Source organism: Streptomyces noursei ATCC 11455 (assembly GCF_001704275.1).
Lineage (GTDB): Bacteria > Actinomycetota > Actinomycetes > Streptomycetales > Streptomycetaceae > Streptomyces > Streptomyces noursei.
This window is the reverse complement of sequence record NZ_CP011533.1, coordinates 1,872,328-2,333,700: the sequence shown is the minus strand read 5'-3', so window position 1 is coordinate 2,333,700 and position 461,373 is coordinate 1,872,328. Positions and strand designations below refer to the sequence as shown.

The window sequence follows — 461,373 nt, the reverse complement described above, 5'->3', positions numbered from 1 at the left end:
ACTCGTCGTATCCCACCGGCAGGTACGTGATATCCCCGACGTGCGTGGTGTTCGGTGCGTTCGCGGTGAAGTCACGCCGGAGCAAGTCCGGCCCCGGCGTGGCGGACGGCTCGGGCACCGTGGTGACCTGCCGCTCGCGCAGCCGCAGTCCTGCGATGCCGAACCGGCGCATCGCGTGCCATTCGCGCTTGTGGTGGGCCTGTATCCCCGCCTCGCGAAACCCGGCGGTGATGCGCGGACGCCCGTAGGTGCCGTCTCATTCAGGGTGCACCGCCTTGATCCGCTCGGCCAGTACCGCATCGGCTCGCTCACGGGCGGCGTGGCTCCGCGGCTGGCCCGCCGTTTGTAGAAGCTGGAGCGGGCGACCTCCAGTACGTGACACAACCGCTTCACGCCGCAGACATGGTGGTGGTCCTCGATGAAGCGGAAGCGGTTCACCAGTTCATCCCGGCGGCGAAAAGCTCGTCGCCTTGCGCAGGAGGTCCTGTTCGGTGGCGAGCTTCTGGTTCTCCTTGTGCATGGTCTTCAGCTCTGCGCGCAGGGCCGCTATCTCGGCCTCCAGCTCTTCCCTCGTGGCCTTGGTCACCGGGGTTTCCTTCACGTTCCCGCTCGTTGTGCCGCCCTCACCGCGGCGGGCCCGCTCAGCCCGCACCCAGTTGCGCAGCGTCTCCCGACCGCCCTCCCCGGATTCCTGCCGGTGCCGTCAAAGGTATGGCTCGGGTCCGACAGGTACAGCGCGACCGCGTCCGCTTGAACTCGGGCGAGTAGACCTTCATCACCGTAAGAGATCCCTCCTACCCGGCCCCTACCGGGGCGGAGTAGAGGTTTCCACCACTCAGGGGCAGATTCCCTCCTCTCTGCCCCTGATGGGCTGACTGGCCCGCGCAGTTGGAGTGCCCGGCTACGGCCATCAGTGCGTGTGCCCCGCTCGCTATGCCCCCGCTGGTCCCGGACCGCACGACGGTCCGGGACCAGCTCTGGGGCCGGGAAGTCCCGTGATTTGTGGGCAGGTTCACAGGAAGATCAGCACGAGCGCGAGGAGCAGGACGATCACTCCGGCGCCGGTCCCCACCACGCAACCCGGGCTGTTGGTCAGCTCGGAGAGTCGGGACGGGGAGGGGCGTGGTCCCGGGGCGAGGGCGGTGGGCTCGGGGGATGAGGCGTACGCCGGGGCGGCGAGGGGGACGTGGGGAGCGGTGGACTGCGCGGAGATCTGGCCGATCACGTCCCGCAGGATCTGCTGCCACAGGATCGGCGGCAGTTCGGGGGGCCGCCCGTTCCCGGGCGTGATGATGGCCTCCCGGAGCCAGTTGCCCGCGGCGGGGTGACGGTCCCGGCACATGCGGTGCAGGAGTTCCTGCAGATCGCGCAGATAGCGTTCGTCGCCGGCGAGGGGGGCGACGGCCCAGGTGAAGAGGTCGGCCGCCCGGCTGGCCAGGGCCGTCCGCGAAGCGGGTTCCGTAACCGGCCCGTTCGGCGTGAGGTAGAGGCCGTTGCGGAGCACCTCCGCGCACAGCGCGTGTCGCATCGCCGTCCCGCGCTGCCGGACGCGGTCGGCGTCCCCGAGCGCGTTCAGCAGCAGTGTCACGGACTCCGGCGGCAGCATGCCAGAGCGCAGCTCACGCAGGAGCAGATCGTCGGGCAGGGTGCGCAGGCGGTCGGCCAATCCGCCACGCTGCGCGGCGTTCCCGGGACGGAGCACATGCAAGTCCTCCAAGACCTCGTGGTGGGGGGGCGGTTCGGTGTCGGATACAGGACGGCCGGGGGTGGGTGCCGTGGGACGGGGGGCGGGTGGGCGGCCGGGGCGTGGAGGTGCCGTCGGGGGTGAGGAGGACGACGGTGAGGGTGTGGAGACGGACGAGGGGGTTGAGACAAACGGCGGGGTGCGAAGGGCGGGAGCCGGCTGGAGGGCCGAGGGCGGGGTGGTCGGAGCGAGGTCCGGTTCCCGGTCGGGGAGGTCGGGCGGGGTGGTCAGGCGGTCGGCGTTCAGGATGTCGTTGAGCAGGACGCGCCGTCGAGGCCAGTCCATCGCCGCGCCGTCGACGAGCCTGTCGACCAGCTGCGGCACCCCGGGGCGGTCCGCCGGGTGCTCCAGGAGGAACTCCACGAGCTGGGAGGCCGCCCTGTACTCGAACCGGGGATGGGCGGGTGGGCGGTCCATGATCCGGGCCAGTGGGCCGGAACCGCCCGTGTCCGGCTCCCAGCGCGGGACGCTCATCAGCCGCAGCGGGTGGGTGTCGACCGTGTCGTAGGTGGCGAACGTCCACTCCTGGCCCAGCCAGGTACCGAAGAGCATGAACAGCCCCAGATACAGCAGCGGCGCGGTGTCCTGGGCGCGCCAGCCGGGCAGCTCTTCCTCGCCCGTAAGCAAGGACACCCGCTGCGTCGGATCGCGCAGCCATTCCGCGGTGACCAGGATCAGCGCATGCTTGACCGTCGGCAACAACTCCCGCATTCCCGGGAGCCGTTCGCGCGCCAATGCGTCGAGCTCCGCGCACTCCACCACGCGCTGCGGCCCGGTGGCTTGCTCGGCGGACTCCCGTTTTCCCCAACCGCCGTACGCGAGCCCGATGCACTGACGGGTCTTCAGGGTCTGCGGCTCACCGATGAGGACATGGCTGACCGTGCTGGGCCGGCCACCCCGGTCGGTGGTGGGCCAGCGCTGGACGAGCATGACCTCACCGTCGCGGGACAGGGTGCGTACGACGCTCCGTCGCGGGGCCGGCGCGCCGGACACCCACAGCAACGCGCCCAGTTCCCTGCCCAGTTCCTCGGCGCGCTCGGCCGAGCAGGAGTGGGCGACGGCCTTCATGCCGGTGCCCTGGCGTCCCTGGTTGCCGTCCCACCGGAATACCACCTGGTGCACCGAGCCCGCGGTACCGCTGCTGCCCTGCCCGGCCGTGCCGGACGGTGCCCGGTGAGTCGGTCTCCGGTCCTGGAAGTCGTTCACCGTTCTTCCTCTCCCACAGTCTCTCTGGCTTCCGGCGATGGCACCGCTTGCGTCGCGTGCGGGCCTCCCACGGCGAACGCCTCGGCACCGCCCGGCACTTCGATCAACCCGTGCATCGCCAGTAGTGACAGCAGTGGCTCCAGCACTCGCCGGGGCTCCGCCCCGGCCGGGTAGCGGCCGTTGTCCTCCTGACCGCCGGTGGCCGACGCCACGTGCAGGGTGCACCGGCGGATCGCGTCGAACGGGCGCAGCCACGCCTGGCCGGCATGCTGGCGCAGCAGCCCGTAGACGTCCCGGCTCTCCTCGCGCATCAGCGCGGGGTCGAGCGAGGTGGGCGCCGCCTCGCCCAGCCACCGGTCGACGGGTGGCTGGAACCGCAGGAGGTCCGCCTTGCCGAGCACCATCGCGGCCGCCACGTCCAGGTACGGGCCGTTCTTGGGCAGCCGGTCCAGGACGGTGCTGAAGGCGAGGTCGCCGTCCCGGTTCACCTCAAGACCCCAGCGTTCCCTGGCATGGTCTAGATTCGGCAGCGGGAGAGCCAGCGCCGGGTCCACGACGAAGAGCATGGCGTCGACCCCGAGCAGAAAGCGGAGCGCGGCGTCGGTCCGTACGAGGTCCTCGCCGCCGAGGTCGAAGAAGGCGACCGGGCGTACCCGCCCGCGGGCGTCGGTGACCAGGAGGGACTCCACGAATCGGGCGAAGCCGTCCAGGCCGAGGGCGCCGGTGTGGTCGAGGACCTTGCCGTTGCGCAGCGGCTGCACCCGTTCCCGTACGAACCGCGCATGCTGCTCCGGGTTGACGGACTGCCACTTCAGTCCGAACGGCTCCAGGCCTCCGTCGGTGATCTCGGCGATCATCTGGGTCAGCAGATGGCTCTTGCCGGTGGAGGACTGGCCGACCATCGCGACGGTCAGCGGCCGGCCGTGGGTGAGGTAGGGCACCGGGATGAAGTGCTCGGGGAAGTCCGGGTCCGCTGTGCACTTCTGGACGGCGCCGCGCATGATGTCCTCGCGCCGCAGGGGGTTGCCGACGCCGGAGACGTCCAGCGGCTGGTACTGCATCCTGCTGTCGGTGACGAACAGCGACCTGAGGTCGAGCTGGATGGTTTCCAGGCAGTAAGGGCAGAGGACCTCTCCGTTGCTCCGCCCGGGCGACGCCCCGGACCCGTCGTGCGGTTCGGGCGCGGGTGTCAGCCGCTTGAGGTGCAGCGCGTGGTCGAACGCCGTGCGGTGCGGGTGCGTCTCGTCGGCGGGAGCGCTGAGCGCGATGCGCCGGGCGGCGCCCGGGGCAAGGAGGTCGAGCAGCCGCCCGGGCGCCGGCCGGTCGGCTGCCAGTGGAGCGAAGGCGCCGCGCAGCGTCTCGGCGAGCACCCGGTGCTCGGCGAGATCGGCGGGCGCCCGATCGGACGGACCGAGCCGGCCGGTCACCAGCTGATAGAGCACCTGGGCCGCGCTCCACACCGCGTCCCGGGGGTCGACGCGTCCCTCGCCCCGGCGCTGTTCGGGCGAGCAGTAGGGCGCCCTGCCCCATGGGGTCCTCGGCCGGCCGGCGCGGGCCGCGCTCTCCAACCCCCAGAGCTGGACCGAGGTGCCGTCCCAGAGCACCGTGGCCGGCGAGATCCCGCGCAACACCAGGTCCTGGCCGTTGAGCAGGCACAGGGCCAGCAACAGGTCACGGGCGAGGGCCCGCTGGTCGGTTGCGGACATCACATGGGTGCGCGCGGCGGCGATGCCGCGCGGCGCGGCGTACAGCAGGAACGGCTCGGCGGCATCCAGTTCGTAGCCGATGATCCGCGGGAAGAGCGCTGCGTACTCCGTGTCGTCGAGCACCCGGTGCAGACGCAGGGCGGTGCTCGCCTCCACGTCCAGCAGGGCGCGCGCTGCCGGGTTCGCCGCGTCGGCGGCGGTCAGCCGCACCTGGACGCACTGCTGTCCCTCGTCGTCGAGGAGGCCGTTGCGGATCCGCTGAGGCAGCAGCGGATCGCGGCGGGAGGTGCGGCCGAAGCTGACCGGGGCGGTGCGGCGCCGCCCCGAGGCGAGGGTGAAGGCGAGGGTGGTCCGCTGCGAACTGCCCGGCTCCACAAGGTCGGAGTGAGAGGTGCTGGTCACCAGTGGTCGCCGTCCCTTCGTTCGTACGCATCCACCGGGTCGGCCCCGAGGCTCTGGCGGGGCCGGACGGTGTCCACGACCCCCATCCGCAGCGGGGTGAGCCGAATCAGGCCTGCGTACCGTCCCGACGAGGTCCACAGCGCCTCGTGCGGCTGCGTCGAGCCGCTCGTCCGCCAGGTCTTCTCGACCTCGGCGCGCACCGCCTCCGGGGCAAACCTGATCCACACCGCCGCGGCCGGGTCGCGGCTGAGCAGCGTGCCCTGCTCCGGTGAGGACAGCTGTACCACGGCGCGCCGGTCGGCGTCCGCGCCGACCAGTTCGGCCACCCGGTGCGGGTCGGTTCCCAGCAGGTTCGCCGAGGTGGCGCGGGTGCGGTGTTCGACAACGAACGGAGGTGGGGCCAGCACCCCGTTGCGCCGGAGGTGGCGGCGGGCCGTCGACAGCAGGTCGCGGACCAGCTTCTCGGTGCGCCGGACGGCGAGGGCGCCGGCCTGGCCGCGTTCGACGGCACCCCAATAGGACTTCATGGCAACCAGGGCGGCGTCCGTCAGATCGCCGGCCAGGGTGGCGACCAGTTCCGGTCCGCCTTCGCCGCTCTCGCGGTCCAGCCAGCGAGGCACCCCGGCGGTGTGGTCCTCCCACGGGTCGGCGGCCGGGGCGGAGGTTTTCTGCTCGGCGGGTTCGGCGGGCTCGTTCCCGGAGGGCGCGTCGTCCCAGGCGTACAGGCTCGCCCAGTTGCTGTCCGCGTCGTCGGCCGCGGCGAAGACGTCCGTCCCCAGGACCGAGGCGCTGGACAGCCAGTCGTCCCCGACAGGCGGCTCGGTGCCGGACACACCGGCGGCCGCGGGCCGATCCGGCTCGGACATCGCCTCGGCGTCCGCGGCGTCCGCCGTCGCCCGCAGCATGCCGGCGACGGACCGGGCCGCATCGGCGCAGTACATGCGCTCCTCGGTGGCCCAGTGCTCGCGGAGCGCCTCGGCCAGCAGTGCATCGAGGCCCTCCAGGGCCCGGCGCAGCGCGGCGATCCCGTGGCCCGCGGCCCAGGAGTCGGCTGCCGCACGCCAGAGCCGGCGGGCCGTCTCCACCGCGGCGCCGAGGCCCGCCAGCAGACCGGCGGCGCTCAGCCAGAGCGGGGGCTCGGTCGCGTACGCCACCACCACCCCGGCTACCGCGCCGCCGGCGGCTGCGATCCGGGGGCCCATAGCCCAGCGGACCGGGCGCTGGGCACCCCGCAGACGGGATGCACCGACCAACGCCACGCCGACGAACACCAGCGGGACGGCGATCGCCAGTGCCATGAAGGGCCCCTGCCACAGCGCACCGAGCAGCCCCGCCGTGGCCGCCGCCGGTAGACCCATCGCGGGACTCGGCAGTGGGCCACCCCGCGTCCCGGACGGCTGGGCCGCCGCGTCGGAGACGGGGGTGCCCCCACGCGGGCCGGTTCGTGCGTCGGAGAGGCCGGCGAGCTTTGGCAGCAGCGCGGAACCGGGCACTGGCTCCACCCGCCCGGCCAGCCCGGTGAAGCGTTGGGCCACCGCGCGCAGGGCCAGCCCTCTTCCCAGCAGCTTCCCGGCGAACTCCCGCAGTCCCTCGCCGATCCGCTCTCCCACGCCCTCGGCCGAGGGCACCCGCAGGCCGAGGGCCGCGAGCCGAGTCGCCGCCTCGGCGGCGGATGGTGTTGTGCTGGAGCCGCCGCTGTGCAGGGCCGTTCCGACGAGGTCCCGGTAGTCGCCGAGCGCCTGGCGCGCCTGGTCCAGGTCGGCCTCGAATGCGTCCCGGCGCGAGCCGCTCAGCAGCCCGGGGAAGGCCCGCAGTCCGGTCAGCGCGTCCTCGGCGTCGTCCAGGGCGTCCGCGCATGCCCGGTAGGCACTGTCTGCCACCCCGCCCGGCTCCCGGTGCCGCTGGTCGTGGCCACCACGGCCCGCCACCAACCCCCGCAACGGTTCCGGCAGTTCGGCCGTGGACCAGGCGGTCACCGGGAGACCAGGGGCAGGTTCGGTGTCCTCGCCCGCGAACCGGGTGAGCGCGTCGCGCCAGGCACGGTCGCGAACCTCCGGCGGCAGGTCCTGCTCCAGCAGCCGCACCCCGGGCGCGGCGACCGCGTCCGGCAGCGATCCGACGTCGTCGAGCACCCTCAGGAAGAGGTCCGGGACCGACAGCACATCCACCAGGACCGCGAGCGCCTCCGGGTCGTCCGGCGCGGGCTGCTCCAGCGCCGTGCGGGCGGAGCGCAGATCGCCCGCCCACAGCAGGCCGGTGCCCGAGGCCCGCAGCACCGCGGGCCGCACCAGCTGCCGGTCCGGCGGGAACGCCTCGTCCTCATCGGCGGACGAACCGGGCGCGCTGCCGACCAGCAGGACCAGGATCCTGATCTCGCCCAGGGCCCGGTAGGCGGTGAGCAGTTCGTACTGCCGCTGATGGCCGGTCAGCCCGGCCGGGGTGTCGACGACCAGGAAGAGCGGATGGTCGGGTTCAGGCAGCCCGGCCTGGCCGAGCTGCCCGGCGACCGCGGCCCGCAGAGCGCGGGCGGTGCCGAGTTCCGCCGCTCCGGTGCGCAGGTCGAGGTGGACGACCGCGCCGACGTCCTCGGGTGTGATCACTCCGCGTCTCCGTCCCAGGGGTTGCGGCGCGCGCGGTCCCGGCCGCCGTCGTCGACGGCCCCGTACGGACGGGAATCGCCGGGCTCGTCCCACGGCACCGAAGTCCGGTCGGTTCCGCCGGAGTGCCCGTTGACGCGGTCCCCGGAGGAACGCGGGAGCAGGTCGTCGTATGCGTCGTCGTAGTCGTCCGCCGGGGCGCGGAGCGCACGCTCGTCTGTGCCGCCGGCCGGGTAGGCGCCGGTGGAGGCCCGCGGGGCGGTGCCCCAGTCGTCGTCATCGGCCGCGGAGCGCCGGGGTTCCGTGAGCTCCTTGCGCGGACGTGGCTTCGGTGTGCCGCCGCGGACGTGCACCAGCAGCGTGCGCAGCGTCGGCTGGACGGCGCGCTGGTCCCCGAACTCGGCGTCCAGCGCGGCTGGCAGTGTCTCCGCCCAGAACTCCCACAGCGGCCGCACCCATCCCTCGACCTGCTCGCCGCCGCGCTCCCGGCGCTCCCTCAGCAGTTCCAACTGACGTGGGGCGGTCTTCTCGACCAGCTCGACGAAGAGCGGATGCGGTTCGCTGCCGTTCCTGGCGAGCCCGAGAGGTTGGGCCGCCATCAGTTTCTCGCAGTAGTCCTCGACGGTCCGCTCGTCGTCAAGGACGATCCAGCGTTCGTACGAGCGCAGCAGCTCCGCCCAGCTCGACACGTCGCCCGGGAAGTCCCCCAACCGCAGTCGGACGCCGGGTACATGGTCGCCCGTCTCGTGGAACAGCCGCAGCCGTACCCGGCCCGGCGACGCGGAGTCGCCGTCCAGCACGTCCACCTGGCCGTTCCACATGCAGCACAGCAGCCGGTGAAGGATGGCGCGGCGGTCCTCCGCGCTGCTGACCATCCAGCTGTCGCGGAAGCCGAGCCGCTGACGCCACCTCAGCACGTCCTGGGCCTGCTCGGAGTCCTTGGCCCTGGCCCACTGGCGCAGCACCTTGCGGGCCTCGGGCACCTGGGTGAGGCTCATCTCGCTGCGGAAGAGGACCACGGTGATCGAGTCGCTCTCCACTCCCCGGTACTCCACGGCATTCTTCGCGTCGGAGGGCAGCCGCAGAGCCTTGCCGAGGAACTCCTGCACCTCCTCCACGGCCTGTACGCGCGGGTGCGTGACGAGCACCTGCAGTGGTCCGGTGCCCTCTGGGGTGAAGCCCACCGGCAGCAGGCCGGTCAGTTTGCGGCCGAACAGGTCGAGTGCCTCCTTGCTGACCTGGTCAGCGGCGTCCGCGTCGCCCGCCGCGGCGGCCAGCAGGGTGCTCATGGGCGGCAGCAGCGGGCGCTCCTCGACATGTTCGCCGCTCTCCGCGAACAGTCGGGTGATGCGGCCCTCCAACTGAGCCTTGACGGCCGCCACTGCGCTGTCGGGGTTGCGGCGGCTGAGCGAGTGGGCCCTGCGCCAGATGTCGCCGTTCACCATCTTGAGCAGGAGCGCGGCCTCGTCATCATGCTCGCGCAGCCCCTCCCGGCGGATCAGCCGGGTCACCAGGTCCTCGTAGAAGTGGTTGAGGGTGCGCTGCGGCGGAAGCAGATACGAGATCCCGGTGCGGTCCTCGTACAGGTCCAGGCCCTTCTGTGCCGAGACCTTGCGTTCCCGCTCGGAGTGCGTGAGAAAGGCGTTGACCAGGCGTCCGAGGTCGGTTCCGGCCGCATCCGCTTGGGACTGCCAGCGCTGCTGCTGCTCGCGCCACGCCTCGTGCCACACGACGCGGCAGCGCCACTGGTACCAGGTGTTCTGCGCCTGGAGCGCCGCCTGCACGTCGTCATCGCCCCAGCGGGCCGGCGACATACCAGCCAGCCGTCCCCTGATCCGCGGGATCTTGGGCGGCTGCTCGGTCACGCCCGGCGGGCGCTGGGGGGCGACGGCGCGGCTGTTGAGCATGCCCAGGAAGCCGAGCCGGGCGATCGGTTCATCGCTGTCCGGGACGCCCCGCACGACGCGTTCGGCGAGGAAGGGGTCAACGGTCTGGAGGAGCTTGTCGATGGCGGGGCGCGGGGCGAACCGGTCAGCCATCGAGGCGGCCTGGCGGTCCGCGATGGACCGGAGGTCGGACAGCAACCGCTGCATGTCCGCGAGCCGTTCGCCCAGCGCCAGCTCGATGGCCCTGCTGCCGCGCGGCAGCGGTTCGGGCTCCGGTACAGGCAACTGCTCGCGCTCCCAGAGCTCTTCGAGCTGGGAGTCGGCGAACAGCTGCCGGATCCACGGCACCGCAGTGTCCCGCAACGAGGTACGCGGTCGCTCCACGAGGTCCGTGACGGCCTCCCGCAGCAGCCGGCCGGCAACCAGGTCGGCCAGCTGGTCCATCGGGGCGGTCATGGAGGCCACCAGGCTGGTGGAGACTCCCTGCCGGCCGATGCCGGTGGGGGACAGGGCACTGCGGTGCACGCCCCGGTTGATGAAGCTCGCGGCAAACGTCTGGTAGTCGTCGTCGGCCGCCATTCGGCCCCGGGTGCGGCCGTCGCCCAGCTCGGTGCCGACCAGCGACATCACCAGGGAGGCGATGGAGCGGCGCAGGTCGTCCTGGCGGATGCCCGCGGTCGGGCTGAACAGGAACGCCGTGGGCAGAATGCCAGTCCGCAGCCGGGTCGGTGTCGTGCCCGGGTAGCGGATGCCGATCCCCGCGTCGTGGTCCAGGTCACCGATCTCCGCGCCCTCCGTCGGTGCGTTCTGCCCGTCCACCAACCGGAACAGGTCGACCAGGGCGCGGGCCGCGTTGAGATCAGCCTCCCGCCCGCCGCCGGCGGCAGACGGGAACGAGGAGGGCATCACGACCAGTGGGTACATCTTCACCCCGTCGAAGCGGCGCATCCGGAATGCGTGGTCGATCAGGTGCAGATAGTCCAGGAAGATTCCGGCACCGGTTCCTCCGGCCACTGAGAAGGCGACGAACACGTCACAGCCGTTGACCTTGCCGCCGCCCAACTCGCTGAGCTCGCCTGCCGACTTGGCGATCGCGTCGATCGCCTGGAGCAGCGGCTCCAGGACCGGGGCGAGACTGTGCCGGAGGGGGGCGAACAGGGCGGCGCGCCCGACGGTGGGCAGCTGGCCGGCGCCGTTGTGGAGCGGGGTGACCTTCGGCTCGTCGATGCGCGGCGGCAGCCAGTCGGCGACCTCGTCGCGCAGGCTCGCCCGGAGCATCTTGGTCACTTCCGGTGAACTGTCGAAGTTCGGCAGGAGATTGTGGGTGGCCCGGGAGGTGCGGGCGTACGCGGCCCGCAGCGAAGCGTCCACGTTGAACTGCGGCAGCCGCTGGAGATCTGACTCGCTGTAGTCCGCGTACACGAACTGGAGGCAGTCGGGGAGCTGGTATGGGGCGTGGCCGCCGAGGCGTCCGGTGAGCGCGACGCCGTCCGGGCCGCACAGCTCGGCGCGCAGCCTGCGTTCCAGTTCGGCACCGACCAAGCCGCCGGTGCCGCCCAGACCGACGAAGAGCATCGGCTGGAAGATCTTCATGGGGTTCCTCCCGTTACGGCCGTATCACGGATGGTTCGTCCTCGATACGTCTGTGGACTGCCCGCGGCACGGCGGCCGCGGTGCGGTGTGCGGGGGCGGGTCGGCGACGCACCGTTCCTGCCCTGTGCCTCACCGGTACGACTCGTAGGCGCTCGCGCTCTCGCTCTCACCGGTCGTGGGGGTGGTGGTCGTGGTGATCCGGGACCGGGAAGGCCGTGTTCTGCGGGCCTTCGGGGTGCGGGTCTCCTCGCCGAGGGACAGGCTGAGCGTGTCGGTCAGCGGGACGCTGCCGTGCGCGGGTAGCCGGGTCCGTCCGCCACCGCGTGTGCGCAGCACCGCGCCGCCCTCGGGGCTGCGCTGGATGGCGTACGGGCCGTGGCTGCGCCGCTCGATGCGCGGGCTGCGGTGGGGTTCGACGACGGCGAACTCGTACCACTGCTTGTGCCCGTGCCCCGCCAGGTGGTCGTTGAGGACGTCGCCTTCCTCGGAGACCAGTTGCAGCACCAGGCCGAACGGGTCCCTGCGCATGCGGCGCTGCCGCAGCAGGGCGCTGGCCGCCACGATGGCCAGCGCGATCAGGACGGCTGCGGAGAGGAACGCCCACCAGTACGTGTCCCATACGCCGGGTTCCGGCGTCAGCCGCACCGAGAGCGGGGACCGCACCAGCGCCCGGTTGCCGTCGGTGGCGTCGGTGACCGTGACGGTGCCGCCGAGGCGCAGTCCGTCGCCGTGTAGGCGGCCCCCGAAGGCGCCATCAGGACCGATCTCGACGGTCACCTTCCGAGTCCCGGACTCGCCGGGCTTCACCTCGATCTCGGCCGGGGCGACCGAGAGCATCCCGGGCTGGAGGTCGGTGACGGACAGCCGCAGGGTGTGCCGGGTGCTGCTGGTGTTGTGGACGGCCAGGGTGCCGGTGACCGTGGAGCCGGGGTGGGTGTCCGCGGCGGGGAGGGTGAGCGCGGTGGTGACGGGCAGCTCGCCGGGCGCGATCTGGCCGCTCTCGCTGCGGGTGTCGGCGGTCAGCCCCGAGGCCGTCAGTGTGCCGCTCACCTTCAGTGCCCCGTTGGCACTCCTGGGGATCTGCACAGTTCCGGTGAAGGAGCCGTCGGCCGCGTCGCGGTCGGACCCCTTTCCGTCGTCGGCGAGGTGCACAGGCAGCGGGGCGAAACCATCGCCGGTCAGTTCGCCGCGGACCTGCAACCCGGCGTAGTCGCGCGGGTCCTTGATCTCATAGCCCTCGCGGGTCTGCAACCGCATGGTCACCGTCGCCTTCTGCCCGGCCTGTGGTGACGGCGGGTCCATGGTGATGGCGCCGCGCAACTCGCCGTGCCACAGGACGCTGACACTGACCGGCAGGGAGCGGTGTCCTTCGGGGGCTTCGACCTTCACCTTCCAGACACCGGGCACCGGGTCGGTGATCTTCAGCGCCTCGACGGCGTGCCCGGCACCCGCCAGCTCGAACCGCGACTTCTGATATGTCCCCGAGGTGGGGACCTGATGGCCGCTCGGGTCGAGGTAGGTGACCGTCACCTCGGGGTCGCTCTTGTCGACCACGATGCTGCCCACGGTCGCCAGCGGCGAGATGCCGATCTCCAGGGTTGCGGGCGGCCGTTCGCTGGTGCCCTGCGCGTACCGCAGGCAGTGCGCGGCGGCGAAGATCTGCTCCAGCATCGGGCCGACGTCCTTCGCCCCTGAGACCTTGCCGGCCCTGGGCAGCGCGGAGGGTAGTTCGACGCAGCCCTTCTGGTATCCGCCGGCGGCCATCCGGTCGAGCTGCGTCTTGTCCGGTTCGGGGCCGAAGCCCAGCGGCCAGATCTGGACGTGCTGGTCGGCGGCCTCCTTGAGCGCCAGCTCCAACTGCCGTTCGCCCTCGGCCCGGCGATGGGCGGGGTCGCCGTACTGGGGGCTGTCGCTGACGTCCAGCTTTCCGTCGGTGAGCAGGAACAGTACCCGGGGCACCGACGGGCCGGAGCCCGCGCCGAGCTCGTGCACTCCTTGGCGTATCGCGCTCGGGAAGTCGGTGCCGGTGCCCTCGCTCTTCTTGCGGCTGCGCAGTTTGCCGACACACCCGCCGACCGACTGGCGCCCCGCCGCGTCCAGCACGGTCCGCGGGCACACCGGGTCCACCGCGCGCTGGTCACTGGACTCGGCGTCGGCGAATCCGAATACCGTGACATGGGAGGACGGGGAGACGTCGCCCAGCGCGATCCGCTCGGCGGCGGCCTTCTCGGCCGCCATGTCCTCGGGCGCGAGACTCGCGGACTCGTCCACGGCGATCGCGTAGTCGACCGACCCGAAGGCCGGCTGGGCGTCCGCCGCCGGCACCGGATCACGGCCAGGGGGTGTCAGCAGGGACACCAGTACCGCGGCGCCGCACAGCATACGGGCCGCGCCGCGCCGTGCCCGGCCCTTTCTCGTCCGCCGGCTTTCCCTGACTGTTCTCACGGCCGTCCCCTTGCTTCGTCTCTGCTTCGTGTGCGTGATGGACCCCGCGCCGCCCGGCGGCGCGGGTCGGCCGCGGTCAGCGCGCGGTCAGACTCCAGGTCAATGCCAGCGCCGCGGCGGGGCTCAGCGCGCCCACTCCCCAGCGGATGGCCCGGTATTTGGCGGCCAGGATCGCGCTGACGTCCACGGCCTGTATGAGCAGCCACCCGGCCGGATCCTGCCCCGCCTCGGCGATCTCGGCGGAGAGCTGTCCGATGTCGCGGCGGGTCAGCAGGTCACCGAAGTACGTCACTCCTTCCTGGGTGCGGAGTGTGTCGGTGCGCGGCATGAGCGCCCGGACCAGCGCAGCCACCGCGGCTGCCCAGAGGACGCCCGCGGCGACCAGCGTGAGGTCGGCGGGCCCGTGCCAGTCCGGTACGCCGTGCCCCCCGATCAGGAACGCGGGCAGCGCCAGCGCCGCGGAGAGCAGCACGGCCGCCTTTGAGTCGGCCCGGCCGAGGTCTTCCCGAACCGAGGTCAGCAGCCTTTCGGCGATGCGTTCTGCGGCCCGGTCGCGACCGTGCTGCCCCCCGTCCGGCACCGGCACGACCGGGTCAGGGGAGGTTCGCACCTCGCCGTCGGCGGTCATCGGTCCTCCTCCGCCCAGGACCATCCGTCGTCCCGGTTGCGGCTCCGGCGGTGCGGCGGCTCCGGTGCCGTGTCCTGGTCCTTCCGCAGGGAGGGCCGGTGCCCGGCCCGGGAGGGCGGTTCGTCCGCCACCCAGTCCGGGGTGAAGGGCTCGGCCGCGGGCGGCGCCAGCTCCGGGGTGTTCCGGCGGGCGGGCAGCGAGCCGATGGGCCCCTGGACGCGGTGGCGGCCGCGGTTGAGGAGTTCCAGCGCCTGGGCCTCCACGTCGGTGGAGTGGATCTGGCCACTGGCGACCATGCCGAAGAGACGCTCGACGCGTTCCTTCTCGTCCTGCCTGCCCTCCTGGCGGATCTTCTCCAGGAAGGCTTTGGCCGCTTCGGGCTCGGCCGCCAGCATGTAGCTGAGCTGGTCCAGCTCCCCGCCCTGGAGCATGGCCCGGAACTTGTTCTGATGGACCCGGGTCAGCTCGGCCGAGGCATGGGCGTCCCGGATGCCGTCCATGTGCTGGATCGTCCGGTCGTCCACCCGCAGCCGGACGTACAGCCGCACCCGCAGGCCGAGTTCGGACCCCAGGTCGTCCCAGCGCCCGCTGGCGCAGTGCCGGGTGATGGCGCGGTCGGCCTGCTCGGCCTCGGCCACCGGGTACTCCGAGGAGACCTCGCGCAGCCGCTCCAGCACCGGAGCGGTGAGCCGCTGGGCGACATCGGTCACGACCTCGGTCGCGGCCAGATACGGATCGCTCACGTTCCAGTGGATGTCCACCTCGGCCTTGAAGAACGTGGTGCCGCCCGCGGCCGGCAACTCCATCTGGAGCGTCGTCTCGAAGGTGCCGAGCGCGATCTCGCAGACGGTGTACGGCCGGGCCAGCGCTCGCTTGTCGTGGTGCTCGACGCCGGAGACGGTGACCACGCTGTGGCCGCCGTTCCGGTAGAAGAGCACCGAGGCTGTCCGGGCGCTCGCCTGCCGGAACGCACCGGTCGGCGTGTACTCCCGCAGGAATGGACCTGCGGGCATCGGGCCCGCGGCAGCGCCCCCGTTCGCCACGTCCTCAGCCATGCCTCTCCTCCCTGCCCGTCCGATCCCGCGGCGCGACGGCGAGCCACCACAAGGAGCGCGCCTGAGCGTCGGGGAGCGGATTCTCTGGATCGTTCATCAAGCGGCGCAGCAGCCAGTCCAGCCGCCGCCGGTCGTGCTCCTCGGCCGTCAGGGCGGGCAGTAGCGCCGCCAGGCCCGGCCGGGTCCACTCTGTGCCGTCCGCGCGTTCGGCGGAGCGCAACAGGGTGTCCAGCGCGTCCATGGCCACCTCCTGCGACCGTGGGGTGTTGAGCGCGGTCCACAGCAAATCGGCCATCAGGCCCACGAGTTCGGGATGCGTGGCGGCCAGGGCGAGCGCCAGCGGCCAGTCCCCGCGGTCCCCCAACGGCGAGCCGGGTTCGTCGTCCAGCACCTCGGCCACCCGAGTCACGGCGAACCGGACGGTGGTCACCAGACCGAGGTCCTGGTACGCCTCGCGCGGGTGGTGGGTCCAGTCGGCCAGCCTCCGCAGCACCGTCGCGCTGTCCCGGAGCGCCAGTAGCCGTACGACGTTGAGCGAGGCGACCGCCAGCTGCTCCCCGTCGTCGCGGCCGCCGATCCGGGCCAGGGCGTTCAGGCTGGCCTCCGTCGTGGCCGCCGCGTTCCCGTAGCCCAGCGCCATCGCCGCGGTCCAGCGGAGGGGTTTGGTCCCCTGCCGGCTCCACTCGTCGACCAGGTGCTGCACCGCCTTCCGGTGCGAGGCATGACCGGCCGCCTGGTCGATCATGGTGGCCGCGAAGATCCTCCGGCGTGCGATGGCCGCCTCGGCGAGGGGCCGGATCAGGTCCGCGTAACCGTGGTCGAAGTCCCGTACGCACAGTTCACCGGCGGCCACCGCGGCCCGCATCCACACCTGGGGGCGGGAATCGTCCGCCAGCAGCCGCAGCCAGCGGACGACGGGTGCCCGTACCGGGAAGTGCCGGTCCCAGATCTCGGACAGCACCGCGGCGGGCAGGGCGGACCCCCGGTACCAGATCAGCTGGGCTTCCACCTCGGTGCCGGCCACCTCGATCCGGCCATCGACGAGCTCGCCGCGCGAGAGCGCCAGGTCGGATTCCGGGTCGTCGCAGAACAGCGGGCGGGCGGGGGTGCTGTCCGGATCGCTCTGTACGGACAGTTCCCAGGTCAGCAGATGGGCGGCGGCGGCCACGGCACTGTGCGAGGCCCCGCCCAGGACGGCGAGCGCGATACGGAATGCCACCGGGTGGAACAGGGCCGCCGTGCCCGGTCGTGCGACCGCGCTCCCCTCGGCCGAGGGCGTGGCCGGCACCCGGTCCACGCCGACGAACCACTCCTGGGCCTGGGCCGCGGCGAGGCTGCGGCAACCGGTCAGCAACTCCTCGTAGGAGACGTCCTCCAGCAGATGCCCGGCCAGCAGCGACGCGAGCAGTTCCGCCTCGGCAGGGCGCAGGTCCTTCAGGCCGACCGCGTCCCTGACGTCCTCCCGGCCGGCCAACTCCTCCGCCTGGCTCAGCAGGTCCGCCACCCGGTGTACGTCGTCCGGCGCGTCGCCCCCGGCCTCGGCGACATGCTCCTCCAGCCGCTCCCGCAGCCGGGTGGTGAGCAACTCCTTTGTGGGCACGGGGAGGCACAGCATTCCGTAGCGCCCGGCAAGCAGCGGGTTCGCAGCCGATCCGACCGGGACGACGATCACCGCGAATCCCTGGCACTTGTCGAGGGCAGCGGCCAGCGCGTCCAGGTCCATCGCATCCGGTGGCGGCGAACCGGGCTGGGTGAGGGCGAGTTCGAGCAGATATCCGGTGGCGGGCCGCTCCTCGGTGGCCTCGCCGCCCGGTGCGTCGCCGAGCGATGCGGCCAGCCCGCGTACGCCGCCGTTGGGATCGACGCGCAGCACCCTCGGCCGAGCCGGCGACTCCGCGCCTGCGCAGCTCGCCGCGAGGGCGGTGACCTCGTCGAGGAGTGCGAGCGCGGTGCTGGTGCGTCCGGTGCCGGGCGCGGCACCGAGGACCAGCAGACGGCGGGCACGAAGTGCGTTGCGCAGCGCCAGGTATCCCTCCGGCTCCACATGGACCCGGCGGAGCCTGCGCAGTTCCTCTTCGGGCACCGGCCCGCTGCGCATACCCTCGGCGGACTGGCGGGCATCCATCCGCAGATGGATGTCGCCGATATGGGCGCTCCGGATGTACGAACGGTCGAAGCTGTTCAGGTCCCGGCCGGTGTCGAACAGCATCCGGGTGGAGCGACGGGCCCGCGACGCGGCGGCGAGATCTGTGGGCCCATCCTCGCTCTGCTCCTCAGCGAGCGGATCGCGGGTGTACTCCCTGAACCGTTCCGCGGCACGCTCCCGCTCGTGTTCCTTCTCCGCGGCCTCGTCGCGGGCGGCGTCCCTGTCACCATCTGCCGCGCCGTCTTCCCGGGGCGCCCTGTCGTCCCTCTCCTTGCCCCTGGCCTGGTTGCCGGCGTTGTTGGCCGCGGGAGACCGGCCGTCGGCCGCCCTTCCGGGTGCGGGTTCGGGGGAACCGTCCGCCTGATGTTCGTCGGGCATGTCGGTCAGCCCTTCCGTCGCTCGGCGTCGGTGATCCGCCCGATGTGCACGGGCTGCTGGTAGATGTTGTCGCTGTGCTGGGACAGATCGCCGTGAACGGTGTATCGAGCGCTGGAGGCTCCGAACCGGTCGCCGTCGTCTGCGTCGGAGGCCCCGACGTCGGCCTTATCGGGCCTCTCGGGCCTCTCGGGCCTCTCGGGCATCTGCGCATCGTCGGCCGGTGGCGGATCGCCCACGCCCGGGCCCGTGCCGTCGGGAATCGCTGGAGCAGGCCGACCGGGGAGGTGGAACCAGGCGGTGACCTCGCCCTCCTTGAGTGCCAGGCGGGCCGCGGAGTAGCGCGCGGGCTCGATGAACTTGCCGCCGCTGCTGACCACGTCCTCGTACAGCGAATCGGAGGCCACCAACACGAGGTCGGCCCGCTCGGCGTCCAGCAGCCGCCGGGCGATGGGAGAGTCCGCCAGCCGGCAGGCCAGGTCGACCGCGCGTCCGCTGATACCCCGGTCGTCGTGCCGGACCGGGCCGACATGCATGCCCACTCGCAGTCCCAGAGGTATGAGCAGGGCACGGTTCTCATCCCGCAGGTTCTCGTGCACCTCGACCAGCCACAGGCCGAGCAGTCGGGTTACAGCGATCTGGCCGGCCACCGACAGCAGCACACCGTCGCCGCGGTCCTCCATGTGGACCGCGTCCCGCGCCACCTTGGCGTGGGTGAACGCCGCTTCCAGGACCCGGTAGATCCGGGCCCGCATCCGCGGCTTGTCCACGTCGTCGTACGCCCCGGAACTCCGGGCGTCGACGCTGATCACCAACTCGTAGCGCGCTTCGCCGACATCCATCGCGTCGTCCACCCCGTGCCCCTGTCCTGTTCGGTTGCCGTCACCCCGAGCTTCGGGCCCGGAGCCAAGGCCGTCTGTAGCCGTTTACACACGACTGGGCGTGGATTTACTCGTGATGACCGTCCGCCAAGAGGGCGAGCAGTGCGGGATCGAGGATCTCCACCATCCGGTTGCCCGTGCGCACGAACTTCTGGGTACGCAGCAGCCGCAGTGCCTTGGCGACGGCTTCGCGGGTGGCTCCGACCGTGGCGGCCAGCTCGTCCTGGGCCATGTGGACGACGATGCCTTCATGCGAACGGCCCGAAGCGGAAGGGGCGTAGGGGCCAGAGGGTTCGGCGCGGGACAGTTCCGTGAGCCGGGCGGCCAGGCGTTGCAGCACGGTGAGCGAGGCGAGTGCGGACCGCTCCTGGTCGGCGCTGCGGAGCCGGAAGGTGAGCTGGCGCATCACCAGGCTGCTGACTCGTGGGTGCAGCGCGAGGAATCGACGGAACGCGTCTCCTGAAATGACCTGCGCCTCGATCGGCCCCAGGGCGCGCACCGTTGCGCTGCGGGGGTGGCTGTCCAGCGCCGCCATCTCACCGAGCAGTTCACCGGGACCGCGCAGGCCGAGGATCAGCCTGGTTGCACCACGGTCCGTGGCCACGGAGACGGTGACCCACCCCTGAAGGATGATCACGACGTGACTGGACCGGTCGCCCTCCACCAGGAGTTGGGCATCGGCCGCATAGCGCTTCCGGCGTCCGAGGGCCAGCACGCCCTCGCTTTCCTGGGCTGTCAGAGCCCGCGCAAACGCCAGCTCGTCGCCGAGCAGCCCCATGGCCACTCCCCCCACGGTAATCCGTATGGCCTGAATTTCGTTGGCGCCGATGGTCGCAGAGTGAAGCTTCGGGTAATGCTTCGGATGGACTGAATCGCGCCACTCTGCTTGTACCGCACGGTAATTGGCGAATCACCAGGTAAATCCGGCTCGGGACCTTCCTTGAATCCGGACACGTGTTCCCTTTCTGGGTGATTGCCCGTACTTCCCGACCGGCCGTCGCGGCCCTCGCGTCTCCCGACATCCGAGGTGGGGAACCGTCCCCGGGGTCAATCGGGCGCATCGATCACGGCAGTGAGGCCCGGACGGTGAGCTTGGCGAAAACTCGGGTTTCGACCACGTGGCGATTCGGCCCCCATCAAGGGGATTTGACTATTCCGTAACGAATCCGCAGGGCATCGCAAGAAGGCCACCGCTGCCGCAGAAGGATGTCGAAATGCCCCTGATCGGGTAGAAGTGGTACCAGCGGCGTTGCGCCGCAAAGGCCCAGACCTGAGCGTTCGGTCTCGACGGCGGAATGTCAGCCGGCGACGGCCAAGCCCGCACGGCCAATTTGCGGAAATTTACGCTGACTTCTCGCACGGCAAGGCGAGTGAGGTCTGCATCTCAGCCCGCCAGCCTGCCGGATATCCGGATTCACCGTACTGGTGAGTATCGCCCGTCATATGGAGGGGGAACCCCGGAGTCGTCGCCGCGCCAAGGATCGATACGACGCCCTTCAGGAACCGACTTCGGCATCGACAAGGCATGGACGGCGGCGCCCTATCGCATCGCCACCCACGTCTGGAACTCCTACGTAGCCAACCCCCAGGTCGCCCGTCTCATCCACCACCTCCGGCTGATGGTCGGCGGCGAGTTGGTGCACAGGACGAGTCTCGTCGCTCAGGGCGCCATCGTCGCCACCACCGACCCGCAGCGCTTCGCCGGGTTGCCCCACGCCACGAAGGACCAGATCGTGGCGGAGGAAGCTGCCGAGAGAGCAGCCGCGGAGGCTGCCACAGGCGGTCGAGATCTGAAAGCAACGGGCCGCCAACGGTGTCCCGCAGCCCCGCTCCGCAAACGGCCCCTGCGCGAGCAGGTGGCACGCCGGCACTGGATCCAAAGGGGCTGCCCGCGTTGTCACGCGGGCAAGAGCGAGCCCTGCACTGTCGAAGACCCGGCGGGCACGAGCAAGGCTCCCAGCGAAATCCCACATGATGAACGGCTGCAGCCGTTCATCGACGAACGCAAAGCCATGCAGCGGAAGCGTCGCCCATGGCACGTGTACGAGGTGACGTGTCTCGACTGTGGCCAAGGGCCCGATGCTCGCTGTGAGAGCTCCGGAGGCCCACATACTTCACGAGTCGCAAGGGCCAAGGAGTTCACTCGCCTTCACAAACTGCGGCCTCCTGTAGCTGAGGGGCAAGGAGCCGACGATCGAGACTCCTGGTCTCGACCCGACGCAGGGCGTCGAGAGGCGGCCTCGCGCTGCATGTCGCCCGCGAGTGGCTGGAGTTCCGGCGTCACCGCTGGCCTGACACCGCCAACCCGCACCTGCTGATCAACAAGATCACAGCCCTGGGCACCGGCCCGATCAGCGGTGTCAGCCTCTCCGAACCCCTTCGCGGCCAGGCCGCCACCCTGGAGAGACTCCGCATCGACCGGCAGCTCGAAGAAGCCCTCGTCTACGGCCCCGACCTGCCCCACCTCGCCGAGGTCTTCGGCCTGGACGAGAAGACCGCGATCCGCTAAGCGAGCTCCGCACGAGTTCTGCTGGAGCAGGCCGCCGAGACTGATCCAGCGACTCCACCAAAAGTTGGGCAAACCTCTGATATCTGGGCACCTCGCCTGCGGATTCCCCTCGAATCACGCATGACTGTCAAGGGCTTGAGACAATGCGCCGTGCGGGGAAGACAGGCTCTGAGAGAGGCTGATATGCCTGAGGATCCAAGCGCATCAATGCCACAGCCTGACCGCGACGCAAGGCAGGAACTAGAACCGCAGCCCGAGACGGGCCCACTGATACGGCCATGGGCACCGCTACGGGACCGGACGCATTGGGCGACGCTGGTGGTTCTGCCGCTGCTAGGGGCCATTGCTTTCTGGGCAGTTCAAGGTATGTGGGGATGGATCTGGGACAAGATCTCCGGGCCGCCCGGGCTAACGGCGTACACATCGGGTCTCACTCCCTGTGCACCAGCCACGCTGCCCCTCGTACTGCAAGCGAAGACCGACAAGGCCATCGTGGTCACCGGCGTCAAGGTCAACGTCTTGCCTGACGACTCGAAGGAGGGGTTTGCGTACCGGGAAGATCCTTCTGTGGGTAAGTGTGCAGGTACCGCACATGACCCCATGTTTGACGTAAATCTTACGCAAACGCCCGCCTCTGTTGTGTCAGTGGCCGAAAATGCCGAACCCGACCGCACGGACTTCCCGTTCACTGTTTCCTCTGACCATCCGAAACAGCTGAGACTCAGGATCAATCCGGGAAAGCGCGATGTCCGATTCTCTCTGAAGGTCGAGTGGGTCGCCGACGGCGAGTACGGCAGTGCAACTCTGCCCGACGACGACAGAAGAATGCATTGACCGCGAACCCGCGGGTTTATCCCCCAGAATCGGGGCATCGAACCCGTGGGTTCGAGGGGATGGTCTTCGATCTGGACGTGCCGGTCGAGGTGGTCGGCGTCGAGACCGTGCGTGAGCCGGATGGCCTTGCGCCGTCCAGCTGCAACGTCCGCCTCTCGCCGGCCGAGCGCATCGCGGCTCTGGCCCCGCGCCCTGGCCGCCGGCGTCAAGGCGAGTGCCATCGGCGCGAGCGCGCCCGAGGTCATGGCCGCCGCACGCGAAGTCCTCGACGAGGCCGCCGCGGCGAGCTCCCCCTGCACACCCTCTACCTGGAACTGGCCGGGCCCGGCCTGGAACCAGCACCCGCGACAGGACCGGCCTGGCTACTGGGCGCGGTCCGGGTGACCGCCACTCGGCTGATCGACGGCATGCCGCTGCACCTGGACCAACACCAGCGGGCGCACCCCTGGCCCACGGCACCGCCACCGAGCGAAGGGAAAGGAGCAGATGAGGATCGTCATCACCGGCGCCAGCGGGTTCCTGGGACACCTGCTCGCCGATGCCCCGCTCGCCACGCGCACCTTCCTCGCCGCACTGATCGGGCGCCTGGTGCTTGCCGACCTGCCGGTCGCCCTCTCCTCACCCCGGCGCTGCGTCCAGGCGCTGCTCACCCTCGCGCTGGCTGAACGCGGCACGGGCCCGGGCCGGCTTCCCTGGACGAGCCGGCTCACGACGCCCGTCGTGTTCGCACTCGCCCATCTCCTCCTGGCCGCAGGGCTGACCGGCTACGCCCCTGCTCGCACCCTGCCGGGGCTACTTGCCTCAGCCGCCGTGTGGAGTCTCGGCGACTTACTGGTCATGGGGCGCGCCTACGGGCTCGTCACCGACCTCGCGCCGCCCGGTGGAAGAGGCCGTCACCTGGCCGTCTTCGGTACCAGCTGGGGCGTCGCCGCGACGCTCGCCCCCCTCCTCGGCACCCAGCTGCTGGCCTGCGCAGGAACGACCACGCTGTGGTCCGCTGTGGCTGCGCTCTGCCTGCTGCTCGCCGTGTTCCACCTCCGAGTGACGCCGAAGTCGCCCAGTCTCTGCAATGCCGCGGAGGCGGTGCGCCGCCGGGTGTCGGGCGCTGCATAGGGGCGGTCCGCTCGGCTCGGTGCTGTCGCTTCTCAGGTTCTGGCTCAACAACTGTGGAGCCATCACTGTCCGTCACGACAGGAGGACTCGTTTCCGGAGGAGTTGGAATCCGGCTCGGCCGAACATTTGGCGCTTGAGCATCTTGATCCGGTTGACGTGGCCTTCGACGACGCCCGAGTTCCAGGGAAGCGTGAGGCCGGCGATGACGGCTTGACGATCGCGGTCGATGCCTGCGGCGAGGGTGTGGAGAGTGGGAAGGTCGTCTTGCCGGACGGCGTCGAGCCACTGCGGGAGCCGTTCGCCCTGGCGCTCGGTGAGCATGGTCGCGAAGGATCGGACGTGCCCGGTGAGAGCCTCCAGTTCGGGGCACTGAGCAAGGACCATCTTGAGCCGCAACTGCTCGGTTTCGGTGAGGGTTTCGGGGCGGCTGAGGATCCACCTCGAGACCGTTCGGGACGACGGTGGCTTTGCTGTCACTGGTTGCGGTGACGTGTGCTTTTTCCTGATGTAGGCGCTGACGATCCCGTAGGTGCCCTTGTAGCCGAGCGGCGCAATCTCTTCCCAGAGCTTCCAGGCGTTGGTGCAGCCCTCGTTCCACCGGTCGTCCAAGTAGGGCTTGTACTCGTCGAGGACGGAGGTTCGGTTGTTCTGCCACTGCCCGCGGAAGAGATCTTCCGGCTTGGCGGCATCGGCGAGACTCTTGACCGTGCGGTGCGTCATGTGCAGTTGGCGGCCGATGGATCGGCGGCTGCGGCCGGCTTCAAGCAGCGCGTGAACGGTGGCGCGCCTGGCTCGGATACGGTCGGCGAACCGGTGACCGGTTGGCCACGGCGAGCCGGAAGCCTCCTCGACCGGTGTGGGTTCGGGGCCGGTCTGGGAAGAGGGTTCAGGCACCAGGACTTGCAGGCACCCGCGGTGCTGGGCGACGCTCCGCTCGGCGGCTTCGCCCAGGTTGTGCCACAAATGCCATCTGTCTGCGACTTGGATCGCTTGGGGTGCTCCGGTGGCGGCGCCTTCCGCGAAGAACGGCGCACGGTCGCGGCATACAACCTTGATCCCCGGCCGCTCGGCCAGCCATGCGGCCAGGCTCGAAGCCTCACGGTCGGGCAGCAGGTCCACCGGTCGGCGTGTCTCAACATCGACCAACACGGTTCCGTAGACCCGGCCCTTGCGCGTCGCATATTCGTCGACGCCGACCACCCGCGGGGCCGGTGGTTCTGGTTCGGGAACCCGGCGTTTCAGGCGCCCTACCGCGCGCTCGCTGTGGCGGCGGCGAACGATGCGGAGGTCGCGGCGGAGTTCACCGGCAGGCTGCTGGAGCCGGGGATCAAGGTCTATGCCGAACGGCTGCGGCGTGCCCAGCAGGCCAGCCGACGTCGATGCCAGGTATCGCCGCCGACTTGGTCCTCGGCCCCTTCTCGCGGCGCTGGCTGATGCGGACCGGCGAGCTGACCTACGCGGCGTCGAAGCCCGCGGCGTTCTCCAGAGCGCCGAGCCGGCTGCCGCCGGGCTGCTGCGCGACGGCGCTGCGGCCCGAGGTCAGCAGCCCCCAGAATTCATCGACGCCAGGCGCTCCCGGGAGGCGGCAGGACATGCCAACAATGGCGATGTCACCGGTCTGCTGCGCACCATTATTGGGGGCCATGAATTCTCCAGGGCGACACGAACGCGACGGACATGCTGAAGGCACAGCGGGGGGATGTTTTCTCGGGAAACCTCCGGAACTCGGACGGGCGGTGGGCGGCGCTGCCTTCGGAATTCAGAGTCCGGCTGACAGCGGTAAGCGCGGAGGTTCGAGGTGTCCCTTTCCGCGGCATTCCCGAGGGGGCTGCCCCGGCACGCCCCGCGATAGGCTTGAACCACGTAATCCCAGTCGACCACGTATGAACGGTGCCTCATGCTGAACAGAGTTGTGCACGCACTCGCCTGCCCCCACTGCGGTGCCGCGCTCACCCAACGCGACCGTGCCCTGCTCTGCAGCGCCGGTCACACCTTCGACATCGCGAAGCAGGGCTATGTGAACCTGCTGTCGGGAGCGACGAAGCACAGTGCGGACACCAGGGAAATGGTGGAGGCGCGTGCCGAATTCCTGGCAGCCGGCCGCTACGCCCCCATTTCCGAGGCGCTGGTCGAGCTGGCACGCCGTACGGTCGATCCGGCGGCGTCCGGTTGTGTCGTCGATATCGGCGGTGGTACCGGTTATTACCACGCGCAGGTAATGGACGCCTTTCCGGACGCCGTGGGAGTCCTGCTCGACATTTCGAAGTTCGCCGCCCGGCGCGCGGCCAAGGCGCATCCGAGGATCAGTGCCGCGGTGGCCGATGCCTGGCAGGAACTGCCCCTCCAGGACGGCGCCGCTTCCCTAGTGCTGAACACCTTCGCACCGCGCAACGGGCCGGAGCTGCAGCGGATTCTGGCGCCCGGCGGCGTTCTGCTGGTCGTCACCGCCCGCCCCGGCCATCTCCAGGAGCTGATCGACGCACTCGGCCTGCTGCGCGTGGATGACCGCAAGGAGTTGAGGCTGACCGAACAGCTCGCCCCGTACTTCACGGTCGCCGAGACCGAGCAGTTGACGCGGACGATGACGCTCGATCACCAGGCGCTGGCCCAGCTCGTCGCCATGGGCCCCAACGCCTGGCACCACGACGCCCAGGACGTCCAGGAGCGGGTCCGGAAGCTGCCGGAACCGTGCCCCGTCACGCTGTCCGTCACGCTGACCGCCTACCGGCCGCTGACGTAGCCGCGCACTGCGCCGACGGCCCGCCGACGTCACCTGCCAACGGCGGAGGCGGCGGCCGGCCTTCCGGGGCCCCGGCCAACACGGTGCTCAACCGACCAGCAGCGCGTTGACGATGAAGTCGGCGCCCTGGGCCGCTTCGTGGGCCGCGTCGACGACGACCTGGTCATATCGCTTCGGGCGCCTTGGGCAGGTTCTTCAGCAGCGGACTGCGCCGCAGCGAGTCCCTCACCTGGGGCATGCTGAAAAACACGGCGGGTTCGCCCGGGGTGACCCTGTACTCAGCTTGATTCTGTCGGTGATCTTGGAGTTGCCGCGGTCAGGTGCCCAGGGTTCGCCAGGACTTCGGCCGGGGGATCTCGTGTTGGTCGAGGTAGGTCTGGAAGTGGGTCGGCCGGCGGGGAGGGGGTGGTTCCTCGGTCGGTGGGAGACCGCTGAGACGCTCGATGTTGATGGCGATGGCCGTCAGGACGTGCTGGACGTGGACCTTGTCCTGGCCTCGGTAACGGCAGCGGCGCATGCCGTGGCCGTGGGCGAATTCGTTGACTGTTCCCTCGACTCCGGAGCGGACTGCGTAGCGGGTCTTCCACTCAGGTGTCTGTTGCTCGGCACGGATGCGGAGTTGCAGGTCGCGTAGTTCGCGTGGGGGAAAGCCCACGGTGCGGTGGCTTGCGCGGGAGGCGGTGCACTGAGCACGGGCCGGGCATGGCTGACACTGGCTCTTGGTGAACCGGGCCACGATCAGCGGGGCCGCGGTGGGCGAGGAGGTCGGGTAAGGGCCGTGCCAGCCCTGGCTGACCTGACCCTGGGGGCAGGTGACCTGCTGTCGCTCGTAGTCGACGTGGAAGTCGTCGCGGGCGAAGCCTTCACCCCGGCGGTGCTGCCGGGTGGGGTTGGCCTTGAGCGGCCCGGAGACGGTGACCTGGTGATCGCGTGCGGCTTGCGCAAGGTGGGGCAGGGAGGTGTAGCCGGCGTCGACCAGGTGCTCGGCGGGCAGCAGGCCGCGACGGTGCAGGCGAGTGTGGATGCTGGGCAGGACCTTGCTGTCGTGGGTAGTGGCCGCGGTGGTCGCCACGTCCGTGATCACGTTGGGGCCCTCGGGAGCGCACGTCTCCGTGAGATGGGCGGAGAACCCCTTCCAGCTGATGATGTGCCCGTGCCGTGTGTAGCGGGCTGAGGTGTCGTAGGGAGAGACGATCGCCCGGGAGGAGGGCGGCAGGCCGGGGCCGTCTTCCGTCTCGGCGGTGCGCCAGCGCAGGTGTCCTGCGGCGTCACGGTGGTAGTTCTGCACCATGATCTGGCGCAGGGCCTGGACTCGAGGGCCGAACGCCCGGTTTCCACCATGCTGGTGGAGGTGTTCCAGGAGCCGAACGGCGTCGTTGCCGGTGGCGAGGATCCTGGTCTTGGGCTTGGTGGGATTCTTGCCCAGGCGAACCGGGCGGCCGTAGCGGCGCCCCCAGTCCTCGTCGACCAGGTCGTCCAGCAGGTGCGGGGCGGTGCCGGCGACTTCCTCCAGCGCGGCACGGACCGCCTCGGTGATCAGTTCCAGCCGGGTCAGGTCACGCACGGCGGCCAGGACGTGGGTGGAGTCGGTGCGCTGCGTGGTGCGCTCGCGCACCAGCCGGCTTCCTTCAGGCGGGCCAGCGCGAGGTCGAGGAGGCGATCGGCGCGGTCGCCCTCGGTGAGACGGTCGCGGAAATCGGCCAGCACACTGTGATGGAAGCCGGGGTCGTCCAGCTCCATGGCCATCGCGTACTTGAAGTCGATCCGGCAGCGCACCGCCTCGGCGGCCTGCCGGTCCGACAGGCCGAGCAAGAACTGCAGCACGCAGACGGTGGCCAGCTGGGCGGGCGAGAGGCCCGGACGCCCGTCACGCGGATACCAGTCCGCAAAGTCCTCGTCACACCACAGCCCGTCCGGGCGGTCTCTCACCCACATCGCTGCCGTACCACCTGGGTTGCTCGCCCTCGCGATCTGCCCCGTCAGAGGCGGGACTTGCTCACCGGAACGAGGACGGAGCGACAACGGACACCTCGACAACTGCATGGGCTCTCGGAACACCCCGAGCATGCCCACCGATCACCCCAGCTCACGGAAACTTCAAGATCCCCGACAGAGTCAAGCTCAGAAGCCGTACCTCAACCGAACGTGATTCCTTGATTTCCGCTCGTCAGGAATGGTTTCGCTCGGGTTGAGGGAGGTGTGCCGACGTCTTGTGTCCGCTTCATGGTTGAGGGGTGCGCGGTGGCGTCGGTGCTGGGAATGCTGGAGGAGCGGGAGGCGGCTGCCTGTGTGCGGGTGGAGGGCTTGCGGGGGGAAGTCGCTTGGTTGGCTGAGGTGTTGGAGGTCGCGGAGACCGAGCGGGACCGGCGTTGAGCGCGCGGGAGGAACTGGTCGAGGCCCTGGCAGTCTCTGCGGCTGAGTCCACTGCCGTGACCGCTACCGAGGCAATGGAGGACGCGGCGCTGTCGCACGCGCCGGTTCCGGGCTCGACGGTGCCGTCCTGGCGGGAAGGGCTGCCGGTGACGGTTCTGGCGCCGGACTGTCAGCGGATTCTGGGCGTGTTGGAACAGCAGCGATCCATGGGCCGCGGGCCGCTTCGAGCCAAGGAGATCGCTGTGGAGCTGGGCTTTGGGGCGACCCCGGCGGAGGTCGAGGCCGGCACCGTCGCGGCGGCCCGCACCGACTGCACGTCGGTGATCCCCGCCGTGGGCCCGGCCTCGCGGCCCTCGTGTTCACGGACCTTCCCGCGCAGCCGGTCGTGGAACTCGGCGATCAGCCCGTGCTCGCGCCAACGCCGGAAGAAGGCATAGACCCGGCCCCAGCCGGGGAAGTCCGCGGGCAGCGCCCGCCACGAGATCCCGCCCGCGACCAGGTAACCGATCACGTCCAGCAGTTGCCGATGACAGTAGCCCTCGGGCCGTCCGCCCCGCCCCTGAAGCCATGCCGGCACCGGCAACATTGGCCGCACGGCCACCCACTCCGCGTCCGTCATGTCCGACGGATACCAGCGCACCCGATCGGGATGATCGACCGCATTGCCGTACAGGTGCGCGAGACAATCGCACGGCACGACGGGCGAGTTGAAGTCAACGGGCTCGGACGCGTACAACAACGACAACAGGGCCCCGGGAACCGCTCGGAATGGGATCGCACCCCGAGTTACCAGGAGGCCCTGCCTTCATGCGCGTACCGGCGGAAGATCACCCGACCAGGAACTCAGTTCGACCTGCACGTTCCGAGATCGTGTTCGTCGCGTGGCTGCCGATCGCCCGCCCTTCGCCAGGGCAGCCTGTTTTACTATCTGGATCACGATTCTCGTGATGCGAGCTGCCCGCTACGCTCCTGGTGAGTCAGTCACCCGCGGGGAGGCGAAGACGATGGCGGTCGTAGCAGTGGGGCTTGCGACGCCCTGGCAGGTCAGATTCCGGGCGGGCAGCAACGAGGGGCTCGCCGACACGCTCAAGGCAGGCGTCGGCGGTTCGACGGGGATGCGTCCGCATGAACTGCTGGAGGCGTCGCTGGCCACGCGCATGACTATCTCTGCACGGATGGTAATGGCCGATCTGGGCGTCACCGCGGCTGACGTGAGTGTGCGGGTGCACCTGGAACGCGAGGAGTCGACGACGCGGTTCCGGTACGAGCTCGTCTTGGACCCGGCGCTTGAGACCTTCCGGCCCGCGGTTGTGGAGCGCATCAAGTGTTCGCCGGTGCGCTCCACGCTGAGCAAGCCCCTGATCTTCAAACCTGCGTAAACCTGGGCAGCTCAGGCGACATTGACCTTGCCGACGACCTTGCGTAGCCGTCCGTCGGCGCCGTGTTTGTTCCGCCAGACGATGTGGCGGCGGATCACGCTGCCCTGCTCCTTGTGGCTCGCGTGGTCGGTGCCGTCCAGGGCGAACTAGCGCAGGGCGGTGAACTGGGCAGCGTGAACACCCTCGGCCGACCGCCCTTGTACTTCGGGTACAGCGAGTCGAAACCGTCGGCGTTGAAGTCGTGGATCACATCCCGGACCCGGTCCGCACTGGTGAATGTCACTTCCGCGATTTTCGCCACCGGCATGCCCTGTGCGGACAGCAGCACCATCTGCGCCCGCCGCCAGGTCACCACCGACCCAGTCCCTCTACGGACATCCGCAGCAGATGCTTCCCCTCGTCGCCGATCTCACGGACACGCACCCGTTGTGCCACCCCGACAGCCTGGCGGCAACGCGCCGCCCGGGCCAGCATCCGAACGGCACGTCACATCACGGCAAGGCAAGCGTTCGTTGATGCGGCACTAGGCGGCCAGATGCCCGATGGTGGGGAAAGCAGTGCCGTCGCCGGCGTCGATGAGGGTGCGGGCTGCGGTCCTGACCCCCGATGCCGGGCACGGAGGTCAGGACCTGGGAGAGAGGGCGGGCCTCTGGCAGCTTCTCGCGTGTAGCGAGTCGACAGCGCTCAGCAGGGAGTTGGCGTGCTGGGCCAGTAGGCGGCACCAGCTGTCGTACGCCTTGTGGCCGGTCGCGCCGGCGCGGCCGTTCGTCGCCGCCCTGGCGCCCTTCCTGCAGGCGCTACCGTACCCGGGGTATACGTTGCGGTACGTGGCCTGCGTACCTGCTTCCCGTGCGCACCGTGCAACGATGGCGTACCCGAGCGGATGCTATTCCGGCACGGCGGCAGCCGGCTGTGCACCTGACTGCGCGTCCGTCGACTGCGCGTCCCCGTCCCCGTTGGTGCGTTCGGCCCGCCGCAGCAGTACGGCGGCGATCAGTCCGCCGAGGAAGACCGCGGCTGCGCCGACCACCTGGCTGGTGCCGATACCGGAGGCGAAGGCGTCGTGCACGGCCGTGCGTTCAGCCCCGGTACGGGTCCTGTCGAGCGCCGCGGGCAATGAAGCAGCGCCCGCGGCGGCCAGCGGAAGCAGCGCAACGAAGCGGGAGGTGAGCACCGCGCCGAGGACGGCGACGCCCAGGCCCTGGCCGAACTCCATCAGCGTGCCGTTGACGCCGGCGCCCACTCCGGCCTTGGCCGGAGGGATCGAGGACATGATGGCGTTGGCCATCGTCGGCATGGCGAGTGCGATGCCGACGCCCATCATGATCAGGCCGAGCAGCATACCGCTGTAGCCGTGGCTGCCGAGTAGCGCTATGGCGGCGAGGCCGGCTGCGAGCAGCGACATTCCTGAGACGATCATTCCAGGCGTGCCCAGCTTGGGTACGAGGCGGGCGCCCAGCCCGGTGAAGTTGATCAGAATGACCGTGGTTGCGAGCGGCGCCATCCTCAGACCGGCTTCCAACGGGCCGTAGCCGAGCACCAGTTGGAGGTGCTGGGTGATCAGGAACGCTGAGCCGCCCATCCCGAAGGCGACGAGGATGCCGCCGGAGACCGCGCCGATGAACCGGCGGTTGCGGAAGAAGTGCATGTCCAGCATGGGATGTGGGACGTGCAGCTCCCACAGTGTGAAGGCCGCAAGACCGAGGATTCCGATGGCCGCGGAGACCAGCACCTGGCCGGACAGCCAGCCGGCGTCCGGCCCGGAGATGATCGCGAAGACCACCCCAACCATGCCGATCATGGATAGCAGCGCGCCCAGCAGGTCCGGCCGGTCACCGCCGCGGCTCTTGGATTCGGGGACGAGGGTGACGGTGGCCACCAGTGCCAAGACAGCGACGGGGAGGTTGACCAGAAACAGCGAGCCCCACCAGAAGTGGTCCAACAACGTGCCGCCGATGAGCGGCCCGGCGGCCAGGCCGAGCGAGTTGACCGAGCTCCAGATGCCTATGGCCTTGGGCCGCTCCTGGTCGTCGAAGATCTGCATGACGACGGCGAGGGTGGTGGTGACCAGCAGGGCACCGCCGACGCCCATACCGGCGCGGGCCGCGATGACCTGGCCGGGCGACTGGGCGAGGGTGGCGCCGAGTGAGGCGAGGCCGAAGAACAGCAGGCCCACGGCGAGCATCTTCTTGCGGCCGTAGCGGTCGGCGGAGTTCCCTGCAGTGAGCAGCAGGCCGGACTGGACCAGTGAATACGCGTTGATCATCCACTGAACGTCGGCGGTGGTTGCGCCTAACTCTCTGGTGAGGGAGGGAATGGCGACATTGAGGACGGTGTTGTCGAGGACGACCGTCAGCTGCGCGACGCAGATAACGGCGAGAATCAGCCAACGGGCGGGGTTTCGGCCCGTTGGCTGGAGGTCGATGGATTGCGAAGCCACGGCGGGCATACGGCTCCCTGTAACAGTGCGAGCGGATATTGTGCACCGTACAGGGAGCGTGGTCGCCGTGCATATTCTTCCGGCGGGCTCGCTAGGCGCCGCAGTGAAGAGGTCGTCTCGTTCGGGCAGTTTGTAGGTGATTGCGGTCCATACGTCTCGCCGCATGAGGGTGGTTTGCCGGTTGCCCGCTGGGAAAGGGGGGATCGCGGTGGGGTGGATTACGCTCGCGGAGGGTTCGGGTTTGGGTGCGTAGTCGCAGGCGAGCAGACGGTGCATCATGAGCCACCACGTTGAGTCGGCCGCGCGATGAGGTGCCCATTGTCGGGTCCGTTTCCGACGGCCCCTTCCCGAACGGAACGGGCAAGTTGCCCCGCATTCCGCTCCCTGATAGGACTCCGATAGGTCTTCCTGCCGGGCCTGTTGAGGAGCACGGTGGGCGTGTGAATGCATATCAAGTGAACCGTGTTCGGGCGAAGCTGGCGTTGTTCGTGACTGAGTGTTCGCCTCGGTACCGCGCGGGTGCCAGCGGGTCGAAAGCGACTGCTATTGCGGGGCCTGACGCTGAATGGTCGCCGCGAGGCCATTCCAGGCCGTGGCCTCGCGGTTGCCGGACGGCAACGAGCAGAACCTGCAGCAGTTCCTGAACCAGTCCGCGTGGGATCCGGTGCCTACCCAGCGGCGGATCGCCGAATGGATGCTCCCACTGATCGGCCCGATGGCTTGGGTGATCGACGATGTCTCGGTGCCCAAGGACGGTCGGATGCCGGGTCGGGGTGGCCCCGCAGTGCTGCGGTGCACGGGAAACAGACGAACTGTCAGGGCCTGTGTCGGAAGTGGGTCTCTGGGTGAGATGATCTCGTTCCGGTGGCAGGCGGAGACCTGACGGATACGCAATGGGCCTGGCTGGAACCGTTGTTGCCTGGGTTGAAGCCGGGCCGTCCGCCGATATGGACCAGGTGCCAGCTGATCGACGGCACTCGGTTTCGCACTCGCATCGGTGTGCCGTGGCGCGATGTGCCCGAGCGATACGGCAGGTGGGCCCGGGCGTACCACCTGTTCCGCCGCTGGCAGCAGGACGGGCACGACGGGGGCGGTCTCGAGATCGCAGACGCCAAAGGGGTGCGGCAGGAGATCCCTGCACACCTGATCGTGCACCATGCCACCTGGGATCTGCTGGATGAGACGGCCAGGCAGCCACCAGGGCATCGCTGAGCGGACTCGTTCACCCGCGACGTGCACGTCGTTTGCCGCATGCTGATCTCGCCGAGCCGGCGTTTAGCCTCCGTTTGCGGACGTGACCGGCGCCCGGGCCCCACCAAGGCCGGACGCAGCTGGCGCCGTGCCGTCGGCCCCGCAACTGCCCCTGCGCGATTCGGTCATGCCTGACTGGGTACGGCAGCAACGCCCGCGGGGGAACCCGCCAGCCATCGTCGTCCGACGGCCGTCGTTGCGGTGAACCACCGATGGCACGACCGTTACTGACTTGGGCTCGTCAGGGCGATGTTGGGGTGTCGAGGGCCAGGCCGGTTCCGGCTATGAAGCCGTCGAAGGTGTCGGGCCGGTACTGGAGGGGTTTGAGCCGGTTGCGCACGAGCACCTCCAGGCGGTCAAGGGTGACGACGGCGAGGTTGGCCAGGCTGCGTTTGACATGTGCTCACACTCCCTCGACCGTGTTCAGGTCGGGCGAGTAGGCGGGCAGCAGGAAGACCGTCAGCCGCTCGCGTCCTTCGATGAGCCGGCGCATCTCGCGGGAGACGTGGGTGTTGAGCCGGTCCCAAACCGGCACGAGCGGCGCCTAGACGAGCTGATGGAGACCGTCGAGGCGCGCGATGACGTCGCGCTCGCCCATGTTGCGGCGCTTGCTCTTGCCCGCGAGCTGGCTGCGCAGGCGGTGGCGCAAGCGGGTGCGGAAGCCGGGCCGCTTGGCGAGCAGGCTGGGTGTGCTGATGGTGCCGCTGGACTGAGCTTCGCGGTGCCCTTCTTGGTGCTGGTGCTGGTGCTGGTGCTGGTGCTGGTGCTGGTGCCTTGGGTTCGCGGGGTCGGGGGTTTTGACGGTCTGCGAGCGGGTGCAGTGCCCTCTTCGTGGGTCCGAGGGGGACATCGTCCCCTGTGTGTTCGCGGCCCGCGAGCCGTGATCATCCGTGCGCCGCGGCAGCGGTCCTCTGGCCCGGGTATCCGCGGCATTCACCTGAAAGTGGTCGCGTCAGGGCAACTCAACTACGGCATCACGACAAGAGGTTGGCAACTTCGGACTCGCATGCTACGGTCGCAACCATGGGATTCTATTTCATCTGAGTTGTTCCTGCGAGAGTTGTGGCTTCGGGTGCTGACGACGCGATGCGCGCCGCCCTGCGTTTTGGGGTGCCCTCTTCGGTGATTTGCCGTGCATCACGCCCCGATTGAGCCCTACTCCCCTCGGTTGAAGTCTTGGAGCAACTGATGGAACGGTACATTTCTCATGCAAAATTCTCCTTCCGCTGCCAACAGCGCCTCTTCGCCTTGCCGTACGGCTAAGAGTTCTCTTGACCTTGAACAACTCCCGCTTGTCGCACCGGATTCCGGAGCGTTCCAGATCGTTCTGGACGACGTTGAGCGCAGTGCCGGCGACCGTCCCCTTCTGGACGGCGTACACCAGTCGATCGGCTTAGGTGAACGTATCGGCGTCATCGGCGAAAACGGCTCCGGCAAGTCCACCCTTCTGCGTCTGCTCGCCGGCCTGGACCAGCCGGACAGGGGGAACGTGCTGGTACGTGCGCCAGGAGGTACCGGCTATCTGCCGCAGACTCCTGACCTGCCAGAGGACGACACGGTGCAGGATGCCATCGACCACGCTCTGGCCGAGCTGCGAACTCTGGAGCGCGCCTTGCGGCGTGCGGAGGAGGTGATGGCTGAGGCGGAGCCTGACGAGCTGGAAGCAGTGCTGGCCACCTACGGTGAGCTTCTGGAGGCGTTCGAGGCCCGGGACGGCTACGCCGCGGATGCCCGGGTAGAGGCTGCTATCCACGGCCTGGGTCTGGCGGCTGTGGAAAGCGACCGAAGGCTTGGCAGCCTCTCCGGCGGGGAACAGGCGCGCTTGAACCTGGCCTGTCTGCTGGCTGCTGCCCCTCAGTTGATGTTGCTCGACGAGCCTACGAACCATCTGGACCGCGCGGCGATGGAGTGGCTCGAGGAGCATTTGCGTGCCCACCGTGGCAGCGTGGTGGTGGTTTCCCATGACCGGGTCTTCCTGGAGCGTGTCGCCACCGCGCTGTGGGAGGTGGATGCCGAGCAACGCACGGTCCACCGCCATGGCGGCGGCTACTCCGGATACCTCAAGGCTAAGGAAGCCGCGCGGCGGCGGTGGGAGCAGCAGTACCAGGACTGGCAGGAGGACCTTGCGCGTCAGCGTGAGCTGGCGCGTACTGCGGCCACAAACCTGGCTGCCGGTCCCCGGCGTAATACCGACCGGATCAATGGACTGCATCAGCGCAATGTGGAGAAACAGATCTCCGCACGGGTGCGCAACGCCAAGGAACGTGTGCGGCGGTTGGAGGAGGATGCGGTGCCTCGACCGCCGAAGCCGATGCGCTTCGCCGCGCGCCTCAAGGGAGGCGAGAGCGCGGGCACGGGCCCCCTCGCTGAGCTGTACCAGGTGGAGGTGGACGGCAGGCTCAGCGTCCCGGAGTTCAGCATCGCGCCCGGTGAGCGGGTTTTGATCACCGGCCCCAATGGCGCGGGCAAGAGTACCCTCCTGCAGGTGCTGGTCGGCGATCTGGTGCCCGACCGGGGAGAGAGCACCCGTGCCAAGCGCACCGGCTGGCTGCCGCAGGAATCCCGGGTCACTGACCCGGACCAGACCGTCCTTGAGGCGTTCGCGCAGGGGCTCCCGGGAGAGGCCGAGGACAGCCGCGGAGCCCTCCTTGGACTTGGGCTTTTCCGGCCCAGGGACCTGACCACCCTGGTGGGACGCCTGTCCGTGGGGCAGCTGCGGCGGCTCGCGCTCGCCCGGCTCCTGCGCAACCCTGCCGACCTGCTCGTCCTGGATGAGCCCACGAACCATCTGTCCCCTTCACTGGTCGAGGACTTGGAGGTGGCTCTGTCGCACTACCAAGGGGCGCTGCTGGTCGTCTCCCACGACCGCATGTTCGGGCAGCGCTTCACCGGCCGCGCCGTACGCATGGAACACGGGCGCGTCCTGAACTGAGACCTCCTCCACAACCCGGCGTGCCGCTGTACGCGATGCCCTCGGGTCTTCCGGTACACCATGCCCTTGGGTATGTGGCGGAGGGCCCTGGCGGCTGCCAAGACGGTACGACTGGTTCGGCAGGAGTCGCACGCGGGCCGTGCCGGTACGCAGACGGGGCTTCTCGGCGTCGGCTGGTTGTGCTCGGGCATCGACGCCGGCCGGTGACTGGCTGCAGACGGCCGGATGGCGGATGTGGACCAGGGCAGCGCCGAAGAACGCACGGTGGGGCGTTCGTTGCGGTGAGAGGAGGTGGGAACTGCCGTTTCGCCATGCAGCACAGAAGCTGGACGTATCGCCTTGACGTGGTGAGCCAGCTCAATCAACAGTAGAGACGATACGTCTCGTCAATTCACGAAGAGAAGGGTTGTCCATGGGCAAGGGAAAGTCAGGCGGAATGCTCGGTGTCGGCGGCACTCGCCACAAGCTCTCACGGGGCGCGCTGCGCGGCGGCACGGGTGGTGCAAAGGACGAGCGGGCGCTCGCCGATGCCGAGGCCAAGCGCCGTGAGCTGCTGCGCAAGTTCCAGGAGCGCAACCAGAAGGAGTGAGCGCGGCCACCTGAACGGCTCGCCGTTCGGGGCACGGAGGCTTCTCACAGCGGACGATGCCGCTGAGCGCAGACGTGACGCAATCCCGTACCCGCTCAGCGGCCCCGTCCCCGTGAGGAGCCCACTGCGCAACCAGAGTCACATGCGAGCCCATGGCGGGCCTCAGCACGCAGGGACGCGCCGCCAACTGCGCGACTGAAACCCGCCCGTGATTCGGCTGGGCCCGGTCCCGCACCGCGCCCGGCCGAGTCACACCCACATTCCCTCACCCCCTCCGGTCGGAAGGAGACACGATGTCGGCATTACCCAGCTCGCCACTCGCGGAGCATGCTGGGCAACACTCCGATGAGCCGAGCATGATGGACCCGGAGATGCTCCATGACCCGATTACCGGCTACGGCGCGCTGCGAGAGCAGGGCCCGGTCATCCGCGGCCGGTCCATCGACGGCTCACCTGTATGGTTCGTGACCCGCTTCAACGAGGTACGGCAGGTTCTGCGCGACCCGCGGTTCCTGAACAACCCGCTCACCCCGTCCCTGAACCGTGCAGCCGAGGATGCCCCACTGGCCTGGACACTAAGGGAGATGGGCCTCCCCGAGCACCTGCACGGCTATCTACTGGAATCGATCCTCACCAACGACGCCCCCGAACACACCCGACTGCGCCGTCTCGTCTCCCGCGCCTTCACCGCACGGAAGATCACCGACCTGCGGCCGCGCGTCGAGGAGATCACCGACGAGCTGCTGACCCGGCTCCCCGAGTACGCCGACGACGGTGTCGCCGACCTGATCCAGCACTTCGCCTACCCGCTGCCGATCACGGTCATCTGCGAACTGATCGGCATACCTGAGGAGTACCGCCGGCAGTGGCATCAGTGGGGCAGCGAACCCGTATCCCTGCAGCCGGACGAGACCGGCTCCGCGTTCGCCGAATTGATCGAAAACATCCATGAGCTGATCCGCGAGCGACGCCGTGCCCTTACCGACGACCTGCTCAGCGACCTGATCCGGGCCCATGACGATGACGGCAGCCGGCTCAGCAACGTCGAGATGGTCACCATGGTCCTCACCATCGTCTCGGGCGGCCTTGAGACCACCGCCCACCTCATCGGCAACGGCACACTGGCCCTGCTCACCCACCCCGACCAGCTGCGCCTGCTCAAGGACGACCCGGCCCTGATGCCACGCGCCCTCCACGAGCTGATGCGCTGGTGCGGACCGGGGCTCATGGCCCATCTGCGCTACGCCTCCGAGGACATCGACCTCGCCGGCACCGTGATCCGCAAGGGCGATACCATCCAACCCATTCTGGCTTCGGCGAACTACGACCCGCGCCACTACACCGACCCCGAGCGTCTCGACCTGACCCGCCACCCCGCGGGCCACGCCGAGAACCATGTGGGCTTCGGCCACGGGGCGCACTACTGCCTGGGCGCCGCCCTGGCCCGGCAAATGGGCGAAGTTGCCTTCAGCAAGCTGTTTGCGCACTACCCCGACGTCTCCCTCGGAGTGGAACGCCAACATCTCAAACGGACACCACTGCCCGGCTTCTGGCGGCTGACTTCCCTGCCGCTGCGACTGAGCTGACGGCCTGCCACGAATAGTGCCGTCAGAGTGCGCAGTTGGCTGTGATCAAGGAGTGGCTCGTCTGAGATCCCTGACCCGGATCACCGATGCGCGGAAGCGGAGGCCGACGGGGAAGCTTCCCCCGGGCTTGCCGTAGCGGGCGGCCGGGACTGCCAGACAGCCCGGGGCCGACTCGCAATACGGGGAAGGAATACGCGACGAACCAGAGCCTGACGCCCGCCGTCACAGGAAGCGATTCACCCGTCGCCGAGACGACAAAGGCAGTTCGCCCAACAGATCCTCGCGTACGGCGCACCGGTCCGCACAGACATGTTGACCTCTTCCTGAGGTGGCCGAGCTCATGGGTCGCGACCGGTATATGGTGCGGTGTGCCGGGGCGCCGTGGACGTTCTCGCGTCTGGCGGGCTTGCCGCATTCCCCTGATGCGTCCGGTGCGGCCGTGAACTGAGGAGGGCGGTGAGATACTCACTCTCGCGTTCGTATCACAGTGCAGTGCCAGGCACTGACGGCCAGGCAGACAGGATCACCCCCTGCCTTTCGGCGATCGTGGTCTTTCGGTCCACCAACGCTATCCCGCGCAATCTCGCCGACGCAGATAGGGACCAAGGCGTCCTGTGGCAGGCCAGCGCCTGACGTTCGCTGATGCGCGCGCTCGTGACTGCGGCGAGCGGACGGTGGCCCGCCGGACCGGCGACGGCACTCTGGCCTCAACAGATGGGGCAGGCTATGCCGCCCCAGAATTCATCATTTATCCAAGAAAGCGAGCGTACACAATGGTCAACCCACCGCTTGATGCTCTCAATCCTGTGGGGACAGACGCGTTACTTCTTGAAGCAGCGCAGAAGCTCGGGCTCACTCAACATCTGCTTGAACTCGAACTCAACGGCTTCACGGTCGTGCCGCCCGAGAAGGTCGCCAGCCCGGAGTTCACCGCGGCCCTGCGCGAGGCCGTGCTTGAGACGCACCGACGCCGCACCGATACCGGTACCTACGTCGAGCGGATGCAGCAGTCCGCCACACACGGTCTCGGCGACCTGATGCCGAAGATCCTCTGGGACGACCCGATCTTCGAGACGGCCTTGATGAATCCGGTAGTGCAAACGCTGGCACGGGCGATGGCGGGCCACACCTGCCGAATCAGCGTGTTCGAGGGAGCCGTCAAGGCGAAGGGGGATACAGACCTTACCTTCCACGCAGACACGGCAATGACGGAGCCCTACCCGATCGTCCCGCAGCACTGCAACGTGACATATGCGCTTAGTGATTACTCGCGCGAACACGGATCAACTATGTTTGTGCCGGGCAGCCACAAATTGCTGCGCCAGCCAGTAATGGGCGAGGTCACTCAGGAGCTTTCCAGCCGTGACCGGCCGGCGTCGCTGTTCGGCACCGGAATCCCGGAGCCCGTCGCGGTGGAATGCCCGGCCGGCTCCATCATCGCCTGGTACGGGGCAACTTGGCACGGCGCCTCACCGAGAACCGTCGATGGCCACCGCATCAGCATGCTGATGTACTTCTGCCGCTGGTACCTCAAGCCGCAGACGAAGATGTGGCTTGACATGCCGGAGGGCGCCCTGGAGCGCAACTCGCCCCGATTCGCCCAGTGCATTGACTACTACAACGGCTGGGAGATCAAGGAACCTTCGATCGATCCCGCCAACGCGATGGCGGGCCGTACCGTGTTCCCGATTCTCGACGTGCCGCTTCCCTGACCCTCACCATGCCGTCACCGGTGGGCCGCGCCCGGACCCCTTCAGGTGCGGGTGCGCCCTTGTCAGGAAGTGCGTTATCCAAGGAGAACCCTATGCGAGTCCTCATCACCAGTTTTGCGCATAACACCCATTTCCTGGGCTGTGTTCCTCTTGCTTGGGCGTTACGCGTCGCGGGCCATGAAGTCCGGTTCGCCACTCAGCCGGGGTTCACTAAGTGGGTTACCGACGCCGGGCTGACCGCCGTGCCCGTGGGATCGGACCACCGGTACTTTGGCGTGTCGGCCGAGGAGACCGTTCAGATCATGGCCGAACTGGGCAACACCGATCTGACACGGTATTCCACGAATCTGGACCTTGCAGGGCGTCCCGAGGTGTTGTCCCGGGAGTTCCTGTACGGTCTCGAAGCTGGCTCGGTGTCCGGTTTCTATTCGGTGGTGAACGATGAGACCTTCACCGGCGGGCTGGTCGAGTTCGCTCGGGAATGGTCTCCGGACATCGTGCTGTGGGAGCAGTTCACGTTCGCCGGTGCCGTCGCCGCCCGGGCCTGTGGTGCTGCGAGCGGCCGGGTGCTGTGGGGCAGCGATTTGACCGGCTACTTCCGCCGGGAGTTCCTGCGTCAGATGTCCGAACTGGAACCTGAGCAGCGGCAGGACCCGTTGCGGGACTGGCTGACGGAGCTGTCGGCTCCTTATGGGGTGGAATTCGGCGAGGACCTGGTGGTCGGTGACTGGTCGATCGACCCGCTTCCCGCACCATTTCGGCTCGACACGGGGCTGCGGACCATCCCCATGAGATATATCCCCTACAACGGGCCCGCTGTCGTACCGGGGTGGCTCAAAGAGCCCGGTGAGCGTCGCCGGGTCTGTGTGACGACGGGGAACAGCGGTACCCATTTCACCGCTGACGCTCGTACCTACCACAGGTTCCTGACCACGCTGGCCGAAGTCGATGCGGAGATCGTGGTCACTGCGGACGAGGCGCGGCTGCGCGCAGTCGGCCCGCTCCCGGATAACGTGCGCGTGGTTGACTTCGCGCCTCTGCACGTGCTGTTGGAGCACTGCGCAGCGGTTGTCCACCACGGTGGCGCGGGAAGCTGGTCGACCGCGCTCCACTGTGGAGTGCCGCAGATCAACCTGCCGTTCCTCTGGGACGCTGTGGTCCGCGCGCAGCAGCTCGAGGCGGAGGGCGCTGGCCTGCGCCTGTCGCCCGCCGAGGTGACGGCCGAGGAACTCCGGGCTGCCGTCGAGCGGGTGCTCGACGAACCCTCCTTCCGGGAAAACGCGCAGCGTCTCCGGCAGGAGAGCAGTGCCGAGGCCAGCCTCCACGATGTCGTCAGCACGCTCGAGGACACCGTCCGCAACCGCTGACCATGCCCGGCGCCGCGTTGACTGCCGGGTCCTTGTGGGAGGTCATCGGGGTCTCGATGAGGCCGGGGGTGACCGCGTTGATCCGGATACGGCGGTCGAGCACCGCGCTGTCCAAGGCGAGCGTGCGCACCAAGCTGCGTACGCTCGCCTTGCTTGCGGCGTACAGCGCGCCGGCCGGCCGGCCCTTGGCTTCCGCAGCGGAGCCAGTCACCACCACCGCCCCGCCCGGGGGCTGCTCTCTTGTGCCAGACGTGCACTGCCTGCCGGGAAGCCTCCAACCGCCTGGATATTTCTGCCTGGAGGGTCCCCTCTTCGAACCACTCGGCCGCCGGCAACCGCAGCTTCTCCCGCTACAGACGCCCCTCCACCTCAGCCCCGTCTCCTCCATATCCGTGGGATAGCACCACCAGACGGGCCGTCAACCCCGACATCGCGCCTCAGTAGTGCTCGATTCCTCTTTCGCTGGGTGTATGCCCTGGCGACTGGGTGAGTGATCGCGGGCGGATGCTGGTCGATGGTGTTGCGGACCAGGCCGGGCCGTGATGATGACGAGCTTGCGGTGATCCGGTGGCCGGCGCGGGCGCGGAAGGCTCCGCGGGACCTGGTGATGCGGGCGCGGATGGTCGATCGGAGCTGGGCCGGGCTTGCGGGTGCCGGCGATCGCGGATGGGGTCGGCTGCGGGCGGAAGACCGTGCGCCGCTGGCTGCACCGTTTCAACCGCTGCTGTGGCCTGGAGGTTTGGAGGATCTCGATGGCCAGGGGCGTAAACGGCGGATCACTGAGGCGGAGCGGTCAAGATCACCGCCTTGGTCAGAACGCCGCCTCCGGGCCATCCGACGGTTCAGGCAGGCGGGTATCTGGCGGCGGACGAGTCGGGGCCGCCGGAGTGGACGCTTGATGCACTGGCCGCTGTTGCCCGTCGAGGCGGGATGGAGGTGGGAAGGTTTCAGGTTCGCAGGATCCTGCTGGCCGAAGGCGTGCGTCGGCGCAGCACCCGGCCCTGGACCCGTGCACAGGACCCGGATTTCGAGGGAAAAGAACACGGATCGTCGGCCTGTACACCAGCCCGCCCGTCGGCGCGACGGTCGTCTGCGCCGACGAGCTTGGGCCGGTGATCCCGCTGCCTTCCCGCCGGCGCCGGGCTGGTCGCCGGACGGTCATGCATCAAGTCCGAAGTCGACTGCGGTCGCGGACCGGAGAAGACCTGGGTCTACGGTGCCCTGCAGATACAGGACGGCCACGAAACCACGATGGCAGCCCCCGCGACAGCGCCTTCTACCAGCAGTTCCTGCAGCAGGTAGAGAACGCCAACCCGGCCGGTGATGTCTACGTGGTCACAGACAACCTGTCCTCGCACAACAGCAAATCCCCCCGCGAGTGGCTGGAGGACCATCCCCGCATCCGCCACGTCTTCATCCCCGTCGGCGCCTGCCGGCTCGACCTCCAGGAAGGCTCGTGGCGCATCTTCCGCAAGACCGCCCTGGCCGGACAGTCCTTCGCCGGACCACCAGAGACCGACCAGGGCACCTGCCTCGCAACCACACAGCTCAACACGCGAGCCCGGCCATGGATCCGGGGCGGACCCTCACCGCCAAACCGTCACCTACGACGCCGATATGTGTACACAGTTCGAGCAATCGAGCACCAGGTTGTCAGTTGAGGGTGACGGGGAGGGCGGTGAGTCCGCGCAGGAAGGACCTGCGCCAGGTGAGGTTTTGTGACGGTGTGGTGAGGTGGAGGTGGGGGAAGCGCCGGAGTAGTGCGGTGATGGCTACTTCGCCTTCCATTTGGGCCAGGGGTCGGCCGATGCAGTGGTGCACTCCGTAGCCGAAGGCCAGGTGTCCTTGGGTATTGCGGGTGATGTCGAATGTGTCGGGGTTGGGGAATTTTTGCGGGTCTCGGTTTGCTGCGGCTCCGGCTATGAGCACGGTGCTGCGGGCGGGGATGAGTGTGTCGCCGATCTGGATGTCTTCTAGCGCGACCCGGGTGGTGACTTCGGCTGGTCCGGCGATGCGCAGTGTTTCGTCGATGGCGCGGGAGACGAGATCAGGCTGGGAGCGGAGCAGCTCCATCTGGTCGGGGTTGTCCAGGAGGAGCTGCACGGTGCTCGCGATCAGGCTCACCGAGGTTTCGAAGCCGGCGATGAGCATGATCAGGGTCATCGAGGCCAGTTCGTCGTCGTTGAGTCTGCCGGCTTCGCTGTCGTGTATGCGGATGAGTGCAGACATCAAGTCGTCGCCGGGAGCGGCTCGGCGTTGCTCGATCAGGTCGAGGATGGTCCGCACCAGGTTGTCCGCGGCGCGGCCGCGTTCGGCGGCGTGTTTCTCGTCGATGATCAGGATCTGTTCGCTCCAGCGGGCGAAGTCCTGGTGGTAGTTGCTGGGTACGCCGAACAGTTCGCAGATGATCGTGATGGGCAGTGGATGGGCGAACCGTTCCACCAGGTCCACTTGCTGGCCGGGGCGCATGGTGTCGAGCAGTTCGGACGCTATCTGCTCGGTGCGGACGCGTACCCGGTCGATCTGTCTGGCGGTGAAGGCGTGCGCGACGATCTTCCGTAGCCGGGTGTGGTCGGGAGGGTCGTTGGCGCCCATGTTGTTGGCGAAGTACGGCTTGGTTTCTTCGGAGTAGCCCAGGTAGGTGGGCAGGTCTACTTCGCCGTAGACCTTCTTTTGGTCGTTGCTGAGCCGGAGATCGGCCAGCGCGGCGCGTGCCTCTTGGTACCGGACGATGAGCCAGGCGTCTTGGCCTCCGAACCTGACACGGTGCACAGGCCCCTTGTCTCGTAACGCGGCGTACGTGCGGTATTGGTCGATATGGAAGGCGTCGTCGTCGAGGTTGGGTACGGGCGGCACATTTTCCACGGGTTCCCCCTGATGAGCGATGCTGCGGTAAGTGGGCCTTGCGGTTCGGGCCCGGGCGTGCGGTGGACGGTTTGTCACGCGGTGCGTCGCCAGTAGACGCTCTGCCGGTCGATCTTGATGATCTCGTCGGTGATGCCGTGCTGGTCCCGGTAGTCGTGCAGGGCCTCGCGGCATGCGTCGAGGATGTAGTCGTCCACGATGGCGTAGCCGCCGGGGGAGAGCTTCGGGTAGAGGTGGGTGAGCACGTCCATCGTGGCGCTGTAGGAGTCGCCGTCCAGCCGGAGCACGGCGACCTGCTCGATCGGTGCGGTGGGCATCGTGTCCTGGAACCAGCCCGGCAGGAAGCGCACCTGCTCGTCGAGGAGTCCGTAGCGCTCGAAGTTCTGCTGCACGGTCGTCAGGTCCGTGGGTACGCCGATGGCCTCGTTGTACTGGGCGAGGTCCATCGTGATGTCCAACGCGTGGTCGTCCTCGGTGACGCCAGGGAAGCCCTGGAAGGAGTCGGCCACCCATACCGTGCGGTCGGTTATGCCGTGAGCCTTGAGGATCCCGCGCGCGAAGATGCATGCGCCGCCCCGCCATACGCCGGTTTCGACGAAGTCGCCGGGGATGCCGTCGCGCAGTGCGCTCTCCAGGCAGTGCTGCAGGTTGTCCAGCCGCTTGAGCCCGATCATCGTGTGAGCCACGGTCGGAAAGTCTTCACCGACCAACCGGGCCTGCTTGTCGAACTCCGACGGGGCGGTTGCGCCGACAATATTGGGCGCGTCTTCGTAGATCAGGTTGGAGACGACTCGTTTCAGCAGATCGGTGTAAAGGTCCGCGGTTGCGTTGGCGGCGATCGTCACAATGACTCCTCTAAATGTTGTTGCTGCGTGGTTTTGCCGGCTCTGGTTTATGGATTGCGAGCGGAGTGCGCCCTGTCGGTCTTGCCCTTGATCCTATACACAGTTGACGAACTGGCATCCGGTGTATCAGGGTGGGCGAGCTGATGCGGCACCGGGGGCGGATTAAGGCGCGGCCATTCAGGACTGAATGCGCGCCAGCAGTGCCCTCTGTGGCGGATGAGTTCCACGACGCGGTCGTGGCCGGGAACGCCATGTTCACGCAGCGGGGTCCCTTCACGCCGCAAGATGTCCGCACTGAATTCAGCGTGTCTGTTGTATCCGAGAACGTACTCCAGTATGTTAAGGGTTGGTTGTGACCGAGAAATTTGATTTCGATGAGCAGTTCATTCGGGACGTTATCCACGCTTCGGGAGACCACGGCGGTGAACTGGGCAAAGTCGTTGCGGAGCACGGGCGGCGCAAGGTTGCCCAGCTCTTGGTCGAGGAGGTCATATCCCGCGCCGCGCCGGCCGTCAACGACACTCCGGTCCTGCTTGAGTTCGCGATATCCGACGGCGAGCACGTTCTTACGTACTACCTGCGTGTGGAGAAGGGGGAACCGGTCGCGTTCGCAGCGCAGGACGACGGTTTCGTCGGGATGCGTGTGGAGTATGAACTGAGTGAGCTCGTCCGGGAGCTGTATGGGCCGATCCGGGAACGTTCCGCTGGGGTGCGCGGTACGAAACTGTTCCCGTATGTGGAGAAGGCTTCCGCGTTCGAGCAGATGGGTTCCTACTTTCTGGCAACCCAGCAGGCGACCCAGACTTTGCTGGAAGGGTGCTCCTCGGCCAAGCCGAACCTCAGCGAGCTGTCCTCCCGGTATATCACGCCTAAGTTTGGTTCGTTGCACTGGTTCACCCCGCATTACGACCGTCATTTCCGCGAGTACCGTGGCGAGCAGGTCCGGGTGCTGGAAATCGGCATCGGAGGTTACAGGGTGCCCACGTCGGGTGGCGGCTCCCTGCGTATGTGGAAGCATTTCTTTCCACGCGGCCAGATCTACGGTCTCGACATCGTGGACAAGTCGCATGTCAATGAGCCGCGGATCATTGCCCTGCAGGGGGACCAGAGCGACGCCGAGAGCTTGAACCGGATTGCCGAGCGGCATGGCCCGTTTGACATCATCATCGACGACGGCAGCCACATCAACCAGCATGTCCAGGCCTCGTTCGAGTACCTGTTCCCGCACGTCAAGCCTGGCGGGCTCTACGTGATCGAGGACATGTGGACCGCCTACTGGCCCGGTTTCGGCGGCAACGTGGACCCTGCGGCAAGCAGCGGTACCAGCCTCGGGCTGCTGAAGTCCTTGATCGATGCCATCCAGCACCAGGAGTTGCCGGAGACCGCCGACCGGCAGCCGAGCTACGCTGACCAGAACGTGGTGGGGGTGCACGCCTATCACAACGTGGCCTTCATCGAGAAGGGCAGGAACGCGGAAGGCGGGGTTCCGCCCTGGATTCCCCGGGACTTCGAGAGCCTGGTGGCCGCCTCGTCCGGAGAGCCGCTTCCGCAGGAGACGTCGTCCGACAAGGCCCGGTGACCGGTCGCGGCCACCGAGCCGGGCAATATCACGCCAAGTGCCGTCGGCCAGCGCTGAGATGACGAGGACCGGCCGCGGGAGTGCACGTTTCCGCGGCCGGTCCCTCTACCGCGCTCCGGCCGCATGGTCCGCGGCCAGGACGGCGAGTGCCACGGATGTGGCGGTCGGGTTGCACGCCGTCGATGTCGAGATCACGCCGTTGCCGCCCACGTAGAGGTTTTGCATCCCCCACACCCGCGAGGTGCTGTCGCACACCGAGGTCCCGTCGTCTTCGGCACCGGTGCGGACAGTGCCCTGGTAGTGCAGGGAACAGCCTGACGGGAACAGACGCGGCTCCGCGCCCGGCAGGAAGGTGCCGATCGCTGCCGCGGCCTTCTCCATCGACCCGATGGCATCCGCGATACGCGCACGGTCCGCGTCGCTCAGCCGATGCTGGATCGTCATGGCGGCCATCCCGTACGGGTCATGCTGGGTGTCGTCGAACGTCACCCGGTTATCCGCACTGAGGTCCTTCGGCAGGAACCAGCTCAGCACCACGAACGGCCCCATCGAACTGTCCTGGACGAATCTCGGATCGAAGTAGTGGACCTGGCCGTGCCAGGGCTGGGCGTCGTCGAAGGGCACCCAGGTGACGCCGCGCAGATGGTCGCGGGCGTCGTGCGAGTCGGGGGTGTGTGCCCAGAAGTCGGACTCGACGAGGGCGGGGTCGACCGCCACGGTTGCGATGATCATCGGCTGGTCGTTGAGGTACCGGCCCAGCGCGGGCGCCCGGATGCCCGACTCCCACAGGAGCTGCGGGGTGCGCAGCGCATCCCCAGCGACCATGACCGCACCGGCGCGAACGGTGTACCGCTCGCCGGTCGGCCGATGTTCCAGCTCGGCGGCGTACACCCGACCGTTGGTGTGCAACAGCCGACGGCAGAGCGTGTCACCGCGCAGGGCGAACCGGAACTCCCCGGTGTCGGAAGTGCCGGACGACTCTCCCAGCATCTGCTCACCGAGGATCTGCTCGGTTCCCGTCCAGGCCGGCACCGCCCCGTTGGGCCGGCAAGCCAGCGGCATCGGCTGCACCTGACGCTCCGGCGGCCGGCTGCCGTCACACACCTCGCCCAACAGCCGTTCCACGTTGTCTTGCAGGGATGTGCGGGCGAATCCGGACGTGGTGATCGAAAGTAACTCGGTGGCCGTCTGGAAGGCAGCGTCGAAGTCCGCCCGGGGGATGGACGGGATCACCTCACTCCCGCCCGGCGACGGGCACGAGCACGCCCAGTGCGCGCCCATCCCGCCGACGTTGCTGGACACCGCGGCAAGCGGCATATCGGTCTGGAGGTCCGCGTCCGCGGCAGGGTGCCGCAGCAGGTACGTGCCGGACTGCACATACGCAGCCAGGGGGTCGTCCGCCGACAGGGTTCCCGCGTCGGGGCCTCGGGCACCCGCCAGCGCATCCTGATACTCCGCGCCTCGCAGGTTGACGGTGTTCGTGCCGGCACGACGGGTCAACTGCGGTCCCGCGTCGACCATGAGGATCGACGTCGACGGGTTGTGGTCGAACACGCGTCGTGCAAAGGCTGACCCGGCCGGCCCGCTGCCGACCACCAACAGATCCACCTCGCGTACCCGCTTGTCAATCCGTGTCATTCCTTGTGTACCCCCTTATTTCCAGGCATCTGGCCGATGGCCGGTGCGGCTCGCTCCGCCGTCCAGGCGTCGTGAATGATCTGCTTGAGCTGTGACCGCTGCGGCTGCCAGCCGAGCTCGGTCTGGATCCTGCGGTTGTCGCCGACGACAACGGCGGGCTCCGGCCCTGCGGGACGGTGGCGCACCGCAATGTCCTTTCCACAGACCTCCCGCGCGGTGCGCACCACCTCCGCCACGCTGGCCCGCGTACCGCTGACGTTGTAGACCCGGTACTGTCCGGGACTGCAGGCCAGCAGTGCGGCCTCGGTTGCTGAAGCGAAGTCCGCGACATGCAGGAATCCGCGCTCCGCGCGCCCCGTACCGTTGATCTCCACCGCCTGTTCGCGGCCGGCCGACACCGCGACCAGTTTGGGAATGAGCCTGGTCAGGTCACGGTCCCCGAGCCCGTCTATGGCGCCCGCCACGTTGAACGCCCGCAGCGTCACCGCGCCCAGCCGGCCCGTCGCAGCCTGCCAGCGGATAGCCTCCTCGGCGGCATGTTTGGAGCCGGCGTACGGGTTCTCCGGGTGCGGCGGCTGTTCCTCGCTGATGGGCTGCGCCGCGGCGGAGCCATACACGGCCCCGGTGGACGCGAACACCAGGCGCGCCCGCCGATCGGCCCGGTCCAGGGCAGCCAGCAGCGCGACCGTGCCTGCAACATTGACCTGGTAGTACCGCAGCGGGTCGGTGAAGGAGTCCCGCACCCGTGTGACGCCTGCCAGATGGCACACCGCCTCCACGTTCGCCACCGCGACGTCGAGGCTGGCGCCATCGGTCAGGTCCCCGCGGCACACCTGCACGCCGGAAGGGACGTCGGCTCTGGTGCGGTGCACCAGAGCACGCACCTCGTGGCCGGCACTCGCCAAGTGCCGGACGACCGCCTGACCGATGAAACCGGCCGCGCCGGTAACCAGTACGCGCACGCTAATCACTCCCGTGCGGGTCGGCTCCGCTCTGACCCACGTGTACGGTCACCACCGCGTGCAGCCGGCTCAGCCACGCCGTCATCGGCCGAGTTCGCCATATCGTCGCTCGACGGCCGTCTTCATCTCCCACCACCACGACTCGTTGTGGCGGTACCAGTCGATCAGCCCCGCCATCTCCTTGCGGAACTCGGTCCGCAGCGGCATCCACTCGCACTCGGTGCGCAGCTTGCTGGCGTCGCTGGCGTAGCGCAGGTCGTTGCTCGGCCGGTCCGGGACGTAGTCGACCCAGTCCGACGGCTTTCCCATGAGCTCAAGGATCAATTCCACGATGCTGCGGTTGTCCCGCTCGTCGTCCGAGCCGACGACATAGGTCTCGCCGAGCCGGCCGCGATCGAGGATGGCGTGGATGGCAGTGCAGTGGTCGTCCACGTGGATCCATTCCCGCACATGCCGCCCGGATCCGTGCAGTCGCGGTCTGCCCCCGACGAGCAGCTCGGTGATGGTGCGGGGAATGAACTTCTCGACGTGCTGGTACGGGCCATAGTTGTTCGAGCAGTGGCTGATCGTGACAGGCAACTGGAACTGGGTCCATGCGGCCCGCACAAAGTGATCCGCCCCGGCCTTGCTGGCGCTGTAGTAGTTCCGGGGGCGGTAGGGCGTATCCGGGGTGAAAGCCTCGGTGTCGTCCAGAGCCAGCTGCCCGTACACCTCATCGGTAGATACGTGGTGCAGGCGGACGCCCGTGCTGCGGACGACCTCCAGCAGTGAGACGGTACCCATGACATTGGTGTGGGCGAACCGGCTCGGAAACAGGTAGGCGTTGTCGTTGTGGCTCTCCGCAGCGAAGTGGACGATCACCTCGATGCCCAGCTCTTCGACGAGAGCGGAGACGAACGCGGTGTCGCACACGTCACCTTGACGGAACGCGATGCTGTCCTTGACGTCGTCCAGGTTGCGCGTGAAATGCGGATCGATCAGCGCGTCGATGACCGCGATCTCGTACTCGGGGCGGTGCTGCAGAGTACTCCGCACGAAGTTCGCGCCGATGAACCCCGCTCCGCCTGTGACCAGCATTCTCACAGCGCACACTGCCGTTCCGGGTCGGTGGCCGGGAGCACGGCCGGGGCAGACATACCGGCACGGGCCACGTGCGCCTCGATCGCATCGGCACCCGCGATGGCGCCGCCGCAGTTGCTGATGACGCGCCGCATGGCGTCGAGGTTCGTGTGCACCTTTCCGTCGGCGACGATGCGCTCGACGGCATCACGTAGCCTCTCCGGCGTCAGGTCGTCAGGATCGAGGCGGTACGCCAGGCCCAACTCCTGCGACTGGGACGCGTTGCCCACCTGTTCGGCCATCTGCGGCAGCGCGACCATCGGTACGCCGTGCGCCAGCGACTCCATCACGGAGTTCATTCCGGCGTGCGAGATGTGTGCGTCGGCCTGGCGCAGCACGGACAGCTGGGGAAATCGCTGCCGCACATCGAAGTTGGCCGGGATATCACCCAAGTCCGACACGGCAGTGCGCTGACCGATGGACATCGCCACCTGCCAGCGGCTGTCACCGAAGGCCTCGAAGCACAGCTTGTAGAAGCTCTCATCGCGGTTGAACAGCGTGCCCATCGAGATGTACAGCACCGGGCGGTCCGTATACTGCGGAGTCCAGTCGTCGTGGGTTTCCCCCGAGGGCAGCATGGGCCCGAGGAAGCGGAACCGGTCGTCGAAGGTGTGCTCGGAGAGCTGGAACTCCCGGGGCATGAAGACAAGGTTCAACGCAGCGACGTGCTTGCCGTTGAGGGCGTCCAGGCTGGCGGTAACCCCGTGGTCGGCGGCGAACGCGGCCCGCTCTTGTTCGATCTGGTCCATGACGGCGGCGATGTCCGCGGGCACGTCGCCGATCAGCTCGGCTGTCATGGAGTAGTTCTCATTGGCCGCAAAGATCGGTATCAGAGAAATTCCGGGGACACCAATCGTGTCTACCAGCATCTGCCCGGTGAACGTCAGCCAGTCGTAGCACACGGCATCCGGCCGGTCCCGCTCGAAATGCTCGTTCAGCATGGGGAAATAGTCCCGAGCGTCCTGTGTGATGCCCCGGGCGATCTCGGCGAAACGTTCAGTGGTGAAGTCGTCCCGGCTGGACGGCATCTCCGGCATCTTTGTGGGCAGGCCGACCCCCTCGGCACCGGCCCGCTCGACAAGCGGCACTAACTCGTGCCCGGTGGCAAAGCTGACCCGATGACCGCGCCGCACGAGCTCCTCGACCAAGGGTAACGTTGGGTTCACGTGTCCGTAGAGTGGCTGAACTACGAAGGCAAAGTGCATCGGCGTCCCGTCCTTGTCTCGTTGTGCGGGCCGTTGACTCGTTGGCTGGCAGCGGGGAAACACTGGAATTATGGTGTGCCTCGGCGCCCGCATTACTGCCCTGATTTCGCCCCTGAAGACCTGTCAGCCGGGCGAAGTTCCGGCGCTCCGCTAAAAGAATGATGGCACGGCTGCCGCCGAACCTACTGAGCAATGCCCTCTGGACAACTGACTCTTCCCCCGTGCCGCCATGCGAAGTGAATGGTGAGCCGCAGAAGCCATCAAAAAATAGAAGCGCGAGCGTCAACCATCTCTTGGATGATCATAGACAGCACGTCTGACTGTCAACCACCTCGGCGCGACGAAAGATTCCGTGTGACTCTGCTCTCACTTGCGGCGGCGCTCATCCGCACCGAGCTGGTCGGGATCAGCCCGCTACGCCGCCCAAGCGCCGGATCGCTGACCGAGCTTCGCCTGCTCTGGCAGGCATTGTGGCGCTCTGTCACCGGACAGGGAACTCCCGGTTAGATCTTGACAACGTGATCAACCTCCCTTGTACTCCCAGTAGAACCAGGGGAGTTGGAACAGGACTCTGTGTGCAGAATGGACAGACTTTGAAGTCCCTTGCTGAATTCGACCTTTGCTCAAAAGGCTGTAGCAAACCCCGGGTTGTGGTACTCGGCGCATCCGGCTTCCTCGGGTCCGCCGTCATCAGTGAACTCGCCCTCCTGCCCATCCAATTGCGCGCCGTGGCGCGCAGTCGGACCCTGGTGCCCGACGGGGCGCAGGCCGACATCGAGGTATGCACAGTCGACCTCGCCGAGCCGGGCGCCGTGACGAAGGCGGTCGACGGCGCGGACGCGATCATTCACCTAGCCGCCGACATAGGTGGTGAGGGGGCGTGGCGTGCGGCCGGGAGCAGTGAGCGGCAAGAGCAGGTGAACGTCGGCCTCATGCACGAGCTCGTCGGTTCGCTCCCCAGCCGCGAGATCCCCCCGGTCGTTGTCTTCGCCAGCACGCTGCAGGCCGAGTCGGCGGCTGGCCAGAACGTATACGTCCAACAGAAAGTCGCTGCCGAGGAGGCGCTGGGCAAGGCCACCGCCGGCGGTGTGGTGCGCGGCGTGGTGCTGCGGCTGTCCACGCTGTACGGCTGCAGTGTGCTGTCCGGGTCGACCGGGCGTGGGGTGATCGCGGCGATGGCGCGGCGCGCTGCTGCCGGTGAGCCCCTCACCATGTGGCACGACGGCTCAGTCAAGCGCGACCTCCTGCACGTGAGCGACGCAGCACGGGCCTTTGTTGCGTCGCTGCGTCACGCAGAGGCACTCAGCGGAGGCCGCTGGGTGGTCGGGACCGGCCGCATGGAGCGCCTCGGCGAGGTGTTCACCACTCTCGCAGGCGCCGTGGCCGAGCAGACCGGGGGCCAGCCGGTGCCAGTCGTCTCGGTGGATCCCCCCGACTACGCCGATGCGGGCGACTTCCACACCGTGGACGCGGATCCCACCGCCTTCCGCGAGGCGACCCGGTGGCGGCCACGCGTCGCTCTGCGTGACGGGTTGGACGCGGTGGCAGCGGCGGCGGCAAAGGACCCGGGCGCGTCAGCCCGACTGTAGGCCGGTGGCTGCGCCTACCTTTGCCGGCAGCCGCACCTGCGCGACCATCCTGTCGTCCTCCAGGGCGGACGGGGCGCCGCCGTGAACGCGGGCCACGAACTCGGTGGTGCCGGACATCCCCGCTCTCCTTGCCCGGGAAGGCGAACTCGGCGGTCGGCGAGTGAAGCGTGCCGATCTCCCCGGCGGCGATCAGCTCCCCGACCGTCCGCTGTGAATGACGCAGGAACATGTCGTTCTCCAGCAGCACAAGGCTGTTCGACCGTGCACAATCGACCAGTTCGGCGACTCTGCTCGGGGACGCAGCAGGGGTTTTCGACGAGCGTGTGCTTGCCGGCAGCCAGGGCGCGGGGCACCCATTGTGGGTCCGAACGCACACCACCTCGACCGTGGTGACGGCCGGGCGCGGCCGCCGCCCATGCCCGGGACCGTCACCACGTCGTTCGCGCTGTCCCGCTACCGGCGAGGCTGACCATCACGCGCGCCCTGAGGGACTGCGGGAGACGGCCGCGCCACCCACCTGACCTGCTACGCCTTCCCTCTGAGCGGCATCCACCAGTGCCGGTTGTCCCGGTACCAACTGACCGTTTCGTCCAGTCCTTCCTCGAATCGGACGCGAGGCGCGTACCCCAGTTCGTTTGCCGCTTTGTCGCAGTTCAGGGAGTACCGCAGGTCGTGTCCCTGGCGGTCGGGAACCTGCTCGACCATGTCCCAGCTCGAGTCCGTTGCTTTCAGTAGTAGTTGGGTCAGCTCTTCGTTGGTGAGCTCCGTGCCACCACCCAGGTGGTAGATCTCGCCGGCCCGTCCGGAACGCAGGGCGAGCTCGATCCCGTGGCAGTGGTCCGAGACGTGCACCCACTCACGGACGTTGTGCCCGGTGCCGTACAGGGGCACCTTCTTGCTGTCGAGCAGGTTGGTGACGAAGAGGGGAATGAGTTTCTCGGGGAACTGGTAGGGACCATAGTTGTTGGAGCAGCGGGTAACCACGACATCCAGGCCATACGTGCGGTGATAGGCGAGGGCCAGGAGGTCGGAGCCCGCCTTGGAGGCGGCGTACGGCGAGTTGGGTTCCACTGGACAGTCCTCGGTCCACGAACCAGTCGAAATCGATCCGTACACCTCGTCCGTCGAGACGTGCACAAAGCGGCCGATTCGGTGTCTGACAGCGGCGTCCAGCAGCAGCTGAGTGCCCATCACATTGGTCATGACGAATGGCTCTGCCCCGGCTATCGACCGGTCGACGTGCGATTCGGCGGCGAAGTGCACGACGGCGTCGTGGCCTGCCATCACCTGGTCGACAAGGCGGGCGTCGCATATGTCGCCGTGGACGAAGGTGTAGCCGGGGTGGTCCACCACCGGGTCGAGGTTGGCCGCCACACCCGCGTAGGTGAGCTTGTCGAGGACGGTGACCTGAATCCCATGCGTACTGGAATCGGTTATCGAGAGGAGAGAGCGGACGAATTCTGAACCAATGAAGCCGGCGCCGCCGGTTACGAGAAGACGCATGATCAAAACCATATCGCGACCGCTGTGAATTGCGATAGCATCGGGGCGGGACTTGTATGAAAGTTGCCAATTCGCAGCGGCAAACAGGGGGATCCGATGCCCAGTCAGAGAGAAGATTCGACCGCTTACCAAGTTGAGCCCGAGACGGCCATGCGAGGCATAGTTCTTGCCGGCGGCACCGGCTCCCGACTCTGGCCGGCGACCCAAGCTGTCTCCAAACAGCTTATGCCGGTCTTCGACAAGCCGATGATCTACTACCCGCTGAGCACCTTAATGATGGCAGGAATCCGCGAGATCCTGCTGATCACCAATCCGCACGAGCAGGGGCAGTTCCAGCAGCTGCTCGGTGACGGCTCGCACCTCGGCCTGCAGCTGTCTTATGCAGTGCAGGAGCGACCCGAGGGAATCGCCCAGGCCTTCCTGATCGGTGCCGACTTCATAGGTGACAGGCCGGTCGCACTCATCCTCGGGGACAATATCTTTCACGGCGGTGGCCTGGGGGCCCGGCTGCGCGAGCAGACTGATCCGAAAGGCGGCCGAATTTTCGCCTATCCGGTGGCCGACCCCAGGTCCTACGGAGTAATCGAGTTCGACGAGGACGGGAAGGTGGTGTCGATTGAGGAGAAGCCGGCCAAGCCGAAGTCTCGGTACGCCACCGCTGGACTGTACTTCTACGACAACCAAGTCCTGGACATTGCGCGAAGTGTGCAACCGAGCGCCCGGGGCGAATTAGAGATCACCGCCGTCAACGAGGCGTACTTGCAGCGGGAACAACTCACCGTGACTGTTCTCGACCGCGGTACCGCCTGGTTGGACACCGGTACGTTCACCACCCTGGTTCAGGCCTCTGAATACGTACGAGTCATAGAAGAGCGGCAAGGCTTCAAAATCGGCTGTGTCGAGGAGATCGCCTGGCGTTGCGGCTACATCGATGAGGAGCAACTGCGCAAGCTGAGCCGTCCCCTGCTCAACAGCGGATACGGGCAATACCTCCTCAGTCTGGTCGACGACGCCTCGGGAGACTGAGCCACACCGGAAGAGCGCCCGGCTCCGGCATGTCACATGCCAGCCGGGCGCCTGCCGGGTCCGTGCGCAAGACTCCTGGTTCCGGAATCTACCGACAGTCGGCGTATTGCGGGAGGAGACCAGCTTCGTGCGCCTCGCGGAAGCTCGGCGCGACGAGGTCCCGCTCGGACAGGATGATGTCGATATCAGTTGGCCAGGGCAGCCGGAGGTCCCCGTCGTGGGGGTCGATGGCCTGTTCCAGCTCCGGCCGGTAGCCGGTGCTGACCAGGTACGACATCACGGTGTCATCCTCGAGGGAGAGGAAGGCGTGTCCGGTGCCCTTGGGGAAGTACACGGCCCGGAAGGACTGTGAATCCAACTCGACCGCGTCCCACCGGCCGAAGGTCGGCGACCCCACTCGCAGGTCCACGATGACGTCGAGCGCACGCCCCCGCATGCAGTAGACGTACTTCTCCTGTCCGGGCGGAGCAGTGGTGAAGTGCAGTCCGCGCAGTACTCCCTTCGCTGACGCGATGTGGTTGGACTGCGCTACCGGAAACGGGTGACCGACCGCGGTGAGGAACGGTTTCTCCTGCAACGGGGAGACAAACATGCCCCGCTTGTCCTGGAGAGGCTGGGGAGCAAACACAAATCCTCCGGTGACCGCCAACTCGCGGAACTGCATGGGTCACCCGTTCCCGTCCGACTCGGGGCGGGCCGCACGGAGGAATCCCCGATGCTCGCCCCACCCATCGGCGATGTCTCGTTCCAGCTGGTTCAGACGCGCCGTGACGGCCTGGTCGAAACCGTCGAGGAAATACTCGTCCCCCGGGCGGGGTTCAATCCGCTTGTTGTCCTGGATGAACGTCTCGACGACCTCACGCAGGCTGGTCCGGGGTGTGACCCGCCCCGCGATGTACCGCTGTGCCCCATCGAGCTCGGGGAAGCCGGCCTCGCGGTACAGGTACACATCACCCAGCAGGTCCACCTGGACGGCGACCTGCGGGTGCGCCGTCGGGCGCATGGTCTGCGGCCGGATGCGGATGAGCTCGGTCTCCGAACCCATGCGCAGGCTCTCCAGTGCGTACCCCAGGTCGATGCGCAGGCCGGGTGCCTGCTGCCGGGCGTAGTCGAAGAACTCATCGAGCGTGCGTCGGAGCTGGTCACGTTCGGGTTCGGAGAGCCGCCCGTCGTCGCGGCCACTGTAGTCCTCGCGAACCGTGACAAAGTCCAGCGGGCGATCGGGGGAAGCCTCGTTGAGCTCGGCGACGAAGTCCACGAGTGCCCGAAGCCGGTCCGCACGCCCCGGCAGCACGATGTAGTTCAGCCCCAGCCTGAGCTGCGAGCCGCGTTCGGCCCGCATCCTCATGACACCCCGCAGGTTTCGCTTGACTCGGTCGAACGCTTTGGGCTTCGTCGTGGTCGCTTGGTACTCGTCGTTGTCCAGGCCGTAGAGTGAGGTGCGAATCGCGCCGAGCGACCAGAGGTCCGGCTGCCTGGCCAGGGTGCTCTCGGTGAGTGCGAAGGAGTTCGTGTACATCGTCATGTCGAAGCCACGACTCGCGCCGTGCGCGACCAGGCCACCGATGCCGGGGTTGGTCAGCGGTTCCAGGCCACCGGAGAAGTAGAGCGCGGTGCGGTTCTCGGTAGGCACCTCGTCGATGACCGACCTGAAGATGCGGTTGCCCTCCTGGATCGAAGAGGGTTCGTACCGGGCGCCGGTGACCCTGACGCAGAAGTGGCAGCGGAACATACACGTCGGCCCCGGGTAGAGACCTACGCTGTAGGGGAAAGCCGTCCGGTGGTAGGTCGCTGCGTCCAACGCGCCTGCGCGGTTCAGTGGGTTGATCGTGTTCGTCCAGTACTTCCCGGACGGCCCGCGCTCAACGGCCGTACGCAGTGCGGGTATTCGCTGGAACACCTCCAGCAGCCTGCCGAACGGCGCGCGGTCCAGGCCGAGCATGGTACGCGCCTGCTCCAGGGGCGTGAACGGGTGGGTGCCATACAGGACCGCGAGAGAGATCAAGTGCTCCGCGTGTTCCCGCGCGGTATCGCTCGGATCGCCGGTCAGTCGGGTGATCTCGGGCGCGAGGAGACGGGCGGTTGCCGCGCGGTCGCTGCCGGGGATCGCCACGTTCTCCACGGCGGTGTCTGCCATGACCGCCGTTGCTGTGGTGCTCATGTGAACAGTGCTCCAAGCATCGTTGACGTTCACGCCGTGACGGAACCCTGCCGGTCCCACAGCGCGTTGACCTGCTCGCCATGGGATGCGCACAGCCGGATGACGCTGCACACCCGGCGAATGTCCTCGAAGGACACCGAGGGGCCGGTGGGCAGGGCCAGTACGCGCCCCGAAAGGCGCTCGGTGTGCGGCAAGCGCAGCGGTGGGTCGGTCCGATACGGCTTCAGCTGGTGACAGGCGGGGGAGAAGTACGGCTGTGCCAGCACCTTCTCGGCACGCAGGATCTCCTGGAGCCGGTCGCGGGACAGCCCAGTGAGCGCCTGGTCAACCTGCATGATGACGTACTGGTAGTTGTTCTCCTCGTTCTCGTCGAACGTGATCAGGCTGATGCCCGGTATGCCGTGCAGTTCCGCGCGGTAGAGCGAGTAGTTCGCGCGGTTGCGTTCTCTGGTTGCGGGGAAAGCGTCGAGCGAGGTCAGGCCCATCGCCGCGGCGGCTTCACTCATCTTGCCGTTGGTGCCGATGCTGCTGATTGTCTTGTCGCGTTCGATGCCGAAGTTGTGCATGACGCGGATCCGGTCTGCGAGCACGCTGTCGTCGGTTACCACGGCGCCGCCCTCGAACGACATCACCGTCTTGGTGGCGTGGAAACTGAACACCTCCGCTGCGCCGAAACCGCCGATCGGCTGGCCGCCGGCGGTACAGCCCAGCGCATGGGCGGCGTCGTAGAACAACTTCACGTCGTGCTCCGCCGCGACCTTCGCCAATGCGTCCACGGGCGCAGCCCGGCCCCACAGGTGAACCCCGATGATGGCGCCGGTCTCCGGTGTGATCAACGAGGCGGCCAGGTCCGGGTCGATGGAGCCGGTTTCGGGGTCGACGTCGCAGAACACCGGCTCCAGGCCGAGCCAGCTCGCGGAGTGCGGAGTGGCGGCGAATGTCAGCGACGGCATGATCACCTGGCCGGTGACGCCACTGGCACGCAGGACGAGCTCAAGTGCGATGGTGGCGTTGCAGGTAGCTATGCAGTGCTTCACGCCGGCGAGGTCGGCGATTCGGTCCTCCAACTCCCGGGCCAGCGGGCCGCCGTTGGTGAGCCAGTTGTTGTCCAGCGCCCAGTCCAGGCGCGCGAAGAACCTCGCCCGGTCGCCGACCGTCGGCTTGCCCACGTAGAGAGGGTGCAAGAAAGCCGACGGGCCACCGAAGAGCGCAAGGTCGGTGATGCTCCGCTTCACGAGCGAACCTCCGCCACCAAGGACGTCGCCTTGTCCCCGCCGCCGCGTGGATCGCCGCCCCACCGCCACTGCGAGATCGGCCGTTCCACGAACGTGTACAGCAGCCAGGCCGCGAGCACACAGATTCCGAAGAACACCACGGCGATACCGATCGCCCCGGGAAGCCCCGGTTGCAGCTTGCTGGTGACCTTGGTGAAGCCGTGCTGCAGGATCAGGTAGTGCACCAGGTAGAACGCGAACGAGATCTGGCCGAGCCAGACCAGTACCCGGTTGCGCAGGAAGGAGGGACGCAGCGACAGGTCCGTTGCGGCGGCGGTGGCCACCATCACGGCCATCGGGACGATCGTCATGGCGACCATGGTGAACAGCAGCGGCTTTCCGCTGCGCTCCGTGACCATGCCGGCTGCGGCATAGCCGGCGACGCAGAAGGCCGTCGCGGCCCACAGCCTGATGCCTGGCCACATCTTCTCGTGCACCATGCGTGCCAGCACCATGCCGAGCATGAACTCAAGCATCCGCACCGGCGGTGCGGCGTAGACGAAGTAGAACTGGAGCAGGTTGTAGTTCACGCCGGGCAGCGGGGCCCCGGGTATCACGCCGGACACGAACGGGACGCAGAAGACCACCGCGACCAGCACGCCCGCCGTCAGCCACAGCCCGCGCCGGGACAGGCGGCCGACCACCCAGGCCAGCAGCGGGAAGCACAAGTACAGGAAGACTTCGCAGGACAGCGACCAGGAGATGGGGTTGACGCCCTGGCTGAGCACCGCCGACAGGTCGGTAGCCGGGTACCAGTCATGCACCAGCAGCAGGCTGGGAGCCGCGATGCTAGCGGACACCTGTTGACCGGAGATGACCAGCAGCGCCAGACCGACGCACCAGGTGACCAGATGGTTCGGGTAGACGCGGAACGCGCGGCGCCGCCAGAAGGCCAAGAGCGTGTCGTTCTTGCGCGGATTGCTCATCAGGACAAAGCCGCTGAGTAGAAAGAAGAAGGAGACCGCCGCCTGGCCGATGGGTAGCAGGAACATGGCGAGCGAGCGGGAAGTCTCGCCCGGGGCGATATAGAACTGGGCGATTGAGTGGCAGGTGAAAACCACTGCCGCCGCGAAGGCGCGCATCCCGGTCAGTGAAGGCATTCCAACAATGCGTGGAATGGATGCGTCGGATGTGGAGGCGGAAGTCTTTTCCGCGCCGGACTCTCCGTCAGCCCGCGCGGCATCGGACTGTTTTTTCTCCAGAAAGCGGCTGTGACCGGCTCGCGAACCTAAACCTAACGACTTACGCGGCCGTTGGCTCTCGTTATGATCGATCTGGACGTCGCGCTGCAACGTATATTCACCCCCGATTAACGTCAAGACCGTGCGTCTCGCGTCTGACCCAGCCTGTCGGCTGTCAACTGTCAACGTCGCTCGTAACCGAACAAGGCCGGGAGGCTTGGACCGTAGCACAGCGATGCAAGCGACCGAAACGAAATTCCCAGTGACCTGGGCGACTTGGGAAATCCCGCCGGCCGCCGCTTCGCCTCGGATTTGCCCCATTGTGCCAGGGTGTGCTCGTGTACTGCCATAGTGGCTTTCCGGTGCGTTCAGTGGTCAGCGCCCAGGGTAGGGGCATGAGCCATCCCCCGAGATGGCGGGGATGCGTGGGGTCTCTCCGGGTAGATTTCTACCCGCTTGGTGATCTTGACCCGGGTTCACCGATGTGGTTACCGTAGCGCAGGAGCATGCATGGACTATCCAGTGTGTCTCCTTCACGTCGACGAAGCGCTCGGGTGACCGAGACGGGGGAAAGTTGGAGACGCGGGATGTCGGTGTTGCCTGGGCAATGGAGCGCTGTCGCCCGACGTAAAGCGTCGGCGAGATGGCCATCCTCAACCTCGCCGGTACCGGTTTTGCCGGCTCATCCGGATCCACGGTTCCCTTAACCGTTGACGACTGTTTCCCGGCCGCTGTGCCTTCGTCTCCCGAATCATCCCCGCATTCGCGGTGACTCATCTGGGAAGTTTCGGATCGCTACGTGGTCATTTGGTGAATTTCCTGTATCTGCTGTGGGGATCAGTGCGCAGTGTTGCCGATCCCGCCATGACCGGCTGGCGCAGAGGAACAGATTCGTAGACTCCCAAGTCGACGAGATTTCGCGTCCTCGACCATAAGAGTGACAAGAGCTGGGGGAAATCTAGTGACTGACAATGACAAGGTCGCCGAATACCTCCGTCGCGCGACACTGGACCTCCGTGCCGCGCGACGACGCATCCGTGAACTGGAATCCGATCCGGTCGCGATCGTCAGCATGAGTTGCCGGTTACCTGGGGGGATCGACACGCCGCAGCGCCTATGGGACCTGCTGGAAGCGGGCGGGGAGACCTTGTCGGACTTCCCCGCCGACCGCGGCTGGGATCTGTCGAATCTGTTCCATCCGGACCCCGACCACCCCGGCACCAGCTACGTCCGGCGCGCCGGCTTCCTCGCCGATGCAGGCGAGTTCGACGCCGACTTCTTCGGTATCTCGCCGCGTGAGGCCGCCGCGATGGATCCGCAACAGCGGCTGCTGCTGGAATCCTGCTGGGAGCTGGTGGAGAGCGCCGGCATGGACCCTCACGCCCTGCGCGGCAGTTCGACCGGCGTCTTCCTCGGCGTGGCCCGGCACGGCTACGGTGCGGACTCGGACGCCGACGGGTACTCGGTCACCGGCACGGCGCCGTCCGTGGCATCCGGCCGCCTCTCCTACTCCATGGGCTTCGAGGGCCCGGCCCTCACACTGGACACCGCGTGTTCCTCGTCGCTGGTCGCCCTCCACCTGGCCATTGAATCGCTGCGACGGGGCGAGTGCGAGCGGGCCGTGGTCGGCGGGGCGGCAGTGATGGCCCGGCCCGACGTGTTCGTGGACTTCAGCCGGCAGCGGGCGATTGCCGCCGACGGACGGTCCAAGGCATTCGGCGCGCACGCCGACGGGTTCGGCTTTTCCGAGGGCGTCGCGCTGGTCATGCTCGAGCGCCTCTCCGACGCGGAGCGCAACGGTCGTCACATTCTCGCGCTGGTCCGCGGCTCGGCGATCAACCAGGACGGCGCCAGTAACGGCCTGTCCGCACCGAGCCGGACGGCTCAGCGCAAGGTCATCCGCTCTGCGCTCGCCAGCTGCGGCATCAACCGGGCAGAAGTCGACGCGGTGGAGACGCACGGCACCGGTACCACGTTGGGCGACCCGATCGAGGCGAACGCGTTGCTGGACGCCTACGGCCACGACCGGGACGTTGACCGTCCCCTGTGGATCGGCTCGATAAAGTCCAACATCGGCCACACCCAGGCGGCGGCCGGCGTGGTCGGGGTCCTCAAGATGGTTCTCGCGCTACGCCACGAGACGCTGCCAAAGACGCTGCACGCCGATGAGCCCACCCCACACGTCGACTGGTCCTCGGGAGCGGTGCGCCTGCTCACCGCAGCGCACCCGTGGCCGCGGACCGAACGGCCCCGCCGGGCGGGCGTTTCGGCGTTCGGCATCAGCGGCACCAACGCCCACGTGCTGGTGGAGGAGGCGCCCGCCCCCCAGCCGGAGGAGCCTGGACAGCGGCCGGATGGCCCGGTGCCGCTCATACTCTCCGCACGCGGCACCGCCGCGCTGCGCGCACAGGCGCAGCAGATTGCGGCGGTGGCCGAAGACCGCGGCACCGACCTGGCCGACCTCGGCCACACCCTGGCCACCGCGCGGGCCCGGCACGAATACCGGGCGGCTGTCATCGCGGCCGACCGGGAAAGTGCCGTACGCGGTCTGCGCGAGGTGGCGGCCGGCCGAGCCGAGATCGTGGGCACGGCCGAGACGGGCCCCCGCAAGGTCTGCTTCCTCTTCCCCGGCCAAGGCTCGCAGTGGGCCGGCATGGCGGCCGGACTGCTGGACACCGCGCCGGTGTTTGCCGAGGAGATTCGTTCCTGCGACGAGGCGCTCGCCGAATTCCAGGACTGGTCGGTGGAGTCCGTGCTGCGCCAGGAACCCGGGGCACCAGCCCTCGACCGGGTGGACGTGGTGCAGCCCGCGCTGTTCGCGGTGATGGTCTCGCTGGCCGCGCTGTGGCGGTCCTACGGCGTGGAACCGGATGCCGTGGCGGGCCATTCGCAAGGTGAGATCGCGGCGGCGTATGTGGCCGGTGCGCTGCCCTTGGCCGACGCGGCCCGGCTGGTGGCGCTGCGCAGCCGCAGCTTGCGCGCGCTGTCCGGCCAAGGCGGCATGCTCGCGGTCAGCCTGGACGAGGACGGTGTCCGGGCCCGTCTGTCGGCATGGGGCGACCGGCTCGCGGTGGCCGCGGCCAACGGCCCCCGGTCGGTGGTCGTTTCCGGTGACCCCGAGGCCCTGCGGGAACTGGCAGCGGAGTGCACCGAGGCAGGCGTACGGGCTCGGATGATCGATGTGGACTACGCCTCCCACTCACCGCAGATGGACCAGGTCCGCGCCGAACTCGACGCTTCACTCAACGGCCTGGCGCCCCGTCAGACGACGGTAACGTTCCACTCGACGGTCACCTGCCAGGTGATGCGCGGAGCCGATCTAGATGCCGGGTACTGGTTCCGCAACCTGCGCGAGACGGTTCGCTTCGCAGACGTGGTACGCACCCTGGCCGATCAGGGCTATGACGCGTTCATCGAGATCAGCCCGCATCCGGTACTGGCAGGCGGAGTGACCGATGTGCTCGACGCGGCGGAGCACGACACCGCGATGGTGGTCGGTTCGCTGCAACGCGACACCGACGACCGCACGGCGTTCCTCACCTCACTCGCCACCGCTCACGTCGACGGGGCGGACGTACGGTGGCAGCCCGCGTTCGCCGCGGCCAAGACCCTCGACCTGCCGACGTACCCGTTCCAGCGCAAGCACTACTGGGAGACCCCGGCCCCGCGCGCCCTGCCCCAGGCCGATGGTCTGACCTACCGCGCGAGCTGGACCCCGCTCGGTGACCGCGGTCCCGCGGCACTCGACGGCACCTGGCTCGTAGTGACTGCCCAAGCGGCGACCCCGCAGTGGGCCGACGAGCTGGTCCGGGCGATCGCCGAGCACGGAGGCGTGCCCGTGGTGTGCACTGTGGACCACGCCACGGACCCGGCCGTGCTGACGTCGGCCGTGGCGGCGGCCATCGACGGCGTCACCGACCTGCGCGGTGTGCTGTCGCTGCTGGCGGCGGACGAATCGGGACTGCCGGGGCGGCCTGGCGCCCCCGCAGGCTCGGTGGCCACCACCGCGCTGACGCGAGCGGTGCGGGACGCGCAACTCGCCGCACCCATGTGGTGCCTCACCCAAGGCGCCGTCCGTACCCCCGGCGACGACCGGCTCGCCCGGCCGGCGCAGGCCGCCGTACACGGCCTCGGCCGGGTAGCCGCACTGGAACTCGCCGAGCGATGGGGCGGCACGGTAGACCTGCCCGAAGCGGTGGACGACCGCGCGCTCACCTGCATGCTGCAGGTACTCGCCGCGGACTGGCCGCGCCGGGAGAGCGAAGTCGCGGTGCGCGCCAACGGCTTGTACGGCCGACGACTGGTGCGGGCGAACGTTGCAGCGGGCGACTGGACACCACACGGCACAGTGCTCGTCACCGGCGCCGCCACGCCGATCGGCGCTCGGCTCACCCGCTGGCTCGCCGCCAACGGCGCGGCACACCTGGTGCTCGTCGGCGAACGTCCCGATGACGAGGCGCACGCACCGCTGACCGACGTCAAGACGACGGTCGTCACCGACCCGGCCGACCTCGGCAACGTGCTCGAAACCCTGCCGCACCCGGTGACCGCACTGGTCCACGCGGAGACGCAGACCGCGTTCGGTGCGCTCACCGAACTCGACCTGGACGACTTCGCCGACATCCTGGCGGCCAAGACGGAGCTCCTGTTCGCCATTGACGCCGCTCTCAGCGGGCGGCAGCTGGAACGTGAGATCTACTGCTCTTCCGTGGCCGGCGTCTGGGGCGCAACGAGCATGGCGGCCTACGCCGCCGGCAGTGCCTACCTCGACGCGCTGGCCGAGCACCGCAGCCTGACCGGGAGGCCGTGCACGGCGGTGGCGTGGAGCCCCTGGGCGGACACCGGCGCTGCAGTCGACCAGGCGCGGCTGCGCGAGCGTGGCCTGCGTGCCCTCTCGCCGGAGCGTGCGCTGGAGGTCTGGAAACGCATTCTCGGCGCGGGCAGCGGCACCGTAGCGGTGTCCGATGTGGACTGGCCGGTGTTCACCGAGGGGTACGGCGCCACCCGGCCCACGGCCCTGTTCGACGAGCTGGCCGAGCACCGGGTGCCGGCCACCGAGGACACCGGCCAGGCGGGCCGGGACGACGAGACGGTACCTACCCCACGCGCCCTGCTCGCCGGGTTGCCCGCCGCGGAACGCCTTGAGCAGCTGATCGAGCTGGTTGCCGAGGCCGTCGCGAGGGTGCTGGGCCACGGCTCGGCGGCCGAGGTCAACGTGCGGCGGGCGTTCAGCGAACTCGGCTTCGACTCGCTCGCATCGGTGCGCCTGCGCAAGGAGCTCGTCGCGGCCACCGGCCTGCGGCTGCCTGCCTCGCTGGTGTTCGACCACCCCACCGTCACCGCACTGGCTCGCCACCTGGACACCCGGCTGGCCGGAGACCGGTCGGCGCAGCCCGCCGAGCAGGTTGCCCGGGTCTGGGACCATGCCCAGGACGAGCCCATCGCGATCGTCGGCACGGCCTGCCGGCTGCCCGGCGGAATAGGCTCGCCCCAGGACCTGTGGCGCGTCATGGCTGGTGGTGAGGACCGCACCTCCGAGTTCCCCACCGACCGCGGCTGGGACCTGGGGCAGCTCTACCAACCAGAACCCGGCCACGCCGGCACCAGCTACGTCAACCGCGGCGGTTTCCTCGCCGACGTGGCCGGTTTTGACCCCGCCTTCTTCGGCATCACCCCGCGCGAGGCCCTCGCGATGGACCCGCAACAGCGGCTGCTCTTGGAGACCACCTGGGAGGCGCTGGAGCGCGCCGGATCCGACCCCACCGGGTTGCGGGGCAGCCTTACCGGTGTCTTCGTCGGCTCCAACGGCCAGTCATACATGCCGCTGCTGGAGAGCGAAGCCGAGCGGGTCGACGGCTACCAGGGTCTGGGCAACTCGGCGAGCGTGCTGTCCGGGCGCCTTGCGTACCACTTCGGCTGGGAAGGCCCGGCGATCACGGTGGACACGGCGTGCTCGTCCTCGCTGGTCGCTGTCCACCTGGCGATACAGGCACTGCGGCGCGGTGAATGCACCCTCGCGGTGGCGGCTGGAGCTACCGTGATGGCCGACCCCTACACGTTCGTCGACTTCAGCACGCAGCGCGGGCTGGCCCTGGACGGTCGGTGCAAGGCGTTCTCCGCGCAGGCGGACGGCTTCTCACTCGCCGAAGGCGCGGGAGTGCTCGTGCTCCAGCCGCTGTCGCAGGCGCGCCGGGAGGGGCGCCAGGTGCTGGCGGTGCTGCGGGGCAGCGCGGTCAATCAGGACGGCGCCTCAAACGGACTGGCTGCACCGAGCGGTCCTGCCCAGGAGCGGGTGATCCGCGCCGCCCTCGCCGACGCCGGACTGTCCGCGCACGAGATCGACGCGGTTGAGGCCCACGGCACCGGCACCGAGCTGGGTGACCCCATCGAGGCGGGCGCGCTGATCGCCGCCTACGGTGCGGACCGCGACCGTCCCCTGTGGATCGGCTCGGTGAAGTCCAACATCGGCCACACCCAGGCCGCCGCGGGGATCGCCGGCGTGTTGAAGACCGTGGCAGCGCTACGGCACGAGCTGCTGCCGCGCACCCTGCACGCGGAGCAACTATCCCCGCACATCGACTGGCCGTCCGGTGCGGTGCGGGTGCTCCAAGAGGACGTCCCATGGCCGCGCGGCAACCGGCCGCGCCGCGCCGGGGTGTCATCGTTCGGGGTGAGCGGCACTAACGCGCACCTGATCGTCGAGGAGGCGCCGGCCGAGCCGGCACCAGGCACCACGCCGGAACCGGCCACCGGGGACAGCCCGGTGCCGCTGCTGCTGTCCGCGCGCAGCGGGCAAGCCCTCACCGCGCAGGCAGCCGCGCTGGCTGCGTGGCTGCGCGACGAGCCGGAGCTGGACCTGGCCGACACCGCCCACACACTCGCCCGCGGCCGGGCCCAGATGGATGTCCGGGCCGCCGTCGTGGGCGAGGACCGCGCGGAGATCATCGCCGGCCTGGAAGCGCTCGCCGGAGGCGGGGCCACCCCACAGGTGGTACCACCGCAAACCATCTCGGCCGGCCGGCCGGTACTGGTCTTCCCGGGCCAGGGCGCGCAGTGGCTCGGCATGGCACGGGACCTGCTCACCCGCTCCGAGGTCTTCGCCGCGGCGATGGCCGACTGCGCGGCCGCACTGGCCCCGCACGTCGACTGGGACTTGCTGGACGTCGTGCGCAGTAGCGGCGACACCGACACCGACACCGACCCGTACGAGCGGGTGGATGTTGTCCAGCCGGTGCTGTTCGCCATCATGGTGTCGCTCGCTGAGCTGTGGCGCGCACACGGCGTGCGGCCCGCGGCCGTGGTCGGGCACTCCCAGGGCGAGATCGCCGCCGCCTACGTGGCCGGCGCACTGTCCCTGGACACCGCAGCCAAAATCGTGGCCGTACGCAGCCGAGTGCTGCGCGTCCTCGACGGCCGGGGCGGCATGGCGTCGGTCTCCGCGTCGGGCGACGAACTGGCGACCGCGCTCGCACCGTGGTCCGGCCGGCTGACCGTAGCCGCCGCCAACGGGCCGCGTACCCAGGTGGTCGCCGGGGAGACCGATGCGCTTGAGGAGTTCCTCGCGTACGCCACGAGCCACGGCATGCGGCCCCGGCGCATCGCCGTGCGCTACGCGTCCCACTCACCCGAGGTTGAACTGGTCGAGCAGCAGCTCCTGCAGGAGCTGGGCGAGACCACGGCAGCCCGCTCGTCGGTGCCGTTCTATTCGACGGTGACCGGCGACGCATTCGACACCACCGGGATGGACACCAGGTACTGGTACCGGAACCTGCGCCAGACCGTGTGCTTCGAGGCAACGGTGCGCCGCCTCCTGGAGCGTGGCAACCACACCTTCATCGAAGTGAGCCCGCATTCGGTGCTGTTGACAGGCATCGAGGAGATCGCCGAGGACGCCAACCGGGACGTGGAGTGCGTGGCCACGCTGCGCAGGGGTACCGACGGGCCCGGCGAGTTCCTGCGCAACCTGGTGCGGGCGCACGTCTGCGGAGTCGACGTCGATGTGCGGCCCGCCGTGCCGGCCGGCGGACTCGTCGAGCTGCCCACCTACCCGTTCGAGCACCAGCGTTTCTGGCCGCGTCCCCGCAAGCGGGGTGGCGACCCGACTGCCTGGGGGATACGCCCCACGGAGCATCCGCTCCTGTCCGGCGCGATCGATCTGCCTGGCGACGGTGGGTACGTGCTCACCGGTGAGCTGTCGCTGGACGAGCAGCCGTGGCTGGCCGACCACGTGGTCAACGGCCTGGCGCTGCTGCCCGGCAGCGCGCTGGTCGACCTTGCGCTGACCGCGGGGGCCCAGACATGCCTGTCCACCCTGGAAGAGCTGGTGCTGGAGGCACCGCTCGTGCTCGGTGAGGCTCGCTCCCTGCTGCGCGTATCGGTAGGCGCGGCCGACGGGGAAGGCCGCCGTTCGGTGGCCGTACACACCGGGACCGGCGAGAGAGACGAATGGTTTCGGCACGCCACAGGCGTCCTCGTCGAAGGCCGGCCGGACACCGATCCGGTGGCCCAGCAGTGGCCGCCGGCCGGCGCCGAGCAGATCGACCTGGACGACCACTACGAGCACCTCGCCGAGCGTGGCTACGCCTACGGTCCAGCGTTCCGGGCCCTGCACGCGGCCTGGCGGCGGGACGGGGAGATCTACGCCGAGGTCACCGTGCCCGGTGCCCAGGACGCCAACGACGCGGCCGACCGACACACGATCCATCCGGTGCTGCTCGACGCCGCCGCACAGACGCTCAGTCTGGGCGCCCTCGGGGAACGGGACACCGCACAGCTCCCGTTCTCCTGGAACAACGTGTCCCTGTACGCGACCGGGGCGGTAACCGTCCGGGTGGTCGCGACCCCGGCCGGCCCCGACGCGATGAGTCTGCGGCTCGTCGATCCGTCCGGGGCACCGGTCGCTTCCGTGGAATCCCTCGTGGTCCGGGAGCTCGACGGGGACTGGCAGGCCCCATCCCACGAAGAGCCGGAGCTGTACCGCCTGGCATGGATGCCGCTGGCGGCTGCGCATCCGACGGTGCCCGCTGCCGTGGTGGCGCTCCAGGACGGCGACCCGGACTGGGACGCCCTGACCGCTTCCGGCATCCCCGACGTCGTCGCCGTCCCGGTGGGCGTGGACACACCGGCCGAGGACGATGCGCCGCTCGGCGTGACCGCCCGTCAGCTGGTGTCCAGCGTGTCACGGCTGGTTCGCCGTTGGCTGGACGACCCGCGCTTCGCCCACTCCACCCTGGTCCTGGTCACCCACAACGCGGTGAGCACCGCTCGCACCGAGCCGGTGCGCAACGCCGCAGGTGCAGCCGTGTGGGGCGTAGTCCGGTCTGCGCAGGCTGAGTCCCCGGGACGCTTCGTCCTGATGGACACCGACGCGGCCACCGAGCCACTCGCCCTCCTTCCCGCGGTGCTCGACCATCCGCAGGTGGCGCTCCGCGCAGGCACAGCCCTGGTGCCGCGTCTGCTCTCCGGGCGGCCGGCCGATGTCCTGCTGCCCCCGAGCAGTGGCGCATACCGGCTCGTGGCCGGCGGCACCACGATCGACGCGGTCCGGTTCGCGCCCGCCCCCGACGCCGAGCGTCCGCTGGCGCCGGGCGAAGTGCGGATCGCTCTCCGGGCGGCCGGCGTCAACTTCCGGGACGTCCTGCTCGCGCTCGGCGTGTACCCCGAGGCCGCCCACATGGGCACGGAAGGCGCCGGTGTCGTCGTCGAGACCGGGTCCGAGGTGACCGGACTGGCGGCCGGCGACGAGGTCATGGGGCTGCTCGAGGGCGGCTTCGGCCCCCTGGCGGTCGCGGACCACCGGCTGCTAGCCCGCATACCGCGCGGCTGGCGCGCCACCGAGGCAGCGACCGTGCCGATCGCCTACGCCACCGCGCACTATGCCCTGCACGACCTCGCCGGCGTGCGCGCTGGACAGTCGGTGCTGATCCACGCCGCCGCGGGCGGCGTGGGCATGGCTGCCATACGCCTGGCGCGGGCGGCCGGTGCAGAGGTGTTCGCCACCGCCAGCCCTGGCAAGCATGAGACGCTGCGCGGACTCGGGCTGGACGACGACCACATCGCCTCGTCCCGGGAACCCGGCTTCGGGGCGAAGTTCCGCGCGGCCACCGGCGGACGCGGCGTGGACGTCGTACTGAACTCGCTGACCGGCGAGTTGCTCGACGAGTCGGCGGACCTGCTCACTTCCGGCGGCGTGTTCGTCGAGCTGGGCAAGACAGACCTGCGCAGGCCCGAGCAGTTCGACGGCCGGTACCGGCCGTTCGACCTGGCCGAGGCGGGCCCGGACAGGCTCGGCGAGATCCTCGCCGCAGCCGCCGCGACCGCCGAGCCGCTACCGGTCACCGCATGGCGGCTGGAGCACGCACCCGCGGCTCTGGCACACATGAGCCGCGCCCAGCACATCGGAAAGCTGGTGCTCACCCTGCCCGTCCCGCCGGACCCGGACGGCACAGTACTGGTCACCGGCGGTACCGGCACGCTCGGCCGGCTGCTGGCCCGGCACCTGGTGACCGGCCACGGTGTGCGTAACCTGCTGCTGGTCAGCAGGCAGGGCGCAGCGGCACCGGGGACGCGGGAACTGACGGCTGAACTGTCGGGCCTCGGAGCCAAGGTAACGATCGCCACATGCGACGTCGCCGACAGGGAGGCGCTGGCGGCGCTGCTGGCCGGCATCCCGGAAGACCGTCCGCTGACCGGTGTGGTGCACGCCGCCGGGGTGCTCGGCGACGGGCTGGTCACCTCAATCGATGCGGACTTGGTGGACCGGGTGTTCGCGCCCAAGGTGGATGCGGCCTGGCACCTGCACGAGCTGACTGCCGACAAGCAGCTGAGCTTCTTCGCACTGTTCTCCTCCGGCGCGTCCGTGCTGGCCGGCCCCGGTCAGGGGACCTACGCAGCCGCGAACGCTGTGCTGGACGCGTTGGCCGGCCACCGGTACGCGCAGGGCCTGTCGGCGACGGCCCTCGGCTGGGGGCTGTGGGCCGAGGCCAGCGGCATGACCGGAGCGCTGAGCGAGCGGGACCGCGAGCGCATGGCACGGCAGGGCATGGCGCCGCTGCCGACCGAGCGGGCGCTGGCCCTGTTCGACCTCGCCCTGCTGCGCGGCGAGCCGGTGGTCTTCCCGCTCGCGCTGGAGCAGTCTGCGGTGCGGGCGTCGCCTGACGCGCCCGAGGTGCTACGCGGCCGGGTGCGCGCGGCACTGCGCCGGGCCGACCGTGGCGAGGCGCCCGGGCGGAGCCTGGCCGACCGCCTGGCCGGGATGTCCGCCGAGGAACAGACGGCCACCCTGTCGGCGCTGGTGTGCACGCATGCGGCCGCGGTCGCCGGACACGACGGCGCTGACGCGGTGCCCACCACGCGCTCCTTCCGCGATCTCGGCTTCGACTCGCTCGCCGCGGTGGAACTGCGCAACCGGCTGGGCCGGGCGGCCGGGCTGCGCCTGCCCAGCACGCTGGTCTTCGACTACCCCACACCACAGGCGGTGGCCGAGTATCTGCGCGGCAAACTCGTCGCCCCGCCGCAGCAGGCCATCGTCGACCGGCTGGAAGGCCTGGAGGTGGCGCTGGCCGACCTGGCAGCCGGTGGGTCGAGCGAGGCCTTCGAGCGAGACGGCGAGGACATCGCGAAGCGGATGGAAAAGCTGTTGGGCTGGTGGAACAGCCTGCGCGGCAAGCAGGACATCGGCCCGGTCGACGAGGTCAGCGATGAAGAACTGTTCGGTCTGCTCGACCGGCGGCTCGGCGAGACAGAGGGGGCTCGATGAGCGCGGAGAAGGACACTACCGAGGACAAGCTGCGCCGGTACCTCCGGCGCACGGTCGCCGAACTGGACACCGCGACCGCCCGGTTACGCGAGTCGGAGGAACGGGCCGGCGAGTCCATCGCGATCGTCGGCATGGCGTGCCGGTTCCCCGGCGGGGTCGATTCGCCCGACAGCCTGTGGGAACTGCTCGCCGCCGGCGGTGATGCGATCACGCAGACGCCCACCGACCGTGGCTGGGACCCGAGCGTGGCCGGCGGTCGGCGCGGTGGGTTCCTCCACGGCGCGGCGGGCTTCGACGCGGACTTCTTCGGTATCTCGCCGCGCGAGGCGCTGGGCATGGACCCGCAGCAGCGCATCTTGCTGGAGATCTCCTGGGAGGCGCTGGAGCGCGCCGGCTACGCCCCCACGTCACTGAGCGGCAGTGCAACCGGGGTGTTCGCCGGGGTCGGCGCGGTGGACTACGGTCCCCCTCCGCAGCAGGCACCGGACGAGGTGGTCGGTTACCTGGGCACCGGCACGGCTTCCAGCGTGGCGTCCGGACGAGTGGCTTATGCGCTCGGCCTGGAGGGCGTCGCCCTCACCGTGGACACCGCCTGTTCGTCGTCGCTGACCGCCGTCCACCTGGCAATGGCGTCATTGCGCCGCGGCGAGTGCGAGCTGGCCCTGGCCGGTGGGGTGAGCGTGATGAGCAGCCCCGGCGCGTTCGCCGTGTTCCGCAGCCAGGGCGGACTCGCCGCCGACGGCCGGTGCAAACCGTTCGCCCGCGCCGCCGACGGGTTCGGGCTGGCCGAGGGCGCCGGCATGCTCGTACTGCAGCGCCTGTCCGACGCACAGCGGGACAGCCGGCGGGTGCTGGCCGTCCTGCGCGGCAGCGCGGTCAACTCCGACGGCGCCAGCAACGGCCTCACCGCACCGAACGGCCCCTCCCAGCGGCGGGTAATCCAAGCGGCCCTGGACAATGCGAGGTTGCGCGCCCACGAGGTGGACTTCGTGGAGGCGCACGGCACCGGGACCGTCCTCGGCGACCCCATCGAGGCGCACGCGCTGCTGGAAACCTACGGTGCGGATCGTGAACGTCCCCTGTGGCTCGGCTCGGTAAAGTCGAACATCGGGCACACCCAGGCGGCGGCGGGCGTCGCCGGCATCATCAAGGCAGTGCTCGCACTGCGGCACGGTGAGATACCCCGCACCCTGCACCTGGACGAGCCCTCTCCACACATCGACTGGGACACCGGCAACATTGCGCTGCTCGCTGAAGCACAGCCGTGGCCCCGGGGCGAGCAGCCCCGCCGGGCCGGCGTCTCCTCGTTCGGCATCAGCGGCACCAACGCACACGTGATCGTGGAGGAGAGCGCCGAACCGCCGGCGGCCGGCACAGACCTGGCCGGCGGCTCCCCGACGGCCGATGCGGGCCGGGCCGACGAGGCGGGCCCGCTGGTGCTGTCCGCCAGGACTGAGGAAGGCCTGCGCGCGCAGGCCCGGCGACTGGCCGACCACCTGGCCGCCAACCCGGGCGTTCCACTGACCGACGTCGGCTACACCCTGGCCACCTGCCGCACCCCGTTCGAGCACCGGGCCGTGGTGGCCGGCCACCGTGCGGCGGTGCTCGACGACCTGCGCGCAGTAGCACAGGGCCTTGCCACGGACAGCGCACCGACCGGCATCGCCGGCGCCGGCCGGCGAGTGGCAATGATCTTCCCAGGCCAGGGCTCGCAGTGGGACGGCATGGCCAGGGAACTGCTGGCCACCTCCCCGGAGTTCGCCGAGCAGATAGCCCGGTGCGAGCAGGCTCTGACGCCGTACGTGGACTGGTCGTTGACCGACGTGCTGGCCAAGGGCGTTGCGCTGGACCGGGTGGACGTGGTGCAGCCCGTGCTGTTCGCGGTGATGGTCTCGCTGGCCGCGCTGTGGCGCGCGCACGGCGTCGAACCGGTCGCGGTAGCCGGGCACTCGCAGGGCGAGATCGCCGCGGCACATGTGGCCGGCGCGCTCTCCCTGGACGATGCGGCGCGCCTGGTGGCGGTGCGCGCCGCCGCGCTGCGCCGACTCGCCGGCCGTGGCGGGATGATGTCCGTGGCCCTCTCCGCCGACCAAGCGCAGGCCCGCATCGAGCGGTTCGGCCCGGCGCTGTCCGTCGCCGCGGTGAATGGCCCCCGCGGGGTCGTGGTCGCGGGCGAGCCGGAGGCACTTGAGGCGCTGCGGGCCGAGTGCGAGGAGGCCGGCATCCGCGCCCGGGTCATCCCGGTCGACTACGCGTCGCACTCGCCGCAGGTCGAGACGCTGCGCGACACCCTGCTCGCGGAGCTCTCCAGCGTCACCCCGCAGGCGCCCCGTATCCCCTTCTACTCCGCCACGACGGGGGAACGCGTCGACGACGCAGTGCTGGACGCCCAGTACTGGTACACCAACCTCCGTGAGCAGGTGCGCTTCGAGCGGGCCACCCGGCTGCTGGCCGAAGCCGGTTGTGACACCTTCATCGAGGTGAGCCCGCAGCCGGTGCTGACCATGAGCATCGAGTCCACGCTCGACTCGGCAGGGACGGACGCTCGCGTACTGGGCACGCTGCGCCGCGATGCCGGCGACCTCCGCCGTTTCCACACCAGCCTGGGTGAGGCGTTCTCGCACGGGGTGGACGTCGACTGGGCGGCTGTGTTCCCGTCCGGGACCGCGGTCGAACTGCCGGTGTACCCCTTCCAGCACCAGTCGTTCTGGCTGCCTGCCGGTTCCGGCGGCGCCCGCCCCACCCCCTCACGAGACTGGCGTTACCGGGTTGTGTGGCAGGAACGCGACTGGGGGCAGGCCCCGCTGACCGGTCGTCTGCTTCTCGTGGACGGCCCCGGTGTGTCATGCGCCTGGGCCGAGGAGATCACCCGGGAGGCCGAGCGGCAAGGCGCCGTCGTTGTGCCTGTGCGGTGCGAGACGCCCACCCACGACGCCATCGTGGCCGCGTTGCGCACCGCCGGCCTTGCCACGGACCCGAGGGATGCGCCGACCGCGGTGGTGTCGTTGCTCGGCCTGGGCGACACCGAGGACCCCAGCTCGGCGGCTCTGGCGGCGCTGGAGCTGGCGAACGCCCTGGGCACGGCCGGCGTGGACGCCCCCTTGTGGATCGTCACCCGCCGCGCGGTGGCGGTGACGCCCGACGACGCCGCTCCCGACCCGGCGCAGGCGATGGTGTGCGGGATCGGCCGGGTGGTCGGCCTGGAGCATCCGGAGCGGTGGGGCGGGCTGATCGACGTGCCCGAGCCGGAACCGGCGCTGCTCCCCTCGCTGGCTGCGGTGCTTGCCCAACCGGGCGGCGAGGAGCACGTTGCCATCCGGCCGACGGGCAGGTGGGTTCCCCGGCTGGTCGCCGCGCCGCGCCAGGCTGCCGACAGCGGGTGGACACCACCGGACACGGTGCTGGTGACCGGTGGCACCGGAGGGATCGGCGCGCACGTGGCGCGCTGGCTGGCCCAGAACGGTGCGCAACACCTCGTACTGCTCAGCCGGCGGGGCCGACAGGCACCAGGCGCCAAGGAACTCGAACAGGAACTGACCGACCTCGGCGTCGAGGTGACCGTCGCCGCCTGTGACGTGGCCGACCGGGCCCAGCTCTCCGCGGTGCTCGACGAGGTGCGGGCGGCGGGCCGTACGGTCCGCGCGGTACTGCACACGGCGGGTGTCTCCCAGTCCGCGTCGGTCGAGGAGATCACCCATGCGGAGTTCACCCGGGTCACGGATGCCAAGGTGCGCGGCACGGTAAACCTCGACGAACTCTGCCCCGAGGCCGAGGCGTTCGTGCTGTTCTCTTCGAACGCCGGAGTGTGGGGCGGCCCAGGGCTGGGCGCCTACGCGGCGGCCAACGCCTTCCTGGACGCGTTCGCACAGCGGCGTCGCCGGCTCGGCCGACAGGCAACATCGGTCGCCTGGGGCCTGTGGGCCGGGGAGACCATGGCCGGTGAAGAGGGCTCCGCGCACCTGCGCGCCCAGGGGCTGCGGCCCATGGACCCGGAACTGGCCATCCAGCAGCTGCACGACTGCCTCGCCGACGACGAGACGTGCCTGTCCGTGGCGGACCTGGACCTGGGGACATTCCTCGACCTGTTCACCGCGTCCCGGCGGCGCCCGCTGTTCGACGAACTGGCCCCTGCGCGTCCGGCCGAGGGTACCGGCACGGATACCGGCGACCGGTCGCGGCTGCGGGACGAACTGGCTCCGCTGTCCCCACCCGAACGGCAACAGCGGCTGACCCAGCTGGTGCACGCTGAGGTGGCCGCCGTGCTCGGGCACCCCGATGTCGATCGGGTCGACCCCCGGCGGGCATTCCGTGACCTCGGGCTCGACTCGGTCACCGCGGTGGACCTGCGCAACCGGCTCGCCACGGTCACCGGGCTGCGCGCGCCTGCCACCGTGGTCTTCGACTACCCGAGCGTGGTGGAGCTCGCCCAACACCTGGCGGAGAAGCTGTTCGGCGGACTGCAGTCGGCAAGCCCGGTGGCGAGCCTCCCCACCGGCGACGACCCGGACGATCCCATCGCGATCGTGGGCATGGCATGCCGCTTCCCCGGCGGGGTGGGTTCGCCCGACGAGCTGTGGGAGTTCGTCACCGCAGGCGGTGACGCGGTGACCGAGATGCCGGACGACCGAGGATGGGACCTCGACCGGCTGTATGACCCGGACCCGGACAGCCTTGGTACCACCTACTGCCGGCACGGCGCGTTCCTGCCCGATGCAGCGAGCTTCGACGCGGCCTTCTTCGGCATCTCGCCGCGCGAGGCGCTCGCCATGGACCCCCAGCAGCGTCAGGTGCTGGAGACCACATGGGAGCTGTTCGAGAACGCGGGCATCGATCCGCGCTCGCTGCGCGGCAGCGACACCGGCATCTTCCTGGGCGCCGCGTTCCAGGGCTATGGGACCGGTGCCGACGTCCCCGACAGCAGTGCAGGCTATGTGCTCACCGGCAGCTCGTCGGCCGTGGTCTCGGGCCGGGTGGCGTATGTACTGGGCCTGCACGGCCCGGCGCTGACCGTGGACACCGCGTGCTCCTCGTCGCTCGTCGCGCTGCACACGGCCGCCAAGTCGCTGCGGGACGGCGACTGCGACCTGGCCGTCGCCGGTGGGGTGTCGGTGATGGCGGGACCGGAAGTGTTCACCGAGTTCTCCCGACAGGGGGGGCTCGCGGCGGACGGCCGGTGCAAGCCCTTCTCGGCGGACGCGGACGGGTTCGGCTTCGCCGAGGGCGTCGCCGTCGTCCTGCTGGAGAGGCTGTCCCAGGCGCGGCGGCGGGGGCACCGCGTGCTCGCCGTGGTTGCCGGGTCCGCGATCAACTCCGACGGAGCATCGAACGGGCTGGCCGCACCGAGCGGACGTGCACAGGAGCGGGTGATCCGGCAGGCGTGGCACCGCGCCGGGATATCCGGCGACTATGTGGACGCAGTGGAGGGGCACGGCACCGGAACACGGCTGGGCGACCCGATCGAGGCCGGTGCGCTGGGCGCGACGTACGGCGCCGGACGGCCCGCAGAACGTCCCCTGTGGATCGGCTCGGTGAAGTCGAACATCGGACACACCCAGGCAGCGGCGGGCGTCGCCGGTGTCATCAAGATGGTGTCCGGCCTGCAGCGCGGCGTGCTGCCGCACTCGCTGCTGCACGGTGAACGCTCCCCCCTGATCGACTGGTCCGGAATCGACGTGGCGACCGAGTCCCGCCCATGGGCCGCCGGCGCGCCCGACGGGGTGCGCCGTGCCGGAGTCTCGGCCTTCGGGGTCAGCGGGACCAACGCGCACGTGATCCTGGCCGAGGCCAGGACACCGGAGCGGACGGAGCCCGGGGCAGGCGACCTGCTGGACGCCCTGGGCGTGGTGCCGCTGCCACTGTCGGCGCACACGCCGACCGCGCTGACCGAAGTAGCCCGACGGCTGGAGTCCCACGTCGGCAACGGCACTTCGCTGGAGGAACTCGGTCTCTCGCTCGCCACCAGGCGGGCTGCGCTGGAACACCGCGCCGTACTGCTGGCCCACGACCATGCGGAGCTGCGCGACCTGCTGGCCAAGGTGGCCGACGGCGAGCCCAGCCCCGGTGTGGTCACCGGTGTGGCCGCCGCGGCGCGCCGGGCGGTATTCGTCTTCCCCGGCCAGGGCTCGCAGTGGACCGGGATGGCGCAGGGGCTTTTGGACACCGTGCCGGTGTTCGGGCAGTGGCTGGCCGAGGTCGACAAGGAGCTGTCCCCAGTCGTGGGGTACTCGGTACTGGCGGTACTGCGAGGAGACCCGGGCACCCCGCCGCCGGACCGGGTGGACGTGGTGCAGCCCGTGCTCTTCGCGGTGATGGTGTGCTTGGCCCGGCTGTGGCGGCTCTGCGGTGTGGAGCCCTCGGCAGTGGTGGGCCACTCGCAGGGTGAGATCGCGGCGGCGTATGTGGCCGGTGCACTGTCTTTGCGCGACGCGGCACGCGTGGTCGGTTTGCGGGCGCGGGCATTGCGCGCCCTGTCCGGCCACGGCGGCATGCTGTCGGTCGCGGCCGGACAGGACCGTGTGCGGGGGCTGCTGGCCCCGTGGGCAGACCAGCTGTGCGTCGCCGCGGTCAACTCCCCGAACGCTGTCGTGGTGGCCGGCGAGCCGGACGCGCTGGCCGAAGCCGAGGCACGCTGCACCGAGGCGGGCGTCAGGGCCCGGCGTATCCCCGTCGACTACGCCTCCCACTCACCTCAAGTGGAGCGCATCCGCGACCGGCTGCTGGCCGACCTTGAGGACATCACCCCACAACGAGGCGACCTCCCGGTCTACTCGACGCTCCACGGGCGCCGCCTCGACACCGCCGAGATGGACGGCCGCTACTGGTACGACAACCTCCGCTCGCGGGTGTCCTTCGACGCGGCGATCGGCGCCGCCGTGGCCGACGGGTTCGACACCTTCGTCGAGGTCAGCCCGCACCCGGTGCTGACCACGTCGGTCACCGAGACGGCCGAGCGGCTCGGTGGGGAGGTACTGGCCCTCGGCACGTTGCACCGGGACCACGCCGAGGGGCATTTCGCCGGCGAGCTGGCCAGAGCACACGCTGCCGGAGTGAGCCTCGACTGGACTGCCGTCTTCCCGGCGGTGGAGCCGGCGCCGCTGCCGAACTACCCCTTCGAGCACCAGCGCTACTGGCTCGCGCCGGACGAGACCGACCGGATCGCCGACTGGCGCTACCGCATCGCCTGGCACCGCCTGCCTGCCACCGCGTCAGCCGCCCTGTCCGGCACGTACCTGATCGTCGGGACCGGAACGGACCCGGTGGAGCACGACGTGGCGCGGGCGGTGGGAGACGCCGGAGCAGACACCTACACGCTGACCGTGGACCCCCTCGCCGCCGGACGGGACGGGCTCGCCGCGTCGCTGCGCGAGGTGCCCGGCACGGTCGATGGGGTCATCTCGCTGCTCGCCCCCGGCAATACATCCGATGACCCCAGGTCCGCTGCGGGCGCGAACCTGCTGCTGCACCAGGCGCTCGATGATGCTGAACTCACTGCACCGCTGTGGCTGGTCACCCGCGAGGCGGTGACTCCGGATGACACCCAGGCCACCGACCCCGAACAGGCGATGGTGTGGGGCCTCGGCCTGGTGATCGGCCTGGAGACCCCGCACCGCTGGGGCGGCCTGGTCGACCTGCCGGCCGTGCCCGGCCCCCGGGCACTCGGCGAGCTCGTCGCCGCCCTGGCCGGGGCCGGTGACGAGGACCAGTTCGCAGTGCGCGAGGACGGCCGGTACGTCCGACGGCTCGTCCGGGCATCCGTCGACCGGAGCGTAGAGAGCTGGGCCCCCACCGGCACGGCCCTGGTCACCGGCGGAACCGGCGCACTCGGCCGCCAGGTGGGCCGGTACCTGGCCCGGCGCGGCGCTGAGCACGTAGTGCTGCTCAGTCGCCAGGGGGCGGACGCTCCCGGGGCCGCGGCGATCCAGGAGGAACTCGGCGCGCGGGTCAGCATCGCGGCCTGTGACGTCACCGACCGGGAGCAACTGTCCGCCGTACTCGCCGGCTTGCGGGAGCAGGGCAGGGCGGTGCGCACCGTGGTGCACCTCGCCGGGCTGCCAGAATCCCGGCCACTGCATGAGATCGCCCCGGCCGGTCTGGCCGAGGTTACCGATGCCAAGGTGATTGGCGCCCAATTGCTCGACGAGCTGTGCCCGGACGCGGAGGCGTTCGTGCTGTTCTCGTCCAACGCCGGGGTATGGGGCAGTGGCGGGCTCGGCGCCTACGCCGCGGGCAACGCCTACCTCGACGCCCTGGCACAGCGCCGCCGCGCCGAAGGCCGGCCCGGCACCTCCGTGGCGTGGGGTGCCTGGGCGGGCGGCGGCATGGCCCAGGCGGATCTCGACGGGCTGGTCCGGCGCGGCCTGCGGCCGATGCAACCAGACCACGCGCTACGGGCATTGCAACAGGCGCTGGACCAGCGGGACACGTGCGTCTCGGTGGCAGATATGAACTGGGCACGTTTCGCGGTGGGTTACACCGCGAACCGGCCCCGGCCACTGCTGACCGAGCTGCTGGCCACCGAGGCGAACGAAGCCGAGACCGCGCCGGTCACCCCCGGTCCGGACAGGCCGCTCGCCGACGAGCTGGCCGGGCTGACCCCAGCGGAGGCCGAGGAACGGGTGATCGCGCTGGTGCGCGGCCATGTGGCCGCGGTGCTCGGGCACTCCACACCGGACGCAGTCGGGCTGGAACAGCCGTTCCGCGACCTCGGCTTCGACTCACTCACCGCGGTCGGCGTACGCAACGCACTCCAGCGCGCCGCCGGGGTGTCCCTGCCGACCACGGTGGTGTTCGACCACCCGACAGTGCGTTCGGTCGCCACCCACCTGAGGTCCCTGCTGGACGTCCCGGCGCGCACGCCCGCCGAGGCCGGCGACACGCTACGCACCTACTACCTGCAGTCAGCCCGCCAAGGCCGACTCCAGCCGTACCTCGACCTGCTCGCCGGCCTGTCCGACTTCCGGGAGCACTTCGACCATGGCTCAGACACCGCCGTCAAGCTCACCGACCTGGCCTCCGGGCCAGGGCCGACCCGGCTGGTCTGCTGCGCCGGCACCGCGCCCACCTCGGGCCCGCACGAGTTCGTCCGGCTCGCCGGCGCTCTGCGGGACCGCATGCCGGTGTCCGCACTGTCGCTGCCCGGGTACGAGCGGGACGAGCCGCTGCCCGTGTCACTGGGCGCGGTGCTCGACGCACAGGCCCGTACCATCCAGGCGGCGTACGGCGATGAGCCGATCATGCTGGTCGGGCACTCCGCCGGCGCGATGATGGCGTACGCGCTCGCGACCGAGCTGGCCGACCGGGGGACCCTCCCGCGCGGGGTGGTGCTCGTCGACGTCTACCCGCCTGAGCGGCAGGACGCCGTCTACGCCTGGCTGAGCGAGCTGACGAGCACCATGTTCGACCGCGAGTACGTGCAGATGGACGACACCCGGCTCACCGCGACCGGCGCCTACGACCGGTTCATGCGCCACTGGCGGCCGCGCGACATCGGAGTGCCCACCCTGCTGGTCAGGGCGACCGAACCGATGGGCCAGTGGCCGGACGACGCGAGTTGGAAGTCCACCTGGGACTTCCCCCACGTCGCCGTGGACGTGCCTGGCGATCACTTCTCAATGATCCAGGAACATGCCGGCGAGATCGCTGAGCGTCTGCACGACTGGATCCACTGCGAGGGAGACATGTGATGACCACTGTGGAACATAGCCGGCTGGGGAGCGCACTCCAGGTTGCCCGCGGGCGCCGGTGGGCTTTCGGCGCGAACGGCGACCCGTACGCGATGCTGCTGTGCGGGCACGATGACGATCCGTGGCATTGGTACGAGCACATCCGCGCGTCCGGCCCGTGGTTTCGCAGCCGCACCGGCACGTGGGTGACCACGAGCCACACCCAGGCGGTCGAGGTGCTCGACGACCCGGCCTTCACCCGAGCGTGGAGCTCCGCACCCGATTGGGCCGCCCCCTTTGCCGGCATCCAAGCCGCTGCTCCGCCGGACCCGCTGCCCGACCGGGAAACGCTGGTCCGCCAGTACGCCGGGCTGATGCCGACGTCGGCAGCGCGGTTCGACCTGATGAGGGACTTCGCCTGGGAGGGCGCGCTGCGCGGCCTCGCCGCCCAGCTCGGCCTTTCCAGTGCGGACACGGGGCGACTGGACGCGCACGCGTCGGCCACCCGGGTGAGCCCGGACGCCGTGCTGAGCCCGCAGCAACTGCTCGTGACGGAACGGGCGATCGCCGCGCTGGCGGACGCACCAGACGGGGCCGCGGTGCTCGGCGTCGAGCTGGCCGCGAACACCGTGTGCCGAGCCATCCTCGCCACCTGCCGGACCGAGGGACTGGCCGACCGGTTGGCCGCCGACCCTGAGCTGGCGACGCGCATCGCCACGGAGACGTTCCGGGCCGAGCCACCGGTCCACCTCGAACGGCGCACCGCCCTCGAGGACCGTGAGCTGGCCTGCGCGCGTATCACGGCGGGCAGCGAGGTGGTCGTCGCCGTCGCGGCCGCCAACCGCGATCCGCAGGTGTTCGCAGATCCCGGCCGGTTCGACCCGGACCGCCCCGAGGCGCCGGCGGTGCTCAGCGCTGACCGCGGCTGCCGCGACGGCCTGGCGGGGTTCGTCGTCGCGCATGTGGAGGCGGCGCTGCGCGCTGCGGCGCAGACGTTGCCCCGCCTCTCCGTGGCGGGGCCGGTGATACACCGCCGCCGTTCTCCGGTGCTCCGTGGGATCAGTCGTTGTCCGGTCGAGATTTAGGGATTTCCGATGCGCGTCGTGCTCTCCGCGATGACCAGCAAGACACATTTCTACCCTCTAGTTCCGCTCGCCTGGGCGCTCCGCGCAGCAGGCCATGAGGTCCGCGTGGTCGGGCTGCCCGGACTGACCGAGACGATCACGGCCGCCGGGCTCACCGCGGTTCCCGTCGGCGAGGACGTTGCGCTTGACGAGCACATGGCCGAGGTCGGCGAAGATATGATCAACTTTGTTCGGTCGCTGGACTTCAGCACCGACCCCAGGACCCTCGACTGGGACTACCTGCTGGGCACGCAGACCGTACTGACCCCCAATCTGTATGCGCTGATGACGCCCGACTCGCTGATCGACGGCATGGTCGAGTTCTGCCGCCGCTGGAAGCCCGACCTGCTCATCTGGGAGCCGCTCACTTTTGCAGCCCCCGTCGCGGCACGGGTGACCGGTGCCGCGCACGCCCGCCTGCTGTGGGGACCGGACATCACCACACGCGTACGGCACAACTTCCTGAACGCGCTCGGGGAACAGCCCGAGGAACACCGGGAGGATCCGTTCGCCGAGTGGATGAAGTGGACCCTCGAACGGCACGGTGCCGGGCACGTCTACGACGAGGAGATGGCCGTCGGCCAGTGGACCATTGACCCCGTACCGGCGAGCATGCGGCTGGGCCTGGGCCTACCCACAGTCGACATGCGCTTTGTTCCCTACAACGGTCCGTCCGTGGTACCGGAATGGCTGCACGACCGGCCAGAGCGCCGGCGCATCTGCGTCACGCTGGGAGTCTCCGGGCGGGACAGCGGTGTGGGACTGGTGTCCATTGATGAGGTCATGGGTGCCATTGCCGACATCGACGCCGAGTTCATCGCGACGCTCGACGCGCAGCAGTTGGAGACCGTGTCGGCCGTACCGGACAACGTGCGGACGGTCGACTTCGTGCCGATGCACGCGCTGCTGCCTACGTGCACGGCCGTCGTGCACCACGGCGGGCCGGGTACCTGGCACACCGCCGCTGTCAACGGGGTCCCCCAGCTCATCCTGCCCAACGGCTGGGACAGTGACGTTCGCGCCCGGAGCACCGAGGAGTTCGGTGCCGGCTTGGCGCTGCCCGTACCGCAGCTGACCATCGGCAAGCTCCGCGACGGACTGCTGCGCGTGCTGGACGAGCCGCGCTTTCAGACCGGCGCAGAGGCCCTGCGCACCGAGATCATGTCCGCCCCGTCCCCTGCCGAGATCGTCCCCGTACTGGAGAAGCTGACCGCGCAACACGCCCGTTCCAGACGCTGAGCGACGCGTCGGCCAGGGCCTGTCTCCCCGATCTGCGTGGATCAGCCTGCGGAGTCCGGCGCGGTGCATCGCAAGGCGGAGCATCTCCCGTGATCGGGGCACCTCCCATGCCCTTCAGTCATGGGGGAGGGCGTCCGTCGGTGATGCGACAACGCCGCGAGGTGTCGTGCCAGACACTGCAGGCCCACGGAGGTCGGGGAGACAGCCCTAGCCCGGCGGCGTGGTGCACGCCGCCGCGCACGCAATCAGACTGCGCAGCTGCATGTTCACGTAGTGGCTGTGCTCCAGGAGGGAGGTGATCTGGCCGAACGTCATCCAGCGGTAACCGGCCCGGTGCTCGTCGGGGAAGTCATCGGTGACTTCGGCCAGCATGTACCGGTTCTCCGCATGGTGGAAACGGCCGCCCTCCTCGGACTGCAGACTGTCATATCTGATCCGTGTGCGAGGCAGGGTGAGCACGTAGTCGAGGTAGGGCGGCTGATGCTCTGGCGGGGCGTCAGCGTAGTTCGCCGGCTGGCAGTGCACGGTCGGGGCCAGTTCTGCGATGTTCAGGCAGCCCGCCTCCACGCGCATCTGGACCAGGGCGTGCAGCGTGCCGTTGATTTGCTTGACAAGCAGCGCGAGCAGTCCCGTACTGGTCGGCGATAAAAGCGGCTGCATCCACGACTTCACTTCGCGGTCACTGGTGCGGATTTCAGCCCCGAAGATCTCGAAGTACTTCTTCTCCTCGTGCATGATGCTGTGATCGGTCCGGACCCAGCCGTACCGGTCGATGTGGTGCAGCGGAACGACCCGCTGCACACATTCGCGACGGGAGCGTATATCCGTGATCCAGCTCAGTATGCTGGACATGTTCAACTGTGGATTACCCATTCCAATGAAGGAGTGCAGCAGGCGGTATGCGAAGGAGCCTTCCGGAACAGTGCCGAGCAGACGCTCCGCGTCAGTTCGGCCGAGCACTGTGGGAATGCAGGACAGGATCGTCCGCAGGTCCATGTTCACCACGTTGTCGAGGTGCAGCAGTGTCCGCAGCTGTTTCAGAGTCATCCACCGGAAGTTCTCGTGTTCCGGAATGTCATCGAAAACCTCCACGATGACGTTGCGGTTCCGTTTGTGGAAGAACCATGCTCCCTGCTCGGACTGCAGCACGTCGACGAGCGTCCGGACCGGGCGGGTGCCGTCGAAGTACTCGAAGAACCGTACGCGGGAGCCACGGTGCACGCCGGTGTAGTTGCTGCGGGTTGCCTGCACAGTGGGCGAGATCTGCACCGTGTTGATGTTGCCGGGCTCTGTCTTGGCCTGTACCAGCAGGTGGAGTGTGCCGTGGAACTCCTTCACTATCAGGCCGAGGAAGCCGACCTCGGGTTGGACGATGATCGGCTGGATCCAATCCGGGCGCCATGCGGAATCCGTGCGGACGTGGATTCCCTGGACTGAGAAGAACATGCCGGAGTCATGCGCCAAACTGCCGTCTTCCGGCCGGAAGCCCCAGCGATCCATGGCGCTGAAGGGAACCCGGGAAACCTCGAGTTGCTGCCGCTCGGTGACCTTGTGCAGCCATTGGTGCGTCTCACTCATCCGCGATGACGCCGCAACCTGACTATTGCCGCAGGAAAAGAAACGAGCGGCTGCGTGCGAACGCTCCGGAACCTGTGTCATGACAATTCACCCTTGCATTATAAGGAGTTAGTGTCCAGTCGCATCGCGATCGATGTATTGTTGGTCACACTCATTTCGGAGGGGGTGTCACAGTGAGCGGCAAGTCAATGCATGCACGCGCCCAAAAATATCCGCGCCCGGCGTCTTGGCGGCCGGATGGGGTATGCGTCAATTGAATCCCATGGTAGGACTTTATTGCAACGTGCGGCGTGACGATCGCGGTGAGGCTGCACTCCCGAATCCGACTAATGGGGCATGGGGAGCGCTGGGGCACTTGTATGGCCGAAGTTGGTCAACTCGCTGTCCGAAGTACGAATTGAAGGGGCACTTCAGAGCATGGGTGGAAATCAGCGACTGCACGTAAGGCTGGGGCGGAGCGCGACGCTGGTGAGCAGGCTCTGGCTCGGCACGGTGAATTTCAGCGGTCGAGTCGAGGACGACGACGCCGTCAGGTTGATGGACGAGGCCCTTGAGCGGGGTGTCAACTGCGTGGACACGGCGAACATCTACGGATGGCGAGTCCACCGCGGGCACACTGAGGAACTCGTCGGGCGCTGGCTGGCCCAGGGCAACGGCCGGCGGGAAAAGGTCGTTCTGGCTACCAAGGTCGGTGAGCCGATGGGCGACGGGCCCAACGACAAGGGCTTGTCCGCACGGCACATCGTTACAGCCTGCGAACAGTCGCTGCGCCGGCTGGGTGTCGACTGCATCGACCTCTACCAGATGCACCGCTACGACCGCACCGCCCCGTGGGAGGAGGTCTGGCAGGCGATGGAACGCCTGGTGTCCAGCGGCAAGGTTCGCTACGTGGGCTCGTCGAACTTCGCGGGGTGGCACATCGCCTCTGCACAGGAGTACGCCCGGCAGCGGCACTCCCTGGGGCTGGTGACCGAGCAAGGCATCTACAACTTGGCTGTGCGGCATGCCGAGTTGGAAGTGCTGCCCGCGGCGCAGGAGTACGGGGTGGGCGTATTCGCCTGGTCGCCGCTCCACGGTGGCCTGCTCAGCGGGGTGCTGCGCAAGCTCGCCCAGGGCACTGCGGTGAAGTCCGGGCAGGGAAGGGCCCAGCAGTTGCTGCCAGGAATGCGCTCCACCATCGAGGCGTACGAGGAGTTCTGCCGCCGCATAGGTGCAGAGCCCGCTGAAGTGGGGCTGGCCTGGGTGCTGTCCCGGCCAGGGATCAGTGGTGCGGTGATTGGTCCACGGGACGTCCGGCAGCTCGACTCGGCGCTCCGTGCGATGGACCTGGCGCTCGGCGAGCAGGAACTGGCCGAACTGGACGCCCTGTTCCCGCCCGTGGGCGGCGGTGGGCCCGCCCCCACGGCGTGGAACAGCTAGCCTGAGGGCTCGCGGAGAACCAACTGGTGCTTCCGTCATGCGAACTCGCTGGTGTGGCAGGGGCATACCGCTGAGACTCGGGAACAACGTGGCGCGAGGCCGGCCTCATCCATCCCGCCCGCGAGGGCCCGGTCGGAGAAAGGCTGGGCGGACCGGCGAGTACGACCTGCGTCCTGAGGCGTTGTCTCAGGAGCTCCCGTGCAGCCTCGGTGTCCGGTTTCTCTTCGGTGGTGAACGAGGAGACCGTCACCGACGGGCTGGTCGAGTTCGCCCGAGAGAAGCGGCGCCGGCTGCCGGCCGGGCGGACCAGGAAGCTCTGGGACGACAGCCCTCAGAGGGTGTTATGCGAGTCTTGAGCGGTTCTCGTAGTGCTTGAAGGCAGGTTGTCCGGGAGCGGTGTACCACTACTCCGGCAAGTGGCGTGACGATGGCACTGCCGAGACCATCCACGACCTGCTGCGCTGCAGGTCCGCGAGAGCCGGAAGCGACGCCAAGACTCCACCGCCATCGTTGTGGATTCCCAGACCGTGCGCCCCTCCACCAAGGCCCGGCACGACGACCGGACTGAATCCGGGCAAGAAGTGCCCGGGCCGCAAGCGGGGGCCGGCCACCGACGTCTTTGGCCTGGTCTGCCGCTGTTGCGGTGAAGGAGGCATGGCTAACTCCGTCGTAGTCGGAGATCCATGTGTCACCGATGTCCGGCAGTTTTATACGACACGCCTCGGTGAGCTGTAGGCAGGCGGGGCGTCCGTCTGGCGGCCCCGCCTGATCGGGTTCCGTCAAATGCGTGCTGTGCGGTCCCGGGTGACCGTCGGGACCGCACAGCGAACGCCTCAGGGATCGGGGTGCTCGGCGGTCTCCAGGCCGGCTCACGCGGGCGTGGCCGGGTGAATCAGCCGAGTTAACACCCTCCGACGAGTGAAAAGCGCCCATCGAGCCGCATAACGCACTCTCAGAGCTGGGTGAGCCCGCCGTCGACGACGATCTGCGTACCGGTGATGTAGGAAGCGCCGTCGCCGGACAGGAACACCACCGACCGGGCGACCTCGTCTGCCAGTCCCCATCGGCCCATCGGCACGGTGGAGGTGACGTACTCCTTGATCGCCGCGTTGACTGCCGGGTCCTTGTGGGAGGTCATCGGGGTCTCGATGAGGCCGGGGGTGACCGCGTTGATCCGGATACGGCGGTCGAGCACCGCGCTGTCCAAGGCGAGCGTGCGCACCAAGCTGCGTACGCTCGCCTTGCTTGCGGCGTACAGCGCGCCGGCCGGCCGGCCCTTGGCTTCGGCGGCGGAGCTGGTCACCACCACCGCCCCGCCCGGGGGCATGTGCGGCAGGGCGCGGATCACAAGGAAGAACACGCCCTTCACGTTGGTGTTCATGATCCGGTCGAACGTGGCCTCATCGGTCTCCAGGACCGGCGGGGCATCCAGCGTGCCCGCGTTGGCGAACACCACGTCGATGTGCCCGTGCCGGGCCACCACCTGCTCCACGACGCCGTCGATCTGGTCCGTGCGTGACACATCGGCGGTGAACACGTCCATGCACGCGCCGCTGTGCACCCGGTCGGCGAGCTGCTCGCGTGCCGCGTCCAGCCGTGCCGTGTCCCGGCCGACCAGTACGACCGAGTCACCCTCGTCCAGGAACGCCCCGGCCGTGGCCAGTCCGATCCCGCTGCTACCCCCTGTGATTAGCACGATCCGGCCGTGCTGGTCCTTGCTCATCTCTACCTCCTCAGTATGTTTCCCAGCGGCCCGCCCTGGCGTTCGACGTCGAACGCCAGGGCGGGCCGCACTGGGCTGTCCCGCGCAGCACAAGCGCGGCGGCGCTCAGCGGTCGTTGAGCTCGCGGTCGAGGGCGTCGAGCAGCTCTTCCACATTGGCGTCGGCGAGCGCCTCGTCACTCGCCGGTTCCACCGCACGTCCGGTGTCCGCTGCGGCCACCGCGGACACCAGTTGCCCGACCCGGTCGACGAGCTCGGCACGCGCTGGGCCGGAAAGGTTGCCGAGCGCCGACTCGATCACCCGTACCGCGGTGTCGACATCGCCCCCAGCCGCGGGCGGGGTGAGCTCGCCGTCGAGATATGAGGCCAGCGCGGTTACGTTGGGCTGGTCGAAGACCAAGGTGGCCGATAGTCGCAGGCCGGTGGCCTCGGCCAGCCGGTTGCGCATCCGGACGGCGGCCAACGAGTCGAAACCGAGCATGCTGAACGCCGTGGACACCGGGACCGTACCGGGGTCCTCGTGCCCGAGGACGGCTGCGACGTGGGACGCCACCAGACGCACCAGCTCGGTACGCCGCTGTGCCGGAGGCAGCCCGGCGAGCCGGTCCGCCCACCCAGCCTCCTCGGCCGCCGGTGTCGCGGGGGCGGTGACACGGGCCTCCGCGATGTCGGCCAACAGTGGCCGTTCCCGGGCCGCGGCGAACCCTTCGACGAAGGCCGGCCAGGTGATGTCGGCGACCACCGCGGTGGGGTCGCCGTGTGTGAGAACCCGTTCCAGCGCGTCCAGCGCGTGCTCCTGCGGCATGGGGGACATTCCCCGCTCGATGAGCCGGTCCACCGCATCGACGTCGGCGGTCATACCCCCGGCGCGCCACAGGCCCCATGCCACCGAGGTGGCCGGCAGGCCCAGGGACCGGCGGTAGTGGGCGAAGGCGTCCAGGACGGCGTTGCCCGCGGCGTAGCCGCCCTGCTCGCCGCTGCCCCACACACCGGCCCCGGAGGAGAACAGCAAGAACAGCTCGGCGTCGGGGCAGCACTCGTGGAGATGCCACGCGCCCAGCATCTTCGGTGCCACCACGGTCTCGTACGCAGCGTCGGACATCTCGGCCACCGGCGTCCGCTGCGGCAGGCCGGCCGCATGCACCACGCCCCGGATGGCCTCTCCCGTCCCGCTCACCTCGTCGACCAGCTTTTGCACCGCATCGCGGCTGGTGACGTTGCAGGCATGCACGGACACCCGTGCTCCGAGCCGTTCCAGATCTGCGACGAGCTCTGACACGCCGTCTGCCGCCGCGCCCCGACGACTGGCAAGGGCGATGTGCTCAGCACCGTGGCGGGCCAACCACCGGGCGATTTCCGCGCCGAGCCCGCCGACGCCGCCGGTGACCAGGATCGTCCCGCCCGGTACGACACTGCCGCCGCGGGGCGCGGCCGGGCGATGGCGACGGCGCAGTCGCCGGCCCCACAAGCCGTCCGCGCGGACCGCGATCTGGTCTTCCGTGCCGGCAAGCGCAGCCACCAGGCGGGCGCATACCGCAGCGTCGGGGGACTCCGGCAGGTCGGCCACGCCGGTGTACGCGGTGCCCCGCTCCAGCGCGGCGGCCATGCCCAGGCCCCACAGCTGCGCCGAGGACGGACGGCGCACCGGGTCGGCGGGGCCGGTGCTGACCGCTCCTGTGGTGAGCACCCACAGGGGGACGTCGGAGCCCGACGCGGCCAGGGAACGCAGCATGGCGAGGGTTGACGTGGCACCGTCCGCGCTGTCCAGCCCGAGCAGTGAGAGCACCCCGGCCGGTGGCCGCTCGCCGACGGCGTCCACCGAGCTGACCTTGCGGGGTGTCGCGCCGCAGGCGGTCAGCTCGGCGCACAGTGGCTCCAGCCAGCGCTCGATACGTTCCGCGTCAGCAGGCTGGGATGGCACCACCACCAGCCACTCGCCCCGCAGCGCGGGCCTGGCCGACTCGCCGAACCGGGTCCACGTCACGTCGTAGAACCAGTCCGCGATCTCGTCACGGGCCCGCCCGGCGGTGGGCCGCAGCCAGAACTGCTGCCGTTGAAAGGGGTAACCGGGCAGGCTGACATGCCGGCCGGTGCCGCATATCGCCGCCCAGTCCACGGCCATGCCCTGGGCGTGGGCCTGGGCGAGCGAGCCAAGGAACCGGCTCGGTGCGCCGTCGTCGCGGCGCAGTGTGTCGAGTACGACGACGCCTTCGGCGCCCGTGTCGACAGCGATGTCCTGCACGCTCGCCGCAAGCACCGGGTGCGGACTCACCTCGATGAAGGTGTCGTGGCCGTCGGCCAGCAGGGACCGGACGGCCGTGTCGAACTCGACGGTGCCACGCAAGTTGGCGTACCAGTACTCGGCGTCGAGGTCGGGACCTTCCACGAACGCCTTGCGGGTGGTGGAGAACAGCGGGATACGGCACGGGCCGGCAGTCACGGTGCCCACCGTCTCCGCGTACTCCTCGCGCACCTGCTCGATCTGCGCGGTGTGCGAGGCGTAGTCCACGGGTATCCGGCGGGCGTTCACGCCGCGCTCGGCGCAACGGGCCTCGGCACGGGCGACGTTGACGAGGTCACCCGCGACCACTACGGACGCCGGCCCGTTGACCGCGGCGACCTCCAGCTCAATGGGGTCACCATCGGAGAGCAGCCGGATCACGGCGTCCCGGGACAGGGCGATGTGCAGCATGGTGCCGAGGCCGGCCAGCGCCCGCAGCGTACGGCTGCGCAGCACCACCACGCGCGCCGCGTCCGCCAGGGACAGAGCCCCGGCCACGCATGCTGCTGCGATCTCGCCCTGCGAATGTCCGATCACCGCGGCAGGTGTGACTCCGCAGGCCTGCCACGTCCGCGCCAGGGACACCATCACCGCAAACAGCACCGGCTGGATCACGTCGACCCGGTCCCACGGTGGTGTGTCCACCTCGCCACGCAGTACCGCCAGGACCGAGAACCCGGCCACCGCCGAAACCGCCGCGTCGCACTCGGCCATCGCCTCGGCGAACGCGGGCACCTGGTCCAGCAACTCCAGTGCCATGCCCCGCCACTGCGAGCCCTGCCCGGGAAACACGAACACCACCCGGTCCCGCTCGCGTGCCTGCACGGTCACGGCGCGCTCACCCGGCTCGCCCGAGGCGACGTCCCGCAGCGCGGCTACGGCCTCGTCGGCCGTGGCCACGACAAGAGCCGCGCGGTATTCCAACGGCTCGCGCATGGCGAGCGTCCAGCTCACGTCGGGCAGTGGCGTGTCGGAGTGCGCGGTGAGGTGGCCGGCCAGGTCACTGGCCGCCTCGCGCAACGCGGCGGGCGTCCGCGCGGACAGCACCAGGGGCCGAGCCTCCGCGAGCCCGAACACCCCGTTCCCGGCCGGCTCCGCAGGCTCCGCATCGGCCGGCGCCTCGGCGATGATCACATGCGCGTTGGTTCCGGACACACCGAACGCGGAGACCCCGGCGCGGCGAACCCCGTCCGATGACCCGCCCGTCCACGGGCGCGGCCCAGTGACCACCTCGATGCCCGACGACTGCCAGTCCACCAACTCCGAGACACCACCGGGGCACCGCATCCCGGGCACCATCCCGTGCCGCAGCGCGAGCACCATCTTGATCAGGCCGGCAGCCCCAGCGGCGGCCTGAGCGTGGCCGATGTTCGACTTCACCGAGCCGAGCAGCACAGGCGACGCCTCGCCGTGCGCCCGCCCGTAGGTGGCGACCAGAGCGGAGACCTCCACCGGGTCGCCCAGCCGGGTACCGGTGCCGTGGCCCTCGACCACGTCGACCTGCTCGCCGGATACCCCGGCCCGGTCCCAGGCCTGCCGGATCACCCGTTCCTGCGCGCGCCCGTTCGGCGCGGTCAGACCGTTGCTCGCGCCGTCGGAGTTCACCGCCGACCCAGCCACCACGGCCAGCACCCGGTGACCCCGGCGGCGTGCCTCGGAGAGCCGCTCCACCACCAGCAGCGCGACGCCCTCGGACAGCCCGAAGCCGTCGGCGTCCGCCGCGTACGGCTTGCAGCGTCCGTCCTGGGCCAGCGCACCCTGCCGGGAGAACTCGGTGAACACGTCCGGGCTGGCCATCACGCTGACCCCGCCCGCCACGGCCAGCGAGCAGTCACCCGCCCGCAGCGCCCCGCAGGCCAGGTGCAGTGTCACCAGCGAGGACGAGCAAGCGGTGTCCACCGTCAGCGCCGGGCCCTCCAGACCCAGCACGTAGGCGATCCGGCCGGAGGCCACGCTGGCCGTGGTGCCGGTGACCAGGTAACCCGCCACACCGGCCTCGTCCGTTTCCTCGGTGCTGCCACCGGCGCCGTATCCCTGGTGAGACATGCCGAGGAACACGCCGGTGTCGCTGCCACGCAGGCTGCCGGGCCGGATACCGGCCCCTTCCAGCGCCTCCCAGGTGGCCTCCAGTACGAGGCGTTGCTGCGGGTCCATGGCCAGCGCCTCGCGCGGGGACACCCCGAAGAACGCGGCGTCGAACCCGGCTGCGTCGTCCAGGAACGAGCCCCGGGGGCGGTCGGTGGAGGCCCCGGCGGCGAGGAGCCCGGCAATGTTCCAGCCGCGGTCCTCGGGCACCTCGCCGGTGGTGTCGCCGTCACCCAGGACAAACTCCCACAACTGGTCCGGGGTTTCGATCCCGCCCGGGAACCTGCAGGCCATGCCGACAATCGCGATGGGCTCGTCGGCCGGGGCCTGCGGCTGCACCCGCACTTCGGGCAGGCCGGCGTCGACGCCAAGCAGCGCGGACAGGTGCCGGGCGAGTGCAGCCACGTCGGGATGGTCGAAGACGACGGTAGGCGGAAGGTGCAGTCCGGTGGCCGCGCTCAGGCGGTTGCGCAGCTCCACCGACGCAAGCGAATCGAAGCCCGCGTCTCGGAACGCCCGCCCCGTGGGCATCTGTTCCGGGTCGGGGTAGCCGAGCACCTCGGCCGCGTGCCTCCGCACGAGGTCCGTGCAGGCGCGGGCGCGCTGCTCCGGCGGCAGGCCGGCCATCGGCGACGCTGTGGCAGCACCGGCATCGAGCCGCTGCTGAGCCTCCGGCAGGTCGTCGAACAGACGGGTGCGCCGCTGGGCGGTGAACGCCTCCAGGAACCGGTCCCACGCGATGTCGATGACCACTGGGCAGGTCTCCGGCCCATCGATCACGTTCCGCAGAGCGCGCAGCGCGTGCTCGTGGGACATCTCGATCACGCCGTGCCGCCGGAAACGCTCTCCGACCGGCCCCTCGGCCATGCCCGAACCGGCCCACGTGCCCCACGCGACCGAGGTGGCGACGAGCCCCTCGGCGCGTCGCCGCCGAGCCAGCGCGTCGAGGTAGGCATTGCCGGGCGCGTAGCTCCCCAAGCCAGGTGCACCGAACGCCGAGGCGAACGACGAGAACAGCACGAACGCGGACAGGTCCAGCTCCGCGGTCAGCTCGTGCAGGTGCTTTGCGCCCAGCACCTTGGACCGGGCGGCACGCTCGACCTGCTCCGGGCCGAGGTGCTCGATCAGTGCGTCGTCCAGGCCGGCCGCAGTATGGAACACGGCGGTAAGCGGATGCTGAGGGTCGATCGAGCCGATCAACCCCGCAAGTTGGTCGCGGTCGGAGACGTCGCAGGACGCGACGGTGATCGCCGATCCCAGCGCCTCCACCTCGGCCACCAGCTCCTCGACCCCGTCAGCGGTGCGGCCTCGTCGGCTCACCACGAGGATGTGCGCTGCGCCGATTCCAGCCAGCCAGCGGACCACCTGCTGTCCGATGCCACCGGTCCCGCCGGTGACCAGTACCGTGCCGGTCGGCGTCCACTCCGGAACGTTGGTCGGCGCCTGCCGGGCCGACCGAACCCACCGGCGGGCCAGTACCCGGCCGCCGCGCAGGGCCACCTCGTCTTCGGGAACCTCCCCGCCGCTGAGCACGGCGGCGAGGTGCCGACGCACGTCAGCAACTCCGTTGGCCGGCACGTCGATCAGACCGCCCCAGAGCTCGGGGTGTTCCAGAGCGGCGACCCGTCCAAGGCCCCACAGCCCGCTCGCCGCCGGCTCTGGCACGGTTTCGGCGGGTGTGGTGGCGACCGCACTGGTGGTCAGGCACCACAGCGGGGCGCTGGCGCCGAGGTCGAGCAGTGCCTGCAACAGAGCCAGGTTGGCGCCCAGTGAGGGCAGCGACATCGGTGACGCGGGGTCAGCCGGGGTGTCGTCCACCGCCAACGCGGAGAGCACGCCGTCGAATCGGGAGTGCTCGGCCCTCAGCCACGCGGCGAGGGCGTCTCGGCGGCACTCCGCCGGGGACAGCACCAGTTCCACCACGTGACCGCCGGCCTCGGTCACGGCGTCACGCGCTGCCGCGGTCACCGGGTGGTCCTCCAGTCCGCGCACCACGAGCCAAGTGCCCGGCGCCGGTGGGGTGTCCGACAGCCGCTGGGCACGCCATTCGATGTGGTATTGCAGGGCGTCCACCGGGTCGGGCCGACCGGCTGCCGGCGCGGCTGGCTCCAGCCAGACGCGCCGGCGCTGAAAGGCGTAGGTGGGCAGCTCGACGACCTGACCCGCAAACCGGCTGTAGAGCTCACCCCATTCCACATCCACCCCGGCCGCGTGCAACCGGGCCAGCGACGCGTAGAAGTCGCTCACTTGGCCCAGCCCGCGACGCAGCGAACCCACCGCGACCGTGCCACCCGGATCAGTACCGGCGCTCTCCTCGACCGCGGCGCACAGCACCGGGTGCGCGCTGATCTCCAGGAACACCGGATGCCCCGCGGCGGCCAGCGAGCGGATCGATGGCTCGAACGCCACGGGCTCGCGGAGATTGGCATACCAATACTCTTCATCCAGGCTGGCGCCATCGGTCCACTCGCCGCGCACCGTTGAGTAGAACGGCACCGATGCCGACCGGGCCTCGACCCGTCCCAGGCCCTGCTGCAGTGCCGGGCGGATCTCTTCGATCTGCGGCGAGTGTGACGCATAGTCCACCGGCAGCCGGTTGACCCGGATGCCGAGCGCGTCGCACTCCGCAAGGAAGCCGTCGAGCTCGTCGCCCGGGCCGGCCACCACCACCGAACGCGGACCGTTCACCGCGGCGACCACCAAACCGTACGGGCGGTCGGCCAGCATGGCCTCCACCGCTTCGGCGCCCAAGGCCACCGCTCCCATGCCGCACCGGCCGCGCAGCCCGGCCAGCAGCCCGCTGCGCACCGCGACCAGGCGAGCGGCCTCGTCCAGGGACAGCGCGCCGGCCACGCAGGCTGCCGCGATCTCACCCTGCGAGTGCCCGACCACGGCCGAGGGCCGCACGCCGTGGGCCTGCCACAGCGCGGCGAGCGACACCATCATGGCGAACAGCGCCGGCTGGACCCGCTCCACCCGGTCGTCCGGTGCCTGGTCGCCCCGCGCGTGCTGCTCGCGCAGCTCGTCGATCACCGAGAAGCCCGTGTGCGCAGCCAGTGCGCGATCGCAGTCAGCCATGGCGCGGGCGAACACGGGGGAGGACTGCAGCAGTTCGACGCCCATACCGGCCCACTGCCAGCCCTGCCCGGGGAAGACGAACACCGCGGACCGGCCGCCGCGCCCGACGTCGTACACCGGCTCTGTCGGAGTGCCGGCGGCTAGGTCATCCAGGAGCCGCAGGGCGTCCGCACGGTCCCGGGGGGCGAGAGCGATCCGGTGGCCGAGCGCCGCTCGGGTGACCGCCAAGGAATGGCCGAGGTCGGCGAGCCGCAGCTCCGGGTGGTCGCGCAGATGAGCGGCGAGGCGCGCGGCTTGCCGGCGCAGCCCGTCGTGACCGGCTCCGGTCACCACCAGCGGCACGCCGTCGGGTTCCCCGGCCGACCGCTCCGCCGCGCCCTGCGCCGGGACATCCGCGCCGGACGGCACGCCTGCGTCCTGGGGCGAGTCCCCGGGCGCCTCCTCGACGATGAGGTGCGCGTTCGTACCGCTGATCCCGAAAGAGGAGACACCGGCCCGGCGCGGCGTGCCTGACTTCGGCCACGGCACGGACTCGGTCAGCACCCGCAGACCGCTGTCCGCCCAGGCCACCTCGCGAGAGGGTTCCCGCACGTGCAGGCTGGACGGCAGCATCTCGTTACGCAGCGCGAGGATCATCTTGATGACGCCGGTGACACCCGCGGCGGCTTGGGTGTGTCCGAGGTTGGACTTGACCGAGCCGAGCCACAGCGGTGGCGCGCCAGCCCGGCCCGAGCCGTAGGACTCGGCGAGCGCCTGGGCCTCGATGGGGTCGCCGAGCCGGGTGCCCGTGCCATGCGCCTCGACCACGTCCACGTCGGACGGCCGCAGCGCGCTGTCGGCGAGCGCCCGCTCGATCACCTCGCGCTGCGCGCGGCCGTTCGGCGCGGACAGCCCGTTGCTCGCGCCGTCGGAGTTCATTGCGCCGCCACGCAGCACGGCGAGCACCGGATGCCCGCGTCGGCGGGCATCGGACAGCTTCTCCAGTACCAGCATGCCGGCGCCCTCGGCCATGCCGAAACCGTCCGCGTCCGCCGAGAACGCCTTGCACCGCCCATCCGCGGCCAGCACACCCTGCTTGCTGAAATCGACGAGCATGCCGGGTCCCGGCATCACCGTGACGCCACCGGCGAGCGCCAAGTCCGTTTCTCCCATGGCGAGCGACCGGCACGCCAGCAGGATCGCCACGAGGGAGGACGAGCAGGCCGTGTCCACGCTCAGCGCGGGGCCCTCCAGGCCGAGCGTGTAAGCGAGGCGGCCGGACGCGACGCTGGGAGTGGTGCCGGTGAACAGGTATCCGCCGACCTCGTCAGTACCCTCGGCCAGCCGGGGGCCGTACTCCTGGCCGATCACGCCGGCGAACACACCGGTACGCGTGCCCCGTAGTGTGGTCGGCGGGATGTGCGCCCGTTCCAGAGCCTCCCAGGCGACTTCGAGGAGGAGCCGCTGCTGCGGATCAGTGGCCAGCGCCTCGCGGGGCGACATCCGGAAAAACTCCGGGTCAAACGAGGTTGCGTCGGCGAGAAACCCCCCAGCGGTCTGCTGGCTGGTGCCGGGCCGGGTGCCGTCTGGATGGGTCAGAGCGGCCACGTCCCAACCACGGTCGTCAGGCAGAGGGCCGATCGCGTCGCCACCCTCGGCAAGCAGCGCCCACAACTGCTCCGGGCTGCCCACCGCGCCCGGCAGCCGGCACGCCACGCCGACGACGACGACCGGATCATCCTGTGCCGACAGCGTGGTCCCAGCTGTGGGCAATGCGGCGGCCGGGACGGTGCCTTGAGGGTCGGCCAGCGCCGCTGCGAGCTCGCGCGGGGTGGGGTGGTCGAATATGGTCACCACGGAAATGTGCCGGTCCAAGGCCACCCGCAGCCGGTTGACCAGCTCCACCGCCAGCGCGGAGTCGAACCCGGCCTCCAGGAACGACGCGGCCGGGTCCACCCGGCCGGCCGACCCCAGTACGGCTGTGGCCTCGGCGACCACCAGCCGTTCGAGCTGACTCCGACGCCCGTCGGCGGTCGCGCCGGGCGTCGACACAGCCACGGCGGGCATCGGGGCCAGCGCGGGCTGCGTGAGAACACGACCGGCAAGCTCAGGAAGCGGGAAACGGCCGGTGGACGCGGACGTGAAGGCCGCTGTCCAGTCGACCGGGACGCCGGCCGTGTACGCCTGAGCCAGCGCCTCCAGGAACCGGCGCAGACCGCCGTGCCGCCGGCGCATCGTGTGCAGCGTCGTCACGGCCGCCCCGGTCGCCTCCACCGTCTGCTCGACACCGCCGATCAGCACCGGATGCGGGCTCACCTCGACGCATACGTCAATGCCCTGGGCCAGGCAGGACCTGACCGCCGCATCGAACCGTATGGTGTTGCGGAAGTTGTCCGCCCAGTAACGGCCGGTCATTTCACGGGTGTCGAGCCGGTCGCCGGTCAGGCCGGAATAGAAGGGCACAGTGCCCGATCCGGGGGCGAACCAGCCGAGGACAGCCTCAGTGGGGGCGTAGACATCCTGCGCCTGCGGGCCGTGCGCGGCCATGCCGACCTCGATGATCCGTGCCGCGATCCCCTCTGCGGACAGCTCGGCCACCCGGCGCGCAATGCTCTCCGGGGCACCGGCCAGCAGTACTGAGCGGGGGCTGATGATCCCGGCCACCACCACGTCGTCCGCCCACACCCGCCGGCGCCGCTCGACCTCCTCCGCGGACATGGCCACAGAGGCCATGTCTCCGCGGCCGACGAGCGGCATCATCGCGCCGCTCCACTCGGCGATAACCCGTGCCGCGTCGGCCAGCTCAACGCCGCCGCCGGTGTACGCCGCCGCCACGTCCCCCATGCTGTGACCGACCATCGCATCGGGTACCACGCCGAACGACGCCCAAAGCCTCGACAGCGAGGCCTCGATGGCGAACAAGGCTGGCTGCACCAGATCCGGCTGCCGAAGCAACGGCGACCCCTCCGGCTCCCGTAGCAGAGCCTCCAGGTCAACTCCGCCGATCCGGGCAAACGCCTCCCCGCACTCCGACATCGCGGCCCGGTACACTGGCGACTCCGCAATGAGGTCCAGCGTCATCCCCGGCCACTGCGCGCCCTGCCCGGGGTAGACGAAGGCCACCGACGCGGGCCCCGCCGCGCTCCCTCGGACGACGCCCGGGTGCGGCCGGCCGGCCGCCACGGCGGACAGGCCATTCCGTAATTCTGCCAGGGAAGCGCCGCACACCACTGCGCGGTACGGACCCGTGGTGTCAGCCGCGGCCAGCGCGGCTCCGACGCCCTCGACGGTCGCGTCATCTTTGTTGCTGTCGAGGGCTTGCAGAACGGACGACGCATGCGCCGACAGTTCCGAGTCGGATGAGGCCGATATCACCCATGGCACCACGGAGCTCTCGGCACGATGCGAAAGAGAATGGAACATGAGGAGGCACCGCTCACTTTCAAATTGGCATGAATCGTCTCAAGCGGCAAACGGCCGCGCACTACGCTTCCTTGGCGCTGAAGAGACGCAGTTCCCGCTCTACACAAGGGTCCGGGGTCTGCACGGATCCCTTAAAACACCTCAGCAGACCCCCGATACCCACTGGTGACCGGGCAACTGTAACAGCGGTATGCAATCCAGCACAGGGAGGGCTGCTGCCGCCCTCAGAGAACCACAAGTCCGTTGCCCAGATGCGACTAGCCTGCTAGCGTCCCTCCAGTCGGCAGCCCTGTGACCTGGAGCGCCGGCCGTGTAAAGGACTCCGCAAGGAGTCTCATTCACAGGGGGATTTGGATGATGGCAGCTCGTCAGTTACCAGAGGTCCTCGACGTACAGGATGACCTGTTTCACGTCGGCCAATACGAGACGTATCGCCACTTGCTCCGAGAACGCCCACTTGCCAAAGTCCGCTTCTATGACGGTCGCGAACTCTGGATGGTCAATCGTTACGAGGACGTGCAGTTCGTCCTGCGTGACGGCCGATTCAGCAACGATCCCACGAAGTTTGCTGATTTATCCTTTGCTGTTACGGCCGGTGTGCCGGACGGCATGGAAGACTACTTCTACCGCAATATGCTGCGCCTCGACCCGCCGGACCACACAAGGCTCCGCAAGCTGGTTTCGAGAGGCTTCACTCCGCGCCGGATCGCCGAACTGCGGCCCCGGATAAAGGAGATCGTCGACGATCTGCTGTGCGGCCTGGAGGAGAAGGGAAGCAGTCAGCCCGTCGACCTGATGGCGGAATTCGCCTACCGGTTGCCGGTGGCTGTGATCTGCGAGCTGCTCGGTATCCCCAAGGAAGACCACGACCGCTTCCGGGACTGGACGGCGATCGTCGTCAGCAACGATCCCGAAGTGCAGGAGCTCAAGCCGGACTCCTACCGCGGCCTCATGAACTTCGTGCTTGAGCTCATCCACGAACGATTCCACCACCCCGGGAACGACCTCCTCTCTGCGCTCGTGCAGATGCGTGACAACGAAGACCGGCTGGATGATGCCGAGTTGGTGTCGATGGTCTTCCTGCTGCTCGTCGCAGGCGTCGAAACAACTGTCAACCTCATCGGCACGGGCGCCTATCTGATGCTCACGCACCCAGAGCAGGCAGACTTCCTGCGCGGTAAGCCGGACTACATGGCCGGCGCCGTGGACGAGATGCTGCGCTATTTCGCACCGGTCGAGATCACCACCCGGTACGTCGCCGAGGAGGTGTCGTTCGGCGGCACCGTGGTCCCGGCGGGCAGCCTCATACTCATCAACCTGTCAGCGGCCAACCGTGATCCGGAGCGGTTCCCGCAGGCCGATACGTTCGATGTGGCGCGAGGCGACAGCGGTCATCTCACCTTCGGTAGCGGCGTGCACTTCTGTCTGGGCGCCGCGCTTGCCCGCCTCGAGGGGGAGATCGCCCTTGACGGGCTGCTCCGACGCTTCCCCGAACTCAGCATGGCTGTGCCGGAGAGCGAGCTCCGATGGCGGCGGGCCTTCCTGCGCGGGCTGGACGAGCTGCCGGTGCGGACCCATGGCCCCGCGTGCACCACAGACACCCCGACCGGATCGCACGCGCAGTAGTCACAACAGCCTTTCGGTTACCAGGTGATAGCGACCACTACCACCCCACGCACCGTGGCTTCCGCATGGCCCTGATTCTGCCTGCGGCTACCTGCTCAGCACCCCACCCCTTTGAGGAATTCCTGAGTCACATGATGATCACCGAATGCCGAATCTGCGGTAACCGTGAGCTCCAGCCGTTGCTCGACTTGGGCGAGCAGGCACTCACCGGGGTGTTCCCGCGAAGCCGTGACGAGGTCGTCCCGCAGGCTCGACTCGAACTCGTCAAATGCTCGCCAGCCGGATGCGGTCTCGTGCAGCTGCGCCACACGGCGGACTTCGACCTGATGTACGGGCAGGGCTACGGGTACCGTTCCGGCATTCGGCCATTCATGGTCAACCACCTGCACGGGAAGGTCGCCGAGCTGGAGAAGCTCGTCGAACTCGGCCCGCAGGACCTGGTGTTGGACATTGGCAGCAACGACGGCACGCTGCTGAGCGGCTACGCCGCGGACGGACCCCAACGAGTCGGGATCGACCCGTCCGCCGAAAAGTTCCGCCATGAGTACCCGCCGGCATCGGAGCTGATCACCGAATTCTTCTCGCGCGACGCATTCGTGAGCCGATTCGGCTCGCGGCGCGCGAAGGTGGTCACGTCGATTGCGATGTTCTACGACCTGCCCCGGCCGATGCAGTTCATGCAGGATGTCCACGACGTCCTGGCCGAGGACGGGGTCTGGCTGCTGGAGCAGAGCTATCTGCTGTCCATGTTGGACGCGAAAGCGTACGACGTCGTGTGCCACGAGCACCTCGAGTACTACGCGCTCCGGCAGATCGAGTGGATGGCGGAGCGGGTCGGCTTGACCGTACTCAAGGCCGAGCTCACCGACGTCTACGGCGGCAGCCTCTGCGTCATCCTCGCGAAGAACTCGACTCGGTACTCAAAGGACGAGGCCGGCCTGGCCCGGATCCGCGCCCTGGAGGCCAGGGCCGCTCTGGACACGATGGCCCCCTACGAGAGATTCGCCAAGCACGCAGAGCAGCAGCGGGACGTCCTGGTCGAATTCCTCGCCGAGTCGCGTGCGGCAGGAAAGCTCACCCTCGGGTACGGCGCTTCCACCAAAGGCAATGTCATCCTCCAGTACTGCGGCCTCAGCGAAGAAGAACTGCCCTGTATCGGGGAAGTCAGTCCGGAGAAGTCCGGCTGTTTCACCCCTGGTACTGGCATCCCAATCGTCTCCGAAGATGAGGCCAAGGCCCAGCGACCGGACCAGCTCCTTGTGTTGCCCTGGATCTACCGGGACGGCTTCGTCGAGCGGGAACAGAATTTTCTGAAGAGCGGTGGACAACTGGTCTTCCCGCTACCGGAGTTGAAAATCATGTGAGGGAGCCGGTCCGGAGAAATACTCGGATTGCAAGCCGAATCTCCGTGGGCGGACCTTTGGAAAGGTCCGCCCATCCCCACAGAGCTGGCCTGAATGATCTCGAAGTATGTCGGGCGCGCGTCCGAGTCCTATCGGTCTCCTCGGGGTGCTATCGGGGATGACGTGTGGGTCTCCAGGCCCGGTCCTCGCCCCGGGTCAGGGTATGGCGCAGACGCTGCCGCTCTCGCGCAGCGAGCGTCTGCGCGAGACGGACTGCCTCGGGATAGAACACCAACGGCGCCGCACGCAGTTCGTCGTGCCAGGCACGTCCCAGTGTGCGTCTGCGGGCCGGCCATATCGGCGGGTTGAGGGCGGGGATGTTCCACCAGCACGAGGAATGGCGTAGGCATCGGCGAACATCGCACGGCCCCCTGCGCCCAGACGCCTCTCCAGCAACAGCCGCTGCCGGTGAGCGCTGACGACCTTGGGCACTGCGGCCAGGGGAATGGCGGCGGTCCCCGGCTCGCGGCGGTTGTCCAGCCAGCAGCCGTGCCGGGCACAGACCTGCCAGGTCGCATCACTGGCCAGGTACGCGTTCAGGCTGGTGCCCTTGGCGCGGGCGCACAGCTCGCATACCCGCACCAGAAAGCAGCCGGCCGTATCCCAGGGCCAGTCCCACACCAGCCCGCCCTCCGCCGGGAGCAGCCTGTGGGGGTGTAGGTTCGGCAGCACAAACTGCACGTGGGCGGCCGGACGCCCGGATATGACGGCGAGCCGCTCCAACGCCGCGGCCTTGAGATATCCATCGCTGTAGCGCGGATCGCTCGGACCGCCGCCTTTGCACAGCGGTGTACCGAACGTGGGCCAGAAGTCCGCGTCGGCCCTTACTCCCTCAAGACCACTATCGGTTGACTGTGATCAACCTCTACAGCCCCAAGGGGAAAGAGGGGGAGAGGGCTGAAGCAACAAACACCCGCTCCCGGGCCGAAGCCCGAGGCGGGTGCCAGTTGTGCATGCCCGCGAAGCGAGCACCTTGTGCGGCAGGTGTGTCCGAGGGGGGACTTGAACCTTACACACATTCCGCTGATGCGGGGCGAACTGCAATTGCGAGCGATCGGTTCGAGTTCTGGGCGGGGGCGCGGGAACATGGGAAGAGGGAGATCCGCTCGCGGTGAGGGACGACTCGTGATCCGGGAATTCCCCAGTGTCGCCGGCTTCGGCATGTTGCTGTGGCAGAGCTGCCCTGGAGCGGGGACCTACCGGACGATTTGTTAGTGCGTTTCGCCCTGCTGGCCTGGTTCACCCGCATCAATGTCAGAAACAGGAGGGACTCAGGCGTCGCGTGTGGCGGTATTCACGGGTGAGGATCTTCAGCGTGATGGGAACGGCAGGGCGCGCCGAAGCGGTCAGAACGCAAGACTGATCCACCTCACCACATAGGACACGGTCTAAAGAAGCGCGATCGCCATATCAGCCGCCGCGCGTCGTCGGCAGCCCTGCCGACAGGGGCACGGCGAGCGAATCTCCGTTGGTCACCACGGGCGCGGCGCGTCCAGCCCTTGATTGCGGCTACCGCCCAGGACATGGACCCCATTCAGTGGCTACGAGAGGTCTTACGTTCCCTCCACAGTGACCGTGGATCCAGAGCGCCGCACGCCATACCCGTTCCCATCTGTATCGCGCCCTGCCCAGAGCGCGGACCGACAGCTACGGCAGTTGCAGTTCGTTCCGCAGCACCGGCATGTGCGTATGGTTCAACTCGGACCTCGCTGTCGGCGGGATGTGGAGTGCTCCGGCCACGGCAGCGGGCCGGGCGCGGGGACGGCCGACGGGCAGGCGGATGCGCACCTTCTTCAGGGCGGGGACGAACCTCTGAGATCGCGAGGTTGTTGACGAGGTGCGCGGCCTGGGTACCCTCGTCGGCCCCCCGGGGGACCGACGAGGGCGATGCGCATCAGCGGAGGAACCCTTCGTAGTTGCGCTGCTGGAGCTGGCTCTCGATCTGCTTCACGGTCTCCAGGCCCACACTCACGATGATGAGGATGCTCGTCCCGCCGAACGGGAAGTTCTGGTTCGCGTTGAACAGCACCAACTCCATTGTTGGTACGAGTGCGATCAGTCCCAGGTACAGCGAGCCCGGCCACGTGATCCGGTTGAGCACGTAGCTGAGGTACTCGGCCGTCGGGCGACCAGCCCGGATGCCCGGGATGAAGCCACCGTGCTTTTTCATGTTGTCGGCGACTTCTTCGGGGTTGAAGCTGATGGACACGTAGAAGAAGGCGAAGAACACGATCAACAAGACGTACGCGGCGAGGTAAACGGGACGGTCTCCCTTGGTGAAGTTGGTGGCGATCCAGGTCGCCCATGCCGCCTTCGATCCGCTGAACTGTGCGATGAGCGCCGGGATGGAGAGTAGCGACGACGCGAAGATGACGGGAATCACACCTGCCTGGTTCACCTTGAGCGGGATGTAGGTGGACGTACCGCCGTAGGAACGGCGCCCGATCATGCGCTTCGCGTACTGCACCGGGATGCGCCGCTGTGCCTGCTCGACGAAGACCACCAGGGCGACCATCGCCAGGGTCACCAGGATCACCGCGAAGAACTCGATCCAGCCGTCGGCGAGCTTGCCCTGCAGCTTGACCTGCCACAGTGCGCTCGGGAAGCGGGCGGCGATCGAGATGAACATCAGGATCGACATGCCGTTGCCGATGCCGCGTTCGGTGACCAACTCACCGAGCCACATGGTCAGGCAGGTGCCGGCAGTCATCGTGATCACCATCGTGATGGTGGTGAGGACCGAGCCGTCGGGCACGATCAGGCGCGTGCAGCCCTGGAAGAGCGAACCGGCGCGTGCGGCGGTTACCAGGGCGGTGCCCTCAAGGACGGCGAGCGCCACGGTCAGATAGCGGGTGTACTGGGTGATCTTCGCCTGCCCGGACTGCCCCTCCTTCTTGAGGGCCTCCAGTCGCGGGATCACCACGGTCAGCAGCTGGAGGATGATGCTCGCCGTGATGTACGGCATGATCCCCAGCGCGAAGATCGTGATCTGCAGCAGCGCACCACCGCTGAACATGTTCACCAGGCCGAACAACCCGCTGTTGGCGTGGGTCCGAGCCAGGCAGAACTCGACGTTCGCGTAGTTCACCCCTGGGACCGGGATGTGCACTCCGATCCGGTAGAGCACGATGATGCCCAATGTGAACAGCAGCTTCTTGCGCAGGTCGGGCGTCTTGAACGCTCGGGCGAACGCGGTGAGCACGGTGCCTCCTGCGCCTCCCGCCACTTTCAGGGCCGGGAGGCGACGGTCTTGAGGATCGACGAATACGTAGCGGCTGTACTGGGCGGACCCCGTGGCCGACTTGGTTGCCCAGGGTGCGGTGCGCGCGCAGACGAAGTCGCCTTCTCCCTCTCACCCGGGTGTACGGACACTGGGCTTCCGTACACACCCGTCGGGACCGCTTGAATGCGGCCAGGGCGCTACCTGGCGGTCGCGGTTTGTGTCCGCGTCGGAACCGGACCGGCAGTTGAGGCGCAGCTCGGCATCGGAACCGGCTTGAGGGGGGATGTGCGGGTGGGCATCGAAGGCTCGGGTGGCGAGGGGTGATACGGCATCGGCACCGGCCGGGTGGTTGACGTGCAGGTCGGCATCGGCGCCTTCGTGGCACCGGGCACGGGGCGGGGCGTCGACGGCATCGGGACCGACTCCGCGGGGGTGCCGGGGCGGCGCTGAGGGCCGGTGGGGCCGTCCTGAGCGAACGAGCTTGGCAGCACCATCAGTCCGACTCCGAGCCCCGCAACGGTCAGTACGGATCCGGTGGCCGTCCAGGCCGCTCGAGCCCGCCGGCGTGCGCGAACGCCGGCGTGCAGTCGGTCTCGGTGCCGGTCCTCATAGAGCGTGTCCTCCTGGCTGTCGCGCATCATCCGCGCCAGCTCCTGCTCGAAGTGGTCCATAGCTCCCTCTTCACTCCACCGGCTCTGTCTCAGCCAGAAGCTGACGCAACCGTGCAACGCCGCGGGTCGTCAGAGAACGGGCGGTACCCACCGGACAGCCCAGCGCCTCCGCGACATCCCGCTCGGGCAGGTCCTGGTAGTAGCGCAGCACCACCGCAGCCCGCTGCCGCGCCGGCAGCAACGCCAACACGGCCTCCAACCGGGTCTGTTCGTCCACGGCAGCGGTCTCGTCTGCCACCTCGGGCGGGTCGGGCAGCTGGTCCACAGGGTGCTCGCCCCACCAGCGACGCCGTGCCGAGCGAGCCGCAGCACGGGCCAGGACCCTGCGCACGTACGCCTCGGGCGCCTCCCTGGCCACCTTTGGCCAGGCAAACCACAGTTTGACGAGCGCTTCCTGCAGCAGATCCTCGGCCCGGTGCCGGTCTCCACCGGTGAACAGCCGCGCCAGGTGAAGCAACGCCGACCACCGAGCCGCCACGAACCGGTCGAACTCATCGGCCCGCAACTGCCCCATCAGCGTCACCCCCTCACCTCAACACGCCCCTGCACTCTCAATAAAGGCACTGGCCCCTGCCCTGCTATGCACCCCCGACAAGTGACATGGATCACGCATGCCGTCCCGGCCGTGCCCACGGCGCGACGTGCCTGGGTCGGCGGCGGCAGATCGGAGGGGAGGTTCCCGGGTGGTGGACGAGTCAGTCCGCATGCCTGCGGGCCCGTACACCCCGACGACCAGGACGCGAAGACTGCCACCGAGGTACGCACAGCGTGGAACGCAGAGAATCCGAATATCCCGCTGACCGTGTTGAGCAGCCGGACACGCTCGCTGCCCCGGTCGATCGTGGACCACCTGCGCGCCGCCGTGCCGAGACGGAACACGACCGCTCGGCGGTACTGATCCGGGAGATGCAACTGCCCCGCATCTGCGGGGATGGTCCCACCCGGCCCCCAGCCACGGTTGGGCAGGGCGTCGAGCCGTTCCGAGACCGGCTGCCTCATGAGCCTGGCGGTGACGAACCAACTTCTCAGGAACAAGGAGTAGTTGCGGGCGGTGGCCCGGCTGGACCGAGGCGCTTGGCACCCGTTGCCGCCTTGCAGGCCGCTAGCCTGTCGGTATGTCAGAGCGTGTCATGCCCGGTCGCACGGACGGCCTGATCACCCTGGTTGCCGCGGACGCTCTGTGGGTCGATCTGACGGTCGACAGCGCGGTGCCGACGGCTTCTGGGGCATTCACGTGCTCTCCTGCCTGTGCCCGGGTGGGGTACGTCCTGCTCGGCGGCCATGTGGTGGCGACGGCACGGGCGAGCGGCGGCCAGTGGAGTGTTCCGGAGGCCCGGGTGCGCCGGGCGGCCGCGGAACTGAACGCGGTGGGGATGGATCGGCAGGACCTGGTCCGCATCGGTCCGTTTCGTGGGGCATCGAGGCAGGCGTGCGACGAGGAAACGCCGCTGCGTTGGCGCCGGCGCATCACGGGGGAACTGGAGGAACTGGGCGGCCCCGAGGTGGCAGTACGGCGTGAAGTCGGCCGGCCCTACCATCTGGCGGGGATCGACTGGCGACAGATCCTCGTGGAGCAGACTCGCGACGGGACGCGGCGCACGTGGTGGCTGCCGCGCGCTGTGGTCAGGCTGCTGGACGCGGCCGAGCACGCCGAAACGCAGTGGGTGCAAGCCGCGCGGACCAGCCGGGCAACCGCAGCCGTCGCCGGGCCACCCTCCCACCACCGGCAGGCCAAAGACGCCGGCGGTCGGCAGACGACGAGACCCGCGGACCCCACCGCCTCGCTGCGCCCGTACAACGCAGAGCTGGACGGCCAGCTGTACTCGGTGCTCAGCAGGAAGCCCGGTACCTCCCGCAAGGTGGCCGGGTGGGCGTGCGCCGTCTGCCGCACCGCGCCCGCCACTGTGCTCGACCACTGCCACGAACACGGCTACGTTCGCGCCCCCGTGTGCCAGTCCTGCAACACACAGGAACGCCCCGACCACCTGTACAGCAACGACATCCGCGTGGCGAACCGCTACACACGCCTCTTCCACACCGACACCGACGACTGGCTTCGCCACTGGCACCGCTGCCCCGGCTGCCGGGCACGCACCACCCTGCCCCTGCCGCACCTCGCCGCATGGACCGCCCACATAGCCTGCCGAGCGCTGCGCCCGACCCACCGCGCCCCCGGTGGACGCAAGCCCTGCGGTGTCCTGCGCGTGTCCTGGACAGGCAGTCAGAACGCTCCCCGTTCCTGCCTGCTCACGGTCGCCGTCGACTTCTGCCCCTCCGGCGAGCACCGTGTCCTGGCGCAAGTCCCCTACCGCGAAGCCGCCGAGCGGTTCCGTACCTGGCTGGCCGAGACGGCCCCTGCCGTGGCCGCAGCGGCAGGTCCTGACCGCCTGGACGGCCTCCCTGCCCAGTTCCGGCCAGTCATCCCGGACACCAGCGGCGAGGACCTGGAACTGTTCTGAGCGGGCGCCGGGAGACCTGACACCCCACCGTCGTCCCTCGTAGCTGCTGGCTCTCTGGCTCTCGACACGGTCAGGGTTACGCCAGCCGCAGCTCTCCCGTCATCACGGGCATGTGCGTATGGTTCAACTCACCCCTCGGACACCAGCAGAGAGCCCAGTTCGTCTGGGGTTCTCCTGTTGTCTGGCTGTGGCGTGACAAACCGCGTGACCAACAGTGGTCGACAGGATGCGGACCCGTCGGTTTCCCCTTTGAGAGCCCGCCTGTTCACCGAGTCGATCGCGCAGCGCGACCAGTCAAGGTCGCTGCGTGTACCCAGCTCGTCGAGGACGAGGCGGTGCAGTTTCGCCCAGACCCGGGCGGCGGTTGGCGCCACCCGCTGGAACAGCTCGGTCCGCGGTCCTCACGCGACGCAGAACTCGTTGCCTTCCGGGTCCTGCATGGTCCACCAGTGTCCGGCTGGCCCCTTGTTCACCTCGCGGATGCGAGTCGCGCCCAGGGCCTCCAGCCGTGTCACCAGGGTGTCGAGGTCGCCGGACTCGCTGTGGACGTCCAGGTGCAGGCGGTTCTTGCCGGTCTTGCCTTCGGGGACGTCCTGGAAGAGCAGGCGCCGCCCGCGGCCGATGCCGCTTATGGGGTCGAACGGGTCCTCGGGGTGTCTGACGGCTGCGTAGCCGCGGAAGATCTTGCGGCCGCGGTGCTCGGCGACTGCTTCCTCGCCGAGGTGGCCGGCGGCCAGCAGCTGCTCGATGAGCGCGCCGGGGTCTTCCACCTCGTACTCCAGGGCCGCGGCCCAGAAGTCCGCCAGGGCGGGTGCGTTCGCGCTGTCGATGACCAGTTTCCAGTTCAAAGCCATGTAACTGGTTATATTGGTTACATGGACGCTGTCGCAAACCGAGGGCTCGTACTGCGCTCCCACACCGGTGCCGCCTACCGGTTCGACCCCGGCGCCCTGTGCCTGGAACTGCTCCCCACCGGAGGCCCCGGCCCCCTCAGCCGGTACGAGGTACTGCACCAGCCCGCCGACCTGACCGCCTGGGCCGAGCAGTCACGTCTCACCCCGACCCCCGACCTGCGGATCACGGAAAGCGAGGTGGCCGACGCGCGTCGACTACGCAACGCCCTGTTCCGGGCAGCCGCCGCCCTCACCCACCACGAGCCGCCCACGCCCGGCGATCTGGACGTGATCAACGATGCGGCGGCGCATACACCGCTGGCTCCCGTCATCGGCGCGGACGGAAAGCGGCACTGGGCCGGCACCGGCAGCGGCACCCAACTGCTCGCCACCGTCGCGCGCGACGCCGTGGACCTCCTCACCGGCCCCCTCGCCCCCCGCATCCGGACGTGCGCGGCCGAGGACTGCCACCTCATCTACGTCGACATCTCGCGCCCCGGCCGCCGCCGCTGGTGCTCCATGGAGCACTGCGGCAACCGCCACAAAGTCCGCGCCCTGCGTACCCGCCGGTTCGAGAAAGGATGACCACCATGCCCACCGGACTCACCGAGGACGCCGGCTGGCAGATCGGCGTCTCCCGCACCCTGCCCCACCCGCCCTCCGCCGTCTGGGACTTCATCAGCGGTCCCGAAGGACTCGCGCTCTGGCTCGGCCCCGGTGCCACCCTCACCCCCGAGCGTGGCACCCCCTACCGGACGGCCGCAGGCGTGGCGGGCGAAGTGCGCGGTTACCGGCCGGGCGACCGGATCCGCGTCACCCACGACACCACCACCGTCCAGGTCGCTCTCCGCCCTACCGTCGACGGGGCCGGAACCATGCTCCGCTTCCACCAGGAACACCTGTCCAACGCCGACGAGCGCGAACAGCAACGAGCCCATTGGCAACAGGTCATGGGCAAGGTCGCCACCGCTCTCGACGAGCAGTAGCTCGCCCATCACCCACGCTCACCAGTCCCCATGGCGCCCCGACGCGCAGACTCCCGCGAAACGCGGCCGGCGGGATCGTTCCGGCAGTGGACCTCCGCCAGCGTGCCCGTCGCGACGCTGGCCTCCGTCGGCGTCCTGGCCTTACCCGAAGGGTTTTCGATTCAAGCGCCGGCCAAGCAGGAACGGACTTCGCTGGCCGTTTCATCGACGGATTGCGCGGTGAAGAACCTGACCTGGTAGGTGGAGATGCCGTCATCCGATTAGATCATTTTCTGGATGGAGAATTTCTCGACCGGGCAGGTGTCGAGCTCATCGCCTGGCACGCCCGCTCGCGGCGTTGCCGAAATGTCTCCATAGCTCTGCTATGAAGACATCCCGGCGTCTTGCGATCGCACGCACCAGGCGCCGCTCCTTCTTCCACGGAGATCCGTCAGAAGCGCCCTGGGCCATTCGGGGTACGGCATCGGGAGGCAGTGTCGTGCGTGGGCACATGACGCCGGATGAGTTCCGGCGTCACGGCCGGCAGGTGGTCGACTGGATCGCCGCCTACCAGGAGAAGATCGAGTCGTACCCGGTGCGGTCCCAGGTAGAGCCGGGTGAGGTACTGGGCGCGCTGCCGCCGAGTCCACCGGAGACGGGCGAGGGTTTCGAGGGGGTGTTGGCGGATCTGGACCGGGTGCTGATGCCTGGCATCACGCACTGGCAGCATCCCTCGTTCTTCGCGTATTTCCCGGCCAACGCCAGCGGCCCGGCGATCCTGGGCGACCTGCTCTCGTCCGGGCTGGGTGTTCAGGGCATGCTGTGGGCGACCAGTCCGGCCTGCACCGAGCTGGAGACCCGCGTGGTCGACTGGCTGGCGCAGCTGCTGGGCCTGCCGGAGGCGTTCCGGGGCAACGGTGTCATCCAGGACTCGGCGTCCAGTGCTTCGTTGGTGGCGGTCGTCGCCGCGCTGCACCGAGCGGGTGGGGGGAAGCCCGGGCAGGACGGCGTCAGCGCGCGGTACACGCTCTACACCAGCTCACAGACCCACTCCTCGCTGGAGAAGGCTGCGCGGATCTGTGGGCTCGGCGCGGCTGCCGTGCGGGTGGTGGACGTCGATCCACAGACCCTGGCGATGGACCCGGCCTGCCTGGAGACGACGATCGCCCAGGACCGCGCGGCCGGTGCCGTGCCGCTGCTGGTGTGTGCGACGGTCGGCACGACCTCGACCACCGCGATCGACCCGGTGCCCGAGATCGGCGAGGTGTGCCGCCGCAACGGTGCCTGGCTGCACGTGGACGCGGCCTATGCGGGCGTGGCGGCGGTGTGCCCGGAACTGCGCTGGCTCAACGACGGACTGGCGCAGTATGCCGACTCCTACGTCACCAACCCGCACAAGTGGATGCTCACCAACTTCGACTGCACCGCGCTGTGGGTGGCCGACCGCGCACCGCTGGTGGGTGCGCTCTCGGTCCTCCCCGAGTACCTGCGCAACCAGGCCACCGCCTCGGGCGAGGTCATCGACTACCGCGACTGGCAGATCCCGCTCGGCCGCCGTTTTCGCGCCCTCAAGCTGTGGTCGGTGATCCGCTGGTACGGGGCGCAGGGGCTGCGGGCACACATCCGCAACGGTGTCGGCCTGGCGCAGGAGCTGGCCGGGTGGATCGCGGCCGATGCGGCATTCCACGTGCACCCCCACCACCCGCTGGGCCTGGTCTGCTTCCACCCGCTATGGCCTCAACTGCCCGACACCGAGGCGGACGCGGCCACCCTGCGGATCATGCAACGGCTCAACGACTCCGGCGAGTTGTACCTCACCCACGCCAAGGCCGGCGGCCGGGTGCTGCTGCGCATGGCCATCGGCGCACCGGGCACCGAGCAGCGGCATGTGCGACGTGCCTGGGACCGGATCACCGCCGCCGTACGCGCCGGGAACGCACCCTGACGCCCGGCCAGGCACCCGAGCCGCTTCTTCGTATCGATCGCCGAATCCTCGGCCGACCCTGTAGGAGCACACATGCACGACGTGATCATCATCGGCGGCGGCATCTCCGGCGCCACCGCCGCCCGCGAACTGGGGACAGCAGGACATTCCGTGGTGCTGCTGGAAGCCCGCGACCGCCTCGGAGGACGGACCTGGACCAGCACCTTCCCCGGCACCGACACACCCGTCGACCTCGGCGGCATGTGGCTGGGCCGCCGCGACACCTTCCACCGCATCTACGCCGAGGCCGCCCGCTATCAACTCCCCGTCGTGCAAAGCCCCAGCACGACCGTCAGCAGCCTGTTCATCGACGGCATCCGCCACACCGACCCGCAGGCCCTGCCCCCCGGCTACGGCGCCGAAATCGAGGGCGCCATCCGGCGGATGACCGAAACCGCCCGGGCCACCGGCCCCCACCTCAACGACCCCGACCGCACCCGTCCGCTGGATGTGTCGATCCGTCAGTACCTGTCCACGTTCGGCATGTCCCCCACGGCGCTCGCCACCCTCTGCCAGCAGGCGTCGGTGCACTACGGAGCCCCCGCCGACGAGATCTCCGCGCTGTACCTTCTCGGTGAGATCGCCACCCGGTACACCCTGTTCGCGCAGCAGACGCTGGCGCTCGACGTCCTCGACAGCTTCCGCGACGGGACGAAGGCCCTCCTGGACGCGCTCATCGCCGATGCCGGCGCCGAGGTCCACCTGTCCTCTCCCGTGCGCCGTGTCACCCAGACCTCCGACCACGTGGAGGTCATCACCGACGCCGACGAGCGGTTCCTCGCCCGCACCGCGGTCGTCGCCACTCCGTTGAACTGCTGGCACACCATCGACTTCCACCCGGCCCTGCACCCCGCCAAGGAGGCCGTCAGCGCCCAGGGCCACGCCGGGCACTTCGCCAAGGTCTGGCTGCTGGCCGAGGGCTTGCCCGATCCGTCCTTCTTCGCCGCGGGCACCCCGGACGGATTCCAGTGGATCCGCACCGAACGGGTCACCGCCCAGGGCAGCCTGCTCACCGGCTTCGGCGACCCCGTGGCCTCCCCCGACCTGTACACCCTGTCGGGTGCGCAGAAGGCCCTGGCCGCCTACGCGCCGGAGGCCCGTGTCAAGGCCGTGCACAGCCACGACTGGAACGAGGACCCCTACTCGCGCGGCACGTGGATCGCCTACCGCCCCGGCTGGCTCACCACACACGGACCCGCCATCAGCGCCCCCGAAGGACGCATCGCCTTCGCCGGAGGCGACACCTCCACCAACTTCAACGCGCTGTGGATGGACGGGGCCGTCGACACCGGCATCCGCGCCGCCGCCCACACCCGAACCCTCCTGAAAACCCCGCGCACCCACGCCTGATCGTATCGGCGGCGTCCTGCGGGTCGCGGGCGGGCGGCCTGGCGGTCTTCGTGTGGGGTCGGCTCCCGGGCTCAGCGTGCGCCGGGCTCGGGGCCGTCGCCGTACGGCAGCAGATTGCCCGCGATGCGGGGGAGACAGCGGTCGAGCCCGGCGCCACGACCGGCGAGGACCTCGAAGCCGGTCGGCCGCAGCCGCAACTCGATCGCCCGCAGCCGGTCGAGGTTCCCCAACGCACGGACCCGCGCCTGCAGGCCCGGTCGGTCGAAGAGGTCCTCGGGGCGCACGAACACCGCGCCATCGCGGGTGCTTTCCGCCTCGGTGCCGGCGAGATCGACGAGGCTGATGCCGCCCGGATGGAAGACCCGGTCCGCGGCCAGCCAGGTCAGGGGCAGGCCCGCGAACAACTCGGGCATGTCGGCGAAGCGCATCGGCAGGACCACGGGGTTGAGGTAGGCGTCGGCGTCCGCGACGTCCTGTTCGGCCGTCGTGAGCGCGGTACCGGTCCAACCGACGGGGAAGCCGTAGTCCGCCAGCGACAGTTCGAGTCCGAGGTCGCGGATCGTGGCGAGCCCGCCCTCGTGGTTGTCGGGCGATGTGAGCAGCTGCACCAGCTCCCGGTCCAACATCCGTCCGTGTTCGCCGACCGCGTCGTACAGCCACAGATAGACGAGTCCGTCGTCCGTGAGGTGCTCGGTGAGCCACTGCAGCCCGGCCCGAGGCGAGGGGAGATGGTGCAGCACCCCACAGCACACCGCCAGGTCGAACCGGCGCTGCAGGTCCAATTCCGGCATGCTGCCGTGAACGAACTCGACATTGGTCACCCCGTACCGCTCGGCGGACCGCCGTGCGATCTCAAGGGAACGGCGGCAGGCGTCCACCCCCGTGAACCGGGCCTTGGGGTAACGCCGGGCGAGCGCCATCAGGATGGAGCCGGTTCCGCACCCGGCGTCGAGGATCTCCCAGCCCTCCAACTCGGTGTCCCGCAGAACGAAGGGGAGTTGCTCGGCGACCATCTCCATGACCGGAGCGTCCTCCGCCGGAGAAGGGAAGGGAAAGGTCTCGTAGAGCTGTGCGACGTCGCTCGTCATCTCGGGTGCACCTTCCTGATTTCGATTTCCATCAGTGCCGAGGGATGAAAACGCCGATGGTTTCCGGGCACCATCGGGAAGTCTAAGTCGACATTTCGAGGTGCCGCAAAAGGATCTCAAAATCCCGATTCCGGCGTACGCGACATTCGACTGTTCGAGTGGATGAGGCGGCTCGGAGACATGAAGTTCGCATTCACGGCCACTTCGCTGTACGCCCGCTTCCTCCGCTGATACCGCTGCTCAACGCCGCCGGGCGGACCAAGACCCCGATCACGGATTCCCCGGGACCCCGGGGAATCCGTGAAACCCGCCATCGGCGAAGCGCGGTGCAGCGTCACCCGCGAATTCTCCGTTGGCGCATCCTGGAAAGTCGTGCTGAGAATCCCATGTAGCAGATTGACACCAGGACGGTCGAGCACGGCTTTGTGCCATGAGTCGTACACGGACATCACCGACACCAGACGCACCGGCTCCACCGGCTCCACGGGCTCGACCTCGACAGCATCCGTGCCCTCGCCGCCCCGTCCGGATTCACCGACGTACCGGTCTTCGACAACTACGCCCCGCGGCCCACGGACCACACCACGAACCACGAGACGTGAGTGCTCACCCGATCGTGCTCCGTTCCGCTCGACATGTCGGAGAAGACGAGACACCTCGGAGAAGAGAGGCTGGAAGCAATGCTGATCTGCGGGCTGAAGCTGACACACGACGGCGGGGTCGCCGTCATCGAGGACGGCACGCTACTGTGCAGCATCGAGATGGAGAAACTGAACGGCAACCCGCGCTACCAACCGCTGGACCGCCTGGAAACCGTCGAGGACGTCCTGGCCGAGCAGGGAGTGCGGCCGTCCGACCTCGACGCCGTCGTGGTCGACGGGTGGATGGCGGCGCCGAGCGAACCCACACCATGGCTGAGGGAGTTGACGCACCACGGGCGACCGGTGGCGCTTGAGGTCGCGCCGTACTCCGAGGCGGACCGCAACGCCAAGGCGGCACTGCACCGCTACGAGTTCGACGGCCTGCCGCTGGGCAACCGCGTCATCCGCTACGCCAGCTACCACCACGGGACGCAGCATCTGCTCGGGGCCTACTGCACCAGCCCGTTCGCCGCCCGCGGCGAATCCGCACTCGGCATCGTCTGGGACGGCGGCACCGTTCCCCGGCTGTACAGGGTGGACACCGCCCCGTTCCGGGTACGGAGCCTGGGGCCCCTCTTCCCCGTCTACGGCAACGCCTTCGCCGACTACTGCGCCCAGTGGGACCCGTTCCGCTCCCGGGCGACCTCGCAACAGGACGAGCAGGAGATCACCAACGCCGCCGTACCCCGAAACCTCGACGTGGCGGGCAAGGCGATGGCGTACGCCGCCCTGGGACGGGACGAACACACCCTGTACCGAGCCTTCGACACCCAACTGGACCGCATTCCGCTCACGTTCGACACCGGCATCGAGCTGGCCGAGTGGTGCCGCGAGCACCGCGACGAGGTGTTGCCCGGCGGCTCGGAAGCCGACTTCATCGCCAGCTTCCAGGGCTATCTCGGCGCCAGACTGCTGACCGCGCTGCGTGAGCGCATGGCGGAACTCGCACCCGACCTGCGCAGCCCGAATCTGTGCCTGTCGGGCGGGTGCGCCCTCAACATCAAGTGGAACAGCCTGATCCGCAACAGCGGCCTCTTCACCGAGGTATGGATTCCGCCGTTCCCGAACGACTCCGGCGCCGCGCTCGGCACCGCGGCCGCCGAGATGATGACCCAGGAGGGCAGAACCGCCCTGGACTGGGACGTGTTCCGCGGCCCCAGGCTGCTGCCGGCGACCGACGTACCCGGGTGGACCTGGGAACCGTGCGACGCCGCCGGGCTCGCCAAGGTCCTCCACGAAACCGCGGAGCCGGTCGTGGTCCTCAACGGGCGGGCCGAACTGGGACCCCGCGCGCTCGGCGGCCGCAGCATCCTCGCCACGGCCACCGACCCGAAGACCAAGGACCGACTCAACGACATCAAGGGCCGCGCCAACTACCGCCCGGTCGCCCCGATCTGCCTGGAACACCGGGCACCGGAGATCTTCGCCCCCGGCTGCCCCGACCCCTACATGCTCTTCGACCACGAGGTACGCCCCGGCTGGCACACCAAGATCCCGGCCGTCGTCCACCTCGACGGCACGGCCCGACTGCAGACCGTCACCGAGCACCACAACCCACTCCTGGCCGCCGTACTCACCGAGTACGAACACCTCAGCGGCGTACCGGTGCTGTGCAACACCAGCGCCAACGACCAGGGATGCGGCTTCTTCCCCGACGTGCGAGCGGCGGCACGCTGGGGCCGCGCGGACCTGCTCTGGTCGGACGGACGCCTGTACTCCCGGAAGTGACTGCGGGTGTGTCCGGCTCCGGAAGGGGTAGGGGCGAGGTCGCCCCTACCCCTCCACACGTCACACGGGGAGCAGCTGCCACTGCCGTTCCCGGTGGTCGCCCTCCGCCCGGTGCTGCGTGATCGCTGTGCGGGCGTTGGTGTCGACGCGCAGAATCAGACCGCTGTTCCGGTTCGCGATCTCGTACACCGGCGGGCTGTCGGTCGCGGAGCTGACCGGGATCAGCCTCCACTGCTGGTGGTGGGCGTCGTCACCCTCGTAGGCGCGTTGCGCGACCACTGCTCCGGCCGTCTCGTGCCCTCCGGCGATCTCCAGGACCTTGCCGCTGCGCACGTTCTCGATCGTGTACAGGTTGTCGCCGTCGTCCTGGCCCGCGACGACCAGTCGCCACCGCTGGTGACCCCTGGGGGTGGCGAGGGACTGGTGGATCTCGGCCCCGTCCTTGGTGGACTCGCGCTGGACCGCCATCCGCAGCCTGCTGCGGACGTTGGCCCAGGAGACCACCGTGCCCGAATCGGGCAGCCCGGCCCGCTTCGGCAACGCGACCTTGCGAACCCGGTTGTTGGCGTGGTCGGCGATGTAGAGGGTGCCGACGCGGTTCACGACGACGCCGATCGGTTTGTTCAGCTGGGCCGAAGTGGCTGGGCCGTCGTCACCGGTGAAGCCCGCGGTGCCCGTGCCGGCGACCGTGCTGATCTTCCCGTCGGCCGTGACCTTCCGGACCCGGTGGTTGCCGTAATCGCCGATGTAGAGGGTGCCGATGCTGTCCACCGTCACCTCGAACGGGCGGTCCAACTGGGCAGCGGTGGCTGGGCCGTCGTCACCGGTGAAGCCCGCGGTGCCCGTGCCGGCGACCGTGCTGATCTTCCCGTCGGCCGTGACCTTCCGGACCCGGTGGTTTCCTTCATCGGCGATGTAGAGCTCGCCCGCGCGGCCCACCTCCATTCCCCTCGGGCGGCTCAGCTGGGCCGAAATCGCCGGACCGCCGTCTCCGTCGGATCCCGCGGTCCCGGTCCCCGCGACCGTGCTGATCTTCCCGTCAGTCGTGATCTTCCGAACTCGGCGGTTGTTGTACTCGGAGACATAGAGGACGCCGGTGCTGTCCACCGCCACCCCGCGCGGGTCGTCCAACTGGGCTGCGGTGGCGGGACCGCCGTCACCGCTGAAGCCCTTGGTGCCCGTGCCGGCGACCGTGCTGATCTTCCCGTCGGCCGTGACCTTCCGGACCCGGTGGTTGTCGGAATCGGCGATGTAGACGGCGCCCGCACTGTCCACCGCCACCCCGCGCGGAAGGTTCAGTTGGGCCGAGACGGCGGGGCCGCAGTCACCGCTGAAGCCCTTGGTGCCCGTGCCTACGACCGTGCTGATCTTCCCGTCAGTCGTGATCCTCCGGACCCGGTGGTTGCCGAACTCGGAGAAGTAGAGGGTGCCGGCGCTGTCCACCGCGACCCCGTACGGGTATCTCGACTGGGCCGAAACGGCAGGCCCGTTGTCCCCTGCGAACCCACCGACCCCGGTCCCCGCGAACGTGCTGATCGGAGGGGCGCAGTCCTCGCCACTTGTGGTTGCCGCCTGGGCAGTGCTCATCGTCATCCCTTCACCGTTCACTGACCGCGTGCTACGAGCGGTTGTCGTTGGAGACGGACGGGTCGTCGGCGGTCGGTTTGGCTGCCTTGGGTGCCTTGGCGAAGTCGCTCTTCTTCGGCCTGTTCTCCAGGTCCTCGTCCTTCTGAAGGCCGCTGTGCTCCGTCACCGTCGCGCTCGACTCCCGCATGCCGGCGGACGCCGCCTTGGACACCGAGCCGGGATCCTGGGCGTACTGGGCCTGCGCATGGGCCGACGCCTGGGTGGTCTGGATGAAGGAGCCGAGGAAGCCCAGGACGGCCCGCGCTTCGGGCGACTGCTCCTGCACGATCTTCGCGCGGGAGTTGGCCCCGTGGATCGCGCTGTCGAACAGGCTCGTGCTCCTGTCGTCGTAGGTGTCGTCGTCGGAGTCCTCGAAGTCGACGCCCGTGCCCGGTTGCGGCTTGGCGCTGTCGGTGGTCACGGAGAAGAGCCCCGCGCTCTTGCCCGCGGAGCCGAAGATGTTGTCGAACACCATGGTCGTTGCCCCTGGTTGTCTCGTGGCGGCGGCGCGGTGGTGGTGTCGCCCGCCCGGTCAAGGCTTCTTGTGCAGTTCTCGTTCGCTGCCGGTCAGGCTCTCGCCGTCGAACATCGTGTGGTGGACCTCCAGGGCCGAGACGACTTCGGCCAGCCCCTTCATGCGGAAGCCGTTGCCGCCGGCCAGGTCGATGTCACCGAGGTCGCGGGCGACGACGTGGTCGAGGCCGGGGTAGTTCCGGGTCTGCGGGGGAGACAGGACCGCCACCGGTACGGCGTACTGCACCGCGAGCAGCCCGGAGAAGGTCACCGGGATCTCGTAGGAGTACTGCTTGCGGGTACGCCGCTGCGTGACGATGGTCGTCACCCGGGAGCCCGGCGGAACCTTGCCGGAGATCTGCGATTTCGAGGCCCAGCTGGTGGTCAGGGAGCCGCCGACGGAGGCTGCGATACCCAGCGCCAGCTGCGCGTTGAGCGAGGCGTTGCCGGTGGCGCTGCCCGTGGTCGTGAACCCCACCGAGTTCGTCATCGAGTTCGACGCGGAGTTCGTCACGGCATTCCTCGTGGACGTCTCGGTGGCGTGGGCTTTGTCGACGCCGACGCTGTCCTTGCTGTTCTTGTTGGTCACGGTGTCCGTGTTCCGGTTCGCCATCTCGTTCTGGCACTGCGTCTGGAGTTGCGACTGGAGGTCCAGCCGGAGCTGGTTCTGCAACTGCAACTGGAGTGACGCGCCGACGCTGCCGCCGAAGGTGAGCTTGGCATCTCCCTGGAGTGACCAGGTGACCCCGTTCGACACGGTGAAATCGACCGAGTCGGTGAAGGTCATCTCGGATGTCTGGCTGCGGTTGACGTAGGCGCGCGAGGAGAACGTGTCGGGCGGGGGCTGGCTGATGTTGCCCCGCTCCTCGATCAGCGGCTCCCCGAGGTTCATGTAGGCGAGCCAGCCCAGATTGAAGGCGGACCCGGGGAAGGTGCCGAAGCTCGACTTGTTCAGGGAGAACCCGACGGGCTTGTGCCGCACGCCGTAGTCGTCGACGTAGACCAGGTTGGGGTGGTCCAGGATGGACTGCCAGGTCTGCTCGATATTGAGTTCCCGCAGGTTCTTTTTCGTCAGCGGCTGGCGCTTGGCCCGTTCCAGGTTGTACGCGTTGGAAGGCATTCCCCGTCCTCGACTGATCTGGTCGAACTGCGCTCGGTGAACGTTAAGTCGGTAACAGGCATCTGTGCATGTCCCGACAATCGAAATTACCGCGGGCCCCGTCACCCAAACGATGAGTCCGGGCATTCACCCAATCGAGTGGTCGGGGTTCGGTGAAGGTTCTCAACTCGCAGCAGCCGAAGGTAGGTTGAAGCGCCGCCAATCACCCGATCAATTGCTTTCCGGCAGTCCTGCCTGCGGGCGCTGCGGCCTCGGGTGTTGACGTGGGCGGGTTGACGCGGGTGAGGGTATTCGATTCGGCCGTCCCATCGCTTTCGAGCCGTCTCCATCGAGGGCGATTGAGCCCGAAGAAATTCGGCGCGATAAAGCACTGAACCGAGCGCACGACGCATTGCTCTCCACATTCGGAACAGGTGAGGTTTACGCGATGTACACCCAAGAACGCACGACGATGTCGAATTTGGTGGTCGGCGGCCCGGTGGCGGTGAACAGCTACGACAACGCCATCGTGGCGGCGCTGCTCGAAAACCGGCCGGTCATGCTCGTGCACGCCTTCAACGGCGGCTACCTGCGGCCCGCCGAGCTGAAGGAGGAGAGCCACGACAAGGGGGTCAAACTGGCCACCGCGCTCGACCCGGACACCAAGGAAGCGCAGGGCCACCTCTGGTACATCACGCCCGCCGGCTACTTCGGGCAGCGACCGCTGTACTTCATCGAGAGCGCCGCGGGCCAGGTGTCGCCCGCACCCGCCGGTGCGGGCGACACCGACGCCGGGCGCGGCGACGACGGCGCGCCGAAGCCGCAGCGCAGGCGCATCACCGTCCACCAGGAGGCCCCGAAGAGCACGGCCGACACCGTCCAGGTGGGCCTGCCCGACAAGGTCGGCGACCTGTGGCGCGGGAAGAACGGTGCGCCCGAGGACACCCAGCTGTGGGTCGTCACGGTGACGCCGTGGGGCGGGATCACGTTCGTGCCGATCACCCACCCCGACGCCATCCTCGGGTTCAAGGACCATGCGGTGACGGCCGACAGCGAGGTGCGTCTCACCTACAACTGGGGCGGGGACTTCACCGGGACGGTCATCAACACGTTCTACCCGCGGCTGCCCAGCGAGTGGAACGTCCCGTACCACCACGTCTTCACGTGATCCGCGGTCACCGTCGCGCCGAACCCGTCCCGAGCCAACGCCCTTACCGCCTGGAAGAGGCACCACGATGCCCGTGCCCATCGAAGAACTGAAACTGGAGATCGTCAACGCCGCCACGGGGAAGCCGCTCGGCGCCGAGGCCGCGCCGAGCGCGGACGGGGTGCTCGTCGTCCGCGACTTCCCCGATGGCGGCCCGAGCCCGGAGCAGTGGCAGCTCGCCCCCGTGCCGGCCGCGCAAGGCGAGGAAGCAGAGGACAATCAGGCATATGTGATCCGCAACGCGGTCAGCGGCCAGGTGCTCGACGACCCCGCCGCCGCGGACCGCGCCGTCCGCCAGTCGGATGCCGCCGACGGCAATCAGAGCCAGCGGTGGCACGTCGTCCCCGTTGAGGGCGAAGCGGGCCTCTACTTCATCGAGGGCGCGACCGACGGCGCCGTCCTCGATCTCGCCGACCCCGGCGCGGACGCAACCGGGATCGTCCTGCGCGAGCACGACGACAGCGCGGAGAGCCAGCGGTGGCGGTTCGTGCCGGCCGAGCCCGAGCGCACCAGCGACCCCGTGCTGCGCTGGTCGGCACTGGGCCACTGGAACGGCCGCCGGTCCTGGCGGCTGGCCCCCTCGACCGCACTGCGGCCGGCCCCCGGCGCGACGCCCTCCTTCAGCAACATGCTCCTGGTCCTGGAGCAGTTCGGGAGCGACGAGGACGCCGGGGGGTGGAAGAGCGAAGGGGTCACCCTTCCCCAAGCTCCCGGCTTCGCTCGGGCAGGGGATGCCCCGTTCCCCGGTGGGCAACCGGGCTGGTGGGCCGGGGCCGGTGCGCGCTTCCTCGCCGACACCACGGGAGCCAAGCGGGCGGACATCGTCGGGCTCAAGCTCGCGGAAGGGGCCGCGACGTCGTCCAGCCGAGGCGACGGCACCTTCGACGACGAGGAGCGCGTGCTGCACCCGCCCGTACCCTCCGCGAGCCCCGAAGACCTGTGGACTTTCGCGGACACGACGGGCGACGGCAAGCCCGATGTCGTCGTGCTCGCCGCCGACGGTGTCCGGTTGTCCCCCAAAGGCGAGGACGGGACGTTCGCGCCCGCGGGCGGCGAGCCGGCCCTCAAGGCGTTCGGCCACGGCGAGCAGGCCGGCGGGTGGCTGGCCGACAAGCATCCGCGCTTCCTCGTCGACACCACCGGTGACGGCAGGCTGGACGTGGTCGGCTGCCACGACGACGGCGTCTGGCTGTCGCTCCAGGACGAGGAAGGAAAGTTCGCACCCATCGGCGACGAACCCGTTCTCCGGGCGTTCGGCCACGACGAGAAGGCGGGCGGGTGGCTGGCCGACAAGCATCCGCGCTTCCTCGTCGACACCACCGGTGACGGCAGGCTCGACATCGTCGGCTGCCACGACGACGGCGTCTGGGTGTCGCACCAGGACGAGGACGGGACGTTCGCCGACCCCCTGTACGTCCTCGACGACTTCGGGGTCGACCAGGGGTGGAAATCGGTCGAGGAGCACCCCCGGTTCCTGCTCAGGACCACCGCTGGCGGAACACCCGACATCGTCGGGTTCGGCCCGCAGGGCGTCGTCGTCGCACGCGGGCGCGGCGACGGCACGTTCGAGCCCGCGAAGCTCGTCCTGAACGACTTCGGGATCGCCCAGGGGTGGACGAGCGGCAAGCACCTTCGGTTCCTCGCCGACGTCACCGGCGACGGCAACCCGGACATCGTCGGCTTCGGCAACGAGGGGGTCTGGGTGTCGCACAGCCGCGGCGACGGCCGGTTCGAGCAGGCCCAGTTGGTGTGCCGAGGGTTCGGGTACAACGAGGACGCAGGCGCCTGGCGGGTCGACCGCCACCCCCGCTTCCTCGCCGACATCACCGGCGAAGGGCGCGTCGACATCGTCGGCTTCGGCGGTCCGGGCGTGTACGTGGCCCGGAACCTCTTCCGCCGCTTCAGGACCCGATAACCCTCGGAGGAGCTCCGCGGCCGCACCCCGGCGACGCGCCATCGGCGTACCGGAACCCTTCACCCCGCCCCGACGTGCGGCCTGGCACGGCTCCGCCTGCGAGGCCGCACGTCGAGGTCTCAGCGGCCTGGAGAAGGGAACGGTGCCCCCGAAGGGGCGTTCACAGCGAGCGCGAAAGCATTCCACGCCGACGTGACCACGTCTCCCCGGCGAGAGCCCTCAGCCGCAGGCCGGCTACAGCACGCCCGCGTCCCGCGCCGTCCACACCGACGGGATCAGCGGGCGGTAGCCCAGTTCGTGACGGATGCGGGTCGTCGACATCACGCTGTGCCATTGGTCCGGGGTGTCCTTGTCGTACACCTCCTGCGGTACCGGCAGGCCGTGGAACTGGAAGAGGTCGACCGTGGTGACCGGGGCATCGTCGGCGATGTTGTAGACGCCGTGCGCTCCCGGCGCGTACAGCAACCGCCGCAGGCCCTGCGCCACATCCAGGTGGTGGCCCATGTGCAGGCGCTGCATGGCGGGCCAGTTCTGAGCCCACTCCATCGCGTTGGCCAGATGGGGGTCCCCCTCGCCGTACACGAACGGCAACCGTCCGATGCGCAGGTCGTCGAGGCCGTCCAACGCCCCGAGCGCGCGCTCCGCCTCCCACTTGGACTCGGGATAGGCGCCCCAGAGATGACCGCCCGGCACCGTCTCGTCGCTCTCGACCAGCGCCCTGCCGCGCCCCCTGCCGTACACCAGCGCGGTGCTGACCTGGACGAATCGTCGGACGCCCGAGGCCACCGCGGCCCGGCCCAGCTCGACGGCCGCGTCCCGGTTGACCGCCCGCGCCTCCTCGTCGGGCACCCCGCGGAAAGCGGCGGCGACGTTCACCACCGCGTCCACGCCCGCCGTCGCCTTGCCGAGCACCTCCACATCGCGCAGGTCGCCGACCAGCACCTGGGCGCCGAGTTCGGCGAAGTGCTCGCCGCGCGCCGCGTCCCGCACCAGGACCCGCACCTCGCCGCCAGTCACCGCGCCCTGCAACAGTCGCGGCACGAACCGCCGCCCGACCTGGCCCGTCGCCCCTGTCACCAACGTCAGCATGGCCGCCTCCTCGTCGTCGTAGCCATGCCCCAAGCCTGCGGGGACGGCGCGAGCGGCGGGAGAGACGCGGTTATCCACGGACCGGCACTCCCTGGATAGGCGTCCGGGGCCGGGGGATCCTGAATCCGTGAACCGCACCGAACTCGCCGACTTCCTGCGCCGCGCCCGCATCCGCCTGGGCCCCTCCGACGTGGGCCTGAGCGCGGGGCCGCGGCGCCGCACCCCGGGCCTGCGCCGCGAGGAGGTGGCACAGCTCGCCGGGATGTCCACGGACTACTACACGCGCCTGGAACAGCGCCGCGGCTCCCACCCCTCGCGGCAGATGCTCACCGCCCTCGCCCGTGCCCTGCGGCTCACGGACGTCGAGCGCGATCATCTGTTCCATCTGGCGGGCCAGGAGCCCCCGCGGCCCGGCGGCTCCTCGGGCCACGTCCGCCCGGGTCTGCTGCTGATCCTGGACCGGCTGCACGACCTCCCGGCGTCGGTGCTGAGCGACTGGGGCGAGGTGCTCGCGCAGAACACGATGTCGGTGGCCCTGACCGGCGACCACGTCGGGACCAATGTGATCCGCCGCTGGTTCACGGTGCCGGGCGCACGGGACCTGTTCCCGCCCGAGAACCACGAGCAGCATGCCCGCGCGCACGTGGCGAGCCTGCGGGCGGTCACCGCGGCCCGCCCCGACGACCCGGGCCCGGCCGCCCTGGTGGCCGAACTCCGCGCCGCGTCAGGGGAGTTCGAGGAGCTCTGGGAGTCGCACGACGTCGTGGTGCGCCGCCCGTCGCCGAAGCGCTTCCTGCACCCCGTGGTCGGCGTCCTCGACCTCGACTGCGAAGTGCTGCTCAGCGACGGCCACGGTCACGGCCAGCAACTCGTCGTCCACTCGGCGCAGCCGGGCACGCAGACGTACCAGCGGCTCGAACTCCTGCGGGTCGTCGGCCTCCAGGATCTGACCCCCAGCTCGTAGCAGAGGCATGCGCCGCGTCAGGCGTCGGTCGGTCGCGGCAGTACGGTCGCGCGCTGCACGGTGCTCCGCGTAGGGCGGTGCCACGACGGTGCGGCGGTGTTCGTCGGGCTCACCGGCGGTACGGCGACGGCTGGGGCGGTCCGCGGCCGGGTACCGCGGGCCTGCCGGCTGGTCGTGGTCACCCGCGGCGGGCAGCGGCGGAACCACCGAGGGGGCGAAGCCGATGGGCTGGCTGTTGACGTCGGTCAGGAGCTTTCCGTCCTGCCATGGCCGTCGTCCCACAGCACGGGAACGCCGGCGCGACCCCGAACAGAGCAATGACGACTGGGTCCGGCCGTGCCCTCGTGAAGCGGTCTTCCCGGCCTGCGCCGGATCGCGTGCCGGGAGGCGGTCAGCTCCGGCACGTTTCCTTCACGACATCTCCTCGGCCGCTCATCAGTTGTTTTACCAGTTCAAGGGCACACTGCTCGGCACGATGTCGCCGAGCATGCCGTCTAAGCAGATGTCATCACTCGCACCTCGATAATTTCGCAAGCACTAGAGAGATGGTTGGCGGCGTGGCTGAAGTAACGCTGTTCCTCCGGGAATACGTGAAGACGCGACGGGACGTGGGGGCTATCGCCCCGAGCAGCGCCCGGCTCTGCAGGGCACTCACCCGGTACATGATCCCGAATCCCGCCCGCCCCCGCGCGGTACTCGAGGTGGGGGCCGGTACCGGAGCGGTGACCCGCTACATCACCGGCTCACTCGGCCCACTGGACACCCTGGATCTGATCGAGGCCAACCCCCGTTTCGCCGCCCTGCTGCGAGACACCTACGCCGGTGATCCGCGAGTGCGCACCCACACGGGCCTGATCCAGGAACACGAACTCGGCTCCTACGACACCATCGTGTGCGGCCTGCCGTTCGCCAACTTCGACGCCCGCACGACGAAGGACGTCTTCGACCGGCTCCTCGCGTCCCTGCGGCCCGGCGGCACGCTGTCCTTCTTCGGGTACGTGGGAGGCGAAACCGTACGCCGGACACTCGCCGACGGAGCCGACCGCGAGCGCACCCTCGCCGGGCTCGGCGCACTGCGCGGCATCCTGCGCCGGCACACCTTCCGCACGGAGACGGTGTTGGGGAACCTGCCGCCGGCCCGGGTCCATCACCTGGCGCCGGTCGGCCTGCCGGCTCACTCCGAACAGGCACCCGCCTGCGGCTGCCGCGCGACGTCTGCCTGAACGCTCCGCCCGGCAGCACGGTCAGAGCACCACGACGCCAGCCTCGCCGCCCGGGCACCGACCTCGTCCGTGAGCATCGCGCCGCTCACCTTCTGTGAGTGATGCCGTGTTCGGAGGGCCCGGGTGGCTGCGGTCAGTGCTGGGTCCGAGCCAGGAAGGAGCGGTACCAGGCGAGCGCGTCGTCCAGAGTCGTGTCGAGGGCGATCGGCTCGATGCCGAAGGCATCCTGGAACGCGGTGGAGTCCATCACCTGGGCTTCGGTGTGCTGGTAGAACAACTCGGCGTAGGAGCCCATGAACACCTCGTCGAACGGCCCGAAGGGGCGCGGCTCGCTCATGGTGGTGAGCTTCAGGGGATGCCCGACCGCTCGCTCGATCTGCTGGAGTATTTCGCGGGTGGTCCGGGCGGGGGCGGTGGGCAGGTGCCAGACGCGGCCGTCGCCGTCGGGACGCTCTCCCAGGGTGGCCAGGCCGGCGGCCACGTTGCGGATGTCGGTGTAGCTGTGCGGTAGGTCGATGTCGCCCAGGGCCAGCACGTCGGTTCCGGTCAGGGCGCCGGGGAAGACGGCGCCGCCCAGGGTGGAGTTGAGCACGCCGGGGCCGACGAAGTCCGCCGAGCGGCCGAGAACGACGCGGGCGCGGCCATCGCGGTGTGCGGCCAGGTACTGCTCGTCGAGGGCGGCCCGCATCCTGCCCTTGGCGCTGGTCGCGTTCCACGGGGTGTCCTCGGTCATGACCCGGCCGTGGGTCTCGCCGTACGGGTAGAGGGTGTCGAGCACGACCAGGCGGGCGCCTTCGGCCTCGACCGCGCCGAGCACGGCGTGCTGGATGGCCGGCATCACGTCTATCTGCAGGTGGTAGGCGACGTTGACGCAGTGGTACACGACGGCGGCGCCCTTGATGGCGACCCGGGCGCCCTCGACGGTGCCGACGTCGCCCCGGACCCGGGTGACTCCGCCGGGGGTCGGGCCGGTCCCGGAGCGGTCGACGAGACGGACCGCGTGTCCCCGCCGGGCCAGCTCACCGGCGAGCGTCGAGCCGGCCGGCCCGGCACCCAGGACAACGTGGAGATCAACGGCGTTCATGAGAAGTCCCTTTCTGTTGCTGCTTCTGCTGCTTCGTACGGTTCGTTGCCCGTACGACGACACTCGTTCGTTACGGTCACTCGCAACAGTTAGAGACTATAACTCCTTTCCGTGCGGGCTGTAAGAGGGCGTCGGGTGCAGTTCCAGCAAGTTCCGCGGAGCACGCCCGCACCGAGATCAAGAAGATCGCCCGGGTGCCACCGCCGATACGCAGGCATGGGCCACCACGCCCGAACGCACCTGACGGCCCAGACGGACATGCCGGCCACCGCCCTCCGCCTTCGGTCGCGCTCCGCCCCGTCCTTCCCGGATGCCGTGTCCGCGCATGGCGAGGGTGAAGCGTTTGCGATTCACGCACCGCTCCAGGCGCCGCAGTTCGGCGTGGATGCGCGGGACGCCGTACGTTCCGCGGGACGCGAGGTGGGCCACGGCGATCTCGTGGGTCGGCGTCTCGTTCCTGCCGTCCTCACCCGGAACCAACCCTGGAAAGGCGCACTTCCGTCTCGACGAAAACCTGGAAACAGTCCGGATTACAGTAGCTAGCGGACACCAGTCGACAGTCGATGGCCTGAGATCTGCCTGCCTGGGCCTTCCACATCTCTCGCGGAAGGCCCAGGTGTCCCCTTCATGGCGATCACAAGCATTACCCAAGAGCCGCCGGGAGAAGGATTGATACTGAGCGTCATCGCATTGCTCGGATTGGCGGGTGCCTTCCTCGCCATAGGCGCGCGAGGCCCTCTGAAGAGGCTCGGCTGGCCCATTGCCGCCATTTCCCTGGGCGCCGTCTTGCTCGCTGTGCTCATGGGTCCGATGGCAAGCCTGGTCGCCATCAGCGCCTACGGTGTTGTAGTGGCCGTCGTTCCCCCCTTTGCGTATGAGGCGCACAAAGCCCGGTCGTGGTGGTTCCTCGCTGTGCTGCTGGCAGAGGCATGCCTGACCGCCTGCTTTGCGGTAGGAGGAATCGACATGATCGCCCTGTGGCTCATGCTCTTCGGGCCCGGCGCACTCGTCGCGGCAGCTCAGCTGGTGTCCCAACTGCGTCAGCGCAACAGCGGTTGACGAGTGGGCGCGCCGCGCTGCAGTGACTCGATCGCCCAGCAGGAGCCGGCGACCTGGACGATTTCGGCGATCTCCATGCCGACGGGCGGATGGGCGGATGGGTGACCATCTCCCATCCCGGCGGGAAGAACCAACTCCGTAAGCCGGGGACTGGTGCTTGGCGCACCACGAACGCTGAACGCGGGCGCTGCGGAAAGCCTTCGGCCCACCGCATTCCATGTCGGGCGCGGCTCGCCGGCCTCACGGTGCGAGCGTTCACTCGGGTGCGATGCACCAAGGGCCTGCAGAGCAGCAATTCGGGGAAAGTGAGGGAGCCTCCTGCATGGCGCGCAACAGAAATACGTCAGCCGTGCGGGGCTACGCCAGTCACAGCTCCCCGCGCATCATCGGCATGTGCGTATGGTTCAACTCGCCCCTCGGGCACATCTACCGCACACGGTGCCCACTTCGCGGGCATGCGTGACTGGCACCCGCCTCGTGCTTCGGCCCAGGAGCGGGTGTTCTGTTGTTTTTCAGGTCTCTCTTGCTCTCTCCTTCAGGGGCCGTTGATGCTGGTCGCTATCAATCGATAGTGATCTTGATCGTTTCTCCTTGCGGATGGTCAGCGGTGAGCGACCTGCCGCCGGGTGGGAGGTCAGGGTGATGCCATTGGCCCGGAGGTGCCTCCGGGTGTTGGCTTCGGTATGCGTTCTTAGAAGTTGTTTCTTTTGGGCTTGCTGGTCGTTGGTCATGCCATGACGGATTTGGTTGAGCGGTTGGTGCCGGAGGAGTTATGGGTGCTGTTCCGGCGTGTGGTGCCGCCGACGGAAGCGAAGCGTCCGCAGGGAGGGGGCCGGCGCCGGGCGGGGGACCGCGAGACCTTGGCCGCGATCATCTTCGTGGCCACCTCGGGCTGCACGTGGCGGCAGTTGCCGCCGACGTTCGGGCCGTGCTGGCAGACGGTCTACCGGCGCTTCGCCCGGTGGAGCCGGGACAGGGTCTGGGCCCGGCTCCACCGGGCCATCCTCGACGAACTCGGCGCCCGCGGCGCGGTGGACTGGTCGCGATGTGCGATCGACTCGGTCAGTGTCCGGGCGGCAAAAGGGGGCCACTGACGGGACCGAATCCGACCGATCGCGGCAAGAGTGGATCGAAAATCCACCTCATCACCGATCGCAACGGGCTGCCACTATCACTGGGTATCTCCGGCGCCAACGTGCACGATAGCCATGGATTGGAACCACTGGTCCGCGGCATCCCGCCGATTCGTTCCCGCCGCGGACCGCGCAGGCGCCGGCCGGCGAAGCTGCATGCCGACAAGGGCTACGACTACGACCACCTGCGCAGATGGCTCCGCAAGCGTGGCTCCGCCATCGCATCGCCCGCAGGGGCGTCGAGTCCTCCACACGGCTGGGCCTACATCGCTGGGTGGTCGAGAGGACCGCGTCCTGGTTGGCTGGCTGCCGTCGACTCCACCGCCGCTACGAATGCAAGGCCGAACACTTCCTCGCCTTCGTCGGCATAGCCGCAGCCCTCATCGGCTACCGCAGACTGGGGCGACTCATGACCTGAGCTGCTGCATCTGAGGGTCGTAGCAGACAAGGCCCATCGACGAGGCAACTTCTGCCGCATAGGCCGATGCCTCGTCAGCCATGCTGTAGCGCATCGGGAAGTAGATCAGCGACCCCTTGGCCTCCCCGATCAGCGGCCCGGTGGACCAGGGAGAGACGTCGTCCTCGTCCTCTGCGAGGTCAGGCCACCGCTCCAGAAGTGTGGCGACGTACTTGGCGATGCGATCGGTCGGTGGATGCTCCACATCGGTGCGCGTGTAGCGGTGGAACAGGTCATGGAAGATCTCCCCGGCAGTGGCACCATCCGCGGGGCGGTGCCCCTCCCAGACAGCAAGGTCGTAGCTCATACACGCGAGGCTGCCACACGTCACTGACACTCATGGATCAGCACTCAACGGAATGCGATCAGAGAGATCCACCACCAAAAGAAACGACCTCTTAGTGGCTGGGTTCTGGGGGCCTTCCGTCGGAGTCGGTTGTGGTGAGCCGGATGACCAGGTCGGGAAGGAGCGGCAGGATGATTCGGGTGCTGCACCCCGACTCCCCAGGAGAACCCCAAGGCGCATCCTGCGCTACAGCAGCTCCTGGGCGATGTCAAAGGGACTGCGATCAGGACCCCGGCCGATGCCAGACAAGCCCTTGAGGGTGGCGTCATGCACACTCGCCAGATAGGTGACCTGAAGGAGAGGGATCCGGAAACGGGGAAGAAGGTCACGACACTCAAACATGGAGATTTCAAGCCACCATGCAGGTCTTGCGAGTATATGTTGCCGGCGCTTGGGATATCCGTCCATCGTTGACCGATAGGGGTTGCCGTGCCTGTATCAATGTCGCGGGATGAGGTCCTGCAGTGGCTCACCGCGAATGGCTGGAGTCCGGACTGGGGGATTGAGGAGAAGGCTCGCGAATTTGTTTCCGAGGTGGTTGCCGAGTCGGAGAAGGAGGGGTTTTCGACGATCCCCTTCGATGCGGCCGTGAGATTCATTAGTAGCTATGGGCTGCTCAAGTTGACGCACCCAAGTGACCCTGAGAGCAAGCTGATCACCAATCCGACCGGCGGCTATGAGGGTGATTTCAGTGAAATCGCTGAGCTGTCGCAAGAGTTGGGGAAGCGCCTGTTCCGGGTCGGATACGACCTTCCTGATGGAGGGATCTTTGTGGTGGCCGAGGACGGAGATTTCTACTGCATCCATCATACGGGGGCGTATCATCTCGGCTCTGACGAATTCGAGTTCTTCAACAACTGGGTGAAGGGTGACTTGCAAAGTGTCTGAGCGCTGGGAAGGGATGCTGATTCCCGGGACGGCATCCTCTCTCCTCGTCCAGGGGAAGGTCGTCAGCCACACGAATCTGAGTGGGGATGGAACTCCCAATCTCCACCCGGCCGTGCGCAGTTACTTCGAGGCAGTCCCTGAGAGGCTGCGCGAACCGTTTCTCGGGTACTGCGCCGAATCGGCCCTCGTGTCCGATCAGGTCTGGGCCCTCGATGCCGAACGGCCGGGACGTCCGCCGATTACGCTGCAAGAGGCGGTGCTCCGCCAGGGCGGGTACGGGCATGCCGAGTTCCTGCAACCAGCAGGCCACCTGGGTGATCGGGGCAGGGATGGCGGCTCTACGTCCCCCGAGTACCGGAGAGAAGCGGCCGGACTCTTGGAGTAGCTCCAGCTCGGTAGCGAGCGAGGTGTTCCGTGGGGTATTGGTCCAACTCATCCCTCGGACAGGGATCGTTGACCAACGTCATGCGGGTCGGGAGTGCCCCCGACCCGCATGACGTGTTTTCCATTGCTCCAGGCATCGTCGCCGCGGTAGTGGCGGGGTTTGTCGAGGATCGCTTGGACGGTCTGCTTGTAACGGGTGAGGTCGGGACCGCTGGCGGGTGCCGCGGTTGGGGAAGTGTGGGCCTCAATGTGAAGGGTGCCTTGGGCGGTGTGTGCGGAGGTGCCGGGTGCAGCGGCGGACTGCGTAGGCCGTCAGTACGGTTCCCAGGCTGATCAGGCTCATGAGGAGTTGGGGGCGGGTGCCTGGGAGGAGCGCCATGGAGAGCAGGATCGCCAGGAGTGCGGCGATAGCCAGCCAGGTCAGGTAGGGGTAGCCCCACATACGGAACGTCAGGCGGTGGGGTTCGGTGCGCTCGGCCCGGGCGCGGAGGCGCAGTTGGGAGACGGCGATCGTGATGTAGAGGAAGATCAGCACGGCTCCGGTGGAGTCGAGCAGGAAGCCGAACGTCCGGTCCGGTTGGAGGGCTTGGGCGCCGATGGACGCGTAGCCCATGACGGTGCCGAGGAGGACGGCTCGGGAGGGGGTGCCACGGCGGTTGGTGTGCGCGAGTCCGCGTGGTGCTTCCCCGTGTCGGCACAGTGTGGTGAGCATGCGGGACGAGGCGTAGAGGGTGGAGTTGAGCACGGAGAGCAGGGCGGCGAGGACGACCGCGGTCATGACGGTGCCGGCGAACGGGATGCCCATCCGCGTCATGGCGACGGCGTACGGGCTCTCCGGGCCCACCAGGGTGTCCCACGGCACGATCGCCACCACGAGGAAGATCGAGCCCACGAAGAAGAGGAGCACGCGCCAGAACACCTGACGGGTGGCCCTGGTGACGGCGGTGCCGGGGTCGGGGCTCTCGGCCGCGGCGATGGTGACGATCTCGGTGCCGCCGAACGCGAAGATGACGACCACCGTCGCGGCGAGGGCGGCACCGGGGCCGTTGGGGAGCAGGCCCCCGCGATCCACGAAGTGGCTGAGGTGCGGGCTGCCGTCGCCGGGCCAGAAGCCGCAGACATAGGCGGCGCCCAGCGCCAGGAACCCCAGGATCGCGCCGATCTTGACGATCGCCAGCCAGAATTCGACGCTGCCGAACGAGCCGGCGGAGCAGAGGTTCACCAGGGCCATGGCGGTGAGCAGCAGCACGCTGACCGCCCAATCCGGCACCGCGGGCAGCCAGTCGTGCACGATCCGGCCGCCCGCGATGGCCTCGATGGCGACGATGGCGACGAACGCGTACCAGTAGAGCCAGCCGATGGTGAACCCAGCCCAGTCGCCGAGGGCCAGGCGCGCGTAGTCGGCGAAGGAGCCGGACATCGGGCGGGTGACGACCATCTCGCCCAGCATCCGCATGACCAGGATGACCAGCAGGCCCGCGAGCGCGTAGGAGAAGATGGCGGCGGGGCCGGCACTGTGGATGGTCTGCGCGCAGCCGAGGAAGAGGCCGGTGCCCACCGCGCCGCCCAACGCCATGAGGGTGAGGTGCCGTTGTTTCAGGGCGCGTCCGGCGGGTGCCGGGTGAGCGGGACGGTGGTGTTCCGGACCGTCCGGCACCTGGCTGCGGTCGGGTGCGTCCGCCGGTCGTCCGGATCGTCCGGATGCGGACACGGTCATGCTGTCTCCCCCTGGGTGGATGCTCATGGGCGGATGCTCAACGAGCGGTCCGGACGGTTTCCGGTTGAACTGCCCCGGCGGGTGTGGCCGCGGCGGGCCCTTCGGTGGCGGGCACGCGGCGGCTGTTCCGGAAGTTGGCGCAGATCATGATCATCAGGACCATACCCGCGGCGGCCGCGAGCACCGCGGTGCGCACCCCGTCGCTGGTGGCGGTGCGCAGTTCCTCACCGCTGAGCCCGCGGGTGCCGGCATTGGCGAGGGCGACGAGGACGGCCAGGCCGACGGCGCTGCCGACCTGTTCGCCGGTGCTGGCGATGCCGGACGCGATGCCTTGGTCGCCTTCGTCCACGCCGGTCATCGCCGCCGCGTACATCGTCGTGTAGACGACGCCCTGGGCCAGGCTGAGCAGGCTCAGGCCCGGCAGGAGTGCGGTGAAGGAGGCGTCGGGGGAGAGCGACAGGGCGAAGGCGACCGTACCGGCGACACCCAGGACGAGGCTGCCGATGAGGGTGGCGCGCATGCCGAAGCGGGTGGCCAGCCGGCCGCCGACGGCCGTCCCGACGAGGACCCCCGCGCAGGGGACGACGAAGGCGATACCGGTCTGCATGGCGCTGAAGCCGTGCACGTTCTGGAAGTAGAGGGTGAGGAAGTACGCCAGCACCCCGAAGGTGGCCATGAAGGTGAAGGTGACGGCGGTGCCGGTGCTGAGGTTGCGGTTGCGGAACAGGTGCAGGGGCATGAGCGGGTTCCGGCCCCGCCGCTCGATCGCCAGGAAGGCCAGCAGGAGCACGATCGCCGCGGCTCCGCTGATCAGGACGGCGGGGGCGGTCCAGCCGGACTCGGGCCCCTGGACGAGTGCCAGTACGAGGAGGGTGGCCCCCGCGGTACCGGTCAGGGTGCCGTACAGGTCGAACTCGGCGAACACCCGGCCGCGTCGGAAGGTTCCGTCGGCCGGGATCAGCGGGGCGGCCAGCGCGATGCCGACGGCGGCGAGCGGGACGTTGACGAGGAAGACGGCCTCCCAGCCGAAGGTCTCGGTGAGCACCCCGCCCAGCAGCGAGCCGAGCACCATCCCGCATCCGGCCGCCCCGCCCCAGACGGACAGCGCCCGGTTGCGTTCCCGGCCTTCGGCGAAGAGGGAGGTGACCAGGGAGAGGGTGGCCGGGGTGAGGAAGGCGCCGCCGATGCCCTGCCCGGCCCGCGCGGCCACCAGCAGCCCGGGCGTGGTCGCGAGCGCGCCGGCGAGGGAGGAGACGGCGTACAGCACGAGGCCGAGGGTGAACATCCGGCGCCTGCCGAAGAGATCGCAGGCCCTCCCGCCGAGCAGCAGGAAGCCACCGAAGGCCACCGTGTAGCCGCTGACCACCCACTGCAGGTTCTGGGCCGTGAAGTCGACGTCGGCGGCGATCCCGGGGAGCGCCACGAACACGATGTTGTAGTCGAGCCCGATGATCAGGTGGGCGAATGCCAGGAGGGCGAGGGTCAGTCGGGTTCGACGGCCGCGCGGTGTCGCCGGTGGGGCGTCGGCGCGGGCGTCGTGGGGTGCACAGGACATGGTGGCGTTCCTTGCGGGAGGGCCGGGAGGGCTGGGGGACGACGGCGGCCGGGCGGGTCAGGCCGCGGCGGCGGGCCAGGAGGCGAAGGTGCGCATCCCGTAGAGCAGCGGGTCGGCGTCCTCGGGGCGCTCCTGTTCGACGCGGAAGATCTCGCCGAAGATCACCTCGTGGTCGCCGACGCGCAGGGTGCGGGAGACCCGGCAGTCCGCGATGGCGTGCGCGTCGCGCACCAGGTGCGGGCCGCCGAACTCCGCGGAGTTGGCCCACTCCACGGCGTCGAAGCGGTGCGGGTCACCGGAGGCGAAGAGCGTGGCGGCCGAACGGGCCCCAGCGTGCAGCAGGTTGACCGCGAAGGTGCGCCGCTCCAGGACGCTCTCCAGGGTCCTGCTGTTGCGGTTCAGGCAGACCAGCAGGGTCGGCGGATCGAGGGAGACGCTGCTGACCGAGGAGACGGTCAGACCGCGGGGCGGGTCCTCGGGACCGCCGGTGGTGACGACGGCGACGCCGGTCGGGAACGTCGACATCAGGGCGCGGAACTGCGCCGGCGCGATGGTCACAGGGGTGGCTTCGTGGTTCGCGCGCAGGGTGGGGGTGGTGGGTGCCGTGGGGGCAGTGGGGGAGGTGAGTGTGGTGGTGTCCGTCATGACGGGGATCGCATCTCCTTGTGGATGTCGTGAAGGCCGTGGGTGCCGTGAGTGCTGTGGAACCGGCGGGTCCGCCAGGTTCGGTGGGTCCGGCGGGTCCGGTGGAACCGGCAGGTCCGGTTGGTCCGGCCGGGCGGCGTGGGCGTCCGGCGAGCGGTGCCCGCGCCGGTCACCACAGCAGGGTCTTCTGCGGGATCTGGCCGCCCAGCAGCAGCTCTCCGGCCGCCTTGAGGTTCTGCACCCCGGCGTCCACGTGCTGGCTCATGGTGCTGACGTCCCGCAGCCAGCGGTCCATCGGCGACCGCTTGCGGTAGATGGCCGAACCGCCCACGAGGGTGTAGAGCCGGTTGACGATCGACCGGGCGACCTCGAACGCCTTGTAGCGGGCCAGTGCGGTGGCCACCCGCTCGTCCGGCGTCGGCTGCTGGCCGCGCTCCAGCCGGGCCCACTGCTCCGCAAGGCTCGTGTACACCGCGTAGCGGGCCCCGGCGAGGTCCGCCTCGGCCTCGGCGATCGCGGTGGTGAAGCGGTAGTGCGCGGACCACGGGGTGCCGGTGGACTTGTCGGTGCGCGTGGCGGCGAGCTCACGGACGTGGTCGAGGGCGGCTCGGGCGACGCCGAGCGGAACCCCCGGCATGGTGCGGAGGATGGCGTCCGGCGCCGCGTGCAGGGTCCCGGTACGGTGCGGCTCCAGCAGACTGAAGGTGTGCTCCTCCGGTACGAAGAGGTCTTCGGTGGAGTAGTCGCAACTGCCGCTGCCCGCAAGGCCGGTGGTGTACCAGCTGTCGTGGACGCTGAAGTCCTCCCGGCGGGCGATCACGATCCGCCAGTGGACTCCGTCGCCGTCGGGGGCGGACTCCGGCGCCCCGTCGCGATGTACCACGCAGCCGGCGAGCAGCAGGTCGCTGTGGGTCATACCGCTGCCGAAGTGCCACTTGCCGCTGACCCGGAAGCCGCCGGGGACCCGCTCGGCCCGCCCGGTGGGGTTCACGAAGCCCGCCGTGATGGTGTCCAGGCGGGGGAAGAGGGCGCGGGCCACCGCGTCGTCGAGGTAGCCGGAGAAGATCCCGGAGTCGGAACCGATCATCGCGCACCAGGCGGCCGAGGCGTCTCCGGTGGCGATGGCCTCGATGACCTCGGTCTGCTGAACGGACGTCATCTCCGGACCGCCCCAGGAGCGGGGCGCCGCCATCCGGAACACGCCGGTGCCGCGCAGGATTTCCACCACGTCACGCGGCAACTGGCGATTCTGCTCGATCTCTTCGGCGCGTTTGCGCAACACGGGTGCGGCCTTGCGAGCGCGCTCCAGAATCTCCTGCGCATCGAGCCGGTCCGCGTCGGAGATGGCCTGGGAAGGGCCGGCGGCAGGCATGCCGGTGGCAGTGCTCATGAATTCACTCCGGTATCGGTGAAGGGAAGGATGTGGGCCGTGCGCGAGGGAATGCGGATGCGCTCGCTGAAAAGGGGAAGGCAAACAGCCCCGGCCCGATCGACAACCGAAGGCTATTTCCGTGCGTCGGGACGCCGCATCCCTCCCCGGCCGGCAATCTCGGATACTCCCAGGGGATACACTTTCGCCCCTCGTGTCACCCCGGGGAGACAGTCGCGGAGGTGCCGCCGAGGTTCCTGTACACCCAAAGTTGACACTGCCGGTCGTACCCCTCTGAGCTGCGGCTTTGTGGAGTTTCTCGGGGGTGGTCGGGCGCATTCGCGTCGCTACGATGCGAGGCATGCGTGAATATCCGTTGGAACCCAGTGGCCCCGAGATGCGCGCCATGAGCGAGGCGGCGATGCTCGTCGTCGAGCAGTTCGTCAACGACCTCCCCGAGGCACCCGCGAAAGACCTCGACGGGGCTTTGGAGCTGGCCGAACAACTCCGCGAGGAGGCACCGGAAATCGGTACCTCCTTCGAAAAGCTGCTCAACACCGTCGCGGTCTCCTCGCAGAAGGCGGTCAACAACTCGGGTCCCGGTTTCATGGCCTACATTCCGGGTGGCGGCCTCTACGTATCCGCTCTCGCCGACTTCCTGGCGGCAGGCTTCAACCGATACGTCAGCCTGGCCGCGAAAGCTCCCGCGCTGGCTCAGATCGAGGCGACCGTGGTCCGCTGGCTGTGCGACCTGTTCGACTATCCGTCCGAGGCCCGGGGAGTGCTCACCTCGGGCGGATCGATGGCGAACTTCTCCGCGGTGATAACCGCCCGGAAAGCGAAGCTGGGTGAGGACTTCTCGACCGGCGTGCTCTACACGTCCGAGCAGTCGCACGCCTCCTGCGCCAAGGCCGCCTACCTCGCCGGCTTTCCCCGGGAGCGCATCCGCATGGTGCCGACGGACGAGCGCCTGCGCATGGACGCGGACGCGCTGACCGCCATGGTCGAGGCGGACCGGGCAGCGGGACTGCGGCCGTTCATGGTCACCGCGTCGGCCGGCACCACGAACACGGGATCCGTCGACCCCATGGCGCGCGTCGGCGAGGTGGCCCGGGCCCACGACATGTGGTTCCACGTGGACGCGGCCTACGGGGGCCCGTTCCGCATGACCGAGTACGGCCGTCGGCTGTTCCGGGGCATCGAGTCGGCCGACTCGATCACGCTCGACCCGCACAAGGCGTTCTTCATCCCGTACGGCACCGGTGCGCTGATCGTGCGCGAGGGGTTCCGACTGCGTGCGGCCCATCACGTGGAGGCCGACTACCTCCAGGACACCGACGGCCTGGACGAACAAATCCCCAGCGCATCGGAGTACGGCATGGAGCTGTCCCGCGACTTCCGCGGCCTGCGCCTCTGGCTTCCGGTGAAGCATCACGGACTGGCCGCGTTCCGCGCCGCGTTGGAGGAGAAGCTGGAGCTGACCCGCTACCTCTACGACGAGCTGCGCACGACCCCGGGCTTCGAGGTCCCCCTGGACCCGGACCTCACCGCCGTGCCCTTCCGCTACCTGCCCGAGCGCGGTGACCCGGACGCCTTCAACCGCCGGCTGCTGGCACGGATCAACGACTCCAAGCGCGTCTTCCTCTCCAGCACCCTGCTGGACGGCCACTTCATCATCCGGGCCTGCATCGTCTCGCACCGGACGCACCGCGACCGCGTCGAGGAGGCGGTGCGCATCATCCGCTCCGCGGTGCAGGACCTGCTCGCCCTGGACGCCGCCGCGCCGTCGGAACAACCGGTGGCGCGGTGAGGCCGGTGGCCCCCTGGCGGACGTTCAGGGGGCCACCGGCACACAGGCGTGCGCGGCGATCCCGCTCTCGACCGCCACCAGCGCCAGCTGCACCCGGTCACGGGCGCCGAGCTTGGCCATGATGCGGCTGACATAGGTCTTGGCGGTCAACGGGCTGAGACTCAGCCGCTGCGCGATCTCGGAGTTGGTGAGCCCCTCGCCGATGAGGGCGAGCACCTCGCGCTCCCGGTCGCTCAGCTCCGCGAGCGCCGGCCGGTTGACGGCGGAGCCGTCGTACAGACGGGGAACGTACCGTTCGATGACCTTCTGGGTGTGCCACGGATTGAGGAACGAGGCGCCCGCGGCGGTCGCGCGAATGCCCTCCAGAAGCTGTGCGGGCTGGGTGTCGACGGGCAGGAAGCCGGCCGCCCCCATGGCCAGCGACTTGAAGAGGTGTTCTTCGTCGTCGTGAATGGTCAGCATCAGCACCCGGACGTTCCGCAGCGCCGGATCGCCGGTGATCTGCCGGGTCGCCTCCAGGCCGTCGGGCTCGCGCAGATGTGTGTCCATGAGCACGACATCGGGCGCGGTGCTGCGCGCCAGTGCCACGACGGACTCCCCGTCGGCGGCGTCGCCGACCACTTCCATGTCGGGCGCAGAGGAGACGAGCAGGCAGAAGCCGGCGCGGGCGGCCGCGTGCGCATCGGCGACGAGGACGCGGATCCTGCTCGGCTCGCGGAGCCGTCTCGGCCCGTGGCTCGCTCTCGGTTCCCTCTGGCTGGACAAGGTCGTCCCCCCTGCGTACGACTGCATCCATCTGACCCAGGGGTGTCCGTCCCGGGCTGTTCTACGGTCAACCTTACCCTCAGGGTTCCGCGGATTACGAGCCTAATCGGGCTAAAATATTGCGATTCGTTGATGGTCACGCTTCAACGCCTTGCGAACCACGGAATTTCCTCACTGTCCGGCAGGGAGGAGTTCGCGCAGCATGGCCTCGAAGTCCGCGACCGTCGTGGGCTCGTCGCCGAGCAGCGCCTTCAGCAACAGACCGTCGTAGGCGTGGGTGAAGAGGGTGATCCGGAGCTGGTCGTCGGTGAAGAGCCGGGCGAAGTCGGCGAGCGTGGCCGTCCAGCGGCTGGTGGTGTCCCGGAGTTCCGGGCGCCGGGCCGCGCGCAGGCAGAGCTCGAACTCGGCCAGGAGGTGCGCCCGGTCGGCGAGCTGGTCGGCCATGAACAGTGCCAGGCCCCGGATCCGGTCGGTGCCGTCGGCCGCCGGGGGCGCCTCGATCAGTTCCCGGACGCGTGCGGAGTCGGCCTCCATGCAGCTGGTGAGGGCCGCGGTCAGCAGTGCGTCGATGCTCTCGAAGTAGTAGGTGGTCGCCGTCGTGGGCAGGCCGGCTTCCTGGGCGACCGTTCGATGGGTGGCGCCGGCGGCACCGTCCCGGGCGACCACCCGCACCGCGGCCTCCAGCAGGGCCCGCCGTCGGCGGGCGCCCTTGGCCTTGCGTCCGTCGGTGATGGCCTCGTCGGGGATCGACATGTCGGGAAACTCTCCTGCCTGGGGGTGGGCGCCAGCACCATAACCCGGCCCGCCGGCGCACCGCGGGCGCGGTGGGACCGAACCGCTGTCGACGCCAACTGCGGGGCGCCATAAGCACTCCACGGGCCGACCCGGTTTCCCCGCTCAAGAAACTGGGACTATAGTCCCAGTTGTTGTTCTGTCGTCTGCACGGTGCCCTCATGCGTGGCGCGCGGCGGCAGGAACGTCCCTGCCTGTTGCCGCCGCCCGCACGGGATCACCCCAACCTCTGGACGAAACATGGCAAATCCCTACAGCGAAATCTTCTCCGCTCCCGGCGCGAAGGCGTTCAGCGCCGCCGGCCTCCTCGCCCGACTTCCCTTGCCCATGACCCACATGGGCATCCTGACGATGCTCTCCGAGACGACCGGCCAGTACGCCCTGGCCGGTCTGGTGGCGGGCACCTTCACGTTCTCCATGGCCTTCCTCGGGCCACAGGTCTCCCGGATCGTGGACCGCCGCGGGCAGGGCCGCGTACTGCCGGTCGCCACCGGCATCAGCGTGATCGCGCTGGGCGCCCTACTGCTCTGTGCCACCACCGGCGCCCCCACCTGGACCCTCTTCGTCTTCGCCCTGCTGTCGGGCCTGATGCCCAGCATGGGCGCGATGGTGCGCGCGCGGTGGACGGAGATCTACCGCGGCCGCCCGCAGTTGAACACGGCCTACTCCATGGAGTCGGTGGTCGACGAACTGACCTACGTCATCAGCCCGGCGCTGGCGGTGACGCTGTCCACGGCGCTGTTCCCCCAGGCCGCGCCGCTCGCCGCGGCCGTCCTGCTGGCCGTCGGCGTCGCACTGTTCGTGCCGCAGAAGCGCACCGAACCGCCGGTCAAGCCGCGCACGGAGACCTCCAGCGGCGCACCGGTGGTCTTCTCCGCCCCCGTACTCATGCTCGCTCTCACCCTCCTCTTCGGGGGCGCCATCGCAGGCATGGTCGACACCATGGGCCTGGCCTTCGCCGAACAGCAGGGCAACAAGGCGCTCTCCGGCCTCGTCTTCGCGGTCTACGCACTCGGCTCCGGAATCTCCGGCCTCGCCTTCGGTGCCCTGAAGCTCCGTATCCCGCTCCCGCGGCTGCTGGTCGTAGGCGTGACCGGAACCGCCCTGACCACCCTGCCCTTCCTCCTGGTCGACAACATCGCGGGAATGGCCGCCGTGGTCTTCGTCGCCGGAGTCTTCTTCGCCCCGACGATGGTGGTCATCATGGGCATCGTCGAGCGAACCACCCCCGAGCACCAGCTCACCGAGGCCATGACGTGGATGATCGCCGGCCTGCAGAGCGGCGTGGCGCTCGGCGCGGCGGTGTCGGGAGTCGTCGTCGACGCCTACGGCACCCGCTGGGGCTTCGCCGTCGCCATCGGCGCCGGCGCCGTCGCCCTCCTCCTCGCCCTCACCAGCGCCCCCATGCTGCACCGCCACCTCGTGCAACGGGAGGGTCTCCCCACCGATTCCATCAACCCCACCAACGAAGGCGACGAACACGACGAACGCGACGAACGCGATGAACGCGATAAGTGCGCCACGGAGTCCGATCGCTCCCAGGTTTCGTCGGGCAACTGACAACGCCGGCGGCGCGTACGGTGCCAAGCGGACCACCGCCGGGCTTCGCGCGGACGGCCGGGTCGTGAGCCGCAAGCGCATGGAACGGTGGCTCATACGTCAACACGCCACTCAGGGGCGGAGGTTGAGGGCCTCTGAGGCCATCCCGGCCCTGCGCCGGTGACGACCGCGACGTGGTGCGCGGTCACGACCCGTTACGCTGACGAACTCGCCGCCGCGGCGGCGCGGAACCACGGGAGGACTGCCGCATGAGCGTGCGTTTCGACGCCAACCGGGAGCGGGCCGTCGTCCGCTGCGACCAGTGCCCGGGCCAGCCGATCCTGCCCACCCACCGCGAGGAGACCGACCCGCGCCGGTGCGTGCGCTGCCAGGGCGAGCGCCGCTGGCTGCCACAGCCGCACCCCGAGGACCATCTGTGCCAGGTGTGCCGGCGCGAATGCCCCACCTGCCAGGCCCCTACCCGCGACGGGCAACGCTGCCGGACCTGCCGAGGGATGTGCCGGACCTGCTCCGCGCCGCTGCCGGACCGCGGTTCCCCGGCCGACCGGGTCGTCCACGTCGCCCCGGAGCGCCGCAAGGACCACCGTCACCGGTGGGCGCTCACCTTCTTCCCGCGGACGTGGGACTGGGACCAGTGCGACGCCTGCCAGGACGCGAGCACCGCGGGCGATCCGGTGCGCGCGGTCCTGGCGGCGCTGCCCGACAAGGTGCTCCGCGCCTGCGGCGGCGCCGTCCCGCCCACCGTCATGGACACCATCCACACCGAGCTGCAAACCCGCACCCCGCGGCAGTTGGCGGCCCGGGTGGAGCGGCGCTGGTGGGGGAGTTGGGCCGGACGCCCCCTCCAACGTGAGGCCGAGGCGAACCAGGAGGGATACCGGCCCGACGACGTCGCCGTGTGGCTGCTGGCCCGCACGGTGTGCGCGGGCCGGTGTGAGGACGGCTGGCACCTGGCCGACCAGCCAGGCCGCGACGACGCACCGTGCACCGTCTGCCGAGCCGGACGACTCCTCGCGCCACGACGCGAGCCGGACGACGCCGAAGAGCTGGAGCCGGGCTCGGCCGCGAACCGCACCACCGCCGAGGCCGTCGCCTACCGGCCGCCGATGCGCGAGTGCACCGGCCAGGACGGCGCCTGCGGCGTACCCGTCGCCGCCCCCCACACCCGATGCCCGGCCTGCGCCAACTGGCCCTGGTGCGCCTGCCGCCGACGCCGCTACGACCCCCACAACGCCACCGCCTGCAGCGCCTGTTCGACGCGGCGGTGAATCCCGAGCAGTGGGCTGTGGCGGCCAAACCCACGAGAAGTGGTCGCTGGCGGGATGCTGGAGGCGGGAGTGCGACGGAAACCCGCCTGTGTGGCCCGTCTCTGGAGACGATGACAGGCCAACCAGAGGGGGGCACCAGATGACCAGGCAGATCGACAGTTCCGGCGCATCCGTCACCGAACAACTCCGTCGTCACCGAGACGAGGCAGCCACCTTGGTGCCCACCCCCTGGCCGGACCTGACGCAGCTCGCTGAGCTCAACTTCCGGCACAAGGCCGGCATCATCGCGCAGCGGGGAACTCGTGAGGCGAAGGTCGGCCGCGACGTTGCGGTCCATGCCGCCAATGCCGGCCTCCCCGTCGTCCTCTTCACGGGATACCCGCCCTCGACGCAGCCCAGGACGCTCGTCGTCAAGGAGACCCCCGACCCGACCGACTCCCACGTGAACGCGGCAGCAAAGATCCACATCGAGGGCCGGACGCCCCGCCTGATCGTCATCGAACGATACGAACGCCTGACCCGGGAACCCCACCAGCCATACGGCGAGCCCATGCACGACCCCGTCGACGACGTCTCTGAAGAGGAGTCGTGGGGAGACCGGCTGATGTGGACCGTCCGCAACATCCGCGTCGACATCCCTGTGCTCCTCACCACGGTCGTCGACGAGGTACCGGACCTCGCCCGGCCACTGGGCCGGTGGCTCCACATCGACCACCCGGCCAACGTCATGACCGACGTGTGCAAGCCGACGATCGTGCTGGCACGCTCCAGCCCGGAATCGGTGGAAGCACGCCTTGAGGTCGACCCGCACGAATACCGCTCCGGCGAACGCTCGACACTCGCGTGGAAGCCACTGCCTCGCCCATCCTGACCAGTCGGCGGCCACGTCACCCGTCAAGTGCTGCTTCCATGACCGGGAGTTGCACCGGTACGGACCCGCCTCGGGCTGCGGCGTTCATCCGGTGGTGTCGGATGCAGGTGTCGGCTGGGGCCGGGGCTGGGTGAGGTTGTCCATCATCAGTCCGAGGGTGAACTCGAACCGGTCATGTCCGGTGCCGGAGGTCAGCTCAGCGGCATGGCGTCGGGTCTGCGGAAACGTGTCGGCCGGCAGCGCGGTGAACCGGTGGATCAGCTCCTCGCGGCCAAGGACCCACTCCTGGTCCGGGTGTTTGCGCCGCTGCTGGACCAGCGACTGCTCCCAGGCGTAGGCGCTGACGTAGAGAGACAGCGCATCGAGCGCCCAGGCGGCGCTCCGCGGTTCGATTCCGCCGGCGAGCAGGATCGCCAAAAGTCCTTCCTTGACCCGCAACGTCGAGAGGTTGGTCGGGACCACGCCCAGCGCGGCACGGGAGACTCCGGGGTACTTCAGGTACTGGTCGCGGATCTGCGCGTACACGTCGAGGACTTGCTTGCGCCACGTGGCCGGGTCCGGTTCGGGCAGCACGACCTCGGAGCAGAGCCGGCCGACGAGCAGATCGTCGATGTCCTCCTTGCCGACGATGTGCGCGTACAGCGACGACGGCCCGGTGTCGAGGACCGCGGCGACTCGACGGATGGTCAGTGCGTCGTAACCCTCGGTGGCCACGACCTGTAGGGCGGCGTCGGTGATCCGGTCGATCGTGATGGGCTTTTTGCGCGGGGACACCGCCGCGGGCTCCCCAGCGGGCTGGGCGTGACGAGCTGCTCGGCGTTGCCGGGGATCGGAGGGCATGCCGATCACTATAGCTTGACACGAACTATGTTCGCCTTGTAGAGCTTAGTTCGTCCATGCAGAACTAAGTTCGTCTCTGCGTGGTCGGCGTACCCCGTGCTCAGGTCCTGAGCAGGGTTCGGACAGTCTGTTCAGGAGGTGCGTGATGCGAGTTTCCGTGGTCGGAGCCGGTCTGGGGGGTCTGTGCCTGGCGCAGGGTCTGCGCGGTGCCGGGATCGAGGTCGACGTGTACGAGCGGGACCCGGCGATCACCGCACGATTCCAGGGGTACCGGCTCGTACTGGATCCGGTCGGATTCGAGGCGCTGCGCAGCTGCCTGCCACAGCGTCGGCATGCGCTGCTGGACGCGGTCGTCAGTGACGCCTGCGTCGAGCGCCTGGCCCTGGACACCCAGCTGAACAAGATCGGCGAACTCGGCCCTGCCAGGAGCGGGATCGTGGTCGACCGGCAAGTACTCCGGCACCTGCTGCTGACCGGACTCCCTGTGCACACCGGGGCCGCGCTGACCGGTTACGACGTGTTGGACGACGGCAGGGTCGAAGCCCGGTTCGCGCAACGCGAGCCGGCAACCGCTGATCTGCTCGTCGGGGCGGACGGGGTCGGCTCCGCGGTTCGCCAGGTGCTGACGCCGCAGACCACCCCGAGGGACACCGGCGTTCGGTTCGTCATCGGCCGCACGCCGCTCACGGAGCAGTTCGCCGGCCTCTCCCGGGCCTACGGCGGGAAGATCGTCGGGGGCGGAGTGAGTCTGTTGCTCGGGGCGATGCGGTTCCCCGTTCCGCCAAAGGAAGCGGCGGAGAGACTGGCGCCCGAAGTGACGCTCCCTGACATCCACGACTACGTGCGTTGGGCCATGATCCTCCCGCCGAACGGCTCTCTCGGCACCCTGACGGCACGGGAGGCCGCGCTGTCCAGGATGAAAGGTTGGCACCCGGACCTGCGGGCGCTCATCGAACAGGCCGACCCGGACAACAGCACCCTGCTGTCCATCGGGGTCGTCGAGCCAGGTGAGCGCTGGGCACCCGGTCCGGTCACGCTGCTCGGTGACGCCATCCACGCCACCTCTCCGACCGGCGGCAACGGTGCGAACACCGCCCTGCGCGATGCCGACCTGCTGGGCCGCCGCCTGGCTGAGGCCGCCGAGGGCCGTCAAGACCTTCTCTCCGCGGTCGACAGCTACGAGCGGCAGATGTTCGCGTACGGGGCCGAGGCGGTGCGCCACAGCCTCGCCGCGCTACCCACCTTCATCCCGAACCCGGACCGACCTGAGTCGGCATAGCTTCAGAACCTCCCGGCCAGGCCCCGGCCCTGGCACAGGGGATCGTCCGCCACCTCGGCAAGACAGCAGCAGAAGACCTGAAACATCGCCCTGCCCTGTGCTCTCTCGTCAAGTCCAACGGATGGGCGATGATGGTGAGTTCCGGACAGGGACGTGATGTTCCGCCGGGCTCGTTGACCTGTCGCAGCACACCGAGACGGCCCCATACTCCAGGACCTGACGAACCGACGGGCGAAGGAGCATGGTGAGCGCAGCGGCGAGTGCGGGGACCTGGAAGCTCGGGGACGACCTGGAGGTGACTCGCATCGGCTACGGCGCGATGCGGCTGACGGGCAACGGCATGAGGGGGAACTCCGCCGGCACGCCGATCGACCGCGATGCCGCCGTCGACCTGCTGCACAGTGCGTTCGAGCAGGGGGTCAACCACATCGACACGGCCGCCTTCTACTTCTCACCACTGCGGTCCGCGAACGAGATCATCAACCGCGCCCTCTCGTCCTGGCGCGGCGACGTGGTCGTGGTGACCAAGGTCGGCCCGACCCGCGATCCCTCCGGCGAGTGGCTCTACACAGTCCGCCCCGACCAACTGCGCGGCCAGGTCGAGGAGAACCTGCGCCAGCTCGGCCGGGACCACCTGGACGTGGTGGACCTGCGCGTCGGCGGCCCCCGCACATCCTCGATCGCCGAGCACTTCGGCGCCCTCGCAGAGCTGCGCGATGCCGGCCTGGTCCGGCACCTCGGGCTCTCCGCCGTCCTGCCCGAGCACATGGCCGAGGCCCAAACGATCGACCTCGTGATGAGGCAAGCAGCTCTCGCGCGTTCAGCCGGGTCTCCCCGGGCAGGAGCGATCGATCTCTGTGCGATCAGTTGTTGTCTGTACGGCTGCTGCATCAGCTCGGTGTGGGGGTGCGTCGGAGACGTCGGGCGGACGTAGAGCTGCTGTTGGTTGCCGCTGCCGCTGCCGATCCGGACGGCGGTCGGTTGTCTTGGGGCCGGGCCGGGCCGGTCACGGGCGGCTCGGCGCACCGCGTTAGCCGTCCGTTAGCGCAACGCCAACCCGACCGTTGAAGCTGATTGTCGTCCAAGAGCGAGACGAGAGAGCACAGCAACGAGAGGACAGCGATGACACATCGTGGAGACGGACGCGCCGCAAACGGGATGTTCGGGCGCCGGGGGGCGAGATTCGCCGCGGTGGGTGCTGTGGGGGTGGCTGCGGCAGTGCTGGCGGTGACGCCGGCGTTCGCCAAGGGAAGTGCCACTCTCGGCGTGTCGCCGGGCACCGTGAAGCTCGGCCAGAGCGTCCACGTCAAAGGACAGGGTGACAGTGACGCGCTGCAGTACGCGAAGTTCTGCGCGCAGGAGCGTGTCGGGACGCATGGTGCATGGCACACCGTCAAGTGCGGCCGGATCGTGACCATGGGCGCCAGCGAGGCGAAGGTCGATGTGAGGGTCAAGGCCGGCCATCGGGGCGTGCTCCAGTTCCGTGGGGTGCTCTACGGCGTCGACGGCCCGCGCGGCGGCCACCCGCGCGTGGACATCACCACGCAGACCAAGACCGTCCACGTGCGCTGACCCGGTGTCCGGGCCGACCGGGCCACCGCCAGGTCGAAAGTGCGAACACGAACAGTGAAGGCCCGGTGGGAAAACCACCGGGCCTTCACATGTGAGGAGCGGGGGCAGGATTGGTGGGGCTCGCCCGGCGAGTCCATGGCTGCCGCCGCAGGGCCTCGATCAGCTCTCGGCTACGCCACCGACTGTCCCTCAGGGGTGGTTGCTGGGGCGGAGTTGGGCGGATCAGGTCCTGTCCTGACGAGTCGCTCTCGATGGTGACGCCGGTCGCGTCACCACTCCAGCCGGTTCTTCCTTTGAGTCTTGCGGGAAGACGGCGCACGAGGCCCCGTCGCCTGAGTCGCAGGGAGCCGTACATGCACGGTGAAAAGGCGCATGTTGGAGGTACGGGCGTGACGTCGGACCACAACGCGGAACTGACGGCTCTCGCTCGGGACAGACCTGCACCCGACCCACGTGCAAGGACTGACCGGTCCCACGAACTCGGCGACCAACTGGACTGGCACTGGCGGGAACGGCTGCGTCCCCGGCTGGTGGGGCTGACCGACGAGGAGTACTTCTGGGAGCCGGTTCCCGACTGCTGGACCGTGCGCCCGCGCCGCAGTGAAAGCGAGATGGGCGGCGGACGGTTCACCGTCGACTACGCCTTCCCCGCCCCTGCCCCCGCACCGGTCACGACCATCGCCTGGTGGCTGGCGCGCCCCACCGTCCACGTCATGGCCAAGCGCACTGAAATGTATTTCGGCGGGCCGTCGATCGACTACGGCGACTACGTCTACGCCGGCACTGCCGCGGCCGCACTGGATCAAATCGACCGGGCCTACGACAACTGGTCGTCCGGCATGCGTGCGGCAACGCCGGCCGAGCTCGACCGCCTGCTCGGACCGAGCGCGGGCCCGTCTGACTGTGGGCCGTGGTCGGCCCGCCGATGTCGGTGGTGCCGTCGTCGAGTGGGAAACGCACGGGGCGGACCTGCGGACCGCCGTCGGGGCCGGAGACGGTTTCCCGGCCATGTGCCCTTCGCGTGGGCAGGCTTCGGGGAGGTCGAACACCGAAGACCGCCTGGCCTACCTGCTTGTTCCTGCTGCCTGGCTACTGCCGGCGCGTTCCTCCGCGGCTCCACCGGGTGAACGGGTTCCGGGGCCGGTGGTGGGGTGCCTCGTCGGCGGGGTAGTTGACGTCGTCCTCGTCCGGGTGGTTGATGACCGTCCAGCTGACCGCGGAGACTGCGGGCTCCAACGACAGTCGGCTGACGGCCGCTTCGAGGAGGGAGTCGTCACGATGCTCGGTGGTGAGTTCCGCGGCGACGGTGACCTTCCCTTCTTCCGCGTCGCGGCTGTACACCGAGCGCAGCCGGAAGCCGGGCCGGGCTACGGCTTGGACGATCAGGGCCCTGATGTGTGCCTCCTCGGGCTCGGTGCACACCGCCTCGAAGTAGTAGTCGGTGGCGACCTCGGCGCCGCCGTGCGGCTCCCGGTCCAGGCGCCGGCCCAGTGGTCGCAGCAGCAGGTTGGCGCCCACCACGGCAGCCGTGCCGAGTCCCGCCAGGACGTACAGCCCGGTACCGGCCAGGGCGCCCACCGCGGCCGAACACCACAGGGTGGCCGCGGTGTTGAGCCCGCGCACGCTGAGCCCGTCCCGGATGATGACGCCGGCGCCAAGGAAGCCGATGCCGGAGACGATTTGGGCCGCGACCCGCGAGCCGTCGTACCCGATGGTGCTGGTGGCCTGTGCGAAGCCGTAGTTGGACAGCAGCACGAAGAGCGCGGACCCGGCGGCCACCAGCGCGTTCGTCCGCAGCCCGGCCATCCGGGCCCGCCACTGCCGCTCCAGGCCGATGGCAGCGCCGAAGCCGAGCCCGGCGGCGATGTTGCCCACCATCTGCCACTCGTTGACGATGGCCATGATCCGTTCCCCTCGTCGGTGATTCCTTTCCCGCGTCAGCTCCTGTATCGGCGATTCACAGCCAGGTATTGAACCGGCGGATGTGCCTCGGCCCCGGCCGCCCGCACATCACACAGCAAGGAGCCCCGTGCCCGACGAACTCACCGGCGCCGCCGCGCCGGTCATCCGGCTACGACCGGACTTCCGTCCCACGGCATTCCTCTCCCGAACCGACAAGTCCCTGCTCATCGCGGGGGACTGCGAGGGTGGACCGGCCGTCACGAAACTGCTGACAGCCCCGGAACCCCTGTGGGCCGAGAAGTTCAGCACGGAGATCGACGCCTACCAGACCTTCGCCGCGACACCCCCGCCAGCGCCGGTTCCCGCCCTCATCGCCGCCGACAACCGGCACCACGTGCTGGTCATCGAACACGTCCGCGGCCGTTCCCCGGTCCCGGGCCGCGACCGGTTCCCACCACAGGCACTGGACCCCGCACACGTCACCGCCATGCTGACGGCCATGACCGACCACGAACGGGTGGCGGCAATCGACCGTGACTGGCAGGACGTACGCGAGCTGTTGCAGACCGGGTGACACCGGACTGACCTCGGGGCGCTCGATCTCCTCGCCCTGACGGTCCTGCTGGGTGTGTGCGCGACCGTGTACGTCCTGGTGAAGGGCCCCGGCTTCTGCGTGATCAGCGGAGCGGCGGCAGGACTGTTCGCAGCCTGGCGGGCACGGCAGTGATCCGTCCGACGGACCGTCACGACGCACGGCCGCCCGGGCCAGGCCCGTGCCCCTCACCGCACTTCGGTGTCCTCTGACGGGAGTTGGAGGTTTTCCGTTCGGTTGGTGCGACCGCCTGTTAGCGTGCGCGGATGGAAGATCTGGGCCCCGTGACGTGGCCGCCCGAGCCGATCAGGACCGAGAGGCTCACGCTGCGTGAGCCCGAGAGCCGGGACCGCGCGGCGTTTGTCGAGCTGCTCGCCTCGCCAGAGGTGCACACCCACCTCGGCGGTCCCCGGCCGCGTGATGAGCTTGAGCGCGAGATGCCCGGGGCGCCCGCGCGGTGGCCCGGGAGCTTCGTTGTCGATCTCGACGGGTCGATGATCGGCCAGATCCTGCTCAGGAGAGCAACGGGGCACCGTCGCCCGGCTGCCGTGGGGAAGGTCGATCTCGGCTACCTGTTCCTGCCGCGGGCGTGGGGATTCGGGTACGCCGCCGAGGCGTGCGCGGCGGCACTCGGCTGGCTCGCCGGCGTGCTTCCCGGCGAGCCGGTGGTGCTCACCACCCAGACCGCCAACGTCGGCTCGATGCGTCTCGCGGCGAAGCTGGGGTTCACCGAGGTGGAGCGGTTCGATGCCTGGGGCGCCGAGCAGTGGCTCGGCAGGTGGGTCCCGGTCACGCCGTCCGGTTGAGTCTGCCAAGGAACCGAAGGGGGAGTATGCGCCCGTCCACCGAGTGACCAGACAGGGGACGGCCTTTCCAGCCGCCGGGTGACGGGCTGGTCCCGGGCCTGCGTCCACCTGACGGGCGAGGTCGGCCACGACTGCCGGACCTGCACCGCCGGCGCCGGAATCCGCACAACTACCCGGCGCCTCCTCGTCCATGACCGGCCCGAGGGGCCAGAGCGCCAGGAAGCGATGGCGGGGATGACGTGGTGGCCACCGAAGCCGAAGGAGAGGGGTGGCCCTGACCGTCAGCCCTGGTCGCCGGTGCAGATTCCGTTCTCCCAGGCCCAGGCAGCGATCTCGACGCGGTTGCGGGTCGCGAGCTTGCGTTGGATGTCGCCGAGATGGGTTTTGACCGTGGACAGGGTGACGTAGAGCTCGGTGGACAGTTCCTCGTTGGTGCGGCCGCGCGCGACGAGGCGTACGACGTCGAGTTCACGCTGGGTCAGGGGCTCGATCAGGCCGTTGGGCCCGGCTCTTCCCGTACGGCCCGGGGGAGTCTGACGGGTAGCCGGCCGCTGGCGGCGATGTGGGGCCATGTGCGCGAGGAGGCGGACGGTCACCGAAGGAGAGATGAGCGCGCCTCCTGTGGACGCGGCTCTCACCGCTTCGGTGAGCAGGCCGGGAGCTCCTCGCCTCCCTCTGGCCAGGGCGCCAGGCCGCGAGAATCCCCATGCTCAAGGCCATCACCACAGACACCGAATGACAGCCGAGCGCCCTACCAAGTCCGGATCCCCACCTCACGTGGGCCGCCTCCGCCACCACGCCAGAGGCGACCTTCGCCAGTCCACCATCACCCGGTCCGCCATCGTCCGGCCCACCATCACCCAGTCCACCATCGCCCCAACCGGGTTCCGTGCCCAGTCGCCCCCGACCGTTGCTGCTGGTACTGGCCGGCAGTGGCTTGATCCCGTGAAGGCCCGTTGACCGTGAGTTGATCTTCGGTAGGTTGGCCGGTGGCAGGTTTGCCCCTTCGTTTCCCATTCAAGGAGTTCTCGTGTCGTATGGCGCCATACGCCTCGGTCTGGCCGCTCTGACGGTCATCGGCCTCTCGGCATCCGCCAACCCCACCGCCTCGGCCGCCGACGCCGCCTCGGCCGCCGACGCCGCCACGGCGTCGAACGCCTGCCACAAGGGCGAGTTCTGCCTCTTCAGCGGCGCGCACCAGACCGGGCAGATCCTCTACCGGCTCAACGTGAAGGTCACCAGAACCGGCTTCACCTTTCCCGAGGTCGACAAGCTCGACCCGGTGATCAGGCCACTGTCGGCGCGCAACCCGATCCCCGACACCTTCGGATGCATCGTGCGCCTCAACGACAAGGCGCACTTCGCCGGTTCCGAGCAGGAGATCGACGGCTTCGGCGACAAAGAACTGAGCGGCGCGCCCGTCGGATCGATGACGCCTGACTGCGGCTGACCCAACCCGCGCCGTCTGACGGGGTGGTGACGGTGGGCCCATCGCCGACCAGCCGCGCCGAGCGCTGGACACACCCTCCGACGAGGGCTACGAGAAGTGCGCCAGACAGCACGCATCTTGCCCCGGGCGCCGTTGCGGGCAGTGCAACCGGCCTGCCCGTGGCCGGTGTTCCACGCTCGCCGCGTCGGTAGCGACGATCGGTACGAGGCTGCCGCGGGATCAGCGGCGGGACATATAGAAGTCGAGGGCTCTGTGCAGGACCTTGTTGAGCGGGAAGTCCCACTCACCGAGGTATTCGACGGCCTCGCCGCCGGAGCCGACCTTGAACCGCAGGAGCCCCAGCAGGTGGTTGCTCTCCTCCAGGGTGTCGGTGATGCCGCGGAAGTCGTAGACGCCCGCGCCGAGCGCGTGGGCGTCGGACATCATCCGCCACTGGATCGCGTTGTTCGGCTGGACCTCGCGCTTGCGGCTGGTGGAGGCGCCGTAGGAGTACCAGACGTGCTCGCCGACGGTCAGCATCGTGGCCGCCGCGAGCACCTCGCCCTCGTGCCGGGCGAGGTAGAGGTGCATGCGGTCGACGTCCTCAGCCCTCAGCGCGGTCCACATGCGCTGGAAGTAGGACAGCGGGCGGGGAACGAAGCGGTCCCGCTCGGCGGTCTCCACATAGATCTCGTAGAAGGCAGCCAGGTCCTCGTAGCCGCCTTGGACGACCTTGACGCCGGCCTTCTCCGCCTTCTTGATGTTGCGGCGCCACTGCTGGTTGAGGCCCCGCTGAACCTCCTCCAGGGGCCGCCCGGCGAACGGCACTTGGCAAACGTAACGTGGCTGACCTGCGGCGAAGCCGTCCTCGCCGCCAGGCTCGGCCTGCTGCCAGCCCAGTCGCCGCAGCTGGTCAGCGATGTCGAGGGCCCGCGGCTCGTGCGCGGTGGCCTCCACGTCGCGCAGCCGACGAGCCTGCGGATCGGCGATGGCGGCCTTGACGGCCTCGGCACTCCAGCGACGGGCCACCACAGGCGGCCCCATCTTCACCGAGAACGCACCTCGCCCCTTCACGTACGCGAGCATCGGCTCAAGCCACCGTTCCAGATCGGGCGCAGCCCAGTCGATGACCGGACCCTCCGGCACGTAGGCGAGGTACCGCTTCAGCTTCGGCAACGGCCGCATCAGCACCAGCCCCACGCCGACGAGGCGGTCGCTCTCGTCGAACCAGCCCAGGCTCTCCGCTCGCCAGTCCGGCTTCACATCTCCCCACGAGGGAACCTGCATGTGACTCACCGCGGCCCGGGCCCGGACGAAGGCCAGATGGTCCTCGCGGCTGATCGCCGTCAGGCGAAAGCTCATGCGTACTCCTCTGCTCGACGCACCAGCCTACCGAGGCATACGGCACTTTCAGGTCTTTCGTGCACATGCTGTCGTCGTGCACGAAGCAGACGCGGACCGCACAGCAAGAACGCACATCATCCCCATCGCGGGTGTCGCGAACCCGATGCTTCATCAACATGCAGAGCGTCGTCCAAAACGTGCAGAGCGTCGTTCAACACGGTGGCGGCTCTGTCGCGCCGGCTGCTTCCCGGCAGCACGGGGCGTCCGTCGGGAACCGCGGCCGGGCCGGGTCGCGTCCCCTTCCGGGACCGTGGCAGGGACGCCCATGAGCATCGACGCACCCCGCCCGTCCGGCCGGTCACCGTGCGGCGGGCCGCGGCCCGCGAGCGACCCGCCGCGGCCGTACACGCCGCTGTGGCGACGGCTGCGTGAGGACGAATGGCCGCCGCTGGGCGAGGTGTTGCGGGGGCAGCGGGAGCAGATGTCCCCCGGGGTGTTGCTGGTGCTGCTCCTCCCGTGCCTGTGGTGGCTGACCGTGCCACTGATGGTCGGCTACCAACTGGCCCGTACGGCCCGCCGCATGGCGCGTCGGGTCTTCCCCGTACGCCCGGAAGGGCACGTCGAGGATCCCGAGGTGCTCCGGGTGCAGCGGGTGCGGGCCTGGGCGGCCCTCGTCATGTCGGGGGTGCTGTTGGCCGTGTTCGGTGGCTGGAAGGACGTGGGGGAGGCATGGCAGGGGTTCCTGCAACGGCTGTTGTTCGCGCCCTGGTTTGCGCTGTCGAGTGCGGCGGTGGTGGTGGCGCTGCTCTTCTGGGTGGCCAGGCCCGGGACTCGGCGGGCCATGCGGACGCAGCTGTGGCCGGCGGGCCGGTCGGCCCTGTGGTACTTCGGCGCCTGGACGCTGGTGCCGCTGCTGTTCACAGCGGCGGGCGAGGTGATGGGGCTGCTGTCCAGCAACGCCCACCGGCCCGGGCTGCTGCTCTGGGCGTCCGTGATGTTCGTGTGCTGGGCGCCGTTCTGGTGGGTGATCTTCTTCCTCTGCTTCGCCTCCGGTCCGGCGCTGCGCCACGCCTTCCACCTGTCCGCCCTGCACGCGGCGCTGCCCGCGCTGGTCACCACCGTCCTGGTCTGGGTGTTCGCCTTCCTCGGCCTGTCGGCGGGCGGCCTGCCGCCGGGCCCGGTGCCGCTCGCGGTCTGCGCGTTCCTCGGTGGCCCGGTGTCGGTGACGGCGGTGTCCTGGTGGGAGATCCACCGGCAGCGGCGGCGGCACGGGGTGCGGTGGCGGGGCTAGGGCGCTTCTGATGGATCTCCGTGGAAGAAGGAGCGGCGCCTGGTGCGTGCGATCGCAAGGCGCCGGGATGTCTTCATAGCGGAGCTATGGGGGCATTTCGGCAACGCCGCGAGCGTGCGTGGCAGGCGCCGCGACGCCGCGGAGATCCATCAGAAGCGCCCTAGGGCGTATCCGTGTCCGATGGGTTCAGCGTCAGGGCGACGCCGAGCCGCGTCGGGCCGCTCTTGTCGGTCAGCAGTGCCCGGTCGCGGCCTGGATGTCGGTCTTCGACGTCGACCACTACGGAGTCACCGAGGCAACCGGTGAACCGTTGACCGCCGGTCGCACGAGGACAGCTGCTTGACCTTGCCACTGGCGGCAGGGTTGAACGATGACCGGCATGAACAGCACCGCACCACAGAGCAGCAGGGTCATCGCCATCACCGGGGCCGGCACCGGGATCGGCCGGGCCACCGCCCGCGCCTTCGCCACCGAGGGCGCCCACGTGATCGCGATCGGACGGCGCATCGCACCGCTCAAGGAGACCGCCGCCGGGCACCACCGGATCACGCCCCTGGCCGCCGATATCACCGCCGAGAGCGGGCCCGAGCGCATCGTCCGAGCCGTACTGGAGACACATGGCCGACTGGACGTGCTGGTCAACAACGCCGGCATCGTGCGCAGCGGCGCCCTCGGCACGCTGACGCCGGAGAACATCGCGCCTCAGCTCGCCACCAACCTCATCGCCCCCATCCTGCTGGCCCAAGCGGCGCTACCGCTCCTGGAGACGGCGCGCGGGGTGATCGTCAACGTCAGTACGTCGGTGGGGCAGCGGGCCTGGCCCGGCAGTTCGGTCTACGCCGCGACCAAGACCGCCTTGGAACTGCTGACCCGCAGCTGGGCGGTCGAGCTGGCACCCCGCGGGATCCGGGTCGTGGCCGTCGCCCCGGGCGCGATCGACACCCCCATCGGCGAACATCAGGGCCTGGGGCCGGAGCGCATGGCCGCAGTGCGGGAATGGCAGCTGGCACACACTCCGCTGGGTCGGATCGGCCGCCCCGAGGAGGTGGCCGGGGCGATCACCCGGCTTGCCGCACCGGCGGCATCGTTCATCACCGGAGTCGTACTCCCGGTCGACGGTGGAGCGGTCGTGGCGTGATAGGAGTGGCGCGGGAGGTGGGGCGGGTGCAGATCGGCGAGCTGGCCAAGGTGACCGGGACGACCGCGCGTGCGCTACGGCACTACGAGCAGGCGGGGTTGATCTCATCCGAGCGGGCCTCGAATGGCTACCGCGTGTACGAGGAGGGGGCGGCGGTGCGGGTGCGCAACATCCGCTATCTGCTGGCCGCCGGACTCACCCTGGACGATGTGCGCGTGTTCCTGCCGTGCCTGGACGGCGATGTGGCTGCCGCACCGCCGTCGGACAAGGGCCTGCGGGTCGCATGGGAACGGCTGGCGGTCCTCAACGAGCGGATCGCCGCCCAGACCGAGACCCGCGACCGGCTGGAAGCGGCACTTCGGCAGAAGACCGGCGCCCTGATCCGCCCGGCGGTCTGACCGGCTGTCACAGCGCGGAGGCCAAGGAACTCCGACGCGCGAGGCGACGATCCCGAAGGGAGAGCACCGTGGCCTCACGTGGGCCTTGTCGACGGAGCGGAGGGCGCTTCCTAGGCGTCCGGGTTCTTGCCTGTGGCGGCGGTGGTGATGCGTTTGACCTGGAGCTTGGCGAAGGACGGCAGGTCGTGGTCCTTGGGCAGCTGCTTGCCGAACATCACGGCCACGACGGAGCCGACGCGCAGCGCCGCCGCCGAGTACTCCTGGTCCGTGTAGGCGTCGGTCTCGTCCGCGTCCGTGTCGATGGTCAGCGGCTTGGGCTTGGTCTTCTCGTCCTTGTGGTTCTCGGTGACCGCCGCCTTCATGCCCACTTTGGCGTTCTCTACGGAGTCGTAGGCGAGGAGGGTGAACATGACGTTGGTGTCACCGCCCGAGCCCAACGAGAAGTGCCGGGTGGTCGCCTGGGCGGTGAGTCCGGCACAGCTCCACTGGGCCTGCGTCTCGCACTGCTTCCGGGCCGCGCTCCCGTCGAGAACGTGGGGCTCCTGGCCCTTCCAACCCTTCGGCGCGGCAAGCTGACTGGGGATGGCCTGTGCCAGCTGGGACGGGTTGAACGGGGCGTCGGCCACGCCGTCCCCTCCGCCCTTCCCGCCCGAACAGCCCGTCAGTGCGAGTACCAGCGTGAGTCCCATGGCCACGCCGAGCTTCCTGCGATGCATCTCCAGCCCCCGCTCTTGATCGTCAGTCATTCGTACCTCATATCGAGGTGTTGACGCCACGCGCTTCGGCCAGAGCTCCCGCGGCGGGGGTTGATCGATATCGGAAGCGTTTCACGTGTCGGCATCCGTCATGGAGAGCGAGGAGCACTCGATTCCTCAGGCGGCCGGTGGTCCCGGACCGGACCGCCTCCGGAGCCACCTCACAACGCCTGACCCTTACGAATCGATCGTGAACCGGAGCCAGTTGGGGTGGCATCGGCGAGGCCACTGAACCCAGCCCTGGCGTGGGACGATGACCGGCATGCCAAGTCAGATCTGGGTGTCACTCATATCCTTGGGCGGCGTCGTCCTCGGCGGCATGCTGTCCTACCTCGTCCAGCACAGGACGCAGCTGTCGGCGGAACGGGCTGAGCAGCAACGGCAGCAGATCGGCTTGTCGGAGACCCGGCGCGCGGAACGGCTGGCACTGTTGGAGAGGTTCATCGAGGTGGCGGCCGAGGCGGAACGCTCCGCGTTCAGCCGGCCTCCCGAGTTCGACGACACTCACGCCTGGTACCTCAAGACCCAGGACGTCATGAACCGACTGTGGGTCGCGGAGCGGCTCATCCGCATCCAGTTCCCCCTGTCGGTGCATGACGCGGCACGGGCGTACTTCCTCGACCTCAACCGGACCGTGTGGGAAGGCTTGCCCGATGGTGAGAGCGTGCGGGACTACCTGGAGGGCAACCGGCTGACGTTTCTCGACGCAGCCCGCGCGGCCATGGGATAGCCGACGGCCGGCCCCGAAGCCCTCGCTTCTCCGAGCACCCGCAGCACGGGAGCGGTCCTGAAGCCGCCCCCCTTGAACGGCGGTATGCACGGCGACACGCTCTTCACGACACCGACCTGCGCCACTGGCTGCTGACACCCCTGGAGATCGCCGGCGTCCCCCCCCGCACGGAACGCTACTGGCACCTCCTCGCCGTCATCAACGCTTGTCCCGTCCCGTCCCGTCCCGTCCCGCCCAGCCTGGCTCCCGTGTTCACGTGGTTCACCCAAGCCCCGCGCGCCCGCACCAAGCAGCCACCCCGCGTGGAGTAGCCCCACGCCCGGCGGCCGGCCCGTCCAAGCCACGGGCAGGGGAGTGTTCGCTCCCGGCCCACGGGACAGGGAGCGAACGGACCTCGCCTACGTCGCCGGCAGGTACGAGGAGGTCGAGGCGGTGCTCGTCGTCGAGAGTGCCGCGCTGGTGAACTCGGCGATCACCTTGTCCCACAGCAGCTCCTTGGACGGCGGTGAAGTGCGGCAGGCTGTGGGCGTGCGCATGGGGACCACGTCCGCTGGCCGATGGAACGCGGGCAATGCCGCCAACGAGACTGTGCCCGTCCCGGCTTGGGCGAGCGCGGTGAGGTATGTGCTCCCGCCGACTTCGGCGAGGCGTCCCCGGCAGTGCAGGTGCACGCCCACAGTGATCGAGTCGACCGGCTGCCCGGAGGCGTACACCGCCAGCACCGAGACGTAGACAACGGCGAGCGGGCCGGACAGGTCCTCCGGCAGCAGGGTGGCAGCCGTCTCCGGGATCGAATCGGGGGCGACGAGCATCCGGCCGACCCGGGCGCGCTGCGTGGCTTCCCTGTCCGGCGGAGTGGGCATGGCGGTGAGTGTGGTCATGGTCCTGCTCCTCCGGAGCTTGATGCGGTCGGCGAAGGCCACCCCCGCCATGAACAACGAGCAAAGGGGTGCCACGGAAACCATCGGAACCCGCCCGTAGGCACGGCAACCTGTCCGCAGGCACGGCAACCTGTCCGCGGCGCGTGACCGAGCGCATCGACCGGCGGGCGTTCCCGGACTCGGAGGTGGCCTCGGACCGGCGGCCAGTCTCGGTCGAGGAGAATTGCGTTCGGCGCCGCCGCGCGTCCGATGACGCCCGTGCCGCTTCGCATTCCGCATCAGCCCCGAATCCGGCCGACAGCGCGCCCGGGGAGCGGGCCTGAAGGCGCGGCCGGACGCTCCATCCAAGTCGCCGTCCGGTGGCAGACGGCATCCGGCGGCGACGTCGACCGGTCCGCCTACGCTGCGGATGTCAGCCGGCACTCCAACCCTGCTCACCAGCAAGGAGAAGATGTACATGCCTCTCGGCGACCAGCACGCGTGGGAACTGCTGCGAGCACTCGATGATCCGGACCACATGGAATTCCCCCGCGGCTATGACCACACGGCTGCCCGGGCCCGGTTCGACCACCTCGCAACCCGTCTGGACCAGCGGTTCCAGTGCACCTGCACCGTCGACCGTGGGGTTCAGGACGCCAGCCACCACGGGACGATCGTCATCCCAGATGCCGCTACGGCCAGCGGGGAACACATCATCGTGACCATCAGCAACTTCGGAAACCTCGCCACCCTGGCCCTGGGCAGTCCCGGAAGCCACGACGAGGAAGAGGCAGAGGAACGTGAGCCCTGCCGGAACACGGACCGTCATCGCGTCGCTGAAGAGCTCGAAGCACTCGGCTACATCCCCATCTCGGAGCATCTGCTCGGGACGCGATACGACGGCGTCAGCGACCTCGTCTCCTACTACCCGCCCGAGCATCCCCCGACGTGGCGGACACGTTTCTTCGACTACCTGTGACCCCCGTCCGCGGTGTGCTCGGGCAGGGCATTCGGACGGTTTCCCCACCCGATTCCCCACCCGACCCCACTGTGCGGCCGCTCCCAGGCCGACGTGCTCGACGTCCTCGACTTGGGGAAGGGCCTCGCCCTGGCCGACGCCCTCAACCGGGCCGGCGAACGCATCGCCGCGCCGCACGCTCGACGCCGCCACCGCGATGCCCCTGCGGAGCCCTCGTTCTAGTAACGAGTGATCGCGGTGGGTCCGGAGGTGGTCCCGATCGCGATGTGTGGCCGCTGCCAGGGCTCGGCCCAGGCCAGGATCCGGCGCACGGCGTCCGCGGGCGCGGAGACACAACCGGCCGTCGCAGCACGCCCGTTGACGTGCAGAAAGATGCCCGCGCCCCGGCCGCGTACCGGCTTCTCGTAGTTGAAGCCGATGACGAGCGCGTGCGCGTACTGGGTGCCGTAGTCGGCGAGGTGCTCGGACTCGGTAGCGCGGCAGTCGGCGGGCAGCGGCTCGGCCCAGCGATTGTAGGCGCGCGAGTGATCGTCCTGGCACCACCAGGAGTTCCGGTTCACCCGGCGGTACGGCGTCGCGGTCCCGCTCGGCGCGGCCTTGATCCCGAAGCCGTAGGGAAGGTCGTACAGACCGGCGGGGGTGGTGTTGGTGCCCTGTCGGCGCTTGCGGCCCTCGACAAGGCCCTTCGCCCCGAAGCGGGCGGGCGTGCTGCCGGCCACGACCCACTTGCCGCCCCGCCGGTCCCACCAGGTCAGCGTCCCCGTCGTGGCGCCGGTGCGGGGTGCGACGGCGGTGATCAGCTGACTGCCCCCGCCGGTGTCGGCCAGCCGGTCCGGCAGAGGCGGACCGCTGCCGTCCGGGGACACGGCGAACAGGACGGCAAAGAGCGCGACACCGATACGTACGACGGCCACGGAAACCCCCGAAGAGAGAGGGACGGTTGCTCAGAAGCTACCCGGCGGCAGCGGAAGAGGCAGCCCGGGCAGGCCGTCGACGTGTCGATCGTGCGGGCTGTCGGCTATTCGACGGCCTGGTCGTTGCTGCTGGGCTGCCGCAACGCGTCGGGCACGCCCTGGTCGTGGCCCACCGACCGGCGCCGGTGGGAGCGATACGCGGACTGAGGGCCGCGACGCCGAGCGTGCGGTCGCCGGGACCACGGCGACGGCGACGGCGACCGGAGCGTTGCTCGGTTTCTACGGATCGCCGTTGTGGGCGAGCGCCTGGGCGATCACGCAACGGGCTTCGGTCTTCGAGGTATGCGTGGTTGGAGACGTGGAGACGTGGAGACGTGGAGGCGTGGCGATGTGGCGACGTTCGTGCTTTGCCGTCGGGGGCGGCGGGGCTGGTAGGCGTGCCGGTGAGGGTGGGGAAGGAGCTCGCCGCGATGGGGTGATCGAGTCATCTTGGGCGGGGTCGGGATCTCTGAGCATTCTCGATGTCGCTATCGCCGCGCTGTGGTGTGGTGGCCCAGGACGGGCGCCAGACCGCGTCGGGGAGCCTTGGCAGGGTGCCAAGGTGGGCGATGATGCGGCGGAGTTCCGGATGCGGATTCGTTCTGGGGAGGATGAGCGAGAGCGGGTATGCGAGGGTCGGATTCACGATGGGGATGCGGCGCAGGTCGTGGTTGGCCGGCCACATGTATCGGTCGCGTGTCCCGATCAGGGTGGCCACGTCCGCGGAGTCTGCGAGGGTGTCCAGGAGTACTTCGTCTCCGAAGTGCGGGCCTGTCGCGTCGATACGCAGGTCGAAGTGCGTGGCGAGCTGATCGTAGAACTCTGCCCATTCGCTTCGGGGTGCGATACCCGGCACCCATATCCGGTGTTTGCGCAGCTGTGGCGGCGTCAGTCTTCGCGCGGAGGCGAGCGGATGTCTCGGGCCGACGAGAAGTTCCAGCGGGGAGTCGAAGGCATGGATCATTTGCAGGTCGGGTGGTAGCGCGGCCGGGGCGATGACGGTACGAAACGAGGCGTCGATATCGCCTGCTTCGACGGCGGCGACCACCACGCGTGGGTCGTTGGCTCTGAGGGTCACCACGTCGAGATCGGCTTCGGGACGCGACCGCCAATAGTCGTGCAGGACGACGGCTTGCGCGCTTCGCAGGCCCAGAACGTCGATCCGAAGGGCCCGGGAGCCCGGCCTGACCGCGTTGATGGCGCGCTCGACCCCCGCGACGATGCTCCGGGCATGGGAGAGAAACGCCTGACCGTCGAGTGTCAGCTCGACCCCTCGGGCGGTGCGTGTGAACAGGCGGACTTCCAGTTCGCGCTCCAGGGTGGCGATCCGCTTGGAGACTGCCTGCTGTGTCACGCCCAGCTCGTCGGCCGCATGCTGGAACTGGCCGAGCTCGGCTGCCCGGACGAACGATCGCAATGCCTCGGTGTCCACTGGTTCACCTTAGGCGTGCTCAACTCATCGTTGTGACTGGCCGAGGATCGGTTGTCCGAACAAGCTCCTTCTTCCAGCGCGTCGGCGGGATCTGGCCAGTCTCAAAGGCTCGACGTACGTGGTCCCTGGTCTCCGGTGACTTGCCCCTCTGCCCTCGCATGCGCGACGAGCGCCACGAGCGCCCTGAGTGCGACGAGCGCCACGAGTGTTTCGGGCTCTCCGATCTCCATGGGCAGGGTTTGGGGCACACCGTCACCCGACGCCTCAAGATAGCCGCAGCCGCAGTCGGTGGGCGTGTCTTCGTGGGATGTGACTGGCTGGTCCCGTGGGTGGGCGGTGGGGCGGGTCCTCGGGGTGTTGATAGTGCAACCCGTGTGAAGTCAGTGGTTGTTGGGGCAAAAGTGGGAGGGGGTATTCCGGGATATTCATAGCAGGACGGTTGATTATGGATCTTGAATCGTGGTGAGCCGCGTGGTTCTCTGTCGATCACACCCAGGGCGGCGACTGGGGCGCAAGCCCCGTCGGTCAGCGGCGAGTTGGGAGTCATCCCGGCGTCCGCGGAACCTTCCGTACCGGAACGCGTTCCGCCCTGGGCCGTCGCACCAGTCAACGGGGAGGTGAACTGTGATGCAGGGCAACGAACTCCAGGAGACCGACAAGCTCCAGACCTACGAGGCCCCCAAGATGATCGAGTGTGGCTCCTTCCAGGAGGACACCGGCTACTTCGGGCTGACCGGCTACGAGAACCTTTTCCACTTCTACGACAAGCTCCACTAGGGCCGACGCTGATGCGGCACACCCCGTAAGGACACTGAAATGGCCGATGCCGGTTGGCAGTACTTCGTCGCGCTGCCGGATGACGAGGGCGCGGCAGCCGCCATCGGCCGGTTCCCGACGGACGGTGTGCGTGTCCTGTTGAGGCACCGGTCCGGCCGGCCCTGTGTGGCCGGCCGGCTGGCCGAGGACCGGGTCCTGGTGGCCGAACGGGGCGACACCCGGCTCGCGGTGATCGGCCACTGCTCGGCGACCCGGGACGAACTCGCCACGGCGGCCGACCGGATCGACGAGGTGTCCGACCTGGACCGACTGGGCCTGGCCTGGGCCGGCAGCTACCATCTCGTCGCCTCCGTGCGCGGCCACCTCCGCGTGCAGGGCACCGCCTCCGGGCTGCGCCGGATCTTCCACGGTGAGTTCGGCACACTCACCATCGCCGCCGACCGCGCGGACGTCCTGGCGACCGTACTGGACGCCCCGCTCGATCCGGCCCTGCTCGCCCTGCGCACCCTGGACGCGCTGCCGCACCCGCTGGGCGACCTGCCGCCGTGGCGCAACGTCTCCGCGGTCCCTCCGGGCTGGTACCTGGCGCTGCCGCAGGACGGCCGGCGGCCACTGGTCGAACGCTGGTGGCAGGCCCCCGAACCGGTGCGTTCGCTGACCGCGGGCGGCCAGTTGTTGCGCCAGGCACTGGAGGACGCGGTGCGGCTGCGCGCCCGCGGCACCCGGCCGATCAGCGCGGACCTCTCCGGCGGCATGGACTCCACCAGCATCGCCCTGTTGGCCGTCCGGCACCGGCCCTTGCTCACCGCGCTCACCATGGAGAACGACGATCGGGCCGACGAGGACGCCCAGTGGGCCAGGCAGGCCGCCGCCGGCCTTCCGGACCTTAACCACATCGTCTACTCCAGCCGCGAACTGCCACGGTTCTTCGGCGGCCTCACGGCGGTGGAGGGCGTTCCCGACGAGCCGTCCACCGCGGTACTGAGCGCGCCCCGGCTGCGCGCCGTGCGACAGCGGGCCCTCGCGCACGGCTCGCGGCTGCACCTCGACGGACTCGGCGGGGACCAACTGCTGTGCGGTCACCCGGCCTATCACCACGACCTGTTGCGCCACCGGCCGCTGTTGGCCGCCCAGCGCCTCAGGGTGCTGACCCAACTACGCCGGAGCAACTGGGGCACTGAGGCCCGAGGTCTGCTGGACGGCCACTCCTACCGCCGCTGGTTCACGGACCGGGCTCACGGCCGCGCCCTCCGCACCCCGAGCCCGCTGTCCGCCTGGGGCCACTTCCCGGGCCTGCCCGCATGGCTCACCCCGGACGCCAGGGACCTGGTGACCCGCACCCTGCGCGACACGGCCGCGACCGTCGAGCCACTCGCGTCGACGCGAGGGCGGCACAACGACCTCCTGGCCATCCAGGACGCCGGACGGATGGTCCGCCAGTGCCACCAACTGACCGAGACGGGGGACTTCAGCCATACCTCCCCCTTCCTCGACGACCGCGTCATCCAGGCATGCCTGGCCGTTCGACCCGAACAGCGCGTCACGCCCTGGGAGTTCAAACCCCTCATCAAGGCGGCGATGGCAGACGTCATGCCGCCGGAGGTGCTGACCCGGCGGACCAAAGGCGACGGCACCACCATCGTCGCCGAGGGCTTCGAAGCGCACCGTCGGGAACTCGCGGAACTCTGGGACGATTCCCGCCTGGCCGCCCTGGGCCTGATCGACCCCGGACCGCTGCGCGAGCTGTTCGAGCTGCCCTACACCAACAGCCTCCACCAAGGTGCGATGCAGTCCGCGCTCAGCTGCGAACTATGGGCCCGGGCAACGGCCTTCCAGCCGGCAGCCGCCACCCGCCCCTGAGCCCGCCACAGGACCGAGCAGGAGACAACCATGACATGGAGACTGCACCCCGACGTCTCGACCGTGGACACCGACTACGGAACCGTTCTGCTGAACGGCAGCGACGGCCGCTACTGGCAGCTCAACGCGACCGCCTCCCTCGCCTTCCGCGCCCTGGTCGACGGCAGCACGGTGCAGGAGACCACCGAGCGGCTGATGGCCTCCTTCGACGTCGACGAGCCACGTGCCCGCGCGGACGTGGAGCAGCTGATGGCCAGTCTCCAGCAGGCGAAGGTGGTGCAGCAGGCGTGAGTTCGGTCGTACCGCACCGCACGGAGGTCCGGCTCTCCCCGGGCCGCCGCCTCCTGGTGCTGCTCGCTGTGGCCGTCGCCCGGCGCCTGGCCGCCAAGCCGCCGGCCCGGACCCGCGCCATACTGACCCGCCTGCGCAGGGGTGCCCGCGCGGCCACGTACGCGGAGGCCCGCGCCGCCCGGGACGCCGTGGTGGCCGCCAGCCTCCGCTGCGCCGGGGACGAGGGGTGCCTGCCTCGTTCGCTGGCGACCGTCCTGCTCTGCCGGGCACGCGGCACCTGGCCCACCTGGACGGTGGGAGTACGCGCCCGTCCACCGTTCGGCGCCCATGCGTGGGTGGAGGCCGAGGGGCGCATGGTCGAGGAGAAGGCGGACCCTTCCTACTTCCGCCCCCTGTTCTCGGTGCCGGCGGAAGGGGCCTGACGCGGGTCTCTCAACCGTCGGGGGACGGTGAGGGGCACCGGCGTGGGTCGTAGGATGTCACCGCACCCCTGACCAGGCAAGAAGCCATCGACCTGTTGGGGATGACGCCGAGTGCCCGCCACCTGACCCACGCGGACCTGGCCGCTCCCGGCCTCCTGCCCGACCGGGCCACCGTCTCCGTGCAGGCCACCTCCTACCGGCCCCGATGACCACCAGCGGCGGACCCGTCCGCTGACCGGCGACCCGTGGAACGCCTGGAGCGGTGTCATCGTTCCAGGCATCCCCGCACCGCCGGTGGCCGGCGACCGCGAGGGCCACCGCGACCTCGTCGGCAGGATCGATGACCTCGGACGGTCCTCGGATGACCCCGGATGGTCTTGGATGCCCCCGGACGGTCTCGGACGGTCTCGATCGGGAACGCGCGGAGTATGAGAACGCGTGGAGTATGAGAACGCGAACAGTGAAGGCCCGGTGGAAACCACCGGGCCTTCACATGCGAGTAGCGGGGACAGGATTTGAACCTGCGACCTCTGGGTTATGAGCCCAGCGAGCTACCGAGCTGCTCCACCCCGCGTCGGCATGAGGAACTCTACGGCACTTCCCCGGATCGGCCGAATCGACCTCCGCCCCGGCCCGGCGGTGGGCCCTTCGGGCCACGCCTCTACTCTGGGGCGCCAGGGACGAACGACGAAGAGCGATGAGCGGCGAAGGAACGGAGCGTGCGGTGACGGCCGGGGGAGCGAGCGGCGATGAGCTGATGGGCAAGGTCCTCGGGGGCCGTTACCGGGTGACCGCGACGATCGGGCGGGGCGGCATGGGCGTGGTCGCCCGGGCCGTGGACCAACTGCTGAACCGCGAGGTCGCCGTCAAGGTACTGCGGGCCTTCACCGACGCCTCCGCGCCCGAACTGGTAGATCTGCGGACCCGGATGCAGCGGGAGGCGCAGGCCGCCGCCCGTATTCGGCACAGCGGCGTGGTCACCGTGCACGACGTGACCGAGGAGCAGGGCCTGCCCGTCATCGTCATGGAACTCGTCGACGGACCTTCGCTCGACGACGTGCTGACGGAGCGCGGCACGCTGGAGCCGCACGAGGCGGCGGCGATCGGCGCCAAGCTGATGGACGCGCTCGACGCCGCGCACCGGGTGGGCGTACTGCACCGGGACGTCAAGCCGGCGAACGTGCTGCTGGAGCACGGCGGGCGGGTCGTGCTCACCGACTTCGGCATCGCCACCATGGATGCCTCCGGCGACGAGGCCATGGCCAAGCTGACCCAGAGCGGTCAGCTGGTCGGCTCCCTGGACTACCTGCCGCCGGAGCGCGCGCAGGGCACGGTGCCCAGTCCCGCGTCGGACATCTGGTCGCTCGGTATGACGCTGTACGCGGCGGTGGAAGGCACGTCACCGTTCCGCCGGACGTCCGTGTGGTCCACCTTGTCGGCGATCGTCACCGAGCCGCTGCCGGAGCCCCGACGCGCGGGGCCGCTGACGCCGGTGCTGCAGGCACTGATGGCGAAGGACCCGAAGAACCGGCCCACGGCCGAGCAGGCGCGTGAAATGCTGCAGTGGGCGGCCGCGGGCAGGACGATGAACCTCGCGCCGCCGGCCCCCGTGGCCCCCGCCCCTCCGCCGGTACAGGCCGTCGTCCCGACGCCTCCCCGGGCAGCCACCCCGGCGCCGCCCGGATTCGGTGCCGTGCCGCCGTTCCACCCGTCGTCCCCGCAGCCTCCGCACACCGGTTACCCACCGTCCGGCCCGCCGCCCATCACACAGCCCTGCATGCCGACCGCGGGCCACGCTCACGGTGCCGGCCCCGCCGCCGGCCGCGGCCGGCGCTCGCGTCGTACCCTCATCGCGGCCGCGGCCGCCTTCGTCGTGCTCGCGGGCGGCGGCGTCACGTACGCCTTGACCGCGCAGCACGGTGCGGCGGACGGCAACCGGCCGCAGGCGGCGCCCGGAGCCGGCTCCCCGGTGGGCAACGGTCAGCCGAGCGGCGGCGGAACAGCCGACGGCATCAACTCCCCGGGCTCCTCGCCGTCCACGGAATCCGGAAAGCCGTCCGCTGCGACCTCTCCCTCCTCCGCCCCGCCGTCGGCCGAGCCCAGTGCCGCGCCGAGCACGTCCGCTTCCCCTTCGGCCAAGCCCGGTTCGGGGCCGACGACTTGCAGCGGCTGGAGCCACCACGACCCGAAGCCGGGAATGTACGGCTACCTGTCCGGCGATCACCACATCCTGACGGGGCCCTACCAGGTCTGCTCCTCCGTGGCCGCGACCAAGTCGGGCACGAAGGTGTGGTTCCACTGCTCCGTCGAGAACGCCTACGGCCACAAGTGGCTCTACGTCCGCATCGGCGGGACGAAGAACGCGGGCTGGATGTCCGCGGACAACGTCATCCGGCAGAGCGGTTGGCCGGTCCGTTGTTAGGGCCTGTCCGATGGGTCATGGCCGGGTCCGCGGCCCTGACCCATCGGACAGGCCCTAGGGCGCTTCTGATGGATCTCCGCGGCGTCGCGGCGCCTGCCACGCACGCTCGCGGCGTTGCCGAAATGCCCCCATAGCTCCGCTATGAAGACATCCCGGCGCCTTGCGATCGCACGCACCAGGCGCCGCTCCTTCTTCCACGGAGATCCATCAGAAGCGCCCTAGCGGCGCCACCGCCGTCCCGGGACGGGTGCGGAAAGTGGCCCGGTGGATGAAGTCCACAGCGCTACGGCATGCCGTTCACAGGGGCTGGAAGCGGCAGCTGCCCGGAGTCCGCCTGGGGCCGCGCTCGGCCGCTGGCCATGAGCCAACTTGCCCAAGCTGACGCCCTGTTGGGTGACGCGCCGGGGAAAGCTTCGGGCGTGGTCCAGGAACGCTTGCACATCGACCTCGCTTCTGGTGGAAGGTCCCGCGGAGAGCGGGCCGCCCTTGCCGTCCAGGCAATCCCCATGAACGCAATCCCGGCGTGAAGCGGAACTGCCCCGCGGCACGTGGTCACTTCGGCCTACGGCGCGCACTCGACCGTCGGCAGACGCGGCTCGATCAGCTTCAGGACCTGTCGTACGGCGGCGTCGGGGCCGTCCGCGCGGTGCACGGCGGCGACCGCGGTCTCCAGGTAGGGCGAATCGCCGCGCAGGGGGCGGTAGACCACGCCCGGGACGCCCAGCGTGCGTACCTGCTCGGGGGCGAGCGCCAGGCACAGGCCGGCGGCGACGTAGCTGAGCAGCCCCGGCAGGTCGTCCGCCTGGCCGCGTGGTCGGGGCGTGAAGCCGGCCTGTGCGCAGGCGAGCGCGACCTGCTCGGCCAGTCCGGGCAGCGCGCCGGGCTTGGGCACCGCGAACTGCTCCTCGGCGAGTTCCCGCAGGTCGAGGCGTGACTTGGCGGCCAGCGGATGGTGTTCGGGAAGGACCGCCACCAGTCGTTCCACGCCGATCCGTCGGACGGTCAGTCGGTCCGTGCCGGTGACGGGGAGCCGGACCAGTGCGAGGTCGAGCGTCCCGGCCTGGAGCATGTCGACCAGTTCCGCGGAGGGGTGTTGACCCAAGTGAAGCCGCAGAGCGGGCAACTGCGCGTGGGTGCGGCGCAGCAGGCGCGGCAGGAAGTCGTAGCCGAGGCTGCTGATGAACCCGAGCCGGAGCTCGCCCTCGTGTCCGCTGGCGATCCGCCGGGCCCGGTCCACGGCCGCGGCTTGCGCTTCGAGCAGCCGCCGGGCGTCCTCGGCGAACGCGCGGCCGGCCGGGGTGAGTCGGGCACCCCGCGGAAGGCGGTCGAACAGGGTGACGCCGAGGCCGCGCTCCAGTCGCTGGATCGCCTGGCTGAGCGGTGGCTGCCGCATGGCGAGCCGCTCGGCGGCGCGGCCGAAGTGCTGTTCCTCGGCCAACACGACGACCTGTTGGAGGATGCGCTGGGTCAATTCCATATTGCACAGCATATGCAAGACGCAGGGAAGAAGTATTGGACGATATGGGGCGCCGAGGATTTGACTGGCTGTCAACGGTCCGGTGCGTGAAGCCGGCCCCGGCGGAGATCGGAGACATGCCATGTCGACAGGACGGGAAGCGGACGGTGGCGTCGGTCCACTGAACGGCGTGCGGGTGGTCGAGCTGGCCAGCGTGATCATGGGCCCGTACGCGGCCCAACAGCTCGGCGACCTGGGGGCGGACGTGATCAAGGTCGAGCCGCCGACCGGTGACCTGACCCGCCACTACCCGCCGACCCGCAGCCCCGGGATGGGGGTGATGACCCTCAACCTCAACCGCAACAAGCGCAGCGTCGCCCTCGACCTCAAGGCCCCGGGCGGCCGCGAGGCCCTGCTCGCCCTCCTCGCGAGCGCGGACGTCTTCCTCACCAACGTCCGCCCGCAGGCCCTGCGCCGCCTCGACCTGGCCTACGAGGACGTGGCGGCCGTCAACCCCGGCCTGGTCTACCTCAACGCCCAGGGTTTCCGCAGCGATTCCCCCCTCGGCGGGCACGCGGCCTACGACGACGTCGTGCAGGCGGCATCCGGCCTGGTGTGGCTGAACGAACAGGTCAGCGGCGTACCGCACTACATCCCCACCGTGCTGGCCGACAAGATCTGCGGCCTGGTGATCGTGCAGTCGGTGCTCGCCGCGCTCCACCACCGCGACCGCACCGGCCAAGGCCAGCACGTCGAGGTCCCGATGGCCGACACCATGCTGGCCTTCAACCTCGTCGAGCACCTGGCGGCGGCGACCCTCAACCCGCCCGCGGGGCCGATCGGCTACCCGCGGGCGCTCAGCCCCCGCCGCACGGCCTCCCGCACGGCGGACGGCTGGATGTGCATCCTGCCCTACAGCGACCGCAACTGGCGTGACTTCTTCGCCTTCGTGGGCCGCCCGGAACTCGCCGACGACCCACGCTTCGCTTCGTACGGCGCGCGCGTCCACAACGCGGACGAACTCTACGTACTGGTCGGCGAGTTCACGACCCGGCACACCAACGCGCAATGGCAGGAGTTCTGCGACACCGCCAGCATCCCCGCCGCCCCGGTGCTGAGCCTGACGGAGGCCGCCACCAGCGACTACGCCACCGAAGGCGGTCTGCTCCAGGAAGCCGAGCACCCCACCGAGGGCGGCTACCGCCTCATCGGCCAGCCCGTGCGCTTCTGGGCCACACCGGCCGGCCTGCACCGGCACTGCCCGCGGGTCGGCGAGCACACCGAGGAGGTCCTCGCCGAGGTCGGCCACCGGCCGCCTGCCTGAGCCGTCACCCGTCACCAATCCCCGTACCCGCGGACCGAATCGAGGACCCGTGAACGAGCGAGCACGCCTGAACGAGCAAGTACCCCTGGACGAACAGGCAGCGCCGAACGAGTGGGAACCGCTGCGCATCGAGCACCGGCCGAACGGCGTCGCCGTGCTCACCTTCGACAACCCCGACAAGCGCAACCCGATGACCGGACGGCTGACCGCACAGTGGCGGCGCGCCATGCGCTCCCTGCGGCAGGACCCCGACCTGCGCGCCGTCGTGATCACCGGCACCGGTCCCGCGTTCTGCTCGGGCGCCGACCTGGGGGAACTCGCCGACCAGCACGGCCAGTCCCTCCCCGGCACCCGGGCCCAGCTGTCGGACTTCTACCGCACTTGGCTGGCCGTCCGTGACCTGTCCGTCCCCACCGTGGCGGCCGTCAACGGCCACGCGGTGGGCGCCGGACTGGCGCTGGCGCTGGCCTGCGATCTGCGGTACGCCGCGGTGGAGGCGAAGCTCGGCGCACCGTTCGTCCGACTCGGCCTGCACCCGGGGATGGCCACCACCGCCCTGCTCGCCGAGGCCGTCGGCCCGTCGAGGGCGCGGGAACTGCTGCTGACCGGGCGGCTGATCAGCGGAGCGCGAGCCGCCACCATCGGCATGGTGCACGAGGCGCTGCCGGCCGACCAGGTGCTCCGGGCCGCGCTCGACGTGGCCGACGAGATCGCCGCCGCGGCCCCGCTGGCGGTCCGGCTGACCAAGAGCGGCCTGGCCCAGGGGCAGCCCACCGTCGAGCGGGCGCTGACCTGGGAGGGACTGGCCCAGCCGGTGACGACCACCACCGACGACTTCCGCGAGGGCGTCCAGGCCCGCCGGGAGCGCCGCCGCCCGCACTTCACGGGCGCCTGACCACCACCGCCGACCGCGCACCCGTCACTCCGTACACCCACCACTGCGCATACCCGTCACTGCGCATATCCGTCACTCCGGGTACCCGCCACTGCGGATACCCACCATTCCGTCCAAGGAGCACCGATGACCCTCTCCGCCCTCGATCCAGGGGCCGTGCAACTTCCGCCAGAAGCCGTTCAGTTACGACAGGAGGTGCGCGACTTCCTCGACACGGAACGGGCCGCCGGCACCGTCCTCGGTCGGCCCGACTCCTGGCTGACCGGCTGGGACCCCGCCTTCACTCGCCGCCTGGCCCGGCGCGGCTGGGTCGGCATGGCCCTGCCGCCGGAGTACGGCGGAGGCGGGCGCAGCAACCTCGAACGTTACGTCGTCATCGAGGAGTTGCTGGCCGCCGGCGCCCCGGTCTCGGCCCACTGGGTCGCCGACCGACAGGCCGGGCCCAGCATCCTGCGCCACGGCACCGAGGCGCAGCGGAGCCACTTCCTGCCCCGGATCGCCGCCGGCGCGTGCTTCTTCTCGATCGGAATGAGCGAGCAGGAGAGCGGATCGGACCTGGCCTCGGTACGGACCCGGGCGGAGCGGACCGCCAGCGGTTGGCGGTTGACCGGCACCAAGATGTGGACGGGCGGCGCGCACGTCAACGACCACGCCATCGTGCTGGCCCGGACCGACGACTCCGAGGACCGGCACGCCGGGCTGAGCCAGTTCATCGTCGACCTGCGCGATCCGCACGTCCGGGTCGAGCCGATCCGTCTCCTCAGCGGCGAGCACACCTTCAACTACTGTCACCTGGAAGGCGTCGAGCTCACCGACGAGGCACTGCTCGGGCGCCCCGGTGACGGCTGGCGGCAGGTCACCGGCGAACTGGCCCTGGAACGCAGCGGACCCGAGCGCTTCCTGTCCACGCTGCCGCTCCTTTCCGCCCTGGTGGGACAGTTGCAGCGGACCGGCGGGTGCAGTCCCGAGCAGCAGGCCCGCGTGGGCCGGCTCACCGCGCGCCTGTCGTCCATCCGGCAGCTGTCGTTGGGGGTGGCCGCGGCGCTGGCGGCCGGCCGCCCCGCCGATGTGCAGGCGGCACTGGTCAAGGACCTCGGGACCCGCTTCGAGGGTGAACTCGTCAACGAGGTCCGCGAGATCCTTCCGATCGCCGCCCGTTTCGACGCCACCCGCGGCAGCTACCCCGAACTGCTGGCCACCGCGATCCTGCATGCGCCGGGATACACGCTGCGTGGCGGCACCAACGAAATCCTGCGCGGCATCATCACCCGAGGTCTGGAGCTGTCCCGATGAGCATCGAATCGCGCGCCGAATCCGCCGCCGAACCCCGCTCCGAACACGCCGCCGAGGCCCTGCCGCCGCTCGACACGGCCCCGACCGCCCTGGTGGCCCTGGCGCGGGAAGCCGGCTACCGCGGCACCCCGGCACCGCTCGCCGAGACGCTGCTCGTCGCACGCCCGTTGCTGGCCGCGGCCGGGCTCGCCGTCCCGGACGGCCAACTCACCGTGGCGGCGGGCCCGCTGGACGTGCGGTTCACCCACGTGGACACCGACAGCAGGGTCGGGCCGTCAGGAGCGGCAGGCACCGATGACGCCCTACGGGTCAGCGGCACGCTGCACCGGGTGCCGTGGGCCCGGGCCGTCGAAGCCGCGGTGGTGCTGACCGAGGGGCCGGGCGGCGGGCCCGTGCTCTTCCTCCTCGAAGCCACCGAGTGGCGGCAGCTGGCGGGCACCAACCTGGCGGGCGAGCCCAGGGACGACCTGGTGCTGCTCGACGTGGCCGTCCCCGCCGAGCGGGTCCGCCGCGTTCCGGCCGCGCTGGTCCGGGAGGCCGCATGGCGTTCCGGTCTGGCGCGGGCCGCCCTGATCGCCGGTGCGGCACGCCGCTGTGTCGAGCTGACGGTCGATCACACCGCCGCCCGTGTGCAGTTCGGCCGACCGCTGAGCCACTTCCAGGCCGTCAAGCAGGAGGAGGCCAAGCTCGTCGAGGAGGCGGCCCTGGTCGCCGCGGCCGTCGAGGCGGCCGCGTCCGCCCTGTCCGAACCGGACTCCGCGGAGTTCACCGCGTGGCTCGCCGCCGCACAGGCCGCCGCCTCGGTGGCCGAGATCACCCGCATCGCCCACCAACTGCACGGCGCGATCGGCTTCACCGAACTCAGCCCGCTCCGCCTGGCCACCACCCGCATGTGGTCCTGGCGCGACGAGGACGGCGGTGAACGGGCCTGGCAGCAACGGATCGGTCGGCACGTACTCGACGGCGGCAGCGGCGGGTTGTGGCAGCAGGTGACCGGCGGCTGACCCGCGGCCGCGCCGCGATGCGGTCGAGCCCCCGGGCGCCGACCCTCCGGTCACACGGAACGCAACACCGTCGAGACCCGCGCGGCCAGCCGGTGCCGTGTCAGGCCAACACCTCCCGAAGCCAGGACCGTTCCGCGCGGCTGGTGGCGCGGGCGATGGTGAGCATGCCGCGCCGGTACGGGTCGTCGGTGTCGTCGGCGCGCAGGGGGCGGTCGCCGTCGTGGAAGAAGCTCGCGGGCTGTTCCAGGAATTCCAGTCGGCGGCGCAGTACCGCGTGCTGGTCGGTGGTGTCGGGCAGCCGGGAGAGGAAGGCCAGGACCGTGAAGTACCGGGTGCTGTCGGTGATGTCGAGGCCGTCGGCCTCCCGCAGTCGGCGCAACAGCTCGCGGCGGCCGGTGTCGGTCAGGCTCAGGGTGTGGCGCTGGGCGGCCGAGGTGCCCGGTTCGGTCCGTCGGTCGAGCAGCCCGGCACGGACCAGTCGATTGATCGCCGGGTACAGGCTGCCGTCGCTGACCGGCCGGGCATGGCCGGACAAGTGCGCTATGCGGTGCCGCAGTTGATAGCCGTGCAGCGGCCCCTCGGCCAGGAATCCCAGGATCGCGAGTTCGAGCATGCTGCTACTCTCGCACATCGAAACGAGGTACCTCGAATCGATGCAGGGGGCAGGGATGACGTACACCGAGGAATGGGTGACCGCACGGGCGCGCCACGCCTACGAGCACGGCCAGGCATCGTTCGCCATACGACCCGAACGGACGGCGCTGCTGGTCATCGACATGCAGGACGAATTCGTCCGGCCCGGCTGGAGCCCCTACTGGGTGCCCGCTGCGACCCGGATGGCGCCCCGGCTGCGGCGACTGGTCGAAGACTGCCGGGACGCCTCGGTCCCGGTGATCTGGACCATCTTCGACGACACCCATCTCGGACTGGACCGGCCACACGCCCTGCGCTTCCTCCCGCACGCCGACACCGACTGGCGCCGCCCAGGCCCCGCCGAGGTCTGGGGCCGGATGGGTCGTCGCCCCGATGAGGTCGTGATCCGCAAACCGTCCTACGGGGCGTTCTACGACACCCCGCTCGACACCGTGCTGCGCAACCTCGGCCGCGACACGGTCGTCGTCACGGGAACACTCACCAACTACTGCTGCGGCACCACGGCCCGGCAGGCGTATGAACGCGGCTACCAGGTCGTCTTCGGATCCGATGTCACGGCCACCGACGACGAGTCCCGGCAGGAACCCGAACTCGCCGTTCTGCGCAAGGGCTTCGCGCTCGTCCTGACCGCCGCGGAGATCACCGACCGACTGACCGCGGCCGTCCCGGCGCCGGACGACGGGGAGCCGGTCCGCCCGAAGGGGCACGCGCCGACGACGTCACCGCTCTGACCGCCGGACACGCGGAGCGAGGCGGTGGGCCGTCCGGGTCGGCGACGAAGTCGGCATCGCCGTCCGCACAACTCACCGGGGGGGCAGGCCGAAGCGTCCTTGACCAGCCCGTCCGCCCTGGGCGCCCAGTGGAACCCCGCCGCCGGCGGCGGCACCGGACGGCAGGACACCCTGCTGCGGAGCAAGGCCGACAAGGCCAACTGCCAGACGTGACCAACGGCGGGCTCGGCGGTGCCGGCCATGCGGATACCCAGCAGGCCATCCAGAGCGGCGCGCAACGCCTCCATAAGGTGCTCGCGGGGCAGACGCCGCAAGGCTGATCCTTCGCCCGGCGGATCAGCTCGCCACGCGCCGGGCCCCGAGGGCGTCCGGTCACCGACGGAACCGGATCCGGTCGACATGTCAATGTCGCACATTCTTGCGGTCGCTATTGTCCTGCGTTCGGGACCGTCGCGGCTTTCGATGAATGTCATGGATTCTGCTGGTGCCGGCGCGACTTCGGCGGATAAAATATCGCGCGCTGCTCGCGATGGCGGTCGGTGAGATCGGCGGTGGGGGCGAGGGTGCCGTGATTGAGCTGCGAAAATGCACCACCTGGGGCGGCCCTGCCCGAGGCGCGGCACGCGCGTTCGCCTTTCCTGGCCTGCGACGCTTACGGCTTGCCCGCAATACCCGCAAACGATCACCGTAATGCGGTCCACGCAACAGCAGTGGGCCCTTTTTCTTTTCCGTGGTGTTCGCGACCGGCGTCCCCGTTCGGGGCCCGTGAAGTGGGCGTGCGGTGAGACGCGGGGCCGCGTTTTCATGAAGTGACATGACAAGAGGCATGACGAGAGAAGTGTGGGGAGTGTGATGCCATGAACCGAGTCGACAGAGACTCGCGCCGGTCGGCCCGCGGGCTCGTGGAGCCGCTGGCGCGCGTGGGGTTATCTGTTCTCTTGTTGGCGGGCGGCGCCGTGGGAGCGACGGCTGGACCGGCCGTCGCTTCGACCGCCGACGGCACGCTGACGGTTGAGGCGCTGCGCGACTTCTTCGGCACCGGCGTGATCAACACGACGATGGACGTGCCGCAGCGGGGGATGAAGGTGGAGATCTCCGACCCCGCCGGGCACCATGTCACCGGCGTCACGGATGCCACCGGAAAGGTCGTGGTGTCGCGGTCGAAGGTGCTGAACGGCGGCCGTTACCGCGTCGACGTCAGCGTCCCGGCACCGTACAGCGACTATCTGCGGGCGGCGCCCGCGTCGACGGTGGGGAACCACTTCGACAGCTTCACGTCGTTCGTGGACGTGTCGGGCGGAAAGAACGCCTCGGTGGTGACGGGCGTGTGGGATCCGGCCGACTACGCACTGCCGGACTCGCGGTATTTCGTTCCGGTCCAGAACGGCGCCGGCGGAACCGACACCCGGGCACTGGTGGCGTTCGGGACGAAGACCCGAGGCACCTGTCCCACCGGTGTCTCGTGCCCGACCACGCTGGCCACGCAGGCCCAGGTGGGCACGACGTTCGGGTTGGCGTACGACAAGTACCGCAGCCGGCTGTTCCAGAGCGCGTTCGCCCGCCGGTACGCCCCGTACGGGCCGAAGGGCGCTGGCGCGATCTACACGCTGCCGGTCGACGGCGGGGGCGCGCCCAAGCTGTTCGCGCAGGTGCCGGGCGCCGCGACGACGCCGCACGACACCGCCGACATGATCAAGGATCCCGGGTTCATCGACGCACCGGGCAAGGAGAGCATCGGTGGCCTGGCCCTGTCGGAGGACGGCGCCACGCTGTACGCGGTGAACCTGCGCACCCGCAGCCTGGTCGGCTTCGACGCGAGGGGGACCACCGCCGCGGCGCCCGAGACGACGGTGCGCATCCCGGACCCGGGGTGCGCGAGTCCCGGCGACTGGCGGCCGTTCGGCCTCGCCACCCACGACAACACGCTGTACGTCGGCGGCGTGTGCACCGCGGAGAGCACGCAACAGCGCGCGGATCTGAAAGCCGTCGTCTACACCTACGACGGCAAGCGGTTCACGACGGTGCTGACCCACCCGCTCACCGACAAGCGCGGCACCGTCTTCACCGGTGCCGGCGACGTCGCCCAGGCCACCCACTGGAACCCGTGGAACACCAGCCTGGCCACGTGGGACGCACGGAAGGTGGGCGGCGCCTTCATCGATCCACAGCCGGAGTTCGCCTCCCTCGCCTTCGCCCGCGACGGTTCGATGATCCTGGGATTCCGCGACCGGTTCATGGACGTTCTCAGCGCGAAGGGGCTGGACCCCCGCCCGGGGAACAGCACGCGGGAAGTCGGCATGTCCGGTGGTGACATCACCATGGCCTGCGCCACTCCCAGCGGCGGATACGCCTGGGAAGGCACCGGAAACTGCCCCAACCACGCCAACCGCGCCACCGACGGCGGCCAGAGCAACGGCGTCGTCGAATACTTCCCGGGCGACTTCTTCGCCGGCGGGCACCAGGAGACCGCGCTGGGGTCGGTGGCCTACATTCCACAGCAACAGTGGGTCGTCAGCACGGAGTTCGACCCGACCGTCAACATCGAAACCGCCGGGACCGGTTACTACGACATCACCACCGGTCAGGGCCCGGGCAACGCTCCGACCGCCAACGCGTACCAGTTCATCGGTCAGGAACAGAACGGATTCGGCAAGGCCGGCGGGCTCGGTGACATCGCGTACGCGGCGGCGAACGCGCCGATCCAGATCGGCAACCTCGTGTGGTTCGACGGCGACCACAACGGGGTCCAGGACCCGGCGGAGGTGCTGCTGCCGGGGGCGACGATCAACCTGCTGGACGCGGGCGGCAAGCAGGTCGCCACGACCAGGACCGATGCCGCCGGCGAGTACTACTTCGGCGGTGTCGGCGCGGCGTACCAGCTCACGCCGGGTGCGAAATACACGGTGCAGTTCGACGTGTGTACCGCGGACACCGGCAAGGTGCCCGGTCGGCCCGCGGCGAGCGAGCTGCGGTTCACGCTCCCGCGAGCCGGTGCCACCCGTGCACATGACTCCAATGTGACGCCGCCGACCACCGGTCGGTTGTGCAACGGCTACGCGCCGGTCACGGCGCCGGACAAGCCGGGCGGGGTCGATCACACGATCGACGCCGGGGTGTACATCCCGAAGGCAACACCGACTCCGACCCCGACTCCCACTCCGACCCCGACCTCGCCACCGGCCTCCACGCCGCCGTCACCCGGGCCGCCCGCCAGCCCGGCCCCGGCCGGCGGCGGCACGGGTTCGCTGGCACACACCGGTACGTCCGGGCTGCCGAAGATGATCGCCCTCGCCGGTCTGCTGGTGAGTGCGGGACTGGTCATCGCGTTCCTCAGCCGGCAGCGTCGCGCCCAGAAACACTGAAACGAACCGAACAACAGTGATCTGCCCGCCCGCGATCCGTTGGACGCGGTCGGGCAGATCACGCCTCGGCCGGTCCGCCAGGGCCGGCCCTGGCGCCGTCTGCCACCGGACTGCCGAGCGTCGCCGCGACCGCACGACGGCCGACCGGCGTGGTGAGGGAGAGCGAGAGTGGAGAGGAAGAATCAGAAGAGTGTCAGCGTCGAGCCGCGTGCGGAGCGCGAGAATCCGGCAAGCTCCACCGCGCCGTGCGGCTGACCGGCGCCGATGGCTGCGGCCACGCTGGGCGGCAGCCGTCATCGGCACGGCGGCCGTCGCGGCGGCCGCGTTCCTGGTCGCCGGCGGCGGCTCCGGCCCCGGTGGTCCGCGCGCACTGACGTCGGACGAGGCGAACCGGCTGGCGATCACCCGGTTCCGCAACTACGAGGCGCACGGCCGCGCGGTGACGATCACGGTGCCGGGCACCGCCGGCGGGCTGACCGTCACCGGGTCCGTCGACTACCGGGGCCAAGCCGGTTACGGCGTGGTGCACGGCACCGGGCGCGACACCTCCAGCGACGGTCTGATCGAGTGGACGGCTGCCTCGGTGTTCGTCCACCCGATGGCCAACGCCCCCGCGCACGCGCCCGCGTCGCCGCCCCGCTCGGGCTGGTACGGCCGTCCGCTGCAGTCGTCCGGCAGCTCGCTGGACAGTTCGTTGGCCATCGCGCTCCGGCTCGGCAGCGACCGGCCGGACAACGCCGAACTGCTGCCGCAGAACGGCGCCTCCTGGTGGGGGCGGGACGAGGTGGACGGGCATCGGGTGGACGTCATGACCGGGCCGTCCTCCCGTGACCGCTCCGGTACCGCGGACAGCGTGCGCTACTGGGTCGGCTCGGACGGCACCATGTACCGGGTCCGGGTCGGCGTGGGTTCCGCGTCGCAGCCGGTGGTCATCGACTTCGACACCCAGAAGTACGTTCCGGTCCAGGCGGTGCCCGGAGTCGCCCCGACGCGGTAGCCGCTGTTCAGGAGGTCCCCACCCGCGCGTGCGCGGCGAGCAGGGACGCCGACGGCAGCGGGATGCCTGCCGCGTCCGGTAGGGCCGGAACGGCCGGGACGGCGGTGGCGCCCGTAGCGGAGGCGTCGGGGAACTGCGGCTGTGGACCGGGCGCCGCGACCTCGGTGAACGGGATGCCACCGGGTGCCGTCGGCATCGCCCATCTGCCGGCCGGCGAGGGCGACTTGGCCGGAAGCGGGCAGGACGCGGCAGTCGCGAGCCCGGCCGGCACGGTGGTCCGCAGGGCGTTGCCGCGCAGACAGTTGTCCCGTCCCCGCGTGGCGGTGGGGAACGTCCAGCCGACGTCGACGCCGTTGCCGGTGAAGGTGTTGTCCACGATCTGGTTGCCGACCGGAGGTATGTCGGCGGTCGCGGTGATCACCAGCCCGGCGTTGCTGTTGTCGGCGATGCGGTTGCGGACGAACTGGTTGTCGCTGCCGCCGTCGATGCCGACGCCGGTGCCCCACCCGCCGTCGGCCTGCTCCGGGGTGGCCCTCTGCTGGTTGGCGGCGATCAGATTGCCCGCGATGACGGCGCCCCGCTGCGGGAGCAGCTTCTCCTGGTGGTCGGAGTCGGTGGTCAGGCCCACCCGGTTACCGACAAGACGGTTGCCGACCACGTACATGTCGCCACTGGCGTTGGTGCCTTCGTAGCCGACCGCGTTGAGTTCGGCGACGTTGTCCCGCACCACGATGTGACACGGCTTGCACTGCCCGACATAGATCCCCGAGTCGGCCCCGCCCGACGCGTACGAATGCTCGATGACACCGTTCTGCGCGGAGAACGCGTAGATGCCGTACAGGCCGTTGCGGGTCGCGGTCACATACGAGACCAGGAACGACTTCAGGAAGGTGACGGGCTCATCTCCGGTGTCGTAGCCGCCGGAATGCCCCGGCAGCCCGCCGGCCGCCTTCGCCGAACCGGTGACCAGCACCCCGTTCTGCGTGTTGTTCCGCACGGTCAGGTTCTGCACGGCCACCCCGGGCGCCGCGACGACGACACCGTTCGGCTGCTGCAACCGCCCGTCGATGACGACCTCGTCCCGGGACGCGCCGCGAAGGGTGATGCGAGCCGTGCCGATCCGCACCGACTCGTGGTACACGCCGGGAGCGACCAGCACCAGGTCACCGGGCCGGGCCAACGACACCGCAGCCGAGATCGTCGGGGCATCGGCCGGCACTCGGATCGTCACATGCGCACCGGTCGGACGCCGGCCGCTGCCCGATCCACCATCGCCGCCACCGCAGCCGACCACGAGCGTCAGCGTGCCCAGCACCGCGGCCACCACGCGAAGACCTAATCGAGGCATGATCCCAGTCTGGCACGGCACCCAATTCCACGCCAGAATAAGGAGGTTGACCGGCGCGCACGATTCGGGTGTGGCACTCTGCACACCATGCACCGTGCCGATCAGCACCCGTCGCGCCGCACGATCCTCGATGTCACCGGCGCCATGGTGGCCGGCGGAATGATCGCCGGGTGCACCTCGGACTCCGCCCGGCCGGGCCGGCACGCCCCTTCCGCGGCGGCCACACCCGCGCCGGTTCCGGCGACGGGTCGGCACCAGGCAGGCATCACGCTCCCGCAGCCGGCCCAGCCCAACCTGCTCGCCGTGGTCGCCGACCTCGCCACCCCCACAACCGCCGGCCCGCTCCTGGCTGAACTCGGCCAGGCCGTCCTCGCACTCATCTCCGGGACCGACCCGCGACTGCTGGGCCTGCCGCCGGGCGACCTCACCGTCACCGTCGGCGTGGGCCCCCGACTGGTGCGCACGGCCGGCGCCGCACTGCCCGGCGCGGCCGACCTCCCGCGGTTCTCCCGCGAACGGATCGCCCCACCGGCGCGCGGCGGGGACCTGCTGATGCAGATCTGCGCCGGCGACCCGCTGCTCCTGCCGGTCGCCGCCGCCGCGCTCCTGGACCAGGCCGGTGACCGCATCCACGAACGCTGGCGGCAGTCCGCACGTCGCGGTACGAACGTGCCGGTCGGCAACGGCCTCACCGCGCCACGCAACCCGCTCGGTTTCATCGACGGCATCGTGGGCCCGCACACGACCGCCGAACAACAACGCGACCTGTGGCTGGCCGGGCCCCCCGCGGTCGCCGGCGGCACCCTTGCCGTACTGCGGCGCATGGAACTCGACCTGCCGCGGTTCGCCGCCCTGTCCGTGGCCGAGCAGGAAGCGGTCTTCGGGCGGCGCCGCGCCACCGGCGTCCCCCTCTCCGGCGGCACCGTCGCCACGAACCCCGAACTCGGCGCCAAGACACCGGACGGACGCTATCTCGTCCCCGCGGACGCCCATGTGCGCAGGGCGAACCCCGCCGTGGTCGGCACCGGCCTCATGCTCCGCCGCTCCTACAGCACCGACGAGCCCGCCCCCGGCCTGCTCTTCATCAGCTTCCAGAACGACCTGCGGACCTTCACCGCCACCCTCACCCACATGGACGCCTCCGACGCACTGCTGCGATTCACCACCACGACCGCCAGCGCGACTTTCCTGATCCTCCCCGGCTTCGACCGACAACACCCGCTCGGTTACCGGCTGTTCGGCTGATCACGTGGAGCCCCGCCGCCTCGCCCGCTGCGGGACGCCGTCGCGTGACACACGATCGCCGGGGCCGCGGTCTCGGCGACGGCAGTTACGACGTGGTCGACGTCGTGCCTGCAACCGCCTGGGCGAGATGGGTGTGGCATGCCACAGTGAGGCGCTATGACGGCGGACACGACGATCGCGGAGGCGGGCGAGGCCGAAGTGCTGGCGGCAGACGCTCTGCGCTGGCTGCTCCGGAACGCACGGGAGACCGAGGGCAATGGCCTGGCCTGGGCTGCCACACCGTCCGATGGCGCAACCGACCCAACGTTCCACAGCGGTACGGCAGGTGTCATCACCGCCCTCCTGGAGGCTTGGTGGCACTTCGGCGACGACCGGTACGGCGATGCCGCCGTGCGCGCTGCTCGGAGCGTTTCCGCCGCCGTCGACGGTTGGGAAAACGACTCCCTGTACTTCGGCCTGATCGGCTTGGCTCTCGCTCTGCGGGCGGTCCACGACGAACTCGGCGCTCCGGATGCCGCGGCCGCCGCGGTTCGGGCCCTGGACCGGGTACGTGTACGTTTCGACGGCACGCGCTGGGGTGACTGGTTCGACCTGATGGGTGGCAACGCCGGCATCGGCCTCGGTGCGCTGGCCATGGGCGATGTGGATCTGGCCATACGTGCGGTGGAGCCTTACTCGCGCACTGCCGAGCGGACCCCGACAGGCGTTCACTGGGAGTCGGAACGAGGCCGGAGCGCGCGCTTCCACCACATCTCGCATGGCACGCTCGGCATTGTCCACGGGCTGGCCCGCGTCGGCCGGGCCACCGGCCGGGCGGATCTGGTCGAGTTGGCGCGAGCGGGTGCTGCGGACGTCGTGGCACGCAATGAGGCCGGCTCGACTGCCTTCCTCGTCCCGCACTCCGACCCGCAGGACCATCCCGATCTCACCGCACGCTACAGCTACGGGTGGTGCCACGGACCGTCCGGTGACGCGCAAGTATTCCGGCTTCTCCGCAACACCCTCGACGATCCCACGTGGCAGACCTTGGCCGACAACTGCTGGCATGCCGTGACCCGGTCCGGCCTGCCACGCCGCCTGCTCCCCGGATTCTGGGACAACAACGGACGGTGCTGCGGCACGGCCGGCGTCCTGGCGCTGGCCTGTGACCGTATCGCCGAGCAGGGCGACCGCCCCGACTTCGCACGACTCCTCGTCACGGACCTCCTCGCCCGCGCCACCCGCGACGCTGAGGGAGCGCGGTGGTCCAACATCGAACACCGAACCACCCCGAGCACCCTCGAACCGGAAAGCAGTTGGGCGTCGGGTAACGCCGGCATCATTCGTGAGCTCCTGCGCTATGCACGAATCCGGCGGGGAGCCGACTCGATGTACGCAGTCACCTGGCCGGACCAGCCACCGCCGGACCGCGCGACCGGTAGCTCGTACCTGAGCCGTCGAACATGGCGCTGGGCTCGCTCGGCATGATCCTGCTGAGCGATCCGCAAGTGATCGAGATTCCGGTGGCGGACTGCGGCGAACCCCTTGCGGAGATCGCCACAGTGCCGGCCATGACGCTGGACCCGCGAGAGCGAGACGAACTCGCGGCATATGGACGAGTCAGGGCCGGCGTGCTCCAACGCCTGGGCTCGGCCTCCGACACACTCCCCACCGGTATCGGGCTCCTGGTGATCGAGGGGCATCGCAGTCCGGCCGAGCAGGCCCGTCGGTTCGCACTGTACGAGGACCGCCTTCGCCGTTCGGGCATCAGCGACCCGGCGGAGCTTCGGCGCCGGGCAAGCGCTTTCGTCTCCCCGGTCGAGGTGGCCCCGCACTGCGCCGGCGCGGCGGTGGACCTGACGCTCGTCGACGCGGATGGCGCGGAACTGGACATGGGCGGCGCGGTGAACGGGCACCGCACGGGCGACGAGAGGTGGTGTCCCTTCGACGCTCCGGGTCTGTCGCCGACCGCGCGCGACAACCGTGACCTGCTGGCCCGGTGTCTGCGCGAGGAGGGCTTCGTCAACTACCCGAGCGAGTGGTGGCATTGGTCGTACGGGGACCGCTACTGGGCGCTCGTGACCGGTGCCCCCGCCGCCGTCTACGGGCCGATCTGCTCCGGCCAGGCCACGTCCCCCGGTGCAAGTGAACGGCAAGATCGACCCGTACGCCAAGGACCGTGAGAAGACCGGTTGTGCCGAGGCGCGCGGTGCAGTAGCGGTCGTCCCACCGGCATCGCCACGGCCGGTCACCAGTGCCGATGGATAATGTCCTTTCACGGAAGCGATCATGGGATCGCCGGGCGAGGGGGACATGATGCTGGAGGAACTGATTCTGGCCGGGGGGACCACCGTGGTCGGGGCCATGGCCACGGACTCCTGGGCGGTGGCGCGCGGGGGGATCGCGAGGCTGTTCCGACGCCGCGGGCAGGACCAGCAGTCGGCCATCGAGGCCCAACTGGACAACCACGTGGCCCTGATCGAGCGGGCCGGCGACACCGAGCGGGTGCGTCAGAGCCTGCTTCCCGTGTGGCTGTTGGAGCTGGAGTCGCTGCTGGACGAGTACCCGGACGCCGCCGGTGACCTTCAGGAGCTGATCGGCGAGATCCGGGACCGCCTGCCCGAGGACCAGCGCGCATGGGTGCAGAACAACGTCGCCAAGGACGGTGGTCAGGTCTTCGCGGTCCAGGGTGGCAACGTCATCGTGCACCAGACGGCACCCGGACCGAGGGGCGGCAGCGGAGAGGCGCGTTGAGCCGCCCGGGTTCGGGGGCCGAGCAGGTCGTCCGCGTCGAGAACGGTTTCGGGTACGGCGTCATCGGTGCCGATCTGCACGTCTTCCCCGACCGGGGACCGGTCTACCTGCTCTCCGAGTACGATCCGGCCGCCGGCCCCGCGGGCCGGGATGCCGGGTGGCTGACCGCCCAGCCCAGCCGCCTGCTCAACGCCCGTTTCCAGGTCGTGGACTTCACCGGCCGCGACCGGGAGCGGGCCGGACTGGCCGCATGGCGGGACGGCGCCGGTCCGCGCCTCGCGGCCACCTGGCTGCACGGCCCCGGCGGGCAGGGCAAGACGCGACTGGCGGCCCGGTTCGCCGCCGACAGTGCCGCGGCGGGCTGGAAGATCGTCACGGCCACCCATGGCTCCGGAACGGTCCGACCGAGCCCGGGAAGCCAGGACCTGCGCCTCGACGGTGCCGCCGGGCTGCTACTGGTCGTCGACTACGCCGACCGCTGGCCGCTCTCCCACCTGACCTGGCTGCTGAGCAACCAGCTGCTCCACCGTCCGCTGCCGACCCGGGTGTTGCTCCTGGGCCGGTCGGTCGCCCCCTGGCCCGCCGTACGGGCCGCCCTTGAGGAGGCGGAGGCCGCCACGGGCGACCTGGCGCTGCCCCCGCTCGACGACCGGGGCGGCGAACTCGACGTTCGGCGGGCCATGTTCACCGTCGCCCGGGACTGCTTCGCGGCCCGGTACGGACTCGCCGACCCGTCCGTCATCGAACCTCCCGGCTCTCTGCACCTGCCGGACTTCGGGCTCGTCCTGGCGCTGCACATGGCCGCGCTGGTGGCGGTCGACGCCCACACCCGGGGCAGCCGGCCCCCGCAGGACATGGCGGGCCTGTCCGCGTACCTGCTCGACCGCGAACGCCGGCACTGGACCCAGCTCTACGAGAACCGTCTGGAGGGCCTGGACTACACGACACCGCCCGGCGCCATGGGCCATGTGGTCTTCACCGCGGCCCTCACCGGAGCCACCACGTACGCGAACGGCACCGCACTGCTGAGCCGTCTCGGCCTGGAGCACCCCGGACGGCTGCTGGCCGACCACACCACGTGCTATCCGGCGGAGGAGTCCGGCGCCGTCCTGGAACCGCTCTATCCCGACCGGCTCGCCGAGGACTTCCTCGCCCTGAGCCTCCCCGGGCACGAGGCCACCGGCTATCCCGCCGCGCCCTGGGCGGCGGACACCACCCGCACGCTCGTCGCCCGCGACGGGCAGGGCGCGCCGCCCGGGCACACCGCCCGCGTGCTGACCTTCCTGGCCTCGGCGGCGGCGCCGCACCGCTGGCCGCACGCGGTCCGGCACCTCGAAGCCGTGCTGCGCGCCGACCCGGCCCTGGCCCTCGCCGCGGGCGCCGCCGCCCTGAGCGCGCTCGCCGCCTGCGACCTCGACACCGCCGTGTTGGAGGCGATCGACGCGCACATTCCCGGGCACGGCCAGGTGGACCTCGACGCCGGGATCGCGGCCTTCACCCAACGCCTCACCCGGCATCGGCTCGCCGCCACGGACGACCCGGCCCAACACGCCCGGCTGCACCAGAACCTCGGGTTCCGGATGACCCGGGCGGGACACCGGGAGGAGGCCATGGCGGCCACCGAACGGGCGGTCGACATCTTCCGGCGGCTCGCGACCGCCGACCCTGCCGGATTCGCTCCCGAACTCGCCGGTGCGCTGGCCCAGTTGAGCGAGTGCGCCTACAAGGCGGACCGTATGCGGACGAGCCGCCGGGCCGCCGAGGAGGCGGTCGGCATCTTCCGCGGACTGGCAGCCACCGACCGCACGTCCTACGAACCGGGACTCGCGCTCTCCCTTTCCCAGCTGGGACACGGCATGTCGGAGGAGCGCAGGCAGGAGGAAGCTCTGGCCGCCGCGCAGCGGGCCATGGGCATCTTCCAGCGGCTGGCCGCGACCGATCCGGCGCTCCACGAACCGGGTCTGGCCATGACACTGGCCCAAACCGCCGTCTACTCCTGGCGGTTGCGGCGCTGGGCGGATGCCCTCACCGCGGCGGAGCGCTCGGTCGAGATCATCCGACGGCTGGTGGCCGCCGGGCCCGTGGCACCCGTGACCGACCTCACCCGCGCCATGGTGGTGGAGGAGTCCGACCTTGCGACGGGCCTGGCCAACCTCGGGTTCTTCCGGTGGGGCGCGCGCCACCGCGACGAGGCACTGGCCGCCCTGCACGAGGCGGCCGCGATCGAGCGGCGGTTGGCGGACGTGAACCCGGTCGCCCATGAGCCTTCCCTGGCCGGGACCTTGACCACCCTCGGCACGTATCTCGCGCTGAGCGGGCACGCGGAGGAAGCCCTGAGCGTCGCCGGGGAGGCCGTGGAGATCTGTCGGCGGCTCGCGGCGGTGCGTGCCGCCGAGTTCGAGGGGCCGCTGCGGAAGGCGTGCGCGGCCTACGAGACCGCACGGGACCGACTGGCCGGCGGGGGACCCCGGTCCTGGACCATGGAGGAGCACTACGTGACCCTCCTCAACCAGGACGAGGTCTGGCAGGACGCCCAGGACCGCCGTCACCGCCTCGACGACATGGAGCCGCGGTACTGCGGCAACGTGCTGCGCTTCCTCCTCCGGCAGGCCGACGACATCTTCGCGACGCTGGTGGACGGGCTGGCCGCCTCCCCCGAAGCACTGGGCCGGTGGGAGGGCGAGGACGCCGGGGCGTGGCTCGCTCGGCAGCCGCTCGCGGTGGCGCTGCGCCGTCGCTCCGAGGGCAAGCCCGCCAGGTCCGGGCTCTGCTACTGCGGATACGCGATCCAGCCCGGATGGAATCATGACCATTGCCACCCGGGCATCATCGTCGACTGACACACGCGGCCGGCCGGGCCGGCAAGAGGGGAAACTCGTGGGGGATACGGCTGAGTTCGGCCAGACGGTCGTGGAAGTCGTGCAGGAACGCTGGGGCGTCGCACTGCAGGGCACCGGGCTCATCGACCGCTTCACCGAACCGGGGTGGAGCTACGAGGAGGAGGTGCCCCGCACCTGCCCGGAGTGCGACGGGCGTCTGTACGCGCTCCGCAGGCCGTACGAGTCGGGCGGGCGGGTCTACCGCTATGTGGCCGTCGTCTGCCCGGTCTGCCCCGCGGCGTACACGCTCGCCGACCTCGGCGTGAAGACCTACGACAAGCTGTGGCCGCGGCCCACGGCGAAGAAGACCGCGGCCCCGCGGCTCAAGGTGACCGGACCGACGCTCGTCGCCAGCGTCGAGGAGGCGCTCCTCGGGCCCTGTCCCGTGGAACCCGGTGTCACCATCACCCCCCTCACCCCCTTCAGGGTCATCGCCGCTTCCACCGGACCGGCCTGGCCCGCGGACCTCCCGGTGCCGAGGGAGAGCGAGCAGCGCCGCCTGTTGTGGTGCAAGGTGACCGACCCGGCCTGGCGACCGTCCGAGGCGGCGGTCTCGGCGGCCGACGACGTCCGCGTCATCCTCCCCGAGGGCCCCGCCTTCGACGACCTGCGCGCGCACCTGGCAGCCCACGGCATACCGTTCCGCGGCGCCCGGCACTGGGCGGAGGGCGAACAGGTCGGCACCGTGTCCGACCTCGGCGCCGCCACGGGGCTGGTGGCCCATCCGGTCCGCACGTTCCCCGCCAAGGGATCCCCGATGCCGCCCGCGCCCGTCGCGGGCCCCGGGGCCCACGCGGCCCGGGATGCGTTCGCGGCCCAGTGGGACGCCCTGGAGGACCTCCCGGCCGCCGACGACGTCCCGTACATACCGGTGACCGACCTCGTTCCCGAGGACTGGGCCGGCCTGCTGCCGTACCCCACCTTCAACCCGGCCCAGACCGACGCCGTTCCGGCGGTGATGGACAGCGACGACCACCTGATCGTCGTCGCCCCGACCGGGGCGGGCAAGACACCGATCGGCATGGTCGCCGCACTCCGGGCGCACGCCCGCGGCCGCAAGGCGGCCTGGCTCGTGCCCCAGCGGTCGCTGACCGACGAACTCGACCGCGAACTGGAGAACTGGCGACGGCACGGGCTGGAGGTCGTCCGGCTCACGGGCGAGTACGCCGTCGACACCCAGCTCATCCGCGAGGCCGACATCTGGGTCGCCACCACCGAGAAGTTCGAGGCGATCTGCCGGAACGGATCGCTCGGCGGTGCCCTCGCCGAGGTCGGCGCCCTGGTCGTCGACGAGATCCATCTGCTCGGCGACCCGGGGCGCGGCGCCGTGCTGGAAGCCGTCCTGACGCGGGTGCGCGAGGACAGCGCCCAGACCCGCATCGTCGGGCTCTCGGCGACCGTGGCCAACGCCGACCAGGTCGCCGCATGGCTGGGGGCCCGGCTGATCCGCACCTCGTGGCGGCCCACCCGGCTGACCTGGCAGATCCCCATGCTCCCCGCGCCGCGCGACGGCGAACGCTCCACGCAGGCCGTCGCCGCCCGCACGGACGCGGCCGTGCGGTTGGCCCGGTCCTTCACCGACGAGGACGGCAGCGTGCTCGTCTTCTGCAGCAGCAAGCGCGGGGTGCGTGCGACGGCACTCGCCCTCGCCGCGGACCGGGGCGTGCCGACGCGGGGCGTCGACACGGACGACACGGAACTCGTCGAGCGGCTGTGCAGCAGCGCCGGCGTGGGGCTGCACTACCGTGACTGGCCGTTCAAACGCGAGGCCGAACGCGCCTTCCGGGCCCGCGAGATCGACGTCCTGGTCGCGACCTCCACGGTGGCCGCCGGAGTGAACCTCCCGGCCCGCGCCGTCGTCGTGCGCGACGTCCGGCTGGGCCGCAACCGGATCGAAGTGTCCATGGTGCAGCAGATGTTCGGCCGCGCCGGGCGGGTCGGCGCCGGAGAACGGGAGGGCTGGGCCTTCCTGCTGGCGGACGAGACGGAACGCCCGGAGTGGCAGGCCCGGCTGACCGCCGGCTACACCGTGCGCTCCCGCATCGGTGACCGGCTGCCCAACCACCTTCTCGCCGAAGTGGTGCAGGGCCGTGTGGGCTCGATGAAGGAGGCCGAGGACTGGTGGACCGACACGTTCGCCTTCCACCAGGGGCACGACAGCGTCGAACCGCTCCATGACGCGGCGCTCCAGCTGGCGGAGGCGGGGTTCCTGCGCATCGCCCCCGGCCCGCAGGGCGCGGAATTCCTGGAGGCCACCGAACCGGGCATGCTGACCAGCCGCTTCATGGTCGACGCCGAACTCGCGCACGAGCTGTCCGAAGCCGTGCGCAGGGTGCGGGTGCCCGAGGACCCCGACCACGCCGAGGCCCTCCTGACCGAGCTGCTGAGCATCCAGCTCCCCGAACTGGCGGAAGCGGCCTTCAGCGACCGGGCGCGCGCCACGCTGCGGCGGGTGCTGCACCATCAGGGCCGCGCGGAGCGGCTGGAGCACGACCGGGGGCTGCCGGACAAGGACGAGGGCCTGTTGCCGGGCGAACTGGCCCACGCGGTACTGCTGTTGGTCGCCAGGAGCCCGCGGTTGTTCGTCGCCCGCGGCGGATACGTGCTCGGCATCCCGACCGACAGCCTGACCGGCATCCTGGACGAGGCCCAGCGCTATCTGGCCTGGCTGGGATCCCAGGGCGAGCTGGGCACCGTCCACCCCTGGGCGGCCGTCGTGGCCGCGGACCTCGCCGAGCGCATCCGCTGGCGCGCCCTCGGGCCAGGCCGCGGCGCCGGTCGGCTGCTGTGGATGTGCGGGCGGATGGCCACGCCGCAGCTCGCCCCTCGGCTCGTCCCGCGCATGTGGCGTGCGGCGCGGGACCGGAGCGTCGGCGCCCCGGACTGGACGGGCACCACCCCACCGCGCGACAGCGCGCTCTCACCGGAGCGCTACCAGGCACTGCTGAAACTGCGGGCCACCGGCGCCGCATTCACCACGCACCCCGGCTCCGTGCGCGTCGAGGCCCCGCACGGTGCGGTGATCTGCCTGTGGGACGGCGCGACGACCGTCCGGTACACGACGGACGGCCAGCCGGCCCACCTGGAGTATCCGACCCCGGCCCCCGACGACCCCTCGACGGGCCGACGGGGAGCAGCGGTCTTCACCCACGGTGACCGCTTCGCCGCCGGCTGGCTCGCGGCCTACAACGGGGTCGGTGTGGGGCCTCAATAGGGATGGGGCGGCAGGTCCGGATTCGCCTGCTGCACGCGTGAGATGTCGCCGTATCTGCGCCAGATGTAGTTGATCGCCGCCGAGATGTTCGCCACGGGATCGTAGATGTGCTCGGAGGTCCCTTCCTGGTGGTTCTCCGCGAAGGTCTCGGCGGTCACCTGCGCATACCCGCGAGAACAGTTGAACCGCGCGCCATCCACCTGGACCGGGCCCTTCGCATTGACGTCGACCGAGTTCACCGCGTTCGCATTGAAGGACGACTCCCGGAACATCAGGGTCAGAAGATTCGCGCGGTTCCTCACCCCGGTCACCCAGGTCGGCGGTGCACCGGTCATCTCGCAGGCCGTCACCGCGAATCCCCGTGCCGTGGCCTCGCTCTTGGGGACGTTGGAGTTCTTCACGAAGCGGACCACGTCCGTGGCGATCGCCCCCGGATGCCGGCAGGCCACCTCGAATCCCGCCTGGTGACCGAGCTTCGTCAGGGAGGCGCACCCGGGGAATCCGTCCGCTTGCTTGTCCGTGAAACCGAGTTTGCGCTGCCAGGCGGCGTACGCGGCCCTGGTCTGGTCGTCGAATTCTCCGGTGGCTCCCAGCGGAATGCTGAAGCCCGCCGCGATCAGGGCATCTTGAGTGGACCGCACATCATCGTTGTGCTTGCTGAACCGGACATTGGAGAGCGCAACCATCGTGCCTCCTCGACGGATTTCACCGACCTGTCGGCCGGCGGCGGAACGTCAGGCGAGGTGGGGCACCCGCAGGCGGTCCCAACTGGGCTTTCCGGGAGTGCCATCCGCATCCCGGCCCGAGAGTCCGAGTTTGCGCTGCCATGCGGCATAGGAATTCACATCGTCGATCTCCCATACGTCGATGGCATCGCCGGGCCGGTACCGGTCGCAGTCCTCGGCGACCAGACGACGGTGCATCGCGGCGATGACCGGTGACTTCTGACCGGTGTGGAAGAAGGCCGCGCCGGGGAACGGCTCGGCGGGCGCCATCCGCGCCGCGAAGACCGGCCAGGACCCGGGATCCACATGGTCGTTCTCGGGTACGTGGGCGTGCGCGTACCAGCCACCCTGGGACTTCCATACGCGCGCGGAGCGGTGGGAGGTGAAATCGGTGGGCTGACCCATGGGCCAGGTGTCCGGGACGCCCCAGGAACGCACCCAGTCATTGAGTTCCTGCCATCCACGGCACGGGGTGTCGGCCAGCGCGGCGAACACCTTGCCCTTGACCCGGCAGAACGGGAAGAACAGCGCCTCGATCTGAAGGACGACCTCGCCGGCGCGGTTGGTCCGCGTGCCGCCGGGAAGGTCGCGCAGCGCCTTGCTCCGGGACGTCGCGGGGAAGAACTGGGCGAAGGTGCCGGCGAACGGATCCCACAGAATGTGGGGGGCCTTCCCCTTCCCGTCGCGGGTGAAGAGTTTCTGGAGATCGGCGAAAGGCACCAGGTCCACCGGTGCCGCCGCGGTGGCCGTGCGGTCCGCCGTGATGTGCGCGATGGCCTTCGGCGGAAATGCCGGATCACACGGGGCGTGGTCGTCGAGATCCGCCTTGATGGCCTGCGGCATCCATATATCGGCCATGGTCCTACTCCTGCTGTCGTGCCCCAGGAGAGGAGAGAGGGCATTGCGAAGGCCCGACCGACCGATACCTCCACAGCCCCGTTCCTTGCGCCGCGAAGAGCGGTACGCGGAATTGTCGCTGGGGCGTGGGATGTGTGGGTGTTCACTTCAAGTCTCTGCCTGGAGACCCGCTTGGGCCACCGCTGGGACGGCCGCCAGTAGCCTGCCGGGATGACGCATTCCGCAGACCCGCAGACGCAGATCCTGGTGCGCGGCGAGCATGTGCGCGCCGCCGTCGCGCACTGTGTCGCCACCCTCTCCGGTGCCCCCGCCCCCCAATGGCACGCGGCCGCCGGCCAACTGGAGTGGACGTGCTGGGAGACCCTGGAACATCTCGCGGACGACCTGCTCACCTATGCGCTGCGCTTCGGTCTCGCGCACCCGAGCGGCGTGCCGCGCGTACCTCTGCGCACCTCCACCGATCGCCCCCAGGGGCCCGCCAACGTCATCTTCGGCGACGGGACGGCGGGGCCGGAGGGCCTGCTGACCGTCGTCGAGGCATGCGGGGGGCTGCTCGCGACCGTCGTGGACGGTACCGATCCCACCGTGCTGGCCCCGCACGTCTTCGGCGCCTCCGACCCGGAAGGGTTCGCTGCCATGGGCGTCGTCGAAACCCTCGTCCACACCCATGACATCGCTCGGGGGCTCCAGCGCGACGGGTCCCCGCCGGAGGACCTGAGCAGGCGCGCCCTCACCCGGCTCTTCCCCGACGTGCCCCTCGCGGACGGCGCCTCGGCCACGCTCCTGTGGGCCACCGGTCGCCTCGAAACCCCCGCCCGTCCTCGCCGGAAGGACTGGCGCTGGTACGGAGCACCGCGCAGGCATCGGTGACCGGCGTGCGGTGACCGCGGTTCCCGTCAGCGGATGTCGTGGTCGGGGTGCGTGAGGTCGTAGGCGTGCCGTGCTTCGGCGATGGCGGCGCGGTGCGCCAGCGACCAGTCGGCGAGTGCCTTGACCAGGTGGGTCAGGCCGGCTCCGGTCTCGGTGAGGCGGTAGTCGACCTGGGCCGGGACGGTCGGGTACACGGTGCGCAGCACGAGGCCGTCGCGTTCGAGTCTGCGGACGGTGAGGGTGAGCATGCGCTGGGAGATGCCGTCGATGGCGCGTTGGAGTGCGCGGAACCGACGCGGCCCGCCCGCGAGCTCGACGATCACCAGCACCGACCATTTGTCGCCGATGCGGTCCAGGACGTCGCGGATCCCGCAGTCGGGGTGGTCCTCGCGTCCGCAGGGGTCGAGGTCGGCGGGGGCGGTTACCCCGGTGTGCGTGGGTGACATCAAACTGCCTCCTTGTGGCCGGTGGGTGTCCGATCGAGGATCAAGCGTAGTTACCGATGAGAACCACGACGGAAGACTGCGATTGACATGATGTTGGTGACAGGAGCGAACGGGAGCCTCGGCTCGGCCACCCTGGCGGCGCTGCGTGCCCGCGGCGTCGCCGCGACGGGCGGCAGCCGCACGCCGGACGAGGGGATGCGGCGCCTGGACTTCGACGACCACACGAGCCTCGATCTCGCCGGGGTGTCGACCCTGGTGCTGATCTCCGCCGGATACGCCGAGGACGACCGGGTCGTGGGACGGCACGCGGCGGTGCTGGACGCCGCCGTCCGCGACGGCGTCGGCCACGTCGTCTACACCAGCTTGACCACGGCCGGCGACCACCTCGGTTTCGCGCCGGCGCACCGGGTCACCGAACGCCTCGTCCGGGCGAGCGGACTGCCGTGGACGATCCTCCGCAACGGCCTGTATGCCGAACTCTTCGGCGGCTTGCTGATGTGGGCCGACGACGGTGTGGAGTCCGCCTTCGGGGACGGCGCGCTGGCGGCGGTCGCGCGGGAGGACCTCGCCGAGGCCGCGGCGATCGTCGCGGCCGATCCCGCCGGACACCGCGGCCGCGTCCACGACCTCGTCGGCACACCGATCACGGCGGGTCAGGTGGCCGACCGGCTGGGGGTCCCGCACCGCACCATCGGCCTGGGCGAGTACCGGCGCAGACTCCTCGAGGAGACGCCGGGGCTCCTGCCGTTCCAACCGCCCATGCTCGCCTCGATCGCCACCGGCATCCGGCACGGCTTCCTGGACGGCACCACTCCCGACCTCACCGACCTTCTCGGTCGCCCGGCCCGCGACCCTCTGACCACGGCCGTTGCGGCCGCCTCCAGCACCCGGCCGGAAGCAAGGCGCTGACAGCGGACGAGTCCCGCCCGCGGCCGGGGTTCAGGGCGTCGTCGTGGCCGTCCGCCACCGCGCCTCATCGGTGCTGTGTCTGCGCTCCGTCACTGCGATGGCCCGCACCGACCGGCAGAACCGTCCGACCGCGGTGAGGATGAGCGGGACAAGAGGGGGAAAGCGAAAGGATCTGATCATGTTCCGCTCGATCACCACGGCTCTTGCCGCTACCGCCGTCACCGGTTTCCTGAGCGCCGGTATAGCCAGCGCCGCACCCGACCATTCCCAGGCCCCCGCGGCCGTCACCCAGCAGGCGCAGCGCGGCGACCACGGCGGTGACCACGGTGGCGGCCACGGCGGCCACGGCGGTTGCCACAGCCGCGACGGCGGCGTCGGTGTCGGCGGCGTCGGCAGCCCGGACGTCGGTGTCGGCGTCGGTGGCGTCGATGCCTGCGCCGATGTCGGTGTCGGCGGCCTCGGCCGCAACGGCAACGAAGGCGTCGGCGTCGGCGGCCTGTGACGCTCTCGCTGCTGCTCCCTCCCGGCACCCGTCTCGTACGGGGGCCGGGATGCGGCGGTCGACGGCAGACGCACGGCAACTGCCCTGCCGGCACGCCGAGGCGGTGCACAGCAGTCAATGCCTTCATGGATCACCCCTCGGGTGACTCCGCACGGTGCGGAGTCACTCACTCCACGTCGCTGCCCGAGCGGAGAAGTTCGACGGGCAGACCCGCGAGTCCTGAGACTCAACCGTGATCCATGAAGCGTCCGCATGTCGTTTCACCAGCAGTTTTGTCGCACCCGTGCGCGAAATTTCGACTGTGTGGGCGGGGTCGGCGGCTCGGGGGAGGTGGTGTTGCGTCGGACTGCGTGAAGGCGGAGGGCGGGCGCACGTCGCGATCATCGAAAGGCCCCGAGGGCCCCGTTCCGGTGTGCGCCTTGGTGGTCCGGACGCGGGCCGCCGAGCTGTGCTAAGGTCTTCGAGTTGCAGTTGTGGTACCCATGAACCTATGTGCGCCTGACGGGAATGCTTCTCCTTCAGGCGCATGATTGTTTTCCGGCATCTCCGGATGGGGCCTCTGCCTACAGAAGGAGAAGGTCATGGCACAGGGAATCGTGAAGTGGTTCAACGCCGAAAAGGGTTTCGGCTTCATCGCGCAGGACGGCGGCGGCCCCGACGTCTTCGCGCACTACTCGAACATTCAGGCCCAGGGCTTCCGTGAGCTCCAGGAAGGCCAGCGGGTCTCCTTCGACGTCACGCAGGGCCAGAAGGGCCCGCAGGCGGAGAACATCATCCCCGCCTGATTGCCAGGACGCGTATCCGCTCACCGGGGTCCGCACCGTCATGGTGCGGACCTCGGTTTGTGCTGTTTCCAGGAAGGCAGATCACTGCATGTCCCGCAGGCCCCAGAAGTCGAACCGGCGTGCCTCTTCGTCCCCACAGTCCGCGTCGTCACCGCGTGATTTCCGGCTGCCGGAAAGCACCACACCCGCTTTGCCCGCCGTCGAGGACTTCGCCGGTCTGGACATGCCTGCGGGGCTGCTGAAGACCCTCGCCGCGCAAGGCGTGACGACCCCGTTCCCCATCCAGGCCGCCACCCTGCCCAACTCGCTCGCCGGCCGCGACCTGTTGGGACGGGGACGCACCGGCTCCGGCAAGACCCTCGCGTTCGGGCTGGCGCTGCTGGGCCGCACGGCCGGACTGCGTGCGGAGCCCAAGGCACCCCTCGCCCTCGTGCTGGTGCCCACCCGTGAACTCGCCCAGCAGGTGACGGACGCGCTGACCCCCTACGCGACGGCCGTGAACCTCCGGCTGGCCACCGTGGTCGGCGGGCTGTCCGTCACCAAGCAGGCAGGGGTGCTGCGGCGCGGCGCCGAAGTGCTCGTGGCGACGCCCGGCAGGCTCAACGACCTCGTGGAACGCGGGGACTGCGAGCTCGGCGACGTACGCATCACGGTGCTGGACGAAGCCGACCAGATGACCGACATGGGCTTCCTGCCGCAGATCACCAAGCTGATCCAGCAGGTTCGGCCCGACGGACAGCGCATGCTCTTCTCGGCCACCCTGGACCGCAACATCGACCGCCTGGTGCAGCGGTTCCTGACCGACCCCGTGGTGCACTCCGTGGACCCGTCCGCGGGGGCGGTGACCACCATGGAGCACCATGTGCTCCACGTCCAGGACGAGACCGACAAGAAGGCCGTCACCACGCGCATCGCGGCCCGTGACGGCCGGGTCATCCTCTTCCTCGACACCAAGCGGTCCGCCGACCGGCTTGCCAAGCGGCTCCTGGCCGTCGGTGTCCGCGCTGCCGCACTGCACGGAGGCCGCTCCCAGCCGCAGCGGAACCGCACCCTGGAGCAGTTCAAGAACGGCCAGGTCACCGCGCTGGTGGCGACGAACGTCGCGGCCCGTGGCATACACGTCGACGACCTCGACCTGGTCGTGAACGTCGACCCCCCGACCGACCACAAGGACTACCTGCACCGGGGCGGTCGCACGGCCCGCGCCGGCGGTTCCGGCAGCGTGGTCACGCTGGTCCTGCCCGAGCAGAAGCGGGACATGACCCGGCTCATGTCGGACGCGGGTATCCGGCCCAGGACGGCCCGCATCAAGTCGGGCGACGCGGAACTGGCCACCATCACCGGCGCCCGCGAGCCTTCCGGCGTGGCCGTCACCATCGAGGTGCCCCAGCCGGCGACGCCGACGGCGTCCGATCCGGACCGGAAGACCGGTGCCAGGTCCGGTCGGCGATCCGGCCGCCGGCGCCGCAGCGGCGGCGAGGCCAAGGCGGCGACAGGTGCGGCGACAGGCACTGCCACCAAGGCGGAGAGCCGGGGATCGGACCGCCGGGCAGCGGCCGGGGCGACGGCGTCCGGCGGCTCCTCCGCGACCGGTGGGCGCGGTTCTGCCCGCCGGTCGGGATCCGGGCGGGCCACGGGCGGTGCTGTCGGCGCGGGCGGCCGGAGCTCCGACCGCCGGTCCGCACCCGGTGCGACGACCGGCGCGGCCTCCGGCAAGGCCACCCGCGGAACCGGCCGACGGGCGGGGTCCGGTGGAGCCAAGGGCGGTGCTGCCGGGACCGGTGGCCGCAGCTCCGACCGTCGAGGCGGTCGTCGTACCTCTGCCACCTGAGTCGCATCAGGCAGCGGCGTCGGCCCTGGCGGCGACTTCTCGTCGGCGTCCGTCCTGGGCGTGATCCTGCCGGCAGGTGAGGTGGCGGCGGATGGTGCGGAGAGTGGTTGTCGCAGACGATCGTGATCCTCACCTCCGTCGGGCCGAACTCGTCCCGGCGGCCCGGACCGGTCTCGGGCCGTGGTCCGAGACGACCGGTCTCGGGCCGCGGTCTGCGGTCGCCGCGGGGTGGTTCTCGGGGTTCTGCCAGGCGTCGTTCCAGGCGTTCTTCGGCTGCTCACACCGGTGTTAGCCAGGCGTTAGCGGAGTGGCAGTCCTGCGCTAGCGGTTTCGACCAGGGTGGTTGGCGTACCGAGGAGATACGACACCGACTGTCCTGGGGGACTTGAAATGAGCTCCAGCACCACCGTCCGCACCGCGCGTCGTCGCACTCTGCGCGTTGCCGCCGCGGCCTTGACCGCAGCCGCCGCCCTCACCCTGACCGCCTGCTCCGGCTCGGACGCCGGTGGTACGAAGTCCGCGGGGCATGCGGGCACGGGTGCGGTCGCGGCCAGCGGCGCGGGTGCTACCGCCGGCGCGCAGGGCTCCGACGCCAAGGCCGAGGCCAAGAGCTCTGCCGATGCTGGCGCCAAGGCGGGAGTTGCGGTCAAGCAGTCGGGCGGTTCGCACGCCGGTACGGCGAAGGCGTCGTCCCCGGTGCGTACCGAGCGCCTGGTGGACGGTAGCAAGGCCGAGATCTACGACCTCGGTTCCCAGCACTACCGCGCCAAGATCATCAGTCGTGGTTCGGTGGTGGCCACGCTGGAGACGACGGATCAGGAGGTCGACGCCGGGCTCGACGCCAATGACATGTTCGTCGTGCTCACGATGGGTGGCGAGGTTCATTCCTGGATGGGCGGTGGCCACCGGGGACCGGGCACCTTCAAGCTCGCGGGCGGGTGGACGGCCAAGGTGACCAAGGTCGGCGAGTTGCGGTACCGCGCGCAGATCATCGGCCATGAGGGCTCGGTGGACGCCACGTTGGAGACGAAGCAGCACGACGTCGGGCTCGACGCCAACGGCGTGTACATCGTGCTCAGCGCCGGCGGCGTGATCAGCGCCCATGGGTAAACGCCCGCCAGGCTGTGGGGTGGAGTCGGCTCCGGTGGCTCCACCGCCGCCTAGTCGGCGCGGCCCGTCGCCGCCACCGTCACGCCCAGGCCGATCATCGCCAGGCCGCCCGCCCCGCCGACCTTCGACAGACGGCGGTCCGAGCGGGCGAACCAGGAGCGGGCCGCCGAGGCGCCCAACCCCCACAGGGTGTCCGTGATCAGGCCGATGGCGACCGGGATCAGCCCCAACTCCATCATCTGGAGCGGGACTTGGCCGGCCGAGTGGTTCACGAACTGCGGGAGCACCGCCGCGAAGAAGACGATGCCCTTGGGGTTGGTGGCGCCCACGAGAGCACCGTCCAGTACCGTGCGCAGATCGCCGCGCCGCTCGCCCGTCGGCGCCGCCATGTCCGCCGCGCGCATGTCCTTGCGGTGTCGGAACGCCTGCACGCCCAGGTAGACGAGGTACGCGGCACCGGCCAGTTTCACGCCCGTGAAGACGGCAGCCGAGGTCTCCACCAGTGCGCCGAGGCCCCATGCCACGGCGATGACCAGGACGTAGGAGCCGAGGAGGTTGCCGAGGACCGTCGCGAGCGCCGTGCGCCGGCCGTGTGCGAGGGCCCGGCCGATCACGAACAGCACGCTCGGCCCCGGAATCACGATCACCAGCAGCGACATCGCCGCGAATGCCAGCAGGCTCTCTGTGGACACCATGTCTGCGTCACCCCTCCGTATTGCCGTCCGGTGGGTATCCAAACAGACGACGAGCCGCTTGCTCCAGGCCCTGTCCACCCCCTGGTCCGACGGACCATTGTCGACGGCCGGAGCCTGGTCGAGGTCTGTTGCCGCATCTACCTCGACCAGGCAGGCTGGTCAGTCGTCGATCGCCTGGTAGAGCGTGGTCCAGAAGTCGTGGATGGCGCGAGCCGAATCCGGAGTGGACATCCCGGTCTGGGTGAGCAGGATGCCGACGAGTCGGTTGTGCGGATCGGCGTAGGTCGTGGTGCCGGCCCCGCCGTCCCAGCCGAACTGGCCGATGGGTGCGAAGTCACCACGGTAGGTGCGCACCGTCATCCCGAAGCCCCAACCGCCGTGCTGCCCCAGGCCGTATGACAGATGGACGAGGTTGCGGGCCAAGGCTTCTCGGGCGGCCAGCTGCTCGGACGGGAGGCGGTTGGTGGTCATCAGCTCCACGGCGGGTCGGGACAGGATCCGTTGGGTCCCGTGCATCCCGTGGTTGAGCAGCATCCGGAAGTAGGCGTGGTAGTCGTCGACGGTGGAGTCCAGTCCGCCGCCGCCGGACTGGAACGCCGGAGGCTTGCTGTGGTGTCCCCCTTCGGCCTCGTCCTCCACGGTGAACTCTCCGGTCTGCGGATCGGGGGCGTACAGGGGCGGCAGCCGGTGGATCTTGTCTGCGGGCACATGGAAACCGGTGTCCTTCATCCCCAGCGGACTGAAGATGCGTTCGCGCAGGAACGTCTCGAACGACTGGCCGGTGACCCTGGCGACGAGCACCCCGAGCACGTCGTCGCTGACGTTGTACAGCCACCGCTCTCCGGGCTGGTACATCAGCGGCAGCGTGCCCAGGCGCCGCATCCACTCATCCGGCTCCGGTGCCGGCAACAGCCATCCGTCCTCCTGGCCGTAAACCCCCTGCTCGAAGAATGCGCCCATCATCGGCGAGGTCCGCGCCGTCATGTCCAGCCCGAGCCCGCACGTGGAGCCGAGCAGGTCCCGTACGGTGATCGGGCGCCGCGCCGGTACGGTGTCGTCCAGTGGGCCGTCGGCCCGCTTGAGCACCCGCCGGTCGGCGAGCTCGGGCAGCCACTGGTCTATCGGGTCGTCCAGTCGCAGCCGGCACTCGTCCAGCAGGACCATCGTGGCGGCGACCGCGACCGGCTTGGTCGTCGAGGCCATGCGGAAGATGGTGTCCCGGCGCATCGCCGCGCCACCGTCGTGGCGCATCGTCCCGAGCGCTTCGACGTGTGTTTCCTCGCACCGACCGACGAGGGCGACCAGCCCGGGAATCCTCCCGGAATCGACATGCCCTGCAAGCACTTCGCGCATTCTGCGCAGCCCCGCTTCGGAGAAGCCGTCGGTGCCTTTTCCCATCATGAATCTCCAGTGTTCGATACGTGCGGTGTTCGATCTGATGTGCTGTGTCGCTGTCAGGCCGGCTGGTCTTCTTCCGCTGCCGGTGTCCTCGCCGGCGGCGCGCGCGATGGCGTCGGCCAGCCGTTTCCGCTGCCTGCTCCGCGAAGTTGATCGAGTCGTTCTGCGAGGAAGCTCCAGGTCCCCCAGAACTCTTCGAGAGATTCCCGCCCTTGAGCGTTGAGGGAGTACACCTTGCGCGGCGGTCCTTTCTCTGAGGGGACCTTCTCCACGTCGACGAATCCGCGCCGCTCGATCCTGACCAGCAGGGCGTAGACGGTGCCCTCGGCGATGCCGGAGAAGCCCTGATCCCGCAGCCACGCCGTGATCTCGTAGCCGTACGCGGGTCGGTCGGACAGGGTCGCCAGGACGATGCCCTCCAGCGTCCCCTTGAGCATCTCCGTCAACTGCTTGCCCATGGGGCACCCCCTTCAGCTACTCGGTAGTGCCGAGTACCGGTACACGGTAACACTGACTACCGGCGTCCGGTGCCGCTGAAGACCGCGGGGGCGCAGGGCGATCTGGAGTTCGGTGGCAAGGCGGGTGCCTGGGGTGCGGCCGACGCGAGCCTGAAGTCGTTCGCGCACATGGCCGTCGCGGCGCTGGTCGGCTGCGGCTGGTGCCTGGATGTCGGCTATTTCCAGGCACGGAACGCGAAGTTGGACCTGACCAAGGCGAGCCAGGTCCCGCGGTGGCGCGAGTCCGAGGTGTTCACGCCGCTGGAGCGGGACGTGTTGGAGTTCGCCGGGGCCATGACGAGCACCCCGCCGACCGTGACCGACGCGATGTACGCGAGCCTGCTCGGCCGGCTCGGTCCCCCTGCGACTCGCCCCCGTCTCCATCGCGATGCTGACCGTGTTGGAAACGCTCGGGCCGGCGGAGCGGGCGGTGTTCGTGCTCCGCGAGGTCTTCGCGATGTCCTACGGCGAGATCGCCGAGGTCGTGGGGAAGTCCGCGGCCGCGGTGCGCCAGATCGCGCGGCGGTCGCGGGAGCATGTGGCGGCCCGGCGCCCCCGTGTGCGGGTGAGCCGCTCGGAGCGACAGACCGTCCTGGAACGGTTCCTGGCCGCCTTGCGCACCGGGCGTTTGCAGGAGCTGATGGAGATCATGGCTCCGGACGTGGTCCTGATCGCCGACGGTGGCGGGTCGGCGGCCGCCGCTCACCCGGAACGGCGCAGGGGGCGCTGGCTTGCGGTGGGCGGTGTCGAGTCCGTTGCTATTCCTGCCAGTTGGCGACCAGGGTCAGCAGGCCGGGGAAACGGGCCTCCAGGTCCTCGATCCGGACGTGGCTGCGCCGCTCCAGTCCGTACTGCCGCTGACGGATCAGCCCGGCCTCCCGCAGGGCCCGGAAGTGATGGGTGAGCGAGGACTTGGGGCGGTCCAGGCCGAACCAGCCGCAGGTGTGGTCGAAGTCCTCCGACTCCAGCAGCAGGGTGCGCACGATCCGCATCCGCAGTGGATCGCTCAGTGCGCCCATGACGACCTCCAGCCGCAGGGCGTCCCGTTCCGGCTCCGGCAGCGGCTCGGGCGCGTCGGCCGGTATGGGCCGCTGGAGTGCGGCGAGGTCTGCGCCTGCGCCTGTTCCTGTGCGCGTGCCTGTGCGCGTTCCCGCGTCGGTGTCGGTGTCGGTGCCCATGTCTGCGTCCCTCCCGTGCGGCGGCCTCACCCGTACCCGTCATCTGCAGTACGACTTGCATCGTACTGCAGATCCCTGTACGAATCTTCTCGTACCGCTTGTACGAATCATCTCGTACTGGCTGGATGAGGAGGGGACACCCATGCCTGAAACCCGTACGGCGCCCATGCCCGGAACTCGTACGCCACGCCCGGCGGCTACCCGTGCGGAGTCGGCGGTGTCGTCGGCGCCGTCGGTGCCCCCGACCAGGGAGATCTGGTTCGCCGCGTGGCCGGTGGTCGCCGTCTTCGTCCTGTCGAACGCGGCGATGCCGCTGTACGCGGTCTGGCAACGCCAACTCGGCTTCACTTCGGGCACGTTGACGTTGATCTTCGCGGCCTATGTGGTCGGGTTGCTGGGCGCGTTGCCGGTGGCGGGAGTGGCCTCGGACCGTATCGGGCGCAAGCCGGTCCTGGTGCCGGCGCTGCTCCTGGGCCTTGTCGCCTGCCTCGTCTACGCCACCGCGCCCTCGGTGGCGGCCCTGGTCGTTGCCCGTCTGCTGACCGGCGTGGCCACGGGCGTCGCGGTGTCGGCCGGCATGGCTGCGGTGACGGACGTCGCGGCCGGGCGGAGGATCGGGCCGCTGTTGGCGTCCACCGGAATGGTCCTGGGTGCCGGAATCGGCCCCGTACTGGCCGGGGTGCTGTCGGAGACCGCGCCCGCACCGACCGTGACCGTCTTCGCCGTGGAAGCCGTCCTGCTGGTGACGGCGTTGGTGGCGGTGGTCAGGATGCCGTTGCCCCGGCGGGACCGTGGGGCCGGCGCCGCCGCGCCCGGTTCCTGGGTACGGCTGCCGGTCGTGCCGCGGGCCAACCGGCGTCATCTCGCCCTCGGGCTGGCCGCGTTCGCGCCGGGCATCAGCGCCACGTCCTTCGTACTGTCGCTCGGGCCCTCGCTGCTGGCCGGTCTGCTCGGCACCGCGAACCGGGCGCTGGCGGGCGGGATGGCGCTGGCGATGTTCCTGTCCGCCACCGGCGTGCAGTTCGCGCTGCGGCGGATGGCCGTCCGCACCGTCCTGCTGACTTCCGGCGCGGCCACCGTCGCCGGCACCCTGGCGCTGGTCACCGCCATCCACACCGCCACGCTCGTCCCCCTGGTCGCCGCGGTGGTGCTGGCCGGTGCGGGCCAGGGCGCCGGCCAGTTGGGCGGGCTCACGCTGCTCAGCCGCGAGGTCCCGGCCGCCCGCCGCGCGGAGGCCAACGCGGCCCTGAACGCCGGGGGTTACCTCCTCGCCGGCACCCTCCCGGTCGCCGACGGCTACCTCAGTGACGCCATCGGCCTGCCGGCGGCGGCCACCGCCTTCGGCCTCGCGGTCGCCCTCCTGGCCGTGGCCGGCGCGGTACTGGTCGCGGCGCGGGGCGGAGAGGCGCGCGGGTAGGCGTAGTTGCCACCGCCGGCCGTGGCAGGCCGCTGGTGACCACGGCAGGTCATCGCTGACCCCGCATGTCACCGCCGACCACGGCATGACGCCGCTGATCGCGTCGAGCTCGCCTCGGGCGACGGCCGGGACTCCGGCGCGGTTCGCAGCGGCATCGCGGATCCGATATGATCATGACGCAACTTCGCCCCGCGGGCAGCGGGTGGGAGTCATGCGTCCGTGGTCCAAGGAAAGACGTCCACCAACCGGTGGGAGATGCAGGTGCAAGGCCGGCCGGGCGCTCCATGAAAGGCCCCTTCCTCATACGAGGAGGGGGCCTTTTCCCTTCGGGCTCGGCGCGGGCGCGGGCGCAGGCGTGGTGCGCTCGGCTTGTCCCCGTGCCCCATGGAGCGTCCCGTACGGAGAACGGGGCAGCTCGCCTCGCGGCAGACCGCGCGGCACTCTAGCGTCGGGATCACGCCCGGTCCGGTCAGGACGGGTCGGGATGAGGCTGGGGCGCACTGTCCTTCGCACGTCGGTGCGTCCAGCCGCCCGCCCCGGCGGCGACTGTCTTTATCTCCCCCCCCCCCGATGATCGCGACGTACGGCACGTGCGACCGGCCGGTGACGTCGAGGTAGTCGCCCGTGTGCCCGCCCTCGGCGAGCAGGGCCGCGCCCACCGCGGCACAGTCCTCCCTGGCGACGTATCCGACGTATCCGACGTATCCGAGGTACCCGATGTATCCGAGGTACCCGACGTACTCGATGTGCCCCTCGCCGCTGATGCCGCGTCCGTACTGATGACGAGCGCCCGCTCGGCACCGTCGAACGCGCGGGTCAACGACTCCCGGTCGTCGAAGTCGGCGGCCCGGACCCGGACGCCCGGATCGGGGACCTTGTCCGGGGTGCGGGTGAGTGCCACGACCCCGGTAGGTGGTCGTGACCAGGAGTGCGAGCCACCGGGCGGCGGGAGTCGCCGGCCGGTGGCTGGTGGACGGCGCTACGCGATCGGTCCGTAGCGCCGTCCGGGTCAGTGCTGTGGGTGGGGGCGGAAGTGGAACGGGGACCGGTGGTGCTTGGTGGTGGTGCCTTTGGTGAGTCGGCCGGCCGCGACGCGCAGTTGGATGGCATGGGCCACCTCGACCACGCCCAGCACGATGGCCGCGATTCCCGCCACCATGGTGAGCACGGCGATCGAGGGGAACGGCGAGACGATCAGGACGATGCCGGCGAGGAGAGTGATGATTCCCAGGAACATCTGCCACCCGCGTGCGGGCATGTTGGGAGTGGACCCCGCGGCCGCCGTCATCATGATGCCGCGCAACAACCAGCCGAAGCCGATCCAGAGGGCCAGCAGCAGTATCGACTGCAGGGTGCCCCGGAAGCAGACGAGCCCCAGCAGAACGCCGAGTGCACCCGTGATGAAGTGCAGCGCCCGCAGATGGCCGGGAACGTGTGCGCCGAAGGCCGCCGCCAGCTGGAAAACACCGCTGACCAGCAGGAAGATACCGAAGATCACGCCGACGACGTGCAGCGTCTTGCCCGGCCAGGCCAGCACGGCCACACCCAGGGCGACCGATGCCAGGCCGATGGTGAACAGGGCTTGCCAGCTGCGGTTCGCGAGGGTGCCCAGCGCCTCGCCCATCGGGGAGGTGCCCTCGGCCTGCGGCTCACGCGGCGGGCTGTTGCCCGAGGATTCGGAGGGGGAAGTCATGCCGCCTGCCTCTCTCTGGAACAGCAGGATCAGGTCTGGACACCTCCATCGTCACCCCTTCGGCCCAGTCGCGCTCGGGGAGTGGGGACGGTCCGGCACCCGTCGCTCGTAGACGCTCACCCTGCGGCCCCGCTGGACGCTGTCCGAGCGGCGCACGAAGTAGGTGTCCAGGACGCGCCGCTTGGTGCGGTCGGCAGCGGAGGAGGCCCGGGTCGGACCGGGATCGGTGACGAGCACGATGTGTCGGGCGCTCAGCATGGCCCGCTCTATGTCCCGCGGCCCGGCCTCTATGCCCTTCAGCGTGCCGGACTCCACCGGCCCCCGGGCCAGCGCCAGATCCCGCAGACCCGCGAACGCCCGGGGCGAGACGAGGGCGGTGTCGCGGCGCGCGGCGGGCAGGAACAGCACGCCGTCGGCGGTGCTGCGGACGTGGTCGACGGTGGCCGCCGCGGTGAGCACGTCGTCGACGCGGCTCTCCATGGTGCGCAGCCGGACCTCGATCGGCAGCAGCGCCACGAGGGCGACGGCCACGGTGGCGGGCAGCAGTATGCGGGCGTGGGTCCGCAGGCGCGTGGCGAGCGTGACCACGAGGACGCCTGTGCAGAGCGCGAGACCTGCGTACGCGAAGAGCACATAGCGGGTGACGTAGAGCGGCTTGACCACGGAGACCAACGCCAGGCCGAGTTGCGGCACCGCGCAGAGCGGCAGCGCGACGGCCGCGAGGGTCACCCGTCCGTGCGGCTCTCCCGCTTGCGTGCGCTCGGGGCGGCGCGCCCGTGGCAGGAGCGCGCAGAGGGCCGCGATCGTCACGGTGATCAGCACACCGAGCACGGTCGACCAGCCGAGCGGCTTGATCCAGGAGACCAGTGAGACCTGGCTGCGACTGGTCAGGATCACCGGCAGGGATCCGACGACGGCCCCGGAGGCGGCGAGCCCCCACCCGACCCGGCGGGCGCGGTCGGCGTGGACGCACACCAGGGTGACGGCATGCGCGGCGAGTGCGAACAGTGAGAACCAGTTGAGCCACGCGGCCACCAGCACGGCCCCCGCGTACCAGGCCCACCGCCGACCGGTCGGCCGCGCGAGGGCCCCCACCAGCAGCCAGGTCGCGAGCATCACGAAGGCGAGGACGAAGGCATAGGACCGCCCCTCCTGGGCGTGCTCCTGAACCGCCGGGACGAGCGCCAGCGCACAGCCGGCCGCCATCCCGGCCCAGCGTCCGGCGAGCCGGGCGCCGACCAGTGCGGTCAGGCCGCACGCGGTGGCGGTGGCGAGCACCGAGGGCAGCCGCAGGGTGACCAGGCTGTCACCGAAGAGGGCGAACACCGCGTGCATCACCGCGTAGTAGAGGCCGTGGACGACGTCGGCCTGGCCGACCATGTGCGCTATCTCAGCCAGCGACCGATGCGCCGCCTGCCATGTCGCCGCCTCGTCACGCCACATGCTGTGCTCGCGGGTGAGGCCCCACAGTCCGAGAGCGAGGGCGAGGACGGCCGGACCTGTGCAGACGGATATGCGACCGTGTCGCACTGTGCCTCCAATGACTGTGACTGCGGGGGTGGGGCCGGCTGGCCAGACCGAAGGGACGCACGGCTCGGCGGTGCCGGGCGGTTCCGCTCGGCACCGCCGGACGTCACGCGTCACGCGGCGCACTCGGGCGCGGAGGGCGGCGGCGCCGAAGTCGCCCAGGGAAGGGGCCTGTTGGGCGTGGGCGGTGCCGGTCGGGCGTGGAGTGCGGCCCGGCAGGCGGGACTTGCCGGACGTGGCCGGGCGTCTGTCCTCCGGGTCAGGGTCGGACGGACCCTAGTGGCGGTCGGGCGGTGCCTGCGCCGGCGCCGTGTCCGTGACGGCGAACCCCGCGGTCGTCTTCCTCGTCATGGGCGATGCTCCCCCTGTGCGGGCATGAACTCGATGCCATGCCTCCTGATCGCGTTCCATACGGTACGAATCGCGAGCCTTCACGTTCAAGTTACATCGTGAACGTATGTCCTAAAGGTGATGGTCTGTGGTGACCTGGTGAGCCGCCCTCGGTCCGCCCCTGCCCGCCCGCCTCTCGCCCCTGCTCGCCGCCGCCTGTCGTTCTCCGGTCCGCCGCCCGTCGGGTGTCGTCCGGTGCGGGCGGGCGACCGTTCCGCGTTCTGTTTTCGATTGCGGAAAGAGGAGGGGGGACAGGGATTGGCGAGGGGAATTTCTTGATGCCGGAATCGGAATCCTGGTCGATTGGCGGCCGGGGGTGATGCGGGTCGGTCGGCTGGGTCCGGTATCGCCCTCGGCGTCGCCGACCTCGTCGTCCTCGCCGTTCTGGTCTCCGCGGACGGCACGGTGTCGTGGAGTCTCCAGGGCCCTGCCCGATGGGTCAGGGTCGGACCCGGCCATGACCAATCGGACAGGCCCCAGGGCCCTGCCCGCACGGTCCCGTCCGCCGGGTGGTGTCCGGCACGTGCTCCCGCCGCACCGGACACCGCCCGACCCGGCAGCGCCGCCCGCCGTCACGCCCCCGGAATGGCGGCGCGGAACTTCTTCGTCAGGTCGGCGCCGCGGATGACGCCGCCCTGGTGGTACTTCAGCCCCCAGGCGTCGATCACCGAGCCGTCGGCGAACATGCAGGCGGAGGTCGCCTTCGAGGGGTCGGTCTCGTTCCTGGGGCCCCAACCGCCGCCGTCGGTGGGCCGGTTGCCGAACATGGCGGTGCCGTTGATGCCCTGGCAGTAGGCGATGGAGGGGTTGCCGGGGCTGCTCGGGCCGCCGGGCTTGCGGACGTAGGCGAGCGCGGCCAGGGTCGGCTTGTCCGCGGCCAGGGTGTCCGCGCCGATCATGATCTTGCTGCCGTCGCCGGCGGTGAAGAGGCACATCTCGCGCTCACCGCCCAGCGGGGTGATCTTGTTGCCGGTGCTGGTGTAGTAGGGCACGCGGGTCTCCGCCGTGCCGCCCTGCTGCGCGCACCAGGCCGCGTCGGCCGACAGGTGGTGCCGTGCGGGCGCGGTGGCGGGGCCGCCGCGCGGCGTGCCGGCCGCGTTGGCCGCCACGGCCGTACCGGACAACAGGACGAGAACGGACACCGCAAGGGCGTAGGAGCGCTTCACGCTTCCTCCTCGGGACGGGGTCGGTGGGGGAGACGTCGCCGGCCGGGCGCTGTGCACGGGCCCATCCTCAGCACCCCCCGTCGCATCGTCAACGCACGTCACCCGGCCACCGGGCGGACTCGACGACATTGACGCGTTCCCGCGGGTGCACCCCGGACGACGTGCCCTGACCAGGGACCAGATCCGGCCAGTAACGCGGGTGTAACTCCCGTATACGGCAGAGGAGTTCACCGCGGGTTAGAGTGTCCGGCTCATGAATCCCCCACTGCTGCGCATTCGCCTGCTCGGCGGGTTCCGGCTGGCGCGCGAGGGCGGCGCGCCGCTCGTGGCGCGCTGGTCCCGGCCCGGCGCCCGGACCCTGGTCAAGCTGCTCGCCCTCGCCCCGGATCACGCGCTGCACCGCGAGCAGATCATGGCGGTGTGCTGGCCGCACGCCGAACTCCGCGCCGCACTCGGCAGTCTGCGGGTGGCGCTGCACACCGCCCGGCACGCGCTGGAACCCGAACTGCCGCCGCGCGGCACCTCGGCGTATCTGACCGCCGACGGCGAACTGCTGCGACTGGTACCGGACACGGTACGCGTGGACGTCCACGAGGCCGAGACCCTCGCCCGACGGGCCCTCGACGGTGGTGGACGTCCCGAACTCGCCCGCGCCCTGGAGGAGTTGATCGGGGACCTGCTGCCCGAGGACTGCCACGCCCCCTGGGCCGAACCGGCCCGGGAACGCCTGGCGCGCCACCGCGCCGATCTGCGGCGCGCACTGGCCGACCACCGCGGACCGCACGGCGGCGCGGCGCGGTCGGAGGCGGACGCGGCACGGGTACGGCTGGACTGGGCGCTGCACCTGGACCGTTCGGGGCGGTACGCGGAGGCCCTCACCGTGGCGCGCGAGGCCCTGCACGGTTACGAACGCCAGGGGTTGCGCGACGCCTGCACCCTGGCCGCCGCCCGGCTGGCGGAGGTGCTCGGCCGCGGCCGCGGTCGCGGCGACGCGGCGCTGGCGGTGCTGGACGCCCATCCGCCCGGCCCCGACACCCCCGACGACATCCGGGCCGCGCACCACATGGCGCGTTCGGCGGTGCTGTCCTACTGCGGCCGGTACGCGGAGGGCCTGGCGGCCGCGCGGGCGGCGGAGGACTGCGCCGGGGCCGCGCGGGGGGCCGACCATCCGGTGCTGTTGGCCCGTGCGCTGGCCCAGCAGACCGTCTGCCTGGGCCTGTCCGGCCTCGCCGGCGAGGCGGCCGGCCCGGCGACGGCGGCGCTGGCACCGGCCGAGGCGTCCGGCGACCGGGCGCTGCTGGCCACCGTGCTGTCCGTGCTGCGGGAGACCGAGCGCCGTGCGGGACGGCACGGGGAGGCGCTGGTGTACGGGCGCCGCGCGCTGGCCCTGGCCGAACAGGCCGGCCGCCCCACGGCGACCGCCTTCGAACGGGCCAACCTGGCGGAACTGCATCTGCTGCGCGGTGAACGGGCGGACGCCCAACGCCTGGCGCTGGCCTCGGTCGAACTGGCGGAGCCGTTCGGCGGCACGGCGCTGGCGTTCGCCCTGACGGCGCTGGCCCGCGTCCGGCGCGGCGCGGCGCCGCAGGAGGCCCGGCGGCTGCTGGAGCGGGCCGGGCGCTGTGCGGCGGACGGCGGGCACCTCCAGGCCATCGAGGAGGTGCGGCTGGCCCGGGCCGAGACGGCCGAGGTGGCGCGGCTCTGACGACAGGCCCTAGCGGTCGTTGCCTGCCGGGGCAACCTCTACCCTTCAGTGGGTGGCTGGATATGATCGGCACCCCCCACGGCCTGCCGATGTCGGACTGGTGTCTTCCCCCTACCCGGGCGGAACCGCCGAACCGCTGTTGGTCTTCTGATCGCCCATCTCCGCCCACGAGGACTGATGACATCCATAGACCCCGAAGGCCCACGGCCCGACGAACAGCGCAAGACCGAGAGAAAGCGGCGACGGGGTGCGGTGCGGCTGCGCACCCTGCTGATCTGGCTGGCCGTGGTGCCCACCGTTGCCATGGGTGCCCAAGGCTTCTTCACCGCGGACCGGTTGGTCCTGCAGTCCGCGAACCTGCGCGCCGACGTGGCGGACGGCGAGCGGATCGGCACCCCCCTGTACGAGCTGATGACCGCGCTCCAGGCCGAGCGCAGCACGGCGGCCGCGCGCTGGGCCGGGCAGCCGGTCTCGCACACGGACCTCAGTAGCGGGCGCGCGGACACGGACCGTGCGGTGGCCGCGTTCCAGCAGGCCGCCGGCGCCCGGGACGTGCGGGAGGACGACCGGATCGACCAGCATGTCCGGGATGCGCAGAAGCAGTTGGCGCAGCTCGGCACCTACCGCGAGCGCACGGACGTCCGCAGCGGCGGCGCGGACCGCACCACCGCCTACTACAGCGGCGTGATCCAGCAGCTGATCGGCATCTTCGGCGAGTTCAGCAACCTGGACGACGCGGCGCTCAGCCAGCAGAGCCGGCCGGTGCTCGCCCTGATCGAGGCGACCGAGGTGCTCGCCCGCGAGGACACCCTCCTGGCCGCCGCCGGCCCGACCGGGAAGCTGAGCGCGGCGAAGTTCGGCGAGTTCACCGACGCCGTGGGCGCCCAACGCTTCCTGTACGTCTCGTCGATCGTTCCGTATCTGTCCGAAAAGGGACAACAGGCCGTCGCGCAGATCCAGTCCTCGGACGCCTGGAAGGCCAAGGGCCGCATCGAGGCCGCGGCCCTCTCCGACCACCAGGACGTACCGGGCGGCGTCGTGCTGCCCCGGGCGACGCACGGCTGGCCGGCCATGTACGCACAGCTCGTCCCGCAGCTGACCACGCTCAACGCCGACCAGCTGCGCGCGGTGATCGGCAACGCCGAGGCCACCGCCGAGGACCTGGACGGCGACCTCGCGTGGATGATCGGGATCAGCGCCGCCGCGCTGCTGCTCGTGGTGGCCGTCGCGGTGTTCACCACGCGCACCGTGCTGCGCCGCCTGGCCCTGCTGCACGAACGCACCGTCACCGTCGCCGAGGAGACCCTGCCGGAGATCGTGGACCGGTTGCAGCGCGGTCAGGGCATCGACGCCGACGCGCTGCCGACGGAGAGCAACGAGCAGGACGAGGTCGGCCGGATCAGTGACGCGTTCGCCCGCTCCGTCGCGGTGTCCGTCGACGGGCACCGGCAGCTCGCCGACGAACGCCGCGGCTTCGGCATGTTCGCGGCCGGCATCGCCTCCCGCACCGGAAACCTGGTCAGCCGCCAACTGGGCCTGACCGAGGAGCTCCAGGACACCTTCGGCCACGACGAGGCGCTGCTCGCCGAGCTGATGAAGTCCGACCAGTTGACCGTGGGCATGCGCCGGCAGATCGAGAACCTGCTCATCCTGGCGGGCGGCGAGATCCCCGACCCGCACGTCGAGCCCATGCGCGTCGCGGACCTGCTGCGCGAGGCCGCCGCGGAGGTCGAGGAGTTCCGGCGGATCGAGCGGATCGCCCTCGACGAGGTCAGCGTCGAGCCGCGGGTGATCAGCGCGATCAGCCACCTCCTCGCCGAGCTGCTGGACAACGCGACCCGGTTCTCCCCGCCCGCGTCGAAGGTCGCCATCCGGGCCGAACTCGTCACGGACGGGCTGTCGGTGGAGATCGAGGACCGCGGTCCGCGGGTGGCCGCCGAGCGCTACGAGGAGATGAACGGCCGGCTGCACGCCGCGCCGCCCTACTCCGTCCTGGCCGAGAACGCCCACCGGCTCGGCCTCTTCGTGGTCGGACACCTCGCCGACCAGCTCCAGGCCCGGGTCACCCTGCGCCGCTCGACGTTCGGAGGGACCTCCGCCATCGTGATCATTCCCGCCGAGCACCTGGTCCGGAGCGAGCCGGCGGGCACGCCCGGTGCGGCGGCGCCCCGCACCCCCGCGCCGGAGCGACGGGAAGCGCGCAAGCCCGAACTCACCCTCCACCCGCGCCCTGCCACCCCCGCCCCCACCGCCACGGCGGCCGGACTGCCGCGCCGGCAGCCGAGCGAGGCGCCGGCGGCGGAACGCACCCCGCCCGGCGACGGCGCCGCCCCGCCGCCCCTGCCGGAGCGCAGACCGCAGACGCACATCGCCCAGCAGCTCCGCGAACGCCGCACCTCGGAACCGGTCAGCCAGGACACCGCGACGCCCGAAGAGGTCGCCGACGCCTGGGCGGACTACGAGCAGGGCACCGAGACAGTGGAAATCGAGCTCCGACGGGACAAGTCATGACGACGAACGACGTGATCTACAGCATCCTCGACAACAATCTGAGCCGGATCGCCGGCATCGAGGGCGCCGTGCTGCTCTCCAACGACGGCATCATGCTCAGCGCGTACCAACTGGAACGGGACCAGGCGGAACGGATAGCCGCGGCGTCCTCCGGCATCGCGGCCACCATGAAGGCCATCTCCCGGGAGGTCGACGGCGGCCGGGTCATCCGCCAGCTGGTGGAGATGAACGAGCGCTACCTGTGCATCGTCGGGTGCGGTGAGGGCAGCACGCTCATCGTCGTGACCTCGCGCAAGGCCCGCCTCGGGGAGCTCGGCGGCGAAGTGGTCCGGGCCTCGCAGGCGCTCGGCGAGTGGCTCGGCACCCCCGAGCGGGTTCCGGCACCCAAGTCGTCATGACCGCCCAACAACAGCCCGGCAGGGGGCGGCGGGCGCGGCTGTACGCCCTCACCGACGGGCGGACGACCGCACCCGGCGCCGCCCTGACCATGGACACCCTGATCACCGCCAGGGTCGCGGCGGACGCCGACGGCAGCCTGCCCACCGAGTGGCAGGCCATCCTCGGCATGTGCCAGCCGCCGAACGGGCGGGCCGTCGCCGAGATCGCCGCGCGGATGCACATGCGGCTGACCCCGATGGTGCTCCTGCTCAGCGAGTTGGCGGAGCGCGGCCTGATCCAGCACCGGCCGCCGCTGCAAGCGAACGAAACCTCCAATGTCCACCTGCTCATGAAAATCAGGGACAACCTTGCCCGGATATGACACCAGCGCCCAGGAAGAGTCCCCCGTCAAGATCCTGATCGCGGGTGGGTTCGGGGTCGGCAAGACGACCTTGGTCGAGGCGGTCTCCGAGATCGAGCCGCTCCGCACCGAGGAGCGGCTGACCGCCGCGGGGATCGGCGTCGACGACCTCGACGGCATCGAGTTCAAGACCGCCACCACCGTCGCCATGGACTTCGGCCGGATCACCCTCGCCGATGCCGGCGTGGTCCTCTACCTGTTCGGCACCCCGGGCCAGGAGCGCTTCTGGTTCATGTGGGACGACCTGTTGGCGGGGGCGCTCGGCGCGATCGTCCTGGTGGACACCCGACGGCTGGACCGCAGCTTCCCGGCCATCGACTTCTTCGAGAGCCGCGGGCTTCCGTTCGTCATCGGCGCCAACTGCTTCGACGGCGAACAGCCCTACACCGCCGAGCAGATCAGGGCGGCCCTGCACCTGGGCGACCCGGACACCCCCGTCCTGATGCTCGACGCCCGCTCCCGCGCGGACGTCCGCGGCGCCCTGCTGTCGCTGCTGGACCTGCTCATCGCCGGGGCGGCACCCGCCGCCTCGGCCTGACGCGGCCGGCTGGCCCCCGCGACGGCGCCGCGGGGCCAGCCGCCTCAACTCCCGGTCATGGCGGAGACCGTGACGCCGTCGGTGAGGGCCATCAGGAACTCGTCGAGGGCCCGGTCCAGGCGGGAAACGGTGTCCGGGTGGATCCGCAGGGCACCGTCGGGGCCCGGCTCGATCGTCCGGTCCAGGACGAAGGCGCCGCGGACGACCTGCCGGGCGCCCAGCGCGCAGAGCACCGGGCGCAGCGCGTAGTCGATCGCCAGGGCGTGCGCGGAGCTGCCGCCGGTCATGAGCGGCAGCACCGCCTTCCCGGCCAGGCCCGCGCGGGGCAGCAGGTCGAGGAACGCCTTGAGCAGGCCGCTGTAGGCGGCCTTGTACACGGGGGTGGCCACGACGATCCCGGACGCGGCCTCGACCGCGTCCAGGGACCGCCGCAGCGCCGGGTGCTCGGTCCGGCCGGCCAGCAGCTCCGCCGCCGGCAGGTCCCGGACCCTGAGGTGGCTCGTCGGCAGGCCGACCAGCGACAGGCGCCGCACGAGGTGGCCGGCCAGCAGCGCCGTGCGCGAATCCGCGGACGGGCTCCCGGACACGGCGAGCAGGGACGTCATCTTCAGGCTCCTTGGCGGCAGTTGGGCTTGCGGAACGGCTCGGTGCCCGGCCGGCGCGTCAGGCGTCGGGCAGGGTGACGGACTGGGCGTGCCGGAAGACGTTCCGCGGGTCCCACCGCTTCTTGACCTGCTGCAGGCGGGGGTAGTTCTCCTTGTAGTACAGGTCGTGCCAGGGCACCGAGGACGTGTTGAAACGCGGATCGCCGAGGTCGATGTCGGGATAGTTGACGTAGCACCCGTCGGTCACGTCGCCCGGGACCGGGACGCCGCCGGTGTCCGCGTAGACCTCGCGGTAGCAGTCCCGGGCCCAGCCGATGTACAGGTCGTCGTCGGCGGGATCGTTCCAGAACGCCTGCCAGAGCATCTTGAAGGCGGCGCCCCGGTGCGGGGCCGCCGTGGCGGCCGGGTCGACGGCGTTGATCCGACCGCCGTACGAGGTCAACAGCACATTGAGGTTCGGATTGCTCAGGTCGTCGCGGGTGAGGTGCCGGTAGAGCGCCTCCAGGTGACTGTCGGGGAAGGCCGCCCGCATGTAGGACGACTTGTACTCGGCCCGCAGAGTGGGGTCGTTGAGCACGCTGTTGGTGGTGCCGAGCATCCGGACGGCGTGCAGCCACGGCAGCCGGCGGGCCTGCGCGAACCGCGGGAGGGCGGGGAGTTCGCCCATCGCCGCGGTCATCGCGCCCGGCGCGACACCGACGCCGTCGCCCAGCTGCTTGAGGTAGTCGGACAGGATCTGTTCGGCATCCGGGACCGAGGCGTCGACGAGGGCCACCATGCCGATCTGCCCGGCCGACCGGTGGTTGAGCACCAGCTGGCTGATCAGGGCGCGCTGCGGGCTGTCGGGCGAGGAGTTGGCCACGTGCCACTCCGCGTAGTTCTGCGTCAGCCGGTGGAAGTCCGCCCGGCCGAGCTCGGCCCACGGCCAACTCACCGCGTTCACCAGCAGTTCGGCGGGCGGCCTCGGGAGCAGCCCGCGCGGGTCCCGGCCGCTCGCCCCGGGGGAGCGGAACCAGTAGCGGGTGACGACGCCGAAGTTGCCGCCCCCGCCGCCGGTGTGGGCCCACCACAGATCCCGGTGCGGATCGTCCTCCTCCCGCGTGGCGACGACCGCGCGGGCGCGCCCCGCGGCGTCCACCACCACGACCTCCACCGCGTAGAGGTGATCGACGACCAGTCCGTGGGTCCGGCACAGCGGCCCCCAGGCACCTCCGCTGACATGACCGCCCATGGCGACCGAATAGCAGAAGCCGGTGGGCGCGACGACGCCCCAGCGCGGGTAAGTGGTCTGGTACGCCTGGAGGTTGGTGGCTCCCGACTCGATCGCGATGGCGTTCAGACGCGGGTCGTAGGAGATGTTCCGCATGCCGGACATGTCGAGGATGATCTGCACGTCCGGGTGGTAGACGAAATCCTCGTAGCAGTGCCCGCTGGACCGCACGCTCAGCCGCTTGCCCCGGCGCACGGCCTCCTGCACGACGCCGACCACCTGCTCGGTGGAGGTGGCCAACCGGATCGCCTCCGGAGCGGCGGTGTACCGCTGGTTGAGCCCGCTCACGAGATCCGCGTACTGCCGGTCCGCCCCCGTCACCGCGATCGCCGCCGCGGGCTGGTGCCGGCCCTCGGGCTGGGTGCCGGGCGTCTGCCCGCCGGGTGTTCCGGTCACTTCTGCTGTCATTGCTGTCACCTTCGTAGACGCGAGTTGCTGGGCGTCCGCCCCCGTTACGTTCACTTCAGTCGCCGCGCAGCGGCGGAATCACCTCGCGGGCGACGCGCGCGAATTCCTCGGCGTGCCGCTCGCCGGGCCAGTCGAGGACGAATTCCGTCACACCGGCCGAGCCGAAGCGCTCGAAGATCTCCTCGTAGCCGTGGCGCCCGGCTCTCGGGTCCCACGGGCCGAAGATCGTGTACGCCCGCCGGATCTCCGACGGGTCCCGTCCGGCCGCCGAAGCCAGCCGGTCGATCCGTGCGTTCTGCTCCGTCGTGATGCGGAGCACTTCCTCGGCCGTCGCGCCGGGCGGGCCGTGGGTGTTCCAGGCGTCCGCGCGCTCGGCGGCGACCCGCACCAGGGTCGGCGACTGGCCGCCGACGATGAGCGGCAGGCGCGGCGACTGCGACGAACCCGGCACCGTCACCACGTCCCGGGCCCACAGGTGGGTACCGGGGTGGCTGAACACCCCGCCGCGCAGCACGCCGTCCACGATGGCCAGATAGTCGGCGAACCGCCGCACCCGCTCGCCGGGCGGCCATGGCACCCCACCGACGCTGTGGTGGTCCCAGGCGAAGAGGCCGGCGCCGACGCCCAGTTCGAACCGACCGCCCGACAAGTGGTCCAGCGCGATCGCCTGCTTGGCCAGTTGCGCCGGCGGGCGCAGGATCTGGTTCGCGACGAGCGTGCCGATCCTGATCCGCCGGGTGTTCAGCGCGGCCATGGCGAGGACGGTCCAGCTGTCGAACCAGGTGTGGCGCGGGTCCCGGAGGTCGGCGCTGTGATCCGGCAGGAAGACCTGGTCGAACCCCAGCTCCTCCAGCCATCCCAGGCGTTCGGCCAGCACCGGGAACGGCTGGTCGGGATAGAGCATGACGCCGAATTTCCTGCGTGGTTCCGCGGCGGAGTTCATGAGGTGACGCCTTCCTGTTCCCGTCGGACCTGTTCTCGTCGGACGCCCTCCGGGATATCCCGGTGCGTCAGGAAATCCGGCAGCGGGCGGGGGTCGGGCACCGGACACCACCCGTCCGGCGTGTTCCGGTAGGTCCAGCGCGGGCCGTCGGCCACCAGCTCGGCCAGGGCCGACAGCAGGCGGTCGACGTGATCCGCGGTGGTCCCCAGGCCGATGCTGGCCCGCAGCGCCCGACCCGGCTCGTGCGGGTGGGCGCGGCACAGCAGCGCGCGGACGGCCTGGTGGGCGCAGAAGGCCCCGTCCCGCACACCGATGCCGTGCTCCGCAGAGAGCGCCGTCGCGACCAGGCGCTGGTCGACCGGCGCACCGCCCCAGCGCGCGACGCCGAACGACACGACGCCGACCGCCGGCGACCCCGCGTCCCACATCCCGAGCCGGCACACGCCGGGAATCCGCGCCAGCCCGTCCCGCAACCTGGCCGCCAGGGCCCGCTCGTGCGCGGTGATCGCGTCCCAGCCGGCCGCCGACAGCGCCTCGCAGGCAACCGCCATCGCATGGGCGCCGACCACGTTCGGGGAGCCGGCCTCGTGCCGGTGGGGCAGCCCCGACCAGACGACCGTCTCGCGCCCGCCGTCCGCGGTGACCCGCGCGCTCGCCCCGCCGCCGGCCAGGTAGGGATCCGCCTCGGCCAGCCAGTCGGCCGCGCCCACCAACGCGCCCGCACCGAACGGCGCGTACATCTTGTGCCCGGACAGCGCCACCCAGTCGACTCCCCACCCGGCGAGGTCCACCGGCCCGTGCGCGGCCAACTGGGCGGCGTCCAGCACCGTACGGGCGCCGTGCGCCGCCGCCACCTCGGCCAGCGCGGCCACCGGCCACAGCTCCCCGGTGACGTTGGACGCCCCGGTGAGCACCACCAGCCGCGGTCCCGGCGGCGCGTCCGCCAGCGCCCCGGCCAGCAGCTCGACCGCCTGCCCGGGACCGGCGGGCACTCCCAGCCGGCACACCCGGGAACCGCGCCAGGCCAGCAGCGCCGCATGGTGATCGGTGGCGAACCGGAACACCGTGGTGTGCGGCGGCACCGCCCGCCCCAGGAGGTTCAGCGCGTCGGTGGTGTTGCGGGTGAACACCACCGTGGCGTCCGGCGCGGCGCCCACGAAGCGCCGCACCGTGTCCCTGGCCCGCTCGTAGGTCCGGGTGCTCACCTGGGACGTGAACCCGGCACCGCGGTGCACGCTGGAGTACCACGGAAGCAGTCGTTCCACCCCCTGGCGCACCTCGACCATGCAGGGGGTGCTCGCCGCGTGGTCGAGGTTGACGTACGGCACCCGTCGCCCGGTCACCAGCGGCACCGTCAGCCCGGAGCCGACGACCCGCGGAACGCGGCCGGGGCGGTGGTGGAGCCCGATGGACGCGGGGTGTTCGGTCAGCATGTCCCGCCCTCTCCTCCGTCAGTGGCCGGGCGCCCGGGTCACTGGGCGGTCCATCCGCCGTCCATGACCAGTACGGAGCCGGTGAAGAAGCCCGCCTCGTCGCCGGCCAGATAGGCCACGGCGGAGGCCGCCTCCTGCGGGCTGGCGATCCGGCCGAGCGGGTGCAGCCCGACGAACATCTGCTCCATCTCCGCGTTCCCGCCCACGCCCTCCCGGTACATGGGGGTGTCCACGGTGGCCAGCGCGAGGGCGTTGACGCGGATGTTCTGCGCGGCGTACTCCAGCGCGGCGGCCCTGGTGAGGCCGACCACGCCGTGCTTGCCGGCGACGTAGGAACTGATGCCGAGGCCGAAGCCCACCGTGCCCAGCTGGGAGGCGTTGTTGACGATCGTCCCGCCGCCGCGCCGCTCCATGGCCCGGATCTCGTGCCGCATGCACAGGAAGACGCTGGTCAGCACCGTGCCGACGTCGGCGGCCCAGACCTCCGGCCGCTGCTCGGCGACCCGGCCCATGGTGCCCATCGCCCCGGCGTTGTTGAAGGCGATGTCCAGCCCGCCGAAGTGGTCCTCCGCGGCCCGCACCGCGGCGGCCACCTCCTCGTCGACGGACACGTCGGTCCGTACGACCGTCGCGGTGCCGCCGGCGTCGGCGATCTCCCCGGCGACCCGGTCGAGTTCCTTCCGCCGCCGGGCCGCCAGCACCACGCTCGCGCCCTGGGCGGCGAGGGTCTTGGCCGCGGCCTCGCCGATCCCGGAGCTGGCCCCGGTCACCAGGGCGACCTTGCCCCGCAGCCGGCCGTCGGCCTCCGTCGTCCCGGTGGACGGCGTCCTGTTGTTTCCGTTCATCGACGTGGTGGGCCGTGCGCACGGGCCGGCCCTTCTCCTTCCCGCTAGGTGTGCGATGCCTGTTGGTGGAAGTGGAAGTGGAAGTGGAAGTGGAAGTGGAAGTGGAAGTGGGGGTGGGGGTGCGTATGGATGTGCGCTTGGGCGGGGTCGGGGTCAGCCTTCGGGGCCGCGCGCGACCGGCACCCCGATCAGCGAGCCGTACTCCGCCCAGGAGCCGTCGTAGTTCCTGACGTCCGGCCAGCCGAGCAACTCCCGCAGCACGAACCACGAGTGCGCCGAGCGGGCCCCGACCCAGCAGTAGGTGATGCTGCCGAGGGCCGGGTCCAGACCGGAGTAGAGCCGCGCGAGTTCCTCCTGGGAACGGAAGGTGTCGTCGTCCGCGACGACCGCCTCCCACGGGAGGTTGACCGCGCCGGGCACGTGCCCGGACCGCTGCGCCACCTCGTGGGGATTGTGACCGGGGGCGAACGCCGCACCGGCGAATCCCGGCGCGAAGGTGCGACCGGCGTACTCCTCCGGCGCCCGGACGTCGATGATGTTCCTGGCCCCGATGCCGGCGAGCACGTCGTCGCGCAGCGCACGGACCGACGCGTCCTGCTCCCGGGCCCGGTACGCCGAGCCAGGGCGGTCCGGTACCCGCGTCGTCAGGGGGCGGCCGTCCGACTCCCACTTGCGGCGTCCGCCGTCCAGCAGCTTCACGGACCGGTGCCCGTAGAGGGTGAAGTACCAGTAGGCGAGCGTGGCGAGCAGATTGGAGTTCGACGAGAGGACGACGACGGTGTCCTCGTCGCGGATGCCCTTCCGGCGCATCAGCCGCTCGAACTCCGCCCGGTCCACGACGCCCAGCCGCACCTCGTCCTGGAACTCGCTCCAGTTGATCCAGACGGTCCCCGGCGGGTGTCCCTTGCGGTACTCGGTGTCCTCGTTGCCGGTCTCGACGAAGACCACCTCGTCGGAGCCGAGGTGCGCTTCGGCCCATTCCCCCGTGGCCAGGGCGGCCTCACGAGCCATTGCTTCCTCCCGTTGTGACGGTGTGCGGTGCATCCGGCAGGGCCCGGGCGGACCGGTGGCAGCGCGCCCGGGCCCCGCCGGCGGGCCTCAGGCCGACGACGCTCCGGCCCCGGCCGCCTCCTCCCGCGCGCCGGGCCGGGCGGCCGTACGGTCCCTCAACCACGCGTAGCAGCTGAGGAGGATGCCCAGGACGGTGACGGCGGCGCTGGTCAGGTAGACGGACTTCAGCCCCAGTCCGCTGTCGATGACCCGGCCGCCGAGCCAGCCGGCGAGCGCGGCGGCGAGCTGGTACGCGGAGGCATTCACCGCGATGGCCAGGGTCGGGGCGGCGCTTGCGGTGTTCAGCACCCGCGTCTGCATCCCCGGGATGACCGAGAACCCCATCGCACCGATCAGGAACACCATGACCGCCGTCAGCACGATGTTGCCGCTGACCGCCCACATGGCCACCAGACCGAGCGCGAGCAGCCCCAACAGGCCGACCTGCGAGGGCATCAACGCACGGTCCGACAGCCAGCCGCCGACGAAGTTGCCGACCGCGGCCCCCACGCCGTAGAGGAGCAGCAGGACGGGGACGGTGCCCGCCGCGAAGCCGGTGAGGTCGGTGAGCAGCGGTGCGAAATAGGTGAACACGATCAGCAGCCCCATGTTGGCGACCGCCGTGATGACGATGGCGAGTTGCAGACTGGGGTTGCCGAACACCCGCAGCTCGGCGACGGCGGACGTGCCGGGCGTGGAGCTCCCGACGTCCGGCACGAACCGCAGCACGAGCAGCAGACCCAGCAGGCAGACCGCCGAGATCGCGTAGAAGGTGGCCCGCCAGCCGAAGTTGTTGCCGATGAAGGTGCCGAGCGGCGCGCCCAGCATCATCGAGAGGTTCATTCCGAAGACGAGCTTGGAGACGGTGGACGCCTGCTTGCCCTCGGGCGCCGTCGAGGCCGCGATGACGATCGCGTTGGCGAAGAACGTGGCGGTCACCAGCGCGGTCACGATCCGCGCCACGAACAGCACGGGGTAGACCGGGGCCAGGCCCGATGCGAGGTTCCCGACGACCACGATCACGAGCAGGGCCACGATCAGCGGCTTGCGGGCGAACCGTGCGGTCAGCGCGGTCATCACCGGGCCGCCGACGATCATTCCGATGGCATACGCCGTGACCAGCAGTCCGGCGGCGGGGATGGACACTACGAGGTCATGCGCGATGTCCGGCAGGATGCCGGCGATGACGAACTCACCGGTCGTGATGCCGAACACGCACAGCATCAGGGTCATGAGCTTCAACGACATGGCGTCTCTTCTGTCGGGTCTGACGGGTCTGTCGGGTCTGTCGGAGGGATGGTGCCGCCCTAGGGGGTCAGCGGCGGGCCCGCGTAGCCGTACCCGTACTGCGAGCCGAGGGCGATGATGTGGTCGAGGTCGGGGCCGCCCACGTCCTCCGTGGGCAGCGTGAGCGCCTTCGCGTGCGGAATCTCGGCGTCCAGGAACAGGTCGAACTGCGGCCTGCGGTCCGGCTGCGGCGTCGAGTGGATGGTCAGGAAGCGGGCGTGCGGCGACGTCGTCACGAAGCCGTGCGGAATCGTCCGCGGGACGATCATCGTCGAGCCCGCCTCGGCGATCTGCTCCTCGCCGTCGCAGACCATGCGCAGGGTGCCGTCCAGGACGACGAAGATCTCGTCCTCGAAGTCGTGGACGTGCACCGGCGTGGTGTAGCCGCGGTTGCCCGTGTGCTGGACGACGGTGAAGGAGTTCCGGGTCGCCGCGCCGGGAACCCGGATCTGCGCCAGCCCGCCGAGCAGCCAGACCGCGGTCTGCTCGGACTCCGGGATGAGCCGCCCCTTCTCGTCGTACGTCATGTCCGGGAGTGACATCGCTCTCCTTGTCGCGATCTGGATCGGAATCGGGGATCTGGATCGGAATCGGAATCGGGATCGGTACCGGGATCGAGGCCGGGGCGGGGTCAGCGCTGCCGTGGACCGGTGGGGTGCGGTCCGACGGGGCTCGGCTCCGCCGGCGTCCCGCTCCGGCAGGCGGCCACGAAGGACGCCACGCCCTCCTCGCTGGAGAGCGTGCGCCACATGGCGACCGGGTCGTGGAACCCGCTGACGAACGCGTCGGCCACCCGCCGGTCCGCCGCGGCCTGCGCGAACAACGCCGACACGTGCGGCGCGGGCGCGTCGAGGAAGGCGTTGCTCCATTCCACGACGTGCCGCGCGTGTTCCCAGAGCGCGGCGGAGGCGGACCGGCAGAACTCCTCGTCGTAGGGCCCCCGGGCCGTCGAGACGAGCTCCGCCAGCGCGAAGGCGGAGTGCGAGCCGAGGTTGGCGCCCTGCGCGGTGAGCGGGTCGTTGGTGATCCAGGCGTCGCCGATCGCCAGCGCGCAGCGCCCGTCGGCCAGTCGTGCCCAGCCGCGGCGGACCACCGGCGTGATCCCGCCCTGGGCGACCTCCCCCGGCGAGATGAGCGCGAAGTCCCCGGTGTCGATGCGCTCGCGGAGCGAGGGGGCGTACGTCGCGACGAGGTCCAGCACGGCGCGGTGGAAGGCCCCCGGGTCGGCGTCGGCGTCCAGATGGCTGACCGTCTCCAGCGGACCGCCGGGCACCGCTTCGAAGGCGAGCACGTCCACCCGCCCGGCCGGGGAGAAGAAGGGCAGCCGCAGGATCTCCCCGATCCCCGGCAGGAAGTGGATGTCGAGCGAGTGCGGCACCGCCTCGTCGATGCCGAAGTACAGCCCGCTGCACAGGATGCGCTGCGGGGTGGTGTGCGGTGAGCGCTCCGGCACCGGCGGGAACAGCTCCCGCAACGAGCGGCTGCCGTTCGCCACCACCGTCAGATCGTGCCGCCGGGCGACGTCCTCGACGGCGGGCTCGCCCACGTCGAGCGTGCCGCCGCGCTCGACGAACTCGCCCAGCAGGTGCGGCAGATACAGTCGGAAGTCCACCACACTGGACGGCGGAGCGAGCCGGGCCGGGAACGCGAGCGCGGGCCCGTCGATGTGCACGCTGATCGACCAGTGATGCACCTGCGCGTCCGGGAAGTCCCAGGCGGACACCCCCAGCCGGCGCTCGCGCTCCTGGGTGGGGGCGAACCGCGCCGGGAAGTTGCGCGGTCGGCCGGACTTGAGCTGGTCGATGTCCTGCGTCGAGTAGACCGTCGCCGCAATGCCCAACTGTTGTAACCGCAAGGCGAGTTGTACGCCGGAGATGCCGGACCCGATGATGCCGACGCTCGTCATGCGACCCCTCCCTCCTCGGGGATGGACGCCGACCGCAGCCGCTCGGCGAGCCAACCGACGGACTCGATGGTGAACCCCGCGGCCTCGGGGGAGGCCATCGCCGAGGCCGGAATGAGCATGGGGTGCCGCATGCCGGCGTCGAGCAGTTCCCCGATCCGCTTCAGCACGGTCTCCCGGCTCCCCACGACGACCTGTTCGGCCACCAGCTCGTCGGGGACCGCCGCCATCGCGCGGTCCACCTCGGCACGGGTCAGCCGATGCGGCAGGAGCTCCACCAGCCCCCGGTAGTCCTCCCCGAAGGGGTGCGCGAACCCGTGCGCCCGCCAGGACTCCGCGCCCGCGTGCAGGGCGAGGAAGCGGAGCGGCTTGGCGCGCAACAGGGCGTGGGCCGCCGCATCGGTCTCGGCCACCACGATGGGCACCCCGCCGGCGGCGACGATGCCGTCGGGGTCGCGGCCGGCCGCCACGGCCGCCACGCGCACCACGCGCAGCCGCCGGGCGTACTCCTCGGGCGTCATCAGCTCCGACGGGAGCCACCCGTCGGCGTAGCGGCCGGCCAGGCGCAGCATCCGGTCGCGGTTGCCGCCCAGCCAGATGCGCGGGGTGCGGCCCTCGGGCGCGGGCAGGCCCATGAGCGCCTGGTCCAGGGTGAAGAACTCCCCCCGGAAGTCGTGCGGCCCCTCGCCGTCGAAGAACATCCGGAGGATCCGCAGCGCCTCCTCGACCCGGCTGACCTTGCGGTCGTGCGGTACGCCGTAGGGCCGGAGGTTCTCCTCGGCGCCCGCGCCGATGCCGAGGACCGGTGCCCGCTCGGTGAGCTGGGCGAGGGTGAGGGCGGTCTGGGCCAGCACGGCGGGGTGCCGGCGGTTGGGGTCGGTGACCCCGATCGCGAGCCGGACGGGCCCTGCCTGCGGCGCGAAGTTGCCCAGCACGGTGGCGAAGTCCAGACACCGGTCGGGGGTCGGCATCGCCGCCGCCAGGTAGCTGAAATCGGTGTCCCACGCCTGCCGGGGAAAGACGTTGATCAGGTGGTCGAACACCAGGAAGGTGTCCAACCCGGCGGTGCGCGCGGTCTCCAGGAGGCCGCGACCGCCGGCGATGTCCCCCACGGCATCCCAGACCAGGCCGACGTCGACGCTCATACCCCGCTCCTCACTGCCTGTGCCTGCGCAATGAACTCCTCAGTCTGGCCAGGGGAGTTGACGGTCCGCCACATCTCTTCCGGCCGGTCGAGATTGGCCACGAAGGCGTCCGCCACCCGCTGGTCCCCCGCCGCCGCGGCCAGCAGCCTCGCCACCTGTGGCGGTGGCTCGCCGATGAAGAGGTTGGTCCACTCCACGACGGGCCGGGCGGTGACCCACATCCGTTCCGAGACCGCGCGGCAGAACTCCTCGTCGAACGGGCCCTGGTGGGCCGCGAGCTCGTCCGCGAGCTGGAAGGCCAGCGCGGAGCCCAGGTTGGCGCCCTGCGCCGTCAACGGGTCGTTGGCGATCCAGGCGTCGCCGACCGCCAGCGCGAAGGTGCCCCCGCCCACGTCGGACCAGCCGTGCCGGACGACCGGCACCACGGCGCCGTGCAGCATGTCGACGGGGCGGGTGAGGGCGAACTCCCGCGCGTCGATCCGCTCTCGGAGCAGCGGCGCATGACGGGTGATCAGTTCCAGCACGTCCCGGCCGAACCGGCCAGGATCTTCTCGGTAGCCGGTCTCGGTGACCGGGCCGAGCGGGCCGCCCGGCACCGCCTCGACCAGGACGACGGTCACCTGCCCCGCGAACGAGTGGTAGGCCGGGGCATGGATCTCGCCGGCACCCGGGACCATGTGCATGGTCATCCCCGGCGGGTCGGCGGGCAGGACTCCGTGGAAGAGCCCGCCCGCCAGGTGACGCGGTGCGGTGCGGTACGGCGAGCGGGCCGGGTCGCGCCCGAAGGTGTCGGTGAGCGCCCCCCGGCCGGCGGCGACGACCAGGAGGTCGTGCCGCCCGGCCAGCCCGGCCAGCTCCGGCCCGTCCGCGACGGAGCGGACCGTCACGTCACCGCCCCGCTTGGCATATGCCTCCAACAGTGCGGCGAGGTACATCCGGAAATCGACGGAACTCGCCGGCTGCGGAAGCCGGCCCCGGAATCCGAATCCGCCGGGGCCTTCGACGCTCATGTGCATCCACGCGTTGTCGTAGGCGCTGGACGACCATCGGGTGATACCGAGGGCCTGTTCCCGCCTCCTGGTGGAATCGAAACGGGTGACGAAGTTCAGCGGAGGCCCGCTGCGCAGGCCGTCCGGCTCCTTGGCCGTGTACAGCGTGGTGTCGAGACCGAACTGCTGCAGCCGAAGTGCCAGGTGCAGACCGGAGATTCCGGCACCCACAATGCCAATGCTCATTCTTTCGCTCCACCTGTGCGGGGACGGGAAAAAGTCCTGCGGAGGGCCTCAGATGACCTCGACCCTCTGGAGATGCCGGTTCGTCGGGCCGGAGAACGCGTTGCGGCCGTGCACGAGCGCGTAGTTGTCCGCGATCACGATGTCTCCCGTCCGCCAGTCGTGGGCGTAGCAGTACTCGGGCCGATGCAGCCGCTCCGCCATGGCGGCGAGGAACTCCTCGGCCGCCGCCGCACCGAATCCGTCGACCCGGACGTGCACCGGGTTCTTGTAGATCGCGGGGTCCAGGGGCTCGGCGAAGCGCAGCACCGGTACACCGGTCGCGGGATGCTGGGCGACGAGTCGCTCGGTGACCAGTCCGCCGTAATGCGCCAGCTTCTCGGTGGAATAGGTCAGGCTGATGCCCGCCCACTGCTCGCGGAGCTCGGCGTCCGCGTCCCGATAGACCGCGGTGGTGTCGGAGAAGACGGTCTCACCGCCGGCGCCCGGAGTGGAGTTCAGGCACTGGAAGAAGAAGTACCGCGGATTTGCCTCCACGAACGCGCCGTCCCAGTGGAAAGGCACATCGCCGCTGGCGAACAGGTAGTTCCTCGGGTTGTCCTCGACCACCAGGTCGATGACCTCGCCGGGCTCCCACTTCAGCACCTCACCCCAGCGGCGACAGTACGTGGCGAATTCCTCCTTCGCCATGAGAGCGAACCCGCGCAGCACCAGCACCCGCGATTCCTCGGTCCACCTGGCGAGCACCTCGGCCGGGACATCCGTGATCCGCGCCCCGCCGGCGGACTCCACAATGCGGCCGAAGGGCCGCAGCGGCGTATGCGTGAGCGCGCCGTGCGGTGTCGTCGAAGTCGCCATGTCAGGAAACCCTTTCCAGTGCGGCCGTGGAGAGATGGGGCGCGATGAAATGGCTCGGGCGGCCGTCCCGCCACACGACCGTGGCGTGCAGCCGCTCGGCGTCCCAGCGCTTGACGAGGGAACAGCTCACCCCGTCGTCCAGCACCACGCCGTGCCACGGCGTCAGCCAGCCGTCCCTGGTCGGCATGAGCTGCAGACCGAACTTCTCCGAGTGCGGGGGCTGCGGGTGTATGGACAGTCGTATCGCCCGGGGGAATGTCGCGGCGACCAGCCGGCTCCACGCGTTGCTGCGCAGGATGGTCTGGTACGCCGTGTCCTTCGAGTCGTTGCGCAGTTTCGTCCGGGAGGCGCCGGCGCCCCGGCGGGCCACCGCGTCCTCGAACATGAAGCGGTGTATCCCGTTGAACAGCGACCGCGTGCTGCGGTCGCTGCGGACCTTCTCCTTCAGCTCCGCAAGGGTGGCGGAGTAGTTCTCCTCCAGCACCTTCCGCATCACCGGATAGTGCATGCCGCCGAATGCGTCATTGAGGCCGAACAGGTCGATGGCGGACCACCGCGCGGTGCTGATCATTTCCGTGAGCGAATCCCGGTATTCGGTCACCGTGGTGTCGGCGACCCCGACCACGTCGCCGAAGACATGGCCGTCCGAGCAGATCGTGACCCGGGCGCCCGGACGGTAGAAGTGGCCCACGTAGTCACACAGCGACTGCAGGAATCCCAGCGCCAGACGCTCGCCGAGGTCCGGAAGCACGCCGAGCACCTTGCTCTGGTTCGGCGATTTCGCCGGAAAGGCCGGCACGACGAAGTGGATGGGCTCATCGCGCTCGATGAAGTGCTCCATCCGCTCCCGGTGTGCCTCGAAACACGCCGGACACGGATCGTCGCCCGCGGTGTCGCCGTCCTGCTCGACCAGTGACTCGTCGACGCGCCGATATCGATACAGGAGTTCCAGGACACGCTGGGACACCTGCGTCGCGGTCGACGCCTCCATCATTTTTCCGTTCAACGTTCCTCCGAGATGAATGAATTGCTCGTTCCGGGCCCGACCGCAGGCCGGGTTCCGGGCTCAATCAATTCGTCCGACACTCTCTGGAGGGCTGTATGCCAGCATCCCCCGTGACCGTCACCGCCGACCGGCGCGGAGCGGTACGCGCAACAAAAAGGAATGGGGCTGGAAACTGCCGCCGCTTCCCCCGTGATGCGTAATCCGCGACCGAGGCCGGCGCGCTGGACGCGGTGATTCCGTCACACCGGCAAGTGCGTTCTCCCGCAACGGAATCTCCCGCATTCAGCTCGACGGTCGCTCCCGGATGAACACGACCGGGAGCACTTCCGCATGCCTGCGGGTGGATTTGGGCAGGAGTAAGGAAACCGTGGTCACTTATCGGCACCTTTTCCCCAGCGGCGTCATTTCCCCCCGCAGCACGCTGAAGTAACGCCAGCTTCCCCCCGGATCAAGGCCCTACGCAAGGATCCATCGATTAACATGCCTGATGGATGACGGGGTGCCATCCATTGATCAAATGGGAGGAAGGCGTCCATGGCCGGTGTCTACGATCCGTCGGTTCAGCAACTGCGGTCGCTGCTGACGCTGGCCGAGGAACTGCACTTCGGCCGGGCCGCGGCGCGGCTCTACCTCACCCAGCCCGCCCTCAGCCTCCAGATCCGCACCCTGGAACGCCGGTTGGGCGTCCGACTGTTCACCCGTACCAGCCGGCGGGTGGAGGTGACCCCGGTGGGCCGCGCGCTGCTGCCGCTGGTGCGGAACATCGTCGGCGCGACGGACGAACTGCGCGACGCGGCCCTGTCCTCACTGGCCGAGGGCGGCGGCCTCCGGCTCCGGGTGGGACTCACCGACTGCGCGACCGCGCTCGGTGCCACCCGCCGCGTCATCGCCGGCCTCACCACCCGACACCCCGCCCTGGAGATCGACTTCCGAGTGGTGGACCTGGTCGAGCAGGTGACGGGCCTGGCGACCGGCCGGATCGACGCGGCCTTCGTCTATCTGCCGGTGGCCGAGGACTTCCACATCCAGCCGCTCACGACGGAGGCGCGGGTGGCGTGCTTATCGAGCACCGACCCGCTGTCCCAGCGCTCCTCGGTCTGCCTGGCGGACCTCGCCGACCGCCCCATGGTGAGCCTGACGCCGCAGGTGCCCCGGGCCGTACGCGACTTCTGGTCCGTCGACCCGCGACCGGACGGCGTCCCGGTGCGCTACACCGCACACGAGGTCTCCCGCGTCGAATCCCTGCTGTCCGCGGTGTCGTTCGACGGCGCCCGGGCCTTCCTGCCGGCCGTCGCGGCCGAACTCTATCCGCGGCCCGACGTCCGCTACCTCCCCGTGACGGACCTGCCGCCGTGTACGTTCGCGATCGCCTGGCCCGAGGCCGACCGCGACGCCCCGCACCTCGCCCTCCTGGCGGACGTCTGCCGCACTCTGCGCGACGAGGGCCTTCCCACCGACCCGCCGGCCCCCGGCCCCCGGACGGACCCCGACGCGTCCGTCCCCAGCCTGGCCGAACGCCCCTGAGCTGACCGCCGGCGGACGCGGCCGAGCGCCGTGTCCCATCCCCCCGCGCCTCCACCTCGTCGTCCCGACCTCCACGCCCTCGCGCGACGTGCCGCGCACCCACCCGGCCACCGGGTCAGGCGGACCGACGTCGCGCCAGCCACCCGCACAGGGCGGCCAACGGCAGTTCGGCCGCGACGGCCATCGCGGCCGCGACGGCCAGTTCCGGGCCGGGGGCGGCGGTGGCGACGTCGACGCAGACGTCGGCGAGGAGGAGGACGGCCGCGGCGGCCGCGGGGGCGCGGTGACGGAGGTCGGCGCGCCACAGGCGGGTACCGGCCGAGAGCAGGGCGACGGCCTCCAACACGTCGAGGGTGACCCAGGCGGTCGCCTCGACCGGCGGCAGGGTGCCCGCGAGGTAGCCGAGCCAGGGCAGGAGGGCGAGCCCGGAGCCCACGAGTATGCGGCCCTGCCAGCGGCGCGCCCGGCCGGGGCGCGCGGGCCCACCGCGGCCGACGCGGGTCCCCGTGCAGCAACGGCCCGTGTACGCAAGGGGGGTGGGGGTGGTCAGGGCCATGGCGGCGGAGGATCCTTCCGGTGTCGCGAACCCGTCCGTCGGGCTCACGATCAACACTCCGCTCCCCGCCGCCCGCAGTCAGTAGCACCGCTGTCCGACTTGGGGTGGCACCAGCTTCACCCCGGTTCCGGATGCAGGCGTGATAGCCCCCGCTGACCTGGGCGTTTACCGTCGTACCCATGACCCGATCCGAGGGGCGGCCAGGCCGCCGGGCCCGTCTCACAGCACAGGCCGCCTTCCTGTCCACCGGCGTCCTGCTGCACGGTGCCGCCTTCCTGCTGTGGGTGTGGTTCAGCCTCACCGTCGTCTACGCACCCGGTGTGGCGGTGGCTCCGTTGCTGTTCGCCACCGCCGGCGCGACATCGGTGACCTGGCTCCAGCGCCGCCGCTTCGCGACGTACGCGGACACCGACATCCCCCACACCCCACCCGTGAAGGCACCCGACGCCTTCCGACGTGCCCGGGGCCGGCTGCGCACCGCCGCGTACTGGCGCCATCTCGGCTACCACCAGCTGGCCGGTCCGGTGCTGGGCGCCGTGGAGGCCGTGGCACTCGTCCTGTGGGTGGGCAGCATCGGCGGCATCACCTACTACGCCTGGTACTGGATGCTGCCGCGGCGCTGGGCCTTCGTCCAGTGGTCCGACGGCTCCGGCTGGAAGATGGGCGTGGTCGGGCTGGTCGTCCTGCCGTTCCTGCCGCGCCTGACCGGTGCCCTGCTGCACCTGGAGTCGGTGATCGCCCGGCGGCTGCTCGGACCCAGCCGGGCCGAGGAGTTGGCGCGGCGCGTCGAGGACCTGGCCGAACGCCGGGCCGAGACGCTGGCCGCCGCGGACGCCGAGCGCCGCCGCATCGAACGCGATCTGCACGACGGCGCGCAGCAGCGCCTGGTGTCCCTGGCGGTCAACCTGGGCCTGGCCCGGGCCACCCTCACCGATCTGCCGCCCGAGGCCCGAGCGGTCATCGACGAGGCGCACCGCGAGGCGAAGGAGGCCCTGGAGGAGCTCAACCACCTGGTACGCGGCCTGCACCCGCACGTCCTGGACGACCGCGGGCTGGACGCGGCGCTCTCCGGCATCGCCGCCCGGGCACCGCTGCCCGTCCAACTCGCCGTCGACGTGCCCGAGCGGGCCGCGCCCGCCGTGGAGGCGGTGGCCTACTTCGTCGTCTCCGAGGCGCTGGCGAACGTCACCAAGCACGCACGGGCGAGTCGCGCCGAGGTGACGGTCGCACGGGCCGGTGACACGCTGCGGGTCCGGGTCGTCGATGATGGCAGGGGAGGGGCGGACCCCTCCGGGGGAACCGGCCTGACCGGGCTCACGCACCGCGTGGCCTCGGTGGACGGCACCCTCGCCATCGACAGCCCCCGCGGGGGCCCGACCACCATCACCGTGGAGCTGCCGTGCACGCTGCCAAGCGCGCTGTGATCGCCGAGGACTCCGTCCTGCTCAGGATCGGCGTGGTCAAAGTCCTGGAGACCGCCGGGTTCGAGGTGGTGGCCGAGGCCGATGACGCGGAAGGGCTGTTGCGGGCAGTGGAGGAGCACCGCCCGGACATCGCCGTCGTCGACGTCCGGATGCCGCCCGGCTTCACCGACGAGGGGGTGCGGGCCGCGCTGGTCATCCGGAAGCAGTGGCCGGACACCGCCGTCCTGATGCTGTCCCAGTACGTCGAGGAGCGCTACGCCGCCGAACTGCTCGCGACGAACACCAGCGGCGTCGGCTACCTCCTCAAGCAACGGGTGGCCGACGTCGAGGAGTTCATCGAGGCGCTGCGCCGGGTCGCGGCCGGCGGCACGGCCCTGGACCCGCAGGTGGTGGCGCAGCTGCTGGTGCGGCGCCCCAGCGACCCGGTGGGGCGCCTGACCGAGCGCGAGCGCGAGGTGCTGGCGCTGATGGCCGAGGGCCGCTCCAACGCGGGCATCGCCGTCCAACTGGTCGTCAGTGAAAGCGCGGTGGCCAAACACATCAACAACATCCTGGCGAAGCTGGACCTGCCCAGGGCGGAGGGCGACCACCGCCGCGTACTGGCGGTGCTGCGCTTCCTGGGCGTGAGCGGCTAGAAGCTGCCGCGGACTGCGACGGACTGCCACGGGACACCACCAGGCCCTAGGGCGCTTCTGATGGATCTCCGCGGCGTCGCGGCGCCTGCCACGCACGCTCGCGGCGTTGCCGAAATGCCCCCATAGCTCCGCTATGAAGACATCCCGGCGCCTTGCGATCGCACGCACCAGGCGCCGCTCCTTCTTCCACGGAGATCCATCAGAAGCGCCCTAGCCTGACGCTTCATGAACCTCCTGATCGTAGGCGGCAGTGGCTTCCTGGGCCGCGAGCTGATCCAGCGGGCGGCGGCGGCCGGCCACACCGTGACGGCGACCTTCGCGACCCGCGCCGCCGACGTCCCCGGGGCCCGCTGGCTGCCTCTGGACCTCCGCCGCGGCGAGCAGATCCCCCGGGTGCTCGGCGCGGCCCGACCGGACGTCGTCGTCAACGCGGCGTATCGCAGGACCGACTGGGCCACCACGGCCGACGGCGCGATCCAACTGGCCATGGCCGCCACGCGGCACGGGGCCCGGCTGGTGCAGGTGTCGAGCGACGCCGTGTTCTCCGGTGCCGACGTCCACTACGACGAATCCGCCGTGCCGGACCCGCTCACGCCGTACGGTGCCGCGAAGGCCGCCGCCGAAACGGCGATCCGGCTGCTCGCCCCCGCGGCCGTCGTCGCCCGCACCTCGCTGATCATCGGCGACGGCGGTTCCGCGCACGAGGCACTGGTCCACGACCTGGCCGCCGGGCGACGCGAGGGCGCGCTGTTCACCGACGAGTTCCGGTGCCCCGTGCACGTCGCCGACCTCGCCGGGGCCCTCCTGGAACTGACCGCCTCCGCCCACACCGGGGTGTGCCACCTCGCCGGGGCGGACGCGGTCAGCCGCCATGAACTCGGTGTGCTGATCGCCGAGCGCGACGCCCTGGACGCCTCCCGACTGCCCACCGGCCGCCGCGCCGACACCGGCACCCCGGGCGCCCTGGACGTCCGCCTGGACAGCACCCGCACCCAACGCACCCTGCGCACCACCCTGCGCGGCGCCCGCACCTTCCTCCGCCGCGAACGCTGACGGCCACCGGGCCCGGCCGCCGGCCACCGGCACGTTCGCGCCAACCCTTTGCAACTGCGGTGCAGCGCAATCGGGTTCGGGCTACACAGGAGGGCCGGGAGGGGTCCTGCCGGTGAGCGGGCCGACGGCGGTCGACCCGGAGGTCGGGACGGCTGCCGACGGCAACCGACAGGGGGAGGAACCCGCATGACCACGCGAGCCCGACGACCACGCGCCACCACAGGGCGCCCCGGCCGACGTCCCACCCGCCGCCCGACCCGGCGCCCCGGCCGCCGCCCCCGCGGCCGAGCCGCCCGACGCCGCGCCCGCGAGCGAGCCGCCACCCGACTCGTCGTCGCCGGCCTGCTGCTCGTCGCCCTCGCCGCGGTCGCGCGCGAGTACCCCGTCACCACCCTCGTCCTCGGCGTTCTCGCCGTCGCCTGCGCAACGTCGGTCTTCCTCGCCCGCACCGGCCGCCTGCACCTCCCCGGTCCGATCGGGCCCCGCCAGGACGCCACCCACACCCTCGCCGCGTACCACCACATGACCGGCACCCAGTTCGAGCACGCCGTCGCCGACCTCGCCCGCCGCGACCCCGCCGTGCGCTCCGCGACCGTTTCCGGCGGCGCCAACGACCGGGGGCTGGACGTCCTCGTCGTCCTGCACGACGGCCGACGGGTCGCCGTGCAGTGCAAGCGGTACGCCGAAGGCAACCGGGTCGGCGCCCCCGCGATCTACACCGCGAACGGTACGTACCGCGACTACCACCGCTGCGACCACGCCGTCATCGTCACCACCTCCCGCTTCACCCGCGACGCCGAGGTCGCCAACGCCTCGCTCGCCGCACCGCTCCGGCTGATCGACGGCCGCGGCCTGGCCCGTTGGGCCGGCGGTGGCCGCCCGCCCTGGGCCTAGGGCGCTTCTGATGGATCTCCGCGGCGTCGCGGCGCCTGCCACGCACGCTCGCGGCGTTGCCGAAATGCCCCCATAGCTCCGCTATGAAGACATCCCGGCGCCTTGCGATCGCACGCACCAGGCGCCGCTCCTTCTTCCACGGAGATCCATCAGAAGCGCCCTAGGTGTGCGTCACGGCACGGCACGCACGGCTAGCGCGCCGTCCGCCCCAGGAAGAGGCTCGTGGTCACCCTCACCTGCGCGTGTCCGCCGTGGGCGTCCACGATGCGGGCCACCTCGTCGAGGACCCGCTCGCGGGGTCGGGCGGGGAGGGCCCGGTAGCCGCCGTAGGAGGCGAGCAGGCCGAGCAGGGCGGACGTGGACCGTTCGTGGACGGAGGTGTAGAGGCGGTGCTCCGGGGCGACGAAGCCGGCCGCCGTCATCTCGCGCCACTGCCGGGACTCGGGGCCGCGGCGCGCGGGGCGGGGGCGGGGATCGAGGAGGGTGTCCGCAGGTATCTCGATGCCGTGCCGGGCATGGGCGGCGGTCAGACGGTCCGTCAGCTCACCGCACGAGAGAAACCAGTGGTTCCAGAAGAGCCCGATCGCTCCGCCGGGCGAGAGCGCGGCCCGCGCCCTGTCCCAGCGTGCGACGGGATCGACCCAGTGCCATGCCTGTGCGCAGTACAGCAACCCGTAGCGCCGCCGGGGGCGCCAGCTCTCGAAGTCGGCGACCTCGACGGTGACCTCGGGCAGTTCCGCGCAACGGCGGCGCAGCACCCGGGCCATGCGGACGTCCGGCTCGACGCAGGTCACCGGTACGCCGGCCCGCGCGAAGGCCAGCGTCGCCTTGCCCGTTCCGGCACCGACCTCCAGCGCCGGCCCGCGCGCGGCCGGCGCGGAGAAGTCCAGGACGTCCTGGACGAGTTGCGGGGGATAGCCGGGTCTGGCCGTGTCGTACTGCTCGGCGTCGTCGCCGAAGATGTGCCGGCGCGACCGCGCCGAGGCCGGGTCATGGCCGGGAGTCCCGTGCGGCATGGATGCCACGGTAGGCGACCGGCCCCCCGACGGGGAGGGCGCCCGTCGTGGACTGGCCGGCCGTACCGATCGCGCCGGCCGGCCGCACCGGGCCTGTCGCTACTCGACCGCTCCGCCCTCGATCAGGACGTCGTGCTCCCACGCCCCGGTCGACTGCCGGGCGAGCCGCAGGTAGTGCTCGGCGATCCGGTCCGGGTCGAGGGCGGATCCCGGGGAGACCGGTCCGCCGACGGTGACGGTGGCGAGGTGCACCCCGCGCGGCCCGAACTCGTCGGCGAGCACCGAACGGGCCGCACGCAGCGCGGCCTTGCCGAGGGACAGGCTCGTCGCCCCGGCGCGCGGGGTCGGCATACCGGACGTGAGCAGCACGGTGCCGCCACCGGCCGCCGCCATGCGCGGAGCCAGGTGCGTCACCGCGCTCACCGCGCCGACCACGTTGACCCGCAGCGTCGCCGTCAGCTCCGCAGCGGACAGTTCGCCGGGGCGGTCGTAGCGGACCCAGGCGGCGTTGTAGACCAGTACGTCCGGGATGCCGAGCCGTTCGACGGCGGCGTCCAGGCCGGAGCGCAGCGATGCCTCGTCGGCCGCGTCGGCGAGCAGGCCGAGAGCCGTGCCGCCGGCCTGCTCGACCGCCGCGACGGCGCCGTCGACGGTGGACCGGGAGCGGGCCAGCACCGCCACCGACGCGCCGTCCTCGGCGAACCGCCGGGCCACGGCCCGGCCGATGCCGGGCCCCGCCCCGATCACGAACGTCGTTCCCGTCATGGTGCGTCAACTTCCCTTCACTTCACCGGCGCCGGGGCAATCGACTGGCGCCGCCCAAGTCCGTCGCAGGGGGAACTCCGAGGCGCCCGCCGGGTATTCCGCGCCGCGGCCGGGCCCGGTCCGCTCAGCGGGGCAGGGTCTGGGTGACGCGCCACAGACGGCGCGGGAGTTCGCCTTCCTCGAAGGCGTGGACCTCGGCCGGGCACCAGCCCTCGGCGAGGTCGTCGACCAGGCGCCGGGAGAAGAAGTGGACGGCGAAGCCGCCGTGTTCGTAGATGTCGTCGCCGTGTCCGGTACCGGCCTCGTAGTGGGCGTCGCCGGTGTGCCGGACCGTGTAGACGAACACGCCCCCCGGGCGCAGGACGCGCCGGACCTCGTCGACCAGGGCCCGGATGTCGGGTGTGGACAGCGCCATGCACAGCAGCATGTGTGCGAAGACCGCCTCCGTGGAGTCGTCCGCCAGTGGCAGCGGCTCACGGACGTCGTGCACGGAGGTGGTGATCCGGTCGCCGAGGCCCTCGACCCGGGCGGCGTGGCGCAACTGGTCGAGGGCGGTGGCGCTGAAGTCGGTCGCGTGCACGGTGAAGCCCTCGCGGGCGAAGTGCAGGGCGTCGCGGCCGTGGCCGGCGCCCAGTTCCAGCACCTTCGCGGCTCCGGCGGCACGGAACGCCTCGGCGGCATACCGGGCCGGCGCGGAAGGCCGGCTCCCGTACATGCCGGGGTGCGCGGAGTAGGTCTCCTGCCAGTGACGCCACTGGTCGGCCGCCAGCCCCCGCTCGCCGTGCGCCATCGTTCCTCGTCCCATGCGCGCCCTCGCCCGGTGCGCGCCCTCGCCTCGTGCGTAGTGCACCTTCCACACTAGTACGGGTGTGCGAAAGCTCGGACGCGCCCGGAGGCCGTGCCTCCTGGCCGGTGGTCCGGCCGGCGTCCCGACCGATGCCCGGGGAGGTCCGCCGCCGGCCGGCGGCCCTCAGTCCCGGAGCGCCCGGCGGTGACCGTCGTCCCGCGAGGTGGCGAGGGCGAGTGCCCCCACGGCGCAGGTGACGACGACGTAGAACGCCGGGACGTCGGGGTTGCCCGTGCGGCGGACGAGTTCGGTGATGAGCAGGCCCGCACAGCCGGAGAAGACCGCGTTCGCCAGCGCATAGGCCACGCCGAGGCCGGTGTGGCGGGCCTGCGTGGGGAACATCTCGGCCAGCATCGCCGGCCCCGGACCGGCCAACAGGCCCACCAGGGCACCGGCGAGTGCCACCGCGCCGCACGTCAGCCACACCGGGGAACCGGGGTCCCGCACGACGTGGAGCAGGGGCAGCGCCGACAGCGCCGCGAGGACCGCCCCGGTGGCCATCACGGGCCGCCGGCCCAGCCGGTCGCTCAACGCGCCCGCCGGGATGATCGCGGCGGCGAAGCCGAGGTTGGCGACGACCGTGGCCAGCAGGGCCTGCTGCGCGCTCCTGCCCACCGTCTGCTGGAGGTAGGTCGGCAGCACCACGAGGAAGGTGTACCCGGCCGCCGACCACGCCATGAGCCGCCCGCACCCCACCACCACCGCGAACACGGTCCGCGCCGACACCGACTCCCCGGCCGCCGCCGGCCCGGACACCGCCTGCCCCGCCGTCGACTTCGCGGACGCCCCCGGAGCCACCCGCACCCGTAGCCGATCCGCCCGCGCCGCTCGCACGAACGCGGGCGATTCCGCCAGCCGCAGCCGCAGCCACAGCGCGCCCAACCCCATCGGCAGTGCCGCCAGGAACGGCAGCCGCCACCCCCACGCCGCGACCTGGCCCTCCGTCAGGGCGGACGTCACCAGCGTCGCGGCGCCGGCACCCCCGAGCAGCCCGAACGCGACGGTGAGCGACTGCCACGCCCCGTACACCCCCCGTTTCCCGGGTGGCGCGCTCTCCGTCATCAGGGCGACCGCGCCGCCGAACTCCCCACCGGCCGACAGGCCCTGCACGATCCGCAACGCCGTCAGCAGCCAGGGCGCGACGGCACCGACCGTGGCGTACGTGGGCAGCAGGCCGATCGCCGTCGTCGCGGCCGTCATCGTCAGTACCGCGGCGACCAGCGCCGGCCGACGCCCGTAGCGGTCCCCGACCCGGCCGAGGAGGAGCGCGCCCACCGGCCGGAAGAAGAACGCCAGCGCGAACGACGCATACGTCCTGACCAGCGCCTCCGCGGCCCCGCCGCCCTGCGGGGTGAAGAAGTCGGCCGCGATGGTGGTGGCGAAGTACGCGTAGACACCGAACTCGTACCACTCGATGAAGTTGCCGACCGCACCCGCGACCACGCTCCGGCGCGCGAGCACCGCCCCGGACGTCCCGCTGGACGGCCCGTCAGTGGAAATCGTCATGACGGAAGCCTTCCCCGCCCACCGGGCCCGTCCCGACCGCGCCCGGTAGCGCGAACTTCCGCCCCACCGCTCGGAGTTCGTCGCGCCGGGCCGGAACGTTCCAGGCGTATCGGACCCTCCGGGCGTATCCACCCCCTCACTCCGCGTGAGCGCGGCGTCCGAATGGCGGGCGTTCACGCCCCGCGCGCCACCCGCCCCGCAGACTCGTCAGGCTCATCGAACGTCTCAAGCAATGAACAGGCACGACCATGACTCGGAATCTCACCCGGTCAACCCAGGGTTCCCCGCAGGCCGTGCAGGATGCCGCGCCCGCGCTGTCGCACGGACTCAAGCAGCGTCATCTGTCGATGATCGCGCTCGGCGGGGTGATCGGCGCGGGGCTCTTCGTGGGCTCCGGCGTCGGCATCGCCGCGGCGGGCCCGGCCATCGTGCTCCTCTTCGTGGGCACCGGCGCCCTGGTCATGTTGATCATGCGGATGCTCGGCGAGATGTCCGCGGCCCGGCCCTCCACCGGCTCGTTCTCCGTACACGCCGAGGAGGAACTCGGCTCCTGGGCGGGGACCACCTCGGGCTGGATGTACTGGCTGATGCTCTGCGCGGGCGTGGCCGCCGAGGCCACCGCGGCGGGCGCCATCATGCACACCTGGGTGTCGTTCATCCCCGCCTACGGCTGGGTGGCGATCTTCATGGCGTTCTTCTGCGCCAGCAATCTGACCGCGGTCAAGAACTTCGGCGAGTTCGAGTTCTGGTTCGCCGCCATCAAGGTCACCGTGATCGTCGCGTTCCTGGTGCTGGGCGTGCTCGGCATCCTCGGAGTGTTCGGCGACGCCCCGGGCACGCACCACCTCACCGGCCACGGCGGCTTCTTCCCGACCGGCGCCGCCGGCCTCGCCGCGGGGCTGCTGACCACCATTTCCGGCTTCGCCGGCCTGGAGACCGTCACCATCGCGGCGGCCGAGTCCGACCGGCCGAGCCACAACGTCGCCCGCGCCGTCCGCACCGCCGTCTGGCGCATCGCGGTGTTCTACATCGGCTCCATGGCCGTGGTCGTCACCCTGGTGCCGTGGAACGACCCGAAGGTCGCCACGGACGGCCCGTACGTCACCGTGCTCGACCGGCTCGGCATCCCGGCCGCCGGCACGATCATGCAGATCGTGGTGCTGGTGGCCCTGCTCTCCGCGATGAACGCCAACATCTACGGCTCCTCGCGGATGGCGTACTCGCTGGTCAGCCGGGGCCAGGGCCCGCGCTTCCTGGGCAAGGTCACCCGGGGCGTCCCGGCCGCCGCCGTGCTGGCGTCCTGCGTGTTAGGCTTCGCGGCGGTGATCGCCGGGGTCATCTGGCCGACCACCGTGTTCGCCTGGCTGCTCAACATCGCCGGCTGCTCGGTGCTGGTCGTCTGGTCGATCGTCTGCCTGACCCAGCTGAGGATGCGCCGCCGCCTGGAACGCGAGGCGCCCGATCAGCTCCTGGTGCGGATGTGGGGCTTCCCCTACCTCACCTGGCTGGCGTTCGCCGCCATCCTCGGCGTCTTCGCCGTCATGGCCACCAGCGGGGACGGCCGGCACCAGCTCGCCGGCACGGCCGTCGTGGTGGCGGCGCTGATCGGCGCGGACCGCGTCAGGCGGCGTCGCGCCCGCCGGACCGCCGACGCCGTCCAGCAGTAGCCGGGGGCGCCGCCCACCGGCCCCGGCCGACGGAGAAGGCCGGCTCGACGCACACCGCGCCGAGCCGGCCTTCTCCGTCCGCACAGCCCCCGCGGCGGCCCGCCCGGCGGCGTCAGTCCGTACCGAACTCCATCGCGGCCCGGTCCAGCATGGCGTCGTCCTCGGAGACCTCGCCCCGCGAGGCGATGGCCTCGGCGCCGCCCTCCGGCAGCTCCGGCATGGTCCCGATCAGCCCGGTCGCGGCGGCCTGGGAGGCGCCGATGGTGGGGCTGCCGGTGCCGATCAGGCCGAGGCCGGCGTACTGCTCCAGCTTGGCGCGCGAGTCGGCGATGTCCAGGTTGCGCATGGTCAGCTGGCCGATCCGGTCCACCGGGCCGAACGCCGAGTCCTCGGTGCGCTCCATGGACAGCTTGTCCGGGTGGTAGCTGAAGGCCGGGCCGGTGGTGTCGAGGATCGAGTAGTCCTCACCGCGCCGCAGCCGCAGCGTCACCTCCCCGGTGACGGCCGCGCCGACCCAGCGCTGCAGCGACTCGCGCACCATCAGCGCCTGCGGGTCCAGCCAGCGCCCCTCGTACATCAGCCGGCCCAGGCGCCGCCCCTCGTTGTGGTACTGGGCGAGGGTGTCCTCGTTGTGGATCGCGTTGACCAGCCGCTCGTACGCGGCGTGCAGCAGGGCCATGCCGGGCGCCTCGTAGATGCCGCGGCTCTTGGCCTCGATGATCCGGTTCTCGATCTGGTCCGACATGCCCATGCCGTGGCGCCCGCCGATGGCGTTGGCCTCCATGACCAGATCGACGGGGGAGGCGAACTCCTTGCCGTTGACCGTCACCGGCCGGCCCTGGTCGAAGCCGATCGTCACGTCCTCGGTGAGGATCTCGACGTTCGGGTCCCAGAACCGCACACCCATGATCGGCTCGACGGTCTCCACGCCGGTGTCCAGGTGCTCCAGGGTCTTGGCCTCATGGGTGGCGCCCCAGATGTTGGCGTCCGTGGAGTAGGCCTTCTCCGTGCTGTCCCGGTAGGGCAGGTCGTGGGCGAGCAGCCACTCCGACATTTCCTTACGGCCGCCGAGCTCGCTGACGAAGGCCGCGTCCAGCCACGGCTTGTAGATCCGCAGGTTCGGGTTGGCCAGCAGGCCGTACCGGTAGAACCGCTCGATGTCATTGCCCTTGAACGTCGAGCCGTCGCCCCAGATCTGCACGTTGTCCTCGAGCATCGCCCGCACCAGGAGCGTGCCGGTGACGGCGCGGCCGAGCGGCGTGGTGTTGAAGTACGCCCGCCCGCCCGAGCGGATGTGGAACGCCCCGCAGGTGAGCGCGGCCAGGCCCTCCTCGACCAGCGCCGCACGGCAGTCGACCAGGCGCGCGATCTCGGCACCGTAGGTCTTCGCCCGGCCGGGCACCGAGGCGATGTCGGGCTCGTCGTACTGGCCGATATCGGCGGTGTAGGTGCACGGGATGGCGCCCTTGTCGCGCATCCACGCGACCGCGACCGAGGTGTCGAGGCCGCCCGAGAAGGCGATGCCGACGCGCTCGCCGGCCGGAAGGGAGGTGAGGACCTTAGACATGGAAAGATTATGCATCGGAATGCATGGTCATGCAACCCGGGGTGCGGCCACCTCCGCCCGGCGGCCCACCAAGGGGGCGTCGACGGTCGGCGTGTCAGGCATTCTCCGGGCCGTCATTGCGGGCGCGCCGGCCCGTCACGGGGCCCGTATGGCTCGCGAAGAAGGGTGAACGGCCCCGGCGCCGGGGCTTGTTGCCCTGGCGCCGAGGCCGTTGCGGGTGATTTGCGCGGCTTGTGGCAGGGGGTTCCTTAGCGGCAGTTGCCCGCGCTGGTGACCTGGGCGCCAGGGCTGCCCTCGCCGCCGAGCAGGTTGGCCAGCAGGCCGTTGGCGATCCCGACCTCGCCGAGGATGTCGAGGTTCAGTTCGTGGTTCTTGCAGCCGCCGCCGTGCTCTCCGCTGCTCTGGGCGTGAGCGGTACCGGCACCGAGGAACCCGACGCTGCCGATCACGGCAGCCACTGCGGCAGCCTTGCGAAGCTTGTGCATTTTTCCTCCTGAATCGAGCGGAATGGGCATCGAAGATCCATCTTGCGCTGATTCGGAGGCTAATCCGATATACATACTATTGCTCACCCCGGCGCAGCCATCCGGGGGTTGGGGGTTCCGACACGCCGTGAACAGCAGCACGAACGGCCCAGCTGTGAGGTATAGCGATCAACTTTCGGGCGCGCCCCCGACGGCCCCTCACATGCCGTTCGGGTCGGGGGTGTGGGGGTGGGGTGGGAGGCGGCGGATGGCGACGGCTGCGGCGTCGTCGGTGAGGCGGCCGTTGGTGTGGGTGAGGAGGTCTTGGCGTAGTTGTTGGAGGAGGTGGTGGGGGGTGTGGTGGGTCCAGGCGGGGGCGCGTTCGGTGAGGGGGTAGAAGGTGCCGTGGGTGTTGCGGGCTTCGGTGACGCCGTCGGTGTAGAGCAGGAGGAGGTCGCCGGGGTGGAAGGGGAAGGTGTCGGTGGGGTAGTTGGGGGGTCCGGTGAGGGCGCCGAGACCGATGGGGAGGGCGGTGTGGTGGGGGGCGAGGGGGTGGGTGAACACGCCCTGCAGGGCGGCGACGATGAGGTCGGCGGCCAGTGTCAGCCCACCGATCAGGGGGGCGGTACCGGGCCGGCGACGGCCGCACCGAGGGCCGGGGCGGCGACCAGGAGCGTCCGCAGATGAACGTCCGGCGGTGAGAGGGCATCCGCGGAGTACACCGCGACGATCAACCCGATCGGAATCAGCAGCAGGGCGTGGCTCGGATCCGGTCGTCGGCGCAGATGCGCCAGCCGTCGAAAAACCATGCGTCATGGTCGCATTCGGACAAGAGTGCACGAAGCACCTCGCCCCACGCCATGACCGCCGCCCCCACGCACGCTCACCACCCACCGCCCCGCCCCACCACAACTTCCGCCCCACAAAATCCAGTTCGACGGACCCATCGGACGGCGTCGACCTCCCCGGACGCCCGCGCCACCGACCCGCGACCGCCGACGGGACGGTCAACTGCGGTCAACGACAGGACCGAAGCCCACCGCTTCCGAACGTCCGCCCCTCCACCGGGCATCGCGCACCAGCGACCACCGGAGGGCTTCGTGCACACCCCTTCCACGAAGGAAAGGGCACCGGCACTCCAAATGATTCACACCGGTGGGCAAATGGGTGACCGTGCGTTGATTCCCGTGACCAGGGTCGGGCAAGTGCCGTTCCCCGCTGGGAGAGAGCAGCTGTTGGGCCTATGGGGCCGCTGGCCGGGATCGCCTCTCGTCCCTGGCAATTGGGGCGGCCCGCGGCCACCACGTCGATGCGACGTCCGAAGCGAATCGGAGGAGAGACGATGGACCGCGCCATCGAATCCCGGCCGCGCCGGATGCCTTTACGACGGGTGTTGCCGCGGTCCCGCGGAAGGCTTCCACCGTGGTTCTGCACGGGGTGCGCAAGATGTGAAGCCCGGGGTCATCTCTGTTTGCGCACTCAAGACAGCGATAAGTAATCAGATTTCCATACAGGTCATGAAGGGCCGAGGGTTCCATGCGCAAGCTTCACCAGATCGCGCTCGTCGCCGCCGCGGCTGGCGGTCTGTCCACCATCGGCGCCAGCGCTAGCCACGCCGACGCTCCTGTCGGGTACAGCGGCCCGCCCACCGCCACTCAACCGGACGCCCCTCAGGCAGACGCCTGGACGGCCTCGGGCGCCACGTCGCACACCTACGGATCGCACGGAGGCCCGCAGCAGGCCGCGCCGCAGCAGGCCGCTGCCCCGCAACCCCTCGTTCCGCAGGGCGGCCCGGACGTGTCCCCGCAGCTCAACCCGCAGCTCAACCCGCAACTCTCGCCTCAGGTGGCGCAGCTCCTGCCGCAGTCCGGTCCGCACGACCAGAACAACGCCTTCCGCCCGTACCAGGAGTGCAGCCCGCAGTCGCTGCTCGACGCCAACGTCCCGATCGGCCTGCTGGCCACTCCGGAGACGAGGGGCTTCAACTGCACCCAGAACAATGCCCAGGCCAACGCCCACGCAACGGCCAGGTAGCAAGGCGACGACCGCCGCAGGCCCTTCGAGGGGATTCCCTCGGAGGGCCTTCTTGCGCGACCTGGGCAAAGGGACCTTGGGGCGCGGCCCGAATCCGGTCCATTGCGGTGTCTCCGGCCATTCGGACTCATGTGCGCCTGAACTGCTCAGGTTCCGGGGCAACTTCCAAAAACTTCGATCCCATAATCCGGCGCGTCGCTCAAAGATGATGGATATTTCGTATTAGCCTCCCCAGGTGTACGAAGTCGGTACACCGCAGATCACATCGGCTCAAACTTCCGGAGAAGAAATGCGCAAGCTTTACAAGGCGGCCGTGTTGGCTGCTGCCATCGGTAGCGTTGGCTTCCTCGGCGCCGGCACCGCCAACGCCGACGGCGGCATGGGCGGCGGCAAGTTCGACATCAAGCAGGGCAGCCAGTGCCGTTCTCATGACCTGAATGTGGATGTCCTCGGCGAGGTCGGTATCCTCAACGGCCTGCTGGGCAACGCGCTCAACGGCGAGGGCTCGCCGGGTGCGCAGTCCACTCACATGGGCTCGAGCATGGGCTGCAACAACAGCGCGTTCTGACCCGCTAGTAGCAGTCGAGCAGGTCACCCATAGGGTTCTCGACGCCGAGCCGTAAGGCCGGCGTCGAGAACCCTTTTTGCGATCCTCGAGGCCGTCTCCGCGCGCATCGGTTCGCCATTGCATCCTCTTGCTGCGGCCGGGGCGAGTGCGAAGTCACCGCCCCGGCCCAATCCTTATCCTGAACGCCGGTCGCATTATCGCGAAGTAATCTTTGTGCCGTGGCTTCCACTTGCCCGCACCCACGTATCCTCGGTGCTGCGCGCGATCGTCGGCAATGCCCCTTCTCAGGAACGAAGTTGGCGATGTCGATACAGGAGTTCGGGCGCCGCGGACCCGCGTCCACGCCGGTGACACTCCAAATGATTCATGCCGCTGGGCAAACGGGTGACCGTGCACCGATTCCCGTGACCAGGCCCGGGGATGCGCCGTTCCTCGGTGGGAGAGAACAGCGAATGGGTCAATGGGCCGTCGGCCGGGATGGCTTCTGATTCCCGGCACTTGGGCGGTCGGCGGCGACGATGTCGACACGGTGCCCGACGTGAATCGGAGGCGAAGCGATGCCCTGCACCGCCGAATCCGAGGTCCGTCGGAGAGCCCTACGGCTGGTGTTGCCGCGGTCCTTCGGGTGGCTCCCGCCGTGGCTTTGCACGGGGTGCGCAGGGCGCGAAGCCCGCGATTACCTCTGTTTGCGCACTCAAGACAGCGATAAGTAATCAGATTTCCATACAGGTAATGAAGGGCCGAGGGTTTTATGCGCAAGCTTCATCAGATCGCGCTCGTCGTCGCAGCGGCTGGCGGTCTGTCCACCATCGGCGCCGGCGTGAGTCATGCCGATGCTCCTGCCGGGTACAACGGTGCCGCCCCGCCCATTGCTCCTCAGGCCCCGGCTCCGCAGCAGTACGCGCCGGCCCCCGCTCCGCAGCCGGTCCCGCAGTACGCGCAGCAGCCGGCTCCCGCGCCGGCCCCCGCTCCGCAGTACGTCCAACAGCCGGCTCCGCAGCAGCCGGTTCCGCAGTACGTGCAGCAGCCGGCACCCCAGGCTCCGGCTCCGCAGTACGTGCAGCAGCCGGCTCCGGCCCCGGCCCCTGCTCCGCAGCAGTACGTCCCGGCCCCCGCTCCGCAGCCGCAGGCGGCTCCGCCGCAGTACACGCAGCCGCAGGCGGCCCCCCAGGCATCTCCGCAGTACGAGGCGCCGCACGCCACTGCCGCGGCCACCTCGGGCGGTGCCGCACTGGCCTCCACGTCTCCCGGCGGCGGCCCCCAGTCCGCCCCGCAGGCGTCGGCTCCGGCCCAGGCCCCGCAGGTCGCCCCCCAGGCGGCCCCGCAGGTCACGCCCCAGGTGGCGCCGCAGGTCTCCGTCCCGCAGGTCTTCTCGCCGCAGCCCGCTCCCCGGGTGTCGCCTCAGGTGAACCCGCAGGTCAACCCGCTGGTCAATCCCTTGATCTCCCCGGACGTTCCGCAGGTGTCCCCGCTCGGGATGGGGCGGCTGGCGGCGCCTCCGCTGGGTCAGCTCGACCTGCCCCGCATGGCCTGACCGGGACGCTCCGGAGTACCGGCGCCGAACCGCGGCGACAGCGGGGCCGAGCCACCGACTGTCGCCGCCGAGCGCACTCCGGTCACAACACCCGTGCAGAGCAGGTCTGTTGATTCCGGAGTCGCGGCTCATGGACGCCGTCCGGCGCGCCGTTCCCCTTCCCGATCAGCCCTCGTGCACCCGAACTCCAAGGGTTCCTCTGCGCTCGCTGTGCAGGGGTCTGCCCGTTCCGGCCTGCCGATGCCGCGCCACGGGACACCACACCGGCCTCCGTGGCAGCAAGAAGCAGTCCAACCACCCGTCACAACCGCTCAATCACCGGAGAAGACATGCGCACGTTCCACAAGGTTGCCGTCGTGGCTGCCGCACTCGGCAGCGTCGGAGCCTTCGGCGCAGGCACCGCATACGCCCACGGCGAGCCGGGGCACGACCTCGACGTCAGTCAGGGCACCGAGTGCCGGTCGCACGACATGAACATCGACGTCCTCGGGGCAGTGGGACTTCTCAACGGCCCGCTGGGCAACGCCCTCAACGGCGAGGGCGCGCCCGGTTCGCAGCCCTCTCACCTGGGCTCGGACTTCCGCTGCGACAACAGCGCCTTCTGAGCGACTGCCCATAACGCAGGAGCTTTCACCGTCCCGGTGCCGAGCCACGAACTCGGCGCCGGGACGCTCTCGTTGCCGGGCGGCGCGTACGCTCGCCGGGCACGCCAACGGCGAATGGCCGGACCGACATCAACTCGGCCCGGCCATTCACCGTGTGACGGGGTGCGTTGGGTCGTCACCCCGTGATCAGGCGGAAGGGGGAAGCAGCCTGTGGTGCTGCCGGTTCGGCGCGCGTGCCGTCACGTTGCCCGGCGGCGCGTCGGCCGGCTCCGGTCGACGGGATGCCCGTGGGTCGCCTGCGTGGCTTGCAGGAGACCCGGCTTCGCCATGCTCGTCGACGATGCGCACAACAGCTCACCCGCGGTTTTCTCCATCCATCGCGGGCAGCGAGTCGCCGGGCACCGGAGCCGAGTTGCTGCAGGTGACGGCGGGCCCGACCAGCATGGTCCCCGGATTGAGCACTCCGTGTGTGGGGAGCGAGAGGGGCGACGAAGGCTGGCAGTTCTGCTGCTGGGTGAGGCTGTACTTGCCGTCGTCACTGGTCGTTTTCTGAAGGCAGCTGACGTTCCCTTGGACGTCCCGGGTGCAGAATCCTCTGGTGTCCGCTGCCTGCGCCTGAGGGGCGATGACACAGGCGACGGTGAGGCCGCCCATCAGTGCCGCGACGGCTGCGATCTTCTTCCGACTGAACATGTACTGCATTCCTTTGTGGTCGATGCTCGGGCGAGGGTTCCGCGAACGGACCTGCGCCCGAGCTCTGAGAATGCCGAAAGGGGTTCCGGTGCCCGGACCCGCAGGTCGGACACCGGAACCCCGCCCGGTTACTTGCCGAGGGCGCTGTTGTTGCAGCCGATGCTCGAGCCGATCGGGGTGGCCTGCGCGCCCGCGGAACCCTCACCGTTGAGGGCGTTGGCCAACACGCCGTTGAGAATGCCGACCTCACCGAGGACGTCGACGTTCAGGTCGTGCGTCCGGCACTGGGAACCCTGGCGGACGCCGACGCCGCCGCCCCCGCTGGCATACGAGGTGCCGGCGCCGAGGAATCCGATGCTGCCCAGGGCGACGGTTACGACAGCAACCTTCTGAAGCTTGCGCATTTCTTCTCCGTGGATTGGTGCGGAATCGATCGGTCACCGATCGAGTTCGTGCGATTGCGGATAGTTAATACGAAAGATTCTCGGTTGCTGGGAGACGCGCCGGATGCTAGGAGCTTCCTGGGTGGGTTGAACGCCTGCAACGATCCCAAGTTCCTGGTGGGTTGGGGATTCAACGGGCCGAGGGGGGCTCGAAAGGTCCTTGGTGAACCACTCGTTCGGCCGCATCGGCGCGGCGGCGCCGGCCGGCAACAAGAGAACGGGCCCTTCGGGGGAACATTCCCGAAGGGCCCGCGTCCGGTGTCGGGTGCGACGATCCCGGTGGTCCTACTTGGTGAAGGAGTGGTTGAACTGGCCGCAGGTGGTGCCCCAGGTCTCGGGAACGGCGAGCACGCCGAGCGGGAGGTTGGCATCGGCCACGGTCTGCGGGCTGCACTCCTGGTACGGACGGAAGAGCTCGTTGTGCGACCTCCCGCCCTCGTGGGCGTAGGCAGTGCCGACCCCGGCACCGACGGCGGTTAGACCGCCGGCCGCTGCGGCCACGATCATGACCTGCTGAAGCTTGCGCATGGAACCCTCGACCTTCGTACCTGTACTTAAGCCCTGCTTGCTGGCTGTGACTGCGCGCACACTAGCAGTAGCCAATCTGGGCGTTCCAGTCCGTTGTGCACCTTGTGTCGGTTGGGTGACGGGCGCCTCGCCGGCCCATGGCGGGGTGCTCCGTGTCGTGGCGCTGGGGGAGTTGGGGCCCGACCCGCGCCAAAGCGCTGTCCATGGGGCTATCTGACGTGCCGTCATGTCGGCTTGTGGGCGTCTGTCGTCGGGCTTGTGGTGCCGGCGCTTTCGTCGATTCCGAAGAATCGCGGACGCGGCGCCGATGGCAAACGGGTGACAGTTGGGCGGCTCCCGTGCCCCTGTTGGGGGCCCGTCTCGTTTCCCTGTCGGAGGGCGCAGGGGAAGAGTTCGGTAGGCGCCATGTGGTGTGCCCTGGATCCCGTCGCGCGCTTTTTCTGCTGCTCGTGTCGGCGTCAACTGGCCTTGTTCGTCCGCTGGTTGGCGATTCCTCGGTGTGGGTCGGCGGTGATCAATGTGCGTACTTCGTTCGCGGTACGGGGCGCCGTGGTCGGCTCGTCGCGGGCGTAAGTGGTGGGGCCTCCTGTTGCGGGTCCGACACGAAGTGTGTAGAGGGGCGAAATCCGTGATTGGCCACTCTGGGTCTGCATATCCTCACACTAGGTAATCGCGGCATGTCATCTCCATCCAACGCAATCAAGGATCAAAGGTTCCATGCGCAAACTTCAGAGAGTTGCCATCGTCGTCGCAGCCGTCGGCTGCTTCTCCACCGTCAGCGCCGGAGTCAGCCTGGCTGACGGGTACGGCGGCGGGCCGCAGGTCGCGGCCTGGGCCGTGTCCCAGTCCGCGGCAGGCGCCGTCGCCACCGGCGGTTCCCCGCACGGCGAGCAGGCGGCTCCGCAGGCCGCTCCTCAGGCCCCTGCGCCGCAGGCCGCTCAGCCGGCTCCGGTCCAGCAGGCTCCGGCCCCGCAGGCCGCCCCGCCGGCTCCGGTCCAGCCGGCTCCTGCACCTCAGGCCCCCGCCCCCCAGGCCGCCCCGCCGGCCCCCGTCCAGCAGGCTCCTGCTCCGCAGGCCGCTCCTCAGGCTCCGGTGCAGCAGGGTCCGGCCCAGCAGTCCGGCTCCGACCGCCGTCAGGAGGTGTCGATCAAGCAGAACACCCAGTGCCGGTCGCACGACCTGAACGTCAACGTTCTCGGCCAGGTCGGCCTGCTGAACGGTGTGTTGGGCAACGCGCTCAACGGTGAGGGCGAGGCCGGTAAGCAAGGGACCCGCCAGGGTTCGAACATGGGTTGCGACAACGGCGCTGCCCTCCGCAAGTAAGTAAGACGGGGTTCTGGTGTCCGGCCTTCGGGTCCGGGCACCAGAACCCTTTTTCGGCATTCTCAGGGCTCGGGCGCGGGCTCGTTCGGTGCATCGCGCCCGGCGTCAACCACAAAGGAACGCAGTACATGTTCAGTCGCAAGAAGATCGCAGCAATCGTGGCACTGATGGGCGGCCTCACCGCGGCCTCCGCCATCGCTTCCCAAGCGCATGCAGAGGGCGGGGATCAGTGCAGCCGCGGCGAGACGGGTAACAAGGTCTGCGTTCACAAGTACGAGGCCGCCTACCGGACGAAGGACGGCAAGCACATCGTCATCGACCAGGAGCAGCGGTGCGCGTCGACCGCCAGGGACCGTGTGGTGTGGCCCGAGAGCGGTCTGCTGGGCGACCAGCAGACGAATGTCGGCCCGCAGATGAACTGCTCCAACCACTTCTCGGCCCCCAAGGGCTTCAAAGGTCCGCACGTCCGCCTCTGAGTCTGATGTGACGGACGGTCGGGGCGGGTGATCCCGCGTCGGCTGCCATGCCAAGGGACCGGTCGCGCGTCGGCGACCGGTCCCTTGGTCGTGTGCGGAGGTGGTCGGCGCCACGAACTCGGCCGGGCGCGGGGCTCTTCTGCTGTGTGGTGTCGCCCGGAGTCGCGGGTCGCGGCGTGCCGCCGGGGTGGACGGCGTCGGGGTTCAACGTGCCGCGGTGGGAGGGGATTCGACCCCCGACATGCAGGGGTTCCGGCGCCCGGTCTGCGACCTGGATGCCGGAACCCCTGGCTGTTTTCGGTTACTTGCTGAATGCCCCGTTGTTGCAGCCCATGGTCGAGCCCATGTGGGTGTTCTGCGCACCCGGCGAGCCTTCGCCGTTGAGGAGGTTGCCGCCCAGACCGTTCGCGATCCCGACCTCACCGAGGATGTCGACGTTGGTGTCGTGTGATCTGCACTCGGCGCTCTGCTTGATGTCGAAGCGGGCGCTGCCGCCGCCCCTCTCGCCATCGGCGTTGGCGGTACCGGCACCGAGGATGGTGACGCTACTGAGGACAGCAGCCACGAGAGCAGCCTTGTGAAGCTTGCGCATTTCTTCTCCGGTGAATTGAGCGGGTGAGGTCGTTTATGCAACGACTTCGTACTGCCAGGGAGGCTAATACGAAATGCCTCTGAAGTCGTTCAACGACGCGCCGGATTGTATGATGTCGAATTTGCGACTTGGCGGGTGGGAGGAGGTTTTCGGGCGTCGGCAGCCCGGGGTGGGAGTCGGCGTCAGGTCGAATTCCCCTGTTTGGTCGAAGGTATTCGAGGGGGTGGAATGCGGGGCTTGTGTCGTGTGGGTGGGGCGTTGTTATCGGGGTGCGACTTGTTCGGGCTTTTCGGTGTCGCGCGATCAGGTGACCGCTTGGCGTGGGCGAGGGAGTCGGCGGCGGGCGAGTGCCAGGGTGGCCTGTGCCAACTGCACGTCAGCAGTACGGAACGAAGTAGGAGCAGTCATGCGCCGTGCCCTTGTCACCCTTCTGGGAGCCGTGGCTCTCACCGGGGTCCTCTCGGTACCCGCCCACGCCGGCGGCCTCGGTGCGGGCGGCCGCGGGATCATCGGTGACCCGCTGAAGGTCGCCAGCGATATCGGGCCTCTGCACCTCGGCCGGTTGCCTTTGCTCGGTCACTGAGCAACCCCTTACCGATCAGGGCGCTCCGAGGCCACCTGCGAGTTCCGTACGAACGGGTGGCATGCCGCACTCGGGGCGCCCTTCCGTATGCCTTTTTACAGATTAGAAATACGAATATGAAGGTGTTGCCGGGTGCTATTTTCCTGGAATTTGCCGCGACTCGGCGTCATGAGAAAAGCATCGGCATACAAACATAATTAGCACCTCTCTCCCGGAGTGAGTATGCACATCAAGCTGAAAGAGTGATCGAAATGGCGCATTCGGAGCTTTCTGCGTCCGGCGTCGTTGTGTGTTGTGCGGTCCGCGGATGTGGCCGCGCTGTCAAGGAGGAGTCACGTGATCAAAAAGGTCATTGCCGCGTCGGTTGCCACTGGCGGCCTGCTGCTCGCAGGGGCCGGCGCGTCGGTCGCCGACGCCGGAGCCGGGGGATCCGCCACCGGTTCACCCGGTGTCCTGTCCGGCAACCAGGTCCAGGTGCCCGTTCACATCCCGGTCAACGCATGCGGCAACACCGTGGACGTGGTCGGGGCGCTCAACCCCGCCTTCGGCAACGACTGCGTCAACGCTGAGAAGGGCCATGCGCGGCCGCACCACCGCAGAATGAAGAAGAAGGAGAAGGAGCACCACAAGCCGCAGATGCGTCACGAACGCCCGGCGGCACCGCACGTGCATGTGCCGGCCGCTCCGGCTCCGGCTCCCGCTCCCGAGCACCGGGTCCACCGCCACATTCCCGTTCGCCCCCAGCTGGCGAAGACCGGTGAGGCGGAGACCGGCATGGCGATCGCGACCAGCGCCGTGCTGCTGATGGGTGGCACCCTGCTCTACCGCCGGGGCCGCCGCGCCGCTCGTATCTGAACGAGAGCAGCGGTTATTTCTCAAGCCGCGGCGGTGGAGGATCGGTGCGGAGCGCAGTGTTCGGTGAGGTGACGTCGAGTTCTTCGGTCACCTGGATCGCCGGGATGCGTTCGGCGCGGATGTGGACATCGTCGCGGCGTGGGTCGCAGTTGGTCTGACGCGGCAGTTCGCCGTCGGCGACGGTGAACTGCCGACTTGTGGGCGCTCGGCTCGTGCCGTCCCGCGAGAGGGGTTTCCTGCCCGCGGGCACGGGGCGGGTGCCGCGGGGAGCCAGCCGGTACACGTCGGTCGACGGGTGCCGGCTCCGTCGCGTGGAGGGTGCGGTGGCGCCGCGCGCCGCGGCGGGGAGAGGGGGCTGCGGGCGGGGAATTCGGGTGCCCGGCCGGTGTACAGCCCCGGCTCGTGACCCTCGACAGGCCAGGAACGGCCACACACGAGCCGGGGTCCGGCGCCGACGCTATACGCGCGGCCATGGACGGTAGGCCAGCGACACACATGGTGGGGCGGACGGCCGCGCGGCGGGCGCTTGCTTCGAGTGCACTCGAGCGTTCTAGCGTCACGGGCATGACGGCGATCGACACCACTCCCGTGCAGTCCCCGGACGTGGACCGCAGTGCGTGCGAACGCCGGGAGATTCTGGAGCGGACCCGGCACGAGGTCCTCGCGCGCATCGCGGGGTTGCGGGGCGCCCGCGATGTGCTCGAAACAAAGAACGACTTCTATGCGGGCGCCCGGCGGGCGTCGGAAGGGGCCTGAGCGCCATCATGAGCAACGCCATGGAGCAGATCAGCAAGGTCGAGTTGGGCGCCGGTGGCCCGCTCGTGGGTGTCCAGGGCTTCGGTGCGATGGGCATCAGTGCCGCCTACGGCGAGACGGACGACGCGGCGGCCCGCGAGACCCTGGAGGCCACCGTCGAGGCGGGCGTCACCCTCATCGACACCGCCGACATGTACGGGGTCGGTGCCAACGAGGAGTTCCTCGCGCCGTTCGTCGCCGCGCACCGCGACGAGATCACACTGGCCACCAAGTTCGGCATCGAATACCGCGCCGACGACCCGAGCTACCGGGCGATCCGCAACGACCCGGCGTACATCAAGCAGGCCGTCGAGGCGAGCCTGCGTCGCCTCGACGTCGATGTCATCGACCTGTACTACATGCACCGCCGTGACCCCGGCGTCCCGCTCGCGGATTCCGTCGGCGCGATGGCCGAACTGGTGCGGGAGGGCAAGGTCAAGCACCTGGGCCTGAGCGAGGTCACCGGGGCCGAGCTGCGCGAGGCGCACGGCGTGCATCCGATCACCGCCGTGCAGACGGAGTGGTCGGTCTTCAGCCGGGACGTCGAGCACAGCGTGGTGGGCGCCGCCGCCGAGCTCGGTGTCGCGTTCGTGCCGTACTCGCCGCTCGGCCGGGGCTTTCTGACCGGCTCGTTCGCCGATGCGGGCAAGGAACTCTCCGGCGGCGACTTCCGGCAGTTGCTGCCGCGCTACTCCGGCGACAACGCCAAGGCGAACGTCGCCCTCCTGGAGCCCCTGCACAAGATCGCGGCCGAGCGTGGCGCCACCACGGCGCAGATCGCGCTGGCCTGGGTGCAGCAGCGGGCCCGGGTGCACGGCCTGACCGTCGTCCCGATCCCCGGGACCCGCAAGCGCGGCCGCCTCCTGGAGAACGCCGGGGCCACCCGCATCGTCCTGTCCGCCGACGAACTGGCCCTGCTGGAGCCGCTCGCCGGCCGGGTCGCCGGCGAACGCTACGCCGACATGTCGCTCACCTCCGCGGCCCGGGAGGCCAAGGGTCCGGCGTCCGAGTGAGCCCGGGGCGCGGCCTGCTCGTCAGGAGTCCTTGCGGAAGACGAGCAGGTAGCGCCAGAACAGCAGTCTGCGGATGTGACATCCGGGCAGCAGCGCGGCGGCCTGCTGGCGGATCTCGGGCAGGAGCATCGTCGGCTGCTTCACCGGGGGTGCGGGCCGGGCCCGGCGCGCCGCCGCGGCAGGGCGGAGCCGGTCCCCGGTGGCGACGGCGAGTCGGGCGACGGCGTTGGTGGGGGCCGCCGCCAGGCCCCACGTCCAGTCGCGCCAGCCCCGCTCCGCGTAGCACCCCAGGACCGCCAACACCCCGCCCGGGGCGAGGGCGTCGCGTAGCGCGGCCACCGTGTCGAAGGGCATGTGGTGGAGGCTCGCCAGGCACGAGACGAAGTCGTAGTGCCCCTGGGGGAGTTCGATGTCGGTGGCGGATGCCCGGCGGAAGCGGGGGGCATGGGCGCCGCCCGACCGCTCCGCGTGGGCGCGGGCCTGTGCGATGACCTCCGGGGCGGGGTCGATCGCGTCGACCTCGATGCCCAGGGCGGTCAGGCGCTGCGCGAACCGGCCGGTGCCGCAGCCGACGTCCAGGGCCGCGGTGCAGCTCCGCGGCACCTGGCGCAGCAGTAAGCGGTGGTAGTGGTCGTTGTGGTCGAAGGGCATGGCGTGAGCCTGCCACAGACCGGCCGTCGGGCGGCCGGGGTCGTGGTCCTAGGCCGAGTGCCGGAAGCGATTGCGGTATTCCGTCGGTGTCGTGTCGAGCTTGCGGCGGAATGCCCGGATGAGGGTGTCCGTCGTGTGGAAGCCGCAGGCGGTCGCGACGCGTTCGAGGGTGTCGTCGGTGGATTCGAGTCGGTTCCGTGCGGCTTCGACGCGGGCCGATTCGAGGTAGGCCGCCGGGGTCGTGCCGAGTTCGGTCTTGAAGATGCGGGTGAGTTGCCGTTCGCTGACGTGGGCGTGCTCGGCGAGGTCGGCGACGGTGAGCCGGTCGGCGAGGTGGCGGGTGATGTGGTGGCGCAGCTCGTCCATCCGCCGGGTGGTCGAGAGGGGCTCGATCGGGACGCTGAACTGGCTCTGTCCGCTCGGTCGTTTCAGGTACATCACCAACTGCCTGGCGATGCGCAGCGCGACGGCCTCGCCGAAGTCCTCGGCGACGAGGGCGAGCGAGATGTCCAGGCAGGCGGTGATGCCCGCGCCGGTCCACACGTCCTGGTCGCGGATGAAGATCGGGTCGGCGTCGACCTCGATCGAGGGGTGTTCGGCGGCGAGTTGCCGTGCGGTCGACCAGTGGGTGGTGGCGCGCTTGCCGTCCAGCAGGCCGGCGGCGGCGAGCAGATGCGCTCCCACGCAGACGGAGGCGATGCGCCGGGCCCGGCCGGCGAGGGTCTGCACCCACCGGACCACCGTGGGGTCGGTGAGGGCGCGCACCCGCCGCTGGTCGTCGACTTCGACCGAGCCGGGGACCATCAGGGTGTCGATGGCCCTCGTGGCGGCTTCCCGGAAGGTGAGGTCGGGGAGGACGCGCACCCCGGCGGAGGTGGTGACCGGGTCCATGGTCTCGGCGGCCAGTACGACGTGGTAGCCCGTCGCGTCGTCCGTCTCCCGCCGCAGCAGGGCGAAGACCTCCGGGGGGCCGGTGACGTCCAGCAGGTCGACGCCGTCGAAGAGGAGGACGACGATGAACCGCTCGACGCTGCTCAAGGCGCTGCTCAAGGGGGCTCCGTCCGGTCGGCCGTGGTGGCGTGGCGAGGCCGCGGGCGGGACCGGTGGGGCCGGCGCCGGGCGTGTCTGTATCTGCAAGTTACATGACATTGCCGCCATGTAGGCCGGATCGTAGCGTGGGCTGTGCCAGCGCGCGGTGGCCCCAACTTTCCGATTCCCAGCCCAAGAAGGTGTGCACGACGATGCCGACGAAGACCCTGCGGGACGTCAACGGCCTGGACCAGAAGCCGGCGTCGCTGGCCGATGCGACGCTGATCCTGGTCGACTACCAGAACACCTACACCCGCGGCGTGATGGAGCTGTCGGGATGGCAGGCCGCCCTCGACAACGCCGCCGCGCTGCTGGCCCGCGCCAGGGCGGCGGGCGCCGAGGTCGTCCACGTCATGCACGACGGCGGCGCGGGCAGCCCGTACGACATCCGGGACGACATCGGCCGGATCCACCCCCTGGTGGCGCCCGTCGAGGGCGAGCCGGTCGTGGTGAAGACCGCACCCAACGCGTTCGTCGACACCGACCTGGGCGACCGCGTCGATGCCGCCGGGAACGAGGACGTCATCGTCATCGGGTTCATGACCCACATGTGCGTGACCTTCACGGCGGAGGGCGCGTTCCTGCGCGGCAACCGGCCCACCGTCGTCGCCGACGCCTGCGCGACCCGGCCGCTGGCGACGGCGGTCGCCGAGGTCTCCGCCGAACAGCTCCAGCACAGCGCGCTCGCGACGATCGGTGACCTCTACGGCGTCGTGGTCCCGTCCGGTTCGTCGCTGGGCTGAGCGCGGGCCGGGGCGTAGGCCCGCACCGCGGGGAGCGTCCCGCAGCCGTCCGCGTGTGAGCGGACGGCGGGCGCGGGACGCTGTCCGCGGCGGTGTCGTGCGCGCCGGGTGGCGGGTGCGGCGCCGGACGGGGCCCGGTCACAGGCGGACGACGACGAGTGCGACGTCGTCGCGGGCGCCGCCGGCCACGCCGAGCCGGGCGAGCAGGGCGTCGGCCAGGCGCTGGGGGCTGAGGTGGCACATGGTGGTCAGCGCCTCGGTGAGCCGGTCGAGGCCGGAGTCGATGTCCTCGTCCCGGCGTTCGACGAGGCCGTCGGTGTACAGCACGAGGGTGTCGCCGGTGCCGTAGGCGATGCCGGCCTGCGGGCGGGGCACGTGCTCGGGGCGCGCGCCGAGCGGCGGGTCGGTGGCCTGGTCCAGCAGGCGGCAGCTCCCCTGGGCGCTGAGCAGTACGGGCGGCGGGTGGCCTGCGCTGGAGTAGACGATCAGCTTCGCGCGGGTGTCGATCAAGGCGGTCACCGCGGTGGTCGCCAGGGCCCCCTCCACGGAACGGGCGTACAGCCCGAGCACCTCCAGCGCCTGCGCGGGCCCGGAGACCGCCCGGCTCGCCGCGGACAGCGCGCTGCGCAGCATGCCCATGACGGTGGCGGCCTCCAGGCCGTGGCCGACCACGTCGCCGACCGCGACCGAGAAGCGGTCGTCGGCCAGGTCGACGGCGTCGTACCAGTCGCCGCACACGTTCAGCGAGCCGACCGCCGGCAGATAGCGCACCGCGACGTCCTCGTGCCGGGCCAGGTCGGGAGAGTGCAGCATCGCCTCCTGCAGTGTGACGGCGACCTTTCGCTCCCGGGCGTGCGCGGCCCGCAGTTCGTCGTTCAGGCGCTGGAGTTCACGGGCCCGTACATACAGTTCGGCCTCCATGCTCTGAGCCCGCTCGGTGTGCGAGCGCTCGGCCCATCGGCCGCTGCTGGGGATGCCGCGTGTGCGGAGGAATTCGGTGACGTCCTCGACCCGGTGGATGAGGTAGGCCACCTGCCCGTCCGGCCCGTGGACCGGCGCGTTGACCGGGGACCACCAGCGTTCCTCGAACGTTCCGGGCCGCGCGGTGACCGGGATGTCGTAGCGCTGCACCCCCATGGTGTCCGGTTTGCCGGTCTCCAGGACCCGCTCCAGGGAGGCGCGCAGATTGCGCACGCCGTCGGCCATCCGGTCCATCGGGTTGTCCGGGAAGGAGACGAACAGGTGCTGCCCCACCAACTCCTCGCGGCACCGGCCGGTGGCCCGGCAGTACGCGTCGTTGACGTCGACGACCACCAGGTCCGTGCCCAGCACCAGGTACGGGCTCGGCGTCGCGGCGAACAGCGCCCGGTAGTCGAGTTCCGGCCTCATGTCGCTGCTCCTCGGCGGGGAGTCCCCACAGCGTCCACGCTACGCACCGCGGGTCGGCCCTGCGCGCCCGGCGGCACCGGGAGAACGCCGCCCGGGTGCCAGGGCCTGTCCGACCCTGATCCGCCGTCGGACAGGCTCTGGACAGACCGGGGAGTCGACTGCAAAAGTATGCTGTGTGACGCATAATCATTCTTCTGAAGGTGGCGGCCCCGTGTGGCCGACGGGGTTCCGCGGCTATACCGGGCACGGCGGGCTGCGCGAGCAGGGTGACGACATATCGATCGTGGTGTCGGACCGGCCGGCGGTGAGCGCCGCGATGTTCACCAAGAGCCTCTTCGCCGGGCCCGCGGTGGTCCTCAGCCGCGCCCACGCCGCCGAGCGGCGGCTGCGCGCCGTGGTCACCCTGGCCCAGAACGCCAATGTGGCCACCGGCCGACAGGGCGCGGAGAACGCCGCCGAGGTGGTCGGCCGGGTCGCCGGGCTCGTCGGGATCCCGGCGGACGAGGTGCTCATCGGGTCCACCGGCGTCATCGGGCGCCCGCTGCCGATGGATGCCATCCGGGGGCACTTCGACCACGCCGCACCGCACGGCACCGACGCGTTCACCGCGGCGCCGCTGGACGTGGCGCGGGCCATGATGACCACCGACACCCGCCCCAAGACCGCGGTCCGCACGGTCGGTGACGCCCGGATCGTCGGCATCGCCAAGGGCGTTGGCATGCTGGAGCCGGACATGGCCACGATGCTGGCCTACGTCGTCACCGATGCCGCGATCGCGGCGGCGGACCTGGACCGCGCGCTGCGGACGGCCGTGGACCGGACGTTCAACTGCCTGAGCGTGGACACCGACACCTCCACCTCCGACACCGTGGCGGTGCTCGCCAACGGCGCGGCCGGCCCGGTCGACCCGACGGAGTTCGCCGCGGCCCTCGCCGACCTGTGCCTGGACCTCACCCGACAGCTCGCGAGTGACGGGGAGGGGGCCACCAAGCTCCTCCGGGTCACCGTCGCCGGGGCGCGCGACGCCGCGCAGGCCAGGCGCGTCGCCAAGAGCATCGTCAACTCCCCCCTGGTCAAATCGGCCGTGCACGGCGCGGATCCCAACTGGGGGCGGGTCCTGATGGCCATCGGCAAGAACACCGAGGACCGCGACATCGTGCCGGGCCATGTCACGGTCGCGTTCGGCGACACCGAGGTCTACCCGGCCGAGCCGACCCCGGACGTGCTCGGGAAGCTCACCGACACCATGCGGCGCAGCGAGGTGGGCATCGCCGTCACCCTCGGCATCGGGGACGGCGAGGCCACCGTGTTCGGCTGCGACCTGTCCGCCGGATACGTCCGGATCAACGCGGACTACACGACATGATCCGGTTGCACCGCCGTCGCCATCGGCCCGTACCGAGGGCGAGGTGCGTCGACTCGGCGTCCTGACCGCCGAGTTGGGGGCGTCGGGGAGGCCCTGGGTGACTGTGGATTCCGGCGGCGGGGGGCTCAGGCGTCGAGCGGGTGCCGGACGGGGTCGTCCCCGCCCGGCCGGACCTCGCCGAACGTCACGGGCGCCGACATGCGTGAGCGCCTGCTCGCGCTCCTCGGTGCCGACTCTCCGCTCGCCGGATTGACCCGGGACGAACAGGGTGCGCTGCAACGCCTGTTGGGGCGGGCGTTGGTGCGCCCCTCGGATGCGGGGCCCTCGGTGCAGGGTGACCGAGGGGCGTGGGTGCGCCGTCGGGCCTTCCCTTCCCCTCCTCTTGATCTCTCCCGCCGGGGCGGAGAGTGACACCATGGTTATGTACTGATCGGTCCAAAGTCGTGGTAGCGTGCGGTCCATATTTCGTATTGATCAGTCCAAAACGCGGATGGTGCGTGATGAGCAGCAGGGAGCGGGGCGTCGGCATGGCCATGGACGGGACGGCGGACGGGGTGCTGGCGGGCAAGGTCGCCCTGGTGACCGGTGGTTCGCGGGGGATCGGGGCGGCGATCGCCCGGGCGCTGGCCGCCGAGGGGGCCGCGGTGGCGATCAGTTGCACGGCGTCCGGGGAACGGGCCGACGCGGTGGTGGCGGAGCTGGCGAGGACCGGTGTCCGGGCGGCGGCCTACCGCGCCGACCAGGGGGACCGGCAGCAGGTCACCGACCTGGTGGCCGCCGTGGTGGCCGACTTCGGGCGGCTGGACATCCTGGTGAACAACGCGGCGGTGTCGGTCAACGGCGCGGTGGACGACGCCGAGGGCGATCCCGCGGCGTTCGACCGGCAGTTGGCGGTCAACGTCGGGGGCGTCGCCTCGGCCGTCCGCGCCGCCGCCGGCGTCCTGGGGGAGGGCGGACGGATCATCACCGTCGGCTCGAGCCTGGCGAGCCGTGCTGGGTTCCCGGGCGTGGCTGACTACGCGGCGACCAAGGCCGCGATCGTCGGCTACAGCAAGGGCGCGGCCCGGGACCTGGCGCCGCGCGGCATCACGGTCAACGTCGTCCAGCCCGGCAGTGTGGCCACCGACATGAACCCGCCGGAGGGGGACTTCGCGGACGCCCAGCGCGCGGCCAATCCCATGGGCCGGTTCGGGCGGCCGGAGGAGATCGCGGCGGGCGTGGTCTTCCTCGCGAGCCCGGGGGCGTCGTTCGTCACCGGCGCCGTCCTGGACATCGACGGCGGATATCTGGCCTGAGCGGCGGGCGGTGCGCGGCGGTCGCCGCGGCCCGTACGGGGGACGGGCCGCGGCGACCGCGACGGCGGGGATCAGAGCCGGTCGAGGAGCTTCTTCATCTGGGCGACCTCGGTGGACTGGCCGCGGACGACGTCATCGGCGAGCTTCTTGGCCGTGGCGTTGCGCCCGTTCTTCTGCTCGTCCTCGGCCATGTCGATCGCGCCCTTGTGGTGCTCGATCATCATCGACGCGAACTTCCGGTCGAAGTCCCGGCCCTTGGCGGCCTTGAGCTCCTTCATGTCCTTCTCGGACATCATTCCGGACATGCCGGAGCCGTGCCCCACGGAGCCGTGGTCCATCGAGCCCGAGCCGTGGTCCATGCCCGGCATGCTGCCGGCGGACTCGGGCTTGCCCCACGCCTTGAGCCAGGACCGCATCCGCTGGATCTCGGGGTCCTGGGCCTGCTCGATCGCCGCCACCAGCTTCTTGATCTCCGGGTCGGCGGCGCGGCCGTCGGCGAGCCGGGCCATCTCCAGGGCCTGCTGGTGGTGCGGGATCATCATCTGCGCGAACATCACGTCCGTGTCGCCGACCGGGCCCGGTGCCGGGTTCGCGCCGGTGGTGCCGGCCGTGGCCGACGGCGTGCCGCCGTGCTTCGCCGCGTTCTCGGGATTCCCCTCGGTGGTGCCGCCGCAGGCGGCGAGGAGCAGGGCCGCCGCGGCGGCGAGGCCGGTGAGGGCGAGGCGGCGGGCCCCCGGGCGGGCGGTCCGGCGGGCGGTCGGAAGCGGGGTGTTGCGCTGCTGCGCGGTCATGTCGGTACCTCGTGCTGTCTGTTCGGTGGATGTCTCGGGCGAACGCGGGGTGTGCGGGCGGCGTGCAGCGCCCGCGGTGGCGTTCGGCCTAGATCCGCAGTACCGACAGGTGGGCGAGGTCCGGAGGGCGCGGTGGGGGGTTGGGGCGCAGCGCGGCCAGGGTGCGGGCGCGCAGCGGGACCGGCCGGTCGGCCCGACGGCGCAGCGCCAGGCACAACAGGCCGGCCAGTGCCCAGCTCCCGAGGACGGCCAGGCACAGGGACGTCATGTCCATTCCCTTGCCGGGCGGGTGGGAGCGCGAGGTGTCGCCGTGGTGCGCGGTGGGGTGCTCGGGGGACGCGGCCGGCCCGGCCATCGTGGCCATGCCGTGGTCCGGGGCCGGGTGGGCGCGGGTGGCGGCCGCGTGCGCGGCGGTCCCCATGGGTGCCCGGGAGGCGTCGGCATGGCCGGTGGGATGGCCCAGCGTGTGCATCGCGAAGACGCCCAGCGCGAGCACGGCGACCAGCAGCAGGTGCCCCCAGGCACCGGCCGCCCGCATCCGCCGGCTCGTTCGCATCCGCTCGACCTCCCGCACCCGAGGGTAGGGCAGGGAGCGGCCGGCGCGCCGCGCACCCCCGGCCGGCTCCTCGCGGGCCACCGCGCGCCGACACCCCCGTACCGCCCGACGGTACGGGGGTGTCGGCGGTGCGGGCGGTGTGTCGGCGGCCCGGCCGGGCGGGGGTCCTCAGGCCCGTACGAGGTGCCGCGGGGATCGTCCGGGCCTCACTTGTCCGCTGCCTGGAATCCGCGCAGCCGCAGGCTGTTGCCGACGACGAAGACCGAGGAGAAGGCCATCGCCGCACCCGCGATCATCGGGTTGAGCAGTCCGCCGGCGGCCAGCGGCAGGGCCGCGACGTTGTAGGCGAAGGCCCAGAAGAGATTGGACTTGATGGTGCCCAGGGTGCGTCGGGAGAGCCGGATGGCGTCCGCCGCGGCGCGGAGGTCGCCGCGGACCAGGGTGAGGTCGCCGGCCTCGATGGCGGCGTCGGTGCCGGTGCCCATCGCCAGCCCGAGATCCGCCTGGGCCAGTGCCGCCGCGTCGTTGACGCCGTCGCCGACCATCGCCACCGACCTGCCCTCCTTCTGGAGGCGCTGGACCACCGCGACCTTGTCCTGCGGCAGCACCTCGGCGATCACCTGGTCGGGGTCGATGCCGACCTCGGCCGCCACCGTGCGGGCCACCGCCGCGTTGTCACCGGTCAGCAGCACCGGCGTCAGCCCGAGGGCGCGCAGCCGGCGGATCGCCTCCGGGCTGGTCTCCTTGACGGCGTCGGCCACCTCCAGGACCGCGCGCGCCGCGCCGTCCCAGGCCACCGCGATCGCGGTCCGCCCGGCCGCCTCGGCCGCCGCCTTGGCCCGCGCCAGCTCGTCGGGGAGGGTGATCGCCCACTCGGCGAGCAGCTGCTCCCGGCCGACCAGCACGGCGTGTCCCTCGACGACGCCCTGGACGCCCAGTCCCGCGATGTTGGCGAAGTCCTCCGGTGTCGGCAGGGCGCCCACCTCGGCGCCGGCGCCGGCCGCGACGGCCTGCGCGATCGGGTGCTCCGAGGCGTGCTCCAACGCGCCCGCCAGCCGCAGCGCTTCGGCCTTGTCGGTGCCCGGCGCGGTGTGGGTGGCCAGCAGGGTCATCCGGCCGGTGGTGACGGTGCCGGTCTTGTCCAGGACGACGGTGTCGACCTTGCGGGTGGTCTCCAGGACCTCCGGCCCCTTGATGAGGATGCCGAGCTGGGCGCCGCGGCCGGTGCCGACCATCAGCGCGGTCGGCGTGGCGAGCCCCAGGGCGCACGGGCAGGCGATGATCAGTACCGCGACCGCGGCGGTGAAGGCGGCGGTGAGCCCGGCGCCGCTGCCGAGCCAGAAGCCCAGGGTGGCCAGGGCGAGTGCGATGACGATCGGGACGAAGACGGCGGAGATCCTGTCGGCGAGCCGCTGGGCCGCCGCCTTGCCGTTCTGGGCGTCCTCCACCAGCCTGGCCATCCGCGCCAGTTGGGTGTCCGCGCCGATCCGGGTGGCCTCGACGACCAGCCGGCCGCCGACGTTGAGGGTGGCGCCGGTGACGGTGTCCCCGGCCGAGACCTCCACCGGCACCGATTCCCCGGTGAGCATGGAGGCGTCCACGGCGGACGCGCCGTCCACCACGGTGCCGTCCGCCGCGATCTTCTCGCCCGGCCGGACCAGGAAGCGGTCGCCGACGTGCAACTGCCCGATGGGGATGGTCTGTTCGTGCCCGTCGCGCAGCACCGTGACGTCCTTCGCACCCAGCTCCATCAGTGCCTTGAGGGCCGCACCGGCCTTCCGCTTGGCGCGCGCCTCGAAGTACCGTCCGGCGAGGATGAAGGCGGTCACGGCGGCGGCCGTCTCCAGATAGATGTTGCCCGCGCCGTCGGAGCGGGCGACGGTCAGCTCGAACGGATGGGTCATGCCGGGCGTACCGGCGGTGCCGAAGAACAGCGCCCACAGCGACCAGAGGAACGCGGCCAGGGTGCCGGCCGAGATCAGGGTGTCCATGGTGGCCGCGCCGTGCCGGGCGTTGGTCCACGCGGCGCGGTGGAACGGCCAGGCGGCGTAGGTGACGACCGGCGCGGTCAGGGTCAGCGACAGCCACTGCCAGTACTCGAACTGCAGCGCCGGCACCATGGCCAGGGCGATCACCGGAACGGCCAGCGCCACCGCGGTGATCAGCCGCTGCCGCAGCGGGCGGAGCGTGTCCTGTGCCGCGCCGCCGCCGTCGCCCGTGCCGTCCGCGGCGGCGGTCTCCCCGGCGGTCGCGGCCGGCGCCGGCTCCTGCGCGGTGTAGCCGGTGGCCTCCACCGTGGCGATCAGGTCGTGGACCGAGACGTCGTCCTGGAAGGCGACCTTGGCCTTCTCGGTGGCGTAGTTGACGGTGGCCTCGACGCCGTCCATGCGGTTGAGCTTCTTCTCGATCCGGGCGGCACAGGAAGCGCAGGTCATGCCGCCGATGGCGAGCTCGACCTCGGTGGCGCCGGGGCTGGTGGTGGTCATGTCGGTCTGCTCCTCGCAGCTCACGGAACGGGGGTGTACGGGGCGCCGGCGGGCGGGCGGGCGGGCGGTCGGGGAGGGGCGTCCGCCGTGTCGGTGCGGGGGCCGACGGCTGTGGCCCCTGCTCCCCCTTCATACCCTAGGGGGGTATCGATGGCATGGCTCCACGTATACCCCCCACCCGTATCTCTCGCAAGCCTTTCCGGCGGCTTGACCGAATACCCCCAGGGGGTATGGTGTGGGCGAGTTGATCGGCCGCGCCACCGGCGGTACTCGCCACCGGCGGCCCGTGAGGAGGGATCGCGTCATGCACACCGGACTGAAGGTCGGGATCTTCGCCACCGCGCTCGCCGCGACATTCGGCTCCGCCTACGGCGTGGGGAAGGCGGTGGGCCCCGTGGTGCCGGACGCCCCCGCCGCCCGGCATGCCGACCACGCCGCGCACGGCGGCCGTGCGCCCGCCGTGGCGCCTTCAGCGTCCGCGTCACCGGCGCCGAACCCGGGGTCGCGGACGCCGGCAGCGCGGGCGGCCAGTACCAGGGGCGGAGGGTGGCCACCGGCGCTGACGGTCCCCGCCCGTCGGTCGGCCGCGCTCCGGCCCGATGCCGAAGGAGGCGCCCCGGATGACGTTCCGGACGACACCCCGTCCTGACCCGTGCGCACGAGATCAGTCGCGAGCTTTACTGCACATTGGTTGCAAGTAAAACCGGCTGGCAGGAATGTAGGAGGGCACCCCGGTAGAGGCCGGGGTGGAACGGAAGAAAGCAGTGTCACCCATGCCTACGCCCCCCTCCCCGACCCTGGTCGGTCAGGCCCCGCCGTCGCGCCGGCAGCGGATCGCGCGGTCGATGACCCGCGCCGAGTGGGGGCGGATGGCCGGTATGGCCGGGTTCATTCTCGCGCTGCACGTGATCGGCTGGTTCACCCTGGTGGCGATCGTGGCCCCGGAGCACTACAGCCTCGGCACCAAGAGCTTCGGCATCGGCATCGGGGTCACCGCCTACACCCTCGGCATGCGGCACGCCTTCGACGCCGACCACATCGCCGCCATCGACAACACCACCCGCAAGCTGATGCACGAGGGGCAGCGACCGCTCTCGGTCGGCTTCTGGTTCTCGCTGGGGCACTCCAGCATCGTCTTCGGGCTGGCGTTCCTGCTGTCCCTCGGCGTCAAGGCGCTCGCCGGACCGGTCAAGGACGACAACTCCCAACTGCACGCGGTGACCGGGCTGATCGGCACCACCGTCTCCGGCGTCTTCCTCTACGTCATCGCCGCGATCAACATCGTGATCCTGGTCGGGATCTGGGGCGTCTTCCGGCGGATGCGGGCCGGCGACTTCGACGAGGCCGCGCTGGAGGAGCAGCTGAACAACCGCGGCCTGATGAACCGGCTGCTCGGCCGCGTCATGAAGTCGATCACCAAGCCGTGGCAGATGTACCCGCTCGGCCTGCTCTTCGGCCTCGGCTTCGACACCGCCACCGAGATCGCGCTGCTGGTGCTGGCCGGCTCCGGCGCCGCCTCCGGGCTGCCGTGGTACGCCATCCTCTGCCTGCCGGTGCTGTTCGCGGCCGGCATGAGCCTGTTGGACACCATCGACGGCTCGTTCATGAACTTCGCGTACGGCTGGGCGTTCTCCAAGCCGGTCCGCAAGGTCTACTACAACCTCACCATCACCGGTCTGTCGGTCGCCGTCGCCCTGATCATCGGGACCGTGGAGCTGCTCGGCCTGCTCGCCGACAAGCTCGGCCTGCACGGCGGGTTCTGGGACTGGATCGGCGGACTGGACCTCAACGTCCTCGGCTTCGCCATCGTCGGGCTGTTCTTCCTCACCTGGATCGTGGCCCTCGCCATCTGGAAGTTCGGCCGCATCGAGGAGAAGTGGACGGCCCACGTGCGCCCGGCGGGGGAACGGGTCGCCGACTGAGCGCGTCGCGCCCACCGGGGTGAGGGGCGCCGAGCCCCGACGGCCTCGAGGGTCACTCGCCCCGGATCAGATCCGCGCACTTCTCGCCGATCATCATCGTGGTGATGCACGGGTTGACCGCGGTGAGGAACGGCATCGCCGAGCCGTCCGCCACCCGCAGACCGGTCGTGCCCTTCACCCGCAGCCGCGGGTCGAGCGGCGCGGCCAGGTCGTCGGCGGCGCCCATCGCGACCGTGCACGCCGGGTGGTAGACGGTGTTGTGGGTGGCGCGGATGTAGTCCAGCAGTTCGTCGTCGGTGGTGACGTCCGGGCCGGGGGCGAGCTCCGCACCGGCCCACTGGGCCATCGGGGCCTGGGCGACGATGTCGCGGGCGAGCCGGAGCCCGTAGGTCATCACCCGGACGTCGTGCTCGTGGGTGAAGTAGCGCGGGTCCACCCGGGGCTTGTCGCGGAAGTCGCGGGTGCGCAGCCGGACCGTGCCCTGCGAGCGGGCACGGGTGACGTTCGGGGTGAGGCAGAAGGCGTTCTCGGACGTCGGATAGCCGCGGCGGTAGGTGTTCATGTCGAACGGCACCTGGCCGTAGTGGAACATCAGGTCCGGCCGGTCCAGGCCCGGCTCGGTGTCGTAGAAGATGCCGATCTCCCACCACTGCGTCGAGGTGTCCACCATCGGCTGCCGGGCGTCCCACATGATGACGCCCTCCGGGTGGTCCTGGAGGTTGGCGCCGACGCCCGGCGCGTCCACCAGCGGCGTGATGCCGGTGGCGCGCAGGTGGTCGGCCGGGCCGATGCCGGAGAGCATCAGCAGCTTGGGGGAGTCGATGGCACCGCACGAGACGATCACCTCGCGGCGGGCGGCGACCGTGCGGGTGTGGATCAGGTCGGGGGAGAGGTAGTCCACGCCGGTGCACCGCCGGTCGTCGTCGAAGCGCAGCCGCTTGGCCTGCACCCCGGTGCGCACGTCGAGGTTCCGGCGGCGGCCCATGACGGGGTGCAGATAGGAGACCGAGGCGGAGGAACGGGTGCCGTCCGGGCGGCAGTTGATCTGGAACCAGTTCGCCCCGCGGACCACGGTCGTGCCGGTGTTGAACGGGGTGGTCGGGATGCCCGTCGCGGCGCACGCCTGGAGCACCGCGGTCCCGCACGGGTCCTCGGGCGGGACGGTGCGCAGCACCACCGGCCCGGACCGGCCGTGGTGCTCGCCGGGCGCGTCATTGGTCTCCAGGCGCTGGAAGAGCGGGAAGCAGTCGGCCGCGGCCCAGCCCGTACAGCCCAGCGCGGCCCACTCGTCGAGGTCCTCGGCCGGCGCCCAGAAGGCGATGCAGGAGTTGTGCGAGGAGCAGCCGCCGAGCACCTTGGCGCGGGCGTGCCGCATGAAGCTGTTGCCGTTCTCCTGCGGCTCGACCGGATAGTCCCAGTCGTAGCCGGACTGCAGCAGGCCCATCCAGCGGTCCAGCCGCAGGATGTTCTCGTCGTCGACGTCGGAGGGGCCGGCCTCCAGCACGCAGACGGTGACGGACGGGTCCTCGCTGAGCCGGGCGGCCACCACCGCGCCGGCCGTGCCGCCGCCGACCACGACGTAGTCGAACGAGTCGGTCTGCTCCACGTGCGGTGCGTCGGACATGGCGCTGTCTCCAGGTCGGGAGGGGCGGGATCAGGGTGCGGGCGTGGTGTCGCCGCAGTCCGCGCCCTCCGCGGCGTGCGAGGCCAGCACGCCGGTGCGGTGCCGTTGGACGAACCAGTAGTAGGCGAAGCCGCCGAGCGCCACGACGCCGATGAACAGGAAGGCGCCCCAGCGCAGATACCAGTGCTGCGGGCCGGTGGCGTTGTAGACCGCGGCGCGCGGCCAGGCGAGGTTGACGGACATCGCCAGGCCCCAGAGCACCGCCAGGACGTTCACCGGCAGACCGAACCGGCCCAGTGAGAAGGAGCCCTCGCGCGTGGTCCACCTGCCGCGCAGCCGCTGCACCAGCATCGGCAGCGTCACCATCAGATACGCCAGATAGATCATGATGATCGCGATGCTGGTGATCACCGAGAAGATCTGCGGCTGATTGACGTTGATCAACAGGATCGCGACGCCGATCACCCCGATCACCACCGCGGGCACCACCGGCGTCTGGAACCGCGGGCTGACCCGGGCCAGCCGCGCCGACGCCGGGAGGTTGTTGTCGCGGGCCATCGCGTACGCCAGCCGGATGGCCGCGGTGTGCACCGCCAGTTCGCAGACGGTGATCGCGACGACCACGCACCACAGGACGATCTGCCCGACCGTCGATCCGAGGGTGGCCAGCACGACGTACTGGAGGCCGTCCACCGACAGCCGCTCGTCGTGCAGGTCGGGGACGGCCAGCAGCGCGAACAGCAGGATCAGACCCCCGATGACGAACGAGGCGATCAGCGCGCGCAGGATCGCCCGGGGGGCGTTGCGGGTCGGGTCCTTGGACTCCTCACCCAGCGAGGAGGCGGTGTCGAAGCCGTACATGACGTACGCGGAGGCGAGCGAGGCGGTCAGGAACGCGCCGAAGTACCCCAGGGTCTCGCCGTGGCCCTTGCCGAAGGTGTCGGTGAGCGCGGTCGCCGGGCCGCGGGTGAGGTGCGCGGCCAACAGCAGGATCAGCACGACCGCGGCGATCAGCTCGATGGCCACGCCGGCCGAGTTGATCCGCGCCATCAGCTTCACACCGAAGGCGTTGACCAGGGTGGTGAAGGCGATCAGGACGGTGCCCAGGAGGACCGCGTTGGCCGCCGCGTCGGTCTTTCCGGTGCCGTCGCCGACGAACTGGAACCACGACGAGATCTGCGGCAGCGTCACCTGGTAGGCCAGCGCCACCGCGGCCAGCGAGACCATCGACGCGGTGAGCATCATCCAGCCGCCGAGCCACCCCGCGTGCGGACCGCCCAGCTGCTTCGCCCAGTTGTAGATCGACCCGGCCACCGGATAGCGGCAGGCCAGCTCGCAGAAGCACAGCGCCACCATCAGCTGGCCGACGAAGACCATCGGCCAGGACCACCAGTACGCCGGGCCGCCGTGGCTCACGCCGAAGTAGAACAGCTGGAAGGTGCCGGTGAGGATGGAGATGTAGCTGATGCCGGCGGCGAAGGTGTGGAAGTTGCCGAGGGTGCGCTTGAGTTCGGGCTTGTAGCCGAGCTCGGCCAGCGCCCCGTCCTCGTGCCCGCCGTCGTCGGCGGACCCCTCGGCGGCGGAGCCGGGGGGAATGGAACCGGAACCGGTCACTCGAACCACCTCTGCGGGCGCGGTGCGGTGTTCCGCCAGATGTGCTTGGCCTCCTGGTACTCCGCCAGCCCGGCCGGCCCCAGCTCCCGGCCGATCCCGGACTGTTTCATCCCGCCCCACTCGGCCTGCGGCACATACGGATGGAAGTCGTTGATCCACACGGTGCCGGCCCGCAGCCGGGACGCCACCCGGTGCGCGCGCTCGCTGTCCTGCGTCCACACCGCCCCGGCCAGCCCGTACACCGTGTCGTTGGCCAGCGACACCGCCTCCTCCTCGTCGCGGAACCGCTCCACGGTCAGCACCGGCCCGAACGACTCGTCGCGCACCACCGACATGTCCGGGGTGCACTCGTCCAGCACCGTCGGCAGGTAGTAGAAGCCGTCCGCCAGCTCCGGGTCGTCCGGTGGCGCGCCGCCGCAGCGCAGCACCGCGCCCTCGTCCAGCCCGGCCGCCACATACGCCGCGACCTTCGCCCGGTGCGCCGCGGAGATCAGCGGACCGGTGCGGGCCCGCTCGTCGAACGGGCCGCCGAGCGGGATCCGCCGGGCGCGGGTCACCAGTTCGTCCACGAACCGGTCGTGCAGGTCCTCCTGGACCAGCAACCGGGCGCCCGCCGAGCAGACCTGCCCGGAGTGCAGGAAGACCGCCGTCATGGCGTAGTCGACGGCGGTGTCGAAGTCGGCGTCGGCGAAGACGATGTTGGGGTTCTTGCCGCCCAGTTCGAGGGCGATCTTCTTCACCGTGGGCGCCGCCGCCGCCATGATGCGGCGCCCGGTGACCAGGCCGCCGGTGAACGACACCATGTCCACCCGCGGATCCTCGGTCAGCGGCGCTCCGACGAGGGGACCGGTGCCCAGCACCATGTTGGCCGCCCCGTCCGGCACCCCGGCCTCCGCCAGCAGCCGCATCAGGTGGATCGCGGTGTGCGGGGTCAGCTCGCTCGGCTTCAGCACGAAGGTGTTCCCGGTGGCCAGGGCCGGCGCGACCTTCCAGGCGGTCTGCAGCAGCGGGTAGTTCCACGGCGTGATCAGCGCGCAGACCCCGACCGGCTCGTGCCGCACCGTGCTGTCGGCCTCGGCGATCCCGGTGGCCACCACCCGGTCGGTGCCGCCGGCCGCCCCCAGATTGCCGAAGTAGCGGAAGCAGCCGGCGATGTCGTCCATGTCGTAGCCGCTCTCCACCAGCCGCTTGCCGGTGTCCAGCGACTCGGCCCGGGCCAGCGCCTCCCGGTCCCGCTCCAACAGCTCGGCGACCCGCAGCACCACCCGGCCGCGCTCGGCGGCCGGGGTGCGCGGCCACGGCCCGTCGTCGAACGCCTGCCGGGCCGCGGTGATCGCCGCCGCCACGTCCTTCGGTCCGCCCTCGTCGACCGTCGCGACGAGTGTGCCGTCCGCCGGGCAGCGGATCTCCCGCACCTGCCCGTCGGCCGCTGCGGTCCACTGACCGCCGATGAACAGCTCCGGCATGGGTGGGCCTTTCGGTCTCGTCTCCGGGTGGGTGCCGGCGGCGGGCACACACGGGACGGGCACCCGGCCGCGATGTTCTCTTTCGGTGGTGATCTCCGCACTGAGCGTAATTCCGCTGTCGGGGGACCGCACGGTGCGGGGCGCCGGGCCGGGCCGGCGGGGCGCGCGGTGGGGCCGATCGGGTGACCGCCCGGCGCTGCCCGACAATGGGGGCATGTACCTGGTCACCGACGCCGCCGCCTATCTCACCGGCCGTTGGCTCGTCGAGCGCACCGTGCACGACCTGCGGGCCGGCACCGACGGCAGCTTCCGCGGCACCGCGGACTTCCGGCCGGACGGCCCCGGCGGGGTGCTCCGCCACGCCGAGGAGGGCGAGCTGACCTGGGACGGCGTGGTGCACCCGGCGACCCGCACACTGCGGCTGCGGCCCCGGTCCGACGGCACCGCCGCGGTCTCCTTCGCCGACGGCCGCCCGTTCCACGACCTGGATCTGCGGACCGGCCGCTGGACTGCCGTCCACCCCTGTGCCGCGGACCGCTACGAGGGCACCTTCACCGCCGTCGCCGAGGACCGCTGGCACCTGGAGTGGCGGGTCACCGGCCCGGCCAAGGACCAACTGCTGCGCTCGGTCTACCGGCGCGCGGACTGAGCGGACGGAGCGAGCCGCACCCGGCTACGGCCGCTCCGGCTTCACCGCCCGCACCGCGTACAGCAGCGGAACGATCGGCTCGGAGTCGGGCAGCCGCCACCAGCCGTTCGTGTCCGGCACCATCGAGGGGAAGCGCGGCCACGGCAGCACCTCGCTCTCCCGGACGCCCCGCAGGGTCAGCCCGGCCCCGATCAGCGCTTCGAGCACCTCCCCGAGGCCGTGCCGCCACTCGTAACTCGTGCTGGCGCCCTGCAGCGGCGGGCCGTCGGTGTACGTGGTGGGGGTGTCGCTGCGCAGCGGTCCCCGGCCGGCCAGGTAGTCGTGGCGGAGCAGCAGCGGCGGGGTGTCCGGGTCGGTGGGCGGCGTCGGGCCCAGCGCGTTCAGCAGCGGGTGGAACTCCACCAGGTAGAACGTTCCGCCCGGCCGCAGCAGGGCGGCGACCGTCTCCGCCCACGCGGCGAGGTCCGGCAGGTAGCACACCGCGCCCTTGCCGGTGTAGACCACGTCGAACCGGCGGTCGCCGAGCGCCTCGACCGCCCGGTACACGTCCGACCGCACGAACTCCATCTCCCGGCCGGTCTCCGCGGCCAGCCGCCGGGCCTGCGCCACCGCCGCGGTGGAGAAGTCCAGTCCCACCGCCCGCGCGCCCCGGTCCGCGAACGCGGCCGTCTCGGTGCCCAGATGGCACTGCAGATGCAGCACATCGCGCCCTGCCAGCTCCCCGAGGTCGGACCATTCGAACGGCGCGAACCAGTCCTCGGGGCTCCGCGACCCGTCCAGTCCGTAGAACGCGCTGGCCACATGGACCGGGGTGCGGGCGTCCCAGTTGGCCTCGTTGGCGCGCACCATCTCCTCGGTGCCGGGCTGCTCCGACCGGCCGCCGGCGGGCGGACCGAGCGGCGCCCGGCCCGTGGACTCGCTCTGCTCTGTGGTCATGCCCCTCTTCTACCGGCCCGCCCCGCGCGGACACCAGGACGTCGCCCCGCCCCGACCAGAACCGGCCACCCGGCCCGCGGCGACCACCCGGCCCCCGGCGAGCACCAGCCGCCGGGCCGCGCGCCCCGCCAGGGCCTCGTCGTCCGTGGCGACGACGCAGGTGAGCCGGTACTCGCCCCACACCCGCACCAGCAGTTCGGTGAACTCCGCCCGGGCGGACGGCGGCAGGCCCGCGGTCGGCCGGTCCGCGAGCAGCACGGTGGGCCGCTTCACCAGCGCCCGGGCGAGTGCCGCCCGCCGCCGCGCGTACCGGTCCAGCTGCCCCGGCAGCAGGTCGCCCCGGGCGGACAGCCCGACCTCGGCCAGCGCGTCCCCGGCCAACTCCCAGCGATCGATGGGCCGCAGCCGCAACGGGGCCAGCGCGGCGGCCACGCCCTGCCGCACGGTCAGCCCCGCGAGCGGCCCGGGATCGTCGCCGTCGCCGGAGCCGATCAGGCCGATCGACTCGGCGCGGATCCGGCCGAGCCGGGAGGCGGTGACGGTGGCCAGATCCGTACCGTCGAGCAGTACGCTGCCCCGGGTCGGCCGCTCCAGTCCGCCGAGGATCCGCAGCAGCGTCGAGGCGCCCGCGCCGCGCGGCCCCTGGACGGCGAGCGCGGTGCCGTCCGCGACGGAGAACGCGACGCCGTCCAGGGCCCGCACCAGCTCACCGCCGCGGCGGTAGTCCTTCGTCACGCCGGTCAGGTGGTACACGGTGCCCTCTCCTCCGGCCGACGGATCGCGGCCCCGGCCCCGACCGTAGACACCCCGTGTGACCGGGCCATGAGCGGACCGTGAGAGGCCGATGAGAACGCCGGCCGGTCGCGGCGTTTCCCCGGGGCGGGTCCGGTGGCCCACGGTCGGACCGGCCCCGGAAGGGGGCGGCCGAGCGGGAGACGCCGCACGCCCGACCCGCCGCGGCCGGCTCCGCGCCCGCCGTGTCCGTCGGCGGGATGGCGCGAATCGCTCGGCCCGCGCCCATCGGCGCATCCGCCCGACTGCCCGTCCCCGCCTGCCAGTTGGAGCTGACGCGTGGTGGTCGTACCGTTACCCGCACCGCAATCCGACGGGAAGAGTGGGGAATGAGCCAAGAAAACCGGCAGCTGTCCAGCGTCGTCGACGTGAGCATTCCGAGTGTCGCGCGGATGTACGACCACTACCTCGGTGGCAAGGACAACTACGCGGTGGACCGCGAGGCGTGCGAGGAGCTGAGCAAGGTCGTCCCGAGCACCCAGGTGCTGGCGATCAACAACCGGCGGTTCCTGCGCCGGGCGGTCCGCTGGCTGGCCCGCGAGCAGGGCATCCGGCAGTTCATCGACCACGGCTCCGGGCTGCCGACCCAGGACAACGTCCACCAGGTCGCCCAGCAGGTCGATCCCGGGTCGCGGGTGGTCTACGTCGACAACGACCCCATCGTGCTGGCGCACGGCCGGGCGCTGCTGGAGGAGAACGAGAACACCGCCGTCATCCAGGCGGACATGCGGGACACCGACGGGATCTTCGGCAGCCCGGAGGTGCGGCGGCTGATCGACCTCGACGAGCCGGTCGCCGCGCTGTTCGTCTCCGTGCTGCACTGCATCCCGGACGCCGACGACCCGGCCGCCCTGGTCCGCCGGGTCGCCGAACGGCTCGTCCCCGGCAGCTTCCTGGTGGTGTGTCAGCTCGTGAGCGAGGACGTCGCGACGCGGGACTTCGTCACCGAGTTCATGCGGGTCAGTACCCAGGGGAACTGGGGGCGGGTGCGGCAGCAGCATGAACTGCGGTCGTTCCTGACGGGGTTGGAGATCCAGGAGCCGGGGCTGGTGGAGGTCTCGACCTGGCGACCGGACCCGTCGGACGCCGGACCCAAGCAGCTGACGCAGGAGTGGATCGAGTACGGGGGCGTGGCGCGCAAGCCGTAGCGGCGCGACGGCGCCGGAGCGGGGCGGGATCCGGGCGGTCGCCGGGCCCGGCCCGCCCGTCAGCCCACCTGCTCCGTCATCCGCTCCAGCATCGCGAGCGAGTTCCGCGGCGACTCGGCCTGGGCGCTGAGCCGGTCCATCACGGCCAGGTAGTGGTCGACGTCGTCGCGCTTGTCCAGGTACAGCGCGCTGGTCAGCTGCTCCAGATAGACGATGTCGGGGAGGTCGGGTTCCAGGAAGCGGAGGATGGTGATCGGGCCGCCCGCCGCGGCGAGGCCGCCGAGGGCGAACGGCGCGACCTGGAGGGTGATGTTGGGCAGCCGCGCCATCTCCAGGAGGTGCCGGACCTGACCGACCATCACCTCCGGTCCGCCCAACGGGCGGCGCAGGCACGCCTCGTCGATGATGGCCCACAGCCGGGGTGCGTCGGGGAGCGTCAACAGCCGCTGTCTCTCCATCCGTAGTTCGACCCGCTGTTCGGTCTCCTCCGGAGTGGATCCCGGGTTGCCCAGTCGGGCCACCGCGCGGGCGTACTCCGGCGTCTGCAACAGGCCCGGTACGAACTGGACTTCGTAGGTGCGGATGACCGAGGCGGCCGACTCCAGGCCGAGATGGGTCTCGAACCAGCTGGGCAGGACGTCGCTGAACTGGTGCCACCACCCGGGCTTGCCGGTCCGGCGGGCGAGGGTGAGGAAGGTGGCGCGGGCGGTGCTGTCGGTGACGTCGTAGAGCGTCAACAGGTCGGCTACATCACGTTCCTTGCAGCTCACCCGGCCCAGTTCCAGGCGGCTGATCTTGGCGTGGGAGGCGCGGATGGCGTCCCCGGCGGCCTCGCGGGTGATGCCCGCGGCCTCCCGCAACCGGCGCAGTTGGGTGCCCAGCACGATGCGCAGGACGGTCGGGCCACCGCGCGGATGGTCCAGATAGCGGCGCAGGGACGGGTCACTGCTCGACTGCGCGGCGCTCATGCTGACTCCCCTGAGTGGTCGGGCGAACGCCCAGTGTCCCATTGCCTCGTGAGGGCGTACACCTACGCCGACTATCCGGCCGACATATGCCTCAGTTATGGCGCACGAGGTGTGGTCCGCTGCTCAGTCGTGGGGGAACAGATCATCGAACTCGCCGTCCTTGGCGCCCTGTACGAAGGCGGCCATCTCGGCGCGGGTGTAGATCAGCGCGGGTCCCGCGGTGTGTCGCGAGTTGCGCACCGCGACTCCGCCGTCCGGAAGAAGCGCCAGTTCAACGCAGTTGCCGTTGGGGTTGCTGCGGCGGCTCTTGCGCCACACCGCGCCTTCGATGCCGGTGGCCGGCATCCCGTTGGTCATCGACTCCATCACAGCTGCTCCCTTGGTGGGGGGTGTGCTCGGGACCGATCCGGGACCGTGATCACGGTTGGCGTGATCCTGTCCCTGGGTTGCCGTCCGTGTCGATGTAATTGCAGATGCACTTGCAGCGATGGACGGCTGACGAGGATATTAGCCCTCTGGGGCGGCCCCGCCCAGACCGTCCCGGACGCGCCCAACCCGTATGCCCCTCCGCGGAGATCGTGATGACCACACACCCGGCACAGTCCGAGCGCGACAGCCTCCGGGAAGGAGGGGAGCCAGCGGCCACCGCCGGCCGTGAAGCGTGGTCGTTGCCCGGCCCGGACGGCTTCGCGGCCTGTGCGCTCGGCGGTGCGGAGTGCACCGTGGCGGAGGCCCGACGGTTCACCCGGAGCACCCTCGAAGCCTGGCGGATGTGCCCGCACCTCGCCGACAACGCGGTCCTGATCGTCTCGGAGCTGGTCACCAACGCCCTCCGACACGGCTCCGCCGATCCCCTCGGCATGGGCCTCGACTTCCTCATGGAGGACCGCTTCTGCCGGGCGTGGCTGGCGCTGACCCGACAGGAGCACGGCGTGCTGTGCGCGGTCTCCGACGGCGGGACCACGGCGCCCGTGCTCCGACCGCGGGACGAGCTGGCCGAGTGCGGGCGCGGACTCCACCTCGTCGACCGGCTCAGCGACTCCTGGGGCTGGACACCGCCGGACGCGTCCGGCAAAACGGTGTGGGCTACGGTGATGGCGCGCGGCTGAGCTGCCGCGGGACCGACCGCCGGGGACCGGGAGCCGATGGATCTGCTGTCGCTGCGCTACTTCCGCGCGGTCGCGCGACGCGAACACATCAGCCGGGCCGCCGAGGAACTGCGGGTGGCCCAGCCCTCGGTGAGCCGCACCATCGCCCGGTTGGAGGCCGAGCTGGGGGTGCCGCTCTTCGACCGGCAGGGCCGCACCGTCCGGCTCAACCGCTACGGGGCCGCGTTCCTCGTCCGGGTGGAGCGGGCCCTGGACGAACTCGACGACGGGCGGCGGGAGTTGCACGACGCGGCCGGGATCGACCAAGGGAGCGTGGCGATCGCCGCGGAGACCCTGATGCCGCTCGCCCACCTGCTCGGCGACTTCCGGGCCGCCTACCCCGGCGTCGCGGTACGGCTCCTGCAGTCCACCCCCGAGACCATGCTCGATCAGCTCCGGGCCCGCGAGGTGGACTTCTGTGTGGCCTCGCAGCCGCTGGACGGGCCGGGGCTGGAGGCGGTGCGGCTGCGGCGCGAGGAGGTGCAGCTCGTGGTGCCGGCCGGGCACCGGCTGGCCGACCGGGAGCGGGTCTCGGTCGCCGACCTGTTCGGCGAACCGTTCATCACCACCGGGCCCGGTCACTGGCAACGCGTCCTGCTGGACCGGCTGTTCGCGCCGACCGGTCGGCGCCCGGTGATCGCCTGCGAGGGCGAGGAGCCCGCCGCCACCCTCTTCCTGATCCAGGCCGGACTCGGCATCGGCCTGGGCCCCGCGCTCGCCCGCGAGGCCACCGCGCACGAGCCGATCGCCTGGGTGCGCCTCGACGCCCCCGGCTGCTTCCGCACGCTCAGCCTCGTCCGACGCGCGGACAGCTATCTGTCGGTGGCCGCGGCCCGCTTCAGGGACGTGGCGGTGGCGTACTACACGGAGTCGAAGGGCACCGCGGAGGACCCGGCGCGGCACGGCTGACCGTGCGGACCGGCCGCGTCGAACCCGGCGCTCAGGACCCGCCGCGCAGCAGGTAGCCGTCGCGGATCGCGGCGGGGTCGGCGAACGGGCCGCTGCGGTACGGATGCACGGCGATGGCCAGTTCGTTCGCGGCCGGCCCCTGTTCCGGATGGGCCGCGAAGTCCCCCGCGTGGCAGTCCAGTCGGCGCTGGACGCCCCGCTGACAGATCTTGGCCAGCTGGTCCGCCTCGACCGCGGACAGCGCCACCCCGGGCCGCAGCTGGACGTGCACCACCGGTCTGGCCTCCAGGTCGCCGCCCGCCGCCAGGGTGAGGCAGAACCCCTCGATCAGGTCCGCCAGCGGATTGCCCTCGAAGAGCCCGCGCTCGACGTCCTGCGGAAAGCTGTTGGCCCCCATGATGTCTCCCGGCCCCGGTCGGTGGGTGGTACCGACATCCTCGGGGCCCGGCACCCGGGCGTCATGAGTCGGACTACTCAGGTCCGCGAGTGAGTACCCGCACCCGGCGCCGTCCCGGCGAGGGACCGCTCGACGCGCTCCACGGCGGTGTACGCGCCGAACGCGGCCAGGCGCAGCAGCGCGGTGTCGTCGGCCGCCCCGTCGGGAGCCGTGAGGCGCCAGAACTCCACGTCCGCCGCGGTGAGTCGGGACGGTTCCAGGGCCACCAGGAGCGCCACCGCGGCGGCCGGGCGGTCGGCGCCGCGCAGCCCTTCCAGCGCGGCGTAGAGCCAGGCCCGGACGGCAGGCTGACGGCCTGTCAGGCCGGCGTCGGACGGGTGGCGGTCATGAGCGGCGACGACCGTCCGCACCCGCGACCGGACGGCGTCGGAGAGCCACGGGTCCCGGTCGGCCACCGCCGCGGACCGGAGCGCCGCCACCCCCGCGCCCGGCGGCGCCCCGCCCGCCCAGGCCGGCTCGGGGCCGATCGGGCCCGCCAGCAGCGGCAGGCTCTCCCCGGGGCGCGGCGCGCGGGCCGGTGTCGGACGCGCGGCACCCCCGCCGCCCAGCAGGCGGTGCGGCCACCGCTCGGCGGCGCGGCCCGCCCGCGCGGACAGCAGCGCGGAGCCCAGCCGGGTCAGGAAGTGCGCGGTCAGGGCGGTGCCGAGGAACTCGGGGGCGTGGTCGGGCGGGCCGGGCGGCCCGGCCGGTGGGGCGTCCGGCGTGTCGGTGGCCGCGCCCCAGGCCAACAGCCGGGCGTGGCCGGCGTCCTTGGGGGTGCCGCCGTCGCGGACCGTCCGGGCCAGCGTGCGGTGGCCGGCGGCGTGCAGCGCCCGGACATGGGTGCGCGACACCGGCGGGCACCGCCGGGCCCGCGCCACGCCGGCCGCCACCAGCTCCTTGTCGGTACGGGCGGCGCTGCCGGTCAGCAGCGACTCGCGGAATGCCACCCAGGTCGCGCACAGCAGGTCCGGCACGCCGAACAGCAGCCGGAACTCGGCGGGTATCCCGGCCGGGCCGAAGTGGCCCGCCAACTGGGCGTGCACGGCCGCGAGGTGCGGCGACGCCGTGGCGACGGGGTCCACGGGGGTGGTGTGGAGGAAGGGGCTCGGCACGGCGGTCTCCAGTTCGGGCGCGGCGGCCCGGCAACGGCCGCCTCCGGAGTTGATCATCCGCCGCCGGGGCGTGCCCGGGCGTCGTACAGGGGGAGGCACTTTCCCCCACCGCACCCGGAGCGCGACCGGTTCGCGTGTCCTCCCGACGGTGTAGGGGAACCCGTAAGGGGCCCTGGCCCGGGGAGCGCAGGGGGCGGCCGGGCAGTCGTCGCGGCCCGGCCGCCACCCGCTCAGGTCGCGCTCGCGCGCTCCCCCGACGCACCGTCCGTCACGTCGCCGGTCGCCCCGCCGGCCAGGCCCTCGGCCAATCCGTCGCCCAGCCCGAAGGCCGACAGCAGCCGCTCCGCCGCCAGCGTCGCGGTGATCTCGCCCGCGCGGACCGCCCCCTCGACCTCCGGACCCAGCCGACGGACCTCCGGATGCTCCTGGAGGCGGTCGATCAGCCGGTCCCGGACCATCGACCACGTCCATTCGACCTGTTGGGCGCGGCGCCGCTCGGCGAGCGCGCCGGTGGACTCCAGCAGGGTGCGGTGCTGCTCGATCCGCTCCCACACCGTCTTGAGCCCGGTGCCCTCGCGGGCGCTGCAGGTGAGTACCGGCGGGGTCCAGGCCGCGTTCGAGGGCTGCAACAGCCGTAGCGCGCCCGCCAGTTCGCGGGCGGCGGACCGGGCGTCCCGCTCGTGCGGGCCGTCCGCCTTGTTGACCGACACCAGGTCCGCCAGCTCCAGGACGCCCTTCTTGATGCCCTGGAGCTGGTCCCCGGTGCGGGCCAGCGTCAGCAGCAGGAACGTGTCGACCATGCCCGCGACGGTGGTCTCCGACTGGCCGACACCGACCGTCTCCACCAGCACCACGTCGTACCCCGCGGCCTCCATCACCACGATCGACTCGCGGGTCGCCCGCGCCACCCCGCCCAGCGTGCCGGACGTGGGGGAGGGACGGACGAACGCCGCCGGGTCGGTCGCCAGCCGCTCCATCCGGGTCTTGTCGCCGAGGATGGAGCCGCCGGTCCGGCTGGAGGACGGGTCGACGGCCAGCACCGCCACCCGGTGCCCCATCCCGGTCAACAGCGAGCCGAGCGCGTCGATGAAGGTCGACTTGCCGACGCCCGGCACGCCGCTGATGCCCACCCGCCGGGCCGCGCCGGAGTACGGCAGCAGCCGCACCAGCAACTGCTGGGCCGCCGCCCGGTGATCGGCGCGGGTGGACTCGACCAGGGTGACCGCGCGGGCGATCCAGGCCCGGGAGCCGGCCCGCACCCCCTCGGCGTACCGGTCGACATCGATCCTCGCAGGCATGCCCCTCCGCCCTACAGCTCGTGGCCGAGGACCGACGCCAGGTCCCGCACCAGGTCGTGGGCCGCGTCCGGGATGACCGTGCCGGGCAGGAACACCGCGGCGGCGCCCATGTCCCGCAGCGGCTGGACGTCCTGCGGCGGGATCACCCCGCCCACCACGATGGTGATGTCCTCCCGGTCCTCCGCCGCCAGCGCCTCCCGCAGCGCCGGCACCAGCGTGAGGTGGCCGGCCGCCAGCGAGGACACCCCGACGATGTGCACGTCGGCCTCCACCGCCTGCCGGGCCACCTCGGCCGGGGTCTGGAACAGCGGGCCGACGTCGACGTCGAAGCCCAGGTCGGCGAAGGCCGTGGCGATCACCTTCTGGCCGCGGTCGTGGCCGTCCTGCCCCATCTTGGCCACCAGGATGCGCGGCCGGCGGCCCTCGGCGCGCTCGAACGCGGCCACCAGCTCCCGGGTGCGCTCGACCCCCGACGAGGGTCCCGCTTCGTCTCGGTACACACCGGAGATGGTACGGATCTGGCCCGAGTGGCGGCCGTAGACCTCCTCCAGGGCGTCCGAGATCTCCCCGACGGTCGCCATCGCGCGGGCCGCGTCCACCGCCAGCGCCAGCAGATTGCCCTCAAGTCCCGGTCCCGGCGCGGCCTTCGCCGCCTCGGTCAGCGCCCGCAGCGCCCGCCGGCAGGCGTCCTCGTCGCGCTCCGCCCGCAGCCGCTTGAGCTTGTCGATCTGCTGGGCCCGCACCGCGGAGTTGTCGACCTTGAGGACCTCGATCTCCTCGTCCGTCTCCACCCGGTACTTGTTGACGCCGATCAGCGCCTGCCGCCCGGAGTCGATCCGCGCCTGCGTACGGGCCGCGGCCTCCTCGACGCGCAGCTTGGGGATGCCCGCGTCGATCGCCTTGGCCATGCCGCCGGCCGCCTCGACCTCCTCGATGTGCGCCCAGGCCCGGCGCGCCAGATCGTGGGTGAGCCGCTCGACGTACGCGCTGCCGCCCCACGGGTCGATCACCCGGCAGGTGCCCGACTCCTGCTGGAGGAACAGCTGGGTGTTCCGGGCGATCCGCGCCGAGAAGTCGGTGGGCAGCGCCAGCGCCTCGTCGAGCGCGTTGGTGTGCAGCGACTGGGTGTGGCCCTGGGTCGCGGCCATCGCCTCCACACACGTCCGGGTGACGTTGTTGAACACGTCCTGCGCGGTCAGTGACCAGCCCGAGGTCTGCGAATGGGTGCGCAGCGAGAGGGACTTGGGGTTCTTCGGGTCGAACTGCTTCACCAGCCGCGCCCACAGCAGCCGGGCCGCGCGCAGCTTGGCGATCTCCATGAAGAAGTTCATGCCGATCGCCCAGAAGAAGGAGAGCCGCGGCGCGAAGGAGTCCACGTCCATGCCGGCCGCCATGCCGGCCCGCAGGTACTCCACCCCGTCGGCGAGGGTGTACGCCAACTCCAGGTCGGCCGTCGCCCCCGCCTCCTGGATGTGGTAGCCGGAGATCGAGATGGAGTTGTAGCGCGGCATCTTCTGCGAGGTGTACGCGAAGATGTCGGAGATGATCCGCATCGAGGGCTGCGGCGGATAGATGTAGGTGTTGCGGACCATGAACTCCTTGAGGATGTCGTTCTGGATGGTCCCGGCCAGCTTCTCGGGCGGTACGCCCTGCTCCTCGGCGGCCACGATGTAGAGGGCGAGAACGGGCAGCACCGCGCCGTTCATCGTCATCGACACCGTCATCTTGTCCAGCGGGATGCCCTCGAAGAGCTGCCGCATGTCGTAGATCGAGTCGATCGCCACGCCCGCCATGCCGACGTCACCGGTCACCCGCGGGTGGTCGCTGTCGTAGCCGCGGTGCGTGGGCAGGTCGAAGGCGACCGACAGGCCCTTCTGGCCGGCGGCGAGGTTGCGCCGGTAGAAGGCGTTGGACTCCTCGGCGGTGGAGAAGCCCGCGTACTGCCGGATCGTCCAGGGCTGGTTGACGTACATCGTCGGGTACGGGCCGCGCAGATACGGCGCGATGCCCGGGTAGGTGCCCAGGAAGTCCAGGCCGTCGAGGTCGGCCGCGGTGTAGAGCGGTTTGACGTCGATACCCTCCGGCGTCTCCCAGGTCAGGTCAGTGACGCTCTTGCCGGTCGCCTGCTGGACGGCCTCCGTCCAGCGGTCCCGGTCACCGGACGCCGCCGCCCCGGACGTCTCGCCCAGCTCCACCGTGCTGAAGTCCGGGATGGCGCCCGCCTGTCGTGCCGTCTCCTTCATCCCGCCACCTCCGTGACATCCAGGGCCGAGGACAGCACCCCGGCCGCGTCGCAGCCCGCGAACACGAACGTGTCCACTCCGGCCGCCACGAAATCCTCCCGGTGCTCGCGCGGTTTGCCCGCCAGATACACCCGCACCGCGCCCGCCGACTTCAGCGCCGCGGCCACCTCCGCCGCCTGCTCGGCGTACACCGCGTCACTGGAACACACCGCGGCGATCCGCGCGCCGCTCGCCGTGAACGCCGCGGCCACCGACTCCGCCGTCACCTGCTCCGCGGTGGTCTCGATGCCGCCCGCCTGGAAGAGGTTGGCGGTGAAAGCCACCCGCGCGGTGTGCGCCGCGACCGGGCCCAGCGCGGCCAGGAACGCCGTCGGGCGCGCCCCGCGCGCCGCCAGATGCGCGTCGGAACGGGCCCGCAGCGCCTCGAACGCGTCGTCCCGGCGCACCCGCGGCAGCCCCCCGCCGGCCGGTGCCGGGGCCGCCTCGCGCTCCAGCGGCGACTCGGCCAGCTGCGGGAACTCGCTGACACCGGTGATCGGTTCCCGGCGGTGCGCCAGGTCCGCGCTGCGCCGCCGCCAGGTCTGTGCCAGCCGGTCGCCGAGCATCCCGGACCGCAGCGCGGCGACCTGGCCGCCGGCGCCCTCGATCTCCTGGAAGAACGCCCAGCCCGCGCGGGCCAGTTCGGCGGTGAGCTGCTCGACGTACCAGGAGCCGCCCGCCGGGTCGATCACCTTCGCCAGGTGTGACTCCTCCAGCAGCACCGACTGGGTGTTCCGGGCGATCCGCCGGGCGAACGCGTCCGGCAGGCCCAGCGCCGCGTCGAACGGCAGCACCGTCACCGCGTCCGCGCCGCCCAGGCCGGCGGACAGCCCGGCGACCGTGGTGCGCAGCATGTTCACCCACGGGTCCCGACGGGACATCATGACCGTCGAGGTGACCGCGTGTTGGCGCTGCGCGGCGGCGGCCGGCGACACCCCGCAGACCTCGGCGACCCGGGCCCACAGCAGCCGGGCGGCACGCAGCTTGGCGATGGTCAGGAACTGGTCGGCGGTGGCGGCGTACCGGAACTCCAGCTGTCGGCAGGCCGCGTCGATGCCCAGGCCCCGCCCGTCCGCGGTCAGTTCCCGCAGATAGCCCACTCCGGTGGCCAGCGAGGCGCCCAACTCCTCGGCCGCCGAGCCGCCCGCCTCGTGGTACGGCAGGGCGTCGACGGTCACCGCGCGGATCCGCGGTGCGCTCTCCTCGGCCCAGCCGGCCAGCGCGGCGGCGGCCGCCAGCCCGTCGGCCAGTCCGCGGTCGTCGCCGGTCCGGGCGAGCACGCCCAGCGGGTCCGCGCCCAGCGCGCCCGCCGTCTCGGCCAGCGCCACCCCGGACTCCCGGTAGAGCCGCTGCAACTCCGCTGCCGCCGCCGGGAATTCCGCACCCGCGTCCAGGACCACCGGCGCCAGGTCCAGATACACGCCCTGGAGCGCCTGGGCCAGACCGGACACCGGGACGCCGCCGTCACCGACGGTCAGCCATACGGAGGTGACCCCGTTCTCCAGGTCGGCGAGCACCGCCTCGTTGACCCGCCGGGGATCGGTGCCCGCGTGCCGCTGGCGCACGTCCCACCCGGAGCCGGCCGTGCCCTCCGGCCGGCCCGCCCTGATGAACGGGGGAAAGCCGGGCAGGCCCGCGGCCGGTGGCGCGTCCTGTGCGGTGTAGAGCGGTCGGACGCGGATCCCGTTCTGGAGATCCGTGGAGAGCGCGTCCTCGGCGGCGGAACCGGTGGCCTCGGAGGCGCCCGATTTGCGGAGCACCCCTTCGACGAGACGCTGCCACTGCTCGCGCTCGGCCGCCGGGAAGGCGGCGGCCAGGGGGAGTTCGGGGGACTCGGCGGTCATGGCAGCAGGCTAGGCGAGCGACCGTCGGCCGGAGCAGGGGGCAAGGCTGTGACCTTGACCTCGTTGAGCCGGCCGCCGAACGCCATGAACAGGGCGATCCTGTCCCGGACGGGCGAGTGCCGCTCCGCCTGCCGCTCCCGAAACGGCGCCGTGCGGCGCGCTACGGTGGCCCGGCACCCCACCGAGGAGCGGAATGCGCCACCCGCCGATCACCCGCACCACGCTCGCCGCCGGACTGCTCGCCCTCCTGCTCCTGACCGCCGTGGCCGCCCTCCTGGCGCCGGCGCCGCCCCACGGCACCGACGACCACGCCGCCTGCACGGGCCGCACCCCCGCCTCCTGGACCACCGACCCGGCGACCACCACGGCATTCGCCCGCTACGGTGACGACGACTCCCGCGGCGACGACTGGACCGGCGGCGACGGCACCCACTCGGTGCGCCTTCCGGACGGCCGGACGCTCTGGCTGTTCTCCGACACCTTCCTCGACCGGGTCCACCCGCCGCCCAACCCCCAAGGAGCGCCCTACCGTTGGCGCACCACCGACGCCGGCGGCACGCCGTTCCTACGGCACAATTCCCTCGTTCTGATGAACTCCTCGGGCACGCCGGAGCGCACCCTGACCGGCGGCACCCCCGCCGCCCCCGGGCCGTTCTTCCCCGACCCGCCCGGCGGCGGCTGGCGCTGGCCGGTCCACGCGACCGTCGAACCGCGCGCCCCCGGCTCACCGGACCGGGTCGTCCGGGTGCTGCTGTGGAACCGCGTCCCCGGCACCGGCGCGTGGATCTTCGGCGTGCCCCGCGGCACCGAGGTCGCCACCCTCTCCCTGCCCGACCTCCGGCTGGAGTCCCTCAGCCCGGTCGCCGACCGCGGCGCCGTCGCCGATCCGGGCCGAGTCGTCCTCTACGGCACCGCGCTGGTCCGCGACGGCGCCTGGAACTACGTCTTCGGCGGTGACGACCCGCCCTCGTCCCCGGCCGACAGCGGCTATCTGGCCCGGGTCCCGGTCGGTCGGCTCGCGGACCGGGCGGCCTGGCGGTTCTGGGACGGCGCCCACTGGCGGCCGGACGCCGGGCGGGCCGCGCCGGTCCTGCGCGGCGGCGGCCGGCGCGGCGTCGGCAGCGCCTTCACCGTCGTCCGCGCCGCCGGGGGTACCTGGGTGCTGCTCACCATGGACACCGCGGGCGGCGCCGGACTGCGGACGATCACCGGTTATTGGGCCTGCTCGCCCCGGGGCCCCTGGCACGGTCCGACCGGCCGGATCACCCCGCCGCGCCCGACCGGCCCCGACCCCGACCACATCGCGGTCTACAACCCGCAGGCACACCCGGAGTTCACCACCGACGCCGGGCTGCTGCTCAGCTACGACGTCAACTGGCTCGGCCCGCCCGGCGCCCCCGCCGACCCGGTGGTCAACGGCGACGTGGAGCTGTACCGACCGCGGTTCCTGCGGGTCCGGCTGGCGCCGACCGGGCCCTGACGCGCCGCGCGCCGGAACTCAACTCCCGTGCCGTGCCCGCCAGATGCGGGCCTGCTCCTCGATGTCGAACGGGACGAGGTTCAGCGGCGGGCCCTCGGGCGGTGCGGCCAGCGCCGCCCGGATCCGGTCGTTGATCTCCGTCAGGCTGCGGCGCAGCGCGGCCTCGCTCGGCGCCTCCGCGGCGGCCTTGAGCGCTTCCTCGGCCTCCTTGCGCAGGGCGAGGGTGGGCGGGAGGAAGGAGAGCTGCTCCCGGCTCATCTTCTCCTTGATCCACCAGGTCTCGTCGTACGGCCGGTCGAGATGGGGGAGGGGCTTGCCGAAGCCCGGCAGGCGCTCGAAGCCGCCGCGCTCGTCCGACTCGCGGATCTGCTTGTCGACCCAGCTCTCGAAGCTGACGCCGGGGGGTTTGCGCTCGGTCATCGTGGGATTCTCCCGAGGTGCGGTCCGGACGGTCCTCGCTCCTTCACCGTAACGCAGGCTCCCCGTCCGGCCCGGGCCCGGACGGGGAGCGGCCGGTCAGCCGCCCGCGCCGGTGCTGTCGTTCGCGCCGGTCGGGGTCGGCTGGACCAGCGGGAAGGCGTTGTTGCCGCCGCAGACCATGGGGCCGACCCGGACGCCCTCGCCGACCAGGGTGACCGTGACCTGCCCCGGCGGCTTGTCGCCGGGGACCCGCGCGTTGGCCGCGGTGCACACCAGCTGGTTCAGCGAGGCCGGGTCCACCAGCTTGGCGTTGACCGGCAGGGTGATCGCGACCTGTCCGGGCCCGGACGTCGCGGTGAGCGGACCGGGGAACTTCGGCACCACGCTGGACAGCCCGCGCATCCGCTCGGCGTGGTTCGGCCCCTGCACCAGCAGGTTGATCGCGCCCTGCGGGTCCAACGGCTCCTTCGCCGGGCGGATCGCCGGATGGAGCCCGTCCGGGCCGTAGAAGAACAACTGCACATCGGCCGGGGGCTTGCCCGGGGCCCGTACCCCGGTCGCCGGCTCACCGGCGTCGATCACATCGGTGGGCTCGATGCCGCAGCCGGCCAGCGTCGCGGTGAGCACCCCGGCCAGGGTGCCCAGCGCGGCCCGGCGGCCGGGGCGGCGGACGGCGGTACGGCGGGAGGCCGGACCGCGCGCGGTCGGACGTCGGTCGATCATGCGGCGTCGTGCCCCTTCCCGGCGGCGGGCTGCCCGGCGGGCTCGTCGGCGGTCCCGCCGGCCGGCGCCTCCTCCTGCCGCAGCGGCAGTTCCACGGTGAACACCGCGCCGCCCTCCGGGGAGTTGGCGGCGCGCAGGGTGCCGCCGTGCAGCCGGACGTTCTCCTGCGCGATGGCCAGCCCCAGCCCGCTGCCCTCGGAGCGGGCGCGGGCCGAGTCCGCCTTGTAGAAGCGGTCGAAGACGTGCGGCAGCACCTCGGGGTCTATCCCCGGGCCGCTGTCGCGGATCTCGATCAGCACCGTGGCGTCGCCGGGCTCCGGCGTGCGCAGCACCACCCGCACCGGCTCGCCGCCGTGGTGCAGGGCGTTGCCCACGAGGTTGGCCACCACCACATCCAGCCGCCGCGGGTCGAGCCGGACCCGGACGTCGTCCGGCAGGTCCGCGGTCACCCGCTGCTGCCAGGCGCGGGCCTGGAGGGTCTTGCGGATCGTCTCGGCGACGTCGACCTCGTCCAGGTGGAGCGCGGCGGCGCCCGCGTCGAACCGCGAGACCTCCATCAGGTCCTCCACCATCCGCGCCAGCTTCCCGGTCTCCTGGCTGATCAGCCGGACCGCGGAGGCGGTGTCCGGGTCGAGCGAGTCGGCGTCCTCGTCCAGCACGTCGGTGACCGCGGACATCGCGGCCAGCGGCGTCCGCAGCTCGTGCGAGACGTCGGCCGCGAACCGTCGGGAGTTGGCCTCCATCCGGCGCAGCTCCGCCATGCTCTCCTCCAGTTTCGCCGCCATCTCGTTGAACGTCCGCGACAGATCGGCGAGTTCGTCGGCGCCCTTGACCTCCAGCCGGGTGTCCAGCTTGCCCTCGGCGATCCGCCCGGCGGCCTGCCGCAGCCCCCGGACCGGCCGCAGCACCCCGCGCGCCGCGAACAGCGGCAGGATCACCGCCAGCGCGAAGGCCGGCAGTGCCCCGCCGCGCGCGGCGTTCACCAGCGCCTCGACGTTGGCCTCCTCGGCGCGCAGCGGCAGCTGTGCGTAGACCGTCAGCGCGGACGGCTGGTTGTCGGTCTGCCGCACCGGCATCCCGATCAGCAGCCAGGGCGCGCCGTCCCGCTCGATCCGCTGGAAGGCCGGCACCCGGCGCTTCTCCACCGACGCCTTGAAGTCGGCCGGCACCGTCATGTCGCGCCGCAGCCCGCCCTCGTCGTCGTCCGGGACGCCGTTGTAGTGCACCGAGATGTCCCAGTCCCGGGACTTGCCGGAGCGTTCCAGCTTCACCCGGAAGAAGTCCAGGTCGGACCGGGACGGCGGCACCGCCAGCTCCGGGGCCAGCGAATTGACCTGGGCCCGCAGGTCGTTGACGGCGGTGTCCTGGGACCGCTGGAGGATGGCGTTCCGGGCCTCGCGATAGGTCAGCCCGGCAGTGGTCAGCGCACTGACCGCGGCCACCAGCAAAAACGCCACCACGAGCCGGGCGCGCAGTCCGCGCACCGCGGAGACGCCCGGCATCAGGCGGCCCAGGCGGCTCACAGCGGTCCGAAGCGGTAACCGAAGCCGCGTACGGTCTGGACGTACCGGGGGCTGCGCGGGGTGTCCTCTATCTTCGTCCGCAGCCGCATCACACAGGCGTCCACCAGCCGCGCGTCGCCGTGGTAGCTGTGCTCCCAGACGTGCTCCAGCAGCTGCTGCCGGCTGAAGACCTGGCCCGGGGTGGCGGACAGGAACAGCAGCAGCTTCATCTCGGACGGCGCCAGCGCCAGGTCCTGACCGCCCTTGCTGACGACCAGACCGGCCCGGTCGATGGCCAGTTCGCCGTACGTCTCCACCGGGGCGGGCCCCGGCTCGGTGGCCGGGGCGCCGTCGGTGGGCAGCGCGGTGCGCCGCAGCACCGCCCGGATCCGCGCCTCCAGGACCTCGCCACGGGCCGGTTTGACGATGTAGTCGTCGGCCCCGGCCTCCAGACCGAGGACCACGTCGAGATCGTCGCCGCGGGCGGTGAGCATAATGATCGGCAACTGTCGCTCGGCGCGGATGAGCCGGCAGATCTCGAAGCCGTCCTTGCCGGGCAGCATCAGATCCAGCAGCACGATGTCGGGGCGGAAGGCCGGCAGGGTCGCCAGTCCCTCCTCGCCGCTGGCCGCGGCCGCGACGTCATGGCCGCGCCGGCGCAGCGCCAGGGACACCCCGTCCCGGACGGCGGCGTCGTCCTCGATCAGCAGTACACGTGGCATGGGTCCAGTATCAATAAGTTTCATGATGGATCCGTAACAGGAGCATCCTGTCCCGAGTCCTGTGCATCTGTGGGGGTGCAGGCGGCGTCCGTGTAAAGGGGCACACCACGTCGCCGGCAGGTATACAGCAGAGCACACGAGGGGCGGGATTGACATGGCAGGGCGCTTCGGCACGGGACGACGCTTCGGGATCGAGGGCGGGATCATCGGCGTGGCCACCGCGGCGGTGGCGTCATTGGCGGTCGCGGGGGCGTTCGCACTCCTCCAACCCAGCGCCGAGGCGGACACCGTCAGCCCGGGCCGCAAGCCCGCCCAGCCGCCGCGCAGCGCCCCGGTCGACGCGTCCATCGTGCACGCCTCCGACCGCCCGGGCCGCAGCCTGAACATCACCATCGACGACGGCCCGGACCCCGTCTGGACCCCGAAGGTCCTGGAGGTCCTGAAGGAGAACGGCGTCAAGGCGACCTTCTGCATGATCGGTCCGCAGGCCGCGGCGCACCCCGCCCTCGTCAAGAAGGTGGTGGCCGACGGCCACAAGCTGTGCGACCACACCGTGAACCACAACACCGCCATGGACCACCGCTCCGAGGACTACCAGTCCCGGCAGATCCTCGACGCCCAGAAGATGATCGAGGACGCGGCGGGCGGCGCCAAGGTCGAGTACTACCGTGCCCCCGGCGGCGCCTTCACCCCCTACAGCCGCAAGCTCGCCGCCGAGCGCGGTATGCGCCCGCTGGGCTGGAACGTCGACAGCAAGGACTTCGAGGGCGGCTCCGTCGCGCAGATCGAATCGACCGTCCGCGGCGAACTCCGCAACGGCCCCACCGTCCTCTTCCACGACGGCGGCGGCAACCGCGCCCGCACGGTGGAGTCGCTGCGGCACCTGCTGCCGTGGATGAAGCAGCAGGGCTACGGTTTCGGCTTCCCGCAGCGGTAGGGCGGTCCGTGCTCCGACGCACGCCCGAAACAGCCGAACGGGCCGGTCACCACCGGCCCGTTCGTCGTCTTCCGTCCGCGCGTCGCCCGCGCGGTGCCGCCCCGCCTCACGCGGCGCCGAACAGCTCCGCCAGCCCGTGCTCCACGCCCAGGTGCTCGTGCTCGCGCCCGGCCGGCACCGCCTCGTACGAGCGGGCCAGGAACTGCCGGACCTCCGCGGTCCGCAACTGGACCATGGCGATGCCCTCGTCGGCGTGGAACTCCATCACCGTGCGCTCCGGCCCCGAGGGCCGCACCCGTACGTCGCCCCGCCCGACCGCGTCGTGCAGCCCCTCGGCGAGCAGGTCCCGGGCGAACGCCCAGTCCACCGCCGCCCCGTCGAGCGAGATCTCCGGCGGGAAGGTCATCCGCACCGCCAGCGGATCGGTCCGCTGGTAGTGGAGCACCGCGGGCACCGCGTGACCGACCGACGTCGCGAGGAGACGGACCTGGACGGCTTGGTCGATGGCGGCGTGCATCGCGGCGGCTCCCTCACGACGTGGTCGGCCCGCGGGGCGCGGGCGCGGTCATCCTGTAGGACGGTCGGCCCGGGCCCGCCGTGCATGCGCCGGGGGTGTGATATGCGTCATGTCGCCGCCGTCGGGCCGCCGTTCCGCGCCGGGTGGGTGAGGAATTCGTCCAGGATGCCCGGAGTGGCCGTCGCCGCGAACGCGGGCGCGACGCCCTCGGCGAGGTCCGGGATGCGATAGCCCTCCTCGCCCGCCGCCACCGCCGCGGTGAGCGTCACCAGCCCGGCCCGCCGGGTGAACGGCGACGTGCTGAACGTCCAGGCGGCGACGGCCTCGCGCCGCAGGGCCACGGTGTCCCGGCTGAACGTGCCCGAGCGGGCGACCAGATGCTCGCCGACGATCCCGTGCCCCAGATTCCGGTACGCGTCCCGGGCCAGCCACAGCACCACCGGCGTGGTGACCATCGCATAGATCCACGCGGCGTGCAGCAGCACCGGGGTGAACGCCGCCCCGAGCCCGGCCAGCAGCGCGGTGCCCGGCAGTACCGCGAACAGCAGCCCGCGCACCCGCCGCCGGCGCAACGCGACCCGCGGATGCCGGGCCAGGTGCCGGCCCTGGAGATCCTGACGGTCCGTCACCGGCGCGTCAGGAAAGGGGGATTGCAGCGTCCCGCCGGCCACGCGGACCGCCTCCCGCCGGGGCGCCGGCGGGAGCAGCCCGCTGCGCTTGCGGTTCTCCTCCTCGTTGCCCAGGCCGCTGGCCACCGCGCGCACCAGCGCCCCGCCGCCGGCCCGCAGCAGTAGCGGCTCGCGCAGCACCACCCCGCGCAGCCGGGCGCGCTCGATGGTCACCGAGCGGGTGGTCAGCAGCCCCCGGTGCACCCGCAGGGTGCCGGCGTCGGCCCACTCCAGGCGGTAGTTCCACCAGTTCTCGACGTAGAGGACGACCGCGCCGACCGAGCCGAGCGCGATCACCGCGAGCAGCGCCGCGGGGACGGTCAGCCACAGCATCCCGTTGCCGAACTCCTCGAACGCCCGCCGGACGAAGCCGATCTTCCAGGGCTCGATGCCGATCTCGTGCAGCGCCCGGTAGACCGAACCGCCCGCGACGAACACCCCGCCGACGACCCAGAAGGTGAGCGGCGCATACCGCAGCCAGCGCCAGCTGATCCGCGCCAGCACCGGGTCCGCGGCGACCGCCCCGGTGGCCGCGCGGGCCAGCAGTTCCGCGCGCAGCCGCTCGCCCTCGGCCACCGGGAGGGCCTCCAGCGACAGTTCGCCGCCGCCCTCCCCGGAGCCCGCCGTGCCGGCCCGCAGGACCGTGACGCCCAGCAGCCGGTGCAGTGGCGACGCCGTCAGGTCGACGGTGCGGATCCGGTGCAGCGGCACGCTCCGCGACCGCCGGGTGACCAGCCCGCTCCGCACCTCCAGGTTCTCGCCGGTGACCCGGAAGTCCGTGCGCGCCCAGCGGATCCACCCGGCCGCGGTGACCACGGCGAACACGGCGGCGATCGCGGCGAGGGTGAGCCATGCGCCGCCGGTGATCCGGCCGCCGGTGGCCAGCGCGGTCAGCGCCAACGAGCCGAGCGGCGCGCCCAGCCAGCCGCAGTGCACCAGCAGGGTGCGGGGGCTCAGCCGCCGCCACTCGGGCGGGGCGGGCGGCACGGGCCGCTCCTCGGCGTGCGGCGCGGGGGTCGGCGCGCCGACTCCGGTGCCGTTCCAGGGGGTGCTCATGCGGCATCCCCCGGCACGTCCTGGGCGACCTCGCCGATCCGCCGGGACAGCTCCTCGGCGTCCGCGTCCGACAGGCCGGCGATCTTGATGTCGCCGGCGGTCGAGGCGGTGGTCACGGTCACCGTCGCCAGTCCGTACCGCCGCTGCAGCGGCCCGCGCATGGTGTCCACCGTCTGCACCCGGGACAGCGGCGCGATCCGCCGCTTCTGCCAGAACCAGCCGCCCGCCGCGTAGACCGCGCGCTCGCCCAGCTCCCAGGCGTGCACCGCGTACCGCATCCGGGGCATGGCCGCGAGGTAGCCGAGCGCGGGCAGGACCAGGACGGCCAGCAGCAGCGGCCCCAGCCACGGCAGCGCCCCCGGGAAGAACAGGAGCGACAGCACCGCCAGGACCAGCGCGGTCAGCAGCATCGGGCCGCTGAGCGTGAGCAGTGCCTGGAGCCGCCACCAGGCGCGGGCGCGGGGATCGACGCGGTGGCGCGGCGGGCGGAGGAGCGGTGCGGCGTGCTCGGGCATGAGGAGTCACCGTTTTCCAAGTCAAACGTATTGTGTGGCGGTACGTTATAACGGTACGGGCGACTTGTAAAAGTCGGCCGGTGGCAAGGAGCAGGCAGTACGGAAGAAAGGGGCCGCCCGTGCCCAAGAAGGTGGATCACGAAGCCAGACGCCAGGAGATCTCCGCGGCGCTCTGGCGACTCGCGAACACCCGGGGCGTGGACGGGGTCAGCCTGCGCGACGTCGCCGCCGAGGCCGGCATCTCGCTCGGCCGGATCCAGCACTACTTCCGCAACAAGGACGAGTTGCTGCTCTTCGCCCTCAGGTACATCAACCGCAAGGCCACCGAACGCATCGGGGAGCGCATTCGGGCCCTGGAGGAGGACCCCACGCCGCGTACGGTGCTCCGGGCCTGCTGCGCCGGGATGCTCCCCCTGGACGCGGAGAGCCGCGCCGCCCTACTGGTCGCCGCCGCCTACTACTCCCGTGCGGTCCACGATCCGGCCCTGGGGGCGGAGGCCCGGGACGGTATCCCCAAGCTCCGCGACTTCTTCGTCGACCAGCTGAGGCTGGCCGCCGAGCACGGCGACATCCCGCCCGAGCGCGCCACCGAGGACGAGGCCATGCTGCTGATCGCCCTCGCCGACGGCCTGGCCTCCTACGTCCTGCTGGGCGTCCACGGCCCGGAGCGGGCGCTGGCCGTGCTGGACCGGCAGTTGGACAACCTGTTCGGGGCGCGGGGCGGCACCGGGGGCGGCGCGGGGAGCGGAAGTACCGTCGACGCTGATAGCGGTACCGGCGTCGATGGTGGTGTTGGCGTGGATGGTGGTGTCGGTGCCGGCCGTGATGCCGGCGTCGGTCGTGGTGTCGGCGGCGACGTCGAGTGAGGGCGGTGGAGCGGCAGGGCTCCGCTGTCGATCGCGCCTGACGCGCCGCCAGTTGGTCGGTATGGGGCCCCTCGGCCGCCTTTCCGCGCTTTCCCGCCATCGTGCTCGGCCCGCACGCAGGGTCTGCCATCCTGTCGTCCGACCGTCGCGCAGGACCTGCCCCGCCACCCCCCCGGCGGGCGTTTCCGCGCGTCACCAGCATGGCCAAGGGGAGGCGGCAATGCCGTACATCGGGGAGACCTGGCGAGTGGAACGGGGCGCCGACGTGGTCGGCGAGATCACCGTCACGGAGGCGGACTTCCCCTGGTTGAACGGCCGCTTCACCCCCGGCCCGGCCTTCGCCGAACTGCGGCCGCACTTCGTCCGCGAACTGGCGCTCATCGACACCGTCGACGACGACCTGGCCGCCTGGGAGGACGCCTACGCCCGCGCCAGCGACGGCGTCCGGCTGATCGCGCCGGACGGCCCGGTGGCGGAGTTCCTGTTGCACATCGACGACGACGCGGCGTGGTTCCGCTGGAGCGACGAGCCGTTCCTGGTGGAATGACGCGCTGTTCCCCGGCGGAACGGGCGGACGAGCGGACGAGGGGCTGGCTCCCGCGGGAGGCGCGGGGTGAGCCGATTCAGTCCAACAGGCTCGCCAGCCGTCCCTCCAGTACCACCAGCAACTCGCCCAGTGCCACGGACAGTTCCTCCTGCCGCTGTTCTCCGATGCCCTCCAACAGCGCCGCCTCGTAGCGCAGTTGCTCGGGCAGCACCCGGTCGATGGTCTCCCGCCCCTCCTCCGTGAGCGAGAGGTGGGCGACCCGGCGGTCCCGGTCGTCCGGCCGGCGGCTGATCAGCCCGCGCTCCTCCAGCTGTCGGACGCGCTTGGTGACCGCCGCCCCCGAGGCGAAGGTCTCCCGCGCCACCCGGCCGGGGGTCAGCTCGCGGTCCATCCGGCGCAGGGTGCCCAGGATGTCGAACTCGGGCCGGGTCAGCCCCGCTCGTCGCAGCGGCGCGTCGGCGGCCTGCTGGAGCAGCGCGGAACAGCGGTTGAGTCGCCCGATCACCGCCATCGGGCCGGTATCCAGCCCGGGGTGCACCTGCTGCCACTGGCGCAGCACCCCCGCGACGATGTCCTCGGTCACCCGCACTCTCCTCTCGGCCCCGTCCGTCCGGCATCCCGGTCGCCCACGACCTCATTGTGCCTGCCCAGGGCCGTTCCGAGGGGCACGTCAGGCGGCCAGTGCGGGCGCCGCCAGCCGCCGTACCAGGACCGCCAGCGTGCGGTGCCCCTGTTGCTCGGCGCGGGCGATCCGCTCCTCGGGGAGCGCCCGCTGCCACCACTCACCGGCCGCCACCTCGACGGCTTCCCGCAGCTCGACCAGGGCCCCGGCGAGCGCCTCACGCGCCCAACCGGCCTCGCACGTCCAACCGGCCCCGTCGACCCCGTCCGGCCGGCCTCGTCCGTGTGTCCCGTGCACGCCCTCGCGCGCTGTGCCCGCCCCGTCCGCGTCGGCGCGCTGCTCGCCCCTCGCATGCGCTCCGGTGTGCTCCCCGGCCGACCTGGCCGACCCGGACGGTGCCGCCGGCCCGTCCGCCAGCAGCCGGGACGCCGCCGCCTCGGCCTCCGCGACCCGTTCCAGGGCCCGATCGATCCGATCGGACGCCCGTCGGTTGGTGACCAGCACGCAGCAGACCAGCCCGACCGCCGCACCCACCACGGTGTCCAGCCAGCGGTCGGCGATCAGCGTGCCGGCCGGCAGCGGCCGGCCGAACTCGGTCAGCAGCAGCGCCATCGGGGTCACACACACCGAACCGAGCCAGTAGTTCCGGCTGATCATGGCCTCCGCGCCGAGCTGGAACGCCAGCGCCAGCACGATCATCGCGAGGTGCCCGGTGCGGAACACCGGCAGCAGCGCGGTGAACAGCGCCAGCCCCAGGAGGTTCCCGAGGGTGCGCTGGAAGGCGCGCTGCCAGGAGAGCGTGGTGTTGGCCTGGTAGATCGACGCAGCGGTCACGACGGCCCAGTAGGGATGCCCGACCCCCACGGCCATCGAGACCCAGCCCGCCAGGACGCAGCCGACCGCGACCCGCGCCCCGATGGGCAACAGCGGCGAACCGGGCCGGAGCCGTCCCACCACCGCCCGTACACCCCGCGGCCGTCCCGGTGCCGGACGCCGCAGCCCGCTCGGATCCACGGCCGGCCGACCGGTACCGCGCCCGCCGGCCGTACGGGTCCGGGGCTCCCCGCCGCCGGCTCGCAGGGCCATGCCCGGCTCCAGCACCACCCCGAACTCCCATGCCACCCCGGCCAGTTCCTCGGCCTCCGCGGCGGTCAGTGCCACCTCGGGCAGTGGGCGTCCGCTCCGCAGCTCCCGCGCCCACTCGCCGAGCCGATCGGCCTCCGCCGTCGCGTCCCTCGGGACACCGCCGAGCGCAGACTCCGCCCGCACCAGCAGTCGCTCCAGCCCCGCCCGTGCCGCGGCCGCCTCCGGCGTACGGGCCGGGACCAGGAACAGCGCATGCCAGGCGGCGTTCACCGCCGCCGCGGTGGCGTGCCGGGCCTGCGCCACCCCGGCGGGTTCCGTCACCCCGGCCGGTGGCGCGGCGTCGGCTTCCGCCCGTGCCCGCAGCAGTCCGGCGGCGGCCTCCAGGGCCCGTGCGGTCGCGATCCGCTCCGGCCCCCGCGGCCGCACCAGGGCCGGCGCCATGCACACCGACCAGGCGAACGCCCCGGTGGCCAGCGCCAGCCCGGTGTGCGGCAGCACCTCCGCCGGCCGCTGCGGTACGAAGAACGCCGAGGCCGCGATGAACGTCAGGATCAGATTTCCCGGCGGCCCGATCCGCGCCGCATCGCACACCATCTTGTGCACCGCGGCGAGCAGCGAGGCCAGCACCACCAGCACCGCGGTCGAGGTCACCAGCGACGCCGCGGTCAGTGCGACGGCCAGGCTGGCCACCATTCCGAGCACCACCCACGGCAGCGTCCTGGCCCTCGCCGCATACGGCAGGCCGTGCGCGTACAGGGCGCACATCGCGCCGGCGGAGGTGTAGAGGACCAGGTCGAGTCGTCCCAGCCCGAGCAGCACCAGATCGGGGACGCCCAGGGCCACCACGGCGCTCAGCGCCGGTTTGTGCCAGATGTCGACGGGCCGCCGCAGCCGCACCGTGCTCCGGACCGGCAGCGGCCGGAACCGCACCGCGGCCGCCCTGCCCGGCGCCCCGGCGGTCGTCCGCTGAGCCTTCGACCGCCCCGTGGACCTGACGTGCTTGGCGTGCTTCCCCATGCAAAAACATTAGCAGGTGTTTTACTCGTAAAACTTATGGGTCGGATCACCCCGCCGGCACGCGACAATGTCCACGTGCCAACCGCCAAGAACGCCAAAGACACCAAGGACCCTGCGACCACCAAGGGCGCGAAGAGCGCGCCGGGCGCGCGCAGCGCGGGGCGCGCGACGAGCCCCAAGGGTGCGAGGAAGGCGGAGTCGACCCCCGCGCCCGCCTCACCGGACCGCCGGCGCGAACTCCTGGACACCGCGGCGGAGGTGTTCGCCGCGCAGGGCTACAACGCGACCACGGTCCGGCAGATCGCGGACGCGGCCGGGATGCTGGCGGGCAGCCTCTACTACCACTTCGATTCCAAGGAATCGATGGTCGACGAGATCCTCGCGGCGTTCCTGGACGAGCTGTGGGCGGGTTACGACGCGGTGCTGGAGGCGGACCTGGGGCCGCGGGAGACCATCGAGGCGCTGGTCACCGAGTCCTTCCGGGAGATCGACCGGCACCGTTCCGCGGTCGCGATCTACCAGAAGGAGGCCCGGTACCTCGCGACCCAGCCGCGCTTCGGCTATCTCACCGCATCCCGGCGGAAGTTCGAGCGGGCCTGGCTCGGCACGCTGGAGCGCGGCGTGGCCGAGGGCGTCTTCCGCGCCGACCTCGACCTCCGGCTGGCCTACCGCTTCCTGCGCGACACGGTCTGGGTCGCCGCGAGCTGGTACCGACCGGAGGGCCGGCACAGCCCCGAGGAGATCGCCCGCCAATACCTGGCCATGGTGCTGGACGGCATCGCACTCCCGTCCTGACGCCGGACGGGACGCCCGACGCCTGCCGCACGCCCCGCGGATCCGTGAGCGACGCCCGTCAGCAGGCCACGTTCTTGACGTACAGGGCCCGCGGCCCGGCGGTCGTGCCGTACCGCACGTCCTTCGTCGCGCCCTTGGGGAGCCGGCCCTGCGGATCCGCCTGGTGCGGGATGACGATGGTGTAGCAGGCCGGCCGCTGGGCGCACAGGTTCGTCAGCCGGACGTACCGCTGCCCGCCCTGGCTGAAGAACTTGCGCACCTTCACGCACCGCGGCACCTGGTCGGCCGCCGCCTGCGTCGCCGTGGCCAGCGTCAACGAGGCGCCCGCCACCGCACCCGCCACCGCTATCGACATGATCTTCCGCATCTGCTTTCCCCCGTTCACGGCGCGGTGGCGGTCCGCCGACCGGTCCTCGTCCGGCGACCGGTCGATCGCCCCGTCCCAGCGCGCCCGCGGTCTTCTTCGCGACCCTCGCCGCGCGGCTGTCGTTGCTTGCGGGCCTTCCTCGGCCCCGCCCCATTCTCCACACCCGCCCCCTGGATTTCAGCCCCGAGCCGCTGCCTGCAGCTCGTCCACCCGTAGATAGGCCAGGGCCCGTCGTGTGAGTTCCGCCACATCTCCGGGCTCGTTTTGCCATGCCCAGTGCTCCATGGCGACCGAGAGCGCATCGATCAACGCGCAGGCCAGCAGCCGGACTTCCATGCTGCTCTCGGTGGCCCCGGTACGCGCCGCGAGCACCGGGACCAGCTCGTCCTGCATGTCGCGCCCCGCGGCCAGCCATCGCGTCCGGATCGCCGGCACGCTGCCCATGACGCGGATCAGTCGCCGGGCCTTGTCCGGGTCGGCCAGCCGCTGCGCCGACGCCGGGGCGTCGAACGCGGCCCGTACCGCGCTGGTCAGCGGCTCGTCCACGGGCCGGCCGGCGAGCTGCTCGACGAGCACCCCCACGCTGGAGGTCAGCACCGGCGTGAGCGCGTCCTCCTTGGCCGCGCAGTAGCGGTAGAAGGTGCGCAGTGAAATGCCCGCCGCCGACGCGATGTCCTCGACGGTCGTCGCCTCGTACCCGCGCTCGGAGAAGAGGGCGGCCGCGGTCTCGGCGATCTCCATCCGGGTCTCCTGGCGCCGCCGCTCCGTCAACGAGGGTCTGCCCCGCGCTGTCGCCATCCGTCCCTCCGTCCCGCCCGTTCCCCGTGGTCGTGCGCCCCGGCCCGCTGCCCGGCTCCACATATTGTCACGAACAAGCTTCTTGGCGCGTCATGCCAAAAAAGCTATGTTGACCCCGCTCCCGCTCCCGCTCCCGCTGCCCCACCCCGCCCGTCCCGACCGCACCCTCCGCCGCGCGACGGCCCGCCCGTACGAGCCCGACGCCACACCCCGAGGGAGCGGGCTCGAAGCCGTGAGTCCACCACCGCGGGTCCGAACGCCAGGGCCCGAGGGCGACGGCCCGACGGCCAACGTCCGAGGGCGGGGAGCTCGCAGGCGATGGCCCGAGGGCAACGGCCCGAAGGAGGGAGCCCGAAGGCGAACGTCCGCACACGACGGACCGCTCTTGGCGGTCCGCGCACGAGGGACCGAAGGAGCCGCCCATGTCCCGCCGCACCTATCTCGTCACCGGCGCCGCCTCCGGCATAGGCCGGGCCACCGCGGCCCGGCTCCGCGACGACGGCCACACCGTGCTCGGCGCCGATCTCCAGGGCACCGAGATCGCGGCCGATCTCGCCACCCCCGCCGGCCGCACCGAACTGACCGAGCGCGCCGACGAGTTGACCGGCGGACGACTGGACGCCGTGATCGCCTGTGCCGGACTCGCCCACTTCCGCCCCCTCACCCTCCGGGTCAACTATTTCGGCGCGGTCGCCACCCTTGAAGGACTGCGCCCCCTGCTCGCCGCGGGCAGCGATCCCCGCGCCGTCGTCGTCTCCTCCGTCGTCGCCGTCCACCCGCCGGACCCGGCCATCGTCGACGCCGCACTGGCCGGTGACGAGGAAGCGGCCGTTGCCGCCGCCCAGGCCGCCGTCGACCGGGGTGAGGGCCACACCGTCTACGGCTCCTCCAAGCACGCCATCGCCCGCTGGCTGCGCCGCACCGCCATCACCGACGACTGGGCGGGCGCCGGCATCCCGCTCAATGCCGTCGCTCCCGGCACGGTCGTCACGCCGATGACCGCACCGCTGCTCGGCGACGCGGCGATGCGCGAGGTCGTGGACGCCAGCGTGCCGATGCCGCTGCACGGCCACGCCCACCCCGAGCAGATCGCCCCCCTCCTCGCCTGGCTCGCCTCCCCGGACAACACCCACGTCACCGGCCAGATCCTCTTCGCCGACGGCGGCGCCGACGCCACCCTCCGCGGCGACATGGCCTGGTGCCCCGGCCTGATGGCGCGACCCGGTGCCCGGGTCCGGTGACGCGCCGGCGGCCGGCGACGCCCGACGGCTGCCGGCACGCCGCGGTCAGTCGTTCCCGGACGGTCGGGCCGCCACCACCTTCAGCCCGCGCTCCGCGAACTCCCTGCGGGTCTCCTCCGTCACCGCGGCGTCGGTGATGAGGGTGTCGAAGACATCCGCGTCACCGACCCTGGCGAAGCACCGCTCGCCGATCTTCGACGAGTCCGCGACGACCACGGCCCGCCGGGCGCGCTCGGCCATGAGCCGGTTGATCCGGGCCTCCGCTTCGTCGTGCACGGTGGCCCCCATCACCGGATCCACGCCATTGGCCCCGATGAACGCGATGTCGATGGAGATCTGCTGGAGCACCAACTCGCTGAACGGCCCCACCAGTTCGTAGGAACGGGAGTGCGCCACACCGCCCGTGAGCACGATCTTGATCTGCGGCCGGACGGCCAGCTCATTGGCGATGTTCAGCGAGTTGGTGACGATGGTGAGGTCCGGTTGCGGACCCGCCTCGGCGAAGTCCGTGCGGGTGGCGAGCACCCGCGCGATCGCGGTGGTCGTCGTCCCGCCGCTCAGCCCGACCACGTCCCCGCGCTCCACCAGCCGCGCGGCCGCCTTCGCCACCGCCTCCTTCTCCGTCGAACGGTGCCCCTGCTTGTACCGGATGGGAAGGTCGTAGGCCACCGAGCTCAGCACCGCCCCGCCCCGGGTGCGGACCAGCAACTGCTGCTCGGCGAGGGCATCCATGTCGCGCCGCATCGTGGCGGCCGAGACCTCCAGCTCGGCCGCCGCCTCCTCGACATCCACCCGGCCCCGATCCCCGAGCAGCTCGAGCAGTGCGTTCATTCGTTCATGGCGCTTCATGGCGCGAGCCTAATTCGTTTTCCCGCAGGCAGTGCTCCCCGGCCCGGGCCCACTCGCCCACCTCCACCCGTGCTCGCTCACCTTCCTCCGCTCGGGTCCACCCGCGCACTTCCGCCCACCCGCTCACCTCCACTTCCTGGTCTCCGCGCGCTCCCCTCATGCGCCGTACGGGCCCGGAGCCGGGGCCGGCCCGCCGGCCAACCGGGGCATCCGGCCAAGGGGCGCGACCGGTGGGGCGCCCGGCCGGCCGATGGCCGGGCGGGCTCAGCCCCGCACCGTCGCCTCCGTGGTCCGTAGGTCGGGGACGGTCACCGGGGTGTTCAGGACCTCCAGCAGTCGGGCGGCTTCCTGGGCCACCGCTTCCCGGGCCGGCTTGAGGTACTTCCGGGAGTCGACCAGCGCCGGGTCTGCGTCCAGCGTCCGCCGTATCGATCCGGTGAAGACGGAGACCAGATGCGTGGAGATGTTGATCTTCGTCATGCCTGCGGCGATGGCCCGACGGAGCTCGTCGTCCGGCACCCCGGAGGAGCCGTGCAGGACCAGCGGCACCGGCAGCGTCGTGCGCAGCGCCGCGATCAGCTCCTTGTCCAACTCGGCGGTGCGCTCGCGCATCGCGTGGGAGGAGCCGACGGCGACGGCGAGGGCGTCCACTCTCGTGGCCCGGACGAAGGCCAGGGCTTCCACGGGATCCGTACGCGCTCCCGGCGCATGGACACCGTCCTTCCCGCCGACCTCGCCGAGTTCCGCCTCGACGTAGGCGCCGCGCTCATGGCACCAGGCGGTGAGCTCGGCCGTGGTGGCGACGTTCTGCTCGTAGGGGAGGGCGGAGGCGTCCACCATGACCGAGCCCACCCCGGCGCCGATGCCCTGGTGGACCAGCTCCGCGTCGGTGATGTGGTCGAGGTGGACCGCGATCCGGGCCGTGGACCCCTCGGCGAGGGCGAGCGTGGCCCTGGTGAGGGGCAGCAGGCTGCCGTGATAGTGGATGCAGTTCTCGCTGATCTGCAGGATCAGCGGGATGCCGGTGCGCTCGGCGGCGGCGACCAGCGCCTCGGCGGTTTCCAGATGGATGACGTTGAAGGCCGCGGCGCCGACCCGCGCTTCGCGCGCGGCATCGACGATCGACGCGGTGGGAACGAGGGGCATGTGTCCTGACTCCCTTGTGGAAGGGGTGAGTTGACGGCGAACGGTGATCGGCGAACAGCGATGGGCGATCGGTGAACGGCGGGATGGGGGAGGGGGTGCCGGCCCACGGGGCCGGGGTCCGTGGCTAGGACGTGGCGGGTTCCTGGAGCATCACCGAGCGGGTCAGACTGCGGGGGTTGTCCGGGTCCAGGCCCCGGGCGCGGGCCCGCTCCAAGGCGACGCGCTGCACCAGTACCAGGTCTGCCAGCGGATCCCGGGCATGGGAGACGAAGCGCGCTCCGGTCCGGGTCACCTCCGCCTCCAGTCCCTCCGGTGCCCGGCCGAAGAGCCAGGTCACCCGGCCGGGAGCGGCTATCGAGATCGGGCCGTGGCGGTACTCCATCGCGGGGTAGGACTCCGTCCAACTCTGCGACGCCTCCCGCATCTTGAGCGCCGCCTCATTGGCCAGGCCGTACGTCCAGCCGCTGCCGAGGAACGCGAACTGCTCGGCGTCCACCCACTCCTGCTCGATAGGCGTCGCCAGTGCCTCCTCGGCGTCGCCGACCGCCCGGGCGACGTCCTCTCCCAGGTGTGCGCGCAGCAGCGTCAGTGCCGTGGTCGCGAAGCGGGTCTGCACCACCGACCGCTCGTCGGCGAACGGCAGCGCGACCGTCTCGTCGGACAGCTCGACCGCCGGGGTCTCGGGATCGCCGAGCACCGTCACCGTGGGGATCCGCCCCTTGACCGCCTCCAGCACCCGCAGCACCTCGGTCGTCGTCCCCGAGCGGGTGATCGCCAGCACCGCGTCATAGCCGCGGCCGTCGCCGAGGAACGCCTCCGAGGCCGGGAAGGGGTCCGTCACGCCCAGCCCCGCGCCCTCGCGCAGGGCCGCGTAGGACTGCGCCATGAACCACGACGTGCCGCAGCCGACGACGGCCACGCGCTGACCGGCCTTGGGCAGCGGCCCGTCGGCGGCGCCGATCCGCGCGGCCTCCCGCCAGGTCTCCGGCTGGCTGCGCAGCTCCTGCTCCATGTACGACGTCCCGCTCATGGACACCCTCCCGTGGTGCGTGATCGATGGTTGCTGATCGATTGCAGTCCGGCTGCAACTTTCTGCTTCGCTACAGGCGACTTTACGCATCTTCGTGCACGCGTTCCATCCCTCGTGCGAGTGATCGCGGTAGACGGGGTGCGTGGTGCCGCCGCGCCAGGTGAGGGAGTGGTATGGCGTGTAGTGGACGTGGAGTGAAGCGAAAAACGGGTAAGTGACTGTTGACATCTGCGTGAAAGGTGCCTGATATTCGCAAGATCGGTCATGCGGGCACGGGTCCGGTCATGGCTGAGGGCGCGGCGCCCAGGTGCCCGCCATGCCGTTACGCAGCAATGACGCTCCGTCGCACAAAGGACTCCCCATGTCCACTGCCCCGCTCTCCGCACCGCGCCCGTCGCCCTCGATGCCACCCCGCGCCGGCCGGCTGTTCGCCCTCACCGGCGCCGTCGTCGGCGTCATCTACGGCTACGACACCGGCAGCATCTCCGGCGCCCTGGTCTTCCTCAGCAAGGACTTCGACCTCACCGAGACCGAGAAGGGGCTGGTCAACAGCATCCTGGTGTTCGGATCGATCCTGGGCGCGCTGGTCGGCGGCAAACTCGCCGACGCGCTGGGCCGCAGGGCCGCGATGCTGATCGTGGCCTGCTCGTACGCGGTCTTCGTCGCGCTGTCCGCGGTCGCCCCCAACGTCGAAGTGCTCGACGCGGTCCGCTTCCTGCTGGGTGTCGCCATCGGCATCTCGATCGTGGCGGCACCGCTCTATGTCGCCGAATCGACCCCGGCCCGTATCCGCGGTGCCTACGTCGCCGCCTACCAGGTGGCCACCGTCGTGGGCATCGTCCTCACGTACTTCGTCAACTGGGGCCTGTCCGGCGGCGGTCACTGGCGCTGGATGCTCGGCCTCTCGGCGATCCCCGCGGCCCTCGTGGTGATCCCGCTGCTCCGCCTGCCGGACACCCCCCGGTGGTACGTCCTCAAGGGGCGTACCGAACGGGCCGTCGAGGTCATGGCGGCGACCGACCCGGACGCCGACCCGCACGCCGAGGTCGCCGCGGTGCGCGCCGCGCTGGCCGAGGAGAGCGGCGGCTCGGTGCGCTCGCTGCTGCGCAAGCCGTACGCCCGCGCCGCGGTCTTCGTGGTCGGCCTCGGTTTCTTCTGCCAGATCACCGGCATCAACGCCGTGACGTACTACAGCCCGCAGATCTTCGAGGAGATGGGCTTCACCGGCAACGGCCAGAATTTCCTGCTGCCGTCCTTCGTCGAACTCGCCTCCCTGGTCGCCGCCGTGCTGGCCATCCTCATCATCGATCGCCTCGGCCGCCGGGTGGTGCTGCTCTCCGGCATCGGCACGATGGTGGTGATGCTCGCGGTGCTGACCGTGGTCTTCAGCGCGGGAAAACTGCACGGCGCCACCACCTGGGTGGGCTTCGCCGCGATCCTCCTGTTCACCGCCGCCTTCAACTTCGGCTTCGGCTCGCTGATCTGGGTCTACGCGAGCGAGGCGTTCCCGGCCCAGCTGCGCTCCACGGGGGCATCGGTGATGCTCACCGCCGACCTGGTCGCCAACCTCGTGATCGCCCAGTTCTTCCCGTCGCTGATGGCCAAGGCCGGTGCCGCCGCGACCTTCGCGGGCCTGGGCGTGCTCGCGCTCTGCGCCCTGGCGTTCGCCGCCGTCACCGCTCCCGAGACCAAGGGGCGTCAACTGGAGGAGATTCAGGATTACTGGCGCAACGGCGGTCGCTGGCCCACCGCACCCGAGCCCGGCCCGGTCGGCGCCGGACCGCTCGGCGGTTCGGCCGCGTCCTCGGCCTCGCCCTCCTGACGCACCAACACGAAGCCCGGCCCACCGGATGCGTCCAGCGGGCCGGGCCACGGTGCGAGGGGGTCAGGAGGGGAGCTGCTCCCGGTATTCCGCCAGGGCCGGCGCGGTCTTCGTCGCCACGAACTCGGTGATCCGGTACTCGCAGACCCCCTCGCGGACGAACGGGTCCTCGGCCGTGAGCTTCTCGGCGGTCGCCCGGTCGATCCCGGCGGCGACGATCACGCCCCCGTCGCGCGGGTCCTTCCGGCCGGACGCGATGAAGTGCCCGGCGGCGTACCCCTGCTCCAGCCACGCCACGTGGTCCGAGAGGGCGGCGTCGACCCGGTCGAGCGGCGCGGTGTAGGTCAGCTCCAAGATGAACATGGCTGCAATATAGAGGAGGGGGTGGCGGTCGGCCGGGGCCGGTACGCGGCCGTCGCACCCGGTCGGCGGTTCGGTAGCGTTGCGTGCACCATGGACACTTCCGGAATCATCTCCCGCGCCGACGAACTGCGGCACTGGCCCGCGGACGAGGCCGGGGCCCGCGCGGTCCAGGACCGGCTGCGCGCCCACGTACGACTCGACGAGGCCGGCCCGGAAGCGGGCTTCGAGGGCATCGTGGTCGGCGTGGACGTCGCCTACGACGACGAGCGCGACGTGGTCGTCGCGGCCGCCGTCGCCCTGGACGCCCGCACCCTCGCGGTCGTCGACGAGGCCACCGCCGTCGGCCCGGTCCCCTTCCCCTACATCCCCGGGCTGCTCGCCTTCCGGGAGATTCCCACGGTCCTGGACGCGCTGGACCGGCTGGCCCGTATTCCCGACCTGGTGGTCTGCGACGGCTACGGGCTCGCCCATCCGCGGCGCTTCGGCCTCGCCAGTCACCTCGGCGTGCTGACCGGACTGCCCACCATCGGGGTCGCCAAGACCCCCTTCACCTTCTCCTACCAGGCGCCGGGGCCGGAGCGCGGCGCCACCTCGCCGCTGTGGGACGACCAGGTGGCGGACGGCGAGCCCGAAGAGGTGGGACGTGCCCTGCGCACCCAGCGGGGCGTCAAACCCGTCTTCGTGTCGGTTGGCCACCGGGTCGACCTCGACCGGGCCTGTGCGCACACGCTCCAACTGGCGGCCAGGTACCGCCTTCCGGAGACGACCCGGGCCGCCGACTCGCTGTGCCGCAAGGCCCTGGCGAACGTCTGACCGCCGCCTCGGCTACCGGCGGACCACCCGGAACGTGATCCCGGCATCCCGTAGGCGCCGGATCAGCGCGTCCCCCATGGCCACGGCCGTCGTCACCTGGCCCGCGGTCTCGGGGAGGTCGTCGAAGGCCAGGCTGAGCGCGGCCTCGGCGAGCATCTTGGCGGTCTCGTCGTAGCCGGGGTCGCCGCCCGCGACCTCGGTGACCAGGTGGGCATCGCCGCCCGAGGCCACGAACCGCACCTTGAACCAACTCCGCGCCCGCCGCTCCTGGCTCGGCCCGTCGCCCGGTTGGAGCCTGTCCGACAACCAATGTCGGACGGGCGGTACCTGGGCGAGCACGGACAGCGCCCCGACGGCCACCACGCCGGCCACCACCGTCGGCAGCCGGCGCACCCCCGCGTAGTGCCGGTACCGGAAGTCGGGACCGTAGTGGTCGAGGGCGGCGGCGGAGCGGGCGACGATCCGCGGGTCCAGGGTGGGCAGGGGGACGCCCCAGGTACGGGTGTCGCGGCTGTGGACGGGCGGGCCGAACGGCGCGCGCACGGAACGGCCGGCGGGCCGCGGTTCGGCTCGAAGGCGGTCCCGGGCGGCCCGGGCCATGGCGGCCGGGCGGGAGGCCGCGGTCAGTGCCGAGGCCAGGGTCCCGCCGGAGAACGTGCCGTTGGTCCGCACGAAGCCGTCGATGCGCACGGGGACGCCCTTGGGCAGCAGCCCCACCGTGTAGTGCACACCGAGGTCGTACGGGACGGAGTCGAAGCCGCAGGCGTGGACGAGGCGGGCCCCGGAGGCGCGGGCGGTGGCGTCGTGCCGCAGGTACATCCGGTCGACGAACTCCGCCTCGCCGGTGAGGTCCAGGTAGTCGGTGCCGGCCGCCGCGCAGGCCGCGACCAGTGGCTCACCGTGCACCAGATAGGGCCCGACGGTGGTGGCCAGGACCCGGGTGCCGGCGGCGAGGGCGCGCAATGAATCCGGGTCGGCGCTGTCGGCCCGGAGCAGCGGGAGATCCGCGCAGGCCGGGTTGACGGCCGTCAGCCGGTCGCGCAGCCGCTCCAGTTTGGCGATGCTGCGTCCGGCGAGTGCCCAGCGGCAGCCCTCGGGGGCGTGCCGGGCCAGGTACTCCGCGGTGAGCGTGCCGACGAATCCGGTCGCTCCGTACAGGACGAGGTCGTGGTCCCGTCCTGGGGTGTCCTGCCGTGGCATCTGCGTCCTCTCTGGGCCGGGGGCCGGACCTTAGGGAGTTGTCGACCGTACGTCAACGAACGGGTGGGGCGGCGGGGTTGCCGCCCCCGGGGCGCGGCCTGGTGCGTCCCGTCTTGACGCGGAGGGGGAGCGGGTCCAGATTCGTGCGGGGAGAGGGGACGTCCGATGTCCGGTTTGGCCGGGTAAGTGCGACGGGTGGGCCGGGCCGCTGCTGGAGGAAGGCGGTTCCCGCGATGATGCACCCCGCGCAGATCCCCGACCGGCCGCCGCGCCGCCCCTGGTACCGCGAGGTCGCCCCGCACCAGTGGAAGGCGCTGTCCGCCGCCTGGCTCGGCTATCTCCTGGACGGCTTCGACTTCGTGCTGATCACGCTCGTGCTGACCGAGATCGCCGACGACTTCCGCCTGGACACCGCGACCGCCGCCTCCCTCGTCTCCGCCGCCTTCGTCACCCGCTGGCTGGGCGGAGCGCTCCTGGGGTCGCTCGGCGACCGCCACGGCCGGCGGACGGCCATGATCGCCAGCATCCTCCTCTACTCGCTCGCCACCTTCGCCTGCGGGTTCGCCTGGGACTACACCAGCCTGTTCGTCGCCCGCCTGGTGCTCGGGGTGGGCATGGCGGGGGAGTACAGCACCAGCGTGACCTACGTCCTGGAGAGCTGGCCGACCCGACTGCGCAACCGGGCCTCCGGATTCCTGATCTCCGGCTATGCGGGCGGTACGGTCCTCGCGGCCCAGCTCTATGCCTGGGTGGCGCCCACGTGGGGCTGGCGCTGGATGTTCTGGATCGGGGTGCTGCCGGTCCTCGTCGCCCTGTGGATGCGCCGCTCGCTGCCGGAGGCGGGGGACTGGCACACCGAGATCGGCGCCGCCGGGGCAGGACCCGGGGCGCGGCGCCCGGAACGCACCAATCCGTTCCGGCCGTTGTGCACCGGCGGTCTGCGGCGCCGGGCCAACGTCGTGCTGGCGACGGTCGCCTCGGCCGCGCTGTTCTGCGCCTTCATCCCGCTCGGCGCGGGGTTCGTACCCTGGTCGGCCACGGTCGCCGCGCTGTGCCTGGTGGCCTTCGCCGCACAACTGGGCGGGCGTCGCGGCTGGTTGCTGTACGTCTCCCTGATGGCGACGGTGTTCTGCGCCTTCCTCTACAGCTGGCCGGTGCAGGCGCTGCTGCCCACCTACCTCAAGTCCGATCTGGGATACACGCCCGCGCAGGTCGGCGACGTGATGCTCTTCGCGGGGTTCGGCACCATGGCCGGCTGCTGGCTGGCCGGGTTCACCGGCGACCTGCTCGGGACCCGGCGCGCCTACGCGTACACCCTGCTGGCCTCGCTCGCGTTCGTCTTCCCGGTGTTCGCGGTGCGCGGGAGTCTGGTGGGGCTGGGGGTGCTGATCTTCATGCTGCTGGCGTTGGGGCAGGGCATCTCCGGGATCCTGCCCAAGTACATCGCGGGGCACTTCCCGACCGGGGCCCGCGCCGCGTCGCTGGGCTTCGTCTACAACGTGGGGGCGCTGGGCGGCGCGGTGGCGCCGGTCCTCGGGGCGCAGCTCGCCCGGGGGATGTCCCTGGGGAGGGCGCTGGCGGTCCTCACCTTCGGGCTGACGCTCCTGGTCGTCGTCCTGGTGGGCGGCGATGTCCCGCGGCGGCTGGCGCGGCTGGTGGACCATCAGGTGCCCGGCGACCTGCTCGCGTCGGGTCCGGAGCACGGTGTGGGCGCGGGCGGGGCCGGCGGGCCGGATGCCGCCCGTGGAGAGGCGGCGCCCGGTGCGGTGTGACGAGGGGCGGGGGAACGCGGCGTCCGACGGTGGCAGCTGCCGCCGTACGCGGCCGCGGCCGGGGTCACTCCGTACTGTCGGTGCGCCGCCCCAGCGCCACGCCACGGACGCCCTCCAGTTCCGTCAGCGCCGCCACCAGGGGATGCGCGGAACCGTTGCCCTCCAGACGGAGCAACACCTCGGCCGCCGGGTGGCCGACCTCCTGGCCGGTCTCCACCTGGACGTCGGTGACCCGGAACCCGCTTCCGGTGCACAGCTCCAATATTCGCCCCAGCAGTCCGTGTTGTGCCTGGTAGGCGAGGCGGAGTTCGACCCGGTCGAAGGCGGGTCCCGAGGCGATCCGTTCCGAGACCTTCGCGAAGCCGCGCACGATCAGGAAGTGCACCGCCGTGGCGCCGATCGCGAGCAGCGGCAGCCCGCCGCCGCAGGCCATCCCGATGGCGCAGGTCAGCCAGATGGTCGCGGCCGTCGTCAGCCCCCGGACCGCGTCCCGTCGCACGAAGATCAGCCCACCGCCGATGAAGCCGATGCCGGAGACGACCTGCGCGGCGACCCGGGACGGGTCCAGCGCCACACCGTCCGTGCCCAGCAGCGAGCCGAAGCCGTGGATCGACACTTCCATGAACAGGGCGCTGCCCACCCCGACGAGGGTGTGGGTGCGCAGCCCGGCGCTCTTCTGCCGGGCCTCCCGCTCCAACCCGATCAGCGAGGACAGCAGCAGGGCGATGGCCAGCTCGGCGAACTGCCGCAGCCCTTGGCCGGCGCGGACGTCGAATAATGCGGCGGCGAGGTGTGACATGACGGCATTGTCCCTCCGCCGGACCGGTGTCCGGCGCTCCGCGGGCCGTTGTCAGTGGTCGCGGTTAGCGTTGAGGGCGATGGGCGGCGCGGGCGGTGCGCGGCCCGCCGGAGGCACCGCGGGCGGTGCCGGACGGGGGAGCGGACGTGGAGGACGGCATGGCGAAGGCGGCAGGGCCGATGACGGCACCGGCGCGCAGGGTCGCGCTCCGCGGCTGTATAGCCCCCGAGCGGCTCATCGACCGGTTCGGCGGGAATTAGGCGCAGCAGCAGGCGCGCGAAGGTCCGTGACGGCGAGGGCAGTTGGGCATCGCCGACGCGGGCCTTTTGTCTTGACGGCCACTTGGCACAGGGGGGCTTGTGGAAAGTGGAACACGTTCTTAACATCACGAGTGTTACATCAGAAGTGTCACAGTGCGGAAGGCATGGGGCGCGATGACGCAGTCAGGGAACGGCCCGCTGAGCGGGGTGCGGGTGGTGGAGCTCGCGGGCATCGGCCCCGGCCCGTTCGCGGCCATGCTGCTCGCCGACCTCGGTGCCGACGTCGTCCGGGTCGACCGCCCCGGAGGCGCCGGACTGGGCATCGATCCGGCGTCCGACATCACCAACCGCAACAAGCGCTCGGTGCTGGTGGATCTGAAGCAGCCCACCGGGGTGGCGCAGGTCCTCGACCTGGCCGAGCGCGCCGACGTCCTGATCGAGGGATACCGCCCCGGCGTGGCCGAACGACTGGGCGTCGGGCCCGAGCCCTGCCTGGCGCGCAACCCCCGCCTGGTCTACGGCCGGATGACCGGCTGGGGGCAGGAAGGCCCGCTCTCCGGCACCGCCGGGCACGACATCGGCTACATCGCCATCACCGGCGCCCTCGGCATGATCGGCCCGCCCGACGGCCCGCCCGCCATCCCCGCCAATCTGCTCGGCGACTACGCCGGCGGCTCCCTGTACCTCGTCATCGGGGTCCTCGCGGCCCTCCAGCACGCCCGCACCGAGGGCGGAGCGGGCCAGGTCGTGGACGCCGCGATCGTCGACGGCACGGCCCATCTGACGGCGATGATCCACGGCATGCTGGCGGCCGGCGGCTGGCAGGACCGGCGGGGCGCCAACCTCCTCGACGGCGGCACACCGTTCTACGGCGCCTACGAGACCGCCGACGGCGGGTACATGGCCGTCGGCGCGCTGGAGCAGCGGTTCTACGCCGAGTTCATCCGGCTGCTCGGCATCGCGGACGAGGTCCCCGGCCGGGACGACCTCGCCGCCTGGGAGCAGCTCCGCACCGCCATCGCCGCCCGGTTCCGGACCCGTACCCGGGACGAGTGGACCGCCGTCTTCCAGGACTCCGACGCCTGCGTGGCACCCGTGCTCTCCCTGCGCGAGGCCCCGGCGCACCCGCACCTCGCCGCCCGCGGCACCTTCACCGAGCACGCCGGCCTCACCCAACCCGCCCCCGCACCCCGCTTCTCGGCCACCCCCGGGACGGTCCGCAGACCCCCCGCCCGGCCCGGAGCGGACACCGAAGAGGTCGCCCGCGACTGGCGCGTGCCCGGCCTCGCCGCCCCGGCCGACGGCCCGCGCCGCACCGAGCGGAAGGAGGCGGCCCACTGATGGAGCTCTCCGCCACCCTCCGGTACGCGATCGATCCGCGCCGCGCCGCCGAAGGGGCGGCCGCCCACCGCACCCCCGCGCTCGGCCGCCGCAGACCGTCGCCCGCGGCATGGACGCGACGAGGAAGCACTTCCACCACGGCCTCGCCGCCGCCCACGGCCGCATGGGCGTCCCCTCGGACGAAGGCCGAGGGGACGATCGCCGTGTGCCGGGAGGCCGGCGTGAGGACGTTCAACGCCCGGCCCATAGGCCCCGATCCCGCCGCACTCGGCGCGACCGTCACGAGCCGGCTCTGAGGGACCGGGCACGAGGAAGCACCCACCGGGGGACCCCGGACCCCGGCCCGAGCAGCCCCGCCGACCACCCAGGACCATCCCCGAAGGGACAGCAGCGTGAAGCGCCAGATCTTCACCGAGGACCACGACGCCTTCCGCGAGACGGTGCGCACCTTCCTCGCCAAGGAGGTGACGCCGCACTACGAGAAGTGGGAGAAGGACGGCATCGTCAGCCGGGACGCCTGGCGGGCGGCCGGCCGGCAGGGACTGCTGGGCCTGGCCGTGCCCGAGGAATACGGCGGCGGGGGCGCCACCGACTTCCGCTACAGCGCCGTCCTGGCCGAGGAGTTCACCCGCGCCGGCACCCCGGGCTTCGCCATCGGGCTGCACAACGACATCATCGGTCCCTATCTGACCTCGCTCGCCACCGAGGAGCAGAAGCGCCGCTGGCTGCCCGGCTTCTGCACGGGCGAGACCATCACCGCCATCGCGATGACCGAGCCCGGCGCCGGCTCCGACCTCCAGGGCATCCGCACCGCCGCCGAGGACCGCGGCGACCACTGGATCCTCAACGGCTCCAAGACCTTCATCTCCAACGGCATCCTCGCCGACCTCGTGATCGTCGTCGCCAAGACCACCCCCGAGGGCGGCGCGCACGGCCTGAGCCTGCTGGTCGTCGAGCGCGGGATGGCCGGCTTCGAGCGGGGCCGCAACCTCGACAAGATCGGCCAGAAGTCGCAGGACACCGCCGAACTGTTCTTCAACGACGTGCGGGTGCCCAAGGAGAACCTCCTCGGCGAGCTCAACGGCGCCTTCGTGCACCTGATGACCAATCTCGCCCAGGAGCGGATGGCGATAGCGATCGCCGGGATCGCCGCCGCCGAGCACCTGCTGGAGATCACCACCGGCTATGTCAAGGAGCGCGAGGCGTTCGGCCGGCCGCTCGCCAAGCTCCAGCACATCCGGTTCGAGATAGCCGAGATGGCCACCGAGTGCGCGGTCACCCGAGCCTTCCTCGACCGCTGCATCGCCGACCACTCCGACGGCACCCTCGACGCCGTGCACGCCTCCATGGCCAAGTGGTGGGCCACCGAGCTGCAGAAGCGGGTGGCCGACCGCTGCCTCCAACTCCACGGCGGATACGGCTACATGACCGAATACCCCGTCGCCCGCGCCTTCACCGACGGCCGCATCCAGACCATCTACGGAGGGACGACCGAGATCATGAAGGAGATCATCGGCCGCTCCCTGCTCGGCTAACCCTCCCCGACCGTGCCCTCCCGGGGCATGACATCAGCGGCTGACCCCGCGGGCCCCCGACCCCGGGCCGCGAAGAAAGGCTTTTCAGTGAGCACCGAAGCGTATGTGTACGACGCGGTCCGCACCCCCCGCGGCCGCGGCAAGGCCAACGGCGCGCTGCACGGCACCAAGCCGATCGACCTGGTCGTCGGCCTGATCCACGAGGTGCGGCGGCGCTTCCCCGACCTGGACCCGGCCGCGATCGACGACATCGTGCTGGGCGTCGTCGGACCGGTCGGCGACCAGGGCTCCGACATCGCCCGGATCGCCGCGATCGCCGCCGGTCTGCCCGACACCGTCGCCGGCGTACAGGAGAACCGCTTCTGTGCCTCCGGACTCGAAGCCGTCAACATGGCGGCGGCCAAGGTCCGTTCGGGCTGGGAGGACCTCGTCCTGGCCGGCGGCGTCGAGTCGATGTCGCGGGTCCCGATGGCCTCCGACGGCGGTGCCTGGTTCGCCGACCCGATGACCAACTTCGACACCGGCTTCGTCCCGCAGGGCATCAGCGCCGACCTCATCGCCACCATCGAGGGCTATCGCCGTCGCGATGTCGACGAGTACGCCGCGCTCTCCCAGGAGCGGGCCGCCGCGGCCTGGAAGGACGGCCGCTTCGAGCGCTCCGTCGTCCCCGTCCGGGACCGCAACGGCCTGGTCGTCCTCGATCACGACGAACACCTGCGCCCCGGCACCACCGCCGACTCGCTGGCCGGCCTGAAGCCGTCCTTCGCCGCCATCGGCGAGGCCGGCGGTTTCGACGCGGTCGCCCTCCAGAAGTACCACTGGGTCGAGAAGATCGACCACGTCCACCACGCCGGCAACTCCTCCGGCATCGTGGACGGCGCCGCACTGGTCGCCATCGGCTCCAAGGAGGTCGGCGAGCGCTACGGCCTGACCCCGCGGGCCCGCATCGTCTCCGCCGCGGTCTCCGGCTCCGAGCCGACGATCATGCTCACCGGGCCCGCGCCCGCCAGCCGCAAGGCCCTGGCCAAGGCCGGTCTGACCGTCGACGACATCGACCTGGTCGAGATCAACGAGGCGTTCGCCGCGGTCGTCCTGCGCTTCGTCAAGGACATGGGCCTCAGCCTGGACAAGGTCAACGTCAACGGCGGCGCCATCGCCCTGGGCCACCCCCTCGGCGCCACCGGCGCGATGATCCTCGGCACCCTCGTCGACGAGCTGGAGCGGCAGGACAAGCGCTACGGCCTCGCCACCCTCTGCGTCGGCGGCGGCATGGGCGTCGCCACCGTCGTCGAGCGTCTCTGACCCCCTCGTCCCGCCCACCACGGAGTACCAACCATGAGTGAATCCACCACCATTCGCTGGGAGCAGGACGAGACCGGTGTCGTCACCCTGGTCCTGGACGACCCCGACCAGTCCGCCAACACCATGAACAGCGCCTTCAAGACCTCCCTCACCGCGGTCGCCGACCGCCTGGAGGCCGAGAAGGACGGGATCCGCGGCATCATCTTCACCTCCGCCAAGAAGACCTTCTTCGCCGGCGGCGACCTGCGCGACCTGATCGCCGTCACCCCCGACCAGGCGCAGCAGGCGTTCGAGGCGGGCAACGGCATCAAGCGCGACCTGCGGCGGATCGAGACGCTCGGCAAGCCCGTCGTCGCCGCCATCAACGGCGCCGCGCTGGGCGGCGGTTACGAGATCGCCCTGGCCTGCCACCACCGTGTCGCCCTGGACACCCCCGGCACCAAGATCGGCCTGCCCGAGGTCACCCTCGGCCTGCTGCCCGCCGGCGGCGGCGTCACCCGCACGGTCCGGCTGCTGGGCATTACCGACGCGCTGCTGAAGGTGCTCCTGCAGGGCACCCAGTACAACGCCACCCGCGCCAAGGACAACGGGCTGATCCACGAGGTCGCCGCGACCCCCGAGGAACTGCTCGTCAAGGCACGGGAGTTCATCGACGCCCACCCCGAGTCCCAGCAGCCGTGGGACGTCAAGGGCTACAAGATCCCCGGTGGCACTCCGGCCCATCCGAAGTTCGCCGCCAACCTCCCGGCGTTCCCCGCCAACCTCAAGAAGCAGCTCAACGGCGCGCCCTACCCGGCCCCGCGCAACATCCTCGCCGCGGCCGTCGAGGGCTCCCAGGTCGACTTCGAGACCGCGCAGACCATCGAGGCGCGCTACTTCGTCGAGCTGGTCACCGGCCAGGTCTCCAAGAACATGATCCAGGCGTTCTTCTTCGACCTCCAGGCCGTCAACTCCGGTGCCAACCGCCCCAAGGGCATCGAGCCGCGCACGGTCCGGAAGGTCGGCGTCCTCGGCGCCGGCATGATGGGCGCGGGCATCGCCTACGCCTGTGCCAGGGCGGGCATCGAGGTCGTCCTCAAGGACATCACCCTGGAGGCGGCCGAGCGGGGCAGGGAGTACTCCGAGGGGCTGCTCGCCAAGGCGCTGGCCAAGGGGCGGACCACCGAGGCGCAGCGCGACGAGCTGCTGGCCCGGATCACCCCCACCGCCGAGCCCGCCGACCTCGCCGGCTGCGACGCGGTCATCGAGGCGGTCTTCGAGGACGTCGCCCTCAAGCACAAGGTGTTCAAGGAGATCCAGCACATCGTCGGCCCCGACGCGCTGCTGTGCTCCAACACCTCCACCCTGCCCATCACGCTGCTGGCCGAAGGCGTCGAGCGGGACGCCGACTTCATCGGCCTGCACTTCTTCTCGCCGGTCGACAAGATGCCGCTGGTGGAGATCATCAAGGGCGAGCGGACCGGTGACGAGGCGCTGGCCCGCGCCTTCGACCTGGTGCGCCAGATCAAGAAGACCCCGATCGTCGTCAACGACTCGCGCGGCTTCTTCACCTCCCGCGTCATCGGCCACTTCATCAACGAGGGCGTGGCGATGATCGGCGAGGGCCTCGACCCGGCCTCGGTAGAACAGGCCGCGGCCCAGGCCGGCTACCCGGCCAAGGTGCTGTCCCTGATGGACGAGCTCACCCTCACCCTCCCGCGCAAGATCCGCAACGAGACCAGGCGCGCCGTGGAGGAGGCCGGCGGCACCTGGCAGCCGCACCCGGCCGACGCCGTCATCGACCGCATGGTGGACGAGTTCGGGCGCCCCGGTCGCAGTGGCGGCGCGGGCTTCTACGCGTACGGCGACGACGGCAAGCGGGTCGGCCTGTGGCCGGGGCTGCGCGAGCACTTCCAGCGGGAGGGCGCCACCATCCCGTTCCGGGACATGCAGGAGCGGATGCTGTTCTCCGAGGCGCTGGACACCGTCCGCTGCCTGGAGGAGGGCGTGTTGACGTCCGTCGCCGACGCCAACATCGGCTCCATCTTGGGCATCGGCTTCCCGGGCTGGACCGGCGGTGTGCTCCAGTACATCAACGGTTACCAGGGTGGGCCAGGGCAGGAGAAGGGCGACGGGGCCGGGCGGGAGGAGCTCGTGGGCCTGCCCGGGTTCGTGGCCCGTGCCCGGGAGCTCCAGGCGGCCTACGGCGACCGGTTCGCGCCCTCCGCGCTGCTGGTCGAAAAGGCCGAGCGGGGTGAGAAGTTCAGCGACTGAGCCGTGCGCGGGGGCGGGCCGCCGCGGCCCGTCCCCGTCACCCCGGGTCCGGGTCCGCGCCGCCGCGCTCGTCCGCGCCGCCGTGTTCCGCCGGGCCCTCGGGTGTGCCCTTGCCGAGCCACTCCCGCAGTTCTTCCTTCATCGATCGTTGGAAGGCGGTGACCAGTGCCTGCACCACCATCGGCTGCATATGGGCCGACAGCGACTTCATCCGCGCCATCTCCTCCGCGTCCGGCCCGCCGTCCCGGTACGGCTCCCATACCTCGTCCTTGAACAGCCGGCCGAGCTCCCGGGCCGCCGAGCGGGTGTGCTCGATGACGACGGTGCGCGCCGCCAGGATCGTCTCCAGCGCGATCGGCACGTCGAGCAGCCGCGTCCCCAGGTGCAGCAGCCCCGGATCGACCCGGAAGACCTCCGGATCCTCGGTGCGCACCAGGACGTTCATCGCGGCCAGTCGGTCGAGGTCCTCCTCGGTGAGCTGCCGGCCGACCCGTCGCTCCAGCTGGTCCCGGGTGGCGTCCTCCGCCTGGTCCGGGATCCAGCTCGCCACCAGGGCGCGGTGGATGGCCAGGTCCTGGGCGCTGAGATCGGGCGGCAGCTGCGCCAGGTAGCGTTCGATGGCGGACAGGGTCAGGCCCTGGTGCTGGAGTTCCTCGATGAGCGCGAGCCGCGAGAGGTGGTCCGGGCCGTAGCGGCCGACCCGCCGCGGGCCGATCTCGGGCGGCGGCAGCAGGCCGCGGGTGCTGTAGAAGCGGATCGTGCGGACCGTGACGCCGGCGCGGGCGGCGAGCTCGTCGACGGTCAGGCCGGGGGCGGACTCCATCATGTTCAACAGTATTGCTGTCTCACCAGTCCTGTGAAACCTTCTTCACCGCTCAGCGCGCAGCCGGGCCCCCTTCGGGCAGGGCCTGGGTCCTCCGTACGGTCCGCAGATCAGGCCCACACCCTCGGGAGGCCGCCATGACCACGCTCCTGCGTATGCCCGGTGAGCCGGGCGAACTCACGCTGCCCGCCCTGTTGTTGCGCAACGCCGAGGACCACGGCGCACGACCGGCCCTGTCCTGGCGCGGCCCGGACGGCGGTTGGCGGACGCTCAGTTGGGCGGCGGCCCGCCGCCGGATCGGTGAACTGGCCGCCGGGTTCCGGGCGCTCGGCGTCCGCCGCGGGGAGATCGTCCTGCTCATGATGGGCAATCGCCCCGAGCACTGGCTCGGCGACCTCGCCCTGGTGCATCTGGGCGCGGTGCCCGTCACGGTCTACGGCACCGCCGCACCGGGCCAGATCGCGCATATCGCCCGGCACAGCCGGGCCCGCCTGGCCGTGGTGGAGGGCCCCCGGGAGCGGGCGCGCTGGGAGCCGCTGCTCGACGATGCGGCGGCGCGGCTGGAGCGGCTGGTGGTCGTCGAACCGGCGGACGGGCCGCCGGCCGCCGGTCGTGGGGCGGCGGGCCGGTACGAGAGCTTCGCCGCGGTGGCGGCCCGTGGCGCCGAGGCGTACGACCCAGGGGAGTTCGAGGCCACCTGGCGGCAGGGCGACGCCGGCGACACCCTCACCGTGGTCTATACCTCCGGCACGACCGGCGACCCCAAGGGGGTGGTGGTCAGCCACCGCCATGTGCTGCTCAACGCGGCGGCGCTGGACGGCGTCGTCGAGCTGCCGGACCACGCCGCGCACCTGTGCTACCTGCCCTTCGCGCACATCGCCGAGCGGATGCTGGGCCTCTACCTGCCGGTCTTCCGGGCCGCGCACGTCTACCTGTGCGCGGATCCGGCGGCGGTCGCGCCGACCGCCCGTGAGCTGCGGCCGGCACAGTTCTTCGGGGTGCCGCGGGTGTGGGAGAAGCTGGCGGCGACCGTCCGGGCCGCGCTGGCGGAGCTTCCCGCCGAGCGCCGGCGGGCCGTGGCGGCGGCGGCTGAGACCGCCCGCGCCCATGTCGCCCACCGGGAGCGCGGGCAGCGGCCGCCCGCCGCGCTGGCCGCGGCGTACGCCACCGCGAAGGCGCAGGTGCTGGACCCGCTGCTGGCGGCGGCCGGTTTCGACCGGCTGGTGTGGACGGCGAGTGCCTCCGCGCCGATGCCGCCGGAGGTGGTGCGGTTCTGGGCCGGATTCGGCATCGTGATCATGGACGCGTGGGGGCTGACCGAGACGGTGGGGGTGGTCACGACCAACGGCCCCGACGGCTTCCGGCTGGGTTCGGTGGGCCGGCCGCTGGCCGGGCTGGAGGTGCGTACGGCCGCGGACGGCGAGATCGAGGTGCGCGGCCGGACGGTGTGCGCCGGGTACCTCCGGGCCGACGGGACGGTGGAGCCGGCCACCGGCGCGGACGGCTGGTTCCGCACCGGCGACATCGGCCGGATCGACGCGGACGGCTTCCTCTGGCTGACCGACCGCAAGAAGGAAATGATCGTGACGTCGACCGGCAAGAACGTCTCGCCGGCGCTGGTCGAGAACGCCCTCAAGGAGCATCCGCTCGTCGGGCAGGCCCTGGTGCACGGCGACGGCCGGTCGTACCTGGTGGCGCTGCTGGTGCTGGATCCGGAGCTGGCTCCGGCCTGGGCGGCCCGGCACGGCATCGCGGGGAGCCTTGCGGAACTGGCCCGGCATCCGGCCGTCCGTGCGGAGGTCGAACGGGGCGTGACGGTGGCCAACGCGCGGCTGAATCGCACGGAACAGGTCAAGCGATTTATCTTGCTGGGCGAGGAATGGGGTCCGGAATCTGGCGAACTAACGCCGTCGATGAAACTCCGGCGCGGTGTTATTCGCCACAAATACGGACGAATCCTAGAGCGAATGTACGCCATGTGATCTCGCACACAGACGGAGCGCCGCAACTCGTGGAAGGTGTGCGACTGGCCGTTCGCGCGATCCGCGGTGCCGGTCATGTTCAGGCGCTCCGAAAGTGAGATACCAGTAGTGAGCACAGAAACCGTCGTGGATGAAGCCCAGCGGCCATCGGACGGAGGGAGCGAAATCCGGCAGGATGCGGGGGACGCCGGATACAGCAAGGGCCTCAAGGGCCGGCACATCAACATGATCGCCATCGGCGGCGCGATCGGCACCGGCCTCTTCCTGGGCGCTGGTGGTCGACTGCACTCCGCCGGTCCGGCTCTGGCCGTCGCCTACGCGGTCTGCGGTCTGTTCGCCTTCTTCGTCGTCCGAGCGCTCGGCGAACTGGTCGTGCACCGCCCCTCGTCCGGCTCGTTCGTCTCCTACGCGCGGGAGTTCCTGGGGGAGAAGGGCGCCTACGTCGCCGGCTGGATGTACGTCGTCAACTGGTCCACGACCGGTATCGCCGACATCACCGCGATCGCCCTGTACACCCACTACTGGAGCATGTTCACCAGCATCCCGCAGTGGGTGATGGCGATGATCGCGCTGGCCGTGGTGCTCTCGATCAACCTGATCTCGGTGAAGATCTTCGGTGAGATGGAGTTCTGGTTCGCGATCATCAAGGTCGCGGCGCTGGTCGTCTTCATGTTCATCGGGATCTTCCTGCTGGCCACTCAGCACCCCGTCGACGGGCACACTCCGGGCCTGAACCTGATCACCGACCACGGCGGTATCTTCCCGACCGGTCTGCTCCCCGTGGTGATCGTGCTCCAGGGCGTCGTGTTCGCCTACTCCGCCGTCGAACTGGTCGGCGTCACCGCCGGTGAGACCAGCGAGCCGCACAAGGTCGTGCCCAAGGCCGTGAACTCGATCATGTGGCGGGTCGGCATCTTCTACGTCGGTTCGGTGATCCTGCTGGCCATGCTGCTGCCGTGGAACATGTTCAGCGCCAACGAGAGCCCCTTCGTCACCGTGCTGTCCCACGTCGGCATCCCGCACGCCGGTGACGTGATGAACCTCGTCGTGCTCACCGCGGCGATGTCCAGCCTGAACTCCGGGCTGTACTCCACCGGCCGCATCCTGCGCTCGATGTCCATGGCGGGCTCCGCGCCGAAGTTCGCCGGGCGGATGAACCGCAACCAGGTGCCGTACGGCGGCATCATGCTCACCTCCGCGGTGTGTGTGCTCGGTGTCGGGCTCAACTACTGGCTGCCGGGCAAGGCGTTCGAGATCGTGATCAACATTGCGGCGCTGGGCATCATCAGCACCTGGTGCACGATCATGGTCTGTCACATGGTGTTCGTCCGCCGCGCCAAGGAGGGCCTGGTCGAGCGCCCGCGCTTCCGCCTGCCGGGCACGCCGGTCACCGACATCGCCACCATCGTCTTCCTGCTCGGCGTCATCGTGCTGATGTGGTTCGACGACGGCGTCGGCCGGCAGACCGTGCTGCTGATCCCGGTGCTCGCCGCGGCGCTGGTCGGCGGTTGGTTCGCGGTCCGCGGTCGGGTCCGCCGGATCGCCGAGGAGCGCGAACTCGCCGAGTAGCCCAGGCGAGGACGCACGCCCGCACGACGGAGGGCGGCCGCGGAGGACCGGAGGGTCGCCGTGGCCGCCCTCGTGCGTCCGGGCCCGTTGTCAGTGGTCGCCCGTACCGTGGGGTCATGGCTGAGAAAACGGGGATCGACGCCGCCATCACGTACCTCAAGGGTGATGCCACCGCGCCTCAGGGCAAGGGCGTCAAAATGATCGTGCACGTCTGCAACGACCTCGGGGGCTGGGGCAAGGGCTTCGTGCTCGCCCTCTCCCGTCGCTGGCCGGAGCCGGAGCGGGCCTACCGCCGCTGGCACCGCGAGCGGGCGCGCAACGACTTCGGGCTGGGCGCCGTCCAGTTCGTGTCGGTCGATGAGCATCTGTGGGTGGCCAATGTCGTCGGGCAACGGGGCACGAGGACCGGCAGCAAGGGCGTGCCGGTGCGGTACGAGGCGATAGCGGCCGGGCTCGGCCGGGTCGCGGACGAGGCGCTGGAGCTGGGTGCCTCGGTCCATATGCCGCGGATCGGCTGCGGGTTGGCGGGCGGGAAGTGGTCCCGGGTGGAGCCGCTGATAACCCAGCGGCTGATCGGCCGCGGGGTCGCCGTGACGGTCTACGACCACTGACGGTCCCGGGAGGGAGCCGGCAGGTGGGCCGGCGGATCGGCTGCCGAGGCCGATCCGCCGCCCTGCCGGGTCGGTCGCCTACCGGGTCGGGTCGGCCACCTGCCGGGTCGGTCAGCCGCCGACGACCGGGTAGTGGTCGGAGAGGTTGGTGTAGGTGTAGTCCTTGCCCCAGCTGGAGACGGTCCAGGGCGCCGACTGCTCCTTGATCACGGTGTTCCGCCAACCGGCCGGCCGGGCATGGCCGTTGCGGAACAGCACATAGTCCAGGTCCTCGCGGGGGTCGTTCGGGTAGCGGTACGCGGCGATCGAGTTCTCCTGGGTGTCGAAGGAGTACGGGTGGCCCGTGCGACTGTCCGCGGGGGCCAGGTCGGCGTTGGCCAGCAGCGCGTCGTACTCCGAGCCGTGGGAGTCGATGTTCATGTCACCGGCGACCATGATCTCCTCGTCCGCCGGGATGTTCTTGGCATCGAGGAAGGCGTCCATCTCCTTGAGCTGCTTGGCGCGGTCGGCCGCCGCCTCCCCCGCCTTGCAGCCCGAGTCGGTGGACTGGGTGTGGGTGCCGACGACATGCACCTTGGTGCCGTTGACGTCCAACACCGCATAGACGAAGCCCTTGTTGGAGAAGGAGTCCGAACCGCAGGCGTCCTTGTAGACGTACTGCTCCTTGCGCAGCACCGGCCACTTGCTCAGCAGCGTCACCCCGCCGTCCTCGGGCGTGACGGCGGAGTAGGCGCCACCGGTGGCGTCCCAGCCGCTCCGGCTGCGGCCGACCACCGGCGTCTGGTGCGGGTACTCCGCGGCGGCCTGCGACTTCAGTGCGTCGGAGGAGGAGTTGTCGAAGGCTTCCTGGAGTACGACGACGTCGTTGCCGTGGAAGAAGTCCGCGGCGGCGATGGCCTGTGCGCGGTGGTCCTGGCCCCAGTTGGGATAGAGGTTCTTGCTCATCAGGAAGGTGTTGTAGGTCAGCACCTTGAGCCGGGGCGCGCTCGCGGCGGACGGGGATCCGGCGGTGCCGGCCGCGGCCGACGGGGTCACGGCCGACGCGGTGGGGGACGCGACGGCCAGGGTGGCGGCGAGGGCCACGGCGATCGCGGCGACCCGGGACGTGCGCAGCGCGGAGTGCGGCACTGAAACTCCCGATAGAGGGGGGACTTGGGGTGGGGGACTCGAAGTGAGCCACGTGCAGTGGGGCGCGTGGAGTGGAGTACGTGCAGGGGGGGTGATGCACCGGCGACGCACATCAAACCAGCTGGAGTTACTTCTAGGTAACCTCTCGGTGGGCGGAAGATTTACAGACCGCGGCTCTTGCCGATGCTCGCGTGCTGGATGCCGCCGACCCCGCCGTGGACGGTCCCGGCGGCTCATGGGCTGCCGCCTGGACAGGCCGTCGTTACAAAGTGATTCGGTTAGTGTCTTTGTCACCGACGGCTGCGTCAGACGGTCGCCGACAGGGTGACGGCCATGGACGCGGTGACGGTTCCGGTGACGGTGGTGGGCCTCGGCTGCGAGAAGGGGAACCGATGGGGGACGAACGGAAGCTGCCGGACCGGGCGTTGGAGCGGGCCCCGGGGGACGGCGGCGCGCTGACGGAGAAGATCCTGGACGCGGCGCGGGAGCAGTTTTTGACCTTCGGGCTGCGGCGGTCCACGGTCGATGACGTCGCCAAACGGGCCGGGGTCTCCCGGGTCACGGTGTACCGGCGGGTGGGCAACAAGGACGAGCTGGTGCAGCGGGTGCTGCTGCGGGAGTACCGGCAGTTCGTCGCCGAGGTGGACGCGGCGGTGGCCGGACTGCCCACGATGGAGGAGCGGATGGTGGAGGGGTTCGCCGCCGTCCTGCGGCTGATCCGGGGGCATCCGCTGATCGGCGGCCTGATGCGGTTGGAGCCGGAGACGATGCTGCCGTATCTGACGGTGGAGAGCGGGCCCTCCTTCCTCGCGATGCGGGGGTACCTGGCGGGGCACTTGCGGCGGGCGCGGCGGGTGACGGAGGAGGAGGGGGACGAAGGGGACGAGCAGGAGAGCGGGGATCCGGTGGCGGTGGCCGAGCTGATGGTGCGGATCACCGTGTCCTTCCTGCTCAATCCGGTGAGTTGCTTCGAGCTGGACGACGACGAGAAGGCGCGGGGGTTCGCACGGCGCTATCTCACGCCCCTGCTGGATCGGTGAAGGACGGCAGACGGGCAAGGGGTGGGGAAGCGTGCGACGGGGCGTCGGGCCGGGGCTGCCCGATGGCCCCCGTCCCCTTTCCCGGCCCGTCGACCTAGCGCCGGCTGTGCAGCCACCGGCCCGCCTCGATCGCGTGTGCCGCCCGGCGCCCCGGGGTCGTGAACGACGTCAGGTCCACCGGGGGACGGAAGCGGCGAGCAGCGCGCGTTGGTGGACGGCGAGCGGGCCGGAGGGGACGCGGCGGCGCCCCAGGACGCGGCGGGCGTTGCGGGCGGCCCAGTCCAGGTGGACGAGGGTGAGCAGCACCTCGGCGCGGGCGACGTGCGGCGGCTTGCCGGTCTCGGCGGAGATCGACTCGGCCAGTTCGGGCAGCCGGCGGGCCAACGACCGCTTCCAGGCGAGCAGGCGGGCGCGGCGGCCCGTCCACCCGCAGGCCGCCCAGGCGCGGGCCGCCTCCCGGGCTCGGCCGACGGCGGCCCGGGCCTCCTCGGGGCCGTCCACGGGATGCTCGCCGACCGGCTCGCCGGTGAGTGGGGAACGGGGAACGGGGAACGGGAGATCAGTACGGTCATCCGGTGTCCTCGCGGGGCAGCGGGCGGAGCGGACGGTGCTGGGCCCAGGCCGGCCCGAGGTCGTCGAGGGTGTAGCCGAAGGGGTAGGAGCGGGGCCGGGACAGTCCGGGCCGGGAGTCGGGCCGGGCGGGCAGCAGCCGGACCACGGTGGCGCGGGCGCGGAGCGCGCGGTGGGCCAGGGTCCGTAACCACGGCGGCTGCACGGGGAATCCGAGGGCGCGCAGCAGGGGTTCGTCCAGCAGGGCGAGGGAGAAGCGGGCGACGGCGGGGCGGAGGACGGCCGGGTACCAGGAGGCCATGACCCGGAAGGTGGCGTTGGCGACCCGGTGGTTGGCCGGGTGGTAGGCGAACATCGCGGCCTCGTAGTCGTCGAGGAGCTTCTCGTAGCCGGCCATGGTGCGGGGCGCGTCGGGGATGCCCATCAGCTCGGCGAGCTTGTGGCCGACCAGGGCGAGCGCGGCCTTCTCGTTGGCGCACAGGGGGCGCCAGCCGTAGCGGTCGATCCAGCGCTCGGGGCCGACGACGGTGGTGGCGAGGACGTAGCGGAAGTCGTCGTCGGGGATGCGGTATTTGCCGTGGATGCGGTTGAGGTGCCGGGCGGCGGCGCGCCCCCGGGCGGAGTCGAAGCCGTCGGCGGCCATCTCGTAGCCCAGGAGCACCGTGTCGTCGTAGCGCTTCTGTCCGTTGCGCTCGAACTCCTGGGTGCGGTCGAGGAGTTGGGAGATGCGGGGGACGCCGTAGTCGCGCAGGAAGGCGACCGAGACGCCCTGGGCGTAGTCCCAGGGGAATTCGTACTGGGTGAGCCAGCGGAAGATCTGCTCGAAGTCCCGCTCGGGGGCCATTCGGCGGATCTCCCGCAGCCGGGTGTAGCGGCCCATGTGCGTGCCTCCTGAGGGGGGTGCGCGGTGGTCTCCTAGTGACTGCCCAGGAGCCGGTAGCGGACCTCGGCCGCGTCGACGAGGACCTGGCCCGCGGTGACCGGTTTCAGGGTGAGCGAGGGCAGTCGGACGGCGAGGGGGAGGTTGGCGGGGACGACGTCCGCGCCGAGGCAGAGCCGGGGGGTGCTGACGTTCAGCCACGGGATCTCCAGGGCGCCCTGGAGGTAGGTGGCGTAGACGTCAACGTCGCGGATGTCGAGCCGGACACGGAGGAGGTGGTCGGTGCCGTCGGGGCCGGTGACCCGCAGGCGGTAGTCGTCGGCGACGATCCGGGCGGCGTGCACCCAGAGGACCTTGATCCGGCCGCCGCCCGCGGTGGGCAGGTAGGTCGCGCCGTGCACGAGGGCGTCGGTGGCGGCCAGGCGGGCGGCGCCGACGGTGGGGTAGTAGGGGCTGACGGGGTAGGTGGCGCGGCCCGGGCCGGGCTGTTCGTCGGCGACGACGGGCGGGGCCAGGGCGGTCGTGTCGTCGGGGGCGCCGATCTCGCCGGGGCGGGCGGTCCGGGGCGGGGGTGCCGTTCGGTCGCCGCCGGACGGGGGCGGGCCGGTGGGCGGGGGGTTGTCGGCGCCGCCGGTGTCCAGGCCGGTCAGGCAGGGCAGCGGGATCCGGCCCAGGGCGTCGCGCGGGTCGCCGTCGGCCGCGTGGGCCGGCGCGGGGGTGAGCAGTCCGGCGGCGAGGGTGAGCGGGAGCGTCAGGGCGAGGGCGCAGGCACCGGGCCGTGGGGGCCGTGCGCCGTGGCCCTCAGGCGCTTTTGGGCGCGCGGTCACCGCCTCGGCGCCCGTCGCGGATGCCGTTCCGTCCGTACCTGCCGTACCGCGGCTGGTCCCCGCCGGCTCCGGTGCCGCCGGCTCCGGCAGCCACCCGAAGGCCATCGACGAGCCCAGCAGCCCCAGCCCGCAGCCGACCCCGAAGCCGCCCAGGTTGGTCGTGGCGAGCGAGACCAGGGAGGCGATGGCCGTCACCACCGAGACGAACATCCGCTGGGCGGGCGCGAAGACGAAGAACAGGCCACCGGCGATCAGCACCAGGCCGACGCCGACGGCGGACATCGCGCCGATGCCGACCTTGAGCATCAGTGGCAGCGGTGCCAGCGGCAGGGCGATCAGCTCCAGACCGCCGGCCAACGCCCACAGCCCGGCCCAGAACGGCCGGCGGCGGCGCCAGGACCGCAGCGGCCGGCGCACCCCGGGCAGGGGCAGGACCCGGTCGAGCCAACTGCCGGTCTCCTTGGCGAGTTCGGCGAGAAAGCCGAGGACGAAGGTGAGCACGGGGCCTCCCAGCGGCCTAGTAGCACTCTTTGCCGGAGTGGCTGAGCTCGATCTCGACCTTGTCGAGGGTGAGCGACCCGCCGTTGGAGGCCCAGGCGGTGCTCTTGACGTCGCGCGCCAGTGCGCTGGTCGCCTGGACGCCGAAGAGTCCGCGCGGCCCGTCGACCCCCGGTGCCCCGGTGAGCGTGGCGGCGTCCCGGCCCGCCTGGACGCCGGTCACCCGGCCCCCGCTGCTGGTGAGCGCGTCGGCGTCGATCACGATGTTCTCGCCCCGCACGGGCCGGTCGCCGCCGGAGCGGACGAGCAGCGACACCTCGCCGACCAGCGGCAGTCGCTGCTTCATCGACAGGCAGACGCCCTTGGCCGTACCGGTCCTGATGCCGGCCAGCAGCACCGCGTGGCCGGTGCCGTCCGAGCCGCCGAGCGACGACGGGAAGCCGGCGATCCCCTGGCCGGTGATCTCGTCGGCGGAGACCTTGAAGTTCTTGCCGGACACCGCGAAGGAGGCCGCCATCGCGCCTTGCGCCAGGGCGAGCACCAGCGCCCCGACGCAGGCCGTGCTCGGCACCAGCATCACGGCGGTGCGCTTCCAGTGCGTCCGTCCCTCGGGGCTCAACTCACGTGTGCTCGCGGCCATTTCGGGGACCTCCCGATGGAGTGAGTCAATGTTACAAGGACTATTGACTTGTTTCACGAGCCGCGTCAACACTGCTGACACGGATTCAGCGAGGAGGCGGGAATGGACACCGCGGCAGCATCCGGCACCCCCTTCGGTCATGCGGCGGGGCGCCTCCCCGCCCAGGTCCGGTCGCCCTGCCGGGGCGGCGTCGCATGGCGCCATTTCGGCGACACCCGAGCTTTTTTGACGTCCCCTCAGCTTCTGCTGCTCCAGGTCGCGCACCCCGTCGTCGGCGCCGGCGTGGCCGCTCACTCGAACTTCCGCGCCGAACCCTGGCAACGACTCCTGCGCACCGTCGGCTCGCTGGGCACGGTCGTCTACGGCGGGCAGGCCGCGGCCACCGCCGAGGCCCGGCGGCTGATCGAGGTCCACCGGGAGATGAAGGGCACCGACGCGCAGGGCCGCCGCTACCACGCGCTGCACCCCGAGGCGTACCACTGGGTGCACGCCACCCTCGTCCGCGGCCCGGTAGACGCGCTCCGGCTCTTCGGGCCGGGGCTGACGGCGGAGGAGACCGAGGAGTACTACCGCGAGATGCGGGACGTCGGCCGGGTCTGGGGCCTGAAGGACCATCACCTGCCACCCGACTGGGCGTCGTTCTGCGCCTACTACGACCGTGTGGTGGCCGAGCGGCTGGAGCTCAACGACTCGGTGCGGGACGTCCTGACGGAACTGGCCCGGCCGCAGAAGCCGCCGGTGTGGTGGGTCCCGGCGGTGCTCTGGCGGCCGTTCGCCGCGCTCGCCGCCCACTACGCCCTGCTGGTTACCATCGGCGTGTTGCCGCCCGTCCTCCGCGAGCGGTTCGGGCTCGCCTGGACCGACCGCCGACAGCGCCGGCTGCGTCGGTTCGCCCGGGTGGTGCGCTGCCTGATGGCGCCGGTGCCGCCGCCGCTGCGGATCGCCCCGGCGCTGTTCCTGGCCTACTGGAACACCCACCGGCCCGGCACCGACCCGCGGACCCGTCGGCCGCTGGGAGCCACCGTATGATCAGTAACCTTATGAACACGGTACGAACGGCATCAGAACGCATGGACCCGGAACCCCCGCCGCCCGGCGGCGTCCTCTGGTCGCTGGTCGGGGACGTCCGCTCGCTGCTGACCCTGCCCGCGGCGCTGACCATGCAGGTCGCCCACCCCGCGGTGGGCGCGGGCGTGGACGACCACTCGGTCTTCCGCGCCGACCCGTGGGGGCGCGGCGAGCGCTCGCTGGCCTCGCTCCAACTGTGGGTGTACGGCGGGGCGGAGGCGGTCGAGGAGGGCCGGCGGCTGCGCCGGCTGCACCGGTCCATCCAGGGCACCGACGCGTACGGCCGGAAGTACCACGCGCTCACCCCCGCGTACTACGCCTGGGTGCACGCCACCGGCTACCCCGTCTTCCGGCACGCCCAGCGCTACCTCGGCCGCCCCTTCACCGCGGCGCAGGAACGGCAGCTCTACGCGGAGTGGCTCCAGGTCGGCCGGATCCTGGGCATCCGCGACCGGGACATGCCGCAGACCATCGAGGAGTTCTGGCCGTACTACCGCGAGGTCCTCGACACCCAGATCGAGGAGACCGTGGTGGTGCGGGAGTTGATCGCCACCGACCGGCCGCTGCCGGCGCCCGACCGCGGTCCCTGGTGGCTGCGGCTGCTGCTCCGGCTGGTCTGGCCGGTGATCATGCCGGGATTCGCCCGCTTCCGCCGGTTCGTCACCATCGGCCTGATGCCGCCGGACGCCCGGCGCGCCATCGGGCTCCCGTGGACCGCCGCCCAGGAGCGCAGGCTGCGCCGCCTGGGGCTGGCGGTGCGGCTGATGATGCCGGTGCTGCCGGAACGGCTGCGGTTCATGCCGATCGCCCGCCGGGCCCGCCGGAAGCACCGGACGGCCGGCGGCTGAGCCGCGGACGGGCGGAGCCGGGCATGCCCCGACCCCGCCCGTCCGCGCCCGGTCAGTGACCGTCGTGCACGTTGTGGGTGGCCGCGATCTGCTTCCAGGACTTGGGCTGGGCGACCAGACCCTGCGCGGCGAACGCCCGCGCGCCCGCGCCGGCCGCCGGCTTGGTCGGCTGGTACAGCCAGGTGTCGAAGAAGTCGGCCAGCGGCTTCCCGGACTTCTGCTCGGCGAACTTCACGAAGTCCCCGACCGCGGCGTTGCCGTACCGGTGCTCCGTCGGCCAGGACTTGAGGATGTCGAAGAACACCTTGTCGCCGAGCTTGTTGCGCAGCGCCTGGAGGGCCAGCGCGCCCCGGTCGTAGACCGCCGAGTCGAACTGCTTGTCCGCGCCCGGGTCGCCCGGCTTCACCGTCCAGAACGCGTCGTCGGCCGGGTGCTGGGCGTAGACGTAGTCCGCCAGCTGCTGCGCGGTGCCCTCGCCCTCCTTCTCCGACCACAGCCACTGGCTGTACGAGGCGAAGCCCTCGTTGAGCCAGATGTCCTTCCAGTCCTTGAGCGACACGCTGTCGCCGTACCACTGGTGGGCCAGCTCGTGCACCACCACCGAGACGTTGGTGCCCTTGTCGAAGGCCTGCTTGCCGTAGAACGGCCGGGTCTGGGTCTCCAGCGCGTAGTGCGCCGGGACGTTGGGGACGTAGCCGCCGACCGAGTTGAACGGGTACGGGCCGAAGACGCCCTCCAGCCACTCGGTGACCTCGGTGGTGCGCTCGATGCTCGCCCGCGCCGATCCCAGGTTGGCGCCCAGGTCCGGACTGACCGCGTTGATCACCGGCAGGCCGTCGGCGGTGGTGTCGGTGGTGATGTCGAACTTCCCGATCGCCAGCGTCGTCAGATACGTCGCCTGCGGCTTGTCCGAGCGCCAGTTGTACCGCGTCCAGCCGAGCTTGGAGCTCTGCGAGGCGAGCACGCCGTTGCTCAGCGCCTGGGTGCCGTCCGGCACCGCGACGGAGATGTCGAACGTCGCCTTGTCGGTGGGGTGGTCGTTGCTGGGGAACCACCACACGGCGGAGTCCGGCTCCTGCGCCACCACCCCACCGTCCGGCGTCCGGGCCCAGGCGGTGAAGCCGTCGATCTTCAGCTCGGAGGGCTTGCCCGCGTAGCGCACCACCACGCTGATGTCCTTGCCCTTCTCCAGCGGCGTGGCCGGAGTGACCTCCAGCTCGTGCTTGCCGGAGGTGGCGAAGGTGGCCTTCTTGCCGTTGACCCGGATCTCGCTGACCTTCAGGCCGAAGTCCAGGTTGAAGCGCGAGAGATCCTGTGTGGTCCGGGCGAGCAGGGTCGCCGTGCCCTCCAACAGGTCCGTCTTCGGCTGGTACTTGAGCCGCAGGTCGTAGTGGGAGACGTGGTACCCGCCGTTGCCGCTGTCGGGGTAGTAGCTGTCGCCCACGCCGGGGGCACCGGGTGTGCCGTGTACATCGGCCTTGGAAACAGCCGACGCCGGGATCGCCAGCATCAGGCTGAGCGCCGCCGCACCCGGGACCAGGAGTCTGTGACGCACGAGTCCTCCAACTCGTAGGGGTGGTGGATCTCTTACGGAGCTTATGTGCGCATCGGCGACCGCGTCATGTCCATGGCCACATCTGACACATGACCGACATCTCATCGACATGCGCCCCTGACGGCCCCCTTCTGCACGGGAGTTGACCCGCGCTACGGTCCGCCCGTGACAATACGCTTGGGACCTCCCCACACCCCATGGAAAGCCCTGGTCGGCGCCGCCGTCCTCGCCCTCCTCGCGCTGCTCGCCGCCCCCGGCGCGGTGACCGCCGCCCCCGCCCCGCGGGAGAGCACACCCGTCTACTCCTACGCCAACGCCATCCGCGAGACGGTCTGGGTGAACACCGGCCTCGACGGCGACGGCGACGGCCGCCCCGACCGGGTCGCCGCCGACATCATCCGGCCCGCCGAACCCGCCCGGCAGGGCCGTCGGATCCCCGTGATCATGGATGCCAGCCCCTACTACTCCTGCTGCGGACGCGGCAACGAGAGCCAGAAGAAGACCTACGACGCCCAGGGCCGCCCGGTCCAGTTCCCGCTCTTCTACGACAACTACTTCGTGCCCCGCGGCTACGCGACCGTCCTCGTCGACCTGGCCGGGACCAACCGCTCCGACGGCTGCGTCGACGTCGGCGGCCGCTCGGACGTCCAGTCCGCCAGGGCCGTCGTCGACTGGTTGAACGGCCGGGCCCGCGGCTACACCGCCCGCAGCGGCGGCAAACCCGTGACCGCCGACTGGTCCAACGGCAACACCGGCATGATCGGCAAGAGTTGGGACGCCACCATCGCCAACGGCGTCGCGGCCACCGGCGTCCCGGGCCTGCAGACCATCGTCCCGATCGCCGGCATCTCCTCCTGGTACGACTACTACTTCGCCCAGGGCGCCGCGCTCTACGACGGCGGTCCCGACGGGCTCGCCGCCGCCGTCGAGAGCCCCGCCGCGCACAAGAACTGCGCCGCCGTCCAGCGCAAGCTCGTCGAGGGCGCCCCGCGCAACGGCGACTGGACCGACCTGTGGACCGAGCGGGACTACGTCCGCCACGCCGACAAGGTCCGCGCCAGCGTCTTCCTCGTCCACGGCATGCAGGACCTCAACGTCCGCACCAAGCACTTCGGCCAGTGGTGGGACGCGCTCGCCCGGCACGGCGTGCAGCGCAAGATCTGGCTCTCCCAGACCGGCCACGTCGATCCCTTCGACTACCGTCGCGCCGACTGGGTGCGCACCCTCCACCAGTGGTTCGACCACTACCTGATGGGTTACGACAACGGCATCGAGCGCGCCCCGATGGCCGACGTCGAGCGCGCCCCCGACACCTGGGCCACCGACGCCCGGTGGCCCGCGGCCGGCACCGCCGCGGTCCCCCTGTACCCCCGCACCGGCACCACCGCGGGCGTCGGCGTCCTGAACGACCGGCCCGCCCCGTCCGGCCAGACCGCGGTCTTCACCGACGACCCGGCGCTGGGCGAGGCCGACTGGGCCGCCGCCGTCGACCGCTCGACACCGGCCAAGGCCGGCTTCACCACCGGCCCGCTGACCGCACCGCTGCGGCTCTCCGGCGCCGGCACGGTCACCGTCACCGTCACCCCCAGCACCACCAGCGCCCACCTCTCCGCGGTCCTCGTCGACCTCGGCCCGGACACCATCCGGAACTACGGCGCCGACGGCGAGGGCATCGTCACCCGCACCAACAGCACCTGCTGGGGTGCCGGCACCACCGGCGACACCGGTTGCTTCAAGGAGACCGCCGCCGATGTCAGCAAGGTCGGCTTCACGGTCTTCAGCCGCGGCTGGGCCGACCTCGGCCACGCCACCGACCCGCGGCACGGTCACCCGCTGACCCCCGGCAAGCCCTACACCCTCACCCTCCAACTGGCCGCCGGCGACCACATCGTGCCCGCCGGACACCGGCTCGCGCTCATCGTGGGCGGCACCGACGCCAACCTGATCGACCCGCCCGCCTCCCGCCCCACGCTCACCCTCGACCTGGCCCGCACCACCGCCCGGCTGCCGGTGACCGGGGGCGCCCCCGCCCTGGCCCGGGCCACCGCGGGCACCCCGGCGGCCGACCGCCCGACCGGGGCCGCCCTCAAGGGCATCGCCCCGCCGGCAGACCCCAGCCGGCTGCCGAACGGAGACTGACCGGCCGCGACCGGCCAGGGGCCGCCCCGCGGGCACGGGGCGGCCCACCCCCCCGTCGCCGACCCCCGGAGGCACCCTCGTGACACCCCTCAGATCCCTCCGCTCCCGCGGCCTCGCCCTCGGCGCGCTGGCCGCCGCCCTCACCGCCGCGTTCGCCCCCTCCGCGACCACCGGCGCCCCCTCGAATCCCCTGCCCCGCACGGGATTCGAGACCAGTCACGGCGCCCGCTGGACCACCGGGTCCGAGGAGGCGGCGTTCCTCACGGCCGTCGACCGGGCCCCGGAAGCCTCGACCCGGGTCCGCCTCGACCGGATCGGCGCCACCGCACAGGGCCGGCCGCTCCGGCTGGTCCGCATCGGCGCCCCCGCCCCCGAACGCCCCGCCGACGTCCGGCGCGGCAACTCCGTGCTGCTGATCTGCTCCCAGCACGGCGACGAGCCCTCCGGCCGCGAGGCGTGCCTGACCACCGTCCGCGACCTCGCCTTCGCCAAGGACCCGGCCACCCGGCACTTCCTGGCGCGCACCAGTGTGCTGGTCGTCCCCACCGCCAACCCCGACGGCCGGGCCGCCGACACCCGCGGCAACGCCGACGGCACCGACATCAACCGCGACCACCTCGCGCTCGCCACCCCCGAAGCCCGCGCGATGGCCGCGGTGCTCCGCGACTACCGCCCCGACACCGTCTACGACCTGCACGAATACACGCCCAAGGCGCCGTACTACGTCAAGGACCTGCTCTCCCTGTGGCCGCGCAACCTCAACACCGCGGACCCCGTCCGCCGCGCCTCGGCCACCCTGTCCACGGACTTCGTCGGCCCCGCCGCCCGAGCGGCCGGCTTCAGCACCGGCGTCTACGGCATCTGGACCGACCCGGTGACCGGCGCCCCCGTCAAGCAGGTCGCCGGCGACGGCCAGGAGCGGATCCTGCGCAACACCGTCGGGGTCAAGGGCTCCCTCGGGCAGCTCGTGGAGACCCGCGCGGACCCCCTCACGGACGCCGAGAAGGCCGACCCGGCGCTGAACAACCGCCGCCGGGTGACCTCCCAACTGGCCGCTCTGAAGGGCCTGTTCGCCTTCGTCGAGCAGCGCCGCGGGCGCATCGAGGCGGTCACCGCCGCGGCCCGGACGGCCGGCCTGGCCGACCGCGGCCCGGTCTATCTCGGCGGCGCCGACAACGAACCCCCGGCCGCGGACCGGGTCCTGACCCGCCCGCCGCGCGCCTACCGCCTGGACGCGGCGCAGTTCGCCCGGTCCCGGGCCGTCCTGGCGGCACACGGCGTGCGCTGGTGGCGGGACGGCGACGGCGGCGCCACCGTCCCGCTGCGCCAGTCACTGCGCGGGCTGGTCCCGCTGCTGTTGGACACACGCGCCGACCGCCCCCTCGTGGCCGGCACCCCGATCGGCCCCTGAACGGGCACGTCCGAACAGGCGCGACCAGTCAGGCCCGACCAGCCAGGCACCGCCGGTCCGGCGCGCGGGGCGGGGCACGATCAAGCCGGCGCGACCGCGTCCCGCACCAGGCGCAGCACCTCGTCCGCGCACCCCCAGGACACGGTCACCCCGGCACCCCCGTGGCCGTAGTTGTGCACGCACACCGTCCCGTCCGGCAGCCGCTCCGCCGCGAGCCGCACCGCCGGGCGGGCCGGCCGCAGCCCCACCCGGTGCGCCAGCACACGGGCCCGCGCCACCTGGGGGAAGTACCGGGCGCAGCGCGCCACGATCGCCTCCGCCACCGCCGGATCGGGCTCCCGCGACCACGCCCCCTCCCGCGCCGTACCGCCCAGGACCAGCCCGAAGGGCTGCGGCAGGACGTACGTGGTGTCCTCCGCGCCCGCGTCGGCGGCGGTGAACCACTCCTCGATGCCCGGATTCTCGACGATCACCAACTGTCCCTGGACGGGGTGCACCCCGTCATCCGGGACCAGTTCGCGGGCGCCCAGCCCCGAGCAGTTCACCACCGCCCGGACGTCGTCGGCCGCCTCCGCCAGGGACGCCACCAGGCGCGCCACCACGGTCCCGCCGGCCGCCGCCAGCCGCCGCTCCAGATACCGCAGGTGCACCGGCATCTCCACCAGCGGCGTACGCGCCCGCCACCCCGCGCCACAGCCCGGCGGCAGCTCCTCGGCGCGGGCCGGCCGCAGCCCCGGTACCGCCGCGTACCAGGCGTCCAGCCCCTCCTCGGGAGCGGGACCGTGCGCGCCCCCGGCCGCCCCCGCTGCCTCTGTCGTGACGCCCGCGACCAGCCGCGCCCCGGTCTCCGCCGGCCGCCCGGCGAGCCCGGTGAACACCTCCAACGAGCGCAGCGACCAGCGGACCGCCTCCTCGTACGGCCGGATCCGGTACGGCCAGCACAGGCCGCCGGCCACCGCGGAGGTCGTGTCGTCGGCCGCGTCCCGGGCCACCACCCGCACCCGGTACCCGGCCTCGGCGAGCACGATCGCCGAGGTCAGCCCGATCACGCCGGCGCCGACCACGCAGATGTCCGCAGCCGCCGATATGGGGGACGCCGCGCTCGTGTCCGTCGTGTCCGGGGCGGCTGTCCCCGGGGCCGTCGCCCCACCCGTCCCCGCCGACCGCTCGTTCGTCATCTCCGCAGCCTCCCCATCGCCCCGCACCCGGTGGTCCCGTCGCCGTGATCTTGTCCTGCTGTGACGTGGACGTAACCCTCCGGCCGTGAGGCGGACAATCCGGGACCTTACGCTGGTAGGGCCCCGGTGGACCGGCCCGTGCCGTCGCCCCGACCGGGGCCCCGGCACCGTCGGCCGATGACGCCCCTCGGATCCGCCCGCGACCACCCGTGGCCGCGGACCCCGTATTCCGTGCCTTCGCCCTCGTCCGAGGAGACCCATGCCCCGCCCCCGGCGCGCCGTGCCCGCCTGGCTCGCCCACCCCTTCCGCTGGCAGCGGCTGCCCGTGCCCTGGGCGGCGGTGGCCCGCGGCACGCTGTGCGCCGGCCCGCTGCTCGCCGCGGGGATCGCCACCGGGCACCCGGCCCCCGGCGTGCTGACCGCCCTCGGCTCGATGCTGGCCGGCGTCAACGACCGCCCGGGCACCCGGCGCACCGGCATCGTCCACATCGGCCTGCCCGCCCTGGCCGCCGCACTCGGCATGCTGCTGGGGGCGTCCCTGCGGGCCGCCGACACGGGCTGGTGGGTGGTGCCCGCGCTCAGCGCCGTCGGCTTCGTCTCCGGCGCGGGCAGCGTGGCCGGACCGGTGCGCTCCACCGCCGGCATGCAGATGCTGGCCGCCACCGTCCTCGGCGCGGGCATGCCGCTGCCCGGCGCACCCTGGGCGAAGGCCCTCTACGTCCTCGCCGGCTGCCTGTGGCTGCTCCTGCTGCGGCTCGTCCTGCGCTCGCCGCGCCCGGCCGGCGGACCGCTCAGCGGCGAGCGGGCGGCCGTCGCCACCGTCTTCGACGCGCTCGCCGACGCCCTGGCGGCGGTCGGCGGGCCGGGCGCGGAGCCCGCCCGGCGCCGGCTCACCGCCGCCCTGGACCGCGCCGACGAGGCGCTGCGGCTGCGCCGGCTCACCAGCCGACTGCTGCGCCGGCCGGCCCGTCCCGAGGAACTGCTGCTGGCCGAGCGGTTCGCCGCGGCCACCGCGCTCTGCGAGGCCAGCGTGGCGCTGCTGTGGGAGGCCCGGCCGCTGCCGGCGCGGGTCGCCGCCGGTCCGCGCCGCTTCGCCGAGGCGCTGCGCACCGGCCGGTCACCGGGCCGGCTCTCCGCCCCGGAGCGCAGCTCCGCCGCCCGCGGGGCCTTCGACCACGCCCTGCTGGACGCCGCGGTCGCCTTCGCCCGGGAACGGCCGCTGCCCCCGGCGACGACCCGCGAGGACCTGCCGCCCGCCCGGGCCGGGGGAGTTCGCGGAGCGCTGGGCCCGGCCGGCCGGGACTACGGCCTGCGGGTCGCCGTCTGCATCGGCGCCAGCGCGGCGGTCGCGCTGCTGCTCCGTGCCGACCACTGGTACTGGCTGCCGGCGACCGTCACCTTCCTCGTCAAGCCGGACCTGGGCCCGCTGTTCTCCCGCACGGTCAACCGGTTCGCCGGCACAGCGGCCGGGGTCCTGGTCTTCGCGGCGGCCGGGGCCTGGCTGACCGGCGGCTGGTGGCCCGCCGTGATCGCCGGCGCGGGCGGTGCGCTGTTGCCGTTCGCCACCCGGCACTTCGCGCTGCAGACCGGGGCGATCACGCTGATGGTGCTGTCCTTCGTGTACGTCGGCGGCGCCCGGCAGGCCGCCGCCGAGCGGATCGTCGACACCTCCCTGGCCTGCGCGATCGTGCTCGTCGTCGGGCACCTGCCGCACCTCGCCGACCCGCGCCGCAGGGTCGGCCCCCGGGTCACCGAAGCGCTGCGGAGCACCGAACGCTTCCTGCGCTACGTCCTGGAACCCCGGCCCGCGGCGCCCGGCGCCGAGGGCGCCGCGCCCGGCGCCGTCGCCACCCGCCGGCTGGCGCTGCGCCGGGACGCCTACCGGACGCTGGCCCAGGCGCGGGCCGCCGCCGAGACCGCCGCCGCGGAATTCCACCCCGCCCGCGACCCCGGCCCCGACTGGCCGACCGTGGTCACCGCGGCGGAACGCATCGCCGACGCCGCCACCGCCTGCGCCGTCCGCCTCGACCGCGGCGCCCACCGCCCGGGCCCGGAGGAGGCCGAGCGGCTCTGCCAGGCCCTCTCCGCCATGGCAGACGCCCTGGAGGACCCCGGCCGACGCCCGCCCGGCACCCCGCCGCCCGTACTGCGGCCGGTCCCGGATTGCGCGACCCTCACCGACGTCGCCGCCGAACTGGAGCGGCTGCGCGGCTACGCCGGCGCCCGCTGACCCGGCGGCCGGGCGGGGCCGTTCACCGGGCCGGCGCCGGCGCCTCCCCGGCGCCGCCGGCCGCCCGCCGGCGGACCCGCACCCCCTCCGCCGCACCGCCGACCGCCAGCGCCACGGCCACCAGCAGGGCACTGACCCACAGCGGCGCGCGGTAGCCGAAGCCTGCGGCGAGTGCGACGCCGCCCCACCACGGGCCGGCCGCGGCGCCGACGTTGAGCGCGGCGGTCGCGAACCCGCCGCCCAGCGTGGGCGCTTCGACCGCCGCGTAGAGCACCTGGGCGATCAGGGTGGAGCCGACCGCGAACGACAGGGTCCCCTGGACGAGGACCAGTACGACGGTGGCCACCGCGTTCCCGGCCGTCAGCGCGAACACCACCCAGCCCACGAGCAGCGCCCCGCCCCCGACGGCGAGCAGCGGACGGGGCCGACGGTCCGCCAGCCGCCCGCCGGCCGTGACCCCGACGAACGAACCCAGCCCGAACAGCGCCAGCACCACCGGCACCCCGGCGGCGCCGAAGCCGGTGACGCCGGTGACCAGCGGCGCGAGGTAGGTGAAGGTGCAGAACGTGGCACCGTTGACCAGCGCCCCCAGCAGCAGCGCCACCAGCAGCCGCGGACGGCGCAGGGCCCGCAGCTCACCGCCGGCCCCCCTCGCCCCGGCGCCGGCACCGGTCGGACCGCCCGGGACGGACGCCATGATGGCGATCACCGCCGGCACCGACACCGCGGCCACCGCCCAGAACGCCGAGCGCCAGCCCCATTCCTGCCCCAGCACGGCACCGGCCGGGACGCCCACGATGCAGGCCAGCGTCGTGCCGCCCAACAGGACGGACGTGGCCCGGCCCGTGGCGCCCGGCGCGGCCATCGCGGCCGCGGTCGCCAACGCCACCGCCAGGAACCCGGCGTTGGCCAGCGCCGCCACCACCCGGGTGGCCAGCAGCACGCCGAAGTCGGTGGTCACCGCGCCCACGACGTGCACCAGCAGAAAGGCGACCAGGAAGACCAACAGGGCGCGCCGCCGCGGCCAGCGCCGGCTGAGCAGCGCCATCAGCGGCGCCCCGACGACCATCCCGACCGCGAACGCCGAAGTGAGCGCGCCGGCGGCCGGGATGGACACCTGGAGGTCGGCGGCGATGTCCGGGATCAGCCCGGACAGCATGAACTCGGACGTGCCCTGCGCGAACACCGCCAGCGCGAGCATGTAGAGAGTGAACGGCATAGAAGAATCTCCGCAACCACACCAAGGACCGGCACGGGCCGAAGGGCGGCGTCGGCAAGGCCGACGGCGATCGGTAGGGCCGGTTGAGGAAGCGGCAGCCCCGGCTACCGCAAGGAACAAGACCTGCCTGAAGGAGGCCGTTCGGTGGCGGAGAAGGTCGAGCAGCCACCGGACGACGCCCGGTGGCTAGCGTCTTGAGGACTCGGGGCTGGTCATGATCCGCAGGCTAATCGGGCGGCCCGGCGCCCGTCCACGGATTTATCGTTCCCGGTTCGTCGCTCGCGGTATGTCGCTCGCGGTACGTCGATCGCGAATCATCGCTCCCGGGACCAGGTGGGGTTCGCGGCACGCGATCGGGGCGGGCAGCAGTGCCGCCCGCCCCGATCCACCGTCAGGTCAGCGCGGTCAGCGACCGCCCTTGCCGCCCAACAGCCCGGCCCGCCGCAGCGCGTCCGCCATCGCGTCGTTGACCGGAGCGGCCTCCCGGCCGCCACCGCGGCGTTCGCCGCCGCGCTGGCCGCCGCCGCCCTGCCGCTGCCGCGGCGCACCGCCCCGGCCGCCCTCGCGCGGCCCCCGGCCGCCGCCGGCACCGCCGCGCCGCTCGCCGCCGCCGGCCGGCGCGCCCTTGCCGGGCTCGTCCTCCAGCCGCAGGGTCAGCGAGATCCGCTTCCGCGGGATGTCCACGTCGAGCACCTTGACCCGGACGATGTCGCCCGGCTTCACCACGTCCCGCGGGTCCTTGACGAAGTTCTTCGACATCGCCGAGACGTGCACCAGGCCGTCCTGGTGGACACCCACGTCCACGAACGCCCCGAAGGCGGCGACGTTGGTCACCACGCCCTCCAGGATCATCCCCGGCGCCAGGTCGCCGATCTTCTCCACGCCCTCCTTGAAGGTCGCGGTCCGGAACTCCGGCCGCGGGTCACGGCCCGGCTTCTCCAGCTCCTGGAGGATGTCGGTGACCGTCGGCAGACCGAAGGAGTCGTCGACGAAGTCCGCCGGGCGCAGGGCGCGCAACGCGGCCGTGTTGCCGATGAGTTCGCCGACCTCGCTCTTCGCCGTCCGCACGATCCGGCGCACCACCGGATACGCCTCGGGGTGCACGCTGGAGGCGTCCAGCGGGTCGTCGCCGCCGCGGATCCGCAGGAAGCCCGCGCACTGCTCGTACGCCTTGGGGCCCAGCCGCGACACGTCCTTGAGCGCCTTGCGGGAGCGGAACGGGCCGTTGTCGTCCCGGTGGTTGACGATGTTCTCGGCCAGGCCGGTGCTGATGCCGGAGACCCGGGCGAGCAGCGGCGCGGAGGCGGTGTTGACGTCCACGCCGACGCCGTTCACGCAGTCCTCGACCACCGCGTCCAGCGAGCGCGACAGCTTGGTCTCGGACAGGTCGTGCTGGTACTGGCCGACCCCGATCGACTTGGGGTCGATCTTGACCAGCTCGGCCAGCGGGTCCTGGAGGCGCCGCGCGATGGACACCGCGCCGCGCAGCGACACGTCCAGGTCCGGCAGTTCCTGGGAGGCGAAGGCGGAGGCCGAGTACACCGAGGCGCCCGCCTCGGACACCATCACCTTCGTCAGTTCCAACTCCGGCTGCGCGGCGATCAGTTCGGTCGCCAGCTTGTCGGTCTCCCGGGAGGCGGTGCCGTTGCCGATCGCGATCAGCTCGACGTGGTGCTCCCGCGCCAGTCGGGCCAGGGTGGCCAGCGCCGCGTCCCACTTCTGCTGCGGCACGTGCGGGTAGATCGTCTCGGTCGCCGCCACCTTGCCGGTCGCGTCGACCACCGCCACCTTCACGCCCGTACGGAAACCGGGGTCCAGGCCCATCGTGGCGCGCGTCCCGGCGGGGGCCGCCAGCAGCAGGTCGCGCAGGTTCGCGGCGAAGACCCGGACCGCCTCGTCCTCGGCGGCCTGTCGCAGCCGCAGCCGCAGATCGATCCCGAGGTGCACCTGGACGCGGGTGCGCCAGGCCCAGCGGACCGTGTCCTGCAGCCACTTGTCGGCCGGCCGGCCCCGATCGGCGATCCCGAAGCGGTGCGCGATGGACCGCTCGTAGGCGCTGGGGCCCTCGCCCGCCTCCGCCGGGTCCTCCGGCTCCAGGGTGAGGTCGAGGACGTCCTCCTTCTCACCGCGCAGCATCGCCAGCACCCGGTGGGAGGGCAGCTCGGTGAAGGGCTCGGCGAAGTCGAAGTAGTCGGCGAACTTGGCGCCCTCCTCCTCCTTGCCGGTCCGCACCTTCGCCGCGACCCGGCCGCGCGTCCACATCCGCTCGCGCAGCTCGCCGATCAGGTCCGCGTCCTCGCTGAACCGCTCGGTGAGGATCGCCCGCGCGCCCTCCAGGGCCGCGGCCGGATCGGCGACGCCCTTGTCCGCGTCCACGAACGCCGCGGCGGACGCGCTCGGTTCCACCGACGGGTCCGCCAGCAGCCCGTCGGCCAGCGGCTCCAGCCCCGCCTCCCGTGCGATCTGCGCCTTGGTGCGCCGCTTCGGCTTGAACGGCAGGTAGATGTCCTCCAGCCGGGCCTTGGACTCGGCGCCGCGGATCTGCGCCTCCAGCGCGGTGTCCAGCTTGCCCTGGGAGCGCACGGATTCCAGGACGGCGGTCCGCCGCTCCTCCAGCTCCCGCAGATAGCGCAGCCGTTCCTCCAGGGACCGCAGCTGCGCGTCGTCGAGCATCTCGGTCGCTTCCTTGCGGTAGCGCGCGATGAACGGGACGGTCGAGCCGCCGTCGAGCAGTTCGACCGCGGCCTTCACCTGCCGCTCCTTGACGCCGAGCTCGTCGGCGATCCGCGCTTCGATGGACCCGAGTGCCCCGATGGGCTCAGTGGCTGCCGTCACGTTGATCCTGCCCGCCTTCCAGCGACTTTCCTGAGCCTGCATTGTGCCGGTTGGCGGCCCGGACTGTCGCACCGCCCGGCCGGGAGCGCCGGGGTGTGAGAAGACGCACCACACCCCGGCGGCCACAAGGAGGCGGGTGCGACTACTCCTTGTCGAACAGGCTGGCGGGGAACGCGCCGGCCTCCATGAGACGGCCGGCGAAGCCGCCCGCCAGTTCGGTCAGCCGGGCCACGCCCGCCGCCCCCAGGTGCTCGTACGGCGCCCGGTCCAGTCGGTCCGTCGTCCGCTCCAGGTCCTTGCGCAGCGTCGCCCCGGCCTCGGTCAGCTCGTCCGCGCCGTCCAGCAGTCCGCGTCCGCGCAGCCGCTCCTGGGCCGCCGTCAGCTCCTCCCGCGACCAGCCGCGGGTCGCCAGGATGCCGCGGTAGTTCATCCCGCGCCCGCTGGCGGTGTGCGTGACCAGCGCCTCCAGCGGGTCCAGCTCGGCGTCCAGCAGGGCCACCAGGTGGCCGTCGCCGCGGTGTTCGCGCAGCAGCGTGGCGGCGTGCCAGTAGGCGAGGTGCGGCGCGTCGGGCACCGGCAGGTCGGCGTGGGCGGCGTACAGCGGCCGGGCGTGCCGGGTACAGCCCTCGGTGGCGCGCAGCGCCAGCTTCGCCGCCTCGGCCATCTCCGGCGACTCCAGCGCCTCGGCGCCGAGCAGCCGGTGCAACGTGGCGTCCACCGCGCGCAGCCGCGCTTCCAGGACGGCCTGCGGCGTGGTGCTCCGCCACGCCTGCGGGAGGTGCTCGGCGATCAGCTCGTACTTGAAGGAGTAGAAGGTCGCGGCGACCGTTCCCGGGCCCACCACGCCCATGGGAGCGCTCCGGGAGACGAAGTACCCGGCGCGCCCGTTCACGCCCAACCCCGCCATCTCGGCGCCGAGTTCCGGTGCGAAGTAGTGCGCCGAGTGGAAGGGGTTGAGGACGTTGTGGCAGTGCCGGCCGGCCCGATCGGGCAGTGCGCTGGAAGAGGTCATGCGAGCAGGTTACCGACCCGTCGGTATGGCGCCACCCCCGTGGGGCGGCCCAGGGGCGCCGACCGGCCATGGCAGGAAAGGTGGGAAATCAGTCATTGCCGCCACCGGCATCGCTGACCAGGATGGATGCCATGGAACAGCGCGACGTGCTGGTCGTCCTCTTCGACGGCGTGCAGAGCCTCGACGTGACCGGCCCGGTCGAGGTCTTCAACGGGGCCTGCGGCGGCGTCCCCGGCGCCTACCGCATCCGCACCGCCGGCCCGGACGGCGCCCCGGTCCGCACCACCAGCGGCCTGACCCTCGTCCCGGACCTCGCGCTCGACGCCGCCGAACCGCCGCACACCCTCGTCGTGCCGGGCGGCGACGGCACCCGGATCCCCGACCCGCGGCTGGTCGACTGGCTGGCCGTGCACGCGCCCCGCGCCCGCCGGGTGGTCTCGGTCTGCAGCGGAGCCTTCCTGCTGGCCGCGGCCGGACTGCTGGACGGTCGCCGCGCCACCACCCACTGGAGCCTGTGCGACGCCCTCGCCGCACGCCATCCCGCGGTCCGCGTCGAATCCGAGCCGATCTACGTGCGCGACGGCGACGTGGCCACCTCCGCGGGCGTCACGGCCGGGATCGACCTCGCGCTGGCCCTGGTCGAGGAGGACCTCGGCCGCGGCCTCGCCCTGTCCATCGCCCGCTACCTGGTCGTCTTCCTGCGCCGGCCGGGCAACCAGACCCAGTTCAGCGCCCAGCTCGCCGCGCAGACCGCGGAGCGCCGCCCGCTGCGTGACGTCCAGCAGTGGATCACCGAGAACCCGGCGGCGGACCTGTGCGTCGAGGCGCTGGCCGACCGCGCCGGGCTCTCCCCGCGGCACTTCGCCCGCGCCTTCCGCGACGAGACCGGGATGACGCCCGGCCGCTACGTCGACCGGGTCCGCCTGGAAGCCGCCCGGCGGCGCCTGGAGGACACCGCCGACGGCATCGAGCAGATCTCCCGGCAGTGCGGCTACGGCACCACCGAGGCGATGCGCCGCGCCTTCGTCCGGGTCCTCGGCACCTCCCCGGCCGAATACCGCCGCCGCTTCCGCCCCGCCCCCCGGCCCTGACCACCACAGCACCACACACACCACACCAGGAACGACAGGAAACGAGGCACTCATGCAGATCGCCGTCCTTCTCTACGACCGCTTCACCGCCCTCGACGCCATCGGCCCCTACGAGACGCTCGGCCTCGTCCCGGGCGCCGAGGTGGTCTTCGTCGCCGAGCGCACCGGCGTGCACCGCACCGACAAGGGCTCCCTCGGCGTGGTCGTGGACACCACGCTGGACGAGGTCACCGCACCGGACATCCTGGTCGTCCCGGGTGGCCCCGGGCAGACCGCGATCATGGAGGACGGGCCGCTGCACGACTGGATCCGGGCGGTGGACGCCGAGACCACCTGGACCACCTCGGTGTGCACCGGCTCGCTCCTCCTGGCCGCCGCCGGTCTCCTCAAGGGCCGCCGGGCCACCACCCACTGGCTCGGACTGGACCAGCTGTCCACGATGGGGGCCTTGCCGACCGGGGAGCGGGTGGTCTTCGACGGCAAGTACGTCACCGCCGCCGGCGTCTCGTCCGGTATCGACATGGGCCTCGCCCTCGCCGGCCGGATCGCCGGGGACTTCGTCGCGCAGAGCATCCAGCTCGGCATCGAGTACGACCCCCAGCCGCCCTACGACGCGGGCGCCCCGGACAAGGCCCCGGCCGAGGTCGTCGCGGCCATGCGGGACAACAGCCGCTCCATCCTGACCGGCCAGCGCTGGCGGGACACGGCCTTCCAGGAGAAGTGACGGACCGTCAGGAAGGCTGCCGCCGGCCGCGGAGTCGTGGCCGGCGGCGGCTCAGTCCTCGGGCCACGTGAACCGCGGCGCCCGGCGTTCCAGGAAGGCGGCGGCACCCTCCGCGGTCTCACCGCTCTCCCGCGCCTGCGCCGCCCAGTACGCCCCGCGCGCCTCCGCCTCCTCCGGCGGCACGTCCCACGTCCCGTTGGCCAGCTCCTTCGCCGCGGTCTGGGTCAGCAGCGACCGGCTCGCCAGCACGGCCGTGAACTCCGCGATCCGCTTGTCCAGCTCGCCCTCGGCCACCACCTCGTCCACCAGCCCGGTCCGCAGCGCCCGCACGCAGTCGATCAACTCGCCGGAGAACAACAGGTACTTGGCGGCCGACAGCCCCACCAGCCGGACCAGTCGCCGGGTCGCGGACGCCGGATAGGCCACCCCCAGCTTGGCGGGCGTCACCCCGAACAGCGCCCCCTCCTCCGCGAACCGCAGATCGCAGGCAGCCGCCAGTTGGGCGCCGCCGCCCACGCAGTAGCCGCGTATCGCCGCCACCGTCGGCCGCGGAAAGGCCGCCAGCGCCTCCTCGGCCACCACCGCCAGCCCCTGCGAGGCGCCCGACGCGTCCCGCAGCGAACCGATGTCCGCCCCCGCGCAGAACGTCCCGCCGTCCCCGGTCAGCACCAGCGCCCGCACCGCGCGGTCGTCGGCCAGCCGCGCCAGCAGCGGCGGCAGCTCCCGCCACATCTGGACGGTCATCGCATTGCGCTTGCCCGTGTTGCTGATGGTGACGGTCGCCGTACCACCGCTGACATGCGTCTTCAGTCCCGGTTCCATGCCCGGATATTAGAGCGGCCGCCGCGTGCCCGGCCGGATACGATCGGCGGTCTGATGTCCGCAACCCTCGTCGCCAAAGATCTCGCCGCCGGCCACGGCGAGCGCGTCCTGTTCTCCGGTCTCGATCTGGTCGTCGCCCCCGGCGACGTGATCGGCCTGGTCGGTGCCAACGGCGCCGGCAAGTCCACCCTGCTGCGCCTGCTGGCCGGGCTGGCGCCCCCGGAGCAGGGCGGTCTCGCCCTCAGCCCGCCGACCGCCACCGTCGGCCACCTCCCGCAGGAGCCCGACCGGCGCCCCGGCGAGTCGGTGCGCGCCTTCCTCGCCCGCCGCACCGGCGTGACCGAGGCGCAGCGCGCCCTGGACGCCGCCACCGAGGCCCTCGCCGAGGAGCGCCCCGGCGCCGACGACGCCTACGACACGGCCTTCACGCGCTGGCTCGACCTCGGCGGCGCCGACCTCGACGAGCGCGCCGAGGAGACCGCCGCGCAGCTGGGCCTGGCGATCAGCCTCGACCAGCCGATGACCACCCTCTCCGGCGGCCAGGCCGCCCGCGCCTCGCTCGCCTCGCTGCTGCTCTCCCGCTACGACGTCTTCCTCCTCGACGAGCCCACCAACGACCTCGACCTGGACGGTCTGGACCGCCTGGAGTCCTTCGTCACCGGCCTGCGCGCCGGCACCGTCCTGGTCAGCCACGACCGCGAGTTCCTGGCCCGCACGGTCACCCGCGTCGTCGAGCTCGACCTCGCCCAGCAGCAGGTCAACACCTACGGCGGTGGCTACACCGCGTACCTGGAGGAGCGCGAACGGGCTCGGCAGCACGCCCGCGAGCGCTACGAGGAGTACGCCGACACCAAGGCGGCACTGGAGGTCCGGGCGCACACCCAGCGCAACTGGATGGAGAAGGGCGTCCGCAACGCCCGCCGCAAGGCCACCGACAACGACAAGATCGGCCGCAAGGGCCGGGTCGAGGCCACCGAGAAGCAGGCCGCCAAGGCCAAGCAGACCCAGCGCATGATCGAGCGGCTGGAGGTCGTCGAGGAGCCCCGCAAGGAGTGGGAGCTGCGGATGGAGATCGCCGCGGCGCCCCGGGCCGGCGCGGTGGTGGCCACCCTCCGACAGGCCGCGGTCCGGCGCGGCGACTTCGGCTTCGGCCCGGTCGACCTCCAGATCGACTGGGCGGACCGGGTCGCCATCACCGGCCCCAACGGCGCCGGCAAGTCCACCCTGCTCGCGGCCCTCCTGGGCCGGCTGCCGCTGGACTCCGGGGCGGCGTCGCTCGGCCCCGGCGTGGTGGTCGGCGAGATCGACCAGGCCCGCGGCCAGCTGTTCCGGGGCGACGGCGACACCCTGCTGATGGATGCCTTCCGGGCCGCGGTCCCGGACCTGGCCCCCGCCGACGTGCGCACCCTGCTCGCCAAGTTCGGCCTCAAGGCGGCCCATGTGATGCGCCCGGCGGCCACCCTCTCGCCGGGGGAGCGCACCCGGGCCGCACTGGCCCTCCTCCAGGGCCGCGGGGTCAACCTCCTGGTGCTCGACGAGCCGACCAACCACCTCGACCTCCCCGCCATCGAGCAGCTGGAGTCCGCGCTCGCCTCGTACCCGGGCACCCTGCTGCTGGTCACCCACGACCGCCGGATGCTGACGGCGGTGCACACCACCCGGCGGATCGAGGTGGAGGCCGGGCGGATCACCGATCGGCCGGTGTGACCTGGCACGCTGCGGCCCCGGCCCGCTCCGGCATTCGATTTGTTTCCGGGGCGGGGACCCCGTAAGGTAATCCGAGCCGACGCGGGGTGGAGCAGCTCGGTAGCTCGCTGGGCTCATAACCCAGAGGTCGCAGGTTCAAATCCTGTCCCCGCTACTCAGAAGAACAGCAGGTCCGGTGCCCAGGCGCCGGGCCTGCTGTCGTTTGCGTCCACCGGCGCTCCCCGCTCGCCCTGCCACCTCTCCTCATACGCGGTATACCGGGAAAAACGGTCCCCGATCGAGGAGGCGGTGATGGTCGGCAAGTCCAAGTCTTCCCGGCGCAGTCCGACTGCGGCCCGTTTGGGGCGGAGCTTCGGGTTGCTCGCGGTCCTGGGGGCCGTCCTCGTCCTGGCCGGGATCGTCGGGCTGATCTACGTCGCCGTGGCCACCCTCACCACGATGCTGCTCTTCGGCTGGCTGCTGCTGATCGGCGGCGTGGTGGGTCTGGCGCACGCCATCCAGTCCCGGGGCTCGAACTTCTTCTGGCTCGCGGTGATCGTCGCGGCGCTGAACATCGCGGCCGGGGTGGTGGTGCTCCGCCTGCCCGAGGCCACCGCCGCCGCACTGACCATGTTCGCGGCCCTGCTCTTCCTGACAGGCGGGCTGTTCCGGCTGGCCGGCGCCGTGGTGGTGCGCGGGCCGCAGTTCGGCTGGACGCTGCTCCAGGGGGCGCTCGGCATCCTGCTGGGCGTCCTGGTCCTCGCCAGCTGGCCGCACAGCAGCCTCTACGTCATCGGCTCCTTCTTCTCCCTGGAACTGCTCTTCGACGGGCTGGGGCTGCTCGCCATGGGGATCGGCGGCCGGCGCGTGGTCGGCATGGTGGAGGAGGGCAGAGTGGCTTGATCCATACCCCGGCCGCGGCGGTATCGGCGGAGATCCGGCGTCCGGTCCGGGGCGCCGCCAAAGAAAAGCGACGGAAAGGCGACGAGACGCGTCGCGAGGCAGATCCATCCCGCCAGAATCGACCAAAAGGCGTCGATAGGCGCTGACTTGTGTTCAGGAGGCCGGCCCGGACCAGCACATTCTCAACACTCGTCGTGTGAGGATGCCTTCCGGACCTTCTGCAGAACCCCCCGAGGAGCTGACCTCCCCGCTCGCGTACGAAGGTGCCTGGCGGTTCACCGCCCCGGCACTGGAGTCCTCGGTGCCCCAGGCACGCCACGCGGTCCGGGATCTGCTCACCGAACAGCACGTGCCCGTCGCCGACGCCATCCTGGACACGCTGCTGCTGATCGTCTCCGAGCTGGTCACCAACGCCGTCCGGCACGCCGCGCTGCTCTCCCCCCAGATCGCCGTCCAGCTCACCCTCGGCGCCAACTGGCTACGGGTCGCGGTCGAGGACGACCACCCCTACCGCCCCAAGGCTCTGGAGGCGGACGAGGGCGACGTCGGCGGCCGAGGGCTGTGGCTGGTCAAGGCGCTCACCGCGGAGGTGGGCGGCAAGTGCGACGTGGCGCACACCGCGGGCGGCGGCAAGGCCATCTGGGCCGAGTTGCCCCTGGCCCCGCTCGCTACCAGCCCGCCGACTTGCCGGTGAGCTCGCGGACCGCCGGACGCGCCGCGTCCAGCACGGTCATGAACCACGCGGAGAACGGCAGCCGGGCATGCCGCTCGGCCAGCTCCTCCGGCGTGACGAACGCGACCTCGGCGATCTCGGTGGGCTCCGGCGCCGGCTCGGTCCGCAGCAGCCCCACGAACAGGTGGTTGTACTCCTGCTCCACCAGCCCGGAGTCCGGGTCGGGATGGTTGTAGCGCACCGTCCCGGCCTCGGCCAGCAGCGCGGGGGCGACCCCGAGTTCCTCCGCGGTCCGCCGGGCCGCCGCCGCGAACGGCGTCTCGCCCGGGTACGGGTGACCGCAGCAGGTGTTGGACCACACACCGGGGGAGTGGTACTTCGACAGCGCCCGGCGCTGGATCAGCAGCCGCCCCTTCTCGTCGAAGAGGAAGACCGAGAACGCCCGGTGCAACTGCCCGGGAGCCTGGTGCGCCGCGAGCTTCTCCGCGGTGCCGATCGTCGTGCCGTCCTCGTCGACCAGCTCCAGCATGATCGGCTCGGCGGCGCCCTCCGGCGCGCCCACCGCGGAGGCTCCGGCGGTCTGTCCGTTGGCAGGTGTGATCGGCATGCCCATCCTTGTCGTCGGTCGTCGGTGTCAAGTCTGCCCCACCAGCGCCCCCATCAGTGGCAGAGCACTGCCGGTCAGCGCGCGGCGCCGCGTGTCCCGGCACCGGACGGACCGCCCGCGCGCCCCGTCCCGCACGGGTCGCCGGCGGCGGGCGGGATCCGCGCCGGCGACCGGCATGGCCCTCGCCACAGCAGCTCACCGGCAACCGTGACCAGCCCCCGCATAACCGGCACCCGGCCCGGCGGCCAGTTGTTCCGGCGCGCCCCGATCCACCATGATGATCGCGGCAGGCGCAGCCGTCGCTCACCCGATCGAGTGGTGAATACGTGGTGAACGGCCGCATCCCGCGATCGGATAGCCTCTGCCGACGTGCCTCCCGGCCCCCGAGGGCCAGGTGTGCCACGCCCGCCGCCCGGGTAGTTCGTGTCGAATGCGGACCGACCGGCGCTGCTCGTCAGCATCCAAGGAGTGAGTTCGTCTGTCGACCGCCATCCTCACCGGTCCGCCGGTCGCCGGGTCGTCGCTCGAAGCCGACCTGCGCACACTGGGCTTCGACATCCGCACGGCCAGTGACCCCGGCGGCGTCACCGAGCTGCTCGCCGAGGTGCCCGCCCAGCAGCGGGTGGCCCTGGTGGACCCGCGCTTCGTCGGTCACCTGCACGCCCTGCGGCTCGCCCTGACCGACCCCCGCTTCCCGGCCGCGGCAGTGCCCGGCGTACTCACCGTGCAGGCCGGGGCCCGCGCCGCGCTGGACCGCGCGGCCGGTCGCATCCCGGTCGGCGCCGGCACCGCCCACCTCACCGACGTGCTGACCGACACCCTCACCGACGCGCTGGACCGCGCGGACGTCGGACTGCACCGCGTCGAGCTCGGCAGCCTGGTCGGCACCCTCGCGCTCACCCCCGACCAGCGGTCGGAGGCCCGCGAGGCCGTCGCGGCCGTCGACGACGAGGCGGTCCGGCTGCGCACCGCGGTCAAGTCCCGCGACGGCTTCTTCACCACCTTCTTCATCAGCCCGTACTCGCGCTACCTCGCCCGCTGGTGCGCGCGCCGCGGCCTGACCCCCAACCAGGTCACCACCGCCTCCCTGCTCACCGCGCTGATCGCGGCGGGCTGCGCGGCCACCGGCAGCCGCGGCGGCTTCGTCGCCGCCGGCGTGCTGCTGCTGCTCTCCTTCGTCCTGGACTGCACCGACGGGCAGCTCGCCCGCTACTCGCTGCAGTACTCGACGCTGGGCGCCTGGCTGGACGCCACCTTCGACCGCGCCAAGGAATACGCGTACTACGCGGGGCTCGCCCTCGGGGCCGCCCGGGGCGGCGACGACGTGTGGGCGCTGGCGCTCGGCGCGATGATCCTCCAGACCTGCCGGCACGTCGTCGACTTCGCCTTCAACGAAGGCAGCGAATTCGAGGGCGGCGCCGGGAGCGCCGGCCCCGCGGTGGCGCTGTCCGACCGGCTCGACCAGGTCGGCTGGACCGTCTGGGTACGCCGGATGATCGTGCTGCCCATCGGCGAACGCTGGGCCATGATCGCCGTGCTGACCGCGCTCACCACCCCGCGCATCGTCTTCTACGCCCTGCTCGTCGGCTGCGCGCTGGCCGCCTGCTACACCACGGCCGGCCGGGTGCTGCGCTCCCGGGCCCGCCGCGCCCGGCGCACCGACCGGGCCGCCCGCGCGCTCGCGGACCTCGCCGACTACGGGCCGCTGGTCGAGCTGCTGACCGGCGGCGGCCGGGGCCGGGGCCGGGGCCGGTCCGGTTCCCTCCTGGCGCCCGTTATGGCCTTTCTCTCGTCCGCGATGCTGCTGGTGTGGTTGATCTCCCAGCCCGACCCCGCCTCCTGGCTCACCGTCGGCGTCGCGTTCTGTTCCGCGCTGCTGGCCGCCGCGGCCCTGTCGCGCCCGCTCAAGGGCGCCCTGGACTGGCTCGTCCCGCCCTTCTTCCGGGCCGGCGAATACCTCACCGTCCTGGTGCTGGCCGCCCGCGCGGACGCCCACGGAGCGCTTCCCGCGGCGTTCGGGCTGGTCGCGGCGGTCGCCTACCATCACTACGACACGGTCTACCGCATCCGCGGTGGCACCGGGGCCCCACCGCGGTGGCTGGTCCGGGCGACCGGCGGGCACGAAGGACGGATCCTCGTGATCACCTTCCTGGCCGCCCCGCTGCCCGCCACAGGTTTCACGATCGCGCTCACGGCACTCGCTGTGGTCCTGGCGCTGCTGGTGCTCGCCGAGAGCATCCGCTTCTGGGTGGCCGCACACAAGCACGGCGCACCCGCCGTACACGATGAAGGAGAACCCGCATGATCGGCCTCGTGCTGGCTGCCGGCGCCGGACGGCGTCTGCGCCCCTACACCGACACCCTGCCCAAGGCTCTGGTGCCGGTCGACGGGGAGACCACGATCCTCGACCTGACCCTCGGCAACTTCGCCGAGATCGGCCTGACCGAGGTCGCGATCGTCGTCGGCTACCGCAAGGAGGCCGTGTACGAGCGTCGGGAGGCCCTGGAGCAGAAGTACGGCCTCAAGATCACGCTGGTCGACAACGACAAGGCCGAGGAGTGGAACAACGCCTACTCCCTGTGGTGCGCCCGTGACGTGATCGCGGCCCACGACTCGGTGATCCTCGCCAACGGCGACACCGTGCACCCGGTCTCCGTCGAGCAGACCCTGCTCGCCGCCCGCGGCAACGGCCAGAAGATCATCCTCGCGCTGGACGCCGTCAAGCAGCTCGCCGACGAGGAGATGAAGGTCGTCGCGGACCCCGACAAGGGCGTCCGGAAGATCACCAAGCTGATGGACCCGGCCGACGCGACCGGCGAGTACATCGGCGTCACCCTCATCGAGGGCGAGGCCGCCGCCGACCTGGCCGACGCCCTGAAGACCACCTTCGAGCGGGACCCCGACCTCTACTACGAGGACGGCTACCAGGAACTGGTCAACCGCGGCTTCAAGGTCGACGTGGCGCCGATCGGCGACGTCAAGTGGGTCGAGATCGACAACCACGACGACCTCGCGAAGGGCCGTGACATCGCATGCCAGTACTGACCCGCCTCATCCCGTCCCCGGTCGTCGTCGACATCAGCGCCGGCGCCCTGGACGACCTGGCGGGTCTGCTGGCCGACCAGCGCATCTCGGCCTCCGGCAAGCTCGCCATCGCGATCAGCGGCGGCTCGGGGGCCCGGCTGCGCCGGCGGCTGGCCCCCGCCCTGCCCGGCGCCGAGTGGTACGAGGTCGGCGGCGGCACCCTGGACGACGCGATCAAGCTCGCCGACGCCATGAAGAAGGGGCACTACGACGCCGTCGTGGGCCTGGGCGGCGGCAAGATCATCGACTGTGCGAAGTTCGCCGCGGCGCGCATCGGCCTGCCGTTGGTGGCGGTCGCGACCAACCTGTCGCACGACGGGCTGTGCTCGCCGGTCGCCACCCTCGACAACGACGCGGGCCGCGGCTCGTACGGCGTGCCCAACCCGATCGCCGTGGTGATCGACCTCGACATCATCCGTGAGGCACCGGTCCGCTTCGTCCGCTCCGGCATCGGCGACGCGATCTCCAACATCTCCGCGGTCGCGGACTGGGAGCTGTCGCACCGCGAGACCGGCGAGGCCATCGACGGGCTGGCCGCGGCCATGGCCCGACAGGCCGGCGAGGCCGTGCTGCGCCACCCCGGGGGCGTCGGCGACGACAACTTCCTGCAGGTGCTGGCCGAGGGCCTGGTGCTCACCGGCATCTCGATGTCGGTGGCCGGCGACAGCCGCCCGGCCTCCGGCGCCTGCCACGAGATCAACCACGCCTTCGACATCCTCTTCCCCAAGCGGGCGGCGAGCCACGGAGAGCAGTGCGGCCTCGCCGCCGCCTTCGCCACCCACCTGCGCGGGGACCGGGCTACCTCCGCGCTGATGGTCGAGGTGCTCCAGCGCCACGGCCTGCCGGTCACCCCGGGTGACATGGGCTTCACCGACGAGGAGTTCGTGCAGGCCGTCGAGTTCGCCCCGAAGACCCGTCCAGGCCGCTACACGATCCTGGAGCACCTGGACCTGTCCACCGATCAGATCAGGGACGCATACGCCGACTATGCCGAAACCATCAGTAGCTGAACTCCGCCCGGTCGTTCACCCCGAGGGCGTGAAGGACCGGCGCAGCGGGGAGCACTGGGGCGGCCGCCTCTACATGCGGGAAATCTCGCTGCGCTGCGACCGGTACCTGGTCAACACCCGGGTCACGCCCAACCAGCTGACCTACGTGATGACCGTCTTCGGCGTGCTCGCGGCCCCGGCGCTGCTGGTGCCCGGTATCTGGGGCGCCGTGCTCGGCGTGGTCATGGTCCAGCTCTACCTGCTCTTCGACTGCATCGACGGCGAGGTCGCGCGCTGGAAGAAGCAGTTCTCGCTCGGCGGCGTCTACCTCGACCGGGTCGGCGCCTACCTCTGCGACGCCGCGGTGCTGGTCGGCTTCGGCCTGCGCGCAGCGGACCTGTGGGGCCCCGGGCGGATCGACTGGCTCTGGGCGTTCCTCGGGACGCTGGCCGCCGTCGGCGCGATGCTGATCAAGGCGGAGACCGACCTCGTCGGCGTCGCCCGTCACCAGGGCGGCCTGCCGCCGGTCAAGGAGGCGGCGTCGGAGCCGCGCTCGTCCGGCCTGGCACTGGCCCGCAAGGCCGCCGCGGCGCTGAAGTTCCACCGGCTGGTCCTCGGGATCGAGGCGTCCCTGCTGATCCTGGTCCTGGCGATCGTGGACGCGGTGCGCGGCGACCTGTTCTTCTCCCGTCTCGGCGTCGCGGTGCTGGCCGGCATCGCGCTCCTGCAGACCCTGCTGCACCTCGTGTCCATCCTCGCCTCCAGCAGGCTCAAGTGACCGGGGCGCCCGGAATGCGGCTCGGTGCGGTTGTCCTGACCATGGGCAACCGCCCCGAGGAGCTGCGCGCGCTGCTGGAATCCGTCGCCAAGCAGGACGGCGAGCCGATCGAGGTGGTGGTGGTCGGCAACGGCGCGCCGCTGCCCGAGCTGGCCGTTCCGGGGTTGACCGTGCGGACCGTCGAGCTGCCGGAGAACGTCGGCATCCCGGCCGGCCGCAACGTCGGCATCGAGGCGTTCGGCCCGGCGGGCCGGGACGTCGACGCGCTGCTGTTCCTCGACGACGACGGGCTGCTGCCCCACGCGGACACCGCCGAGCTGTGCCGGGAGGCGTTCGCCGCGGACCGCAAGCTCGGCATCATCAGCTTCCGGATCGCCGACCCGGACACCGGGGCGACCCAGCGCCGGCACGTGCCGCGGCTGCGCGCCTCCGACCCGCTGCGCTCCTCACGGGTGACCACCTTCCTCGGTGGCGCCAACGCGGTCCGCACCACGGTGTTCGCCGAGGTCGGCGGCCTGCCCGACGACTTCTTCTACGCCCATGAGGAGACCGACCTGGCCTGGCGGGCGCTGAACGCCGGCTGGTTGGTCGACTACCGGGCGGACATGGTCCTGCACCACCCCACCACGGCCCCGGCCCGGCACGCGGTCTACCACCGGATGGTGGCCCGCAACCGGGTCTGGCTGGCCCGCCGGAATCTCCCCGCCCCGCTGGTTCCCGCCTATCTCGGCGTCTGGTTCCTGCTCACCCTCGCTCGCCGGCCGTCGCTGCCGGGGCTCCGGGCCTGGCTGGGCGGCTTCAAGGAGGGCTGGTCCACTCCGTGCGGTCCCAGGCGTCCCATGAAGTGGGCTACCGTTTGGCGACTGACCCGGCTGGGCCGCCCTCCCATCATCTGACAAGCTCGTATCTGAGAGCATCAGGCGCAAACCGGGGCGTCCCCGGTAGCGCACCTTGAGGACGAAAGTGTCAACTGTGAGCGAGACCACGCACGACAGTGCGGTCGCCATGAGTGCCCCGCCATCCGCCGACGAAGGACTCACCCCCCTCCAGCGGGCCCAGAAGTACGACCTGGCGCAGAGCGGTGCCCGGCCCAGCCTTGCGGAGTACATCCGACAGCTGTGGGCCCGCCGGCATTTCATCTCCGCCTTCGCCAGCGCCAAGCTGACCGCGCAGTTCAGCCAGGCGAAGCTGGGCCAGGTCTGGCAGGTGGCGACGCCGCTGCTGAACGCGCTCGTCTACTACCTCATCTTCGGCCTGCTGATCGGCACGCGGAAGGGCGTCCCGGACTACGTCCCGTTCCTGGTGACCGGTGTCTTCATCTTCACCTTCACCCAGAGCTCGGTGATGGCCGGTACGCGGGCGATCTCCGGCAACCTCGGCCTGGTGCGTGCGCTGCACTTCCCGCGGGCCTGCCTGCCGATCTCGTTCTGCCTCATGCAGCTCCAGCAACTCCTGTTCTCCATGGGTGTGCTGGTGGTCATCCTGCTGGCCTTCGGCCAGGTGCCCACCTGGTCCTGGCTGCTGGTGCTGCCCGCGCTGCTGCTGCAGTTCGTGTTCAACACCGGCCTGGCGATGGTCATGGCCCGGCTCGGCAGCAAGACGCCGGACCTGGCGCAGCTGATGCCCTTCATCATGCGGACGTGGATGTACGCGTCCGGCGTGATGTTCAGCATCAGCGTGATCATGAAGGGCAAGCACGTCCCGCACTGGGTCGAGGTGCTGCTCTACGGCAACCCCGCCGCGGTCTACATCGACCTGATCCGGTTCGCGCTGATCGACAGCTTCAAGGCGAGCCAGCTCCCGCCGCACGTGTGGGCGTTCGCGCTCGGCTGGGCGGTGCTCGCCGGCGTCGCGGGCTTTGTGTACTTCTGGAAGGCTGAGGAGCGGTACGGACGTGGCTGAGCAGATGGACGGCGTCCCGTCGACGACGGCGACGCAGGAGCGGATCCCGACCGTGATCGCGGACGAGCTGCACATCGTCTACCGGGTCTACGGCACCGGTGCGGGCAAGGGCAGCGCGACCGCGGCACTGAGCCGCATCATCCGGCGCCGGCCGTCGGTGGGCATGCGCGAGGTGCACGCGGTCAAGGGTGTCTCCTTCACCGCCTACCGCGGCGAGTCGATCGGCCTGATCGGTTCGAACGGCTCCGGCAAGTCGACCCTCCTCAAGGCCGTCGCCGGACTGCTGCCCGCCGAGCGCGGCAAGGTCTACACCCACGGCCAGCCCTCGCTGCTGGGCGTCAACGCCGCCCTGATGAACGACCTCACCGGCGAGAAGAACGTCATCCTGGGCGGTCTGGCGATGGGCATGTCCCGCGAGCAGGTCCGGTCCCGCTACGACGACATCGTCGACTTCTCCGGGATCAACGAGAAGGGCGACTTCATCTCCCTGCCGATGCGCACCTATTCGTCCGGTATGGCGGCCCGACTGCGGTTCTCGATCGCGGCGGCCAAGGACCACGACGTGCTGCTGATCGACGAGGCGCTGGCCACCGGCGACCGGGCCTTCCAGAAGCGCTCCGAGGCCCGCATCCGCGAGCTGCGCAAGGAAGCGGGTACGGTCTTCCTGGTCAGCCACAACAACAACTCGATCCGGGACACCTGCGACCGCGTGCTGTGGCTGGAGCGGGGCGAGCTGTTGATGGACGGCCCGACGGACGAGGTCATCAAGGCGTACGAGAAGGAGACGGGCAAATAGCCCCTCCTTCGCAGGAGGCCCTCGCGAGTCCGGTTCGCGGGGGCCTTCGATGGTGAAGGAATGGTCAACTCGGCGGGGCTCGGGAACAGTTGGCCCACGTGCGACGTTGACCAGATCGTTGCCCGAGGCTTCCGAGCCCGCCCGGATGCGCGTGCGATGCGCGGCGTAAGCTGTACGGGTACTGAAACAGCACAAGTGGTGCAAGTCGGGCAATCTTCACCCGGGCGAGCGGCGGAAGCTCGTCCGGAGTGCGCCTCCCCCTGTCGACTACGCTCGGGCGGGAGGTGCCCCCACGCTGCGGCGTGTCCGAAATGGGATGTTTTGTCCGGCGGTGTAGAACGGGAGACGTGACGGCAATGGCTACTGGTTCGCTCCGGCTCCACAACGCGCCGGGAAGCCCCCGGTGAGCCGACGAGACGAGCGGGCGCGTCGCGCCTTCCCCCGGAGGGTGGCGGTGGGTGGCGGGAAGGACCACACACGCACCGTGCTCGATCAGGCCGCGCACGAGAATTTCCCGGTTGCCCCGTTCTTCCTGCCCCGCGCCTGGCGCGCCGACCTGATGGCCCTCTACGGCTTCGCCCGCCTCGTCGACGACATCGGCGACGGCGACCTGGCGCCCGGTGGCGGCGACGCCGTCCTCCTCGGTCTGGACCGCGCCCAGGACGGGGAAGACCGCCTGGCGCTGCTCGACGCCCTGGAGGCGGACCTGCACCGGGTCTTCAGCGACCGTGCGCCCGGCCCCAAGCACCCGCTGATGCGCCGGCTCGGCCCGACCGTCCGCCGCTGTGCGCTCACCCCCGAGCCCTTCCTCGGCCTCATCGAGGCCAACCGCCAGGACCAGCGGATCAGCCGCTACGGCACCTACGACGACCTCGCCGCCTACTGCGAGCTGTCCGCCAACCCCGTAGGCCGGCTCGTCCTCGGCGTCACCGGCACCTCCAGCCCCGAGCGCATCCGGCTCTCCGACGCCATCTGCACCGCGCTGCAGCTCGTCGAGCACCTCCAGGACGTGACCGAGGACCTCGGCCGGGACCGGATCTACCTGCCCGCCGAGGACATGAAACGATTCGGCGTCACCGAGGCCGACCTGGCCGCGCCGACCGGGGACGCCTCGGTGCGCGCACTGATCGCCTTCGAGGCGGAACGCGCCGGTGAGCTGCTGGACGAGGGCGCGCCCCTGGTGGGCAGCGTGCACGGCAGGCTCAAGCTGTTGCTGGCCGGCTTCGTCGCCGGTGGGCGCGCCGCGCTCCAGGCGGTCGCGGCCGCCGATCACGACGTACTCCCTGGACCGCCCAAACCGACCAAGCTCAGCCTGCTGCGCGAGGTAGGGGCGACACTGCGACGAGAGGGGTGAGTCGGACCGTGGAGGCAACCGCACAGATGTCCGCGCCGGTGCTCGCTGCGTACCGCTACTGCGAAACGGTCACCGGGCAGCAGGCGCGCAATTTCGCGTACGGGATCCGGCTGCTGCCGGCCGACAAGCGGCAGGCCATGTCGGCGCTGTACGCCTTCTCCCGCCGGGTGGACGACATCGGCGACGGCGCCCTGCCCCCCGACGCCAAGGGCCGGCGCCTGGAGGACACCCGCGCCCTGCTCGCCCGGATCAAGGACGGCCGGATCGCCGAGGACGACACCGACCCGGTGGCCGTGGCGCTCGCCGACACCGCCCGGCGCTTCCCCGTCCCGCTCGACGCGCTCGACGAGCTGATCGACGGGGTGCTGGCGGACGTCCGCGGCGAGACCTACGAGACCTGGGACGAGCTCAAGGTCTACTGCCGCTGCGTCGCCGGGGCGATCGGCCGGCTCTCACTCGGTGTGTTCGGCACCGTACCCGGCGCATTCGACGCCGAACGCGCCCCGGAATACGCCGATACGCTCGGGCTCGCACTCCAACTGACCAATATCCTCAGGGACGTTCGCGAGGACGCGGGCAACGGGCGGACGTACCTTCCGGCCGAGGATCTCGCCAAGTTCGGCTGCTCGGCGGGGTTTCACGGCCCGGTGCCGCCGCCCGGCGCGGACTTCACGGGCCTGGTGCAGTTCGAGGTCCGGCGGGCCCGCGCGCTGTTCGCCGAGGGCTTCCGGCTGTTGCCCATGCTCGACCGGCGCAGCGGCGCGTGCGTGGCGGCGATGGCCGGTATCTACCACCGGCTGCTGTCCCGGATCGCCGACGACCCCGAGGCGGTGCTCCGCGGCCGGGTCTCGCTGCCCGGCCGGGAGAAGGCGTTCGTCGCGGTGCGCGGGCTCTCCGGGCTCGACGCCCGGGCGATCGGCCGCCGGCAGGCCGTGAGCAGGAGGCGTGGATGAACCGTCGGACCGCGTACACCGACCACGGTCCGGCGTCGGTGCGGCGGGCAACCCTTCGTCGGGCGGAGGCGTCCATGACAGGCGTAAGGGGGGAGACCGCATGACAGCAGGAACCACGCTGCCCGGCCACGACTCCGCCCGTCCCTCCGGCCGTCCCGAAGGGGCGGCCGCGGTGGTCATCGGGGGCGGACTCGCGGGCACCACCGCCGCGCTGGCCCTGGCCGACGCGGGACTGCGGGTCACGCTGGTCGAGGGCCGGCCGCGGCTCGGCGGCCTGGTCTTCTCCTTCCGCCGCGACTCCGCCGTCGGCCCGTTGACCGTCGACAACGGCCAGCACGTCTATCTCCGCTGCTGCACCGCCTACGGCGACCACCTCGAACGGCTCGGCGCGGAACGCCTGGCGCCCCTCCAGGACCGGATGGACGTACCGGTCCTCGACCCTGCCGGCGCCGGGGGCCGGATGCGGCTCGGCCGGCTGCGGCGCACCGCCCTGCCGGTCCCGCTCCACCTGGCGAAGAGCCTGGCGCTCTACCCGCACCTCTCACCCGTCGAGCGCGCCGGCGTGGTCCGCGCCACCCTCGCCCTCGGCCGCCTGGACCCGGCCGACCCCGCGCTGGACGCCGTCGACTTCGGCAGCTGGCTGCGCCGCCACGGGCAGACCTCGCGGGCCGTCGAAGCGCTGTGGGACCTGGTCGGCGTCGCCACCCTCAACGCCTCCGCCGGTGACGCCTCGCTGGGGCTGGCCGCCAAGGTCTTCAAGACCGGGCTGCTCTCCGCCCCCGGCGCCGCCGACATCGGCTGGGCCCGGGTGCCGCTCGGCGACGTGCACGACACCCGGGCCGCCGACGCGCTGCGCAAGGCCGGCGTCCGGATCGCCCTGCGCACCCGGGCCGCCGCCGTCACCCGCGACGACGCCGGCTGGCAGGTCGCGGTGGAGAACGGCCCGCACGGCCGGGAGACGCTCACCGCGGACACCGTCGTCCTGGCCGTACCGCAGCGCGAGGCGCACGCCCTGCTGCCCGAGGACGCACTGCCCACCAAGGACCGACTGCTGGACATCGGCACCGCGCCGATCCTCAACGTCCACGTCATCTACGACCGCAGGGTGGTGCGCCGCCCGTTCTTCGCGGCGGTCGGCACCCCGGTCCAGTGGGTCTTCGACCGCACCGGCGCCTCCGGGCTGTCCCGTACGGCCGGCCACGCACGCAGCCAGTACCTGGCCCTCTCGCAGTCGGCCGCGCAGGAGGAGATCGACCAGCCGGTCGCCAAACTCCGTGCCCGCTACCTCCCCGAGTTGGAACGGCTGCTGCCGGCCGCCCGGGGCGCCCGGATCCTCGATTTCTTCGTCACCCGCGAGCGCACCGCGACCTTCGCACCCGCACCGGGCGTCGGCCGGCTCCGCCCGGCCGCCCGCACCCAAGTCCCCGGCCTGTTCCTGGCCGGTGCGTGGACCGCCACCGGGTGGCCCGCGACCATGGAGAGCGCCGTCCGCAGCGGCACCGCCGCCGCCCGTGCAGCACTCACCGAACTCGGCGTCCCCCAGGGCCAGTTGCCTCAGGAGGCGGCATGACCGTGCATACGGGCGCTCGCACGAGCACAAGCATCGGAAACAGAGGAGAAACCGTGGCTTCCCCGGCTATCGACACCGCGAGCGTCACCGCGCTGCTGGAGCGCGGGCGGACACTCGCCACTCCCGTGCTGCGTGCCGCCGTGGCCAGGCTCGCCCCTCCCATGGACACCGTCGCCGCCTACCACTTCGGGTGGATCGACGCGGACGGCAAGCCCAGCGCCGGTGACGGCGGCAAGGCGGTGCGGCCCGCGCTCGCCCTGCTGTCCGCCGAGGTCGCCGGTGCCGCCCCCGCGGTCGGCGTGCCCGGTGCGGTCGCCGTCGAGCTGGTGCACAACTTCTCGCTGCTGCACGACGACCTGATGGACGGCGACGAACAGCGCCGGCACCGCGACACCGTATGGAAGGTGCACGGCCCCGCCCAGGCCATCCTGGTCGGCGACGCGCTGTTCGCGTTGGCCAACGAAATACTGCTGGAGCTCGGCACCGTCGACGCCGGCCGCGCCACCCGCCGACTGACCCTGGCCACCCGCAAGCTGATCGACGGTCAGGCCCAGGACATCTCCTACGAGCACCGCGAGCGGGTCACCGTCGAGGAGTGCCTGGAGATGGAGGGCAACAAGACCGGCGCCCTGCTCGCCTGTGCGGTCTCCATCGGTGCGGTCCTCGGCGGCGCCGACGACCACACCGCCGACATCCTGGAGAAGTACGGCTACCACCTCGGCCTCGCCTTCCAGGCGGTGGACGACCTGCTGGGCATCTGGGGCGACCCGGAGGCCACCGGCAAGCAGACCTGGAGCGACCTGCGGCAGCGCAAGAAGTCGCTGCCGGTCGTGGCATCGCTCGCCGCCGGTGGGCCCGCCTCCGAGCGGCTCGCCGAGATCCTGGCCGCCGACGCCAAGAAGAGCGAGACCGAGATCGCCGACTTCACCGAGGAAGAATTCGCCTCCCGCGCGGCGTTGATCGAGGAGGCCGGCGGCCGCGAGTGGACCTCCGAGGAGGCCCGCCGGCAGCACGCCACCGCGATCGCCGCCCTGGACGAGATCGACATGCCGGAACGGGTCCGCACGCAACTGGTTGCGCTCGCGGACTTCGTCGTCGTACGAGAGAGATGATGACCATCGACACGCACTAGATCGCAGTCGCCGGCCGGCGCCGTTTCGGCGTCGGCCGACGGAATCCCTGAACACGCATTGACAGTTCACTGCAGAAGGGGAAGCCATGACAGCGACGACCGACGGCAGCTCCGGGGCGCTCCCGCCCCGGAGCTCCTCGGCCACCGATGCCGCCGCCGAGACCGCACAGGCCGGCCCGGACGGCAGACCGGGCACCGCCGTGCTCCAGGACACGGCGGACGCCGCGCGGGAAGCGACCACCCGCGCCACCGATCACCTGCTCTCCCTCCAGGACCCCGCCGGCTGGTGGAAGGGCGACCTCGAGACCAACGTCACGATGGACGCCGAGGACCTGCTGCTCCGTCAGTTCCTGGGCATCCAGGACCCCGGGATCACCGAGGCCGCCGCCCGTCACATCCGCGGCGAGCAGCGCGAGGACGGCACCTGGGCCACCTTCCACGGCGGCCCCGGCGAACTCTCCGCCACCATCGAGGCGTACGTGGCGCTGCGGCTGGCCGGCGATGAGCCGGACGCCCCGCACATGGCCGCCGCCTCCGGCTGGATCCGCGAGCGCGGCGGCATCGCCGCCTCCCGGGTCTTCACCCGGATCTGGCTGGCCCTCTTCGGCTGGTGGAAGTGGGAAGACCTGCCCGAACTCCCCCCGGAGCTCATCTACTTCCCGAAGTGGTTCCCGCTCAGCATCTACGCCTTCGGCTGCTGGGCCCGGCAGACCATCGTCCCGCTGACCATCGTCTCGGCCAAACGCCCGGTCCGCCCGGCGCCGTTCGCCCTCGACGAGCTGCACGCCGACCCACGCGTCGCCCACCACCGCCCTCGTCGGAAGGCGCTGCGCGCCCTGTTCGGCGGCAACCCCAACCCGCCCCGGCCGTTGGCCCCCGTCGCGAGCTGGGACGGCCTCTTCCAGCGACTGGACAAGGCGCTGCACCTGTACCACAAGGTCGCCCTGCGCCGGCCGCGTGCCGCCGCGATGCGCTCGGCCGCCCGCTGGATCATCGAACGGCAGGAGAACGACGGCTGCTGGGGCGGCATCCAGCCCCCCGCCGTCTACTCCGTCATCGCCCTGCACCTGCTCGGCTACGACCTCGACCACCCGGTGCTGCGGGCCGGCCTGGAATCCCTGGACCGGTTCGCCGTGTGGCGGGAGGACGGCGCCCGGATGATCGAGGCGTGTCAGTCCCCGGTCTGGGACACCTGCCTGGCCGCCATCGCGCTGGCCGACGCCGGGGTGCCCGCCGACCACCCGCAGCTGGTCCGGGCCGCCGACTGGATGCTCGGCGAGCAGATCGACCGGCCCGGCGACTGGTCCGTGCGGCGCCCCGAACTCCCCCCCGGGGGCTGGGCGTTCGAGTTCCACAACGACAACTACCCGGACATCGACGACACCGCCGAGGTGGTCCTGGCACTCCTCCGGGTCCGGCACCCCGACCCGGAGCGGGTCGAGGCCGCCATCGACCGCGCGGTGCGGTGGAACGTCGGGATGCAGTCGAAGAACGGCGCCTGGGGCGCGTTCGACGCCGACAACACCAGCCCGTTCCCCAACCGGCTGCCGTTCTGCGACTTCGGCGAGGTCATCGACCCGCCCTCGGCCGACGTCACCGCCCATGTCGTCGAGATGCTGGCCGAGGTCGGCCGGGCGCACGACCCGCGGGCCCGCCGCGGCCTCGCCTGGCTGCTGGCCGAACAGGAGCCCTGCGGCGCGTGGTTCGGACGCTGGGGCACCAACTACGTCTACGGCACCGGCTCGGTGCTGCCGGCCCTGGCCGCCGCCGGGATCCCCGCCTCGCACCCCGCCGTCCGACGGGCCGTCAGCTGGCTGGAGCGGGTGCAGAACGACGACGGCGGCTGGGGCGAGGACCAGCGCTCGTACCACGACAAGGAGCGCTGGGCCGGGCGCGGCGCCTCCACCGCCTCGCAGACCGCCTGGGCGCTGATGGCGCTGCTCGCGGCCGGCGAGCGGGACGGCGAGGCGGTGCGCCGCGGGGTGCGCTGGTTGGTGGAGACCCAACTGCCGGACGGCTCCTGGGACGAGCCGTACTTCACCGGCACCGGCTTCCCGTGGGACTTCTCCATCAACTACCACCTCTACCGCCAGGTCTTCCCGCTGACCGCCCTCGGCCGCTACGTCCACGGCGGACCGGCCGCCGGCGGAACCGCCGGGGCACCGGTGGGGGACTGATGCCGAGACGGCCCCCGCCGGACGCGGATCCGCCGCTGCTCGTCGCCTGTGCGCTCGGCATCGAACGGTTCGCGCTGCGGGGCGGTGATCTGAGGACGACGGGTTCCCCCGCGGTCACCCTCCGCACCGGCATGGGCCCCCGGGCCGCGGAGCGCGCCGTCGCCGCCGCGCTGGGTGCGGGCTCGGCCACCGCCGGCTCGGCCGTCGTGGCCAGCGGTTTCTGCGCCGGGCTGGTTCCCGGGATGCGGCCCGGCGACGTGATCGTCGCCGAGGCCACCCGGGACCACCGGCCCGACGTCCCCGACGTGCCCTGCCCGGACAACGGCCCCCTGGTGCGCGCCCTGCGGGAGCGGGGCCTGCGGGTGCACCGCGGACTGCTGCGCGGCTCCGACCACGTCGTACGGGGCGTGGAGCGGGCCGCACTGCACGCCGAGGGGGCGATCGCGGTGGACATGGAGTCCGCCGCGACGCTCCGGACGGCGGTGCGCTGCGGCAGCCGCGCGGTTGCGGCCGTCCGGGTGGTCGTGGACGCTCCGGACCATGAACTCGTGCGCATCGGGACGGTACGCGGTGGAATATCTGCCTTCCGGGTGCTGCGCTCGGTCTTTCCTGTTTTCTTTGAATGGCACCGTTCTTTGCCGCTCCCCAGGAGGTGAGCCAGATGGCCATGCCGCTCCGTCAATCCATCCGGGTCGGGACCTATCTGTTTGAACAGAAAGTGCTGCGCAAGCGGGAGAAGTTTCCGCTGATTGTCGAGCTGGAACCGCTCTTCGCCTGCAATCTCAAGTGCGAGGGATGCGGGAAGATCCAGCATCCGGCCGGGGTGCTCAAGCAGCGGATGCCGGTGGCCCAGGCGGTGGGCGCGGTGCTGGAATCCGGTGCCCCGATGGTTTCCATCGCCGGCGGCGAACCTTTGATGCACCCTCAGATCGACGAGATCGTCCGACAGCTGGTGGCCCGCCGGAAGTACGTCTTCCTGTGCACCAACGCGATGCTGCTGCGCAAGAAGATGGACAAGTTCAAACCCTCGCCCTATTTCGCCTTCGCGGTGCACATCGACGGAATGCGGGAACGACACGACGAATCCGTCGCGAAGGAGGGCGTATTCGACGAGGCGGTGGCGGCCATCAAGGAGGCCAAGCGGCGCGGCTTCCGGGTCACCACCAACTCCACCTTCTTCAACACCGACACCCCGCAGACCATCATCGAGGTCCTCAACTTCCTCAACGACGACCTGAAGGTCGACGAGATGATGCTCTCGCCCGCCTACGCCTACGAGAAGGCCCCCGACCAGGAGCACTTCCTGGGCGTGGAGCAGACCCGGGAGCTGTTCCGGAAGGCGTTCGCCGGCGGCAACCGCCAGCGGTGGCGGCTCAACCACAGCCCGCTCTTCCTGGACTTCCTGGAGGGCAGGGCCGACTTCCCGTGCACGGCCTGGGCGATCCCCAACTACTCGCTCTTCGGCTGGCAGCGCCCCTGCTACCTGATGAGCGACGGCTACGTCCCGACCTACCGCGAGCTGATCGAGGAGACCGACTGGGAGAAGTACGGCCGGGGCAAGGACCCGCGGTGCGCCAACTGCATGGCGCACTGCGGCTACGAGCCCACCGCCGTCCTGGCCACCATGGGCTCGCTGAAGGAGTCCCTCCGGGCGGCCAAGGAGACCGTCGCCGGGAACCGCGGCTGACGCGACGAGCGGAGAGCCGGCGGCACCGGGACGCCCGGTGCCGCCGGCCCGGCTTTGGGCGGCCCGCCCGCCGCCCGTAAGGAGAACACCTCGTGACCGGATTCGACCTGACCGCGCTGCTCGCCGAACGCGGCGCCGAGCGCTACGAACTCCACAGCCGCCACCTCAACCACCAGCTCCCGCGGATGCTGCACACCATCGGCTTCGACAAGTTCTACGAACGGGCCGAGGGCGCCTACTTCTACGACGCCGACGGCCAGGACTACCTCGACATGCTCGCCGGCTTCGGTGTGATGGGCCTGGGCCGGCACCACCCGGTCGTCCGCCGGGCCCTGCACGACGTGCTCGACGCCCAGCTCGCCGACCTCACCCGCTTCGACTGCCCGCCGCTGCCCGGACTGCTCGCCGAGAAGCTGCTGCGTCACACGCCCCACCTGGACCGGGTCTTCTTCGGCAACAGCGGCACCGAGGCCGTCGAGACCGCCCTGAAGTTCGCCCGCTGCGCCACCGGCCGCCCGCGCGTCCTCTACTGCACCCACGCCTTCCACGGCCTGACCACCGGCTCGCTCTCGGTCAACGGCGAGGACGGCTTCCGCGACGGCTTCGCCCCGCTCCTGCCCGACACCGCCGTCGAACTGGGCGACCTGGCGGCGCTGGAGCGGGAGCTGGGCCGCGGCGACGTGGCGGGCTTCGTCGTCGAACCCGTCCAGGGCAAGGGCGTCACCGCCGCCCCACCCGGATTCCTGCGCGCCGCCCAGGAGTTGCTGCACCGCCACAAGGCCCTGCTGATCGCCGACGAGGTGCAGACCGGCCTCGGCCGCACCGGCGACTTCTTCGCCTACCAGCACGAGGAGGGCGTGGAACCGGACCTGGTCTGCGTCGCCAAGGCGCTCTCCGGCGGCTACGTCCCGGTCGGCGCCACCCTGGGCAAGGAATGGATCTTCAAGAAAGTCTACTCGTCCATGGACCGGGTGCTGGTGCACTCCGCCAGTTTCGGCGCCAACGCCCAGGCGATGGCGGCCGGTCTGGCGGTGCTCTCGGTGATGGAGGACGAGGGGCTCGTCGCCAACGCCCGGCGGACCGGTGATCTGCTGCGCTCCCGACTGGCCGCGCTGACCGACCGGTACGAGCTGCTGCACGAGGTGCGGGGCCGGGGCCTGATGATCGGCATCGAGTTCGGCCGCCCCAAGTCCCTTGGCCTGCGGAGCCGTTGGACGATGCTGCAGGCCGCCCGCAAGGGGCTGTTCGCGCAGATGGTCGTGGTGCCGCTGCTCCAGCGCCACCGCATCCTCACCCAGGTCTCCGGCGATCACCTGGAGGTCATCAAACTGATTCCGCCGCTGATCATCGGGGAACGGGAAGTGGACCGGTTCGTAGAGGCGTTCACGGCCGTCATGGACGACGCCCACAGCGGCGGCGGCCTGATGTGGGACTTCGGGCGGACACTGGTCAAACAGGCGGTCGCCAACCGCTGACCCGGCCCCGGGCGGGTGGGTCACCGAGTCGTGACCCACCCCCGGGGCGTCAGTCCGCCAGCAGTTGGGCGCGCAGCCGCTCGCGGGTGGCCGGCGAGAGCTTCAGCCCGTCGGCGAGGTAGGACTCGGTCGAGCCCCAGACCTCCTCGATCGCGTCGAACGCGGCGGTGAGGTAGTCGAGGTGTGCGCCGAACAGCGGCGAGAGCAGCTCCATGACCTCCGGCGACATCCCGGCCGCCGAGCTGTCCGAGCGGCGGACCTTGTAGCGCCCGGCCGGCTCGTTGGACTTGAGGTAGTCCGCCACGATGGCGTCCCGCTCCACGCCGACCGCGAGCAGGGTGACCGCGATGGAGAGGCCCGCACGGTCCTTGCCGGCCGCGCAGTGCATCAGCGCCGGCACGCTGTCCTCGGCGAGCGCGTGCAGCACCCGGCTGTGGTCCTCGGTGCGGGTGGTGATGATCTCGCGGTAGGTGCGCGCCATGCGGCCCGCGGCCTTGCCGTCGCCGAGCACGACCCGCAGCTGCTCCAGCTCGCCGTCCCGCACCATCGTCCAGAACTCCGCGCCGTCGGCGGGGTCGGTGAGCGGGATGTTGACGTTCTGTACGCCGGGGAGGGTGACGTCCGGGCCCTCCAGCTTGATGTCCGCGGCGTTGCGGAAGTCGAAGATGGTGTGCAGCCCGAGGCCGGCGAGGAAGGCGGCGTCCTCGGCGGTGGCGTGCGCCAGGTGGCCGCTGCGGAAGAGCCGCCCGTGCCGGATGCGACGCCCGTCCATGGTCGGCAGTCCGCCCACGTCACGGAAGTTGCGGACCTCCGCGAGCTCCGGCGGGGACTGGGGGACCTGCGGCGTCTGCTGCGTCACGGGCGCTCCTCGGGATCGGTCGCCGACGCTGCTCGTCGACGAGGCGGGGGCTTCTTCGACGATACGACATTGCTGCAATAGGCAATCAGGTGGCAGCGCCGTGCAACACCGGCGCAACGGCGCGCATCATCCTCCATGTGTGGCGCCCTGACAGCACTTCGTGATCGATCATTATTCCAACTTGAGAAGAATTTGACCTGGTGGCATTAATCACCTCGCGTCAACCCCTGGTTACGGTGGCGTAGGTCACTTCTCAAGGTGAAGTATGTCCTGACGTGGCAGACGATTCGAAGAACATCAGCAGCAGCGCGAAAAGCGCCATCGGGTCGTACGCAGCCGTCGGGGACAGCTTTACTGAGGGAGTCGGAGATCCCGGTCCGGACGGGGCGTACATCGGCTGGGCGGACCGGCTCGCGGTCCTCCTCGCCGACCAGCGGGACGAGGGGGACTTCCGCTATGCGAACCTTGCCGTGCGCGGACGGCTCCTGGACCGGATCATCGAGGAGCAGGTGCCCCGGGCGCAGCAGCTCGCCCCCGAACTGGTGACGTTCTGTGCCGGCGGCAACGACATCCTGCGGCCGGGCTCGGACCCGGACGCGGTGGCCGAGCGTTACGAGGCGGCCGTGGTCGCGCTGCGCGAGACGGTCCCGACGGTGCTGCTGTGCACCGGTTTCGACACCCGGGGCGTCCCGGTCCTCAAGCATCTGCGCGGCAAGATCGCCACGTACACGGCCCATGTGCGGGCCATCGCCGATCGGCATGACTGCCCGGTGCTCGACCTGTGGTCGCTGAAGTCCGTCCAGGACCGCCGGGCCTGGAGCGAGGACCGGCTGCACCTGTCCGCCGACGGTCACACCCGGGTGGCGCTGCGCGCCGCGCAGGTGCTGGGGCTCGCGGTGCCGGCCGACCCGGACCAGCCGTGGCCGCCGGAGACGGAGCGCACCGCGGCCGAGGCGCGGCGGGACAACATCCACTGGGCGCGCGAGCACCTGGTGCCGTGGATCGGCCGCCGGCTGCGCGGCGTCTCCTCCGGGGACGACGTCGAGCCCAAGCGCCCCGATCTGCTGCCGCTGTAGGTTTTTCCATATACGAGGCCCCGTGCCCGCCTGGTGGCGGCGCGGGGCCTTGAGGTCTGTCCGACGGGCCGGGGTCGGACGGACCTAGGGCGCTTCTGATGGATCTCCGCGGCGTCGCGGCGCCTGCCACGCACGCTCGCGGCGTTGCCGAAATGCCCCCATAGCTCCGCTATGAAGACATCCCGGCGCCTTGCGATCGCACGCACCAGGCGCCGCTCCTTCTTCCACGGAGATCCATCAGAAGCGCCCTAGTGCGCCGCCGTCCGGTACGGCAGGTCCGCCCAGACCACCTGGCCCCGGCCGCTGTCGTCGGGGCGGGTGCCCCAGCTCTCGGAGAGTGCGCAGACCAACAGCAGCCCGCGCCCGCCCTCTTGGTCGAGGGTGCCGGGCCGGGCGTGCGGAGCGGAGGCGCAGGGGCCGCCCTCGTCGGCGATCTCTATGCGTATGTGTGCGCCGACGAGGGTGATCTCGCAGCCGACCTTCTCGCTGTCGGTGTGCCGCACCGCGTTGGTGAACAGCTCGGTGACCACCAACTCCACGTCGTCGCGGACCTGTTGAGCGGCGCCCCACTCGCGCAGCAGCGTGCTGACGCGCTGGCGCGCCTCGGGCACGGACGTGCGCCGCGCCGGCAAGTGGAACGCGTCCTGCGGGCTCTGGGCGAGGAAGCCGCCGCATCGCCCTAACGACGGAGCGTTTTTGTAGGAAGCCACGACATAACTATGTGCGATGTTGCTCACCGTTGGCAAGGATCAGTCTGTAATTTGCAGAATTGAAAGTGCAGTCTGTTCGAGCTGATGACGGCATGACACACTGCTGAGCACTGAAGCTGGTTGGAGGGGATGGGACGTGGCGGATCCACGGTCTGCAGGTGCACCGACCGTCCTGCGGGTGGTGCTCGGCAAGCGACTGCAGGATCTGCGGGAGAAGGCGGGGCTCTCCTTCGAGCGCGCCGCCGCCGCGCTGGACGTGACGCACGCCACGATACGGCGCATGGAGAAGGCCGAGGTCGGCCTCAAGATCCCCTACGTCGAGAAGCTGCTGGCGACCTACGGCGTCACCGACCGCAAAGAGATCGACGGCTTCGTGTCGCTGGCCCGCGAGGCCAACCGCCCCGGCTGGTGGCACCGCTTCCGCGACATCCTCCCCGAGTGGTTCAGCGCCTTCGTCAGCCTGGAGAGCGAAGCCAACCTCATCCGTTCCTACCAACCGCACTACGTCCCCGGCCTGTTGCAGACCGAGGACTACGCCGCCGCGGTGCTGCGCGCCGGCATGCCGCACGCCGCCCCCGCCGACATCGACCGCATCGTGGCCCTGCGCATGGAGCGCCAGGCACTGCTGACCCGTGAGAACGCCCCGATGCTGTGGTCGGTCATGGACGAGACCGTGCTGCGGCGGCCCATCGGCGGACCCAAGGTGATGCGCGACCAGATCACCCGGCTGATGGAGGCCACCTCGATGCCGAACGTCCGGCTCCAGGTGATGCCCTTCGCTGCGGGCCCGCACCCCGCCATGTACGGGCCGTTCCACATCTTCCGCTTCCCGATCCCGGAGCTCCCGGACATCGCGTATGCGGAAAGCCTCGTCGGAGCCGTGTACTTCGACCAGCGCAACGACGTCTCGCAGTTCCTGGAGGCCCTGGACCGGATGTGTGCGCAGGCCGCGCCGGCACACACCACCGAGGCCATTCTGGGTGGCTTTCGCAAGGAGATCTGAACCCCCCATGGATCGCATACGTATCTACAACGGCATGCCCGCCAATGAACTGGGCACCGACGGCTGGTCCAAGCCGTGGAGCGGCGGAAACGGTGGCGAGTGCGTCGAGGCCATGCGCCTGCGGGACGGCCGGATCGCGCTGCGGCAGTCCACCGACCCGGACGGCCCCGCGCTGATCTACACCCACCGCGAGATGGTCAGTTTCATCGAGGGCGCGAAGGCCGGCCACGCCGACTTCCTGCTCTCCGCGGCGCCGTGTCCGGCGCACTGAGGGAGGAGCCATGAGCGACCAGCACAGCCCTCCCGAGGCGGACGCCGGCGTCCCGGAGATCGGGCCGTACCCCCCGGGGCCGGACCACCTCGGCTTCGCCGCCGACGAGATCGACACCAGCCGGCCGCACCCGGCCCGGATGTACGACTACTTCCTCGGCGGCTGGGACAACTACGAGGTCGACCGGGTCGCCGGCGACCGGGTCATCGAACTGCACCCGCAGGTGCGCGACAGCGTCCGCGCCAACGGGGCCTTCCGCCGGCGCGCGGTGCGCGCGGTGGTGGCGTCCGGCATCCGCCAGTTCCTCGTCCTCGGCATCGGCATCCCCACCTCGCCCAACACCCACGAGGTGGCCCGGGAGACCGCCCCCGGGACCCGGGTGGTCTACGTGGACAGCGACCCCATCGTCGCCACCCACGCCCGGGCCCGGCTCGCCAACGCCCCGGGCACCGCCTTCGCGCTCGGCGACATCCGCGACCCCAAGGCCGTCCTGGACGACCCGGCGGTCCGCGAGCTGATCGACTTCGACCGGCCGGTGGGGCTGCTGGTCGGCGGCGTGATGGACTTCCTCGGGGACGAGGACAACCCCGCCGCGCTGCTCGCCGCGTTCGGCGCGGCGATGCCGGCCGGCAGTCACCTGGTGCTCTCGCACAGCACGTACGAACCGTACGAGGGCTATGCCGAGGGCCGGGTCGACGAGGCGGCCCGGGCGCACGTGGAGGAGGTCTACAAGAGCGCCACCACCCCGCTCGCGCTGCGCACCAAGGACGAGATCGCCGCTCTCCTCGGGCCGTTCACCCCACTGGAGCCGGGCGTCGTGCGGGTGCCGCTGTGGCGACCGGACGGCGCCGTCCCCGGTCCGGTGGAACTCAACAACACCATCTTCTACGGGGTGGTGGGCCGCAAGGACTGAAGCGGCGCGGCCCCGGACGGCACCCACCGCACGTGTGTGCCGCGGGTGCCGCCGCGCACTCGGACGGCACGGAAGGGCGTCGCGTCGAGCCGCGGGCTCGGAGCCGGGAGCTAGGCGCCGGTCGCGGAGACCTCGGCCTCCGGTTCGGGCTCGGGTTCGGGTTCGACCTCGGGCTCAGGCTCGGGATCGACCTCGGCGGCGGGCACCGGGGCCGGCGGGGGCGGGGCGAGGGCGGCCCGGAGGTCGTCCGGCCCGGCGAGGGCGGTGTGCGTGCCCGCCGCCGTGCAGGCGTGGGCACCCGCCACCGCACCGAGCCTGGCGCACTCCTCCAGGTCCCGGCCCGACATCCTGCCGTAGAGGAAACCGCAGGTGAAGGCGTCGCCGGCGCCGTTGCTGTCCACGACCGGGGCGGGCGGCACGGCGGCCGGCACCAGGCGCGGGGTGCGGTCCTCGGGCGTGAGCAGATAGGCGCCGCCCGCGCCGGCGGTGGCGATCACCGCCTGGGCCCGTCCCTCGCGGAGGATCTCCCGCATGATCGAGCTGATCCGCTCGCCGGCCCCGGCCGTGCTGAGGAAGACCAGGTCCGAGCGGAACGCGAAGTCACGGTGGTGCTCGGTCAGGCCGTCCCAGTCGTGCAGGTCCGTGGAGACCGGGACGCCCAGCGCCTCGATGTCCTCGTAGAGATGGCGGGCGAAGTGGCTGATCGTGAGGTGGACGTGCCGGGTGCGGCGCAGGAGCGGAAGGTAGTGCTCGGGCGACATCCGGAGATCGAGCGGGTCGCGGGCGTCGTAGAAGGACATCCGGCGGCCGTCGGGCGAGACGAGGTTGACCGCCCGGCGGGTGCCGTGCGGGGAGATCAGCGGATGGAAGTCGACGCCGCTGCCGGCCAACCGCTCGCGGACCAGGGCGCCCGGCGGATCGTCGCCGAGGAAGTCCACGAATCCGGTGGTGAGTCCCAGCGCCGCGCAGCCGAGCGCGACACCGGTACCGGTGTGCCCGGCCCATTCGCTGATGGGCGGCACCGCATGGCTGTCGGCGGACGGTACGGGCAGCGCGCCGACCCGCACGATGGTGTCCACGCCCGATCCGCCGACGACGAGTACGTCATATGGCTCAGATACCTGCTGGAAGGTCACAAGCGTCCCTGAATCCCTTGCTGGTGAGACGAGTCCCGTGCTGGTGGGAGCGGCCGCGGCCGCGGTGCGCCCGCCGTCGGGAGTCTAGACGCACACTCGCCTCATATCGGGATGTCAGGGACTGGTGTGACGCGCGGGGGAAGGGGCGTCCCCGAGGCCGCCGCGCAGGTCCGCAGGGCGCCGGCGAGCGGGCGACGGCCCCGGTCGCACGCCCCCGACGGCCCGTCAGCCCGACCCCCGTCGGACGTCGGATTCCCTCCCCTTCGCCTCACCAGGAGGGTGAGGCGAAGGGGGAGTTGCACGGTCGGGTCATCGAATCGGTCGGGGTGGGGAACGGGCCGTTGACACCGGCTCGGCGGGCGCTGAGGCTGAAGCGCAGCACTGATCGGGTCCGGCACCGGGGACGACGGCCGGCCGTCGGGGAGAAGGGGCACGCATGGCGGAGCACACCGGGCGCGGGCGGACCGCGATAGTGATCGGCGGCGGACTCGCCGGGATGCTCGCCGTCACCGCCCTCCGCGGCCACGTCGAGACGATCACGGTCGTCGAACGGGACCGCTACCCGGCCGACCGCACCTTCCGCAAGGGCGTCCCGCAAGCCCGCCACCTGCACCTTCTCCTCAGCGGCGGACAGCGCGCACTGGACCGGCTGCTGCCCGGCACGGTCGCCGCGCTCACCGCGGCCGGGGCCCGCAGACTGTATCTGCCGCGCGATCTGCTCACCCGTACGCCCACCGGGTGGCAGCGCCGCTTCGACGAGCGCCGGCATCCCACGCTGAGCGTCACCCGACCGGTCCTGGACGCCGTGGTCCGCGAGCGGGTGCTGCGCGGCGACGCCGGCCCGGCGACCCGCGTCGAGGTCCTGGAGGCGACCGAGGCCGTCGGCCTCGCCGGCGACGCCCGGCGGGTCACCGGCGTCAAGGTCCGCACCCGCGACGGCGACCGCTCCGCCGGGACGGCCCGGGTGCTCCCCGCCGACCTGGTCGTGGACGCCTCCGGGCGGGGCTCCCGCACGCCCCGCTGGTGTGCGGAACTGGGCGGCCAGGCACCGCAGGAGGAGACCGTCGACTCCGGTCTCGCCTACGCCACCCGGATGTACCGCCCCCTCGACCAGGACGGCGCACCCGAGGTCGGCGTCAACGTCCCCGGCTGGCCCGAGTGCCCGCGGGGCGCCGCCTACGTCCCCGTGGAGGGCGGCAACTGGCTGCTGACCCTGTCCGGGGTGCGCGGGCACCACCCGTCCACGGACGAGACGGAGTTCGCCGCCTTCAGCGCCACCATCGGCGACCCCTACGTCCACGAACTGCTGGCCCGCGCCGAACCGGTCTCGCCGGTGCACGGCTTCCGCGACACCTGCAACCGCCGCCGGCACTACGAGCGCCCCGGTGCCGCCCCGGACGGCCTCCTGGTCCTCGGGGACGCCACCTGCACCTTCAACCCGGTCTACGGCCAGGGCATGTCGGTGGCCGCGCTCGGCGCACTGGCAGTGCGGGACACCCTCGACGCCGCCGGCGGCCTCGGGCCCGGCGTCCTCGCCCGGGCGCAGCGGGCGATCGGCCGGGCCGCGGAACCGGCCTGGATGACCGCGGTCGGCGCGGACCGCCCCTATGTCGGCGGGGCCGCCACCAAGGCGGGCCTCGGCGAGCGACTGACGACGTGGTATCTCGGCCGGCTCGCCGCCCGCGCCGCCGTCGACCGGGTCGTCGGCGCCGCCTTCCGGGACGTCTTCTGCCTCACCGCCCCGCCCTCCCGCCTGATGACCCCGCACGTCCTGCTGCGCACCGTGCTCCTGCCGCGCCGCCCGGGCCTGCCGCACCCACCGGCCGCGGTGGAGGCGGCGTGACAACGGGTCAGCGGACCCGGTGGGCGACCCCGCGCCGGGCTGCCCACTGGGTCCGCTGACCCGCCTTCCCTTCACCCGAACGGGTGTCTTGAACCGGCGCTCCCGGTCATCCGGTCGTAGGCACGTCCGCGCATCCGTCGTCCCGGGCCGGGAATGCATCGGCCGGCCGGGCCGTTTGCCCCGGAGAGTGCCGGCGCCGGAGCCGGGGTCCCGCAGGGCGGCCCGGCGGTGCCGGAACCCAGCGTTCGCGCGGTCCGTTCACTTCGCGACTGCCCCGACCATGGAGGTGCCGTGACCGCATCCCGACCCCGCCCCACGCGCCTGAGCGCGCTGCGCCCCGCGAGCTTCGGCGCCGAGCCGAAGGGGGAGCGGCTGGCGAGGATGCGCAGATCGCCGCAGTTCGTGGACGGTCAGTTCCGCAATCCGGCCCCCACCCGGCAGCTGCTGCGCGGTGCCGCGCTGCCGATGGCGCGCACACAGCTCCATCGGGAGGGGCGGCTGCGGCGGGCGCCGGTCGGACGGATCCCGGTGCACCGCCCGACCGCCGAGGACTGGGGCCGCCCGCCCGCCTCCGGGCTCCGGCTCACCTGGACGGGACACTCCAGTGTGCTCGCCGAGATCGACGGGCGGCGGGTGCTCTTCGACCCGGTCTGGGGCGAGCGCTGCTCACCGTTCGGCTGGGCCGGGCCCAAGCGGCTGCATCCGGTGCCGGTGGAGCTGGCGGAGCTGCCGCCGGTCGACGTCGTGGTGATCTCGCACGATCACTACGACCACCTCGACATGCCCACCGTCAAGGGCCTGGCCGAGTCCGGCGCGGTCTTCGTCGTGCCGCTCGGCATCGGCGCCGACCTGGAGTTCTGGGGCGTACCCGCGGCGCGGATCACCGAGCTGGACTGGCACGAGTCGACCCGGGTCGGCGGGCTCACCCTCACCGCCACGCCGGCCCAGCACTTCTGCGGTCGCGGTCTGCGCGGCCCCCAGCACACCCTGTGGGCCTCCTGGGTGGTCGCCGGTCCCGAGCACCGCATCTTCCACAGCGGCGACACCGGATACTTCTCCGGTTTCGCCGAGATCGGCGCGGCGCACGGCCCGTTCGACGCGACGATGATCCAGATCGGCGCGTACTCGGACTTCTGGCCCGACATCCACATGACTCCGGAGGAGGGCATGCGGGCCCACCGCGACCTGCAACAGGGCGACCCGTCCGTCGGTGTGATGATGCCGATCCACTGGGGGACGTTCAACCTCGCCCCGCATCCCTGGGCCGAGCCGGGGGAGCGGACCCTGTACGCCGGTCACCGGTCGGGTGCCCGTGTGGTGACCCCGGTGCCGGGCAAGCCGTTCGAGCCGGCCGACCCGCCGGCTCCGTATCCGTGGTGGCGGGCGGTCGCCGTGCCGCCCGCGCACGGCTGGCCGGCATGGCCGCCGGTGCTCTCGGCCGACCGGCAGGAGCTGGTGGCCGAGCGGTAGTCGTCGCTGCGGCAGCGGCAGCGCACCGGCGTTCCGCGGACGTCGGGTCAGGGGCGCGCCCGAGACCGCCGCACGGTCGGTGTCGGCGTCAAGTGAGTACAGTGCTGCCCCCCTCGCGCGCAGCGCGTCAGGGTGGGCAGGGGTGGCCGGGGGCGGGCTGTCGTGGTGGGGTCGGACCTTGGGGAACTCCCGTGGCGAGGCGGGGGCCGTGGTGCGGTTGAGGCGAATGTTCCCTTCCTCAACGGCCTTTTTCTGTACGGGAGTTCGGATCTTTTCGCACTTCCGTGCGGAGGGTGCCTCCTCAAGGAGGTGGCGCGGGGTAGCGAAACCCCGAAGGGGGTCCGAACCCCACCCCCGCAACAACTAGCGTGCGTGCTCCGTGAACTGCCAACGGCCGATCCGGAGGGCGCCCATGCCTACCGCTACCCCGCAGAGGACCGAGACGTCCCCGGAGACTCCCAGGTCCCGTGGGGGACGGCACGGCCGGGCGGCCTTCCCGGAGCCGGTGTCCGACGCTGCCATACGGTCCCGCCTGATCCGGCTCGCCGCCGTCCCCGCCCTGCTCGCGGCCGTCGTCTGCGCGGGCGTCGCCGCGTTCGTGGTGCGCAGCGGCGGCGCCCGGCTCACCGGCCGCGAGTGGGCGGTGCTGGCCGGCGGCCTCGCCGTGGTCTGCGCCATCGTCCTGCTCGGCGGCCTGGCGGGCAGCGCCGAGGCACGCGGTCTGGCGCGCCGCTGCGGGCAGCTGCGCCAGGTGTGCGCCCGCGCCCAGACCGACCTCGCCGACCTCCTGGACCGGGTGCGCAACGACGAGTGGCTGCGGCCCCCCGACGACCGGGAGCCGCTGGCGGAGCCCGGCGGCGACGCCCTGGGCCGGCTCGCCCACGAGGTCGCCGCCACCGGCCGGGCCGCCGAGGCCGCGCTCATCGAGGCGGTGGGCATCGTCCGCAGCGACGCCACCGGCAACCAGCAGAAGCTGGAGGTCTTCGTCAACCTCGCCCGGCGCCTGCAGTCCCTGGTCCACCGCCAGATCCTGACCCTGGACGAGATGGAGCACCAGGTCGAGGACCCGGACCTGCTCAAGGGCCTGTTCGTCATCGACCACCTGGCCACCCGGATCCGCCGGCACGCCGAGAACCTCGCCGTCCTCGGCGGCGCCATCACCCGCCGCCAGTGGACCCGCCCGATCACCCTGACCGAGGTCGTCCGCTCCTCCACCGCCGAGGTCGAGCAGTACACCCGGATCAAGCTGGTGTCGCCCTTCGAGGGCACCCTGCGCGGGCACGCCGTCGCCGACGTCGTGCACCTGCTCGCCGAACTCGTCGAGAACGCCACCGAGTTCTCCGACCCGGAGACGCCGGTCACGGTGCGGGCCCGGCACGTCACCGCGGGGCTCGCCGTCGAGGTCGAGGACCGCGGCCTGGGCATGTCGCCCGAGGAACAGGAGCAGATGAACCGGCTGCTGGCCGACCCCGAGCGGATCGACCTCACCGAGCTCCTGGACGACGGCCGGATCGGCCTCTACGTGGTCTCCTCGCTCGCCCAGCGGCACGGCCTCCTGGTGCGGCTCCAGAGCAGCATCTACGGCGGCGTCCAGGCCGTCGTGATCGTCCCGCCGGAGCTGCTGGGCGCCAACTCGGCCGAGACCCGCGAGGAGTTCCCGGACGGCATGGAGGACGAGGACGAGCAACTCGATCCGGGTCCCGGGCGCGGCCAACGGCCCTACGGCGACCGGTTCGACGACGTCCCCGACCGCCGAGAGGCCGCCGCCGGCCCGGCCCCGTCCGACGCGGGCACCCCCGCCCAGGCGGTGCCCGCCGCCGACACCGACACCGACGCCCTCGCCGCCGCGGTCGGTGTCCTCCCCACCGGCACCGGCACCGGCATCGACGCCCGTCCCACCCGCCGGCGCATCGTCCGCACCCCGGCCTCGGCCACCGCCGCCAGCGTCGAGGCCGCCGCCAACGCCCCGCAGCACGGTTCCGGCGCACCCGACGGCCCGACCGGGGCACCGCTCGGCGGCGGGCACCCCGCCGACCCGGGGCCGGTGGTCCTGCCGCCCCCGCCGCCGCCCCTCGACGACGTCGCCCGCCCCCGGCTGCCGCGCCGCGTCAAGCAGGCCCACATCGCCCCCCAGTTGCGCGACGTTCCCCCGCCGCCGCTCCGCACCGGCCCCGACCGCCTCCACGACCCCAACCTGATGGCCGCCTACCAGCGCGGCTTCAGCCGCGGCGACCCCAGCTACGCGGCCGGCCTCGCCGCCGCCGGCCACCTTGCCCCCGCTCCTGCCACCACCCCGGGCCAGGACGGCATCCCCGGCAGCCCCGGAGACCCCGAACCGCTCCTTGCCCCTGATCACGACGCCCCGATGGCCCGCCCCCGAGGAGACGACCCCCACCATGGTGAGTGAAGTGCGCACGCAGGCGCCCGCGGAGTTCCGCGGCAATCAGCACACCGACCTTTCCTGGCTGCTGACCGGACTCGTCCAACGGGTACCGCACACCCGCAGCGCCGTCCTGCTCTCCGCCGACGGCCTGGTCAAGGCATCCCACGGCTTCGAACCGGACGTCGCCGACCACATGGCGGCGCTCTCCTCCGGCCTGTACTCGCTCGCCCGAAGCGCCGGTTCCCGCTTCGGGGAGGGCAGCGACATCCTCCAGGTCGTCGTCGAGATGGAGCAGACCTTCCTCTTCGTCGCCGCCGCCGGGTCCGGCGCGTGCCTGGCCGTCCTCGCCTCCCGCGAGGCCGACGCCGGCGTGCTCGGCTACGAGATGGGGATGCTGGTCAAGAGCGTCCGGCCGTACCTGGCGACGCCCCCGCGCCACCAGGCCCCGGCGGGTGGCCGTTGACCGTTGCCCTGCCCCGCCGGCAGCGGTCGCCCGGCCCGGACGCACCGTGGGTCGACGACGTGGCGGGCCGGCTGGTCCGCCCGTACACCGTCAGCAGGGGCCGCACCCGCCCCACGGCGCACTTCGATCTGATGACCATGGTGCGGGCGACCGGACGGCGACCCGCCGGCCTCCAAGGGCCGGAATACGACCGGGTGTTGGGGCTGTGCGGCCGGCCCGTCCCGGTCGCCGAGGTCGCTGCGCACGTCCGGCTGCCCGCCGTGGTCACCAAGGTGCTCCTCGCCGACCTCGTCGACTGCGGAGCGCTCACCGCGCGAACCCCCTCGGCCGTCTCGGCCGGGCCCGCCCCCCGTACCGACCGTGCCCTGCTGGAGGCGGTGCTGCATGGACTTCGTCAACGACTCTGATGCCCGGCTCCCCGGGGACCCCGAGGCCGACTCCTTCCCCACCGCGGTGAAGGTCCTGGTCGCGGGCGGGTTCGGGGTTGGCAAGACCACCTTCGTCGGCGCGGTCAGCGAGATCGCACCGCTCAACACCGAGGAGCTCATCACCCAGATAAGCGTCGGCACCGACGACCTGGCCGGCGTCGCGGACAAGACGACCACGACCGTCGCCATGGACTTCGGCCGGATCACCCTCGGCCCGGAGCACGTCCTCTACCTCTTCGGCACGCCCGGGCAGCACCGCTTCTGGTTCCTGTGGGAGGAACTGTCCCACGGTGCGCTCGGCGCGGTGGTGCTCGCCGACACCCGGCGGCTGGACCAGTGCTTCGCCGCGGTCGACTTCTTCGAGGGGCGCGGCATCCAGTTCGTCGTCGCCGTCAACGAGTTCGACGGCGGCCACCACTACGGGCCCGAAGAGGTACGGGCCGCCCTGGATCTCGCCCCGGAGATCCCGGTCGTGCTCTGCGACGCCCGCCAGTGCGCCTCCGGCACCCAGGTCCTGCTGTCCCTCGTCGCCCACCTCCTCTCCTCACCTGTCCTCACCTCCACCCCGGAGCCGTCATGAACGTCCCCTCCGCACGCTTCCCGTTCCCCTCGCGCTATCCGTCCTGGCGCTATCCCTCGTCCGAACTTCCCCACCTCACGGACGACTTGACGCGCCGGCTGCTGATCACCCCGGAGGACCACGAGGCGCCGGCCCGGGTGGCCCGGCTGCGCGAGCTGGGCATCGGCAAGAACCCGCTGCCCGCGTTCGACCAGTTCGCGCGCAGGCTCGCCCGGACCACCAACACCCCCTACGCCATGGTCAACTTCATCGACGAGCACGAGCAGTACTTCGCCGGTCTCTACGCCCCCGACCTCGACACCTCCGTCGAGCTGGGCCCAGCGCCGCCCAGCGGCCGCCCGGAGCGGATCATGGCCCGGGACCACGGCTACTGCCCGTACGTCGTGGTGCGGCGCAAGGCGCTCGTCCTGGAGGACGTCTGCGACTACCCGCGGTTCGCCGGCAACCCGGTCGTCGACGAGCTCGGCATCCGCACCTACCTGGGCGCTCCGCTGATCGACCACACCGGGACGACCCTGGGCACCGTGTGCGTCATCGACCGCGAACCCCGGCCCTGGGGACGCGAGGGACTGCACACCATCAAGGCGTTCGCCGCCGAACTCGTCGCGCTGATCCACGAGATGGAGCAGCGGCAGCGGGAGGCCGACGCCTCCTGACCGGGCGCGCCCGCGGCCCCGGAGGCCCGACGGCCGGCCGGGGCCCGCGCCCGGGCGGCGCCGCGGAGCGCCGCCCGACGCATCCGGCCCGCCGGGCGCCCGTCCCTCAGGACACCCGGGCCAGCGCCTCCCGCCCACCGGGCAGCCCGTCCTCCTCCGACCAGTCCGCCGACGCCGGCCGCAGCAGCTCCGCGAGCCGGCCCGACCACTCGCCCTTCCCCTGTCCCAGCGCCAACTCGCCCAGCCGCAACAGCTGGATGTCGGAGGTGCCGGCCGGCGCGAAGATGTGGTGCGCGTCGCGCAGGAAACGTTCCACCGGCCGGTCGGTGAACAGTCCACAGGCGGCGTGGATGTCCATCGCGTCCCGCGCGGACTCCAGCGCCGACTCCACATTCACCAACTTGGCGTTCATCAGCTCCGCATCGCAGGCCAGCCCCTGGTCCAGCAGGTGCACCGCGTGGTACGCGGACAGCCGGGCCAGCAGCAACCGGGACTGGATCCGGCCCAACTTCAGCTTGATGTTCGGCAGTTCCGCCAGCGGCTCGCCGTAGCGCCGCCGCTCGGTGCAGAACGCCGTGGTCTCGTCCAGGGCGGCCTGGTGGATGCCGAGCGAGACCGCCGTCAGATTCGGCCGCCCGTACAGCATGCTGGAGGAGTACGCCACGGCCAGCCCGTCGCCCTCCCGTCCCAGCAGGTGCGTCGCCGGCACCCGGCAGTCGTCGAAGAACAACTCGCCGAAGCTGAAGCCGTGCAGGCCCATCGCGGGCCGCTGCGGGCCGACCCGGAAACCAGGGGTGCCGGACTCCACGAGGAACGCCGACAGGCCCTTCGAACCCTCGCCGGTGCGCACCACCACCCCGTGCAGATCTCCGACGTGGCTGTTGCCGACATAGCTCTTCCGGCCGTTGAGGACGTAGTCGTCGCCGTCGCGGACCGCGGTGGAGGCCATGCCCAGGACGTGCCCACCGGACTGCGGTTCGGTGACCGCGATGGTCGGCAGGCAGTCGCCGGACGCGACCGCCGGCAGCCAGGTCTTCTTCTGCTCCTCGCTGCCGAAGTGGACGATCTTCGCCACGCCCAGCTGGGACGCCTGCACCATGGCGCCCATCGCGGCACTCACCCGCGACAGCTCCTCGATGATCAGCGTCTTGGCGACGTGCCCGGCGCCCATCCCGCCGTAGGCACGGTCCACCGTCGCACCGATCCAGCCCTGACGGGCAATCAGCCGCGAGAGGTCGGGGCAGGCGACGCGTCGCGCCTCCAGCTCGGCGATCCGGGGCCGGACCTCGCGCTCGGCGAAATCCCGCACCCGGCGCCGGAGCGCCTCATGCCGCTGATCGGTGAAGTAGCGATGCAAGACGAGCCCTCCTGCGCGAACTTCCGCGTGCTGGCCGCTCCCCTTCCACGGGGTGGCGCGGGCGGTGCCGCCTGATCGTACCGGACAGTAATCTATCGCTCACTGCGTGCGATACCCGTTGGAATACCAGCTCCGGGGCGCGCAAAACATCGGACCGGCGCATTCATACGCGCACTTGGAGCGCGCGGATGCGCCGCACAACCCCCGCCCCGGGGCGCGGTGCGGCGCGGCTCCGAACCCTCCCGGAGCCGCGCCAACCCCTCGCCTCCCGGCCGTCAGTGGCCGATGTCGCAGCAGGACTCGCGGCGCTGCTGCCGCCCCACCGCCAGCCAGTCGGTGCCCGCCGCCGCGCGCACCGCCGGCCCACCGGGCGCCGGGAACGACTCCACCAACGCCCGCTGCTCGTACAGCCGCCCGCCCTTGAGTACCGCCGACGTCCGCACCAGCGCGCCGATGTCCCGGAACGGATCGCCGTCCACCAGCGTCATATCGGCGAGCTTGCCCACCTCCAGCGTCCCCAGGTCGCGCTCCGCGCCGAACACCCGGGCCGGCAGCACGGTCGCCGTCCGCAGCGCCTCGACGACACTCAACCCGCCGCGGTGCAGCGCCCGCAGCGCAAGATGGAGCGACAGGCCCACCGGCACCAGCGGCTGGTCCGTCCCCAGCGCCACCAGACCGCCGCCGTCCAGGACGCGGCGGTAGACGCCCACCTCGGTGCCGATGGCGGCCAGTTGCTCCGGCGTCGGCCGCCGCCCGGCGTTCTCCCGGACCACCGCACCGTCCCACGGCGGCATCAGCCGACTCACCCGCACGTCCTCGGCCAGCGCCGGATCCTCACCGATCAGCGGCGACGCCGAGAACGGCGTGGCCAGCATGTGCAGCCCGCCCGCCGTGTAGACGTTCTCGACGTCCTCGTACGCGTGCCCCGAGGCGGACACCGCGTGCCCGAACTCCAGCCGCTGGGTGGCCTGCAGATGCGTCGTCAGATCCTGCCCCAACTGCACCCCGGGGCTCAGCAGGTGGCTACCCGAGCGGACCCCCAGCCGCTCGTGCGCGAAGCGCGCCGCCTCCGCCACCACCCAACCCGGCGCCCGGACATAGGTCTTGACGAAATCCCAGTCCAACGCCGCACCCCGGGCCAGCGACCGCCGCAGCCCCGCCTCGGTCCGGTGCGCCCGCCCCATGCTGTACGCCACCCGCCCGCCGTCCAGCAGCTCGCCGCAGGTCAGCAGTCGCGGCCCGGCCAGCACCCCGGCGGCCAGCGCCTCCCGCAGCCGCGCCTGCTCGTAGGAGAAGCCGCCGCAGGAGACGGTGGTGGTGATGCCGTACGCCAGCTGCAGCGCGGTCTGCCGCCCGCCGTACGTGACCTGCCAGGGATGGGTGTGTGCGTCCCACAGCCCCGGCAGCACCGTCCGGTCGCCGGCGTCCACCCGCCGGGCGGCCCCGGCCCGGGACGCCCGGTGCGGCTCCACCGCCGTGATCCGCCCCTCCCGCACCACCACATCGACGTCCTCGCGCACCGTCTCGCCGGTGCCGTCCCAGAACCGGCCCGCGTGCACCACGGTGTCCCGGGCCCGCGCCGGCCGCCGCTCCAGCGCGACCGGAACGGTCCGCGGCGCACCCCCGGACACCGGAACCAGCCGCAGCTTCCCGGCCGAGAGGTACAGCAGCGTCCCGGAGTCCCCGGACCACGACGGATGGTCCGCGGCCTCCTCGGTCAGCTGGCGCGGCGCACCGTCCGGCGTCCCGTCCGGCCGCACCGGCAGCACCCACAGCGCCGACTCGGCGATCACCGCCAGCCACTTCCCGTCCGGCGACCACACCGGACCGGAGTCGTAGCGATCGGCGATCGAGACGTGCTCGGCGACCTGGTACAGCCGGTCCTTCCCGGTCTCCGCGTCGACGATCCGGATGACGTTGTAGCCCTCGCGGAACCGACGGTTGAGCCGGTTGCGGTCGCACAGTGCCAGATGGCGGCCGTCCGGCGACCAACTGGGTCGGCCCGGCAGCCCGCCCGCCCCCATTGGCGCGGCCAGCACCTTCTCCGTGCCGTCCGCCAGCGTCCGCACGGCGAGATTGCCCATCATGTCCAGCGTCGCCAGCTGCCCGCCGTCCGGCGACAGCGCCGGCTGCACCCGCCCGCCGGACGCCAACACCGTCTCCGCGCCCGACGCCAACTCCCGGCGGCGCACCGCGAACAGCCCGTCCCGGTCGTCCGCGTACACCAGCGCCCGACCGTCCCGGGACCAGCTCGGCGCGAGCACATACCGGGTGGCCGCGGCCGCGGTGATCCGGCGCGGCGCGCCACCGCCCGAAGTGGGCGCCACCCACAGGGAGTTGAGGGCGGCGAAGGCGACCAGGCGGCTGTCCGGGGAGAGCGCCGGCAGGTGGATCCCGCGGACCGGTCCGGCCGTCGTGCGCTCGAAGCCGTAGTCCTTGACGCGGTACCGCGGACGGTCCAGCGGCAGCTGCGCGGCGAACGGGATGGTCTCGGCCCGCCGCGGCGCGTCGGGCCGGACGATCCGGAACTGCCCGCCGACCGTCACCAGCAGCGCGTCCCGCGACACCCAGCGCGGCGGCACCGGCTCCACATCACCGTCCACCGCCACCGCCGCACCGTCCACCACCAGCGTGCAGGTCGAGCCCGGCGCGTCGGTGACCCGCAGGTACGCCAACCGCCCGGCCGGCGACAGCGCGGGCACCATCACCTGCGCCGCGGCCGTCTCGGTGTGCTCGATGCGCACCGCGCCCCGCCCGTCGGCGGGCACCGACGCCACCGTCCGGGACTCCAGCGCCGTATCGCCCAGCCGACCCCGGACGAAGACGATCCGCGCGCCGTCCGGCGACCAACAGGGGTCGAAGTCCTCCCAGGCGCCGCCCTGATGGGGCCCGTCCTGCCCGGACAGCCCGGTCACCCGGGTCAGCCGCCCGGACGCCACCTCCAGCACCCAGATCCGGTACGGGCTGCCCTTGACCGCGTCGCCGCCGCGCTCCGAGGCGAACGCGATCCGGGTCCCGTCCGGCGACCAGGCCGGCCCCCGGTCGTCCCACGGCCCGTCGGTCAGCTGGGTCAGGCCCGAGCCGTCCGGCGCCAGCGCCCACAGGTGGAAGTTCCCGCCCCGGTAGGCGCAGACCGCGATCCGGCGGCCGTCGGGGGAGTACACCGGGCGGGTCGGCTCCAGGTCCGGCGGGGTGAGCGCCCGCGCCGCGCCGCCCTGGCGGGGCAGCGACCACAGTACGTTCTGCACCTCGGCGACCAGGTGGTCACCGGACGGGGCGAGGGTGGCCGAGCCGTTGGTGGCGGCGGTGAAGGACAGTCCCGCGGCGGCGCCGGCGGCCGGGGTGCCGGCCGGCGCGGCGGGCAGCGCCACGGCCTCGGGCGCCGCGACGCCCACCAGCCCCGCCGTGGCGGCGGCCGAGGCGGTGCCCTGGAGGAATCTGCGGCGGGAGAGCGGCGAACGCGGGGCGGGAGTGTGCTCGGGGCGGTCTGTGGTGTCCAACGATCCTCCTGTACAAGGGGGTTGCGGCACAGTGCCGACACAGAACCGCCCGATCCTGTCACGCCGGACGGGCCGTGGGCCATCTCCACCGCGCGCCCCGTGGCCAAGCGCGGCCCGGCGGGTCACAGTGGGCCCGACCGACGACCCGCCAGCCCCAGGAGAGCCCCATGCAGCAGGACGTCCACCGAGCCCCCGACGGCGCCCGCATCGCCACCTACACCTGGCTCCCGGACTCCGGCACCCCGCGCGCCCTGGTGCAGATCGCCCACGGCGCCGCCGAACACGCCCGCCGCTACGACCGCTTCGCACGCTTCCTGGCCGGCCACGGCTACGCCGTCGTCGCCTCGGACCACCGCGGCCACGGCGCCACCGCCGCCTCCACCGGCGGCCGCGGGGTGACCGGCGAGGACGCCTGGCGGGCCGTCGTCGGCGACCTCAAGGGCATCGGCGACCACGCGGCCGCCGCCCACCCCGGCCTCCCCCTCGTCCTCCTCGGCCACAGCATGGGGGCGATGCTGGCCCGCGACTACGCCCAGGAATACGGCGCCGACCTCGCCGGACTGATCCTCACCGGCACCTTCCGCACCCTGCCGGGCCTCGACATCGACGCCGCGGTGACCGAACTGGAGGCGGAGATCGCGGCGCACGGCCGGGCCCACCCCTCGCCCTTCCTGCCGCGCACCTTCGGCTCCTTCAACGACGCCTTCGCCCACCGCACCGGCTACGCATGGCTCTCCCGCGACACCGCCGAGGTCGAGAGCTACGCAGCCGACGAGGACTGCGGCTTCCCGTTCTGCGCCGGCCTGGTCCTGGACTGGGTACGGGCCATCCGCAAGGTCAACGACCCCGCCCAGCTCGCCCGCATCCCCCGCGGCCTGCCGATCCACGTCGCGGTCGGCGACCAGGACCCCTGCCACCAGCGGATGACCCTGGTCCACGAACTCCTGGAGGACTTCCGCTACCTCGGCATCCGCGAGCTGACCTGGCGGGCCTACCCGGGCGCCCGGCACGAGATCCTCCACGAGACCAACCGCGACGAGGTCCAGGACGATCTGCTGTCCTGGCTCGACAAGCACATCTGACCGACCGTCACGATCCGGGTCTACGCGCCCAGGAAACCCGTGATCCGCGCCCGCAGGCCCTGCGGATCGAGCCCGTGCGCCGCCAGGTGCTCGGCGAGCTGCCCGTAGTGGCGCAGCTCCTGGCGGCCGACGCCGAGCCCGAGCACCCGGTGCGGCCGGTCCGCCAGCGCGTCGTTGGCGTGCCGGGTGGAGGTCCCGGCCAGGTACGGCTCGACCAGCACCACGTCCGAGGAGCCGGCCGCCCCGGCGGCGGCCCGCAGCGCCCGGCCGTCGAAGGGCCGCACGGTCGTCGCGTAGAGCACGGTCACGTCCAGCCCCTCGGTGGCGGCCAGCACGCTGTCCAGCATCGGCCCGACGGCGACCACCACCCCGCGGCGCCCCTCCCGCACGGTGTCGAACCCCGCCCCGCCCACCGGCCGCGGCATCTCGTTGACCTGCACGGACAGTCGCACGTACACCTTGTCGTCGCCGGCCGCGGCGGCCTCGCGCAGCAGCGTCTCGGCCTCGTCCGGGTGGCCGGGCACATGCACCGTCCAGTCGTCGAGGGTGTCCAGCAGCGCCACGTCGCCCGGCGCCATATGGGTGAAGCCGCCGCTCGGCCAGTCGTAGGAGGCGCCGGCGCTCACCAGCACCCCGCCGGTGCCCTGGTGGCCGAAGTCCAGCTTGAGCTGCTCGAAGGGGCGCTCCACCAGGAAGCTGGCGAAGGTGTGCAGCACCGGCCGCAGCCCGGCGAGCGCCAGCCCCCCGCCGACGCCGACCAACAGCTGTTCGCGGATGCCGACGTTGACCACCCGCTCGGGGTGCCGCCGGGCCGCGTCCGCGAAGCCGTCGGCGCCGATGTCGGCGAGCACCACGGCCAGCCGCGGGTCCTCGTCCAGCAGCCGCGAGGTGACCGCGGCGAACCGCTCCCGCATGGTGTCCATCACTGAATTCCTCTCGTACGACGGGGTGTTCGGGGGCGGGTGCGGTCAGGCGGCGCGCGCGGGGGCCGTCTGTCGGGCCGGGGCCTTGGGCTCGACCCGCGCGACCACCGCGTGCGGCCGGCCCGGGTGCGGGGCGCGGAACGCCTCGTACAGCGCGCGGTGGTCGCGGCCGTCCACGGTGGTGGCGGACCACCCCGCGGCCTCGAAGCGGGAGGCAATCCCGCCGCGCCAGCCGTGGGTGGCCGAGGAGTTGTCGATGACGAGGGTGTGCAGCCGGTCCAGGCCGGCCGGGCCGGCGAAGGCGAGCGCCTCGTGGTTGCTGCCCTCGTCCAGTTCGGCGTCGCCGATCAGCACCCACACGGCCGGTCCGGTGCGGCCCTGGGCGCGCAGCCCCAGCGCGGTGCCGACGGCCAGCGGCAGCCCGTGTCCGAGCGATCCGCTGCCGATCTCGACACCGGGCACCAGCGTCCGGTCGGGGTGGTGGCCGAGCGGCGAGTCGTACGTGCCGAAGCCCGGCAGCCAGTCGGTGGGGAAGAAGCCCTTGGCGGCCAGCACCGCGTAGTAGGCCATCGGGCCGTGGCCCTTGGAGAGCAGGAAGCGGTCCCGGTCGGGGTCGGCGGCGGTGGCGGGGGAGACCCGCAGCACCCGGTCGTAGAGCACCCACAGGGCGTCGAGGGTGGAGGTGGCCGCCGGGCCGTGCTTCTCGTCGCCGGTCATCAGCCCCATCAGCCGGGGCAGTTCGTCGAATCCGCGGGAGCCGGGCAGGGACCCGGCCGCGGTCGGGTCCGTCGCTGTCGTCGTCATGAGACGGATCATGCAACCTCAAGCAAACTTGAGGTCAAGGTGCGGTCCGCGGATCGGCGACCCGCGGTCCGCCGCGGCCGGGATCAGAGCTGACCCGGCTTGAAGACGTCCTGTTCGATGAGGAGCTTGTCGATCCGGGCCTTGTCCACCCGGTTGGTCACCTCCGTCGCCTCCTGCCGGTCGCGGATGCACTTGGCCAGGGTGAACGCCGACGAGACCACGAAGACCAGCCCCAGCGCGAGGAACGAGCGCTCCCAGGCGCCCACCGGCAGCTTGACGATCCCGATCACCAGCGCCACCAGCGACAGTCCGAACGAGAGCGCGGCCTGCACGAAGAAGGCCGTGGTCGTCGGCCGCTGAATCGATGGAGAAGTCATGCGCGTAGCGTGGCCGCGCGGTGACGCCGCCGCATGAGTACGGGTACTCATCCCGCCCGCCCCGCCACCTGCCCCGTCGCCCGCCCCGGTCGGGAAATGGCAGCACGCACCCTCTGACATGCGGTATTGTTCTCGTGCACGACCGCCCGGGGAACTCCCCGGCGCAGCGGGCACCGGGACGTGGCGCAGCTTGGTAGCGCACTTGACTGGGGGTCAAGGGGTCGCAGGTTCAAATCCTGTCGTCCCGACTCGAAAGAGTCGCAGGTCAGGGGCCGTTTCAGAGAAATCTGGAACGGCCCCTTGATCATTCCTGGGGCCATGCGGGGATCGGCGCACTCGGCTGGTCCGCAGCGCACGCCGTGACCGACGTCGCGCTCCGCCGCCCCGAACGGCGGCGCGTGGTGCACGACGGCGATGCCACTCCGCACGTCGCTCGGTGCGTGCCCCGAGAAGGCGCCCCACGTGGCGGTCGCCGCCAGGTGGCCGGCGCCCGTCCACGCGTTCAACGCCGCGGTGCCGTGGCCGAGTTCGGCGCCGCTGCCGATCACGACCAGGCGCGTGCCCGTGCGGTCCAGCCCCTCCGGCACCGCTGCGGGTGGACGACCCGTCCCCGGGAGTCCTCGACGGGCGAGAACTCCGCGCCGACCACCCGGTGTCCGTAATGGATGTGTTCGGCCCTCGCCCTCCCGATGCGGGGTGAGTCCCGTCATGATCGACGGGTAGTTGTTGCCATGTCACTCAACTCGCGGTTAAGTTCGAGGCTCCTCACTGTCCGTACGTGGACTGGTGCGGCGCGTTCCCGGCGTGTCAGGATGGGGACGTGGCAGCAACGGCCTTAACTGCTCGTTGGGGCGCTGGATTGAACGGGGGATGACAGTGGGGGGCGACAGCCGGCCCAAGGGGGAGGGCAGCGTGCTCGCGGAACGGCTCAACCACCTGTTCGCGCACATGCACCCACCGGGTGCGCCGTACACCAACGCCCATGTGGCCGACGAGATCAGCCAGGGGGCGGCGGAGTACGGCGGGGTCAGGGTCACCGAGCAGTACCTGTCGATGCTCCGCAACGGGCGACGGACCAACCCCGGCCCCGAACTCCTGCGGGCGCTGGCGAAGTTCTTCGCGGTGCCGGTCGGCTACCTGCTGGGGGACCTCTCGCAGCCGCAGGCCGCGCGGGTGGAGGAGGAGGTCCGGTTCCTCGCCGCCATGCGGGACCAACGGGTGCGCGCCATCGCACTGCGCTCGGTCGGGCTGCCCCCGGAGGTGCAGGACAGTCTGACGACGATCATCTCCCAGTTCCGCCAGCAGATGAACCTGCCGGACGGCCCGTCGGAGCAGGGTGGTGATCGGCGTGGCGCACGGCCCGATACAGACCGCTGAGCGCGACCGGATCTTCACTACCTGGCGGCGGGCCGGACACGAGGACGGGACGAGCATGCGAGTGGGGCAGATGCGCAGGCGGTGCAAGCAGCTCATCAAGGAGCTGCGGCTGCCCGCCTCGACCGATCTGCGGGGGATCTGCGACATCGTCGCGGCACGGGTGGAGCGGCCCGTCCACCTGGTGCCGATGAGCCTGGGCGGGGTCGTCTCCGGAATGACCGCCACCACGGACGACGGCTACTGGGTCTTCTACGAGCTCAAGACCTCCCCCTGGCACCAGACCCACATCGTGCTGCACGAACTCAGCCACCTCCTTCTCGGGCACGCCCAGGACCCGGCCGTCACGGAGGACGCGCTGCGGATGTGGACCCCGTCCGTGGACGTCGCCACCGCCATGCGACGGATGGGCCTGACCATGGGCTTCGCCCGGCACCACGGCTACGACAACCTCGCCGAGCGGGAGACCGAAGTGCTCGGCACGCTCCTGATGGAGCACGTGGTGCCCTCCGCGGTGGAGCGGGAACTCCCGCTGGAGGGCCCGGCCGCAGAGGTCGCGGCGGCACTGGGGCCCGCCCTCCAGCACATCCGCCGCCAGCAGGAGGCCACCGGGCCGGAGGAGGAAGCCGGTGTTTGACGTCGTCTACCTCTGCTTCGGGGCCGCGGCCTGGGCGTTAGTGGCCTACAAGGCGGTCGCCTGGTTCCGCGACCGCTCCAACACCGACCTCGGACTCGCCTGCGTGATGACCGGCGGGGTGGCCACGGTCTTCCTCTTCTCCGCACCCAGCCTCTACCGGGAATTCGACCGGCTGGTCGGCGTCGCCAACCTCGCCATGGTCTTCCTCTACTCCTCCGTCGTGGTGTTCGCCGCCGGCGCCCTGGTGCTGCTGCTCCGCTGGACGGCGGGCGAGGGCGAGGCAGCCCGGGTCCGGGCGCGGACCAGGGCGCGGGCCGCGGTCGGCGCGGTGGCGCTGCTGTGGGCGGTGGCCGTGACCGGCTTCGCCGTCGGCCGCCCGGACGCCGTCGAGCATCCCCGGGACTTCAGCACCGCCTACACCGACGCTCCCGGCGTGATGCTCTTCCTTGTGCTCTATCTGGCCATCTTCGGGGCGAGCCTGGCGGGCCTGGGGACGCTCTGCCCGCGCTACGCCGCCCGGCTCGGCGGCTCGTGGCTGGCCCGCGGACTGCGGGTGCTGGCCGCCGGCTGCTGGCTCGGCCTGGTCTACTGCGCCTGCAAGGTCATCGGGTTCGCCCTGTCATGGGCCGGACATCCGGCGCTCTGGCTCTCCAACGGCGTCGCCCCGCTCAGCGCCTCCGTCGCCGCGATCCTCGTCCTCGTCGGCTTCTCCCTGCCCGCGGCCGGCCCGCGGGTCGCCGCCTGGCGCCGGCTGCGCCGCCTGACGCCCCTCTGGCGGACCGTCACCGCGCAGACCCCCGAGGTCACCATGGACGACTCCCGGTGGTCCGGACGCTGGCCCTTCGCCGACCTGGAATGGCGCGCCAACCGCCAGATGGCCGAGATCCGCGACGTGCAACGCGGCATCCGCCGCCATGTCGAGTCCGACGCCATCGACATCGTCCGCGAACGCGCCCGCGCGGTCTCCCTGGATGACCGGCAACTGGCCGCGGTCGCCGAGGCGGCGGCCCTCCGACGCGGCCTGGAGAACCGCGCGGTCGGCCACGTCCCCGCCCACGGGGCCGACAGCGTGGTGGTCGGAGAGGGCCACGAAGCCATCCGACTCACCGCCGAATACGAGCACTTGGCACTGGTCGCGGACGTCTACCACTCGCCGCTGATCGAAACCGTGCTCACCGAGTTGCGGCAGCGCAGCGCCACGGCGCGCAGCTGACCGCGACCCCACGAACGGGGTGGCCCGGTACGGGGGTCCGGGCCTCCCGCTCCGCGCACGGCGGCACCGGCCCACGCGGCCGGTGCCGCCCGGCGCACCCTGCGGGCGGCACTCCACGGATACCGCCTAGGTCCTGTCGTCACATTCCCGTCGCAAGGCAGACGGGAATGTCACGACAGGACATAGGCTCGGATCTCATGCAGAACACCGCCGAGACCGGCCCCGACGCCCGCATCGACACCACCCCGCTCCTGGACGACCCGTACGCCGCCTTGGCCGCCCTGCGCGAGGCCGGCCCGGTGCACCGGATCGCCGGCACCGACGGGCAGCCCGCCTGGCTGGTCACCCGTTACGACGACGTCCGCAGCGCCCTGGCCGACCCCCGGCTCTCGCTCGACAAACGGCATGCCACGCCCGGCAATTATCGTGGCTTCGCCCTGCCGCCCGCCCTCGACGCCAACCTGCTGAACATGGACCCGCCGGACCACACCCGGATCCGCCGCCTGGTCGTCAAGGCGTTCACCCCGCGCCGCGTCGAAGCGCTCCGCGCCCCCGTCCGGCGGATCGCCGACGACCTGCTGGACGCCATGGCGGCCAAGGGCCGCGCGGAACTCGTCGCGGACTACGCCGGACCGCTGCCGATCACCGTCATCTGCGATCTGCTCGGCATCCCCGCCGAGCACCGCCGCGACTTCCTGGCCTGGTCGGACGCGCTCATCACCCCCGACCCCAGCCGCCCGGAGGCGATGAAGCACGCGATCGGCGCGATGCTGGAGTTCTACACCGGACTGATCGCCGCCAAGCGCGCCGAACCCGGCGACGACCTGCTCTCGGACCTCATCGCGGTCCGCGACGACACCGTGGACGGCACCGAAGCCGACCGGCTCAGCGAGGACGAACTGACCTCCCTCGCCTTCCTCATCCTCTTCGCCGGCTACGAGAACACCGTCCAGCTCATCGGCAACGCCGTCCTCGCCCTCCTCGATCACCCCGAACGACTCGCCGCGTTGCGCCGAAATCCAGCCGAACTGACCACCGCCGTCGAGGAGTTCCTCCGCTACGACGGACCGGCCGCCCTGGCCATCCGCCGCTTCCCCGTCGAGGACGTGGAGATCGGCGGCGTCCGCATCCCCGCCGGCGAGAGCGTGCTGCTCTCGATCGCTTCCGCGAACCGTGACCCGAAGCGGTTCCCCGACCCGGACCGGCTGGACCCGACCCGCGAGCTGTCGGGCCACCTCGCCCTCGGGCACGGCATCCACTACTGCCTCGGCGCACCGTTGGCCCGGATGGAGGCGGAGACCGCCATCGACGCGCTCATCAGCCGCTTTCCCGACCTGCGCCTCGACGTCCCGCGGGACGAAGTGCACCACCGGCGGACAATTCGAGCACGTGGCCTGATTTCGCTGCCGGTGGCCTGGTAATCCGGGAACGCACAAGTTTTTGATGCGTAACCGTTCAGTCATGAGGTAGAAAAGTGCTGTGACCCGCCCGGTGTGCATCCCCCGTCGCACCGGGCGGGTCCCTCTTTGCGACTGCGCACATTCCTGGGCCGTGTCCGCGACGTCCCGTCGTCCGCCCGGTACGGCGAGCGGGCGCACCGCGCGCCGCACGGCAGACAGGACCTCACGGACACGCCCTGGCGCATCACCGCCCCGTGGCCCGTCTGGCGCATCCGCGCTGCGCCCACCGCGCACCCTCCTTAGCGTGACCTCATGGCATTCGACGCGCTTGTGTCCAAGAAGGCCGGTGCGCTGGCAATGATCGCCGCCGCCGGTGTGTCCCTCAGCCCCATACCGGCCGACGCCCGACCCGCCGCCGCACCGACGGCCCGTCAGGCCGTGGCCCCCGCACGCCACCTGCCGGGCGGCCTCAGCGCCCTGGCCTGGCTGGTCGCCGACGTCAACACTGGCAAAGTGCTGGCCTCCAAGAACTCGCACCGCAAACTCGCTCCGGCCAGCACCCTGAAAACCCTCTTCGCCGTCACCGTCCTGCCCAAGTTCCCTGCCAGGCGGGTCCGGCAGGTCAGCGCCGGCGACCTCGCCGGCCTCGGCTCGGGCAGCAGCCTCGTCGGCGTCCGCCAAGGACAGAGCTACACCGTCGCCGACCTGTGGAACGGCGTCTTCCTGCGCTCCGGCAACGACGCGGTGCACGTCCTCGCCGCCATGAACGGCGGCTGGTCGGCCACCGCCCGGGAGATGCAACAGACCGCCCGCCGACTCGGCGCCCGCGACACCACGGTCAAATCCCCCGACGGCTACGACGCCCCCGGCCAGGTGTCCTCCGCCTACGACCTGACCGTCTTCGCCCGCGCCGGCCTCGCCAACGAGGACTTCGCCCGCTACTGCTCCACCCCCCGCGTCGCCTTCCCGGCCGCCGGCGGTGGATCCATCCAGATCGAGAACACCAACCGGATACTGGTCGGTTCGCACGGCCTGTCCCGCTACCCCGGCATCATCGGCGTCAAGAACGGCTACACCAGCAAAGCCGGCAACACCCTCGTCGCCGCCGCCCGCCGCAACGGCCACACCCTGATCGCCACCGTGCTCAACCCCCAGTCGGGTGAGCTCAACGGCGTCTACAAGGAAGCCGGCGCGCTGCTGGACTGGGGCTTCGACCATGTGGCGCGCTCCGAACCGGTCGGCCGGAGCGGCCCCGGTGACGACGACGGAGAGGATTCCTGACCCGCCGAACGCCAGGCGGGAACCCGACCGACCGGACGGCCCGCGGCACCGCGGGCCCTCAGGTACTCAACCGCGCAGCCGGGGAGCCGCCCCGGCTGCTGAGACCGGCCCCGCCGGCCCGCCCTCCGGGGAAGTGGCCACACGGCCGATCAGACCACGCGCCCAGGCCGACAACCCACCGACGTCGATTCCGTACGGAGCGGCCTCGGCATACGGAGCGATGGCCGCCACACCCCGCCCCAGGAGCGCCGCACCACCCGCGGCATTGCCGCGCGCCGCGTGCGTGAGCCCCACCGCGAGCTGGGCCAGCCCCCGCCACAGCTCCCGCTCGGCCTCCGGAGCCGCCTTCCAGGCGTCCTCCAGCACCTCATGGGCATGGAACGGCATCCCGGCGTCCAACAGCCGCTGCGCCTCCGCCAGCGACTCGTCCGGCGTGCGGGACACCCCCTCCGGTTGCCGGGCGACACCCGCGGAGCCGTAGGGGAGCGGCCGGCCCAGCCCGTCCCGCGGGCGGGCGTTGCGGGCCCGCCCCTGCTCGTCGCGATCACGGGAGCGGGGCGCCGGGGCGCCGCCCTCCTCGTACCGGGTGCGCTGTCGATGGTCCTCCGGGGCATTCACCCTTCGATTGTGCGCCCCGTGGGGACCGGCGTCGCCATGGGGCCCATGGGTCATGTGGGGGCCCGACGAGACCGGCAGGCTCCCCACGGCACGCGGAGCACGGCGGCGGACCCGGACGGCCGCGGCCGGGCCGTCCGGTCGGCACGGGCGGCGCCGGCGCCCCCGCTAGCCCAACTGCACCTCGTAGAAGCAGAGGTGATCCTTGATCTCCGCGACCTCGGCATGCGGCTCGGGGTAGGCCCAGACCAGATCCTCAGGGCCCTGTTCGAGCGACCAGTAGGAAGCGGTGCCCTTGAACGGGCACACCGTGTGCGTCGTGGAAGGCGTCAGCAGATCCATCCGCACATCTTCCGGCGGCAGGTAGTACCGCACCGGGCAGCCGGTCTCGAAGAGCAGCAGCGGCTGCCGGCTCTCGGCGAGCAACTGCCCCTCCACCACCACCCGGACGTGCTCGGTGCCGTGCTTGATCTCGATGCGATGGCCTTGCGTGGACATCACCCTGATCTCCGTTCGTGAGTCGGACGGGTACCCCCTCAGGGTCGCATCCGGGACGGCTTCAGGGAGATCCCTGAGGCCGGCGAGCCCCGCCATCGGCACAGTGTCGGACATGACTTCGGACATGGCTTCAGACCCGACTTTCCCCGCGCGTTCCGCAGCGGCATCCGCCCACCCTGCCCCGGTCCCGTCCCGCTCCTCCCCGCCCTTCGGCCCGACGCGCCTTTCCCGGCGAGCGGTCGTCGGCGCGGCACTGGCCGGCGCGGCGGCACTCACCGCCATCGGCCCGGCACGTGCCGCCACCGCGGCAACGCCCCGGCCGCTCGCCCACCCGCCCGTCCCGCCCACTCCGCTGCCGCCGCTGGACGTCACGGCCCTGCGCACCGCGATCTCCGATCTGGCCCATCCCGAGGCCACCGGCGCACAGCTGCGCGTCACCGGCTCCGCCGGCAGCTGGTACGGCACCGCCGGCGTCGCCGACCGGGCGAGCGGCCGGCCCGTCCACGAGCACGACACCTTCCGCATCGGCAGCATCACCAAGGTGTTCGTCGCCACGGTGATCCTCCAACTGGCCGCCGAACGCCGGCTCGTGCTCGACGCGCCCGTGCAGCGCTACCTCCCCGGCCTCCTCCCGTCCGCCTTCCCCTCCCTCAGCGCCACCCAGCTGCTGAACCACACCAGCGGCCTGCCCGACGAATCCGGTGCCGGCGTACCGGACCTCTCCACCCCCGAGGCCATCGCCCGCCACCGCTACGACAGATGGACCCCGGAGCAACTGGTGGCCCAGATCGCGTCCGGCCCGATGAAGTTCGCGCCCGGCAGCAAACAGGAGTACCGCGGGATCAACTACGTGCTCCTCGCCCTGCTCGTCGAGCGGCTGACCGGCCGCCGCTACGGCGAAGTGATCACCAGCCGCATCCTGCGCCCGTTCGGTCTGCGGCAGACCTCCGTGCCCGGCAAGGACGTCCGTATCCACGGCCCGCACGTCCACGGCTATCTGCGGATGACCGACGGCAGCCTGCTCGACATCACCGACTACGACCAGACGTCCGCCTGGGGCGAGGGCGAGATGATATCGACCACCGGCGACCTGGACCGCTTCCTGACCGCACTGTTCTCCGGCACGCTGCTGCCGCGGCCGTTCCTGGAGCGCATGTGCACCCTGCCCGCCGGCGTGAGCATGATCGACGGCAGCCCGGCCCGCTACGGCGCCGGCCTGCAGACCGTCACGATGAACGGCATCACGTTCTGGGGCAAGACGGGCGAGCGGTACGGCTACGGCTCCTTCATGGTCGCCACCCGCGACCAGCAGCGCCGCGCGGTGTTCTCCTTCAACCCCACGCACCGGGACGCGACACAGGGCCAGATGACACTCCGCGTGGCCGCGGCACTCACGAAGGGATGAGCCGGGAACGGCTCACGGGCTTCGACGGATACGGGCTGCTCAGCTCCCTGCCGCCTGACGGGTGTTGGGCACAGGGGGCAGGGGGGTGAGGGCGTGTTCGGTGAACCGGCCGCACGGGCGGAAGCCCAGCCGGCGGTAGACGGGCTCGCCGTCCGCGGACGCCTGGAGGACGGCGACGTCGGCGCCCTCGGCGCGGGCCGCGTGCAGTGCGGCCAGGGTGAGCGCGGTGCCGTAACCGCGCCGGCGGTGCTCGGTCAGGGTGCAGATGTTGTAGATCCCGGCGACGCCGGCGTGGTGGAAGACCTCGGCCGAGGCGACCGGACGGCCCGCCGCGTAGCCGACGAGATAGCGGGCCGGACAGTCGGCCGCCAGTGCCTGCGGGGCGGCTCGGTCGTAGAAGCGGAGGACGGTGTCGGCGGGCGGGTTCCAGTTCGCGGCGAGGACCGTGGCGTAGTGCGCGAGCTGATCGGGGGTGGTCACCGGCCGGATGTCGAGCAGATCGGCCGAGGGCGGAGGGAGGGTGTCGTCGAGCGCGGCCCACATGGCCGTTTCGTGGGCGGACGGGGGGAGCCCGGCGGCCGACAGCAGCGTGGTCAGGTCCGCCGGTGTCGAGGCCGGGCCCACCCACCAGGAGAAGGGGCGGCCGATCCCGGCCACCGCCCGCACGGTCGCGGAGATCCGTGCGGGAGCGGCGCCGGGGGCGAAACGGGCCGCGGCGACGACGTTGAAGGTGTCGTCGGCGAGGCCGCTGTCGGCGACCAGGAGATCGGTGGTCTCGGTGACGGTCGCGCCGGCCAGGCTCCGGTGCAGGTGGCAGGCGTGCTCGGCCAGGTTCCGTTCCATCCTGACCGGCAGATCGGAGGTATCGGGGAGAGGAGTTCGCATGGGGTGCATGATCGGTGATCAGAGCACAACCGCGGCCGCGGAGCATGCCGTTTTCGGGGCGCCGGCCGGGCGCGCGGCGCAGCGCCCGGTCAGGCGCCGACCGGGCGGATCCCGTGGCCGGCCCACCGTGGCGCCGGTGCGACGGCGGCGGCGAGCAGGTCGCGGGTGGCGTCGGGGAACGGGACGGCGCAGCCCTGGCGCTGGTCGACGTGGAGGGTGAAGAGCTCCTCGGTCGCCACGGGATCGCCGCTGGGCTCGCCGGCGGGATCACAGCGGTACATCTCGTGGAGGACGCGGAGCTTCTTGGCGGCCACGCCCAGCACCGTGGTGCGGACGGCCAGTTGACTGCCGCGGGGGACCTCGTCGAGATGGCGGACGTGCGCCTCGACGGTGTAGAGGGAGCGGCCGGTGCGCGCGCGGTAGTCGGCGCCGAGGCCGGACGCGTCCATCAGGGCGTCGGTCGCGAAGCCGAAGACCAGGACGTAGTACGCCTCGCTGAGGTGGCCGTTGTAGTCGATCCAGTCCTCTTGGACGACCTGGCGGAAGAGGGGGATCGGGGGGAGGGGGAGGCGCGCGGGGTCGGTGGGGTGGGCTGGCCGTGGTGGGTGTGAGGAGTGCGGGGCGGGGTGGGGGAGACGGCCGGTGGCGCGCAGGACGTTGATGACGCCTTGGTCGCGTGCGGCCACCAGGTCGGCGTGGCTGCGGTCGCCGGCCTCGGTCGCGCAGCCGGCGACCATGGCGTCGCGGAGCGCGCGGTCCAGTTCGGGGGCCTCCAGGCGGGTCCAGGGGGACTTCAGGGAGGGGCCGAAGTGGTCGAGCATATGGGCCATGCCGCCCTCGCCGCCGGCCAGTGCGAACGTCAGACAGGGGCCCATGAACGCCCAGCGCAGGCCCGGGCCTTCGGTGATCGAGGCGTCGATGTCCTCGACGGTGGCCTCGCCGTTGGCCACCATGTGCAGGGCCTCGCGCCACAGCGCTTCCTGGAGGCGGTTGGCGATGAAGCCGGGGAGCTCGCGGTCCATGGTGATGACCGACTTGCCGGCGAGGTCGTAGAAGCGGGACGCCCACGTCACCGCCGCCGGGTCGGTGTGCGTACCGCCGACGACCTCGACGAGCGGGATCAGGTACGGCGGGTTGAAGGGGTGACCGACGACCAGGCGGGACGGGTCGGTCGCGGTGGTCTGCATGTCGGTCATCGGGTAGCCGGAGGTGGAGGAGGCGATGACCGCACCGGGCGGCGCGGCGGCGTCGAGCTCGGCGAGGAGCGAGCGCTTCAACTCCAGCTTCTCCGGGGCGCTTTCCTGGACGAAGTCGGCGTCGGCGACGGCCGTGGCGAGGGTCGGGGCGATCGTCAGCCGGTCCGGGGAGGCGCCGTCGGCGAGGCCCAGCTGTTCCAGGGCGGGCCAGGCGGCGGACACCAGGCGGCAGAGCTTCTCCTCGGCGTCCTCGGCGGGGTCCCAGGCGGTGACGTCGTAGCCGCGGGCGAGGAAGTGGGCGACCCAGCCGCCGCCTATGACGCCGGCGCCGATGCAGGCCACGCGGCGCGCGGACTCGGGGGTGGTGGAGGGGACGAAGGGCATGGGGCGCTGCCTCCTGGGGGGAAAGGGGGACCGGGCGGGGACGGGGCGGCGGCTCAGGCGCGCGGCTTCAGGCCCAGGCGGGCGCGGGCCTGGTCCGGAGTGGCCACGGTGGCACCGAGAAGTTCGGTGATCTGGACGGCGCGTTCGACGAGTTGGGCGTTGGTGGCCTTGATGCCGCGGCTGAGGTGGAGGTTGTCCTCCAGCCCGACGCGGACGTTGCCGCCGAGCAGGATCGACTGGGCGACCCACGGCATCTGCATCCGGCCGAGCGCGAAACTGGCCCACTGGGCACCCTCGGGCAGCATGTTCACCATCGACTGGAGCACCCCCGGGTCGGCCGGGGCACCCCACGGAATCCCCATGCACAGCTGGAAGACGGTGGGGTCGTCCAGCAGCCCTTCGGCGAGCAGCTGCCTGGCGAACCACAGCTGGCCGGTGTCGAAGATCTCCAACTCCGGCCGGACGCCGAGCTCCTGGATCCGCTTGGCGCCCGCGCGCAGCATGTCGGGCGTGGAGACATAGAGCGTCGAGCCGTCGCCGAAGTTGAGGGAGCCGCAGTCCAGGGTGCAGATGTCGGGGAGCAGGTCCTCGACGTGCGGGAGTCGTTCCAGGCCGCCGACCAGGTCGGTGCCGGGCAGCCGGGTGAGCGGGTGTTCCGGGTCGATGACCAGGTCGCCGCCCATCCCGGCGGTGAGGTTGATGACGACGTCGGCGCCGGTCTGCTTGATGCGGTCGACGACCTCGGCGTAGAGGCGCGGGTCGCGGGACGGGTCGCCGGTCTCGGGGTCGCGTACGTGGATGTGCACCACCGCGGCGCCGGCGGCGGCCGCCTCGACGGCGGACGTCGCGATCTGCTCGGGCGTCACGGGGACGTGCGGGGAGCGGCGCACGGTGTCGCCGGCACCGGTGAGGGCGCAGGTGATGATGACCTCGTTGGTGGGCGTGGTCATGGGATCCCTTCGGTCGGAGGGGTGTGCGGGACCCGAGGGGGAGGGGGCGCGCTCGGGCAGGGGCGGTGAGCTGGTCGGCCGTCGGCTGGTGCGTGGCTCTGCTCTTCCGGGCACAGGGCACAGGGCACAGGACACAGGGCGCCGGGCACCCGGCGCGGGCCGCAGGGCCGCAGGGCGGCACACCGGCACGGGGGTTCGTCACGCCCACGGGGCTTATGGGGTGCACGTGGCCGACGGGGACCACGGGGCCCGCAGCGTGCACGGGACCCACGGCCACGGTCGCCACAGGCGCTCGGTGCCGCCGCGGGGGCTCCCGGCGTCCGGTGGCGGTCGTCAGGTGTGGGTCGGGTCGGTGGTCGGGGGCGTCGGTCGGTCGGTGTCCAGTTCGTTCTCCACGAACGTCAGCAGGGCGGCGTGCATGGTGTCGGGGCTGGTGCTGTCCGGGGCGGTGGCCAGGACCTGGGTGGCCAGGCCGTCGATGAGTGCGGTGAGTCGGAGGGCGGTGACGTCGGGGTCGACGGGGCGGAAGACGCCCTGGTCGGTGCCGCGTCGGAGGACGTCGGCGACGGTGCCGCGCCACTGCCGGTAGTAGTGCTCGTGGAGGCGTCCCACGGCGGTGTCGCGGGCGGCCTGGGCCCACAGGTCGAGCCAGACCAGCCACTGTCGGCGTTGCTGCGCGGTGCGCGGGGTCTGCAGGGCGATCAGGTGCAGGAGTTCGGCGCGGGCGTCGGGGGCGGCGGCGAGTCCGGCCGCGCGGCGTTCGGTGTCCTCGTCCATGCACCAGCGGACGGCGGCCTCCAGCAGTTCGTCGCGGCCGGGGAAGTGGTAGTGGACGGCGGCCGGGCTGGTGCCGCAGGCAGCGGCGATGTCGGCGACCCGTACGGCGTGGAAGCCGTGCTCGGCGATCAGGCGGACGGTCTCCCGGACGATCTGCAGCGGGCGACCGCCTTCGGGGACCGCGGCCGGGGCGCGTTCGGCCGGTGCCGCGGGGCGTTCCGGGGCGCCCAGGAGCCAGCCGGTGTCCACCCCGCCGATGTCGGCGATCCGGACGATCTCGGCGAGCGTGAAGCGCCGGGTGCCGCCCAGTGACCGGGACAGCTTGGAGGGGTCCATCACGATCCGGCGGGCGAACTCGCGATGGCTGCAGCCGAGCCGTGCGATCACCTGTCGGACGCGGTCGGTGACGTGTCCGGTGTTGTCGGTGATCCGGCCCCCGGGGTCTTCGTCCATGGCCGGGGACGCTAACAGGGCGTTGAGAACATCGCAATGGTTGCCGCCTCGTACGGGACGAGAAAAGCCTGTTCCAGGCGCGAGTATGCAGAGATGTTGAGGGGATGCTGATGCTTGAGTCAGTGGTGTGGTGGATGAGGTCGGGCCGCTCGGTCCGGGGGCGCGGACAAGCCGCATTAAGGGTGAATGTGGCAAAGTGACGGCATGGCTGACCGGGGAGCGAAGCGGCCCACCGTGTCGGTGCCGGACGACTGGCCCGCCCACCCGGACCTGACGCTGGCCCTCAACGGGATGGGCGGCTTCGACTGGGACCTCGACAGCGGGCTGATGCACATGGATCCGCCCGCGCTGGAGGTTTTCGACCTCCTGCCGTCGGAGTACGACGACCGCCCCACGACGCTCGGCTGCCGGGTGCCGGGCTACGAGGCGTCCCGGCTCGACGCCATGGTGGCCCGCGCCCTCAAGGACGGCAGCGACTCCTACGGCGCCTATTTCCGGGTCCGGCTGCGGGACGGCGCACTGCGCTGGACGCACGCCCAGGGCAGCATCCGCCGCGACCCCACCGGCCGGCCCCGCCGCATCATCGGCGTGGTCCGCGACGCCACCGACGAGTACGCCCAGGCCGCCGAGCGGATCGCGGTCACCGAGGAACGCCGCCGGCACACCAGCATCGTCGAGCGCACCACCGCCGCCCTGGCGCACGCCCGCACCGTCGGCGAGGTGATCGGCGTCCTCGCCGACGAGCAGGGGCTGAGCCGGCTGGGCGCCGAGAACATCATCCTCGGCCTGGTCGAGGCCGGGCGGATCCGGCTGGTCTCCGAGGGCAAGGCCGGCAGCTTCGTCCCGGACCTGGAGTACACCAGGGTCGGCGACGAGTTCCCGATGAGCGAGGTGGTGCGGACCCTCACCCCGCGGTTCGTGCACAGCCGGGACGAGTTCCGCAACCAGTATCCGCGGCTGTGGCCGGCCATCGAGCCGCTCCACGTCAGCTCCGGCGCCTATCTGCCGCTGATCGCGCAGGGCCGCCTGATCGGGGTGATCGGGCTCTTCTTCGAGCGCGAGAGCGACTTCCGCGACCAGGAGCGCAACGTGCTGGTCGCGCTGGGCAGCAGCATCGCGCAGAGCCTGGCCCGGGCGATGCTCTACGACCAGGAGCACGAGATCGCCGCCGGCCTCCAGCAGGCCATGCTGCCGCGCCGGATCCCCGGCGTCGCCGAGGCGCAGATCGCGGTCCGCTACCGCTCCGCCCGGATGGGCCGGGACATCGGCGGCGACTGGTACGACGTGATCCCGCTGCCGAACGGCCGGGTCGCCGCGGTCATCGGCGACGTCCAGGGCCACGACACCCAGGCCGCCGCGCTCATGGGGCAGCTGCGGATCGTGCTGCGCGCCTACGCGGCGGAGGGGCACGCCCCGGCCACCGTGGTGGCCCGCGCCTCGGCGTTCCTCAACGAGCTCGACACCGACCGCTTCGCCACCTGCACGTACGTCGACGCCGACCTGAGCACCGGGGCCGCCCGGTTCGTCCGGGCCGGCCACCTCGATCCGCTGGTGCGGCACGCCGAGGGCTTCTGCCGCCGGCTCCCGGTGGCCGGCGGGCTGCCACTGGGCATCTCCTCCGAGTTCCGGCTGTTGGACTACCCCGTCACCACCATCCACCTGGCCCCCGGCGACACCCTGGTGCTGTGCACGGACGGGCTGGTCGAGGAGCCCGGAGCCGATCTGGACGCCGGGATGCACCATCTGGCCCGGGAGGTCCGGGACGGCCCGCAGGACGTCCAGCAACTCGCCGACCGGCTCTGCGAGTCGGCGGACGACCGGCGGGGCGAGGACGACATGGCGCTGCTCCTGCTGCGCCGCCTCGGCCCGCCCGAGCACGACACCGTGGGCCGCTTCCGGCAGCACATCCCGCCTGCCGATCCCGAGGCGCTGGCCGCCGCCCGCCACATGATCCGCGCCGCGGTCCGCGCCTGGGGCGCCCGCGAGCGGTCCGAGGAGATCGAGCTGGTCGCCGACGAGTTGATCACCAACGCCCTGCTGCACACCGACGGCGAGGCGGTGGTCAACATCCGGATGCCGCACGGCGTCGAGCGGCGGCTGCGGCTGGAGGTCGAGGACGGGTCCAGCAGCCTGCCGCGCCGCCGCGAACCGGGCGAGGCCGGCGTCTCCGGCCGCGGCCTGCTGCTCGTGGACCGGCTGGCGGATGTCTGGGGAGTGGAACCGCGCGGCGGCGGAAAATGCGTATGGTGCGAGTTCAACTGCCCCTGACCGGGAAGGCCCTGGCCGACCCGGCACACTGCGGGCACGGGCGCCGAGGGATCGGCACGGCCAGGTGAGGACTGTTCTATGGGATCGCGGGCGGAACAGGGCGACAACGCCCGCCAGTCGGCGGCGCGGCTCGACGCGGAGGGCGTCGGCAACGTCGCGCTGACCTGGGTGGACAACGCGGGCATCACACGCGTCAAGACCATTCCGCCACGGCGGCTGGCGGACGCCGTGACGCGCGGCGTCGGGATGTCGCCCGTCTTCGACGTCTTCACCTCCGACGACGCCATCACCGCCTCCGACCACCTCGGCGGCCCGGACGGCGATCTGCGGCTCATCCCCGACCTGGACCGGCTCACCACCCTGGCCGCGCAGCCCGGCTGGGCCTGGGCGCCGGTCGACCGCTACGACCTGCTGGGGCAGCCGCACCCGGCCTGCCAGCGGCTGTTCGCCCGCCGGATGGCCGAGCGGGCCGCCGCCGCCGGACTCGACCTGCGGATGGGCTTCGAGACGGAGTGGGTGGTCACCCGCGCCCCGCAGGAGCCCACCGACGCCGCCCCGCTCGACTACCCCTGCACCGGCCCCGCCTACGGCATGGCCCGGGTCGTGGAGCTCTCCGACTACCTCCGCGACGTGACCGAGGCCCTCACCGTCCAGGGCGTCGAGGTCCTCCAGCTCCATCCCGAGTACGCGCCCGGCCAGTTCGAGGTGAGCACCGCGCCCGCCGACCCGGTGCGCGCCGCCGACGACGTGGTGCTGGTGCGCGAGACGGTCCGCGCGGTTTCCGCCCGGCACGGGCTGCGCGTCACCTTCGCCCCGTCCGTCGTCGCCGGCGAGGTCGGCAACGGCTGCCACCTCCACCTCAGCCTCCACCGCGAGGGGACGAGCCTGCACCGGGCCGAGGGCGCCGAGTGGTCCCTGGCGCCCGACGCGGTGGCGTTCCTCGCCGGCATCCTGGACGCGCTGCCCGCCCTGCTCGCCATCGGCTGCCCCTCGCCCGCCAGTTACCTGCGGCTGCTGCCCTCCCACTGGGCCGGTGTCTACCAGTGCTGGGGCGTGGAGAACCGCGAGGCGGCGCTCCGGCTGGTGGTCGGCGCGCCCGACGACCCCGACGGCGGCCACGCCGAGGTCAAGCCCTTCGACGCCGCCGCCAACCCCTACCTCGCCGTCGGCACGGTGATCGCCGCCGGGCTGCACGGCATCGACACCGCGGCCCACCTGCCGGCCCCGCAGATCGGCGACCCGGGCGTCCTCGGCGTCCGCGAGCGCGCCCGGCGCGGCATCGTGCGGCTGCCCGCCACGCTCACCGAGGCCGCCGACCGGTTCGAGAAGTCGGCGCCGCTGCGCGAGGCGCTCGGCGAGGTGCTGCACGGCGCGGTGCTCGCGGTCCGTCGGGCCGAGGAGGCCCACTACGCGGACCGCGAGCCGGAGGAGATCGTCGCGGCCACCCGCTGGCGCTGGTGATGGCCGCGGACGCCCCGGGGCCCGCCGCCCCCGACTCCGCGGTGCTGGACGGGCTGCCGCCGCTGGTGGACCACCACTGCCACGGGGTGGTCCGCCACGCGCCGGACCCCGGGACGTTCGCGGGGTTCCTCACCGAGGCGGACCGGCCGCCCGCGGCGGGCACCAGCTACTTCGACACCCAGACCGGTTTCGCGGTCCGCCGCTGGTGCCCGCCGCTGCTCGACCTGCCCGCGCACTGCCCGCCCGAGCGCTATCTGGCCCGCCGCCGCGAACTGGGCCCGGACGCGACGGCGCGGCGGCTGCTGTCCTCGACCGGCATCGGCGTCTACCTCGTCGACACCGGTCTGCCCGGCGACCTCACCGGGCCGGCCGAGACGGCCGAAGCGGGCGGCGGCACCGGCCGCGAGGTGGTGCGGCTGGAGGCGCTCGCCGACCGGACCGCGGCCGGGTACCGCGGGGCCGGCACGGCGGACGCCGCCGAGGAGTTCGCCGACGCCCTGGCCCGCGCCGTGCGCGCGGCGGCGGACACCGCCGTCGCCTTCAAGTCCGTGGCCGCCTACCGGCACGGCCTCGCCCTGGACCCCCGGCCGCCCGGCCCGGACGCGGTGCGCACCGCTGCCCGCGACTGGCTCGCCGCGGGCGCGCCCCGGATGACCGACCCCGTCCTGCTGCGCCACCTCATCTGGCTCGCCGTGGCCACCGGCCGCCCGCTCCAACTCCACACCGGCTTCGGCGATCCCGACCTGCGGCTGGACCACGCCGACCCGACGCTGCTCACCGACCTCGTCCGGGCCACCGCGGACACCGGCACCGACCTGGTGCTGCTGCACTGCTACCCGTACCACCGGCAGGCCGCCTATCTGGCCGGCGTCTTCCCGCACGTCCACGCGGACGTCGGGCTGACCCTCACCCACGTCGGCCCGCGGGCGCCCGCGGTGCTCGCCGAGTTCCTGGAGCTGGCGCCGTTCGGCAAGCTGCTGTTCTCCACCGACGCCTACGGGCTGCCGGAGCTGTACGTGGTGGGCAGTGCCCTGTTCCGGACGGCGCTGGGCGAGGTGCTGGGCGCCTGGACGGCGTCCGGGGCCTGGTCGGCGGCGGACGCCCGGCGGGTCGCCGGGATGCTCGCGGCGGGCAACGCGCGGCGGGTGTACGGGCTGGACGGCGGCGAAGGGGAGGAGACCGGACGGTAAGGGGCGCTGGCGTCCTGCGCCTATTCCATTGCCGTCGCGTGGCGTGGTTTACTGCCGCGTGCCCAGTACAACGACCTCTGACACGCCGGCCGACGGTCGGGCCGGCGCGGACGAAAAGCCCCGAATACCGCTGCGCGGACGGATATTCGCCGACCTGACCCCGCTGCGCACCTCGCCCGACTACCGCCGCCTGTGGTGCGGCAACACCGTCTCCTGGATGGGCCAGCAGATGACCGCGCTCGCGGTCTCCCTCCAGGTCTACGCCATCACCGGCTCCACCTTCTCCGTCGGCCTGGTGGGCCTGTGCTCCCTGGTCCCGCTGGTCGTCTTCGGGCTCTACGGCGGCGCCATCGCCGACACCGTCGACCGCCGCAAGCTGGGCCTGGCCAGCGCCGCCGGCGCCACCGTGATGTCCGTCGTGCTGGCCTCCGCCGCACTGGCCGGCTACCACCGCGTCTGGTTGCTCTACACCGTCGTCGCGCTCCAGGCCGTCTGCTTCGCGATGAACTCCCCGGCCCGCTCGTCGATGATCCCCCGCCTGCTGCCCACCGAGCAGCTGCCGGCCGCCAACGCCCTCCAGTCGCTCACCACCAACCTCGGCCTGATGGGCGGCCCGATGCTGGGCGGCGTGATCGTCGGCCTGTGGGGCTACCAGGCGGCCTACCTCATCGACGTGGTCGCCTTCGGCGCCTCGCTCTACGCGATGTGGCGCCTGCCCGCCATGCGGCCCGACCAGGGCGAAGGACCACCCCGCCGGGCCTCCGTCCTGGACGGCCTGCGCTTCCTCGCCACCCGCCCCAACCTGCGGATGACGTTCTTCGCCGACCTCGCGGCGATGGTGCTGGCCCAGCCGCGCGCGCTGTACCCGGCGATCGCCGCACTGTGGTTCGGCGGCGACGCCAGGACCGTCGGCCTGCTGGTCGCCGCCCCCGCGGTCGGCGCCGTCCTGGGCGGGCTGTTCTCCGGCTGGCTCGGCGGCGTCCGCCGGCACGGCCTGGCCATCCTGCTCGGGGTGGCGGCCTGGGGCGCGGCGATCGCCGCCTTCGGCCTCTCCCGGCACCTGTGGCTGGGCCTGTTCTTCCTGGCCGTCGCGGGCTGCGCGGACACCGTGTCCATGGTGTTCCGCAGCACCATGCTGCAGGCCGCCACCCCGGACGAGATGCGCGGCCGGCTCCAGGGCGTCTTCATCGTGGTGGTCGCCGGCGGGCCGCGGCTCGGCGACTTCCTCGCCGGTTCCACGGCCGACCTGAGCTCGCCCGCCGTCGCGGTGGTCGGCGGCGGCCTGGCCTGCGTCCTGGTCGTGACCGCGCTCGGACTGGGCCGGCGCGCCTTCGCCCGCTACGACGCCCGCGACCCGCAGCCCTGACGCCCCGGGGCGGGCCTTCCGGTGCCGGGAGACCGGCCCGCCCCGGCGCCGGAATCCGCCGTGCGGCCCGGCCGCGGACGGGCCAGACTCGGGTACGGGGGCTCATCCGCCACCCGTCGTCTCATCCCGGAGGCCCGTCGTGCAGCGGCAACCGCTCGTCCGCCGTGACCGCGCACCCGTCTGCGACCGGGAGCCACCGCCGCTTCCGCCGGACCCCGGTGGCCCGCCGCCCGGCCCCGTCCCGGAACCCCCGCCCGGCCCGATCCCGGAGCCGCCGCCCGGCCCCGCCCCGCCCGAGCCGCTGCCCGGGCCGCCCGCCCCGCCGGAGCCGCCCGAGCCGATCCCCCCGGAACCCTTGCCGGTGCCGCGCCCGCCCGGACCCGACCCCGACCCGGTCCCGGAGCCGTCCCCGGCCCCCCGGCCGCTCACCCAGGAGCCGCGGGGCGGACAGGCATGTGAAGCCGGGCCCTGAGCCCGGCCGTCGCACCCCGCTACCGCACCACACCGCAAGGAGGTGCTGACCATGGCCATCGCCACGGTCAACCCGGCCACCGGCGAGACCCTCAAGACCTTCGACGCGCTCAACGCGGGCGAGATCGAGGACCGCCTGGTCCGCGCCGACCAGGCGTTCCAGATCCACCGCGGCACGTCGTTCGCCCGCCGCGCCGAACTCCTGCACCGCGCCGCCGACCTGCTCGAAGCCGACCAGGACGGCGTCGCCCGCACCCTCACCACCGAGATGGGCAAACCCCTGGTCCAGGCCCGCGCCGAGGCCGCCAAGTGCGTCAAAGCGATGCGCTGGTACGCCGACCACGCCGAGGCGCTGCTCGCCGACGAGCGGCCCGACCCCGCCGACGTCCGCGACTCCGGAGCCATCCGCGCGGTGGTGCGCTACCGCCCGCTCGGCACCATCCTCGCGGTGATGCCCTGGAACTTCCCGCTCTGGCAGGTCGTCCGGTTCGCCGCCCCCGCCCTGATGGCCGGCAACACCGGGCTGCTCAAACACGCCTCCAACGTCCCGCAGACCGCGCTCTACCTGGAGGAGCTCTTCCGCCGCGCCGGCTACCCCGACGGCTGCTTCCAGACCCTGCTGATCGGCTCCGGCGCCGTCGAGGAGGTGCTGCGCGACCCGCGGATCGCCGCCGCCACCCTCACCGGCAGTGAACCCGCCGGCCGCTCGGTCGCCGCCGTCGCCGGCGACGAGATCAAGAAGACCGTCCTCGAACTGGGCGGCAGCGACCCCTACGTCGTGCTGCCCTCGGCCGACCTCGACAAGGCCGCCCGGGTCGGCGTCACCGCCCGGGTCCAGAACAACGGCCAATCCTGCATCGCCGCCAAGCGGTTCATCGTCCACGAGGACGTCCACGACGCCTTCGCCGAGCGATTCACCGCCGGCATGGCCGCGCTCACCGTCGGCGACCCGATGGACGAGGCCACCGACGTCGGACCGCTCGCCAGCGAACAGGGCCGCTCCGACCTGGAGGAACTCGTCGACGACGCGGTCCACCAGGGGGCCCGGGCACTGTGCGGCGGCCGGCGCCCGCCCGACCACCGCGCCGGCTGGTTCTACGAGCCGACCGTGCTCGCCGGCATCACCCCGAGCATGCGCATCCACCACGAGGAGGCGTTCGGCCCGGTCGCCACGCTCTACCGCGTCGCCGACCTCGACGAGGCGATCGAGCTCGCCAACGACACGCCGTTCGGCCTCAGTTCCAACGCCTGGACCCGGGACGCCGTCGAACAGGAGCGGCTGGCCCGGGAACTCCAGGCCGGCGGGGTGTACTTCAACGGCATGACCGCCTCGCACCCCGGCATGCCCTTCGGCGGCGCCAAGCGCTCCGGCTACGGCCGGGAGCTCTCCGGCCACGGCATGCGCGAGTTCTGCAACATGACGACGCTGTGGTACGGGCCGGAGGACTGAACCTGACCACCTCTGCCCGGAGTGCCCTGGCCCGGCGGTGTCGCCCGCCGGGTCAGGGTGCCGCCCACAGGGTGAGGGACAGGCGGAAGGTCGGGTTGTCCGCGGTGGCGCCGCTGCTGCCGTCCTGCGGGTCCACCCCGGTGAAGGTCACCTTGGCCACCTGGTTGCGTCCGGTCACCACGCACCACACCGTCCCGACGGGGATCTTTCCGGCATTGGTGTACGTGCCCAGCGGGCTGCCCTCGGCGGCCGCGCGGCAGGCCGCGGCGGTATCGGTCCGGGCGTCGGCGGTGCCGGCCCGGACGGGGCTGCCGTAGCTGTGGCTGACTGTGATCACCGCCTGGGCGCCGTTCATACCGTTCTGGCAGCCGATGTAGTCGAGGTCGGTGGCGCCGGAACCGTCCATCAGGCCGGGGGTGACCGCGGGCGTGTCGAGGTCCAGTGCCTGGGAGACGCTGCCCAGACAGCTCGCCGCGCGCCAGATCAACGTCCGGTCGCGGTAGACCACCTTGGCCGGGTGGGTGGGGCCGTCGGCCTGCGGGGCGGAGGGGCCGGCGGACGAAGGGTCCGTGCCCCCGGTACTGCCGCCGGAACCGCCGGGAGCGGTTCGGCCGCCCGATGCGGAACCGCTCCCGGAGCGCCCGTCGCTCCCGCCGTCACCCGAGAACATCCCTCGGACCAGCGGTGATGTCAGAAGCAGGGCGACGACGCCGCCCACTGCCGCCGCGACCAGCACGGGGCGGCGGGCCGACCGCGGCGGCGGGACGGGCGCGCCGAGGTGGAACGGCGGCGGGCCGCCGGGCGGTGGGGTGCGGGGCGGTGGGGTGCGGGGTGGCGGGGGCGGCACCGGGCCCGCGGCGCGCGCCGTATCCGCCGCTCCCGCCGCCTCGCGCACCAGGACCAGCGACCCCGCGGCGCCCGCCGACCGGCGCTGCGGCCGGGGCAACCCCCGGGAGCGCAACGTCCCGTCCACCCGCCCGTGCACCTCGTCGAGGGTGAGCGGGACCGGCTCGGCCAGCGCGGCCAGCAGCGCACCGGTGAAGGCGGTGTAGGTCTCCCCGGCCGGCGCGTGGGCCGGGGCGGTCCGGGTCGTGGACGTCAGCGTGTAGGTGCCGGCCAGGTCGAGCTGGCCGACGGCGAGCCCGGCCGGCTCGGCCATCGCGGCCACCGCCCGGCCCGAGAAGCAGCAGTCCACCACCAGCACCCGGGCCCGCGCCCGGGCCTCGCCCACATGCCGTTTCACCAGCTCGATCGGGACCGCGGAGAAGCCCACCTGGTCGAGGTCGGTGTGCACCAACCCCAGGTGCAGCAGCCCGGTGTCGTCCAGCACACCGTGCCCCGCGTAGTAGACCAGCAGCAGTTCCTCCGCCTCCCGCACCGCCCAGGCCAGCGCCGCGCCGACCGCCGACGCGTCGGTGGGGTCCGGCACCACCCGGCAGTGCTCCGGGGCCAACAGCCCCCGCACGGGGTGGGTCAGGGCCGCCCACAGCCCCTGGAGGTTGCTCGCCACCGACGGGATGCCCGGCAGGTCCGGGCTGCTGAAGCGGCTCGTCCCGATCAGTACGGCACGACTGCCGGGCCCGTACGGGAACCACCGGCCGGCGGGTCTGCCACTCATCGGTGCCCTCCCCCTGCATGACGAACGGTCGCCGCCATCCTGACACGACAGCGGCGGCCGGCGGCCCCGTTCCGGCAGCCCCGCGCGGCCGATCCGCACGGAATCATCTCCCGTACCGGAAAAGGGAGTTCAGGCTCCGTTTCCGGCCGGGTCGTCCGGCAGCACGAACTCGCACCACAGCGCCTTGCCCGACCCCCGCGGCTCGGCGCCCCACCGGTCCGACAGCGCCTCCACCAGCAGCAGCCCCCGCCCCGAGGTCGCCGTCTCGCCGGGGTGCCGGCGCCGCGGCCACTGACTGGACCGGTCCTCGACCTCCAGCCGGAGCCGGCGCGGGGAACCGGGCACCACCTCCACCGAGACCAGGGCGCCGCTCTCGGTGTGGGTGAGCGCGTTGGCGATCAGCTCGGAGGCGGCCACCTCCACGTCGTGGGTGACCGCGCCCGCCCGCCACTGGTCCAACGTGCGGCGCAGCGCCGAGCGGACCTCCGCGGTGCCCGCCGGGTCGGCCTGGTGGACGTGCAGCCGCAGCCGCGGCGTGGCGGCCTCGCCCGGGATCGTGCTGCGGTGCAGCAGCAGGAGCGCCATGTCGTCGTCCGAGCCGGGTTCGGCCCACAGGTGGTCGGAGAGCCGGTCGGCGAGCGCCTCCAGCGCGGTGGGACCGGCGCGGACCGCGGCGGACAGCGCGTCGATCCCGGCCGAGATGTCCTGGCCGGGCTGCTCGACCAGCCCGTCGGTGCACAGCAGCAGCGTCGAACCCGGCTCCAGGAACAGCTGGGTCTCGGGGAAGTGGTCCTCCCCGAAGCCGGTGGCCAGCCCCAGCGGCAGCCCGCCGCGGATCTCCGGCCAGTCGATGTGCCGGGAGGCGTTGCAGATCAGCGGCCCCAGGTGGCCGGCCCGGGCGACGTACAGCGCCCCGGACTCCAGGTCGGCCTGGACGTAGGTGCAGGTCGCGAACCGCTCGGTCTCCAGCTCCGCCAGGAAGCGGGAGGCCCGCACCAGCACCGTCTCCGGCGGGTGGCCCTCGCTGGCGTAGGCGCGCAGCGCGATCCGCAACTGGCCCATCACCGCCGCGGCGTGCGTGTCGTGCCCCTGGACGTCGCCGACCACCAGCCCGGTGCGGCCCTGCGGCAGCGCGATCACGTCGTACCAGTCGCCGCCGACGTCCCGCCCGACGCTCGCCGGGTGGTAGCGGACGGTGACCTGGCCGCCCGCGATGGGCGGCAGCCGGCGCGGCAGCATCGCCGCCTGCAACCCGGTCGCGAACTCCCGCTCCTGGTCGAAGAGGGTGGCCCGCTGCAGGGACTGCGCCACCACACCGGCCAGCGCCAGCGCCAGGTTCCGGGCCTCCGGCGACTGCACCGCCGGCTCGTGGTTGAACAGCCCCAGCGCCCCGAGCACGGTGTCCTGCGCGATCAACGGCAGGAAGGCGGCACTGCCGGTCGGCAGCACGTCCCCGTACGGGCGCAGCCGCGGATAGCGGGCGATCAGCTCGCCCCGGGTGCTCAGGAAGCTCGGCCGCCGGGAGCGCACCGCGTCGGACAGCGGGAGGGTGTCGTCCAGGTGCGAGTGCGTCATGTCGGCGGGCACCTCGCCGTCCAGCCCGGCGGCCGCGATCACCTCGAACCGGTCGTTCTGGACCAGACCCAGCACCAGCGCGTCCGCGCCGAACCGCCGGGCGCCGCCGCTGCCGGTCAGCACCCGCGTGACGTCCTCGACCGACAGGGCGCGGGCCAGCGCCGCGGTGGTCTGCTGCACCATCACCGTCTGCCGCTGCCGTTCCTGCTGGAGCGAGCGCAGCAGCGCGGAGTCGGCGAGTTCGCTGGTCGCCTCCCGGACGATGCCGATGACCCGGTACGCCACGCCCCGTGCGTCGTGCAGGATCCGGCCCTGGGAGTGGGTCCAGCGCCGGGTCCCGTCGCGGCACTGGACCCGGAAGTACGCGCCGTAGGAGGAGTTGCCGTCCTGGAGGGCCTGGGAGAGCGCGGCGTCCAGCCGCAGGCCCTCCTCCGGCGGCACTCGGGAGATCAGCGACATCGGCGCGCCGTCGTACTCCCCGGGGCGCAGGTCGAAGACCTCCATGGCACCGGGGTCCAGGTCCATGCGCCCGCGGTCCAGGTCCCAGTCGAAGGTGCCCATGCGGTTGAGCGAGAGCCGTTCGCGCAGGTCGATCGGCTCGTGGTGGGACACCCCGGATGCCGCCTCCTCGACCCGGGGCGTTTCCCGGTCGGCACGGGGGTCGTAGCCCTCCGTGGAGGGGTCGGGGGGCCGCTCGGCCATGCGAACACCTTAGGCGGGGCCCCGAGGACCCGCATTCCCGGCGGCCGTGACCCGCGGTGACGGTGTTACCGCACGTCACGGCCGGGATGGTGTCCAGGGCGAAGAACTCCACCGGCCGGCGGGCATGTCCCGGTGCCGTGAGCGGGTGGCGTGGTGGACCTCCCGACGGATGACGAAGCCGAGGCGGACGTACGGCGATCAGTGGTGGTCGTCCGCCCGGCGGACCAACCGGCGCAGCGTACGGCCGAGATGACGGACGTAGGCGCGCTGGAAGAGCGGCAGCAGTGGGCCGGCGAGGCGGGCGAGCGGTCGGGCCGGCCGGCTGAAGGCGGTGACGACGAGCCACACCGAGCCGTCCGGGCGGTGCACGACGACGAACGCCTCCTCGCCGCACACCGGATGGCCGGGCCGGGACCCGTACCCGAAGCCGGCCCGGTCCGCCGTGTCCACCGTCCACACCACCCGGCACGGGCCGGTGACCCGCAGGGGGCCGAGGCCCACGGAGACGTCGACGGCCGCGCCCGGGGCGGCCCGTGGCGCGTCGGCCCGGACGCGGGTGCCGGCGGCGCGGTGCATCCGGAAGCCGGCCACCGCGTCGCCGGCGGCGGCGAACACCGCCCGGCCGTGGCCGAGCCGGACCGCCTCGCGCAGCGGGCGATAGCCGGGCGGCAGCGGGGAGCGCCGGGTGCCGCCCCGCTCGGGGTAGGTCAGATCGCCGTCGGTCATCGGGCGTCGTCCGCCGTCCCGTGCCGCCCGGCGCCCGCCGCGAACCGCGCCGCGCCCACCAGCCCCTCTGCCAACACCGCCTGTCCGTACCGGAGTTCGGTGGCCATGGCGGTTTCCTCGTCCCGTCCCTCCTGGTCCAGCAGGGACGCCCGGTCGCTGCGCAGGCACGCCTGTGGGAGGCGGGCCAGCTCCGCGGCCAGCCGCTCGGCGGCGGTGCGGGCGGTGCCGGTGGGGACCACGCGGTTGACCAGCCCGATGTCCAGGGCCTCCGCGGCCGGCACCGGGCGTCCGGTCAGGACCAGGTCCATGGCCCGGCCGGCGCCGACCAGCCGGGGCAGCCGCACCGTTCCGCCGTCGATCAGCGGGACGCCCCACCGCCGGCAGAACACCCCGAGGACCGCGTCCGCCTCGGCCACCCGCAGATCGCACCAGAGCGCCAGCTCCAGGCCGCCGGCCACCGCGTGCCCGGCGATCGCCGCGATCACCGGTTTGCCCAGCCGCATCCGGGTCGGGCCCATCGGCCCGTCGCCGTCCGGTGCCACGCGGTTGCCGCGCGCGGTGCCGACGGCCTTGAGGTCGGCACCGGCGCAGAACGTGCCGCCCTCGCCCCACAGCACCGCCACCCGCGCGTCCTCGTCGGCATCGAACGCGCGGAAGGCGGCGGCCAGTCGACGGGCGGTCGGGCCGTCCACCGCGTTCCGGGCGGCGGGCCGGGACAGCACCACCGTCGTCACCGGCCCGGCCCGCTCGACCCGGACCGAGGCGTGTTCCTCCTGGCTCTCCTCCGCCATCAGGCGGTGTCCCCGCCGGTCCGGGCGCGTCCGAGGATCGCGGTGAGGTCGGCGCCGGGCGGCAGGGTGCCGAAGGCGTGGCCCCACTCGCCGTCCAGCCGGGACGCGCGGAACGCGTCGGCGACCGCCGGGGTGCTGTGCCGCACCAGCAGCGACCCCTGGAGCACCAGCGCCAGCCGCTCCGCCAGCGAACGCGCCACCAGCTGGGCCCGCTCCGGGTCGCCGAGCCCGCCGAGCATCCTGCGCAGCCCGGCGACCGCCGCGTCCAGCCGCCGGTCGGCGCCGGCCGCTGCCTCGACCTCGGCGAAGTAGGCTTCCAGCCCCGCCGGTTCGCGGCCCAGCGCGCGCAGCACGTCCAGCGCGGCGACGTTGCCCGAGCCCTCCCAGATGGACAGCAGCGGCGCCTCCCGGTACAGCCGCGGCATCCCCGAGTCCTCGACGTAGCCGTTGCCGCCCAGGCACTCCAGGGCCTCCGCGGCGTGGGTGCTGCCGCGCTTGCACACCCAGTATTTGCCGGCCGCCAGCGCCAGGCGGCGCAGCGCGGCCTCCCCGGCGTCGCCGGCCTGCGAGCGGTCCACCGCCGCCGCCAGCCGCATCCCCAGCACGGTGGCCGCCTCCGACTCGACGGCGAGGTCGGCCAGGACCGAGCGCATCAGCGGCTGCCGGTCCAACTCCCGCCCGAACGCCTGCCGGTGGGCGGTGTGGTGCAGCGCCTGCCGCAGCCCCGCCCGCATCCCGGCCGCCGAGCCCAGCACGCAGTCCAGCCGGGTCATGTTCACCATCTCGACGATGGTCCGCACCCCGCGGCCCGGTTCGCCCACCGGCCAGGCGACGGCGTCCTCGTACTCGATCTCCGACGAGGCGTTGGAGCGGTTGCCCAGCTTGTCCTTCAGGCGCATCAGCCGCATGCCGTTGCGGGTGCCGTCCGGCAGCACCCGCGGCACCAGGAAGCAGCTCAGTCCCTCGTCGGTCTGCGCCAGGGCCAGGAACACGTCGCTCATCGGGGCGGAGGTGAACCACTTGTGGCCGGTGAGGCGGTAGCTGCCGTCCGCGGCCGGCACCGCCCGGGTGGTGTTGGCCCGGACGTCGGAGCCGCCCTGCTTCTCCGTCATCGACATGCCCGCGATCAGGCCGCGCTTGGTGAGCGGGGCGCGCAGCCCGAAGTCGTAGGTGCCGGCGGCGAGCAACGGCTCGTACCGGGCGGCGAGTTCGGGCGCGGCGCGCAGCGCGGGCACCGCGGCGTAGGTCATCGAGATCGGGCAGCCGTGGCCGGCCTCGGCCTGCGACCAGACGTAGAACTTGGCGGCGCGCACCAGATGCGCCCCCGGGCGGTCGTCGGTCCACGGCGCGGCGTGCAGACCGTGTTCCACGGCGGTGGTCATCAGCTCGTGCCAGGCCGGGTGGAACTCGACCTCGTCCACCCGGTGCCCGTACCGGTCGTGGGTGTGCAGCCGGGGCGGCTGCCCCTCCGCCCAGCGCGCCCGGTCCTGCACCGCGGCGGAACCGGCCAGCGCGCCGAGTTCCGCGACCTCGGACTCGCCCCAGGCGCCGCCCTCCCGGCGCAGCGCCTCCAGCAGTGCCGGCTCGTCCGCGGTGCTGAAACCGGTCAGCGGTGGGGCCTGATTGGTTACTTCATGGGTGACGGTCATACCGCGACGTTACAGATTTTCGACAGTCGAAGGAAGAGCGTAATGAGCCGGGCCGGGGCGCGGCGCCGGACGGTCCCGGGCCCCGCCGCCCCGGCGCCGGGTGCTCCCCGCGCCCGGTCCTGCCACCCGCACGACCTAGGGCCTGTCCGATGGGTCATGGCCGGGTCCGCGGGGCGTCTGGTACGGCCCCTCGCTGCGTTGCCGAAACGCCCCGATAGCTCCGCTATCGAGCCGCTCCGGCGCCTTGCGATGCACCGCACCAGACGCCACGGCCTTGCCGACCCTGACCCATCGGACAGGCCCTAGACTTCCGGGCACCTATGAACGACGCCCCGCTCGCCCTCCGGCCGCTGACCGCCCGCTCCGTCGTGCTGAGCACCCTCCTCGGCCACCACCCGCCCCGGCTGCCGGTGCGCGCGCTGGTGCGGGTCGGCGAGCTGTTCGGCATCGCCGAGGGCACCGTCCGGGTCGCGCTCTCCCGGATGGTGGCGGCCGGTGACCTCCGCCAGCAGACCGGCGGCTATGCGCTCAGCGCGCGACTGCTGGCGCGGCAGGCCCGGCAGGACGAGAGCCGGGCGCCGCGGACCCGCCCGTGGCACGGCGCGTGGGAGATCGCCGTGGTCACCGCGGACGGCAGCCGCCCGCCCGCCGAACGCACCGCGCTGCGCCAGGCGATGGCCGGGCTGCGACTGGCCGAGCTGCGCGAGGGCAGCTGGCTGCGCCCCGCCAACCTCGACCGGCCCCGCCCGGCGGTGGCCACCGGGCAGTGCACCTGGTTCACCGGCGCGCCCGACGGCGACCCGGCCGCGCTGGCCCGGAGCCTGTGGGACCTGGACGGCTGGGCGGCCCATGCCCGCGAACTGCTGGCCGCGCTGGACCGCGCGGACACCCCCGCGGACCGCTTCACCGTCGCGGCGGCGGCCCTCCGCCACCTCCTCACCGACCCGCTGCTGCCGGAACCCCTCCTCCCGGACGGCTGGCCGGGCGCCGTGCTCCGTTCCCGCTACGACGCCTTCGAGGCCGAATTCCGGGACCTGCTCCGGTACTTCCTGACCCCCGGCGAGGCGCCCCGAGTGTGATCCGAGCGGGGCCAGTGCGCTTGCCCCGCGCACGTGCCACCCCGTTGGCGCGGCGCTCCCCGCCCCCCGCGGGCGGCGGGTCGGCGGGGCGGAGGGGCGCACGGGCGGCGCGGTGACGCGCGACGATGCGGGGCATGCGGGCGCGGGCGGGGGCGCACGGGGCGGGCCGCCCGGTGGGGTGTCGGTGCGCCGGGCCGGTGCGCGCCGCGGGGCGGGCCGGTGACCGCGGAACGACCTGCCAAGTTCCGGTAGAACCCGGCCGGTTGCACCGGCCCGTGGGCCGTGCGCGGTGTGTGCGGCCCCCCGCCGCGCGTATGCATCGACCCCGGCGGATGTACTGGGCGTAACCCCCGGAAGTCGAACGCCTGGGCGATTGGGGCTCGGTCGGGTACCCCGGGCACGAGGGGTGCGCCCCTACCCGTCGGGTCCGTGCGCCATGCGGAGGATTTCGTCCCCCTTCCGGCGGCGAGGGGGCAGAGCGCCCGTCGAAGGCGCTACCGCGCGCTCTGCCGGTGTCGACGAGGCCCATGGTTGTCTCTTCCTCGTCGAATTCGATGGCCCGCAAAAAAACCACCCGACGATCCAGAATCCCAAAACTCGCCGAAATCGCTGACATCTCTGCGCGCTCACCGAAATGCCGGCACCCAAGACATTCGGTGCGAGCGACACCTCAGTACGCACAGCACAAGCGACGGGAGCACGAAAATGGAAACTCAGCAGGTACCGGGAACGCAGGCATCGCCGGAACCGCAGGTATGCCGGGCAGCGGAAATCCGTGAACCGGCGGAGCGGGCCGTCCGCGGCGAGGCACTGCGCGGCCGGGGGGCCCGGGGGGTCACCGCGGCCGCCGTCCTGCTGGCCGCCGGAGCACTGGGCGCGGTGTCCGAGGAGCCGGCCGAAGCCGTCGGCACCGGCACCTGGGACCGCCTGGCCCAGTGCGAGAGCGGCGGCAACTGGCGGATCGACACCGGCAACGGATTCTCCGGAGGGCTCCAGTTCGGCCACTCGACCTGGCGTTCCTACGGTGGTGGGAGCTACGCGGCACGCGCCTCACGGGCGTCGAGGGAACAGCAGATCCGGGTCGCCGAACGGGTGCTGGCCCGCCAGGGCTGGGGCGCCTGGCCGGCCTGCTCCGCCTCGCTGGGGCTGCACGGCGTCGCTCGCGGCGGCGTGCACACCCTGCCGGCCCGCGAGAAGATCACGCCCAAGCACACCCACGGCCGCCACCACAGGCCCCAGGAAAAGCCTTACAAGAAGGCGCCGCACCGGATTTCCGTGGGCCTGGTGTTGGTCAATGCGGGAGACACCCTGAGCGGTATCGCCGTCGTCCACGGAAAGCCCTGGCAGGAAATCTACCGACAGAACCGCCAGGTTATCGGTGAGGACCCGAACCTCATCTACCCGGGGACCCGGCTTCGGGTCGAAGCCTCCGGCAAGGGGTGAGTGGCGGCGGCTGAACGGCCGCCGTAGAAGATCCGCCGTACAGTGAATCACCTGGAAATCGCAAACGGAATGCGCGGAGAAACCGGGGGGTATCTCCAAGGAATCCGAAGGGATTTCCGGGGAATTCTGGAAGTGGGTGTGCGAGAGGGGGAGGGCAGGCCGTCCGAGGCGCCGCGGACGGCCTGCCCGCGACCTGATCTAGCTCCGCCGGACCCGCCGGCGGATTTCGTACGCGGCCAGGACGACACCCAGCGTGAGCAGACTCAGCCAGAATTGCGCCCGACTGTCCGGCAGCACCGCCATCGCCCCGATCACCAGCGCCATCAGCGCGATGGTCAGCCGGCTGAGCCAGGGGAAGCCCCACATCCGCAGCGTCAGCCGGGCCGGTTCCTCGCGTTCCAGCCGGCGCCGCATCCGCAGTTGCGCGACCGCGATCGCCAGATAGACGAACAGGGCAATGGCGCCATAGGAATTGATCAGGAACGAGAAGACGACATCGGGCGAGATCCACGCCGCGATCACCGACAGATATCCGACCGAGGTACCGGCCAGCAGCGCCCGGCGGGGCACCCCGCTCGCGCTGACCTTGGTGAAACCGCGCGGCGCGTCCCCGTTGCGGGTGAGCGCGAAGAGCATCCGGGACGAGGTGTAGAGCGCGGAATTCAGGCAGGAGAGCACCGCGACCAGCACGACCGCATTCATCACCGTCCCGGCCGCGGGCACCGCCAGCCGGTCCAGCACCGCCGCATAGGGGCTGACCTCGATCGCCTTCGACGTCCACGGCACCACGGCGACCACCAGGAAGATCGACAGCACATAGAACGCCACCACCCGCAGCACGATCGACCGGATGGCACGGGCCACCGCCCGCTCCGGCTCGACCGATTCCGCGGCGGCGATGGTGACGATCTCGGCGCCGGTGAAGAAGCCGACGCAGGGCACGACGGCGGCCAGCACCGCGCCGACCCCGGCCGGCGCGAAGCCGCCGTGCGCGGTGAGCTGCGCCAGCCCGCCGCCCGATCCCGGCCACAGCCCGAGCACGAAGAGCGCGCCGAGGAAGAGGAACACCACGATCGCCACGACCTTGACCGACGAGAACCAGTACTCGAACTCGCCGTAGGAGCGGGCCGAGACCATGTTCGTCGCCGTCAGCAGCGCCATCAGCACAAGGCTGACCGCCCACAGCGGCGCGCCGGGCAGCCACAGCCGAACGATCCGGCCGCCCGCCACCGCCTCGACCGCGACCACGATCACGAAGAAGTACCAGTACAGCCAGCCCACCGCGAAGCCCGCCCGGTGGCCGAGGGTCTCCCGGACGTGCGCGTAGAACGAGCCCAGCGCCGGCCGCGCCACGGTCATCTCGGCGAGCATCCGCATGATCAGCACGGTCAGTCCGCCGGCCGCCAGGAACGACAGCACCGCGGCCGGCCCGGCGGAGTGCACCACCTCCCCGCTGCCGACGAACAGACCCGCCCCGATCACCCCGCCCAGCGCGATCAGCTGCACATGGCGGCGCTTGAGCCCCTGCCGGAGGCCGGTGCCGGTGCCGGTGCCGGCGGCATCCGCGCCGGGGCTCGCGGTGTCCGGCGCACCATCGGCGCCGGCTGCTGTGGTTCCCGTACTCATGGGGCGCGACGCTAACGCGCCAACCGTGCGGGCCTGTTGCCGCAGTGTTTCGACCCCGCCGACCCCGCCGACCCCGCCGACCGCCCGGAGCGCGGCGCCGGTCAGCGCGGCAGGACGCAGACCGCCATCGGCGCCGCGAACGGCTCGCCCACCCGCACCAGCGCCCCGCTCCGGGCTTCCACCGCGAACACCGTCACCGACCCCGACTTCTGGTTCGCGGCGAACAGCCACCGCCGATCCGGCGAGAACGCGATCTGCCGCGGGAAGTCGCCGCCCACCGGCACCGTGTCCAACAGCCGCAGCCGGGCCCCGCCCGCCTCCACGGCGTACCGGGTGAGGCTGTTGTCACCGCGGTTGGCCAGGAAGGCGAACCGGCCGTCGCCGGTGACCAGGATCTGCGCCGGATAGCTGATCCCCGGACCGGTCCCGGTGGACTGCGGCGCCCCGGGCACCAGCCGCCCGCTGCGCGGGTGGTAGCCGCAGACCACCACCGTGTTGTCGACCTCGTTCGCCAGATAGGCGTGGCGGCCCGACGGGTGGAAGGTCAGATGGCGCGGCCCGGCGCCCGGCCGCAGCGCCGCGTGCGCCACCTGGGTCAGCGTCCCGGCCCGCGGGTCGAGCCGGTAGGTGTAGACGGTGTCGTTGCCGAGGTCCACGGCCAGCACATGGCGGCCGTCCGGCGCGGTGACGATCTGGTGCGCGTGCGGCCCGGTCTGCCCGGGGCCGGGCGGCGGGCTGCCGTGGACGACCAGGTCCGTGCGCGGCCCCAGCGCGCCACTGCGCCGGTCGATCGGGTGCACCGCCACGCTCCCGGAGAGGTAGTTGGCGCTCAGCAGCCACTGTCCGTCGGGGTGCACCGACAGGTGGCACGGCCCGGCCCCGCCGGTGGACCGGGTGCCGAGCACCACCGGCCCGCCGCCGTCCCGGCGCAGCGCGATCGCCGTCACCGCGCCGTCCTCCTGCTCGTCGACGGCGTAGAGCGTCCGGCCGTCCGGCGCCAGCGCCAGGTAGGAGGGATCGGCGACCCCCGGGAGCTCGCCGCCGGCGGCGAGCTCCCCGGTCGCCGGGTCGTAACCGGCCAGCCCGATGCCGGTGCCGCCCCCCGGCTTGGAGGTGTACGTCCCCAGGAAGAGCGGCCGCAGCCGCCGCTGCCCGGCCCACGCCGGAGCGCCGACCCCGGCCGCCCCCGCCGTCGCAACTGCCCCGATCGCCCCGACGAACCGCCGCCGCCCGATCCCGCCGCGCGCCCCTGCCGCCTCACCCATGCCACACCTCCGGTCCGGTGCCAGTCAGGGTGACCGGCTCCCCACCACCCCGCAAGGGCACCGCTTTTGACGCCCAGTCAGTTCACTCAGGCCCCCCGAACCCCGAGTACCCCGTACGTCGCGATGATGACCAGCACCCCCACGCGTAGCACTCCAGTCGTACGACACAACCCATACGGGGACGGATTCGCTGCACCCCCCACCTTTCGTACGTTCGTGAGCACGGCAAACGAATGATCGAGAGGCCATGGATCTGATGTACGGCAAGGCATTCGCCCCGGAGTACCAGGGCGAACTGGGCTCGGCGCTGAGCGTGAACTCCTCCTACGAAGAGGTGCTGGCCACGGCGCACCGGACACTCGCCGACGCGGACACCGCGCTCGCCCGGTCCAGAGCCCAACTGGCCGTCGCCGAGGCCAACCGGCGGCTGGGCCGGGCGGACGCGGCGGGCGCCGCCTGGCGGGCCGCCTACCGCAGCGCCCGCACCGCCGGCGACCCGGCCGCCATGGCCTGGGCACTGTGGAGCGGCGGCACCCTGGCGCGCCAGTGCGGCACCCTGGCGCTGGCCCGGCGGCTGCTCGGCCACGCGGTGGCGCTGGCCGAGACCGGCGGCGACCGCCTGGCCCACGGCTACTCCCTCGCCGGCCTCGCCGAGACCGGCCGCATCCAGGGCGACTACGCGGCGGTCGCCGAGCTGCACCAGCAACTCCTGGACCAGGCCAGGGCGCACGGCGAGGCCCGGCACATGGTCTGGGCGATGTCCGGCATCGCCCAGATGCACCGCAACACCGGCGAACACCGCAAGGCCCTGGAACTGTTCGAGGAGTCCGCCCGGATCGCCGACGAGGCCGACGACTTCCGCGGCCGGGCCTGGTCGCTGCGCGGGGTGGCCGACGTGCTGTCCGTCCGCGGCGAGCCGGACCGGGCGCTGGCCCTGCTGTCCGAGGCGGAGGCCATCTGCCGCACCATGGACCTGGCCGGCGCGCTCGCCTACAACCACAAGATGCGCGGAAACGTCCTCTACCGCGCCGGCCGCTACGCCGAGGCCCGCGACACCTATACCGGCGCGCTGCACGAGTTCCGCGCGATGGGGGAGCCGCGCGGCGAGGCGCTCTCCCGGCTGGGCCTGGCCAAGTCCCGCGCCCGGCTGGGCCGCGACCGTGCCCGGACCCTGGCCGAACTCGACGTGCTGGAGCGGGACTTCGCCCGGATCGGGCTGCGGCACGCCCGCGAGATGGTCATCGCCTTCCGTACAGAGCTGACCGCGACACCGGCGGCAGGAACTCCCGCTCCGCGGTCCGGTGCCACCACTCTCCGCTCTCCCGCAGTTCCCGCCAGGTCGTGAAGCGGTAGCGGAAGACCCTGGCCCGCACCCGGGCCGGCGGCAGATCGGGGAACGGATTGCGACGCAGCAGCCGCAGGGTGTCCCGGTCGTTCTCCAGCAGCCGTGCCACGAACGGCAGGAACCACGCCCGGGCGTAGGCCGGCGACAGCGCCGCGAACCACATCAGCCAGTCCAACCGCAGGTGAAAGGGGGCGAACTGGCGTGGCAGACGCCGCAGTTCGCCGGGCTTGCCGTGGAACTCGTAGGCGTGCCAGGTCGTCCCGGGGCCGGAGACCGCGTCCTCGGTGCCCTCGACGACGATCTCCCGGCGGACCCGGGTGATGCTGCCGAACGCGCCGTAGGAGTTGACCAGGTGCAGCGGCTCGTAGGAGGTGTTCATCAGCTGGCCCCGGGAGACCAGGTTGCGCGCCGGACGGTAGCTGAGCGCGAGGACGCCGACCGCGGCGGCGCCCACCACCGCCTCGAACCACACCGGCGGGGCACCCGGCGCCGCCGGGGGACCGGCCCACAGCGGGGCGGCGGCCGACAGGGCGAGCGCGATGGTGATCCAGTTCAGCCAGGCGAAGTTGCCGGACAGCACCAGCCACAGCTGGGTGGCGGCCATTCCGAGGGCCGCCCACCCGGCCACCGGCTGCGGGGTGAACAGCAGGATCGGCAGGAGGAGTTGGGCGACGTGGTTGGCGGCCGTCTCGACCCGGTGCAACGGCTTCGGCAGGTGGTGGAAGAACCAGCTGAGCGGGCCCGGCATCGGCTGGGTCTCGTGGTGGTAGTAGAGGCAGGTCAGATCGCGCCAGCAGCGGTCCCCGCGCATCTTGATCAGTCCGGCGCCGAACTCCACCCGGAACAGCAGCCACCGCAGCAGCCACATGATCAGCATCGGGGGAGCGGTGTCGGCGTTGCCGAGGAACACCGCCAGCGCCCCCGCCTCCAGCAGCAGCGTCTCCCACCCGAACCCGTACCAGGTCTGCCCGACGTTGACGATGGACAGGTACATCGCCCACAGCACGGCCCACATCGGCATCGCCGCCCACAGCGGCACCGCGTCCGCCGCCCCGGCCGCGACCGCCGCCGCCAGCGCCGCCCCGCTCCAGGCCCAGCCCGCGAAGAAGCGGTCCGAGTAGCACAGCTGGAAGACCGACGGGGACAGCCGGAACGGCACCCGCGCCGTGAAGTCCGGGATCGGCAACATCCCCCGGGACCCCAGCAGCGCCCGGAACTGTCCGGCCGCGGAGACGAACGCGACCAGGTAGAGCACCGCCAGCAGACGCTGGAAGACCAGCCGCCCCAGCCAGGAGCCGGGATCCGAGAACCATTCCACACGCCCATGGGTAGCACCGCGGCCACCGGCGCCGGGACACGGCACGCGGGAGGGCGCCCTCGCGCATACGCCCTACCTTTCCACGCTACGCGGGCCCCCGACCCCGGCAACCGGGGCGCCGCGAACGCGGCGCGGAAGAGGGGCTGACGGCCGTCCGGGTGAATGACGCAACGTGTTCGGGGCGCCCCGGGGCCGCGGTGGTGCCGGACGGGATTCCCGCCGCCCCGAGACGTGCCGATTTCGCCGGAAAATGCCGAGCGGACGACGAGTCGCGTCGATATTCTGGAGGACGACGGACGACCCTCCTGGGAGACGCCAACACCATTGGCCCGTCGCGGGAACGCCACAAACCCTGGCCGACCTCCCGGTTTGTGAACAAGGCGCCACCGCGTCGGAACCAATACCTCGATGAAGGAGTGCGTGGTGGCATTGCACAAGGCTCAACACAAGCAGCCCCGCCTGAAGCAGGGCGAGCGCCCCGGGCGTATCAAGGAAGTCCGCAATCTCGAAGCCTGGGACCGCTGTGCTCCGGTCCGTCTGGCCGGCTGCGAGGAGGACCCCGTCGAACCCCATATCGTCCGCGGCATCGACTGACCCGACCGCGGGTGTCCGCCGGCCCCGACCCCTCCGCGGGGGCGGGGCCGGCCCCTGCTCCGCCTCTCAGGGCCGGCGACCGAGCAGGCACAGCAACCGGGTCAGGTCGTCCGCGTCCGCCGGGGGCTCCACCGGCGCGGCGAACAGCCCCGACGCCTCCAGCACGTCGGCGTACGGCTCCACCTCGCGCAGCGCCGCGGACACCAGGCGCTCCGGCAGCCGTTCGTCCGCGCCGATCGCCCGGGACAGGTCCCAGGTGTGCACCACGGCGTCGGCCGTCAGCTGCGTGCAGTACGCGTCGGCCGGCGTGGTGCCGTAGGAGAGGTGGACCGACCGGTGCAGGGCGCCCGGCTCGGCGAACGCCGCCATCGCCGCCGCCGACGCCCGGTCCCAGGCGCCGACCGGATCCTCGCCGAGCTGGTCGCCGTCGAAGTCCCCGTCCACCTCCGCGATCAGGGACCCGTCCCGGACCAGGCGGGGCACCCACAGCTGCTCCGCGGTCAGGTGGTTGACCAGATCGAACACCGACCATTCCGCGCACGGCGTGGGCGCCTCCCACTGGTCGTCCCGGACGGCGTGGACCCGGGCGCCGAAGAGCTTCAGCGCCTCGCCGTGGGTGCCCAGGATGTCGTTGTTGCCCATGGTCCCGAGGATAGGAGCGGCCATCGGCGACGGCCCCCTGTGCGGGGCGATCGGAGCACCCGACAGGGATGGCGCGGTGCGCTCTGGTGGTCGCCCGGCGGTTGGCGCTTCAATGAGCCGGACCGGTGTGCGCCGGTCCTGGCCGCTCCCTCTGGAGGCACCATGGAATCCGTCGCACCGCCCGCCGCCGGCGCCCCCGCCATCCGCTGCGCCGGACAGGCCCGCGGCTATCCGGAGTTCCTCGACCGCGCCGCACGGATCGCAACGGGCCTGGCCGCATGGGGAGTCACCCCCGGCGACCGGGTCGCCGTGGTGCTCCGCAACGAGCCCGCCCATCTGGAGATCACCACCGCCGCCGCCCAGCTCGGCGCCGCCGCCGTCCCCGTCAACTGGCACTTCCGCCAGGACGACCTGCGCCATGTGCTCACCGACAGCGGCAGCGCGGTGGTCTTCGCCCACACCGACCTGCTGGACGCGGTGACCGCCGTCCTCCCCGAGGGGGTGCGGGTCGTCGAGGTCGCCGTGCCGCCCGGCGTGGCGGCGGCCTGCGGCACCACCGCCCCACCGGTCACCGGCCGGTACCCCGTCCTCGACGACTGGCTGGCCGACCGGCCGCCGCTGGCCCGGCCCGCCGAGGCCCGCCCGCCCACCGTCATCTACAGCTCGGGAACGACCGGACGGCCCAAGGGGGTTCTGCGCGAACCGGTCGGCCCGGACCGGCTCGCCGAGGCCGTGACGAGCTTCCTGGAGTACTTCGCGGTCGCCCCGGGCGGCCGCACCCTGATCCCCGCCCCGCTCTACCACGCCTCGCCCAGCCAGCACGCGGTGCTGGCGCTGGCGGCCGGCCTGGACATCACGCTGATGCCGCGCTTCGACGCGGAGGAGTTCCTGCGGCTGGTCGAACGGCACCGCATCGAGCAGGCGCAGGTGGTCCCCACCATGTTCGTCCGGCTGCTGCGGCTGCCCAAGGACGTCCGCGAGCGCTACGACCTGTCCTCGCTCAGCTCGGTGGTGCATGCCGCCGCGCCCTGCCCGCCGCACATCAAACACGCCATGATCGACTGGCTGGGACCGGTGTTGCGCGAGTACTACGGCGGCAGCGAGACCGGCGCGGTGACCTGGTGCGACAGCGCGGAGTGGCTGTCCCACCCCGGCACCGTCGGGCGCGCCCAGGGCACCTGCGCGGTCGCCGTCCTCGGGCCCGACGGCGCGCCGCTGCCGGCCGGCGCCACGGGCGAGATCTACGTCCGGCCCGCCGAGAACTGGCCGCGCTTCAGCTACCTCGGCGACCCGGGCAAACGCGCCGCCATGGAGGCGCCGGGCCGGCCGGGATACGTCACCCTCGGCGACATCGGCCACCTCGACGAGGACGGCTACCTCTACCTCAGCGACCGCCGCAACGACCTGGTGATCTCCGGCGGTGTCAACATCTACCCGGCGGAGATCGAGGGCTGCCTGCTCGCCCTGGACGGGGTGCACGACGCGGCGGTGTTCGGCATCCCCGACGAGGAGTTCGGCGAGGCCCTCGCCGCGCACCTGGAGACCGACCCCGGGGTGCGGCTCACCGCCGCCGCGGTCCGCGCCCATGTCGCCGAACGGCTCGCCAGGTACAAGGTGCCCCGGACCGTGGTGTTCGAGCGTCGGCTGCCCCGGGACGAGTCGGGGAAGCTGTTCAAGCGGCAGCTGCGGGACCCGTACTGGGAGGGGCACGGCCGCCGGATATGACTCCCGCGGCCGCGTCCGGCGCGGCCCGGCCCGGGGCGGCCTCGACGGCGCGGGCGAAGACCCGGTCGCGCTCGGCGGGCCGTTCCGGATCCGTGCGGTGGACCGTCCGGTGCCCCTCCGCCCCTTCCGCAGCAGGGAGTTGACTGCCACGATGTCCCCCGCTCCCTCACGTGAGGGAACGCAGTTCGTGTACGTGAATATCCCTGCTGTCGTCCCGGAGGGGTGTCCATGGAACGCCGGCACGTCCGCACCGTCGCCGTACTGCGCCGGGTCGCCGACCACTGGATCGGCGCGCACCGCGACCCCGGCGACAACCAGTGGGCCCGCGCCACCTTCTTCTGCGGGCTGATGGCCCTGCACCGCCTCACCCGCGAACCCCGCTACCTCGCCTACACCCGCGCCTGGGCCGAACACCACGGGTACGGGCTGCACAACGGCCCCACCACCCGGCACGCCGACGACCAGTGCGCCGGCCAGGTCCACCTCGACCTGTACGCCCTGGACCCCGCGCCCGACCCGGCGAAATCGGCCGCCATCGAGGAGTCCGTGCGGCGGATGACCGACGGGGCGGCGCAACGGCACGACGACTGGTGGTGGGACGACGCACTGCACATGGCGATGCCGTCGTTCGCCCGGCTCGGCGCGCTGCGCGCCGACCGCTCCTACTGGGACGCGATGGACGCCTTCTACCGCCACACCCGGGACGCCGAGGGCGGGCCCGGCCTGCGCGACGCCGGCAGCGGACTCTGGTACCGCGACAAGCGCTTCCTGCCCGGCGGGATCACCTCCCCGGACGGCGGACCGGTGCTGTGGTCGCGCGGCAACGGCTGGGTGGCGGCCGCGCACGCCAAGGTGCTGGCGGTGCTGCCGGACACCTTCGGGCCGACGGCCGGCTACCGCCGGACCCTGGCCGCGCAACTGGCCGCGCTGCGCACCGTCCAGCGACCGGACGGCTTCTGGAACGTCAACCTCGCCGACCCCGGCCACCTGCCCGGCCCGGAGACCAGCGGCACCGCGTTCTTCACCTTCGCCATGGCCGCCGCGATCCGCTCCGGGGTCGTCCCGCGCGGCGACTACCTGCCGACGGCCGCCCGCGCCTGGGCGGCGATGGCGACCACGGCCGTGCACCCCGACGGCTTCCTGGGGTACGTCCAGAACGTCGGCGACCGGCCGGAGTCGAGCCAGCCGGTCACCCACGACAGCACCGCCGACTTCGGCGTCGGGGCGTTCCTGCTGGCCGGCACGGAACTGGCCGCGCTGGGCGGCTGACCGGCTCCGGGCCGGCCGACCGCCGCTACCGCCGGGGCACCGTGGCCGTCATGTCGCCGCCCCGCTCGGGACGATCTGGAGCTTGCGGCCGGTGCCCCGCCGGAAGGTCTCCAGGGCGGTGGCGTAGGAGTCGAGCCCGAACCGGTGCGTGATCATGGTCTCGGCGTCGACGACGCCCTTGCCCAGCAGTTCCACCGCGCGCCCGAAGCCGTGCAGGATGGCCATGCTGCCCACGATCCGGAGCTCGTCGTGGTAGATCCGGAACGGCGAGAACCGCGCGGTCTCCTGATCGGGCGCGCAGCCGAACTGCTGGAAGGTGCCGCCGCGGGCCGCCCGGGTCTGGGCCGCCACCGTCTCGTCGGTCTCGCCGAACTGCCGGCGGCGCTCGGCGTGCCCGACCTCGACGTAGCGGGCGCCGGTCTCGACGAGCCTCCCGGCCCACACCTCGCCGGTTCACGCGCCCTGTTCGGCCCAGTGCACGTCCTGCGCGCCGCAGCCGATGCGGGTGCCGGACAGCAGCTCCCGGGCGTCCGCCAGCGCCGGGAAGGACGGCAGGACGAAGAGGTCGACGGGGCGGGGGAGGGAGGTCGGCACCGCGTCGAGGGCGGCCACCTCGGTGAGCCAGGCCCGGGTCCGTGCCAGGCCGAAGTACAGCTTCAGCGAGACGCCGACCACCGGTCGGGGTGCCGTGGGGGCCGTCGCGTGGTGAAGGGGCACGGCGTCAGCAATCACGTCGCTCATGATGTATCCAACGGAATCGCACGTGAAGTTCTCAAATCAAGACGTGAAGTTCACGGGATCTCTGTGATTTCCGTGAAGGCGGGGGCATCGGACGCCGGCCGGCCCCCGAGTCCGGACCATGGCCCGGTCACCCCCTGATCGCCGCCGGGCACCCCCCGCTAAAGTCGCCTCACCACTGCAGACCAGGGCAGACCGGCACAGACGCCACGCTGCCGCGGGTACCGGGGGCGCCGCCCCGGGGGGAGGACGAACCGTCAGATGAGCCGCCGTTCCCAGGGATTACTCGGCATCTGGGCCGAGGCACAGCGCCAGCAGCAGCGCCAGGCGGAGGCCGCACACCGCGCCCGGCTGCAACAGCAGCGGGAACAGGAGCGGCAGGCCCGCGCTGCCGAGCGCGCCATGGCCCGCATGCACCGCGAGCGGCAGACCGCCTACCGCCGGCAGCGCGAGGCCGACGCCCGCCGCCGCACCGAGGAACTCGACGCCCGCGTCGCCTCCCTGACCGGCCTGCTCGCCGACGGTTGCCGGGCCCCCGCCTTCACCCCCGCCGCCCTGCTCCGCCCCGAACGCGTCGAACCGTTCGCCCCCGGCGCACTGACCGCCCCGGTGGCCATGCCCGACCCGGCCCGCTACCAGGTGCCCACCGGCGGCCTGCGCTCCGGCGCCCGCCGCGACCGCGACCGGCAGGAGGCCCGCGCCCGCTTCGAGCAGGACTGGTACACGGCCCAGGCCGCCGAGGCCCGGCGACAGGCCCAACTGGCCGCCTACCAACAGCAGTACGACCAGTGGGCGGCCGGCGCCCTGGCAGAGGTCCGCCGGCACAACGCCGGCGTCGAGGAACTCGTCGCGGGCCTGCGCGCCGGCGACGCGGACGCCGTCGTGGAGTACTTCTCCGCCGCCCTGTACTCCGGCACGTCCTGGCCCGAGGGCTTCCCCCGCCAGCTCAGCGCCGGCTACGACACCGCCGCCCGCCAGCTCGTCCTCGACTGGGAACTGCCGGGCTACGACGTCGTCCCCGACGTCAAGGCGGTCCGCTACCTGCCCACCGCCGACGAGGAGCGGGAGACCGCCCGCCCGGCCGCCCAACGCCGGGCGCTCTACCGCGAGGTGCTCGCCCAGGGCGTCCTGCTGGTGCTGCGCGACCTCTTCGCCGCCGACACCCACGGCGCCCTGGACTCGGTGGCGCTCAACGGCTTCGTCGACGACGTGGACCCGGTCACCGGTCGCCCCGCCACGATCTTCCTGGCCACCGTCCTGGCCCCCCGCAGCGCCGTCGAGTCCTACCACCTGGACCAGGTCAGCGCCCTCGACTGCCTCACCGACGGACTCCGCGGCCAGCTCTCCGCCCGCCCCGACCAGCGCACCCCGGTCCGCCCCGGGCGGCGGCCGGGCGACATCGCCGGCGGCGCGGTGGTCTCCCACGGCACCGACGGCGACCCCGACCTCCTGGAGATGGACCCGCTCGCCTTCGAGCAGCTGATCGCCGAGCTGTTCCGCGCGATGGGGATGCGGGCGGTCACCACCCAGCGGTCCGGCGACGGCGGGATCGACGTGGACGCCCTGGACTCCGACCCGATCCGCGGCGGCAAGATCGTCGTGCAGGTCAAGCGCTACCGCAACACCGTCCCGCCGTCCGCCGTCCGCGACCTCTACGGCACGGTCCAGTCCGAGGGCGCCAACAAGGGCGTGCTGGTGACGACCTCCCACTTCGGGCCCGGCGCGCACGGCTTCGCCCAGGGCAAGCCGCTCACCCTCATCGCCGGCCCCGAACTCGTCGACCTGCTCGGCCGGCACGGGCTGCGCGGCCGCCTCGGCCCCGGCGACGCCGGCCCCGACACCCCGGAGCCCGCCGAGCCGGCCCCGGACCACACCACCCTCGCCATGAACTGGTCCGGCCCGGCCGCCCTCGACGTCTGCGCGCTGGTCTGCGAGGGCGCCACCGTGCTCGACGACGACCACTTCGTCTTCTTCAACAACCCGGCCACGCCGGACGGTTCGGTGCGGATGCTGGCCGGCGTGATCGAGGACCGCGCCGCCCTGCGGGTGCGCTTCGAGGACCTGCCGCCGGACGCCGACCGGCTGGTCCTGGTCGCCGCCGTGGACCCGGAAACCGACCCGGACGGCGACCTCACCGGCTTCACCGACGCCCGGATCCGCCTGCTGGACGCCGCCGGCACCGAACTCGACCGGCTGCCGGTCTCCGACGGCCGGCCCGGCGAGCGCGCGCTGGTGCTCGGCGCGTTCCGCCGCCGCGCCGGCGGCGACTGGGACTTCGTCCTGGGCGGCAAGGGCTACCCCGGCGGGCTGGCCGCGCTGGTGGGCGACTTCGGGATCGAGGTGGCGTGAGTCCGGGCCGACGCCCCGCCGGGGAGCGCCGGCCCGGTCAGCTCTGCCACAGCCGGGCGAGGACGTCGTTGACCACCTCGGGCCGGTCCTGGTGCGGCGCGTGATCGGTACCCGGCACCCGCACGTGCCGGGCACCGATCATGTCGGCGAGGTACTCCCCGCACGCGGCCAGCGCGTTGCCCACGAACGCCCGGTAGTCGGGGTGCGCGGTCTCCCACGTCCCGTTGACGACGGTCTTGGGCATCTGCGCCCGGGCCAGCGGCGCCAGGGGGATCTGCGCGTCCCAGACCGGCCGCTCGCGCATCGCCGACCGGACCGCCCGCAGCAGCCGCGGCGTGCTCTCCGGGAGCCGCATCCCGTATGCCTCGGTGGACTGCCGCAGATACTCCTCCGCGCTCATCTCCCCGGCCCCCTCGGCGCTTGCGAACGCCGCCCGGATCCGCTCCACCGCCGCCCGTACGACCGGGTGCGCGGCCGCGGTGCGCAGCGGCGACGGCTCGATCAGGGTGAGCGACCGGACGGCCTCCGGACGCGCCGCGGCGGCCAGCATCGCGCCCGCCGCGCCGTAGGAGCACCCCACCAGGTGGGCCCCGTCGCCGAGCAGCCGGCCGATGTCCTCGGCGTCCACCGCGTAGTCGCTGCGCTCGATGTCGGGGCTGTCGCCGAAGCCGCGCCGGTCCATCAGCTCCAGGCGGAACATCCCGGCCAGCGGTCGTTGCCCGGCGAAGCACTCGGTGCCCCAGGTCATCGTGCCGTGCACCAGCAGCGCCCGCGGCGCACCGGTCGGCCCCTCGTCCCACACCGTCACATGAAGCGGTTCCTCGTCCATACCAAGCCACCCTAGGGCCGCCTGTCCGATGGGCCAGGGTCGGACAGACCCTGGGCGTGTCCGGGCGGATCGCACCCGTCAACAGGGCGGCACATGGCCTGTGTTGCCGCAGGCCCCCGGACAACGGGTGCGGGTGTCAGGGGAATTGTGGCGGTCGTGGTGGGCGGAAGCCGTCCGAGCGGGCGCGCGGCCGACAGTGCGACGGGGGAGCATCCGGTGGTCGGCCGGGCGGCCGGCCGCGGGTGCCGGGTCGGCCGTCCGAGGGATACCGCCGGACATCACCGCACGCGGTCATTTTCCCGCGCGGGGGCCTGGTATCTGTCGGATATGTGCGCGTCAACTCGGTATGCGGCGGTCGTTCTGCTCATCGCGCTGGCCGTCGGCTGCGGCGCCCGGCCGGACGACCCGCCCGCAACCCCATCGGCCCCCTCGCATCCCGCACACCGCGCCCTCGCGCCGCACCGCCGCGCCGGCGCCCGTCCCCCTGCCGCCGACCCGGCCCGGCCGTTCACCCTGGTCGCCACCGGCGACGTCATCCCCGCCCACCCCGAGGTGCTCGGCACGGCACAGGACGACGCGCCGGTGGACGGCGGCTACGACTTCCGGCCGATGCTGCGGGGCGTCGCCCCCGTCGTCCGCGCCGCCGACCTGGCGCTGTGCCACCTGGAGGCGCCGCTCGGCCCGCTGGACGGCCCGTTCACCGGCTACCCGGAACTCCAGGCGCCGCCGCAGGTGGCCACCGCGCTCAAGGCCACCGGCTTCGACTCCTGCGCCACCGCCTCCGACCACGCCCTCGACCAGGGCGGGGAAGGGGTGCGCCGGACCCTGGAGGCGCTGGACACGGTCGGGCTGCGGCACACCGGCACGGCCCGGAACGCCGCCGAGGCCGCCCGCCCGGCCCTGCTGCGCGCCCCCGGCGGCGCCCTGGTGGCACACCTCGCCTACGCCTACGGCACCGACGACGCCCGGCCCCCGCGGGTCGCGCCGTGGGCGGTCAACCGCATCGCCCCCGGGCGGATCCTCGCCGACGCCCGGGCGGCCCGCCGGGCCGGCGCCGACGTGGTGGCCGTCAGCCTCTACTGGGGCACCGAGTACCGCACCGCCCCCGACGCCCGCCAGCGCCGGCTCGCCCGCGTCCTGACCGCCGCCCGCACCGCCGGCCGCCCCGACATCGACCTGATCGTCGGCAGCCACGCACACACCCCGCAGCCGTTCGAGAGGCTGCACGGCACCCGGGGCACCCGGACACCGGACGACGACCGGCAAACAGAGGCCGACATGCACGACAGCGGTACATGGGTCGCCTACGGGCTGGGCGACCTCCTCGGAGGCACCCATCATGACGAGAACGGAAGGATGAGCGCCGTCGCCCGGTTCACGTTCACCCCGCCGCCCGCTCCGGGCGATCGCTGGAAGATCACCAAGGCCGAGTTCCTCCCACTGTGGTGGGACGCCGAGGCGGGCCGCGTGATCAACGTGAACAAGGCGATCAGGGCAGGACGCCCGGACCTCAAGCCCGTCCGCCACAGCATCCGGCACACGGTGCTGAGCAGGGGCGCGCGCAAGGCCGGATTGGTCATGGGCAGATGACGGCAACGCGGCCGCCGGTTCGATTCCGGCCGGGCCCGCCATCTGCGGGCGGCTCGTGCCCACTGCGGAGGTGGATCACCTGCGTCTGCGTCCCGCTCCGGCCGAGCCGATGCCCGTCCCGTGCGCTCAACGATCCGGCACCTGGGGCGATCAACTCGCTTCCCAAGCGTTCTGAACTATGTAGACCTTCTTGTCCGCCTCCCAGGCCCGGTTGACGATATAGACCTTCTTCTCCGCTTCCCAGGCGCGGTTGACGATGTAGATCTTCTCCTTCGCCTCCCAGGCGCGGTTGACGAGGTAGACCTTTTCGTCCGCTTCCCAGGCGCGGTTGACGATATAGACCTTTGGCATGCCGAAGTCCCTTGCTGGTTCCCGATGAACGGCACCTAAGACCATACGTCCGATCAACTAGCGCAGCTCAGCAATTAGTTGGCGTGCAGAGGGGGCAAGTCGGTTGCCAAACCTGCTGAACCGACGATTCGGCTGAGCCGACGCGGGCCGACCGTCGGTGCCCATCTCAACGGCTCCTCCACCAGGCGGCGCCACTGCCGATGGCTACTGTCGCGAGCGTGGTGGGTCATGAGGGGATGTGCTGCATGGTCACATGGAGGCCACCGCATCGAAGTGCGAGAGCAGGTGCCCGTTGACGCCGGAAATCGAATGTGACGCCGATACCGCCAGCGGAAGCGGGAGGAAGTTGCCAGTCCGGCGCCGAGGGTGGCCGCGGCGTCCCTGGTGTCCCAGGGGCCGGCCGGACGACGGCGGGTTCCTCCAGGAGCTGGAGGGTGCGGTGGACACTGCCGGCCGGGCCTCCGCTGGGGCGGTCCACCGCGAGGCCCTGCGGGCCGGCGGGACCTGATCGACCAGGCGCGGTGCCGGGGCCGGCGGGTCGTGGGCCGGGCGAGGATCGAGGATCACGGACGGCAACCCGTGTGCGTTCCGCGTCGTGCTCGCCCGTCGGGGCGCCGGCTACACGTTCCGGGCCACGGCGGCCGTAGGCGGCCGGTGCAAGCCCGAGGGCTCCCCGGACGGCCGGGTCCGTGCGAACCGGCGGCCTCCGGTCGCCCGGGAGGACCTGACCCGCGACCACAACGGGTGCCCCTGCCAGACGGTCCCCATCTCCTCACGCAATGACTTCATGCCCCCCAGGCCCGCGACCACGACCGCCATCGGCAGGAGCTCACCCGCGGAATGACCGGCGCGGAGGCCCGGAGGGCATGGTGTCGCCACGTTGAGGCGTCTAGTGGGCACTGGCCAGGCACATGAGCTGGCCGTTCACCCCTCGTTCGTGCTCAGTCTTCGTCGCTCTGGCCCGTCTCGTCGTCATCGTCGTCGTCATCCGAGGAGGAGACGACCTGCTTGGTATGGGTCGAGGGAGCCTTGTGCGCGACGGCAGCGGCCGCACCCGCGCCATGGAGTACGGCTGTCGTGACCAGGGCTGCGGCAGCAATTGCAGTGCGAATGCGCATGGAAATCTCCAAGGGTCGAAGCGGAACTACGTGCTGGGAACGTCCCCTGGTGGCTGTCCTTCGATCCGTTTACGCAAGGCAGTTAACCCAATCAGGCCCCGTTGCTTCACCTAACTGTCCGGCCCGGGCGCCTGGGGTCGGGCCGCACATCGAATCCCCGACCGGCGCGACGAACGGTCCTGAGGAGCTGGCGCGTCCGGAGGAGCGCGGCGACGGCCAGGAGCGGGGCGCCGACGCGCTCCGAGCGGAGTTGAAGGCCGTACGGGCAGAGGCGGCGAAGTGCCGCACCGAGGCAGGGGAGGAGGTAAGGGCGCTGAAGGCGGCCCGGATCCCGGAGCAGTTCCAGGCCGTGGCCGACCGGGCCGCGGGGCTGGAGACGGAACTGCACCGGGAGCGCCTGGCCCGCCGCTACCACCTGCCGGACGCCCTGGGGCGGGGCGGCCTTGACCCGTCGGTCGCGCCGGCCCCCGGCGATCCGGGAGGGCCGGCCGCCAGCATCCCGCGCGCGCCGGCGGACGGCCTATGGGGCCTCGTCGTCACCTGCTGGCTTCGAGGGCCGCGTGCGCCGCGCTGTCCGTGAGGCTTGCCGGAGCGACGGCGCCCCACACATGGCCGACGAAGGCGAGAGCGTGATCGGCGATGGGGCCGGTCGATGCTTGGGCCGGGGTGGCGAGGACCCCGAAGAGTGCCATGGTCCCGACGATGACAGAGGCGATGCGGCGCATTAACTGCTCCTCGTGGTAAGGAATTTGGCTGATCTGGCGACAACTTTCCCCGGCCATGTGCCGATAGGCCCAAGGTCCTCTTTGTGGGTGGCGCTGAATCGATCTATCGCTTCCTTGCTCGATGTTCGAGGCCCTGACGCTGGTACCGCACGTCCCAAAAACCCCCAGGAACACCACCTCGTGTTCTTGGGGCCTTCACGCAACCAAAACCAAGGGTTCATGCCCAAAGCCCTTGGCTGTGCTGCGTGCTGGCCCGGGCCCTGCCCTGAGCGGAGCACGTGGCTGACGGCTTTCTGAAGTCCGAGAAGATCGCGGCGACCGCGCTCGGTCTTTTCGAGCCCGAAATGGCCCTGTCGCGCCTGGGGCGGATCAGTGGACCAGCGGCGGGTTCGGCTTCACCGGTACTGAGGGCGACGCCGTCACCGTCCGTATCCCGGCGACCACGACCGTACGTGAGTTCGCCCGGGGTGGGCCGTCGTGCGGCCGGGCGGGACCGGGCTGTGCTCCTCCGGTACGGTCCGCCGCCGGGGTGTGAAACCCTGATGAAGTGTGCCGACCCCGCCGACGACCGGATCGGCCAGGCCAGGAAAGGACCGGAGGGCAGTGAGCGAGAGTGCGGCCGTCCGGCCCCGTAACCCGCGCGGACAGGGCGAGCGCCTGCGGGAGGAACTGCTGCGGGCGACCGAGCGCCTCCTGGAGGAGGTCGGCAGCGAGGACGCGCTGTCGCTGCGCGCGGTGGCCCGGGAGGCCGGGGTCGCCGCGCCGAGCATCTACCGGCACTTCGCCGACAAGACCGAACTGGTCTGGGCGACCCTGGAGGTCAGTTACGAGCGGTTGGCGCACGCGATGGCCGACGCCGCCGCGGAGGCCGACGACGCCGATCCGGTGGACCGGCTGCGCGCCCAGCTGCGGGCCTACTGCCGCTATGCCATAGAGCACCCGGCGAACTACCGCCTGCTCTACGAGACCCGGCAGACCCCGGTCGGCCCCGAGCGGCTCGCCGGGCACCCGGCCGGGCTGCTGGTGCGCAGCTGGCACCACGCGCTGACCGCCTGCGAGGAGGCCGGCTGGCGGGTGCGCGGCTCGCGCGCCGAGGCGCCGTATCTGCTGTGGTCGGCGGTGCACGGCCGGGTCATGATCTGGCAGGTCATGCCGAGCCGCAAGGACACCAGCCGGCTGGACGGGTTCGTGGAGGAACTCCTCCAACTGCTGCTGGAGCACTGAACCCGGCTCCCTGTGCGCACCCGCCGCCGGACGGCCGCGGGTGTTCCGTCGCTCACGTTTCACCGAGACCCCCCAGACGTTTACCCGATCATTACGGATGTAAGTTTACGCTTGTTAGGCGAAGGATCGACTCATGGCGCACACCCGATCGGTGTGCGCACGAGGAGCGAGATGACCGAGATGATCGACACGACAGTCCCCGCCGCCCCGGTGCCGCCCGTCCACCCCCCGAGCGGCTGCCCCTTCGAACCGCCGCCGCACGCCGACCTGCTGGAGCGGGGGGACCCGCACCGCGCGTTCGGCACCCTGCGCTCCGAGGAGCCGATCTCCAAGATCTCGCTCCCCGACGGCAGTTGGGCCTGGCTGGCCACCCGCTATGCCGACATCCGCGCGATCCTCGGCGACACCCGCTTCAGCTCCGACACCACCCTCCACGGCTACCCGCTCAGCGGCATGACAGGCGGCGGCGACACCAGGAACCGCGGCTTCATCCGCATGGATCCGCCGGAGCACACCCGGCTCCGGCGGATGGTCACCCGCGAGTTCATGGTCAAGCGCGTCGAGGCGCTGCGTCCGGAGATCCAGCGCCTGACCGACGAGCTGTGCGACGCGATGGAGCGCCGGGCCGGCGAGCCGGTGGACCTGGTCGAGGCGCTCGCCCTGCCCGTCCCCTCGCTCGTCATCAGCCTGCTGCTCGGCGTCCCCTACGACGACCACGAGGTCTTCCAGCGGCTCACCGGCAAGCTGCTCTCCCGCACCATCGCGGACGAGGAGCGCGAGGCCGCCCGGAGCGAACTCCGCGACTACCTCGACGCGTTGGTCACCGCCAAGGAGCAGGAGCCGGGCGACGACATCCTCGGCCGGCTGATCGTCGAGCAGCAGCGCACCGGCGAGATCGACCACGACGACGTCGCCGCCTTCGCCGCCCTGCTGCTGATCGCCGGGCACGAGACCACCGCCAACATGATCGGCCTCAGCGCCCTGACGCTGATGCAGGACGCCGACTCCGCCGAGCGGCTCCGCCAGGACCCGACGCTGATCCGCGGCGCCGTCGAGGAACTGCTGCGCTTCCACAGCATCATCCGCAACGGCCCGCGCCGGGTCGCCACCACCGACATCGAGATCGGCGGAGCCCTCATCCGCACCGGCGAGGGCGTCGTGGTGGCCGTCCCGTCCGCCAACCGCGACGACACCGTCTTCGCCGACCCCGACCGCCTCGACGTCGGCCGGCCCAACGCCCAGCACCACGTCGCCTTCGGCTACGGCATCCACCAGTGCCTCGGCCAGGCCCTCGCCCGGGTCGAGCTCCAGGTCGTCATAGCCACCCTGCTCCGCCGCTTCCCCACCCTGCGGCCCGCCGTGCCCGTCGAGGAGATCCCCTTCCGCACGGACATGGCCATCTACGGCTGCCACGCCCTGCCCGTCACATGGTGACCGGCCGCACCGACCGTCCCACCGTCCCGCCCAACGCCCATGGAGCCACCACCATGAAGATCACCCTTGATGCCGACAAGTGCTGCGCCGCCGGCCAGTGCGTGCTGGTCGCCCCCGAGGTCTTCGACCAGCGTGACGAGGACGGCGTGGTCGTCCTCCTCGACGCCGAGCCGCCCGCCGCGCAGCACGCCGCGGTCCGCGAGGCGGCCGCCATCTGCCCCGCCGCCGTGATCGAGGTGCAGGAATGACGACCCTTCCGATCGCCGTCGTCGGCGCCTCGGCCGCCGGGATCACCGCCGCCGAGGCCCTGCGCCGGGCCGGCTGGGACGGCCCGCTGACCCTGATCGGCGACGAGCCCCACCTCCCGTACGACCGGCCGCCGCTGTCCAAGCAGCTGCTGCACGGCGCCTGGGAGCCGGCGAAGCTGCTGCTGCGCACCGAGGAGCAACTCGCCCCGCTCGACCTCGATCTGCGGCTCGGCACCCGCGCCACCGGCCTCGACGTCGCCACCCGCACCCTCACCCTCGACGGGGGCGAGCGCCTGGCCTGCGCCGGCGTGATCATCGCCACCGGCGTCGCGGCCCGCACACTGCCCGCCGCCGACGGCCTGGCCGGCGTCTTCACCCTGCGCACCCTGGACGACGCGCTGGCGCTGCGCGACCGGCTGTCCGAGGGCGCCCGCCGCCTGGTCGTGGTCGGCAACGGCGTCCTGGGCTGCGAGGCCGCCGCGGTGGCCCGGGAGCTGGGACACGAGGTCACCCTCGTCGGCCGGGAGCCGGTGCCGATGGCCGTCGCCGTCGGCGCGGGCATCGGGGAACTCCTCGCCGAGGAGCACCGGGCCCGCGGCGTCCGCCTGGTGACCGGGGAGGTGGCCGAGTTCGAGACCGTCGCGGACGGGAGCGCCGCCCGGGTCGGCGGCGTCCGGCTGGCCGACGGCAGCCTGCACCCCGCGGACCTGGTGCTGCTCGCCATCGGCTCCGAGCCCGCCGTGGGCTGGCTGGCCGACCCGGCCCTGGACACCGCCGACGGGCTCGGCTGCGACGCCTACTGCGCCGCCGCCCCCGGGATCTACGCGGCGGGCGACGTGGCCCGCTGGGAGCACCCCGGGCACGGTCGCCCGCTCCGCTTCGAGCACCGGATGAACGCCACCGAACAGGCCATGGCCGCCGCCCGCAACCTCGTCGCCGAACTGACCGCCGAGGGTGTCGTGGCGACAGCGGAGGGCACGGAGCCGCAGGAGCGCCGACCGTTCGCCCCCGTGCCCTACTTCTGGTCCGACCAGTACGGCCTCAAGCTCCAGGCATACGGCCTGACCAGCGGCGCCGACGAGGTGGAGACCACCGTCCTGGACGGGGAAGCCCGCCGCGCCGTCGCGCTCTACGGCCGCGACGGCCTGGCCGTCGGCGTGCTGGCCTGCGCCCTGCCGCCACGTCAGATACGGGCGCTGCGCGCGGTGGTCGCCACCCCCGTCCCCTGGGAGGAGGCACGCGACCGGGTCCGGGCCGCCACCGCCACCGGCTGAGCGTGGCGCCCACCGCGCAGGGGTGCCGCAGCCCCGGCGGACGGTGTCCGATCATGGAGGCATGACCGACTCGTACGTCCGGGTGCGCGGCGCCCGTGAGCACAACCTCCGCGGTATCGATGTGGACATCCCGAGGGACGCGCTGGTCGCGTTCACCGGGGTGTCCGGATCGGGCAAGTCCTCGCTGGCCTTCGGCACCCTCTACGCCGAGGCGCAGCGCCGCTACTTCGAGTCGGTCGCCCCCTACGCCCGGCGGCTGATCCACCAGGTCGGCGCGCCCAAGGTCGAGGAGATCAGCGGACTGCCACCGGCCGTCGCCCTGGAGCAGCGTCGCTCCGCGCCCACCTCCCGCTCCTCGGTCGGCACCGTCACCACCCTCTCCAACACCCTGCGGATGCTCTACTCCCGCGCCGGCGACTATCCGGCCGGCAGCACCGGCCGGCTCGACTCCGACGCCTTCTCGCCCAACACCGCCGCCGGCGCCTGCCCCGAGTGCCACGGGCTGGGCACCGTCCACCGTGTCACCGAGGACTCCCTCGTCCCCGACGCGTCCCGCTCCATCCGCGACGGTGCCGTCGCCGCCTGGCCCGGTGCCTGGCAGGGCAAGAACCTCCGCGACATCCTCGCCACTCTCGGCCACGACATCGACCGCCCCTGGCGCGACCTCCCGCCCGCCGACCGCGAGTGGATCCTGTTCACCGACGAACAGCCGGTCGTCACCGTCCACCCGGTCCGCGAGGCCGGCCGCATCCAACGGCCCTACAAGGGCCAGTACATGAGCGCCCGGCGCTACGTCCTGCACACCTTCGCCGACTCCAAGAGCGAGACGCTGCGCAAGCGCGTCCGCCAGTTCATGACCGCCGAGCCCTGTCCGGTGTGCGGTGGACGCCGACTGCGCCCCGAGGCGCTGGCGGTCACCTTCGAGGGCCGGGACATCGCCACCCTCGCCGGCCTGCCGCTGGCCACCCTCGCGCACCTCCTCCGCCCCACCGCCGCCCGCCCCGGCGACGCACCCGCGCCGGCCCTCGCCCGCGACCTGGTCGCCCGCATCGAGGTCCTCACCGAACTCGGCCTGGGCTACCTCAGCATGGACCGGCCCGCGCCCACCCTCTCCGCCGGCGAACTCCAGCGCCTCCGCCTCGCCACTCAGCTGCGCTCCGGCCTCTTCGGCGTGGTCTACGTCCTGGACGAACCCTCCGCCGGCCTGCACCCCGCCGACACCGAAGCCCTGCTCACCGTGCTCGGTCGCCTCAAGGAGGCCGGGAACACCCTCTTCGTCGTCGAGCACGACATGGACGTGGTCCGGCACGCCGACTGGATCGTGGACATCGGTCCGCGCGCCGGGGAGCACGGCGGCCGGGTCCTGCACAGCGGCCCGGTCGCCGCCCTCGCGGACGCCGAGCACTCCGCCACCCGCCGCTTCCTGTTCGCCGCCGCACCGCCCCCGGCCCGGACCCCGCGCACCCCCACCGGCACCCTGGCCCTGCACGGCGTCACCCTGCACAACCTCCGCGACCTGGACGCCGCGTTCCCGCTCGGCGTCTTCACCGCCGTCACCGGCGTCTCCGGGTCCGGCAAATCGACCCTGGTCACCCGGGTCCTCGCGGAGGCAGTCCAGGACCACCTGGGCACCGCCGACCCCCGCCCGGACGCCGACGACACCACCACCGCCGACGATCAGGACACCGGACCGGCGCCCCGCGCCCGGCTCACCGCCGCCACCGGCCTGGAGGCGGTCGACCGACTGGTCCGCGTCGACCAGAAGCCCATCGGCCGCACCCCGCGCTCCAACCTCGCCACCTACACCGGCCTGTTCGACGCCGTCCGCAAGGTCTTCGCCGCCACCGACGAGGCCCGCGCCCGCGGCTACACCGCCGGCCGGTTCTCCTTCAACGTCGCCGCCGGCCGCTGCGAGACCTGCCAGGGCGAGGGCTTCACCGCCGTCGAACTCCTCTTCCTGCCCGGCACCTACGCCCCCTGCGCCGACTGCCACGGCGCCCGCTACAACCCCGAGACCCTCCAGATCACCTACCGCGGCCGGACCGTCGCCGACGTCCTGGGGCTGACCGTCGACGACGCGGCCGGGTTCCTGGCCGACGTGCCCGCCGCCGCCCGCAGCCTGCGCACCCTCCAGGACGTCGGGCTCGGCTATCTGCGGCTCGGCCAACCCGCCACCGAACTCTCCGGCGGCGAGGCCCAGCGCATCAAACTCGCCGCCGAACTCCAGCGGGCCCGCCGCGGCCACACCCTCTACCTCCTCGACGAACCCACCACCGGTCTGCACCCCGCCGACACCGAGGTGCTGCTGCGGCAGTTGCACGGCCTGGTGGACGCCGGCAACACCGTCGTGGTCGTCGAACACGACATGGGCGTGGTGGCGGGCGCCGACCACGTCATCGACCTGGGCCCCGGCGGCGGCGCGGAGGGCGGCCGGATCGTCGCCGCGGGCACCCCCGCCGAGGTCGCCGCCGCCCCCGGCAGCCGCACCTCCCCCTACCTCGCCCGAGCCCGCCATAGGGCACACCCGGAGCGTTCTTGACGGTCCGCTAATGTACGCGGGTCAGTTCACCTCGCGGTTCCGGCACAGAGACCGGCTGCGGCACGACGAAGGGGCACCACCCGTGGCAGACATAGAGCAGGCCAAGGCCACGTTTGCGAAGTTCGACGCGGACGGCGACGGCCGGGTCACGCCGGACGAGTTCAAGAGCGCGATGGCCGCGATGGGCGACCACCTGGTCACCGGCCCGATGGCCGAAGCGGTCATCAAGGCCAAGGACAGCGACGGTGACGGCCTGATGTCCTTCGACGAGTTCTGGAAGTCGGTCCAGGGCTGAGTCGCGGGACCGGGCCGTGCGCCCGGTCCCGCCGCTTGACCGCGGTGCGTTCAGCGCCCGCCCCCGGCCGGCCGCCGCGGGGCCGCGGCGAGCGCGCCCGGCGTCCCCACCGGCGGCGGGGCCGCCCCCTCGCCGGTGCCCCAGCGGGACGGCTCCGGGCCCACGGAGAACGCCAGCGCACGACCGGCGCGCAACTCGTCGCTGGTCAGATAGGTGCGGTCCCGGGGCGTGCCGTCGAGCCGCACCGACTGGACGTAGCGGTGGGCGGACGAGGTGCCCGGGGCCAGGACGGAGAAGTGGCCGGCGGGGTAGTACCGGCGGTCCAGGGTCAGGTCCACCCGGTCGAAGACCGGGGTGCTCAGCCCCCAGGTGTCGGTGCCCGGCTGGACCGGGAAGACGCCGATCGAGGAGAGCACCATCCACGCCGACATGGTGCCCAGGTCGTCGTTGCCCGTCATCCCGGTGGGGGTGTCGGTGAAGAGGGTCAGCGCGGCGTGCACCACGTCGGTGGTCTTCCAGGGCTGCCCGGTGGAGAGATAGGTGTACGGGGCGATCAGGTCGGGTTCGTTCTGCGGGTTGTACTTGTCGGCGTTGTAGTAGTCGTAGGGGCCGTTCACCCACACCTCGCGGGCCGTCCTCGCCGGGTCGGCGAGCAACTGCCGGTAGGCGAAGAAGGAGTCGAGCCGGGCGGTGGCCTTCTCCTTGCCGCCGATCAGCGCCACCATCCCCGGCAGGTCCTGCGGCACCAGCCACTGGTACTGCCAGGCCGTGCCCTCGTGGAAGCCTTCGCTCTTGGCCGGGTCGGCGGGGCCGACGAAGGCACCCGAGGCGTCCCGGGCCCGGAAGAAGCCGGTGGAACGGTCGAAGAGCGTGCGGTAGTTGAGCGCCCGTGCGGCGTACCGTGCGGCGTCCGCGCGGTGGCCCAGGTCGTGCGCCATCTGCGCCAGCATCGCGTCCGACAGGGCGTACTCCAGCGTCGCCGAGGCGCCGTGGTCGAAGTCGGAGTCACCGGGCTTGGTGTGCGGGCGGCCCTTGAGGTACGGCGCGTAGCCGTTCTTGAGGTAGGCGGCGTTCGCCTCCCGGCCGACGGCGGGGGAGGCGGCCGGCGGCACCCCGTCGGCGTTCTTCCGCAGCGCGGCGTACGCCTCCTCCTCGTGCCCCCTGAGCAGTCCCTGACGGTAGGCGTTGGTGAGGAACGGGGTCACCGGGTCGCCGGTCATGATGTTGGTCTCGACGGTGCCGTAGCCCCACTTGGGCAGCCAGCCGCCCTCCTTGTCGATGCGCAGCACCGACAGCGCCATGTCGCGCGCCTCCTGCGGCGCGAGCAGCGACAGCAGCTGGGACTGGGTGCGGTAGGTGTCCCACAGCGACCAGTTCTGGTAGTAGGTGAACCCCTTTGCCCGGTGCGGGCGTTGGTCCCAGCCGGTGTAGCGGCCGTCCACGTCGGTGCCGAGGTTCGGCGCGAGGAAGGAGCGGTAGAGGGAGGAGTAGAAGGTCCGGCGCAGGGTGCGGTCGCCGCCGCGGACCCGCACCAAGCCCAGCCGCCGCTCCCAGGCCGCGTCCGCCGCCGCCCTCGCCCGGTCGAAGGAACTCCCGCCCTCCGCCGCGAGGTTGCGTGCCGCGCCGGCCGCGTCCACGTAGCTCAGGGCGGTGGTCGCCTCGACGACGCGGTCCTTGCGGGTGTCGAACCGGACGTAGGCGCCGTTCCGGCCGGACCCGGTGGAGTCCCCGGACCCGGGTGTCACGGTGCCGCCGCGCCACGTCCCGTACGCGGTGAACGGCCGGTTGAAACGGGTCACGGTGTAGACGGTGTACGGCCGGGTGTCCTGGCAGAAGCCGCGGCCGGTGATCGCGGTGCGGACGGTGCGGGAGTCCAGCACCTCGACGCGGGTGGAGACCGTCCGGTGCAGCGACTGGCCGGTGTTGAGCAGCACATTGGCCCGGTCGGTGGCCGGGAAGGTGTAGCGCTGGCGGCCGGTGCGGGCGGTCGCGGTCAGCTCGGCGGTGATCCCGCCGTACGAGGTCAGCCGGACGCGGTAGGAGCCCGGGCGGGCGGACTCGCCGTCATGGGTGAAGGCCGCGGCGTACTTCGCGTAGTCGGTCTCGGTGACGGTGCCGGTGGTCGGCAGGACCGGCAGGTCGCCGCCGAGCCCGCAGCCGACCCCGGAGATGTGCACCGAGCTGAATCCGCGGATGTGGTCGTCGTCGTAGTCGTAGCCGGTGGTGTGCCCGGTGTCGGGGGAGAGCTGCACCATGCCGAACGGCACCGCGGCCCCGGGGTAGGTGTTGCCGTCGTTCCGGCTGCCGATGAAGGGGTTGACCAGGTCGGTGAGGCGGCCGCCGGGCGGTTCGGCCGGCGCGGGGGCGGCGTGCGCGGCCGGGGCGGTGAGCACGCTTCCGAGGAGCACGGCCGCCACCGCCGCGCCCGCGGTGCGCGGCCGGGTGCGTCGGGTCCAGGGCATGGGCAGACCTCCAGGAGGGCCGACAACGTTGTCAGGGCGGGCTCATTCTTGGGCCCGGGCGAGGGCGCGTCAAGGGGCCGCGATGCGCCAACACCCCTCGCCTACCCTTGCCTTGTGCAGCCCTCGGATCCACCCCCGGCGGACCGGGACACACGACCGGAACATCCGGACCCGGCCGTTCCCGCCGCCCTGCCCGCCGCGTTCGTCCGGTACGCCGTCGCCCTGGACGCGGTCGAACTCGCCTGGGGATACCTGCACGCCAGGCTGACCGCCGAGGACACCGTCGAGCTGGCGTTCCTCCGGCGCTGCGACCTCGGGACGGACGGGATCGCGTTCGAGCGGATCCACCGGGCGGGCGCGTCGGTGGCGACGGGTCGGACCGCCGAACTCCACGCGGTCTGCCGGGAGATCGCGCCCGCCGACGAGGACGGGGACGGGCGTGCCCCGGAGCGGATCTGGGACTACCTCGCCGGCTGCCGCCGGGCCGACCGCGGTGACCGGACCGTGACCGAGTCCCGACTCGACGCCGGCCGCGCCGAGTTCCTCCTCGCCCGGACGGTCCCCGGCCGGGGCATGAACTGGCAGGAGGACTCCGCGCTGCTCGGCACCGACCGCCCCGAGGAGGTGGACGCCGCCTTCGCCCGCGGCGAGGAACGCGTCGGCGTCGCGGTCATCGGCCTGGCCCTCACCCACCCGAGCCCCCGGGCGATCCTGCCCCGCGTCGCACGGACCCTGGAGCGGGCCCTGGCGGCGGACGACGCCGGCCTGCGCCACCAGGGCATCGTCGCGCTGGCCCACACCGCCCGGCTGCACCGCACGGTGGACGCCCGCTGCCTGGCGCTGCTGCGCCGCTGCCCGCGCGACACCGAGGCCGACATGGACCTCTGGGCGTACGTTCCGCGCCGCCGCCTGCCGTGGTGGCTGTGGTGGCACCGGAGCGTCGGGCGGCGCTGGCGAGCGGCGCGGCGGCGGTTGCGGCGGCGCGACTGAACCCGCCCGGCGGGCCGCGCCGCCGGGCGTCATGCGTCGGGTGCGGCGCCCGTCCCGCTCGGTGCGCGGGGCGCCGGCTCCGCCCGCAGCCCGGGCGCCACCACCACCGTCACTCCCATCGACGCCACCGCGAGCGCCGCCATCGCCCGTCCCGGCGGGAGCCATTCGGCCAGCGCCCCGGCCAGGGCGGCGCCCACCCCCTGGCAGGTGAGCATGCCGGAGGAGTGCAGCCCGAGGGCGTGGCCGCCCAACTCGTCCGGGGTCAGGGCCATCAGCCGGTCCTGGAGCAGCAGGCCCGAGGCGTAGCCGAGGGTGGCCAGCAGCACCGCCGCCACCGCCAGGGCCGTCGGCGGCCGCACCGCGAAGACCAGGTACGGCCCGGCCAGCAGCAGACACAGCGGGACCGCCAGACGGCCCGCCCGGTGACGGGGGACCCACCGGCCGACGAGGGTGTCCCCGATCAGCATGCCGAGTGCACCGCAGGCGAACAGCAGCCCGGCCTGCCGGGGCGCGTACGGCACATAGAGCGACTCGCAGCCGACGATCAGGCCGTTGGGCAGCCACAGCGCGAGGTAGACGGACCGCCGCGGCCGGTCGGTCCACAGCAGGGCGTTGGCGCGCCGGGTCCGGGCGAGGGAGGGGCGTCCGGTGGCGCGCGGCGGACGGGCGGCGAGGCCACGGTGGGCGACGGCCGCCCCGGCGGCGTACAGCGCGGCCGCGGCCAGCAGGGTGCCGCGCGGCGAGAGCGTCGCCACCAGCGCCCCGCCCACCGCGAAGCCGCCGATCTGCAGCACCCCCGACGCCATGCCGAACACCGAGCGGCCCAGGAGGTAACCCTCCCGCGCCAGCAGCTCGTTGAGCAGTCCGTACCGCACCCCGCCGCCCAGGGAGGCCAGCACCCCCAGCACCGTCAGCACCGCGAAGGACGCCCACAGCGGCAGCCCCGGCACGGCCAGGACGGCGGTGCCGAGGGCCGGCAGCAGGCCCAGCCCGGTCAGCGCGGCGCGCGGCGGCAGCCGGTCGGCCGCCGACAGCAGCGTGGCCGCGCCGACCACCTGGGCCAGGGCCGGGCCGAACATGGCCAGGGACGACAGCAGCGGCGAGCCGGTCGTCCCGTACACCAAGGTGCCCAGGGCCAGACCACCGACCGTCTGCCCGGCCACCTGGCAGGCGGACGCGACGAGGAGCGGGGAGAACTCCGGCGTGCGGAAGAGCTCGCGATAGGTGCGCATGCCGGGAGTCTCCGGGCCGCCCGGTGCCCCGACGTACAGTTTCGCGGGCGCGCGAAACGAGCGCGGAACGAGGGGGCGGCGGACGTGGGTTGGTGGCAGATCGACGCGGACACCCTCGCCACGGGCCGGTTCGTCGTCTCACCGCTGGCCGAGACCACCGCCGCCCTGAAGACGCTGCACCGCGGCAGCGCCGGCGACCCGGGCGAACGCGCCTGGCTCGACGCCCGACTGCCCGCCTACCGCGCCCGCCTGGCCGACGACCCGCCGACCGCCCAGCTCGTGTGCTGCGCCCTCGGCCCCGCCTGGAACGCGACCTTCCTGACCCCGGCCCCGAGCGGCGACCGCGACCAGGACTTCCCCGCCGAACTGGCCCGGGTCCGCGACACCCCGCCGGCCACCGCCCGCACCGACCTCGTCGAAGCCCTGGGCGGCGCCCCGCTGCCCGCCGCCCTCCGCGACCGCGACGACCTGCCGGAGCGCGCCGCCGCCCTGCTCGACTGGGTCTGGCGGCACACCGTGCTCCCGGACTGGCCGCGCCGCCGCCGCGTCCTGGAGGCCGACGTGCTGGCGCGCACCGCCCGGCTCGGCGACGGCGGTTGGGCCGCGGCCCTGGACGGGATGCGGCCCGGCCTGCGCTGGCTCGGCGGGAACCGCCTGCGGATCGGCGTCCACGGCCGACCGCCGCGCCAACTGGACGGGGCCAGCCTGCTGTTCGTGCCCGTCACCCCGCGGCAGTCCTGGCTGTGCTGGGACACCGGCGGACGCCGGCCGCACCGCTCCGCGGTGGTCTACCCCTGCTCCGGTGCGCTGGCCGAGCCGGACCGGCCGCCGGCGCCCGGGGCGTTGGCCGCGCTGCTCGGCCCCGGCCGGGCGGCCGTCCTGGCACTGCTCGGTACGCCGAAGAGCACCACCCAGCTCGTCGCGCTCACCGGCCAGGGCCTGGGCTCGGTCGGCCGACACCTCCAAGTCCTCCGCGACGCCCGGCTGATCGCCCGCCGCCGGGCCGGGCGCAGCGTGCTCTACCGCTGGACGGAGGCCGGCGAGGCGGTCGTACGGGCCGTCACCGCCGCCCCGCGGCCGTCCCGTCCGCCCTCGCCAGCTCCGACTTCCGGTAGGAGTACGAGAAGTAGATGACCAGGCCGACCAGGAACCACACCACGAACCGCACCCAGGTCTGCCACTCCAGGAAGGTGATCAGCCACAGCGAGAAGCACACCCCGATCGCCGGGACCACCGGCATGCCCGGCGTGCGGAAGGTGCGCGGCAGTTCGGGGCGCCGGTAGCGGAGCACGATCACCGCGACGCACACCACCACGAACGCCAGCAGGATGCCGATGTTGGTCAGTTCGGCGGCCTCCCCGATCGGCAGGAAACCGGCGATCAGCGCGGACGCCGCCCCGACGATCCAGGTGACCCGGACCGGCACGTGGTGGGTGGCGCTGGTCTTGGCGAACCACTTGGGCAGCAACCCGTCGCGGCTCATCGAGAACCACACCCGGGTCACCCCGAGCATGAAGGTGAACATCACGGTCAGGATGCCGATGATCGCGCCGACCGCGATCACGTCCGCCAGCCCGCGCAGCCCGACCGACTTGAAGGCCGAGGAGAAACCGCTCTCCGGGTCGATCTGCCGGTAGTTCTGCATGCCCGTCAGCACCAGGCAGGCCAGCACGTACAGCACCATCGACACGGCCAGCGAATACATGATCGCCCTGGGCATGTGGCGCTGGGCGTCCCGGGACTCCTCGGCGGCGGTGCTCATCGCGTCGTAGCCGAAGACCGCGAAGAAGACGGTGGCCGCGCCGGTGAACGCGCCGCTCACCCCGAACGGGAAGAACGGCCGGTAGTTGGCGGTGTCGAGGTGGAAGAAGCCGACCCCGATGACGACCAGCACCACCAGCACCTTCAGCCCGACCACGATCGTCTCGAACCGTGCGGCGTTCTTGATGCCCAGCGTCAGCAGATACGCGATCAGCAGACACAGCACCGCCGCGAAGAGGTCCACCCGGTGCCCGGGGCCGGTGCCGGGCGCGCCGAGCAGCCACGCCGGCAGCTTCACGCCCAGCTCGCCGAGCAGGAAGGAGAAGTAGCCGGAGATGCCGATCGCGACCACCGCCACGATCGCGGTGTACTCCAGCAGCAGGTCCCAGCCGATGAACCAGCCGGCCAGTTCGCCCAGCACCGCATAGCCGTAGGTGTACGCCGAGCCCGCCTTCGGGATCAGCCCGGCGAACTCGGCGTAGGAGAAGGCCGCCGCGGCGCTGGCCACGCCCGCGATGAGGAAGGAGACCAGCACCGCCGGGCCGGCCTTCTCGTGCGCGACGGTGCCGGCGAGCGTGAAGATGCCGGCGCCGATGATGCCTCCGACGCCGATCGCGGTCAGTTGCCACAGCCCGAGTTCGCGGGTGAGCTGCTGGGCCGCGGTGCCCTCGGGCTCCTCGATGTGCTCGATGGGTTTACGGCGCCATACGCCCTCTCCCGCGCGCAGCAGGCGTGCCATGGGTGATCCCTCCGTACGCTCGGTACGTGCCCGTCGTGGTCCGACGGCGGATCATCATGGACCGCCGGCGACGCCGGACGAAGGCGACGCGGCGGCGGGGAGCCATTCGGCCCCGGTGCTTCAGCCCGTGTCCTCCAGCCGGAAACCGACCTTCAGACCGACCTGGTAGTGGTCGATCCGGCCCTCGACGATATGGCCGCGGACCTGCGTGATCTCGAACCAGTCGAGATTGCGCAGGGTGTTGGAGGCGCGCTTGATGCCGTTCTGGATCGCGGCGTCCACGCTCTGTTGGGACGTCCCCACGATCTCGGTGACGCGATAGGTGCGGTCGGTCACGGTGGTCTCCCTCGTCGGGGCGGCACTCCGCCCGTCCACCCTCCACCGTGCCTCAGCCGCGTCCGGCTCACCAGCGGAGCCGGACACGACCTGCCGGACACGACCTAGGGGACCACTGTGACCGGCCACCGGCCGGCCTTCACCAGGCGCACCGCGACCGAGCCCATGATCCGGTGTCCGGCGGACTCCGAGGCGCCCACCACCACCGCGTCCGCCCTGAGCTCGTCGGCCATCTGCACCATGCCGTTGTACGGGTCACCACGCAGGGTGTGGAACTCCCACCGCAGCTGGTAGATCCCGTCGAGCCGCTCGGTGGCCCGGCGGATCTCGGCCATCAGCTCCTCGGCCACCTCGTTGGTGGCGTCCATGACCGGCGCGCCCATCGCGGCCCCGGTCGCCAGCACCGGCTGGACGTAGACCATCACCAGCTTCGAGCCCTGGCGCCTGGCCAGTCCGGCCGCGTACGCCGCGGCGCGCCAGGACGAGTCGGAGCCGTCGACGCCGACGACGATGACCTTCGGGCCGTCCGTTCCGCGCTCGAACCGCGCGGCTGCATTGTCCTCCACACCAGCGAGGTTATCCGCACACACGTGCAGTCGGGCTCAGGGGGCGGTGGGGTGCGCGTCGCCGTCCTCGGGTGCCGCGGGCGCCGGCGGCCAGCGGTCCGGGGCGAGCACCCCGAGCACGTACGCCTTCGCCACCAGCGCGGTGCGGCCCTGCACGCGCCAGCGGCGGGCCAGCCGGGTGAGGTGGTAGTTCACCCCGTCGACGGTCAGGCCCAGGGCGCTGCCGACCGCGGCGGTGGTCGCCCCGCCGGCCGCCAGCGCCAGGATCCGGGCCTCGACGGGGCTGGCCGCGGCGCGTGGCACGGCCGGCGGGGCGGCGGCGACGGCCCCGCCGTCCTCCCGCAACAGGGCCAGCAGTGCCGGCGGTGCCGCGGACGGGTCGCCGACCGGATCGATCGTCAGCTCGCCCTGCCGCTCCGGCTCGTCGGGCCCGGTCCGCCACCGCACCTCGACCGGATAGCGGGACCGCCGGCCCAGCCGCAGCGCCTCCATGATCCGGGCGATCTGCGCCGGGTCCCGGGGCCGGAACCGGTCGAGCAGGTTGCGGCCGCGCAACTGCCCGGGGACCGCGCCCCACTGCGCCGCCATCGCCGGATTGGCGATCAGCACCATACCGTCCGCCCGGCACACCGCGATCGGCGTGGGGATGCGGTACAGCAGCATCACGAAGTAGTCGCGGTAGGAACCGGCCGGGGGCGGGTCGGGCAGGGCCTGCGGCTCCCGGCGTGGACAGTCCCCGCCCGGGTCGTCCTCCGGCGCACCACCGTGCGTCGCTCCGCCCATCGCCCGGTTTCCGCCCTTTCTCCCGTGCCGCCGGCCGCCCCTGCCCCATCCTCGCCCCGTGCGCAAGAGTGCGCGACGACGAACCACTGCACAATCATGCAGTTCCCTGGGGCGAGGGCGGTCACCGGGCCGGTCACGCTGGAGACATGACCGACACCATCGCACCCCGGACGGGCGACCTCACGGACGCCATGGGCGCCCCGGTCGCGGACCTCACGGCGACCGGCATCAGCAACACACCCCTACAGCAGGCCATGGACCTCGCGCGGATCCACGGCCCGGCCTATCTGCGCAAGTTCGGTGCGCGCGAGACGCTGTTCCTCTCCTCCCTCGACCTGGTCACCGAGGTCTCCGACGAGACCCGCTTCGCCAAGGGCGTCTCGGTGATCCTGGAGGACGTGCGGGAGTTCGCCGGTGACGGTCTGTTCACCGCCTACAACGACGAGCCCAACTGGGCCAAGGCCCACGAGCTGCTGATGCCGGCCTTCGCGCTGGGCTCGATGCGGACGTACCACCCGGCGATGCTGAAGGTCGCCCGCCGGGTCATGGCGGCCTGGGACCGACGGATGGCCGAGGGCCGTCCCATCGAGGTCGCCGACGACATGACCCGGATGACGCTGGACACCATCGGACTGGCCGGCTTCGGCTTCGACTTCGAGTCGTTCTCCCGGGACACCCCGCACCCCTTCGTCGACGCGATGGTGCGCTGCCTGGAGTGGAGCATGACCAGGTTCGCCCGCCGGCCGGGCACCGACCACTCCGCCGCCGACGCGGCGTTCCGCGCGGACGCCGACTACCTCGCGTCCGTCGTCGACGAGGTGATCGCCGCCCGCCGGGCCAGCGGGGAGCAGCGCGACGACGACCTGCTGGGCCTGATGCTCGCCGCCGGGGACGGCGACGGTGCGCACCAGGGCCCGGTCCTGGACCTCGCCAACATCCGCAACCAGGTCATCACCTTCCTGATCGCCGGCCACGAGACCACCTCCGGCGCGCTGTCCTTCGCCCTGTACCACCTGCTCAAGGACCCGGTCGCGCTGCGGCTGGCGCAGCGCGAGGCGGACGAGCTGTGGGGCGACGACCCCGACCCGGACCCCTCCTTCGAGGACATCGGCAAGCTGGCGTTCACCCGTCAGGTCCTCAACGAGGCGCTGCGCCTGTGGCCGACCGCCGCCGCCTTCACCCGCCAGGCCCGCACCGACACCGTGCTCGGCGGCCGCTACCCGGTCGCGGCCGGCGAACTGGTCACCGTCCTCACCCCGATGCTCCACCGCGACCCGGTCTGGGGCGACAACCCCGAGGCGTTCGACCCGTTCCGCTTCACCCCGGAGGCCGAGGCGGCCCGCTCCCCGCACGCCTACAAGCCCTTCGGCACCGGTGAACGCGCCTGCATCGGGCGGCAGTTCGCGCTGCACGAGGCGACCATGCTGCTGGCGCTGCTGGTGCACCGCTACCGGCTGATCGACCACACCGGCTACCGGCTCCGCGTCAAGGAGACCCTCACCCTCAAGCCCGACGGCTTCACCCTCGCGCTCGCCCCCCGCACCCCCGCCGACCGGGCCGCGGTCCGCGCCGCGCTGGCCGTGCTGCCCGGCGGGTCCCCCGAGGACACCGCCACCGGCGCCGCCCCCGACGACGGCCTGCCCACCCGCGTCCCGCAGGACACCGGCCTGCTCCTGCTGCACGGCACCAACTACGGCACCTGCCGGGAGTTCGCCGAGCGGCTCGCCGACGAGGCCGCCGCCCTGGGCTTCGCCACCGACGTCGCCCCGCTCAACGCCTACGCCGGCGGGCTCCCCGCCGACCGCCCCGTCGTCATCGTCGCCGCCTCCTACAACGGCCAGCCGACCGATGACGCCACCGACTTCACCGCCTGGCTCTCCACCGCCCCCGAGGGCGCGGCGGCCGGCGTCGGCTACGCCGTGCTGGGCGTCGGCGACCGCAACTGGGCCGCGACCTACCAGCAGGTCCCCACCCTCATCGACGACCGGCTGACCGCGCTCGGCGGGGCGCGGCTGCTGCCCCGCGCCGAGGCCGACGCCTCCGGTGAACTCATGGGCACCGTCAAGGAGTTCGCCGCCGCGCTCCGCGTCGAGCTGCTGATCCGCCACGGCGACCCGACGACCATCGGTGACGCCGCCTCCGACGCCGTCGACGACTCCGGCTACGCCGTCACCGCGCTCACTGGTGGCCCGCTCGACGCGCTCGCCGCCCGGCACGACCTCGTCCCGATGACCGTCACCGAGGCGTACGACCTGACCGCCGAGGGCTGGCCGCGCCCCAAGCGCTTCCTGCGGCTGGCGCTGCCCGACGGCGTCGGCTACCGCACCGCCGACCACCTCGCCGTGCTGCCGGTCAACACCCCGGAGGCGGTGGCCCGCACCGCGCGGGCGCTCGGCGTCGACCTGGACACCGTCCTGGCGCTGCGCCCGCCCACCGGCCGCCCGGCCCGCGCCACCCTGCCCGTCGACCGGCCGTTGACGGTCCGTCAACTCCTTACGCATCACCTGGAGTTGAACACCCGCCCGACCGCCGAACAGCGCGCCCTGCTCGCCGCCCACAACCCCTGCCCGCCCGAGCGGCACGCCCTGGAGAACCTCCCCGAGGACGATCCGCGCACCCTCGTCGAGCTGATCGAGGCGCACCCCGCGCTGCGCGGCGCACTGCCCTGGCCGGTGGTGCTGGAACTGCTGTCGCCGCTCCGCATCCGCCACTACTCGCTGTCGTCGTCGCCCGCCGCCGACCCCCGGCACGCCGACCTGATGGTCTCGCTGCTGCCCGGCGGCACCGGCTCGACGTATCTGCACACCCTGCGGCCCGGTGACACCGTGCTGGCCCGGGTCCAGCCGTGCCGGGAGGCGTTCCGCCTCGACCCGGCCGACGACACCCCGGTCATCATGGTCGCCGCCGGCACCGGACTGGCGCCCTTCCGCGGCGCCGTCGCCGACCGCGTCGCCACCGGCCGGACCACCTCGGCCCGGCTCTACTTCGGCTGCGACGACCCCGACGGCGACTTCCTGCACGCCGCGGAGTTCGCCGCCGCCGAGCGGGCCGGCGCGCTCGCCGTCCGCCCCGTCTTCAGCGCCCGCCCCGAGCGCGGCCACCGCTTCGTCCAGCACCGGATCGAGGCCGAGGCCGCCGAGGTGTGGGAGCTGCTGCGGGCCGGGGCCCGGGTCTACGTCTGCGGGGACGGCAGCCGGATGGCCCCCGGCGTCCGGGCCGCCTTCCGCGCCGTGCACCGGGCCGGCACCGGCGCCTCGGAACAGGAGTCGGAGGCGTGGCTGCGCGAACTGACCGCCTCCGGCCGCTACATCGAGGACGTCTACGCGGCCGGCTGACGCCCGGCCGAACCGCCGGCGGCGGGTGCGGGATCCTCCCGCACCCGCCGCCGATCGACGTCGCCGATCGTGCCTAGTCCTCGGCGCCGTCGTCCGTGCCGGCCGGCCGCGCGGTCGTCCCCGGCGCCATCCCCGACAGCTGCACCAGGAGCAGCACCACGCCGGTCATGAGGAAGTTCCGCACCGCGGCCTCGACCCCGTTCCACTGCTTCGACTGCCACATCGAGAACCACTCGCCGCCGATCGCCCAGAACCCGGCGCCGAACAGCACCATCATCATCAGCAGCCCCACGGTGGCCAGTCGCCGGGCCCGCGCGGCACCGCCGGACCGCCCCCGCAGCGCCCACAGCGCGGTGGCCGCCAGCAGCACCAGCGCCGCCGCCGACTCCCAGACGATCACCGCGACATACGCGGCGTCCTGTACCGTCCGCGAGGTGATGGCCCGCCACATCAGGTCCGGGTCCTGGAAGGTGGTGTCCATCGCCAGCACATGGCGGACGTACGCCTGGTTGGTGCCGAAGTCGGTGATGTTCCCGAAGGCCACCAGCGTGATGTACAGCGCCACCATCCCCGTCGACACCGCCGCCGCCCAGGACAGCCCGTTGGAGGTGGTCGTGTTCCCCCGGTTTTGCATTCGTACGCCCTTTCGTTCAGTCGTTCGCGTCGCTGACCGTATCGTGCCTGCTCCCGTTCCGCTCGCCGACCGCCAACTCCCGTACGCTGCTGACCGACCAGGCAGGACACCAGGGGAAAGCGGGGAACATGAACAGGAAGCGGTGTGCGGGAACGGTCGCCGTCGCGGCGGCGGCGATGATCGCGGTGACCGCCCCGGCGGGCGCGGAGCCGGCCCCGGCGACGGCCGCCACGACGGCCTCCTCCACCTACGACACCACCACCGCGGTCGGGGTCCACAACGCGTACGAGAAGGCCAAGTACCCCTACTTCGCCGACGCGTTGGACTCCGGCGCCGCCCTCGTCGAGGTGGACGTCTGGACCAACGGCCTGGGCGCGTCGTGGCGGGTCGCGCACAGCAACCCGCTGGGGAACAACAGCAACTGCGTCGGCGCGACCACCGCCGCCGAACTGCGCACCAAGGACCGCGACCAGGGCTTCGCCGGCTGCCTCGCCGACATGCGCGCCTGGCACGACGCCCACCCCGGCCACCGCCCGATCCTCGTCAAGGTCGAGATGAAGGACGGTTTCAACGCCAAGGGCGGGCGCGGACCGGCCGAGTTCGACGCCCTGATCCGGCAGAAACTGGGCGACGCGGTATACGGCCCCGGCGACCTGGCGGCCGGCCGCACCACCCTGGACGAGGCGGTGCGGGCCGGCGGCTGGCCCTCGCGCGCCGACCTGGCCGGCAAGTTCCTCTTCGAGCTCATACCGGGCACCGTCGAGGAGAACAACCCGCTCGACAAGCTGTGGACCGACGTCGAGTACGCCGGCCACCTCAAGGACCTCGCGGCCCGCGGCCAGTTGGGCCGGGCCACCGCCTTCCCCGCCGTCCACGGCGCCGCGCCCGGCGACCCCCGGGAGCGCTACGCCGACCCCGCCCTGCGCCCCTGGTTCGTGGTGTTCGACGGCGACGCGGCCACGTATCTCGACGGCACCATCGACACCTCCTGGTACGACGCCCGGCACTACCTGCTCATCATGACCGACGCCCACAAGGTGCCCCCGGCCCTCGACCCCACCCACCCCACCGAGGCCGAGGCGCTGGCCCGGGTCGGGAAACTCGCCGCCGCGCACGCCAGCCTCGCCACCGCCGACTGGTACCCGCTGCCGTCGGTCCTCGCCACGGTCGTCCCGCGCGGCGGCGCCTGACGGCCCGACCCTGACCCATCGGACAGGCCCTAGCCCCGGACGGCCCGCCGGTACAGCTCCGCCACGTCCGACCCGAAGCGGCTGCTGTACGACGTGGTGTCGTCGCCGCCCTCGTCCTGGCCGCCGATCACCCCGATGAGCGAGCCGGTGCCGGTCACCGGATCGACGTCGGTGAGCATCGGGCCGCCGCTGGTCCCGTTGGGGAAACCGGCGCAGGGGAAGCGGAGCTGGCTCGGCCCCTCCGCGTCCGCGGTGTGCCGGCAGCTGACCGGGGTGTCGCGGTCGGACGGGTAGCCGGTCAACTGCGCCGGCCGGCCGGGCGGGGCGTCGAACCGGATCTGCTCGGCGCCGGTGACGTCCTCGATGCGCTGGTCCGTGCCGCCGTGCCGGCGGACCCGGAGGAACGCCACGTCGTGGTCCGGGTCCCGGTCGCTGATCCAGCGCGGATCCACGTCGATCCGGGTCGGCACCCACAGCCCGTACGGCGCGACCCCGTCGTGCAGGCCGGGCGCGAAGACCAGTCGGGTGCGGAACCCGCCGTCGTGGACGCAGTGCGCGGCGGTGGCGACGAGGTTCCCGGCGGGGGAGTGCACCACGCTGGCGGTGCAGTAGTGACCGGGGTCGCCGTCGTCGCCGGGGGAGAAGAGCGCGCCGACCGGCGGCGCGGGGGTCGCCGCACTGGCCACCAGCGGGCGGGAGACGGGCAGCGGGGCCGGCGCGCCGTCGGCCCCGCGCGCGGCGGTCGCCGCCGGTCCCGGCACCTCGCGGTACGGACCGGCCAGCACCGCGGCGGCGGCCCGGTCACCGGCGGACCGCGAGGCGAGGTACGTCCCGGTGGCCGGGTTCCCGGGCGCCACGTAAGGGTCCTGCCGCGCAGCCTTCAGGGCCAGCGCCGTCCCGCCCACGACGACCGTCAGTATCCCGAGCGTCAGGGTCACCCGCAGCGGCACCCC

370 protein-coding genes, 3 tRNA genes and 17 pseudogenes (2 of these 390 cut by a window edge) are annotated in these 461,373 nt (G+C 71.5%); 201 read left to right on the top strand and 189 right to left on the bottom strand.

Annotation, left to right across the window (positions count from 1 at the left end; all coding sequences use genetic code 11):
- The 12 genes and pseudogenes from SNOUR_RS09725 to SNOUR_RS46150 form a co-directional block, all read right to left on the bottom strand.
- Positions 1-776, bottom strand: a pseudogene (locus SNOUR_RS09725) (IS3 family transposase); it reaches 287 nt to the left of the window's first position.
- A gap of 236 nt (positions 777-1,012) precedes the next feature.
- A complete protein-coding gene (locus tag SNOUR_RS09720; protein WP_159425846.1) occupies positions 1,013-2,866 on the bottom strand; it encodes a hypothetical protein in 1,854 nt (617 codons plus the stop codon).
- Between the two features lie 80 nt (positions 2,867-2,946).
- Positions 2,947-5,058, bottom strand: a complete 2,112-nt coding sequence (locus SNOUR_RS09715) for a serine/threonine-protein kinase (RefSeq protein ID WP_312632271.1) — start codon at positions 5,056-5,058, stop codon at positions 2,947-2,949.
- Positions 5,055-7,658, bottom strand: a complete 2,604-nt coding sequence (locus tag SNOUR_RS09710; RefSeq protein ID WP_067345638.1) for a hypothetical protein — start codon at positions 7,656-7,658, stop codon at positions 5,055-5,057. The genes SNOUR_RS09715 and SNOUR_RS09710 overlap by 4 nt, the downstream gene beginning before the upstream one ends.
- Complete coding sequence (locus SNOUR_RS09705) at positions 7,655-11,134, bottom strand: tubulin-like doman-containing protein (protein WP_067345635.1); 3,480 nt, start codon at positions 11,132-11,134, stop codon at positions 7,655-7,657. Before SNOUR_RS09705 ends, SNOUR_RS09710 begins: the two co-directional genes overlap by 4 nt.
- A gap of 129 nt (positions 11,135-11,263) precedes the next feature.
- Positions 11,264-13,579: a VWA domain-containing protein gene (locus SNOUR_RS09700; RefSeq protein ID WP_312632268.1), complete on the bottom strand. Its 2,316-nt coding sequence runs from the start codon at positions 13,577-13,579 to the stop codon at positions 11,264-11,266.
- A gap of 76 nt (positions 13,580-13,655) precedes the next feature.
- Positions 13,656-14,207 carry a Pycsar system effector family protein gene (locus SNOUR_RS09695; RefSeq protein ID WP_067345633.1) on the bottom strand — a complete coding sequence of 184 codons (552 nt, stop codon included), beginning with the start codon at positions 14,205-14,207 and terminating at the stop codon, positions 13,656-13,658.
- Complete coding sequence (locus SNOUR_RS09690; protein ID WP_067345630.1) at positions 14,204-15,262, bottom strand: hypothetical protein; 1,059 nt, start codon at positions 15,260-15,262, stop codon at positions 14,204-14,206. The genes SNOUR_RS09695 and SNOUR_RS09690 overlap by 4 nt, the downstream gene beginning before the upstream one ends.
- Positions 15,255-17,786 carry a putative RNA-binding protein gene (locus SNOUR_RS09685; RefSeq protein WP_067345628.1) on the bottom strand — a complete coding sequence of 844 codons (2,532 nt, stop codon included), beginning with the start codon at positions 17,784-17,786 and terminating at the stop codon, positions 15,255-15,257. The genes SNOUR_RS09690 and SNOUR_RS09685 overlap by 8 nt, the downstream gene beginning before the upstream one ends.
- Positions 17,787-17,791: 5 nt before the next feature.
- A complete protein-coding gene (locus tag SNOUR_RS09680; protein WP_312632267.1) occupies positions 17,792-18,637 on the bottom strand; it encodes a hypothetical protein in 846 nt (281 codons plus the stop codon).
- Between the two features lie 94 nt (positions 18,638-18,731).
- The gene (locus SNOUR_RS09675) at positions 18,732-19,442 is read right to left on the bottom strand and encodes a Crp/Fnr family transcriptional regulator (RefSeq protein WP_067345625.1); all 711 of its coding nucleotides are present in this window, start codon (positions 19,440-19,442) and stop codon (positions 18,732-18,734) included.
- Positions 19,443-20,160: 718 nt separating this feature from the next.
- Positions 20,161-20,736 carry a hypothetical protein gene (locus SNOUR_RS46150; RefSeq protein WP_159425845.1) on the bottom strand — a complete coding sequence of 192 codons (576 nt, stop codon included), beginning with the start codon at positions 20,734-20,736 and terminating at the stop codon, positions 20,161-20,163.
- A gap of 755 nt (positions 20,737-21,491) precedes the next feature.
- On the opposite strand from SNOUR_RS46150, the gene SNOUR_RS42810 reads away from it, so the two are divergent.
- The 3 genes and pseudogenes from SNOUR_RS42810 (at position 21,492) to SNOUR_RS48255 (ending at position 23,120) form a co-directional block, all read left to right on the top strand.
- A complete protein-coding gene (locus SNOUR_RS42810) occupies positions 21,492-22,007 on the top strand; it encodes a hypothetical protein (protein WP_312632263.1) in 516 nt (171 codons plus the stop codon).
- 59 nt (positions 22,008-22,066) lie between these two features.
- Positions 22,067-22,402 (top strand): annotated as a pseudogene (locus SNOUR_RS48260) (pantoate--beta-alanine ligase); the annotation flags it as partial.
- A 91-nt stretch (positions 22,403-22,493) separates the two neighbouring features.
- A complete protein-coding gene (locus tag SNOUR_RS48255; protein ID WP_067345622.1) occupies positions 22,494-23,120 on the top strand; it encodes a hypothetical protein in 627 nt (208 codons plus the stop codon).
- 72 nt (positions 23,121-23,192) lie between these two features.
- On the opposite strand, the pseudogene SNOUR_RS09665 reads toward SNOUR_RS48255, so the two are convergent.
- Positions 23,193-24,383 (bottom strand): annotated as a pseudogene (locus SNOUR_RS09665) (ISL3 family transposase); the annotation flags it as partial.
- Between the two features lie 190 nt (positions 24,384-24,573).
- Positions 24,574-24,765, bottom strand: coding sequence for a beta-ketoacyl synthase N-terminal-like domain-containing protein (locus tag SNOUR_RS09660; protein ID WP_067345620.1), 192 nt, complete (start codon positions 24,763-24,765; stop codon positions 24,574-24,576).
- A gap of 252 nt (positions 24,766-25,017) precedes the next feature.
- On the opposite strand from SNOUR_RS09660, the gene SNOUR_RS09655 reads away from it, so the two are divergent.
- Positions 25,018-25,860 carry a putative RNA methyltransferase gene (locus SNOUR_RS09655; RefSeq protein ID WP_067345618.1) on the top strand — a complete coding sequence of 281 codons (843 nt, stop codon included), beginning with the start codon at positions 25,018-25,020 and terminating at the stop codon, positions 25,858-25,860.
- 316 nt (positions 25,861-26,176) lie between these two features.
- Here SNOUR_RS09655 and SNOUR_RS09650 read toward each other — a convergent pair whose 3' ends face one another.
- From SNOUR_RS09650 to SNOUR_RS48245, 3 genes are all read right to left on the bottom strand, one after another.
- Positions 26,177-27,475: a transposase gene (locus tag SNOUR_RS09650; protein ID WP_312632258.1), complete on the bottom strand. Its 1,299-nt coding sequence runs from the start codon at positions 27,473-27,475 to the stop codon at positions 26,177-26,179.
- On the bottom strand, positions 27,412-27,795 hold the full coding sequence (locus SNOUR_RS48250) for a transposase (RefSeq protein ID WP_312632256.1): 384 nt from the start codon (positions 27,793-27,795) through the stop codon (positions 27,412-27,414). Before SNOUR_RS48250 ends, SNOUR_RS09650 begins: the two co-directional genes overlap by 64 nt.
- Positions 27,796-28,402: 607 nt before the next feature.
- Entirely contained in the window at positions 28,403-28,978 is a 576-nt protein-coding gene (locus tag SNOUR_RS48245; protein WP_312632254.1) for a transposase, read from the bottom strand.
- 259 nt (positions 28,979-29,237) lie between these two features.
- Between SNOUR_RS48245 and SNOUR_RS09635 the strand changes: the two genes are divergently transcribed.
- Positions 29,238-29,612, top strand: a complete 375-nt coding sequence (locus tag SNOUR_RS09635) for an OsmC family protein (RefSeq protein WP_067345615.1) — start codon at positions 29,238-29,240, stop codon at positions 29,610-29,612.
- Between the two features lie 166 nt (positions 29,613-29,778).
- On the opposite strand, the pseudogene SNOUR_RS48240 reads toward SNOUR_RS09635, so the two are convergent.
- Positions 29,779-30,047 (bottom strand): annotated as a pseudogene (locus SNOUR_RS48240) (helix-turn-helix domain-containing protein); the annotation flags it as partial.
- 451 nt (positions 30,048-30,498) lie between these two features.
- The gene (locus SNOUR_RS09630; protein WP_067345613.1) at positions 30,499-32,061 is read right to left on the bottom strand and encodes an MFS transporter; all 1,563 of its coding nucleotides are present in this window, start codon (positions 32,059-32,061) and stop codon (positions 30,499-30,501) included.
- A 431-nt stretch (positions 32,062-32,492) separates the two neighbouring features.
- On the opposite strand from SNOUR_RS09630, the pseudogene SNOUR_RS48235 reads away from it, so the two are divergent.
- Together SNOUR_RS48235 and SNOUR_RS48230 are read left to right on the top strand one after the other, a co-directional pair.
- Positions 32,493-32,871 (top strand): annotated as a pseudogene (locus SNOUR_RS48235) (transposase); the annotation flags it as partial.
- Between the two features lie 45 nt (positions 32,872-32,916).
- Positions 32,917-33,264, top strand: a complete 348-nt coding sequence (locus tag SNOUR_RS48230; RefSeq protein ID WP_312632250.1) for a transposase — start codon at positions 32,917-32,919, stop codon at positions 33,262-33,264.
- A gap of 280 nt (positions 33,265-33,544) precedes the next feature.
- Here SNOUR_RS48230 and SNOUR_RS49565 read toward each other — a convergent pair.
- A pseudogene (locus tag SNOUR_RS49565) lies at positions 33,545-33,985 on the bottom strand (transposase); the annotation flags it as partial.
- A gap of 525 nt (positions 33,986-34,510) precedes the next feature.
- Here SNOUR_RS49565 and SNOUR_RS09610 point away from each other — a divergent pair.
- The 5 genes from SNOUR_RS09610 to SNOUR_RS09595 all read left to right on the top strand — a co-directional run bounded on the left by SNOUR_RS09610 (position 34,511) and on the right by SNOUR_RS09595 (position 41,489).
- Positions 34,511-36,235, top strand: coding sequence for a TlrC/CarA/OleB/SrmB family ABC-F type ribosomal protection protein (locus tag SNOUR_RS09610; protein ID WP_079142456.1), 1,725 nt, complete (start codon positions 34,511-34,513; stop codon positions 36,233-36,235).
- A 412-nt stretch (positions 36,236-36,647) separates the two neighbouring features.
- On the top strand, positions 36,648-36,824 hold the full coding sequence (locus SNOUR_RS47105; protein ID WP_167739041.1) for a DUF6243 family protein: 177 nt from the start codon (positions 36,648-36,650) through the stop codon (positions 36,822-36,824).
- Positions 36,825-37,180: 356 nt separating this feature from the next.
- On the top strand, positions 37,181-38,410 hold the full coding sequence (locus SNOUR_RS09605) for a cytochrome P450 family protein (protein ID WP_312632240.1): 1,230 nt from the start codon (positions 37,181-37,183) through the stop codon (positions 38,408-38,410).
- 614 nt (positions 38,411-39,024) lie between these two features.
- Positions 39,025-40,122 (top strand): phytanoyl-CoA dioxygenase family protein, encoded by a 1,098-nt coding sequence (locus tag SNOUR_RS09600; RefSeq protein WP_159425843.1) that lies wholly within the window; start codon positions 39,025-39,027, stop codon positions 40,120-40,122.
- A 92-nt stretch (positions 40,123-40,214) separates the two neighbouring features.
- Positions 40,215-41,489, top strand: a complete 1,275-nt coding sequence (locus tag SNOUR_RS09595) for an activator-dependent family glycosyltransferase (protein ID WP_067345601.1) — start codon at positions 40,215-40,217, stop codon at positions 41,487-41,489.
- Here SNOUR_RS09595 and SNOUR_RS48215 read toward each other — a convergent pair.
- Positions 41,455-41,877, bottom strand: a complete 423-nt coding sequence (locus tag SNOUR_RS48215) for an SDR family NAD(P)-dependent oxidoreductase (RefSeq protein ID WP_079142452.1) — start codon at positions 41,875-41,877, stop codon at positions 41,455-41,457. The genes SNOUR_RS09595 and SNOUR_RS48215 overlap by 35 nt on opposite strands.
- 262 nt (positions 41,878-42,139) lie before the next feature.
- Here SNOUR_RS48215 and SNOUR_RS49225 point away from each other — a divergent pair, with 262 nt between their 5' ends.
- Positions 42,140-42,388, top strand: coding sequence for a hypothetical protein (locus tag SNOUR_RS49225; RefSeq protein WP_376738504.1), 249 nt, complete (start codon positions 42,140-42,142; stop codon positions 42,386-42,388).
- A 213-nt stretch (positions 42,389-42,601) separates the two neighbouring features.
- Positions 42,602-43,150, top strand: coding sequence for a transposase (locus SNOUR_RS49220; protein ID WP_159425841.1), 549 nt, complete (start codon positions 42,602-42,604; stop codon positions 43,148-43,150).
- Here the strand turns inward: SNOUR_RS49220 and SNOUR_RS09585 are convergent.
- Both SNOUR_RS09585 and SNOUR_RS09580 read right to left on the bottom strand, forming a co-directional pair.
- Positions 43,143-44,354: a cytochrome P450 family protein gene (locus SNOUR_RS09585; RefSeq protein ID WP_312632231.1), complete on the bottom strand. Its 1,212-nt coding sequence runs from the start codon at positions 44,352-44,354 to the stop codon at positions 43,143-43,145. The genes SNOUR_RS49220 and SNOUR_RS09585 overlap by 8 nt on opposite strands.
- Positions 44,355-44,428: 74 nt before the next feature.
- Positions 44,429-45,199, bottom strand: a complete 771-nt coding sequence (locus SNOUR_RS09580) for a TylF/MycF family methyltransferase (protein WP_099055674.1) — start codon at positions 45,197-45,199, stop codon at positions 44,429-44,431.
- A gap of 352 nt (positions 45,200-45,551) precedes the next feature.
- Between SNOUR_RS09580 and SNOUR_RS09575 the strand changes: the two genes are divergently transcribed.
- Positions 45,552-46,778, top strand: a complete 1,227-nt coding sequence (locus SNOUR_RS09575) for a class I SAM-dependent methyltransferase (protein WP_079142444.1) — start codon at positions 45,552-45,554, stop codon at positions 46,776-46,778.
- A gap of 105 nt (positions 46,779-46,883) precedes the next feature.
- Here the strand turns inward: SNOUR_RS09575 and SNOUR_RS09570 are convergent, their stop codons facing one another.
- The 4 genes from SNOUR_RS09570 to SNOUR_RS09555 form a co-directional block, all read right to left on the bottom strand.
- The gene (locus SNOUR_RS09570) at positions 46,884-48,416 is read right to left on the bottom strand and encodes a GMC oxidoreductase (protein WP_067345593.1); all 1,533 of its coding nucleotides are present in this window, start codon (positions 48,414-48,416) and stop codon (positions 46,884-46,886) included.
- On the bottom strand, positions 48,413-49,378 hold the full coding sequence (locus SNOUR_RS09565; RefSeq protein ID WP_067345591.1) for an NAD-dependent epimerase/dehydratase family protein: 966 nt from the start codon (positions 49,376-49,378) through the stop codon (positions 48,413-48,415). Before SNOUR_RS09565 ends, SNOUR_RS09570 begins: the two co-directional genes overlap by 4 nt.
- 81 nt (positions 49,379-49,459) lie before the next feature.
- Complete coding sequence (gene rfbB / locus SNOUR_RS09560) at positions 49,460-50,455, bottom strand: dTDP-glucose 4,6-dehydratase (protein ID WP_312632225.1); 996 nt, start codon at positions 50,453-50,455, stop codon at positions 49,460-49,462.
- A 2-nt stretch (positions 50,456-50,457) separates the two neighbouring features.
- Positions 50,458-51,702, bottom strand: a complete 1,245-nt coding sequence (locus tag SNOUR_RS09555; RefSeq protein ID WP_067345585.1) for a macrolide family glycosyltransferase — start codon at positions 51,700-51,702, stop codon at positions 50,458-50,460.
- Positions 51,703-52,277: 575 nt separating this feature from the next.
- Between SNOUR_RS09555 and SNOUR_RS09550 the strand changes: the two genes are divergently transcribed.
- Positions 52,278-53,291 carry an NAD-dependent epimerase/dehydratase family protein gene (locus SNOUR_RS09550; protein ID WP_312632224.1) on the top strand — a complete coding sequence of 338 codons (1,014 nt, stop codon included), beginning with the start codon at positions 52,278-52,280 and terminating at the stop codon, positions 53,289-53,291.
- Here the strand turns inward: SNOUR_RS09550 and SNOUR_RS48210 are convergent.
- Together SNOUR_RS48210 and rfbB (SNOUR_RS09545) are read right to left on the bottom strand one after the other, a co-directional pair.
- Complete coding sequence (locus tag SNOUR_RS48210) at positions 53,277-53,408, bottom strand: hypothetical protein (protein ID WP_312632222.1); 132 nt, start codon at positions 53,406-53,408, stop codon at positions 53,277-53,279. The two genes, SNOUR_RS09550 and SNOUR_RS48210, sit on opposite strands and share 15 nt — an antisense overlap.
- A 408-nt stretch (positions 53,409-53,816) precedes the next feature.
- Entirely contained in the window at positions 53,817-54,794 is a 978-nt protein-coding gene (gene rfbB, locus SNOUR_RS09545) for a dTDP-glucose 4,6-dehydratase (RefSeq protein ID WP_067345583.1), read from the bottom strand.
- A gap of 150 nt (positions 54,795-54,944) precedes the next feature.
- On the opposite strand from rfbB (SNOUR_RS09545), the gene rfbA reads away from it, so the two are divergent.
- Complete coding sequence (gene rfbA / locus SNOUR_RS09540; RefSeq protein WP_067358002.1) at positions 54,945-55,820, top strand: glucose-1-phosphate thymidylyltransferase RfbA; 876 nt, start codon at positions 54,945-54,947, stop codon at positions 55,818-55,820.
- A gap of 88 nt (positions 55,821-55,908) precedes the next feature.
- On the opposite strand, the gene SNOUR_RS09535 is transcribed toward rfbA, so the two are convergent.
- Genes SNOUR_RS09535 through SNOUR_RS09520 form a run of 4 tightly spaced genes read right to left on the bottom strand, consistent with a single transcriptional unit; the run spans position 55,909 to position 60,547 of the window.
- Positions 55,909-56,484 carry a dTDP-4-dehydrorhamnose 3,5-epimerase family protein gene (locus SNOUR_RS09535; protein ID WP_067345580.1) on the bottom strand — a complete coding sequence of 192 codons (576 nt, stop codon included), beginning with the start codon at positions 56,482-56,484 and terminating at the stop codon, positions 55,909-55,911.
- A 3-nt stretch (positions 56,485-56,487) separates the two neighbouring features.
- The gene (desII, locus tag SNOUR_RS09530; protein WP_312632219.1) at positions 56,488-58,014 is read right to left on the bottom strand and encodes a dTDP-4-amino-4,6-dideoxy-D-glucose ammonia-lyase; all 1,527 of its coding nucleotides are present in this window, start codon (positions 58,012-58,014) and stop codon (positions 56,488-56,490) included.
- Positions 58,011-59,216, bottom strand: coding sequence for a dTDP-4-dehydro-6-deoxyglucose aminotransferase (locus SNOUR_RS09525; protein WP_067345575.1), 1,206 nt, complete (start codon positions 59,214-59,216; stop codon positions 58,011-58,013). Before SNOUR_RS09525 ends, desII begins: the two co-directional genes overlap by 4 nt.
- Complete coding sequence (locus SNOUR_RS09520; protein ID WP_159425840.1) at positions 59,213-60,547, bottom strand: acyltransferase family protein; 1,335 nt, start codon at positions 60,545-60,547, stop codon at positions 59,213-59,215. The genes SNOUR_RS09525 and SNOUR_RS09520 overlap by 4 nt, the downstream gene beginning before the upstream one ends.
- Positions 60,548-61,397: 850 nt before the next feature.
- Here SNOUR_RS09520 and SNOUR_RS09515 point away from each other — a divergent pair.
- The 4 genes and pseudogenes from SNOUR_RS09515 to SNOUR_RS09500 all read left to right on the top strand — a co-directional run bounded on the left by SNOUR_RS09515 (position 61,398) and on the right by SNOUR_RS09500 (position 84,219).
- The gene (locus SNOUR_RS09515) at positions 61,398-72,194 is read left to right on the top strand and encodes an SDR family NAD(P)-dependent oxidoreductase (protein ID WP_312632215.1); all 10,797 of its coding nucleotides are present in this window, start codon (positions 61,398-61,400) and stop codon (positions 72,192-72,194) included.
- A 110-nt stretch (positions 72,195-72,304) separates the two neighbouring features.
- Positions 72,305-81,877 (top strand): annotated as a pseudogene (locus SNOUR_RS09510) (SDR family NAD(P)-dependent oxidoreductase); the annotation flags it as partial.
- A complete protein-coding gene (locus SNOUR_RS09505; RefSeq protein ID WP_067345564.1) occupies positions 81,877-82,941 on the top strand; it encodes a cytochrome P450 family protein in 1,065 nt (354 codons plus the stop codon). The pseudogene SNOUR_RS09510 and the gene SNOUR_RS09505, both read left to right, overlap by 1 nt.
- Positions 82,942-82,950: 9 nt before the next feature.
- Positions 82,951-84,219, top strand: a complete 1,269-nt coding sequence (locus tag SNOUR_RS09500) for an activator-dependent family glycosyltransferase (RefSeq protein ID WP_067345562.1) — start codon at positions 82,951-82,953, stop codon at positions 84,217-84,219.
- A 207-nt stretch (positions 84,220-84,426) separates the two neighbouring features.
- On the opposite strand, the gene SNOUR_RS09495 is transcribed toward SNOUR_RS09500, so the two are convergent.
- Positions 84,427-85,878, bottom strand: coding sequence for an NDP-hexose 2,3-dehydratase family protein (locus SNOUR_RS09495; protein ID WP_067345559.1), 1,452 nt, complete (start codon positions 85,876-85,878; stop codon positions 84,427-84,429).
- A 336-nt stretch (positions 85,879-86,214) separates the two neighbouring features.
- On the opposite strand from SNOUR_RS09495, the gene SNOUR_RS09490 reads away from it, so the two are divergent.
- Complete coding sequence (locus SNOUR_RS09490) at positions 86,215-87,216, top strand: aldo/keto reductase (RefSeq protein ID WP_067345556.1); 1,002 nt, start codon at positions 86,215-86,217, stop codon at positions 87,214-87,216.
- 952 nt (positions 87,217-88,168) lie between these two features.
- Here the strand turns inward: SNOUR_RS09490 and SNOUR_RS09485 are convergent.
- Both SNOUR_RS09485 and SNOUR_RS46140 read right to left on the bottom strand, forming a co-directional pair.
- Positions 88,169-88,939, bottom strand: coding sequence for an SDR family NAD(P)-dependent oxidoreductase (locus SNOUR_RS09485; protein WP_067345553.1), 771 nt, complete (start codon positions 88,937-88,939; stop codon positions 88,169-88,171).
- Positions 88,940-89,044: 105 nt separating this feature from the next.
- Positions 89,045-99,784 carry a type I polyketide synthase gene (locus SNOUR_RS46140; RefSeq protein ID WP_079142440.1) on the bottom strand — a complete coding sequence of 3,580 codons (10,740 nt, stop codon included), beginning with the start codon at positions 99,782-99,784 and terminating at the stop codon, positions 89,045-89,047.
- 354 nt (positions 99,785-100,138) lie between these two features.
- Between SNOUR_RS46140 and SNOUR_RS09475 the strand changes: the two genes are divergently transcribed.
- Positions 100,139-101,410: a cytochrome P450 family protein gene (locus SNOUR_RS09475; protein WP_079142438.1), complete on the top strand. Its 1,272-nt coding sequence runs from the start codon at positions 100,139-100,141 to the stop codon at positions 101,408-101,410.
- A 131-nt stretch (positions 101,411-101,541) separates the two neighbouring features.
- The gene (locus tag SNOUR_RS09470; RefSeq protein WP_067345548.1) at positions 101,542-102,774 is read left to right on the top strand and encodes a class I SAM-dependent methyltransferase; all 1,233 of its coding nucleotides are present in this window, start codon (positions 101,542-101,544) and stop codon (positions 102,772-102,774) included.
- A 1,933-nt stretch (positions 102,775-104,707) separates the two neighbouring features.
- On the opposite strand, the gene secY is transcribed toward SNOUR_RS09470, so the two are convergent.
- Positions 104,708-106,015, bottom strand: a complete 1,308-nt coding sequence (gene secY, locus SNOUR_RS09465) for a preprotein translocase subunit SecY (protein ID WP_067345545.1) — start codon at positions 106,013-106,015, stop codon at positions 104,708-104,710.
- Positions 106,016-106,717: 702 nt separating this feature from the next.
- Positions 106,718-107,221 (bottom strand): SigE family RNA polymerase sigma factor, encoded by a 504-nt coding sequence (locus SNOUR_RS09460; protein WP_067357998.1) that lies wholly within the window; start codon positions 107,219-107,221, stop codon positions 106,718-106,720.
- A 601-nt stretch (positions 107,222-107,822) separates the two neighbouring features.
- Here SNOUR_RS09460 and SNOUR_RS09455 point away from each other — a divergent pair.
- Positions 107,823-109,166, top strand: coding sequence for an endonuclease domain-containing protein (locus tag SNOUR_RS09455; protein WP_067345543.1), 1,344 nt, complete (start codon positions 107,823-107,825; stop codon positions 109,164-109,166).
- A gap of 217 nt (positions 109,167-109,383) precedes the next feature.
- On the opposite strand, the pseudogene SNOUR_RS42770 reads toward SNOUR_RS09455, so the two are convergent.
- Positions 109,384-109,525, bottom strand: a pseudogene (locus tag SNOUR_RS42770) (IS5/IS1182 family transposase); the annotation flags it as partial.
- A gap of 42 nt (positions 109,526-109,567) precedes the next feature.
- The gene (locus tag SNOUR_RS09450; RefSeq protein ID WP_067345540.1) at positions 109,568-110,020 is read right to left on the bottom strand and encodes a VOC family protein; all 453 of its coding nucleotides are present in this window, start codon (positions 110,018-110,020) and stop codon (positions 109,568-109,570) included.
- A gap of 21 nt (positions 110,021-110,041) precedes the next feature.
- On the opposite strand from SNOUR_RS09450, the gene SNOUR_RS09445 reads away from it, so the two are divergent.
- The 5 genes from SNOUR_RS09445 (at position 110,042) to SNOUR_RS09430 (ending at position 114,358) form a co-directional block, all read left to right on the top strand.
- Positions 110,042-110,644, top strand: coding sequence for a CGNR zinc finger domain-containing protein (locus SNOUR_RS09445; RefSeq protein WP_067345537.1), 603 nt, complete (start codon positions 110,042-110,044; stop codon positions 110,642-110,644).
- Positions 110,645-110,649: 5 nt separating this feature from the next.
- The gene (locus SNOUR_RS09440) at positions 110,650-111,045 is read left to right on the top strand and encodes an SRPBCC family protein (protein ID WP_067345535.1); all 396 of its coding nucleotides are present in this window, start codon (positions 110,650-110,652) and stop codon (positions 111,043-111,045) included.
- A 102-nt stretch (positions 111,046-111,147) separates the two neighbouring features.
- Positions 111,148-111,285 (top strand): hypothetical protein, encoded by a 138-nt coding sequence (locus SNOUR_RS46135; RefSeq protein WP_159425838.1) that lies wholly within the window; start codon positions 111,148-111,150, stop codon positions 111,283-111,285.
- 250 nt (positions 111,286-111,535) lie between these two features.
- Positions 111,536-112,969 carry an aminotransferase class V-fold PLP-dependent enzyme gene (locus SNOUR_RS09435; protein WP_067345532.1) on the top strand — a complete coding sequence of 478 codons (1,434 nt, stop codon included), beginning with the start codon at positions 111,536-111,538 and terminating at the stop codon, positions 112,967-112,969.
- A gap of 72 nt (positions 112,970-113,041) precedes the next feature.
- Positions 113,042-114,358, top strand: a complete 1,317-nt coding sequence (locus tag SNOUR_RS09430; RefSeq protein WP_067345530.1) for a flavin monoamine oxidase family protein — start codon at positions 113,042-113,044, stop codon at positions 114,356-114,358.
- Between the two features lie 71 nt (positions 114,359-114,429).
- Here the strand turns inward: SNOUR_RS09430 and SNOUR_RS09425 are convergent, their stop codons facing one another.
- Both SNOUR_RS09425 and SNOUR_RS46130 read right to left on the bottom strand, forming a co-directional pair.
- Positions 114,430-115,446 (bottom strand): class I SAM-dependent methyltransferase, encoded by a 1,017-nt coding sequence (locus tag SNOUR_RS09425; protein WP_067345528.1) that lies wholly within the window; start codon positions 115,444-115,446, stop codon positions 114,430-114,432.
- A 116-nt stretch (positions 115,447-115,562) separates the two neighbouring features.
- Positions 115,563-115,931, bottom strand: a complete 369-nt coding sequence (locus SNOUR_RS46130) for a hypothetical protein (protein WP_159425837.1) — start codon at positions 115,929-115,931, stop codon at positions 115,563-115,565.
- A gap of 150 nt (positions 115,932-116,081) precedes the next feature.
- On the opposite strand from SNOUR_RS46130, the gene SNOUR_RS09420 reads away from it, so the two are divergent.
- Positions 116,082-117,815, top strand: a complete 1,734-nt coding sequence (locus SNOUR_RS09420) for a carbamoyltransferase N-terminal domain-containing protein (RefSeq protein ID WP_312632197.1) — start codon at positions 116,082-116,084, stop codon at positions 117,813-117,815.
- A gap of 60 nt (positions 117,816-117,875) precedes the next feature.
- Here SNOUR_RS09420 and SNOUR_RS09415 read toward each other — a convergent pair whose 3' ends face one another.
- The 3 genes from SNOUR_RS09415 to SNOUR_RS09405 are packed head-to-tail and all read right to left on the bottom strand — an operon-like array spanning position 117,876 to position 121,074.
- The gene (locus SNOUR_RS09415; protein ID WP_067357996.1) at positions 117,876-119,402 is read right to left on the bottom strand and encodes an NHL domain-containing protein; all 1,527 of its coding nucleotides are present in this window, start codon (positions 119,400-119,402) and stop codon (positions 117,876-117,878) included.
- A 31-nt stretch (positions 119,403-119,433) separates the two neighbouring features.
- Positions 119,434-119,916: a hypothetical protein gene (locus tag SNOUR_RS09410; protein WP_067345522.1), complete on the bottom strand. Its 483-nt coding sequence runs from the start codon at positions 119,914-119,916 to the stop codon at positions 119,434-119,436.
- A gap of 57 nt (positions 119,917-119,973) precedes the next feature.
- Positions 119,974-121,074, bottom strand: coding sequence for a hypothetical protein (locus SNOUR_RS09405; protein ID WP_067345520.1), 1,101 nt, complete (start codon positions 121,072-121,074; stop codon positions 119,974-119,976).
- A gap of 427 nt (positions 121,075-121,501) precedes the next feature.
- Between SNOUR_RS09405 and SNOUR_RS09400 the strand changes: the two genes are divergently transcribed.
- Both SNOUR_RS09400 and SNOUR_RS09395 read left to right on the top strand, forming a co-directional pair.
- Positions 121,502-122,221: a hypothetical protein gene (locus SNOUR_RS09400; RefSeq protein WP_067345518.1), complete on the top strand. Its 720-nt coding sequence runs from the start codon at positions 121,502-121,504 to the stop codon at positions 122,219-122,221.
- A 67-nt stretch (positions 122,222-122,288) separates the two neighbouring features.
- Positions 122,289-124,175: an FG-GAP-like repeat-containing protein gene (locus SNOUR_RS09395; protein WP_067345516.1), complete on the top strand. Its 1,887-nt coding sequence runs from the start codon at positions 122,289-122,291 to the stop codon at positions 124,173-124,175.
- Positions 124,176-124,409: 234 nt separating this feature from the next.
- Here the strand turns inward: SNOUR_RS09395 and SNOUR_RS09390 are convergent, their stop codons facing one another.
- Positions 124,410-125,264, bottom strand: coding sequence for an NAD-dependent epimerase/dehydratase family protein (locus SNOUR_RS09390; protein ID WP_067345513.1), 855 nt, complete (start codon positions 125,262-125,264; stop codon positions 124,410-124,412).
- A 127-nt stretch (positions 125,265-125,391) separates the two neighbouring features.
- Here SNOUR_RS09390 and SNOUR_RS09385 point away from each other — a divergent pair, with 127 nt between their 5' ends.
- Positions 125,392-126,228 carry a helix-turn-helix transcriptional regulator gene (locus SNOUR_RS09385; protein ID WP_067345510.1) on the top strand — a complete coding sequence of 279 codons (837 nt, stop codon included), beginning with the start codon at positions 125,392-125,394 and terminating at the stop codon, positions 126,226-126,228.
- Positions 126,229-126,785: 557 nt separating this feature from the next.
- The gene (locus tag SNOUR_RS09380) at positions 126,786-127,451 is read left to right on the top strand and encodes a class I SAM-dependent methyltransferase (protein ID WP_312632190.1); all 666 of its coding nucleotides are present in this window, start codon (positions 126,786-126,788) and stop codon (positions 127,449-127,451) included.
- 133 nt (positions 127,452-127,584) lie between these two features.
- Here the strand turns inward: SNOUR_RS09380 and SNOUR_RS09375 are convergent, their stop codons facing one another.
- Both SNOUR_RS09375 and SNOUR_RS46125 read right to left on the bottom strand, forming a co-directional pair.
- Complete coding sequence (locus SNOUR_RS09375) at positions 127,585-128,535, bottom strand: NAD-dependent epimerase/dehydratase family protein (protein ID WP_067345505.1); 951 nt, start codon at positions 128,533-128,535, stop codon at positions 127,585-127,587.
- A gap of 177 nt (positions 128,536-128,712) precedes the next feature.
- Positions 128,713-129,015, bottom strand: a complete 303-nt coding sequence (locus tag SNOUR_RS46125) for an IS3 family transposase (RefSeq protein ID WP_159425836.1) — start codon at positions 129,013-129,015, stop codon at positions 128,713-128,715.
- A gap of 147 nt (positions 129,016-129,162) precedes the next feature.
- Between SNOUR_RS46125 and SNOUR_RS46120 the strand changes: the two genes are divergently transcribed.
- Positions 129,163-129,594, top strand: a complete 432-nt coding sequence (locus SNOUR_RS46120; protein ID WP_067345502.1) for a hypothetical protein — start codon at positions 129,163-129,165, stop codon at positions 129,592-129,594.
- 512 nt (positions 129,595-130,106) lie between these two features.
- Here SNOUR_RS46120 and SNOUR_RS46115 read toward each other — a convergent pair.
- The gene (locus SNOUR_RS46115; protein WP_159425835.1) at positions 130,107-130,325 is read right to left on the bottom strand and encodes a hypothetical protein; all 219 of its coding nucleotides are present in this window, start codon (positions 130,323-130,325) and stop codon (positions 130,107-130,109) included.
- 3 nt (positions 130,326-130,328) lie between these two features.
- Between SNOUR_RS46115 and SNOUR_RS44590 the strand changes: the two are divergent.
- Positions 130,329-131,145: pseudogene (locus SNOUR_RS44590) on the top strand (IS5 family transposase).
- Here SNOUR_RS44590 and SNOUR_RS09360 read toward each other — a convergent pair.
- The gene (locus SNOUR_RS09360) at positions 131,135-131,491 is read right to left on the bottom strand and encodes a hypothetical protein (RefSeq protein WP_067345497.1); all 357 of its coding nucleotides are present in this window, start codon (positions 131,489-131,491) and stop codon (positions 131,135-131,137) included. The pseudogene SNOUR_RS44590 and the gene SNOUR_RS09360 overlap by 11 nt on opposite strands.
- A 468-nt stretch (positions 131,492-131,959) precedes the next feature.
- On the opposite strand from SNOUR_RS09360, the gene SNOUR_RS09355 reads away from it, so the two are divergent.
- Both SNOUR_RS09355 and SNOUR_RS09350 read left to right on the top strand, forming a co-directional pair.
- Positions 131,960-132,418, top strand: coding sequence for an SUKH-3 domain-containing protein (locus tag SNOUR_RS09355; RefSeq protein ID WP_159425834.1), 459 nt, complete (start codon positions 131,960-131,962; stop codon positions 132,416-132,418).
- A 13-nt stretch (positions 132,419-132,431) separates the two neighbouring features.
- Positions 132,432-132,803: a YwqJ-related putative deaminase gene (locus tag SNOUR_RS09350; RefSeq protein WP_079142434.1), complete on the top strand. Its 372-nt coding sequence runs from the start codon at positions 132,432-132,434 to the stop codon at positions 132,801-132,803.
- Positions 132,804-133,046: 243 nt separating this feature from the next.
- On the opposite strand, the gene SNOUR_RS09345 is transcribed toward SNOUR_RS09350, so the two are convergent.
- From SNOUR_RS09345 to SNOUR_RS09330, 4 genes are all read right to left on the bottom strand, one after another.
- A complete protein-coding gene (locus SNOUR_RS09345) occupies positions 133,047-134,519 on the bottom strand; it encodes an amino acid permease (protein ID WP_079142432.1) in 1,473 nt (490 codons plus the stop codon).
- Positions 134,520-134,556: 37 nt separating this feature from the next.
- On the bottom strand, positions 134,557-136,074 hold the full coding sequence (locus tag SNOUR_RS09340) for an MFS transporter (protein ID WP_079142430.1): 1,518 nt from the start codon (positions 136,072-136,074) through the stop codon (positions 134,557-134,559).
- Between the two features lie 57 nt (positions 136,075-136,131).
- Positions 136,132-136,719 (bottom strand): flavin reductase family protein, encoded by a 588-nt coding sequence (locus SNOUR_RS09335; RefSeq protein ID WP_079142427.1) that lies wholly within the window; start codon positions 136,717-136,719, stop codon positions 136,132-136,134.
- A 169-nt stretch (positions 136,720-136,888) separates the two neighbouring features.
- Positions 136,889-138,109 (bottom strand): acyl-CoA dehydrogenase family protein, encoded by a 1,221-nt coding sequence (locus tag SNOUR_RS09330; protein WP_079142426.1) that lies wholly within the window; start codon positions 138,107-138,109, stop codon positions 136,889-136,891.
- 340 nt (positions 138,110-138,449) lie between these two features.
- Here SNOUR_RS09330 and SNOUR_RS09325 point away from each other — a divergent pair, with 340 nt between their 5' ends.
- Complete coding sequence (locus SNOUR_RS09325) at positions 138,450-139,898, top strand: pyridoxal phosphate-dependent decarboxylase family protein (RefSeq protein ID WP_159425833.1); 1,449 nt, start codon at positions 138,450-138,452, stop codon at positions 139,896-139,898.
- Between the two features lie 24 nt (positions 139,899-139,922).
- Here SNOUR_RS09325 and SNOUR_RS09320 read toward each other — a convergent pair whose 3' ends face one another.
- Both SNOUR_RS09320 and SNOUR_RS09315 read right to left on the bottom strand, forming a co-directional pair.
- Positions 139,923-140,600 (bottom strand): LuxR C-terminal-related transcriptional regulator, encoded by a 678-nt coding sequence (locus SNOUR_RS09320; RefSeq protein ID WP_067357983.1) that lies wholly within the window; start codon positions 140,598-140,600, stop codon positions 139,923-139,925.
- Between the two features lie 234 nt (positions 140,601-140,834).
- Positions 140,835-141,416: a TetR/AcrR family transcriptional regulator gene (locus SNOUR_RS09315; protein WP_067345490.1), complete on the bottom strand. Its 582-nt coding sequence runs from the start codon at positions 141,414-141,416 to the stop codon at positions 140,835-140,837.
- 279 nt (positions 141,417-141,695) lie between these two features.
- On the opposite strand from SNOUR_RS09315, the gene SNOUR_RS09310 reads away from it, so the two are divergent.
- From SNOUR_RS09310 to SNOUR_RS09300, 3 genes are all read left to right on the top strand, one after another.
- Positions 141,696-143,015, top strand: a complete 1,320-nt coding sequence (locus tag SNOUR_RS09310; RefSeq protein WP_079142420.1) for an MFS transporter — start codon at positions 141,696-141,698, stop codon at positions 143,013-143,015.
- 248 nt (positions 143,016-143,263) lie between these two features.
- Entirely contained in the window at positions 143,264-144,283 is a 1,020-nt protein-coding gene (locus SNOUR_RS44580; RefSeq protein ID WP_067345488.1) for a hypothetical protein, read from the top strand.
- Between the two features lie 139 nt (positions 144,284-144,422).
- Positions 144,423-145,154 (top strand): hypothetical protein, encoded by a 732-nt coding sequence (locus tag SNOUR_RS09300; protein ID WP_067345485.1) that lies wholly within the window; start codon positions 144,423-144,425, stop codon positions 145,152-145,154.
- An 84-nt stretch (positions 145,155-145,238) separates the two neighbouring features.
- Here SNOUR_RS09300 and SNOUR_RS09295 read toward each other — a convergent pair whose 3' ends face one another.
- Positions 145,239-145,994: a TetR/AcrR family transcriptional regulator gene (locus SNOUR_RS09295; protein WP_067357980.1), complete on the bottom strand. Its 756-nt coding sequence runs from the start codon at positions 145,992-145,994 to the stop codon at positions 145,239-145,241.
- A gap of 145 nt (positions 145,995-146,139) precedes the next feature.
- Between SNOUR_RS09295 and SNOUR_RS09290 the strand changes: the two genes are divergently transcribed.
- The 3 genes and pseudogenes from SNOUR_RS09290 (at position 146,140) to SNOUR_RS09280 (ending at position 148,845) form a co-directional block, all read left to right on the top strand.
- The gene (locus SNOUR_RS09290) at positions 146,140-147,273 is read left to right on the top strand and encodes an FAD-dependent oxidoreductase (protein ID WP_067345483.1); all 1,134 of its coding nucleotides are present in this window, start codon (positions 146,140-146,142) and stop codon (positions 147,271-147,273) included.
- Positions 147,274-147,514: 241 nt separating this feature from the next.
- Positions 147,515-148,060 (top strand): annotated as a pseudogene (locus SNOUR_RS09285) (aldo/keto reductase); the annotation flags it as partial.
- A 431-nt stretch (positions 148,061-148,491) separates the two neighbouring features.
- On the top strand, positions 148,492-148,845 hold the full coding sequence (locus SNOUR_RS09280) for a hypothetical protein (protein ID WP_312632178.1): 354 nt from the start codon (positions 148,492-148,494) through the stop codon (positions 148,843-148,845).
- Positions 148,846-149,934: 1,089 nt separating this feature from the next.
- Here the strand turns inward: SNOUR_RS09280 and SNOUR_RS09275 are convergent.
- A complete protein-coding gene (locus SNOUR_RS09275) occupies positions 149,935-150,747 on the bottom strand; it encodes an MgtC/SapB family protein (protein ID WP_079142409.1) in 813 nt (270 codons plus the stop codon).
- 127 nt (positions 150,748-150,874) lie between these two features.
- Between SNOUR_RS09275 and SNOUR_RS09270 the strand changes: the two genes are divergently transcribed.
- Positions 150,875-151,321, top strand: a complete 447-nt coding sequence (locus SNOUR_RS09270) for a hypothetical protein (protein ID WP_067345478.1) — start codon at positions 150,875-150,877, stop codon at positions 151,319-151,321.
- Between the two features lie 284 nt (positions 151,322-151,605).
- A complete protein-coding gene (locus SNOUR_RS09265) occupies positions 151,606-152,145 on the top strand; it encodes a GNAT family N-acetyltransferase (RefSeq protein ID WP_067345476.1) in 540 nt (179 codons plus the stop codon).
- Between the two features lie 281 nt (positions 152,146-152,426).
- On the opposite strand, the pseudogene SNOUR_RS09260 reads toward SNOUR_RS09265, so the two are convergent.
- A pseudogene (locus tag SNOUR_RS09260) lies at positions 152,427-152,810 on the bottom strand (response regulator transcription factor); the annotation flags it as partial.
- Between the two features lie 365 nt (positions 152,811-153,175).
- Between SNOUR_RS09260 and SNOUR_RS09255 the strand changes: the two are divergent.
- Entirely contained in the window at positions 153,176-153,595 is a 420-nt protein-coding gene (locus tag SNOUR_RS09255; protein ID WP_067345473.1) for a hypothetical protein, read from the top strand.
- A gap of 219 nt (positions 153,596-153,814) precedes the next feature.
- Here SNOUR_RS09255 and SNOUR_RS09250 read toward each other — a convergent pair whose 3' ends face one another.
- On the bottom strand, positions 153,815-154,936 hold the full coding sequence (locus SNOUR_RS09250; protein WP_067345470.1) for a lipid II:glycine glycyltransferase FemX: 1,122 nt from the start codon (positions 154,934-154,936) through the stop codon (positions 153,815-153,817).
- A gap of 307 nt (positions 154,937-155,243) precedes the next feature.
- Between SNOUR_RS09250 and SNOUR_RS09245 the strand changes: the two genes are divergently transcribed.
- From SNOUR_RS09245 to SNOUR_RS09235, 3 genes are all read left to right on the top strand, one after another.
- Entirely contained in the window at positions 155,244-156,209 is a 966-nt protein-coding gene (locus SNOUR_RS09245; protein WP_312632175.1) for a hypothetical protein, read from the top strand.
- A gap of 370 nt (positions 156,210-156,579) precedes the next feature.
- Positions 156,580-157,347 (top strand): SDR family NAD(P)-dependent oxidoreductase, encoded by a 768-nt coding sequence (locus SNOUR_RS09240; protein WP_067345468.1) that lies wholly within the window; start codon positions 156,580-156,582, stop codon positions 157,345-157,347.
- A 26-nt stretch (positions 157,348-157,373) separates the two neighbouring features.
- Entirely contained in the window at positions 157,374-157,745 is a 372-nt protein-coding gene (locus SNOUR_RS09235; RefSeq protein WP_067357974.1) for a MerR family transcriptional regulator, read from the top strand.
- A gap of 110 nt (positions 157,746-157,855) precedes the next feature.
- Here the strand turns inward: SNOUR_RS09235 and SNOUR_RS09230 are convergent, their stop codons facing one another.
- On the bottom strand, positions 157,856-158,491 hold the full coding sequence (locus SNOUR_RS09230) for a hypothetical protein (protein WP_159425832.1): 636 nt from the start codon (positions 158,489-158,491) through the stop codon (positions 157,856-157,858).
- A 271-nt stretch (positions 158,492-158,762) separates the two neighbouring features.
- On the opposite strand from SNOUR_RS09230, the gene SNOUR_RS09225 reads away from it, so the two are divergent.
- Entirely contained in the window at positions 158,763-159,230 is a 468-nt protein-coding gene (locus SNOUR_RS09225; RefSeq protein WP_067357971.1) for a hypothetical protein, read from the top strand.
- A gap of 398 nt (positions 159,231-159,628) precedes the next feature.
- Here the strand turns inward: SNOUR_RS09225 and SNOUR_RS46110 are convergent, their stop codons facing one another.
- Entirely contained in the window at positions 159,629-160,111 is a 483-nt protein-coding gene (locus tag SNOUR_RS46110; RefSeq protein ID WP_159425831.1) for a DnaB-like helicase N-terminal domain-containing protein, read from the bottom strand.
- Between the two features lie 457 nt (positions 160,112-160,568).
- On the opposite strand from SNOUR_RS46110, the gene SNOUR_RS09215 reads away from it, so the two are divergent.
- Entirely contained in the window at positions 160,569-161,069 is a 501-nt protein-coding gene (locus SNOUR_RS09215) for a hypothetical protein (RefSeq protein WP_067357969.1), read from the top strand.
- A gap of 93 nt (positions 161,070-161,162) precedes the next feature.
- Positions 161,163-161,291, top strand: a complete 129-nt coding sequence (locus tag SNOUR_RS48205) for a hypothetical protein (RefSeq protein ID WP_312632170.1) — start codon at positions 161,163-161,165, stop codon at positions 161,289-161,291.
- On the opposite strand, the gene SNOUR_RS09210 is transcribed toward SNOUR_RS48205, so the two are convergent.
- Complete coding sequence (locus tag SNOUR_RS09210) at positions 161,288-161,968, bottom strand: L,D-transpeptidase family protein (protein WP_312635897.1); 681 nt, start codon at positions 161,966-161,968, stop codon at positions 161,288-161,290. The two genes, SNOUR_RS48205 and SNOUR_RS09210, sit on opposite strands and share 4 nt — an antisense overlap.
- 96 nt (positions 161,969-162,064) lie before the next feature.
- On the opposite strand from SNOUR_RS09210, the gene SNOUR_RS48200 reads away from it, so the two are divergent.
- On the top strand, positions 162,065-162,190 hold the full coding sequence (locus SNOUR_RS48200; RefSeq protein WP_312632168.1) for a hypothetical protein: 126 nt from the start codon (positions 162,065-162,067) through the stop codon (positions 162,188-162,190).
- A 277-nt stretch (positions 162,191-162,467) separates the two neighbouring features.
- Here the strand turns inward: SNOUR_RS48200 and SNOUR_RS09205 are convergent, their stop codons facing one another.
- The gene (locus SNOUR_RS09205; protein WP_067345458.1) at positions 162,468-163,454 is read right to left on the bottom strand and encodes a LysR family transcriptional regulator; all 987 of its coding nucleotides are present in this window, start codon (positions 163,452-163,454) and stop codon (positions 162,468-162,470) included.
- A 627-nt stretch (positions 163,455-164,081) separates the two neighbouring features.
- Between SNOUR_RS09205 and SNOUR_RS45275 the strand changes: the two genes are divergently transcribed.
- From SNOUR_RS45275 to SNOUR_RS09190, 4 genes are read left to right on the top strand one after another with little or no spacing between them, the layout of a single operon-like run.
- Entirely contained in the window at positions 164,082-164,231 is a 150-nt protein-coding gene (locus SNOUR_RS45275) for a keywimysin-related RiPP (protein ID WP_107080297.1), read from the top strand.
- Positions 164,232-164,270: 39 nt separating this feature from the next.
- Entirely contained in the window at positions 164,271-166,091 is a 1,821-nt protein-coding gene (locus SNOUR_RS09200) for an asparagine synthase-related protein (protein ID WP_067345455.1), read from the top strand.
- Between the two features lie 30 nt (positions 166,092-166,121).
- The gene (locus SNOUR_RS09195; protein ID WP_067345454.1) at positions 166,122-166,382 is read left to right on the top strand and encodes a lasso peptide biosynthesis PqqD family chaperone; all 261 of its coding nucleotides are present in this window, start codon (positions 166,122-166,124) and stop codon (positions 166,380-166,382) included.
- Positions 166,379-166,804 carry a lasso peptide biosynthesis B2 protein gene (locus SNOUR_RS09190; protein WP_067345450.1) on the top strand — a complete coding sequence of 142 codons (426 nt, stop codon included), beginning with the start codon at positions 166,379-166,381 and terminating at the stop codon, positions 166,802-166,804. The genes SNOUR_RS09195 and SNOUR_RS09190 overlap by 4 nt, the downstream gene beginning before the upstream one ends.
- Before the next feature lie 500 nt (positions 166,805-167,304).
- Here SNOUR_RS09190 and SNOUR_RS09185 read toward each other — a convergent pair.
- A tRNA-Met gene (locus tag SNOUR_RS09185) sits at positions 167,305-167,378 on the bottom strand.
- A gap of 123 nt (positions 167,379-167,501) precedes the next feature.
- On the opposite strand from SNOUR_RS09185, the gene SNOUR_RS09180 reads away from it, so the two are divergent.
- Positions 167,502-169,226, top strand: coding sequence for a serine/threonine-protein kinase (locus tag SNOUR_RS09180; protein ID WP_067345448.1), 1,725 nt, complete (start codon positions 167,502-167,504; stop codon positions 169,224-169,226).
- 562 nt (positions 169,227-169,788) lie between these two features.
- Here the strand turns inward: SNOUR_RS09180 and SNOUR_RS09175 are convergent.
- Entirely contained in the window at positions 169,789-170,703 is a 915-nt protein-coding gene (locus SNOUR_RS09175) for a LysR family transcriptional regulator (RefSeq protein ID WP_067345445.1), read from the bottom strand.
- A gap of 121 nt (positions 170,704-170,824) precedes the next feature.
- Here SNOUR_RS09175 and SNOUR_RS09170 point away from each other — a divergent pair, with 121 nt between their 5' ends.
- The 4 genes from SNOUR_RS09170 (at position 170,825) to SNOUR_RS09155 (ending at position 175,198) form a co-directional block, all read left to right on the top strand.
- Entirely contained in the window at positions 170,825-172,006 is a 1,182-nt protein-coding gene (locus tag SNOUR_RS09170; RefSeq protein ID WP_067345444.1) for a CaiB/BaiF CoA transferase family protein, read from the top strand.
- Positions 172,007-172,055: 49 nt separating this feature from the next.
- The gene (locus SNOUR_RS09165) at positions 172,056-172,901 is read left to right on the top strand and encodes an enoyl-CoA hydratase/isomerase family protein (RefSeq protein WP_312632152.1); all 846 of its coding nucleotides are present in this window, start codon (positions 172,056-172,058) and stop codon (positions 172,899-172,901) included.
- Between the two features lie 126 nt (positions 172,902-173,027).
- Complete coding sequence (locus SNOUR_RS09160; protein ID WP_067345441.1) at positions 173,028-174,194, top strand: acyl-CoA dehydrogenase family protein; 1,167 nt, start codon at positions 173,028-173,030, stop codon at positions 174,192-174,194.
- A complete protein-coding gene (locus SNOUR_RS09155) occupies positions 174,191-175,198 on the top strand; it encodes an acyl-CoA dehydrogenase family protein (RefSeq protein WP_067345438.1) in 1,008 nt (335 codons plus the stop codon). The genes SNOUR_RS09160 and SNOUR_RS09155 overlap by 4 nt, the downstream gene beginning before the upstream one ends.
- A 100-nt stretch (positions 175,199-175,298) precedes the next feature.
- Here SNOUR_RS09155 and SNOUR_RS09150 read toward each other — a convergent pair whose 3' ends face one another.
- A complete protein-coding gene (locus SNOUR_RS09150; protein ID WP_067345435.1) occupies positions 175,299-175,811 on the bottom strand; it encodes a PadR family transcriptional regulator in 513 nt (170 codons plus the stop codon).
- Between the two features lie 55 nt (positions 175,812-175,866).
- Between SNOUR_RS09150 and SNOUR_RS09145 the strand changes: the two genes are divergently transcribed.
- The 3 genes from SNOUR_RS09145 to SNOUR_RS09135 all read left to right on the top strand — a co-directional run bounded on the left by SNOUR_RS09145 (position 175,867) and on the right by SNOUR_RS09135 (position 180,942).
- The gene (locus SNOUR_RS09145) at positions 175,867-176,583 is read left to right on the top strand and encodes a cysteine hydrolase family protein (protein WP_067357963.1); all 717 of its coding nucleotides are present in this window, start codon (positions 175,867-175,869) and stop codon (positions 176,581-176,583) included.
- Positions 176,584-177,440: 857 nt separating this feature from the next.
- The gene (locus SNOUR_RS09140) at positions 177,441-179,945 is read left to right on the top strand and encodes an SdrD B-like domain-containing protein (RefSeq protein WP_174717859.1); all 2,505 of its coding nucleotides are present in this window, start codon (positions 177,441-177,443) and stop codon (positions 179,943-179,945) included.
- Between the two features lie 295 nt (positions 179,946-180,240).
- Positions 180,241-180,942 carry a hypothetical protein gene (locus SNOUR_RS09135; protein ID WP_067357959.1) on the top strand — a complete coding sequence of 234 codons (702 nt, stop codon included), beginning with the start codon at positions 180,241-180,243 and terminating at the stop codon, positions 180,940-180,942.
- A gap of 7 nt (positions 180,943-180,949) precedes the next feature.
- On the opposite strand, the gene SNOUR_RS09130 is transcribed toward SNOUR_RS09135, so the two are convergent.
- Positions 180,950-182,290, bottom strand: a complete 1,341-nt coding sequence (locus SNOUR_RS09130; protein WP_167739040.1) for a right-handed parallel beta-helix repeat-containing protein — start codon at positions 182,288-182,290, stop codon at positions 180,950-180,952.
- An 87-nt stretch (positions 182,291-182,377) separates the two neighbouring features.
- On the opposite strand from SNOUR_RS09130, the gene SNOUR_RS09125 reads away from it, so the two are divergent.
- The 6 genes from SNOUR_RS09125 (at position 182,378) to SNOUR_RS09100 (ending at position 192,361) form a co-directional block, all read left to right on the top strand.
- The gene (locus SNOUR_RS09125) at positions 182,378-183,535 is read left to right on the top strand and encodes a Dyp-type peroxidase (protein WP_067345432.1); all 1,158 of its coding nucleotides are present in this window, start codon (positions 182,378-182,380) and stop codon (positions 183,533-183,535) included.
- A 156-nt stretch (positions 183,536-183,691) separates the two neighbouring features.
- A complete protein-coding gene (locus SNOUR_RS09120; protein WP_067345429.1) occupies positions 183,692-185,002 on the top strand; it encodes a lanthionine synthetase LanC family protein in 1,311 nt (436 codons plus the stop codon).
- Positions 184,978-185,697, top strand: coding sequence for a M15 family metallopeptidase (locus tag SNOUR_RS09115; protein WP_174717858.1), 720 nt, complete (start codon positions 184,978-184,980; stop codon positions 185,695-185,697). Before SNOUR_RS09120 ends, SNOUR_RS09115 begins: the two co-directional genes overlap by 25 nt.
- Positions 185,698-185,803: 106 nt before the next feature.
- Positions 185,804-186,268: a hypothetical protein gene (locus SNOUR_RS09110; protein ID WP_079142401.1), complete on the top strand. Its 465-nt coding sequence runs from the start codon at positions 185,804-185,806 to the stop codon at positions 186,266-186,268.
- Positions 186,265-189,108, top strand: a complete 2,844-nt coding sequence (locus SNOUR_RS09105) for a tetratricopeptide repeat protein (protein ID WP_067345428.1) — start codon at positions 186,265-186,267, stop codon at positions 189,106-189,108. The genes SNOUR_RS09110 and SNOUR_RS09105 overlap by 4 nt, the downstream gene beginning before the upstream one ends.
- 37 nt (positions 189,109-189,145) lie before the next feature.
- Entirely contained in the window at positions 189,146-192,361 is a 3,216-nt protein-coding gene (locus SNOUR_RS09100; RefSeq protein ID WP_312632143.1) for a DEAD/DEAH box helicase, read from the top strand.
- Here SNOUR_RS09100 and SNOUR_RS09095 read toward each other — a convergent pair.
- On the bottom strand, positions 192,355-193,047 hold the full coding sequence (locus SNOUR_RS09095; RefSeq protein ID WP_067345425.1) for a transglycosylase SLT domain-containing protein: 693 nt from the start codon (positions 193,045-193,047) through the stop codon (positions 192,355-192,357). The two genes, SNOUR_RS09100 and SNOUR_RS09095, sit on opposite strands and share 7 nt — an antisense overlap.
- A gap of 48 nt (positions 193,048-193,095) precedes the next feature.
- On the bottom strand, positions 193,096-193,944 hold the full coding sequence (locus SNOUR_RS09090) for a peptidoglycan-binding protein (RefSeq protein ID WP_067345422.1): 849 nt from the start codon (positions 193,942-193,944) through the stop codon (positions 193,096-193,098).
- A 210-nt stretch (positions 193,945-194,154) separates the two neighbouring features.
- Here SNOUR_RS09090 and SNOUR_RS09085 point away from each other — a divergent pair, with 210 nt between their 5' ends.
- The gene (locus tag SNOUR_RS09085) at positions 194,155-194,814 is read left to right on the top strand and encodes a DinB family protein (protein ID WP_067345421.1); all 660 of its coding nucleotides are present in this window, start codon (positions 194,155-194,157) and stop codon (positions 194,812-194,814) included.
- Positions 194,815-194,840: 26 nt separating this feature from the next.
- Here SNOUR_RS09085 and SNOUR_RS09080 read toward each other — a convergent pair whose 3' ends face one another.
- Positions 194,841-195,260: a winged helix-turn-helix transcriptional regulator gene (locus SNOUR_RS09080; RefSeq protein WP_067345418.1), complete on the bottom strand. Its 420-nt coding sequence runs from the start codon at positions 195,258-195,260 to the stop codon at positions 194,841-194,843.
- An 87-nt stretch (positions 195,261-195,347) separates the two neighbouring features.
- On the opposite strand from SNOUR_RS09080, the gene SNOUR_RS09075 reads away from it, so the two are divergent.
- The 5 genes from SNOUR_RS09075 to SNOUR_RS09055 all read left to right on the top strand — a co-directional run bounded on the left by SNOUR_RS09075 (position 195,348) and on the right by SNOUR_RS09055 (position 200,397).
- Positions 195,348-196,169, top strand: coding sequence for an NAD(P)H-binding protein (locus tag SNOUR_RS09075; protein WP_067345415.1), 822 nt, complete (start codon positions 195,348-195,350; stop codon positions 196,167-196,169).
- Between the two features lie 97 nt (positions 196,170-196,266).
- Positions 196,267-196,671 (top strand): hypothetical protein, encoded by a 405-nt coding sequence (locus tag SNOUR_RS46105; protein WP_159425830.1) that lies wholly within the window; start codon positions 196,267-196,269, stop codon positions 196,669-196,671.
- Positions 196,672-197,252: 581 nt separating this feature from the next.
- Complete coding sequence (locus SNOUR_RS09065) at positions 197,253-197,456, top strand: cold-shock protein (RefSeq protein ID WP_067345410.1); 204 nt, start codon at positions 197,253-197,255, stop codon at positions 197,454-197,456.
- Positions 197,457-197,544: 88 nt separating this feature from the next.
- The gene (locus tag SNOUR_RS09060; protein ID WP_067345407.1) at positions 197,545-199,287 is read left to right on the top strand and encodes a DEAD/DEAH box helicase; all 1,743 of its coding nucleotides are present in this window, start codon (positions 197,545-197,547) and stop codon (positions 199,285-199,287) included.
- Between the two features lie 390 nt (positions 199,288-199,677).
- On the top strand, positions 199,678-200,397 hold the full coding sequence (locus tag SNOUR_RS09055) for a hypothetical protein (protein WP_067345404.1): 720 nt from the start codon (positions 199,678-199,680) through the stop codon (positions 200,395-200,397).
- 50 nt (positions 200,398-200,447) lie between these two features.
- Here the strand turns inward: SNOUR_RS09055 and SNOUR_RS09050 are convergent, their stop codons facing one another.
- From SNOUR_RS09050 to SNOUR_RS09040, 3 genes are all read right to left on the bottom strand, one after another.
- On the bottom strand, positions 200,448-201,092 hold the full coding sequence (locus SNOUR_RS09050; protein WP_067345401.1) for a LysE family translocator: 645 nt from the start codon (positions 201,090-201,092) through the stop codon (positions 200,448-200,450).
- Positions 201,093-201,251: 159 nt separating this feature from the next.
- Positions 201,252-202,490, bottom strand: a complete 1,239-nt coding sequence (locus tag SNOUR_RS09045) for a serine hydrolase domain-containing protein (RefSeq protein ID WP_099055669.1) — start codon at positions 202,488-202,490, stop codon at positions 201,252-201,254.
- A 56-nt stretch (positions 202,491-202,546) separates the two neighbouring features.
- Complete coding sequence (locus tag SNOUR_RS09040; RefSeq protein ID WP_079142397.1) at positions 202,547-202,948, bottom strand: PadR family transcriptional regulator; 402 nt, start codon at positions 202,946-202,948, stop codon at positions 202,547-202,549.
- Positions 202,949-203,053: 105 nt separating this feature from the next.
- On the opposite strand from SNOUR_RS09040, the pseudogene SNOUR_RS42725 reads away from it, so the two are divergent.
- A pseudogene (locus SNOUR_RS42725) lies at positions 203,054-203,353 on the top strand (carboxymuconolactone decarboxylase family protein); the annotation flags it as partial.
- A 10-nt stretch (positions 203,354-203,363) separates the two neighbouring features.
- Positions 203,364-203,690, top strand: a pseudogene (locus SNOUR_RS48195) (sigma factor-like helix-turn-helix DNA-binding protein); the annotation flags it as partial.
- A gap of 55 nt (positions 203,691-203,745) precedes the next feature.
- On the opposite strand, the gene SNOUR_RS48190 reads toward SNOUR_RS48195, so the two are convergent.
- The gene (locus SNOUR_RS48190) at positions 203,746-204,165 is read right to left on the bottom strand and encodes an ArsR/SmtB family transcription factor (protein ID WP_079142395.1); all 420 of its coding nucleotides are present in this window, start codon (positions 204,163-204,165) and stop codon (positions 203,746-203,748) included.
- Positions 204,166-204,331: 166 nt separating this feature from the next.
- Here SNOUR_RS48190 and SNOUR_RS09025 point away from each other — a divergent pair, with 166 nt between their 5' ends.
- The gene (locus SNOUR_RS09025) at positions 204,332-205,582 is read left to right on the top strand and encodes an MFS transporter (protein ID WP_067345393.1); all 1,251 of its coding nucleotides are present in this window, start codon (positions 204,332-204,334) and stop codon (positions 205,580-205,582) included.
- A gap of 1,009 nt (positions 205,583-206,591) precedes the next feature.
- Here SNOUR_RS09025 and SNOUR_RS09020 read toward each other — a convergent pair.
- From SNOUR_RS09020 to SNOUR_RS09010, 3 genes are all read right to left on the bottom strand, one after another.
- Positions 206,592-207,275 (bottom strand): HdeD family acid-resistance protein, encoded by a 684-nt coding sequence (locus SNOUR_RS09020; protein WP_067345391.1) that lies wholly within the window; start codon positions 207,273-207,275, stop codon positions 206,592-206,594.
- A gap of 51 nt (positions 207,276-207,326) precedes the next feature.
- A complete protein-coding gene (locus SNOUR_RS09015) occupies positions 207,327-208,805 on the bottom strand; it encodes a glycosyltransferase family 39 protein (protein WP_067345388.1) in 1,479 nt (492 codons plus the stop codon).
- A gap of 959 nt (positions 208,806-209,764) precedes the next feature.
- The gene (locus SNOUR_RS09010) at positions 209,765-210,358 is read right to left on the bottom strand and encodes a hypothetical protein (protein ID WP_067345385.1); all 594 of its coding nucleotides are present in this window, start codon (positions 210,356-210,358) and stop codon (positions 209,765-209,767) included.
- Between the two features lie 253 nt (positions 210,359-210,611).
- On the opposite strand from SNOUR_RS09010, the gene SNOUR_RS09005 reads away from it, so the two are divergent.
- From SNOUR_RS09005 to SNOUR_RS08985, 5 genes are all read left to right on the top strand, one after another.
- Entirely contained in the window at positions 210,612-212,063 is a 1,452-nt protein-coding gene (locus SNOUR_RS09005; RefSeq protein WP_067345382.1) for an AfsR/SARP family transcriptional regulator, read from the top strand.
- A 177-nt stretch (positions 212,064-212,240) separates the two neighbouring features.
- Positions 212,241-214,574 carry a sensor histidine kinase gene (locus SNOUR_RS09000; RefSeq protein WP_067345380.1) on the top strand — a complete coding sequence of 778 codons (2,334 nt, stop codon included), beginning with the start codon at positions 212,241-212,243 and terminating at the stop codon, positions 214,572-214,574.
- A complete protein-coding gene (locus tag SNOUR_RS08995; RefSeq protein ID WP_067345377.1) occupies positions 214,571-214,972 on the top strand; it encodes a roadblock/LC7 domain-containing protein in 402 nt (133 codons plus the stop codon). Before SNOUR_RS09000 ends, SNOUR_RS08995 begins: the two co-directional genes overlap by 4 nt.
- Entirely contained in the window at positions 214,969-215,334 is a 366-nt protein-coding gene (locus tag SNOUR_RS08990; RefSeq protein WP_067345376.1) for a DUF742 domain-containing protein, read from the top strand. The genes SNOUR_RS08995 and SNOUR_RS08990 overlap by 4 nt, the downstream gene beginning before the upstream one ends.
- Complete coding sequence (locus SNOUR_RS08985; protein ID WP_067345373.1) at positions 215,321-215,911, top strand: GTP-binding protein; 591 nt, start codon at positions 215,321-215,323, stop codon at positions 215,909-215,911. The genes SNOUR_RS08990 and SNOUR_RS08985 overlap by 14 nt, the downstream gene beginning before the upstream one ends.
- A gap of 44 nt (positions 215,912-215,955) precedes the next feature.
- Here SNOUR_RS08985 and ssuE read toward each other — a convergent pair whose 3' ends face one another.
- The 13 genes from ssuE to SNOUR_RS08920 all read right to left on the bottom strand — a co-directional run bounded on the left by ssuE (position 215,956) and on the right by SNOUR_RS08920 (position 229,857).
- Complete coding sequence (ssuE, locus tag SNOUR_RS08980; protein ID WP_067345371.1) at positions 215,956-216,516, bottom strand: NADPH-dependent FMN reductase; 561 nt, start codon at positions 216,514-216,516, stop codon at positions 215,956-215,958.
- Positions 216,517-216,574: 58 nt separating this feature from the next.
- A complete protein-coding gene (locus SNOUR_RS08975; RefSeq protein WP_099055668.1) occupies positions 216,575-218,194 on the bottom strand; it encodes an FAD-binding oxidoreductase in 1,620 nt (539 codons plus the stop codon).
- 55 nt (positions 218,195-218,249) lie between these two features.
- Complete coding sequence (locus SNOUR_RS08970) at positions 218,250-219,137, bottom strand: LLM class flavin-dependent oxidoreductase (protein WP_067345369.1); 888 nt, start codon at positions 219,135-219,137, stop codon at positions 218,250-218,252.
- The gene (locus tag SNOUR_RS08965; protein WP_079142389.1) at positions 219,134-220,570 is read right to left on the bottom strand and encodes an aminotransferase class V-fold PLP-dependent enzyme; all 1,437 of its coding nucleotides are present in this window, start codon (positions 220,568-220,570) and stop codon (positions 219,134-219,136) included. The genes SNOUR_RS08970 and SNOUR_RS08965 overlap by 4 nt, the downstream gene beginning before the upstream one ends.
- A gap of 38 nt (positions 220,571-220,608) precedes the next feature.
- Complete coding sequence (locus SNOUR_RS08960) at positions 220,609-221,415, bottom strand: SDR family NAD(P)-dependent oxidoreductase (protein ID WP_079142387.1); 807 nt, start codon at positions 221,413-221,415, stop codon at positions 220,609-220,611.
- A 153-nt stretch (positions 221,416-221,568) separates the two neighbouring features.
- Entirely contained in the window at positions 221,569-222,426 is an 858-nt protein-coding gene (locus tag SNOUR_RS08955; protein WP_067345366.1) for a sulfurtransferase, read from the bottom strand.
- 87 nt (positions 222,427-222,513) lie between these two features.
- A complete protein-coding gene (locus SNOUR_RS08950) occupies positions 222,514-223,713 on the bottom strand; it encodes an MFS transporter (RefSeq protein WP_067345363.1) in 1,200 nt (399 codons plus the stop codon).
- A gap of 59 nt (positions 223,714-223,772) precedes the next feature.
- Positions 223,773-224,294: a cupin domain-containing protein gene (locus tag SNOUR_RS46100; RefSeq protein WP_159425829.1), complete on the bottom strand. Its 522-nt coding sequence runs from the start codon at positions 224,292-224,294 to the stop codon at positions 223,773-223,775.
- Positions 224,295-224,383: 89 nt separating this feature from the next.
- Positions 224,384-225,658: a styrene monooxygenase/indole monooxygenase family protein gene (locus tag SNOUR_RS46095; RefSeq protein WP_067345360.1), complete on the bottom strand. Its 1,275-nt coding sequence runs from the start codon at positions 225,656-225,658 to the stop codon at positions 224,384-224,386.
- On the bottom strand, positions 225,655-226,800 hold the full coding sequence (locus SNOUR_RS08935; protein WP_067345358.1) for an LLM class flavin-dependent oxidoreductase: 1,146 nt from the start codon (positions 226,798-226,800) through the stop codon (positions 225,655-225,657). Before SNOUR_RS08935 ends, SNOUR_RS46095 begins: the two co-directional genes overlap by 4 nt.
- On the bottom strand, positions 226,797-228,035 hold the full coding sequence (locus SNOUR_RS08930) for a styrene monooxygenase/indole monooxygenase family protein (RefSeq protein WP_067345356.1): 1,239 nt from the start codon (positions 228,033-228,035) through the stop codon (positions 226,797-226,799). The genes SNOUR_RS08935 and SNOUR_RS08930 overlap by 4 nt, the downstream gene beginning before the upstream one ends.
- A gap of 48 nt (positions 228,036-228,083) precedes the next feature.
- Positions 228,084-228,890 carry a TauD/TfdA dioxygenase family protein gene (locus tag SNOUR_RS08925; protein ID WP_067345353.1) on the bottom strand — a complete coding sequence of 269 codons (807 nt, stop codon included), beginning with the start codon at positions 228,888-228,890 and terminating at the stop codon, positions 228,084-228,086.
- 1 nt (position 228,891) lies between these two features.
- Positions 228,892-229,857: an L-tyrosine/L-tryptophan isonitrile synthase family protein gene (locus SNOUR_RS08920; RefSeq protein ID WP_312632120.1), complete on the bottom strand. Its 966-nt coding sequence runs from the start codon at positions 229,855-229,857 to the stop codon at positions 228,892-228,894.
- A gap of 573 nt (positions 229,858-230,430) precedes the next feature.
- Here SNOUR_RS08920 and SNOUR_RS08915 point away from each other — a divergent pair.
- On the top strand, positions 230,431-231,420 hold the full coding sequence (locus tag SNOUR_RS08915) for a LysR family transcriptional regulator (protein WP_067345351.1): 990 nt from the start codon (positions 230,431-230,433) through the stop codon (positions 231,418-231,420).
- Between the two features lie 115 nt (positions 231,421-231,535).
- On the opposite strand, the gene SNOUR_RS08910 is transcribed toward SNOUR_RS08915, so the two are convergent.
- Positions 231,536-231,976, bottom strand: coding sequence for a hypothetical protein (locus SNOUR_RS08910; RefSeq protein ID WP_312632119.1), 441 nt, complete (start codon positions 231,974-231,976; stop codon positions 231,536-231,538).
- 179 nt (positions 231,977-232,155) lie between these two features.
- On the opposite strand from SNOUR_RS08910, the gene SNOUR_RS08905 reads away from it, so the two are divergent.
- The 4 genes from SNOUR_RS08905 (at position 232,156) to SNOUR_RS08890 (ending at position 235,982) form a co-directional block, all read left to right on the top strand.
- Entirely contained in the window at positions 232,156-233,400 is a 1,245-nt protein-coding gene (locus tag SNOUR_RS08905) for a sensor histidine kinase (RefSeq protein ID WP_067345349.1), read from the top strand.
- Entirely contained in the window at positions 233,397-234,035 is a 639-nt protein-coding gene (locus SNOUR_RS08900; protein WP_067345346.1) for a response regulator, read from the top strand. The genes SNOUR_RS08905 and SNOUR_RS08900 overlap by 4 nt, the downstream gene beginning before the upstream one ends.
- Positions 234,036-234,260: 225 nt before the next feature.
- Positions 234,261-235,088 carry an SDR family oxidoreductase gene (locus SNOUR_RS08895; protein WP_067345344.1) on the top strand — a complete coding sequence of 276 codons (828 nt, stop codon included), beginning with the start codon at positions 234,261-234,263 and terminating at the stop codon, positions 235,086-235,088.
- Positions 235,089-235,274: 186 nt separating this feature from the next.
- On the top strand, positions 235,275-235,982 hold the full coding sequence (locus SNOUR_RS08890) for a restriction endonuclease (RefSeq protein ID WP_067345339.1): 708 nt from the start codon (positions 235,275-235,277) through the stop codon (positions 235,980-235,982).
- A 191-nt stretch (positions 235,983-236,173) separates the two neighbouring features.
- On the opposite strand, the gene SNOUR_RS08885 is transcribed toward SNOUR_RS08890, so the two are convergent.
- The 4 genes from SNOUR_RS08885 to SNOUR_RS08870 all read right to left on the bottom strand — a co-directional run bounded on the left by SNOUR_RS08885 (position 236,174) and on the right by SNOUR_RS08870 (position 240,116).
- The gene (locus tag SNOUR_RS08885) at positions 236,174-236,998 is read right to left on the bottom strand and encodes a class I SAM-dependent methyltransferase (protein ID WP_067345336.1); all 825 of its coding nucleotides are present in this window, start codon (positions 236,996-236,998) and stop codon (positions 236,174-236,176) included.
- A 99-nt stretch (positions 236,999-237,097) separates the two neighbouring features.
- Positions 237,098-237,763, bottom strand: a complete 666-nt coding sequence (locus SNOUR_RS08880; protein WP_067345333.1) for an SDR family NAD(P)-dependent oxidoreductase — start codon at positions 237,761-237,763, stop codon at positions 237,098-237,100.
- A gap of 124 nt (positions 237,764-237,887) precedes the next feature.
- The gene (locus SNOUR_RS08875; protein WP_312632117.1) at positions 237,888-238,568 is read right to left on the bottom strand and encodes a class I SAM-dependent methyltransferase; all 681 of its coding nucleotides are present in this window, start codon (positions 238,566-238,568) and stop codon (positions 237,888-237,890) included.
- 165 nt (positions 238,569-238,733) lie between these two features.
- Complete coding sequence (locus SNOUR_RS08870) at positions 238,734-240,116, bottom strand: MFS transporter (protein ID WP_067345329.1); 1,383 nt, start codon at positions 240,114-240,116, stop codon at positions 238,734-238,736.
- A 248-nt stretch (positions 240,117-240,364) separates the two neighbouring features.
- Between SNOUR_RS08870 and SNOUR_RS08865 the strand changes: the two genes are divergently transcribed.
- Positions 240,365-241,783, top strand: coding sequence for an amino acid permease (locus SNOUR_RS08865; protein WP_067345327.1), 1,419 nt, complete (start codon positions 240,365-240,367; stop codon positions 241,781-241,783).
- A gap of 112 nt (positions 241,784-241,895) precedes the next feature.
- Here SNOUR_RS08865 and argG read toward each other — a convergent pair whose 3' ends face one another.
- The 4 genes from argG to SNOUR_RS48180 all read right to left on the bottom strand — a co-directional run bounded on the left by argG (position 241,896) and on the right by SNOUR_RS48180 (position 244,623).
- A complete protein-coding gene (gene argG / locus SNOUR_RS08860) occupies positions 241,896-243,350 on the bottom strand; it encodes an argininosuccinate synthase (protein WP_067345324.1) in 1,455 nt (484 codons plus the stop codon).
- 248 nt (positions 243,351-243,598) lie between these two features.
- A complete protein-coding gene (locus SNOUR_RS08855) occupies positions 243,599-243,835 on the bottom strand; it encodes a hypothetical protein (RefSeq protein WP_067345321.1) in 237 nt (78 codons plus the stop codon).
- Positions 243,836-244,033: 198 nt separating this feature from the next.
- Complete coding sequence (locus tag SNOUR_RS48185) at positions 244,034-244,378, bottom strand: SpoIIE family protein phosphatase (RefSeq protein ID WP_067345318.1); 345 nt, start codon at positions 244,376-244,378, stop codon at positions 244,034-244,036.
- Between the two features lie 50 nt (positions 244,379-244,428).
- Positions 244,429-244,623, bottom strand: coding sequence for a hypothetical protein (locus tag SNOUR_RS48180; RefSeq protein WP_067345317.1), 195 nt, complete (start codon positions 244,621-244,623; stop codon positions 244,429-244,431).
- A gap of 727 nt (positions 244,624-245,350) precedes the next feature.
- Between SNOUR_RS48180 and SNOUR_RS08840 the strand changes: the two genes are divergently transcribed.
- The 4 genes from SNOUR_RS08840 to SNOUR_RS08825 all read left to right on the top strand — a co-directional run bounded on the left by SNOUR_RS08840 (position 245,351) and on the right by SNOUR_RS08825 (position 248,555).
- Positions 245,351-245,848 carry a hypothetical protein gene (locus tag SNOUR_RS08840; protein ID WP_067345314.1) on the top strand — a complete coding sequence of 166 codons (498 nt, stop codon included), beginning with the start codon at positions 245,351-245,353 and terminating at the stop codon, positions 245,846-245,848.
- A 289-nt stretch (positions 245,849-246,137) separates the two neighbouring features.
- Complete coding sequence (locus SNOUR_RS08835; RefSeq protein WP_039630977.1) at positions 246,138-246,416, top strand: hypothetical protein; 279 nt, start codon at positions 246,138-246,140, stop codon at positions 246,414-246,416.
- Positions 246,417-247,167: 751 nt separating this feature from the next.
- Positions 247,168-247,950, top strand: coding sequence for a hypothetical protein (locus tag SNOUR_RS44560; protein WP_067345311.1), 783 nt, complete (start codon positions 247,168-247,170; stop codon positions 247,948-247,950).
- Positions 247,951-248,279: 329 nt separating this feature from the next.
- Positions 248,280-248,555: a hypothetical protein gene (locus SNOUR_RS08825; RefSeq protein ID WP_039630974.1), complete on the top strand. Its 276-nt coding sequence runs from the start codon at positions 248,280-248,282 to the stop codon at positions 248,553-248,555.
- 354 nt (positions 248,556-248,909) lie between these two features.
- Here the strand turns inward: SNOUR_RS08825 and SNOUR_RS08820 are convergent, their stop codons facing one another.
- The 3 genes from SNOUR_RS08820 to SNOUR_RS08810 all read right to left on the bottom strand — a co-directional run bounded on the left by SNOUR_RS08820 (position 248,910) and on the right by SNOUR_RS08810 (position 250,219).
- Positions 248,910-249,248, bottom strand: a complete 339-nt coding sequence (locus tag SNOUR_RS08820) for a hypothetical protein (RefSeq protein ID WP_067357933.1) — start codon at positions 249,246-249,248, stop codon at positions 248,910-248,912.
- 128 nt (positions 249,249-249,376) lie between these two features.
- Positions 249,377-249,652 carry a hypothetical protein gene (locus SNOUR_RS08815; RefSeq protein ID WP_067345308.1) on the bottom strand — a complete coding sequence of 92 codons (276 nt, stop codon included), beginning with the start codon at positions 249,650-249,652 and terminating at the stop codon, positions 249,377-249,379.
- Positions 249,653-249,976: 324 nt separating this feature from the next.
- Entirely contained in the window at positions 249,977-250,219 is a 243-nt protein-coding gene (locus SNOUR_RS08810; protein WP_067345305.1) for a hypothetical protein, read from the bottom strand.
- Positions 250,220-250,936: 717 nt separating this feature from the next.
- On the opposite strand from SNOUR_RS08810, the gene SNOUR_RS44555 reads away from it, so the two are divergent.
- Both SNOUR_RS44555 and SNOUR_RS08800 read left to right on the top strand, forming a co-directional pair.
- The gene (locus SNOUR_RS44555) at positions 250,937-251,542 is read left to right on the top strand and encodes a hypothetical protein (RefSeq protein WP_099055667.1); all 606 of its coding nucleotides are present in this window, start codon (positions 250,937-250,939) and stop codon (positions 251,540-251,542) included.
- A gap of 128 nt (positions 251,543-251,670) precedes the next feature.
- Positions 251,671-252,018 carry a hypothetical protein gene (locus tag SNOUR_RS08800; protein WP_067345303.1) on the top strand — a complete coding sequence of 116 codons (348 nt, stop codon included), beginning with the start codon at positions 251,671-251,673 and terminating at the stop codon, positions 252,016-252,018.
- 301 nt (positions 252,019-252,319) lie between these two features.
- Here SNOUR_RS08800 and SNOUR_RS08795 read toward each other — a convergent pair whose 3' ends face one another.
- Both SNOUR_RS08795 and SNOUR_RS46090 read right to left on the bottom strand, forming a co-directional pair.
- Complete coding sequence (locus tag SNOUR_RS08795) at positions 252,320-252,610, bottom strand: hypothetical protein (RefSeq protein ID WP_067345300.1); 291 nt, start codon at positions 252,608-252,610, stop codon at positions 252,320-252,322.
- A 376-nt stretch (positions 252,611-252,986) separates the two neighbouring features.
- The gene (locus tag SNOUR_RS46090; RefSeq protein WP_067345297.1) at positions 252,987-253,190 is read right to left on the bottom strand and encodes a hypothetical protein; all 204 of its coding nucleotides are present in this window, start codon (positions 253,188-253,190) and stop codon (positions 252,987-252,989) included.
- A 339-nt stretch (positions 253,191-253,529) separates the two neighbouring features.
- On the opposite strand from SNOUR_RS46090, the pseudogene SNOUR_RS48175 reads away from it, so the two are divergent.
- The 3 genes and pseudogenes from SNOUR_RS48175 to SNOUR_RS08770 all read left to right on the top strand — a co-directional run.
- Positions 253,530-253,760, top strand: a pseudogene (locus tag SNOUR_RS48175) (chaplin); the annotation flags it as partial.
- A gap of 852 nt (positions 253,761-254,612) precedes the next feature.
- Positions 254,613-254,804, top strand: coding sequence for a MerR family transcriptional regulator (locus tag SNOUR_RS08775; protein WP_159425828.1), 192 nt, complete (start codon positions 254,613-254,615; stop codon positions 254,802-254,804).
- A gap of 8 nt (positions 254,805-254,812) precedes the next feature.
- The gene (locus SNOUR_RS08770; protein WP_067345287.1) at positions 254,813-255,856 is read left to right on the top strand and encodes an aldo/keto reductase; all 1,044 of its coding nucleotides are present in this window, start codon (positions 254,813-254,815) and stop codon (positions 255,854-255,856) included.
- A 21-nt stretch (positions 255,857-255,877) separates the two neighbouring features.
- On the opposite strand, the gene SNOUR_RS08765 is transcribed toward SNOUR_RS08770, so the two are convergent.
- Positions 255,878-256,507, bottom strand: coding sequence for a class I SAM-dependent methyltransferase (locus tag SNOUR_RS08765; RefSeq protein ID WP_067345284.1), 630 nt, complete (start codon positions 256,505-256,507; stop codon positions 255,878-255,880).
- Positions 256,508-256,555: 48 nt separating this feature from the next.
- On the bottom strand, positions 256,556-257,545 hold the full coding sequence (locus tag SNOUR_RS08760) for a GlxA family transcriptional regulator (RefSeq protein ID WP_067357928.1): 990 nt from the start codon (positions 257,543-257,545) through the stop codon (positions 256,556-256,558).
- A 203-nt stretch (positions 257,546-257,748) separates the two neighbouring features.
- Between SNOUR_RS08760 and SNOUR_RS08755 the strand changes: the two genes are divergently transcribed.
- Positions 257,749-258,339, top strand: coding sequence for an isochorismatase family protein (locus SNOUR_RS08755; RefSeq protein WP_067345282.1), 591 nt, complete (start codon positions 257,749-257,751; stop codon positions 258,337-258,339).
- A 138-nt stretch (positions 258,340-258,477) separates the two neighbouring features.
- On the opposite strand, the gene SNOUR_RS08750 is transcribed toward SNOUR_RS08755, so the two are convergent.
- Positions 258,478-259,728 carry a PP2C family protein-serine/threonine phosphatase gene (locus SNOUR_RS08750; protein ID WP_067345279.1) on the bottom strand — a complete coding sequence of 417 codons (1,251 nt, stop codon included), beginning with the start codon at positions 259,726-259,728 and terminating at the stop codon, positions 258,478-258,480.
- Positions 259,729-259,939: 211 nt separating this feature from the next.
- Between SNOUR_RS08750 and argJ the strand changes: the two genes are divergently transcribed.
- Together argJ and SNOUR_RS08740 are read left to right on the top strand one after the other, a co-directional pair.
- Positions 259,940-261,094 (top strand): bifunctional glutamate N-acetyltransferase/amino-acid acetyltransferase ArgJ, encoded by a 1,155-nt coding sequence (argJ, locus tag SNOUR_RS08745; protein WP_312632115.1) that lies wholly within the window; start codon positions 259,940-259,942, stop codon positions 261,092-261,094.
- 500 nt (positions 261,095-261,594) lie between these two features.
- On the top strand, positions 261,595-262,389 hold the full coding sequence (locus tag SNOUR_RS08740) for an SDR family NAD(P)-dependent oxidoreductase (protein WP_312632114.1): 795 nt from the start codon (positions 261,595-261,597) through the stop codon (positions 262,387-262,389).
- A gap of 71 nt (positions 262,390-262,460) precedes the next feature.
- Here the strand turns inward: SNOUR_RS08740 and SNOUR_RS08735 are convergent, their stop codons facing one another.
- The 3 genes from SNOUR_RS08735 to SNOUR_RS08725 form a co-directional block, all read right to left on the bottom strand.
- Positions 262,461-263,180: a DUF305 domain-containing protein gene (locus SNOUR_RS08735; RefSeq protein ID WP_067345274.1), complete on the bottom strand. Its 720-nt coding sequence runs from the start codon at positions 263,178-263,180 to the stop codon at positions 262,461-262,463.
- Between the two features lie 88 nt (positions 263,181-263,268).
- Positions 263,269-263,736 carry a DUF6153 family protein gene (locus SNOUR_RS08730; RefSeq protein WP_067357923.1) on the bottom strand — a complete coding sequence of 156 codons (468 nt, stop codon included), beginning with the start codon at positions 263,734-263,736 and terminating at the stop codon, positions 263,269-263,271.
- 206 nt (positions 263,737-263,942) lie between these two features.
- Entirely contained in the window at positions 263,943-266,222 is a 2,280-nt protein-coding gene (locus SNOUR_RS08725; RefSeq protein ID WP_067345272.1) for a heavy metal translocating P-type ATPase, read from the bottom strand.
- A 304-nt stretch (positions 266,223-266,526) separates the two neighbouring features.
- On the opposite strand from SNOUR_RS08725, the gene SNOUR_RS08720 reads away from it, so the two are divergent.
- Positions 266,527-266,871 carry a hypothetical protein gene (locus SNOUR_RS08720; RefSeq protein ID WP_067345269.1) on the top strand — a complete coding sequence of 115 codons (345 nt, stop codon included), beginning with the start codon at positions 266,527-266,529 and terminating at the stop codon, positions 266,869-266,871.
- 196 nt (positions 266,872-267,067) lie between these two features.
- Positions 267,068-268,144, top strand: a complete 1,077-nt coding sequence (gene nicT, locus SNOUR_RS08715; RefSeq protein ID WP_067345268.1) for a Nickel transporter NicT — start codon at positions 267,068-267,070, stop codon at positions 268,142-268,144.
- A 52-nt stretch (positions 268,145-268,196) separates the two neighbouring features.
- On the opposite strand, the gene SNOUR_RS08710 is transcribed toward nicT, so the two are convergent.
- Genes SNOUR_RS08710 through SNOUR_RS08700 form a run of 3 tightly spaced genes read right to left on the bottom strand, consistent with a single transcriptional unit; the run spans position 268,197 to position 272,848 of the window.
- Positions 268,197-269,768: a GMC family oxidoreductase gene (locus tag SNOUR_RS08710; protein ID WP_067345265.1), complete on the bottom strand. Its 1,572-nt coding sequence runs from the start codon at positions 269,766-269,768 to the stop codon at positions 268,197-268,199.
- Between the two features lie 30 nt (positions 269,769-269,798).
- A complete protein-coding gene (locus SNOUR_RS08705; protein WP_376738503.1) occupies positions 269,799-271,382 on the bottom strand; it encodes an APC family permease in 1,584 nt (527 codons plus the stop codon).
- Positions 271,379-272,848: an aldehyde dehydrogenase family protein gene (locus SNOUR_RS08700; RefSeq protein WP_067345263.1), complete on the bottom strand. Its 1,470-nt coding sequence runs from the start codon at positions 272,846-272,848 to the stop codon at positions 271,379-271,381. Before SNOUR_RS08700 ends, SNOUR_RS08705 begins: the two co-directional genes overlap by 4 nt.
- A 214-nt stretch (positions 272,849-273,062) precedes the next feature.
- On the opposite strand from SNOUR_RS08700, the gene SNOUR_RS08695 reads away from it, so the two are divergent.
- Positions 273,063-273,497, top strand: a complete 435-nt coding sequence (locus SNOUR_RS08695) for a DUF6314 family protein (protein WP_067345260.1) — start codon at positions 273,063-273,065, stop codon at positions 273,495-273,497.
- 24 nt (positions 273,498-273,521) lie between these two features.
- On the opposite strand, the gene SNOUR_RS08690 is transcribed toward SNOUR_RS08695, so the two are convergent.
- Positions 273,522-274,433 (bottom strand): class I SAM-dependent methyltransferase, encoded by a 912-nt coding sequence (locus SNOUR_RS08690; protein WP_312632111.1) that lies wholly within the window; start codon positions 274,431-274,433, stop codon positions 273,522-273,524.
- 9 nt (positions 274,434-274,442) lie between these two features.
- Positions 274,443-275,186, bottom strand: coding sequence for an ATP-binding cassette domain-containing protein (locus tag SNOUR_RS08685; protein ID WP_067345257.1), 744 nt, complete (start codon positions 275,184-275,186; stop codon positions 274,443-274,445).
- Between the two features lie 368 nt (positions 275,187-275,554).
- Between SNOUR_RS08685 and SNOUR_RS08680 the strand changes: the two genes are divergently transcribed.
- Positions 275,555-276,373, top strand: coding sequence for an SAM-dependent methyltransferase (locus tag SNOUR_RS08680; RefSeq protein WP_067345255.1), 819 nt, complete (start codon positions 275,555-275,557; stop codon positions 276,371-276,373).
- A 59-nt stretch (positions 276,374-276,432) separates the two neighbouring features.
- Here the strand turns inward: SNOUR_RS08680 and SNOUR_RS08675 are convergent, their stop codons facing one another.
- Positions 276,433-277,341, bottom strand: a complete 909-nt coding sequence (locus SNOUR_RS08675; RefSeq protein WP_067345252.1) for a Sco1979 family transcriptional regulator — start codon at positions 277,339-277,341, stop codon at positions 276,433-276,435.
- Between the two features lie 123 nt (positions 277,342-277,464).
- Positions 277,465-277,707, bottom strand: a complete 243-nt coding sequence (locus SNOUR_RS08670) for a DUF397 domain-containing protein (RefSeq protein WP_039630922.1) — start codon at positions 277,705-277,707, stop codon at positions 277,465-277,467.
- 215 nt (positions 277,708-277,922) lie between these two features.
- Between SNOUR_RS08670 and SNOUR_RS08665 the strand changes: the two genes are divergently transcribed.
- Positions 277,923-278,450 carry an ATP-binding protein gene (locus tag SNOUR_RS08665; protein WP_079142371.1) on the top strand — a complete coding sequence of 176 codons (528 nt, stop codon included), beginning with the start codon at positions 277,923-277,925 and terminating at the stop codon, positions 278,448-278,450.
- A gap of 36 nt (positions 278,451-278,486) precedes the next feature.
- Positions 278,487-279,398, top strand: a complete 912-nt coding sequence (locus SNOUR_RS08660) for a LysR family transcriptional regulator (RefSeq protein WP_067345249.1) — start codon at positions 278,487-278,489, stop codon at positions 279,396-279,398.
- Between the two features lie 31 nt (positions 279,399-279,429).
- Here SNOUR_RS08660 and SNOUR_RS08655 read toward each other — a convergent pair whose 3' ends face one another.
- The 5 genes from SNOUR_RS08655 to SNOUR_RS08635 all read right to left on the bottom strand — a co-directional run bounded on the left by SNOUR_RS08655 (position 279,430) and on the right by SNOUR_RS08635 (position 286,373).
- The gene (locus tag SNOUR_RS08655; RefSeq protein WP_067345247.1) at positions 279,430-279,795 is read right to left on the bottom strand and encodes a coenzyme f390 synthetase; all 366 of its coding nucleotides are present in this window, start codon (positions 279,793-279,795) and stop codon (positions 279,430-279,432) included.
- Between the two features lie 77 nt (positions 279,796-279,872).
- Positions 279,873-281,006: a DNA-binding protein gene (locus SNOUR_RS08650; RefSeq protein WP_107407293.1), complete on the bottom strand. Its 1,134-nt coding sequence runs from the start codon at positions 281,004-281,006 to the stop codon at positions 279,873-279,875.
- A 173-nt stretch (positions 281,007-281,179) separates the two neighbouring features.
- The gene (gene meaB / locus SNOUR_RS08645; RefSeq protein WP_067345244.1) at positions 281,180-282,247 is read right to left on the bottom strand and encodes a methylmalonyl Co-A mutase-associated GTPase MeaB; all 1,068 of its coding nucleotides are present in this window, start codon (positions 282,245-282,247) and stop codon (positions 281,180-281,182) included.
- 11 nt (positions 282,248-282,258) lie between these two features.
- A complete protein-coding gene (gene scpA / locus SNOUR_RS08640; protein ID WP_067345242.1) occupies positions 282,259-284,490 on the bottom strand; it encodes a methylmalonyl-CoA mutase in 2,232 nt (743 codons plus the stop codon).
- Positions 284,487-286,373 carry a methylmalonyl-CoA mutase subunit beta gene (locus SNOUR_RS08635; protein WP_067345239.1) on the bottom strand — a complete coding sequence of 629 codons (1,887 nt, stop codon included), beginning with the start codon at positions 286,371-286,373 and terminating at the stop codon, positions 284,487-284,489. Before SNOUR_RS08635 ends, scpA begins: the two co-directional genes overlap by 4 nt.
- 193 nt (positions 286,374-286,566) lie before the next feature.
- On the opposite strand from SNOUR_RS08635, the gene SNOUR_RS08630 reads away from it, so the two are divergent.
- On the top strand, positions 286,567-287,853 hold the full coding sequence (locus SNOUR_RS08630; RefSeq protein WP_067345236.1) for a DUF5005 domain-containing protein: 1,287 nt from the start codon (positions 286,567-286,569) through the stop codon (positions 287,851-287,853).
- An 18-nt stretch (positions 287,854-287,871) separates the two neighbouring features.
- Here SNOUR_RS08630 and SNOUR_RS08625 read toward each other — a convergent pair whose 3' ends face one another.
- The 4 genes from SNOUR_RS08625 to SNOUR_RS08610 form a co-directional block, all read right to left on the bottom strand.
- Positions 287,872-288,273: a DnaJ family domain-containing protein gene (locus SNOUR_RS08625; RefSeq protein ID WP_067345234.1), complete on the bottom strand. Its 402-nt coding sequence runs from the start codon at positions 288,271-288,273 to the stop codon at positions 287,872-287,874.
- Between the two features lie 96 nt (positions 288,274-288,369).
- Positions 288,370-288,996, bottom strand: coding sequence for a hypothetical protein (locus SNOUR_RS08620; protein ID WP_079142369.1), 627 nt, complete (start codon positions 288,994-288,996; stop codon positions 288,370-288,372).
- Positions 288,993-290,519, bottom strand: coding sequence for an ATP-binding protein (locus tag SNOUR_RS08615; protein WP_067345230.1), 1,527 nt, complete (start codon positions 290,517-290,519; stop codon positions 288,993-288,995). Before SNOUR_RS08615 ends, SNOUR_RS08620 begins: the two co-directional genes overlap by 4 nt.
- Entirely contained in the window at positions 290,516-291,220 is a 705-nt protein-coding gene (locus SNOUR_RS08610) for a response regulator (RefSeq protein ID WP_067345227.1), read from the bottom strand. The genes SNOUR_RS08615 and SNOUR_RS08610 overlap by 4 nt, the downstream gene beginning before the upstream one ends.
- A gap of 154 nt (positions 291,221-291,374) precedes the next feature.
- Between SNOUR_RS08610 and SNOUR_RS08605 the strand changes: the two genes are divergently transcribed.
- Positions 291,375-292,157 (top strand): polysaccharide deacetylase family protein, encoded by a 783-nt coding sequence (locus SNOUR_RS08605; protein WP_067345224.1) that lies wholly within the window; start codon positions 291,375-291,377, stop codon positions 292,155-292,157.
- Positions 292,158-292,263: 106 nt separating this feature from the next.
- Here SNOUR_RS08605 and ssgD read toward each other — a convergent pair whose 3' ends face one another.
- The 3 genes from ssgD to SNOUR_RS08590 form a co-directional block, all read right to left on the bottom strand.
- Positions 292,264-292,674, bottom strand: a complete 411-nt coding sequence (gene ssgD, locus SNOUR_RS08600; protein ID WP_067345221.1) for a spore wall synthesis regulator SsgD — start codon at positions 292,672-292,674, stop codon at positions 292,264-292,266.
- 107 nt (positions 292,675-292,781) lie between these two features.
- Entirely contained in the window at positions 292,782-294,398 is a 1,617-nt protein-coding gene (locus SNOUR_RS08595; protein WP_067345219.1) for a PH domain-containing protein, read from the bottom strand.
- Positions 294,395-294,913 carry a PH domain-containing protein gene (locus SNOUR_RS08590; protein ID WP_067345216.1) on the bottom strand — a complete coding sequence of 173 codons (519 nt, stop codon included), beginning with the start codon at positions 294,911-294,913 and terminating at the stop codon, positions 294,395-294,397. The genes SNOUR_RS08595 and SNOUR_RS08590 overlap by 4 nt, the downstream gene beginning before the upstream one ends.
- A 119-nt stretch (positions 294,914-295,032) precedes the next feature.
- Here SNOUR_RS08590 and SNOUR_RS08585 point away from each other — a divergent pair, with 119 nt between their 5' ends.
- Complete coding sequence (locus tag SNOUR_RS08585) at positions 295,033-295,779, top strand: TetR/AcrR family transcriptional regulator (protein WP_079142367.1); 747 nt, start codon at positions 295,033-295,035, stop codon at positions 295,777-295,779.
- Between the two features lie 220 nt (positions 295,780-295,999).
- Positions 296,000-296,326: a hypothetical protein gene (locus SNOUR_RS08580; protein WP_067345213.1), complete on the top strand. Its 327-nt coding sequence runs from the start codon at positions 296,000-296,002 to the stop codon at positions 296,324-296,326.
- Positions 296,327-296,402: 76 nt separating this feature from the next.
- Here the strand turns inward: SNOUR_RS08580 and SNOUR_RS08575 are convergent, their stop codons facing one another.
- Both SNOUR_RS08575 and SNOUR_RS08570 read right to left on the bottom strand, forming a co-directional pair.
- Positions 296,403-296,909, bottom strand: coding sequence for a MarR family winged helix-turn-helix transcriptional regulator (locus SNOUR_RS08575; protein WP_067345211.1), 507 nt, complete (start codon positions 296,907-296,909; stop codon positions 296,403-296,405).
- Positions 296,910-296,996: 87 nt separating this feature from the next.
- A complete protein-coding gene (locus SNOUR_RS08570) occupies positions 296,997-298,964 on the bottom strand; it encodes an FUSC family protein (RefSeq protein ID WP_067357908.1) in 1,968 nt (655 codons plus the stop codon).
- Between the two features lie 123 nt (positions 298,965-299,087).
- On the opposite strand from SNOUR_RS08570, the gene SNOUR_RS08565 reads away from it, so the two are divergent.
- Positions 299,088-299,846, top strand: coding sequence for a TetR/AcrR family transcriptional regulator (locus SNOUR_RS08565; RefSeq protein WP_067345208.1), 759 nt, complete (start codon positions 299,088-299,090; stop codon positions 299,844-299,846).
- A gap of 58 nt (positions 299,847-299,904) precedes the next feature.
- On the opposite strand, the gene SNOUR_RS08560 is transcribed toward SNOUR_RS08565, so the two are convergent.
- Together SNOUR_RS08560 and SNOUR_RS08555 are read right to left on the bottom strand one after the other, a co-directional pair.
- Complete coding sequence (locus tag SNOUR_RS08560) at positions 299,905-300,213, bottom strand: hypothetical protein (protein WP_067345205.1); 309 nt, start codon at positions 300,211-300,213, stop codon at positions 299,905-299,907.
- A 177-nt stretch (positions 300,214-300,390) separates the two neighbouring features.
- The gene (locus tag SNOUR_RS08555) at positions 300,391-301,011 is read right to left on the bottom strand and encodes a TetR/AcrR family transcriptional regulator (protein ID WP_067345202.1); all 621 of its coding nucleotides are present in this window, start codon (positions 301,009-301,011) and stop codon (positions 300,391-300,393) included.
- Positions 301,012-301,433: 422 nt separating this feature from the next.
- Between SNOUR_RS08555 and SNOUR_RS08550 the strand changes: the two genes are divergently transcribed.
- On the top strand, positions 301,434-302,252 hold the full coding sequence (locus SNOUR_RS08550; protein ID WP_067345200.1) for an SDR family oxidoreductase: 819 nt from the start codon (positions 301,434-301,436) through the stop codon (positions 302,250-302,252).
- A gap of 45 nt (positions 302,253-302,297) precedes the next feature.
- On the opposite strand, the gene SNOUR_RS08545 is transcribed toward SNOUR_RS08550, so the two are convergent.
- The 3 genes from SNOUR_RS08545 to SNOUR_RS08535 all read right to left on the bottom strand — a co-directional run bounded on the left by SNOUR_RS08545 (position 302,298) and on the right by SNOUR_RS08535 (position 305,277).
- Complete coding sequence (locus SNOUR_RS08545) at positions 302,298-303,101, bottom strand: DeoR/GlpR family DNA-binding transcription regulator (protein WP_067345198.1); 804 nt, start codon at positions 303,099-303,101, stop codon at positions 302,298-302,300.
- Between the two features lie 264 nt (positions 303,102-303,365).
- The gene (locus tag SNOUR_RS08540) at positions 303,366-304,247 is read right to left on the bottom strand and encodes a class II fructose-bisphosphate aldolase (protein ID WP_067345195.1); all 882 of its coding nucleotides are present in this window, start codon (positions 304,245-304,247) and stop codon (positions 303,366-303,368) included.
- A gap of 124 nt (positions 304,248-304,371) precedes the next feature.
- Positions 304,372-305,277 (bottom strand): SIS domain-containing protein, encoded by a 906-nt coding sequence (locus SNOUR_RS08535; RefSeq protein ID WP_067345192.1) that lies wholly within the window; start codon positions 305,275-305,277, stop codon positions 304,372-304,374.
- A 361-nt stretch (positions 305,278-305,638) separates the two neighbouring features.
- On the opposite strand from SNOUR_RS08535, the gene SNOUR_RS08530 reads away from it, so the two are divergent.
- Entirely contained in the window at positions 305,639-307,099 is a 1,461-nt protein-coding gene (locus SNOUR_RS08530; protein ID WP_067345190.1) for a sugar porter family MFS transporter, read from the top strand.
- 63 nt (positions 307,100-307,162) lie between these two features.
- On the opposite strand, the gene SNOUR_RS08525 is transcribed toward SNOUR_RS08530, so the two are convergent.
- Positions 307,163-307,462 (bottom strand): YciI family protein, encoded by a 300-nt coding sequence (locus SNOUR_RS08525; RefSeq protein ID WP_067345188.1) that lies wholly within the window; start codon positions 307,460-307,462, stop codon positions 307,163-307,165.
- 90 nt (positions 307,463-307,552) lie between these two features.
- Between SNOUR_RS08525 and SNOUR_RS08520 the strand changes: the two genes are divergently transcribed.
- Positions 307,553-308,275, top strand: coding sequence for an endonuclease V (locus SNOUR_RS08520; RefSeq protein WP_067357906.1), 723 nt, complete (start codon positions 307,553-307,555; stop codon positions 308,273-308,275).
- A 12-nt stretch (positions 308,276-308,287) separates the two neighbouring features.
- Here the strand turns inward: SNOUR_RS08520 and SNOUR_RS08515 are convergent, their stop codons facing one another.
- Entirely contained in the window at positions 308,288-309,475 is a 1,188-nt protein-coding gene (locus SNOUR_RS08515) for a saccharopine dehydrogenase family protein (RefSeq protein ID WP_067345185.1), read from the bottom strand.
- 236 nt (positions 309,476-309,711) lie between these two features.
- On the opposite strand from SNOUR_RS08515, the gene SNOUR_RS08510 reads away from it, so the two are divergent.
- Positions 309,712-311,247, top strand: coding sequence for a sialate:H+ symport family MFS transporter (locus SNOUR_RS08510; RefSeq protein WP_099055805.1), 1,536 nt, complete (start codon positions 309,712-309,714; stop codon positions 311,245-311,247).
- A gap of 64 nt (positions 311,248-311,311) precedes the next feature.
- Here SNOUR_RS08510 and SNOUR_RS08505 read toward each other — a convergent pair whose 3' ends face one another.
- A complete protein-coding gene (locus SNOUR_RS08505) occupies positions 311,312-312,046 on the bottom strand; it encodes an MgtC/SapB family protein (protein WP_067345181.1) in 735 nt (244 codons plus the stop codon).
- A 434-nt stretch (positions 312,047-312,480) separates the two neighbouring features.
- On the opposite strand from SNOUR_RS08505, the gene SNOUR_RS08500 reads away from it, so the two are divergent.
- The 5 genes from SNOUR_RS08500 to SNOUR_RS08480 all read left to right on the top strand — a co-directional run bounded on the left by SNOUR_RS08500 (position 312,481) and on the right by SNOUR_RS08480 (position 318,737).
- Positions 312,481-313,647, top strand: a complete 1,167-nt coding sequence (locus tag SNOUR_RS08500; RefSeq protein WP_067345178.1) for a CaiB/BaiF CoA transferase family protein — start codon at positions 312,481-312,483, stop codon at positions 313,645-313,647.
- On the top strand, positions 313,647-313,943 hold the full coding sequence (locus tag SNOUR_RS08495; protein ID WP_067345175.1) for a hypothetical protein: 297 nt from the start codon (positions 313,647-313,649) through the stop codon (positions 313,941-313,943). Before SNOUR_RS08500 ends, SNOUR_RS08495 begins: the two co-directional genes overlap by 1 nt.
- Before the next feature lie 96 nt (positions 313,944-314,039).
- Complete coding sequence (locus tag SNOUR_RS08490; protein ID WP_067345172.1) at positions 314,040-315,182, top strand: acyl-CoA dehydrogenase family protein; 1,143 nt, start codon at positions 314,040-314,042, stop codon at positions 315,180-315,182.
- Between the two features lie 87 nt (positions 315,183-315,269).
- The gene (locus tag SNOUR_RS08485; RefSeq protein ID WP_067345169.1) at positions 315,270-316,484 is read left to right on the top strand and encodes an acetyl-CoA C-acetyltransferase; all 1,215 of its coding nucleotides are present in this window, start codon (positions 315,270-315,272) and stop codon (positions 316,482-316,484) included.
- Between the two features lie 33 nt (positions 316,485-316,517).
- Positions 316,518-318,737: a 3-hydroxyacyl-CoA dehydrogenase NAD-binding domain-containing protein gene (locus tag SNOUR_RS08480; protein ID WP_067345166.1), complete on the top strand. Its 2,220-nt coding sequence runs from the start codon at positions 316,518-316,520 to the stop codon at positions 318,735-318,737.
- A 37-nt stretch (positions 318,738-318,774) separates the two neighbouring features.
- Here SNOUR_RS08480 and SNOUR_RS08475 read toward each other — a convergent pair whose 3' ends face one another.
- Positions 318,775-319,563, bottom strand: a complete 789-nt coding sequence (locus SNOUR_RS08475) for a MerR family transcriptional regulator (protein ID WP_067345164.1) — start codon at positions 319,561-319,563, stop codon at positions 318,775-318,777.
- 134 nt (positions 319,564-319,697) lie between these two features.
- On the opposite strand from SNOUR_RS08475, the gene SNOUR_RS08470 reads away from it, so the two are divergent.
- From SNOUR_RS08470 to SNOUR_RS08460, 3 genes are all read left to right on the top strand, one after another.
- A complete protein-coding gene (locus tag SNOUR_RS08470; protein WP_067345159.1) occupies positions 319,698-321,542 on the top strand; it encodes an AMP-dependent synthetase/ligase in 1,845 nt (614 codons plus the stop codon).
- A 126-nt stretch (positions 321,543-321,668) separates the two neighbouring features.
- A complete protein-coding gene (locus SNOUR_RS08465) occupies positions 321,669-323,111 on the top strand; it encodes an amino acid permease (RefSeq protein WP_067345157.1) in 1,443 nt (480 codons plus the stop codon).
- Between the two features lie 116 nt (positions 323,112-323,227).
- Positions 323,228-323,722 carry a macro domain-containing protein gene (locus tag SNOUR_RS08460; protein ID WP_067345154.1) on the top strand — a complete coding sequence of 165 codons (495 nt, stop codon included), beginning with the start codon at positions 323,228-323,230 and terminating at the stop codon, positions 323,720-323,722.
- 111 nt (positions 323,723-323,833) lie between these two features.
- Here the strand turns inward: SNOUR_RS08460 and sph are convergent, their stop codons facing one another.
- The gene (gene sph, locus SNOUR_RS08455) at positions 323,834-324,850 is read right to left on the bottom strand and encodes a sphingomyelin phosphodiesterase (RefSeq protein WP_067345152.1); all 1,017 of its coding nucleotides are present in this window, start codon (positions 324,848-324,850) and stop codon (positions 323,834-323,836) included.
- 392 nt (positions 324,851-325,242) lie between these two features.
- Between sph and SNOUR_RS08450 the strand changes: the two genes are divergently transcribed.
- On the top strand, positions 325,243-325,890 hold the full coding sequence (locus SNOUR_RS08450) for a TetR/AcrR family transcriptional regulator (RefSeq protein ID WP_067345150.1): 648 nt from the start codon (positions 325,243-325,245) through the stop codon (positions 325,888-325,890).
- Positions 325,891-326,058: 168 nt separating this feature from the next.
- Here the strand turns inward: SNOUR_RS08450 and SNOUR_RS08445 are convergent, their stop codons facing one another.
- From SNOUR_RS08445 to SNOUR_RS08430, 4 genes are all read right to left on the bottom strand, one after another.
- Positions 326,059-326,391: an aldehyde dehydrogenase family protein gene (locus SNOUR_RS08445; protein ID WP_067345147.1), complete on the bottom strand. Its 333-nt coding sequence runs from the start codon at positions 326,389-326,391 to the stop codon at positions 326,059-326,061.
- Between the two features lie 67 nt (positions 326,392-326,458).
- Positions 326,459-327,340 carry an oxygenase MpaB family protein gene (locus tag SNOUR_RS08440; RefSeq protein ID WP_067345145.1) on the bottom strand — a complete coding sequence of 294 codons (882 nt, stop codon included), beginning with the start codon at positions 327,338-327,340 and terminating at the stop codon, positions 326,459-326,461.
- A gap of 35 nt (positions 327,341-327,375) precedes the next feature.
- Positions 327,376-328,668, bottom strand: a complete 1,293-nt coding sequence (locus tag SNOUR_RS08435) for a DUF6114 domain-containing protein (protein WP_067345142.1) — start codon at positions 328,666-328,668, stop codon at positions 327,376-327,378.
- A gap of 16 nt (positions 328,669-328,684) precedes the next feature.
- Positions 328,685-329,305, bottom strand: coding sequence for a DUF6230 family protein (locus tag SNOUR_RS08430; RefSeq protein WP_312632107.1), 621 nt, complete (start codon positions 329,303-329,305; stop codon positions 328,685-328,687).
- Positions 329,306-329,407: 102 nt separating this feature from the next.
- Between SNOUR_RS08430 and SNOUR_RS08425 the strand changes: the two genes are divergently transcribed.
- Both SNOUR_RS08425 and SNOUR_RS08420 read left to right on the top strand, forming a co-directional pair.
- Positions 329,408-330,334, top strand: coding sequence for an oxygenase MpaB family protein (locus tag SNOUR_RS08425; RefSeq protein WP_067345140.1), 927 nt, complete (start codon positions 329,408-329,410; stop codon positions 330,332-330,334).
- An 11-nt stretch (positions 330,335-330,345) separates the two neighbouring features.
- The gene (locus SNOUR_RS08420) at positions 330,346-331,221 is read left to right on the top strand and encodes an oxygenase MpaB family protein (RefSeq protein ID WP_174717857.1); all 876 of its coding nucleotides are present in this window, start codon (positions 330,346-330,348) and stop codon (positions 331,219-331,221) included.
- 52 nt (positions 331,222-331,273) lie between these two features.
- Here the strand turns inward: SNOUR_RS08420 and SNOUR_RS08415 are convergent, their stop codons facing one another.
- The gene (locus tag SNOUR_RS08415; RefSeq protein WP_099055666.1) at positions 331,274-332,776 is read right to left on the bottom strand and encodes a M1 family metallopeptidase; all 1,503 of its coding nucleotides are present in this window, start codon (positions 332,774-332,776) and stop codon (positions 331,274-331,276) included.
- Between the two features lie 165 nt (positions 332,777-332,941).
- Between SNOUR_RS08415 and SNOUR_RS08410 the strand changes: the two genes are divergently transcribed.
- Entirely contained in the window at positions 332,942-334,915 is a 1,974-nt protein-coding gene (locus SNOUR_RS08410; RefSeq protein ID WP_312632106.1) for a Xaa-Pro dipeptidyl-peptidase, read from the top strand.
- Positions 334,916-334,994: 79 nt separating this feature from the next.
- Positions 334,995-336,326 (top strand): M14 family metallopeptidase, encoded by a 1,332-nt coding sequence (locus SNOUR_RS08405; protein WP_067345132.1) that lies wholly within the window; start codon positions 334,995-334,997, stop codon positions 336,324-336,326.
- An 80-nt stretch (positions 336,327-336,406) separates the two neighbouring features.
- Here SNOUR_RS08405 and SNOUR_RS08400 read toward each other — a convergent pair whose 3' ends face one another.
- The gene (locus SNOUR_RS08400) at positions 336,407-337,390 is read right to left on the bottom strand and encodes an FAD-dependent oxidoreductase (protein WP_312635888.1); all 984 of its coding nucleotides are present in this window, start codon (positions 337,388-337,390) and stop codon (positions 336,407-336,409) included.
- A 373-nt stretch (positions 337,391-337,763) separates the two neighbouring features.
- On the opposite strand from SNOUR_RS08400, the gene SNOUR_RS08395 reads away from it, so the two are divergent.
- Positions 337,764-339,734 carry an FUSC family protein gene (locus SNOUR_RS08395; RefSeq protein ID WP_067345129.1) on the top strand — a complete coding sequence of 657 codons (1,971 nt, stop codon included), beginning with the start codon at positions 337,764-337,766 and terminating at the stop codon, positions 339,732-339,734.
- 22 nt (positions 339,735-339,756) lie between these two features.
- Here the strand turns inward: SNOUR_RS08395 and SNOUR_RS08390 are convergent, their stop codons facing one another.
- The 3 genes from SNOUR_RS08390 to SNOUR_RS08380 form a co-directional block, all read right to left on the bottom strand.
- Entirely contained in the window at positions 339,757-340,953 is a 1,197-nt protein-coding gene (locus SNOUR_RS08390) for a Cmx/CmrA family chloramphenicol efflux MFS transporter (RefSeq protein WP_067345126.1), read from the bottom strand.
- Positions 340,954-341,358: 405 nt separating this feature from the next.
- The gene (locus SNOUR_RS08385) at positions 341,359-343,788 is read right to left on the bottom strand and encodes a Tex family protein (protein WP_067345124.1); all 2,430 of its coding nucleotides are present in this window, start codon (positions 343,786-343,788) and stop codon (positions 341,359-341,361) included.
- A gap of 142 nt (positions 343,789-343,930) precedes the next feature.
- Entirely contained in the window at positions 343,931-344,800 is an 870-nt protein-coding gene (locus SNOUR_RS08380; protein ID WP_067345121.1) for an SCO6745 family protein, read from the bottom strand.
- Between the two features lie 131 nt (positions 344,801-344,931).
- Here SNOUR_RS08380 and SNOUR_RS08375 point away from each other — a divergent pair, with 131 nt between their 5' ends.
- Together SNOUR_RS08375 and SNOUR_RS08370 are read left to right on the top strand one after the other, a co-directional pair.
- Complete coding sequence (locus SNOUR_RS08375) at positions 344,932-345,891, top strand: GlxA family transcriptional regulator (protein WP_067345120.1); 960 nt, start codon at positions 344,932-344,934, stop codon at positions 345,889-345,891.
- A gap of 52 nt (positions 345,892-345,943) precedes the next feature.
- Positions 345,944-346,615, top strand: a complete 672-nt coding sequence (locus SNOUR_RS08370; protein ID WP_067345117.1) for a DJ-1/PfpI family protein — start codon at positions 345,944-345,946, stop codon at positions 346,613-346,615.
- A gap of 51 nt (positions 346,616-346,666) precedes the next feature.
- On the opposite strand, the gene SNOUR_RS08365 is transcribed toward SNOUR_RS08370, so the two are convergent.
- Entirely contained in the window at positions 346,667-347,437 is a 771-nt protein-coding gene (locus SNOUR_RS08365; protein WP_067345114.1) for an enoyl-CoA hydratase/isomerase family protein, read from the bottom strand.
- 54 nt (positions 347,438-347,491) lie between these two features.
- Between SNOUR_RS08365 and SNOUR_RS08360 the strand changes: the two genes are divergently transcribed.
- The 4 genes from SNOUR_RS08360 (at position 347,492) to SNOUR_RS08345 (ending at position 350,720) form a co-directional block, all read left to right on the top strand.
- A complete protein-coding gene (locus tag SNOUR_RS08360; RefSeq protein ID WP_067345113.1) occupies positions 347,492-349,144 on the top strand; it encodes an ABC-F family ATP-binding cassette domain-containing protein in 1,653 nt (550 codons plus the stop codon).
- Positions 349,145-349,224: 80 nt separating this feature from the next.
- A tRNA-Met gene (locus tag SNOUR_RS08355) sits at positions 349,225-349,298 on the top strand.
- Positions 349,299-349,435: 137 nt separating this feature from the next.
- Positions 349,436-350,026 (top strand): HdeD family acid-resistance protein, encoded by a 591-nt coding sequence (locus SNOUR_RS08350; protein WP_067345111.1) that lies wholly within the window; start codon positions 349,436-349,438, stop codon positions 350,024-350,026.
- 202 nt (positions 350,027-350,228) lie between these two features.
- Positions 350,229-350,720, top strand: coding sequence for an ATP-binding protein (locus SNOUR_RS08345; protein WP_067345109.1), 492 nt, complete (start codon positions 350,229-350,231; stop codon positions 350,718-350,720).
- On the opposite strand, the gene idi is transcribed toward SNOUR_RS08345, so the two are convergent.
- A complete protein-coding gene (idi, locus tag SNOUR_RS08340; RefSeq protein WP_067345107.1) occupies positions 350,695-351,306 on the bottom strand; it encodes an isopentenyl-diphosphate Delta-isomerase in 612 nt (203 codons plus the stop codon). The two genes, SNOUR_RS08345 and idi, sit on opposite strands and share 26 nt — an antisense overlap.
- A gap of 478 nt (positions 351,307-351,784) precedes the next feature.
- Here idi and SNOUR_RS08335 point away from each other — a divergent pair, with 478 nt between their 5' ends.
- The 15 genes from SNOUR_RS08335 (at position 351,785) to SNOUR_RS08265 (ending at position 369,203) form a co-directional block, all read left to right on the top strand.
- Positions 351,785-353,611, top strand: coding sequence for a DUF5941 domain-containing protein (locus SNOUR_RS08335; protein ID WP_067345105.1), 1,827 nt, complete (start codon positions 351,785-351,787; stop codon positions 353,609-353,611).
- Positions 353,608-354,351: a phosphocholine cytidylyltransferase family protein gene (locus SNOUR_RS08330; RefSeq protein WP_067345103.1), complete on the top strand. Its 744-nt coding sequence runs from the start codon at positions 353,608-353,610 to the stop codon at positions 354,349-354,351. Before SNOUR_RS08335 ends, SNOUR_RS08330 begins: the two co-directional genes overlap by 4 nt.
- Positions 354,339-355,400, top strand: a complete 1,062-nt coding sequence (locus SNOUR_RS08325) for an iron-containing alcohol dehydrogenase family protein (protein ID WP_067345102.1) — start codon at positions 354,339-354,341, stop codon at positions 355,398-355,400. Before SNOUR_RS08330 ends, SNOUR_RS08325 begins: the two co-directional genes overlap by 13 nt.
- A complete protein-coding gene (locus SNOUR_RS08320) occupies positions 355,378-356,157 on the top strand; it encodes a CDP-alcohol phosphatidyltransferase family protein (protein ID WP_079142361.1) in 780 nt (259 codons plus the stop codon). The genes SNOUR_RS08325 and SNOUR_RS08320 overlap by 23 nt, the downstream gene beginning before the upstream one ends.
- 14 nt (positions 356,158-356,171) lie before the next feature.
- The gene (locus tag SNOUR_RS08315) at positions 356,172-357,053 is read left to right on the top strand and encodes a glycosyltransferase family 2 protein (protein ID WP_067345098.1); all 882 of its coding nucleotides are present in this window, start codon (positions 356,172-356,174) and stop codon (positions 357,051-357,053) included.
- 76 nt (positions 357,054-357,129) lie between these two features.
- On the top strand, positions 357,130-358,059 hold the full coding sequence (locus SNOUR_RS08310; RefSeq protein WP_067345096.1) for an ABC transporter permease: 930 nt from the start codon (positions 357,130-357,132) through the stop codon (positions 358,057-358,059).
- A gap of 4 nt (positions 358,060-358,063) precedes the next feature.
- A complete protein-coding gene (locus tag SNOUR_RS08305; protein WP_067357897.1) occupies positions 358,064-358,855 on the top strand; it encodes an ABC transporter ATP-binding protein in 792 nt (263 codons plus the stop codon).
- A 484-nt stretch (positions 358,856-359,339) separates the two neighbouring features.
- Entirely contained in the window at positions 359,340-360,209 is an 870-nt protein-coding gene (gene hpnC / locus SNOUR_RS08300; RefSeq protein ID WP_067357895.1) for a squalene synthase HpnC, read from the top strand.
- On the top strand, positions 360,206-361,162 hold the full coding sequence (gene hpnD, locus SNOUR_RS08295; protein WP_079142359.1) for a presqualene diphosphate synthase HpnD: 957 nt from the start codon (positions 360,206-360,208) through the stop codon (positions 361,160-361,162). Before hpnC ends, hpnD begins: the two co-directional genes overlap by 4 nt.
- Before the next feature lie 100 nt (positions 361,163-361,262).
- Positions 361,263-362,732: a hydroxysqualene dehydroxylase HpnE gene (gene hpnE / locus SNOUR_RS08290; protein WP_079142357.1), complete on the top strand. Its 1,470-nt coding sequence runs from the start codon at positions 361,263-361,265 to the stop codon at positions 362,730-362,732.
- The gene (locus SNOUR_RS08285; RefSeq protein ID WP_067345093.1) at positions 362,729-363,844 is read left to right on the top strand and encodes a polyprenyl synthetase family protein; all 1,116 of its coding nucleotides are present in this window, start codon (positions 362,729-362,731) and stop codon (positions 363,842-363,844) included. The genes hpnE and SNOUR_RS08285 overlap by 4 nt, the downstream gene beginning before the upstream one ends.
- A 106-nt stretch (positions 363,845-363,950) precedes the next feature.
- Positions 363,951-366,041 carry a squalene--hopene cyclase gene (shc, locus tag SNOUR_RS08280; RefSeq protein ID WP_067345091.1) on the top strand — a complete coding sequence of 697 codons (2,091 nt, stop codon included), beginning with the start codon at positions 363,951-363,953 and terminating at the stop codon, positions 366,039-366,041.
- Positions 366,041-366,697 (top strand): phosphorylase family protein, encoded by a 657-nt coding sequence (locus SNOUR_RS08275; protein ID WP_067345090.1) that lies wholly within the window; start codon positions 366,041-366,043, stop codon positions 366,695-366,697. Before shc ends, SNOUR_RS08275 begins: the two co-directional genes overlap by 1 nt.
- A gap of 5 nt (positions 366,698-366,702) precedes the next feature.
- Positions 366,703-367,728, top strand: a complete 1,026-nt coding sequence (gene hpnH, locus SNOUR_RS08270; protein ID WP_067345088.1) for an adenosyl-hopene transferase HpnH — start codon at positions 366,703-366,705, stop codon at positions 367,726-367,728.
- A gap of 92 nt (positions 367,729-367,820) precedes the next feature.
- Complete coding sequence (locus SNOUR_RS08265) at positions 367,821-369,203, top strand: aspartate aminotransferase family protein (protein ID WP_067345086.1); 1,383 nt, start codon at positions 367,821-367,823, stop codon at positions 369,201-369,203.
- 49 nt (positions 369,204-369,252) lie between these two features.
- On the opposite strand, the gene SNOUR_RS08260 is transcribed toward SNOUR_RS08265, so the two are convergent.
- The gene (locus SNOUR_RS08260; RefSeq protein WP_067345085.1) at positions 369,253-370,062 is read right to left on the bottom strand and encodes a tyrosine-protein phosphatase; all 810 of its coding nucleotides are present in this window, start codon (positions 370,060-370,062) and stop codon (positions 369,253-369,255) included.
- A gap of 275 nt (positions 370,063-370,337) precedes the next feature.
- Between SNOUR_RS08260 and SNOUR_RS08255 the strand changes: the two genes are divergently transcribed.
- Complete coding sequence (locus tag SNOUR_RS08255) at positions 370,338-371,138, top strand: SGNH/GDSL hydrolase family protein (RefSeq protein WP_067345083.1); 801 nt, start codon at positions 370,338-370,340, stop codon at positions 371,136-371,138.
- A 248-nt stretch (positions 371,139-371,386) separates the two neighbouring features.
- On the opposite strand, the gene SNOUR_RS08250 is transcribed toward SNOUR_RS08255, so the two are convergent.
- The gene (locus tag SNOUR_RS08250) at positions 371,387-371,848 is read right to left on the bottom strand and encodes an ATP-binding protein (protein ID WP_312632105.1); all 462 of its coding nucleotides are present in this window, start codon (positions 371,846-371,848) and stop codon (positions 371,387-371,389) included.
- A gap of 136 nt (positions 371,849-371,984) precedes the next feature.
- Here SNOUR_RS08250 and SNOUR_RS08245 point away from each other — a divergent pair, with 136 nt between their 5' ends.
- From SNOUR_RS08245 to SNOUR_RS48170, 4 genes and pseudogenes are all read left to right on the top strand, one after another.
- Complete coding sequence (locus SNOUR_RS08245) at positions 371,985-372,851, top strand: Sco1979 family transcriptional regulator (protein ID WP_067345080.1); 867 nt, start codon at positions 371,985-371,987, stop codon at positions 372,849-372,851.
- A gap of 7 nt (positions 372,852-372,858) precedes the next feature.
- Entirely contained in the window at positions 372,859-373,122 is a 264-nt protein-coding gene (locus SNOUR_RS08240) for a DUF397 domain-containing protein (RefSeq protein ID WP_067345078.1), read from the top strand.
- 10 nt (positions 373,123-373,132) lie between these two features.
- Positions 373,133-374,035, top strand: a complete 903-nt coding sequence (locus SNOUR_RS08235) for an SAM-dependent methyltransferase (RefSeq protein ID WP_079142355.1) — start codon at positions 373,133-373,135, stop codon at positions 374,033-374,035.
- A 12-nt stretch (positions 374,036-374,047) separates the two neighbouring features.
- Positions 374,048-374,149 (top strand): annotated as a pseudogene (locus SNOUR_RS48170) (DUF6745 domain-containing protein); the annotation flags it as partial.
- Here the strand turns inward: SNOUR_RS48170 and SNOUR_RS08230 are convergent.
- Positions 374,146-375,114, bottom strand: a complete 969-nt coding sequence (locus tag SNOUR_RS08230; protein ID WP_312632104.1) for a carbohydrate kinase family protein — start codon at positions 375,112-375,114, stop codon at positions 374,146-374,148. The pseudogene SNOUR_RS48170 and the gene SNOUR_RS08230 overlap by 4 nt on opposite strands.
- A gap of 493 nt (positions 375,115-375,607) precedes the next feature.
- On the opposite strand from SNOUR_RS08230, the gene SNOUR_RS08225 reads away from it, so the two are divergent.
- The 7 genes from SNOUR_RS08225 (at position 375,608) to SNOUR_RS08195 (ending at position 382,994) form a co-directional block, all read left to right on the top strand.
- Positions 375,608-377,014: an NAD(P)/FAD-dependent oxidoreductase gene (locus tag SNOUR_RS08225; protein WP_067345074.1), complete on the top strand. Its 1,407-nt coding sequence runs from the start codon at positions 375,608-375,610 to the stop codon at positions 377,012-377,014.
- Between the two features lie 291 nt (positions 377,015-377,305).
- Positions 377,306-378,484: an MBL fold metallo-hydrolase gene (locus SNOUR_RS08220; RefSeq protein ID WP_067345073.1), complete on the top strand. Its 1,179-nt coding sequence runs from the start codon at positions 377,306-377,308 to the stop codon at positions 378,482-378,484.
- Positions 378,485-378,989: 505 nt separating this feature from the next.
- Entirely contained in the window at positions 378,990-380,891 is a 1,902-nt protein-coding gene (locus SNOUR_RS08215) for an ATP-binding protein (RefSeq protein ID WP_067345071.1), read from the top strand.
- Positions 380,881-381,330, top strand: coding sequence for a roadblock/LC7 domain-containing protein (locus tag SNOUR_RS08210; RefSeq protein WP_067345070.1), 450 nt, complete (start codon positions 380,881-380,883; stop codon positions 381,328-381,330). Before SNOUR_RS08215 ends, SNOUR_RS08210 begins: the two co-directional genes overlap by 11 nt.
- Complete coding sequence (locus tag SNOUR_RS08205; RefSeq protein ID WP_079142353.1) at positions 381,327-381,737, top strand: DUF742 domain-containing protein; 411 nt, start codon at positions 381,327-381,329, stop codon at positions 381,735-381,737. Before SNOUR_RS08210 ends, SNOUR_RS08205 begins: the two co-directional genes overlap by 4 nt.
- On the top strand, positions 381,715-382,338 hold the full coding sequence (locus SNOUR_RS08200) for a GTP-binding protein (RefSeq protein WP_067345068.1): 624 nt from the start codon (positions 381,715-381,717) through the stop codon (positions 382,336-382,338). Before SNOUR_RS08205 ends, SNOUR_RS08200 begins: the two co-directional genes overlap by 23 nt.
- The gene (locus SNOUR_RS08195; protein WP_174717855.1) at positions 382,335-382,994 is read left to right on the top strand and encodes a GAF domain-containing protein; all 660 of its coding nucleotides are present in this window, start codon (positions 382,335-382,337) and stop codon (positions 382,992-382,994) included. Before SNOUR_RS08200 ends, SNOUR_RS08195 begins: the two co-directional genes overlap by 4 nt.
- Positions 382,995-383,100: 106 nt before the next feature.
- On the opposite strand, the gene SNOUR_RS08190 is transcribed toward SNOUR_RS08195, so the two are convergent.
- Both SNOUR_RS08190 and SNOUR_RS08185 read right to left on the bottom strand, forming a co-directional pair.
- Positions 383,101-384,351: an acyl-CoA dehydrogenase family protein gene (locus SNOUR_RS08190; protein WP_067345067.1), complete on the bottom strand. Its 1,251-nt coding sequence runs from the start codon at positions 384,349-384,351 to the stop codon at positions 383,101-383,103.
- A gap of 275 nt (positions 384,352-384,626) precedes the next feature.
- Positions 384,627-387,851: an amidohydrolase family protein gene (locus tag SNOUR_RS08185; RefSeq protein ID WP_067345065.1), complete on the bottom strand. Its 3,225-nt coding sequence runs from the start codon at positions 387,849-387,851 to the stop codon at positions 384,627-384,629.
- 167 nt (positions 387,852-388,018) lie between these two features.
- Between SNOUR_RS08185 and SNOUR_RS08180 the strand changes: the two genes are divergently transcribed.
- Positions 388,019-388,933: an alpha/beta fold hydrolase gene (locus tag SNOUR_RS08180; protein WP_067345063.1), complete on the top strand. Its 915-nt coding sequence runs from the start codon at positions 388,019-388,021 to the stop codon at positions 388,931-388,933.
- A 20-nt stretch (positions 388,934-388,953) separates the two neighbouring features.
- On the opposite strand, the gene SNOUR_RS08175 is transcribed toward SNOUR_RS08180, so the two are convergent.
- The 3 genes from SNOUR_RS08175 to SNOUR_RS08165 all read right to left on the bottom strand — a co-directional run bounded on the left by SNOUR_RS08175 (position 388,954) and on the right by SNOUR_RS08165 (position 391,037).
- Positions 388,954-389,856, bottom strand: a complete 903-nt coding sequence (locus SNOUR_RS08175; RefSeq protein WP_067345061.1) for a transketolase family protein — start codon at positions 389,854-389,856, stop codon at positions 388,954-388,956.
- Between the two features lie 45 nt (positions 389,857-389,901).
- Positions 389,902-390,660: a thiamine pyrophosphate-binding protein gene (locus tag SNOUR_RS08170; protein WP_067345060.1), complete on the bottom strand. Its 759-nt coding sequence runs from the start codon at positions 390,658-390,660 to the stop codon at positions 389,902-389,904.
- 83 nt (positions 390,661-390,743) lie between these two features.
- Positions 390,744-391,037 carry a YiaA/YiaB family inner membrane protein gene (locus tag SNOUR_RS08165; RefSeq protein WP_174717854.1) on the bottom strand — a complete coding sequence of 98 codons (294 nt, stop codon included), beginning with the start codon at positions 391,035-391,037 and terminating at the stop codon, positions 390,744-390,746.
- Between the two features lie 174 nt (positions 391,038-391,211).
- On the opposite strand from SNOUR_RS08165, the gene SNOUR_RS08160 reads away from it, so the two are divergent.
- From SNOUR_RS08160 to SNOUR_RS08135, 6 genes are all read left to right on the top strand, one after another.
- A tRNA-Pro gene (locus SNOUR_RS08160) sits at positions 391,212-391,285 on the top strand.
- Between the two features lie 622 nt (positions 391,286-391,907).
- On the top strand, positions 391,908-392,414 hold the full coding sequence (locus SNOUR_RS08155) for a helix-turn-helix domain-containing protein (protein ID WP_067345056.1): 507 nt from the start codon (positions 391,908-391,910) through the stop codon (positions 392,412-392,414).
- A 61-nt stretch (positions 392,415-392,475) separates the two neighbouring features.
- On the top strand, positions 392,476-393,048 hold the full coding sequence (locus tag SNOUR_RS08150) for a hypothetical protein (protein ID WP_079143372.1): 573 nt from the start codon (positions 392,476-392,478) through the stop codon (positions 393,046-393,048).
- On the top strand, positions 393,041-394,261 hold the full coding sequence (locus SNOUR_RS08145) for an MAB_1171c family putative transporter (protein ID WP_067345054.1): 1,221 nt from the start codon (positions 393,041-393,043) through the stop codon (positions 394,259-394,261). The genes SNOUR_RS08150 and SNOUR_RS08145 overlap by 8 nt, the downstream gene beginning before the upstream one ends.
- Before the next feature lie 197 nt (positions 394,262-394,458).
- Complete coding sequence (locus SNOUR_RS08140; RefSeq protein WP_067345052.1) at positions 394,459-395,682, top strand: cytochrome P450 family protein; 1,224 nt, start codon at positions 394,459-394,461, stop codon at positions 395,680-395,682.
- Positions 395,683-395,973: 291 nt separating this feature from the next.
- The gene (locus tag SNOUR_RS08135) at positions 395,974-396,942 is read left to right on the top strand and encodes a D-alanyl-D-alanine carboxypeptidase family protein (protein WP_312632103.1); all 969 of its coding nucleotides are present in this window, start codon (positions 395,974-395,976) and stop codon (positions 396,940-396,942) included.
- Between the two features lie 66 nt (positions 396,943-397,008).
- On the opposite strand, the gene SNOUR_RS08130 is transcribed toward SNOUR_RS08135, so the two are convergent.
- Both SNOUR_RS08130 and SNOUR_RS08125 read right to left on the bottom strand, forming a co-directional pair.
- Positions 397,009-397,560 (bottom strand): DUF309 domain-containing protein, encoded by a 552-nt coding sequence (locus tag SNOUR_RS08130; RefSeq protein ID WP_067345051.1) that lies wholly within the window; start codon positions 397,558-397,560, stop codon positions 397,009-397,011.
- A gap of 165 nt (positions 397,561-397,725) precedes the next feature.
- Positions 397,726-398,055, bottom strand: a complete 330-nt coding sequence (locus SNOUR_RS08125) for a DUF427 domain-containing protein (protein ID WP_067357877.1) — start codon at positions 398,053-398,055, stop codon at positions 397,726-397,728.
- Positions 398,056-398,179: 124 nt separating this feature from the next.
- On the opposite strand from SNOUR_RS08125, the gene SNOUR_RS08120 reads away from it, so the two are divergent.
- Entirely contained in the window at positions 398,180-399,460 is a 1,281-nt protein-coding gene (locus tag SNOUR_RS08120) for a serine hydrolase domain-containing protein (protein ID WP_099055664.1), read from the top strand.
- 39 nt (positions 399,461-399,499) lie between these two features.
- On the opposite strand, the gene SNOUR_RS08115 is transcribed toward SNOUR_RS08120, so the two are convergent.
- The 5 genes and pseudogenes from SNOUR_RS08115 to SNOUR_RS08100 form a co-directional block, all read right to left on the bottom strand.
- Positions 399,500-400,303, bottom strand: a complete 804-nt coding sequence (locus tag SNOUR_RS08115; protein WP_067345049.1) for a GNAT family N-acetyltransferase — start codon at positions 400,301-400,303, stop codon at positions 399,500-399,502.
- Between the two features lie 131 nt (positions 400,304-400,434).
- Positions 400,435-400,899: a thioesterase family protein gene (locus tag SNOUR_RS48165; RefSeq protein ID WP_312635883.1), complete on the bottom strand. Its 465-nt coding sequence runs from the start codon at positions 400,897-400,899 to the stop codon at positions 400,435-400,437.
- 75 nt (positions 400,900-400,974) lie between these two features.
- A pseudogene (locus SNOUR_RS48160) lies at positions 400,975-401,901 on the bottom strand (3-hydroxyacyl-CoA dehydrogenase NAD-binding domain-containing protein); the annotation flags it as partial.
- Positions 401,902-401,978: 77 nt separating this feature from the next.
- Positions 401,979-402,875: a beta-keto acid cleavage family enzyme gene (locus SNOUR_RS08105; protein ID WP_067345047.1), complete on the bottom strand. Its 897-nt coding sequence runs from the start codon at positions 402,873-402,875 to the stop codon at positions 401,979-401,981.
- Between the two features lie 333 nt (positions 402,876-403,208).
- A complete protein-coding gene (locus SNOUR_RS08100) occupies positions 403,209-404,105 on the bottom strand; it encodes a TetR/AcrR family transcriptional regulator (protein ID WP_067345045.1) in 897 nt (298 codons plus the stop codon).
- A 204-nt stretch (positions 404,106-404,309) separates the two neighbouring features.
- Between SNOUR_RS08100 and SNOUR_RS08095 the strand changes: the two genes are divergently transcribed.
- The 5 genes from SNOUR_RS08095 (at position 404,310) to SNOUR_RS08075 (ending at position 412,311) form a co-directional block, all read left to right on the top strand.
- Positions 404,310-406,373: a SpoIIE family protein phosphatase gene (locus SNOUR_RS08095; protein WP_067345044.1), complete on the top strand. Its 2,064-nt coding sequence runs from the start codon at positions 404,310-404,312 to the stop codon at positions 406,371-406,373.
- 78 nt (positions 406,374-406,451) lie between these two features.
- Entirely contained in the window at positions 406,452-407,834 is a 1,383-nt protein-coding gene (locus SNOUR_RS08090) for a type I glutamate--ammonia ligase (protein ID WP_067345042.1), read from the top strand.
- Positions 407,834-409,024, top strand: a complete 1,191-nt coding sequence (locus tag SNOUR_RS08085; protein WP_174717853.1) for an amidohydrolase family protein — start codon at positions 407,834-407,836, stop codon at positions 409,022-409,024. Before SNOUR_RS08090 ends, SNOUR_RS08085 begins: the two co-directional genes overlap by 1 nt.
- A 58-nt stretch (positions 409,025-409,082) precedes the next feature.
- Positions 409,083-410,390, top strand: coding sequence for an MFS transporter (locus SNOUR_RS08080; RefSeq protein WP_067345040.1), 1,308 nt, complete (start codon positions 409,083-409,085; stop codon positions 410,388-410,390).
- 523 nt (positions 410,391-410,913) lie between these two features.
- A complete protein-coding gene (locus SNOUR_RS08075) occupies positions 410,914-412,311 on the top strand; it encodes an NADP-dependent succinic semialdehyde dehydrogenase (protein ID WP_067345038.1) in 1,398 nt (465 codons plus the stop codon).
- 52 nt (positions 412,312-412,363) lie between these two features.
- Here the strand turns inward: SNOUR_RS08075 and SNOUR_RS08070 are convergent, their stop codons facing one another.
- From SNOUR_RS08070 to SNOUR_RS08050, 5 genes are all read right to left on the bottom strand, one after another.
- Positions 412,364-413,929 (bottom strand): caspase, EACC1-associated type, encoded by a 1,566-nt coding sequence (locus tag SNOUR_RS08070; RefSeq protein WP_067345037.1) that lies wholly within the window; start codon positions 413,927-413,929, stop codon positions 412,364-412,366.
- A gap of 129 nt (positions 413,930-414,058) precedes the next feature.
- The gene (locus SNOUR_RS08065) at positions 414,059-416,206 is read right to left on the bottom strand and encodes a SpoIIE family protein phosphatase (RefSeq protein WP_067345035.1); all 2,148 of its coding nucleotides are present in this window, start codon (positions 416,204-416,206) and stop codon (positions 414,059-414,061) included.
- Positions 416,207-416,404: 198 nt separating this feature from the next.
- A complete protein-coding gene (locus SNOUR_RS08060) occupies positions 416,405-416,932 on the bottom strand; it encodes a DUF1990 domain-containing protein (protein WP_067345033.1) in 528 nt (175 codons plus the stop codon).
- Positions 416,929-417,723: a crotonase/enoyl-CoA hydratase family protein gene (locus tag SNOUR_RS08055; protein WP_067345031.1), complete on the bottom strand. Its 795-nt coding sequence runs from the start codon at positions 417,721-417,723 to the stop codon at positions 416,929-416,931. Before SNOUR_RS08055 ends, SNOUR_RS08060 begins: the two co-directional genes overlap by 4 nt.
- On the bottom strand, positions 417,723-419,372 hold the full coding sequence (locus SNOUR_RS08050; protein WP_067345030.1) for an acyl-CoA dehydrogenase family protein: 1,650 nt from the start codon (positions 419,370-419,372) through the stop codon (positions 417,723-417,725). Before SNOUR_RS08050 ends, SNOUR_RS08055 begins: the two co-directional genes overlap by 1 nt.
- A 320-nt stretch (positions 419,373-419,692) precedes the next feature.
- Between SNOUR_RS08050 and SNOUR_RS08045 the strand changes: the two genes are divergently transcribed.
- The gene (locus tag SNOUR_RS08045) at positions 419,693-420,451 is read left to right on the top strand and encodes a PaaX family transcriptional regulator C-terminal domain-containing protein (protein ID WP_067345028.1); all 759 of its coding nucleotides are present in this window, start codon (positions 419,693-419,695) and stop codon (positions 420,449-420,451) included.
- 705 nt (positions 420,452-421,156) lie between these two features.
- Complete coding sequence (locus SNOUR_RS08040) at positions 421,157-421,894, top strand: LysM peptidoglycan-binding domain-containing protein (protein WP_079142345.1); 738 nt, start codon at positions 421,157-421,159, stop codon at positions 421,892-421,894.
- Positions 421,895-422,092: 198 nt separating this feature from the next.
- Here SNOUR_RS08040 and SNOUR_RS08035 read toward each other — a convergent pair whose 3' ends face one another.
- A complete protein-coding gene (locus tag SNOUR_RS08035; protein WP_067345026.1) occupies positions 422,093-423,520 on the bottom strand; it encodes an amino acid permease in 1,428 nt (475 codons plus the stop codon).
- Positions 423,521-423,621: 101 nt separating this feature from the next.
- Positions 423,622-424,785, bottom strand: a complete 1,164-nt coding sequence (locus SNOUR_RS08030) for a lactonase family protein (protein ID WP_067345024.1) — start codon at positions 424,783-424,785, stop codon at positions 423,622-423,624.
- 256 nt (positions 424,786-425,041) lie between these two features.
- On the opposite strand from SNOUR_RS08030, the gene SNOUR_RS08025 reads away from it, so the two are divergent.
- Positions 425,042-426,130: a tetratricopeptide repeat protein gene (locus SNOUR_RS08025; RefSeq protein WP_067357867.1), complete on the top strand. Its 1,089-nt coding sequence runs from the start codon at positions 425,042-425,044 to the stop codon at positions 426,128-426,130.
- Here the strand turns inward: SNOUR_RS08025 and SNOUR_RS08020 are convergent.
- A complete protein-coding gene (locus SNOUR_RS08020; RefSeq protein ID WP_067345023.1) occupies positions 426,024-427,448 on the bottom strand; it encodes a lipase maturation factor family protein in 1,425 nt (474 codons plus the stop codon). The genes SNOUR_RS08025 and SNOUR_RS08020 overlap by 107 nt on opposite strands.
- Before the next feature lie 423 nt (positions 427,449-427,871).
- Here SNOUR_RS08020 and SNOUR_RS46080 point away from each other — a divergent pair, with 423 nt between their 5' ends.
- On the top strand, positions 427,872-428,042 hold the full coding sequence (locus SNOUR_RS46080; protein WP_159030818.1) for a hypothetical protein: 171 nt from the start codon (positions 427,872-427,874) through the stop codon (positions 428,040-428,042).
- 66 nt (positions 428,043-428,108) lie between these two features.
- Here the strand turns inward: SNOUR_RS46080 and SNOUR_RS08015 are convergent, their stop codons facing one another.
- Complete coding sequence (locus SNOUR_RS08015; protein ID WP_067345021.1) at positions 428,109-428,684, bottom strand: TIGR03086 family metal-binding protein; 576 nt, start codon at positions 428,682-428,684, stop codon at positions 428,109-428,111.
- Positions 428,685-428,846: 162 nt separating this feature from the next.
- Here SNOUR_RS08015 and SNOUR_RS08010 point away from each other — a divergent pair, with 162 nt between their 5' ends.
- Together SNOUR_RS08010 and SNOUR_RS08005 are read left to right on the top strand one after the other, a co-directional pair.
- Positions 428,847-430,409 carry an AMP-binding protein gene (locus tag SNOUR_RS08010; RefSeq protein ID WP_067345020.1) on the top strand — a complete coding sequence of 521 codons (1,563 nt, stop codon included), beginning with the start codon at positions 428,847-428,849 and terminating at the stop codon, positions 430,407-430,409.
- A gap of 228 nt (positions 430,410-430,637) precedes the next feature.
- Positions 430,638-431,678, top strand: coding sequence for a glycoside hydrolase family 88 protein (locus SNOUR_RS08005; RefSeq protein WP_079142343.1), 1,041 nt, complete (start codon positions 430,638-430,640; stop codon positions 431,676-431,678).
- A gap of 48 nt (positions 431,679-431,726) precedes the next feature.
- Here SNOUR_RS08005 and SNOUR_RS48155 read toward each other — a convergent pair.
- Positions 431,727-432,419, bottom strand: a pseudogene (locus SNOUR_RS48155) (triose-phosphate isomerase).
- A 258-nt stretch (positions 432,420-432,677) separates the two neighbouring features.
- Between SNOUR_RS48155 and SNOUR_RS07990 the strand changes: the two are divergent.
- Positions 432,678-434,765: a restriction endonuclease gene (locus SNOUR_RS07990; RefSeq protein ID WP_067345015.1), complete on the top strand. Its 2,088-nt coding sequence runs from the start codon at positions 432,678-432,680 to the stop codon at positions 434,763-434,765.
- 37 nt (positions 434,766-434,802) lie between these two features.
- Here SNOUR_RS07990 and SNOUR_RS07985 read toward each other — a convergent pair whose 3' ends face one another.
- Positions 434,803-435,594: an alpha/beta fold hydrolase gene (locus SNOUR_RS07985; protein ID WP_067345013.1), complete on the bottom strand. Its 792-nt coding sequence runs from the start codon at positions 435,592-435,594 to the stop codon at positions 434,803-434,805.
- 327 nt (positions 435,595-435,921) lie between these two features.
- Between SNOUR_RS07985 and SNOUR_RS07980 the strand changes: the two genes are divergently transcribed.
- Complete coding sequence (locus SNOUR_RS07980; RefSeq protein ID WP_067345012.1) at positions 435,922-437,184, top strand: CapA family protein; 1,263 nt, start codon at positions 435,922-435,924, stop codon at positions 437,182-437,184.
- Positions 437,185-437,334: 150 nt separating this feature from the next.
- Here SNOUR_RS07980 and SNOUR_RS07975 read toward each other — a convergent pair whose 3' ends face one another.
- Complete coding sequence (locus SNOUR_RS07975) at positions 437,335-437,535, bottom strand: 7(1) septoil knot domain-containing protein (protein ID WP_067345010.1); 201 nt, start codon at positions 437,533-437,535, stop codon at positions 437,335-437,337.
- A 595-nt stretch (positions 437,536-438,130) separates the two neighbouring features.
- Here SNOUR_RS07975 and SNOUR_RS49560 point away from each other — a divergent pair.
- Complete coding sequence (locus SNOUR_RS49560) at positions 438,131-438,379, top strand: hypothetical protein (RefSeq protein ID WP_067345009.1); 249 nt, start codon at positions 438,131-438,133, stop codon at positions 438,377-438,379.
- A 97-nt stretch (positions 438,380-438,476) separates the two neighbouring features.
- On the opposite strand, the gene SNOUR_RS46075 is transcribed toward SNOUR_RS49560, so the two are convergent.
- Positions 438,477-438,653 carry a hypothetical protein gene (locus SNOUR_RS46075; RefSeq protein ID WP_159425826.1) on the bottom strand — a complete coding sequence of 59 codons (177 nt, stop codon included), beginning with the start codon at positions 438,651-438,653 and terminating at the stop codon, positions 438,477-438,479.
- Positions 438,654-438,903: 250 nt separating this feature from the next.
- Here SNOUR_RS46075 and SNOUR_RS44545 point away from each other — a divergent pair, with 250 nt between their 5' ends.
- From SNOUR_RS44545 to SNOUR_RS07930, 7 genes are all read left to right on the top strand, one after another.
- Positions 438,904-439,233, top strand: coding sequence for a hypothetical protein (locus SNOUR_RS44545; protein ID WP_067345007.1), 330 nt, complete (start codon positions 438,904-438,906; stop codon positions 439,231-439,233).
- Positions 439,234-439,981: 748 nt separating this feature from the next.
- Positions 439,982-440,602 (top strand): TetR/AcrR family transcriptional regulator, encoded by a 621-nt coding sequence (locus SNOUR_RS07955; protein ID WP_067345003.1) that lies wholly within the window; start codon positions 439,982-439,984, stop codon positions 440,600-440,602.
- A 171-nt stretch (positions 440,603-440,773) separates the two neighbouring features.
- Positions 440,774-442,036, top strand: coding sequence for a cytochrome P450 (locus SNOUR_RS07950; RefSeq protein ID WP_067345002.1), 1,263 nt, complete (start codon positions 440,774-440,776; stop codon positions 442,034-442,036).
- 53 nt (positions 442,037-442,089) lie between these two features.
- Positions 442,090-442,284, top strand: a complete 195-nt coding sequence (locus SNOUR_RS07945; protein WP_039640322.1) for a ferredoxin — start codon at positions 442,090-442,092, stop codon at positions 442,282-442,284.
- Positions 442,281-443,558, top strand: coding sequence for an NAD(P)/FAD-dependent oxidoreductase (locus tag SNOUR_RS07940; RefSeq protein ID WP_067345000.1), 1,278 nt, complete (start codon positions 442,281-442,283; stop codon positions 443,556-443,558). Before SNOUR_RS07945 ends, SNOUR_RS07940 begins: the two co-directional genes overlap by 4 nt.
- Positions 443,559-443,619: 61 nt before the next feature.
- On the top strand, positions 443,620-446,097 hold the full coding sequence (uvrA, locus tag SNOUR_RS07935) for an excinuclease ABC subunit UvrA (protein ID WP_067344998.1): 2,478 nt from the start codon (positions 443,620-443,622) through the stop codon (positions 446,095-446,097).
- A gap of 82 nt (positions 446,098-446,179) precedes the next feature.
- Positions 446,180-446,392, top strand: a complete 213-nt coding sequence (locus tag SNOUR_RS07930; RefSeq protein WP_039630690.1) for an EF-hand domain-containing protein — start codon at positions 446,180-446,182, stop codon at positions 446,390-446,392.
- A gap of 50 nt (positions 446,393-446,442) precedes the next feature.
- Here SNOUR_RS07930 and SNOUR_RS07925 read toward each other — a convergent pair whose 3' ends face one another.
- Positions 446,443-448,854, bottom strand: coding sequence for a GH92 family glycosyl hydrolase (locus SNOUR_RS07925; protein ID WP_067344996.1), 2,412 nt, complete (start codon positions 448,852-448,854; stop codon positions 446,443-446,445).
- A 114-nt stretch (positions 448,855-448,968) separates the two neighbouring features.
- On the opposite strand from SNOUR_RS07925, the gene SNOUR_RS45270 reads away from it, so the two are divergent.
- Positions 448,969-449,844, top strand: coding sequence for a hypothetical protein (locus SNOUR_RS45270; protein WP_067344995.1), 876 nt, complete (start codon positions 448,969-448,971; stop codon positions 449,842-449,844).
- Positions 449,845-449,873: 29 nt separating this feature from the next.
- On the opposite strand, the gene SNOUR_RS07915 is transcribed toward SNOUR_RS45270, so the two are convergent.
- Complete coding sequence (locus SNOUR_RS07915; protein ID WP_067344993.1) at positions 449,874-451,076, bottom strand: MFS transporter; 1,203 nt, start codon at positions 451,074-451,076, stop codon at positions 449,874-449,876.
- Positions 451,077-451,160: 84 nt separating this feature from the next.
- On the opposite strand from SNOUR_RS07915, the gene SNOUR_RS07910 reads away from it, so the two are divergent.
- Entirely contained in the window at positions 451,161-452,210 is a 1,050-nt protein-coding gene (locus SNOUR_RS07910) for an ArsR/SmtB family transcription factor (protein ID WP_067344991.1), read from the top strand.
- Here SNOUR_RS07910 and SNOUR_RS07905 read toward each other — a convergent pair.
- The 4 genes from SNOUR_RS07905 to SNOUR_RS07890 all read right to left on the bottom strand — a co-directional run bounded on the left by SNOUR_RS07905 (position 452,137) and on the right by SNOUR_RS07890 (position 455,261).
- Positions 452,137-453,576, bottom strand: coding sequence for an amino acid permease (locus tag SNOUR_RS07905; RefSeq protein WP_067344989.1), 1,440 nt, complete (start codon positions 453,574-453,576; stop codon positions 452,137-452,139). The genes SNOUR_RS07910 and SNOUR_RS07905 overlap by 74 nt on opposite strands.
- A 120-nt stretch (positions 453,577-453,696) precedes the next feature.
- Positions 453,697-453,912, bottom strand: coding sequence for a dodecin (locus tag SNOUR_RS07900; protein WP_039630682.1), 216 nt, complete (start codon positions 453,910-453,912; stop codon positions 453,697-453,699).
- Positions 453,913-454,016: 104 nt separating this feature from the next.
- Positions 454,017-454,478, bottom strand: a complete 462-nt coding sequence (locus SNOUR_RS07895) for a universal stress protein (RefSeq protein WP_067344988.1) — start codon at positions 454,476-454,478, stop codon at positions 454,017-454,019.
- A gap of 36 nt (positions 454,479-454,514) precedes the next feature.
- A complete protein-coding gene (locus tag SNOUR_RS07890) occupies positions 454,515-455,261 on the bottom strand; it encodes a PAS domain-containing protein (RefSeq protein ID WP_067344986.1) in 747 nt (248 codons plus the stop codon).
- A gap of 146 nt (positions 455,262-455,407) precedes the next feature.
- Here SNOUR_RS07890 and SNOUR_RS07885 point away from each other — a divergent pair, with 146 nt between their 5' ends.
- Positions 455,408-458,596 carry a cytochrome P450 gene (locus SNOUR_RS07885; protein WP_067344984.1) on the top strand — a complete coding sequence of 1,063 codons (3,189 nt, stop codon included), beginning with the start codon at positions 455,408-455,410 and terminating at the stop codon, positions 458,594-458,596.
- A gap of 73 nt (positions 458,597-458,669) precedes the next feature.
- On the opposite strand, the gene SNOUR_RS07880 is transcribed toward SNOUR_RS07885, so the two are convergent.
- Positions 458,670-459,230 (bottom strand): DUF2165 domain-containing protein, encoded by a 561-nt coding sequence (locus SNOUR_RS07880; protein ID WP_067344982.1) that lies wholly within the window; start codon positions 459,228-459,230, stop codon positions 458,670-458,672.
- 128 nt (positions 459,231-459,358) lie between these two features.
- Here SNOUR_RS07880 and SNOUR_RS07875 point away from each other — a divergent pair, with 128 nt between their 5' ends.
- Positions 459,359-460,420 carry a phosphatidylinositol-specific phospholipase C domain-containing protein gene (locus tag SNOUR_RS07875; protein ID WP_067344980.1) on the top strand — a complete coding sequence of 354 codons (1,062 nt, stop codon included), beginning with the start codon at positions 459,359-459,361 and terminating at the stop codon, positions 460,418-460,420.
- Between the two features lie 29 nt (positions 460,421-460,449).
- Here the strand turns inward: SNOUR_RS07875 and SNOUR_RS07870 are convergent, their stop codons facing one another.
- Positions 460,450-461,373, bottom strand: partial view of a trypsin-like peptidase domain-containing protein gene (locus tag SNOUR_RS07870; protein ID WP_067344978.1) — the 3' portion only. The gene runs 141 nt beyond the window's last position; 924 of the gene's 1,065 nt are visible here — the last part of the coding sequence; the start codon falls outside the window, past its right edge; its stop codon occupies positions 460,450-460,452.

Coding starts and splice junctions, on each gene's coding strand:
- SNOUR_RS09705 (WP_067345635.1), bottom strand. CDS start 11,134: ATGAAGATCTTCCAGCCGATGCTCTTCGTCGGTCTGGGCGGCACCGGC.
- SNOUR_RS09695 (WP_067345633.1), bottom strand. CDS start 14,207: ATGACCGCCGACGGCGAGGTGCGAACCTCCCCTGACCCGGTCGTGCCG.
- SNOUR_RS09690 (WP_067345630.1), bottom strand. CDS start 15,262: ATGGCTGAGGACGTGGCGAACGGGGGCGCTGCCGCGGGCCCGATGCCC.
- SNOUR_RS09685 (WP_067345628.1), bottom strand. CDS start 17,786: ATGCCCGACGAACATCAGGCGGACGGTTCCCCCGAACCCGCACCCGGA.
- SNOUR_RS09675 (WP_067345625.1), bottom strand. CDS start 19,442: ATGGGGCTGCTCGGCGACGAGCTGGCGTTTGCGCGGGCTCTGACAGCC.
- SNOUR_RS48255 (WP_067345622.1), top strand. CDS start 22,494: ATGAGGATCGTCATCACCGGCGCCAGCGGGTTCCTGGGACACCTGCTC.
- SNOUR_RS09660 (WP_067345620.1), bottom strand. CDS start 24,765: ATGGCCCCCAATAATGGTGCGCAGCAGACCGGTGACATCGCCATTGTT.
- SNOUR_RS09655 (WP_067345618.1), top strand. CDS start 25,018: ATGCTGAACAGAGTTGTGCACGCACTCGCCTGCCCCCACTGCGGTGCC.
- SNOUR_RS48250 (WP_312632256.1), bottom strand. CDS start 27,795: ATGTGGGTGAGAGACCGCCCGGACGGGCTGTGGTGTGACGAGGACTTT.
- SNOUR_RS09635 (WP_067345615.1), top strand. CDS start 29,238: ATGGCGGTCGTAGCAGTGGGGCTTGCGACGCCCTGGCAGGTCAGATTC.
- SNOUR_RS09630 (WP_067345613.1), bottom strand. CDS start 32,061: ATGCCCGCCGTGGCTTCGCAATCCATCGACCTCCAGCCAACGGGCCGA.
- SNOUR_RS09610 (WP_079142456.1), top strand. CDS start 34,511: ATGCAAAATTCTCCTTCCGCTGCCAACAGCGCCTCTTCGCCTTGCCGT.
- SNOUR_RS47105 (WP_167739041.1), top strand. CDS start 36,648: ATGGGCAAGGGAAAGTCAGGCGGAATGCTCGGTGTCGGCGGCACTCGC.
- SNOUR_RS09605 (WP_312632240.1), top strand. CDS start 37,181: ATGATGGACCCGGAGATGCTCCATGACCCGATTACCGGCTACGGCGCG.
- SNOUR_RS09595 (WP_067345601.1), top strand. CDS start 40,215: ATGCGAGTCCTCATCACCAGTTTTGCGCATAACACCCATTTCCTGGGC.
- SNOUR_RS48215 (WP_079142452.1), bottom strand. CDS start 41,877: ATGGAGGAGACGGGGCTGAGGTGGAGGGGCGTCTGTAGCGGGAGAAGC.
- SNOUR_RS09570 (WP_067345593.1), bottom strand. CDS start 48,416: ATGACACGGATTGACAAGCGGGTACGCGAGGTGGATCTGTTGGTGGTC.
- rfbB (WP_312632225.1), bottom strand. CDS start 50,455: ATGCTGGTCACAGGCGGAGCGGGGTTCATCGGCGCGAACTTCGTGCGG.
- SNOUR_RS09555 (WP_067345585.1), bottom strand. CDS start 51,702: ATGCACTTTGCCTTCGTAGTTCAGCCACTCTACGGACACGTGAACCCA.
- SNOUR_RS48210 (WP_312632222.1), bottom strand. CDS start 53,408: ATGTCCGGCACCACCGAGTTCGTGGCCCGCGTTCACGGCGGCGCCCCG.
- rfbB (WP_067345583.1), bottom strand. CDS start 54,794: ATGCGTCTTCTCGTAACCGGCGGCGCCGGCTTCATTGGTTCAGAATTC.
- rfbA (WP_067358002.1), top strand. CDS start 54,945: ATGCGAGGCATAGTTCTTGCCGGCGGCACCGGCTCCCGACTCTGGCCG.
- SNOUR_RS09535 (WP_067345580.1), bottom strand. CDS start 56,484: ATGCAGTTCCGCGAGTTGGCGGTCACCGGAGGATTTGTGTTTGCTCCC.
- SNOUR_RS09505 (WP_067345564.1), top strand. CDS start 81,877: ATGACCACTGTGGAACATAGCCGGCTGGGGAGCGCACTCCAGGTTGCC.
- SNOUR_RS09500 (WP_067345562.1), top strand. CDS start 82,951: ATGCGCGTCGTGCTCTCCGCGATGACCAGCAAGACACATTTCTACCCT.
- SNOUR_RS09495 (WP_067345559.1), bottom strand. CDS start 85,878: ATGACACAGGTTCCGGAGCGTTCGCACGCAGCCGCTCGTTTCTTTTCC.
- SNOUR_RS09490 (WP_067345556.1), top strand. CDS start 86,215: ATGGGTGGAAATCAGCGACTGCACGTAAGGCTGGGGCGGAGCGCGACG.
- SNOUR_RS09485 (WP_067345553.1), bottom strand. CDS start 88,939: ATGAGCAAGGACCAGCACGGCCGGATCGTGCTAATCACAGGGGGTAGC.
- SNOUR_RS46140 (WP_079142440.1), bottom strand. CDS start 99,784: ATGTTCCATTCTCTTTCGCATCGTGCCGAGAGCTCCGTGGTGCCATGG.
- SNOUR_RS09475 (WP_079142438.1), top strand. CDS start 100,139: ATGATGGCAGCTCGTCAGTTACCAGAGGTCCTCGACGTACAGGATGAC.
- SNOUR_RS09470 (WP_067345548.1), top strand. CDS start 101,542: ATGATGATCACCGAATGCCGAATCTGCGGTAACCGTGAGCTCCAGCCG.
- SNOUR_RS09460 (WP_067357998.1), bottom strand. CDS start 107,221: ATGGGGCAGTTGCGGGCCGATGAGTTCGACCGGTTCGTGGCGGCTCGG.
- SNOUR_RS09455 (WP_067345543.1), top strand. CDS start 107,823: ATGTCAGAGCGTGTCATGCCCGGTCGCACGGACGGCCTGATCACCCTG.
- SNOUR_RS09450 (WP_067345540.1), bottom strand. CDS start 110,020: ATGGCTTTGAACTGGAAACTGGTCATCGACAGCGCGAACGCACCCGCC.
- SNOUR_RS09445 (WP_067345537.1), top strand. CDS start 110,042: ATGGACGCTGTCGCAAACCGAGGGCTCGTACTGCGCTCCCACACCGGT.
- SNOUR_RS09440 (WP_067345535.1), top strand. CDS start 110,650: ATGCCCACCGGACTCACCGAGGACGCCGGCTGGCAGATCGGCGTCTCC.
- SNOUR_RS09435 (WP_067345532.1), top strand. CDS start 111,536: ATGACGCCGGATGAGTTCCGGCGTCACGGCCGGCAGGTGGTCGACTGG.
- SNOUR_RS09430 (WP_067345530.1), top strand. CDS start 113,042: ATGCACGACGTGATCATCATCGGCGGCGGCATCTCCGGCGCCACCGCC.
- SNOUR_RS09425 (WP_067345528.1), bottom strand. CDS start 115,446: ATGACGAGCGACGTCGCACAGCTCTACGAGACCTTTCCCTTCCCTTCT.
- SNOUR_RS09420 (WP_312632197.1), top strand. CDS start 116,082: ATGTCGGAGAAGACGAGACACCTCGGAGAAGAGAGGCTGGAAGCAATG.
- SNOUR_RS09415 (WP_067357996.1), bottom strand. CDS start 119,402: ATGAGCACTGCCCAGGCGGCAACCACAAGTGGCGAGGACTGCGCCCCT.
- SNOUR_RS09410 (WP_067345522.1), bottom strand. CDS start 119,916: ATGGTGTTCGACAACATCTTCGGCTCCGCGGGCAAGAGCGCGGGGCTC.
- SNOUR_RS09405 (WP_067345520.1), bottom strand. CDS start 121,074: ATGCCTTCCAACGCGTACAACCTGGAACGGGCCAAGCGCCAGCCGCTG.
- SNOUR_RS09400 (WP_067345518.1), top strand. CDS start 121,502: ATGTACACCCAAGAACGCACGACGATGTCGAATTTGGTGGTCGGCGGC.
- SNOUR_RS09395 (WP_067345516.1), top strand. CDS start 122,289: ATGCCCGTGCCCATCGAAGAACTGAAACTGGAGATCGTCAACGCCGCC.
- SNOUR_RS09390 (WP_067345513.1), bottom strand. CDS start 125,264: ATGCTGACGTTGGTGACAGGGGCGACGGGCCAGGTCGGGCGGCGGTTC.
- SNOUR_RS09375 (WP_067345505.1), bottom strand. CDS start 128,535: ATGAACGCCGTTGATCTCCACGTTGTCCTGGGTGCCGGGCCGGCCGGC.
- SNOUR_RS46120 (WP_067345502.1), top strand. CDS start 129,163: ATGGCGATCACAAGCATTACCCAAGAGCCGCCGGGAGAAGGATTGATA.
- SNOUR_RS46115 (WP_159425835.1), bottom strand. CDS start 130,325: ATGACCAACGACCAGCAAGCCCAAAAGAAACAACTTCTAAGAACGCAT.
- SNOUR_RS09360 (WP_067345497.1), bottom strand. CDS start 131,491: ATGAGCTACGACCTTGCTGTCTGGGAGGGGCACCGCCCCGCGGATGGT.
- SNOUR_RS09350 (WP_079142434.1), top strand. CDS start 132,432: ATGCTGATTCCCGGGACGGCATCCTCTCTCCTCGTCCAGGGGAAGGTC.
- SNOUR_RS09345 (WP_079142432.1), bottom strand. CDS start 134,519: ATGACCGTGTCCGCATCCGGACGATCCGGACGACCGGCGGACGCACCC.
- SNOUR_RS09340 (WP_079142430.1), bottom strand. CDS start 136,074: ATGTCCTGTGCACCCCACGACGCCCGCGCCGACGCCCCACCGGCGACA.
- SNOUR_RS09335 (WP_079142427.1), bottom strand. CDS start 136,719: ATGACGGACACCACCACACTCACCTCCCCCACTGCCCCCACGGCACCC.
- SNOUR_RS09330 (WP_079142426.1), bottom strand. CDS start 138,109: ATGAGCACTGCCACCGGCATGCCTGCCGCCGGCCCTTCCCAGGCCATC.
- SNOUR_RS09325 (WP_159425833.1), top strand. CDS start 138,450: ATGCGTGAATATCCGTTGGAACCCAGTGGCCCCGAGATGCGCGCCATG.
- SNOUR_RS09315 (WP_067345490.1), bottom strand. CDS start 141,416: ATGTCGATCCCCGACGAGGCCATCACCGACGGACGCAAGGCCAAGGGC.
- SNOUR_RS09310 (WP_079142420.1), top strand. CDS start 141,696: ATGGCAAATCCCTACAGCGAAATCTTCTCCGCTCCCGGCGCGAAGGCG.
- SNOUR_RS44580 (WP_067345488.1), top strand. CDS start 143,264: ATGAGCGTGCGTTTCGACGCCAACCGGGAGCGGGCCGTCGTCCGCTGC.
- SNOUR_RS09300 (WP_067345485.1), top strand. CDS start 144,423: ATGACCAGGCAGATCGACAGTTCCGGCGCATCCGTCACCGAACAACTC.
- SNOUR_RS09295 (WP_067357980.1), bottom strand. CDS start 145,994: ATGCCCTCCGATCCCCGGCAACGCCGAGCAGCTCGTCACGCCCAGCCC.
- SNOUR_RS09290 (WP_067345483.1), top strand. CDS start 146,140: ATGCGAGTTTCCGTGGTCGGAGCCGGTCTGGGGGGTCTGTGCCTGGCG.
- SNOUR_RS09275 (WP_079142409.1), bottom strand. CDS start 150,747: ATGGCCATCGTCAACGAGTGGCAGATGGTGGGCAACATCGCCGCCGGG.
- SNOUR_RS09265 (WP_067345476.1), top strand. CDS start 151,606: ATGGAAGATCTGGGCCCCGTGACGTGGCCGCCCGAGCCGATCAGGACC.
- SNOUR_RS09250 (WP_067345470.1), bottom strand. CDS start 154,936: ATGAGCTTTCGCCTGACGGCGATCAGCCGCGAGGACCATCTGGCCTTC.
- SNOUR_RS09245 (WP_312632175.1), top strand. CDS start 155,244: ATGAGCATCGACGCACCCCGCCCGTCCGGCCGGTCACCGTGCGGCGGG.
- SNOUR_RS09240 (WP_067345468.1), top strand. CDS start 156,580: ATGACCGGCATGAACAGCACCGCACCACAGAGCAGCAGGGTCATCGCC.
- SNOUR_RS09230 (WP_159425832.1), bottom strand. CDS start 158,491: ATGACTGACGATCAAGAGCGGGGGCTGGAGATGCATCGCAGGAAGCTC.
- SNOUR_RS09225 (WP_067357971.1), top strand. CDS start 158,763: ATGCCAAGTCAGATCTGGGTGTCACTCATATCCTTGGGCGGCGTCGTC.
- SNOUR_RS46110 (WP_159425831.1), bottom strand. CDS start 160,111: ATGACCACACTCACCGCCATGCCCACTCCGCCGGACAGGGAAGCCACG.
- SNOUR_RS09215 (WP_067357969.1), top strand. CDS start 160,569: ATGCCTCTCGGCGACCAGCACGCGTGGGAACTGCTGCGAGCACTCGAT.
- SNOUR_RS45275 (WP_107080297.1), top strand. CDS start 164,082: ATGCAGGGCAACGAACTCCAGGAGACCGACAAGCTCCAGACCTACGAG.
- SNOUR_RS09200 (WP_067345455.1), top strand. CDS start 164,271: ATGGCCGATGCCGGTTGGCAGTACTTCGTCGCGCTGCCGGATGACGAG.
- SNOUR_RS09195 (WP_067345454.1), top strand. CDS start 166,122: ATGACATGGAGACTGCACCCCGACGTCTCGACCGTGGACACCGACTAC.
- SNOUR_RS09180 (WP_067345448.1), top strand. CDS start 167,502: ATGAGCGGCGAAGGAACGGAGCGTGCGGTGACGGCCGGGGGAGCGAGC.
- SNOUR_RS09175 (WP_067345445.1), bottom strand. CDS start 170,703: ATGGAATTGACCCAGCGCATCCTCCAACAGGTCGTCGTGTTGGCCGAG.
- SNOUR_RS09170 (WP_067345444.1), top strand. CDS start 170,825: ATGTCGACAGGACGGGAAGCGGACGGTGGCGTCGGTCCACTGAACGGC.
- SNOUR_RS09160 (WP_067345441.1), top strand. CDS start 173,028: ATGACCCTCTCCGCCCTCGATCCAGGGGCCGTGCAACTTCCGCCAGAA.
- SNOUR_RS09155 (WP_067345438.1), top strand. CDS start 174,191: ATGAGCATCGAATCGCGCGCCGAATCCGCCGCCGAACCCCGCTCCGAA.
- SNOUR_RS09150 (WP_067345435.1), bottom strand. CDS start 175,811: ATGCTCGAACTCGCGATCCTGGGATTCCTGGCCGAGGGGCCGCTGCAC.
- SNOUR_RS09145 (WP_067357963.1), top strand. CDS start 175,867: ATGACGTACACCGAGGAATGGGTGACCGCACGGGCGCGCCACGCCTAC.
- SNOUR_RS09140 (WP_174717859.1), top strand. CDS start 177,441: ATGAACCGAGTCGACAGAGACTCGCGCCGGTCGGCCCGCGGGCTCGTG.
- SNOUR_RS09130 (WP_167739040.1), bottom strand. CDS start 182,290: ATGCCTCGATTAGGTCTTCGCGTGGTGGCCGCGGTGCTGGGCACGCTG.
- SNOUR_RS09125 (WP_067345432.1), top strand. CDS start 182,378: ATGCACCGTGCCGATCAGCACCCGTCGCGCCGCACGATCCTCGATGTC.
- SNOUR_RS09120 (WP_067345429.1), top strand. CDS start 183,692: ATGACGGCGGACACGACGATCGCGGAGGCGGGCGAGGCCGAAGTGCTG.
- SNOUR_RS09115 (WP_174717858.1), top strand. CDS start 184,978: ATGGCGCTGGGCTCGCTCGGCATGATCCTGCTGAGCGATCCGCAAGTG.
- SNOUR_RS09110 (WP_079142401.1), top strand. CDS start 185,804: ATGGGATCGCCGGGCGAGGGGGACATGATGCTGGAGGAACTGATTCTG.
- SNOUR_RS09095 (WP_067345425.1), bottom strand. CDS start 193,047: ATGGTTGCGCTCTCCAATGTCCGGTTCAGCAAGCACAACGATGATGTG.
- SNOUR_RS09090 (WP_067345422.1), bottom strand. CDS start 193,944: ATGGCCGATATATGGATGCCGCAGGCCATCAAGGCGGATCTCGACGAC.
- SNOUR_RS09085 (WP_067345421.1), top strand. CDS start 194,155: ATGACGCATTCCGCAGACCCGCAGACGCAGATCCTGGTGCGCGGCGAG.
- SNOUR_RS09080 (WP_067345418.1), bottom strand. CDS start 195,260: ATGTCACCCACGCACACCGGGGTAACCGCCCCCGCCGACCTCGACCCC.
- SNOUR_RS09075 (WP_067345415.1), top strand. CDS start 195,348: ATGATGTTGGTGACAGGAGCGAACGGGAGCCTCGGCTCGGCCACCCTG.
- SNOUR_RS46105 (WP_159425830.1), top strand. CDS start 196,267: ATGGCCCGCACCGACCGGCAGAACCGTCCGACCGCGGTGAGGATGAGC.
- SNOUR_RS09065 (WP_067345410.1), top strand. CDS start 197,253: ATGGCACAGGGAATCGTGAAGTGGTTCAACGCCGAAAAGGGTTTCGGC.
- SNOUR_RS09060 (WP_067345407.1), top strand. CDS start 197,545: ATGTCCCGCAGGCCCCAGAAGTCGAACCGGCGTGCCTCTTCGTCCCCA.
- SNOUR_RS09055 (WP_067345404.1), top strand. CDS start 199,678: ATGAGCTCCAGCACCACCGTCCGCACCGCGCGTCGTCGCACTCTGCGC.
- SNOUR_RS09050 (WP_067345401.1), bottom strand. CDS start 201,092: ATGGTGTCCACAGAGAGCCTGCTGGCATTCGCGGCGATGTCGCTGCTG.
- SNOUR_RS09045 (WP_099055669.1), bottom strand. CDS start 202,490: ATGGGAAAAGGCACCGACGGCTTCTCCGAAGCGGGGCTGCGCAGAATG.
- SNOUR_RS09040 (WP_079142397.1), bottom strand. CDS start 202,948: ATGGGCAAGCAGTTGACGGAGATGCTCAAGGGGACGCTGGAGGGCATC.
- SNOUR_RS48190 (WP_079142395.1), bottom strand. CDS start 204,165: ATGGGCACCGACACCGACACCGACGCGGGAACGCGCACAGGCACGCGC.
- SNOUR_RS09025 (WP_067345393.1), top strand. CDS start 204,332: ATGCCCGGAACTCGTACGCCACGCCCGGCGGCTACCCGTGCGGAGTCG.
- SNOUR_RS09020 (WP_067345391.1), bottom strand. CDS start 207,275: ATGACTTCCCCCTCCGAATCCTCGGGCAACAGCCCGCCGCGTGAGCCG.
- SNOUR_RS09005 (WP_067345382.1), top strand. CDS start 210,612: ATGAATCCCCCACTGCTGCGCATTCGCCTGCTCGGCGGGTTCCGGCTG.
- SNOUR_RS09000 (WP_067345380.1), top strand. CDS start 212,241: ATGACATCCATAGACCCCGAAGGCCCACGGCCCGACGAACAGCGCAAG.
- SNOUR_RS08995 (WP_067345377.1), top strand. CDS start 214,571: ATGACGACGAACGACGTGATCTACAGCATCCTCGACAACAATCTGAGC.
- SNOUR_RS08990 (WP_067345376.1), top strand. CDS start 214,969: ATGACCGCCCAACAACAGCCCGGCAGGGGGCGGCGGGCGCGGCTGTAC.
- ssuE (WP_067345371.1), bottom strand. CDS start 216,516: ATGACGTCCCTGCTCGCCGTGTCCGGGAGCCCGTCCGCGGATTCGCGC.
- SNOUR_RS08975 (WP_099055668.1), bottom strand. CDS start 218,194: ATGACAGCAGAAGTGACCGGAACACCCGGCGGGCAGACGCCCGGCACC.
- SNOUR_RS08970 (WP_067345369.1), bottom strand. CDS start 219,137: ATGAACTCCGCCGCGGAACCACGCAGGAAATTCGGCGTCATGCTCTAT.
- SNOUR_RS08965 (WP_079142389.1), bottom strand. CDS start 220,570: ATGCTGACCGAACACCCCGCGTCCATCGGGCTCCACCACCGCCCCGGC.
- SNOUR_RS08960 (WP_079142387.1), bottom strand. CDS start 221,415: ATGAACGGAAACAACAGGACGCCGTCCACCGGGACGACGGAGGCCGAC.
- SNOUR_RS08955 (WP_067345366.1), bottom strand. CDS start 222,426: ATGGCTCGTGAGGCCGCCCTGGCCACGGGGGAATGGGCCGAAGCGCAC.
- SNOUR_RS08950 (WP_067345363.1), bottom strand. CDS start 223,713: ATGTCGTTGAAGCTCATGACCCTGATGCTGTGCGTGTTCGGCATCACG.
- SNOUR_RS46100 (WP_159425829.1), bottom strand. CDS start 224,294: ATGTCACTCCCGGACATGACGTACGACGAGAAGGGGCGGCTCATCCCG.
- SNOUR_RS46095 (WP_067345360.1), bottom strand. CDS start 225,658: ATGACGAGCGTCGGCATCATCGGGTCCGGCATCTCCGGCGTACAACTC.
- SNOUR_RS08935 (WP_067345358.1), bottom strand. CDS start 226,800: ATGAGCGTCGACGTCGGCCTGGTCTGGGATGCCGTGGGGGACATCGCC.
- SNOUR_RS08930 (WP_067345356.1), bottom strand. CDS start 228,035: ATGAGCATTGGCATTGTGGGTGCCGGAATCTCCGGTCTGCACCTGGCA.
- SNOUR_RS08925 (WP_067345353.1), bottom strand. CDS start 228,890: ATGGCGACTTCGACGACACCGCACGGCGCGCTCACGCATACGCCGCTG.
- SNOUR_RS08915 (WP_067345351.1), top strand. CDS start 230,431: ATGGCCGGTGTCTACGATCCGTCGGTTCAGCAACTGCGGTCGCTGCTG.
- SNOUR_RS08910 (WP_312632119.1), bottom strand. CDS start 231,976: ATGGCCCTGACCACCCCCACCCCCCTTGCGTACACGGGCCGTTGCTGC.
- SNOUR_RS08905 (WP_067345349.1), top strand. CDS start 232,156: ATGACCCGATCCGAGGGGCGGCCAGGCCGCCGGGCCCGTCTCACAGCA.
- SNOUR_RS08895 (WP_067345344.1), top strand. CDS start 234,261: ATGAACCTCCTGATCGTAGGCGGCAGTGGCTTCCTGGGCCGCGAGCTG.
- SNOUR_RS08890 (WP_067345339.1), top strand. CDS start 235,275: ATGACCACGCGAGCCCGACGACCACGCGCCACCACAGGGCGCCCCGGC.
- SNOUR_RS08885 (WP_067345336.1), bottom strand. CDS start 236,998: ATGCCGCACGGGACTCCCGGCCATGACCCGGCCTCGGCGCGGTCGCGC.
- SNOUR_RS08880 (WP_067345333.1), bottom strand. CDS start 237,763: ATGACGGGAACGACGTTCGTGATCGGGGCGGGGCCCGGCATCGGCCGG.
- SNOUR_RS08875 (WP_312632117.1), bottom strand. CDS start 238,568: ATGGGACGAGGAACGATGGCGCACGGCGAGCGGGGGCTGGCGGCCGAC.
- SNOUR_RS08870 (WP_067345329.1), bottom strand. CDS start 240,116: ATGACGATTTCCACTGACGGGCCGTCCAGCGGGACGTCCGGGGCGGTG.
- SNOUR_RS08865 (WP_067345327.1), top strand. CDS start 240,365: ATGACTCGGAATCTCACCCGGTCAACCCAGGGTTCCCCGCAGGCCGTG.
- argG (WP_067345324.1), bottom strand. CDS start 243,350: ATGTCTAAGGTCCTCACCTCCCTTCCGGCCGGCGAGCGCGTCGGCATC.
- SNOUR_RS08855 (WP_067345321.1), bottom strand. CDS start 243,835: ATGCACAAGCTTCGCAAGGCTGCCGCAGTGGCTGCCGTGATCGGCAGC.
- SNOUR_RS48180 (WP_067345317.1), bottom strand. CDS start 244,623: ATGGTTTTTCGACGGCTGGCGCATCTGCGCCGACGACCGGATCCGAGC.
- SNOUR_RS08840 (WP_067345314.1), top strand. CDS start 245,351: ATGCGCAAGCTTCACCAGATCGCGCTCGTCGCCGCCGCGGCTGGCGGT.
- SNOUR_RS08835 (WP_039630977.1), top strand. CDS start 246,138: ATGCGCAAGCTTTACAAGGCGGCCGTGTTGGCTGCTGCCATCGGTAGC.
- SNOUR_RS44560 (WP_067345311.1), top strand. CDS start 247,168: ATGCGCAAGCTTCATCAGATCGCGCTCGTCGTCGCAGCGGCTGGCGGT.
- SNOUR_RS08825 (WP_039630974.1), top strand. CDS start 248,280: ATGCGCACGTTCCACAAGGTTGCCGTCGTGGCTGCCGCACTCGGCAGC.
- SNOUR_RS08820 (WP_067357933.1), bottom strand. CDS start 249,248: ATGTTCAGTCGGAAGAAGATCGCAGCCGTCGCGGCACTGATGGGCGGC.
- SNOUR_RS08815 (WP_067345308.1), bottom strand. CDS start 249,652: ATGCGCAAGCTTCAGAAGGTTGCTGTCGTAACCGTCGCCCTGGGCAGC.
- SNOUR_RS08810 (WP_067345305.1), bottom strand. CDS start 250,219: ATGCGCAAGCTTCAGCAGGTCATGATCGTGGCCGCAGCGGCCGGCGGT.
- SNOUR_RS44555 (WP_099055667.1), top strand. CDS start 250,937: ATGCGCAAACTTCAGAGAGTTGCCATCGTCGTCGCAGCCGTCGGCTGC.
- SNOUR_RS08800 (WP_067345303.1), top strand. CDS start 251,671: ATGTTCAGTCGCAAGAAGATCGCAGCAATCGTGGCACTGATGGGCGGC.
- SNOUR_RS08795 (WP_067345300.1), bottom strand. CDS start 252,610: ATGCGCAAGCTTCACAAGGCTGCTCTCGTGGCTGCTGTCCTCAGTAGC.
- SNOUR_RS08775 (WP_159425828.1), top strand. CDS start 254,613: ATGACGGCGATCGACACCACTCCCGTGCAGTCCCCGGACGTGGACCGC.
- SNOUR_RS08770 (WP_067345287.1), top strand. CDS start 254,813: ATGAGCAACGCCATGGAGCAGATCAGCAAGGTCGAGTTGGGCGCCGGT.
- SNOUR_RS08765 (WP_067345284.1), bottom strand. CDS start 256,507: ATGCCCTTCGACCACAACGACCACTACCACCGCTTACTGCTGCGCCAG.
- SNOUR_RS08755 (WP_067345282.1), top strand. CDS start 257,749: ATGCCGACGAAGACCCTGCGGGACGTCAACGGCCTGGACCAGAAGCCG.
- SNOUR_RS08750 (WP_067345279.1), bottom strand. CDS start 259,728: ATGAGGCCGGAACTCGACTACCGGGCGCTGTTCGCCGCGACGCCGAGC.
- SNOUR_RS08740 (WP_312632114.1), top strand. CDS start 261,595: ATGAGCAGCAGGGAGCGGGGCGTCGGCATGGCCATGGACGGGACGGCG.
- SNOUR_RS08735 (WP_067345274.1), bottom strand. CDS start 263,180: ATGACCGCGCAGCAGCGCAACACCCCGCTTCCGACCGCCCGCCGGACC.
- SNOUR_RS08730 (WP_067357923.1), bottom strand. CDS start 263,736: ATGCGAACGAGCCGGCGGATGCGGGCGGCCGGTGCCTGGGGGCACCTG.
- SNOUR_RS08725 (WP_067345272.1), bottom strand. CDS start 266,222: ATGACCACCACCAGCCCCGGCGCCACCGAGGTCGAGCTCGCCATCGGC.
- SNOUR_RS08720 (WP_067345269.1), top strand. CDS start 266,527: ATGCACACCGGACTGAAGGTCGGGATCTTCGCCACCGCGCTCGCCGCG.
- nicT (WP_067345268.1), top strand. CDS start 267,068: ATGACCCGCGCCGAGTGGGGGCGGATGGCCGGTATGGCCGGGTTCATT.
- SNOUR_RS08710 (WP_067345265.1), bottom strand. CDS start 269,768: ATGTCCGACGCACCGCACGTGGAGCAGACCGACTCGTTCGACTACGTC.
- SNOUR_RS08700 (WP_067345263.1), bottom strand. CDS start 272,848: ATGCCGGAGCTGTTCATCGGCGGTCAGTGGACCGCAGCGGCCGACGGG.
- SNOUR_RS08695 (WP_067345260.1), top strand. CDS start 273,063: ATGTACCTGGTCACCGACGCCGCCGCCTATCTCACCGGCCGTTGGCTC.
- SNOUR_RS08690 (WP_312632111.1), bottom strand. CDS start 274,433: ATGACCACAGAGCAGAGCGAGTCCACGGGCCGGGCGCCGCTCGGTCCG.
- SNOUR_RS08680 (WP_067345255.1), top strand. CDS start 275,555: ATGAGCCAAGAAAACCGGCAGCTGTCCAGCGTCGTCGACGTGAGCATT.
- SNOUR_RS08675 (WP_067345252.1), bottom strand. CDS start 277,341: ATGAGCGCCGCGCAGTCGAGCAGTGACCCGTCCCTGCGCCGCTATCTG.
- SNOUR_RS08670 (WP_039630922.1), bottom strand. CDS start 277,707: ATGGAGTCGATGACCAACGGGATGCCGGCCACCGGCATCGAAGGCGCG.
- SNOUR_RS08665 (WP_079142371.1), top strand. CDS start 277,923: ATGACCACACACCCGGCACAGTCCGAGCGCGACAGCCTCCGGGAAGGA.
- SNOUR_RS08660 (WP_067345249.1), top strand. CDS start 278,487: ATGGATCTGCTGTCGCTGCGCTACTTCCGCGCGGTCGCGCGACGCGAA.
- SNOUR_RS08655 (WP_067345247.1), bottom strand. CDS start 279,795: ATGGGGGCCAACAGCTTTCCGCAGGACGTCGAGCGCGGGCTCTTCGAG.
- SNOUR_RS08650 (WP_107407293.1), bottom strand. CDS start 281,006: ATGATCAACTCCGGAGGCGGCCGTTGCCGGGCCGCCGCGCCCGAACTG.
- meaB (WP_067345244.1), bottom strand. CDS start 282,247: ATGCCTGCGAGGATCGATGTCGACCGGTACGCCGAGGGGGTGCGGGCC.
- scpA (WP_067345242.1), bottom strand. CDS start 284,490: ATGAAGGAGACGGCACGACAGGCGGGCGCCATCCCGGACTTCAGCACG.
- SNOUR_RS08635 (WP_067345239.1), bottom strand. CDS start 286,373: ATGACCGCCGAGTCCCCCGAACTCCCCCTGGCCGCCGCCTTCCCGGCG.
- SNOUR_RS08630 (WP_067345236.1), top strand. CDS start 286,567: ATGCGCCACCCGCCGATCACCCGCACCACGCTCGCCGCCGGACTGCTC.
- SNOUR_RS08625 (WP_067345234.1), bottom strand. CDS start 288,273: ATGACCGAGCGCAAACCCCCCGGCGTCAGCTTCGAGAGCTGGGTCGAC.
- SNOUR_RS08620 (WP_079142369.1), bottom strand. CDS start 288,996: ATGATCGACCGACGTCCGACCGCGCGCGGTCCGGCCTCCCGCCGTACC.
- SNOUR_RS08610 (WP_067345227.1), bottom strand. CDS start 291,220: ATGCCACGTGTACTGCTGATCGAGGACGACGCCGCCGTCCGGGACGGG.
- SNOUR_RS08605 (WP_067345224.1), top strand. CDS start 291,375: ATGGCAGGGCGCTTCGGCACGGGACGACGCTTCGGGATCGAGGGCGGG.
- ssgD (WP_067345221.1), bottom strand. CDS start 292,674: ATGCACGCCGCCATCGACCAAGCCGTCCAGGTCCGTCTCCTCGCGACG.
- SNOUR_RS08595 (WP_067345219.1), bottom strand. CDS start 294,398: ATGAGCACCCCCTGGAACGGCACCGGAGTCGGCGCGCCGACCCCCGCG.
- SNOUR_RS08590 (WP_067345216.1), bottom strand. CDS start 294,913: ATGCCCGAGCACGCCGCACCGCTCCTCCGCCCGCCGCGCCACCGCGTC.
- SNOUR_RS08580 (WP_067345213.1), top strand. CDS start 296,000: ATGCCGTACATCGGGGAGACCTGGCGAGTGGAACGGGGCGCCGACGTG.
- SNOUR_RS08565 (WP_067345208.1), top strand. CDS start 299,088: ATGGGTCGGATCACCCCGCCGGCACGCGACAATGTCCACGTGCCAACC.
- SNOUR_RS08560 (WP_067345205.1), bottom strand. CDS start 300,213: ATGCGGAAGATCATGTCGATAGCGGTGGCGGGTGCGGTGGCGGGCGCC.
- SNOUR_RS08555 (WP_067345202.1), bottom strand. CDS start 301,011: ATGGCGACAGCGCGGGGCAGACCCTCGTTGACGGAGCGGCGGCGCCAG.
- SNOUR_RS08550 (WP_067345200.1), top strand. CDS start 301,434: ATGTCCCGCCGCACCTATCTCGTCACCGGCGCCGCCTCCGGCATAGGC.
- SNOUR_RS08545 (WP_067345198.1), bottom strand. CDS start 303,101: ATGAAGCGCCATGAACGAATGAACGCACTGCTCGAGCTGCTCGGGGAT.
- SNOUR_RS08540 (WP_067345195.1), bottom strand. CDS start 304,247: ATGCCCCTCGTTCCCACCGCGTCGATCGTCGATGCCGCGCGCGAAGCG.
- SNOUR_RS08535 (WP_067345192.1), bottom strand. CDS start 305,277: ATGAGCGGGACGTCGTACATGGAGCAGGAGCTGCGCAGCCAGCCGGAG.
- SNOUR_RS08530 (WP_067345190.1), top strand. CDS start 305,639: ATGTCCACTGCCCCGCTCTCCGCACCGCGCCCGTCGCCCTCGATGCCA.
- SNOUR_RS08525 (WP_067345188.1), bottom strand. CDS start 307,462: ATGTTCATCTTGGAGCTGACCTACACCGCGCCGCTCGACCGGGTCGAC.
- SNOUR_RS08520 (WP_067357906.1), top strand. CDS start 307,553: ATGGACACTTCCGGAATCATCTCCCGCGCCGACGAACTGCGGCACTGG.
- SNOUR_RS08515 (WP_067345185.1), bottom strand. CDS start 309,475: ATGCCACGGCAGGACACCCCAGGACGGGACCACGACCTCGTCCTGTAC.
- SNOUR_RS08510 (WP_099055805.1), top strand. CDS start 309,712: ATGCACCCCGCGCAGATCCCCGACCGGCCGCCGCGCCGCCCCTGGTAC.
- SNOUR_RS08505 (WP_067345181.1), bottom strand. CDS start 312,046: ATGTCACACCTCGCCGCCGCATTATTCGACGTCCGCGCCGGCCAAGGG.
- SNOUR_RS08500 (WP_067345178.1), top strand. CDS start 312,481: ATGACGCAGTCAGGGAACGGCCCGCTGAGCGGGGTGCGGGTGGTGGAG.
- SNOUR_RS08495 (WP_067345175.1), top strand. CDS start 313,647: ATGGAGCTCTCCGCCACCCTCCGGTACGCGATCGATCCGCGCCGCGCC.
- SNOUR_RS08480 (WP_067345166.1), top strand. CDS start 316,518: ATGAGTGAATCCACCACCATTCGCTGGGAGCAGGACGAGACCGGTGTC.
- SNOUR_RS08475 (WP_067345164.1), bottom strand. CDS start 319,563: ATGATGGAGTCCGCCCCCGGCCTGACCGTCGACGAGCTCGCCGCCCGC.
- SNOUR_RS08470 (WP_067345159.1), top strand. CDS start 319,698: ATGACCACGCTCCTGCGTATGCCCGGTGAGCCGGGCGAACTCACGCTG.
- SNOUR_RS08460 (WP_067345154.1), top strand. CDS start 323,228: ATGGCTGAGAAAACGGGGATCGACGCCGCCATCACGTACCTCAAGGGT.
- SNOUR_RS08450 (WP_067345150.1), top strand. CDS start 325,243: ATGGGGGACGAACGGAAGCTGCCGGACCGGGCGTTGGAGCGGGCCCCG.
- SNOUR_RS08440 (WP_067345145.1), bottom strand. CDS start 327,340: ATGGGCCGCTACACCCGGCTGCGGGAGATCCGCCGAATGGCCCCCGAG.
- SNOUR_RS08430 (WP_312632107.1), bottom strand. CDS start 329,305: ATGGCCGCGAGCACACGTGAGTTGAGCCCCGAGGGACGGACGCACTGG.
- SNOUR_RS08425 (WP_067345140.1), top strand. CDS start 329,408: ATGGACACCGCGGCAGCATCCGGCACCCCCTTCGGTCATGCGGCGGGG.
- SNOUR_RS08420 (WP_174717857.1), top strand. CDS start 330,346: ATGAACACGGTACGAACGGCATCAGAACGCATGGACCCGGAACCCCCG.
- SNOUR_RS08395 (WP_067345129.1), top strand. CDS start 337,764: ATGCCCCGCCCCCGGCGCGCCGTGCCCGCCTGGCTCGCCCACCCCTTC.
- SNOUR_RS08390 (WP_067345126.1), bottom strand. CDS start 340,953: ATGCCGTTCACTCTCTACATGCTCGCGCTGGCGGTGTTCGCGCAGGGC.
- SNOUR_RS08380 (WP_067345121.1), bottom strand. CDS start 344,800: ATGACCTCTTCCAGCGCACTGCCCGATCGGGCCGGCCGGCACTGCCAC.
- SNOUR_RS08375 (WP_067345120.1), top strand. CDS start 344,932: ATGGAACAGCGCGACGTGCTGGTCGTCCTCTTCGACGGCGTGCAGAGC.
- SNOUR_RS08370 (WP_067345117.1), top strand. CDS start 345,944: ATGCAGATCGCCGTCCTTCTCTACGACCGCTTCACCGCCCTCGACGCC.
- SNOUR_RS08365 (WP_067345114.1), bottom strand. CDS start 347,437: ATGGAACCGGGACTGAAGACGCATGTCAGCGGTGGTACGGCGACCGTC.
- SNOUR_RS08360 (WP_067345113.1), top strand. CDS start 347,492: ATGTCCGCAACCCTCGTCGCCAAAGATCTCGCCGCCGGCCACGGCGAG.
- SNOUR_RS08350 (WP_067345111.1), top strand. CDS start 349,436: ATGGTCGGCAAGTCCAAGTCTTCCCGGCGCAGTCCGACTGCGGCCCGT.
- SNOUR_RS08345 (WP_067345109.1), top strand. CDS start 350,229: ATGCCTTCCGGACCTTCTGCAGAACCCCCCGAGGAGCTGACCTCCCCG.
- idi (WP_067345107.1), bottom strand. CDS start 351,306: ATGCCGATCACACCTGCCAACGGACAGACCGCCGGAGCCTCCGCGGTG.
- SNOUR_RS08330 (WP_067345103.1), top strand. CDS start 353,608: ATGATCGGCCTCGTGCTGGCTGCCGGCGCCGGACGGCGTCTGCGCCCC.
- SNOUR_RS08325 (WP_067345102.1), top strand. CDS start 354,339: ATGCCAGTACTGACCCGCCTCATCCCGTCCCCGGTCGTCGTCGACATC.
- SNOUR_RS08320 (WP_079142361.1), top strand. CDS start 355,378: ATGCCGAAACCATCAGTAGCTGAACTCCGCCCGGTCGTTCACCCCGAG.
- SNOUR_RS08315 (WP_067345098.1), top strand. CDS start 356,172: ATGCGGCTCGGTGCGGTTGTCCTGACCATGGGCAACCGCCCCGAGGAG.
- SNOUR_RS08305 (WP_067357897.1), top strand. CDS start 358,064: ATGGACGGCGTCCCGTCGACGACGGCGACGCAGGAGCGGATCCCGACC.
- hpnE (WP_079142357.1), top strand. CDS start 361,263: ATGACAGCAGGAACCACGCTGCCCGGCCACGACTCCGCCCGTCCCTCC.
- SNOUR_RS08285 (WP_067345093.1), top strand. CDS start 362,729: ATGACCGTGCATACGGGCGCTCGCACGAGCACAAGCATCGGAAACAGA.
- shc (WP_067345091.1), top strand. CDS start 363,951: ATGACAGCGACGACCGACGGCAGCTCCGGGGCGCTCCCGCCCCGGAGC.
- SNOUR_RS08275 (WP_067345090.1), top strand. CDS start 366,041: ATGCCGAGACGGCCCCCGCCGGACGCGGATCCGCCGCTGCTCGTCGCC.
- hpnH (WP_067345088.1), top strand. CDS start 366,703: ATGGCCATGCCGCTCCGTCAATCCATCCGGGTCGGGACCTATCTGTTT.
- SNOUR_RS08240 (WP_067345078.1), top strand. CDS start 372,859: ATGGATCGCATACGTATCTACAACGGCATGCCCGCCAATGAACTGGGC.
- SNOUR_RS08235 (WP_079142355.1), top strand. CDS start 373,133: ATGAGCGACCAGCACAGCCCTCCCGAGGCGGACGCCGGCGTCCCGGAG.
- SNOUR_RS08225 (WP_067345074.1), top strand. CDS start 375,608: ATGGCGGAGCACACCGGGCGCGGGCGGACCGCGATAGTGATCGGCGGC.
- SNOUR_RS08210 (WP_067345070.1), top strand. CDS start 380,881: ATGGTGAGTGAAGTGCGCACGCAGGCGCCCGCGGAGTTCCGCGGCAAT.
- SNOUR_RS08200 (WP_067345068.1), top strand. CDS start 381,715: ATGGACTTCGTCAACGACTCTGATGCCCGGCTCCCCGGGGACCCCGAG.
- SNOUR_RS08195 (WP_174717855.1), top strand. CDS start 382,335: ATGAACGTCCCCTCCGCACGCTTCCCGTTCCCCTCGCGCTATCCGTCC.
- SNOUR_RS08180 (WP_067345063.1), top strand. CDS start 388,019: ATGCAGCAGGACGTCCACCGAGCCCCCGACGGCGCCCGCATCGCCACC.
- SNOUR_RS08175 (WP_067345061.1), bottom strand. CDS start 389,856: ATGGACACCATGCGGGAGCGGTTCGCCGCGGTCACCTCGCGGCTGCTG.
- SNOUR_RS08170 (WP_067345060.1), bottom strand. CDS start 390,660: ATGACGACGACAGCGACGGACCCGACCGCGGCCGGGTCCCTGCCCGGC.
- SNOUR_RS08165 (WP_174717854.1), bottom strand. CDS start 391,037: ATGACTTCTCCATCGATTCAGCGGCCGACGACCACGGCCTTCTTCGTG.
- SNOUR_RS08155 (WP_067345056.1), top strand. CDS start 391,908: ATGACAGTGGGGGGCGACAGCCGGCCCAAGGGGGAGGGCAGCGTGCTC.
- SNOUR_RS08140 (WP_067345052.1), top strand. CDS start 394,459: ATGCAGAACACCGCCGAGACCGGCCCCGACGCCCGCATCGACACCACC.
- SNOUR_RS08135 (WP_312632103.1), top strand. CDS start 395,974: ATGGCATTCGACGCGCTTGTGTCCAAGAAGGCCGGTGCGCTGGCAATG.
- SNOUR_RS08125 (WP_067357877.1), bottom strand. CDS start 398,055: ATGTCCACGCAAGGCCATCGCATCGAGATCAAGCACGGCACCGAGCAC.
- SNOUR_RS08120 (WP_099055664.1), top strand. CDS start 398,180: ATGGCTTCAGACCCGACTTTCCCCGCGCGTTCCGCAGCGGCATCCGCC.
- SNOUR_RS08115 (WP_067345049.1), bottom strand. CDS start 400,303: ATGGAACGGAACCTGGCCGAGCACGCCTGCCACCTGCACCGGAGCCTG.
- SNOUR_RS08105 (WP_067345047.1), bottom strand. CDS start 402,875: ATGACCACGCCCACCAACGAGGTCATCATCACCTGCGCCCTCACCGGT.
- SNOUR_RS08100 (WP_067345045.1), bottom strand. CDS start 404,105: ATGGACGAAGACCCCGGGGGCCGGATCACCGACAACACCGGACACGTC.
- SNOUR_RS08095 (WP_067345044.1), top strand. CDS start 404,310: ATGGCTGACCGGGGAGCGAAGCGGCCCACCGTGTCGGTGCCGGACGAC.
- SNOUR_RS08090 (WP_067345042.1), top strand. CDS start 406,452: ATGGGATCGCGGGCGGAACAGGGCGACAACGCCCGCCAGTCGGCGGCG.
- SNOUR_RS08085 (WP_174717853.1), top strand. CDS start 407,834: ATGGCCGCGGACGCCCCGGGGCCCGCCGCCCCCGACTCCGCGGTGCTG.
- SNOUR_RS08075 (WP_067345038.1), top strand. CDS start 410,914: ATGGCCATCGCCACGGTCAACCCGGCCACCGGCGAGACCCTCAAGACC.
- SNOUR_RS08070 (WP_067345037.1), bottom strand. CDS start 413,929: ATGAGTGGCAGACCCGCCGGCCGGTGGTTCCCGTACGGGCCCGGCAGT.
- SNOUR_RS08065 (WP_067345035.1), bottom strand. CDS start 416,206: ATGGCCGAGCGGCCCCCCGACCCCTCCACGGAGGGCTACGACCCCCGT.
- SNOUR_RS08060 (WP_067345033.1), bottom strand. CDS start 416,932: ATGACCGACGGCGATCTGACCTACCCCGAGCGGGGCGGCACCCGGCGC.
- SNOUR_RS08055 (WP_067345031.1), bottom strand. CDS start 417,723: ATGGCGGAGGAGAGCCAGGAGGAACACGCCTCGGTCCGGGTCGAGCGG.
- SNOUR_RS08050 (WP_067345030.1), bottom strand. CDS start 419,372: ATGACCGTCACCCATGAAGTAACCAATCAGGCCCCACCGCTGACCGGT.
- SNOUR_RS08045 (WP_067345028.1), top strand. CDS start 419,693: ATGAACGACGCCCCGCTCGCCCTCCGGCCGCTGACCGCCCGCTCCGTC.
- SNOUR_RS08040 (WP_079142345.1), top strand. CDS start 421,157: ATGGAAACTCAGCAGGTACCGGGAACGCAGGCATCGCCGGAACCGCAG.
- SNOUR_RS08035 (WP_067345026.1), bottom strand. CDS start 423,520: ATGAGTACGGGAACCACAGCAGCCGGCGCCGATGGTGCGCCGGACACC.
- SNOUR_RS08030 (WP_067345024.1), bottom strand. CDS start 424,785: ATGGGTGAGGCGGCAGGGGCGCGCGGCGGGATCGGGCGGCGGCGGTTC.
- SNOUR_RS08025 (WP_067357867.1), top strand. CDS start 425,042: ATGTACGGCAAGGCATTCGCCCCGGAGTACCAGGGCGAACTGGGCTCG.
- SNOUR_RS08015 (WP_067345021.1), bottom strand. CDS start 428,684: ATGGGCAACAACGACATCCTGGGCACCCACGGCGAGGCGCTGAAGCTC.
- SNOUR_RS08010 (WP_067345020.1), top strand. CDS start 428,847: ATGGAATCCGTCGCACCGCCCGCCGCCGGCGCCCCCGCCATCCGCTGC.
- SNOUR_RS08005 (WP_079142343.1), top strand. CDS start 430,638: ATGGAACGCCGGCACGTCCGCACCGTCGCCGTACTGCGCCGGGTCGCC.
- SNOUR_RS07990 (WP_067345015.1), top strand. CDS start 432,678: ATGAGCCGCCGTTCCCAGGGATTACTCGGCATCTGGGCCGAGGCACAG.
- SNOUR_RS07985 (WP_067345013.1), bottom strand. CDS start 435,594: ATGGACGAGGAACCGCTTCATGTGACGGTGTGGGACGAGGGGCCGACC.
- SNOUR_RS07980 (WP_067345012.1), top strand. CDS start 435,922: ATGTGCGCGTCAACTCGGTATGCGGCGGTCGTTCTGCTCATCGCGCTG.
- SNOUR_RS07975 (WP_067345010.1), bottom strand. CDS start 437,535: ATGCCAAAGGTCTATATCGTCAACCGCGCCTGGGAAGCGGACGAAAAG.
- SNOUR_RS46075 (WP_159425826.1), bottom strand. CDS start 438,653: ATGCGCATTCGCACTGCAATTGCTGCCGCAGCCCTGGTCACGACAGCC.
- SNOUR_RS07950 (WP_067345002.1), top strand. CDS start 440,774: ATGACCGAGATGATCGACACGACAGTCCCCGCCGCCCCGGTGCCGCCC.
- SNOUR_RS07945 (WP_039640322.1), top strand. CDS start 442,090: ATGAAGATCACCCTTGATGCCGACAAGTGCTGCGCCGCCGGCCAGTGC.
- SNOUR_RS07940 (WP_067345000.1), top strand. CDS start 442,281: ATGACGACCCTTCCGATCGCCGTCGTCGGCGCCTCGGCCGCCGGGATC.
- uvrA (WP_067344998.1), top strand. CDS start 443,620: ATGACCGACTCGTACGTCCGGGTGCGCGGCGCCCGTGAGCACAACCTC.
- SNOUR_RS07925 (WP_067344996.1), bottom strand. CDS start 448,854: ATGCCCTGGACCCGACGCACCCGGCCGCGCACCGCGGGCGCGGCGGTG.
- SNOUR_RS07915 (WP_067344993.1), bottom strand. CDS start 451,076: ATGCGCACCTATCGCGAGCTCTTCCGCACGCCGGAGTTCTCCCCGCTC.
- SNOUR_RS07905 (WP_067344989.1), bottom strand. CDS start 453,576: ATGGCACGCCTGCTGCGCGCGGGAGAGGGCGTATGGCGCCGTAAACCC.
- SNOUR_RS07890 (WP_067344986.1), bottom strand. CDS start 455,261: ATGGGCGGAGCGACGCACGGTGGTGCGCCGGAGGACGACCCGGGCGGG.
- SNOUR_RS07885 (WP_067344984.1), top strand. CDS start 455,408: ATGACCGACACCATCGCACCCCGGACGGGCGACCTCACGGACGCCATG.
- SNOUR_RS07880 (WP_067344982.1), bottom strand. CDS start 459,230: ATGCAAAACCGGGGGAACACGACCACCTCCAACGGGCTGTCCTGGGCG.
- SNOUR_RS07875 (WP_067344980.1), top strand. CDS start 459,359: ATGAACAGGAAGCGGTGTGCGGGAACGGTCGCCGTCGCGGCGGCGGCG.